The organism is Ruegeria sp. AG7 (assembly GCF_056541545.1).
This window is the reverse complement of record NZ_JBQFYP010000002.1, coordinates 1-390,645: the sequence shown is the minus strand read 5'-3', so window position 1 is coordinate 390,645 and position 390,645 is coordinate 1. Positions and strand designations below refer to the sequence as shown.

General features: G+C 57.2%; 373 protein-coding genes, 4 tRNA genes, 6 pseudogenes and 1 riboswitch. Of the genes and pseudogenes, 197 read left to right on the top strand and 186 right to left on the bottom strand.

Annotated elements, in window-relative coordinates; translation table 11 throughout:
- Positions 1-76 precede the first annotated feature (76 nt).
- Positions 77-2,164, top strand: a complete 2,088-nt coding sequence (locus ACR0BF_RS04895; protein WP_480472418.1) for a dipeptide ABC transporter ATP-binding protein — start codon at positions 77-79, stop codon at positions 2,162-2,164.
- Between the two features lie 111 nt (positions 2,165-2,275).
- Here the strand turns inward: ACR0BF_RS04895 and ACR0BF_RS04890 are convergent, their stop codons facing one another.
- From ACR0BF_RS04890 to ACR0BF_RS04880, 3 genes are all read right to left on the bottom strand, one after another.
- Positions 2,276-3,262 (bottom strand): MBL fold metallo-hydrolase, encoded by a 987-nt coding sequence (locus tag ACR0BF_RS04890; protein WP_480624394.1) that lies wholly within the window; start codon positions 3,260-3,262, stop codon positions 2,276-2,278.
- A 130-nt stretch (positions 3,263-3,392) separates the two neighbouring features.
- On the bottom strand, positions 3,393-4,355 hold the full coding sequence (locus ACR0BF_RS04885) for a LuxR C-terminal-related transcriptional regulator (protein WP_480624393.1): 963 nt from the start codon (positions 4,353-4,355) through the stop codon (positions 3,393-3,395).
- Between the two features lie 96 nt (positions 4,356-4,451).
- Positions 4,452-5,030, bottom strand: a complete 579-nt coding sequence (locus tag ACR0BF_RS04880; protein WP_267363904.1) for a lytic transglycosylase domain-containing protein — start codon at positions 5,028-5,030, stop codon at positions 4,452-4,454.
- A gap of 201 nt (positions 5,031-5,231) precedes the next feature.
- Here ACR0BF_RS04880 and ssb point away from each other — a divergent pair, with 201 nt between their 5' ends.
- Both ssb and ACR0BF_RS04870 read left to right on the top strand, forming a co-directional pair.
- On the top strand, positions 5,232-5,720 hold the full coding sequence (gene ssb, locus ACR0BF_RS04875) for a single-stranded DNA-binding protein (RefSeq protein WP_480607910.1): 489 nt from the start codon (positions 5,232-5,234) through the stop codon (positions 5,718-5,720).
- 128 nt (positions 5,721-5,848) lie between these two features.
- Positions 5,849-6,337 (top strand): hypothetical protein, encoded by a 489-nt coding sequence (locus tag ACR0BF_RS04870; protein ID WP_480624392.1) that lies wholly within the window; start codon positions 5,849-5,851, stop codon positions 6,335-6,337.
- Between the two features lie 268 nt (positions 6,338-6,605).
- Here ACR0BF_RS04870 and ACR0BF_RS04865 read toward each other — a convergent pair whose 3' ends face one another.
- Genes ACR0BF_RS04865 through ACR0BF_RS04840 form a run of 6 tightly spaced genes read right to left on the bottom strand, consistent with a single transcriptional unit; the run spans position 6,606 to position 13,303 of the window.
- The gene (locus ACR0BF_RS04865; RefSeq protein WP_480624391.1) at positions 6,606-7,619 is read right to left on the bottom strand and encodes a proline racemase family protein; all 1,014 of its coding nucleotides are present in this window, start codon (positions 7,617-7,619) and stop codon (positions 6,606-6,608) included.
- Between the two features lie 5 nt (positions 7,620-7,624).
- Positions 7,625-9,100, bottom strand: a complete 1,476-nt coding sequence (locus ACR0BF_RS04860) for an aldehyde dehydrogenase family protein (protein ID WP_480624390.1) — start codon at positions 9,098-9,100, stop codon at positions 7,625-7,627.
- 13 nt (positions 9,101-9,113) lie between these two features.
- Positions 9,114-10,361, bottom strand: a complete 1,248-nt coding sequence (locus ACR0BF_RS04855) for an NAD(P)/FAD-dependent oxidoreductase (RefSeq protein ID WP_480624389.1) — start codon at positions 10,359-10,361, stop codon at positions 9,114-9,116.
- Between the two features lie 54 nt (positions 10,362-10,415).
- A complete protein-coding gene (dapA, locus tag ACR0BF_RS04850) occupies positions 10,416-11,306 on the bottom strand; it encodes a 4-hydroxy-tetrahydrodipicolinate synthase (protein ID WP_480476250.1) in 891 nt (296 codons plus the stop codon).
- Between the two features lie 10 nt (positions 11,307-11,316).
- Positions 11,317-12,567: an NAD(P)/FAD-dependent oxidoreductase gene (locus ACR0BF_RS04845; protein ID WP_480476252.1), complete on the bottom strand. Its 1,251-nt coding sequence runs from the start codon at positions 12,565-12,567 to the stop codon at positions 11,317-11,319.
- A gap of 28 nt (positions 12,568-12,595) precedes the next feature.
- Positions 12,596-13,303: an SDR family oxidoreductase gene (locus tag ACR0BF_RS04840; protein WP_480624388.1), complete on the bottom strand. Its 708-nt coding sequence runs from the start codon at positions 13,301-13,303 to the stop codon at positions 12,596-12,598.
- Between the two features lie 122 nt (positions 13,304-13,425).
- On the opposite strand from ACR0BF_RS04840, the gene gcvA reads away from it, so the two are divergent.
- Entirely contained in the window at positions 13,426-14,298 is an 873-nt protein-coding gene (gene gcvA / locus ACR0BF_RS04835) for a transcriptional regulator GcvA (RefSeq protein WP_480604320.1), read from the top strand.
- Positions 14,299-15,101: 803 nt separating this feature from the next.
- Complete coding sequence (locus tag ACR0BF_RS04830) at positions 15,102-16,172, top strand: site-2 protease family protein (RefSeq protein ID WP_480516792.1); 1,071 nt, start codon at positions 15,102-15,104, stop codon at positions 16,170-16,172.
- 8 nt (positions 16,173-16,180) lie between these two features.
- Here ACR0BF_RS04830 and aroB read toward each other — a convergent pair whose 3' ends face one another.
- On the bottom strand, positions 16,181-17,293 hold the full coding sequence (gene aroB / locus ACR0BF_RS04825) for a 3-dehydroquinate synthase (RefSeq protein WP_480624387.1): 1,113 nt from the start codon (positions 17,291-17,293) through the stop codon (positions 16,181-16,183).
- A complete protein-coding gene (locus ACR0BF_RS04820) occupies positions 17,293-17,880 on the bottom strand; it encodes a shikimate kinase (RefSeq protein WP_480493332.1) in 588 nt (195 codons plus the stop codon). Before ACR0BF_RS04820 ends, aroB begins: the two co-directional genes overlap by 1 nt.
- A gap of 79 nt (positions 17,881-17,959) precedes the next feature.
- Between ACR0BF_RS04820 and ACR0BF_RS04815 the strand changes: the two genes are divergently transcribed.
- From ACR0BF_RS04815 to ACR0BF_RS04775, 9 genes are all read left to right on the top strand, one after another.
- Positions 17,960-18,109: a hypothetical protein gene (locus ACR0BF_RS04815; protein WP_267363898.1), complete on the top strand. Its 150-nt coding sequence runs from the start codon at positions 17,960-17,962 to the stop codon at positions 18,107-18,109.
- Positions 18,099-19,619 (top strand): hypothetical protein, encoded by a 1,521-nt coding sequence (locus ACR0BF_RS04810; protein WP_480624386.1) that lies wholly within the window; start codon positions 18,099-18,101, stop codon positions 19,617-19,619. The genes ACR0BF_RS04815 and ACR0BF_RS04810 overlap by 11 nt, the downstream gene beginning before the upstream one ends.
- 2 nt (positions 19,620-19,621) lie before the next feature.
- Entirely contained in the window at positions 19,622-20,578 is a 957-nt protein-coding gene (locus ACR0BF_RS04805) for a site-specific tyrosine recombinase XerD (protein WP_480553326.1), read from the top strand.
- 63 nt (positions 20,579-20,641) lie between these two features.
- On the top strand, positions 20,642-21,949 hold the full coding sequence (locus ACR0BF_RS04800) for an HlyC/CorC family transporter (RefSeq protein ID WP_480622471.1): 1,308 nt from the start codon (positions 20,642-20,644) through the stop codon (positions 21,947-21,949).
- A gap of 96 nt (positions 21,950-22,045) precedes the next feature.
- The gene (locus tag ACR0BF_RS04795; RefSeq protein WP_480622470.1) at positions 22,046-24,463 is read left to right on the top strand and encodes a GcvT family protein; all 2,418 of its coding nucleotides are present in this window, start codon (positions 22,046-22,048) and stop codon (positions 24,461-24,463) included.
- Positions 24,464-24,494: 31 nt separating this feature from the next.
- The gene (locus ACR0BF_RS04790) at positions 24,495-25,094 is read left to right on the top strand and encodes a nucleotidyltransferase family protein (RefSeq protein ID WP_480553321.1); all 600 of its coding nucleotides are present in this window, start codon (positions 24,495-24,497) and stop codon (positions 25,092-25,094) included.
- A 749-nt stretch (positions 25,095-25,843) separates the two neighbouring features.
- Entirely contained in the window at positions 25,844-27,280 is a 1,437-nt protein-coding gene (locus tag ACR0BF_RS04785; protein WP_480624385.1) for a DegQ family serine endoprotease, read from the top strand.
- Positions 27,281-27,460: 180 nt separating this feature from the next.
- Complete coding sequence (locus ACR0BF_RS04780) at positions 27,461-28,141, top strand: response regulator transcription factor (RefSeq protein WP_209504130.1); 681 nt, start codon at positions 27,461-27,463, stop codon at positions 28,139-28,141.
- Between the two features lie 49 nt (positions 28,142-28,190).
- Positions 28,191-29,504, top strand: coding sequence for a sensor histidine kinase (locus tag ACR0BF_RS04775; protein WP_480624384.1), 1,314 nt, complete (start codon positions 28,191-28,193; stop codon positions 29,502-29,504).
- Here ACR0BF_RS04775 and ACR0BF_RS04770 read toward each other — a convergent pair.
- The 3 genes from ACR0BF_RS04770 to ACR0BF_RS04760 are packed head-to-tail and all read right to left on the bottom strand — an operon-like array spanning position 29,501 to position 31,884.
- Positions 29,501-29,968: a CYTH domain-containing protein gene (locus ACR0BF_RS04770; RefSeq protein WP_480493339.1), complete on the bottom strand. Its 468-nt coding sequence runs from the start codon at positions 29,966-29,968 to the stop codon at positions 29,501-29,503. The genes ACR0BF_RS04775 and ACR0BF_RS04770 overlap by 4 nt on opposite strands.
- Complete coding sequence (locus ACR0BF_RS04765) at positions 29,968-30,720, bottom strand: ParA family protein (RefSeq protein ID WP_480472387.1); 753 nt, start codon at positions 30,718-30,720, stop codon at positions 29,968-29,970. Before ACR0BF_RS04765 ends, ACR0BF_RS04770 begins: the two co-directional genes overlap by 1 nt.
- A gap of 3 nt (positions 30,721-30,723) precedes the next feature.
- Positions 30,724-31,884 carry a CHAD domain-containing protein gene (locus ACR0BF_RS04760; protein WP_480624383.1) on the bottom strand — a complete coding sequence of 387 codons (1,161 nt, stop codon included), beginning with the start codon at positions 31,882-31,884 and terminating at the stop codon, positions 30,724-30,726.
- Positions 31,885-32,455: 571 nt separating this feature from the next.
- Between ACR0BF_RS04760 and ACR0BF_RS04755 the strand changes: the two genes are divergently transcribed.
- The gene (locus tag ACR0BF_RS04755; protein WP_480472383.1) at positions 32,456-32,803 is read left to right on the top strand and encodes a TfoX/Sxy family protein; all 348 of its coding nucleotides are present in this window, start codon (positions 32,456-32,458) and stop codon (positions 32,801-32,803) included.
- A 59-nt stretch (positions 32,804-32,862) separates the two neighbouring features.
- Here the strand turns inward: ACR0BF_RS04755 and ndk are convergent, their stop codons facing one another.
- Positions 32,863-33,285: a nucleoside-diphosphate kinase gene (gene ndk, locus ACR0BF_RS04750; protein WP_008757405.1), complete on the bottom strand. Its 423-nt coding sequence runs from the start codon at positions 33,283-33,285 to the stop codon at positions 32,863-32,865.
- 115 nt (positions 33,286-33,400) lie between these two features.
- Positions 33,401-34,602 (bottom strand): annotated as a pseudogene (locus ACR0BF_RS04745) (Bcr/CflA family efflux MFS transporter).
- A 107-nt stretch (positions 34,603-34,709) separates the two neighbouring features.
- On the opposite strand from ACR0BF_RS04745, the gene ACR0BF_RS04740 reads away from it, so the two are divergent.
- The 11 genes from ACR0BF_RS04740 to ACR0BF_RS04690 all read left to right on the top strand — a co-directional run bounded on the left by ACR0BF_RS04740 (position 34,710) and on the right by ACR0BF_RS04690 (position 48,503).
- Entirely contained in the window at positions 34,710-36,560 is a 1,851-nt protein-coding gene (locus ACR0BF_RS04740) for an ABC-F family ATP-binding cassette domain-containing protein (protein ID WP_480624382.1), read from the top strand.
- On the top strand, positions 36,557-36,949 hold the full coding sequence (locus tag ACR0BF_RS04735) for an ACT domain-containing protein (protein ID WP_480624381.1): 393 nt from the start codon (positions 36,557-36,559) through the stop codon (positions 36,947-36,949). Before ACR0BF_RS04740 ends, ACR0BF_RS04735 begins: the two co-directional genes overlap by 4 nt.
- Entirely contained in the window at positions 36,946-37,566 is a 621-nt protein-coding gene (locus ACR0BF_RS04730) for a MarC family protein (RefSeq protein WP_480472375.1), read from the top strand. The genes ACR0BF_RS04735 and ACR0BF_RS04730 overlap by 4 nt, the downstream gene beginning before the upstream one ends.
- 42 nt (positions 37,567-37,608) lie before the next feature.
- A complete protein-coding gene (locus ACR0BF_RS04725; RefSeq protein WP_480624380.1) occupies positions 37,609-38,190 on the top strand; it encodes a retropepsin-like aspartic protease family protein in 582 nt (193 codons plus the stop codon).
- A 48-nt stretch (positions 38,191-38,238) separates the two neighbouring features.
- On the top strand, positions 38,239-38,859 hold the full coding sequence (locus ACR0BF_RS04720) for an ImuA family protein (protein WP_480472371.1): 621 nt from the start codon (positions 38,239-38,241) through the stop codon (positions 38,857-38,859).
- 62 nt (positions 38,860-38,921) lie between these two features.
- Positions 38,922-40,136, top strand: coding sequence for an MFS transporter (locus tag ACR0BF_RS04715; protein WP_480472369.1), 1,215 nt, complete (start codon positions 38,922-38,924; stop codon positions 40,134-40,136).
- On the top strand, positions 40,133-40,729 hold the full coding sequence (locus ACR0BF_RS04710) for a YceI family protein (RefSeq protein ID WP_480624379.1): 597 nt from the start codon (positions 40,133-40,135) through the stop codon (positions 40,727-40,729). The genes ACR0BF_RS04715 and ACR0BF_RS04710 overlap by 4 nt, the downstream gene beginning before the upstream one ends.
- Positions 40,730-40,809: 80 nt before the next feature.
- Positions 40,810-42,030 (top strand): MFS transporter, encoded by a 1,221-nt coding sequence (locus tag ACR0BF_RS04705; RefSeq protein WP_480624378.1) that lies wholly within the window; start codon positions 40,810-40,812, stop codon positions 42,028-42,030.
- Positions 42,031-42,236: 206 nt separating this feature from the next.
- A complete protein-coding gene (gene metG / locus ACR0BF_RS04700) occupies positions 42,237-43,955 on the top strand; it encodes a methionine--tRNA ligase (protein WP_480624377.1) in 1,719 nt (572 codons plus the stop codon).
- Positions 43,956-44,204: 249 nt separating this feature from the next.
- Positions 44,205-45,362 carry an efflux RND transporter periplasmic adaptor subunit gene (locus ACR0BF_RS04695; RefSeq protein ID WP_480624376.1) on the top strand — a complete coding sequence of 386 codons (1,158 nt, stop codon included), beginning with the start codon at positions 44,205-44,207 and terminating at the stop codon, positions 45,360-45,362.
- A 3-nt stretch (positions 45,363-45,365) separates the two neighbouring features.
- The gene (locus ACR0BF_RS04690) at positions 45,366-48,503 is read left to right on the top strand and encodes an efflux RND transporter permease subunit (RefSeq protein WP_480624375.1); all 3,138 of its coding nucleotides are present in this window, start codon (positions 45,366-45,368) and stop codon (positions 48,501-48,503) included.
- Positions 48,504-48,545: 42 nt separating this feature from the next.
- Here the strand turns inward: ACR0BF_RS04690 and ACR0BF_RS04685 are convergent, their stop codons facing one another.
- The gene (locus tag ACR0BF_RS04685; RefSeq protein WP_480624374.1) at positions 48,546-48,824 is read right to left on the bottom strand and encodes a DUF2087 domain-containing protein; all 279 of its coding nucleotides are present in this window, start codon (positions 48,822-48,824) and stop codon (positions 48,546-48,548) included.
- Here ACR0BF_RS04685 and ACR0BF_RS04680 point away from each other — a divergent pair.
- Positions 48,824-49,138 (top strand): hypothetical protein, encoded by a 315-nt coding sequence (locus ACR0BF_RS04680; RefSeq protein ID WP_480624373.1) that lies wholly within the window; start codon positions 48,824-48,826, stop codon positions 49,136-49,138. The genes ACR0BF_RS04685 and ACR0BF_RS04680 overlap by 1 nt on opposite strands.
- A 147-nt stretch (positions 49,139-49,285) precedes the next feature.
- On the opposite strand, the gene glpD is transcribed toward ACR0BF_RS04680, so the two are convergent.
- Positions 49,286-50,872 carry a glycerol-3-phosphate dehydrogenase gene (gene glpD, locus ACR0BF_RS04675; RefSeq protein ID WP_480624372.1) on the bottom strand — a complete coding sequence of 529 codons (1,587 nt, stop codon included), beginning with the start codon at positions 50,870-50,872 and terminating at the stop codon, positions 49,286-49,288.
- 181 nt (positions 50,873-51,053) lie between these two features.
- On the opposite strand from glpD, the gene ACR0BF_RS04670 reads away from it, so the two are divergent.
- The 6 genes from ACR0BF_RS04670 to ACR0BF_RS04645 all read left to right on the top strand — a co-directional run bounded on the left by ACR0BF_RS04670 (position 51,054) and on the right by ACR0BF_RS04645 (position 55,785).
- On the top strand, positions 51,054-51,815 hold the full coding sequence (locus ACR0BF_RS04670) for a DeoR/GlpR family DNA-binding transcription regulator (RefSeq protein ID WP_480493353.1): 762 nt from the start codon (positions 51,054-51,056) through the stop codon (positions 51,813-51,815).
- 107 nt (positions 51,816-51,922) lie between these two features.
- Positions 51,923-52,078, top strand: a complete 156-nt coding sequence (locus ACR0BF_RS04665) for a DUF5993 family protein (RefSeq protein ID WP_480553302.1) — start codon at positions 51,923-51,925, stop codon at positions 52,076-52,078.
- A gap of 10 nt (positions 52,079-52,088) precedes the next feature.
- Complete coding sequence (locus ACR0BF_RS04660; protein WP_480516744.1) at positions 52,089-52,658, top strand: disulfide bond formation protein B; 570 nt, start codon at positions 52,089-52,091, stop codon at positions 52,656-52,658.
- A 35-nt stretch (positions 52,659-52,693) separates the two neighbouring features.
- Complete coding sequence (locus ACR0BF_RS04655; RefSeq protein ID WP_480493356.1) at positions 52,694-53,056, top strand: DUF3302 domain-containing protein; 363 nt, start codon at positions 52,694-52,696, stop codon at positions 53,054-53,056.
- 21 nt (positions 53,057-53,077) lie between these two features.
- Positions 53,078-54,223, top strand: a complete 1,146-nt coding sequence (locus ACR0BF_RS04650) for an HlyD family secretion protein (protein ID WP_480493357.1) — start codon at positions 53,078-53,080, stop codon at positions 54,221-54,223.
- 11 nt (positions 54,224-54,234) lie between these two features.
- Entirely contained in the window at positions 54,235-55,785 is a 1,551-nt protein-coding gene (locus ACR0BF_RS04645; protein ID WP_480472349.1) for an efflux transporter outer membrane subunit, read from the top strand.
- 3 nt (positions 55,786-55,788) lie between these two features.
- On the opposite strand, the gene mprF is transcribed toward ACR0BF_RS04645, so the two are convergent.
- Both mprF and ACR0BF_RS04635 read right to left on the bottom strand, forming a co-directional pair.
- Positions 55,789-58,398 carry a bifunctional lysylphosphatidylglycerol flippase/synthetase MprF gene (mprF, locus tag ACR0BF_RS04640; protein WP_480624371.1) on the bottom strand — a complete coding sequence of 870 codons (2,610 nt, stop codon included), beginning with the start codon at positions 58,396-58,398 and terminating at the stop codon, positions 55,789-55,791.
- A 113-nt stretch (positions 58,399-58,511) separates the two neighbouring features.
- Positions 58,512-58,940 carry an Lrp/AsnC family transcriptional regulator gene (locus ACR0BF_RS04635; RefSeq protein ID WP_480472343.1) on the bottom strand — a complete coding sequence of 143 codons (429 nt, stop codon included), beginning with the start codon at positions 58,938-58,940 and terminating at the stop codon, positions 58,512-58,514.
- A gap of 87 nt (positions 58,941-59,027) precedes the next feature.
- Here ACR0BF_RS04635 and rocF point away from each other — a divergent pair, with 87 nt between their 5' ends.
- Genes rocF through ACR0BF_RS04620 form a run of 3 tightly spaced genes read left to right on the top strand, consistent with a single transcriptional unit; the run spans position 59,028 to position 61,918 of the window.
- Positions 59,028-59,948 (top strand): arginase, encoded by a 921-nt coding sequence (gene rocF, locus ACR0BF_RS04630; protein WP_480624370.1) that lies wholly within the window; start codon positions 59,028-59,030, stop codon positions 59,946-59,948.
- Entirely contained in the window at positions 59,948-60,868 is a 921-nt protein-coding gene (gene ctlX, locus ACR0BF_RS04625; RefSeq protein WP_480472341.1) for a citrulline utilization hydrolase CtlX, read from the top strand. The genes rocF and ctlX overlap by 1 nt, the downstream gene beginning before the upstream one ends.
- Positions 60,869-60,877: 9 nt before the next feature.
- Complete coding sequence (locus ACR0BF_RS04620) at positions 60,878-61,918, top strand: ornithine cyclodeaminase (RefSeq protein WP_480624369.1); 1,041 nt, start codon at positions 60,878-60,880, stop codon at positions 61,916-61,918.
- Between the two features lie 139 nt (positions 61,919-62,057).
- Here the strand turns inward: ACR0BF_RS04620 and ACR0BF_RS04615 are convergent, their stop codons facing one another.
- Genes ACR0BF_RS04615 through ACR0BF_RS04605 form a run of 3 tightly spaced genes read right to left on the bottom strand, consistent with a single transcriptional unit; the run spans position 62,058 to position 65,167 of the window.
- Positions 62,058-63,461: a TRAP transporter large permease gene (locus tag ACR0BF_RS04615; RefSeq protein ID WP_480553294.1), complete on the bottom strand. Its 1,404-nt coding sequence runs from the start codon at positions 63,459-63,461 to the stop codon at positions 62,058-62,060.
- Between the two features lie 3 nt (positions 63,462-63,464).
- Entirely contained in the window at positions 63,465-64,094 is a 630-nt protein-coding gene (locus ACR0BF_RS04610) for a TRAP transporter small permease subunit (protein ID WP_480472339.1), read from the bottom strand.
- A 56-nt stretch (positions 64,095-64,150) separates the two neighbouring features.
- Entirely contained in the window at positions 64,151-65,167 is a 1,017-nt protein-coding gene (locus ACR0BF_RS04605) for a C4-dicarboxylate TRAP transporter substrate-binding protein (RefSeq protein WP_480517730.1), read from the bottom strand.
- A 430-nt stretch (positions 65,168-65,597) separates the two neighbouring features.
- On the opposite strand from ACR0BF_RS04605, the gene acs reads away from it, so the two are divergent.
- From acs to ACR0BF_RS04565, 8 genes are all read left to right on the top strand, one after another.
- Positions 65,598-67,562, top strand: coding sequence for an acetate--CoA ligase (gene acs / locus ACR0BF_RS04600; RefSeq protein WP_480493360.1), 1,965 nt, complete (start codon positions 65,598-65,600; stop codon positions 67,560-67,562).
- 7 nt (positions 67,563-67,569) lie between these two features.
- A complete protein-coding gene (locus ACR0BF_RS04595; protein WP_480493362.1) occupies positions 67,570-68,253 on the top strand; it encodes an adenylate kinase in 684 nt (227 codons plus the stop codon).
- 180 nt (positions 68,254-68,433) lie between these two features.
- A complete protein-coding gene (locus tag ACR0BF_RS04590) occupies positions 68,434-68,718 on the top strand; it encodes a DUF4212 domain-containing protein (protein WP_209504901.1) in 285 nt (94 codons plus the stop codon).
- Positions 68,719-68,733: 15 nt separating this feature from the next.
- A complete protein-coding gene (locus tag ACR0BF_RS04585; protein ID WP_480476698.1) occupies positions 68,734-70,518 on the top strand; it encodes a sodium:solute symporter family protein in 1,785 nt (594 codons plus the stop codon).
- A 108-nt stretch (positions 70,519-70,626) separates the two neighbouring features.
- Positions 70,627-72,450, top strand: coding sequence for a DUF294 nucleotidyltransferase-like domain-containing protein (locus ACR0BF_RS04580; RefSeq protein WP_480624368.1), 1,824 nt, complete (start codon positions 70,627-70,629; stop codon positions 72,448-72,450).
- A 27-nt stretch (positions 72,451-72,477) separates the two neighbouring features.
- On the top strand, positions 72,478-72,996 hold the full coding sequence (locus ACR0BF_RS04575; RefSeq protein ID WP_480516730.1) for a hypothetical protein: 519 nt from the start codon (positions 72,478-72,480) through the stop codon (positions 72,994-72,996).
- Between the two features lie 2 nt (positions 72,997-72,998).
- Complete coding sequence (locus ACR0BF_RS04570) at positions 72,999-74,411, top strand: 3'-5' exonuclease (RefSeq protein ID WP_480516728.1); 1,413 nt, start codon at positions 72,999-73,001, stop codon at positions 74,409-74,411.
- A gap of 90 nt (positions 74,412-74,501) precedes the next feature.
- Entirely contained in the window at positions 74,502-75,002 is a 501-nt protein-coding gene (locus tag ACR0BF_RS04565; RefSeq protein WP_480476690.1) for a flavin reductase family protein, read from the top strand.
- Here ACR0BF_RS04565 and ACR0BF_RS04560 read toward each other — a convergent pair.
- Genes ACR0BF_RS04560 through ACR0BF_RS04550 form a run of 3 tightly spaced genes read right to left on the bottom strand, consistent with a single transcriptional unit; the run spans position 74,999 to position 77,231 of the window.
- Entirely contained in the window at positions 74,999-75,478 is a 480-nt protein-coding gene (locus tag ACR0BF_RS04560; RefSeq protein WP_480624367.1) for a DUF6505 family protein, read from the bottom strand. The genes ACR0BF_RS04565 and ACR0BF_RS04560 overlap by 4 nt on opposite strands.
- The gene (locus ACR0BF_RS04555; RefSeq protein WP_480476686.1) at positions 75,475-76,173 is read right to left on the bottom strand and encodes a biotin/lipoate--protein ligase family protein; all 699 of its coding nucleotides are present in this window, start codon (positions 76,171-76,173) and stop codon (positions 75,475-75,477) included. Before ACR0BF_RS04555 ends, ACR0BF_RS04560 begins: the two co-directional genes overlap by 4 nt.
- Positions 76,170-77,231 (bottom strand): Mrp/NBP35 family ATP-binding protein, encoded by a 1,062-nt coding sequence (locus tag ACR0BF_RS04550; RefSeq protein WP_480624366.1) that lies wholly within the window; start codon positions 77,229-77,231, stop codon positions 76,170-76,172. Before ACR0BF_RS04550 ends, ACR0BF_RS04555 begins: the two co-directional genes overlap by 4 nt.
- Before the next feature lie 132 nt (positions 77,232-77,363).
- Between ACR0BF_RS04550 and ACR0BF_RS04545 the strand changes: the two genes are divergently transcribed.
- On the top strand, positions 77,364-78,092 hold the full coding sequence (locus ACR0BF_RS04545; protein WP_480553288.1) for a hypothetical protein: 729 nt from the start codon (positions 77,364-77,366) through the stop codon (positions 78,090-78,092).
- On the opposite strand, the gene ACR0BF_RS04540 is transcribed toward ACR0BF_RS04545, so the two are convergent.
- On the bottom strand, positions 78,086-80,038 hold the full coding sequence (locus ACR0BF_RS04540; protein ID WP_480624365.1) for a 4Fe-4S binding protein: 1,953 nt from the start codon (positions 80,036-80,038) through the stop codon (positions 78,086-78,088). The two genes, ACR0BF_RS04545 and ACR0BF_RS04540, sit on opposite strands and share 7 nt — an antisense overlap.
- 289 nt (positions 80,039-80,327) lie before the next feature.
- Here ACR0BF_RS04540 and ACR0BF_RS04535 point away from each other — a divergent pair, with 289 nt between their 5' ends.
- From ACR0BF_RS04535 to ACR0BF_RS04490, 10 genes are all read left to right on the top strand, one after another.
- Positions 80,328-80,882, top strand: a complete 555-nt coding sequence (locus tag ACR0BF_RS04535) for a DUF3305 domain-containing protein (protein WP_267365561.1) — start codon at positions 80,328-80,330, stop codon at positions 80,880-80,882.
- Positions 80,879-81,454: a DUF3306 domain-containing protein gene (locus ACR0BF_RS04530; RefSeq protein ID WP_480624364.1), complete on the top strand. Its 576-nt coding sequence runs from the start codon at positions 80,879-80,881 to the stop codon at positions 81,452-81,454. Before ACR0BF_RS04535 ends, ACR0BF_RS04530 begins: the two co-directional genes overlap by 4 nt.
- A gap of 4 nt (positions 81,455-81,458) precedes the next feature.
- A complete protein-coding gene (locus tag ACR0BF_RS04525) occupies positions 81,459-82,070 on the top strand; it encodes a TorD/DmsD family molecular chaperone (RefSeq protein ID WP_480476674.1) in 612 nt (203 codons plus the stop codon).
- Positions 82,071-82,127: 57 nt separating this feature from the next.
- Positions 82,128-82,316 carry a ubiquinol-cytochrome c reductase iron-sulfur subunit N-terminal domain-containing protein gene (locus tag ACR0BF_RS04520; protein WP_209504175.1) on the top strand — a complete coding sequence of 63 codons (189 nt, stop codon included), beginning with the start codon at positions 82,128-82,130 and terminating at the stop codon, positions 82,314-82,316.
- Positions 82,317-82,420: 104 nt separating this feature from the next.
- Positions 82,421-85,315, top strand: coding sequence for a formate dehydrogenase subunit alpha (locus tag ACR0BF_RS04515; protein ID WP_480516712.1), 2,895 nt, complete (start codon positions 82,421-82,423; stop codon positions 85,313-85,315).
- A 12-nt stretch (positions 85,316-85,327) separates the two neighbouring features.
- A complete protein-coding gene (fdh3B, locus tag ACR0BF_RS04510) occupies positions 85,328-85,921 on the top strand; it encodes a formate dehydrogenase FDH3 subunit beta (protein WP_209504177.1) in 594 nt (197 codons plus the stop codon).
- Positions 85,922-85,996: 75 nt separating this feature from the next.
- A complete protein-coding gene (locus tag ACR0BF_RS04505) occupies positions 85,997-87,199 on the top strand; it encodes a formate dehydrogenase subunit gamma (RefSeq protein ID WP_480604259.1) in 1,203 nt (400 codons plus the stop codon).
- Positions 87,200-88,462, top strand: coding sequence for a c-type cytochrome (locus tag ACR0BF_RS04500; protein ID WP_480624363.1), 1,263 nt, complete (start codon positions 87,200-87,202; stop codon positions 88,460-88,462).
- Between the two features lie 13 nt (positions 88,463-88,475).
- Positions 88,476-88,601: a hypothetical protein gene (locus tag ACR0BF_RS04495; RefSeq protein ID WP_480476664.1), complete on the top strand. Its 126-nt coding sequence runs from the start codon at positions 88,476-88,478 to the stop codon at positions 88,599-88,601.
- Entirely contained in the window at positions 88,602-89,474 is an 873-nt protein-coding gene (locus tag ACR0BF_RS04490) for a substrate-binding domain-containing protein (RefSeq protein WP_480624362.1), read from the top strand.
- Between the two features lie 64 nt (positions 89,475-89,538).
- On the opposite strand, the gene ACR0BF_RS04485 is transcribed toward ACR0BF_RS04490, so the two are convergent.
- From ACR0BF_RS04485 to ACR0BF_RS04440, 10 genes are all read right to left on the bottom strand, one after another.
- On the bottom strand, positions 89,539-90,354 hold the full coding sequence (locus ACR0BF_RS04485; protein ID WP_480624361.1) for an ABC transporter substrate-binding protein: 816 nt from the start codon (positions 90,352-90,354) through the stop codon (positions 89,539-89,541).
- A gap of 20 nt (positions 90,355-90,374) precedes the next feature.
- Positions 90,375-91,109: an ATP-binding cassette domain-containing protein gene (locus ACR0BF_RS04480; protein ID WP_480624360.1), complete on the bottom strand. Its 735-nt coding sequence runs from the start codon at positions 91,107-91,109 to the stop codon at positions 90,375-90,377.
- On the bottom strand, positions 91,102-91,815 hold the full coding sequence (locus ACR0BF_RS04475) for an ABC transporter permease (RefSeq protein WP_480476656.1): 714 nt from the start codon (positions 91,813-91,815) through the stop codon (positions 91,102-91,104). The genes ACR0BF_RS04480 and ACR0BF_RS04475 overlap by 8 nt, the downstream gene beginning before the upstream one ends.
- Positions 91,816-91,974: 159 nt before the next feature.
- Positions 91,975-92,970, bottom strand: coding sequence for an ABC transporter substrate-binding protein (locus tag ACR0BF_RS04470; protein ID WP_480624359.1), 996 nt, complete (start codon positions 92,968-92,970; stop codon positions 91,975-91,977).
- A gap of 65 nt (positions 92,971-93,035) precedes the next feature.
- Positions 93,036-93,881: an ABC transporter permease gene (locus ACR0BF_RS04465; protein ID WP_480624358.1), complete on the bottom strand. Its 846-nt coding sequence runs from the start codon at positions 93,879-93,881 to the stop codon at positions 93,036-93,038.
- Entirely contained in the window at positions 93,878-94,795 is a 918-nt protein-coding gene (locus ACR0BF_RS04460) for an ABC transporter permease (protein ID WP_480553275.1), read from the bottom strand. The genes ACR0BF_RS04465 and ACR0BF_RS04460 overlap by 4 nt, the downstream gene beginning before the upstream one ends.
- A complete protein-coding gene (locus tag ACR0BF_RS04455; protein ID WP_480558634.1) occupies positions 94,792-95,235 on the bottom strand; it encodes an N-acetyltransferase family protein in 444 nt (147 codons plus the stop codon). The genes ACR0BF_RS04460 and ACR0BF_RS04455 overlap by 4 nt, the downstream gene beginning before the upstream one ends.
- A complete protein-coding gene (locus ACR0BF_RS04450; RefSeq protein WP_480516698.1) occupies positions 95,225-96,022 on the bottom strand; it encodes an ABC transporter ATP-binding protein in 798 nt (265 codons plus the stop codon). Before ACR0BF_RS04450 ends, ACR0BF_RS04455 begins: the two co-directional genes overlap by 11 nt.
- Before the next feature lie 54 nt (positions 96,023-96,076).
- Complete coding sequence (hydA, locus tag ACR0BF_RS04445; RefSeq protein ID WP_480604246.1) at positions 96,077-97,531, bottom strand: dihydropyrimidinase; 1,455 nt, start codon at positions 97,529-97,531, stop codon at positions 96,077-96,079.
- 92 nt (positions 97,532-97,623) lie between these two features.
- A complete protein-coding gene (locus ACR0BF_RS04440; protein ID WP_480624357.1) occupies positions 97,624-98,874 on the bottom strand; it encodes a Zn-dependent hydrolase in 1,251 nt (416 codons plus the stop codon).
- 172 nt (positions 98,875-99,046) lie between these two features.
- Between ACR0BF_RS04440 and ACR0BF_RS04435 the strand changes: the two genes are divergently transcribed.
- The gene (locus ACR0BF_RS04435) at positions 99,047-99,655 is read left to right on the top strand and encodes a TetR family transcriptional regulator C-terminal domain-containing protein (RefSeq protein ID WP_480476640.1); all 609 of its coding nucleotides are present in this window, start codon (positions 99,047-99,049) and stop codon (positions 99,653-99,655) included.
- A 47-nt stretch (positions 99,656-99,702) separates the two neighbouring features.
- Here ACR0BF_RS04435 and preA read toward each other — a convergent pair whose 3' ends face one another.
- From preA to ACR0BF_RS04415, 4 genes are all read right to left on the bottom strand, one after another.
- Positions 99,703-101,007 carry an NAD-dependent dihydropyrimidine dehydrogenase subunit PreA gene (preA, locus tag ACR0BF_RS04430; RefSeq protein ID WP_480481342.1) on the bottom strand — a complete coding sequence of 435 codons (1,305 nt, stop codon included), beginning with the start codon at positions 101,005-101,007 and terminating at the stop codon, positions 99,703-99,705.
- Between the two features lie 18 nt (positions 101,008-101,025).
- Positions 101,026-101,862: a class I SAM-dependent methyltransferase gene (locus tag ACR0BF_RS04425; protein ID WP_480558643.1), complete on the bottom strand. Its 837-nt coding sequence runs from the start codon at positions 101,860-101,862 to the stop codon at positions 101,026-101,028.
- A gap of 46 nt (positions 101,863-101,908) precedes the next feature.
- Positions 101,909-103,243, bottom strand: coding sequence for an NAD(P)-dependent oxidoreductase (locus tag ACR0BF_RS04420; protein WP_480624356.1), 1,335 nt, complete (start codon positions 103,241-103,243; stop codon positions 101,909-101,911).
- Positions 103,244-103,402: 159 nt separating this feature from the next.
- On the bottom strand, positions 103,403-104,035 hold the full coding sequence (locus tag ACR0BF_RS04415; RefSeq protein ID WP_480624355.1) for a cupin domain-containing protein: 633 nt from the start codon (positions 104,033-104,035) through the stop codon (positions 103,403-103,405).
- A 143-nt stretch (positions 104,036-104,178) separates the two neighbouring features.
- Between ACR0BF_RS04415 and ACR0BF_RS04410 the strand changes: the two genes are divergently transcribed.
- The 3 genes from ACR0BF_RS04410 (at position 104,179) to ACR0BF_RS04400 (ending at position 107,252) form a co-directional block, all read left to right on the top strand.
- Entirely contained in the window at positions 104,179-105,174 is a 996-nt protein-coding gene (locus ACR0BF_RS04410) for a hypothetical protein (RefSeq protein ID WP_480624354.1), read from the top strand.
- A gap of 72 nt (positions 105,175-105,246) precedes the next feature.
- Positions 105,247-106,539, top strand: coding sequence for an O-acetylhomoserine aminocarboxypropyltransferase/cysteine synthase family protein (locus tag ACR0BF_RS04405; RefSeq protein WP_480516682.1), 1,293 nt, complete (start codon positions 105,247-105,249; stop codon positions 106,537-106,539).
- Between the two features lie 2 nt (positions 106,540-106,541).
- Positions 106,542-107,252, top strand: coding sequence for a GNAT family N-acetyltransferase (locus tag ACR0BF_RS04400; protein WP_480516680.1), 711 nt, complete (start codon positions 106,542-106,544; stop codon positions 107,250-107,252).
- Between the two features lie 2 nt (positions 107,253-107,254).
- On the opposite strand, the gene ACR0BF_RS04395 is transcribed toward ACR0BF_RS04400, so the two are convergent.
- Complete coding sequence (locus ACR0BF_RS04395) at positions 107,255-107,959, bottom strand: SIMPL domain-containing protein (RefSeq protein WP_480624353.1); 705 nt, start codon at positions 107,957-107,959, stop codon at positions 107,255-107,257.
- Between the two features lie 155 nt (positions 107,960-108,114).
- Between ACR0BF_RS04395 and ACR0BF_RS04390 the strand changes: the two genes are divergently transcribed.
- Positions 108,115-110,073 carry a hypothetical protein gene (locus ACR0BF_RS04390; protein ID WP_480624352.1) on the top strand — a complete coding sequence of 653 codons (1,959 nt, stop codon included), beginning with the start codon at positions 108,115-108,117 and terminating at the stop codon, positions 110,071-110,073.
- Positions 110,074-110,160: 87 nt separating this feature from the next.
- On the opposite strand, the gene hppD is transcribed toward ACR0BF_RS04390, so the two are convergent.
- On the bottom strand, positions 110,161-111,258 hold the full coding sequence (gene hppD / locus ACR0BF_RS04385) for a 4-hydroxyphenylpyruvate dioxygenase (protein ID WP_480476620.1): 1,098 nt from the start codon (positions 111,256-111,258) through the stop codon (positions 110,161-110,163).
- Between the two features lie 147 nt (positions 111,259-111,405).
- Between hppD and ACR0BF_RS04380 the strand changes: the two genes are divergently transcribed.
- Positions 111,406-111,861, top strand: coding sequence for an Lrp/AsnC family transcriptional regulator (locus ACR0BF_RS04380; RefSeq protein WP_480553259.1), 456 nt, complete (start codon positions 111,406-111,408; stop codon positions 111,859-111,861).
- Positions 111,862-111,880: 19 nt separating this feature from the next.
- The gene (locus tag ACR0BF_RS04375) at positions 111,881-113,761 is read left to right on the top strand and encodes a monovalent cation:proton antiporter-2 (CPA2) family protein (protein ID WP_480493394.1); all 1,881 of its coding nucleotides are present in this window, start codon (positions 111,881-111,883) and stop codon (positions 113,759-113,761) included.
- 30 nt (positions 113,762-113,791) lie between these two features.
- Here the strand turns inward: ACR0BF_RS04375 and cobT are convergent, their stop codons facing one another.
- The gene (gene cobT, locus ACR0BF_RS04370) at positions 113,792-114,802 is read right to left on the bottom strand and encodes a nicotinate-nucleotide--dimethylbenzimidazole phosphoribosyltransferase (protein ID WP_480624351.1); all 1,011 of its coding nucleotides are present in this window, start codon (positions 114,800-114,802) and stop codon (positions 113,792-113,794) included.
- A 30-nt stretch (positions 114,803-114,832) separates the two neighbouring features.
- Between cobT and cobS the strand changes: the two genes are divergently transcribed.
- Positions 114,833-115,645, top strand: a complete 813-nt coding sequence (cobS, locus tag ACR0BF_RS04365) for an adenosylcobinamide-GDP ribazoletransferase (RefSeq protein WP_480624350.1) — start codon at positions 114,833-114,835, stop codon at positions 115,643-115,645.
- Here cobS and ACR0BF_RS04360 read toward each other — a convergent pair.
- The 6 genes from ACR0BF_RS04360 to ACR0BF_RS04335 form a co-directional block, all read right to left on the bottom strand.
- Positions 115,642-116,403 carry a potassium channel family protein gene (locus ACR0BF_RS04360; RefSeq protein WP_480604225.1) on the bottom strand — a complete coding sequence of 254 codons (762 nt, stop codon included), beginning with the start codon at positions 116,401-116,403 and terminating at the stop codon, positions 115,642-115,644. The two genes, cobS and ACR0BF_RS04360, sit on opposite strands and share 4 nt — an antisense overlap.
- A gap of 117 nt (positions 116,404-116,520) precedes the next feature.
- Positions 116,521-117,030, bottom strand: a complete 510-nt coding sequence (locus tag ACR0BF_RS04355) for a CarD family transcriptional regulator (protein ID WP_050603638.1) — start codon at positions 117,028-117,030, stop codon at positions 116,521-116,523.
- A gap of 280 nt (positions 117,031-117,310) precedes the next feature.
- Positions 117,311-117,649 (bottom strand): ferredoxin FdxA, encoded by a 339-nt coding sequence (gene fdxA, locus ACR0BF_RS04350; RefSeq protein WP_170616129.1) that lies wholly within the window; start codon positions 117,647-117,649, stop codon positions 117,311-117,313.
- 66 nt (positions 117,650-117,715) lie between these two features.
- A complete protein-coding gene (locus ACR0BF_RS04345; RefSeq protein ID WP_209504209.1) occupies positions 117,716-118,081 on the bottom strand; it encodes an RNA-binding S4 domain-containing protein in 366 nt (121 codons plus the stop codon).
- Between the two features lie 6 nt (positions 118,082-118,087).
- Entirely contained in the window at positions 118,088-120,913 is a 2,826-nt protein-coding gene (locus tag ACR0BF_RS04340; RefSeq protein ID WP_480624349.1) for a helicase-related protein, read from the bottom strand.
- Positions 120,914-120,933: 20 nt separating this feature from the next.
- Entirely contained in the window at positions 120,934-121,503 is a 570-nt protein-coding gene (locus tag ACR0BF_RS04335) for a tetratricopeptide repeat protein (RefSeq protein WP_480624348.1), read from the bottom strand.
- A 69-nt stretch (positions 121,504-121,572) separates the two neighbouring features.
- On the opposite strand from ACR0BF_RS04335, the gene ACR0BF_RS04330 reads away from it, so the two are divergent.
- The 4 genes from ACR0BF_RS04330 (at position 121,573) to ACR0BF_RS04315 (ending at position 125,257) form a co-directional block, all read left to right on the top strand.
- The gene (locus tag ACR0BF_RS04330; RefSeq protein ID WP_480516666.1) at positions 121,573-121,863 is read left to right on the top strand and encodes an SCP2 sterol-binding domain-containing protein; all 291 of its coding nucleotides are present in this window, start codon (positions 121,573-121,575) and stop codon (positions 121,861-121,863) included.
- Positions 121,863-122,837: an alpha/beta fold hydrolase gene (locus ACR0BF_RS04325; RefSeq protein ID WP_480624347.1), complete on the top strand. Its 975-nt coding sequence runs from the start codon at positions 121,863-121,865 to the stop codon at positions 122,835-122,837. Before ACR0BF_RS04330 ends, ACR0BF_RS04325 begins: the two co-directional genes overlap by 1 nt.
- Positions 122,838-122,922: 85 nt before the next feature.
- The gene (locus tag ACR0BF_RS04320) at positions 122,923-124,743 is read left to right on the top strand and encodes a M3 family oligoendopeptidase (protein ID WP_480604215.1); all 1,821 of its coding nucleotides are present in this window, start codon (positions 122,923-122,925) and stop codon (positions 124,741-124,743) included.
- Between the two features lie 220 nt (positions 124,744-124,963).
- A complete protein-coding gene (locus tag ACR0BF_RS04315; protein WP_480554718.1) occupies positions 124,964-125,257 on the top strand; it encodes a hypothetical protein in 294 nt (97 codons plus the stop codon).
- Positions 125,258-125,317: 60 nt separating this feature from the next.
- On the opposite strand, the gene ACR0BF_RS04310 is transcribed toward ACR0BF_RS04315, so the two are convergent.
- The 4 genes from ACR0BF_RS04310 to ACR0BF_RS04295 form a co-directional block, all read right to left on the bottom strand.
- Entirely contained in the window at positions 125,318-125,587 is a 270-nt protein-coding gene (locus tag ACR0BF_RS04310) for a DksA/TraR family C4-type zinc finger protein (RefSeq protein ID WP_480493401.1), read from the bottom strand.
- Between the two features lie 57 nt (positions 125,588-125,644).
- Positions 125,645-126,619: a Gfo/Idh/MocA family protein gene (locus ACR0BF_RS04305; protein ID WP_480604211.1), complete on the bottom strand. Its 975-nt coding sequence runs from the start codon at positions 126,617-126,619 to the stop codon at positions 125,645-125,647.
- Positions 126,620-126,896: 277 nt separating this feature from the next.
- Positions 126,897-127,793 (bottom strand): RNA polymerase sigma factor RpoH, encoded by an 897-nt coding sequence (gene rpoH, locus ACR0BF_RS04300; RefSeq protein ID WP_480476596.1) that lies wholly within the window; start codon positions 127,791-127,793, stop codon positions 126,897-126,899.
- A 142-nt stretch (positions 127,794-127,935) separates the two neighbouring features.
- Positions 127,936-128,973, bottom strand: coding sequence for an RluA family pseudouridine synthase (locus ACR0BF_RS04295; RefSeq protein WP_480624346.1), 1,038 nt, complete (start codon positions 128,971-128,973; stop codon positions 127,936-127,938).
- Here ACR0BF_RS04295 and ACR0BF_RS04290 point away from each other — a divergent pair.
- Positions 128,972-129,274 carry a DUF6476 family protein gene (locus ACR0BF_RS04290; RefSeq protein ID WP_480493405.1) on the top strand — a complete coding sequence of 101 codons (303 nt, stop codon included), beginning with the start codon at positions 128,972-128,974 and terminating at the stop codon, positions 129,272-129,274. The two genes, ACR0BF_RS04295 and ACR0BF_RS04290, sit on opposite strands and share 2 nt — an antisense overlap.
- Before the next feature lie 5 nt (positions 129,275-129,279).
- Here the strand turns inward: ACR0BF_RS04290 and ACR0BF_RS04285 are convergent, their stop codons facing one another.
- From ACR0BF_RS04285 to ACR0BF_RS04270, 4 genes are all read right to left on the bottom strand, one after another.
- Positions 129,280-131,187 (bottom strand): ATP-grasp fold amidoligase family protein, encoded by a 1,908-nt coding sequence (locus ACR0BF_RS04285; RefSeq protein WP_480624345.1) that lies wholly within the window; start codon positions 131,185-131,187, stop codon positions 129,280-129,282.
- A 26-nt stretch (positions 131,188-131,213) separates the two neighbouring features.
- Entirely contained in the window at positions 131,214-132,266 is a 1,053-nt protein-coding gene (locus tag ACR0BF_RS04280; protein WP_480624344.1) for a glycosyltransferase family 2 protein, read from the bottom strand.
- 22 nt (positions 132,267-132,288) lie between these two features.
- Positions 132,289-132,960, bottom strand: coding sequence for a class I SAM-dependent methyltransferase (locus ACR0BF_RS04275; protein ID WP_480622422.1), 672 nt, complete (start codon positions 132,958-132,960; stop codon positions 132,289-132,291).
- Between the two features lie 94 nt (positions 132,961-133,054).
- A complete protein-coding gene (locus tag ACR0BF_RS04270) occupies positions 133,055-134,935 on the bottom strand; it encodes a glycosyltransferase family 2 protein (protein ID WP_480624343.1) in 1,881 nt (626 codons plus the stop codon).
- 356 nt (positions 134,936-135,291) lie between these two features.
- Here ACR0BF_RS04270 and ACR0BF_RS04265 point away from each other — a divergent pair, with 356 nt between their 5' ends.
- Both ACR0BF_RS04265 and ACR0BF_RS04260 read left to right on the top strand, forming a co-directional pair.
- On the top strand, positions 135,292-136,470 hold the full coding sequence (locus ACR0BF_RS04265) for a tyrosine-type recombinase/integrase (protein WP_480624342.1): 1,179 nt from the start codon (positions 135,292-135,294) through the stop codon (positions 136,468-136,470).
- Entirely contained in the window at positions 136,467-137,378 is a 912-nt protein-coding gene (locus ACR0BF_RS04260; protein WP_170363174.1) for a hypothetical protein, read from the top strand. Before ACR0BF_RS04265 ends, ACR0BF_RS04260 begins: the two co-directional genes overlap by 4 nt.
- 23 nt (positions 137,379-137,401) lie before the next feature.
- Here the strand turns inward: ACR0BF_RS04260 and ACR0BF_RS04255 are convergent, their stop codons facing one another.
- Together ACR0BF_RS04255 and ACR0BF_RS04250 are read right to left on the bottom strand one after the other, a co-directional pair.
- Positions 137,402-138,169 carry a nuclease-related domain-containing protein gene (locus ACR0BF_RS04255; RefSeq protein WP_170363858.1) on the bottom strand — a complete coding sequence of 256 codons (768 nt, stop codon included), beginning with the start codon at positions 138,167-138,169 and terminating at the stop codon, positions 137,402-137,404.
- A 24-nt stretch (positions 138,170-138,193) separates the two neighbouring features.
- On the bottom strand, positions 138,194-138,493 hold the full coding sequence (locus ACR0BF_RS04250; protein WP_480624341.1) for a DUF4156 domain-containing protein: 300 nt from the start codon (positions 138,491-138,493) through the stop codon (positions 138,194-138,196).
- 212 nt (positions 138,494-138,705) lie between these two features.
- Here ACR0BF_RS04250 and ACR0BF_RS04245 point away from each other — a divergent pair, with 212 nt between their 5' ends.
- The 7 genes from ACR0BF_RS04245 (at position 138,706) to ACR0BF_RS04215 (ending at position 142,332) form a co-directional block, all read left to right on the top strand.
- Positions 138,706-138,894, top strand: a complete 189-nt coding sequence (locus tag ACR0BF_RS04245) for a helix-turn-helix transcriptional regulator (RefSeq protein ID WP_170363172.1) — start codon at positions 138,706-138,708, stop codon at positions 138,892-138,894.
- A gap of 32 nt (positions 138,895-138,926) precedes the next feature.
- Complete coding sequence (locus ACR0BF_RS04240; protein ID WP_480624340.1) at positions 138,927-139,253, top strand: hypothetical protein; 327 nt, start codon at positions 138,927-138,929, stop codon at positions 139,251-139,253.
- Between the two features lies 1 nt (position 139,254).
- A complete protein-coding gene (locus ACR0BF_RS04235; RefSeq protein WP_480624339.1) occupies positions 139,255-139,497 on the top strand; it encodes a hypothetical protein in 243 nt (80 codons plus the stop codon).
- Positions 139,498-139,567: 70 nt separating this feature from the next.
- Positions 139,568-139,825, top strand: a complete 258-nt coding sequence (locus ACR0BF_RS04230; protein ID WP_480624338.1) for a hypothetical protein — start codon at positions 139,568-139,570, stop codon at positions 139,823-139,825.
- 55 nt (positions 139,826-139,880) lie between these two features.
- Positions 139,881-141,263 carry a hypothetical protein gene (locus ACR0BF_RS04225; RefSeq protein WP_480624337.1) on the top strand — a complete coding sequence of 461 codons (1,383 nt, stop codon included), beginning with the start codon at positions 139,881-139,883 and terminating at the stop codon, positions 141,261-141,263.
- 28 nt (positions 141,264-141,291) lie between these two features.
- Positions 141,292-141,546 carry a hypothetical protein gene (locus tag ACR0BF_RS04220; protein ID WP_480624336.1) on the top strand — a complete coding sequence of 85 codons (255 nt, stop codon included), beginning with the start codon at positions 141,292-141,294 and terminating at the stop codon, positions 141,544-141,546.
- A gap of 72 nt (positions 141,547-141,618) precedes the next feature.
- Positions 141,619-142,332 carry a helix-turn-helix domain-containing protein gene (locus ACR0BF_RS04215; RefSeq protein ID WP_480624335.1) on the top strand — a complete coding sequence of 238 codons (714 nt, stop codon included), beginning with the start codon at positions 141,619-141,621 and terminating at the stop codon, positions 142,330-142,332.
- A gap of 76 nt (positions 142,333-142,408) precedes the next feature.
- On the opposite strand, the gene ACR0BF_RS04210 is transcribed toward ACR0BF_RS04215, so the two are convergent.
- From ACR0BF_RS04210 to ACR0BF_RS04195, 4 genes are all read right to left on the bottom strand, one after another.
- Complete coding sequence (locus ACR0BF_RS04210) at positions 142,409-142,981, bottom strand: hypothetical protein (protein WP_480624334.1); 573 nt, start codon at positions 142,979-142,981, stop codon at positions 142,409-142,411.
- A complete protein-coding gene (locus ACR0BF_RS04205) occupies positions 142,971-143,327 on the bottom strand; it encodes a hypothetical protein (RefSeq protein ID WP_217357063.1) in 357 nt (118 codons plus the stop codon). The genes ACR0BF_RS04210 and ACR0BF_RS04205 overlap by 11 nt, the downstream gene beginning before the upstream one ends.
- Positions 143,324-144,442 (bottom strand): hypothetical protein, encoded by a 1,119-nt coding sequence (locus ACR0BF_RS04200; protein WP_480624333.1) that lies wholly within the window; start codon positions 144,440-144,442, stop codon positions 143,324-143,326. Before ACR0BF_RS04200 ends, ACR0BF_RS04205 begins: the two co-directional genes overlap by 4 nt.
- A gap of 249 nt (positions 144,443-144,691) precedes the next feature.
- Positions 144,692-144,778 (bottom strand) — tRNA-Leu (locus ACR0BF_RS04195).
- 141 nt (positions 144,779-144,919) lie between these two features.
- Here ACR0BF_RS04195 and ACR0BF_RS04190 point away from each other — a divergent pair.
- Complete coding sequence (locus ACR0BF_RS04190; protein WP_480624332.1) at positions 144,920-145,579, top strand: DsbA family oxidoreductase; 660 nt, start codon at positions 144,920-144,922, stop codon at positions 145,577-145,579.
- 41 nt (positions 145,580-145,620) lie between these two features.
- Entirely contained in the window at positions 145,621-146,277 is a 657-nt protein-coding gene (gene lipB, locus ACR0BF_RS04185; RefSeq protein ID WP_480624331.1) for a lipoyl(octanoyl) transferase LipB, read from the top strand.
- 494 nt (positions 146,278-146,771) lie between these two features.
- Here the strand turns inward: lipB and ACR0BF_RS04180 are convergent, their stop codons facing one another.
- Together ACR0BF_RS04180 and ACR0BF_RS04175 are read right to left on the bottom strand one after the other, a co-directional pair.
- Positions 146,772-147,194, bottom strand: a complete 423-nt coding sequence (locus ACR0BF_RS04180) for an HIT family protein (protein ID WP_480624330.1) — start codon at positions 147,192-147,194, stop codon at positions 146,772-146,774.
- Positions 147,195-147,545: 351 nt separating this feature from the next.
- The gene (locus ACR0BF_RS04175; protein WP_480624329.1) at positions 147,546-149,153 is read right to left on the bottom strand and encodes an amidase family protein; all 1,608 of its coding nucleotides are present in this window, start codon (positions 149,151-149,153) and stop codon (positions 147,546-147,548) included.
- A gap of 490 nt (positions 149,154-149,643) precedes the next feature.
- On the opposite strand from ACR0BF_RS04175, the gene ctaD reads away from it, so the two are divergent.
- The 3 genes from ctaD (at position 149,644) to ACR0BF_RS04160 (ending at position 152,560) form a co-directional block, all read left to right on the top strand.
- Positions 149,644-151,302 carry a cytochrome c oxidase subunit I gene (gene ctaD, locus ACR0BF_RS04170; RefSeq protein WP_267366169.1) on the top strand — a complete coding sequence of 553 codons (1,659 nt, stop codon included), beginning with the start codon at positions 149,644-149,646 and terminating at the stop codon, positions 151,300-151,302.
- A gap of 122 nt (positions 151,303-151,424) precedes the next feature.
- The gene (locus ACR0BF_RS04165) at positions 151,425-152,024 is read left to right on the top strand and encodes a DsbA family protein (protein WP_480516658.1); all 600 of its coding nucleotides are present in this window, start codon (positions 151,425-151,427) and stop codon (positions 152,022-152,024) included.
- Positions 152,025-152,068: 44 nt separating this feature from the next.
- Positions 152,069-152,560 (top strand): DUF2244 domain-containing protein, encoded by a 492-nt coding sequence (locus tag ACR0BF_RS04160; RefSeq protein WP_209504230.1) that lies wholly within the window; start codon positions 152,069-152,071, stop codon positions 152,558-152,560.
- Between the two features lie 21 nt (positions 152,561-152,581).
- Here the strand turns inward: ACR0BF_RS04160 and ACR0BF_RS04155 are convergent, their stop codons facing one another.
- Entirely contained in the window at positions 152,582-153,067 is a 486-nt protein-coding gene (locus ACR0BF_RS04155; protein WP_480624328.1) for a GatB/YqeY domain-containing protein, read from the bottom strand.
- 183 nt (positions 153,068-153,250) lie between these two features.
- On the opposite strand from ACR0BF_RS04155, the gene carA reads away from it, so the two are divergent.
- Positions 153,251-154,417 carry a glutamine-hydrolyzing carbamoyl-phosphate synthase small subunit gene (gene carA / locus ACR0BF_RS04150; protein WP_480624327.1) on the top strand — a complete coding sequence of 389 codons (1,167 nt, stop codon included), beginning with the start codon at positions 153,251-153,253 and terminating at the stop codon, positions 154,415-154,417.
- 81 nt (positions 154,418-154,498) lie between these two features.
- A complete protein-coding gene (locus tag ACR0BF_RS04145; protein ID WP_480624326.1) occupies positions 154,499-156,376 on the top strand; it encodes a glycosyltransferase in 1,878 nt (625 codons plus the stop codon).
- A 3-nt stretch (positions 156,377-156,379) separates the two neighbouring features.
- On the opposite strand, the gene ACR0BF_RS04140 is transcribed toward ACR0BF_RS04145, so the two are convergent.
- A complete protein-coding gene (locus ACR0BF_RS04140) occupies positions 156,380-157,027 on the bottom strand; it encodes a GntR family transcriptional regulator (RefSeq protein WP_267363400.1) in 648 nt (215 codons plus the stop codon).
- A 100-nt stretch (positions 157,028-157,127) separates the two neighbouring features.
- Between ACR0BF_RS04140 and ACR0BF_RS04135 the strand changes: the two genes are divergently transcribed.
- The 3 genes from ACR0BF_RS04135 (at position 157,128) to ACR0BF_RS04125 (ending at position 159,379) form a co-directional block, all read left to right on the top strand.
- Positions 157,128-157,772: a pyrimidine 5'-nucleotidase gene (locus tag ACR0BF_RS04135; protein ID WP_480476564.1), complete on the top strand. Its 645-nt coding sequence runs from the start codon at positions 157,128-157,130 to the stop codon at positions 157,770-157,772.
- Between the two features lie 87 nt (positions 157,773-157,859).
- Positions 157,860-158,108, top strand: coding sequence for a hypothetical protein (locus ACR0BF_RS04130; protein WP_480554699.1), 249 nt, complete (start codon positions 157,860-157,862; stop codon positions 158,106-158,108).
- Between the two features lie 74 nt (positions 158,109-158,182).
- On the top strand, positions 158,183-159,379 hold the full coding sequence (locus ACR0BF_RS04125; protein ID WP_480624325.1) for a UbiH/UbiF family hydroxylase: 1,197 nt from the start codon (positions 158,183-158,185) through the stop codon (positions 159,377-159,379).
- 12 nt (positions 159,380-159,391) lie between these two features.
- Here ACR0BF_RS04125 and ACR0BF_RS04120 read toward each other — a convergent pair whose 3' ends face one another.
- Positions 159,392-160,519: an aminotransferase class V-fold PLP-dependent enzyme gene (locus ACR0BF_RS04120; RefSeq protein ID WP_480624324.1), complete on the bottom strand. Its 1,128-nt coding sequence runs from the start codon at positions 160,517-160,519 to the stop codon at positions 159,392-159,394.
- Positions 160,520-160,749: 230 nt separating this feature from the next.
- Here ACR0BF_RS04120 and ACR0BF_RS04115 point away from each other — a divergent pair, with 230 nt between their 5' ends.
- Positions 160,750-161,451, top strand: coding sequence for a GntR family transcriptional regulator (locus ACR0BF_RS04115; RefSeq protein WP_480493423.1), 702 nt, complete (start codon positions 160,750-160,752; stop codon positions 161,449-161,451).
- A 6-nt stretch (positions 161,452-161,457) separates the two neighbouring features.
- On the opposite strand, the gene ACR0BF_RS04110 is transcribed toward ACR0BF_RS04115, so the two are convergent.
- Complete coding sequence (locus tag ACR0BF_RS04110; protein ID WP_209504239.1) at positions 161,458-161,916, bottom strand: Lrp/AsnC family transcriptional regulator; 459 nt, start codon at positions 161,914-161,916, stop codon at positions 161,458-161,460.
- A complete protein-coding gene (locus ACR0BF_RS04105; protein ID WP_480624323.1) occupies positions 161,913-162,368 on the bottom strand; it encodes an Lrp/AsnC family transcriptional regulator in 456 nt (151 codons plus the stop codon). Before ACR0BF_RS04105 ends, ACR0BF_RS04110 begins: the two co-directional genes overlap by 4 nt.
- Positions 162,369-162,499: 131 nt before the next feature.
- Between ACR0BF_RS04105 and ilvC the strand changes: the two genes are divergently transcribed.
- Entirely contained in the window at positions 162,500-163,522 is a 1,023-nt protein-coding gene (gene ilvC / locus ACR0BF_RS04100; protein ID WP_480476552.1) for a ketol-acid reductoisomerase, read from the top strand.
- Positions 163,523-163,574: 52 nt separating this feature from the next.
- On the opposite strand, the gene ACR0BF_RS04095 is transcribed toward ilvC, so the two are convergent.
- Both ACR0BF_RS04095 and ACR0BF_RS04090 read right to left on the bottom strand, forming a co-directional pair.
- A complete protein-coding gene (locus ACR0BF_RS04095; protein WP_480624322.1) occupies positions 163,575-164,024 on the bottom strand; it encodes an SRPBCC domain-containing protein in 450 nt (149 codons plus the stop codon).
- Positions 164,021-164,320 carry an ArsR/SmtB family transcription factor gene (locus tag ACR0BF_RS04090; protein ID WP_480604179.1) on the bottom strand — a complete coding sequence of 100 codons (300 nt, stop codon included), beginning with the start codon at positions 164,318-164,320 and terminating at the stop codon, positions 164,021-164,023. Before ACR0BF_RS04090 ends, ACR0BF_RS04095 begins: the two co-directional genes overlap by 4 nt.
- Positions 164,321-164,410: 90 nt before the next feature.
- Here ACR0BF_RS04090 and ACR0BF_RS04085 point away from each other — a divergent pair, with 90 nt between their 5' ends.
- Entirely contained in the window at positions 164,411-165,313 is a 903-nt protein-coding gene (locus tag ACR0BF_RS04085) for a DMT family transporter (RefSeq protein WP_267363378.1), read from the top strand.
- Here the strand turns inward: ACR0BF_RS04085 and glmM are convergent.
- The 9 genes from glmM to ACR0BF_RS04040 form a co-directional block, all read right to left on the bottom strand.
- Complete coding sequence (glmM, locus tag ACR0BF_RS04080) at positions 165,310-166,653, bottom strand: phosphoglucosamine mutase (RefSeq protein WP_480624321.1); 1,344 nt, start codon at positions 166,651-166,653, stop codon at positions 165,310-165,312. The two genes, ACR0BF_RS04085 and glmM, sit on opposite strands and share 4 nt — an antisense overlap.
- Before the next feature lie 33 nt (positions 166,654-166,686).
- Positions 166,687-167,685 (bottom strand): dihydropteroate synthase, encoded by a 999-nt coding sequence (gene folP / locus ACR0BF_RS04075; protein WP_480624320.1) that lies wholly within the window; start codon positions 167,683-167,685, stop codon positions 166,687-166,689.
- Entirely contained in the window at positions 167,682-168,602 is a 921-nt protein-coding gene (locus tag ACR0BF_RS04070) for a dihydroneopterin aldolase (RefSeq protein ID WP_480476542.1), read from the bottom strand. The genes folP and ACR0BF_RS04070 overlap by 4 nt, the downstream gene beginning before the upstream one ends.
- A 100-nt stretch (positions 168,603-168,702) precedes the next feature.
- The gene (locus ACR0BF_RS04065; RefSeq protein WP_480624319.1) at positions 168,703-170,076 is read right to left on the bottom strand and encodes a multicopper oxidase family protein; all 1,374 of its coding nucleotides are present in this window, start codon (positions 170,074-170,076) and stop codon (positions 168,703-168,705) included.
- A 73-nt stretch (positions 170,077-170,149) separates the two neighbouring features.
- Positions 170,150-170,791 (bottom strand): cell wall hydrolase, encoded by a 642-nt coding sequence (locus ACR0BF_RS04060; RefSeq protein ID WP_480476538.1) that lies wholly within the window; start codon positions 170,789-170,791, stop codon positions 170,150-170,152.
- A 187-nt stretch (positions 170,792-170,978) separates the two neighbouring features.
- The gene (locus tag ACR0BF_RS04055) at positions 170,979-173,519 is read right to left on the bottom strand and encodes a putative PEP-binding protein (RefSeq protein ID WP_480624318.1); all 2,541 of its coding nucleotides are present in this window, start codon (positions 173,517-173,519) and stop codon (positions 170,979-170,981) included.
- Positions 173,520-173,608: 89 nt separating this feature from the next.
- The gene (gene glyS, locus ACR0BF_RS04050; protein WP_480624317.1) at positions 173,609-175,828 is read right to left on the bottom strand and encodes a glycine--tRNA ligase subunit beta; all 2,220 of its coding nucleotides are present in this window, start codon (positions 175,826-175,828) and stop codon (positions 173,609-173,611) included.
- Between the two features lie 9 nt (positions 175,829-175,837).
- Positions 175,838-177,085 (bottom strand): sodium/glutamate symporter, encoded by a 1,248-nt coding sequence (gene gltS / locus ACR0BF_RS04045; protein WP_480556321.1) that lies wholly within the window; start codon positions 177,083-177,085, stop codon positions 175,838-175,840.
- Positions 177,061-177,582: a DUF6446 family protein gene (locus ACR0BF_RS04040; protein WP_480486000.1), complete on the bottom strand. Its 522-nt coding sequence runs from the start codon at positions 177,580-177,582 to the stop codon at positions 177,061-177,063. Before ACR0BF_RS04040 ends, gltS begins: the two co-directional genes overlap by 25 nt.
- Positions 177,583-177,660: 78 nt before the next feature.
- Between ACR0BF_RS04040 and ACR0BF_RS04035 the strand changes: the two genes are divergently transcribed.
- Positions 177,661-178,293 (top strand): MarC family protein, encoded by a 633-nt coding sequence (locus tag ACR0BF_RS04035; RefSeq protein ID WP_480624316.1) that lies wholly within the window; start codon positions 177,661-177,663, stop codon positions 178,291-178,293.
- A 5-nt stretch (positions 178,294-178,298) separates the two neighbouring features.
- On the opposite strand, the gene ACR0BF_RS04030 is transcribed toward ACR0BF_RS04035, so the two are convergent.
- Entirely contained in the window at positions 178,299-179,231 is a 933-nt protein-coding gene (locus tag ACR0BF_RS04030; RefSeq protein WP_480476528.1) for a glycine--tRNA ligase subunit alpha, read from the bottom strand.
- Positions 179,232-179,438: 207 nt separating this feature from the next.
- Here ACR0BF_RS04030 and ACR0BF_RS04025 point away from each other — a divergent pair, with 207 nt between their 5' ends.
- Complete coding sequence (locus ACR0BF_RS04025) at positions 179,439-181,178, top strand: serine protease (RefSeq protein ID WP_480516624.1); 1,740 nt, start codon at positions 179,439-179,441, stop codon at positions 181,176-181,178.
- Positions 181,179-181,248: 70 nt separating this feature from the next.
- Here ACR0BF_RS04025 and ACR0BF_RS04020 read toward each other — a convergent pair whose 3' ends face one another.
- The 5 genes from ACR0BF_RS04020 to metZ form a co-directional block, all read right to left on the bottom strand.
- Positions 181,249-182,823, bottom strand: a complete 1,575-nt coding sequence (locus ACR0BF_RS04020) for a 5-guanidino-2-oxopentanoate decarboxylase (protein ID WP_480624315.1) — start codon at positions 182,821-182,823, stop codon at positions 181,249-181,251.
- Positions 182,823-184,271, bottom strand: a complete 1,449-nt coding sequence (locus ACR0BF_RS04015; protein WP_480624314.1) for a TrkH family potassium uptake protein — start codon at positions 184,269-184,271, stop codon at positions 182,823-182,825. The genes ACR0BF_RS04020 and ACR0BF_RS04015 overlap by 1 nt, the downstream gene beginning before the upstream one ends.
- A 59-nt stretch (positions 184,272-184,330) precedes the next feature.
- On the bottom strand, positions 184,331-184,969 hold the full coding sequence (locus ACR0BF_RS04010) for a hypothetical protein (RefSeq protein ID WP_480604161.1): 639 nt from the start codon (positions 184,967-184,969) through the stop codon (positions 184,331-184,333).
- Positions 184,970-185,252: 283 nt separating this feature from the next.
- Positions 185,253-186,356, bottom strand: coding sequence for a GTP cyclohydrolase FolE2 (gene folE2 / locus ACR0BF_RS04005; protein ID WP_480516616.1), 1,104 nt, complete (start codon positions 186,354-186,356; stop codon positions 185,253-185,255).
- 247 nt (positions 186,357-186,603) lie between these two features.
- Complete coding sequence (gene metZ / locus ACR0BF_RS04000; RefSeq protein WP_480624313.1) at positions 186,604-187,794, bottom strand: O-succinylhomoserine sulfhydrylase; 1,191 nt, start codon at positions 187,792-187,794, stop codon at positions 186,604-186,606.
- Positions 187,795-187,855: 61 nt separating this feature from the next.
- Positions 187,856-187,933, bottom strand: a riboswitch (SAM riboswitch).
- A gap of 123 nt (positions 187,934-188,056) precedes the next feature.
- On the opposite strand from metZ, the gene ACR0BF_RS03995 reads away from it, so the two are divergent.
- Both ACR0BF_RS03995 and ACR0BF_RS03990 read left to right on the top strand, forming a co-directional pair.
- Positions 188,057-188,755, top strand: coding sequence for a glutathione S-transferase N-terminal domain-containing protein (locus ACR0BF_RS03995; RefSeq protein ID WP_480493443.1), 699 nt, complete (start codon positions 188,057-188,059; stop codon positions 188,753-188,755).
- 133 nt (positions 188,756-188,888) lie between these two features.
- The gene (locus ACR0BF_RS03990; protein WP_480604157.1) at positions 188,889-189,845 is read left to right on the top strand and encodes a calcium/sodium antiporter; all 957 of its coding nucleotides are present in this window, start codon (positions 188,889-188,891) and stop codon (positions 189,843-189,845) included.
- A gap of 149 nt (positions 189,846-189,994) precedes the next feature.
- Here ACR0BF_RS03990 and ACR0BF_RS03985 read toward each other — a convergent pair whose 3' ends face one another.
- Entirely contained in the window at positions 189,995-190,492 is a 498-nt protein-coding gene (locus tag ACR0BF_RS03985; protein ID WP_480624312.1) for a hypothetical protein, read from the bottom strand.
- 240 nt (positions 190,493-190,732) lie between these two features.
- A complete protein-coding gene (locus tag ACR0BF_RS03980; RefSeq protein WP_480476508.1) occupies positions 190,733-191,104 on the bottom strand; it encodes an OB-fold nucleic acid binding domain-containing protein in 372 nt (123 codons plus the stop codon).
- A gap of 127 nt (positions 191,105-191,231) precedes the next feature.
- Between ACR0BF_RS03980 and ACR0BF_RS03975 the strand changes: the two genes are divergently transcribed.
- Together ACR0BF_RS03975 and ACR0BF_RS03970 are read left to right on the top strand one after the other, a co-directional pair.
- A complete protein-coding gene (locus ACR0BF_RS03975) occupies positions 191,232-191,555 on the top strand; it encodes a 2Fe-2S iron-sulfur cluster-binding protein (protein WP_209504265.1) in 324 nt (107 codons plus the stop codon).
- A complete protein-coding gene (locus tag ACR0BF_RS03970) occupies positions 191,555-192,298 on the top strand; it encodes an FG-GAP repeat domain-containing protein (RefSeq protein ID WP_480476506.1) in 744 nt (247 codons plus the stop codon). Before ACR0BF_RS03975 ends, ACR0BF_RS03970 begins: the two co-directional genes overlap by 1 nt.
- A gap of 134 nt (positions 192,299-192,432) precedes the next feature.
- Here the strand turns inward: ACR0BF_RS03970 and purD are convergent, their stop codons facing one another.
- A complete protein-coding gene (gene purD, locus ACR0BF_RS03965) occupies positions 192,433-193,701 on the bottom strand; it encodes a phosphoribosylamine--glycine ligase (protein ID WP_480476504.1) in 1,269 nt (422 codons plus the stop codon).
- 76 nt (positions 193,702-193,777) lie between these two features.
- Here purD and xseA point away from each other — a divergent pair, with 76 nt between their 5' ends.
- Positions 193,778-195,262, top strand: coding sequence for an exodeoxyribonuclease VII large subunit (gene xseA, locus ACR0BF_RS03960; protein ID WP_480624311.1), 1,485 nt, complete (start codon positions 193,778-193,780; stop codon positions 195,260-195,262).
- A 3-nt stretch (positions 195,263-195,265) separates the two neighbouring features.
- The gene (locus ACR0BF_RS03955) at positions 195,266-195,907 is read left to right on the top strand and encodes a glutathione S-transferase family protein (RefSeq protein WP_480554673.1); all 642 of its coding nucleotides are present in this window, start codon (positions 195,266-195,268) and stop codon (positions 195,905-195,907) included.
- Here the strand turns inward: ACR0BF_RS03955 and ACR0BF_RS03950 are convergent, their stop codons facing one another.
- Positions 195,908-196,288, bottom strand: a complete 381-nt coding sequence (locus tag ACR0BF_RS03950; protein WP_480624310.1) for a hypothetical protein — start codon at positions 196,286-196,288, stop codon at positions 195,908-195,910.
- 155 nt (positions 196,289-196,443) lie between these two features.
- Here ACR0BF_RS03950 and ACR0BF_RS03945 point away from each other — a divergent pair, with 155 nt between their 5' ends.
- From ACR0BF_RS03945 to ACR0BF_RS03925, 5 genes are all read left to right on the top strand, one after another.
- The gene (locus ACR0BF_RS03945) at positions 196,444-197,082 is read left to right on the top strand and encodes a lysoplasmalogenase family protein (RefSeq protein WP_480554672.1); all 639 of its coding nucleotides are present in this window, start codon (positions 196,444-196,446) and stop codon (positions 197,080-197,082) included.
- Positions 197,083-197,140: 58 nt separating this feature from the next.
- Positions 197,141-198,283, top strand: coding sequence for a signal recognition particle-docking protein FtsY (gene ftsY, locus ACR0BF_RS03940; protein WP_480604145.1), 1,143 nt, complete (start codon positions 197,141-197,143; stop codon positions 198,281-198,283).
- 88 nt (positions 198,284-198,371) lie between these two features.
- Positions 198,372-199,274, top strand: a complete 903-nt coding sequence (locus ACR0BF_RS03935) for an EamA family transporter (protein ID WP_480516595.1) — start codon at positions 198,372-198,374, stop codon at positions 199,272-199,274.
- A 16-nt stretch (positions 199,275-199,290) separates the two neighbouring features.
- Positions 199,291-199,896, top strand: coding sequence for an inner membrane-spanning protein YciB (locus tag ACR0BF_RS03930; protein ID WP_480476490.1), 606 nt, complete (start codon positions 199,291-199,293; stop codon positions 199,894-199,896).
- A 113-nt stretch (positions 199,897-200,009) separates the two neighbouring features.
- Complete coding sequence (locus tag ACR0BF_RS03925) at positions 200,010-200,678, top strand: Crp/Fnr family transcriptional regulator (RefSeq protein ID WP_480476488.1); 669 nt, start codon at positions 200,010-200,012, stop codon at positions 200,676-200,678.
- A 218-nt stretch (positions 200,679-200,896) separates the two neighbouring features.
- Here the strand turns inward: ACR0BF_RS03925 and ACR0BF_RS03920 are convergent, their stop codons facing one another.
- The 6 genes from ACR0BF_RS03920 to rpiA all read right to left on the bottom strand — a co-directional run bounded on the left by ACR0BF_RS03920 (position 200,897) and on the right by rpiA (position 207,094).
- Positions 200,897-202,336, bottom strand: coding sequence for a Do family serine endopeptidase (locus ACR0BF_RS03920; protein WP_480493563.1), 1,440 nt, complete (start codon positions 202,334-202,336; stop codon positions 200,897-200,899).
- A 181-nt stretch (positions 202,337-202,517) separates the two neighbouring features.
- Positions 202,518-202,712 (bottom strand): DUF2065 domain-containing protein, encoded by a 195-nt coding sequence (locus ACR0BF_RS03915; protein WP_480476484.1) that lies wholly within the window; start codon positions 202,710-202,712, stop codon positions 202,518-202,520.
- Complete coding sequence (hflC, locus tag ACR0BF_RS03910; protein ID WP_480476482.1) at positions 202,712-203,608, bottom strand: protease modulator HflC; 897 nt, start codon at positions 203,606-203,608, stop codon at positions 202,712-202,714. Before hflC ends, ACR0BF_RS03915 begins: the two co-directional genes overlap by 1 nt.
- Positions 203,608-204,750 carry an FtsH protease activity modulator HflK gene (hflK, locus tag ACR0BF_RS03905; RefSeq protein WP_480476480.1) on the bottom strand — a complete coding sequence of 381 codons (1,143 nt, stop codon included), beginning with the start codon at positions 204,748-204,750 and terminating at the stop codon, positions 203,608-203,610. Before hflK ends, hflC begins: the two co-directional genes overlap by 1 nt.
- 72 nt (positions 204,751-204,822) lie before the next feature.
- The gene (gor, locus tag ACR0BF_RS03900) at positions 204,823-206,181 is read right to left on the bottom strand and encodes a glutathione-disulfide reductase (RefSeq protein ID WP_480624309.1); all 1,359 of its coding nucleotides are present in this window, start codon (positions 206,179-206,181) and stop codon (positions 204,823-204,825) included.
- A gap of 124 nt (positions 206,182-206,305) precedes the next feature.
- Positions 206,306-207,094: a ribose-5-phosphate isomerase RpiA gene (gene rpiA, locus ACR0BF_RS03895; protein ID WP_480622390.1), complete on the bottom strand. Its 789-nt coding sequence runs from the start codon at positions 207,092-207,094 to the stop codon at positions 206,306-206,308.
- Between the two features lie 167 nt (positions 207,095-207,261).
- Here rpiA and ACR0BF_RS03890 point away from each other — a divergent pair, with 167 nt between their 5' ends.
- Genes ACR0BF_RS03890 through ACR0BF_RS03875 form a run of 4 tightly spaced genes read left to right on the top strand, consistent with a single transcriptional unit; the run spans position 207,262 to position 210,735 of the window.
- On the top strand, positions 207,262-207,963 hold the full coding sequence (locus tag ACR0BF_RS03890; RefSeq protein ID WP_480604141.1) for a glutathione S-transferase family protein: 702 nt from the start codon (positions 207,262-207,264) through the stop codon (positions 207,961-207,963).
- A gap of 1 nt (position 207,964) precedes the next feature.
- Positions 207,965-209,338 (top strand): L-serine ammonia-lyase, encoded by a 1,374-nt coding sequence (locus ACR0BF_RS03885; RefSeq protein WP_480624308.1) that lies wholly within the window; start codon positions 207,965-207,967, stop codon positions 209,336-209,338.
- 20 nt (positions 209,339-209,358) lie between these two features.
- Complete coding sequence (locus ACR0BF_RS03880) at positions 209,359-209,775, top strand: GFA family protein (protein ID WP_480624307.1); 417 nt, start codon at positions 209,359-209,361, stop codon at positions 209,773-209,775.
- A gap of 45 nt (positions 209,776-209,820) precedes the next feature.
- Positions 209,821-210,735, top strand: a complete 915-nt coding sequence (locus ACR0BF_RS03875) for a DMT family transporter (protein ID WP_480624306.1) — start codon at positions 209,821-209,823, stop codon at positions 210,733-210,735.
- On the opposite strand, the gene ACR0BF_RS03870 is transcribed toward ACR0BF_RS03875, so the two are convergent.
- Positions 210,680-211,387 (bottom strand): thiamine diphosphokinase, encoded by a 708-nt coding sequence (locus ACR0BF_RS03870; protein ID WP_480476468.1) that lies wholly within the window; start codon positions 211,385-211,387, stop codon positions 210,680-210,682. The genes ACR0BF_RS03875 and ACR0BF_RS03870 overlap by 56 nt on opposite strands.
- A 123-nt stretch (positions 211,388-211,510) precedes the next feature.
- Between ACR0BF_RS03870 and ACR0BF_RS03865 the strand changes: the two genes are divergently transcribed.
- Positions 211,511-213,214, top strand: a complete 1,704-nt coding sequence (locus ACR0BF_RS03865; RefSeq protein ID WP_480624305.1) for a hypothetical protein — start codon at positions 211,511-211,513, stop codon at positions 213,212-213,214.
- A 200-nt stretch (positions 213,215-213,414) separates the two neighbouring features.
- Here ACR0BF_RS03865 and ACR0BF_RS03860 read toward each other — a convergent pair whose 3' ends face one another.
- From ACR0BF_RS03860 to nthA, 5 genes are all read right to left on the bottom strand, one after another.
- Positions 213,415-213,651, bottom strand: a complete 237-nt coding sequence (locus ACR0BF_RS03860; protein ID WP_480476464.1) for a DUF2842 domain-containing protein — start codon at positions 213,649-213,651, stop codon at positions 213,415-213,417.
- Positions 213,651-214,946 carry an adenylosuccinate synthase gene (locus tag ACR0BF_RS03855; RefSeq protein WP_480554655.1) on the bottom strand — a complete coding sequence of 432 codons (1,296 nt, stop codon included), beginning with the start codon at positions 214,944-214,946 and terminating at the stop codon, positions 213,651-213,653. Before ACR0BF_RS03855 ends, ACR0BF_RS03860 begins: the two co-directional genes overlap by 1 nt.
- 215 nt (positions 214,947-215,161) lie before the next feature.
- Entirely contained in the window at positions 215,162-215,500 is a 339-nt protein-coding gene (locus ACR0BF_RS03850) for a nitrile hydratase accessory protein (protein ID WP_480493471.1), read from the bottom strand.
- Positions 215,497-216,174 (bottom strand): nitrile hydratase subunit beta, encoded by a 678-nt coding sequence (gene nthB / locus ACR0BF_RS03845; protein WP_480476458.1) that lies wholly within the window; start codon positions 216,172-216,174, stop codon positions 215,497-215,499. Before nthB ends, ACR0BF_RS03850 begins: the two co-directional genes overlap by 4 nt.
- Positions 216,171-216,785, bottom strand: a complete 615-nt coding sequence (gene nthA / locus ACR0BF_RS03840) for a nitrile hydratase subunit alpha (protein ID WP_480604129.1) — start codon at positions 216,783-216,785, stop codon at positions 216,171-216,173. The genes nthB and nthA overlap by 4 nt, the downstream gene beginning before the upstream one ends.
- Positions 216,786-216,935: 150 nt before the next feature.
- On the opposite strand from nthA, the gene secG reads away from it, so the two are divergent.
- The 11 genes from secG (at position 216,936) to ACR0BF_RS03785 (ending at position 226,013) form a co-directional block, all read left to right on the top strand.
- The gene (secG, locus tag ACR0BF_RS03835) at positions 216,936-217,295 is read left to right on the top strand and encodes a preprotein translocase subunit SecG (protein ID WP_480476944.1); all 360 of its coding nucleotides are present in this window, start codon (positions 216,936-216,938) and stop codon (positions 217,293-217,295) included.
- 160 nt (positions 217,296-217,455) lie between these two features.
- Positions 217,456-219,099: a CTP synthase gene (locus tag ACR0BF_RS03830; RefSeq protein ID WP_480476454.1), complete on the top strand. Its 1,644-nt coding sequence runs from the start codon at positions 217,456-217,458 to the stop codon at positions 219,097-219,099.
- A gap of 112 nt (positions 219,100-219,211) precedes the next feature.
- Positions 219,212-219,694, top strand: coding sequence for a bacterioferritin (locus ACR0BF_RS03825; RefSeq protein WP_480476452.1), 483 nt, complete (start codon positions 219,212-219,214; stop codon positions 219,692-219,694).
- Between the two features lie 160 nt (positions 219,695-219,854).
- The gene (locus ACR0BF_RS03820; protein ID WP_480624304.1) at positions 219,855-220,625 is read left to right on the top strand and encodes an isocitrate lyase/PEP mutase family protein; all 771 of its coding nucleotides are present in this window, start codon (positions 219,855-219,857) and stop codon (positions 220,623-220,625) included.
- Between the two features lie 180 nt (positions 220,626-220,805).
- Positions 220,806-221,255, top strand: coding sequence for a tellurite resistance TerB family protein (locus ACR0BF_RS03815; protein WP_209504295.1), 450 nt, complete (start codon positions 220,806-220,808; stop codon positions 221,253-221,255).
- Positions 221,256-221,275: 20 nt separating this feature from the next.
- Entirely contained in the window at positions 221,276-221,713 is a 438-nt protein-coding gene (locus ACR0BF_RS03810; RefSeq protein ID WP_480476448.1) for a tellurite resistance TerB family protein, read from the top strand.
- Positions 221,710-222,459, top strand: coding sequence for a phosphate/phosphite/phosphonate ABC transporter substrate-binding protein (locus tag ACR0BF_RS03805; protein WP_480624303.1), 750 nt, complete (start codon positions 221,710-221,712; stop codon positions 222,457-222,459). The genes ACR0BF_RS03810 and ACR0BF_RS03805 overlap by 4 nt, the downstream gene beginning before the upstream one ends.
- A 128-nt stretch (positions 222,460-222,587) precedes the next feature.
- The gene (locus ACR0BF_RS03800; RefSeq protein WP_209504298.1) at positions 222,588-223,364 is read left to right on the top strand and encodes an ABC transporter ATP-binding protein; all 777 of its coding nucleotides are present in this window, start codon (positions 222,588-222,590) and stop codon (positions 223,362-223,364) included.
- A gap of 34 nt (positions 223,365-223,398) precedes the next feature.
- Positions 223,399-224,148, top strand: a complete 750-nt coding sequence (locus ACR0BF_RS03795) for a transporter substrate-binding domain-containing protein (RefSeq protein WP_209595836.1) — start codon at positions 223,399-223,401, stop codon at positions 224,146-224,148.
- A 79-nt stretch (positions 224,149-224,227) separates the two neighbouring features.
- Positions 224,228-225,115, top strand: coding sequence for an ABC transporter permease (locus ACR0BF_RS03790; protein WP_480517728.1), 888 nt, complete (start codon positions 224,228-224,230; stop codon positions 225,113-225,115).
- Positions 225,116-225,206: 91 nt separating this feature from the next.
- The gene (locus ACR0BF_RS03785) at positions 225,207-226,013 is read left to right on the top strand and encodes an ABC transporter permease (protein ID WP_480476442.1); all 807 of its coding nucleotides are present in this window, start codon (positions 225,207-225,209) and stop codon (positions 226,011-226,013) included.
- A 92-nt stretch (positions 226,014-226,105) separates the two neighbouring features.
- Here the strand turns inward: ACR0BF_RS03785 and ACR0BF_RS03780 are convergent.
- Both ACR0BF_RS03780 and ACR0BF_RS03775 read right to left on the bottom strand, forming a co-directional pair.
- Positions 226,106-226,182 (bottom strand) — tRNA-His (locus ACR0BF_RS03780).
- 48 nt (positions 226,183-226,230) lie between these two features.
- Positions 226,231-226,713, bottom strand: coding sequence for a GNAT family N-acetyltransferase (locus tag ACR0BF_RS03775; protein WP_480476440.1), 483 nt, complete (start codon positions 226,711-226,713; stop codon positions 226,231-226,233).
- 77 nt (positions 226,714-226,790) lie between these two features.
- Here ACR0BF_RS03775 and ACR0BF_RS03770 point away from each other — a divergent pair, with 77 nt between their 5' ends.
- A complete protein-coding gene (locus tag ACR0BF_RS03770; protein WP_117869403.1) occupies positions 226,791-226,979 on the top strand; it encodes a DUF6324 family protein in 189 nt (62 codons plus the stop codon).
- Between the two features lie 5 nt (positions 226,980-226,984).
- Here ACR0BF_RS03770 and ACR0BF_RS03765 read toward each other — a convergent pair whose 3' ends face one another.
- Positions 226,985-227,416, bottom strand: a complete 432-nt coding sequence (locus tag ACR0BF_RS03765) for an MmcB family DNA repair protein (protein ID WP_480493473.1) — start codon at positions 227,414-227,416, stop codon at positions 226,985-226,987.
- Positions 227,417-227,530: 114 nt separating this feature from the next.
- On the opposite strand from ACR0BF_RS03765, the gene ACR0BF_RS03760 reads away from it, so the two are divergent.
- Together ACR0BF_RS03760 and ACR0BF_RS03755 are read left to right on the top strand one after the other, a co-directional pair.
- The gene (locus tag ACR0BF_RS03760) at positions 227,531-227,851 is read left to right on the top strand and encodes an ArsR/SmtB family transcription factor (RefSeq protein WP_480476940.1); all 321 of its coding nucleotides are present in this window, start codon (positions 227,531-227,533) and stop codon (positions 227,849-227,851) included.
- On the top strand, positions 227,848-228,273 hold the full coding sequence (locus ACR0BF_RS03755; protein ID WP_480624302.1) for an SRPBCC family protein: 426 nt from the start codon (positions 227,848-227,850) through the stop codon (positions 228,271-228,273). Before ACR0BF_RS03760 ends, ACR0BF_RS03755 begins: the two co-directional genes overlap by 4 nt.
- A 214-nt stretch (positions 228,274-228,487) precedes the next feature.
- Here the strand turns inward: ACR0BF_RS03755 and ACR0BF_RS03750 are convergent, their stop codons facing one another.
- The 5 genes from ACR0BF_RS03750 to ACR0BF_RS03730 form a co-directional block, all read right to left on the bottom strand.
- Entirely contained in the window at positions 228,488-228,793 is a 306-nt protein-coding gene (locus ACR0BF_RS03750) for a hypothetical protein (protein WP_480604117.1), read from the bottom strand.
- A 59-nt stretch (positions 228,794-228,852) separates the two neighbouring features.
- Positions 228,853-229,335 carry a transcription antitermination factor NusB gene (gene nusB / locus ACR0BF_RS03745; RefSeq protein WP_209504306.1) on the bottom strand — a complete coding sequence of 161 codons (483 nt, stop codon included), beginning with the start codon at positions 229,333-229,335 and terminating at the stop codon, positions 228,853-228,855.
- Entirely contained in the window at positions 229,332-229,883 is a 552-nt protein-coding gene (locus ACR0BF_RS03740; protein WP_480493476.1) for a 6,7-dimethyl-8-ribityllumazine synthase, read from the bottom strand. The genes nusB and ACR0BF_RS03740 overlap by 4 nt, the downstream gene beginning before the upstream one ends.
- A 2-nt stretch (positions 229,884-229,885) precedes the next feature.
- A complete protein-coding gene (gene ribB / locus ACR0BF_RS03735) occupies positions 229,886-231,007 on the bottom strand; it encodes a 3,4-dihydroxy-2-butanone-4-phosphate synthase (RefSeq protein ID WP_209504308.1) in 1,122 nt (373 codons plus the stop codon).
- A gap of 104 nt (positions 231,008-231,111) precedes the next feature.
- On the bottom strand, positions 231,112-231,699 hold the full coding sequence (locus ACR0BF_RS03730) for a riboflavin synthase (RefSeq protein WP_480476428.1): 588 nt from the start codon (positions 231,697-231,699) through the stop codon (positions 231,112-231,114).
- Between the two features lie 141 nt (positions 231,700-231,840).
- Here ACR0BF_RS03730 and ACR0BF_RS03725 point away from each other — a divergent pair, with 141 nt between their 5' ends.
- The 3 genes from ACR0BF_RS03725 (at position 231,841) to ACR0BF_RS03715 (ending at position 236,357) form a co-directional block, all read left to right on the top strand.
- The gene (locus ACR0BF_RS03725; RefSeq protein ID WP_480516553.1) at positions 231,841-233,139 is read left to right on the top strand and encodes a capsule biosynthesis protein; all 1,299 of its coding nucleotides are present in this window, start codon (positions 231,841-231,843) and stop codon (positions 233,137-233,139) included.
- An 80-nt stretch (positions 233,140-233,219) separates the two neighbouring features.
- Positions 233,220-234,353, top strand: coding sequence for a polysaccharide biosynthesis/export family protein (locus ACR0BF_RS03720; RefSeq protein WP_480622381.1), 1,134 nt, complete (start codon positions 233,220-233,222; stop codon positions 234,351-234,353).
- A 3-nt stretch (positions 234,354-234,356) separates the two neighbouring features.
- On the top strand, positions 234,357-236,357 hold the full coding sequence (locus ACR0BF_RS03715) for a capsular polysaccharide biosynthesis protein (RefSeq protein ID WP_480624301.1): 2,001 nt from the start codon (positions 234,357-234,359) through the stop codon (positions 236,355-236,357).
- Between the two features lie 2 nt (positions 236,358-236,359).
- Here the strand turns inward: ACR0BF_RS03715 and ribD are convergent, their stop codons facing one another.
- The 6 genes from ribD to ACR0BF_RS03685 form a co-directional block, all read right to left on the bottom strand.
- The gene (ribD, locus tag ACR0BF_RS03710; RefSeq protein ID WP_480604110.1) at positions 236,360-237,460 is read right to left on the bottom strand and encodes a bifunctional diaminohydroxyphosphoribosylaminopyrimidine deaminase/5-amino-6-(5-phosphoribosylamino)uracil reductase RibD; all 1,101 of its coding nucleotides are present in this window, start codon (positions 237,458-237,460) and stop codon (positions 236,360-236,362) included.
- The gene (nrdR, locus tag ACR0BF_RS03705; RefSeq protein WP_267367325.1) at positions 237,457-237,927 is read right to left on the bottom strand and encodes a transcriptional regulator NrdR; all 471 of its coding nucleotides are present in this window, start codon (positions 237,925-237,927) and stop codon (positions 237,457-237,459) included. Before nrdR ends, ribD begins: the two co-directional genes overlap by 4 nt.
- 120 nt (positions 237,928-238,047) lie before the next feature.
- Positions 238,048-238,461: a secondary thiamine-phosphate synthase enzyme YjbQ gene (locus ACR0BF_RS03700; RefSeq protein ID WP_480476418.1), complete on the bottom strand. Its 414-nt coding sequence runs from the start codon at positions 238,459-238,461 to the stop codon at positions 238,048-238,050.
- A gap of 21 nt (positions 238,462-238,482) precedes the next feature.
- Positions 238,483-238,887 (bottom strand): hypothetical protein, encoded by a 405-nt coding sequence (locus tag ACR0BF_RS03695; protein ID WP_480476416.1) that lies wholly within the window; start codon positions 238,885-238,887, stop codon positions 238,483-238,485.
- Positions 238,888-238,965: 78 nt separating this feature from the next.
- Positions 238,966-239,511: a DUF4166 domain-containing protein gene (locus ACR0BF_RS03690; RefSeq protein ID WP_480624300.1), complete on the bottom strand. Its 546-nt coding sequence runs from the start codon at positions 239,509-239,511 to the stop codon at positions 238,966-238,968.
- A 2-nt stretch (positions 239,512-239,513) separates the two neighbouring features.
- Positions 239,514-239,858 (bottom strand): thiol-disulfide oxidoreductase DCC family protein, encoded by a 345-nt coding sequence (locus tag ACR0BF_RS03685; RefSeq protein WP_480624396.1) that lies wholly within the window; start codon positions 239,856-239,858, stop codon positions 239,514-239,516.
- Positions 239,859-240,296: 438 nt separating this feature from the next.
- On the opposite strand from ACR0BF_RS03685, the gene ACR0BF_RS03680 reads away from it, so the two are divergent.
- Positions 240,297-241,316: a helix-turn-helix domain-containing protein gene (locus ACR0BF_RS03680; RefSeq protein WP_480516538.1), complete on the top strand. Its 1,020-nt coding sequence runs from the start codon at positions 240,297-240,299 to the stop codon at positions 241,314-241,316.
- Positions 241,317-241,494: 178 nt separating this feature from the next.
- Here the strand turns inward: ACR0BF_RS03680 and rpoD are convergent, their stop codons facing one another.
- The 4 genes from rpoD to ACR0BF_RS03660 all read right to left on the bottom strand — a co-directional run bounded on the left by rpoD (position 241,495) and on the right by ACR0BF_RS03660 (position 247,468).
- On the bottom strand, positions 241,495-243,477 hold the full coding sequence (rpoD, locus tag ACR0BF_RS03675; protein ID WP_480476408.1) for an RNA polymerase sigma factor RpoD: 1,983 nt from the start codon (positions 243,475-243,477) through the stop codon (positions 241,495-241,497).
- 114 nt (positions 243,478-243,591) lie between these two features.
- Positions 243,592-245,541, bottom strand: coding sequence for a DNA primase (gene dnaG, locus ACR0BF_RS03670; RefSeq protein WP_480624299.1), 1,950 nt, complete (start codon positions 245,539-245,541; stop codon positions 243,592-243,594).
- An 80-nt stretch (positions 245,542-245,621) separates the two neighbouring features.
- A complete protein-coding gene (locus ACR0BF_RS03665; protein ID WP_480554631.1) occupies positions 245,622-245,918 on the bottom strand; it encodes a hypothetical protein in 297 nt (98 codons plus the stop codon).
- A 119-nt stretch (positions 245,919-246,037) separates the two neighbouring features.
- Positions 246,038-247,468 (bottom strand): Glu/Leu/Phe/Val family dehydrogenase, encoded by a 1,431-nt coding sequence (locus tag ACR0BF_RS03660; RefSeq protein ID WP_480476402.1) that lies wholly within the window; start codon positions 247,466-247,468, stop codon positions 246,038-246,040.
- A 335-nt stretch (positions 247,469-247,803) separates the two neighbouring features.
- Between ACR0BF_RS03660 and ACR0BF_RS03655 the strand changes: the two genes are divergently transcribed.
- From ACR0BF_RS03655 to ACR0BF_RS03645, 3 genes are read left to right on the top strand one after another with little or no spacing between them, the layout of a single operon-like run.
- On the top strand, positions 247,804-249,441 hold the full coding sequence (locus ACR0BF_RS03655) for a Tad domain-containing protein (RefSeq protein WP_480516532.1): 1,638 nt from the start codon (positions 247,804-247,806) through the stop codon (positions 249,439-249,441).
- Positions 249,438-249,968, top strand: coding sequence for a TadE/TadG family type IV pilus assembly protein (locus ACR0BF_RS03650; RefSeq protein WP_480516530.1), 531 nt, complete (start codon positions 249,438-249,440; stop codon positions 249,966-249,968). Before ACR0BF_RS03655 ends, ACR0BF_RS03650 begins: the two co-directional genes overlap by 4 nt.
- 4 nt (positions 249,969-249,972) lie before the next feature.
- The gene (locus tag ACR0BF_RS03645) at positions 249,973-250,569 is read left to right on the top strand and encodes a TadE/TadG family type IV pilus assembly protein (RefSeq protein WP_480516528.1); all 597 of its coding nucleotides are present in this window, start codon (positions 249,973-249,975) and stop codon (positions 250,567-250,569) included.
- Here ACR0BF_RS03645 and ACR0BF_RS03640 read toward each other — a convergent pair.
- On the bottom strand, positions 250,531-251,010 hold the full coding sequence (locus ACR0BF_RS03640) for a hypothetical protein (protein WP_480624298.1): 480 nt from the start codon (positions 251,008-251,010) through the stop codon (positions 250,531-250,533). The two genes, ACR0BF_RS03645 and ACR0BF_RS03640, sit on opposite strands and share 39 nt — an antisense overlap.
- 157 nt (positions 251,011-251,167) lie before the next feature.
- Between ACR0BF_RS03640 and ACR0BF_RS03635 the strand changes: the two genes are divergently transcribed.
- Positions 251,168-252,079 (top strand): pirin family protein, encoded by a 912-nt coding sequence (locus ACR0BF_RS03635; RefSeq protein WP_480624297.1) that lies wholly within the window; start codon positions 251,168-251,170, stop codon positions 252,077-252,079.
- 21 nt (positions 252,080-252,100) lie between these two features.
- Here ACR0BF_RS03635 and ACR0BF_RS03630 read toward each other — a convergent pair whose 3' ends face one another.
- Positions 252,101-252,688 carry a TetR/AcrR family transcriptional regulator gene (locus tag ACR0BF_RS03630; RefSeq protein ID WP_480624296.1) on the bottom strand — a complete coding sequence of 196 codons (588 nt, stop codon included), beginning with the start codon at positions 252,686-252,688 and terminating at the stop codon, positions 252,101-252,103.
- Positions 252,689-252,790: 102 nt separating this feature from the next.
- Here ACR0BF_RS03630 and ACR0BF_RS03625 point away from each other — a divergent pair, with 102 nt between their 5' ends.
- From ACR0BF_RS03625 to ACR0BF_RS03600, 6 genes are all read left to right on the top strand, one after another.
- Complete coding sequence (locus ACR0BF_RS03625; RefSeq protein WP_480624295.1) at positions 252,791-253,039, top strand: hypothetical protein; 249 nt, start codon at positions 252,791-252,793, stop codon at positions 253,037-253,039.
- Between the two features lie 124 nt (positions 253,040-253,163).
- Positions 253,164-254,450: a homoserine dehydrogenase gene (locus ACR0BF_RS03620; protein ID WP_480554626.1), complete on the top strand. Its 1,287-nt coding sequence runs from the start codon at positions 253,164-253,166 to the stop codon at positions 254,448-254,450.
- Between the two features lie 69 nt (positions 254,451-254,519).
- A complete protein-coding gene (glpX, locus tag ACR0BF_RS03615) occupies positions 254,520-255,503 on the top strand; it encodes a class II fructose-bisphosphatase (RefSeq protein WP_480516517.1) in 984 nt (327 codons plus the stop codon).
- Between the two features lie 93 nt (positions 255,504-255,596).
- Positions 255,597-257,339: a single-stranded-DNA-specific exonuclease RecJ gene (gene recJ / locus ACR0BF_RS03610; protein ID WP_480624294.1), complete on the top strand. Its 1,743-nt coding sequence runs from the start codon at positions 255,597-255,599 to the stop codon at positions 257,337-257,339.
- A gap of 98 nt (positions 257,340-257,437) precedes the next feature.
- Positions 257,438-257,512 (top strand) — tRNA-Glu (locus tag ACR0BF_RS03605).
- 26 nt (positions 257,513-257,538) lie between these two features.
- Positions 257,539-257,613 (top strand) — tRNA-Glu (locus tag ACR0BF_RS03600).
- A 65-nt stretch (positions 257,614-257,678) separates the two neighbouring features.
- On the opposite strand, the gene ACR0BF_RS03595 is transcribed toward ACR0BF_RS03600, so the two are convergent.
- Complete coding sequence (locus tag ACR0BF_RS03595) at positions 257,679-258,461, bottom strand: DeoR/GlpR family DNA-binding transcription regulator (RefSeq protein ID WP_480604088.1); 783 nt, start codon at positions 258,459-258,461, stop codon at positions 257,679-257,681.
- A gap of 475 nt (positions 258,462-258,936) precedes the next feature.
- On the opposite strand from ACR0BF_RS03595, the gene ACR0BF_RS03590 reads away from it, so the two are divergent.
- From ACR0BF_RS03590 to ACR0BF_RS03555, 8 genes are all read left to right on the top strand, one after another.
- On the top strand, positions 258,937-260,676 hold the full coding sequence (locus ACR0BF_RS03590; RefSeq protein ID WP_480624293.1) for an ABC transporter substrate-binding protein: 1,740 nt from the start codon (positions 258,937-258,939) through the stop codon (positions 260,674-260,676).
- A 62-nt stretch (positions 260,677-260,738) separates the two neighbouring features.
- On the top strand, positions 260,739-261,788 hold the full coding sequence (locus ACR0BF_RS03585; protein WP_480624292.1) for an ABC transporter ATP-binding protein: 1,050 nt from the start codon (positions 260,739-260,741) through the stop codon (positions 261,786-261,788).
- A 1-nt stretch (position 261,789) separates the two neighbouring features.
- Positions 261,790-262,866, top strand: a complete 1,077-nt coding sequence (locus tag ACR0BF_RS03580) for an ABC transporter ATP-binding protein (protein ID WP_480476374.1) — start codon at positions 261,790-261,792, stop codon at positions 262,864-262,866.
- Entirely contained in the window at positions 262,863-263,726 is an 864-nt protein-coding gene (locus tag ACR0BF_RS03575; protein WP_480493503.1) for a carbohydrate ABC transporter permease, read from the top strand. The genes ACR0BF_RS03580 and ACR0BF_RS03575 overlap by 4 nt, the downstream gene beginning before the upstream one ends.
- Positions 263,723-264,520 carry a carbohydrate ABC transporter permease gene (locus ACR0BF_RS03570; RefSeq protein WP_155139158.1) on the top strand — a complete coding sequence of 266 codons (798 nt, stop codon included), beginning with the start codon at positions 263,723-263,725 and terminating at the stop codon, positions 264,518-264,520. Before ACR0BF_RS03575 ends, ACR0BF_RS03570 begins: the two co-directional genes overlap by 4 nt.
- Before the next feature lie 8 nt (positions 264,521-264,528).
- The gene (locus ACR0BF_RS03565; protein WP_480604084.1) at positions 264,529-264,933 is read left to right on the top strand and encodes a DUF2160 domain-containing protein; all 405 of its coding nucleotides are present in this window, start codon (positions 264,529-264,531) and stop codon (positions 264,931-264,933) included.
- A gap of 65 nt (positions 264,934-264,998) precedes the next feature.
- Positions 264,999-265,394, top strand: coding sequence for a BlaI/MecI/CopY family transcriptional regulator (locus ACR0BF_RS03560; protein ID WP_480476368.1), 396 nt, complete (start codon positions 264,999-265,001; stop codon positions 265,392-265,394).
- A complete protein-coding gene (locus ACR0BF_RS03555; RefSeq protein WP_480624291.1) occupies positions 265,381-266,478 on the top strand; it encodes a M56 family metallopeptidase in 1,098 nt (365 codons plus the stop codon). The genes ACR0BF_RS03560 and ACR0BF_RS03555 overlap by 14 nt, the downstream gene beginning before the upstream one ends.
- A 9-nt stretch (positions 266,479-266,487) precedes the next feature.
- On the opposite strand, the gene ACR0BF_RS03550 is transcribed toward ACR0BF_RS03555, so the two are convergent.
- From ACR0BF_RS03550 to xylF, 5 genes are all read right to left on the bottom strand, one after another.
- Positions 266,488-267,888 (bottom strand): MATE family efflux transporter, encoded by a 1,401-nt coding sequence (locus ACR0BF_RS03550; protein WP_480622362.1) that lies wholly within the window; start codon positions 267,886-267,888, stop codon positions 266,488-266,490.
- Between the two features lie 152 nt (positions 267,889-268,040).
- Positions 268,041-269,348, bottom strand: a complete 1,308-nt coding sequence (gene xylA / locus ACR0BF_RS03545) for a xylose isomerase (RefSeq protein WP_480624290.1) — start codon at positions 269,346-269,348, stop codon at positions 268,041-268,043.
- A gap of 10 nt (positions 269,349-269,358) precedes the next feature.
- Positions 269,359-270,156: an ATP-binding cassette domain-containing protein gene (locus ACR0BF_RS03540; RefSeq protein ID WP_209504341.1), complete on the bottom strand. Its 798-nt coding sequence runs from the start codon at positions 270,154-270,156 to the stop codon at positions 269,359-269,361.
- Entirely contained in the window at positions 270,156-271,454 is a 1,299-nt protein-coding gene (locus ACR0BF_RS03535) for a sugar ABC transporter permease (RefSeq protein ID WP_480624289.1), read from the bottom strand. The genes ACR0BF_RS03540 and ACR0BF_RS03535 overlap by 1 nt, the downstream gene beginning before the upstream one ends.
- A gap of 76 nt (positions 271,455-271,530) precedes the next feature.
- A complete protein-coding gene (gene xylF / locus ACR0BF_RS03530; protein ID WP_480624288.1) occupies positions 271,531-272,550 on the bottom strand; it encodes a D-xylose ABC transporter substrate-binding protein in 1,020 nt (339 codons plus the stop codon).
- A gap of 152 nt (positions 272,551-272,702) precedes the next feature.
- On the opposite strand from xylF, the gene ACR0BF_RS03525 reads away from it, so the two are divergent.
- A complete protein-coding gene (locus ACR0BF_RS03525) occupies positions 272,703-273,920 on the top strand; it encodes an ROK family transcriptional regulator (protein ID WP_480624287.1) in 1,218 nt (405 codons plus the stop codon).
- Entirely contained in the window at positions 273,910-275,421 is a 1,512-nt protein-coding gene (locus tag ACR0BF_RS03520) for a CRTAC1 family protein (RefSeq protein WP_480624286.1), read from the top strand. Before ACR0BF_RS03525 ends, ACR0BF_RS03520 begins: the two co-directional genes overlap by 11 nt.
- Here the strand turns inward: ACR0BF_RS03520 and ACR0BF_RS03515 are convergent, their stop codons facing one another.
- The 3 genes from ACR0BF_RS03515 to xylB are packed head-to-tail and all read right to left on the bottom strand — an operon-like array spanning position 275,422 to position 279,121.
- Positions 275,422-276,720 (bottom strand): cytochrome-c peroxidase, encoded by a 1,299-nt coding sequence (locus ACR0BF_RS03515; protein ID WP_480604073.1) that lies wholly within the window; start codon positions 276,718-276,720, stop codon positions 275,422-275,424.
- Positions 276,717-277,664, bottom strand: coding sequence for an aldose epimerase family protein (locus ACR0BF_RS03510; RefSeq protein ID WP_480624285.1), 948 nt, complete (start codon positions 277,662-277,664; stop codon positions 276,717-276,719). The genes ACR0BF_RS03515 and ACR0BF_RS03510 overlap by 4 nt, the downstream gene beginning before the upstream one ends.
- Entirely contained in the window at positions 277,664-279,121 is a 1,458-nt protein-coding gene (gene xylB, locus ACR0BF_RS03505; RefSeq protein ID WP_480624284.1) for a xylulokinase, read from the bottom strand. The genes ACR0BF_RS03510 and xylB overlap by 1 nt, the downstream gene beginning before the upstream one ends.
- A 341-nt stretch (positions 279,122-279,462) precedes the next feature.
- Here xylB and ACR0BF_RS03500 point away from each other — a divergent pair, with 341 nt between their 5' ends.
- Both ACR0BF_RS03500 and ACR0BF_RS03495 read left to right on the top strand, forming a co-directional pair.
- Entirely contained in the window at positions 279,463-281,892 is a 2,430-nt protein-coding gene (locus tag ACR0BF_RS03500) for a GcvT family protein (RefSeq protein ID WP_480624283.1), read from the top strand.
- Between the two features lie 31 nt (positions 281,893-281,923).
- Positions 281,924-282,934: an Ldh family oxidoreductase gene (locus tag ACR0BF_RS03495; protein WP_480624282.1), complete on the top strand. Its 1,011-nt coding sequence runs from the start codon at positions 281,924-281,926 to the stop codon at positions 282,932-282,934.
- Positions 282,935-283,098: 164 nt separating this feature from the next.
- Here ACR0BF_RS03495 and ACR0BF_RS03490 read toward each other — a convergent pair whose 3' ends face one another.
- Positions 283,099-285,027 (bottom strand): FAD-dependent monooxygenase, encoded by a 1,929-nt coding sequence (locus ACR0BF_RS03490; RefSeq protein WP_480624281.1) that lies wholly within the window; start codon positions 285,025-285,027, stop codon positions 283,099-283,101.
- 135 nt (positions 285,028-285,162) lie between these two features.
- Between ACR0BF_RS03490 and ACR0BF_RS03485 the strand changes: the two genes are divergently transcribed.
- The 12 genes from ACR0BF_RS03485 (at position 285,163) to speB (ending at position 298,044) form a co-directional block, all read left to right on the top strand.
- Positions 285,163-285,606 (top strand): MarR family winged helix-turn-helix transcriptional regulator, encoded by a 444-nt coding sequence (locus tag ACR0BF_RS03485; protein WP_480516483.1) that lies wholly within the window; start codon positions 285,163-285,165, stop codon positions 285,604-285,606.
- Between the two features lie 337 nt (positions 285,607-285,943).
- Complete coding sequence (locus ACR0BF_RS03480) at positions 285,944-286,984, top strand: TRAP transporter substrate-binding protein (protein ID WP_480516481.1); 1,041 nt, start codon at positions 285,944-285,946, stop codon at positions 286,982-286,984.
- A 58-nt stretch (positions 286,985-287,042) separates the two neighbouring features.
- Complete coding sequence (locus ACR0BF_RS03475) at positions 287,043-287,627, top strand: TRAP transporter small permease (protein ID WP_480516479.1); 585 nt, start codon at positions 287,043-287,045, stop codon at positions 287,625-287,627.
- On the top strand, positions 287,624-288,937 hold the full coding sequence (locus ACR0BF_RS03470) for a TRAP transporter large permease (protein WP_480604059.1): 1,314 nt from the start codon (positions 287,624-287,626) through the stop codon (positions 288,935-288,937). The genes ACR0BF_RS03475 and ACR0BF_RS03470 overlap by 4 nt, the downstream gene beginning before the upstream one ends.
- Positions 288,938-289,028: 91 nt before the next feature.
- Positions 289,029-289,793 carry an SDR family NAD(P)-dependent oxidoreductase gene (locus ACR0BF_RS03465; protein ID WP_480476332.1) on the top strand — a complete coding sequence of 255 codons (765 nt, stop codon included), beginning with the start codon at positions 289,029-289,031 and terminating at the stop codon, positions 289,791-289,793.
- Between the two features lie 10 nt (positions 289,794-289,803).
- Positions 289,804-290,571 (top strand): crotonase/enoyl-CoA hydratase family protein, encoded by a 768-nt coding sequence (locus ACR0BF_RS03460; protein ID WP_480476330.1) that lies wholly within the window; start codon positions 289,804-289,806, stop codon positions 290,569-290,571.
- Between the two features lie 4 nt (positions 290,572-290,575).
- The gene (locus ACR0BF_RS03455; RefSeq protein ID WP_480604057.1) at positions 290,576-291,058 is read left to right on the top strand and encodes a MarR family winged helix-turn-helix transcriptional regulator; all 483 of its coding nucleotides are present in this window, start codon (positions 290,576-290,578) and stop codon (positions 291,056-291,058) included.
- Between the two features lie 2 nt (positions 291,059-291,060).
- Positions 291,061-292,878 (top strand): feruloyl-CoA synthase, encoded by a 1,818-nt coding sequence (locus ACR0BF_RS03450; protein ID WP_480604055.1) that lies wholly within the window; start codon positions 291,061-291,063, stop codon positions 292,876-292,878.
- A 15-nt stretch (positions 292,879-292,893) separates the two neighbouring features.
- Positions 292,894-293,769: an amidohydrolase family protein gene (locus ACR0BF_RS03445; protein WP_480624280.1), complete on the top strand. Its 876-nt coding sequence runs from the start codon at positions 292,894-292,896 to the stop codon at positions 293,767-293,769.
- A 118-nt stretch (positions 293,770-293,887) separates the two neighbouring features.
- Positions 293,888-295,417, top strand: coding sequence for an acyl-CoA dehydrogenase family protein (locus tag ACR0BF_RS03440; RefSeq protein WP_480624279.1), 1,530 nt, complete (start codon positions 293,888-293,890; stop codon positions 295,415-295,417).
- A gap of 69 nt (positions 295,418-295,486) precedes the next feature.
- Positions 295,487-296,776: a flavin-dependent oxidoreductase gene (locus ACR0BF_RS03435; protein ID WP_480624278.1), complete on the top strand. Its 1,290-nt coding sequence runs from the start codon at positions 295,487-295,489 to the stop codon at positions 296,774-296,776.
- 290 nt (positions 296,777-297,066) lie between these two features.
- Positions 297,067-298,044, top strand: a complete 978-nt coding sequence (gene speB, locus ACR0BF_RS03430) for an agmatinase (RefSeq protein WP_480624277.1) — start codon at positions 297,067-297,069, stop codon at positions 298,042-298,044.
- 30 nt (positions 298,045-298,074) lie between these two features.
- Here speB and ACR0BF_RS03425 read toward each other — a convergent pair whose 3' ends face one another.
- The 9 genes from ACR0BF_RS03425 to ACR0BF_RS03385 form a co-directional block, all read right to left on the bottom strand.
- Positions 298,075-299,295: an aminopeptidase P family protein gene (locus tag ACR0BF_RS03425; RefSeq protein WP_480624276.1), complete on the bottom strand. Its 1,221-nt coding sequence runs from the start codon at positions 299,293-299,295 to the stop codon at positions 298,075-298,077.
- A gap of 162 nt (positions 299,296-299,457) precedes the next feature.
- Positions 299,458-300,669, bottom strand: a complete 1,212-nt coding sequence (locus tag ACR0BF_RS03420; RefSeq protein WP_480476314.1) for an ABC transporter permease — start codon at positions 300,667-300,669, stop codon at positions 299,458-299,460.
- A gap of 5 nt (positions 300,670-300,674) precedes the next feature.
- A complete protein-coding gene (locus ACR0BF_RS03415) occupies positions 300,675-301,949 on the bottom strand; it encodes an ABC transporter permease (RefSeq protein ID WP_480624275.1) in 1,275 nt (424 codons plus the stop codon).
- Between the two features lie 70 nt (positions 301,950-302,019).
- Complete coding sequence (locus ACR0BF_RS03410) at positions 302,020-303,111, bottom strand: extracellular solute-binding protein (protein ID WP_480476310.1); 1,092 nt, start codon at positions 303,109-303,111, stop codon at positions 302,020-302,022.
- A gap of 103 nt (positions 303,112-303,214) precedes the next feature.
- Positions 303,215-304,315, bottom strand: coding sequence for an ABC transporter ATP-binding protein (locus ACR0BF_RS03405; protein WP_480476308.1), 1,101 nt, complete (start codon positions 304,313-304,315; stop codon positions 303,215-303,217).
- Positions 304,316-304,451: 136 nt separating this feature from the next.
- Positions 304,452-305,162: a maleate cis-trans isomerase family protein gene (locus ACR0BF_RS03400; protein WP_480624274.1), complete on the bottom strand. Its 711-nt coding sequence runs from the start codon at positions 305,160-305,162 to the stop codon at positions 304,452-304,454.
- A complete protein-coding gene (locus ACR0BF_RS03395) occupies positions 305,159-306,304 on the bottom strand; it encodes a M24 family metallopeptidase (protein ID WP_480624273.1) in 1,146 nt (381 codons plus the stop codon). Before ACR0BF_RS03395 ends, ACR0BF_RS03400 begins: the two co-directional genes overlap by 4 nt.
- Positions 306,301-307,344 carry a pyridoxal-phosphate dependent enzyme gene (locus ACR0BF_RS03390; RefSeq protein ID WP_480624272.1) on the bottom strand — a complete coding sequence of 348 codons (1,044 nt, stop codon included), beginning with the start codon at positions 307,342-307,344 and terminating at the stop codon, positions 306,301-306,303. Before ACR0BF_RS03390 ends, ACR0BF_RS03395 begins: the two co-directional genes overlap by 4 nt.
- 71 nt (positions 307,345-307,415) lie before the next feature.
- The gene (locus tag ACR0BF_RS03385) at positions 307,416-308,288 is read right to left on the bottom strand and encodes a LysR family transcriptional regulator (protein WP_480624271.1); all 873 of its coding nucleotides are present in this window, start codon (positions 308,286-308,288) and stop codon (positions 307,416-307,418) included.
- Positions 308,289-308,395: 107 nt separating this feature from the next.
- Between ACR0BF_RS03385 and ACR0BF_RS03380 the strand changes: the two genes are divergently transcribed.
- The 5 genes from ACR0BF_RS03380 to ACR0BF_RS03360 are packed head-to-tail and all read left to right on the top strand — an operon-like array spanning position 308,396 to position 313,195.
- Positions 308,396-308,995 (top strand): amino acid synthesis family protein, encoded by a 600-nt coding sequence (locus ACR0BF_RS03380; RefSeq protein ID WP_209504371.1) that lies wholly within the window; start codon positions 308,396-308,398, stop codon positions 308,993-308,995.
- A complete protein-coding gene (locus tag ACR0BF_RS03375) occupies positions 308,967-309,755 on the top strand; it encodes an alpha/beta fold hydrolase (RefSeq protein WP_480624270.1) in 789 nt (262 codons plus the stop codon). Before ACR0BF_RS03380 ends, ACR0BF_RS03375 begins: the two co-directional genes overlap by 29 nt.
- Positions 309,752-310,669, top strand: a complete 918-nt coding sequence (locus ACR0BF_RS03370) for a flavin reductase family protein (protein ID WP_480624269.1) — start codon at positions 309,752-309,754, stop codon at positions 310,667-310,669. Before ACR0BF_RS03375 ends, ACR0BF_RS03370 begins: the two co-directional genes overlap by 4 nt.
- Positions 310,670-310,672: 3 nt before the next feature.
- Positions 310,673-311,707, top strand: coding sequence for an LLM class flavin-dependent oxidoreductase (locus tag ACR0BF_RS03365; RefSeq protein ID WP_480516447.1), 1,035 nt, complete (start codon positions 310,673-310,675; stop codon positions 311,705-311,707).
- 9 nt (positions 311,708-311,716) lie between these two features.
- Positions 311,717-313,195 carry an aldehyde dehydrogenase gene (locus ACR0BF_RS03360; RefSeq protein ID WP_480624268.1) on the top strand — a complete coding sequence of 493 codons (1,479 nt, stop codon included), beginning with the start codon at positions 311,717-311,719 and terminating at the stop codon, positions 313,193-313,195.
- An 83-nt stretch (positions 313,196-313,278) separates the two neighbouring features.
- Here the strand turns inward: ACR0BF_RS03360 and cuyB are convergent, their stop codons facing one another.
- Complete coding sequence (cuyB, locus tag ACR0BF_RS03355) at positions 313,279-313,986, bottom strand: cysteate racemase (RefSeq protein WP_480624267.1); 708 nt, start codon at positions 313,984-313,986, stop codon at positions 313,279-313,281.
- Positions 313,987-313,989: 3 nt separating this feature from the next.
- The gene (gene cuyA, locus ACR0BF_RS03350) at positions 313,990-315,003 is read right to left on the bottom strand and encodes a D-cysteate sulfo-lyase (protein ID WP_480604026.1); all 1,014 of its coding nucleotides are present in this window, start codon (positions 315,001-315,003) and stop codon (positions 313,990-313,992) included.
- Positions 315,004-315,125: 122 nt separating this feature from the next.
- Here cuyA and ACR0BF_RS03345 point away from each other — a divergent pair, with 122 nt between their 5' ends.
- Complete coding sequence (locus tag ACR0BF_RS03345; protein ID WP_480624266.1) at positions 315,126-316,031, top strand: LysR family transcriptional regulator; 906 nt, start codon at positions 315,126-315,128, stop codon at positions 316,029-316,031.
- Positions 316,032-316,164: 133 nt separating this feature from the next.
- Here ACR0BF_RS03345 and ACR0BF_RS03340 read toward each other — a convergent pair whose 3' ends face one another.
- The 7 genes and pseudogenes from ACR0BF_RS03340 to ACR0BF_RS03310 form a co-directional block, all read right to left on the bottom strand.
- Positions 316,165-317,901, bottom strand: a complete 1,737-nt coding sequence (locus ACR0BF_RS03340) for a SulP family inorganic anion transporter (RefSeq protein WP_480624265.1) — start codon at positions 317,899-317,901, stop codon at positions 316,165-316,167.
- Between the two features lie 135 nt (positions 317,902-318,036).
- Positions 318,037-319,719: a bifunctional protein tyrosine phosphatase family protein/NAD(P)/FAD-dependent oxidoreductase gene (locus ACR0BF_RS03335; protein ID WP_480624264.1), complete on the bottom strand. Its 1,683-nt coding sequence runs from the start codon at positions 319,717-319,719 to the stop codon at positions 318,037-318,039.
- A gap of 15 nt (positions 319,720-319,734) precedes the next feature.
- Positions 319,735-320,619, bottom strand: coding sequence for an MBL fold metallo-hydrolase (locus ACR0BF_RS03330; RefSeq protein WP_480604325.1), 885 nt, complete (start codon positions 320,617-320,619; stop codon positions 319,735-319,737).
- A 92-nt stretch (positions 320,620-320,711) separates the two neighbouring features.
- Complete coding sequence (locus ACR0BF_RS03325; RefSeq protein ID WP_480624263.1) at positions 320,712-321,332, bottom strand: hypothetical protein; 621 nt, start codon at positions 321,330-321,332, stop codon at positions 320,712-320,714.
- Between the two features lie 150 nt (positions 321,333-321,482).
- The gene (locus ACR0BF_RS03320; protein ID WP_480604016.1) at positions 321,483-322,148 is read right to left on the bottom strand and encodes a Crp/Fnr family transcriptional regulator; all 666 of its coding nucleotides are present in this window, start codon (positions 322,146-322,148) and stop codon (positions 321,483-321,485) included.
- A gap of 110 nt (positions 322,149-322,258) precedes the next feature.
- The gene (locus ACR0BF_RS03315) at positions 322,259-322,966 is read right to left on the bottom strand and encodes an IS6 family transposase (RefSeq protein ID WP_480604014.1); all 708 of its coding nucleotides are present in this window, start codon (positions 322,964-322,966) and stop codon (positions 322,259-322,261) included.
- Positions 322,967-323,018: 52 nt separating this feature from the next.
- Positions 323,019-323,210 (bottom strand): annotated as a pseudogene (locus ACR0BF_RS03310) (transposase); the annotation flags it as partial.
- Positions 323,211-323,766: 556 nt separating this feature from the next.
- Between ACR0BF_RS03310 and ACR0BF_RS03305 the strand changes: the two are divergent.
- The 6 genes from ACR0BF_RS03305 (at position 323,767) to ACR0BF_RS03280 (ending at position 330,167) form a co-directional block, all read left to right on the top strand.
- Positions 323,767-324,675 carry a LysR family transcriptional regulator gene (locus ACR0BF_RS03305; protein ID WP_480624262.1) on the top strand — a complete coding sequence of 303 codons (909 nt, stop codon included), beginning with the start codon at positions 323,767-323,769 and terminating at the stop codon, positions 324,673-324,675.
- A 112-nt stretch (positions 324,676-324,787) separates the two neighbouring features.
- Positions 324,788-325,951 carry an ABC transporter substrate-binding protein gene (locus ACR0BF_RS03300; RefSeq protein WP_480624261.1) on the top strand — a complete coding sequence of 388 codons (1,164 nt, stop codon included), beginning with the start codon at positions 324,788-324,790 and terminating at the stop codon, positions 325,949-325,951.
- Between the two features lie 65 nt (positions 325,952-326,016).
- A complete protein-coding gene (locus tag ACR0BF_RS03295; protein ID WP_480521408.1) occupies positions 326,017-327,006 on the top strand; it encodes an ABC transporter ATP-binding protein in 990 nt (329 codons plus the stop codon).
- Positions 326,999-327,928: an ABC transporter permease gene (locus ACR0BF_RS03290; protein WP_209598102.1), complete on the top strand. Its 930-nt coding sequence runs from the start codon at positions 326,999-327,001 to the stop codon at positions 327,926-327,928. Before ACR0BF_RS03295 ends, ACR0BF_RS03290 begins: the two co-directional genes overlap by 8 nt.
- Positions 327,918-328,724, top strand: a complete 807-nt coding sequence (locus ACR0BF_RS03285) for an ABC transporter permease (RefSeq protein ID WP_480521406.1) — start codon at positions 327,918-327,920, stop codon at positions 328,722-328,724. Before ACR0BF_RS03290 ends, ACR0BF_RS03285 begins: the two co-directional genes overlap by 11 nt.
- Before the next feature lie 18 nt (positions 328,725-328,742).
- Complete coding sequence (locus tag ACR0BF_RS03280) at positions 328,743-330,167, top strand: gamma-aminobutyraldehyde dehydrogenase (protein ID WP_480624260.1); 1,425 nt, start codon at positions 328,743-328,745, stop codon at positions 330,165-330,167.
- Between the two features lie 59 nt (positions 330,168-330,226).
- Here ACR0BF_RS03280 and ACR0BF_RS03275 read toward each other — a convergent pair whose 3' ends face one another.
- A complete protein-coding gene (locus ACR0BF_RS03275; RefSeq protein ID WP_480603998.1) occupies positions 330,227-330,934 on the bottom strand; it encodes an IS6 family transposase in 708 nt (235 codons plus the stop codon).
- Between the two features lie 244 nt (positions 330,935-331,178).
- Between ACR0BF_RS03275 and ACR0BF_RS03270 the strand changes: the two are divergent.
- A pseudogene (locus ACR0BF_RS03270) lies at positions 331,179-331,883 on the top strand (IS6 family transposase).
- Between the two features lie 96 nt (positions 331,884-331,979).
- Here ACR0BF_RS03270 and ACR0BF_RS03265 read toward each other — a convergent pair.
- The 5 genes and pseudogenes from ACR0BF_RS03265 to ACR0BF_RS03245 form a co-directional block, all read right to left on the bottom strand.
- A complete protein-coding gene (locus ACR0BF_RS03265; RefSeq protein WP_480603996.1) occupies positions 331,980-332,228 on the bottom strand; it encodes a hypothetical protein in 249 nt (82 codons plus the stop codon).
- Positions 332,229-332,266: 38 nt separating this feature from the next.
- A complete protein-coding gene (locus ACR0BF_RS03260; protein WP_480603994.1) occupies positions 332,267-334,126 on the bottom strand; it encodes a Na/Pi cotransporter family protein in 1,860 nt (619 codons plus the stop codon).
- A gap of 436 nt (positions 334,127-334,562) precedes the next feature.
- A pseudogene (locus ACR0BF_RS03255) lies at positions 334,563-335,269 on the bottom strand (IS6 family transposase).
- Positions 335,266-335,955 carry a phytanoyl-CoA dioxygenase family protein gene (locus tag ACR0BF_RS03250; RefSeq protein WP_480624259.1) on the bottom strand — a complete coding sequence of 230 codons (690 nt, stop codon included), beginning with the start codon at positions 335,953-335,955 and terminating at the stop codon, positions 335,266-335,268. The pseudogene ACR0BF_RS03255 and the gene ACR0BF_RS03250 overlap by 4 nt, the downstream one beginning before the upstream one ends.
- A gap of 4 nt (positions 335,956-335,959) precedes the next feature.
- A complete protein-coding gene (locus ACR0BF_RS03245) occupies positions 335,960-337,018 on the bottom strand; it encodes an L-idonate 5-dehydrogenase (protein WP_480624258.1) in 1,059 nt (352 codons plus the stop codon).
- Between the two features lie 69 nt (positions 337,019-337,087).
- On the opposite strand from ACR0BF_RS03245, the gene ACR0BF_RS03240 reads away from it, so the two are divergent.
- Positions 337,088-337,855, top strand: a complete 768-nt coding sequence (locus ACR0BF_RS03240; RefSeq protein ID WP_480603989.1) for an SDR family oxidoreductase — start codon at positions 337,088-337,090, stop codon at positions 337,853-337,855.
- 47 nt (positions 337,856-337,902) lie between these two features.
- Here ACR0BF_RS03240 and ACR0BF_RS03235 read toward each other — a convergent pair whose 3' ends face one another.
- The 5 genes from ACR0BF_RS03235 to ACR0BF_RS03215 are packed head-to-tail and all read right to left on the bottom strand — an operon-like array spanning position 337,903 to position 342,837.
- Complete coding sequence (locus ACR0BF_RS03235; RefSeq protein ID WP_170609028.1) at positions 337,903-338,493, bottom strand: LysE family transporter; 591 nt, start codon at positions 338,491-338,493, stop codon at positions 337,903-337,905.
- 16 nt (positions 338,494-338,509) lie between these two features.
- Complete coding sequence (locus ACR0BF_RS03230) at positions 338,510-339,433, bottom strand: 2-hydroxyacid dehydrogenase (RefSeq protein WP_480624257.1); 924 nt, start codon at positions 339,431-339,433, stop codon at positions 338,510-338,512.
- Entirely contained in the window at positions 339,426-340,274 is an 849-nt protein-coding gene (locus ACR0BF_RS03225) for a fumarylacetoacetate hydrolase family protein (RefSeq protein ID WP_480622505.1), read from the bottom strand. The genes ACR0BF_RS03230 and ACR0BF_RS03225 overlap by 8 nt, the downstream gene beginning before the upstream one ends.
- An 11-nt stretch (positions 340,275-340,285) precedes the next feature.
- A complete protein-coding gene (locus tag ACR0BF_RS03220) occupies positions 340,286-342,082 on the bottom strand; it encodes an IlvD/Edd family dehydratase (protein ID WP_366553914.1) in 1,797 nt (598 codons plus the stop codon).
- On the bottom strand, positions 342,079-342,837 hold the full coding sequence (locus tag ACR0BF_RS03215) for an SDR family oxidoreductase (protein WP_480624256.1): 759 nt from the start codon (positions 342,835-342,837) through the stop codon (positions 342,079-342,081). The genes ACR0BF_RS03220 and ACR0BF_RS03215 overlap by 4 nt, the downstream gene beginning before the upstream one ends.
- Positions 342,838-343,027: 190 nt before the next feature.
- On the opposite strand from ACR0BF_RS03215, the gene ACR0BF_RS03210 reads away from it, so the two are divergent.
- Together ACR0BF_RS03210 and denD are read left to right on the top strand one after the other, a co-directional pair.
- Positions 343,028-343,912, top strand: a complete 885-nt coding sequence (locus ACR0BF_RS03210; protein WP_480603979.1) for an NAD(P)-dependent oxidoreductase — start codon at positions 343,028-343,030, stop codon at positions 343,910-343,912.
- On the top strand, positions 343,909-344,877 hold the full coding sequence (denD, locus tag ACR0BF_RS03205; RefSeq protein ID WP_480624255.1) for a D-erythronate dehydrogenase: 969 nt from the start codon (positions 343,909-343,911) through the stop codon (positions 344,875-344,877). The genes ACR0BF_RS03210 and denD overlap by 4 nt, the downstream gene beginning before the upstream one ends.
- Here denD and ACR0BF_RS03200 read toward each other — a convergent pair.
- Complete coding sequence (locus ACR0BF_RS03200; protein ID WP_170403493.1) at positions 344,874-345,524, bottom strand: GntR family transcriptional regulator; 651 nt, start codon at positions 345,522-345,524, stop codon at positions 344,874-344,876. The genes denD and ACR0BF_RS03200 overlap by 4 nt on opposite strands.
- A gap of 197 nt (positions 345,525-345,721) precedes the next feature.
- On the opposite strand from ACR0BF_RS03200, the gene ACR0BF_RS03195 reads away from it, so the two are divergent.
- The 10 genes and pseudogenes from ACR0BF_RS03195 (at position 345,722) to ACR0BF_RS03150 (ending at position 356,726) form a co-directional block, all read left to right on the top strand.
- Positions 345,722-346,735: a TRAP transporter substrate-binding protein gene (locus ACR0BF_RS03195; protein WP_480622503.1), complete on the top strand. Its 1,014-nt coding sequence runs from the start codon at positions 345,722-345,724 to the stop codon at positions 346,733-346,735.
- A 79-nt stretch (positions 346,736-346,814) separates the two neighbouring features.
- On the top strand, positions 346,815-347,984 hold the full coding sequence (locus ACR0BF_RS03190) for a mandelate racemase/muconate lactonizing enzyme family protein (protein ID WP_480624254.1): 1,170 nt from the start codon (positions 346,815-346,817) through the stop codon (positions 347,982-347,984).
- A 16-nt stretch (positions 347,985-348,000) separates the two neighbouring features.
- Entirely contained in the window at positions 348,001-348,843 is an 843-nt protein-coding gene (locus tag ACR0BF_RS03185; protein WP_255612041.1) for a TRAP transporter small permease subunit, read from the top strand.
- Positions 348,843-350,465: a TRAP transporter large permease gene (locus ACR0BF_RS03180; RefSeq protein ID WP_480624253.1), complete on the top strand. Its 1,623-nt coding sequence runs from the start codon at positions 348,843-348,845 to the stop codon at positions 350,463-350,465. The genes ACR0BF_RS03185 and ACR0BF_RS03180 overlap by 1 nt, the downstream gene beginning before the upstream one ends.
- A 10-nt stretch (positions 350,466-350,475) precedes the next feature.
- Positions 350,476-351,426 (top strand): phytanoyl-CoA dioxygenase family protein, encoded by a 951-nt coding sequence (locus ACR0BF_RS03175; RefSeq protein ID WP_480622500.1) that lies wholly within the window; start codon positions 350,476-350,478, stop codon positions 351,424-351,426.
- Positions 351,427-351,450: 24 nt separating this feature from the next.
- Positions 351,451-352,953 (top strand): UxaA family hydrolase, encoded by a 1,503-nt coding sequence (locus tag ACR0BF_RS03170; RefSeq protein WP_260024878.1) that lies wholly within the window; start codon positions 351,451-351,453, stop codon positions 352,951-352,953.
- Positions 352,950-353,954, top strand: coding sequence for a Gfo/Idh/MocA family protein (locus ACR0BF_RS03165; RefSeq protein ID WP_480603969.1), 1,005 nt, complete (start codon positions 352,950-352,952; stop codon positions 353,952-353,954). Before ACR0BF_RS03170 ends, ACR0BF_RS03165 begins: the two co-directional genes overlap by 4 nt.
- Before the next feature lie 106 nt (positions 353,955-354,060).
- Positions 354,061-354,981: pseudogene (locus ACR0BF_RS03160) on the top strand (NAD(P)-dependent oxidoreductase); the annotation flags it as partial.
- Between the two features lie 3 nt (positions 354,982-354,984).
- Complete coding sequence (locus tag ACR0BF_RS03155; protein WP_480603967.1) at positions 354,985-355,866, top strand: DMT family transporter; 882 nt, start codon at positions 354,985-354,987, stop codon at positions 355,864-355,866.
- A complete protein-coding gene (locus ACR0BF_RS03150; protein ID WP_480624252.1) occupies positions 355,863-356,726 on the top strand; it encodes a sugar kinase in 864 nt (287 codons plus the stop codon). The genes ACR0BF_RS03155 and ACR0BF_RS03150 overlap by 4 nt, the downstream gene beginning before the upstream one ends.
- On the opposite strand, the gene ACR0BF_RS03145 is transcribed toward ACR0BF_RS03150, so the two are convergent.
- Both ACR0BF_RS03145 and uxaC read right to left on the bottom strand, forming a co-directional pair.
- Positions 356,713-357,909: a mannitol dehydrogenase family protein gene (locus ACR0BF_RS03145; RefSeq protein ID WP_480624251.1), complete on the bottom strand. Its 1,197-nt coding sequence runs from the start codon at positions 357,907-357,909 to the stop codon at positions 356,713-356,715. The two genes, ACR0BF_RS03150 and ACR0BF_RS03145, sit on opposite strands and share 14 nt — an antisense overlap.
- Positions 357,910-359,253, bottom strand: coding sequence for a glucuronate isomerase (gene uxaC / locus ACR0BF_RS03140; RefSeq protein WP_480624395.1), 1,344 nt, complete (start codon positions 359,251-359,253; stop codon positions 357,910-357,912). It lies immediately after the preceding gene.
- A 123-nt stretch (positions 359,254-359,376) separates the two neighbouring features.
- On the opposite strand from uxaC, the gene ACR0BF_RS03135 reads away from it, so the two are divergent.
- The 7 genes from ACR0BF_RS03135 to ACR0BF_RS03105 all read left to right on the top strand — a co-directional run bounded on the left by ACR0BF_RS03135 (position 359,377) and on the right by ACR0BF_RS03105 (position 366,140).
- Positions 359,377-360,393, top strand: coding sequence for a Gfo/Idh/MocA family protein (locus ACR0BF_RS03135; RefSeq protein WP_480624250.1), 1,017 nt, complete (start codon positions 359,377-359,379; stop codon positions 360,391-360,393).
- Entirely contained in the window at positions 360,390-361,391 is a 1,002-nt protein-coding gene (locus tag ACR0BF_RS03130; RefSeq protein ID WP_480603957.1) for a Gfo/Idh/MocA family protein, read from the top strand. The genes ACR0BF_RS03135 and ACR0BF_RS03130 overlap by 4 nt, the downstream gene beginning before the upstream one ends.
- Positions 361,388-362,440, top strand: a complete 1,053-nt coding sequence (locus ACR0BF_RS03125) for a Gfo/Idh/MocA family protein (RefSeq protein WP_480603955.1) — start codon at positions 361,388-361,390, stop codon at positions 362,438-362,440. The genes ACR0BF_RS03130 and ACR0BF_RS03125 overlap by 4 nt, the downstream gene beginning before the upstream one ends.
- Complete coding sequence (gene uxuA, locus ACR0BF_RS03120; protein WP_480624249.1) at positions 362,437-363,618, top strand: mannonate dehydratase; 1,182 nt, start codon at positions 362,437-362,439, stop codon at positions 363,616-363,618. The genes ACR0BF_RS03125 and uxuA overlap by 4 nt, the downstream gene beginning before the upstream one ends.
- 224 nt (positions 363,619-363,842) lie before the next feature.
- Entirely contained in the window at positions 363,843-364,733 is an 891-nt protein-coding gene (locus tag ACR0BF_RS03115; RefSeq protein WP_480622493.1) for an NAD(P)-dependent oxidoreductase, read from the top strand.
- Between the two features lie 11 nt (positions 364,734-364,744).
- Positions 364,745-365,608 carry a sugar phosphate isomerase/epimerase family protein gene (locus ACR0BF_RS03110; protein WP_366553952.1) on the top strand — a complete coding sequence of 288 codons (864 nt, stop codon included), beginning with the start codon at positions 364,745-364,747 and terminating at the stop codon, positions 365,606-365,608.
- Positions 365,609-365,720: 112 nt separating this feature from the next.
- Positions 365,721-366,140 (top strand): secondary thiamine-phosphate synthase enzyme YjbQ, encoded by a 420-nt coding sequence (locus ACR0BF_RS03105; RefSeq protein ID WP_366553954.1) that lies wholly within the window; start codon positions 365,721-365,723, stop codon positions 366,138-366,140.
- Positions 366,141-366,170: 30 nt separating this feature from the next.
- On the opposite strand, the gene ACR0BF_RS03100 is transcribed toward ACR0BF_RS03105, so the two are convergent.
- From ACR0BF_RS03100 to ACR0BF_RS03065, 8 genes are all read right to left on the bottom strand, one after another.
- Positions 366,171-366,941: an SDR family oxidoreductase gene (locus ACR0BF_RS03100; RefSeq protein ID WP_480624248.1), complete on the bottom strand. Its 771-nt coding sequence runs from the start codon at positions 366,939-366,941 to the stop codon at positions 366,171-366,173.
- Positions 366,938-367,978 (bottom strand): zinc-dependent alcohol dehydrogenase, encoded by a 1,041-nt coding sequence (locus ACR0BF_RS03095; protein WP_480624247.1) that lies wholly within the window; start codon positions 367,976-367,978, stop codon positions 366,938-366,940. Before ACR0BF_RS03095 ends, ACR0BF_RS03100 begins: the two co-directional genes overlap by 4 nt.
- A complete protein-coding gene (locus ACR0BF_RS03090) occupies positions 367,975-369,075 on the bottom strand; it encodes a mandelate racemase/muconate lactonizing enzyme family protein (RefSeq protein WP_480624246.1) in 1,101 nt (366 codons plus the stop codon). The genes ACR0BF_RS03095 and ACR0BF_RS03090 overlap by 4 nt, the downstream gene beginning before the upstream one ends.
- Positions 369,075-370,070, bottom strand: coding sequence for an ABC transporter permease (locus ACR0BF_RS03085; protein ID WP_480603942.1), 996 nt, complete (start codon positions 370,068-370,070; stop codon positions 369,075-369,077). The genes ACR0BF_RS03090 and ACR0BF_RS03085 overlap by 1 nt, the downstream gene beginning before the upstream one ends.
- A gap of 3 nt (positions 370,071-370,073) precedes the next feature.
- Positions 370,074-371,051, bottom strand: a complete 978-nt coding sequence (locus ACR0BF_RS03080; protein WP_480603940.1) for an ABC transporter permease — start codon at positions 371,049-371,051, stop codon at positions 370,074-370,076.
- Entirely contained in the window at positions 371,036-372,571 is a 1,536-nt protein-coding gene (locus tag ACR0BF_RS03075; RefSeq protein WP_480622491.1) for a sugar ABC transporter ATP-binding protein, read from the bottom strand. Before ACR0BF_RS03075 ends, ACR0BF_RS03080 begins: the two co-directional genes overlap by 16 nt.
- A 67-nt stretch (positions 372,572-372,638) precedes the next feature.
- Positions 372,639-373,613, bottom strand: coding sequence for an ABC transporter substrate-binding protein (locus tag ACR0BF_RS03070; protein WP_480624245.1), 975 nt, complete (start codon positions 373,611-373,613; stop codon positions 372,639-372,641).
- A gap of 54 nt (positions 373,614-373,667) precedes the next feature.
- On the bottom strand, positions 373,668-375,134 hold the full coding sequence (locus ACR0BF_RS03065) for an aldehyde dehydrogenase family protein (RefSeq protein ID WP_480624244.1): 1,467 nt from the start codon (positions 375,132-375,134) through the stop codon (positions 373,668-373,670).
- Positions 375,135-375,300: 166 nt separating this feature from the next.
- Between ACR0BF_RS03065 and ACR0BF_RS03060 the strand changes: the two genes are divergently transcribed.
- Both ACR0BF_RS03060 and ACR0BF_RS03055 read left to right on the top strand, forming a co-directional pair.
- On the top strand, positions 375,301-376,401 hold the full coding sequence (locus ACR0BF_RS03060; RefSeq protein WP_480503409.1) for a LacI family DNA-binding transcriptional regulator: 1,101 nt from the start codon (positions 375,301-375,303) through the stop codon (positions 376,399-376,401).
- Between the two features lie 10 nt (positions 376,402-376,411).
- Positions 376,412-378,049, top strand: coding sequence for a GMC family oxidoreductase (locus ACR0BF_RS03055; RefSeq protein ID WP_480624243.1), 1,638 nt, complete (start codon positions 376,412-376,414; stop codon positions 378,047-378,049).
- Between the two features lie 143 nt (positions 378,050-378,192).
- On the opposite strand, the pseudogene ACR0BF_RS03050 reads toward ACR0BF_RS03055, so the two are convergent.
- From ACR0BF_RS03050 to ACR0BF_RS03010, 9 genes and pseudogenes are all read right to left on the bottom strand, one after another.
- A pseudogene (locus tag ACR0BF_RS03050) lies at positions 378,193-378,897 on the bottom strand (IS6 family transposase).
- Between the two features lie 79 nt (positions 378,898-378,976).
- The gene (locus ACR0BF_RS03045; protein ID WP_480624242.1) at positions 378,977-379,720 is read right to left on the bottom strand and encodes a ribonuclease activity regulator RraA; all 744 of its coding nucleotides are present in this window, start codon (positions 379,718-379,720) and stop codon (positions 378,977-378,979) included.
- Positions 379,721-379,736: 16 nt separating this feature from the next.
- Positions 379,737-380,660, bottom strand: coding sequence for a sugar kinase (locus ACR0BF_RS03040; protein WP_480624241.1), 924 nt, complete (start codon positions 380,658-380,660; stop codon positions 379,737-379,739).
- A 72-nt stretch (positions 380,661-380,732) separates the two neighbouring features.
- Positions 380,733-381,476 (bottom strand): SDR family NAD(P)-dependent oxidoreductase, encoded by a 744-nt coding sequence (locus ACR0BF_RS03035; RefSeq protein WP_480624240.1) that lies wholly within the window; start codon positions 381,474-381,476, stop codon positions 380,733-380,735.
- A 54-nt stretch (positions 381,477-381,530) separates the two neighbouring features.
- A complete protein-coding gene (locus tag ACR0BF_RS03030; RefSeq protein WP_480603922.1) occupies positions 381,531-382,403 on the bottom strand; it encodes an NAD(P)-dependent oxidoreductase in 873 nt (290 codons plus the stop codon).
- Positions 382,404-382,413: 10 nt separating this feature from the next.
- Positions 382,414-382,848, bottom strand: coding sequence for a GlcG/HbpS family heme-binding protein (locus ACR0BF_RS03025; RefSeq protein ID WP_480622484.1), 435 nt, complete (start codon positions 382,846-382,848; stop codon positions 382,414-382,416).
- A gap of 19 nt (positions 382,849-382,867) precedes the next feature.
- A complete protein-coding gene (locus ACR0BF_RS03020; RefSeq protein WP_480603916.1) occupies positions 382,868-384,154 on the bottom strand; it encodes a TRAP transporter large permease in 1,287 nt (428 codons plus the stop codon).
- 2 nt (positions 384,155-384,156) lie between these two features.
- Positions 384,157-384,690 carry a TRAP transporter small permease gene (locus tag ACR0BF_RS03015; RefSeq protein ID WP_010437284.1) on the bottom strand — a complete coding sequence of 178 codons (534 nt, stop codon included), beginning with the start codon at positions 384,688-384,690 and terminating at the stop codon, positions 384,157-384,159.
- A 76-nt stretch (positions 384,691-384,766) separates the two neighbouring features.
- Positions 384,767-385,741 (bottom strand): TRAP transporter substrate-binding protein, encoded by a 975-nt coding sequence (locus tag ACR0BF_RS03010; protein WP_010437283.1) that lies wholly within the window; start codon positions 385,739-385,741, stop codon positions 384,767-384,769.
- A gap of 322 nt (positions 385,742-386,063) precedes the next feature.
- Between ACR0BF_RS03010 and ACR0BF_RS03005 the strand changes: the two genes are divergently transcribed.
- Positions 386,064-386,732 (top strand): GntR family transcriptional regulator, encoded by a 669-nt coding sequence (locus ACR0BF_RS03005; RefSeq protein ID WP_480603913.1) that lies wholly within the window; start codon positions 386,064-386,066, stop codon positions 386,730-386,732.
- A gap of 24 nt (positions 386,733-386,756) precedes the next feature.
- Here ACR0BF_RS03005 and ACR0BF_RS03000 read toward each other — a convergent pair whose 3' ends face one another.
- The 3 genes from ACR0BF_RS03000 to ACR0BF_RS02990 all read right to left on the bottom strand — a co-directional run bounded on the left by ACR0BF_RS03000 (position 386,757) and on the right by ACR0BF_RS02990 (position 389,323).
- Complete coding sequence (locus ACR0BF_RS03000) at positions 386,757-387,275, bottom strand: redoxin domain-containing protein (RefSeq protein WP_480624239.1); 519 nt, start codon at positions 387,273-387,275, stop codon at positions 386,757-386,759.
- A gap of 488 nt (positions 387,276-387,763) precedes the next feature.
- Positions 387,764-388,663, bottom strand: a complete 900-nt coding sequence (locus ACR0BF_RS02995) for a hypothetical protein (RefSeq protein WP_480624238.1) — start codon at positions 388,661-388,663, stop codon at positions 387,764-387,766.
- 201 nt (positions 388,664-388,864) lie between these two features.
- A complete protein-coding gene (locus tag ACR0BF_RS02990) occupies positions 388,865-389,323 on the bottom strand; it encodes a glutathione peroxidase (protein ID WP_480624237.1) in 459 nt (152 codons plus the stop codon).
- A gap of 576 nt (positions 389,324-389,899) precedes the next feature.
- Here ACR0BF_RS02990 and ACR0BF_RS02985 point away from each other — a divergent pair.
- Positions 389,900-390,397 carry a lactoylglutathione lyase family protein gene (locus ACR0BF_RS02985; protein ID WP_170356644.1) on the top strand — a complete coding sequence of 166 codons (498 nt, stop codon included), beginning with the start codon at positions 389,900-389,902 and terminating at the stop codon, positions 390,395-390,397.
- Positions 390,398-390,645: the final 248 nt, after the last annotated feature.

Below are 390,645 nucleotides of genomic sequence, written 5' to 3'. Positions count from 1 at the left end.
GGCCAGCCCCCCGGACCCCCCGAGATATTTTTAGCCAGATGAAGAGGATCCCCTCGATCTGGTGAGGAGATACAAGATGAGCAAGATGGCGGATTATGACGGCCCGATCCTTGAGATCGACAAGCTGTCGATTTCCTTCTTTACCCGCCTGCGGGAAATTCCGGCCGTGATGGATTTCTCTGTCAGTGTGCAACCCGGTGAAGCTGTTGGTCTGGTCGGTGAATCTGGTTGCGGTAAATCCACGGTGGCGCTGGGCGTCATGCAGGACCTTGGTAAAAACGGTCGCATCGTTGGCGGTACGATCAAGTTCAAGGGTCGTGATCTGGCGGAAATGAGTTCAGATGAATTGCGCGACATACGCGGCAATGAGATCGCGATGATCTATCAGGAGCCGATGGCCTCGCTGAACCCGGCGATGAAGATCGGCAAGCAGCTGATGGAAGTGCCCATGATTCACGAGGGCGTCAGCGCAGAAGAAGCGTATTCGCGCGCTCTGGAAGTTGTCACCGATGTGCGCCTGCCGGACCCCGAGCGAATGCTCAACTCGTTCCCGCACCAGCTGTCAGGCGGTCAACAGCAGCGCATCGTGATCGCGATGGCCTTGATGTCGAAACCGGCGCTGCTGATCCTTGACGAACCAACAACGGCACTTGACGTGACGGTTGAGGCTGCCGTGGTCGAGCTGGTGAAGGATCTGGGCAAGAAATACGGCACCTCGATGCTGTTCATTTCGCACAACCTCGGTCTGGTTCTGGAAACCTGCGACCGGCTTTGCGTGATGTATTCAGGTGAGGCGGTCGAGCGCGGCTCGATCAAGGATGTGTTTGATGAGATGCAGCATCCTTACACGCAGGCCCTGTTCCGGTCGATCCCGCTGCCGGGGGCCGACAAGAATTCGCGCCCGCTGGTGGCTATACCGGGGAACTTTCCTCTACCCCATGAGCGGCCCCCTGGTTGTAATTTCGGCCCGCGCTGCGACTATTTCGAAGAGGGTCGCTGTGACGCCAAGGACATCCTGATGGAGGCAGTGCCCGGAAATGACCGGCACCATACCCGTTGCCTGAAATTCAAAGAGATCGACTGGAACGCACCGATCACGGTGGGTGAACAGAAAGAGAAAGGTGAGATCGGCAGGGTCGTTCTGAAGATGGACAACCTCAAAAAATACTATGAGGTTGCGGCAAACGCCCTGTTCGGCGGTGGCGAAAAGAAGGTTGTGAAAGCAAACGAAACGCTCAGTTTCGAGGCGCATGAATCCGAGACGTTGGCCATTGTGGGCGAATCCGGTTGCGGCAAATCCACGTTCGCCAAAGTTTTGATGGGTCTTGAGACGGCCACGGACGGGCAGATCCTTCTGGACAACCGCAATATCGAACAAGTGCCCATAGAAGAGCGTGACGCAAAGACCGTTGGTGAAGTTCAGATGGTGTTTCAGAACCCGTTCGACACGCTGAACCCGTCGATGACCGTCGGGCGCCAGATCATCCGGGCATTGGAGATCTTCGGTGTTGGTAATTCCGAGGCCGATCGCAAGAAGCGGATGCTGGAACTGCTGGATCTGGTGAAACTTCCGCGCGCCTTTGCAGACAGGATGCCGCGTCAGCTGTCAGGTGGCCAGAAGCAACGCGTTGGTATCGCGCGCGCCTTTGCTGGTGATGCGCGCATCGTGGTGGCCGATGAGCCTGTATCGGCGCTGGACGTTTCGGTGCAAGCTGCGGTGACCGACCTGCTGATGGAAATTCAGCGCGTGCACAAAACCACGTTGCTGTTCATTAGCCATGACCTTTCCATCGTGCGATACCTCAGCGACCGGGTAATGGTGATGTATCTGGGCCACGTGGTCGAGTTGGGCACAACCGACCAGGTTTTTGCACCCCCCTACCACCCTTATACCGAAGCGCTGCTGAGTGCTGTTCCCATCGCCGATACATCGGTCGAAAAGCAGCACATCGTACTGGAGGGTGATATCCCTTCGGCCATGAACCCGCCACCGGGATGCCCGTTCCAGACACGGTGTCGCTGGAAGTCCGAAGTGCCTGACGGCCGCTGTGAGTCGCATGTACCGCCAGTGCAGACATTGGCCGAGGGTCATCAGGTAAAGTGCCACTTGTCCGAAGAGGTGCTGGCACGGATGCAACCCGTGATCAAAGTCGCGGCTGAATAGGTTTGCGGATCTTCACTGGAAAGGGCCGGTCGTTGACCGGCCCTTTCTGTTAGCGCCGCGTGTCACGAGGAGACAGGCGACGCTTGTGAGTGGTGGTTCCCTACAAGACTCTCAGCCGGTCATGACGTTGTTGCCGAAATGCATGAACTCCTGATCCATGCCTGAAATCTCTCCGGCCTCCAGTTTCAGGCTGGCACTGTCAAGCATCTGATAGCTTTTCTGCCCCTTTACCCACTCGTCCGCAGATTGCAGCGTGGTCAGCGTGTAAGACGTGACTTCGTTCAGGTAATGGGTTGGGATAATGATCTTGGGCTTTAGCTTGGCCACGATGTCATTACCCTGATCGAAACTCAGGATATGTTGCGAGCCGTCTACCGGCAGGGTCAGAACATCGACCTGTCCGACGGCGTCCCAAAACTCCTGCGGCGGGTTATGACGATTGTCACCCCAGATCAGCGTACGAATGCCGCCTGTTTCCACCAGATAGACCACCATATCCATATGACCCACATTGTTCGGTGGGCAGGCATCGACCCCAAACTCGGCCAGTGCATTGGTCCAGTTGTACCACCCCGGCGCCACGCAGGCATGTTTATCAGCAAAACCGGTGATCCTGATATCGGCGAATTCGAAATTGCCCACCATCCTGTCCAGCACCATGGTCGAGCTTGGGCGTTCGATCGCGTCGTGATCGAAATGCGCGTGGGTCGACAGGGTAATGTCTACCGGAATCTGGGGGAATTCATTGCGGAACCAAAGCCCCCACGCGCCCGACGGGTCATCACGCCAGGGGTCAAACAGGACCGTTGCGCCGTTGGGCGAGGTGATCTTGATGGCGCAATGGCCATAATAATCGATACCGACAACTCCGGCACTGGCCTGACCCGTCGATCCCTGCAGGTCAATCACATGGTTATTGTTCCCTGGCTGCAACCAGGCTTGCGATTGCGCTTCGGCCGGTTTCGCCCCCAGCACTGAAGCGGTCGCGCCAACACCGGCAGCACCTGCCGCCATGAAAAATGACCGCCGAGACAAGCCCGGTGCCAGATGATCCCTGTCCCCTTTCAGGATGGTCGGCTTCAGATCCTTGCGATCCATATCTATGTACCTCTCTGTTGGACGTGCGCCTTTTTTTCGCACCTCATCTCAAAGGGTAACAAGCTAAAGCACATCGGCTCAGACCGAAAAAATAGGGGTGGAATATGGGGGCAATCCCCATATTCGACATTCACGAAATCGAGAGCAAGTGACTGCGCAGGTTTTTATCCCGGCCCTCAAGTCCAAGTTTTCGGCGAATGTTGTTGCGGTGAAAATCAATTGTCGACGTCTCTCGGGACAGGGCCTTGGCTATGTCCTTCGTGGTTCTCCCAAACATGACCATCTGAGCAATTTCCATTTCTGTCGGGGTCATTGCCGCAAAGGCATCCGTCAACTTGTCAGACAGCGAAGACGTGATCTCGTTCAGGTTCTTCTCGGCCAGCTCAAGATAGACAAACTGCGCCTCATCCCCTGAAAGCTGCGCCCGAACCTTTTCAAGATACGGCAAAACTCTGCTGCGAACCTGCTCGACGATTTCGTGATCCCGGTTCTTGCGGTCATCGTCGAGACTTGAGAGCAATACGCGCAACGCTGTGTTCGTCTCCTGCAGCTCTCGGGTTCGATCCGAAACACGCGTTTCAAGCTGGGCAAGTGTTTCGTTCAGTTTCTCTTCCAACGCGCGTCTCAGATAAACCTCTTGCAACAAAGCCAAATCCGACTCGACCATGCGCGCGAACTGCGCCAACCCCTCACGGAATAACAAGGCTCGCCGGTTCTGTTTACGGTCCAGAACACAGATTGTGCCGAACACCGATCCATCGGGCCATTTCAGCGGTAAGCCGATGTAAAAGGTCATTCCGTGTTCCAGGTCGTCGTTGTCCGCCCAAACCGGATCACATTTGGCGTCTTCGACCACCAACTCTCCGTCACGCTCCAGAACACCCTTACAGTATAGCTTGGGGTTCAACTGGAAACTCAGACCGACCGGATATGGATTCTCGGGGTGATCGGATGTGATCAAAACCGCATGTTCCGGCGCATCGGTTTTCATGATCAGGCTTGCGGGCACGTCGGCCATTTCTGCGACCAGATCAACAAGTTGCTGCCAGTTTGCCAGCGTTTCTTTGGGAATCTGCGGATGATCAGCAGGCATAATGGGCCTCACCAGTTACTGGGCGATACCCTGTCAGGTTAGTTGGAGGCGTTGCACTGAATCAAGAATACGACACTCTGCAGCGCAGCATCAGTTTCAGCCGCCCCAGATAACCTTCACGTAGTTCTGGGTTTCCTTGTATGGCGGGATCCCACCGTGCTTTTCAACCGCATCAGGACCCGCGTTATAGGCCGCCAGCGCCAAAGGCCACGATTTGAACTTGCGGTACTGCCAAGACAGATATCTGGCACCGCCTTCGAGGTTCTGCTTGGGATCATGCGGGTTTACGCCCAAAAGCTCGGCCGTTTGTGGCATAAGCTGCGCCAATCCCAACGCACCTTTATGTGACTTCGCCTGTGGGTTCCATCCACTTTCCTGCTGCACCAGACGCAAAAAGAGATCTTCAGGGATGTTGTGAAGGCGAGCAACACGCCGTGCGATTTCCAGATATTCTCCACGATATTTTCCTGAATACCGTTTGCTGACCTGATCACGCGTTGTTTTGGGTTTCAGCCGGGCCGAGTCGCGGTACTGGGTTGCCGCACGAGAATCCAGAACCTTCGCCTGTTTCAGGAAGATATCCTTGCGGCTTTTGCTGGACAATGTTTGTGCCTGCACCGGCGCAACGGCCAATACAAGGCAGGCAACGGAAAACCCAGCAACCCAAGAACGCATCTTTGCTTATCCTGCTCGATCAAAACCAGTGGGAGTATAGGTATTCCCGCAAAAAATGAAAGCTTGGTAAATAGTACAGTAAGACTCTTGTTCGACAGTGTTGTATCAACTGTTTTCAACCATGATGCAGGCCGTATAGGGTCTCACGAAACTCATTGCGTCAGATTCGGCGCATTTACGCAGAACAGAACGAGGATTTACATGGCGGGTTCAGTCAACAAGGTCATTCTGGTGGGAAATCTTGGCCGCGACCCCGAGGTCCGGTCGTTCCAGAACGGCGGCAAAGTGTGCAACCTGCGCATTGCCACCTCGGAGAACTGGAAAGACCGCAACACAGGTGAGCGGCGCGAACGGACAGAGTGGCATTCGGTTGCCATCTTCTCGGAACCGCTGGCCCGCATCGCCGAGCAATATCTGCGCAAGGGCAGCAAGGTTTATATCGAAGGCCAGCTGGAAACCCGCAAATGGCAGGATCAATCCGGTCAGGATCGGTATACGACCGAGGTTGTCCTACGCCCCTATCGCGGGGAACTGACCCTGCTGGACGGTCGTGGTGAAGGCGGTGGCGGCAGCGGCGGCGGTTATGGTGGTGGCCAGGCCGGTGGCAGTTACGATGACCCCTATGGCGGTCCTTCCAGCTCTGCGGCACCAGCCTCGGGCGGAATCGACGATGACGAGATTCCGTTCTGACGTTGACCATGTCGATAGCGTAAAATCTTACCGTTTTTACAAATCAAAACAAAGGGCTGGCGCTTGCCAGCCCTTTTTTAGTGCCCTAAGCTTTTCAAATTATGACTGACCATTTGAAAGCGTAAATTATGAGGCTGAGAATCCAGACCATCAAGCTCGGATCAGGTTCGCCTTTACCAATGCTCCTGGACGACAACGGCGTGCCCCTCATCGCGCCGTTGATTTACAATTTGACGATGGTTCGTGGAGCTGGCCGAAGGTTCAACACGCAACAGAACATTCTCAGAACCATTCGCAAGGTCGAAAAATGGTCAATGAGCGAATTTGGCAGACGAATTGAAATTGCGATTCAGAATCACGAAGACTTCGATCACATCCGCATTGCCAGCCTCCGGGGATATCTTGAGATTCCAGAAAATATCCGAACAACCAAAGAAACGAATGTCACGGGTTTTCGAAACTCGGAGTTGCTGAGGAAAAGCTCTTTTCCGCCCAAGCGTGTGAATGCAGGGCAAACGACAAGGCAGTATCTCCTGGATGCATCTGGCTACATCCAATGGCTGATGAATGAGCACAAGCACTCGCGACGCTACCAAATTCACCAAAACCGACGTTAGTGCAGTCGCCGCGATTTAAGGCTCTGTCCCGCAATCACGCGACCCGGTCAATTATGAAACTTGCAACTGCAGCGAAAGTCCGGATTTGGGGGCCGTACCGCAGAATGGGAGGGTCCAACGAGTGACCGTTTTGGGCCGTCCTCATCCCAGCAAGATTTAACTACGATCTGATCCTGTACCTGCGCCAACGACTGCAAGAAGCCCAATTCGCACAATGCTGCGCGCGGCGAAAGGCGGTATTCGAAAAGTCGCCCTCGGCTGATGTGCGTCAACCGCCCCAAGTGTCTGACAGGATAAATCCGCCTGGGAAGGGATCACCAGGGTCCAACCCGATCTGGGACATGCCATAGATCCAGCACTGCCCGGTCACCCGCACCTGGCTTCCCTGGTAAGGGCCGATTTGTGCCTCTCCCATCAGTTCGGCGCAAAATTCCCCGCCGATTATCGACCTGGTGGTGATCTGATCGCCTTTCGCAATCTCTCCCCTGGCGTGCAGCACCGCCATCGTAGAATTGGTGCCGGTCCCACAGGGCGACCGGTCGGCGCGCGCCGGTTTCAGGGTCGTGCAATGGCGCATCGCCCCGTCCTCTTCTCGCGAGCGGAACATGACATAGGCGAGCCCGTGCACCTCGGCGATCTCAGGATGTACGACATCTGTTATTTCGGCAATCTGGTCGCGCAGAACAACCCCCGCTTCGGCAAGGGCACGCGCGTTTTCCGGGGCAATCGTCATGCCAACCTGATCCACATCAACCAAGGCATAGAACACGCCGCCGTAGCACAGGTCAAAGGCCACAGGGCCCCAGCGCTCGGTCTCAACCACGTCAGAAGCGGCCACGAACGAGGCTGGCATGTCCAGGCTGACACCCGTGACCTTGCCGTCCCGGCACGTCGCTGTCGCCCGCACCAGCCCGGCGGCGGTATCCAATGTCACCACGGTTTCCGGTTCAACCATCTCCATCATTCCGGTTTCCAAGATGGCGGTCACGGCACACATGGAATTTGAGCCGGACATGGCATGGGCTTGATCTGTTTGAAGCACGATCATCCCGAAATCTGCCTCCGGATGACAGGCCGGGGGGATCAATACAAAGGAATGATTTGCCGCCGCACGCGGTTCGGAGCAGAGCCAGCGGCGCAGGCTGTCATCGACCTCGTTAATATGGGCCAGCTTGGCTGCCATGGTGTCACCGGGAATGTTCAGAAAGCCCCCGGTGATGACCCGCCCGATTTCCCCTGCACAATGAACATCGACGGTCTGCAGCGTGCGTTTCCAGCGCATGTGCCTTACTCCTTGATGTACCAGCCCCAGGGGGCCGAGCGGTCATATGTGGTGATCTGTTTGGTCTCGAGGTAGTTGTTAAACCCCCATTCCCCCAGTTCCCGGCCTATCCCCGATTGTTTGTAGCCACCCCAGGGCGCCTCGGTGAACGTCGGCTGCGAGCAGTTTATCCAGACGATCCCGGCGCGAAAGGCGCGCGCAACGCGCTCTGCACGGTCCAGATCATTGGACAGAACCGCCGCGCCCAGACCAAAGCGCGAGCCATTGGCCAGGTCCACGGCCTCTTCTTCAGTTGAGAACCGGCGGATGCAGACCACCGGACCAAAGATTTCCTCGTTCCAGATCCAAGCGTCTGTTGGCACATCAGTGAAGATGGTGGGCTCGACATAGCAGCCATATTCCAACCCCTCCGGCACACCGCCTCCGGTGACGAGGGTGGCTTCGGTCTCGCCCTTCGCGATGGCCGCCAACACCTTGTCGTGCTGCGATGGGCTGACCAGAGGTCCAAGCAAAACACCGTCATCCAGCCCATGCCCGATCCTGATCTTGCAGGTCTCGGTGATCAGCCGCTCCATCAGTTCCGGGTAGATTTTTTCGTGGATCAGAACCCGGCTGGTGGCCGAGCAGACTTCGCCCTGATTCCAGAAAATCCCGAACAGGATCCATTCAACCGCCTCGGCGATATCGGCATCCTCGAACACCACCAATGGGGATTTACCGCCCAGCTCCAGCGAGATGGTTTTGATGTCCCGCGCGGCGGTGGCCATGATGCGGGAACCGGTCGGCACCGAGCCCGTAAACGCCAGTTTGTCGACGCCCGGATGTTCGGTGAGGGGTTGGCCTGCGTCAGGGCCAAAGCCGGTCACGATGTTCAACACACCCTCTGGCAGCCCCGCTTTTTGCGCGATCACACCCAGTTCCAGTGCCGTAAGCGGCGTCAATTCCGACGGCTTCAAAACCATCGAACATCCTGCTGCCAATGCCGGTGCCACTTTCCATGCGGCCATGAGCATCGGGAAGTTCCACGGGATTATTGCTCCAGCCACACCTATCGGCTCTCTGACAACTTTGGATTTGAACTCATCCATCGGCAGGATGATTTCTTCTTCGGAATTGTTGTCGAACCGCTCCGCCAAGTCTGCGTAGAAATTGAAGCACCCTGCGGTGTCTTCGATGTCCCAAACAGCCTCGGGTAAAGGTTTGCCGTTGTCACGCACTTCGATGCGCGCAAGTTCATCCGTGCGGACGGTGATCTCGTCGCCCATTTTGCGCAAGATGGCGGCACGTTCTGCGCCGCTCATCCGCGGCCACGGCCCCTTGTCGAAAGCTGTGCGAGCGGCTTTCACTGCAGCATCCACATCGACGGCACTGCCAGCCGCAACCCGATGAAACACAGTGCAGTCAGAGGGGTCGACCACGTCGAACATTTGGCCAGATGCGGGCGCAACCCACTCGCCATTTATGAACAGCTGATTTTGCATGGCTTGATTTCCTTCAGAAACGGTCAATTCGGTATGGGGACATGTCGATGGCTGGCCGACTTCCCGTAATCAGGTCGCCCATCAGATGAGCGCAAGTCGCAGTATAGGTAAGCCCCAGATGCCCATGCCCTGTGGCATAGAACACGCCCGGGGTCTTGGCCGACGCTGACATGACCGGAATCGTGTCGGGAAAGGCCGGTCGGTGGCCCATCCATTCGGTGAAGTCTTCGACTTGTAGGTTTGGCAAGGCCTCACGCGCCCGACGCACTGTGATCTTGGCACGGCGATAATCCGGGGCGGCGTCAAGGCCCGCCATTTCAACTGTACCACCCACTCGAATGCCGCCTGCCGTCGGGCTGACCATGAAGGCTTTTGCAGGCCAAATGATGGAATGCGCCATGTCGATCCCCGGCGCCAGCATCTGGGTGTGGTAGCCACGCTCAGTCTCCAGGGGCATTGGTTCACCCAAAAGCTTAGAGAGCCGCGATGTGAAGGCGCCCGCGCAAAGAACCACTTCGTCTGCTTGCAGACGCGCGACGCCCAATTGAACACCGGTTATCCGGGCGCTGCGTTCAAATCCGGTCACATCAGCGCGGCGTACGATACCGCCCAAGCCTTCGAAACGCTCTACAAGCCGCTCCACGAACTTAAAGGGATCCGCCAAAGTTCGATTGTCTGGCAGTAGGATGGCTTTGGTTATCTGATGGGTAATTTCCGGCTCGAGAATACGGATGGCCGCGGCGTCCAACACCTCATAGTCGAAGCCAAACCGTTCCAACATATCGATGCGTTCGCGGTCAGCCTGGAACTCGGCCTCATTGGCGTAAAGGGATAGGCACCCTGTTTGCGACAGCTGCTCCTCCATGCCAATTTCGGCCATCAGGCTCTGCGTGTCCGCCAATGAATGCTGACAAAGCGCCGCGCCCGCCGCTTCCAATCGCCTAACAGTGGACGGGCGGCTTGCAGCCAAAAAGCGGATGAACCAAGGGATCAGACGCGGCATGTAGCGCGGACTGACCCGGATCGGTCCTTCCGGGTCCATCATCCAGCCGGGAATCTGCTTCCATGTCGAGGGGCGCGCCACGGGCATGAATTCACTCACCGCAATCGACGCCATGTTGCCGAAGGATGCACCTGAACCGGGAGCGTCCCGGTCGATCAGCGTCACGTTTCGCCCTCGCTTCTGCAGGTCATAGGCGATGGCGGCGCCGATCACTCCGGCCCCGATGACAATTGTGGTTGTTGCAGTTGATGTGCTCATGGCACGCTACCTAAAATGCTGGACTTGGGGCGGCGGCCACCCCAAGCACAAGAGTCACATGGCCTGGATCGGCTCCAACGCCTCTTTCAAAGCGGCCTTTTCTTCATTGGTCAGCGGACCCAGAGGTGCACGGCATTCGCCCACCGGCAAGCCCTGCAGTTCGCAACCATACTTAATCTTTTGCACAAACTTGCCGCTTTCGAGGATGTTCATCGCACGGTAAAGCTTGGCCATGATTTCCTTTGCCTTGGTCAGCTCACCCGCCTTGTAGGCGCGATCCAGATCGCAGCAGGCTTTGGCCAGGAAATTCGACGGGCCGCAAATCCAGCTGTCCGCGCCCCAGAACATAAAGTCCAAAGCGATGTCGTCCGAGCCTGAGATCAGTTGGATCTTGCCTTCATACCGAGTGGCAATATCGATTGCGCGCTGCAACACACCCGAGCTCTCCTTGATTCCGATGACACGCGGGTTGTCTGCGAAGTGATCCATCAGCTCGAAACTGATATCGCTGCCGTCCTTGGCCGGGTAACTGTAAAGCACCAGATTCACATCAACCTCGGCCAGCACAGTTTCATAGTGCCTGATCAGTTCGTCCTGCGTCGGACGGGTGTAGAAAGGCGGCGCCAACAGCACGTTGTCATAGCCGATCTCCTTGGCCATGGCGGTCTGTTCGATCACTTGCCGTGTAGCGGGCGCGTTGGTGCCGGCGATCAGAATCTCGTCATCGTTGGCGAACTCCTTGACGAATTGCAGAACCTGCTGCCGTTCCTCGGTCGACTGGCTGAAATATTCGCCGGTCGAGCCATTTGGCACCCAGCCCGTCACGCCCGCATCCCGGAAATGGGTCAGGAGGGTTTCGAAGGCGTCAAAGTCGATCTTGTTCGCCGCATCAAACGGTGTGACCAAGGCGGGCATGACACCCGAGAGTTTCACATTGTAGCTCATATCAACTTCCTCAGATTACGGCGCGTTCGATGACGCGTTCGCCTTTGGCAAAGCGCTCATAGAGAAACGGTGACAGGTCCATCGAACGAAATTCGCCATAGATGATTTGCTCGGCGACACCCCGACCTACTGCGGGGCCTTGTTGCGATCCATGCCCTGATGATCCGTTGGTAAAATGGAAATTCGACACCTCGTCATGCGGACCTATCACCACGTTGAAATCGAACGTGTTGAAATCGTAGTGCCCAATCCAATAGTCGATGACTTCAACATCCTTGAACTGTGGAATACGGTTGCGGATGATCGGGTGAACCTTGTCTTCCCAGATGGTTTCCTCTGCCGAAAAGTCGTCTGGGTCGACGGTTGCATCCTCGCCCAGAGGCGGACAGCCAACCAGGTAATCATCGCCGAATTGTCGGAAATGCACGCCTGTCGGGTCGATGGTCAGGGGCAGGTCGCGATCCAGCGGTTTTTTGGCGCGGAAAATGAACGTATAGCGCCGCTTGGCTTGAATATCGAGTTTGACACCGGCCATACCGGCGATCGTTCCGGCACGGGTTCCTGCGGCATTGACGATGGCGCCCGCCGCAATGACTTCGCCTGTGGCGAGGGTCACGCCGGTTACCTTGTTGCGGTCGCGCGTGATCGCGGTGACTGTGTTCTGAACATAGTCGACACCGCCTTCGACCGACTTTTTGATAAGCCATTCGATCATCAGAGGGGCGTTGTAATAGCCTTCGTCGACGGTGTTCAGGCTGCCCGCTTCGATGTCATCGAGGTTGTAGAACGGATACGCTGCCGCAATCTCTTCGGGCGCCACCATTTTGGTGCCTGCACCACATTCCTCCTGAACGCTTTGGTCCCGTTGCAGAACCTTGGTCAAATCCGGGGAGTCAGAGAGATAGAGATAACCGAAGTTGCGGATGCTGAGTTCGGGCACCTTCGGGTCACCGCCCAGGTTTTTGCGAAAATCGCGCACGAACTCTGCCGCGTACTGCCCAATCTTCACGTTGATTGGGTTGGCAAACTGCTGGCGCATGCAGTTGTTCGAGGCCCCGGTCTGGGCCTTTGAGAAGGTCGGGTCGGGCTCAACCACAAGAACCTTGCCCTTGAAGTCAGGATTCGAGGCCAGAAACCACGCAGTGCAGGCCCCCATCGTGGCACCGCCGATAATCACGACGTCATAGGCATCATGCTTCGGGGTTGCTGAAAACACAGGGAGATCCATCTCCCAAGAGGAGTCTTTCGAAGTCGGTTTCATGATTTTGTCTTTCGCGCTGGAACTCGGATCAGACCGAGCGTGTAATGCCGCCATCCACGCGGATGTTCTGGCCAGTTATATAGGCGCCGCCTTCCGAGGCCAGGAAAGCCACGGTCGCGGCAACTTCGTCATACGATTTGCCGTACCGCTCCATTGGGATCTTCGCCAGGAAATCCGGGTTTTCCGGCAGGCTGTCGATGAAGCCCGGCAAGACGTTGTTCATACGAACGTTGTCGGCGGCGTATTTGTCCGCAAACAGCTTGGTATAGGCCGCAAGCCCCGCTCGCATCACGCCCGAGGTCGGGAAAACCGCATCGGGTTCAAACGCGGCAAAGGTCGAGATGTTGATGATCGTGCCCGACTTCTGTTCAAGCATAATCGGCGCTACAATCCGCGTGGCACGTACAGAGTTCAGGAAGTAAACCTCCATGCCTTCATGCCAGTCGTCGTCGCTGATTTCCAGCACCGGCGCCCGCGGACCGTGACCGGCCGAGTTGACCAGCACATCGACGCGACCCCATTTCTCTATGGCCGCATCGACGAGCTTCTGCATGTCCGCGCTGGATTTGTTGGTGCCGGTCACGCCGATACCGCCCAATTCCTGTGCCAGAGCCTCGCCCTTGCCCGACGAAGACAGAATGGCGACATTGAAGCCGTCAGCCGCAAGCCGACGGGCGCTGTCTGCTCCCATGCCGCTGCCGCCGCCCATAATGATCGCTACTTTCTTGTCAGCCATTTTCCGTCTCCGTGAACCTCGTTGTATCCGTCTGGGTCCAACATCGGGCCTATCACAGCATTTGACCAATCAGTAATTCTGTCTTAACGCTGTAGAAATTCTACTCCCTTGGAGCAAGTAACATGCGCAAGCTACCACCATTGAACTCTTTGAAGGCTTTCGAGGCTTCGGGGCGTCATCTAAATTTCCGGCTTGCGGCGGAAGAGCTTGGTGTCACCCAGGGTGCCGTTGCGCAACAGGTGCGCGCGCTTGAAGAGTTGTTGAAAATCAAACTGTTTGAACGACAAGCCCGCGGATTGTCATTGACGGATGAAGGCCGGAAATACCTTCCCCCGATCCGCCGCGCCTTCGAGATGATGGCCGAAGCAACAGCCAATCTGTCGCCTCAGGACACCGTGGTGACAATCAGCTCAACCCCCTCTTTTGCAACAAAGTGGCTGGTGCCAAAACTGGGGACACTTGCCCTGGATCACCCCGAGATTCGCGTTCGCATGGACGCATCGAACGCGCTTGCGAATTTCCAGACAGATGGAGTCGACATTGCGATCCGTCAGGGCAAGCCCCCCTTCGGGCCGGGCCTTCTGGCGGAGCTGCTGTTCAATGCAGAGCTGATTGCGGTCTGCCATCCGGACCTTGCCGATGGCTCGAACTCGATCCGTTCCCCACAAGACCTGTTGACCCAGGTACTGCTGGAAGACACTCATGGCCAATGGCCCCTGTTTCTCGAAGCCGCACTTGGCGATCAGCCTGTTTCGGCTCTCAAGACAATGGCGTTCAGCCAAACGTCGCTCGCGATTGATGCTGCAATTGCCCGACAAGGCGTGGCGCTGACGAACCGGGAATTTGTCGAAGCTGATCTTCAATCTGGCCGGCTTTGCCAGCCGTTCGATTTCTCGGTGACGACGGAAGAGGGATATTACGTGGTGGCCCCTCGAGCCCCCAGGAAACCTGAAGTTGTGGCAACAGTCAGGAATTGGTTGAAGGAACAAGCGTAGGTCGCAGGGCGGAAGAGCACTCATGTCCGCCGTTTCGTTCTAAAGCAATTGTGGCGCGCGATGGTTCCCCGACTTTCTCACCTTCTTTGCAATCGACAGCATTGTTCGCTCTTCTGAACTCCGCCTGTCTTCGAGCTTTGCTCGCGCAGCGAATGTCTCCTCTGATGAGCCGCACGGCAGCGATGGTGATCAAGGTCGAACGACGGCTATGTGCGGGATCGCCTCTTTCGGAAGTTTCGATAGGAGGGGCGAACTTCGTCGATCACGAACGCTTGCTACATGCGAAAAACTTCTGAAAATTGAAGCGCTAAGTTATGGTCGAAACGAGTGCAAAGTTTTTGAAAATATAAACGAATTTTCCCCGCATTGTCATGCGCCGCAGTGCAAGGAGTTACTCAAACCTACAGTTGGCGGAGGAATCGACGAGTTCAAAGGGGGTACGCGATGGTCGTTATAGTGCCACCCCATACTTCTGTTGAGCAAAACCGAAGGTTGCTTGATTATGGTCGACTTTAGGGTACATCGAGAAGTCCCAAGACAGGTTGGGTGATTTGGATGCTGTGTGAACCGAAATTGACGCAAAGAGCTTTGGCGTACAAAGCTGAGCTTTTTCAGCTGGTGCCACAGTTGCTTCAAGATTGTAAACTTTCAGTGGCATTTTCGCAGAATTTCCGGTCAAAGTTTACATCGCTGCTCCGAGCGGAGAGAACTGGAGCCGCTATAACCTTTGAAATCATGACCACTGCCACAGTTTACACTTATCATGGTCAACACAACCGTTCTAACCAAAGCGGAGTAACAATATGACATGGTCCTTCTCTCTCGGCCGATTGCTCGGTTCCGAACTGAGGGTCCATGTCACCTTTTTTCTGCTGCTGGCTTGGGTCGGTTTTGCCGCATTCTCGACCGGTGGCCTGCCAGCCGCGATTGAGAACCTTCTCTTTGTTCTGGCCCTGTTTGCCTGCGTTGTCGCGCATGAGTTCGGTCACGCTCTTATGGCGCGGCGCTATGGTATCAAAACCCCCGACATCACCCTTCTGCCCATCGGTGGCCTGGCCCGACTTGAGAGAATGCCGGAAAAACCGATGCAAGAGGTTCTGGTGGCGCTTGCGGGTCCGGCAGTGAATATCGCTATCTTCATTGGCCTTGCCGTGCTTGGTGCAGGGATGCCGCTTGAGACCCTCGCGCAATTGGAATCACCAAATGTGAGGATTTTGGACAAGCTGGCCTATATCAATCTGCTTTTGGCCATCTTCAACTTGATCCCGGCCTTCCCAATGGATGGAGGCCGCGTTTTTCGCGCCCTTCTCTGTTTGCGCATGAATCGCGTCAAAGCCACCCGAATTGCAGCGGTTGGTGGCCAGATTGTCGCTGTCGGGTTTGGATTTCTAGGGCTGAGCTCCGGCAATCCAATTCTGGTATTGATCGCCGTATTCGTGTTCTTTGCAGCGAATGCAGAAAGCCAGGATGTCGCTTTGCGATCCGCGGTCCGCCGTGTTCTGGCTCGTGACGCGATGATCACTGAATTTCATGCCCTGTCCCCCAGCGATACGCTAAGCACAGCTGCGCAAGCCGTCATTCACACCACACAGCACGAGTTTCCGGTACTGGACCCAAATCACACTTTGCTGGGCTTTGTGACACGCGATCGCCTGTTCACCGCTCTGGCAAGCGACCAGCCCAGAACTGCGCCCGCGACCTCGATCATGGATGCTGACGTTCCCACAGTCTTGCTCACAACCGGCCTTGAGGACGTACTGGAACACCTGCACAATGGTGCGCCGGCGATTGCAGTTCTGAGCCATGGCGGTCGTATGATCGGTTACATAACCCGCGAAAACATCGGCGAGCTGATGGTCATTCAGGGTCGTTAACCCCTGCGTCACACCGGGGCGAGAGCGTCCGACAGAACCGATAAAACCGCATCCTTCGGCACATCCGAGGTCACAAAAGCCTGACCAATTCCGCGGGCCAGGATAAACCGCAGCTGGCCGTCCACGACCTTTTTGTCCTGCCCCATCAGATCCACCAGTAGCTCGGCACTTGGCAATTCGCCCTGAATATCAGCCAGATCCGTTTTCATACCCATTGCCCGCAGATGAGCGCGTACCCGGCTTGGATCTTCTTGTGAACACAGCCCAAGGCGGGACGAAAGCTCGAACGCAAGTGCACAGCCGATGGCCACGCCCTCGCCATGCAAAAGACGGTCCGAATAACCAGTGGCAGCCTCCAAGGCATGACAGAAGGTGTGTCCCAGATTCAGCAGGGCGCGGTCGCCTTGTTCGGTTTCGTCCCGGGCCACGATATCGGCTTTCATCTGAACCGAGCGGGTTACGGCACGCACCCGCGCGGCCAAGTCGCCCGAGGACACGCTTTGCCCGTTCGCCTCAAGCCATTCAAAGAATTCCGCATCCCCAAGCAAGCCGTATTTCACCACCTCGCCATACCCTGAAAGAAAATCCCTCTGGGTCATGGTCTGCAACACAGATGTATCGGCCAGAACCAGCGATGGCTGATGAAAAGCGCCGATAAGGTTCTTCCCCTGAGGGGCGTTGATCCCTGTTTTCCCTCCGACGGAGCTGTCGACCTGCGCCAGCAAAGACGTGGGGATTTGCACGAACCGAACACCTCGGCGCAGGACGGCTGCGGCAAAGCCGGCAAGATCACCAATTACGCCGCCACCAAGGGCCACAACAACGTCGCTGCGTTCAACCTTTTCAGCCAACAGCCACTCAACCGCGCGTTCGAAATGAGGCCAGCTTTTGGTCGCCTCCCCGGCTGGCAAGGCCAGCGCGGACATTTCGATTCCGGCGGCTTTCAGACCCGCACGTAGTGCGTCCAGATGCAGGCCAGCTACGTTCTCATCTGTCAGGACGGCCACCTTGGGGCGCGCCAATAGCGGTGCAATCCAATCGCCTGCGCGCGCCAGAAGATCCGGACCGATCTCAACGTCATACGACCGGTCTCCAAGTTCAACGTGTACTCTTTGATGCATTATCTGATTTCCAAAACATCAGGGCGCGCCAATAAGGCGTCGACAACCCGGTCCACCATATTCTCGATCGAAGTTTCACCATCCGAATCCACGATCAAATCTGCCTCCGCGTAAACCGGAACACGCGCCTCGTAGAGGGCTTTCAATGTCGCATAAGGATCAGCAGTGCGCAGCAGCGGGCGCGTGTCCTTGTGGCGAACTCGGCTCCACAAAACTTTCAGGTCTGCCCGCAGCCAGACAGACGCCCCGCGCAAGGTGATCATACGCCGGTTGTCGGGCTGAAGAAACGCCCCGCCACCCGTTGAAAGGATGCCTTTTTTCTCGTCCAGCAGGCGGCTGATGACCTGTGTTTCCTTGGTGCGAAAAAACGGCTCCCCGTCCCGCTCAAAGATTTCGGGGATGGTCATGTTGGCGGCTGATTCGATTTCGGCATCACTATCCAGAAATGGAACACCCAGACGCGCAGCCAAGGCGCGGCCCACGGCTGTCTTACCAGCCCCCATCATCCCCACCAGAACCACGGTTTTGTGCAGAGCAAATCGGGTCTGCGCGTCCGCTGAGTGCGTGTTATGCTTAATTTCGCTCATTTCACCGTGAATGACGTGATCTTGGGAAAAATGCCAGTTATAACTTGGTCAAAACCAAAAATTGAGGCAGCGTGACGCCATGAGCCGTCTGATCAAATTCCTGATATATGTTCTGTGCCTGACATTCATCGGGCTGGTTGCCTATGCCTATGTCGGTCCATTCTTTGGTGTGGATTTCTCTGCGCCTCAAAGTGAAATTCGCGAGCCGGTTGTACTGGATGTCAACTAAGCAACTGCTTTTGGCAATCACACTGGCCGGGTCGGCACATGCGCAGGAACCCTTATCCGCCATCGAATGGCTGACAGACCCGCCGGAAAACCTGCCGGGAACCGTTCTGCTGGAACCACCGGTTACGCAAGATGGCGCATTGCCGGAAATTGAGGTGACTTCGCTTGAGGCACTATCGCAGCCGCTGGGCCTTGTTTCGTCCTCTGTCACCGGTCTGCCCGTCGACCTTTGGCAGGGCAGCGAGGCGGATCGCCTGGCCGAACTGATCGCCGACGTCCACGTGCGTGACAACCCGGCCATGCAGCGTTTGTTGTTCACGTTGCTCTTGTCTGAAACCCGCGCGCCGTCGGGACCTCTGGCCGAAGAAACCCTTTTGCTGGCCCGGCTGGATCGGTTGATGCAACTGGGTGCCGCTGATCCGGCACAATCGCTTGTTCAACTGGCCGGACCCACTGACACGCAGGACCGGTTCAAGCGCTGGTTCGATGCGACGCTCTTGACCGGGGACGAGGATCGCAGTTGTACCGCCCTTATTGCCGAACCGTATCTTTCGCGGGACTATGCGGCTCAGATCTTCTGCAAGGCCCGCCGCGGGGATTGGGCTTCGGCTGCGCTGACGCTTGAGGCGGCACATGCGCTTGAAATCCTTCCACCCGAGGATCTGGCGGTTCTGGACCGTTTCCTCAGCCCGGAACTGTATGAAGGCGCAGCTTACCTGCCGCAGCCGGAAAACCCTGATGCCCTGACGTTCCGTTTGTTTGAGGCAATTGGCGAACGGCTTCCTTCCGCTCCGCTGCCGCGGGCGTTTGCCAATGCGGATCTGCGCGATGTCGCGGGTTGGAAGGCACAGATCGAAGCAGCGGAACGGCTTACCCGTATTGGCGCATTAACCCCCAATCAGCTGCTGGGCCTTTATACCGAGCGTGATCCGGCAGCCTCAGGTGCTGTCTGGGATCGGGTGGCCGCCGTTCAGCGTTTTGAAAGCGCGTTAGACACCGGGAACGCGGAAGCGATCGGAAAGACTTTGCAACCGGTCTGGCAACAGATGCGCGGTGTCGGGCTTGAGGTTCCGTTTGCCGAACTGTTCGCCGAGCGCTTGTCGTCTGTCACATTGCCGGTTGCCACCACCGAAATCCTGCGCTGGCGTATTCTGATGCTGTCGGGGCTTTACGAACAGGCCGCCTTGGCAGCGCCCGACACATCCAACGAAACCCGATTTCTTGCCGCTTTGGCACAAGGTGACCCCGGGCGCGCGGTGTCCCCGTCCCCTTTGGCTGATGCCGTCGCTCAGGGGTTCGAATGGGCAGCGCCTGTGCCAGGCGACATTGATGCGTTGCTGACCAACGGTCAGTTGGGCGAAGCCATAATTGAAGCCATGCAATTGTTTGCACATGGCGCGCGGGGCAATCTGGTGGACCTGACAGCGGCAATTGCAACATTTCGGCGCGTTGGGCTGGAAGACACCGCGCGACGTGCGGCCCTGTCCCTTTTGATCCTGCAAAAGCGTTGATCATGGGCTCTCCGGCATCAGATGCACTGTGGATTTCAACGTTCTTGCAGGCGCAGGCGGCAGAGCTTGGCGCTGCGACCAATACGCTGCTGGCTTATGGGCGCGACCTGAAAGATTTTGCCGAATGGCTGGACCGCAAGAAATCCGGATTTGATCAGGCAGATCGCGACCTGATCGAAGCCTACCTGATCGACTGCGATGCACAGGGCTTGTCACGTTCGACCCGCGCGCGGCGTTTGTCTGCAATAAAGCAGCTGTACCGGTTTGCCTTCGAGGAAGGCTGGCGCGCAGCCAATCCTGCCATTCAGATCAAAGGTCCCGGCCGGCAGAAACGGCTGCCCAAGACGCTGGATGTGCCCGAAGTTGATCGTTTATTGGAGGCCGCCCGAAAAACCGGGAGAACCGAAGCTGACAGGCTAAGAAACACCTGCCTGATGGAGGTTTTGTACGCCACCGGAATGCGGGTGACTGAACTTGTCTCCCTGCCAGTCTCCTCGGCCCGTGGCGATCCCCGGATGCTGCTGGTGCTGGGCAAAGGGGGGAAGGAGCGAATGGTCCCCCTGTCGCCCCCGGCCCGGGATGCGCTGGCCGCGTGGCTGACCGCGCGGGACGAGGCCGAGGATTTGGCCGTGGAAAAAGGCGCTCAGCGCTCGCGCTTTCTGTTCCCATCACGCGGTAAGTCCGGTCATCTGACACGGCACAGGTTCTTTTTGCTGGTGAAAGAGCTGGCTGTACGCGGCGGTGTTTCTTCTGAAAAAGTCACACCACACACGCTGCGCCATGCATTCGCTACGCATCTGCTGGCCAATGGTGCTGATCTGAGATCGATCCAGACGTTATTGGGTCATGCAGACGTGGCGACGACCGAAATCTATACGCATGTTCTGGATGAACGTCTGGCGGAACTGGTGTTGCAACATCACCCGCTGAGCAAAGACCGCAATGAGGACAAAGGCTAAGACCTTGATCCAGCGGAGCGACGTCCCCATAACGGATGCAGTACACTAACCTATCAAGGACCAATGGAACCCTTACCTTCTATGATCGACGGCGCATTCTGGTTTACGACCGGCGCTATCCTGTTTCTGCTTATCCTGTCCGGATTTTTCTCGGGCTCGGAAACGGCGCTGACCGCCTCATCAAGGGGGAAACTGCGCGCTCAGGCCGACAAGGGATCGCGCGGGGCTAAAAAGGCGCTGGAAATCACCGACGACAACGAACGTCTGATCGGGTCGGTTCTGCTGGGCAACAACCTCGTCAACATTCTAGCTGCGTCACTGGCGACGGCGTTGTTCACACGTCTTTTTGGCGAAAGCGGCGTGGCATTGGCGACACTGGTCATGACCTTTTTGGTGCTGATCTTTGCCGAAGTTCTGCCCAAGACATACGCCATCACCAATTCCGAAAAGGCCGCTGCGGCCGTTGCGCCGATCATCAGCGTGGTCGTGACGGTATTTTCGCCTGTCGTCGCAGCCGTGCGGTTGCTGGTGCGTGGCGTATTGCGTTTGTTCGGAGTTCAGATCGATCCTGACAGCAACATTCTGGCCGTGCGCGAAGAAATCGCAGGCGCCCTGCAACTGGGCCATTCAGAAGGGGTTGTTGAAAAAGAAGATCGCGACCGCATCCTCGGCGCGCTGGATCTGGGCGACCGCACGGTGGAAGAGATCATGCTCCACCGTTCCAACATCGAGATGATCGATGCGAACGCCCCACCCGAAGCTATCCTGAGGCAATGTCTTGAAAGCCCTCACACTCGTCTGCCTGTTTTCAGGGACGAGCAGGAGAACATTGTTGGCGTTGTTCACGCCAAGGATTTGTTCCGCGCGATGTATGCACAGGCTGGCAGCAGCGACGGCGGCACCGACCGTCTGGCCAGCTTTGACATCGGCAAAGTCGCGAATGCCCCTTATTTCGTTCCAGAGACCACAACTCTGGATGACCAGATGCGCGAGTTTCTGCGAATGCACGCTCATTTTGCGCTGGTCGTAGACGAATATGGCTCATTGCGTGGCCTGATCACGCTTGAGGATATTCTCGAAGAAATTGTGGGCGAAATCGCCGATGAATTCGATATCGCCGAAGAGGTGCCGGTCATGCGGACGGATGATGGCCAATTCCTTGTCGAAGGCGCGATGACCATTCGTGACGCCAATCGTGCGCTGGACTGGTCGCTACCGGATGAAGAGGCCAACACTCTTGCTGGTCTGGTCATCCACGAAGCCCAGATGATCCCGGTTGTTGGGCAAGTATTTTCGTTCCATGGCTTCCGGTTTGAGGTCACAGCACGCGAAGGCAATCGTATCACAGCCCTGAAAGTGCGGCCCTTATAGGGTTTGGACGCAAGACAAAAACGACGCGCTCTGTCGCTCGTATGACAGAATGCTTAATCGTTGATCTGCACCGTCCTACCAGAAAAGGAGGAGCGGATGAAAAACACATGCCAGGTGGCCGTCATTGGTGGCGGCGTTGTCGGGTGTTCGGTTCTTTATCACCTGACCAAGCTTGGGTGGTCGGACGTCATGTTGCTGGAACGGTCCGAACTGACCAGCGGCTCGACCTGGCATGCAGCAGGCGGGTTTCACACCCTCAACGGCGACACCAACATGGCGGCGCTACAGGGCTACACGATCAGGCTGTATAAAGAACTGGAACAGATCACCGGCATGTCCTGTGGCCTGCACCACGTGGGCGGTGTGACACTGGCCGACAATCAGGACCGGTTTGATATGCTGCTGGCCGAACGCGCCAAGCATCGGTTCATGGGGCTTGAGACAGAAATCGTCGGCCCGGAAGAAATCAAAAAGATCGCGCCCATTACGAACATCGACGGAATTATCGGCGCTCTTTACGATCCGCTGGATGGTCATTTGGACCCGTCAGGCACCACCCATGCCTATGCCAAGGCCGCGCGAATGGGCGGCGCTACGATTGAAACCCATTGCATGGTGCGTGAAACCAACCAGCGCCCCGATGGAAGCTGGGATGTCGTCACCGACAAAGGCACAATCCATGCCGAACACATTGTTAATGCGGGCGGGCTTTGGGCACGCGAAGTTGGTGCCATGGCGGGTGTCTATTTCCCCCTGCACCCGATGGAGCATCAATACCTTGTCACAGACGCGATCCCCCAGATCGAAGCGATCATTGATGCGGGTGGCGAGCATCCGCATGTCATGGATCCGGCGGGTGAAAGCTATTTAAGGCAGGAAGGGCGTGGTCTGTGCATCGGGTTCTATGAACAACCCTGCAAGCCTTGGGCAGTAGACGGCACCCCGTGGGATTTCGGGCACGAGTTGCTGCCCGATGACTATGACAAGATCACCGACAGTATCGAATTCGCCTATCGCCGCTTTCCCGTGCTGGCTGAGGCCGGGATAAAATCGGTGATCCATGGGCCGTTTACCTTTGCCCCAGATGGAAACCCGCTGGTCGGCCCTGTACCCGGAATGCGCAACTACTGGTCGGCCTGCGGTGTCATGGCCGGGTTCAGTCAGGGTGGCGGCGTTGGCCTGACGCTGGCGCAGTGGATGATCGAAGGCGAGCCAGAGCGCGACGTGTTTGCCATGGATGTTGCCCGCTTCGGCGACTGGATCAGCCCAGGTTATACCCGCCCCAAAGTCATCGAGAATTATCAGAAACGCTTCAGCGTTGCCTATCCGAACGAAGAACTGCCCGCCGCACGCCCCAACCGCACAACACCAATGTATGACATCTTCAGCGATCTTGGCGCGGTTTGGGGGCAGCAATACGGCCTTGAAGTGCCAAACTATTTTGCGCAGGAAGACGAGCCGGGATTTGAAACGCCATCCTTCCGCCGCTCGAACGCGTTCGAGGCGACGGGGCGCGAAGTGCGGGCGGTGCGTGAAGCTGTAGGTATCAACGAGGTCCACAATTTCGGCAAATACCGCATCACCGGACCCAATGCTCGGAACTGGCTGGACCAGATCATGGCTGGTCGCATTCCGAAACCTGGTCGGCTGTCTTTGACCCCGATGCTGTCGCACAAGGGCAAGCTAATCGGCGATTTCACGGTTTCCTGCCTGAGTGACACTGAATTCCAGCTTACGGCGTCCTATGGCAGTCAGGCCTTCCACATGCGGTGGTTCCAGCAAAACGCTCAGGACGGTGTAACAATTAAAAACATCAGCGACCGGTTGAACGGTTTCCAGATTGCCGGCCCAAAGGCAACGCAGGTTCTGGCGACCTGCACACGAGACGACCTGACGGATTTCAACTTCCTGAACGTGCGACGGATGACTGTCGGCATGACCGACTGTATCGTTCAGCGTGTCAGCTATACGGGCGATCTTGGTTATGAAATCTATTGCGACCCCTTAGCGCAGCGTCAGCTTTGGTGGACGCTGTGGGAGGCCGGACAACCCCACGGAATTGTTCCGTTCGGAATGCGCGCAATGATGAGCCTGCGGCTGGACAAGTTTTTTGGCTCATGGATGCGAGAGTATTCGCCGGATTACACCGCCGCTGAAACGGGATTGGATCGGTTCATTGCATTCAGCAAAAACACCCGTTTCATCGGCCGCGATACAGCGGAATTAGAACGGGCCAACGGAACCATCCGCCAGTTGGCAGCCTTCGAGGTTGAAACAGACGATGCGGACGTCAACGCCTATGAACCGATCTGGCTGGATGGTTCGGTTGTTGGGTTCTGTACCTCCGGCGGCTACTCTCATTTTGCGCAGAAATCTGTCGCCATGGGCTTTCTGCCGTCCGGGCGCATAGAAGATGGTCTGGAGGTTGAAATCGAGATTCTGGGGCAGATGCGCAAAGCGAAGGTTATCTCGACACCTTTGTTTGACCCAGATGGCACACGCATGAGGGGATGACAGCACACATGACTGACAACAGTGTGGCGCAATGACCGAAATCCCCATCATCCTGCTTGCTGCCGGTCATTCCAGCCGTATGGGCGGGCTGGACAAGCTTATGCAGCAAATTGATGGCATTCCACTGCTGACCCGTACGGCGACCCTAGCGCGTGGCGTGGCACCTGTCCTTGTCGCCCTGCCACCGCGCCCGCATCCAAGATACGATGCTCTTGCAGGAATGGACGTACAGACCGTTCCCGTACCGGACGCGGCCGAGGGAATGAATGCCAGTTTGCGCACCGCCATAAAACACCTTCCTGTTGATGCACCCTCGGTCATGGTTTTGCTGGCCGACTTACCCGACCTGACCCAGACCGATCTGAGAACGATCTTGAAAGCACGCCAGTTGCATCCCGACAATGTAATCTGGCGCGGAACAACCGCAGATGGTAAGCCCGGGCATCCGGTGATCTTCGATCGGACGCTTTTCAGTCAGCTTTCGGCATTACACGGTGATCACGGCGCGCAGACGGTGGTCCGGTCACAACAAGGTGGCGTATTCCTGCAACCCCTGCCCGGCCAAAACGCGGTTTTGGATCTGGATACGCCGGAAGATTGGGACGCCTGGCGCAAAAAGTGTACTTCTTGAATAAACACGGCCCGGTCGATATCGACCGGGCCGGTGCCCAATACAGGACTACCACTTTCCACAATTCCAAAAGTTTGACCAATAGGTCTTAGAGACACTCTGGTTCCCTAGCCGCTAAACCTAAACAAGACCCCCTCGTTAACACGCCGCTAAAACTTCCGGTAACTGAGTTAGCCGCCAGCGCCCCCTAGCGCTTTTGGCTTCCCCTCACTTGGGCAATTTCATCCTCACTTATCCGATCCTTAGAAACAACGTAAAATTGGAAGAATAGGTTAATTTCGCGTGCCTCGATTTGGCTTTTAGGCAACATAGCACCAAGGCTTGCTCAACCTATAGGCGATCCAAGTCCGGTTCACGTATCATCGATTCGGGATTAAGCGCAAACTTATGCACCCATTCAGCTGCCTATCGGCAAAGTTACAGCGTCAAGCCCGAAGTTTCCCGGACTCGCCCACAACCATTGGAAGAGCAGCATTTTTCCCCACTGTTCAGTGAAAGCATTGTCAACAAAACAATGAAAATTCAACTTTTTTGAAAGTTTGACGTCTGTTTTGGCAACAATCCTCCGATTCGCCTTCGACCTCCTCGGTTAAATCAGCGAATCCTGATCAACGTCCTTCACCACAAAACACCCGCTTTGTGGCAAAATTAAGATTTATTAATTGATCAGTCAGGAAACCCCAATCCTGACAGTGCATCTCATGTCTCAACGCGCAACGGAAATTGCGTGATCAAACTAGGAGACAGAAATGAGCATCCGAAAATCTTCGCTTTTACTTCCCCGCACATCCAACTGGATGGGGGTCAGCGCATTGGGCGCAGCCATGCTGGCCACAACCGCTATACCTTCGATGGCGGATGAAGCGCTTGCCGATCTTGTCGAAACCGTTTCCCCTTCGGTTGTAACCATCATTGCCGAGCAAAAGACCGCCCCAAGCCCCACACAGGGTCAGAATTTTGACTTTGACGGTCACCCGTTTGGGGAATTCTTCAAACGATTTGGTGGGCCTGAAGGGTTCAACATGCCTCAACGCGGTCCGGCACAAGGGCTCGGGTCAGGGTTTGTACTGGATGAAGCCGGTTATATCGTCACCAATCACCATGTGGTGGACAATGCCGCGACTGTAACCGTTCGCCTAAGTGATGACCGGACATTTGAGGCCGAGGTGGTTGGCACCGACCCGCTGACAGACATTGCAGTCTTGAAGATCGATGCAGTCCCGGGCCTGCAAGCCGTCGAACTGGGTGACAGCGATGCAATCCGTGTTGGCGAAGATGTCGTAGCGATCGGCAACCCGTTTGGTTTGAGCTCCACGGTTACTACCGGCATTGTATCGGCTAAAGGTCGCAATATCTCGGACGGGCCATATGCCGAGTTCATTCAAACGGACGCAGCCATCAACAAGGGCAACTCTGGTGGCCCGCTTTTCAACATGGACGGCGAAGTGATTGGTGTAAACTCGGCCATTTATTCCCCCAGTGGCGGATCTGTCGGGCTGGGATTTGCCGTAACCTCGAACATCGTTGAACATATTGCAGCCGATCTACAGGATGACGGGCAGGTCAGCCGTGGGTGGCTGGGTGTTTCGATCCAGAATATCAGCCCGCAGCTTGCGGCGGCGCTGGGAATTGATGCCTCCTCGGGTGCACTGGTAGCAGATGTTGTCGCCGACAGCCCTGCAGATGGCGTCCTGGAACAAGGCGATGTTATCCTGTCTTTCAATGGCGAAGCCGTAGGCTCCAGTGGTGACCTGCCTATTCTGGTGGGCACAACCAAGGTCGGCACCGCCAGTAATTTGACCATTCTGCGCGATGGCAAACAGGAAACGGTCACTTTGACCGTTGGCCAGCATCAGGCAGCGGCGGCTCAGTCCGACACCCCTGTCGAATCTGATGCAGCAGGCACGTCGCTTGGTGTCACAGTGGCCCCGCTGACCGAAACGGTGCGGGCTGAAGCGGGTATTGCTAAAACCGTCGAAGGTGTGGTCGTCACAGACTTGCAACCGGACAGCCCTGCGGCCCGGGCGGGTCTGCAACGCGGTGACGTGATTGTCAAACTGGGCAACCAGGACACGTTCACACCCGAAGCGCTGAAGGCCGCACTGGACAGCGAAAAGACAGACCCGGCACTGGTATTGATCAATCGGGCCGGCAGCCAGATTTTCGTTGCTGTCGAACTGGTCTGACGAACACCATGCGCGCGCCGCTTGATGGGGAGATCCGGCGCGTGCCTCACCCGGCGGACCTGAGTTGTCCGCTGTCCGTCGGGCTTGCCGGGTGCGTGCCCAGCACCCGGCAAGATCGTCAGCAAACCATATGCTTTGTTTGAATTTTGTGTTTAAATCCTTAGGGAAAGGAACCACATCATGAGCCGCCGTCTGTTGATCGTCGAAGATGACGCTGACACCAGGGATTTCATTGCCAAAGGGTTTGGCGAAGAAGGCTATGTGGTCGAAACGGCTGCTGATGGCCGCGAGGGATTGTACCACGCTACGGACGGCGGTTTTGACGCCATTGTGTTGGACAGGATGTTGCCCGGTCTGGACGGTCTGTCCCTGATCAAATCCCTGCGTGCAGCGGGGTTGAAAACACCGGTCTTGATGTTGACGGCCATGAGCGCAGTGGATGAGCGCGTCAAAGGATTGCGATCAGGCGCCGACGATTATCTGGTCAAGCCCTTCTCGTTTCAGGAACTTCATGCGCGGATCGAAGCCTTGTTGCGGCGTCCGCAGGAATCCGAGGAAACGCCGACGCTGACCTGCAAGGATCTTGAAATGGATCTACTGACCCGCAAGGTTACGCGGGACGGCCATGAGATTACGCTGACACCTCGTGAATTCCAGATCCTTGAGTTCTTTCTACGCCGCAAGAACCGTGTCGTGTCGCGTACCATGCTGCTTGAAGGCGTCTGGGATTATCATTTCGACCCGAACACCAACGTTGTGGATGTTCATATTTCAAAGCTGCGCCGCCAGTTGGATGAAGGCGGAGACATACCTTTGATTGAAACAGTTCGCGGTGCGGGTTACATGATGTCCGATGGATAACCTTCGGCTTTCCCTTAATAATTCAAGAACAAGACTTGTCGCCACCAGCATGGTGCTAAGCACGTTACTGACCGCGTCTGTGCTGGCATTGGTCTATGTGACAGCCAACCGGAGCATCGAATCCGAGACCCGATCGGTCGTGTCCGCCGAACTGACCGGGCTTGCCGATGAATATGAACGGCGCGGGCTGATCGGGCTGATTACAGCGATCGAGCGTCGTCTTCCAAGCGCGTCCGATCGAGACGCGCTGTATCTGCTGGCGGATCGGCAGGGCGTCAAGCTTGTGGGTAACCTGAAAACCTGGCCGGTCAATGTGACCGCCGGAAGCGGTTGGGTCGACCTCGAGTTGCGCAGGGCTGACAATGACCAACTGGTGCCCATCTCGGCCGCTTCGATCCGATTGCCCGGTGGTGAACGCCTTTTGGTGGGACGGGATGCGGCGGCCCGTCAACAATTCGACCGTGTATTGTTCCGATCTCTGGCACTGGCACTAGGAATAGCATTTGTTCTGAGCGTGATCACTGGCTGGCTGTTCACACGTCTGGTGTTTTCACGCCTGTCAGACATCGCAAGCACAGCCGAAAACATCGTTTCCGGCGATCTTTCTAAGAGGATGCCCCTGCGCGGAACCGGGGACGAGTTCGATCAGGTCTCTGGCACGTTGAACAACATGCTCGACAGGATCGAAGAGCTGGTCAGCAATCTGCGAACCACCTCGAACTCTATCGCACATGATTTGCGCTCTCCTTTGTCCCGCCTTCGCCAAAGGGTCGAATCCCTTTCCGAGCCCGGCAAAAGCGATCTGGACCGCGAAATCGACATTGCGCGGGCTACGGGAGAAATCGACCATGTTTTGCGGGTCTTGGGGCAGCTTACCGAAATTTCGCGGGCCGAGGCCGGTCTAGGGCGCGAGCAATTCGAAGACATTGACTTGCAGCAACTGGTTGGAGATGTCGTGGAACTGTATGACCCGGTGGCCGCAGATCAGGACATCCGCCTTGAGGTTACAGGCTCTGCCCCCTCAATTCAGGGGCACCGGCCCCTACTCTCGCAGGCTCTTTCTAATTTGCTGGAAAACGCGATGCGTTATGCACCGGCAGATACCGCAATCACGATCTCTATCGGTACCAAGGACGGATTTGCCCAATTGCGGGTTCGGGACCGTGGTCCGGGTGTTCCGCCCGGAGAGTTGGATCGCCTTCAACTTCCCTTCGTCACACTTGATCCGGCGCGGACGGAACGCAATGCAGGATTGGGGCTCGCGCTGGTTGCCGCGATTTCACATATGCATGGCGGGACATTCGCAGCCCGAAACTGCGACCCAGGTTTGGAAACTACGATCAATCTGGCAATTCAGAGTTAATCCGGCAGTCCGTTTATCGCCAATACCTTGTTTTTGTACCGTTTATCCCCTGTAACTTCCGCACCGAACCAACCCGGCGGGACATAGGCATTTGCGTCTTCACTGGTATGGAACTCAACCTCAACCAAACGCAGGGGTTCCAGACCGCCTGAAAAAACATCCAGCTCGAACTGGTGGCCGTCTGGCATTAGATCCGTGTAACGCACCTTCTCGACCCGGCGACCTTGGGTTTCCGGCCAGAAGGTTTCAAACTGGTCTCGGGTTATCTCTGCCTCACGCTCAACACGTACAAGATCACCGCCGCCTTTTAAGGTCAGGAAAAACACATTGTTCTTTTGCCGAAGGCGCAATTCGGTCGAGTCCTCCGGCGCGGTGAGGTACCCCTGACGCACCTCTGCTTTTTCTGCGCGGCTCAGGTTCGGCAACCTTGCCACCAGAAACTTGCGTTCAATTTCTTTGCTCATCAGGGTGCCCCCGCTCTTTCTTCCAGCTCATCAAACAGCGCCCGATATGCCGCACCAGCAGCGCTACGACCTGCGTAAGTACAGACAGGGCCCCGATATTGCCCCATCTTTTCGACATCCGCAGCGAAAGGCACAACCGCGTGTAAAATGCGCTTGGGATGCTGGGCGCGCATTGAAACCATCGTTTCCCGATGCAACAACTTCCGGTTCTGCACCATCGAAAAGAACGCCCGCAGCTTCTTCTTACGCAGCCCGTGTTTGTCGAAAAAGCCAACCAGCTGATCGAATGACCGCTCGGACAGGGTTGTGGGAATGATCGGAACAACGATTTCATCAGCGGCCCGAAAGATATTCTCGGACAAGGTGGAAAAATTGGGCGGACAATCCAGAAGAACCAGATCATAATCACTGCCAGCCGCCGACAATGCCCTTTTCAGACGCGATCGTTTGTTCCGCATGCGCGACAGGAAGATATCAAAGTCGCGGAAAGTCAGGTTTGCGGGCAGAACGTCCAACCCGTCAAAATCACTTGCCCGGATGGCTTTGGTAAACCGCTCCACATCCTCAAAAAATCGGGCATCCGTCAGTTTTTTTGACGGCTTCACCCGAAAATAGAACCCGGACGCCCCCTGAGGATCGAGATCGCATAGCAAAACTTTTTGGCCAGCCTGCGCATAGGCATAGGCCAGGTTCACCGAAGTAGCGGTTTTTCCGACACCGCCCTTATTGCTGTAACAGGCAATGATCTTCATTCCCTACTCCTTTTTGTGGTGAAACAGACTGCGGAACATGTGCCGGATTTCTTGCCCGTCGAACTGATGGAAGCTTGCGACAACGCGTTTTCTTTCGGTCTTCTGGCGTTGATCAAGCACAGCGATTAGGCCGCCCACGGACAAACCGATCTGCGCGTTTACGCGGCCTTGCGTATCGGCGTGCGACGCTACAAAGGTCAGCAACGCGTCTTGCTGCACAGAATAGTCGTTGAACAAACCAAGATTATCCTGAAGTTTTTTCAACGGTTTAAGGATCGTTCTCAATCCGTTCGCATCGAAGAGCGGGGCAAATAATTCCATCAGATATCTTAGTTTTTTGCATTCGATACGAAGCTCATGCACCGTCTTGTCTGGCGTATCATCGCTTAAGCCGCGCGCCAGTTTGCACATCTTGCGATAATGCTTCCAGATCAGCTCGCAGGCATAGTCATACGTTCCGCGATGCGCGTTTGGTCCGAGGTCCAAGTGATCAGTACTGGTGAACATTGCGGTCAGGTCGGTCATGGACGTCGTGTAGTCGGCGCTGCGCAACCAGCGAGATAGGCGCAGTTGCTCTTGTGTACGTTCCGTTTGAAACTGATCAAACATCTCGGACAGTCCTGCGTGAAGGCTCGGCGGGATAAGATTGAAATACTTGTCTTTTTTCAGAAGGTAGACATCCAAATCACGCAGAGGTCCCGTGGGGGCCATAAGATCGGAAAAGAGCCGCTTCAGTTCGGCCGTCTGGGCCTCGGACAACACACCCTTGAACAGACTGATCACTGACCTGATCTTGCGCAACGATACCCGGTAATCGTGCAAAAACTCGGTGTCGATATCAGCGATCATGCCCTCCTCGTTTTGCCGTGCAACCCTCAGATATATTTGAACGATTTTCGCAGCGACTTCGCTGCAAGGATCTGCTTGACCGAACTTTATTTCAGGCTTGGCCTGATAGGGAACCATGTCTGGAAACAGACTGGGATAGACCGTTTCAACGTCACGAACACCGCCCGAAACGCGATCGAGAGCGGAACGGACCAACTGATAGGCCTTTTTATACCCGCGCAACTGCTGAATTCGTACAATGGTTGCCTGCCCTGATGGCGTCGACATGTACGTTAAAGTTCCCCTGACTTTTGTCTTTTGCAGATCATCAAGCACGGCGAAGGTCTTTGCCTCGATCTCTCCAACACCAATCTGCGTCAGCGCCCGTAGTTCAGGAAAGTCGCTCAGCGCCTTCTGAACCGGCCCTTCTGGCAAGTCCCGTGAAAACCGCAGATGCCCCGAGTGCTGCTGAGACAAAGGGCCGTGGTCCTTCCGCAGCAGGTGCAACACCCCGCCAGTATCGATCAAAGCACGACCCGAGGCGCGCAGTGACTGATCGTGACAATCCAGCAATGCGAAAGCTGCGACGGGGCTATCGGGTGAAACTTTTTGGGAAAACCCGGCAATGGCATTTGCCAGAGCCGTTTCGTCAATCCTCGCTGGGAAAATGAACTGATCGCTTGACGATCTGGTCATGATACGCCTTTCCAGTTCAACTTCAGAAACCCCTTTACAGGTTTCTCAACGATCATATGCGCGCGCCCCTTGTTTGGTTTGGTTGCTCCAACGCCATCCAAGGTTCTCCTTTTCAGTCTCGGCTGAACCCGAAAGGACATCAAGGCATTATGCCTGCGACCGAGTGTAATCACGGGGTGACAGGCCTCGGGTGCCGAAGTAAGACACCGCTATGAGCGAACCAGTATCTTCGATCCGAAACCTTGGCCCCGCCTTTGAACAGGCCTGCGCACGTGCTGGTATTCATTCGGCTGAGGCGCTGCGAGAACTGGGGCCGGACGAAGCCTATGCCCGCCTGTTGCGCGCCGGCACCAGGGCGCATTTCATCGGATATTATGTTCTGGTGATGGGATTGCAGGGCCGCCCGTGGAACGATTGCAAGGGCGACGAGAAGAAAGCCCTGCGCGAAAGGTTCGACGCAATCAAAGCTGGTAACGGTGCTGCTCCGGAAAACCAGATGATTGCAGATCTGGACGCCATCGGAGTTCGTGTTGCACCAAAGGACTTAAAGCAGCTCTGAACGAATAAGGCCGCACCCAACCAAGGATGCGGCCCCTGTTTGTCACCAATGGCTGTGGCTTAACCGACCAGTTCAATGCCCGAAAAGAAGTATGCGATTTCAACCGCTGCGGTTTCCGGTGCGTCCGAACCGTGGACCGAGTTTTCACCGACCGATTCCGCGAATTCAGCGCGGATGGTGCCGGGGGCTGCGTCCGCAGGGTTCGTTGCGCCCATGACTTCACGGTTCTTTGCAATGGCGCCTTCGCCTTCCAGAACCTGAACAACAACCGGAGCCGACGACATGAATTCGCACAGTTCGTCATAGAACGGACGTTCGGCATGAACGTCATAGAACTTGCCAGCCTGAGCTTTGGTCATGTGAATGCGCTTTTGCGCCACGATGCGCAGGCCTGCTTCTTCGAACTTGGCGTTGATCTTGCCGGTCAGGTTGCGGCGGGTTGCATCGGGTTTGATGATCGAGAATGTGCGTTCCAGTGCCATGTCGGCCTCTCCTTATAATGTGACGCGGGATCCGCGCCGAAATCCATCGCGCGCCGGGTATCACGGTCTTTGATCCATGAAAAGTGTAATGATGCCTTGCCGGTGGCTTTGCAGTTCAGATTGTTTCTGGCAAAGGGTCGACACGGTCCAGTCGACGAACGTAAAGCACCGCCATCAAGCCGGCAAAGCTACAGGCCCACATCATGCCCAGTACCAGATACGGCCCGTTTTCGGGGCTGACGAACGCGCCGGTCATTGAGGTCAGAACAGCTCCCAAAGCCACGATCATTGCCCCCGACAGCCCTGCCGCGCTACCTGCCAGCCCGGGGCGTACCGACATGACACCGGCCGCGGCATTGGCATTGGTCAAACCGTTGCCAAAGCCGACACAGATTGCCGAACCGAAGAAGACCCAGACCGATCCCAGATCAGCGAGAAACAGCATCAATCCGCAGAACGGGCCAGTTGAGGCCACGATCCGCCCCGACAATATCATTGTCGTCAGGCGCGTCCGGGCCGCAATCCGACCGGTGACAAAATTGCCAACCATGAACCCGCCGGTGATGATGCCAATCCCCAGCCCCAGCGTTGCTGGGCTCAGGTCGAACCACGCTGCGGCAACCAGCGGCGCACCGGTGATAAAGCTGTAGAACCCCCCAATCGAAAACGCCGCGCATAGGGCATAACCCCAGAACCTGCGGGCACTGAACAGGTGTGGGTATTCGCGCAGTTGGGCACCAAATGTGGACGAGCGGTTCGTGTTGGTTTCGCCCAGGTCGAACCAAAGCAGCACCAGCAACCCTGCTCCAAGCAACGAGTACAGGACAAACCCCGAACGCCAACCGAAAAGCATATCCAGCGCCCCACCCAACATCGGCCCAAGCATCGGGGCTAAGGCCATGGCCATCGCGACGTAACCGAGTTTGCTTGCCGCCTCATTCGGTGCGTAACGGTCTCTGATCGACGCGCTGGACAGGACCGAGCCGGCGACAACAGCAGCCTGAAGCAGGCGGAAGCCAAGAAAAACCCAGATCGATCCGGCCAGTGTGCATCCGATCGACGCAAGGACAAATATTGATATACAAATCAAAGGATAGGTCTGCGCCCAAAGCGATCCGATAACGGGCCCATGATCAGTTGCAACACTGCCGAAACCGCCAGATACCCCGCGACCGACAGGTTCATCAGGCCGTAATCCACCGTGAAGTCTTCACTCATATGCGCCAGCGACGGCAGGAACATGTTGAGCGTCAGCACAGACAGCGCCGTAGCAAAGATCAATGTGATCAGGGATGGAGGCGTCCGGGCCGCGCGCATGTGGAAAACCGCTTCAAAAAGCAAACGAGACAGCGCTAACACATTGCTTGATGCTTGAAAATGCCAAGCCGCTGGCGGCGGCATCACACCTCTGCTAAGAGCGCCTCATGTTACGGATCGAAGACATCACCTATGCCGTTGAAGGCCGCCCATTGTTTGATGGCGCCAGCGCAACCGTACCAGACGGTCACAAGGTTGGCCTTGTGGGCCGGAATGGCACGGGAAAGACCACGCTTTTTCGCCTGATCCGCGGGGAACTGGCGCTGGAATCGGGGAATATTGCGGTCCCCAAGCGCGCCCGCATTGGCGGGGTCGCGCAGGAGGTCCCATCATCCAACGTTTCGCTGATCGACACTGTTCTAGCCGCTGATACCGAACGCAGCGCCCTGATGACCGAGGCTGGCGACGCAACGGATCCCACGCGAATTGCCGAAATCCAGACCCGGCTGGCCGATATCGACGCCTGGTCGGCCGAGGCCCGCGCGGCCTCAATCCTCAAGGGGTTGGGGTTTGACGACGCAGACCAATTGCGCCCCTGTTCGGATTTTTCGGGTGGCTGGCGGATGCGCGTGGCCTTGGCGGCGGTTCTGTTCTCACAACCGGATTTGTTGCTGTTGGACGAACCGACCAACTATCTGGACCTTGAAGGCGCGTTGTGGCTCGAAAGCTATCTGGCCAGGTATCCACATACGGTCATAATCATCAGCCATGACCGGGGCCTGCTGAACCGTGCCGTAGGGTCGATCCTGCATCTGGAGGATCGCAAACTCACCTATTACGCCGTGCCATATGACAAATTCGCTGAACGGAGGGCGGAACGTCTGGCACAGGCAGAATCCGAAAACGCCAAAGCCAAGGCGCGCATCGCTCATTTGCAGAGCTTCGTGGATCGGTTTCGATATAAGGCATCCAAGGCCGTTCAGGCCCAATCGCGCCTGAAAATGATCGAACGCATCCAGTTGGTCTCAACCCCGCAAGAGGCCGCGCTGCGTGCGTTTTCCTTCCCCGAACCCGAGGAACTGTCGCCACCGATCATCCAGATTGAAGGCGGTGTGACCGGTTATGGCGAAACCGAAGTACTGCGCCGCCTGAACCTGCGCATCGATCAGGATGACCGTATTGCGCTGTTGGGCAAGAACGGTCAGGGCAAATCTACCCTGTCCAAACTGTTGTCAGACCGGCTGCCCTTGATGGCTGGCAAGATGACCCGCAGCAACAAGCTGCGCATCGGGTATTTCGCTCAGCATCAGGTGGACGAGCTTTATGTGAACGAAACGCCACTGGACCACCTGCGCCGCCTGCGCCCGGACGAGGCGCCGGGCAAGTGGCGCTCGCGTCTGGCGGGGTTCGGCCTGAACGCGGCTCAGGCGGAAACCGAGGTTGGCCGCCTGTCGGGTGGGCAGAAGGCGCGCCTGTCGCTGCTGCTGGCAACCATCGACGCACCACATATGCTGATCCTCGACGAGCCGACGAACCATCTGGATATCGAAAGCCGTGAGGCGCTGGTCGAAGCGCTGACCGCCTATTCGGGTGCTGTCGTGCTGGTCAGCCACGACATGCACCTGCTGTCGCTTGTTGCCGATCGGTTGTGGCTGGTCTCGGACGGTACGGTCAAATCTTATGACAGTGACCTTGAATCCTATCGTGCCCTATTGCTGGCGCGTGACAAACCGGTGAAAGAAAAGCCACAAACAGAGAAGCCCAAACGCGCCTCGCGCGATACCATGCTGGCATTGCGGGCGGACCTGCGCAAATGCGAGGACCGGGTCGAGAAACTGACAGAGATGCACGACAAGCTTTCGGCAAAACTGGCCGACCCGGCGCTTTACGAAGACGACAAGATCAACGATCTGGAAACCTGGAACCGCAAATTCGCCGAGGTGGTCGAGGCTATGCAAAAAGCAGAAGCGCTTTGGATCGCTGCTGCTGAGCGACTGGAACAGGCAGAAACGGTATGAGCGATCCTGTTGTCGAAACCGGGGCGATGATCGCGGGAATGCGTCCTGAAATTCAACCCGGCGAATTCGCATTTGTGGTCTGGCCCGAAGATATGGACTGGCCCGACGGGACACGCGCCAGTTACGTCGAGGCCGAAGGGCTGTCTTTAGTCGTTCCGATCAATTGCGCACCAAAAGAGGCGGTTGCTATGCGCTGTATCACGCTTCAGGTGCACTCCTCGCTGGAAGGCGTGGGTCTGACCGCTGCGGTCTCGGGGGCGTTGGCACAGGCCGGAATTCCGGCAAACATGGTTGCGGGCTATCACCACGATCATGTTTATGTTCCGTCCGGACTGGCCGAAGACGCCCTGAGAATTTTGAAACATCTGCAACAGAGTAGCAAAGAGTGATTGACACCGCATTTCTGATCACCGCGTTCACAACGCTTTTCGTGGTTCTTGATCCACCGGCGCAAACGCCGATTTTTGTGGCCCTGACCCAGAACATGGATTGGCACACGCGCCGCTCTGTCGCTGTTCGCGCGTGCCTGACTGCTGGCGGCATTCTGGCGATGTTCGCGGCCTTCGGCGAAGCGCTGCTGGGATTTGTCGGCATCTCGATGGAGGCGTTTCGTGTTGCGGGGGGTGTTTTGCTGTTTCTGACCGCGCTCGACATGCTGTTTGAACGCCGGACCAAACGTCGTGAAAACAGCGCCGAAGAGGAAGAACATCCGGACCCGTCTGTGTTTCCACTGGGTATCCCACTGATTGCAGGGCCCGGTGCGATTGCCACTATGATCCTGCTGGCCGGTCAACATCCCGGCATTCAGGGCCTGGCCGTGGTCATCGGCGTTATGCTGGTCGTTCTGGCAATGGTTTTTGTGATGTATCTTTCATCAGGGGCCGTGGCACGGCTTTTGGGGAAAACCGGATTGAACGTGTTGACCCGGCTTCTTGGGATGCTGCTGGCTGCATTGTCTGTTCAGTTTATTCTCGATGGCCTCAAGGCCTTTGGATTTGCATCTTAAATCCCCATATTCACAAGGTTAGAGGGATTTCCGGGTAACCGCATGGACAGTTTCGACATTGGACGCCTGATCTATCTGGCCCTGCTGGGGGCGGCGCTGCTGATGTGGTTTGTCACGCATAATCGGCAGTCGCTTAGCAAGACATTGCAGCAGGTCATGGCATGGGTGTTCATATTCGTCGGGGTCATCGCACTGGTCGGCCTGTGGGAGGATATTCGCTCCTCGGTCGGTCCCGCACCGCAGATGAGTGTCACCGGAAACTCGGTTGAGGTTCCCCGCGCCTATGACGGCCATTATTACCTTCCGGTTCTGGTGAATGGTGAGCTGATTACCTTTCTTGTCGACACCGGTGCCAGCCAGATCGTGTTGAACGCGCAGGATGCCAAACGGGCAGGCATTGATCCCGATCAGCTGAGTTATTTCGGGCGCGCCTTGACTGCAAACGGTGAGGTGCGTACCGCGCCGGTACGGCTTGAGACCCTGACGATAGGACCCATTACGGATCAGAACGTTTCGGCCTGGGTCAACGAGGGTGAGCTGGATAAATCGCTTTTGGGGATGGAATATCTGCACCGTTTTTCAAGCATTCAGTTTGCGGATGGCAAGCTGATCTTGTCCCGTTAATGCCCCTCACCTCTTGAGAACAAAAGTGGAACATGGTAGCTTGCAGGCATGTCTGCTCAGCTTCTTGGCCACAAACCTGCGCGTCAGGTACCGGGGGTAAATCTCCATTCGCAGATCACCCTGCAACCGGGCCGCGTGCACGAGGCTTGCGGCCCCGCCCGGCGCAGCTTTGCCATCTGGCTGGCCGGTCAGACACAGGGGCCCGTGCTGTGGATTTCCCCCGCGTGGGAGCCCGCCCAACTGAATCCCGACGGAATGATGGCCTTTGCTGATCCGGCGCGTTTTCTGTTCGTCCATCCCACCCGCGCCGAAGATCTGCTATGGTGTATCGAAGAGGCGCTGCGCAGCGGAGCCATCCCGCTGATCATAGGCGACCTGCCCGGCGCGCCGGGGCTGACACCAGTGCGGCGGATGCATCTGGCCGCAGAACAAGGCGGCACGATGGGCCATACCCCGCTTGGCCTGCTGCTGACGCCCGGTGATGGCGGCGCACAAGGGGTTGAGACACGCTGGCACATGGCCTCCGCCCATCAGGGGGATGCCAGGCACTGGACCCTGACCCGCCGCCGCGCCCGCGCCCTGCCCCCGGTCAGCTGGCAAGCCACTCAGACCGCTGCCCGCACCGGTCTGCACCTGAAACGCATTGAAACAGAGGACATTCTGACGTGAAGCCGCAAGGATCACGCAAGATGTGACTGGCCAAACTCCGGATCGCACCCTAGCGTCGCCGCATGAGCCATCCGATCCATGACAGCCGCTATTCCTGGATACGCCTTCTGATCACGCTCGCCATCGCAACTGTGGCGAATGTGGGAATGTGGGCTGTAATCGTGGTCATGCCCGCCGTCGAAGCAGAATTCAGCGCCGGTCGCGCCGAAGCCTCAATGCCATATACACTTACGATGATTGGATTTGCGCTGGGCAATATGTGGCTGGGGCAACTGGTGGACCGGCTGGGTGTGACACGCGCCCTGATCGGCGCTGCTGTTTTAAGCGCCTTCAGTTATCTATTGGCAACGCTGGCCCCGAATATAACGCTACTATCCGCGGCGCATCTGCTGGTCGGGCTGGGAACATCGATCGGATTTGGGCCCTTGATCGCCGATATCTCGCACTGGTTCATGAAACGGCGTGGAATCGCCGTCGCACTGGTGGCCAGCGGGAATTACCTGTCTGGGGCAATCTGGCCTACTCTGCTGTCCGGTATTCTGGCACGCGACGGCTGGCAACAGGTCTATCTGACATTGGCGGCTCTGACGTTGCTGGTTGTCATCCCCCTGTCCTTGTTGTTGCGCCGCAAGGTCCCAATCGAAGCGCACAACACAGCCGCGGCCACAGCCCGGATCAACGCACGCAGTGTCGGTGTTTCACCACGCGTGTTACAGTACATTCTTGGTCTGGCCGGCATTGGATGTTGCGTAGCGATGTCCATGCCACAGGTCCATATCGTGTCGTATTGCGTCGGGCTGGGATACGGCCCCGCAGTGGGGGCTGAGATGCTATCGCTGATGCTACTGGGCGGCGTCGCCAGCCGTATCGTCTCGGGCCTGTTGGCCGACCGTCTCGGTGGAGTCATGACACTTCTGATCGGCTCTGTATTGCAGTGCATCGCGCTGTTCCTGTTCCTGCCGTATGACGGGATGGTCTCACTTTATGTGATCAGCTTGCTATTCGGTCTGGCGCAGGGTGGCATCGTGCCCAGCTACGCTTTGGTTGTCCGCGAATACATGCCGCCGCAAGAAGCCGGTGCGCGAGTCGGATTCGTCATGATGATGACAATTCTTGGCATGGCGCTTGGTGGCTGGATGTCAGGCTGGATTTACGATGTCACCGGAAGTTACCAACTGGCTTTCGTCAACGGCATTCTTTGGAACGGTTTGAACATTGCCATCGTTCTGATGTTGATCAAAAGATCCCGCCCCAGACGGGACACGGTCATGGCATGACACACCTGACCCGCCGCTTCGTACTTACGGGGATGGCGGCTCTGCCTTTGGCGAATACGGTGCAGGCCGCCTTGAAGCCATACAATTTGTCACCGAACGGCACCCGGGTCGGTTTTACCTTTGACCTCTCCGGCATTCCCCAGACCGGATCAATGCCGATCCGGGACGCGAACGTGGAAATTGACACGCAACGCCTGCAAAACAGCCGGGTCACGGTGGTGCTGGACGTTACCAAGGCCAGAACCCGCTTGCCCTTTGCCCGCATGCCGATGCTCGGCCCCAGTGTATTGGACGCCGAAACCTATCCGACAATTCAGTTCGTATCGACTGACATTCAATTGGGGGCGGATGGGCGCATATCGGATGGTGCCCGCATCACAGGTGAACTGACAGTTCGCGGTATCACGCGCCCGGTCACCTTGGAGGCCAACCTATATCGCCAGCCCGGAACAGCCGCGAACGACCTGAACCGCCTGTCCATAAGTTTGACCGGGACTTTGAACCGGCACGATTTCGGTGCCTCGGGTTATCCCGATCTGGTAGGACAACATGTTGGGCTGGACATTCGTGCCGAGATCATTCGAGCAACCTGACTGACAAAAAGCAAAAAACGACTGGATAAAGTCGAATAGTTGCGCGCATTGTCCGGTGACGCCGCCTATCTGAGAAAACCATGCGCACGATCATTTCATTTGCCGCCCTGTTTCTGTCGGTCATTCTGCTTCAGCTTTCAACAGGCGGCGTCGGGCCACTGGATGCCATTTCCGGGATTACGTTAAGCTTTTCGACCGAACAGATCGGTATGCTGGGTTCGGCGCATTTTCTTGGCTTTTTCATAGGTTGCTGGTGGGCGCCGCGACTGATGGGCAGCGTCGGGCATTCCCGCGCATTTGCCGTATGCACAGCGCTGGGCGCGATGGGTTTGATCGGCCACACCCTGACAGACAATCCTTATGTATGGGCGGCGCTGCGCATCGCCTCGGGCACATGTGTGGCAGGCTGTTATACCGTCATCGAAGCCTGGCTGAATGCAAAAGTAACCAATGAGACACGTGGACGAGCCATGGGCACCTATCGCATCGTTGATATGGGTGCCTCGCTGAGTGCTCAGTTGATCATCGCCGTCCTGCCACCCGCCTCGTATGTATCCTACAACCTCTTGGCGATCCTTTGCTGCGCCTCGTTGCTGCCGCTGACGCTGACACGCGCAAGTCAACCGAAGACGCCTGACGCCCCCCGCCTGCGCCCGAAACTGGCGTGGCACAGTTCGCCGTTGGCCGTAGCGGGCGTCATTGTTTCGGCACTCAGCTCAGCATCTTTCCGAATGGTCGGGCCCGTCTACGGTCAGGAAGTCGGGCTGGGAGTGGACCAAATCGCCTTCTTCCTAGCTTCTTTCGTTCTGGGCGGGGCACTGGCACAGTATCCGATGGGGTGGCTCGCTGACAAGTATGACCGGCGCTGGGTCTTGATCTGGCTTTCGGTCGCGGCGGTACTAAGCTGCGGGGTCACAATGGCGGCAAGCGACACGGGAACTGTCGGTGTCATGCTGGCAGCAGTGCTTTTTGGGTTTACGACATTCCCGATCTTTTCGGTGTCATCCGCACATGCCAACGATTTTGCAACAACCGAGCAGAGGGTCGAGCTGTCTGCCGCCCTGATGTTCTGGTACGCGCTGGGGGCAATTGCGTCACCCTATATCACATCAACACTGATCCAGGATTTTGGACCCAGCGCGCTGTTTGCATTTGTCGCGGTCGGCCACGTATTCCTGATCGGCTTCGGCCTGGCCCGGATGCGGTCGCGTCCAACACCCGCGGAAAGAACCAATTACGTCTACGCACCGCGTACATCCTTTACGGTCGGAAGGTTGCTGAAACGCGCCCGCGAGGAATGAAAAGCAGACCCGCGGCCCTGCATTGCGGAGAGTCTGCGAATTGGCTGACTACAATCAGACCGGTTTACAACGGCCATCGGTGACTTGGTCGTCCCATCAGGGGCGCGTCACAAATCAGAGTTATTCCAGTCATCTACGAAACCGGGCTTTTGCTGAGCGGTGACATAGGTTAGACGAACGCGCAGTTAGATATGCGGAAACGGAATATGGCTCGGATTCTCATCACCTCGGCAATCCCATACATCAATGGGATCAAGCACCTCGGCAACCTGATCGGCTCGCAACTGCCTGCCGACTTGTATGCACGCTATCAGCGTGGCCGGGGGAACGAGGTCATGTTCCTGTGTGCCACCGACGAACACGGCACCCCGGCCGAACTGGCCGCTGCTAAAGCTGGAAAGCCTGTGGCCGAGTATTGCGCGGACATGTACGAAATTCAGGCCGACATCGCCAAGCGTTTTGGGATGAGCTTTGATCACTTTGGCCGTTCATCCAGCGAGCAGAACAAAAAGCTGACCCAACATTTCGCCGGAAAGCTGGATGAGGCCAGGTTGGTCCGTGAAGTCACGGAAAAGCAAATCTATTCCAACGCGGATGGTCGTTTTCTTCCCGACCGCTATATCGAGGGTACCTGCCCCAATTGCGGGTATGAGAACGCACGTGGCGACCAGTGTGAAAACTGCACCAAGCAGTTGGATCCGACCGACCTGATTGAACCGCGCTCGGCCATTTCGGGCTCGACCGATCTGGAAGTGCGTGAGACCAAGCACCTCTATCTGCGCCAATCGGCGATGAAGGATCAGCTGGATGCCTGGATTGACAGCAAAACTGACTGGCCGATCCTGACCACATCCATTGCCAAGAAATGGCTGCATGATGGCGACGGGCTGCAAGACCGGGGGATCACCCGCGATCTGGACTGGGGTGTTCCGGTCAAGAAAGGCGATCAGGACTGGCCCGGTATGGAAGGCAAGGTCTTCTATGTCTGGTTCGACGCGCCGATTGAATACATCGCCTGTGCCAAGGAATGGGCGGATTCCACGGGGAAACCCGATTCCGAGTGGGAACGCTGGTGGCGCACCGACAAGGGCGCGAACGATGTGCGCTATGTCCAGTTCATGGGCAAGGACAACGTGCCGTTTCACACGCTTTCTTTCCCCGCCACCATTCTCGGGTCGGGCGAGCCGTGGAAAATGGTCGACCACCTGAAATCCTTCAACTATCTAAACTACGACGGCGGCCAGTTCTCGACCTCGCAGGGTCGTGGCGTTTTCATGGATCAGGCGCTCGAGATTCTGCCAGCTGACTACTGGCGGTGGTGGCTGCTGAGCCATGCACCGGAAAGCAGCGACAGCGAGTTCACGTGGGAGAACTTCCAACAATCCGTGAACAAGGATCTGGCCGATGTTCTGGGCAACTTCGTCAGCCGCATCACCAAGTTCTGCCGCTCGAAATTCGGTGAGGTGGTGCCCGAAGGCGGTGAGTTTGGCGAGCGTGAGAACGCTCTGATCGATGAACTTACCAAACGTGTCCGCGCCTATGAGGCGCATATGGAAGCAATGGACGTCCGCAAATCGGCTCAGGAGCTGCGGGCCATCTGGGTGGCTGGCAACGAATTCCTGCAAGCTGCGGCGCCGTGGTCAACCTTCAAGGAAGACCCCGAACAGGCCGCTGCACAGGTGCGTCTGGGTCTGAACCTGATCCGGTTCTATGCCGTGCTCAGCGCGCCGTTCATCCCTGATGCTGCGGCCAAGATGCTAAGCGCCATGAACACGCTTGATACCAGCTGGCCGGAAGACGTAGCCGCAGCGTTGAACGCGCTACCCGCGGGTCACGACTTTACCGTGCCAGACGTTCTGTTCGCCAAGATCACAGACGAACAGCGCGAAGAATGGCAGGCAAAATTCGCCGGTAAACGCGGCTGACCACCCAGATATTCGGAAGCTCAAACGGGGGCCGTTGGCCCCTGTTTTCGTTCGGCACCTCGGAACGGGCCGACACCTAAACCAGCTTAGTTGCACAAATTTTTGGCGTCATCGCGAACCACCTCGGGATTCATCGCGCTTGAGAAATCGTGGTAAACAAGCCATCCTGCAAACAAGTTTTGTCGACTCGCGCGATTGTGACCGCCGGGATGGGCACCAATTGTTTCTGAAATGCACGAGGCTTTCGCCATGTCCCAAGTTTTCCCTTTTCCAACTCAGGCCAGCAATCCAATTGCCACCGCATTATTGCTGATATCCCTGGGACTGGCCCAACCTGCAACTGCACAGGACGAAGGAGCGGCACCGAAAGTTACGATTGCGGCCGCCTACACCGAAGAAATCACCGACGAGGCTTCCTTCATAGGGCGCGCTCAGGCGATCAATAAGGTCGACATCGTCGCCCGCGTGAACGGTTTTCTCAACAGCCGAAATGTCGAGGATGGGGCAACGGTCAAAGAAGGCGACCTGTTGTTCACCATCGAACCGGACCTTTACGAAGCGACATTGGAGGCCCGAAAAGCTGATCTGAACCGGGCCGAGGCAAATCTTGAGTTGGCCAAGGTTGACCTGGCACGTAAGGAAGAGCTTTACAAGCGCGACGCGACACCTGAATCCGAACGTGACATCGCGCGGGCAAACGAACTGGTCGCCGAGGCTCAGGTCAAGGCCGCAAATGCAGCGATCCAGCAGGCCGAACTGGACCTCAGCTATACACAGATCCACGCGCCTTTTGATGGGCGTATCGGCAGCATCACCACCAGTGTCGGCGATGTGGTAGGCCCGACCAACCCCCCGCTGGTGAACATTGTCAGCGAGACGCCGATCTATGTGAATTTCTCGCTCAACGAAAAAATCTTCACTTCGGTTCTTCAGACCGTTGGCGCAAATTCCGCTTCTCTTGCTGACAGCCCGCAAAGCCCCAATGTGCATATCACGCTGCCAAATGGAACCAAGTTGGATGAAACGGGCAGGATCGTATTCGTTGACAATCGTATCGACCCGTTGACCGGCGCGATCACAATGCGCGCCCAGTTCGAAAATGCCGACCGTTTGATCCTGGATGGTGCATTCGTGAATGTGCAGATTGAAGCGCTGCAACCAACCCTGCAAGTTCTGGTGCCGCAAGCTGCACTGCAACGCGACCAGCGTGGTGACTTTGTTCTTGTAGTAAACGACAAACATATGGTGGAGCAGCGATACATCACCACAGGCAATACGGAAGGTACTGCCATCATCGTTACGGAAGGCTTGCGTGAGGGCGAAAGCGTGATTGTCGAGGGCCTGCAACGGGTCCGCCCCGGCGTGGCCGTTGACGCGGTCGTCGCTTCTGAACAGCCGGGAGAATAAACGATGTTCTCAGCCCTGTTCATTAGCCGGCCAAAGCTGGCGTTTGTCATCTCGCTGGTACTGACCATCATGGGTGGCATCGGCTATCTGGTGCTGCCGGTCGCGCAGTTCCCTGACATTACCCCGCCCGTCGTCAACGTATCCACCAAATATACCGGCGCAAATGCGGAAACAGTGGAAAACACTGTTGCCGCACCGATCGAGGCGCAGGTCAACGGTGTGGACGACATGATCTACATGACGTCCAGATCGTCTGACAACGGCTCGTATTCATTGGACGTAACCTTCGAAGTTGGCACCGACCCCGATATCGCCTCGGTCAACGTGCAGAACCGGGTGGCACAGGCAATGTCGTCGTTGCCCGCCGAAGTGACATCTTCGGGCGTTGTTACACAAAAATCGTCGACCAACATGCTGATGCTGGTCACGCTGACCTCGCCCAACGGCACCTATGACAGCGTGTTTCTTTCCAACTATGCCTCGATCAACCTGCGCGATGCGCTGGCGCGTGTGCAGGGCGTGGGTAAGGCTGATGTTCTGACCAACCTGGAATACGCCATGCGGGTCTGGATGGACCCGGACAAGATGGCAGCCCTGTCGATCACACCAGGCGATGTGATCAACGCGATCCGCGAACAGAATATCGAAGTGTCCGCAGGCTCGATTGGTGCACCGCCTGTTCCCGAAGGCCAGACCTTTCAATACACGATCAAGTCCAAAGGGCGACTGACGTCAGCCGAAGAATTTGGCAACATCGTAATCCGTACCGGAGACGCCGGCGCAATTGTCCGCGTAAGGGATATCGCCCGGGTTGAGCTTGGTGCACAGTTTTACTCGGCGTCCGGTTATTTTCAGTCCGTGCCCGCCACCGTGATCGGTATCTATCAGGCCCCCGGCGCAAACGCCCTGGCCGTTTCAGAGCGCGTGCAGGCGGAACTGGAGCGGCTGTCCCGCGCATTCCCGACGGATGTGGAGTATGATGTCCCCTTCAACACGACAGACTTTGTCGAAGCTTCTTTGAATGACGTCGTATCGACACTGATCCTGACCTTCACCCTCGTGATCTCGGTCGTTTTTGTGTTCCTGGGAAGTTGGCGCGCGACGATCATCCCCGCGGTTGCCATCCCGGTCTCACTGATCGGCACGTTTGCTTTCTTGCTGGCCTTCGGCATGTCGTTGAACACGATCTCGCTGTTCGCGCTGGTATTGGCCATTGGGATCGTGGTTGATGACGCCATCGTCGTGGTCGAAAACGTCGAGCGCATCATCGCTGATGAGGGGCTGCCCCCAGCCGAAGCCACCCGTAAGGCGATGGGGCAGATCACAGGCCCGGTCATCGCGACCACGCTGGTATTGCTGGCGGTATTCGTGCCCGTGACCTTCATGCCGGGCATCTCAGGGCGGCTGTACTCTCAGTTCGCTGTCACGATCTCGACCGCTGTTGTGATCTCGTCCATCAACGCGCTGACACTGTCGCCCGCGCTGTGTGGGCTGGTCCTTAAGGCCCGCTCGGGGCCGCCCAAAGGGCTGCTTGCACTGTTCGAAAACTTCATTGGTGGCGTTCGCAACGGCTATGTCGCCATTGTTCGCAAACTGCTTGTCTTTCCGGCTATCGCACTGGCCATCGTGGTTGGGCTCGGCATGGGAACAGGGGCAATCATGTCGAACACGTCCGCCGGGTTCATCCCGCTGGAAGACAATGGCTATCTCTTTGTCGACGTGCAACTGCCTGACGCCGCGACGCTGGAACGGACCGAGGCCGTGACAAAGCGCCTCGATGACCAGATACGCGAGATCCCGGGTGTGTCCAGCACCGTTCTGATCAATGGCTTTTCATTGCTGAACGGCACAATCACCAACGGCGCTGCGATCTTCGTGAACCTCGACAACTGGGCCGAACGGCAGGAGGAAGACCTGAGCGCCAAGGCCATTCTGGCCAAGGTGCTGGCCATCGCGAATAATGAGACCGCAGCCTCGACCGTTGCCTTCAACCCGCCGCCAATTCAGGGTCTCGGCATGTCTGCCGGGGTTGAGATGGAGGTGCAGCAAACCGGTGGCGGTTCACCGCAGGATCTGGCATCGGCTGTGGGGTCGTTTGTCTATTCGGCCAACCAACGACCCGAGATCGGGCAAGCCTATACGACATTCCGTGCCAACGTTCCGCAGCTGTTCGTGGATCTGGACCGCGAGAAAGCCAAAACACTGGACGTCTCGGTGGCTGAGATTTTCCAGACCATGCAAGCCCAGCTGGGGTCGTATTATGTCAACGACTTCAACCTGTTTGGTCGCGTCTATCGCGTAATGATCCAGGCGGAAGGCAGCTATCGCGACAATGTCGATGACATTGCCAGCCTCTATGTGCGTTCACAGAAGGGCGACATGGTGCCATTGGGCACCCTGATTGACGTGGAAAACGTCTTGGGGCCGGTTCTGCTGAAACGGCATAACCTGTTCCGGTCGGCAACGGTGACAGCGGTGCCAGCGCCGGGCCTGTCCAGCGGCGATGCGATCACCGCGATGACAGAGGTCTCTGCTTCGGCTCTGCCGCCGGGATACTCGTTCGAATGGACGGGAACGGCACAACAACAATTGGCGTCCGGCAGCTTGGTGATCGTCATTCTGGGGCTGGCTATCCTATTCGGTTACCTGTTTCTGGTTGGACAGTATGAAAGCTGGACTATGCCGGTCTCGATCCTGCTGTCTGTGGTCGTGGCCCTGTTCGGGGCGGTGGCCGCGGTTGCCATCGTTGGCAGTGACATCAACCTCTATACGCAGATCGGTATGATCATGCTGGTGGGCCTTGCTTCGAAGAACGGCATTCTGATCGTCGAGTTTGCAATGGAACAGCGCGCCAAGGGTCTTTCGATCAAGGACGCTGCCGTCGAGGCAGCTCATCAGCGGTTCCGCGCTGTCATGATGACCGCCCTGTCTTTCCTGCTAGGCGTCGTACCGCTGCTGGCTGCCAATGGTGCGGGTGCGGCCAGCCAAAAAGCCATCGGTGTCGCCGTGTTCGGTGGCATGTTGGCCGCGACGCTGGTAGGCGTGATCGTGGTGCCTGTCCTCTACGCCCTGATGCAAAGCATGCGTGAGTGGCTGAAAGGCAGCAAAAACGATCCCGGCCCTTCAGAAGAAGCGGCCTGATCCGATCAAAGCCCCGCCCATCAGCGGGGCTTTTTTCTGGCGTTAGTCTGTTCTTCCCCGCCGACGTTCAGAGAGTTCGTGGATCACCACCTTTGCCTCTGGTGTCGGTGCCTGCTCGACCCGGCGATAATCCGATCCATCCCGGTTCCGTGTCAGCAGCCCACAGGAAATCATGGTCCGGCGCAGGGTTGCAGGGTCATCAAAACAATGTTCGGCATTGAGGCACGCGTTGACCTCACCCTCTTGCAGCACCGCGGCTGCCGGTACCGCAGACCAGAGCCCCACAAGGACAAAGTCTGCACCAATCGTTTTGACGGCCATTGCCGAAGTCTGCCCTGCCCGTCGAACAGGTGCAATGTGCGCTCAACCGTGCGCATGTCAGCAACTGGTTGTTTCGGGCGGGCCTCGATCCGCCGGGCAGCGGCACTGGTGGCGCGCATATGTTGCACGTTCTGAAACCCGGCGGCACGAGCGACCATATTCATCAGGGTCAGGTGCGACGGGCTGGAGTCGCCAAGTTGTTGGGACAGGATACGCACGAATCCGGTCAGATCATCGGCGTGCAAGGGTACAGGAGTTTTGCTCATCACAAATCCATATCGGGCGTTTTGCGCGATCGTTGGTCGCTGACTTGACGAAACAACGCCCTGATGGTTGCGATAGTTTCACATACACTGGCAGGTTTAGCACTCTGGGTAAGAGCAGCGACGCCTCGGTGTCTGCCGACCGTATCCAACGGCTAGCACAACACTCATCACCCGCCAAGAGGATAGAAAGATGGATCAGGTCGAGCCGGGGGCCAGCCGTTCAGCCATCCAGCCGTCGATCCGCGCAATCTGCTCGGCATTCAGTCGCAGGCCCAGCTTGTTGCGCCGCCAGACGACATCTTCGGCGGTCCGTGCATATTCCTTGTCCATCAACCACGCGACTTCCCGCGCGGTCAGGGTTGCGCCAAAATCCTCACCCAGATCAGACAGTTGCTGCGCATCCCCAAGGACATCTGTTGCTTCGGTTCCATAGGCCCTGATCAGGCGTGCAGCCCAGGCGGCACCAAGAAACGGATACGCGGCCTGAAGCTGATCAGTCAGGGCTTCAACAGCGTCAACCGGAAAGTCACCGCCCGGCAGCGCCACACCAGCGGTCCAGGGGCCCGGCATATTTGGAAAGAATTCACCAACCCTCTCCAGAGCACTTTCCGCGAGCCTGCGATAGGTGGTGATCTTGCCGCCAAACACGTTCAAAACAGGCGCCCCACCCTGCGCATCGACTTTCAGCGTGTAATCTCGCGTTGCTGCGGTGGCACTGCTGGCACCGTCGTCATAAAGCGGCCGCACACCAGAATAGGTCCACACAACATCTTCGCGGGTCACAGCGCGCCTGAAATACTTCGATGCGAAAGTGCACAGATACTCCTGCTCGACCTCGGTACAGACGGGTTTCGTGTCAGGGTCCGGGTGATCCTGATCCGTTGTGCCGATCAAGGTAAAGTCCTGTTCATACGGAATGGCGAAAATGATGCGGCCGTCTTCGCCCTGAAAGAAATAACACTTGTCGTGGTCATAGAGCCGGGGTGTCACAATATGGCTGCCCCGAACAAGCCGAACACCCTCGCGTGAGTTCACACGGATCTTGGACTGGATGATGTCCCCGACCCAAGGGCCACCTGCATTGATCAGCATTCTGGCCCGGACAAGACGGGTATCGCCGCTGTTGCGATCGCGAATGGATACCTGCCAAAGGTCGTCCACCCGCTCGGCGGAAATCACTTCGGTTCGCACCATGATCTGCGCACCGCGCGCCTCGGCGTCGCGGGCATTCAGGACCACCAACCGCGAGTCTTCGACCCAGCAGTCGGAATATTCATAAGCCGTTTCGAATTTGTCCTGTAGTGGGGCCCCTTCCGGAGCCGATCGCAGGTTCAGCGACGTGGTGCCCGGCAGAATTTTGCGACCACCCAGATTGTCATACATGAACAAACCCAACCGGATCAGCCAGGCCGGACGCCGCCCGCGCATCCACGGCATGACCGTGCTGAGCAGCCGTGAGGTCGGCGTTTCCGAGTCAAACCGCATGTCCTTATGGTATGGCAGCACGAAGCGCATCGGCCAGCTGATATGCGGCATCGCGCGCAACAGGGTTTCACGCTCGATCAGGGCCTCACGGACCAGGCGGATTTCGAAATATTCCAGATAGCGCAACCCGCCATGAAACAATTTGGTCGAGGCTGATGACGTCGCTGAAGCCAGATCATTCATCTCTGCCAAAGCAACTGACAGCCCGCGGCCAGCAGCATCCCGTGCGATGCCGCAACCATTGATCCCGCCACCGATGATAAAAAGGTCCGTTATCTGAACGTCCGCTGACTGCATGCCAATGATTCCTTGTCAGGATGGATGATAGGCATTTGCCAGAACATCCTTCGTATGGTCAATGTTTATGTTCGAATTTTTTCGTTTTACAACACTGATCTGAAATTTTCGCATGCCGTTCTTGCAAAACCGGCCAGAAAGAACAAAAACGAAAAGAAACACTTCAAGTCTGGAAACACCCATGTCCCTGTCTTTCCGCCAATCTGACATTCTGGACATTGCCGGGGCCGAAGGCCGCGTCACCGTTGACGGGTTGGCCGAAAGATTTGGTGTCACGGTCCAGACGATCCGGCGCGACCTGACCGAGCTGGCCGAGGCAGGTAAACTGGATCGGGTGCATGGCGGCGCGGTTCTGCGCTCGGGCGTTTCCAACATCGGATATGAAGACCGCCGCGCCCTGAATTCCGACGCCAAAACCCGTATTGCACAGGCTTGCGCCACCGATATCCCCGACGGTGCGTCGATCTTCATGAACATCGGGACCTCAACCGAGGCCGTGGCGCGGCAATTGCTGCACCACAAGAACCTGATGGTTGTGACGAACAACATGAATGTCGCAAACATTCTGATTGAGAACCCGGATTGTGAGGTCGTCATGGCTGGAGGCGTCCTGCGGCGCACAGACGGCGGGTTGATCGGGACCCTGACTGTTTCGACCATTCGGCAATTCAAATTTGATCTTGCCGTGATCGGCTGTTCAGCTTTGGACACTGACGGCGATCTTCTGGACTTCGACTTTCAGGAGGTACAAGTCAGCCAGACCATCATTGCACAGGCACGCCGAACTTTTCTGGTTGCCGACCATTCAAAGTTTCACCGCTCGGCCCCGGCGCGCATCACTTCCTTGGCTGAAATAGACGCGATCTACACTGATGCGCCGTTACCTGGCGATCTGCATCTGCGCAGTCAGGAATGGCAAACGGACATCGTACTGTGTAACTAGCGGACATTAAGAATAGTCTCAAAATTACCGCGTCGCTTGCCAGATGCCACCCGGCCTGACACTATCGTCTGCATAAAGATATGTGCACGGGAGGGGAGCACCGGGCCATGATTGCGCTTTTATTTGCACTACTTACCGCCACGATGGGGCTCAACTATTTCAACATGACGAAGGCAGGCAATGCGCTGTTCTTTGTTACAATTGCCCTTAGTATCTATTGGTTGAAATTCCACGCCACCAGTCAGCTGACAATTCAGCTTTGAGGGCCTCGTCATGACACCTGAACTGTCACGAACATTTAACGCGATCGGAATGTTGGCCGTCTGTCTCGTTCTGGCGCTGGCGTTTTTTTATCAACTTTTCCTTTACGAACTGCCTTGCCCGCTTTGCCTGTTGCAGCGTGTCGGCTTTGTTGCTGTCGGCGTCGGGCTGGGCTTGAACCTGCTGTATGGCGCGCGACCGCAGCACTATGCCATCATGCTGATTGCAGCTTTGTATGGCGGCAGTGTTTCGATCCGGCAAATCCTGTTGCACATTGTGCCGGGAACCGGCCACTATGGATCGCCCGTTCTTGGGCTGCATTATTACACTTGGGCGGGCATCGCCTTTTTCCTAGTCCTGCTGGGTACGTCGTTCATGCTGCTGTTTGATCGCCAATATGTCTCGGGCGCGACCAGCGAGGTACGATTTGGGGGAAACAAGCTGGCAAAAACCGCCTTCTTTGTCATGCTGGCACTGGCCGTGCTGAACGCCGGTTCAACTCTGCTGGAATGCGGACCGGGCATTTGTGATGACCCGCCCACCGACTACAAGTTGATTGACGAACTGAAAGCGAATGACTGAGGATACCCTAACCTTCCCCTGATGGAGGCACACGCATGGGACTATTGGGCCAGCCGCTGGGCTATTATGACTATCTGACATTGGCCGCGCTGATCCTGCTGCTTGCAGCAGTTATGGCGCTGTTCCTTTTCATTATGGGCCTTCCGGGGCGGATCGCGATCAAACGCAATCATCCCCACGCCGAAGCTGTAAAGATCATGGGATGGATGGGGTTCTTGGCTGTCGTGCCCTGGGTACACGCCTTCATGTGGGCTTTTCACGATGGCGTCACGGTCGATATTCGCCGCGGCCCGGACGAGGAAAAAGATGCCATTCGCGATGAAATCAAACGCCTGGGCGGCAAGGTCAAACCCGAATACCAGAATCGTCTGGACACAGACGACACACAACCCAGTTAAGACCGAAGGACCCTAATACCTATGTTCGTCGCCCTCGGCATCACTCTGTTCTACATCATTTTCGTCTGGCTCATTTTCTTCAAGCTGGAATGGCTGAAGTTTAACATTGCCTGGGGCATTGTTTCGTTCTGGGTGGGCGCACATCTGCTGCTGATCTTCCTTGTGGCGTTGCGCTTCTTTCAGCCGTTTTCGGCAGACAGCCACGTGGTGCGTTCGACCATACAGATCATCCCAAAGCTGACACAGCCGACGATCCTGTCCGAGGTTCTTGTTGAACCGAACACACCGGTCACAAAGGGCGATCCGCTTTATCGGTTCGACGATACGGTGTTTTCGCTGGCGGTCGATAATGCACAGGCCCAGTTGGTGGCGGCAGCGCAGAATGCCAAAATCCTTGAACAGGATGTTATCGCGTCGACCGAAGCTGTCGAACGGGCCAATGCACAACTGGCTTATGCGCAAACCCAACAGGCGCGGTATGAGAACCTTGTTCCCGCCGGAGGTGCCCGTCAGGACGACCTCGACCGTTGGAACGAACAGGTGACGGAAGATCAGGCCGCCGTTAAACAGGCCGAGGCGAACCTGGCCAAGGCTCAGCTGGCGCTGGAATCGCAGATTGACGGCGTGAACACCGGCATCCTTCAGGCGCAGGCGCAATTGGCCGAAGCCGAATATTTTCTGGAAAACACAACAATCTATGCGCCTGAAAATGGCATGATCGTCTCACAGCAGGCTCGCCCCGGATTGGTAGTCGGTGACGTCCGATTGGGTGCGATTGCCAGCTTTGTGACTGATGAAAGCCCTTATATCCTTGCCACGTTCCGCCAGCAGAACCTGAAATTTGTCGAGCCGGGGCAAGAGGTCGAAGTTGCACTTGATCTTTATCCCGGTGAAATCCTGACGGGCAAGGTCGAAGCGATCTGGTGGGCCACCCGGCAGGGGCAACTCATCCCGTCGGGCCGCCTGCCCGGTTTCGAGCTGCCCAAACTGCCCGGTCGGATTGCGGTCCAGATCACCGTCGATGTTCCGGAAGACCACATTTTCCCAGCAGGTGGTCATGCCGCAGTGGCGATCTATACAGGCCAAGGCAAAAGTTTTGAGTTTCTGAGGCGTATCAACATCCGTCTCTATTCCTTCGCCAACTTCATCCGACCTCTGGATATCTGAGGATGCGCGCCATGACACTCCGCAGGTTGTTGGGAACCGCCATTTGTGCCGCCACTCTCGCGGCCTGCACACCCGTTGGGCCGGATTTCGTGCGCCCCAACTCACCGGTCGTGAAACAGTGGATTGAGGTCAACAACCCCAGCGCCGGTCAAAGCGGGCTGACGTCGCGCAGTGCGCCTGTCGTGAAATGGTGGCAAACATTCAATGATCCTACCCTCAACAAACTGATTGCCGAGGCCTACGCCCAGAACCTGACACTTCAGGTCGCTGGCGCGCGGGTTTTGCAGGCCCGTGCACAACTGGGTATCGCCTTTGGCGAGCTTTACCCGCAGTCGCAGGCCATTGGCGGCTCGCTTGAACGGCGCCAGATCAGCGACAATCTGGGGCCGATTTCGGATGTCAATCGCGTCATCCCGCTGGATACCGAATTCTCGACCTCGCAAGTCGGCTTCGATGCCCAGTGGGAGTTGGACGTCTGGGGCGCGCAGCGGCGCGGCGTTCAGGCCGCGCGATCCAATCTGGCCCTGCAAGTGGCGAATTACGACGACGCGTTGGTGACGCTGACCGGGGATGTCGCCGCGCTTTACGTCAATATCCGGGCGTTGCAAGAGACGCTGGCAATTGCGCGTGAGAACATCAAATTGCAGCAGGATTCGGCAGACCTGACTCAGCTGCGGTTTAACAATGGCGTCACCACGGAACTGGACGTGCAGGAATCCACCGCCCTGCTGAACAACACTAAGGCGCTGGTACCCGAACTGGAAAGCGACTTGCAACAGACCAAGAACGCGCTTGCGGTGTTGTTGGGCACGACACCTTCACGCATGACCGGTCTGTTGGGCAATTCCGGCCACATTCCATCGGCCCGAGCAAATGTGGCAGTGGGCGTTCCCGCTGAATTGCTACGCCGCCGCCCGGATGTGCGCGCGGCTGAACTGGCGGCAGCCACGCAATCGGCACAAGTGGGCATCGCGATGGCGGACCTGTATCCCCAATTCATCCTGTCTGGCGCGATCGGGCTGCAGGCATCCGGCGGGCGCGATCTGTTCAGCGGTGGCAGCACAACCGGTCTGGCCAGTGCCGGTGTGGTCTGGAATGTGCTGAACTATGGCCGCATCAAGAACAATGTTCGCGCGCAGGACGCCGCTTATCAGGCGCTGATTGCGAATTATCAGAACACTGTGCTGACCGCTTATTCCGAAGTTGAAAGTGCCATGGTCGCTTATGCGCAGGCACGTAAGCAGGTCGGGTTCTATCAACAAAGTGTCGAGGCCTCACGCAAAGCTGCCGAAATCGCCGTCAGCCAGTATACAGACGGCATTGCCGATTATTCGCGCGTGCTGAACACCCAGACCGCGCTATTGCGGTCGCAAGCCAATCTGATCGAGGCACGGCAGCAGGTATCCAGCAATCTGGTGGCGGTTTACAAGGGCCTGGGCGGCGGATGGCAGATCCGGCAAAACCAGGAATTCCTGCCCGAAACCGTTCTGGCCGAGATGGCCTATCGCACGGACTGGGGCGATCTGCTGCAGAAAACCCCAACCCGCGCAAGCCTGAATTAAGTGCTACTTGGTTAACCCGCGCAATCCGCCCGAGATCAGGATATTGACCTCATACAGAATGCGGGGCGCGGCCAGCCCGCCGGGGCTGGCCAGATAATTCGGGCTCCATTCCGGATCGAACTTCTGCTTGAACGCGCGCAGGCCTTCAAAATGGTAGAATTGCTCGCCATGTTCGTAAACGAACCCACCGATGCGGTTCCAAAGCGAAGCAAGCTGACGGTTTTCGATCCCTGAAAACGGTGCGGCACCCAGTGAAAACCAGTGAAACCCCTGCTGCGCGCCCCAATCCATCATGTCGGCGAAAAGAGCGTCCATAATGAAACTTGGGCTATCGGGTTCATAGCGCATAAGATCCAGCGACAGCTCCGACTTGTTCCCCCCTTGGAACAGATTGGCAAAGGCCATGATCTTGCCGGTGTTGCCATCACGCAGGATAGCATGATCGAAATAGGACAGGTATTCATCATCAAATCCCCCCAGCGCAAAGCCCTTTTCTGCACCGGCCTTTTGCGCAAGCCAGCGGTCTGAAATCCCACGCAAGTCTGACAACAGAGGCGCCAGTTCTTCCTTCGGAACGATCTCGAACACATATCCTTCGCGTTCAGCACGGTTCTTGGCTTGCCGGAACCGCTTGCGCGACTTTCCGTCCAGCGAGAAATCGTGCAAAGAAACCCGCGCAACCTCGCCAATTTTCAGGATCGACAGTCCAAGATCCAGAAAAGTTGGCAGATATTTGGTCGAGACACTGTAGAACGCGCAAAGTTTACCTTCGCGATCCGCCATTTCCCGAAGCTGCCAAATCAGTTGCTGCCCGGCACCCTCGTCACCAACCGGTTCTCCTTTCGAAATCAGCGCATTGCCTGTGTCGGCGTAGGCAATAAACGCGGTCTCATCCGGTGAGATCAGGAATTGCTTGTCACCGGTAAGCGAGATTTGGGATTCCGTATCCTCACTCTCCATCACTAGCCGCTCGACAACCTCTGGGATTTCAACCCGCTGTGGTGTCGGAATCTCACGCCCGAACAGAGAGTTCATGGCAACAATGCCCACGATCACGGCCACGACAAGGCTGGACCGCAGAAAGCGCGAGGCGTCACCGTTCCAAGCAAACTGCCACCACAGGTCATTTTGGTATTCGACATGCGAATATGCAAACAGCCCGATCCAGAAAATCACCGCCAGCAGAACTACGACACTGATCAGCCATGGGATGTTCAACCGAAATATCGACGCGCCACTGACCCGGTAGAACGCACCGCGAAACATGGCCAGCAGACCAATCGTTCCCAGCATCGAAAGCGCTTCGTGGATGTCGAGCCCCTTTGCAAGCGAAGCAAAGAATCCCGCCCCCATCAACACCATCGCAACGACCCATGCCCTGTAGAGCTTGCGGAACAACCCGCGCGAGACCAGCAACAGCAATACGCCTACGACGCTGCCTGCAAGATGCGAAGCCTCGACAAATGACAGGGGCAGCAGATCTTTCAGCGTGCCGAGCTTTTGCGCCCCCGCTGGCAGCGCGCCCGACACCAGCAAGATCACCCCGGCCACTGCGGCAACCCCGGCCGCGACCATCGGAACCATGGGGCGGATCACACGATAGACCCAAACCGCGGCACCGCCGATCATGTGTCTTTGGGTCAAGACCGATGCAACGGCAATGGAAAGGCTGGCGACTGCAAATGGCAAAAAAGTGTAAACCACCCGGTAAAGCAGCAACGCAGCAATCACATCCGAACGACCCGACGCCCCCAGACCGGCAATCAATGTCGCCTCAAACACGCCGATCCCGCCCGGCGCATGGCTCAGGATTCCAACGGCAATGGCAGCGATGTAGATGGTGAAGAAATACGGGTACCCTACCCCCAAATCATCCGGCATCAGTACGTAAAGCGCCATGGATGCGCCAAACAGGTCGCCAATGGCAGCCAACGTTAGCAGGCCCGCCAGTTTGCCTCCGGGCAAATCGAAACCGACACCTGCAACAGCCAACCGTCGGCCACCGCTGGACAGCCAAATGAACATCGCGACAAATGCAACCAGCAAGCACAATCCTATGGTGGTTTCGACCGTTTCGCTGACGGGCATCACCTTGGATATTCCATCCGGGTGCAGGGTCAGCAACAGGCCCAAAATCAGGATCAGACCCATCCAGAACGCCACCCATGAGGTTGCGATTACACCAGCCACCCGGCCAAGATCCAAGCCAAGCGACGCGTATATCCGATACCGGATTGCAGTTCCTGTGATGTAGGAAAATCCAAGGCAGTTCGACACCGCGTATCCACTGGCTCCGGCCATCCCCGCCACAGGTAACGGCACCTTGCCATCCGCCACGCTTTGTACCGCGAACACATCATAGAGCGACAGCGACAAAAAGCTGAACGCTGTCCAGCACATCGCAAAAAACATCAACTTCCATGATGTCGCCGAAATATCTGTCTGGACATCCGACCATTTCACATGGGCCGACAGATCGTGCAAAACCGAAAGGGCAATCCCGGTAATAACGACCGGTATCGCGATGCGCAGCCAGGGTTTCTCCAGTAGACCAGCAAGACGTTCGGCCCACTTTTCGGCCAAAGATTCGTCACCATTATCAGATGTGGTCATGCCGCAAGCCTTCCGGAAATACTGAACCCTCAATCAGCAAGCGGCCTACTTAAGGGTAAGCCGCACCCTGTCTACTCACGAACTCTGGCACAATTCGCATTTATCTCAAAGCACTAGAGCCGCCCCTTGCGCGTTGACAGCAGCAGGTTCGTTTCCGAACGTGTAACGCCGTCGATCCTGCGAATATGAAACAGAACCTCGTCCAGCTCGGCCAGAGTTTCCGTACTGATTTCGGCAATCAAATCCCAACTGCCGTTGGTCGAATGGACCGCCGTGACCTGCCGCATGGCCCCGATCCGGGACATCACGCGCTCGGTACCGCGCCCCTCGATTTCTAGCATCATCAGCCCACGCACAGGGCTTTGTGCCAGATCCCGACGCGTCAACACAGTAAAACCGACGATCTCACCAGATTGCTTGAGCCGTTGCAAACGGCTGCGCACCGTAGTGCGGGTTACGCCCAGCGTTTCCGACAGCTCTGACAGGCTGGCGCGCGCGTCACGCTGCAATGCGCCCAGCAAACGACTATCCAATTCGTCCATATCACTTTCTCATTAAGGAGTTTCCTGAACCATTTTGAGCATTTTGCGCTCTTCACGCAAGACACAGTGACGGCCTAAATGGACCACATGGAACGCAATAACATCATTTTAGTCGGCGCGCCGATGGACGTCGGAAAACGGCGTCAGGGTTGCCGAATGGGTCCTGACGCATATCGCGTGGCCGGGCTGGATCAGGCCTTGACCGATCTTGGTCACTCCGTTTGCGATTGGGGCGACGTGCAACCTGAAGAAACCGGCTTGCCCGAACATCCGCACCTGTTCGCGCTGCCCGAATGCATCGGTTGGACGCAAGCGCTGAGCAAGGTCGCGCTAAAAGCGGCTGATCGGGGCATTCCGATCTTCATGGGCGGCGATCACGCGTTGTCCATGGGAACCGTGACCGGGATGGCCGCTTATGCTGCAAAGATTGACCGCCCGCTGTTCGTTCTGTGGCTGGATGCCCATAGTGACTTTCACACCCCCGACAGCACAGACAGCGGCAACCTGCATGGCACACCCGTCGCCTATTTTACAGGAAGGCCGGGGTTCGAGGCATTTCCTTCCTTACCTGCCATCGTGCCAACGGACCGCGTCGGCATGATCGGCCTACGCTCTGTCGACCCGGCAGAACGTTCGGCGCTGGAACAAAACCGGGCCATGCTGGCCGACATGCGCAGCATTGACGAACATGGGATCAAGGCCCCGTTGCTGGCGTTTCTGGACCGCGTCAAAGTTGAAAACGCCCTTCTCCACGTTTCGTTGGATGTTGATTTCCTGGACCCGGCCATCGCCCCTGCCGTCGGCACCACTGTTCCCGGCGGTGCGACCGAGCGCGAGGCTCATCTGGTCATGGAACTGCTGCATGAAAGCGGACTGGTCAGTTCGCTGGATCTTGTCGAACTGAACCCGTTTCTGGATGAACGTGGCCGCACTGCAAAACTGATGGTCGATCTGGCCGCCTCACTTATGGGCCGTCGCGTCTTTGACCGCCCCACCCGGAGTTTCTGATGCTATCGCTACAAGCACCGTCTGCAGCAGTAATGATCCGGCCACATGCCTTTGCCTCCAACCCGGAAACACGCGATGACAATGCGTTTCAAACGCTGAGTATCACGTCGGCCGCAGCCACGTCGGAAGCTGCGAGAGATGAACATGACCAGGCAGTTCAACGCCTGCGCGACACAGGAATCACTGTTCACGTTTTTGATGATTTTGGCGATCTCGACACACCCGACAGCGTTTTCCCAAACAATTGGTTTTCCACACATCCTGGTGGTCACATAGCAGTTTACCCGATGTTCGTGCCGTCTCGCCGACGCGAGCGGCGAACCGATGTCATCGAACTGCTCAAACATGAGTATCGCGTGCAGGATGTCATAGACTATTCCGGGCTGGAACAAGACAACCTTGCGCTGGAAGGGACAGGTGCGATGGTGTTGGACCACATTGCCCGCATCGCGTATACAGTCACGTCCAATCGCGCCGACCCGGTCTTGCTGGAGCGGTTCTGCACTCATTTCAACTATGAACCAATTGCCTTTCAGGCCCGCGACGCAAAAGGCAGGGACGTTTATCATACCAACGTATTGATGGGGATCGGCACTCATTACGCGTTAATCTGCCTCGACATGATATCGGACCCCGACCGTCGCTTGACCATTCGCAATCGGTTAGAGGAATCCGGTCGAACCGTGATTGATCTGACGCATGACCAAATCGCCGAATTTGCGGGGAATGCAATTGAGTTGAAGGGACGCGATGGATTGGTGCTGGCATTGTCGAGCCGAGCGTTAGGCGCCCTCACCCCTGATCAAATCAAAATAATCCAAGCCAGTGCAACGCCTTTGCCACTGTCCGTCCCAACAATCGAAACCGCTGGTGGGTCAGTACGCTGCATGATTGCAGGCGTCCACCTTGCCCGCCGATAGGAGAGTACGATGCAACCTTCTGACAAGGCACTCGTGCCTTTTGTGTCCGTCGACAACATGATGCGTTTGATCCACCACATTGGCGTCGAACAGATGATCGTTCAGATCGCCGATCAAATCGAATCCGATTTCAAACGGTGGGAAAGCTTTGACAAGACCCCGCGTATCCCGGCGCATTCTCCGCACGGTGTGATTGAACTGATGCCCACCTCGGATGGTGAGGCATATGGGTTCAAATACGTGAACGGTCATCCCAAAAACACCTCCGAGGGTCTGCAAACTGTGACCGCATTCGGATTGCTGGCGGATGTTTACACCGGATATCCCACTCTGCTGACCGAAATGACGATGCTGACGGCGTTGCGCACGGCGGCAACGTCGGCTCTGGTCGGACGCTATCTTGCGCCGAAGAATGCCACAACCATGGCCATGATCGGCAATGGGGCGCAGTCCGAGTTCCAATGCCTCGCTTTCAAGGCAATGTGCGGGATCGACACTGTGCGGCTTTACGATACCGATCCCGGTGCAACAGCGAAATGCGCCGCAAACCTACAAGGCAAGGGCCTGACGGTCGTCCCATGCAAGACGCCGGAAGACGCTATTGAAGGCGCTCAGATCATCACCACCTGCACGGCAGACAAGAGAAACGCCACCATCCTCACCGACAACATGGTCGGTCCCGGCGTCCACATCAACGCCATCGGTGGCGATTGCCCCGGTAAGACAGAATTGCATCGCGACATCTTGCTGCGCTCAGACATTTTCGTCGAATATCCCGAGCAAACCCGGATCGAGGGCGAGATTCAGGCGCTGGATGCTGATCATCCCGTGACCGAGATGTGGCAGGTCATGACCGGTGCTGCCAAAGGGCGCACAGACAACCGCCAAATCACCCTGTTCGACAGCGTTGGCTTCGCGATTGAAGATTTCTCAGCCCTGCGTTATGTCAAGCAGGCGATCAAAGGCACCGCATTCTTTGAACCTCTGGACATGCTGGCAGACCCGGACGATCCGCGCGACCTGTTCGGAATGCTGATGCGGGCCGGTTAGGCGCACCTAAGGGGGCTCTGCCCCCGTCGCCCGTGCCGGGCGCCTCCCCCGGGATATTTATTGGCCAGATGAAGCAGGGGATCCGTTCTTCATCTGGCTTTAAATATCCCGGAGCGCGAGGCAGAGCCTCGCATCCCACCTAACCCGCAAGCGATGGCAGGTAGAGTACAATACCAGGGAACGCCACAAGCATTGCTATGGTCAGGGCGTCGGCCACGAAAAACGGCGTCACACCTCTGAAGACATCCTGAACACTCAAATCCGGACGCACCCCGGCGACGACAAAGCAATTCAATCCAATTGGCGGTGTAATCAGGCAGAATTCGGCCATTTTGACTACCAGAATTCCGAACCAGATCGCGCACATCGGGCCGGACATGCCAAACGCACTGTCTGCGGCACTGACAGATTCACCACCGTTCAGCGCCATAACCGCCGGATAAACAACAGGTAAGGTCAAGAGCAGCATTCCAATCGCATCCATGAACATGCCCAACACGGCGTAGGCAAGAAGAATACAGATCAGGATCAACATGGGCGACATCTCGAGCCCGGTTATCCAGTCAGAAAAGGCGCCGGGAAGGTCTGCAAATCCTAGAAACCGCACATAGATCAGAACGCCCCAGATGATCGAAAAGATCATCGCGGTAAGCTTGGCCGTTTCCAGCAGCGCGGATTTGAATTCACTCCACCGCATCCCGTGGAACAGGGCGAAGCAGAAGACGATAAAGGCGCCGATTGCACCGCCTTCCGTCGGTGTGCCCCACGCTTTTTCACCAAACGGGTTATAGACAAAGCAGATGATGATCAGGATGACGGCGACAATAGGAATGGCTCCGGGAAGGGCCGAAAAGCGCTGTTTCCATGTAAAGCCTGTGACCGGAGGACCGACGGACTTAAAGATCACAGCGATCCCGACAATCAGCACGGCATAGATGATCGCTGAAAAAGCACCCGGAATGAACCCCGCCAGAAGTAGCTTCCCGACATCCTGCTCGACGATGATCGCGTAGATCACCAGTATGGCCGATGGTGGGATCAACGAGGCCAGCGTTCCTCCGGCGGCCACCACACCAGCAGCAAAGCGTTTGTTGTAGCCGACCTTTAGCATTTCCGGGATCGCGATGCGGGCAAAGACGGCAGAGGTGGCGACCGAGGCACCCGAAACCGCGGCGAAACCGGCGGTGGCAAAAACAGTTGAAACCGCCAACCCTCCAGGAACCCAGGCGACCCAGCGTTTGGCAGCTTCAAACAACGCCCGCGTGAGCCCTGCGTAATAGGCCAGATACCCGATCAGGATAAAGGTCGGGATCAGGCTGAGGGTGTGAGAGGCAACTTTGGAATGCGGCACTTGCCCGGCGGTTTTGACCGCAACTGTCAGCGCCTTTCCAAACCGCGCAGGATCATACCCAAACTTGGCCCAAAAAATCCAAACCAGCCCGATAAGCCCGGCCAAGCCCGCAGCGAAGGCCACGCGCATGCCGACCACGACAAAGACCAGAAGCCCGCCCGTAACCCAGAGGCCAATTTCAATCGTGTCCATAAATCAGTCCTGCCCTTCGAACTGTTCGGCCTCAGCCGCTGCTTGTGCTGCCGCGTCCTGTATCAACGGAACGGCCACCGGAGCTTCCAGTCCCAGCCATAATGCGCGGCCATAGCCCCAAGCCTGCAAAGCAAGCCGCAGGCACAGTACGGAAAACGCGATGGGGGCCAGTAGTTTGGCGGGCCACAATGGAATTCCGATATCAATGGAACTGTCGCGGCTCCACAATGGTGCGCCCAAGTCAAAGGAGCGGTCGAAGTGAGACCAACTGCCCCAAACCAGTGCAAGCATCAGAAGCAGGATCAAAACCACCGAGACCAGTTCGAACAGCCACAACCCCCTGCCGTGAAGGCGCGATAGAACGATGTCCATGCGGATGTGGCCGCCATCGCGCTGAACATATGAAATGCCCAGAAATGCGATCAGTGGCATCGCCTGTTCGATCCAGTCAACATATCCTGGCAATGGGGCATTCAGGGCATTGCGCCCACTGACCGAAATAACGGCCAGCACCATCAAGCCAAATACTGCGAAACCGCTGATGAGCGCCAGAAAACGCTCCAGTTTCAATAACTTCTGATCCAGCTGGCTCAGACGGCTTCCGTCCACCAGCACTGTGGCCTGTCCTGCCATTCCGGTGTTCCCCAATATTCGTGTACCGGGTGCCCGTTGGGCACCCGGGTTTAGGATCAGTTGCCGCCGCGCTGTTGGGTCAGCGTCGCCTGAACGAGATCATAAAGATCCTGCGCTGGCAGTCCCTGTTCCGTCATTTCCGCGATCCACTTTTCACGGATCGGGTCGGCTGCCTTGGTGCGGAATTCTGCGATCACCGCATCATCGATCATGACTTTCTGGACACCCTTTTCTTGCAGAACACTGTCCCATTGCTCGAGCAATCCGTCGTAATTTGTCAGGTAATGGTCAATCGCCTCATCAATCGAGCTGTCCAGCGCCTCGCGATGCGCGGCTGGCAGGGCCTCATAGGCGTCAATGTTGACCACGACTGGGCAGTTTACCGTTCCTGGGTTCAGGTTTGCCGTCCACCAGTCGGCTTCGTTGATCGTCCCGAAAGACAGATGTGCGTGCTGGGCAAAGGCCACGGTGTCGACGACACCTGATTCCATGGCATTGAACGCTTCGGTTGCAGGGACCGATGTCGGAACACCTCCGACCGCCTCAAAGGCTTGCCCCAAACCGCCAGTTGCACGGACCCGCATTCCGTCAAAATCGGCCAGTTCATCGCGTGGCTCGCCGGTACCGACCAAGTTATACTGCGGCATCGGCGAGGTCATGATGATGCGGGCGTTCCATTGGGCCATCTCATCTTTGACTGCGGGATGGTCATATACCGCATGGCTTATCGCCACCTCCTCCTGCAGGTTGTTCACGCCAAGGAAGGGCAGCTCCAGAACAGTAATCGCGCGGTTTTTGTCGCGGTGGTAGCCTGCGCAGAACTGAGCCATCTCGAAGGCGCCGATTTCAATACCGTCCAAGTTCTCGCGCGGCTTGGATAGTCCGCCATAGCTGACATTGATGGTGAATTCACCGCCGGTTTTTTCGCTGACAAGCTCGGCCAGTTTTTCAACATGCTCGGTGAAGGCACGACGTTTGCCCCAGACTGATGCGTTCCATTCAGTTGCAAAGGCTTCACCGACAAAAGCAAAGCTCAGGGCGGCGACGGCCGCGCCGCTCAACATCTTTTTCATCATTTGATCTCCCATTGCTGCGCCTCCTCCCGAGGCGCTTGAGGATCAAGCTAGCGCCAACATTCTACTGTGCCAACCCTGCCTTGGCTTTCCGCTGGTATCAGAAGAAGTTCCCGCTTGGATTGCGCATGCAGGAAAACCAGGTGTTCGTGGACTGACCCCCGCTTGTGTCAAGCAATGCAAGCAGGACATGTGTTACACCTATCCATTTACTTTAAAAAGATTTTCGCAAAATTTACGCATTTTCTTTACTAGATGTGGCCGTGGTTAGAAATTTCTTTACAAATAAATTCAGGGATTCCGGCAATTTATTTATTTATTTTCAGAACTCGGTAATATTCGACCTTGGGGAGGAACGGGATCGACATTGCCGGACCAAGTGGCAAAAAATGTCCCAACGTAATCCAGTCCAGAGGGAGGAGCCTCAAAAATGACCACCGCTGCCCAGGCAGATGCCAAGACCTATCCGCCATCCGCAGAAACCGTCGCCCGTGCGCATGTTGATGCCGAAAAATATGCCGGCATGTACGCCGCTTCGATCAGTGACCCCGACGCATTCTGGGGCGAGCAAGGCAAGCGCGTCGACTGGATCAAACCCTTCACCCAGGTCAAAGACGTTAACTACGATTTCGGTTCGGTTAAAATAAACTGGTATGCCGATGGCACCTTGAATGTCTCGGCCAACTGTTTGGATCGCCACCTGAAAACCCGCGGTGATCAAACGGCAATCATCTGGGAACCGGACGATCCAAATGATCCGGCTCAGCATATCTCTTACGCAGAACTGCACCGCCGCACCTGCCGCATGGCCAACATCCTTGAATCTATGGGTGTGCGCAAAGGCGACCGCGTCGTCATTTATCTGCCTATGATCCCCGAGGCCGCTTATGCCATGCTGGCCTGCGCGCGGATCGGCGCAATCCACTCTATTGTTTTTGCAGGCTTCTCGCCGGACGCTCTGGCAGCCCGGATCAACGGCTGTGACGCCAAGGTTGTCATCACCGCGGACGAGGCTCCGCGCGGTGGTCGTAAGACGCCGCTGAAATCCAATGCTGACGCGGCACTGCTACACTGCAAGGATACGGTCAAGTGCCTTGTCGTCAAACGCACCGGTGGCCAGACCACCTGGATTGACGGTCGTGACTTTGACTACAACGAAATGGCCCTTGAGGCGGACGACTACTGCGCACCAGCCGAAATGAGCGCCGAAGATCCGCTGTTCATCCTCTACACCTCCGGCTCGACAGGTCAGCCAAAAGGCGTTGTTCACACAACCGGCGGCTATCTTGTTTACGCCGCAATGACGCATGAGATCACCTTCGATTACCACGAAGGCGACGTGTACTGGTGTACGGCGGATGTGGGCTGGGTGACCGGCCACAGCTATATTGTCTATGGCCCGCTGGCCAATGGTGCGACAACGCTGATGTTCGAAGGCGTTCCAACCTTCCCCGACGCGTCGCGTTTCTGGCAGGTCTGCGAAAAACACAAGGTGAACCAGTTTTACACCGCGCCCACAGCGATCCGCGCCCTGATGGGTCAGGGCAAAGAGTTTGTCGAGAAATGCGACCTCAGCGATCTGCGCACTCTGGGAACCGTGGGTGAACCGATCAACCCCGAAGCCTGGAATTGGTACAACGAAGTCGTCGGCAAGGGCAAATGTCCCATCGTGGATACATGGTGGCAAACTGAAACCGGCGGTCACCTGATGACCCCCCTGCCAGGCGCCCATGCAATGAAGCCCGGATCGGCAATGAAACCGTTCTTTGGCATCGAACCGGTGGTGTTGGACCCTCAGTCTGGCGTTGAGATCGAAGGTAATGGTGTCGAGGGTGTGCTCTGCATCAAAGACAGCTGGCCCGGCCAGATGCGCACTGTCTGGGGCGATCATGAGCGGTTCGAAAAGACCTATTTTTCGGATTACAAAGGCTACTACTTCACTGGTGATGGCTGTCGTCGCGATGAAGATGGCGACTACTGGATCACCGGCCGCGTGGACGATGTGATCAACGTGTCTGGCCACCGCATGGGAACGGCCGAGGTGGAAAGCGCTCTGGTTGCACACGCCGCCGTAGCAGAAGCTGCGGTTGTTGGGTATCCCCATGAAATCAAGGGGCAAGGCATCTATTGCTATGTCACTTTGATGAATGACCGTGAACCAAGCGAAGAGCTCCGTAAGGAGTTGCGCACCTGGGTCCGGACCGAAATCGGACCGATTGCCAGCCCCGATGTGATCCAATGGGCCCCGGGCCTGCCCAAAACACGTTCCGGTAAGATCATGCGCCGCATCCTGCGCAAGATCGCCGAAAATGATTTTGGTTCGCTGGGTGACACCTCGACACTGGCCGATCCGTCGGTGGTCGAAGACCTGATCGAAAACCGCGCAAGCAAGTGAGGATGTGATGGACGCCGCCACGATCACCACTCCCGCTGTACTCATCCTTCTCGGCCCTCCGGGCGCCGGGAAGGGCACGCAGGCCCGGATGCTGGAAGAGAAATTCGGGCTTGTTCAACTCAGCACGGGTGACCTGCTGCGCGAAGCCGTTGCAGCAGGCACGGACGCAGGCAAAGCCGCCAAAGCCGTGATGGAAGCCGGTGATCTGGTCAGTGACGAGATCGTCATTGCGATCCTGCGCGACCGTATGGCGCAATCAGATTGCGCCAAGGGCGTCATTCTGGATGGGTTCCCCCGCACAACGGTTCAGGCAGAGGCGCTGGATGGTCTGCTGGCGTCCAATGACCAGAAGATCAACGCAGCAATCAGCCTGGAAGTGGAAGATGCCGAAATGGTGATCCGCATTTCGGGCCGCTACACCTGCGCGGGCTGCGGCGAAGGGTACCACGACCAGTTCAAGAAGCCAGCCGAAGACGGAAAGTGCGACAAGTGCGGCAGCACCGAATTCAAGCGCCGCGCGGATGACAACGCTGAAACCGTGGCTTCGCGCCTAGCGGCTTATCATGCACAGACCGCGCCGCTGATCACCTATTACGACGGTCACGGTGTTCTGAAACGCATCAATGCCATGGGCAGGATCGAAGATATCGCTGGCGATCTCGAAGGGATCGTGAGCGACACCATGAGTTAAGGGGAGGGGATAAGCCACAAGGCTTTGATCCTAAAAAGAATACTTCAAAAGACCGCTTTGGCGGACTGGTGAAGTTTTACCTGGCACCATACGGTGTTGGGCATTGTCGAGAAGCGGACCGACGCACTGGAGGAGTTGAGCACCGGGCCGCCAAACGAGGAAGCGAAGGAGGAACCCGCAATGGCGGATCAATCTACAAACTCCGCGCAGGCAGCCGAAGCCGACAAGGGCTATTGGCAGGCCAACCTGCGCCTCATCTACATCAGCCTCGTGATCTGGGCGCTGGTGTCATTTGGATTCGGCATCCTGCTGCGTCCGCTGCTGTCGGGCATCGCCGTCGGTGGTACTGATCTGGGCTTTTGGTTCGCTCAGCAAGGATCGATCCTGGTCTTTCTGGTGCTGATCTTCAACTACGCCTGGCGCATGAACAAGCTAGACGCCGAACACGGCGTGGATGAAGAGTAAGGGAGAGCGGGGATAATGGATCAGTTTACCATCAACCTGCTGTTTGTCGGCGCATCCTTCGCGCTGTACATCGGCATTGCGATTTGGGCCCGCGCGGGTTCCACATCAGAGTTCTACGCCGCCGGTCGCGGCGTACACCCGGTCACCAACGGTATGGCAACAGCGGCGGACTGGATGTCTGCGGCCTCGTTCATCTCGATGGCGGGCCTGATTGCCTTTACCGGCTATGACAACTCGACCTTCCTAATGGGGTGGACGGGTGGCTACGTGCTGTTGGCCCTGCTGCTTGCGCCTTACCTGCGGAAGTTCGGCAAGTTTACTGTATCGGAGTTCATCGGCGACCGTTTCTACAGCCAGACAGCGCGCATCGTTGCGGTGATCTGTCTGATTGTTGCATCGGTGACCTACGTTATCGGTCAGATGACCGGTGTTGGGGTTGCCTTTGGCCGCTTCTTGGAAGTGTCGAACACCACCGGGCTGTTGATTGGTGCAGGCGTTGTGTTTGCCTACGCGGTGTTCGGAGGGATGAAGGGCGTGACCTATACACAGGTCGCTCAGTACTGCGTGCTGATCACCGCCTACACCATCCCTGCCATCTTTATCTCGCTACAGCTGACCGGCACTCCAATTCCGGCGCTGGGTCTGTTTGGCGACACTGCAAGCGGTGTACCGCTGCTGACCAAACTGGACGGCATCGTAACAGAGCTGGGCTTCAACGAATACACGGCCCATCACTCCAACACGCTGAATATGGTGCTGTTCACCCTGTCGCTGATGATCGGTACCGCCGGTCTGCCGCACGTTATCATGCGCTTCTTCACCGTCCCCAAAGTGTCTGACGCACGTTGGTCGGCTGGCTGGGCGTTGGTCTTCATCGCGCTGCTGTATCTGACCGCTCCGGCTGTTGGCGCAATGGCCCGTCTGAACATCACCGACATGATGTGGCCCAATGGTGGCATCGAAGGTGGTGCCGTTACAGTCGAACAGATCGACAATGATGCACGGTACGACTGGATGGCCACATGGCAGAAAACCGGCCTGCTGGATTGGGAGGACAAGAACGGCGACGGCAAGATTCAGTACTACAATGACAAATCTGAATCGATGCAGGCGATTGCGGAACAAAAAGGCTGGGTCGGTAACGAGCTGACCAAGTTCAACCGCGATATCCTGGTTCTGGCCAACCCCGAGATTGCCAACCTGCCCGGTTGGGTAATCGGTCTGGTCGCTGCCGGTGGTCTTGCGGCTGCTCTGTCGACTGCTGCGGGCTTGCTGCTGGCGATTTCGTCGGCCGTGTCCCACGACCTGATCAAGGGCGCAATCAACCCGCAGATTTCGGAAAAAGGCGAGCTTCTGTCGGCACGGATTGCGATGGCTGTGGCGATTGCTGTAGCGACCTGGTTGGGTCTGAATCCTCCGGGCTTTGCAGCACAGACTGTTGCTCTGGCCTTTGGTCTGGCGGCAGCCTCGATCTTCCCGGCACTGATGATGGGGATCTTCTCGACCCGCATCAACAACACCGGTGCTGTTGCAGGTATGCTGGCAGGTCTGGTCGTTACCCTGGTCTACATCTTCCTGCACAAGGGTTGGATGTTTATTCCGGACACCAACTCATTCACCGATGCCGATCCGTTGCTGGGTCCGATCCAGTCGACCTCGTTCGGCGCTGTCGGTGCCATGGTCAACTTTGCTGTCGCCTATGTTGTGGCTGGCATGACCAAGGAAACTCCGCCGGAGATCAAGGAACTGGTCGAAAGCGTTCGCATTCCCCGTGGTGCGGGTGCAGCTCAGAACAAGTGAGCATGATGCGGTCGTTGGCTCTTGCCTTCGACCGCGTCTTTCGATCCACTACTCCCGCCTGGCATACCACTGGGCGGGATTTTTTCACCAGAACACCGGAGACATCAGATGCCCCTGTCCCACGATGAAATCGCCCGGTTTCTGAAATCCGTTCATCCCTATGACGCGTTACCGGCTGAAGCCCTGGATCAGATCGTAAAACAGATCGAGGTCTGGGAAGTCGAGGAAGACACCTCGGTCTATGAACTGGGTCATGCGCTTCCCGGCGTATTCGTGATCTATGAAGGACAGGTTGAAATCACCGATGAGAATGGTGCCGTTGTCTCTCAACTAGGCTTGCGCAATTCTTTTGGAGAGCGCGGACTGCTGAAAGACGGCAAGGCAGCCACCAAGGCGCGTGCGCACACTCCGTCGGTCCTGATTGTTTTGCCACCGGATCTGGTGCGCGAGTTGATCGACGGTCACGATGTGGTCGCCAAGTTCTTCAACCGCACACGCGGCGACAGAAGCGGCCCGCAAAGCCTTGCGACCAGTTCCATTGATATTCTGATGGCGCATAACCCGGCTACCTGCCCCGCGGATACGCCTGTTCAGAAAGCGGCGCAGATCATGCGCGACAAACACATCTCGTCACTATGCATCACAGACGGCGACACGTTGCAGGGCATCGCGACGCTCCGGGATATCTCAGGCAAATATGTTGCGGACGGCCTGCCTCCGTCCACACCGGTTTCCGAGATCATGACCGCGAACCCCGTCACCCTGTCACCCGGTGACATCGGCTCAGACGTGTTGCACATCATGATGGAACGCGGCATCGGCCACGTCCCGATTTCCGAGGGCGGTCGGCTGGTCGGTATCGTCACACAAACCGACCTGACACATTACCAGGCCGTGAACTCGGCCGAACTGGTGCGACGCATTGCCCAGGCAAATACCGCCGAAGATATGGCGCGGGTAACGGCGGAAATCCCACAGCTGCTGGTACAACTGGTTGCAGGAGGGAACCGGCACGAAATCGTCACGCGCCTGATCACCGACGTTGCTGACACGGTTACCCGGCGCCTTCTGGCCCTTGCTGAACAGAAACTGGGCCCGCCCCCTGTGCCGTATCTGTGGCTGGCATGCGGCTCGCAAGGGCGGCAGGAGCAGACAGGCGTGTCGGATCAGGACAACTGCCTGATGCTGGATGACAGCGTGACCGATGCGGATATGGAATACTTTGCAACGCTGGCCGGGTTCGTGTCGGACGGGCTGGATACCTGTGGCTATTTCTATTGTCCCGGCGACATGATGGCGACCAATCCGCGCTGGTGTCAGCCGGTGCGTGTCTGGCGCGACTATTTCAAGGGATGGATCGCCAAACCGAACCCCGAAGCGCAGATGCTGGCCTCGGTCATGTTTGACTTGCGCCCGATAGGCGGCACGTTCGACCTGTTCGCCGACCTGCAGGCCGACACATTGGCGGCGGCCAGGTCCAATTCGATCTTCGTCGCACATATGATCTCGAACTCGTTGAAACATACGCCGCCGCTGGGATTGCTGCGTGGTTTTGCGACCATCCGGTCGGGCGAGCACCGCAACACGCTGGATATGAAACACAATGGTGTTGTTCCGGTCGTGGATCTGGCGCGAATCTACGCCCTGCAAGGCGAACTGCCCGAGGCCAATACGCGCGCCCGTCTGAAGGCTGGCGAGGCCAATGGCGTTCTCAGCGCGTCGGGCGCACGCGATTTGCTGGACGCCTATGATCTGATCGCCGAAACCCGGCTTGAACATCAGGTCCAGCTGGTCAAATCGGGCAAGAAACCAGACAATTATCTGCCACCTTCCGATCTTTCGGACTTTGAGCGAAGTCATCTTCGTGACGCCTTCGTTGTGGTAAAAACCATGCAATCAGCGGTCGGCCACGGCAAGGGAATGCTGGGCTGACATGCATCTGAAGAACGGAGAGACACGATGTTTCTGGAATTGATCGGCACTGTTTTTGCGGGCTTCGCTTTTGCGGGTATCGTTCTTGTGCTGAACAAGCTGACCGGAGGGCGGTTGCCGAAATGGGTTACTCCGGTCGCGGCGGGTTTGGGGATGATCGCTGTGACCATATCCAGCGAGTATTCCTGGTACGACCGTACGCGCGAACAACTTCCCGAGGAAATGGCAATCGTGCAAGAGGTTGAAAGCCGCGCCCTCTACCGCCCGTGGACCTATGCCGTGCCCTTCGTCGACCGCTTTGCCGCTATTGACACCGTGTCGGTGCGAACAAACGAAAACGTTCCCGACCAACGACTTGTCGATCTTTATTTCTTCGGTCGCTGGGCTCCGGTTTCCAAACTGCCCGTGGCCGTGAATTGTGCCGAGAACCGTCGCGCCAATCTGGCGGACGGCGCTGAGTTTTCCGATGACGGACGTCTGCTGAATGCAGACTGGATATCCGCCGGGCCCGCCGACCCCATCATCGACGCCACCTGCGGGGTTTGACAATGCTCACAGGGTTAAGCCTGCGGCTCAGGATATTTCTGTTTTTCTGTCTGCTCGCGCTCGGCGGGATATCAATCAGTTCCGCCGCCCTGTGGATCACGTATGCCCGGGCCGCACAACCTGACCTGTTTGATGACTTCATCTTTGCCGAGGTTCTGATCGGGTTTGGATTGCTGGCTTTGATCGCCGGTGTCTGGCTGTTGTTTGACGACAATGTCGCCAAGCCGATCGAACGGCTTTCAGCGCAACTGCGGGCCCGCGCTCATGCCGGTGTCAGCACCGATCTGGACATGCAAGCCGCGCGGTATTTGGGAGATCTGGCCCCTGCTGCAGCTGGCCTGGCCGAGCAACTTGCCGCAAATGCCATGCACACGGCCGAGGCGGTGGCCGCTGAAACCGCTCATCTGGCGGCGGAAAAACAGCGCCTTACTGCCCTTCTGACCGAGATCCCGGTCGCCATGTTGCTGGCCAGTCCAAAACACCAGATCGTTTTGTATGACGGTCAGGCGGCCGAGGTGCTGGCCCAGATCGCGCATCCCCGCCTGAACGCCTCGCTCTTCGAGTATATCGAATCGACGGGGCTGACGGACGCGTATGGAAAGTTGTGCAAATCAGGTAAGGATGTTTTCTGCACCCTGACCAGCGTGGACGGCCGACAAACCTATTCGGCCCGAATGAAGCCATTGGGTGACGCACCCGGTTACATGCTGGTGTTCGAAGACAGCGTTGCCCGTATGTCGCCAGATGAGGCCCGCCCGCTGGTCTATGATTTCGAATTGTTGGACACGCCGGGTGACGGCGCGTTCGAAAACCGCTCTTTGCTGGATCTGTGTTTTGTGGTCTTTGACACGGAAACAACCGGTTTGCTGCCGCACAAGGATGAGATCGTTCAGATCGGCGCGGTCCGCGTTGTGAAAGGCAAGATCGTTGCGGGCGAGCATCTGGACATGCTTGTTGATCCGGGCATTCCGATCCCTGCTGCCTCGACCCGCGTGCACAAGATCAGTGATCGCATGGTTCAGGGCGCGCCGGATATCGTCAAAGCCGGGCGTGTGTTTCACCAATTCTCACGCGATGCGGTGATCGTAGCCCATAACGCCCCGTTCGACATGGCGTTCCTGCGTCGCCATGCCAAGCGTATGGAAGTCGAATGGGATCATCCGATACTCGACACTGTGCTGTTGTCGGCTGTTTTGTTCGGCGCGAGCGATACACATACACTGGACGCGCTGTGTGAGCGGCTAGACATCACTATCCCCGAGGCGCTGCGTCATACGGCATTGGGCGACGCGGTGGCAACAGCCGAGGCGCTGGTCAAGATGCTGCCCATCCTGCAAGCGCGCGGGCTGAACACCTTTGGCGAAGTCATCGTCCAGACCCGCAAACACGGACGTCTTCTGGAAGACCTGAATTAACTCCGAAAATTGCAATAGCCGTTCAGCTTTTCGTGGACAATCCGGGCCACGCATGGCACCTGATGCGCGGCCAAGGAACACGCGCGCGATATGACGGAAAAGATTTTCACACCAACCCCGGATCAAAGCCACGCCTTTCGTGAGGCTCTGGGATGTTTCGGAACGGGTGTCACCGTGATCACTGCGCAAACCGAAGACGGCCCACGTGCAATCACCGTAAACTCGTTTGCGTCGGTGTCCCTGGACCCGCCGCTGGTGCTGTGGTGCCTGGCCAGAGAGTCAAACCGCTTCGATACGTTCAGCACCTGCACGCATTACTCGATCCACGTCATGGCTCAGGATCAACAGGATCAAGCGCTAAGATTTGCACGCGACGGTGTGGATTTCACCCATGCCGAGTGGACGACAGACGAGGCTGATCGCCCGCAGCTGGCCAATTGTCTGGCTCGGTTTGACTGCCGTTTGCACGCCCGGCACGAGGCCGGAGATCATCTGATCATTGTCGGTCATGTGGATCAGGTCATGTACCGCACTGGCAAGGGTCTGATCTTCAAGCGCGGTCAGTTCGGCGGGTTTGTCGACCCTTTCTAGTCGTCCAGCGCCCCATGCACCGCCAGCACCTCTAGCTGTGCGTCTTGCGGAGTGATCACACGAAAGGCTTCGTGCACTCCTGTCTCAGACAATTCTCTGGCGACGGTCAGCAGCGTGTTGGCGGCATGGTCTTCACACAGATCTGACATGTGATCAATCTCAGCCTGTGCCACGCCTAATGCGGCTTCGACCGAGGGCGCTCCATAATACTGCACGAAATGTTCTGCCAAATTGCGGGTGACCTGATCCCTTTCAGCGGCTTCGATCTGGGTTACCGCCACAAATGTCACCCGGCCAAAGGTTTCCAGCCCCAGCCAGCCATTCGCAAAAGCCTGACGCGCCTTACCTTCCAGATCCGCGCCGCTCCAGTTCGAAAACTCGAACCCGCCCGAAACGCACCATTCGCCCGTACGTGCCGGAGAATGAAACACGTTCATGTCGCTTTCATCGAAATGGATGGCGCGGGCCAGTTTCATCGTCCGTTCTCCAATAATTCCGTCAACGGGCGCAAACGGGTGTTGACCCCGTCGCGGATCAGCATTCCGAACCGCTCATCCGCTCCAAGGAATACACCGCCATCGACCCGTGGCTCACCTACCCCACGCAGCAGGCCCATCCATTCGGCATGCAGCGGCGCGTTGCCATCCTCCTGCCAGCGGTTGAGCCAGGTCAGCATATGGCGTGACCAGCTTTCGACCAGTTGCGTGGCCGACACCTCGGCGCAGCCTTCATCATAAAGGGCTGTGACATCCGGTGTCTCGCCGGGCGCGGTGCTGGTTTGCATCAATGCGAGCTCCCAGCCGACAATCAGCCAATCCGGTTCTTCTTCCGCGTTTTCCCCGGATGCCGAAACGCGGAACACACCGCATTTCGCGCCATTCACACAGATCACACCGTCCCATTCCAGATGCACCGCCACTTCAGGCGGGGCCAGAGCGCCCAGCGCATTCTGAAACCCAACAGCACAAAGCGGCAGCATCGCCATCGCGTCCCGCAGTGGCACCTCGGGCGCAAATACGATCGCGACACGCAGGTAATCGGCCTGAATGTTATAAACAACCGCCCCCGCATCGCAGCCCAAAGCCGCCATAGCCTGGGCCCGTTCAAACGGGTCTTCCCCACCCTGAACCGGGTGACCCGTCAACAAAGGGGGAAAGACCGGTTGGCTCATGCGGTGCCTTTGGTGATCATGTCGCGGGCGATCTTGCGGAAAGCCTCGGCCTGAGGACTGTCTGGCTTGCTGACCACAATTGGCGCGCCCCCGTCTGCGGCTACACGAATGTCCAGATGCAACGGGATTTCACCCAGCAGCGGCACGCCCGTCGCCTCGGCCTCAGACTTGACACCACCATGACCGAAAACATGTTCTTCGTGCCCACAGTTCGAACAGATATGCGTGGACATGTTTTCGATCATCCCAACGATAGGCGTCTTGAGCTGATTGAACATGTCGATTCCCTTGCGGGCATCAATCAGCGCCACGTCCTGCGGCGTCGAGACGACAATAGCGCCGTCCACCTTGAATTTCTGGCTCAGCGTCAGTTGCACGTCGCCGGTACCGGGCGGCAGGTCGACGATCAGCACGTCCAGGGCACCCCATTGCACCTGGCTCATCATCTGTTGCAGCGCCCCCATCAGCATCGGCCCGCGCCAGACAACGGCCTGCCCTTCATTGGTCATCAACCCCATCGACATCATGGTGACGCCGTGGTTGCGCAGCGGCAGGATAGTCTTGCCATCGGGGCTGGCCGGACGGCCCGAGACACCCAACATCCGAGGCTGCGACGGCCCGTAAACATCCGCGTCCAGCAGACCCACGCGCCGCCCTTCTGCGGCCAGCGCACAGGCCAGATTGGCCGACACGGTGGATTTGCCCACACCCCCCTTGCCAGACGCAACCGCGATGATCCGGTCGACACCGGGAACGGCCTGCGGTCCAGTTTGCGAGGGCTTGGGTTTCGGCTTCAGATCCGGCGGCGCCTTGTCGGAATGAGCAGTCATCAGGGCCGATACATTTACGACGCCCTCAACCATCTGTGCGGCCTTTTCAGCTGTTGCGCGCACAGGTTCCATCTTTTCGGCATGTTTCGGGTCGATCTCAAGGACAAAGCGAACCGAATCGCCCTCGACATTCAGCGCGCGCACGATGCCCGCGCTGACAATGTCCTGACCTGAAACCGGATCGGTGATCTTTTTCAGGTTCGCCAGAACCGCGTCACGAACACTCATGCTGTTCTCTCCTTGGTATGCCCCGCCGACAGGGGCGTGCGTGTCGACATGTATTGGTCGCCGCTCATTGCATGTGTCTCCGTCTCTTTCTGTTCATTTGACGCGTAACAGCCTTCATAGTTAGGCTAAACCATGCGCCTTGTCTTGTTGTGCCTGAGCCTGACGCTCACCGCCACCCCCTCCTTGTCGCAGGAGGCGATTGGCCTTGCGGCTCCGGCAGAGGTTAAAGACTCCGGTCTGTTGCAACATATCCTTCCTCGCTTCTCTCTCAAGACCGGGATACGCGTTGTCGCAGATGATGCCGGTGCCATGGTGCTGGAAACCGCGCCGCCCGGTGATCCTGTCTTTGCCCGTGGTGGAGTGGTCTATCACCTGCGGATCGAAGGTGATAATCGTCAAATCCGGTTTCGCGACTGGCTGCAATCAGATATCGGCAAGCGCACTGTCGAAGGTTTTCTTCCTGCGGTGGGTGAACCGTTCAGCACCGGCTTTGATCCCACATTCACCCAGTCGGACGATACCCTGGATGGCAACACCGTGCTGGGCGAAGAACTATCTATGACCCATTGTGGTCGATGTCATGTGATTGGCCCCCGAAACCGGATGAGCGGGCTTGGCTCAACCCCCTCTTTCGCGGTTCTGCGCGCGATGCCGGATTGGTCGGAACGGTTCGAGGCGTTCTTTGCCCTCAATCCCCACCCCGCATTCACGCAGATCGACGGGTTGACACCCCCCTTTGATCCCGAGCGACCATCCCCAATTCACCCGGTCAAGATGACGTTGGACGATCTTGAAGCCATCCTGGCATTTGTTTCGCGCATTGACGCCGCAGATCTGGGCTCGCCGCTAAAGCTTCAGTGATCCTTTCTATCCGAATAGTAATCCTCGGTGGTAACGACCCGAGGCTTTGGTTTTGACTGGAACGGATTGTCCTGCTGCTGGAAATGAGCATTCACCCGGCAATTGTCACACATCTGGATCATCCGCGCCTGTTCCGTTGAGGCAAACATCGGGTGCGTGCCCGAAAGCTTTTCCATGATCCGTTCAACGGTTGATTTCACCCCAAACAAAGCCCCGCATTCGACGCAGGCAAATGGTTCCTCCTCGTTCAGGACCTGCTGAGACAAGGCAGCATCGCTCAGGTCCATTTGTGGTACCAAGGTGATCGCATCTTCGGGGCAGATCGTCTTGCACATTCCGCATTGCAGGCACGCATCCTGCTGAAAGTTCAGCTGGGGCTTGTCAGGCTTATCCATCAAAGCCCCGGACGGGCACAGCGACACGCAACTTAGACAGAGCGTGCAACTGTCTGTATTCACAGCAACGGCACCGTAAGGCGCACCTTCAGGCAATGGCAGCGGGGCTTTGGCCTGCGGGTTCAGGGCCTGTGCTGCCAGCCGCGCGATTTGTCGGCGGTTGCCAAGTGGCAAGACCGGATTTGCCAACGGTTCGGGGACATTTTGCGCATACAGCAAGTCTGCCATCGCATCAGGGTCCACCTCCTCGATCAGCCCGATCGCATCCGAACTGGTTATGGCACGTGCCAGTTCAATTTCGCGATCCAGCGCATCCCGTTCGGTCTTCGGGGCCAGCAACACATCCACACGCGCAAATCCATGTGCCAGCGCGGCCAGCATTTCCGAATGGCCGAACCCGGATATCACTTTCAATTCCAGCGGGATAACATCCGCAGGCAATCCCCGGCCGAACCTTGCTGTAAGCCTTATCATTTCGGCACCGTAGGCGTCGTGCACAAGCAACCGGGGTGCGATTCCGCCTGCCCTTCGGTACGTGCGTTCCAGAATATGCATCCGTGACAGCAAGGCCGAAACAGGTGGATCTTCATAGGTTATCGCCGATGACGGGCAGACCGCCGCGCATTCGCCACACCCGGCGCAGACCATCGGATCAATCGCCACATGCTCGCCCGAGGGTGTGATTGCACCGGTTGGGCAGATATCCAGACAGTTTGAGCATCCGACCTGTTCCGCCCGCGAATGGGCGCAAAGTGTTTCCTCCAGTCGCACGTACAGAGGTTTTTCGAATGTTCCGACCAGTTGGGCGGCGTCAAAAGCCAGACGTTCTACAGAAACCGCATCCTTGGGATCAGCCCGCAAATACCCTTCGCGCTTGGCCGGAGCCTGCACAAAGGGCGTGCCCCCCGTCAGGTCAACAATGATATCGCAGGCCGATTGCGCCCCATCTCTTGGTTCCGTCCAATTGAAAGCACCCCTGCCTGCGGGAACCACTTGCTGCACATTGTCCAGACGCAAAGAAAACCCACCCAGAGCACCCGAAACAGACCGCAATTGTCCCCGAATGACATCGAAGGCCCGAGAGTCTGGCTCAGCCTGATCCGTGACCAGAACGGTTACCGCCAGTGTTCGGGCCAACCTTTCCGCCAGTCCAAAGGCAACGGTACCAGGACCAATGATAAAACACGTGCCTTCGCTGATAACATCAACGCTGGGCGTCACCGGTTGCGGCAGGAACGCTTCGGCAGCTAAGGCAGCCATTTTGGCCGTCGCATCCGCGCCCTGATCGGACCAACCGGCGCGATCCCGCAGGTCGACAAAGCCGGGAATTTCGACATTCATATCTTCGGCAAGCGACCGGAACACCTCTTGTTCCTGCAGACAGGCGATGACGGTATCGCCCTCTTGCATCAAGGATGCAGCAGATTGCAGTTCTTTTGTGCAAAGCGCGGTATGCACCTTTGAACAGGTAATCCCGCAGGCGCTTTCGATCCTGTCCGGATCCAGCGCCTGAGTTCCCGCGCAATCGCAGAGCAAAAGTTTCGTGCCCATGTCCCCTCCCTCGGGAAGCAGTCCCGATCCTTTGCACTTTAGGCTGCATTCCCGCCTTTGCACTTTAGGCTGCATTCCCGATGAAGCAACTTCAACCCTGCGAAGTGCACAGCGCGCCCGGCAGAGTTTCGCGGCAAAATCCCATAAAACAAAAGCCTTCTCAGGCTTTGATCACGAAGACGCTACCGGGAATACGACCAAAGTATTAAAGCGCAGGCTTGGCACGTGGCTATTTTGTGTACCATAGTGGACATGGAAAGGCAGGGGAGAGCCTTTCGGGGAGGATCCAGTGGCCAAGGCCGCAAGCCAGATCGACATGCCGGTTGGCGTCATTGTGCGCAAAACACCCGGGGTCACACGTTGGGCCCGCTGGAACTGGCGCGCGGTCGCCGTGTTGCCCGGTGCAGGGCCAGCCGATTGGCAGGAACTGCGCCGCGAAGGCGAGGCGGTCGAATACCACGCTGCCACCCTTCCCCTGACCCTCTGGGCGGACGAGACTGAAGCCTACCTGGTCAACCTGTCGGACGGGCAACCCTCGATCTATCTTGTACTGCGGAATGAGCTGAAGGGCGACACGCCCCTGAATGCAGTTCTGATCACCGCTTCTCCGTTCCAGGGGCAGGATTACGCGGACACCGGCGAAGAGATTGTCGAGAAAATCCCAATGACCGAAGGGTTGATCGCCTGGGTACGGGATTTCACCCTGAAACATCACCAGCACGAAGTGTTCGTCAAGCGCCGTCGCGACAGAAAGCGAACCGATTTGGTGGAGGATGGTAAGGGCGACGCGCGTATCCGGCAGGCATCGGATGTTTTCCGCGCCCCGAGACGGGTGCTGCAATGACAGAGCGGCGTGATTTCTGGTCGCGCCGAAAGGCTGCCGTTCAGGCCGAAGCTGAAGCCGAGGCGCTGGCCCTTGAAGAACAAGTGATCGCAGCCCATCACGCTGAACTTGAAGAAAAGAGTGACGTTGAGATTTTGGCCGAATTCAACCTTCCCGATCCCGATACCCTCGGACCCTGCGATGATGTTTCGGGCTTTATGTCCAAGGCAGTGCCTGATCGCCTTCGGCGCCGCGCCCTGCGGCGGTTGTGGCGGCTGAACCCTGTTCTGGCAAATGTCGACGGGCTGGTCGATTACGGCGAGGACTATACCGATGCGGCCTGCGTGATCGAAAACATCCAAACCGCCTATCAAGTTGGAAAAGGCATGCTGGCGCATGTCGAAGCGCTGGCCGCCGACGCGCAAGAAACGGAAGAAAACGAAATCGAAACTGATACGCTCTCTGAACCAGAGGTCGTGCCAGTTGACCCCGATCCCGTGCCACAGCCGGTTTCAGTGGTTCAGGTGGAAGAGCCGGAAGAAGTCGACCGTCCCCCGTCTCCACGTCGAATGACATTTGAATTTGAAGGATGACCGAATGACCGCAAGTGACGCGCACACTCTGGATGTTTCAGCCGAGGATCGCCTGCGCGCGGATTTCTATAACTTTCTGGGTCTGTTACTGGCAGGTCCTCCGGACCAGATGTTGCTGAACCAAATGGCTGGTCTGGTCGGAGATGACACGGATCTCGGCAAGGCCATTCAATCCATGGCGCGGGTTGCCAAGGTCACCAAGCCAGCCGCTGCCGAACGGGAATTCAATGCGTTATTCATCGGATTGGGCCGGGGTGAGTTGCTGCCTTACGCCAGTTTCTACCTGACGGGCTTCCTGAACGAGAAACCCTTGGCTCAGCTGCGCAATGACATGGCGGTTCGCGGGATCACACGTGCCCAAAACGTGTTCGAGCCCGAAGATAACATCGCCTCATTGATGGAGATGATGGCCGGAATGATCGTCGGGCGTTTTGGCAGCCCGGCATCCCTGGATGACCAAAAGGCATTCTGGAGCAAGCATATCGGCCCCTGGGCCACGCATTTCTATTCGGATTTGGAAGCAGCCGAGAACTCGGTTCTTTATGCATCCGTCGGCACTGCCGGTCGGGTGTTCATGGAGATCGAGCGCGAAGCGTTCCGGATGACGGCGGGGTAACCCGCACATCGCCGGTGTCCTATGGGCGCCAAACCGCAATTGGGAAAGGAGGTTCCCATGAGCAAGACCAAGGAAGAAGGCGCCACCCGCCGTGACTTCCTCAAACTGGCCGGAACCGCAGCACCCGCTGCCGTTGCCGCCGCCAGCCTGACCGGGAAGGCCGAAGCCGCCGCGCTGCCGACCGACGAAACCCGCATTCAGGATACTGCGCATACACGCGCATACATCGAGAGCACCCGGTTCTAGGACTGGACGCTCTCACACCGACAGACGGTTGCGATTGGCCCTGACGTCGGTTTCAGCAGTACCAAGCCAGCCGTGGCTTACACGGCGCGCAAGGGAGGAAAGACATGCTTAGGAAAAAGACCAACGGGGTTGCGAGACGCCCCCAGCGGACAAGTATCCTGTCCCAGGTCGGCGAGAAAACCGTCGATCGCCGCGCATTCCTGCGTGGCTCGGGCCTGACGATCGGCGGCCTTGCCGCGATCAGCGCCACAGGTGGAACCGTGACGCCAGCCAGTGCCCAGACGGCGGCCAAACAGGCCGTTGAAAACATCAAATCCGTATGCACCCACTGTTCGGTCGGCTGTACTGTCGTTGCCGAAGTGCAGAACGGTGTCTGGGTCGGGCAGGAACCCGGCTGGGATAGCCCGTTCAACCTGGGTGCACACTGTGCCAAGGGAGCCTCGGTTCGCGAGCACGCCCATGGTGAACGCCGACTGAAATATCCGATGAAAAAGGAAGGCGGCGAGTGGAAGCGCATTAGCTGGGAAGAGGCGATCAACGAGATCGGCGATGGCATGATGTCGATCCGCGAAGAATCCGGGCCCGACAGCGTGTATTGGCTGGGCTCTGCAAAGCACAATAACGAACAGGCCTATCTGTTCCGCAAATTCGCCGCCTACTGGGGCACGAACAACGTGGACCATCAGGCCCGTATCTGCCACTCGACCACGGTTGCGGGTGTTGCGAATACATGGGGCTACGGCGCCATGACCAATTCGTATAACGACATCCACAACTCGCGCGCCATCTTCATCATCGGCGGCAACCCGGCTGAGGCGCACCCTGTCTCTCTGCTGCACGTTCTGCGCGCGAAAGAGCAGAATAACGCACCGCTGATCGTCTGCGACCCGCGATTTACGCGCACCGCGGCCCATGCGGATGAATATGTCCGTTTCCGCCCGGGCACAGACGTTGCGCTGATCTGGGGCATCCTGTGGCACATCTTCGACAACGGATGGGAGGATAAAGAATTCATCCGCACCCGGGTCTGGGGCATGGACCAGATTCAGGATGAGGTGGCCAAATGGACGCCTGAAGAAACAGAACGCGTCACCGGCGTGCCTGGCTCGCAACTGAAACGTGTTGCCCGAACCATGGCCAACAACCGCCCCGGCACGGTCATCTGGTGCATGGGCGGCACACAGCACACCAACGGCAACAACAACACCCGCGCCTATTGCGTGCTTCAGCTTGCGCTGGGCAATATGGGTACCTCGGGTGGTGGCACCAATATCTTCCGCGGCCACGACAACGTGCAGGGCGCGACAGACCTTGGTGTATTGTCCCATACCCTGCCCGGCTATTACGGCCTGTCCGCGGGCGCATGGGGCCACTGGAGCCGCGTCTGGGGTGAAGACCTGGATTGGCTGAAGGGCCAGTTCGCCACGATCAAGGGCAAAGACGGCAAGGACAAACCGCTGATGAATGAAAGCGGTATCCCGGTATCCCGCTGGATCGACGGTGTTCTGGAAGACCCTGCGAACATGGATCAGGACAACAATGTCCGTGCCATGGTTCTGTGGGGTCACGCGCCGAACTCGCAAACGCGGGGTCCGGAAATGAAAACGGCAATGGAAAAGCTGGACATGCTGGTCGTGGTCGACCCGTATCCCACCGTTTCCGCTGTTCTGCATGACCGTACCGATGGCGTCTATCTTTTGCCCGCCTGTACGCAGTTCGAAACCCGAGGTTCGGTCACCGCGTCAAACCGCTCGTTGCAGTGGCGTGACAAGGTCGTAGAACCGCTGTTCGAAAGCCTGCCGGACGAGGTCATCATGGCCAAGTTCGCCAATAAGTTCGGTTGGGCGGATCGCCTGTTCCGCAATATCGAGATGGAAGACCCCGAGACCCCGAATGTTGAAAGCATCACGCGTGAGTTCAACTCGGGCCTCTGGACCATCGGCTATACCGGGCAGTCGCCGGAACGTCTGAAAAGCCATATGGCCAATCAGCACACGTTCGACAGAACCACGCTGCAGGCCATTGGTGGACCAAACGACGGCGAATACTATGGTCTGCCGTGGCCCTGCTGGGGAACCGCTGAGATGGGTCATACGGGGACACCGAACCTCTATGACATGTCCAAACCGGTGGCCGAAGGTGGCCTGACCTTCCGCGCCCGGTTCGGTGTGGAACGCGATGGCGACAACCTGCTGGCCGAAGGGGTCTATAGCGTTGGATCAGAAATTCAGGACGGATACCCTGAATTCACGATGCAGATGCTGATGGATCTTGGCTGGGACGGTGACCTGACGGCTGAAGAACGCGCTGCAATCGATGCCGTTGCAGGCCCCGAGACCAATTGGAAAACCGACCTTTCAGGTGGTATCCAGCGGGTGGCGATCAAGCATGGCTGCGCGCCCTTCGGGAACGCCAAGGCCCGCGCGGTCGTCTGGACCTTCCCGGATCCGATCCCACTGCATCGCGAGCCGCTTTATACGAACCGGCGTGATCTGGTGGCGGACTATCCGACCTACGAGGATCGGCACTCCTATCGCCTGCCCACCCTCTATGCTTCGATCCAAAAGAACGATTTTTCAAAGGATTACCCGATAATCCTGACGTCTGGTCGTCTGGTCGAATATGAAGGCGGTGGTGACGAAAGCCGGTCTAACCCATGGCTTGCTGAACTTCAGCAGGATATGTTCGTCGAGATCAACCCGCGCGATGCCAACAACCTTGGCATTCGGGACGGACAACAGGTCTGGGTCGAAGGTCCGGAAGGCGGCAAGGTCAAGGTGATGGCGATGCTGACCAATCGGGTTGGTGCCGGTGTCGCCTTCATGCCTTTCCACTTTGGCGGCCATTTCCAGGGCGAGGATCTGCGGCACAAATACCCCGCCGGTGCTGACCCCTATGTTCTGGGCGAAAGTTCCAACACCGCCCAGACCTATGGCTATGATTCAGTGACCCAGATGCAGGAGACCAAGTGTACTCTCTGCAAGATCTCGGCAGCGTAAGGAGGACGATTAATGGCTAGAGCAAAGTTTCTCTGCGACGCTGAACGCTGCATCGAATGCAACGCCTGCGTAACCGCGTGCAAGAACGAGCATGAGGTACCTTGGGGTATCAACCGCCGCAGGGTGGTGACGATCAATGACGGCAACCCGGGCGAACGCTCGATCTCGGTGGCCTGTATGCATTGTTCGGACGCACCCTGCATGGCGGTGTGCCCGGTCGACTGCTTCTATCAGAACGAAGAAGGTGTTGTCCTGCACTCCAAGGACCTGTGCATCGGTTGCGGTTATTGCTTTTACGCGTGCCCGTTTGGCGCGCCGCAATACCCGCAGGCGGGCAATTTCGGTTCACGCGGCAAGATGGACAAATGCACGTTCTGTGCCGGTGGTCCCGAAGAAAACCACTCGACCGCAGAGTTCGCCAAATATGGTCGCAACCGGATCGCCGAGGGCAAACTGCCCATCTGCGCCGAAATGTGCTCCACCAAGGCCCTGCTTGCCGGTGACGGCGACGTGGTGTCGGCTGTTTACCGTGAACGCGTCGTGGCGCGCGGTTTCGGCTCGGGCGCCTGGGGCTGGGGTACTGCCTACGACCAGAAAGACGGCTAAGCCGCTGTCTGCACAAAGCAATGGACAACCCGCTCAGCGCGGGTTGTCCGATCTTGGAATTTGACCGAGGTTCAGATGCTCCGCTTTCTCATCGCTTTTCTGTTCACCCTTGGGCTTACCTTTTCGGGTGCCGCCCAAACGACCGATGACAGCACCGCCATACCTGAAAGGGCGGGAACCGGCGGAGCGACGACCCTCGAAGACATCCTCGCCCGGCAACGTGGTGAGAAGGTGGATAACGCTTATCGCTCCGGCAATACCGGCCAGAGCAATGTCGAGGGTCTGATGGGGCAGCTTGGCACCCGTGGTGTTGCATCGAACAGCGATGTGTACCGTGCGTTGCGCTATGGCTCGGCCGATGTGACCGTGTCGTCAAACGGCCCCGCTGCTAGCGTGTTGATACAGGATGGTGGCATGTGGTGGCTGAATTTCCGCACCGGGCCGCTGCGCGAATATGGCACTTACATCATCGCCGGGATGTTGGGCATCATTTTGCTGTTCTTCCTGATCCGTGGGAAAATCCGCATCGATGGAGAGAAAACGGGCCGCACAGTCACCCGTTTCAACGGGATTGAACGTTTTGGCCATTGGCTGTTTGCTGGATCGTTCCTGATCCTCGGCATTACTGGTTTGCTCACGCTCTATGGCCGCGACTTCCTGATCCCGGTCTTCGGCAAGGAAGGTTTCGCCACCATCGCACAAGGCTGCAAGTGGCTGCATAACAATCTGGCCTGGGCCTTTATGCTGGGTCTGATCATCGTCACGGTGAACTGGATTGCTCATAACATCCCCAACCGCACTGACCTGAAATGGCTGGCCGCTGGCGGGGGCCTGTTCACCAAGGGCAACCACCCGCCCGCCCGGAAATTCAATGCGGGGCAGAAGATCATCTTCTGGGCCTGCATCCTGCTGGGCGTGTCAATCAGTCTGTCCGGCTTGTCACTGCTGTTTCCGTTCGAGTTGCCTCTGTTCGCCAAGACCTTCTCGGTCGCAAACGCCACGGGCGTTCCGCAGGCGCTGGGTCTGACCTTGCCGGTGCAGATGTCACCGCAGGAAGAGATGCAATTCGCCCAAGTCTGGCATGTCATGATTGCCTATGTGTTCATCGCGATCATCGTTGCGCATATCTATCTCGGCTCGGTCGGTATGGAGGGCGCATTTGACGCCATGGGAACCGGCGAGGTCGAGGAACAATGGGCGCGCGAGCATCACTCGCTCTGGCTGGAAGAGGTGCAGGAAAAAGAGGCTGGCAAAGCAGCCGCCTCACCCGCTGAATAGATGCGTGGGCTGGTTATGGCGCTGGCGCTGGTGCCCCTGCCTGCCGTGGCAGAGTTCTTTACACTGAAAGGGCATGGCGGCCCCATTATGGGCATTGCCACCGCTCCAGACGGTCGCATCGCAACAGCCAGTTTCGACAACTCTGTGGGTCTTTGGACCGGGCAAAAGCCAGATTGGTTCGAAGGGCACGAAGCTGCGGTGAACGCAGTCGCGTTCAACGGCTCCGCTTTCTATTCTGCTGGGGACGATTTCACCCTGCGCAAATGGCCCAGCGGTGAAGTCATTGGCCGACACAAGGGCAAGATTGTCGGCCTTGCCACGTCAGAAACCCTTATTGCCACGGCCAGCTGGGATGGAACAATCGGCCTGTGGTCTGTCGATGGCACAGAACCCGCGCGGCTTGGACCGACTGGCAGTGGCGTAAACGCGGTCGCATTCTCACCTGACGGCACGCAGCTTTATTCGGCGGGCGTCGACGGCGCTTTGCGGCTATGGGATGTATCCAGCAGGCAGGAAACAAGGCGTCTGGTCGAGCACGGGTTCGGCATCAATGAACTGGCCCTGAATGCACAGGATAACTGGATCGCCTATGGTGCGGTTGACGGTGTTACGCGTATCCTTGACCTTGCCACCGGGGGAGAGCGCGACTTCACACTGGACCGCCGCCCGATCCTTGCCCTTGCACTCAGCCCGGATCGGAGACTCTTGGCCGTAGGCGATGGCGAAGGGTATATTATGGTCATCGACACCGTCGATTGGCGCATTGCACAGGATTTTCGCGCCATGTTGCGCGGTCCGGTCTGGGCTTTGGCATTTTCCGCAGACGGTAAAAGCATCCATGCGGGCGGACTTGACGAGGCGATGTACAGCTGGCCTGTGGACGCGTTGTCCGGCCAACACCAGATGACCTCGGCAGAACCGAGTTTCCTGAAAAATCCTGATGAGATGGACAACGGAGAACGCCAGTTTGCGCGCAAATGTTCGATCTGTCACAGCCTGTCCTCCGATAATGCACGACGTGCAGGCCCCACCCTGCACGGTGTATTTGGACGTCCGGCCGGCACAGTTCGCGGATATTTGTACTCGGATACATTGCAAGGCTCTGATATCATTTGGAATGACGAAACGATAAATGCCCTTTTCGACGAAGGGCCAGACCACTACATTCCGGGGTCGAAAATGCCAATGCAGCGGATTGCCAAAGCACAGGATCGCCAGGATCTTATCGCTTTTCTGCGTCGCGCAACAACTGACCGGAACTGAACCGGAGGAGCCCATGAAAGCCTTTCTCGCCGCCGTCGCCGCGATGGTCGTTATTGCAGGCGCAGCCCCGTTTGTGCTGGAACAAATCGGATTCAGTACCGCTGACACAACATCCGGCACCGCCGTGCGCCTCGACTGAATGCAGCAATATCTGACCACCCGTGAACTGGCCGATCTGCTGCGCATTGGCGAGCGGAAGGCCTATGACCTTGCCTCGTCAGGCGAAATACCGTGCGTGCGCGCCATGGGTAAGCTGTTGTTTCCGCGGGCCGAGATCATTGCCTGGCTCAACGCGTCGCGATCCGGTCCTCAGGTCGCCGAACCGCCCCTGCCCCCGATCATAGCGGGCAGCCACGATCCCTTGCTGGACTGGGCGTTACGTGAAAGTGGATCGGGGCTGGCCACCTATTACGACGGTTCTTTTGACGGGCTGATCAGGCTCAGCAAACGCAGCGCGCAGGCCGCTGTGCTGCACATCCACGAAAATGGCGGATTCAACAAAGAATCCCTGCTTGACACTTTGGGGGAAGCCCCGGTGATCCTGTTTGAAATCGCCCGACGTGAGCGTGGATTGCTTCTTGCCCCGGGAATATCCGACATCAATTCTTTTGACGACCTCAAGTCTCGCACCGTCATGCTACGTCAGGACAGTGCGGCAAGCCAGCGCCTGTTTGACTCCCAACTTGATGCCCACGGCCTGAGCCGGGATGATCTGGACATTCTACCAGGCTGCGCACGCACAGAAGAAGAGCTGGCCATCGCCCTGCATGACCGGAAGGCCGAGGCCGGTTTTGGGCTTGGCGCCCTAGCCGGTCTCTACAACTTGGGTTTTGTCCCCACTCATTCCGAGCGGCTGGACCTCGCGATCTGGCGCCGGGCCTTCTTCGATCCGCCAATACAGAAACTGCTAACCCTGTTGCGCTCGGGTCAATTCGCCCAGCGGGCAAGCGAATTTGGCGGCTATGACCTGTCTGGTATTGGCACGATCCACCACAATGGGGCCAGCGGGTGAGCTTCCACCCGCGCCTTCATCTTTTCAAAAATACTCGCCCCGCAGGGGCTGGCCGCAGGCCAGCTTATTGCGCATTGGGGAAAAACACCTGCTGACCGTCCAGTCGGAAAGAGGCGATCGCCTCCTGCCCGTCCGGCCCGGTCAACCAATCGATGAACCGCTGTCCAGAGGCAGCGCGCACATGGGGATGCTTTTCGGGATTTACGAGGATCACACCATATTGGTTGAACAGACGCGGATCACCTTCGACCAGTATCTCAAGATTGCCTCTGTTACCAAAGGATAGCCACGTCGCCCGATCTGTCAGAGTATACGCGTTCATGCCGCTGGCCACATTCAGCGTTGCCCCCATACCCGACCCGGTTTCCCGATACCAACTTCCGGATGCGCCGGTTGGATCCAGCCCCGCGGCAGACCAATGCCGCAGCTCGGCCTTATGCGTTCCACTGTCATCTCCGCGCGATGCAAACGGGGCTTCAGCGCTTGCGATCGCAGCAAGAGCGTTCAAAATTTCGGCACCACCGCGAATTCCGGCAGGATCTGCCTTGGGGCCCACCAATACAAAATCGTTATACATCAGGTCCCTCCGCTCCACGCCATATCCATCAGCGACGAATTTCTCTTCGGCGGATTTGGCGTGAACCAGCAGGACGTCACCGTCACCGTTCACTGCGTTGCTAATTGCCTGACCTGTTCCTACGGCCACGACGCGCACGTCAATGCCCGAATCGGCCTCGAACCACGGCAGAATATAGTCCAACAGCCCCGAGTTCTGGGTGGATGTCGTAGATTGAACGACAATGAACGGAGTCTCTGCCCTGGCCGCACTTGCCGACAGACCAAGGGCTATCACTGCTGCCCGAAATATTGCGCGGAACATCATACTCTCCGTTTTATCTTTTAAGTAACCAATCCACCCGCGAGGTAGCGGCGCGATGCTTCGCTTACCGGGGTATCCAAAACCTGTTTTGCGGGACCGTGTTCAACCACAAGACCGCCCTGCATCATGACCACATCCGAGGCCAAACGACGGGCCTGACCAATATCATGTGTCACCATCACGATCCGTACACCCCGCGCAGAGGCGCGCAGAACCATACGTTCGATCATCTGTGTCGCGCCGGGATCAAGGGCGCTGGTCGGTTCGTCCAGAAACAGTGTTTCGGGCTCCAGCGCCAAGGCACGCAAAATGGCCAGCCTCTGGGCCTCGCCGCCCGACAGTGATCGGGCAGATTGCCGGGCCTTACCATCCAGCCCGCCTTCGGCCAGCAACTCGGTGATACGTGCCTTTCTTGCTGTTCGCTCAATGCCCTGTCGTTTGAGGACAAAGCCCAGGTTTGCAGCAACAGACCGTCGCAACAGAACCGGTCTCTGAAACACCATGGCTTGGCGCGCTTTCTGCGCGGCGCCCAGAGGGTTTCCATCCTGCACCACCCGCCCGCGATCCGGCGAGATCAGGCCATGCAAACACCGCAGCAACAGGCTTTTGCCCGCACCGTTGGGGCCAAGAAGCAACGTCGGCCCCAGACCATCCATAACCAATGAAGGAACATCCAGCAAAACCTTGCCGTTGCTGCGAATTTGCAAGTTTTCAACTGTCAGACAGTTCGACATGTCACAGGTCACGTCACGCATGGCGCAACCCCTCCTGTTCGGCCCGCAAACTGACCGCGCTGACCATCGCGTTTACGGCAATTGCAATTCCGATCAGGATCGCCCCCAGCGCCAGTGCCAGAGACAGATTTCCCTTCGACGTTTCAAGCGCAATGGTTGTCGTCATCACGCGGGTCACATGATTGATGTTTCCGCCAACGATGATAACCGCGCCCACCTCGGCGATGGCGCGTCCAAAACCTGCAAGCAAAGCCGTGACAAGTGCCAGTCGCGCATCCCACAACAAAACCGGCACCGAGGCCAGCCGTGACACACCCAAGGAGCGCAGCTGCTCGGAATATTCCTCAGCCAGCATCTCAACAACCTGTCGCGTCAAAGCCGCGACAATGGGGGTGACCAAAACGACCTGCGCAATGATCATGGCGGTCGGAGTGTACAAAAGCTCAAGCACCCCAAGGGGACCGGAACGGGACAGCGTCAGATAGACCAGCAGGCCCACGACAACCGGTGGAAACCCCATCAGTGCATTCATCAGGACGATCAGCATCCGGCGGCCGGGGAACCGGGCGACGGCCAACGCAGCCCCCACGGGCATTCCGATCAGAGCAGAAACCAGCACCGCAAACACGGACACTTTCAGAGACAACAACACAATTGCCCACAGCTCAGAATCTCCCCCGAGGATCAAGGCGATCGCAGCGCTGAATTCTGATGAAAATTCCTGCATTTTCTTCCTATTTATCTACGCTTCGTACAGAACGCGCTAGATTGCAGGGAAATACTACTTCATTTCGGTGCCAAGTACAGACACAATTCCGACATCCCGAATACGAAACGCGGCCCCGATTGGGACCGCGTTTTTTTTCACTCAGATGAACCGTTGGCGTCAGTTCAGAGCAGCGTCCGTTATCTGGTGCGTCCAGGCCCCTTCGGGTTCCTTGGTGATCGCCGGATTTTCCGCAGATACGGCCGACAACAGCGTTTTCACTGTCTGTTCGTAGTCCGCTGGATCTAGCGCACCGTCGGATCCTTCGATCAGTTTCGCTACCTCGCCCATCATATAAACCTGATGGTCCAGCTCCTGCGCGCCGGTCTCGTCAAACTCCAGAACGATTTCAGCGGCCTCTTCCTGATGTTCAGCCGCGTATTTCCAGCCTTTCATCGACGCCCGGACAAAACGCTCCATCTTGTCGACAAACGCAGGATCGTTCAGGTTTTCTTCCATAACATAAAGCCCGTCCTCCAGCATACCGAACCCCATCTGCAAATAGTTGAACGTCACCAACTCTTCCGGGGTGATACCAGCCTGAAGGATCTGGCGGTATTCATTATAAGTCATGGTCGAGATGCAATCCGCTTGCCCTTGGATCAAAGGATCTGCGGAAAACGCCTGCTTCAGAACAGTAACGCCGTTCTCATCAGCACCATCGGTCTCGATGCCTAGAGACGCCATCCAGGCGTAGAATGGGTATTCATTGCCAAAGAACCAGACCCCCATGGTGCGACCTGGGAAATCCTCAGGCGATTCAACTCCTGTGGATTTCAGGCAGTTAACTTGAAGACCGCCTGTTTTGAATGGCTGAGCAATGTTCACTAGCGGAACACCGCGCTCGCGTGCAGCCAAGCCGGCGGCCATCCACGTGGTGATAACGTCTGCACCGCCACCAGCGATCACTTGCTCCGGTGCAATATCGGGGCCGCCCGGTTTGATTGTGACATCAAGCCCCTCTTCGTCGTAGAAACCCTTTGCTTCTGCCACAAAGTAGCCAGCAAACTGCGCCTGCCCAACCCATTTCAGCTGCAACGTCACTTCGTCTGCCGCAAGCACCGTGCTGGCTGCCAAACTGAAGGCGGCAACCGCCCCGCTAAGTAGCTTGTTCATTTTCCTATCTCCTAGTTGCTTTTGATTGCCCCGTTGTCGAGGTCTGTTGAATTATTCCTTCGTTTTCATCGACGCTGCGACGGGTGCCAGAACGTCACGACCTTCTCGATACCAGCGACAAGCCCGTAAAAGGCGGTCCCGGCAAGTGCGGCTACGACGATCTCAGCCCAAACCATATCAAGCGACAGCTGGCCGACGCTGGTAGAAATCCGAAAGCCCATCCCCACGATCGGCGATCCGAAGAATTCAGCCACGATGGCGCCAATCAAAGCCAAAGTTGTTGAAATCTTCAACCCGTTGAAAATGAAAGGCATCGCCGCGGGCAGCCGCAGCTTCAGAAAGCTCTGCCAATAGCTTGCTGCATAGGTTTCCATCAAGTCACGCTGCATCGCGGTGGCCTCGCGCAGTCCGGCCACGGTGTTGACCAGCATCGGAAAGAACACCATCACAACGACCACCGCCGCTTTGGAATGCCAATCAAACCCGAACCACATGACCAGAATGGGTGCCGTCCCCACAATAGGCAAAGCCGCGACGAAATTCCCGACTGGCAATAGCCCCAAACGCAGGAAATCCCACCGATCAACAGCAATCGCTATAAGGAAGGCCGATCCACAGCCGATGACATATCCGCTGAGCGCGCCTTTCAGGATCGTCTGAACAAAGTCGGCCCAAAGAATGTCAATGCTACCTGCAAATCGCACCGCTATGGCGGAGGGTGCAGGCAGAATGACCAGCGGCACTTCAAGCCCGCGGACCACCAGCTCCCAGGCTCCGACGATGGTCAGACCAAAAATCACCGGTGCCAGGAAGCGTACCATCTGGCTGTCGGCTTGCGGGCCACTGGCCAATCGGCTGTTCAACCACCAGCCGAAGGCCCACAGCAGCAAAGCAAAGACAACCAACATCATTGCGCCATCCCCATTCGCCTCAGAACCGACCGTTCAATCAATCCCAGCAAACCGACCAGGCACGCGGCCAGAATGGCTGCTGCAAACAGCGCTGACCATATCTGCACGGTTTGACCATAGTAACTGCCTGCCAGCAACCGAGCGCCCAATCCTGCGACAGCGCCTGTCGGCAGCTCGCCCACGATTGCGCCGACCAGCGATGCCGCAATACCGATTTTCAACGAGGTGAACAGGTATGGCATCGACGCAGGCAAGCGCAGTTTCCAGAACCCCTGCGATTGGCTGGCATTATAGGTCCGCAACAGGTCAAGTTGCATCGCGTCAGGGCTGCGCAACCCTTTGACCATGCCTACAACAACCGGAAAAAAGCTCAGATACGCTGAGATGATCGCTTTGGGAATGATCCCCTGAACCCCAACCGAGTACAGGACCACGATAATCATCGGTGCCAGAGCGATAATCGGGATCGTCTGGCTCACGATAGCCCATGGCATGACTGACAAATCCATCACGCGGCTATGCACGATCCCAACGGCCAACAAGACTCCCAGCCCGGTCCCGATGACAAAGCCCAGCATCGTAGCGCTGAGTGTCACCCACCCATGAAAGATCAGCGATCTTTTCGAGTTGATTTTCTTCAGGACAGTTGTATCCCACAGTTCAGTCGCCACCTGATGAGGTGATGGCAAACGGGGCTTGCCCTGCTCCCAAGTTGCTGGAATCGCGAACGAGTTATCCAGAACCAGACCGAACTCTCCAAGATCCCGACGCGCGCTCGCGGTGGGTGGCTGAACCTCGGCTCCACCACGTTCAAGTTCGGTCAAAACCCCTTTGATGTTCATTGGAACGCAAGCGGCATACCAGAACAGAACGATCACGGCGACGACGGTGAAAACGGCGATGATCTGCTTCATGCGTGCCACTCCATACGAAAGACGGGCACTGTGTCTGGCGGTGCAGGCAGTTCTTCGGCGGTTACATCGAACCCTTCACGGCGGTAAAACCTCTGCGCCGCCTGATTGGGTTTGTGTGTTGTCAGCCAAAGGTGGGTCCGACCCTCCTTCGCCTTGTCAACGAAACACTTGCCAATTCCCTGCCCCGTCCGGCTGCAATACAACGCACCGATTTTACTCTGTGCCGGATCAACGGACATGTAGCAATCAACCGGATCACCCGCGACCCAGATCTCACGGCTGTCGAACGCATCGCGGATCAAGGCCGCCAATTCCTCCACCGGCATTTCATCAGGCATCCAGTCCGTCTGCGAGGCCCAATTGTAAATCACGCGGGCACAAGCCGGCACGTCACCTACTACGGCCCGTCTGATGGTTTCTGCCCCCGGATCAGTCGTCATAAGAATGCCCCGCCCGCAACCCGTCGCGAACACGATGGGCCACTTCGATGAATTCTGGGGTGTCACGAATGTCCAACGGTCGTTCCTTTGGCAGCGGGCTGTCGATCACATCCGTAATCCGCCCCGGCCGCGGGCTCATCACGACAATTTTGGTGCTCAGATATACGGCTTCGGGAATCGAATGTGTCACGAAACCGATGGTTTTTTCGGTTCTTGCCCAAAGCGCCAGAAGCTGCTCGTTCAGGTGGTCGCGCACAATCTCATCCAAAGCGCCGAACGGCTCATCCATCAACAAGATATCAGCATCAAAGGCCAAGGCCCGTGCGATGCTGGCGCGCTGCTGCATCCCTCCGGATAACTGCCATGGGAATTTCCCACCGAACCCTTCAAGATCAACCAGTTCCAGGACTTTTCTCACCCTTTCTTCCTGCTCGGACGCGGAATAGCCCATGATCTCAAGAGGCAACTTGACGTTCTTTGCGATGGTGCGCCAGGGATAAAGGCCCGCTGCCTGAAAGACATATCCATAGGCCCTGTTTCGCCGCGCTTCGTCCGCTGTCATTCCGTTGACAGTCAGCGACCCGCCGGTCGGTGACTCCAAGGCCGCGATACAGCGCAGGAAAGTGGTTTTCCCACAGCCCGAGGGGCCAATGAAACTAACAAATTCACCCTTGTCGATCGTCAGGTTCACGTCTTTCAACGCGTGAACAGGCCCGTCATTGGTTTGAAAGGTGAGGTCAAGCTGCCTTGCTTCGATGACGTGCTGGTTCGTGCTTTCAGTGGTCATTCTACTGCCTTGAAAAGAGTGGTGCCGGGGCCGCCCAAATAGCGGCCCAACGGATCAAACCCCCGTCGCCGGGATACCTGTCCGCTCAACTGGCCGAGGGGCGGTTAGTTCTTTCCACGCGCTCAAAGCCTTGTTGACGGTCGTATTTGCCTCGCGCGCAACGAACTCGCCATGGCCTTCCTGCGTACGGATTTCACCATCATGTACCGCAACCTGTCCACGGGTCAGCGTAAAGCGCGGCAAGCCTTTGACCTCTTTGCCCTCAAACACGTTGTAGTCGATCGAAGATTGCTGCGTACTGGCTCTGATCGTTTTCGTTTTCTCAGGATCCCATACGACGATATCTGCGTCCGCTCCAACAAGGATCGCGCCCTTTTTCGGATAGCAATTCAGTATCTTGGCGATGTTTGTTGAAGTCACCGCTACAAATTCGTTGGGCGTCAGGCGCCCGGTATTCACACCGTGTGTCCACAGCATCGGCATCCGATCCTCCAGACCGCCGGTCCCGTTAGGGATCTTGGTGAAATCCCCAACTCCAAAGCGTTTCTGTTCGGTCGTAAAGGCGCAATGGTCGGTTGCCACAACACTCAGCGATCCTGATTGCAGGCCATTCCACAGGCTGTCCTGGTGCTGCTTATTGCGGAACGGAGGGCTCATGACCCGCCGCGCGGCGTGATCCCAATCCTGATTGAAATATTCACTTTCATCCAGGGTAAGATGCTGAATCAGCGGTTCGCCCCACACTCTCTTGCCCTGCATTCGGGCCCGGCGAATGGCCTCATGAGACTCTTCGCAGGATGTATGAACAACATAAAGCGGCACGCCCGCCATATCAGCGATCATGATGGCCCGGTTGGTGGCCTCACCCTCCACCTGCGGTGGTCTGGAATAGGCATGCGCTTCGGGGCCAGAGTTCCCCTCGGCCAGCAGCTTGGCGCTCAGCTCGGCAACAACGTCACCATTCTCGGCATGCACCATTGCGATTCCGCCCAGTTCGGCCAAACGCCTGAACGAGGCGTAAAGCTCATCGTCATTCACCATCAATGCGCCTTTATAGGCCATGAAATGCTTGAACGTGTTGATGCCGCGCGTCTCGATCACGGTCTTGAGGTCGTCAAATACCTGTTCACCCCACCATGTCACTGCCATGTGGAACGAGTAGTCGCAATTCGCCCGTGTCGATTTGTTGTCCCAGCGCTTCAGGGCATCCAGCAGGCTTTCACCCGGATTGGGCAGCGCGAAATCAACAACCATCGTCGTGCCCCCCGCCAGGGCCGCCCGCGTACCGCTTTCGAAATCGTCGCTGGAATAGGTGCCCATGAACGGCATTTCCAGATGGGTATGCGGATCAATCCCACCGGGCATCACATAACAGCCGGTCGCATCCAGCTCTTTATCCCCTTTCAGACCCATCCCGATCCCGGTGATGACGCCGCCTTCGACCAATACATCCGCCTTGTAAGACAAATCCGCGGTGACAACGGTTCCGTTTTTGATAACAGTACTCATTTTGAACTCCCTGATGCGGTCTGCGCCGCTTGCTTCATCTGGCCAATAATATCCCGGGGGGGTCGCCCAATGGGCGACGGGGGCGGCACCCCCTATTCCACGATTTCGGCAGTCTCGACCACGGCATGCAGCAGGACATCTGCCCCGGCTGCCGCCCAATCCTTGCTGATCTCTTCAGCCTCATTATGGCTCAACCCATCAACACAGGGGCACATGACCATGGCGGTCGGGGCCACACGGTTGATCCAGCAGGCATCATGCCCCGCGCCCGAGATGATGTTGGTATGCGAATAGCCCAACCTTTCAGCCGCATCGCGCACGGCGGACACGCAATCGTCGTCGAATTTAACCGGATCAAAACCGCCGACTTTCTCGAATTCGATCTGCAGGCCCATTTCTTCGACAATTTCTTCCGCCGCCACCCGCAGACGGTTTTCCATGTCGGTGATCACCTCCAGCTCGGGCGAGCGGAAATCGACCGTGAAAACGACTTTTCCGGGGATCACGTTTCGCGAGTTCGGGAAAACGTCAATATGACCCGCAGCACCAACCGCATGCGGCGCATGAGACCAGGCGATTTCGTCCACTTTCTCAAGAATGCGCGCCATCGCCAGCCCGGCATTCTTGCGCATCGGCATCGGGGTCGAACCGGTATGGGCATCCTTTCCGGTCAGCGTGATCTGTGTCCAGCTCAGACCCTGACCGTGGGTAACGACGCCGATATCCTTGCCTTCAGCTTCAAGGATCGGGCCCTGTTCGATATGCAACTCAAAGAAAGCGCGCATCTTGCGCGCGCCGACTTCTTCTTCGCCGCGCCAACCGATCCGGTTCAGTTCATCCCCGAATTTCTTTCCCTCGGCATCTTCACGGTCATACGCCCAAGCCTGCGTGTGCATTCTTGCAAAGACACCGGACGACAGCATGGCAGGCGCATATCGCGTCCCTTCCTCGTTGGTCCAGTTGGTCGCCACGATGGGGTGTTTTGTCTTGATCCCGAGATCGTTGAGCGTTCGGATAACTTCCAACCCGCCCAGAACGCCCAGCACACCGTCATATTTTCCACCGGTCGGCTGCGTATCCAGATGCGATCCCACATAGACCGGCAAAGCGTCCGGATCGGTGCCCTCACGATGCGCAAACATGTTGCCCATCTGGTCCAGACCCATGGTGCATCCAGCCTCTTCACACCACTTCTGGAACAAGGCGCGGCCTTCGGCATCTTCGTCAGTCAGAGTTTGCCGGTTATTCCCCCCCGCAACACCGGGACCGATCTTAGCCATCTCCATCAGGCTGTCCCACAACCTGTCGCCATTGATCCTGAGATTCTGCGCCGGAGCTGCCATTGTCTTATTCCCTGTTTGCTTGCGATTTTGCTCGCTATTGGTGTCTTGATTTGACCAACTGGTCAAACTCACGCTATCACGGGTTCGGTATCAGTCAAGAAATTGCGCGGCAAAGCCTGAAATTTCAGTGTAATCCGTGCCTATCCGACGAAAAAAGAGACACACTGAAATCATGCCGAAAGACCGCGCACCGACTCGTATCCAGAAGAAGAACCGAGCCGCGATTCTCGAGGCCGCCCTGAATGTGTTTTCCGCACACGGGTTTCGTGGGGCGACCGTCGATCAGATTGCCGCCGAGGCGGGGTTGAGCAAACCCAATCTCCTCTACTATTTCGCGTCCAAAGAGGCGATCCACACCGAATTGCTTTCGGGCTTGCTGGAAACCTGGCTGGCACCCCTGCACGATCTGGATGAGACCGGTGATCCGATGGAGGAAATGCTGGCCTATATTCGCCGGAAACTGCAGATGAGTCAGGAGCTACCACGGGAAAGCCGCCTTTTTGCCAATGAGCTTGTGCAAGGCGCGCCCCGCATTCACGATGCTTTGTCCAATGATCTCAAACAACTGGTTGACGAAAAGGTCACCATTCTCACTAACTGGATGGATCAGGGCAAAATCACGCGGCTGCACCCTTATCATCTGATGTTTTCGATCTGGGCGCTGACGCAGCATTATGCCGATTTCGACGTTCAGGTGCGGGCTATTCTGGGTGACGAAAACCCGTTTGAGGGTGCAGAACCCTTTGTTGATACGCTGTACCGAAAACTCCTGACACCATGAATTCAGGGGCCGCGTCAGCGGCCCCTGAGGGATATTCCCTGTCTCGATCATTCCGCTGCTTTGGCCATCGGATTGTTCGGGTGCGTGGTCCAGTTCGCGTAGGTCGGCTGAACCTCTTTCCCGGTGCGCGGATCGATTTCACCCGCCGCCATCGGCACCATCGAAATACAGCCCTCGACCGGGCAGACATCAACGCAGAGGTTACAGGCGACGCATTCGTCATCCATCACCTCGAACACACGGTCATCCGACATTGAAATCGCCTGATGGCTGGTATCTTCACAGGCGGCATAGCATCGGCCGCATTTGATGCACTGGTCCTGATCGATCTTGGCTTTGGCGATGTAGTTCAGGTTCAGGTATTGCCAATCGGTGACATTGGGCACCGCGCGCCCGATCACCTCATCAATGCTGGTATACCCCTTTTCATCCATCCATTCCGACAGACCTGCAGTCAATTCATCAATGATCTTGAACCCATAGGTCATCGCAGCGGTACAGACCTGCACCGTGCCACATCCCAGCGAGATAAACTCGGCCGCATCACGCCATGTGGTGACACCCCCGATGCCCGAGATTGGCATGCCATGCGTCGCCTCGGCCCGAGCGATTTCGGACACCATCGACAGGGCGATCGGCTTCACGGCAGGGCCGCAATATCCTCCGTGGCTGCCCTTGCCATCGATCGAGGGTTCCGGGCTGAACGTATCCAGATTGACGCTGGTGATCGAATTGATCGTATTGATAAGCGACACCGCATCCGCGCCACCATTTCTGGCCGCCGCCGCAGGTTTCCGGATATCGGTGATATTCGGTGTCAGTTTCACGATGACCGGACGGTCATAGTATTGCTTGCACCAACGCGTGACCATCTCGATATATTCCGGCACCTGCCCTACGGCGGACCCCATACCGCGCTCGCTCATCCCGTGCGGGCAACCGAAGTTCAGTTCGATTCCGTCCGCGCCGGTTTCGGCCACGCGCGGTAGAATGGCTTTCCAGGCTTCTTCCTCGCAGGGCACCATGATCGAAGCGATCAGGGCGCGATCCGGATAGTCGGCCTTGACCCGCGCCATTTCCTCGAGGTTCACCTCAAGCGGGCGGTCGGTGATCAGTTCGATATTGTTCAGTCCCAGCAAACGGCGGTCGGCACCGTAAATCGCGCCATACCGCGGGCCGTTCACATTTACGACCGGCGGTCCCTCGGACCCCAGCGTCTTCCACACAACACCGCCCCAACCGGCCTCAAACGCGCGACGAACATTGTATTCCTTGTCCGTCGGCGGCGCAGAGGCAAGCCAGTAAGGGTTGGGGCTGGAAATGCCCAGAAAGTTAGTCGTCAGATCGGCCATGGCTTCTCCCTTCCCGGCTCAGCCGGATTTTTTGAATATCATTTCGGTCGGACGTATGCGCCCGGCCTTGAGGTTTTTGACGTAGTTCTGGAACTTTTCGGGTGCCGTCTCGCCCATCATCAGGTGAATGCCCAGCGGTGCCGGGCCGGATTTGGCAATCTTTGCAAAGACGTCCTCGAAGAACTGTATCGCGAATTCGGTGCGATCCGTTTCTGTCACCAGTTCAAGACCCGCGGCGCTTGCCGCAGACTTGTAAACATCCGGCGCATCCACGAACGAGGTTTCGGCAACAGTGGACCACGGCAGAGGGAAAGCCAGCGGCTCGTCCACGTCTCCGGCCATCACATCGAACAGGGCAAAAGTACCGCCCTTGGCCAGCGCCCGCGACACTTCGGCGAACAGCCCGGCCTTGTCCTTTATGTTCATGCCCACATGCATCATGACGGCCAGGTCGAACCCAGCATCCGGCACCGGCATGTCCAATGCGCTGCCCACATGAAAGCTGGTTTTCGAGGAATGCCCGACCATATCGCTGAGCACCTTGGCGGTTTCAACGAATTCCGGTGTCAGATCGACGCCTGTTACTGTCGAGTCATAGCGATCCACGACATAGCGAGAGGTCCCGCCGATACCGCATCCGACATCCAGAACACGGGTCGCATGGGTCGGCGACAACTGCGCAAACAGGTTGTTGGTCGCCAGAACGCCGCCCGTATGGAACTCGTCCCCTGCTTTCAGGTCTGCGACCGTGGCCGCATCCGGATCGATACCGCTGGCCTCAAGCGCCGCGCGGACGCGGTCGGTCAGTGCTCCGGTGGTGTAGTGTTGCGCTACGGCTTGTTCGATCTGGGACATGGGAATACCTCAGCAGCGAAAGGAATGGGGTGAATACCCCATCCTATCACGAAACCAGCGTCGCGTGGATGTCCATCGCTGCATCCCGGCCTTCGGCAACAGCCGTAACGGTCAGGTCTTCGCCCCCCGCCGCGCAATCTCCGCCTGCCCAGACACCGGCCACAGAAGTGCGTCCCGCACCGCTGACAGCGATCTTGTTGCCGTCCAGCTTCAGCCCTTGCGGCGCACCTTCCAGCGTCTGACCGATGGCTTTTAGAACCTGGTCTGCCCGCAGCCGGACCGTCTCACCGGTTCCGGTGAGTTGGCCGTTCTGGCTTGAGGTATACTCCAGTTCTATCTCGGCGGCAGTCCCATTGCCGTGTACCGCCACCGGCTGCACGTTGGTCAAGATCTGAACCCCGTGCGAGGCTGCCAGATCCTGCTCGTACCGGCTGGCACCCATGGCGTCGCGGCCCCGGCGATAGGCAATGGTGACATTCTCGGCACCTAACAATTTGGACTTTACCGCTGCGTCCACGGCAGTCATGCCTCCGCCAATCACGACGACGTTCCGCCCGACAGGAAGCTGTGCAAGATCACCAGCCTGCCGCACGTCCGAGATAAAATTGACGGCATCCCGCACGCCGTCCTTGTCAACACCATCCGCGCGCAGGGCATTCACCCCGGCAAGTCCGATGGACAGGAACACCGCGTCGTAGTTTTCGACCAGACCATCCAGCGAGATGCCTTCACCCAGAACCGACCCGATTTCAACCGTGATACCACCGATTTTCAACAGCCAGTCGACCTCGGCCTGCGCAAAATTGTTGGTCGATTTATAGGCGGCAATCCCGTATTCGTTCAGACCGCCCGGTTTGGGCTTGCCTTCGTGGATCACCACGTCATGACCCAGCATGGCAAGACGATGCGCGCAGGCCAGACCGGCAGGCCCTGCCCCCACGACAGCAACCGTCTTCCCAGTTGATGCCGCACGTTCAAACGGATGCGCGCCCGCGGACATAAGATCATCCGTCGCAAAGCGCTGTAGCCGTCCGATCTCGACCGGTTTGCCTTCTGCCGTCTCACGAACACAGGCCTCTTCGCACAGTGTTTCCGTCGGACAGACACGGGCGCACATTCCGCCCAAGATGTTCTGTTGAAAGATCGTTCGCCCGGCTGACTGCGGCTGTCCGGCCTGAATCTGACGGATGAATAACGGAATATCGATGTCTGTCGGACACGCTGTCACGCAAGGCGCGTCATAGCAGAAATAACAACGGTCTGCTGCAACTGCGGCCTCATGCGGGGCCAATGGCGGATGCAGATCGGTGAAATTCGAGGTCAGCTCATCGCTTGAAAGCCGCCCGGCGACGATGCCGGGTGCCATCTGGCCCTGTGCCATCACTCTACTCCCTGTAGATATGTTTGTTATGACCTCAGCTTGCCACAAATAAATTTTTTATCAATTGGTAAAATTTGTCAGATGATCAAAAAATCAAAAATCCGGGCCGCGAAACCCGGATTTGTTGGCATTTTGGTTAATCTCAGGGCCGAGAAGCTTTCAGACCATTTCACCAAGGTGGCAGGACTTGATCCAGACTCGGGCCCCATCAGGCCCTGCAACAGCCCGTGAGTGCGTTCCGGGAGGCAGGCGCAACCAGTCCCATTTCGAAAATTCTTCCCCCGATTCAGAGAAACTGCCCCTTATGACAAACACTTCCATGCCGTCGCACGCGTCCAGTTCGACCACGCCCCCAGCAGCCCATGTCCGCACAAAAACGTCCTCATGATCATCTTTGAACAGCTGTACGTCAGAATCGCCATTTATCGAGCGGCGAACCTCGGTCCGGTCCTGCGGGTCAAACTGGTGCAACTTGACCAGAATGGTTGCGCCCTCGGCAGCGGACGGAGTGTGCGAGGAAGTTGGAGGGTTGCGAACATAGCTGCCGACGGGAAAATCTCCGGTCTCGTCCTGAAATACACCGTCCAGCACCAGATATTCCTCGCCGCCGTCATGGGTATGGGCGGAAAAGGTGCTGCCGGGCGCAAAGCGGACAATGGTTGTTGCGCGGGCCACCTCATCACCAATCCGGTCCAGCATTTTGCGCTCGACCCCTGCTGCGGGAGAAGCGACCCATTCACTTTCGTCAAAGTGTACTGCGACCCGTTTGGTGAAATCCGCATTGATCCGCATGTGTATCCCTTTCTGAAGCAACCCCTGAAAGAAATGGGATCGCGTGATGAAATTTCAAATTATCCGCTTTTGACGCCTTGGGCCGCTTGATGTAATCCGAACGTCAAGGTGCATGGTCAAACACCTGTCGGGAACGGGCATAGATGCAGGCAACGTCACAGAAATTCAACGTCGCGGTCGTCGGTCAAAACAACCGCCTGCAATACGAGGCCCTGCTGTTTGCGGCTTCACTGCGCCATTCTTCACCGCAGTTCGGGGGCAAACTGTTTGTCGCCACGCCCAATCCGGGGCCACGCTGGAAACAGGATCCCCGCATTCAGGACGAAGATGTTCTGAAAGCCCTGAAACAACTGGATGCTGAAATTCTGCCCTTCGACTCGCATGTATTCGGTGAAAGCTATCCCTACGGCAACAAGATCGAAGCGCTGATGGCCCTGCCGGAAGATGAGCCCTTTGTGTTCTTTGACACCGACTCGCTGATCACTGGCGAGATCACATCCGTCCCATTTGACTTCGACCGCCCCAGCGCGTCACTGAAAGTTGAAGGGACATGGCCCAAACCAACGCTGTATGGTCCCGGTTTTGACGGTATCTGGCGCGCACTTTACGCCCGGTTCGGGTTGGATTTCGAAAGCTCGCTGGACACCGATCAACCCCATGACCACTGGCGGCGGTACCTGTATTTCAATGCAGGCTATTTCTTCTACAAATGTCCCCGGAAATTTGGTGAGCGTTTTCTGGACTACGCCAGAACAATCCGCGACGAAAACATTCCGGAATTGACTGGCCAAAACCTTGACCCCTGGCTGGATCAGGCCGCCCTGCCCCTTGTCATTCACTCGTTCGGCGGTGGTCGTGATGTTTTGCCCTCTGGTTTGCTGGATGGATCCGTCAGTTGCCACTATCGCCTGTTTCCCTTGCTGTACGCCCGTGAAAGCGATCATGTGATAGACGTTTTGGAAACCATCGTCGCTCCAAACAAGGTCAAGAAGGTTCTCAAGCAATATGAGCCGCTGAAAAAGATGGTTCTGCAGGGTAAAGGCGCAAAAGTCCGCGCCCTGTTTGACCGGGATCATCTGCCACGACGTGAACAGGCCATCCGCAACACGATCAAAAGCAAGGGCCTCTGGCTGCGCTGACAGGATCGTTGTGCGCAAGCGGGCAATGGCCTACAGATTTCGCAAGACAAATTCCAACAGGAGATTTTTAAGATGTCTGACGGTCCCACCTACGGTTTCGACACGTTGCAAATTCACGCGGGCGCCCGCCCCGACCCGGCGACCGGAGCGCGCCAGACACCCATTTATCAGACCACGGCCTATGTGTTTCGCGATGCAGACCACGCAGCGGCCCTGTTCAACCTGCAAGAGGTGGGCTTTATTTATTCGCGCCTGACCAACCCAACTGTGGCTGTCCTTCAGGAACGCGTGGCTACACTTGAGGGCGGTGTTGGTGCCGTTTGCTGTTCGTCCGGGCACGCGGCCCAGATCATGGCGCTGTTCCCGCTGATGGGTCCGGGTTGCAACGTGGTCGCCTCAACCCGTCTGTACGGCGGCACGGTCACCCAGTTCAGCCAGACAATCAAACGCTTTGGGTGGTCTGCCAAGTTTGTCGACACCGATGATCTGGACGCGGTGAAGGGCGCAATCGATGAAAATACCCGTGCGATTTTCTGCGAGTCCATCGCTAATCCCGGCGGCTATGTGACGGACATTCGTGCACTGGCAGATGTGGCCGATGCGGCGGGCATTCCGCTGATCGTCGACAACACCTCGGCAACACCATATCTGTGCCGCCCGATCGAACACGGAGCGACCCTGGTCGTGCATTCGACCACCAAGTACCTGACCGGCAACGGTACGGTCACCGGCGGTTGCATCGTGGATTCGGGCAAGTTCGACTGGTCGGCAAATGACAAGTTCCCCTCGCTCAGCCAACCCGAACCGGCCTATCATGGACTGAAGTTCCACGAAACGTTCGGACCTTTGGCTTTTACTTTCCATGGCATCGCCATCGGTCTGCGCGATCTGGGCATGACCATGAACCCGCAGGCAGCCCACTACACGCTGATGGGGATCGAAACCCTGTCGCTGCGGATGGAGCGCCACGTGGAGAACGCCCAGAAAATCGCAGCGTGGTTGGAAGCGGATGACCGGGTGGACTACGTCACCTATGCTGGATTGCCGTCATCGCCCTATCAGGATCGGGTCAAAGCTCAGTATCCACGCGGTGCCGGCGCCCTGTTCACATTCGCCGTGAAAGGTGGCTATGACGCCTGTATCAAACTGGTCAATGCGCTGGAGATTTTCAGCCACGTAGCCAATCTGGGCGACGCGCGTTCGCTGATCATTCATTCGGCTTCGACCACACATCGTCAGTTGACCCCGGAACAGCAGGAAGCCGCGGGCGCAGGTCCGGGCGTGGTGCGCGTATCCATCGGGATCGAGGACGTGAACGATCTGATTGCCGACCTTGATCAGGCTCTGGCCAAAGCAACCGCCTGACCATGACTCAGCACGATACAAACAACCTTGGCCAGCCCATCGGTTTACCGGTTTCGGGTAACTTTCCACGCCCGACACCACCCTATACGCCGATGGTGGGCCGGTATTGTTCTGTCGTGCCCCTTGATGTGAACAGGCACGCGCCCGGACTGTTCCGGGCGTTTGCCAAGGACACGGATGGCCACAACTGGACCTACCTGCCGTACGGCCCGTTTGACAGCGAACCTGAGTTCGAAGACTGGGCGCGCGCCAACTGCGTGGACGCGGACCCGATGTTCCATACCGTTCTGGACGGTGATGAGGTACCGTTGGGCATGGCTTCTTACCTCAGGATAGCTCCCGCCGCCGGAGCGATTGAGGTCGGGCATATCCACTTTTCACCCCTGCTTCAGCGCAAGCCGCAATCAACCGAAGCCATGTATCTGATGATGCGGCGCGTGTTCGATGAACTGGGTTACCGGCGATACGAGTGGAAATGCGACGCGCTGAATGGTCCGTCGCGCAGTGCGGCAGAGCGGCTTGGGTTCACCTTCGAAGGCGTGTTTCGCCAAGCAACCCACTACAAAGGGCGCAACCGCGACACGGCCTGGTATTCAATCATAGATACCGAATGGCCACGCATCCGTGATGCTTTCGAGGCCTGGTTGTCACCCGATAATTTCGACGCTTCGGGCCAACAACGAAAACCGCTGTTGGCCCGCGCGAAGGGTTGAATTCATTCGGAAATCTCGAACACCATCGAGACGCTGACAGACACCGAAACCTCACCACCTGCCACAGGTACACCCCCTGCGTCAGCCATGCTCATCATGCGCATCTCGGGCATCGGGCGCACGCCCCCCGTTTGTTCCGAAATCGTTTGCACCGCGCCAAGGGTTACACCCGCCGCCTGTGCCAGCTGCTCGGCCTTGGCCATAGCTTCGCCCACAGCTTGCGCGCGCGCTTGGGCCTCGATTGGTTTGGTATCCTGCACCCCAAAGCTCAAGCCCCCGAAATCGTTGGCGCCAACCTGAATGACCGCATCCATGATACTTCCTAGTTTGGACAGATCACGCACACGCACAAACACGCGGTTCGAGGCAGCGAATCCCGAGATTTCCGGTGTTTCTCCATTCTGCCCGTGCCGCCCGGACCAAACAGGGGAAAGCGACAGATCGCGGGTCTGGATATCGCGGTCTTCAATCCCCATCCCGGTCAGGCGCGCAAGCATCTTCGCAACTGCGTCCGCGGTGGCCTGCATCGCCGCCGAAGCCTCGGCGTTTTCATTTGTCACACCCAATGTGATCGTCGCCATATCGGGGGCAACCACTATGGTTCCAGTTGCGTCAACTGTGATGCGACGTTCTTCCGCATGGGCAAGTCCAGCGGTCGTTGCGGCCATCATCGCGGCCAGAAAAGCGAATGTCTTCAATGTTATCACTCCGATTTGCTTGGGTTAAAGATGGGTCGGCGATGCATTGCCATACAAGAGGAGAGTTTGCCTTTTTCTTTCCCTCGGCAAGTTCCTGCTTTAATGTCTGTCTGCGAACGCCAAGGTGTTTGCATTGACGTTGATAATTATGGTTCCTGCGGATTATGAAACCTGCCTTTGCGCTGTCTTTTTCTGCGACCGGAATATCATTGCATCATCACTCGGATGACGAATGGTTCGTTATCGGCTCGATTCCCTTGGATTCGCCGGACCTGTCTGGTCAGATGCAGGTTTTGCGGGAAAACGCTTTTGCGTTGGAAAACGACCTGAGCTGCAAGCTTGTTTTGCCTTCCGAACAGGTTCGATACCTTCAGGTTGCAACCGATGGCTTACCCCCCCAAGACACAGTGGAACGCATTGAGAGCGCACTTGCTGACGCAACGCCTTACGTTTTGTCCGAACTTAGCTACGACTATCAAACCGAAGGCGGCACCACCTATGTTGCGGCTGTTGCGCAAGAAACGCTGAGCGAGGCTCGGGCCTTTGCCTCGGACCATGGTTTCGTGCCGGTTTTATTTTGCGCCGAAGAAGACGCAGACGCATTCCCCCGAGAAGCATTGTTCGCAGAGCGTTCGGGCGCATCGGAAACCCGACCAGCAGAGCCACCGCTGTCGGCAAAAAACACAGACCAGCCCGAACCGGCAAAATCCGCCGGGAAACCAGCGCATCCCATTGCAGGCACAGCCGCACCAAACGTGTTTCTGACCCCCGAAACACCTGACAATAAGTTTGCGAATACGAAAGCGCAGGCACCGCGCATTGCGATCCCGGCATTTGCCGCGGCGGTTCTTCTTGGCGGCGTTTTCGGCGTTTGGCTGGCCTTGGACAGCGGTGGAGAAACAGATCAGGTCGCACTGAGCCCAACTCCAACCGAGATAGGTGTTTCCGAGCCGGATATCGACGCCCTGCCACCGATAGTGCCCGAAGTTGCGGCAATCACCCCCCCTGAAAATTTGCCGCCTGAGGCTCCACTGGACAGGGATGTGCCCCCCACGCCAGAACCTGCCGAGGCCGAGGCCGAAGCCGTAGAACAACCAGAGCTCACCCCTACCGACGCGGCAATCCTTGAGGCGCTCAAGGTGGCCCCTACTCTGGTTGACCCCATCGCTCAGGACCCCGAGGCAGACGAGGATATCAGCGCCGCCTCCGGTGTGAATGTAACGCCCCCGGCCGCTTTGGACGTGCCGGAAGCCCCGGAGCCGGACGAGTTGTATCTGACATCGATCGACAAATCCGACCTGTCCAGCGATGCGGTTGCCCTGCCCCCGGCTTCCAGTTTCGATACCGACGAACCCTTCGTTCGGGACGTGCAACATGGCATAGCAGGAGCGCGGTTCAATCTGGATGATCGCGGGCTTGTGGCACCTACACCGGAAGGAACGCTGAACCCGGATGGGATTGTCGTTTATCAAGGCCGACCGTCAAAGGTTCCGCCAGCAACGCCAGTGCGTTTCGAAGATGAACCCGTACTTGACGAGGTCGACGAAAGGCTGGCCGGTCTACGACCCAAACCTCGCCCTTCAGATCTGGTCGAGAGTTTCGAACGCGGGCAGTTGGGGGGGCGGTCGCTGGCAGAGCTTTCGGCCAAGCGACCAAAAGCACGCCCGGACAGTCTGCAAGCGCGCACAGAAATCGACGAGACGCCAACCGCGTTGGCCGTTGTCCGTGTCCCGCGCCCCAGGGTGCGCCCGGCGGTTCTGGACACTGCAAAGGCACCCGCTTCTGGTAACTCCAATCTTGGATCAACGGCCGCGCTGGACCAGAGCTCTGACGAATCCGGATCGTTTCAGGCGAAATCTGTCGCCCCCAAGATTCCCACAACTGCGTCTGTTGCCCGGCAGGCCACGCTCGATAACGCGATCAATTTGCGTCGCCTGAATCTGATCGGTGTTTACGGCACACCCGCCAACCGGCGCGCCTTGGTCCGGCTTCCCAGTGGACGTTACAAGAAACTGAAAGTTGGGGACAGTATTGACGGCGGCAAGGTCATTGCCATCAGCGACAGCGAGCTGCGTTATCAGAAGAAGGGTCAAAACGTGACGCTGGCGATGCCGCGTGGCTGATATCGGCACTCAAGGCCTTGACCCATTAACTGTAAACAGGTGCGTCGGAGGCAGCAGAACCGCCTCCGACATGTTGGTTTACTTTGATCAAGCAGCCGAAATCTCGCCGCTTTCGATCTGTTCGCGCTCGATGGATTCAAACAGCGCCTGAAAGTTCCCTTCACCGAAACCATCGTCACCCTTGCGTTGAATGAACTCGAAGAAGATCGGGCCAATCACCGTTTTCGAGAATATCTGCAACAAAATGCGCGTCTCGCCTCCGTCAACGACGCCTTCGCCGTCGATCAGGATGCCGTGTTTCATCATCCGGTCCAGCGGCTCTTCATGGCCGACCACGCGGGTCCTGGACTTCTCGTAATAAGCTTCGTTTGGACCCGGCATGAACTTCAGCCCGTTTTCAGCAATAGCATCGGTCGAAGCGTAGATGTCGTCGCTGCCAACAGCGATATGCTGAATGCCTTCGCCTTTGTATTTCTTCAGGTAAGACACGATCTGCCCGGTCTCGCCGCGGTCCTCGTTGATCGGAATACGGATACGGCCGCAGGGAGACGTCAGCGCTCGGCTGTAAAGGCCGGTAAACTTCCCCTGAATGTCAAAGAAACGGATTTCACGGAAGTTGAACAGGTCGCCATAGAACTTGAACCACTTGTCCATGTTGCCCTTGTAGACGTTGTGCGTCAGGTGATCGAGATAGAAGAACCCCTCGCCCCGAGGTTTTGATTCCTTGATCCAATTGAATTCCTGATTATAGGGCGATGTGTCGTAGTACTGATCAATGAAATAAATCAGCGACCCGCCAATACCCTTGATCGCAGGCACATTCATTGTTCTGTCATCGTGGTCGTAAGGTTCCGCACCTTTTGACAGGGCATGCTCATACGCTTTTTGCGCGTCCACCACCCGCCAGCCCATCGATGGCGCGCAGGGCCCATGTTCGGCCACGAACTTAGCCGCGAAACTGTCCGGGTCAGCATTCAGGATGTATGTGACATCCCCTTGTTGCCAAAGCTCGACAGCAGGTTTTTCCTTGTGGCGGGCCACCAGATCAAACCCCATCTTTGCAAACAGATCGCGCAGCTCCTGCGGTTCTGGATGGGCGAATTCGACGAATTCAAACCCATCTGTACCGGCAGGGTTTTCTTCGCTGATCACGGATTTCGGGGCATTGTGCGGGAAAGGACCCATGGCGCGTCTCCTACGAAAACAGGAATTTCTTTGCTGATTCAAAAATACGACTTTTCTGGCGCTGTTTCTGCGCATTGTTTTCGTTTAAACTGCAAGATGACGCGCAAAACGCGCATATAAATTAATAAAATCAGGATTTTTCCGCACATGCTGGATGCAACCGACAAGCGACTGCTTTCCGCGCTGCAAAAAGATGCACATCTGACGGCGCATCAACTGGGTGAAATGCTGAACTTGTCGTCCAGTCAAGCGGGACGCCGCCGACAGCGGCTTGAAGTCGAAGGGTACATCACCGGATACGCTGCCCGGCTGGACCCGCTGAAACTGGGCCTGCAGGTGCAGGGGTTTGTTCAGGTGCATCTGGGCACCCATGGCCCCGAGCAATCCGCAAGCTTTGCCCGCATGGTCGACACCCGCCCCGAGATTACCAGCGCATGGACGATGACAGGCGAGGCCGACTATCTGCTGCACATCTACTGTGACGACCTGTCCGCGCTCAACAGCTTGCTACATCAGGTGATCCTGCCGCATCCTGCCGTTGCACGAGTACAGAGCCAGATCGTAATGGATCAACTTAAACGCGACGCTCCCCTTCCCACCTGAAAAGGTTCCGAGGATACACATGGACGACTTTCTATACCAGGCTTCGATCTATCTGGCAGCGGCTGTCATTGCCGTTCCCCTGTCTGCCAGACTGGGGTTGGGATCTGTGCTGGGCTATCTTGCCGCCGGGATCATTATCGGACCCGTACTGGGACTTGTCGGAGCGGAAACCGAAAATCTTCAGCATGTGGCCGAATTTGGCGTGGTAATGATGCTGTTTCTCATTGGTCTGGAACTGGAGCCACGCGCCCTATGGGACATGCGCGACAAGCTATTGGGTCTGGGCGGATTGCAGGTGTTGCTGTCAACAATCGCGATTGCTGCCGTGGCCATGTACGCCAACCATCCCTGGTCGGTTGCCCTGGCGGTAGGGTTGACCCTTTCGCTTTCATCGACCGCGATCGTTCTTCAAACCTTGTCAGAAAAAGGCCTGATGCAGACAAATGGCGGCCGTGCGACATTTTCGGTTCTGTTGACGCAGGACATTGCGGTGATCCCAATTCTGGCTTTGTTGCCACTGCTGGCCCTGCCCGCCATGCCGCGCTTCCAAGCCGATGGATCGATAGACAGAGGGGCCGGAGGTTCACATGGCGCGGGCGATCACAGCCTGTCACTGGTAGAGGGGTTGCCGGGCTGGGCCGTTACCCTGGTCACAATCGGCGCGGTGGTGTTTGTCATTCTGGCCGGTGTCTACCTGACAAGACCGTTGTTTCGCTTCATCCACGCAACCCGTCTGCGCGAGATGTACACCGCACTAGCACTGATGATCGTCGTGGGTATTTCGTTTCTGATGACACTGGTCGGCCTGTCACCTGCCTTGGGCGCGTTCCTGGCAGGTGTTGTTTTGGCCAGTTCTGAATTTAGACATGAAATGGAAAGTGACCTTGAACCGTTCAAAGGGTTGTTTCTGGGGCTGTTTTTCATCACGGTCGGGGCCGGAATAGACTTTGGTTATTTCTTCAACGACCCGCTGGACCTGATTGGACTGGCGCTGCTTGTGATACTTGCCAAGGGGATCATCCTTTATCTAGTGGGCAAGGCTTTCAAACTGCGGGGGCGTGATCACTGGTTGTTCACCCTTGGGTTAGCGCAGGCTGGTGAGTTCGGATTTGTCCTGCTGGCATTTTCGACGAAACAGAATGTTATTCCGCCCAACCTGTCGCAAAAGCTGCTGATGATCGTTGCTCTGACGATGTTGATCACACCTCTTCTTTTCATTGTCTACGACGCCTTGTCAAAGAAGATTGGCGATTCAGCGACCACCCCCGAACCGGACGTGATCGACGAAAAGGGCCCGGTCATCATCGCCGGCATTGGTCGCTTTGGTCAGATCGTCAACCGGCTGGTACGGGCCAGCGGTTTCAAGACAGTCGTTTTGGACCACAATATTGAAACCATTCAGCTGATGCGCCGATTTGGTGTCAAAGGCTTTCTGGGTGATCCCACTCGGCCGGAACTGTTGCGCGCGGCGGGATTGGACAAAGCATCCGTTCTTGTCGCCGTTATGGATGATCACAAGCAAGTCACGCGACTGGTCAGCTATGCCAGACGGCAGCGCCCTGACCTGCACATCATCGCCCGCGCCCGCGACCGGACCCATGTGTACGAGTTGTATCAGGCGGGTGCCAATGACATCGTGCGGGAAATGTTCGACAGCTCGCTGCGTGCAGGTCGCTATGTTCTGGAGAATATCGGGCTGAGTGAGTACGAAGCAGCCCAGGCCGAGCAGACGTTTTACCACCACGACCGGAAGTCATTGCGTGATCTGGCCGAGCTTTGGGTTCCCGGACTGCCAACCGCCGAAAACAAAAAATACATTGAGCGTTCGCAGGCGCTGGAAAAGGATCTGGAAACCGCGCTGCTGGAACTGGCCGAAGAGCACGCGAAAAAATCGGCCTGACCCAAGCCTTTGCCCGGGCCAGGTACGGGTTTAGCTGTCAGATACCCCAGCTTCGGCAAAGGTTGCCATGCCGGAATGACAGGCAACGGCACTTTTCAGAATGTTGATCGCCAATGCCCCGCCGGACCCTTCGCCCAACCGCAGGCCAAGGCTCAGCAACGGCTCTTTACCCAATTTCGCCAGCACGGCGCCATGGGCCGCTTCGGCGCTTTGGTGACCTGCCACAGCATGATCCAGCGCGCCATCGGACAGCTTCCACAAACAGGCGGCGGCGGCCGAACAAATGAACCCGTCCAGGATCACCGGGATGCGCAACACCCGCGCAGCAGCAATTGCACCCGCCATTGCGACTATCTCGCGTCCACCCAGACAGCGCAGGATGTCCAGACCATCATCTGACGCGTGTTTGGCGACACCCTCGGCCACGACACGGGTTTTGTTGACCAAACCTGCGTCATCCACACCAGTTCCGCGACCTGTCCAATCGGACGCGTCGCCACCAAACAGAGCACAGGCAATAGCCGCAGCCGGGGTGGTGTTGCCAATACCCATTTCGCCGACCACCAAAAGATCAGATTGCGGATCAACGGCCTGCCAGCCAGTGCGCAACGCGGCTAGCAATTCATCCTCTGTCATGGCTGGGGCTTGGGTGAAATCCGCGGTCGGCTTGTCCAGATCCAGCGCGTGTACATCCATCTTCGCGCCTGCGGCCCTGGCCAACTGATTTATCGCCGCCCCGCCATGTTCGAAATTCATCACCATCTGCACGGTCACTTCCGGTGGAAAGGCCGAAACACCCTGCCCGGTAACACCGTGATTTCCGGCAAACACGATAACCTGAGGCGCACTGATCTGTGGACGGGCGTCCCCCCGCCATCCTGCATACCAGACTGCAAGATCCTCAAGCCGACCAAGCGCGCCGGGGGGTTTGGTCAATTGTCCATTTCGCTCGGCCGCGCCCTGCACCGCTGCGGCATCTGGGCCCGGAGCTCCCGCCAGGACAGCACGGAACGTGTTCAAATCATTCAGTTCAGGCAGCATGAAAGCCTCATTGCATCAGAGTGGTCCTGCGTGTTTAACCGAAGGATCGAAACCAACAAGACCCCGAAAGGCACGGGCGTGCATAAAAACGACACCAAACCGTTTTCCCTGTGGGATGTTCCGCTGGCCCTGGTGCTGTTGACCCGCCTGCCCCTGCCCCGTTTGCCCAAAGCCGTTTTTGCCCGGCAGGCACAATCGGTATGGGCGTTTCCACTGGTTGGGCTGGTCGTTGGCGGGTTGGCATGCCTGACCGGTTGGCTGGCGATGGGGCTTCAACTGCCCCCGTTTGTGGCGGCTTCATTACTGGTTTCAGCGCTGATCCTGATGACCGGGGCAATGCACGAAGATGGTCTGGCTGATACGTTCGACGGGCTTTGGGGCGGTTTCACCGCTGAACGGCGGCTGGAGATCATGAAGGACAGCCAGATTGGAACTTACGGCGTGCTCGCTTTGGTGATGTCGCAGCTTTTACGAGTATCCGCGATTTCTACCATACTTGTCACTGGTCCGATCTGGATGGTGGTTGCGGCTTGTGTATTTTCCCGCGCATTGATGCCAGCACTGATGGTACTTCTTCCAAACGCCAGAACGTCGGGCCTGAGCCATTCGGTTGGTTCCCCCGGCGCAGGATCAGCCTGTATCGCTGTGGGCATCGCGATTCTGGTCGCTTTCAGCTTGTGCGGAAGTCTGGCGCTTAACGCGATAGTCTTCGCGACTTTGGTCGTTGCCGTTTTGGGGCTCGTCGCGAAAACCAAGATCGGCGGTCAAACCGGAGATATTCTGGGAGCGGCGCAGCAATTGGCGGAAATCACGTTTCTGCTTACACTCAGCGCCCAGACCTAACGCGACCCCCCTGTTTCAATTCGCAACGTATCGCCGCAATGTTTGCAATGCACGGCGTCTGGGTCGTGCCGGTACAGCCCGCAGCTGGGGCATTTGTGACGGACCTTCTGTGGCGCGAAAATTGCTTGCGCCAGCCGGACGAACAGTGCCACGCCAACGACCATAATGAAGACAGAAAACAGCTTGCCACCCGGTGTGACCAAAGTGATGTCGCCAAACCCGGTCGTCGTGAGCGTCGCCATGGTAAAATACAGCGCATCTACGTAGGGCGTTTGCGCGTCTTCTGGTATAAAAAACACCAAAACGGCCGTCGAGGTGGCAAAGACAAAGACCAGCAGGTTGATCGCTGCGATAACAGCGTCCTCGTGCGTGCGGAAAAAACGGCTGTCGCGCCGCAAATCCCAGAGCAGGTGATATGAATGGATCAGACGCAGGGCGCGTAATATCCGCAGGAAAGCCAGGTTGCCTGTCAAAAACGGATCAAGCACCAGCGAGAGGACGACTACGATATCCGCCACGGTGTAAATCTGGCGCAACAGCTTCCAGCGGTCTTTTGAAATCCAGAGCCGCGCAGAGAAATCCAGAAAAATCAGCACGCCGACCAGTTGACTTGCAACGGTCAAACCTGACCCATGCGGGATGTGGGCCGTCGCGACAAAGAAAATGATTGTCGCCACGTCGAATAGGATCAGCGCATACCTAAACCAAACCGAAACAGGGTCGTGCCCGATATACAGGTATTTCACAGTCTGCTTCATGTCTGTCCGGTAATCCGCTGCGTACACAGTGAAATTAGCGCCACTTGAACAAATCACCAAGCCACGAAAAAGGCCGCCCCAAATTCGGAGCGGCCCGTTTTGTCAAAGTACCTTCGATCAGGCAGCGCGTGAGGTCAGAACTTCGTCCACCTGCTTGGCGGCAGACACCTCGCCAGCGCCTGAAACAGCCGCGACCTCACGGGTCAGACGTTCCAAAGCGGCTTCGTACAGCTGACGCTCGGAATAGCTCTGCTCGCGTTGATCATCGGTGCGGTGCAGGTCACGGACAACTTCGGCGATCGAGATCAGATCGCCCGAGTTGATCTTCTGTTCATATTCCTGCGCGCGACGGGACCACATGGCGCGTTTAACCTTGGCTTTGCCCTTCAGCGTTTTCATCGCCTGGCTGATCACATCGGGCGAGCTGAGCGACCGCAGACCGGATTCGGTCGCCTTGTTGGTCGGCACGCGCAACGTCATCTTGTCTTTCTCAAATGAGATGACGAACAGCTCGAGCGTGAATCCCGCGACATCCTGTTCCTCGATCGAAATAATCTGACCCACGCCATGGGCGGGGTAGACAACATAGTCGTTCGGGCGGAACTCGAGCTTTTTCGACTTTGTCATTCAGTTTTTTCCTTGCTTGCGGACGGGACACGGACAACAAAAACACCACATGCGGGGACTGTCTCAGCCCCGTCAGGCGGCGATATTGTCATAAATTCAATACTCCAAAGTGAGCATACTTACGGAGCGCATCCCAATCTCGGTCATCATGTGGAGTGTAGTATATCACAAAATTACGACGCCCGAAAGTTTACCTTACGGGAATTTTTCATATTCAACCTGCGTTCAACAGGTTGTGCCGTGATCTTTATGTCAAAACAGGCCGTGTGGAACGAATCACTCAGCCGCCTTCTCCGGGCGCTTCCGAGAAATACTTCTCCATCTTACCCTCTTCACCGTCACGCTCCTCTGCGTCGGGCAGCGGGTCTTTTTTGGTGACGATCACCGGCCATTGTTCGGAATACTTGCGATTGAACTCGACCCACTCCTCCATACCCGGCTCGGTATCGGGGCGGATTGCATCGGCGGGGCACTCGGGCTCGCACACTCCGCAGTCAATGCATTCGTCAGGATGAATGACCAGCGTGTTTTCACCTTCGTAGAAACAGTCCACCGGACACACTTCGACACAGTCGGTGTATTTGCAGGCGATACAGTTTTCGGTGACTACATAGGTCATGGTCGGATTCCTGTTTGCGGTTTGAGCGACTAGCTAATTCAGTCTGGCCCGCTCTTCAAGACAGGATCAGTGATCTTCCGGGCGAGAAAGATCAATAGCGCGTCGATCTTTCTTGGTTGGCCGACCTTTTCCCTCGAAACCTGGATTTACAAGAGGCGCTTCCTGCTTTTCGGTCATATCAAAGTACAGAGTTTGCGCCTCGGGTGCCGGACCTCGGCGTTCCCCCAGTTTTTCCACACGTATGACGCGGACGATGCGACCCTGCGAGAAGGTCAGAACGTCACCGGGGGCCACGGCCTGCGCCGGTTTCAGCACCCGGTTTCCATTCAGCCGGACATGGCCGCCACTGACCTGTTTGGCGGCAAGGCTGCGGGTCTTGAAGAACCGCGCCTGCCACAACCATTTATCGATCCGCAGTTTGGCCTCGGCCATCTTGCGTCAATTACCGTCCTTCAGACCCATAAGCGCTGCGGCGAACGGGTTGTCGGGATCAATGGCCTTTTCTTTTTTCGGTGGCCGTGACGAGAAGGTCTTGGCCCCTTGCGGCTTTCCGCCCTTCTTGCCGTGCGGTTTGCCACGGCCCTCCTGCGGTTTGCCCCGTGGTTTCCCCTTGCCCTGCCCCGACTCGCGGCGCGGACCACGGTTCGGCTGACGCTGACGACCCCAGGTGAAGGTGTAAAACACTTCGACCTCGGGTTCATCCGACGCAGGTTCCGCGACCTGACCTTCTGCGACAGCCTCGGCTGCCGTCTCGGTGCTTTCGGTGGCCTCAGCTGCCTCCTCTGCGGGCGCGGCGACCTCTTCTGATGCCGCGTCAGGTGCTGGCGTCTCGTCGATAACGGCTTGTTCAGCCGCCTCTGTCACAGGCTGCTCAACCGGTTCCGGTTTGACCTTGCCACGCTCGCCGCGTTCGGCTTTGTAACCCAGCCCTTGCATCAGGTCAGCAAACTGTTCAAGCGTCATACCAGTGATCGACAGCATATCCGGCTTGGCTTCGAACCCGCCACGGCTGTCTTCCGCACGAAGCATATCGGCCAGACGTTCCAGCATGTCGATACGGATCGATCGGTCGCCCGCATCGCGGTAGCCGCACATGGTGTCGTAACCCTGCGGTGCATCCTTGGCGACCGGCACAGTCACCAACCCCGGAGGCGGTGCTTCGGGGAATTCCTGCAAACCGCCATACAGCGCCCACAGCACCAGACGCAGACGCGTCGGTGCGGGCTTCAGCAAGAGCGGCATGAAGATGGTGAACTGGCCAAAGCGGATGCCATGCTTGCGCAAGGCGCCACGCGCGTCCTGATCCAGATCCTTGACCTCTTGCGCGACGCCGGCGCGCGGCAGTATGCCCAGCGCCTCGACCATGCGGAAGGCAAACCCTTTCGCCAGCCCGTTGAGCTCCTCGTCGCGCGACAGATTCAGCAGCGGCTCGAACAGTGCAGCGATCTTGCGGTCGATGAAATGCTGCAACCGGCGCCGCACCTTCTGTTCGACATCCGGACCTGCGGCCTCGTCCACAAAAACCTCGACCACGGGCTTGAGAGGTTCGGCCCCGGCAACCAGTTTGCCAACGGCATATTCGCCCCACATCAGGCCGCCCTGATCGGTGAAATCAATTTCGGTATCGGGCGCATTGTAGAAGCGATCGGCACGCAGATGGAATTGCGGCGCGAGTGCTTGCAGGGATGCCGATTTGAGCGCTTTCGCCTCGGTTCCTTGCGCACTTTTGTCCGGACTAAACCGGAACCCTTCCAGACGACCGACGAATTCGCCTTCGACGGTCACTTCACCCTTGTCATTTACTTCGGCCAAAAGGGCCTCCTTCTGTTTGAGCCGCCGCAACAAAACCGATGTACGCCGGTCCACAAATCTTTGAGTCAGACGCTCATGAAGTGCGTCAGACAGTCTGTCTTCTACAGTGCGCGTTTCGTCACGCCAATGTGATTCGTCACGCACCCAACCGTTTCGTTGCGCAACATATGTCCAGGTGCGAATATATGCCAACCTTTTGGATAACGCATCGATATCCCCATGGGTTTGGTCAATCCGCCGTATCTGCCGGGCCATGAAATCATCGGGAATACTGCCGCGTTCGTGCAGGTGGCCATAGATCACTTCCAACAGGCTTGCGTGCTCTGCATGGCTGATGCCGCGAAAATCAGGGATTCTGCACACATCCCACAGCAATCGAATGGATGGACCGTCACTTGCGCGGGCGACAATCTCGGCCTGTTGTGACAGCGATTTCAACACATTCAGGTCATCAGCAGGGCGGGCTTTGATCAGGTGTTCGTCATTTGGACTGACTTCAAGCGAGTTGATCAGTGCTTCAATCGAACCAAACCGGAGAGCGGCATTCCGCCAGTTCAACTTTTTCATCGGCGTGAACCGGCTGTCCATGACCGCCTGCGCGACACCTTCGTCCAGCGGCGGTGCCTCTCCGGTCACGCCAAAGGTGCCGTCCGACATCCCGCGCCCGGCCCGGCCGGCGATCTGGGCAAGCTCATTCGGGGCCAGCGGACGCATCCGCCGCCCGTCGAATTTGGTCAGGGATGAAAAGGCAACGTGGTTAACATCCAGGTTCAGGCCCATGCCGATAGCATCTGTGGCGACCAGGTAATCAACCTCACCATTTTGATAAAGCTCCACCTGAGCATTCCGCGTCCGCGGGCTGAGGGCACCCATGACAACCGCCGCGCCACCTTTCAGGCGGCGCAGAAGCTCCGCGATGGCATACACATTTTCGACCGAAAATCCGACAATAGCGCTGCGGGGCGGCATCCGGCTGAGTTTCTTCGAACCGGAATAGACCAGCTGCGACATCCGTTCGCGCCGGACAAACTGCGCCTCGGGCACCAGCGCGGCAATCGGGCCACGCATGGTGTCAGAGCCAAGAAAAAGTGTCTCGTTTGTTCCGCGCGACCGAAGCAGGCGATCTGTAAAGACATGGCCGCGCTCGGGGTCGGCACACAGCTGGATTTCATCAATCGCCACGAAATCCGCACCCACACCTTCGGGCATCGCCTCGACAGTGCAGACCCAATACTGGGTCCGGGGGGGCACGATCCGCTCTTCACCGGTGACAAGCGCAACAATCGACGGCCCGCGGATGGCGACGATCTTATCGTAGACCTCGCGCGCAAGCAGACGCAGCGGCAGACCGATGATACCTGTGCGGTATCCCAGCATCCGTTCGATTGCGTAATGGGTTTTACCTGTATTCGTAGGGCCCAGAACGGCCACTATTCGGGATGACCCGCTCACCTTTGCCCCCTGCCCGGACCTTACAGCGCTGCGCCGTTGATCTGCAGCTTCAGTCGATTCACCGCATTGGTTACTTCTTCGTGGTGGGGATGTATAGCCAATGCCCGTGAATAGGCGTCGTAGGCTTTGTCAGGTTGTCCGATAATCTCAAAGATCAGGCCCAGACCATAGATTGCCTCGTAATTGTTGGGGTTCAGGGTCAGGGCATGTTCCAGATCGGCAGCGGCCATGCCAAACCGTTCGATTCCGAAAAAGGCCGAAGCGCGCAGATGCCAGCCTTCAGCGAATTCGGGCGCATGATCCGTCAGGGCGGTCAGGTGTTCCAATGCCGCACCTATGTCGCCGTCATCCAGCGCTTCACGGCCACGCTCTAGCAGCAGATCAGCCGATGCTGAACCGGACTGCGCCCACAGGGCTTGCAACTGCCGATCCAAAGCGATGGCCTGATCGGGTGTCGATTGGGCAAGTTTTTGCAGCAATTCGCCCTCGTTCCGCGAATCCGCCTGTTGCGCGAGGCAAGTGGAGGAAATCGTGACTAGGACAAAAAGTGCCGCGACGATACCTTTGAGATTGTGGATTGCAATGCTCATAACAATAATCAGTGTAGCGTTGCGACCGGGGATGTCCATTCACGGCGCACTAACAATATGAGGAAAAACATGAGCGAGATACTTGAAAAGGCAGCTGCCGCGCTGAATGAAAAACTGGAAGGCGGCGCGTTTGATGCCTCGGCCAAGTTTGATATCGCCGATCTGGGTGCCATTGTCCTGGATTCCAACGGCGCGCGGGTCAGCGACGATGACGCTGATGTCACCCTAAGCGCTGATGCCGACACGTTCGAACAAATCCTCAGCGGTGAATTGAACCCGACAGGTGCGTTCATGTCCGGCAAGCTGAGCATTGATGGCGACATGGGTGTTGCCATGAAACTTGCATCGGTACTGGCCTGATGGAGTTCTCGCCGGCCCCTTTGTTTGAAGACGTGGCCGGCGGCCCCGCCGGTGGAAAGGCCCACTGGTTGATAGCGTCGGATCAAAAACGCATTCGCGTTGCTCACTGGCTTCCGGACGGAAAGGTACAAGGCACTGTCATGATGTTTCCTGGACGCACGGAATACATTGAGAAATACGGCACTACTGCCAGCGAATTCGTAGAGCGTGGGTTCGCCATGCTGGCCGTCGACTGGCGCGGTCAGGGTCTTGCAGATCGATTGCTGGACGATGCTCGGGTCGGACATGTCGATCAGTTCACCGATTACCAGCAGGACGTTCAGGTCACTCTGAAACTTGCAAGCGCGCTGGATCTGCCAAAACCATGGTACGTGGTCGGGCATTCGATGGGCGGTGCAATCGGGTTGCGTGCCGTCATCGAGAAAGGATGTTTTGCCGCTTGCGCTTTCACGGGCCCAATGTGGGGAATTTTCTTCACTCCGGTCATGAAACCCCTAAGCCGCGTTACGGCCTATTGGGGCACAGCGCTTGGCCTGGGCGAACGAACGCCCCCCACCACAACACTCAAAAGCTATGTCCTGTCGCAACCTTTCGAGGGAAACATGCTGACCCGCGACCCGGACATGTACCGGATGATGCAGGATCAGTTGAATGCACACCCAGAACTCGCGCTTGGTGCCCCTTCAAATCTGTGGCTGCGCGAGTCGCTGGATGAATGTGCTTGGTTAATGGAGCAGACCGCCCCTCAGACACCCTGCCTGACATTTCTGGGCAGCCATGAGCAAATCGTTGACCGCAAGGCAATTCGTGCGCGCATGGCCAATTGGCCCAACGGAACGCTGATCGAAATTCCGGATGGTGAACACGAGGTACTAATGGAAGCACCCGAGGTTCGGGGGCCGGTGCTGGACAAGATTGCGGCGCATTTTCTGGCCAATCAGGCCAATGGCGCACCCGAGCTGGTTTCCTCGTAAACCCTTTCACCTTTGGGATTGGCCGCTTGTGATCCGGGCGCGCCAGCCCTAGATGTTTGCAAAAGCAGTCTACTAAAGGTGATCCATGCGCGACCTTCCTTACCCTGTCCGTGACGCGAACGCAATCGGTGGCTCCGGCAATCTGGGCAATCTTCCGGAATGGGATCTGAGCGATCTCTACACCTCGGAAAACGCACCCGAATTAGCGCGCGATCTGGATTGGCTGGAAGGCGAATGTGCCGCATTTGCTGCCGATTACGAAGGCAAGCTGGCCGATCTGGAGGCCGCAGACCTGCTGACCTGTGTGCATCGCAACGAAAAGATCAACGCCATCGCCGGGCGTGTCATGTCCTTTGCAGGTCTGCGCTACTACCAACTGACCACAGACGCAGAGCGCGCCAAATTCCTGTCGGATATGCAGGAAAAGATCACGATCTTCACCACTCCGCTTGTGTTCTTCACGCTCGAGATCAACCGGATCGAAGACGATGTTCTGAAAGCTCATTTTGCGGCCAACACGGATCTCGCCCGCTACGAACCTGTGTTCCGTCGCATCCGTGCAATGAAGCCCTACCAACTGTCTGACGAGCTGGAAAAATTCCTTCATGATCTGGGGGTTATCGGCGACGCGTGGGAACGTCTGTTCGACGAAACGATTGCCGGACTGGCATTTCATGTCGACGGTGAAGAACTGAACATCGAAGGCACCCTGAATCTGCTGACGGAACAGGACCGCGCGAAACGTGAGGCCGCGGCGCGTGAACTGGCATCGGTTTTTCAGGACAACATCAAAACCTTCGCCCGCGTTCACAACACGCAGGCCAAAGAGAAAGAAATCGTTGATCGCTGGCGCAAGATGCCGACCGCTCAGACCGGGCGTCACCTGTCGAACGATGTCGAGCCAGAAGTGGTCGAGGCCCTGCGTGAGGCGGTCGTGGCCGCCTATCCCAAACTCAGCCATCGCTATTATGAGCTGAAGCGCAAGTGGCTTGGACTGGACGTCATGCAGGTCTGGGACCGCAACGCGCCCCTGCCCATGGAAGACACGCGTATCGTGAATTGGGAAGAGGCCAAAAAGACGGTGATGAACGCGTATGATGCCTTTGATCCCCGCATGGGCGAAATCGCGGCGCCTTTCTTCTCAAAAGGATGGATCGACGCGGCGGTGAAACCGGGCAAAGCGCCGGGGGCCTTCGCCCATCCGACAGTTACGGATGTCCACCCCTATGTGATGCTCAACTATCTGGGCAAGCCGCGCGATGTGATGACGCTTGCTCATGAACTGGGTCACGGCGTCCATCAGGTGCTGGCCGCAGGCCAGGGCGAGATGCTGTCATCCACCCCGCTGACGCTGGCGGAAACCGCCTCGGTCTTTGGTGAGATGCTGACCTTCCGCAAGATGCTGGAACAGGCCGAAACCCCGGAACAGCGAAAGGTTCTGCTGGCTGGCAAAGTCGAAGATATGATCAACACGGTGGTCCGACAAATCGCCTTCTACGACTTTGAATGCAAGCTGCACGCTGCCCGACGTGAGGGCGAGCTGACCCCGGATGACATCAACGCCCTTTGGATGAGTGTACAGGCCGAAAGCCTTGGCCCCGCATTTGAATTCATGGACGGGTACGAGACCTTCTGGGCATACATCCCGCACTTCGTTCACTCGCCCTTTTACGTCTATGCCTATGCCTTCGGCGACGGCCTCGTGAATGCGCTTTATTCTGTTTACGAAAGCGGCGCGGATGGGTTTGAGGACAAGTATTTCGACATGCTGCGCGCTGGTGGTTCGATGCACCACAAGGAACTGCTGGCCCCGTTCGGTCTGGACGCCAGCGACCCCAAGTTCTGGGACAAGGGCCTGTCGATGATCTCAGGCTTTATCGACGAGTTGGAGGCGATGGAGGGCTGAGACGCCCTCGACAGAGGGCGGCGACATCTGCCTTGCGGAAAAAACCTGCCATGCCCGGCAATGTCGCGCCCAAGGAGCTCCTGAATGCCCGCTAAGCGGAGACAGCCGCTCTTCACTGAAATCAGATGAAGGCCCGCTTCGCAGGGAACCGATGCACGTCCCAGCTTGACGTCATGTTGTTTTGCTTAGCAAGTGGCATGATAAATAGGGCGAAGAGCAGATGGAAAGCACGATAACCACTTCAACCAATGGAAACAGTTGGGAGATTGTTCCGGCCAACACCTTTGCAGGAATTATACTTGGGGTGTTGTTCATCTACTTGTTTTTTCGCCACCTCATGTTCGTACTCATGTTAATGGATTTAATTCTGGGTTGGCTGCGAAAGTTCAACTGGTTCCCAAAGAAAGGGAAGCGCGGGAAGACATTCATTCATTGGGTCATCGCGTTGGCGCTGTTTTTGGGATTTTTGTCAGTGGCAGGTTCTGCAGGTTGGTTGGAGTTCATTCCTCAATAGCTGCCATTCATACGCAGCGCGGCATCGGTAACTCTGGGCTCTTAGAAGCCAAACCCGAACTCACTTCAACTGGCTGTCTTTTGACCCACGCCGATTGACGCCGCCGCGCGCTTTGAACGCGCCATCGCGTTCCTGCTGGCACTCAAGGCACAGCTTCACGCCCGGCAAAGCAACGCGGCGTTTTTCAGGGATCGGCTCTTCGCATTCGGCGCAATGAGTCAGGCTTTCACCTACAGGCCGCTTTTGCGCCTGCATCCGCGCCAGCTCATCCGAAATCGACGCTTCGATCTGTTCGTTTACTGCGCCGTCGCGCGCCCAGCCTCCGGCCATGGGTCTTCTCCTGCTAAACGTACGCAAAAGGATAGCCGAGCCCGCGCAAAGGGCAAGTTACAGCGAAACTGCACCCGCGAACACACGATCAATCACCTCTTGCGTCCCCCGAGAAAACTCCAGCGGACAGGGATACTCTACCCCTTCCCTGACCGAGCGGCAGAAGGCCTCGACCTGAAGCTTGTAATGGTCCGCTCCGGGGAACCGGGTAACCAGTACCTCAAGCCCCGGGCGATGCAACTCGACCCGGGCTTCACCAAACACACGCGCATTAAACGGTGTTGTCAGGCGGATCAGGCCATTGTCCCCGTGAAACACCATTTCCTGATGGGGATGCATCCGAATGGACACGTAGCTTGAGTAGGTAAAACTGGGGAACTGCGCGCGAATTTCGGTGAAGATGTCGATTTCATCCTGCCAACGGATGGCTGACTGTATCGCCACAGGTTCCTGCCCCGTAGCAAACCGGGCGCCGCCGATCACGTAAACACCGATGTCACGCAATCCGCCGCCGCCCGTTTCAGCACGGTTTCGAATATTCTGGGTATCTGCCCGATTGTCGAAGCTGAACGCCCCGGTTACATGCACCAGATTTCCGATTGCGCCATCCGCAATCAGTTTGCGTGCCAATTGCCATTGGGGGTGGTGCACGATCATATACGCCTCGGCAGCAAGCAGGCCGCTTTCGTCGCGCTTTTGGATCAATGCGTCAAACTCATCCGCCTTCATTGTCATCGGCTTTTCGCAGAGCACATGTTTGCCGGCATCCAGCGCTTTCAGGCTCCATTCCACATGAAGGTGGTTCGGCAGTGGAATGTAGACCGCGTCGATACCGGGGTCTGCCAACAGCGCATCATAGCTGTCGAACATGTTCAGGTCGGGACAGAAAGACAAAAAAGGTTCAGCCTTTACCGCATCCGACGTCGCCAGCGCAGCCAATCGCGCCCCGTTGGAGGCATGTATCGCCGGTGCCATGTATTCACGTGCGAATTTCGCGGCTCCCAACACGCCAAACTGAACCGGTTTTTGCATAACGCTCTCCATAGATGTTCGAACCCCAAAGGGTTCGTTCCCCTGCGAGGTCCGCAGGATCGACCTGTCACACCGTCATCGAAATGAAACGCGCCTTTGCCCTACCATAGCTTTGACCCTGCGGCCATTCTTTTGGCTTCACAGTCAGGATAGCGGCCTCAGACGATCAACTGGTAATGAGTCGTCAGGATGCGCCGGGCATGTGCGCGTAGAGGAGGTTTCTTCGCACAAATGCAAAAAACCAGCCCGCAGCTATTGCAGCAGGCTGGTATCGTGGTCAGCTGACACCCAGCATCCCTTTTTCACGCGCAAGATCCCGCATTTTCCTTTGCAGTTTCTCGAACGCGCGAACTTCAATCTGTCGGATCCGCTCGCGGCTGACATTATATTGGGCGCTGAGGTCCTCCAGCGTCACCGGCTGATCCAGCAACCTGCGCTGAGTCAGGATATCCTTTTCACGGTCGTTCAACACGTCAAGCGCCGCAGCCAGCAACTCGCGACGCGCTTCCAGCTCATCGCGCGCCTCATAATCTCCGGCCTGGTCGGCATCTTCATCCTCAAGCCAATCCTGCCATTGCATCGTGCCTTCGCCTTCGGACCCGACCGTGGCGTTCAGAGACGCGTCCCCGCCGGACATGCGGCGGTTCATGCTGATCACTTCCTCTTCGGTCACACCCAGATCATTGGCGATTTGCGCGACATTTTCCGGACGCAAGTCGCCCTCTTCCAGGGCGCCGATGCGCGCTTTGGCTTTGCGCAGGTTAAAGAACAGCTTTTTCTGCGCCGAGGTTGTGCCCAGTTTAACCAGCGACCACGACCGCAGGATATATTCCTGAATCGAGGCGCGAATCCACCACATGGCATATGTGGCCAGACGGAAGCCTTTTTCAGGGTCAAAACGTTTGACCGCCTGCATCAGGCCCACATTGGCTTCGGAAATCACTTCGGCTTGCGGCAAACCGTAGCCGCGATATCCCATGGCAATCTTGGCCGCCAGCCGCAGGTGCGATGTCACCATCTTATGCGCGGCTTCTGTGTCCTGCTCTTCGACCCAGCGCTTGGCCAGCATATATTCTTCTTCCGGCTCAAGCAGGGGAAACTTGCGAATCTCCTGCATATAGCGGTTCAGGCCGCCCTCGGGCGTCGGCGCGGGGAGATTTGCGTAATTTGCCATTATGATGTCCCTCCGACAAATGTTTAAGTCTTTAACATAGGATATGGGTAAAGAACCCATCCTGTTCAAGAGGTGCTGCTAACAGTCTGAAATTAATCTTTCATGAAGGAAAGATAAGAAACTCTTACTCACAGGACTTTGCTTATTGTGTCAGCGGCGCGCGAAGCGCGGCAATCAGGTTCTCCATGTCTTGCGGCAGTTCGGCCTCAAACCGCAGGTGTTCGCCCGTCACCGGGTGCTCGAACCCCAATACGGCGGCGTGAAGCGCCTGCCGGGGAAAGTCGTACACGCATTCGGCAGCGGCGGGCGTAAACGCCCTTGTGGCCAGTTTCCGCTTGCCACCATAGATCGGATCCCCGACAAGCCCATGCCCGGCATGGGTCATATGAACACGGATCTGGTGCGTTCGCCCGGTCTCGAGCCAGCATTCGATCAGAGCAAGACCAGCAGGCGTGCCAAATGTTTCAACTACCCGCGTGCGTGTCACCGCGTGACGCCCGCCATGAAACAACACCGCCTGCCTTTGACGGTCGGTCTTGTGCCGCGCAAGCTGGGTGGTCACACGCATGATGTTTCCCGGCTCAAAGCTCACCCCTTTGACGCCTCGCAGACGGGGATCACTTGCATCCGGAACCCCGTAACACACAGCGCGGTAATAGCGTTCGACACTATGTGCTGCGAATTGTTCGGCCAGCCCGTGATGTGCGGCGTCTGATTTGGCGACCACCAGAAGACCGCTGGTTTCCTTGTCGATCCGGTGAACGATACCGGGGCGTTTCACCCCCCCAACACCTGACAAAGCCTCACCGCAATGGTGTAGCAAAGCGTTGACCAGCGTACCCCCGGGCGAGCCCGGCGCGGGGTGCACCACCATGCCTGCTGGCTTGTTGACGACGATCACGTCTGCGTCTTCGAAAACAACTTCAAGCGGGATGTCTTCTGCGCCGATGTGGCTGTCTTCAGCCTCGGCCACAGTTATGACGACCTGCGCCCCTTCGGACACTTTGGCCTTTGGGTCCTGCATCCGGGTTCCGTCGATCCGAACTGCGCCATCCTCGATCAGGCGCGCCAGCCGCGTGCGCGACAGGTTTTCACCGTCTGGCACATCCCGCGAAAGCGCCTTATCAAGGCGAGGCGGCGGATCGGCCGCGATCTGAAACTCAATCTGGCGGGTGCCCATGACTGTCCCTTCCGAACCCCAAGAACCGCAGGAAACCCCGCAGCTGCGATTGCTGCGGCGGATGGTCATGCTGCTGACCGCGGTGATGATTGGCGGGGTTCTAGTGACATTCGCCCTGATTGTCATCCGCCTATCGGACCGCACACCCACCTTGCCGGATCAGATCGACTTACCCGATGGTGCGCGGGCACAGGCCCTGACCATCGGGTCCAACTGGTATGCGGTCGTGACCGACGACAACCGCGTCCTGATCTTTGACAAGACGACAGGAAAGCTGCGTCAGGAAATCGCCGTCGAGTAACCGGATCAGTTCGGGAACAGACGGGTACCGATCCAGGCCTCACCCATCTGCACATCCAGTTCGGGCGTACGCATCTTGCGTTTTCCGCCAAACGGGCAGAGCGTGATTTCGCCCAGATAAATCTTGTCGCCAATTACATAAAGGTCCACCCGCGCAAACTCGACACGTTGCCCGACGGCTTCGGCTATTGCGACCATATCGTCAAACACCTTTGGCTTGGGCTCGGTGTCATCGCTTGTCCGGAAATACAGCTCTTTCGGGATGAAGTTGAAATCCCGGTCGTGGATCATCTGCACATGTCCCCGAGAGCGGTCCCGGTCGACCTGAACAATCTGGACCTTTCCGGCGACAACCCAGAATTTCCAATCGATGATGTCCTGACCTTCAGCCGCCAGATCCTCTTCAAGGAAATAGCGCGTGTCGATCGTGGAACACCACCATTCTGCCGCCCAGAACCCGTGGGGAATGGGTTTATTGCTCCAATTGGCAAGCTTTTCCTGGGCCAGGTTGCGGTCTTCTGTGTTCATGGGCCAGGTGACCCTATGGTTTTGCCCCTGCCCGTTATTGCATTTGAGCCAATAGCTGCCCGGCTCGAGGTCGAGGTCTTCCGGCAACTCAGGCGAAGATGAGACCCAATAGCGCTTCACCGGTGTAACAAGGTTCCTGGCTGGTTCCGGGATATAGTTCTCCGCCGTCAATCTGTCTGCCGGCGACACTTCAGGCATCTCGCCAAACATCTTCATGACCAGGAGTTTTTCTGTAAGCGTCTTCGGCGCACTCAAGTCTGGCAAACGGCGGTGCGCTTCAGAAAACTTAAAGATAGATAGCATCAGCGCATTCAGACGCGCCGGGTCGTTGGCAAAGTGGTCCCAACCACGCAGAAAGCCGTCGCGCGACTGATCCTGTGCTCTGTAAAGACCAAGATTTTGGATTTTGTCCAACTCGAGCTGCGCGAATTTGAGGTACTCTTCGCGTTCGGATAACAAAGCAACGGACATCAATCCGCCAGTCGCTGCACTGATCTCTTCTTTCGTCGTCGTTAAGTCAGGAAGCACATCGGGGAAACTAACAGGCTTCGGCGCCCTTCTGCCGCCACGTGGCAGTGGTGCGTCGGTGGGTCTGATCCCCAAGCTGCGCAGCCTGCGGTCCAGGAATGAATAACGTTTTACACCCTTTGCAATCCACCAACGCATCCGCCGCCCCCATAGATGGACGGCTAGCGTTTCATCCTTGAGGTACTTATCGCGAAATTCCCGTGCATGAATGTCGTTCGCCTGACCCGTTTGCCGAAACGGCAAAGGGTAAAAGATCGGAGGTGGGCTGGCATGCCCTATCTCGCCATGATGCTGTAAAAACCATGTCATGACCTCTGGTCCATAAACACTGTGCGCCTGATCCGAGGCATGAGGCAACTCACCAGCCTTTTTCAGGCGTTCCAGCTTTTCGCGTTCCTCACCTTCTACCCACGGGCGGATCGGGAATGGATCAAGGCTGTATTCCGTATATGCCTTCAAAGCAGGGCTATCGGATGGCAACCGCATGATCGCGTTGCAAATCGTGGTGCGATTGAAGAAACCAAACACGTGATCCGCTTTCGGGACAGGCTTCAAAGCAACGACATCTGTGTCGCACCAGAGGAAATCGGTTTTTTGCATCAATTGCAGCCTGAAAATGTCAGACTGCGGGACCGGTGTTTTGAACTGGTTGTTCATGATGAACTGCTGCGGTTCGTGAATTTCGTTCGCCGAAACCAGTTCGATACCTTCGGGTACGTTTTCGACCTCGCCATAGTGGAACAGCACGACCCTGTGTCCGTTCGCAACAAAGGACAAAAGGCACATCTGTTCCAGAAAACTGAGAGGACCTTCCAACCAGAGCATTCCGATTGTGGGAAGAGTATTTTCCGCGGCCATATGCAGTTTCTCCGAGGGCGAGTTTGTCAGGATTCAGGCTGTTTTACGCTGGAAGACGGTTGCTTGCCTGACGAAAGACGCGCGTGCAATCCGCGGTCTTTTGCAACAAATTCTACAGCCGGCTTATTAACAAGCGTCTGGTAAAGCGCGTTGTATTCTGGCTGTTTGAGAAGGTCCTCGATCAACGCCTTGTGCCACAGGAATGCTTTTCGGTGCAGCCGTGCAAGCCGTTCGTCGGACTGAAATTCTGCCATCACCACGTCAACGTCCTCCTTGTACCTGAGGATCGTCTCATCCGTCGCGCCACCCCGGTTCCAGCGGTCCCAGTATTCCGTTCCCAGCGTCTGCGAGGAGTGGTTGGCCCGCCCACGGCTGCGCTTGGCCAAATAGGCTTGTGTGGAGCGGACCGCGTAGTGATTGATCTGTGCAATCTCAAATCCAAAAGGCGGTGCAACATGGTTCCCAAAGGGTGCGGGTTCTTTCGCGTGCCCCCCGGGAACAGACCGGAATACACCTGCCTGAAACTCGGACTTGGGATGCGGGTTGTGCAACCCATAGCGGAGATAGACGTCGCCCTGCCGGAAAAGCGATTTGACGAACCGGCGCCCCGCCCCGCCCTGTTCATACTCCAACTCACCATCGAAAAAACGCTGCGTCACCGGCGCGTCGCGCAGAACATGGCGACCGCTGTTTGAGAATATCTTCCATGGTATGGAAATGACATCCACGCCCGGCGTCGCCTCGATCAGGTCGTCCACTTTGTGGTTTCCGACGTGAATATTCAGAAACTCATCCGCATCGCAGACATAGACCCATTTGGCTTCTTTCACGACGGGCAGACGGCGGGCCTGTCGCAGTGCTGATCTGTGAATCCCGCCTGTGCCCACGCGGTTCCTGTGAAACTCAACATGACCCAGGGCCTCAAGGCGGCGCAGAATTTGGTTCGTACCGTCCGTGCAATCGTTGGTGTAAACGATGATCCTGTCGAAACCCAACACCTTATGATGAGCCACCCATTCCAGAATATATGGGCCCTCATTTTTCATCGCTGAGATGAGGATTTTTTCAGGCTTGTTCATCGCTGCCATTCACCCCAGACGCTCAGTCGCCCTGTTTCTTGCTGTCATCTTGTGGAGTGATTTTTTCTATGGCGATCTGCGCACCGGCAATTGCCCGGATACGCAATTCACGAGGGTGTTTGCCCAGAAACTCGTTGACGGCGCGGATCACTCCGTCGCCCCACCACCCCCGGCGGTGGTAATCATCAAACGCCATGATCCCACCCGATTTGATCTTGGGAAACAACGCCTCCAGGTCCGCAGTAACACCTTCGTAAGAATGATCCCCATCGACATAGGCAAATGAAATGCTCTCATCGTCAAAAAGCTTTAATGCTGGCACCGAGAAATCGCGTATAATGCCAACCTTGCCCTCCTCGATCTCTTTTTCGAAGGACGTGACGACCTTCTGGAAGATGGCTTCCATCTTTTCGTCTTCGGTCCTGCCAACAAACGCCGTTGTATGCGATTCCTCGCCAATATGTTTCCAGGGGTCGATCAGAAACAACTGACTGGGTTCAAGCAATTTCAGGATTGTCGGAGAAAACTCGCCCTGCCAGACACCGATCTCAACAGCCACCCCCCCCTTGGGAAGACGCGTCAGGAATGTACGGCGGATCGCGTCTTTTGTATTCTTGCGTTTGGTTGCCTTGTCTGCGTTCGGTTTATTCTGGCTGCCGGGAAGAGCACCGATCACTCTGGGTTCGTTTGACATCTCGACCTCACTTGCAGACGGGTATTGATTTCTCGCGAAACCCGTTTTGTTTATTGGGCAATGGCTAACATGTCGTTGCTTCAAGAACCAGAAGCTATGTGTCGTTTTTGGAAAGTGGTGGCAACTTGTCGATACCAAGCCACGGAGGCTCGAGGCTTGTAACCCGATAGTCCCTCGCTTTGCTCGCGAGAAAACGGTTAATCGCCGAAGACATGCCGGAATAAGACCCTTTTCCCCGCCTGTAGGATGTAAAGGCGATGCTCCCACCCGGAGCCAGAACCCTGTCGATCCGGTTCAACAGCTGCAACATGACACGCTCGGCCCGAACCCCGCGTATGATCACGACACCAACGCTTTGATCTTCAAACAGCTTCAGCATCAAAGGCGGCAGCGCCCGGTAGACCCTCAGACGCCCAGCGACGATCGGTTCTCGGAAGTACTCCAGCAATGCATAGAAGGTGCGATCCAGGGCCTGAAGTTTAGGATCTTGCGTTGTATCCTTGCAGGCGAACGTATCCCACGACAGCCCCCATGGCCCGATGATCGTCAATTGCGCAACTGCATCCAATGCAAGTATTTCTTCTACGATTTCAGTCTCGACATGCCCGATCAAAACCCAGTTCTTCTTGCCGCTGATTGACCTCAAGAACCGCTGTCGCTGCTCTTTCGTTCTTTCAACCTCCGGAGACACTGGCGGCAGGAAAGATGAGTCCTTCGGATCGAACGGCAAGTCCACCTGTTTTGCATCAGTGATTAATGCATGCTGCGCCGCCGCTTCTTCGTACTCCATGGCCGTTCCCAGGGAATCCAGCCGGGTAAACCAGGGGTAGTTATTGGGTCTTGAGTTTTCAGATTTGGACATCTTGCCCAAACGCGTCCATTTCGCAACTTGCGCGAAAGAAACTTCGGGGTCTTTGTAGGTCTCCGCAACAAAGGAAAGATCGCCTTCTTCCATCACGCCCAGATCCAGCGCCTTTATATATCGCCCCCCGGCAAAATTCTTGTACCGAGTTATGAATCCCTGTGCGGCCTCTGTTTCACGTATCTCCGAGATACGGCGCTTGTGATAAGCAACAGCTTTTTCGTGCAAGTCTCCCAGAACACGATCCGCACGTAGTTCATCATACGATTTTCCAAGGCGGTCCAATTTGGAAAGGATCGATAATTCTTCAACTTTGTTGAAGCAATGCATGTGCCAATAGGCTTGTCCCGTTGCCTCCATCTTGGGATGAAACGCGGTTGTGTTTACATCCCCCCGCAGCCGCTTCATCAGATAACTCTCGATGGATCGGACGGCATAGTGGTTCATCCTGAAAAACTGCTGCCCAAAGGCCGCGCCAGTAGTGGAATGGGACCAACCATTTCGCCGCATTGCAGGTGGCAAGGGATCTCCGTCACCATCAATCCATGCAAAGCTTTCGGCCTTACCGGCGATTGGGCCACGCGGACGGTGTGTGTTGATTGCCCGATAAGACCCGTTGTTTCTGACAAGCGATTTGAAGGCACGCACATTCTGCGGCGTCACCACCCCCAACTCTGCTGCAGATGTGAATTGTTCGATCACAAACTTGTCTTCAAACTCGACAATCCCATTGTGTCCGAACATCTGCCATATCGCGGCAAAGCCATCTGCATGTGGAAAGGTGCGAAACAGATCGTCCAGCGTACCGTCCCCAACACGGATATCGAGAAATTCGTCGACATCACAAACCAGAATCCACTCGGCTTCAGCGTACCAGGGATGTTCCATAGCGTTCGCATAGGCCGACGCCTGCGGCCCATGCTTCCAGGGACCGGGGTTATCGATATGCGCCAGAAAACCCAGTTCCTCGCATCTTTTCAAAATCGCGTCAGTGCCGTCGGAGCAGTCATTCGAGTTAACGATGAAATGCGTAAACCCGATCGAAAGGTAATACGCGATCCATTCAAGGATGAACGGCCCCTCGTCTTTCATCGTTGATATGACAAGTCTCATCGCACCTACCCGCAACCATGGCCCGCAAATTCAGGACGAAGGGAAAAATCGCATCATTGCAGAGGCATGGCACGCTTCCCGACACATGGCTTAGTTACGGGCCACGGATTTGCAATGCAAGTGAACAGACAAGAACGGCAAAGTCAGCTTCGCATAAGCTGATCCGCACTTCACAGGATACGAAAAGATTTGGTGCGGTCGAGATGCATTGAAGACTTGAACACGCATATTTCTTGCCGTTTCAGGTTGTCTCGAAAATTCGACTAAACCACTGTAAAACATAAATATGTGGTTTCCATTCGCTTCAGGATGGTTCACTGTGCCTCACAGTAGAAGGTGGACCAAAGGGTGGACCAATGCCAGCACTCAACAAGCTATCATCATTGCAGGTAAAGAATGCCCAACCCGGCAAATACTCGGACGGCGGGGGCCTCTGGTTGCACAAAAAAGACGGTGATGGCGGCAAGTGGTTCCTTCGAGTTCATGTCCACGGGCGTCGTCGAGAGATGGGTTTAGGGGCTTTGTCTGCCGTCTCTCTGAAAGAGGCACGCGAAGAGGCTGAGAAATGGAGAGCCGTAGCCCGTCAGGGAAAAGACCCAATCAAAGAACGGGAACGGATGCGCCGGGAAGCCGCTAAAGCTGACCACACACTAACGGTAGTGGCGAAGGAAGCCTTTGCGGCGCGTCAGGCTGAATTAAAGGGCGACGGCAAGGCTGGGCGCTGGTTCTCACCGCTTCAGCTTCACGTCCTCCCCAAACTTGGCAATGTGCCGATTGAAGAGATTGATCAACAGGACATAAAAAACACCCTCGCTCCTATCTGGCATTCCAAAGGTGAGACCGCGAAGAAAGCGATGGACCGTTTGGGCATCGTTTTCCGGCACGGTGCAGCCATGGGGCTTGATGTGGACCTGCAAGCTACGATGAAGGCGAAAGCCCTGCTTGGTAAATCCCGGCAAGTGCGCAAGCACATACCGTCGATGCCATGGGGAGAAGTTCCTGCATTCTATGAAAGCCTTGATGACGGATCGGTCACACATCTCGCATTTCGGTTACTAATCCTCACTGCGGTACGGTCCAAGCCGCTACGGTTCATTCATCTGGACGAACTGCACGACGGCACTTGGATAATACCGGCAGATAAGATGAAGACCGGCAAAGAGTTTCATGTGCCCCTGTCGAAGGAAGCCCAGCGCATCATTGAGCAAGCAACGGCGTTCGAAAAGGAAGGCTACTTGTTTCCCAATGTCAAAAAGGGGGTCATCTCCGACGCCACTATGTCCCGCCTGATGGAGCGTCAGGAATTAGAGGCACGGCCCCACGGGTTCCGGTCCAGTTTCCGGACATGGTGCGCAGAGGCTACAGACACGCCCCGCGAAGTCGCTGAAATGGCGCTTGCCCACGAGACCGGTAGCAAGGTGGAACGCACCTACCGCAGAACGGACTTCCTTGAACAACGCCGTGTTCTTATGGAGCGCTGGGCGCAGCATGTGACCGGACGGAGAGCGGACATTGTCAAACTGGTGGCGCAATGACCAAAGAACAACTATTCGACTACCGCAAGCTCCGCGAAGTCGAAGATCAACTCAGACAGACGATTAGTGGTGTATTCTTAGAAGAAAGGGGTGCCTTATCCGAAGAGAAGAGTGCACTAAAACCGGTCAAGAATTTTAGGGACTTAGCACTAGGAGGCACCCAGCCAAGAGATTGGCCTGCGGATGAACAAGGTCGAACTGCGATCAGCTTTATAGAAACCATACAGCGCGGCGTGCTGTTTTATTGCATGGAAGACCTGCTATGGCCGAACGGACGAAACAACTCGCCTAACAGGGACGTTTATTGGGGTTCTTTGTTGCGAAAAGATCGCTACATCCGCTGCGGCGAAAGAGGTACGCTGGGTCTGGACCAAGCTCTTAGATCGCGGCGGCATCCGGGGAGGCAACCCATTGCACTCAGAACATACAGTGACGCCCTCAAGTATTACAAAGCCGGTATAATCGCCGATCAATTGTTTCCATTCGTCAATGAGCGCTGGGCAGTTCGGTGGATGCCGTCAAATCCAAACAGCATTGTAGCTACAATTCTAAAACCCGTACTGCATAGTAACCTTTATCTATTCGGTAAATCAGCCTCTAGAATTGCAGCGGCATGTGAACCGGAAATCCGGTATGTTGTCGGGACAAAGATGGTGGGAGATCGGGAGCGAGACATGTATGCCCCACCGACTAAAGCTTACGATCATGCATTCCGACGGCAACTGGATAGGCTGCGTGCTGAATGGCTACTCAACCCGCCTCCAAACGCGTGTCAGCCAACCGACAAGTGGATACGAGAGCGTCTTGGAGTTTGGGAAGGCGACGACCCCGAACGTGAAAGGGGTTCAGCAGATAACCATGTTGTAAGGAATTACAAAAGCGCGTTCGACCAACGTGTTTTCGAGTGACTTCCTGATCAAATATGACTGCCCTATTGTATCCTTCTAGTACCTTTGCATTTTGGATAATTCGAACACCCGAGAAATTGACTACCAGATTTGCGGTTTGTGCGCTTCGCCATCGCTGATCCACATCTTGGGCATTTAGCCAACATTGTTCCTTGCTGCCCGGATAACGACTGAACATGATTCACATGATCCCGGCGCGTTTTGCGGTTGGTTTCGACAGCACCATCTGAAAGCTTTTTTACCAGCGCCGGGACTTCGTCCTCGCTAAACAGTAATTGGTCGAAGCTCTTTATGTATCTTACTAGTTCACGGACACTCCATACGACGTTCGAAGGCATCGGCGTTCGCGCGCGCGCCGAACCAACGAAAGCGACAACGTTATGTATCTTGCGCTGAGGTACGCCCAAAAGTTCCTGAACAGCTTTCACGTGTTTAAAATTCTGATGCGTTGGGTTTTGCATCTTAAACTTCTTTCGGCGAAAGGTTTGTGTCCACGTTCTTTGGTCGGCGCTGCCGAAAATCCAACCAGACATATTCTTTGTTTCGACAACGAAGATGCCATGTATAGAAACAACGACATGATCAATTTGAGTGGTGCCACCCCGAACCGGTAGCGTCAGATCGTTGAGTAATGTGTAGTCAGCCGCGCCTAGACGAGATCGAAGTGCGGACCTAACCCAGAACTCCCCCGATGCACCTTTGAACCACGCAGAACGAAAGAACCAAAGCCCCAGCAAAATGAGGCATAAAAATCCCAAATACGCTATGTCGTTTAGGGTGTTGTAGTTCATCTGCCTTGGCCACCGCGGTCCAGTCTACGGACACTTGTATGCGTCACCAGAAACGAATGTCCCATCATCGCTAGTTGAAGTCTGCGTTAGAACAAACGCGTTTCCACCCAGAGCTCCGACGGCGTTGCGCATCTTATTTTGTGCACTACGCGCGTCCATGGTTGTATCCAACCCGAAAAGCTCTGTCCCACTGACCGGACCCAAGAACTGGCAGTTTTGAACGGTTTCGGGTGAAAGCTGCCTAACTTGCTGGCCTTGTGAAGTAAGTTCAGTACTGCAAGCCGCTACCGACACGAAGCAAGCAATTACCCCAAATCCACGCATTTTAACCTCCTAATATCTCAAACTGATAGGAAGCATGTTCACCGTGAACATTGAAGCGATGCCCACCCGAAAAAATTCTAGTGTGCTGGTCTAGCCACGAGGGGCAAAGTCAATTTTCTAGGGTTCAACAAAAACTTTTTTTTCGCGCATCTTGGGTGGAACCATCCTGATACCTCTGAACCCAGACACACCAACGGTTCACAGGATGTATCATGCAAACTCACAAAAAATTCTACAGCACCAATCAGGTGCTTGAAGTCTGTCCTTTCAGCAAAAGTACGCTTCATCGGATGATCGAAGATGGCCGGTGGCCGAGGCCGATCAAGATTGGATCGCGGTCTTACTGGCTCGAAGATGAAGTTTCAGCCGCAATGCAAGCGTTCGCGGATGCTCGCGGCTAACTCAATTTCAACCCACAATATCGGAGATAATCATGTCATCAAAAAAAGATGCACCCGGGTTCAGTTCCCTGAAACACAATTGGGGCTTGGCAAGTCGCGCAAGTGACAACCCGGAAAACCCCAAACCTGAAACAACCAAGATCACCGCCCAACGCAACGCGGCAGCGGCGTTCGGTGTCAGCCCTGATCGCGCTGGGCGGGAAAAGAAAAGTACTCAAAGAGATCAGCGCAGCGAACGTAGGAAAAGCATCGAAAGCCGTCTCGGTATCTCACTGGGTGATAAGCCCGCGTCCAAGAGCAGTTCCGGCAACATCACCCGCGCGTTCGGCGGCACGAATACTAACGAAGGGGGTATGTAAGATGGAGCCTAAGTTCAAAGCCAAGTTAATGCGTGGACGGCAATACAGTAAATTCGTGCCGGACGGGGCACAGGGAGACTTTATCGTGTTCAAGCATGGTGTTGCTGTGACCATCTCCGCAGAAACCAAGCACCACCTCGAAAAATACGCTGTTGATCCGGTCCAAACCACATTCAGCACAGGCGAGGTGGAAGAGAGTTACGAGTGCAAATTCGCGTTCGAAGAATTGGACGAAAGCCCCTGAGTTATTGAACCCGGGTGCAATTCCGCCCGAACCCTACCTGTCAGATCAACCCAACTAGAATGGAAAACCCATGCCTAAAAACATGCCTTATGATCCTGCTGAAACCGAGCAGAAAAACCACGCGCTCCAAGCGCTACTAGCGGAATACCTTGTTCGTCTCGACGGCCTGCGCGAAACGATCCAAGGCGACCTTGATAACCCGGAAGATGCATTCCCCGCAGAGATGCATTTAGAGTTTGGAGAGAAACTGGTCCTTGCCCACTCTGCCGGGAATGTCTTTTTGCACCATCTGAGACAGGTTTCAGCGGCAGGCCAAGTCGCCCGCTGAATGCCAAGCGCAAATCCCATTGAACCGAAGAATTTGAACCCGGGTGCAAACAACCATGCCTGATCCTTATGAAACGCATACCGCCCAGCGCATGGCGATAATGAACCCGGGTTCAATGCACGAAATGGACCGCAAATGGTCCCGAGAAATTGGCTGGGCATCTGAGGTCTATCGTGAACGGGCTAACGCTATCCATTCCGCCACTACTTCCGGGAAACGCCTTCAACCTGTTGCCCGCGATTTTCTCAGGTCACCCCATGCCAAACTCGTCTCTGCATACAAAGCGCTGGGCGGCAGTGCGGACCCGGATCAGGTTAGAGCATTGAGCATGCAAGTGAATGCTTGGGCGACCGACTATCCGCCGATCAGATGGTATCCGAAGACCAAACCCGACGGGTCTTCGCGTCCTATCTGCATGTTGCCACCGGCATTGAAGGCTGCGCACTACTTAATCCGGGAAGTGATCAGCCAACTGACCGTGCCCAACGGCAAGCTGTTCGGCATCCCCGGGGCAAGCCGTGATGACCTCGCCAGACAGCTCAAACAGCTTCAGAATTCCGGGTACGTCTACCTAGCCAAGACCGACGTGATTGACTGCTATCAGAGCATCAACCCGGACGCCCTGTATTCCCTACCATTGCCACAGGAGGTGACCCGCCGAGCACTCGATACTAGAAGCCTATGCTTTTCAGTGACCCACCATCCCGACAATGCTTCGCAGGCTAAACAGGATTTTGGTTCTTCTGGGAGTATATATGAGATTGACCACAATGTAAGCGGGCCAAAGGGCCTTATGCAAGGCTCCCCGGCCTCCGGTGTTGTTCTCGCGCATCTGCTTGTCAGATTGCCAGATCGCGCTGATACAAAGGTTATGATCTGCTTTGACAACATCGTCATTGCTGCTCGTACCCCTGCTGGAACTCGGGCGATGGCAGATACCTTGACCGCTCATCTTGAACGGTGTCCTGCTGGTCCGCTTGCGATGTGTGAACCCGAATACGCCGACGATACGCCTTTGGAATTCCTCGGCTATCAGTTCGATCCCAACCGGAATGACATTGGCATTGCTGACGACGCGCGTTCCCGGCTGGAAGAGCGACTTGGCATCGCAGAGCAGATGGATATGGCGCGGCTACACGCGCTTCTAGGGACCTATGCAGACGCTGCTGCTGACCCAAACCAAATAACGCCTGCAAGCCCGCTCCTAGACGCGCCTCCGATAAACACATGGCGTGTCCTGCGTGACTGGCGTGCAGGCTTCCCCGCCGTACGATCAGACGGGCCAGACTTCTCGCATTATCTGCGAACCTCTGCCGACGCGAACGTTGACCACCCTGCGTTTAGCCACCTTCACGAAAACCTCTTTGCAGAACCCGGTACGAGGGAGAATGACGCCATCCGCGCCATTCTCAAAAGACATCTCAAACTGCCGAACTAAACACCAACCCCATTAGGAAAACAGACCAATGAGTATTGCCACAGTCGTTTTTATCCTTGTCACGATCCTCTATCTGGTGATCGGACGCGCGACATACCAGAAAATCATCTTACCTAGTCGAAAACGCGATGCGCTGGGCGGTGACGTGGACGCGATGGTGTGCGTCATCCACGAACAAGAAAAGTCGCTAGTCCACTACCTGACTTATGGGGGCTGGTTGCTGTTCTATCCGGCGTTTTTCGCATTGGGTTGGATCATCGCCCGGTTGGACATCGACACTTGAACCCGGGTGCAATTCTGAACTGCAATGCCGGTTAACGCCGCAAATAACCCCCAAAGTCCGAAAGGCATCAAAATGACCGAGCAGCCCTGCCCAACGCCCGAGCAAACCCAACTTGACGCCGAAAATGTCCGTTCACCTGCCGCAATGATCCGGCAATCTGGTCGCCTACGCTCTGAGCAACAATGGGAAATTGTCAGGCAACTGCTGCACCCGATGATGATGCAGAACTATTCCGGCCAAGCCATTGCCGATGCGTTCGGAATTTCCGTTGATACCGCATATAGATGGAAGCGGAGACTGTTGGATGACCTGCGCAAGGAAGCGGTATCCATGCAGCCACGAGACTTCGTGATGGAAAGCGTGTCCTCTCTCCGTCAAGTGCGTGCCGAAGCATGGGCCGGTTATCAAGCAGCAAGCGACGCCAAAGAAAAACGCGCCTTCTTGAACACTGTGACAAACGCCGAAGCGCAGTTCGCCAGAATGGGAGAACGCATCGGATTGTATGGGCGTCCCGGCCAAAACCCGATGGATGCCAATGCCTACGGCGAAGTGCGCGACGGTGAGCAAAGCGACATGATGCTGGTCCGTGAACTCCAAATCCGGCTGGTCGAACTGCTTTCGGTCTCTGACAGTCAGGCAGAGGTTGCCGAAGATGCTGAGCCGGAACGCTACGACGAATTGCTATCAGAAATACGATCTGATCACGGCACAACAGGACCTACATTAGGACCGCGAGTAGACTTACCCCCCCGCAGGCGGCAGAGCGCATTACCAGCGTCTTCTTGATCCGCCAAGAAGCGAAAATTGAAGCTGGGTAAGTATTCACTCTAACGCGAAAAGTGCACCCGGAAATTTCGATTTTCTAGGTTCGTTCAGAAGCGACGTGCTCCCAAACAGCCGCCCCAAACGTAAGAACTGTGCAAATCGCCCATATCATGATCAAAGCACCTCCCGGCGCTCCTCCATAGGACACTGGGCCGTAGGGAGTTTCGAACTCAAAATACCATGTGGCTGGCACAATCAAAAAAAGCCCGGAACTAACACAAGCTGTGAACAGGCGGCGGAACATAAAACCACGATCAAACATCCTGAATACAAATCGTAATAACACAACCGTTACGAACGCCAGAGTTCCGGCCCAAACTATCGACACGCCTATTTCCAGCCAAACGATTAAGAAAACTGCCACAAAAGTCGCAATGAGGATGTTGTTTGTAGTGAGCAAATCCCTTTGGCTAACACTCTTTTCCGGCTTTCCGTCACGCAGCCATGACCAAACCATAAACTCGATGGCCGACTTGGCGTGCTCGTTTTCGATTACATCAAGTCGATGCCGAAGCACCTCAAACTGTTGGAGACCGTCTAGAACTTTGACTTCTTCGTAGATTTTTTCCGATTGCGCGAACCACCCCGCGCGGGTCTGTTCACTCGGCACCAACAACCTCGGAGACGTAAACGGCTTCAACATTACGGAAACGATCTATGTCGACCATCTCACCAGTACTTTCGTCCAGCATTTCCTCCGGGACATCCAGAGGGCTTTTGAAAGTAGCCAAGGATGCTTTCGTCCATGGCGATATCACACGGTATACGACGTTTAAATTTCCCTCCGATACGCGCTTTGCCAATGCGCGCAACAACTCCGCATCGTTTGGAGCGCCAACAAGGTCTTTGATCCTGTTCAACGTAAGCTCCCGGTACGTCGAAGCATTGCGGAGTTTGTCGACTTCAAGATCGAGTCGATTCTCCCAACCTGCAATGCGACGTTTGCCGAACATCATTCCTCGCTGTTCACCTTGAGAATTGCAATTAACACTGCGTCAAATTCCTGCCGAGACAATCCCGCAGTAAAAATAATTTCGTTTATATCTTCGGAGAGGATTGCATTGATCTTTTTAATTTCGCCGAATTGGTAGGAGACACGAACCCTCTCACAGTAGGCTTCAGGATCGCCTACTGTAAACTGCTTGATCACTTCCGTCATCACATCCGATTCAAGAATTCCCCCCTGATCTGCTTGTGATGTGGATTGTATCCTGTCTCCACGGTCATTCTTGTGCTGAGTTTCATATAACTCAAAGTTCTCCGCGACCTCCTTTTTCTTCTGAAGGTCCGAGAACGAGTTTTTGGCGTTCGACAGACTTAATTCGCCTATCCTAGTTGGATTGATCAGCCCTTCCAATTGGCTGAGTACAGAGGCTGCAAATCCGGGGTAAGAAATCGGAGGTTCACTCCTTGGATTAAGGCGGACCTCCAAAAGGCCACTCGTGTGCAACTTCAATACGTCAACGGCTCGGAACGGGACGCGATCTGATACGTACACCTGCCTTCCGTCATACTCCGTCAAAACGCCCCTCTTTCGCCGGTACTCTGTCCGCGCGATTTTAATAATCAGGGCATCTGTATCCTCGCCGTCTCCTATTCTGACCTCCGCGACAACCGGATGTTCAGGAAACGCAGCAAACACATATTCACCGACCTCCGGGAAACCCTTGCCCTTGGCCCAAGCGGCGACGGTTTGCGGCTCTATGGCTTGTTTCAACTCGTCAATATTGCTTACGTCATAGTGAAAAAGCCTGACATGTTTACTGCCATGTTCTTCAGCCTCACGGATCAATCCGATTAATTCATCAACGGTGACTGAACCGTTTGCCAAGACAGGTTCGACCCTTGTCTCAATCATTGATTTCCAGCTTGATGCCGAATGCGGTAATTTCTTAGACCGCAAAAAAGCTCTCACCGCATCCAGTGTTGCCTGACTTTCCAGAACTTCAAAAAGTACATCTTGGCTAATCAAGCCCTCGAAAACTTCATTCTTCATACTATGTCCACTTGTCGCCGCAGGGGTGGAATCAACCCTTGGGAGCCAGAAATCTACATATTGTGCATCAAGCATCACACAGCCACCACGAGAATTCAACGCACGTTACGTCGCATCTGGACTTGGTACAGTCCGACAAGAAAATCAGTGTTTCTCAATGGAAATAACACACTATGAATGTAGTTGCCCGACATCAAAGACAATCGCCCATAGTGGTTACCAACGATTAACTTCAAGCAACCGAAAGAAGGTGGTCTAAAGGGTGGTCTGAGAAACTTGGCAAGCACCTAAGATACTATAATTATACATTTTTCTTTGATTTATTGGTGCGGTCGAGAAGACTCGAACTTCCACGGGTGTTACCCCACAGCGACCTCAACGCTGCGCGTCTACCAATTCCGCCACGACCGCACTGCCTGTGACTTGGTAGAGCGGCGTATAGACGTTGGCGCACGCGATGTGAAGAGGCAAAAACACACTGGTTTAAAAACCTTCGCAGCAGTCCTATCTAAGCCGGTGATCAACACAGTTTCGATCTGACAGGAGCCGCAGATGACCTCGCCCGATACCCGCGCCATCATCCAAATCGATATCGTGTCAGACGTCGTGTGCCCGTGGTGCATAGTCGGGTTTCGCCAGCTTGACGTGGCATTGAAACAGCAGGGCATCCAGGCCCAAATTCGCTGGCACCCGTTCGAATTGAACCCGAACATGCCGCCTGAAGGGCAGAACCTGCGGGAACACATCACGGAGAAATATGGCTCGACCCCCGAACAGAGCCAGCAGGCACGTGACAGGCTAACGGCGATCGGAGCAGAACTGGGGTTCACCTTCAACTTTCACGAAGACAGTCGGATCGTGAATACAATCAAGGCGCATCAGTTGCTGGATTGGGCCGAAAGTCAGGGCCAGCAACACCAATTGAAGCTTGCGCTTTTCGACGCATATTTCACACGGCAACAGGATGTGTCCGACGTTGAGGCTCTGTTGCAGGCCGTCACGTCTGCCGGGCTGAAACCTGATGCCGCACGTCAGGTGCTTGAGACCGGCGAACACATCGCCTTGGTGCGAGAGAAACAGCAATTCTGGACCAGCAGGGGTATTTCAGGTGTGCCGTCCATGGTGTTTGGCGGAAAATACCTGCTGACCGGCGCGCAAGGGGTCGATACCTATTCCCGGGTGCTGCAACAGTGTTTGACCGAAGCGGCCTGACCCCTCTTCCCCTGCCCGCTACGGACGGATATGAGGCCGCCATGGAATGGAAAATCACCGATGGTCTGACCAGTTATGACGAAGCGACCGCCTTTATGGAGGCACGCGTCGCCGGGATTGCACGCGGCGACGCGGAGGAGTGCATCTGGTTACTGGAACACCCGCCGCTTTATACGGCAGGCACGTCAGCTAAGGTAGAAGACCTGACCGATCCTGACCGCTTTCCGGTTTATGCAAGCAAACGGGGCGGCGAGTACACCTATCACGGCCCCGGTCAGCGTGTGGCCTATGTCATGCTGGATCTGAACAAGCGCGGGCGCGACGTGCGCCAATTCGTGAAGCAGTTGGAAAACTGGCTGATATCGGCACTTGCCGAATTCAACGTGCATGGCGAAATACGCGACGGGCGCGTTGGTGTCTGGGTGCGGCGCGACGACAAACCGCTGACGGTGACCGGCAAACCGGCAGAGGACAAGATCGCGGCAATTGGCCTGCGTTTACGCAAATGGGTCAGCTTTCACGGTATTTCGATCAATGTCGAACCGGATCTGGAGCATTTCTCGGGCATTGTTCCCTGCGGGATCAGCGAATATGGCGTGACTTCATTGGTGGATCTGGGGCTTCCGGTCACCATGAATGATCTCGATGCGGCCTTGAAGAAAACCTTCGAGGGCGTGTTTGGTGCCTCTGATTTCTGATTCTGCCTTGGCAGAGAATCAGCTTCCGCTGCGCTTGGATACAACAATATGCATGTGCGGAAGGCTCTGTTTCCGAAACACGTCGCAATTTACCAAGAACCATTCAGTTTTACGTTATTCTTTAGGCAAGTTTTAATTCTCTAGGATACACCGGTGTTGTTAACGAGTAATATGAAACTGCCAATCAAGAGTGAGTGGTATGTTAAACCGGTGATCAAGGGCTCGCCCTCGAAATCCGAGAAGTGTTTGGTTACGAGTCTGCCGTTCCGACCCCAAATCGGAACGGCAATTCATTTCCCCCCTTCACGCTGAAACCCGTGCTCAAGCCGCAATGGTCGGGGGCAGGCGATTTCTGCGTTGTCCAGCTGTGGAGTCTCATGGCCTGTCCCAAGGAGGGGTTTCGGGTTTTCTTGTCTCCGGTCGCGGCGACATGCACGGGCGGATGCTGGCATTTGTCCGGATTGGCACCTCACAAACAGACATGAAGCCATTGATTACAAAGAGATTTTTATCCTTTCCGCATGTTCGGCAATCAAATCGAAATCACCCATTTTACCAGGTGGGCGCATCGACACCCCGTCATGACGCGGCAGGACGTGAAAATGCAGGTGGAAAACCTCCTGCCCGCCTGCGGTTTCGTTGAATTGCTGAATGGTTACACCCTCTGCGTCGAAGGCTTTCATCACCGCACGAGCCATCTTTTGAACGGTGTTCATGACCGCCGCCAGTTGGTCGGGCGTGGCATCCAGCACGTTTCGGCAGGGTGTTTTGGGGATCACCAGCAAATGCCCATCAGCGCGCGGCATGATGTCCATGAAGGCCAGTGTGTCGGCGTCTTCGTAAACTTTTGACGAAGGTATCTCGCCGCGCAGAATTTTGGCGAAGATGTTGTCGGGATCATAATCCATGGTTGCCATCCGTTCCTTGAGGGGCTTTTGACCGAGTTGTGGTCCACCCGCCCCGCCGGGTCAAGCCGGGGGTTTGAGGCCTGAATTGTACAAATTGCACCGGGTTTTCAGTGGGGGTTGTACGTTTTGTACACTTGGATTTGGCATGAGATCACATCGTCAGAGACAGATGCGGCACGTTCCTGACAGGTGGTGTCTGCCTACGCCGCAGAGCACAGGTTTCGCATTTCTTAACTTGGCTAAAACTGGTTAAGTTGTTGAATACTTCTTCCAGCTCAAGTCAAAGGTCCATTGTGCGGACAAAACAGCTTTAGGTATCGGAAGACCGTATGTCCGCTTCTGAAACTAAGTGATGCGACATCAGACCGGCACGTATTTCAATGAGAACGGCGCCCAGATGTTTTTCCAGGGGCGTGCCTCTTCAAGTTCATAGGCCAGTTCATACAGAAGCCGGTCTTGCCCTTCTGCTGCGATGAAGTGTGAACCTATCGGAATACCCAAGTCTGCACTCCAGGAGAGCGGTACGGACATGGCCGGGCATCCAGCGAAGTTGATTGGCGACGTGAATTTCAGACGCGCAGCAACATATTGAGACAACTCATCAGAAAATAACTCGTCCGGGGTATGCTCATACAAGGGCGGAGCCACCACGGGTGCGACAGGTGCCAGAAGAACGTCATATTTCTCGAAAACATCGGCGAACACAGGAACCAAATTGTCGAGGAACGCACGGCCTTTTGCGATTTCTTCGGGCGAAATTTCTGCTGATGCCTCGATATTGGAGGCCAGAAACCGCGTCAGCAGACCCGACTCCATGACCGATTTTCCAGTGACCCCCTCGACTGCTGATTTGAGCGCACCGACCTTGCCACCAAAGAAATTTGAATAGGCGTCGGCCATTACATTTGCGTCGACGGGCCAGGGCGTTTCTTCCACTTCATGACCAAGGTTTTGCATCAGGAGCGCCACCTTGCGCTGAGCCTTCAAAATCTCCGGGTCCGTTGTTATCAATTTACCATCGTCAACAACCAGTCCTACTTTAAGCCGTCGGTCGGACGGCCCTGAGACGAAGCCCACTGGCGGGAATGGATCACCTGACAGAGATTCCGTAAGAGAAAACGCAAGTGCGCTATCGCGGACCGTGCGGCTCAGCATTTGGTTTGTTTTTGCGACATCGTGAGTGCCGTTTGCTTCACCGGACCGCATACGCCTGCGGCTCGGTTTCATGCCGAAGATGCCAGTCGCTGAAGGTGGAAGCCGATTGGACCCTGCGCCGTCTGTTCCGTGCGCCATCGGAACAACCCCGGCCGCAACCGCGACAGCAGATCCACCACTTGAAGAGAAAACCGAATAGTCCGGGTTCCACGGGTTTTTTGTGGCCCCAAAAACATCATTGTTTGTGATAATGAAACTTGCCAATTCAGGCACGTTTGTTTGGCCCAGTATGTTGAACCCAGCGGCTTCGACACCGTCAACATATTCTACGTTCCGCTCTGGAACATTATTCAACATGAACCTTGACCCGTCCGTACGGGGCAAACCACCGATGTCGATCATGTCCTTCATCAGGATTGGAACACCGGCGAAGGGAGCATCAAGCGGGATTGTGTCAGCCTTCAAGCGGGCTCGGTCGAAGGCCGAGTTCGTCATGAAATTCAGCGCTGGGTTCATTACTTCGATCCTGCGGATGAACGTCTCGACCAATTCAGCTTGGGTAAATTCACGAGCGCGCAAACGCTCCGCGAGCCCCGTCGCATCTTCGTCGATCAGTTCATCCATGCGACGCGTTTGTGCGAGCGCTGCAACTGGCCGCATACCAATAACAGACGCTGCGGCAGCGGACCCCTTCAAAAATGATCTACGAGTTTTTCCAACCATTAGGGTCGCTCCTTGCTCTTTTAGATGCTTTGTATCTTTACGTTTTTTTAACACTTGGAGCATCTGCTCGAAATGTCGATACGTTTGCAACTCAGTAGCCTCTTTTTAGGGGCAGCTGTCTGACAACTACAGAGCGCGTTTCAGGTAGCGATTTGGTCAAATATTTTGCCTAGTCTCGGGGCAGTAAATCACTCCGTGGCGAAGGTCTGCTTTGCGGTGTCAGGTCTGACACGACCCAATAATACAACGGCGGCTCCGGGCTCAACACCCCCCTTCCCTGTCCTTGATCCTGCGGATTGGGCCGGCGGCAAAGGTTCACGCCTGCCGGGTCGGCTTTGAGAGCCCGTCCCGTTTGAGGACAACCTGAACACAGGTACCAGATCCGCCGTATCACCAGCCCCCCGAACGCTCAGATCCCGGCTTCTCGAACACCCGTTTTCAAGGGGGGTGCGGCCATTTATCTTGATCCAGATCAAACTCGGCCATTGAAGGTCGCCCCTACGCATTCTAAAACCAGCAGGAATCCCGCGCGTTGGAGAGGTCCGGCTGCGCGGTGTAGTTGCAACAGGAGGCACCTATAATGGCAGACGCAGCCATTCATGGTCACGACCATGAAGACCAGCGCAGCTTTTTCCAGCGCTGGTTCATGTCGACCAACCACAAGGACATCGGGATTCTGTACCTGATCGTTTCGGCTCTGGCCGGTCTGATCTCGGTTCTGATGACCGTTTACATGCGGCTCGAGCTGATGCACCCCGGTGTTCAGTACATGTGCCTTGAAGGCTTCATGGCCGACCCGTGTACACCCAACGGGCATCTGTGGAACGTGATGATCACCTATCACGGTGTTCTGATGATGTTCTTTGTTGTCATCCCTGCCCTGTTCGGCGGATTTGGCAACTATTTCATGCCGTTGCAGATCGGCGCGCCGGATATGGCGTTCCCGCGGATGAACAACCTGTCCTTCTGGCTTTATGTTGCCGGTACCTCGCTGGGCGTCGCCTCGCTGCTGAGCCCGGGTGGTAACGATCAGATGGGTTCGGGCGTGGGCTGGGTTCTGTACCCGCCGCTGTCCACGACCGAGGGCGGCATGTCCATGGACCTTGCGATCTTTGCCGTACACGTATCGGGCGCCTCCTCGATCCTCGGCGCGATCAACATGATCACCACCTTCCTGAACATGCGTGCCCCCGGCATGACCCTGTTCAAGGTGCCGCTGTTCAGCTGGTCGATCTTCGTCACCTCGTGGCTGATTCTGCTGTCGCTGCCGGTTCTGGCGGGCGCAATCACCATGTTGCTGATGGACCGCAACTTTGGCTTTACCTTCTTTGATCCGGCCGGTGGCGGCGATCCGATCCTGTATCAGCACATCCTGTGGTTCTTTGGCCACCCGGAAGTGTATATCGTGATCCTGCCCGGTTTCGGCATCATCAGCCATGTCATCGCGACCTTCTCGCGCAAGCCGATCTTTGGCTATCTGCCGATGGTCTGGGCGATTATCGCAATCGGTGTTCTGGGCTTTGTCGTGTGGGCGCACCACATGTACACCGTCGGCATGTCGCTGCGTCAGCAGGCCTATTTCATGCTGGCCACGATGGTCATCGCGGTTCCGACGGGCGTTAAGGTCTTCTCGTGGATCGCGACCATGTGGGGCGGTTCCATCGAGTTCAAGACACCGATGCTGTTTGCCTTCGGCTTCCTGTTCCTGTTCACCGTTGGCGGTGTGACCGGTGTGGTTCTGTCGCAGGCAGGCGTGGACCGTGCCTATCACGACACCTACTATGTGGTTGCGCATTTCCACTATGTGATGAGCTTGGGTGCCGTCTTTGCGATCTTTGCGGGGATGTATTTCTACTTCGCGAAAATGACCGGTCGCCAATATTCCGAGTTCTGGGGCAAGGTTCACTTCTGGATGTTCTTCATCGGCGCCAACCTGACCTTCTTCCCGCAGCACTTCCTGGGTCGTCAGGGCATGCCGCGCCGCTACATCGACTATCCCGAGGCGTTCGCGCAGTGGAACTATGTTTCGTCGATTGGTGCGTTCATCTCGTTCGCTTCGTTCCTGCTGTTCTTCGGCATCGTGATCTACGCCCTGCTGCGTGGCGCACGCGAGACCCGGCCCAACTACTGGAACGAGTATGCGGATACGCTGGAATGGACCCTGCCCACGCCGCCGCCCGAGCACACGTTCGAGCAGCTGCCCAAGCAGGAAGACTGGGACAAGGGCCACGCGCACTGATCTCGATCTGATCCAAAGAAACCCCGCCCAGGTGGCGGGGTTTTTCTTTGCCCTCACCTCGCGTTCGCCAAGTGCCCCGAAATCAGCTATGATGTGCGGACGGAACAGTCGGAGGGTCGGCAATGCCCGAGATCGACTTTTGGTATTCCATTGGCAGCACGTACAGCTTCCTGACCGTGATGCGTCTGGACGAATGGTGCGCCCAGCATGACGCCACGGTGAACTGGCGCCCGTTCAACGTGCGTACGGTGATGTCGGCCCAGCAGAATATTCCTTTTGCCGGAAAGCCTGTGAAATCGGCTTATATGTGGCGCGACATCGAACGCCGCTGTGCCAAGTACCACATCCACGCCAACCTGCCCGCGCCCTATCCGATTTCCAATCTGCCGCTGGCCAATCAGGTTGCGGTGCTTGGAATGATGGACGGCTGGGGCGTGACGTTCACCCAGACGCTTTATCGCATCTGGTTCGAAGAAGGGGTGGAAGCCGGTAGCGAAAGTGCACTGTCCGAGGCGCTTTTGCGGTGTCAGCAGGACCCCCGACTGACCCTGGCGCGCGCGCAAGGCGACGACATCGTCGCGGCCCTTGAGGCCGAGACGGAAACCGCCGTCAAACTGGGTGTTTTCGGCGCCCCCAGCTTTGTTGTCCGGCAAGAGGTGTTCTGGGGTGACGATCGTCTGGATGACGCCCTATCCTGGTCTCGGGTCGGCCACGTCGTCTGATCAAAACCCGTCGACATGAGGCCGCGCTGCGCTATGTTCGCGGTATGCCCTACACGTGGAATCAGACCTCGGAAACCGAACAGGAACTGCGGCTTTGGCCGCATAACTCGCTGCCTCCGCGAGGGGCGATGATCACGATATTGTCGGTGTTCCTGTTTGGCCTGATCCCATTGCTGGCCACGCTTGGTTCCGTGATCCTGTGGGGGCTGCTGCCGTTTCTGCTGATCACTGTGCTGGGGCTTTGGCTGGCCATCAAGACCAACTACCGCGCCCGCAGTGTTTTCGAGGTTCTGACCCTGTCGGGCACACATGCGCGGCTGGTGCACCATACCCCCGGCAAAGAGCAGCACGAATGGTCTTGCAACCGCTATTGGGCGCGACCGGCGATGCACGAGAAAGGCGGCCCGGTTCCGCATTATGTCACCCTTGTCGGAGACGGGCGCGAGGTCGAAATCGGGGCGTTTCTGTCCGAAGATGAGCGGATCACGCTTTATGACGAGCTTGTTCTAAGACTGCGCGAGCCGGTCGCGCAGTAGCAATTCACAGGGCCTAGTGCCTCAGTAATCGCCGTTTGAGGCTGCGCACAGGTGATCCTTGACCATCGGGCCGACCTTGCCGAAATCCATCCGGCCGGTATAGCGCGTCTTCAACTCGCCCATCACCTTGCCCATATCGCGGATCGAACCCGCGCCGGTTGCCGTGATGGCGGTTTGAATGGCCTTGCTGACCTCATCGTCATCCAGCTGTTTGGGCAGAAATTCCTCGATCACCTCGACTTCGCGAATCTCGCGTTCGGCCAGATCCAGGCGACCGCCCTCTTCGTAGGCGCGTGCGCTTTCCTTGCGCTGCTTGGTCATTTTTCCAAGGATTTCAAGAACCTCTGCGTCGCTGCATCCCTTTGCTTCTTCATTGTCGGACGCACGTGCCGCGATGTCGCGGTCTTTGATGGCGGCGTTGATCAACCGCAGCGTCGACAGACGCTCGGCTGCTTTGTCTTTCATTGCTTGCTTCAGGGCTGCATTCACCCGTGATCGCATATCCATTTGGCTTGTCCATCCCCATGACAAAGGAACCCCGACCATATCGAAACAAAAAGCCTGACACAACCGGGGGTGAATACAGTTAACCCATTGAAAAACAACAATAGCCTAAAAATTGAACAGACTTGACCCAGACGCGCAACCCCCTTAGGTATGCGCCGATTTACCCTACAGGAGAGTCGCGCCATGGCCCCGAATGCCCCGTCCAAGCCCACCGCATGTCTGGCTTTGGCCGATGGAACCCTGTTTTACGGCGCAGGCTTCGGTGCGACCGGGCAAACTGTGGCCGAGCTGTGCTTTAACACGGCGATGACCGGATATCAGGAGATCATGACCGACCCGTCTTATGCCGGGCAGATCGTGACCTTTACATTCCCTCATATCGGCAATGTCGGTGTGAACCCCGAGGATGACGAAACCGGTGATCCGGTCGCGGCAGGCATGGTTGTGAAATGGGATCCGACCGAGCCATCAAACTGGCGCTCGACCGAGGAACTCAAGGGCTGGCTGGCGCGCCGAGGGCGCATCGCCATCGGTGGTGTCGATACCCGCCGCCTGACCCGTGCCATCCGGCAGCAGGGCGCCCCGCATGTGGCGCTGGCCCATGATCCCGAGGGAAACTTCGACATTGGGGCGCTGGTGGCTGCCGCGCGCGGCTTTGCCGGGCTGGAGGGCATGGACCTGGCCAAGGATGTCACCTGCGCACAAAGCTATCGCTGGGATGAGATGCGGTGGGCCTGGCCAGATGGGTACCATCGTCAGAAGGCCCCCGCCCACAAGGTTGTTGCCATTGACTATGGCGCCAAGCGCAACATCCTGCGCTGCCTTGCATCCGCTGGATGTGACGTTACCGTTCTGCCCGCGACTGCGACCGCAGCCGACGTGCTGGCACATCAGCCTGACGGTGTGTTCCTGTCGAACGGTCCCGGCGATCCGGCAGCAACAGGCGAATACGCTGTTCCAATGATCAAAGAGATTCTGGAGACGACAGACCTGCCTGTGTTCGGCATCTGCCTTGGACACCAGATGCTGGCGCTGGCGCTGGGTGGTCAGACGGTCAAGATGAACCACGGCCACCATGGCGCGAACCACCCGGTCAAGGATCTGGACACCGGCAGGGTCGAGATCACCTCGATGAACCACGGTTTTGCCGTCGATGCGCAATCCCTGCCCGATGGCGTCGTGGAAACTCACCGGTCGCTGTTTGACGGCTCGAACTGCGGTATCCGCATGGCGGACCGGCCGGTCTATTCGGTGCAGTACCACCCCGAGGCATCGCCCGGACCGCAGGACAGTTTCTATCTGTTCGAGCGCTTCGCCGAGGCGATGGAAAAGAAAAAAATACAGGCATAACTGCTTGTCTGTGCAGTGTTAACCGGGCGTTAACCTTGTTCGAACAACCCTGAGCGCAGGTAACTGCGCCAGGGTTTTGTTATGGCTGAGCTTGATCTTCTGGATTTCACGTCCGCCGCACCGATCCCTGCGCCCGGGTATCGGAAACCACTGGGCACCTGCCTGCTGGAAACCGGAACCATCACCCGATCCCAGCTGGACCATGCGCTGAGCCAGCAAACCAGACAGAACGCTCCGCTGGGAGAGATACTGGTCGGCGAAGGCTATGCCACCCGGCAGGACGTGTTGAGCGCGCTGTCCGCGCAATCCGGCTGGCAGATTGCGGATCTTGAACAGATCCCGCCGATGCCGGAACTGAGCGGGCTGATGCCGGTCGACTTCTGGCTGCAACACAATGTCATCCCCTGGATGCGGATTGGCCCCCTTGTTCTGGTGGCCACGGCCCGGCCCGACCGGTTCGCAACCGTGACCGCCGAAATGCGCGAATGCGATTATGCCGTGATCCCGGTGCTGGCGGCATCCGATCAGATCGACCGCACGATCGCGCGGCAATTCTCGGGGTCTTTGGCCAGATCGGCGGAAACGCGAGTTGATCCCGCGCAAAGCTGCCGCAACTGGACCCTTAGGTCGCGCGTAGGGCCGTCGGTGGCCCTGTTGTGTGTGCTGGGGCTGTTTGCCTTGTTCCCGGCGTTTGGCCTGCTGGCGATGCTGGGCATGGCTGTGGGAACTCTGGTGCTTTTTGCCGTCTTTCGGACGGCTGGCACGCTGGCTTATCTTTGGCATCGTCTGAGAACGCAGCCGGACCACACCGAAGCTGCCATCACATTGCGGCAGCCCTGCGTGTCGATCATGGTGCCATTGTACAAGGAGCGCGAGATTGCAAACGCTCTGGTGCACAGGCTACAGCGGCTGACCTATCCCAAGGCGTTGCTGGATGTCATCCTTGTGCTTGAGGAAAAGGATGACGTGACGCGCAATGCCCTTGCGCAGGTGAGCCTGCCCAGTTGGATGCGCATCGTCGAGGCGCCCGAGCTGAACGGGCTGACCACCAAGCCGCGCGCCATGAATTACGCGCTGGATTTCTGCCGGGGCGACTTCGTCGGCGTCTGGGACGCGGAAGACGCCCCGCAACCGGATCAGATCGAGCGTGTGGTGGCGCATTTCACCCAGGCCGCGCCGGATGTTGTGTGCCTGCAAGGGGTTCTGGATTACTACAACCCGCGCAGCAACTGGCGGTCGCGCTGCTTTACCATCGAATACAACAGCTGGTTCCGCGTGATCCTGCCGGGGATCGCCCGCATGCGGCTGGTGGTGCCGCTTGGGGGCACCACGTTCTTTTTCCGTCGCGACAAACTGTTGGAACTGGGCGGCTGGGATGCCCACAATGTCACCGAGGACGCTGATCTGGGCGTAAGGCTGTGCCGGGCCGGGTACCGGACCGAAATGGTGGATACCACAACATATGAGGAGGCGAATTTCCGGGCCTGGCCCTGGGTCAAACAGCGCTCGCGCTGGCTCAAGGGGTTCATGGTCACGTATCTGGTGCATATGCGCAGCCCGCGAAAACTGTGGCGTGACCTTGGTGCCGTTAAATTTCTGGGCCTTCAGGCGTTCTTTTTGGGCACGTTGGGGCAATTTCTGCTGGCACCCATTCTCTGGGTATTCTGGCTGTCAAGCCTGGGGTTGGCCAATCCGATGGGGACTATTCTGCCGCATTCCATCTCAACCGCGCTGATCGGGCTGTTTCTGGTGGCAGAGGGGCTGAGTATCGGTGTTGGTCTGATCGCCGTATCCGCGCGTGAGCGGCGGTTTCTTTTGCTTTGGGTTCCGACGATGTTTCTGTATTTCCCGCTAGGCGTGATTGCCGGTTACAAGGCGTTGTGGGAATTGGCGACCAACCCGTTTTTCTGGGACAAGACCCAGCACGGACAGGCCAGCGAAGACGAGCCGCTGACCTGATAATCACTTGTCGCGGCGACTTGCGTCCTGTTTCAGGCGCGTCATGAACGCGATCGAGATATGATCCTTGAGCGCCCGCCCCGCCGCCTCTTCATCGCGTGCGGCAATGGCTTCGACGATGCCTTTATGTTCGCTCTGGGCAATCTCTCCGCGCCCCTGCACGGCCAGCGACGTGGTCGCCATCAAGGCCATGGTCCGGTGCACCAGATCAAGCTGCTGGACAAGGTAGCGGTTGTGCGAGGCCAGATGGATCTGTTCGTGAAAGCGCCGGTTGGCACGTGACAGGGCCATCGGATCGCCCACCAGCTTGTCATCTTCGAGAACCATGTCCTGAAGAACCCTGATCTCTTCTTCGGTGGCGTGTTTGGCAGCCAGCCGCGCGGCGAGCCCTTCCAGTTCGCGGCGCACGATATAAAGCTCGGCCATCTGGTTGTGGTCCAGCGACGCCACGATCAGTGACCGACCGTCCCGTTCCAGCAGAGACTGGGTTTCCAGGCGTTGCAACGCTTCGCGGATCGGGGTGCGCGACACCCCGAACCGTTCTGCCAGCTCGCTTTCCACCAGACGATCGCCGGGCTTGTAGACGCCGACATCAATGGCTTCGAGTATCAGGCTATAGGCATCCTTGGTGGGGGATCGGGTCTGGCTCATGGGGTATTCTGTCTCCTCGTTCGGACATGTCTATCCGTCTCTGGGGGCAGCAATCAAGTACGGCATTGAAATCACCCGGTCCGCGCCCTAAACCAAAGACATGGTCAAACCGTCCTTCAGTCATGTTACGCAATGGGTGTTCGATCTGGATAACACCCTCTATCCGCCGCATATGCAGCTGTTCGATCAGATCGAAGTTTTGATGACGGATTACGTGGTGCAGGCCATCGGCGTCGACCGGGCCGAGGCCGACAGGCTGCGCGGGCAGTACTGGCGCCAATACGGCACCACGCTGGCCGGGTTGATGGCCGAACATGATCTGGACCCCGAACCCTATCTGCACGCGGTGCATCAGGTGGATATGAGCCATATGGACCCGGATGCAGAGCTGGCCGATCACATTCGCGCCCTGCCCGGACGGCGCATCGTCTACACCAATGGCAGCGCGCCCTACGCCGAGCGGGTCTTGCAGGCGCGCGGGCTTTCGGGGCTGTTTGATGCAATCTATGGCGTCGAACATGCCGGGTATCGGCCAAAGCCCGAGAAAGCCGCCTTTGAAGCCATCTTTGCACAGGATGGCATTCAGGCTGACAAAGCCGCGATGTTCGAGGATGACCCGCGTAATCTGGCCGCCCCGCATGAGATGGGAATGCGCACGGTTCATGTCGCCCCGGACCCGCATGAGGCCGATCACATCCACCATCACACGGACGATCTGACCGCGTTTCTGGCCCGCCTGCGGTAGCCTGTCACACTGCGACGATCCGTACGTTCTGCACCCGCATGCGCAGCCCTATATGCGCTGGAGCGACGAACAGAACGGAGAAGCCCCATGAGCGCGATCGATATGCCCGGACGCCTGCCGGTTTGGCAGCGCCTTTTCTTTGCAATTCCGGTTTTCGGGTGGCTGGCCCGCGACGCGGCCAACGGCAAGGCGGAGGACCTGTATTACACCGTCGGCGCGGTCCTCAGCATGTGGGGCTGTTCCGCCATGGTGTTTGGCCTTCCGGGCCTTTACATCCCTGCCCTGATGATGGTGCCGGTGATGTTCCTGGTCCTGATCCTGATCTCGCGCGGCTGAGATACGGGACAGGATGTCACTTGGCGCAGGGGGTGGAACCGAACTAGGGTCTGCCCGAGATGATGAGAGGCGCCATGACTGACAGTTGTGACATCCTGATTTCCGGCGGTGGAATCGCCGGTCTGACCGCAGCGGCGGCGTTTGGAACCGCCGGGTTTGACGTGGTGTGCGTAGATCCCGCGCCACCGATCACCGAACGGGATGTGGACGGCTCCGACCTGCGCACCACCGCCTTTCTGCAACCTGCGCGCGGCCTGCTGGAGCAATGCGGCCTGTGGGCACGGCTGGATGCCCATGCGGCCCCCTTGCAGATCATGCGTATTGTCGATGCCGGGGGGGACGTGCCCGAACCCCGCGTCATACGCGATTTCAACGCAGCCGACATTTCCGAGCAACCGTTTGGCTGGAACCTGCCCAACTGGCTGTTGCGCCGGGAAATGGTCGCGCGGCTGGCAGAGCTGCCGAATGTCGATTTCCGCCCCGGCACCGGCACCGTCAGCCTGTTCACCCGCACTGCCGAAGCCCGCGTTGGCCTGAGCGACGGCAGCCGCATCCGCTGCAAGCTGGTGCTGGCCGCAGATGGGCGCAACTCTCCCATGCGCGCGGCCGCCGGTATCAAAGTGCATACAACGCGGTATGGGCAGAAAGCGCTGGCGTTCGCGGTGACGCATCCCGTACCGCACGAGAATGTCTCGACCGAGATACACAGGTCTGGCGGGCCGTTCACATTGGTTCCGCTGCCCGATTGGCAGGGGCAGCCCTCGTCCGCCATTGTCTGGATGGAACGCGGGCCAAATGCCGTTGACCTTTTGACCCTTGATGCCGAAGCGTTTGAGACTGCGATGACGGACCGGTCCTGTGGCCTGTTTGGCCCCTTGAAGCTGGCATCGCGCCGGACCATCTGGCCGATCATCAGCCAGTCCGCGGAACGGCTGGCGGGTGAGCGCATTGCCCTGATGGCCGAGGCCGCGCATGTGGTGCCGCCGATCGGCGCGCAGGGGCTGAACATGTCATTGGGTGATCTGCGCTGCCTGCTGGATCTGGCGCAATCCCAGCCCGAAGGTCTGGGCGACGCGCAGATGCTGGACGCATATCACAAGGCGCGCCACACCGAGATCGAGATGCGGGTCAAAGGGATCGACCTGCTGAACCGCGCCTCGATGATCGAGGCGCGCCCGCTGCGGGATGCGCGCGCAATGGGGCTGAGCGCGCTTTATTCTCTGCCCCCTGTGCGCAAGACGCTGATGCAGATGGGCCTTGGCGTTCGCTAAGGCCCGGCCTGTTTACAGAACCTGATCCAGCACGCGTTTCAGGCGCGCGATGGTGGCGTCTACATCATAAAGCTTGTCCAATCCGAACAGGCCCAGACGGAAGGTGCTGAAGCCTTCGGGTTCGTCACATTGCAGCGGCACCCCGGCGGCAATCTGCATCCCCAGAGCGGCAAATTTCTTGCCGTTCTGGATTTCGGGGTCCGAGGTGTAGCTGACCACAACGCCGGGTGCGCCGAAACCGTCAGCCGCCACCGAGACAATGCCATACTCCTTCAACATCGCCCGCACGCCGTCGCCCAATGCCCATTGCGCCTTGCGCAGCTTTTCGAACCCGTATCCCCTGGTTTCTGCCATGGTGTCGCGGAAAGCCAGCAGCGCATCGGTGGGCATCGTGGCGTGATAGGCGTGACCGCCATTTTCATAGGCCTGCATGATCTGGCGCCACTTTTTCAGGTCGATGGCGAAACTGTCCGAGCTTGTCTGTTCCAGACGCGCCTCGCCCCGTTCGGACAGCATGACCAGACCGGCACAAGGCGATGCGCTCCAGCCCTTTTGCGGGGCCGAGATCAGGACGTCGACGCCGGTGGCTTTCATATCCACCCAGGCACACCCGGATGCGATGCAATCCAGTACCATCAACGCACCCACCTCATGCGCCGCGCTGGCCAGGGCGGTCACATAGTCATCCGGCAGGATGACACCTGCCGCCGTTTCAACATGCGGTGCGAACACAACACCGGGTTTCTGTTCGCGAATCGTTGCGACGACCTCGTCAATCGGTGCGGGCGCAAAGGGGGACGGGCTGGTATTGCCGGTCTCGCGCGCCTTCATCACGGTGGTCGAGCTGGTCAGGGCGCCGCTTTCGATGATCTGGCTCCAGCGGTATGAAAACCACCCGTTCCGAACCACAAGGACTTCCGCCCCGCGCGCGAATTGCCGGGCGACCGCCTCCATCGCATAGGTGCCACCGCCCGGAATGACGGCCACCCCGTCTGCCTTGTACACCTCTTTCAGCATGGCAGAGATGTCGCGCATTACCCCCTGAAACTTTTGGGACATATGGTTCAGCGAGCGATCGGTGAATACGACCGAGAATTCTTCGAGCCCGTTCGGGTCAACGTTTTTCAGCAAGGCAGGCATATGGCGTCCTTTCAATATCGTTAGTGCAGTCTTGGTCTCTTTACCTTGGCCAGTAAAGCCATTTCGCGACAAATAGTGACGCCACGGAATGCGGGTAAAATCGGCCTGTTTGGTGCTGTAGGACGCTGGGAACACAAGAAAATGACGCCAACCAGTGTCACTTCCCCTTTACACTTCTGCTTGCTTCTGAACAGATGCGCACACTTTTTAATTGAAGGGATATTTTTCCTGTGACGATTCATAAGCGTATTAACTTCCAGTCCGTTCGAGATGAAGTAAAACGACGTATTGAAAGCCGCGTGTGGCCTCAGGGATCTTTGCTGCCGACCGAAACGCAACTGGCGGAAGAATTCAATTGCGCCCGCGCGACGGTGAACCGCGCCCTCAGGGAACTGGCCGATCAGGGTTTCATCGAACGCAAGCGCAAAAGCGGTACGCGGGTCAAGAAAGAACCCAGCAAACACGCCAAGCTGGAATTCTCGCTGGCGCGACAGATGGTCGAAAGCCAGAATGCCGCCTATCGCTATGCGCTGGTGGAACGGACTGTCGAGGCCTGCCCCCGCTGGCTGTCCTCTCAGCTTGATGTCCCCGCCGAGACGCGGGTTCTGCATGTCGTCTGTATGCATTACGCAGACAACCGCCCGTTCCAGCTTGAAGAGCGCTGGATCAATATCGGAACCGTCCCCGATGTGGAAAAGGCCGACCTGACCCAGCAAGGACCGCATGAGTGGCTGTTGAATGCCGCTCCGTTCAACGATGCCGAGGTTGCGTTCTGCGCGATTTCCGCTGATGCAAGGCTGGCGGAATTCATGGGAACCACGGCGGGCGCGCCGATGATCCAGATGGAGCGCACCACATGGAAAGAAGACAAACCGATTACATTTGCTCGCCTGACCCATCATCCCGGATATTACATCCGCACCAGATACTAAGGCAGGTCACCCAATCGGTCCGGGCAGCCGTTCCTCGCTCAGCAGAACATTCGCTTCGACATCGCCTGCGCCGGGCAGCGTCATGATCCGGCGCCGCAACACGCGTTCGAAATCGGACAGGTCCCGCGCCACGACGCGCAAACGGTAGTCGTACAGACCCAGAACATGCTCGACAGTCTGAACTTCAGGGATGGCGCTGACGGCGCGTTCGAAATCCTCAAGGCTGATCTGGCCCTTGCGCGCCAGCTTGACCCCCAGAAACACGGTCACGCCAAAGCCGAGCGCCTCGGCATTCAGGCGCAACCTTCGGCCCTTGATGATCCCGGCGTCCTCCAACCTGCGGATACGCCGCCAGGTGGCGGGTTGAGACAGATTGAACCTCCGACCCAGGGCACCCGCGCTTTGGGTGGCGTCCTGTTGCAGCGCACGCAGCAGACGGCGGTCAATCTCGTCCAACTCGATCATACCGGCAACACCTCGTCCCGCTTGACTCGCGCGATATGCATCAGCGCTTCGATATCGGCGATATGCGGCAGGGTCAGGATCCGGTCCCGATAAAGCTGCTGATAGTGCTTCATATCCCGCACTATGACCGACAGGCGGACATCCACCCGGCCCAGAAAGGTCTGGATTTCGATCACCTCGGCCACGTTGCGGGCCTCTTCCATAAACTCGTCAAAGGCGCGGGCCTGTGTCTTGTCCAAGGTGATCCGAAGCGACACTTCGACAGCATAGCCCATTGCGGCCCAGTCGATCACCGCCTCCTGCCCTTCGATGATCCCGGCCGCCTGCATCTTTTCCAGCCTGCGCCAACAGACGCCAGCACTGATCCGGCACAGATCGGCAAGTTCCGCGGTGGTCAGGCTTGGGTTGGCCTGAAAATGGCGAAAAATGCGCCGGTCGATATCGTCAAGCATGATTTTTTCGGTATTTTCCGTTTCCAAGAATTATTCTTCATCTTTTTCACAAATACTCAAGCCCAACCCTATCGCCAATCGGACGCCCGGCAGGTAGAACCGCCCCAACCAAACCAGAAAGGACCGGCAAAATGCGCGTCTATTACGATCGCGATTGCGACATCAACCTGATCAAAGACAAGAAAGTGGCTATCCTGGGCTATGGCAGCCAGGGTCACGCCCACGCGCTGAACCTGCGCGACTCGGGCGCCAAGAACCTGGTCATCGCCCTGCGCGAAGGCTCGCCCTCGGCCAAGAAAGCCGAAGCAGAAGGTCTGGAAGTGATGGGCATTGCCGAAGCGGCTGCCTGGTGCGACGTCATCATGTTCACCATGCCCGACGAATTGCAGGCCGAAACCTACAAGAAATACGTTCATGACAACATCAAGCCGGGCGCGGCCATCGCCTTTGCCCACGGCCTGAACGTCCATTTCGGCCTGATCGAGCCGAAGGACGGCGTTGACGTCATCATGATGGCCCCCAAAGGCCCCGGTCACACCGTGCGTGGCGAATACACCAAAGGCGGCGGCGTGCCCTGCCTGGTCGCGGTTCACAACGATGCAACCGGCAAGGCGCTGGAAATCGGCCTGTCCTACTGTTCGGCCATCGGTGGCGGCCGTTCGGGCATCATCGAGACCAACTTCCGCGAAGAATGTGAAACCGACCTGTTCGGTGAACAGGCCGTTCTGTGCGGTGGTCTGGTCGAACTGATCCGCTGCGGCTTTGAAACTCTGGTCGAGGCCGGTTACGCACCCGAGATGGCCTATTTCGAGTGTCTGCACGAAGTGAAGCTGATCGTTGACCTGATCTATGAAGGCGGCATCGCCAACATGGATTACTCGATCTCGAACACGGCCGAGTATGGCCAGTATGTCACCGGTCCGCGCATCCTGAAATACGACGAGACCAAAGCCCGCATGAAAGCGGTTCTGGACGACATCCAGCAGGGCAAATTCGTCCGTGACTTCATGCTGGAAAACGCCGTTGGCCAGCCGACCATCAAAGCGTCGCGCCGCGCCAATGACGAGCATATGATCGAAGAGACCGGCGCCAAGCTGCGCGGCATGATGCCGTGGATCTCGGCCGGCAAGATGGTCGACAAAGAAAAGAACTAAGTCTGACCGATGTCAGGCAAAGGGCGGCCCAGGCGGTCGCCCTTTTTCAGTTTCAGACCGCTTTGGCAAAGCATTCGCCCAGCACGAAATCCCATCCCGTATCGTAGCCGCCGCGCTTTTCGGGCGCTTCCCCTGCCCAGACGTCCCAGCCGGAATGCGTCAGGGTGACTTTGGCCTGCCCCGAACCGTAATCCTCAAAACGCACATCGACGCGCGTTGGAGACTCCCTGCTGGTGCCCGGATGCCAGGTGAATGCCACGGATTGGCCGGGATCAATTGCCAGCACCTGACCCCAGTCGGCACGGGTTCCGTCGAACATGACCTCATAGACCGCGCCACCGATCCGGGGTTCAATAACCACGTCCCTTGCCGGTTGTCCCTGCGATGCGGAAACCGCGTGGCTGTCCAGCGGCCACCATGTCCCGATGCGGTTGACGAAGATGTCGAAAGCGCGCGCAGCAGAGGCACTTACGACAATTGTCTTGACTATCGGGTCTGTCATGGCCTCTCTCCCGCTCTGGACACCTCATCTGCAAAGCTGTTCATCACGTCGCTCCAGTAACGGTCGAGCCATCTGCGCAGCTCTGCCAACCCCTCGGGGCGCACCGCATAGATCCGGCGCGTCCCTTTCGCGTGGCATGTCACCAGCCCAGCATCAGACAGCACCTTGAGATGTTGTGAGACGGCCGGTCGGCTTACCGGCAGCTTTGACGCAAGTTCGCCCACTGCCTGAGGCTGGCTGGCAACGGCTTCGAACACCTGCCTGCGGGTCGCATCGCCCAAAGCTGAAAATGTCATATCGTAAGTCATTGCTTACGGTAAGTGTAAACTAACATAAAGTCAAGATCAGCCCGTGACACCGGCGCGCACGCGGGATAAGGGGATGGAATGGTTGAACAACCCACGAAGCAGGACTGGAGCGGCGTTTTCACGCTGGGGCTTATTTGGGGCGGCACATTCATGGTCGTCGCGATGGCTTTGGAAGGCTATGGCCCGATTACCGTGGCGACATCACGCACCACTTTGGGTGCGGTGACGTTGCTTGTCCTGATGCGGATCACCGGTCGCCGCATGCCGGTTTTGACACCCGCGCTGACAACATCAATCCTGCTGATTGGCGTGTTGTCGACTGCGGTGCCTTTCATGCTGCTCAGCTGGGGGCAGCAATATGTGCCCTCGGCCTTTGCAGGGCTGTCCATGGCCGCAATTCCGCTGATGGTGCTGCCGTTGGCGCATTTCTTTTCCGATGAGCCGCTGAACCTGCGTCGGTTTCTGGGCGTATGCCTTGGGTTTTCCGGCGCTTTGGTCCTGATCGGACCCGGTCTGGCAAAGCTGGGTCAAGGGACCGAGCCGCTGGCGCAGCTGGCCTGTATCTCTGCCGCCCTCTGCTATGCCTCGACGTCGATTCTGACACGACGCTGCCCGCCGGTCGAGCCGCTGGCGCTGGCCGCGCTGACCCTGCTGGTCGGCGCTGTTCTGCTGGTGCCCATCATGCTGCTGGTCGAAGGTGTCCCTACTTGGCAGGGCAACCGCCCATCGCTGGCCCTGATTGTCCTTGGGCTGATCCCCACAGCTTTCGCCAATTTGCTGCGGGTTTCGATCACCCGCAGCGCCGGATCGGTGTTTTTGACGCTGGTGAATTATCAGGTGCCGATCTGGTCGATGGTGTTCGGGGCCTGGATCCTGTCCGAGGCCCTGCCCCTGCGGTTCTACGTCGCCCTGGCCCTGATCCTGACGGGCATGGCCATCAGCCAATGGTTCAGCCTGCGCAGGGTTCTGTTCGGGCGCTAGCCTGCGGCGGCTTCGACCTCGGCCACGATACTGTCGACGACCTGTACCAGCAGCGCGTCATCCTCGCATTCGGCCATAACGCGGATCAGCGGCTCGGTGCCGGATTTGCGGATCAGCAACCGGCCCTGCCCGTTCAGCCGCGCCTCGGCATCGGCAATGGCAGCTTTAACGCGCTGAACTTCAAGCGGAGTTTGGCCGCTGGCATAGCGGACGTTCTTCAACAGCTGCGGCACGGTTTCGAACTGCTTGGACAGGTCCGAGGCTTTGCGACCGGACAGAACCATCTCGGCCAGGAAATGCAGGCCGGCCATCAGGCCATCACCGGTGGTAGCATAATCGCTCATCACGATATGACCGGATTGTTCACCGCCCAGGTTGAAGCCGCCTTCGCGCATGCGCTCGACCACATAGCGGTCGCCGACAGCCGTGCGTTCCAGTCGCATGCCGTGTGACGAGAGGTGCCGTTCGAGCCCCAGATTGGACATCACCGTGGCCACAAGGGCATCGCCTTTCAACTGCCCGGATTTTTTCCAGGCCGTCGCCAGCAGCGCCATAAGCTGATCGCCATCGGCGACCTGACCGGTCTCGTCGACGATAACAACCCGATCCGCGTCGCCGTCCAGACAGACACAAACGTCAGCGCCATGCGCCACGACGGTTTCGGCGGCCAGTTGCGGCTTGGTCGATCCGCAGTTGAGGTTGATGTTCTTCCCATTGGGCGAAATCCCGATCGGGATCACGTCTGCACCCAGTTCCCAAAGAACCTCGGGCGCGGTGCGGTGGGCGGCGCCATTGGCACAGTCGATCACCACCTTGAGACCATCCAGACGCACATCGCGCGGCAGCGAGGATTTCACACGCTCGCCATATCTGAACCGGGCGTCATCAACACGACGCGCCCGTCCGATATTCTGGGCCTGAGCAGGCCGGACACCTTCGTCGATCAGCTTTTCGATGTCGATCTCGGCCTGATCGGACAGTTTATAACCGTCGGGGCCAAAGAACTTGATGCCGTTGTCCTCTGCCGGGTTGTGGCTGGCCGAGATCATGACACCCAGATCGGCCCGCATCGACCGCGTCATCAGGCCCACCGCAGGCGTCGGAACCGGCCCCAGCAACAGCACATTCATTCCCGTTGACGTCAGACCGGCGGTCAGCGCGTTTTCCAGCATATAGCCGGACAGGCGTGTGTCCTTGCCGATGACGACCCGGTGCACACCGGTCGCATCACGCCGGAAATAGCGCCCCACCGCAGCCCCGATGCGCAACGCCATTTCCGCCGTCATCGGATGCGTGTTGGCCGTGCCCCGCACCCCGTCGGTTCCGAACAGCTTGCGCATTGGTGTCACTCCGTGATTTTCCGTGAGACCGGATTACCGGACAGCGGCCCATAGGCGCAAGGCCTGAGCGGTCTCGGCGACGTCGTGAACGCGAATGATCTGCACGCCCTGAGACAATCCGGCCAAAGCCACAGCAATTGAACCCGGCGCGCGGGCAGTCTTGTCAGGCTCCCGTCCAATTGTTCCGATAAAGCCCTTGCGGGACACGCCCAGCAGGATCGGGCAGCCAAGCCCGTGAAACAGGCTGAGATTGCGCAGCAAGGTCAGGTTGTGATCCTCGGTCTTGCCGAAACCGATACCTGGATCGACGATGATCAGGTCGCGCCGAAGCCCCAAGTTTTCCAGCAGAGCGATCTGGGTTTCGAGGAAGTCATAAACATCCAGCAACACGTTGTCGTAGCTGGGGTTTTCCTGCATCGTGGCTGGATCACCCTGCATATGCATGACGCAGACCGGTGTGCCCTTGTCAGCGCAAAACGGTGCCAATTCGGGATCGAACGTGAACCCCGAGACATCGTTGACCAGCCCCGCGCCCGCCGCACACGCCGCTTTGGCGACGCTGGCTTTGCGGGTGTCGATTGAAATCAGGGCATCCGTTTGTGCGCGAATCGCCTCGATCACCGGGCGGGTGCGGGCAATTTCCTGATCTGCCGGAATGAAATCCGCGCCCGGGCGCGTTGATTCCCCGCCAATATCCAGAATGGTGGCTCCATGCGCCACCATCCTTGCAGCGGCATCGCGGGCGGCCTCGACGGAACTGTGAACACCCCCGTCCGAGAAACTGTCAGGCGTGGTGTTGAGAATGCCCATGATGTGCGGCACCTGCATATCCAGCCTGGCGATGGGTGCGCGCGGGCGGGTCAACCGCTCCAGCGCCCCACCGGGAATATCCGATGCTGCCATGATCTGCGGTGCGGTATCGCGCCCAATCGCTTCGACATGGGTAAACCACAGGGGCTGACCGGCCAGAGAATACGCGCCAGCGGGCCGGGTCTGGCCGTGCTGAACCAGCGGTCTGAAATAGATGCTCACAATTCGGCCTGATCCACGGCCACAGCCCGCAGGGGGGTTTTGGGCGTTTTCGGCAATTCGCCGCCGATGACCATCATTTCGCTGGCTTCAAAGGTCGCCGCAAACCATGCGGCCAAAGCCACGGCGTCGGAGGGCGCGGCGGACGGACCATCCACCGCGTCCAGCACGATCTTGGACGGGGCCCAGACACAGATCTGGCCGTTCTTCATGGCCCAGTCCAGTTCCGTCCGGGTTGAAACCACCTTGCAGCGGTGATCGCGCGCGGCCAGAACCCACGCGTTCTGCTCGATCGCCAGCAGGTCAATCCGGCGCTGTGTCATTGCGTGGCCGGTTTGCGGCGCAGCCAGGTCTGACGCCCCCACACACAGGATCAGCGGGCGCTGTCGGTTCTGCAACTGGTCGATCCACCCGGTCAGATTGTCCGAGGCGATGGCGTCATTCGACAAGTAGACCAGACGGGGATGCGGGCGATCTTCCTCGGTCACATCATGATGAACCGAGTCTTTCCCACGCACGATCTCGACCCCGAGAGCGCCTGGGCCGCGATCCAGTTTTTCGATGCGAACAAAGACCCTTACAGCCTGTGGTTCATGCAAGATACGTTCGGCTACACGCTCGGCCAGGGTTTCAAGCAGGTTCAGACGCTCGGCCGCGAGTTCATAGGCAATGGATTCCGTCACCCGGTCATAAGACAGGATGCGATCCACATCGTCGTCAATCGGGTCGGTCAGAGGCCGGACTTCGACCACGATATTGAAACAGATCCGCTGGGTTGTTCCCCGCTCGGCCTGAAACGCACCGATTTCAACCTCGACAATATGGTCGCGCAGGGAAATGCGGTCCAGCGGCCCTCGGGGCGAGGTCGCCTCGGACCGTTCGGTCGGGTGCGCAAATGCCAGTCGGATTTCAGAACTCATGGGTCCGGCCTTTTCGGCTTGTTGCAGGGCTTGCCCTCTATAGGCGTTGCAAGGGCCTATAACATTCAAACAAACGCCATTCCAACCGCCGAATGCGGCGTCAGGTAACGCGAAACCAGCTCATCATACCCGAAGCGGCATGTCCCAGCATATGGCAATGCAACAGCCAGTCCCCCGGATTATCCGCGACCAGAGCGATCTGGCGGGTTTGTCCGCGATCAACCAAAACAGTATCGCGCCACGGGCCAAGCGATCCGTCCGGCTGGATCAGTCGGAAGTGGTGACCGTGCAAATGCATGGCATGTGGAAAGACTGTTTCATTGACGAACTCGATCCTGTGAAGACCCCCGGTCCGGGCATCCAGAAACGGGTCGGACGGGCGTTCCGCATAACCGTTCAGGGCCCAGAACCGGCCCAACTGCGCCAGTTCCTGGCCTGGCAATTCTGTGTCCCCGATCCGGGCGCTATCCAGCCAGCGCATCGCCCCGCCTTGCAGGGACATCCGGTGCAATGGTGCGGATGAGACATCCTCGATGACTGGCAAAGGGTTGGGCGGCAACGCTGACACGCCTTGTCGCGGCGCAGGTGCGAGAGGTTCGTCAACATCAAACCGAACGATGCCAAAGGCACCATCGCGCTCAACACTCACCAGACTTGCCGTATCGCCCGCAGCCACGACATCCACAACAAGATCGATGCGTTGTGCGGGGGCGATTGGGAAAGCCCCAGACAATGGGATCGGCGTTTCCAGTGGCATACCGTCAAGAGCGACGATCCAACCAGACAACCCGTCAAGATTCAGGTCAAAAATCCGCGCGTTGGAGGCGTTGATCAGGCGCAGCCGGAGACGGTCGTTCCGTCGCGCCTCAATGCGCGGGTCAAGGGATCCGTTGACAGTGATGATATTCCCCAGCCGACCAGCATGGCTGCGATCATGGCCATTGTCGAAATCATCCGTGATCTGAGCGGTTTCCGGATCAAGCCGCCAGTCGTCCAGCATCAGTACCAGATCCTGATCCACATCGGGGGCAGCACTTTCTTCGACGATCAGCGGCCCGTAAAGCCCGCGCGCAACCTGTTCCATCGACTGGTTATGCGCATGATACCAATAGGTCCCTGCGTCGGGAACGACGAAGGAGTAATCAAAGCTTGCGCCCGTCTCGACCGCGTCCTGCGTCAGGCCGGGCACGCCGTCCATGGCGTTTTCGATGCGAATGCCGTGCCAATGGACCGACGTGGCTTGCGGAAGCTGGTTCATCAGGGTGCGCTGGATGCGGTCGCCCTGCCTGACACGCAGTTCAACGCCGGGGACAGACCCGTCATATGTCCAGACTTCCGTTTCAGGATAACTTGCTGGCGCGATCGGGTGTTTGGCTACACGCGCATTAAGCGGTGCAAAACCCGCGCTGGCCACACGCGGCATCAGCAATGCTGCGGCGGCGGATTGCAAAAGGTGTCTGCGGTTCAAAATCATCACGGGCCTCCTGGCCCGCAATATAGGGTGCAACCTGCCCCACGCCAGCAAGCTTCCAGCGCGGGTGCGTCAATCAGTTGCTCGCTGTCCGGTAGTTGTGACGGTAAAAAACATGCACGCCGATTTTCGCGGTCTGTTTATAGACCCGCGACCAGGACGGGCGCACCGACGTCGTGTGATAGTGTGTTGCCCCTTCGGTCAACTCATCCGCCACGCCATCAATGGCTGCCCGCGCGACTTTCGCCACACGCTCATACGCCTTTTTCTCGTGGATTACTTCCTTGCGGCCATCGCAGGTGTATGTGAACTGGCACTGGTATTTCTTGCCGGTCCCCTGATGGATCACGCCGCACAGGGAATCCGGGAAACGGCTGCTTTTGACCCGGTTCAGGATCACCTCGGCAACCGCGAACTGGCCGCGCACGCTTTCGCCGCGCGCCTCGAAGTACAGGGCTTCGGACAGGCATTTCCAGTTTTCACCACCGGAGGCCTTTGGTTGCTGGTCAAGCCAGTCTTTGGAGAAGGACACTTCGACAGGTTCAGCCGCCTTGCGGGGCTGGAACAACTTGAAATAGTCCCGAAAACTTTGCGCTGGCAGCTCGCTGCGGGCGACAAGTTCTTGTTTTGCAGTATCAGTCGCTTCCTTCTCAGCGAAGGATGCACTCGGCAGAACGGTTGCCGCCACTGCGGCAACAGCCAATATGTAACGTAGCATCAGATAACCTCGCACAGGCACATCACGCGCCTTACCCTCCCCCGGCGGGCGCGACGAGGCTGATACCCCAGACTGACGCAAAGGTCCAGTATTTTGAAAAAAGCAAGTGGAAAATCGCCCGTAGCGAAAATATTTTTCGCCTACGAGTGACCGTATAACCCACTATTCCTTGGGGTTCGGCGCGGTGTCAACCCCCAAGTCTGGAGGAAATCGCCAGTTGAGCGGCAGCCAGCCGAGCGACCGGAACCCGGAACGGTGAGCATGACACATAGTCGAATCCAAGATCGCGGCAAATGGCGATTGATTCGGGGTTCCCGCCGTGTTCGCCACAGACCGAAAGGGTCACATCCGGCTTCGCGGCACGCCCGCGTTCCGCCCCGAGTTTCAGCAGCTCGCCCACCCCGTCCGGATCAAGGACATGGAACGGATCTTCGGTAAAGACCCCCTGCCGCACGTAAGCGGACATGAAACGACCGGCATCGTCGCGGGACAGGCCGTAGGTCATCTGCGTCAGGTCGTTCGTTCCAAAACTCATGAAAGCAGTCTGTGGCGCGATCTCTTCCGCGCGCAGACAGGCGCGTGGCGTTTCGACCATGACGCCCAGCCGATATTCGAACTTCTGCCCGCGTTCCGATTCAACGGCGGCGGCGACCGAGTCGATGCGGGATTTGACCAGTTCAACCTCGCGCTTGGCGGATACCAGCGGGATCATCACTTCGGGCACCACCGGAGCACCGTTTTTTCGGGCGTCAAGCGTGGCTTCAAAAATCGCGCGCGCCTGCATGTCGTAGATCTCGGGTACGGTGACACCCAGACGAACGCCGCGCAGGCCCAGCATGGGGTTGTATTCGGTCATCGCCTCAACCCGGCGTTCGACGTCGGACACGGGCAGGTCCAGCGCCTCGGCCAACTCCCGTTGCCCGGTGCGCGTTGTCGGCAGAAATTCATGCAAGGGTGGATCGAACAGGCGGATGCAGACAGGCTGACCTTCCATGATCCTGAACAGCTGAACGAAATCCTCGCGCTGCATCGGAAGCAGGCGTTCCAGCACCGCCGCCCTGCCCGCCGAGGTTTGCGCAAAGATCATTTCGCGCATCACGATCAGACGACCGGGGTCAAAGAACATGTGTTCGGTCCGGCACAGACCGATCCCCTGGGCCTGAAAGTTCCGGGCCGTCTGCGCATCAGCCGGTGTGTCGGCATTGGCGCGGATTTCGATGTCACGCTCGGCATCGGCCCAGCCCATCAGCGTCTGGAAACAGTCATCCAACGCGGCCTCGAGCATGGCGGGCTGACCGGCCAGCACCTGACCCGAGCTGCCATCAATGGTGACAATATCGCCGGTTTTGAATACCCGGCCATCCGGTGCGGTCAGCATCTTGTCTTTCGTCTGAAACCGCATTTCCGAGGCCCCGACGATACAGGGCAGACCCAATCCGCGCCCGATCACGGCCGCGTGGCTGGTCATGCCGCCTTTTTCCGTCAGAACCGCAACGGCGGCGTGCATCCCGCGCACATCCTCGGGCGAGGTTTCCCGGCGCACCAGAACACATGCCTCGCCACGGGCGGCACTGGCCTGTGCTTCGGCCGAAGTAAACACGATCTTGCCGGTCGAGGCACCGGGGCTGGCACCAATGGCCGTGGTCAGCACATCGCGTTGCGCATCGGGGTGGACCTGACGGTGCAGTAGTTCGTTCAGCGCGTGCGGGTCGACACGCATCACCGCCTCTTGCGGCGGTATGATACCGTCTTCGGCAAGACGTACGGCAATGCGCATGGCCGCGCGGGCCGATCGCTGCACCCGGACACCATCGAGAATATGCACGGTGCCGTCCTGAATGACGAATTCGACCTGCATCTCTTCGCGCAGTTTCTCGCGCATCAGGGCGGCATGCGCTTTGACATCGGCAAAAGCTTTGGGCGCGACCTCTTCCAGCGAGGGGCCGCGCGGGTCTTTTTCCAGAAACAGGGCTGCCACATCTTTGCCCAGCGCATCGCGCCCCTGGCTCTGACTTAGGTAGCGACCGGTGATCTGTGGCATTCCGGTTGTGGAATCAACCAGTTGCAGAACACCCGATCCGCATTCGCCTTTCCCGACGCCGGGGATCATCTCTTGGATGACCAACCCAAGCCCGGCATCTGCGGGTGCCCCCTTGGCCTGCCGCAGCAAGCGCGCGGACGTCCCGTCCCATGCACGCGCCATCGAGCGCAGAACACCGATCAGCTGTTCGCCCCTGTCCTGCGGAAAGACCTCGTCGGTTTCATCCTCGTAGGCGCGCAGCGAGTGGCGCAACCCCTCGCGGCCATCAGCTTCGATGTCATCGAACACATCCGCATCCAGCCGTGCCACGTGGATCGCATAGCTTTGAACGAACCGCAGATACAGAGCTGCGGCGGCCTCGGCGCCCATGGTGTCGGACAGGTCGACATAGCGCGCGTCGTTCATTCCGATATTGAGAACCGCGCCGGGGCCGCCCCAATCGGGATCTTCGGAACTGGGTCGGACGCATAGCAACGAGGTCGGGTCGAACTGTTCGAGGATCGCCGCAATATCCGGGATCGCCCCTTCTGCAATCTGGTGAACGGCATCAAATGACAGCGCAACGGTTCGGGGCACCGGCAGGTCCAGCCGGACCAGACGTTGCAGACATTTGGCCCGCCCGCCATGTGTATGGGCGGTGACAGGCGCGTCGGATGTAATGAGCGTTGTATTCGGATTATTCTGCACTGCAGCACCTTTTGGTTTGTCTGCAGCATAGGCGCTTGCGCCCTTCACGCAAGTGCGTTGTGGGCGCGCCTGCCAGTGCGCCCAGTCGTTTACCCTTCGATCCGGGTCAGATCGGCCACGCTGGAGCAGATCTGCCGGATCTGGCTGAGAAGGTTCAGCCGGTTGCGGCGAACAATGTCATTGTCGGTGTTGACCTGCACATCCTCAAAGAACGCATCCACCGGCCCGCGCAGCCCGGCCATGGCGGCCATGGCCGTGGGGAAATCTTCTGATTTCAGCGCGGGCTCGATTTGCGCCTGTGCTGCATCCAAAGCGGCAAACAATGCCTTTTCGCTGTCGGTTTCGGCGAATTTCACATCCGCACCGTAGGAATATTCCACCCCGTCCTTTTCTTCGGCCTGGGTCAGGATGTTGTTGGCGCGCTTGAAGCCCTGCACGAGGTTCTCGCCATCCTCGGTCGCGATCACCGCGTTCAGCGCGCGGGCGCGTTTGACCAGCAGGTTGAGATCATCATTTCCGTCCATCGCGATACAGGCATCGATGACGTCGTGACGGATGCCTTCGTCGCGGAGGAAGACCTTGAGGCGGTCGTGGAAGAACGAGAGGAGATCGTCGGATGCGTCGGGTATCTTCTTTTCAAGACTCAGGAAATCGGCACCCGACAATTCTCCCAGCCTTTCCTTGACAGTCTGGAAGGCTGCGCCAAACACGCCATGATCTGCGATTTCATCCAACAGTTCGTCAACATTTTCAGCCGCCAGCGCCTCGTTTGCAGCGCTTTCAGCACGCAGCAGCTGTCTGTCGAAAAACCGATCCAGATGCAGACGCAGGTCATTGTCGAGCACCAACCGGATAACCCCCAGCGCCGCACGGCGCAGGGCAAACGGGTCTTTCGAGCCAGTAGGCTTTTCATCAATCGCCCAGAACCCGGTCAGTGTGTCCAGCTTGTCGGCCAATGCAACGGTCACCGACAGCGGAGCAGTGGGGACATCATCCGACGGCCCCAAAGGCGAGTAGTGCTCTTGCGCGACGGCGGCCACGGCGGCATCTTCACCTGCCGCTTCGATGTAATACCGCCCCATAAGGCCCTGAAGCTCAGGGAATTCGTAGACCATTTCCGAGCTGAGGTCGGCCTTGGCCAGGCGCGCGGCTTTTTCAGCCTGATCGGCATCGGCACCGGTTACTGGTGCCAGTTCGCGGGCCAACGCGGCGATACGACCGATCCGGTCGGCCTGCGTTCCCAGTTTGTTGTGGAAGGTGACGTTCTCCAGCGCGCGGGTCCATTGTGCAATGTCCGATTTGGCGATGCGCAGGTCATTTTCCCAAAAGAACTTGGCATCGGCAAGACGGGCTGAGAGCACTTTCTGATTGCCCGCCAGAATGGTCGCGCCATTGTCAGCGGTTTCGCGGTTCGCAACAGTGACGAACCGTTCAATCCGGCCCGTTTTGGGATTGCGGACCGAGAAGAACTTCTGGTGTTCTTTCATCGAGGTTTGCAGCACCTCGGGCGGCAGGTCGAGGAATTCGTCGTCGATCCGCCCCATCAGGACAACCGGCCATTCGACCAGCCCGGCGACCTCGGCCAGCAGGCCCTTGTCTTCGACCAGTTCAAGACCGGCGGCAAAGGCCATGTTCTGGGCGTCGTTCCAGATGTGCTGGGCGCGTTCCTCGGGGGACAGGACGACAAAAGCCCGCTTCAGCTTGGCCGCGTAATCGTCGAAAGACGTGACCGAAAAGCGGTTGGGCGCCATAAAGCGGTGGCCTGCTGTGGTGTCGCCGGACGAAATGCCGTCGACATCCATTGGAACCACCTGCGCCCCGGCCTCATCCGTCAGAATGCACAGGATCGAATGCAGCGGGCGCACCCAGCGCAAGCTGCCACTGCCCCAGCGCATGGACTTCGGCCAAGGGAAATTGCGGATGGTGGTTTCGAGCACTTCGGCAATGACCTCGGCCGCGGGGCGACCGGCCCTTTCGATGGTGGCGAAATAGATGGCCCCCTTGGGCGTTTCGCGTTCTTCCAGCTGATCACGGGTCAGGCCCGCGCCGCGCAGGAACCCTTCGATTGCCTTGTCGGGTGCGCCTACTTTTGGGCCCTTGCGTTCTTCCCGGATGGTGGGGCTTTTCGCCAGCAGCCCCTCAACCGCCAGCGTCAGTCGGCGGGGCGTGGTCAGGGCGGCCGCGCTTGCATAGGTCAGACCGGCCTCGACCAGACCATCGGTAATCCGCTTTTTCAGATCCTCGCCGGCACGGGCTTGCATCCGTGCGGGGATCTCTTCGGAGAACAGTTCGATCAGCAGGTCGGGCATTGTCGGTCCTTAGAAATTGACGATCGTCTGAATGACGATGGCATTGGCGATATCCACAAAGAAGGCGGATACAAGGGGCAGCACGATAAAGGCAATAGGCGATGGGCCATATCGCTTGGTCACGGCTGTCATATTTGCGATAGCGGTGGGTGTGGCCCCCAACGCAAAGCCGCCAAACCCGGCGGCCAGTACGGCGGCGCGATAGTTGGACCCCATGACCGGGAACAGCACCCAGAGGACGAACAGCACCGCAAAGAGCGTCTGCGCTGTCATGATCACGGCAATGGCCATGCCCAGCTGCGCGATGGTCCAGAGTTGCAGGCTCATCAGCGACATTGCGAGAAACGCGCCCAGCGCAAATTCCGAAATCAACGCCAGCGATGGAGTGCGCGACACTTTCGGAGCACCGGGAAACAGCGCATCCCGCAGATTGGCGATCACGATGCCCATGATCAGGCAGGGCACGAACAGTGGCAGTTTCAGCCCGGCGGCGGCAATTGATTCATTCAGCGCATATCCCGAGATGATCGCAAGGTTCAGGTGCAGCAGGACGCGCATGACGATCAGATGATCGATGCTTGTGGTGTGCCCGTCATGCTCATCCGGCAATCCTACGCTGGGTTCTTCGTCAGGGCGGTCAGGCGTCAGGCCGCGCCGTTCGACCAGCAGGCGCGCAATCGGGCCGCCAACCAGCGCAGCAAGGACCAATCCAAGGGTGGCGACTGCCACACCCAGCTCGGTCGCGCCGTCAAGGCCCGTTGCCTGCGCCACATCCGGCGCCCATGCAATTGCCGTTCCGTGCCCACCGATCAGGGCAGCCGATCCGAACAACACACCGGCCTGTGCGGGATAGCCGAAGATCGCCGCCCCAGCCGCGCCGATCACATTCTGAAAGACAATCGTCGCCAGAGTAAGAATCAAAAGCAAGATTAACGGCTTACCACCCGCAATGAGGTCAGACAGGCGGGCGTTCAGGCCGATCCCGGCAAAAAACAGGACCAGCAGGAAATCGCGGGCTGTCAGGCCAAAGGACAGTTCGATCCCGAATACCAGATAGAGCATCAGAACCACCAGCGAGGCCAGCAGGCCCCCTGTCACGGGTTCGGGGATGTTGAAATTGCGCAGGGTTGTCACACGTGCGTTGATCTCGGCCCCGATCAGATAGACCGCAAACCCCAGAGTGGCCGTCAGGAAATCGGGGATTTCTATGACATGGCCCACGATCTGCTCCTTCAGTTTTCCGGGCGCGGCGGGCATTCCTCGCCCACGACGGTACCGTCATAGGCTTTTTCACCACAATTGTTCAACGCGTGCCAGACATAGCCCTTGCCATCCGCGGTGATCGCCACAATCCGGTCGACGCCGAAATGGATGTTCTTCACCCCCATGAACGCCCGCGCCTGCCCTGATTCAAGCGCATCCGCCAAAGACACTGCATCGTAGCATTCAAACCATCCCGGTGCGGTCAGGGGTTCGGAGTTTTCGACAGGCACGTATCCAGCCATCTGGTCCGGCGACAATTCGGTTTCGAAGCAGGCACGATACCGGATCGGCGAGCTGTCGGCGTCGATTGCCTGAAACCCGGAATAGGCGATGGGCTCGGGCACACCGCCTGAATCCGTCATCAGGGCAACGTCCTGCCCCGGCTGCGGTTCGACCTCATAATAATAGCCGTAGACCTGTAGATAATACATGCCGACGCCTGCCACGATGGCCGACAGCAGCAGCAGAATTGTCAGCAGTTTTCCCGTCATCTTTCAGGCCGCCTCTTTCAAGTTCTTGAAAAATAGGACAGGTTTCATCCGGGGACAGGCAGAAACGAGGTCAACACGATGGAATCCACCCTTGCCGTCGGATTTTTCGGCGCATTGTTTGCGATCATGAACCCGGTCACCAACCTGCCGGTGTTTCTGAGCGTCACTCAGGACCTGTCCGCCGCCGAACAACGCAAGATTGCGGTCAAAACAGCGGTTTACTGCCTGATCCTTGGCGGCGCCTTTGCCTTGGTCGGTAGTCAGGCGCTTGGCCTTTTTGGCATCAGTGTCAATCATCTGCGCGTCGCCGGTGGTCTGGTTGTCATGATTATCGGCCTTAACATGCTGAACGGACACGAAAGCACCTCTCATCACGGGACGAAGGGGGAGAAGGACGCTTACCCCGAACCGGATACCGTCGCCTTTTATCCGCTGGCCTTTCCCGTTTTGGTCGGCCCCGGCACGATCACCACGCTGATCCTGTATGCACACCAGATCAAGAAGCCCGTAGAAGCCATTGTTTATGCTGGTGTATTCCTTGCCATTGTTGGCCTGCTTCTGATCACGTTCTGGAACGCGGCCTGGCTGGCCCAACGCCTGTCCGACACCGCGCGCGTGATCATGAGCCGCTTTATGGGGATGATTCTGGCGGCTATCGCCGTCAGCATGATCGCGGACGGCCTGAAAGCCCTGTTGCCGGGGCTGGCCTGATCGCCTCATCCGACGCTGAACCCGGCGGCCTCGGTCTGCACAAAGGCATCCGCGCATTGCTTGGCCAGCGCCCGCACGCGCCCGATATAGGCCTGCCGTTCGGTGACCGAGATCACGCCCCGTGCATCCAGCAGATTGAAGATGTGTGACGCCTTGATGCATTGGTCATAGGCCGGATGCGCCATGATGATACGCTTGCCGGTTTTCGGGTCGTCATGTGCCTGCGCCAGGACAGTGGCGCATTCAGCCTCGGCCTCTTCGAAATGGCGCAGCAGAACCTCGGTATTGGCCACGTCAAAGTTCCAGCGGGCGTATTCCTCTTCCGTCTGTTTGAAGATGTCGCCATAGGTCAAAGCGCTGGGGGATTGCGGATCGTTGAACGGCATGTCCATCACGTGGTCGATGCCCAGCACATACATGGCCAGACGCTCGAGCCCATAGGTCAGCTCGCCCGAGACAGGCGTGCAGTCATGGCCGCCGACCTGCTGGAAATAGGTGAACTGGCTGACTTCCATTCCGTCACACCAGACTTCCCAGCCAAGCCCCCAAGCGCCCAGCGTGGGGCTTTCCCAGTCGTCTTCGACAAAGCGGATATCATGCAGGTCCATGTCGATGCCGATGGCCTGAAGGCTGCCCAGATACAGCTCCTGCAAATCCGGCGGGCTGGGTTTGATCAGCACCTGATACTGGTAGTAATGCTGAAGCCGGTTGGGGTTTTCGCCATAGCGCCCGTCCGTGGGACGGCGCGACGGCTGAACATAGGCTGCGGCCCATGCCTTGGACCCCAGCGCCCGCAAGGTGGTAGCGGGATGGAACGTCCCTGCCCCGACCTCCATGTCATAGGGTTGCAGAATCGCGCAGCCTTTCGAGGCCCAGTAGGACTGAAGCCTAAGGATGATTTCCTGAAATGAACGCGGTGCGCTGGTCGGTTCGGTCATGACATTCCCTCTGGGCGCCCCGTGCGCCCGGTTCCGGTCGGTTTGGCCCTTCCTATGCAAGGGGTCGAGGGGCGTCAACGGGGCTTTGGGCTGTGGCTGTATCTGCGCGGCCACACCACAAATTCCCCGCATTCACAGCATGGTATTTGGCAAATGAAATCGCGTATTCTGCACCTCAGTACAAACACCGCATAACACGGGCAGACTATGACACGCGTATTTTCAGCAATTCTTTTGTTTCTTCTGGTCGGCCTGCGCGCCGCGACCGCACAACAAGATCCCGGCGTCTGGGTTCAGGTCGAGGCGCAGCCCTCGCTGCGCGAAGCGCAGGACCGGGCGCAAGCCTATGCCAGCACCTTGCCCGACGTGAACGGGTTTCGGCTGAACAGCGGCTGGTATGCCATAGTCATTGGCCCCTATTCGCGCGGCGATGCCGAGCAGGTTTTGCGCGTATACCGGGCCGAGGGGCAGATCCCGCGTGACAGCTTTGTCGCGTTTTCAAGCGCGCTGGGGCAGCAATTCTGGCCGGTCGGCGAAAACGCGGTGAACCGCGACGTTGTTAGCGTGCTGACAGAACCGGCAGCACAGGCGGAAGAACCCGTGGCGGTTACGACCGCACAGGATTCGGATGAAACCCGCGAACAGGCGTTGCAATCCGAGCGCCTTTTGACGGCGCAGGAACGGAAAGACCTGCAAACAGCCCTGCAAGCGGCGGGTTTCTATAATTCGACCATCGATGGCGCTTTCGGTCAGGGAACCCGCCGGTCGATGGGCGATTGGCAGCGGTTCAACGGGTATGAGGCGACGGGCGTTCTGACCACGGTGCAACGCAAGGCCCTGATGGATGAATACAACGCGCCGCTGATCTCGGCCGGGATGGACCGGTATTCCGATGACGCGGCCGGAATTGCGCTGGACATGCCGTTGGGTACAGTCAGCTTTGACCGCTATGAGGCACCGTTCGTGCATTTCAAAAGCGCCTCGGACCTGAACGCCCAGGCCCTTTTGATCAGTCAGGAGGGTGACAAGAACACGCTGCGCGCCCTTTACGAGGTGATGCAGTCGCTTGAGATTGTTCCGCTGAATGGCCCGCGCGAGCTGGGCCGCGACCAGTTCACCCTTGAAGGGCGCGGCAATGGGATCGTGTCATTCACGCAGGCGCGGCTGGATGATGGAAAGATCAAGGGCTTTACACTCGTCTGGCCCGAAGGGGACGAAGCGCGCCGCCTGCGTGTTCTGGCTGCGATGGCGACCAGCCTGAGCACAACCGGCGCGGTTCTGGATGCCGCCGCCGGTGCGGATGCGGAACAGCGCATCGATCTGGTCTCGGGTCTTCAGATCCGCAAGCCCCGGTTGTCGCGGTCGGGCTTTTTCGCTGGTGCGGACGGCACGGTTCTGACGGTGTCCGAAGCCGCCGAAAGCTGCACCCGGATCACTCTGGAAGGGGATCAGGAGGTTCAGCTGGCGCTGACGGACCCGGAGCTTGGTGTTTCGGTCTTGCGCCCTGCAAAAGCTCTTGCCCCTATGAGTGTTGCTGCTTTCAGCACCACCCAACCGCGCATCCAGTCCGAAGTGGCCGTATCCGGCTTTTCCTACCAGGGGGCTTTGGGCGCACCGACGCTGACCTACGGCCAAATCGCGGATATCCGTGGCCTGAACGGCGAGACGGGTGTCAAACGGCTGGCGCTGAACGCACAGCCCGGCGATGCGGGCGGGCCGGTCTTCAACGACAGCGGCAACGTGGTTGGCATGCTGCTGCCCACACCGTCCGAGGGGCGCACCCTGCCCGCGTCAGTCAGCCTTGCGGCAACGGTCGAGCGGTTGACAGAAATCCTGACGAAAGCCGGTGTTTCCGGTCAGTCGAGCGAGGAAACCACCCGGATTTCCCCCAACGAGCTGAACCGGCGCGCGACCGGAATGACGGTTCTGGTGCATTGCTGGGATTGAACGCGCGCAGATATTGAAACCAGACATTGAAACATCAAAGCGCCGCATGAACCTGCGGCGCTTTTATTTGTTACAGAATGTCCGGGGTCACGTGGATCAAGGTCGGGACAGGTGCATCGAAAGCCGCGCGAACCGCGCTCTGCATCTCAGCCAGAGATGAAGGGGCTGAGGCGCGCGCGCCAAAAGCTTCGGCCAGCTTGCAGAAGTCCGGGTTATGCGCCACCACTGCATTGGGCGCGATCTGGCTGCGGACCATGCTGTCTTCGATTTCTTTCAGTTTGCCATTGTCCCACAGGATGATCGGCAGCGACAAACCCAGTTCGACCGCAACACCCAGTTCCTGCATCGTATAGTGGAACCCGTAATCCCCGGCGATAACCGCCGTTGGTTTGCCGCGCCGCGCCACCGCGCCGCCAATTCCGGCCGGTAGACCATAGCCCAGCGTTCCGAACCCGGTCGGATGGTGCCAGTGATGCGGATAGGCCATGTCCCACACCTCTTTCGCGACATAGGCGAATTGGGTCATGTCGGAATAGATCATGGTATCAGCGGGCATCGCGGCGCGCAGCGCATCGGCCACTGCTGCAATTCCGGGCCGTTCGGCATCCACCTCGGCCCGCCACCGGGCGCGGGTTTCGGATATTTCGTCGGGCGACCAGCCGGTTGCCGGTTTCAGGTTTTCGGTCGCCTGCCACAAGGCGCGGGCAAAGCTTTCGCTGTCGGTTTGCAGTTTGATCGCGGCGCGATGGTGGTCCGACAGGACTTCGGGATCAAGGTCAACGCGGATCAGCGTTGACGAATGCCCAAGGTCGCTGCGCCACAGATCGACCTCGCCCAATTCGGCGCCGACCGCGATGACCAGATCCGCCGAGGCGATAACCTCGGCGCTGCCGGGGCGCGGCAGCGACGCGCCGAAATCCAGCGGATAGTTTGCGCCCGGCAGCCCGCGCCCTGCGTATGTAGTAAAGCATGCAGCCCCAAGCTGTGTCAGAATCTGCCGCCAGTCGTTGGACTTGCAACCGCCCCCAAGAATGAACAGCGGCCTGCGCGCAAGGTTCAGCATCGAGACAACCGGCGATACGTCAGGCGGCAACGCCTTGGTGCGCAACGCAGGCTGGTTGGGGAAAGGTGCCGGATCAGCCTCGGCCTGCAACTGCGCGATTGGCACCTGAATGTGCTTGGGGCGCGGGCGCGACAGCTCGAATTCTTCAAAGGCGCGTTCGACCACCGCATAGGCGGCCTCGGCCGTGTTGGCCTGTGCCGACCAGTGTGCAACGGTTCCGGCCGCAAGGCGCTGGTCCTTCATCTGGTGCAACTGGCCGCGCAGCGCCTGTGTTTCATCAAGGCAGGACGACACCACCAGCATCGGCACCGAGTCGCTGTAGGCCTGCCCGATCGGCGTCATGATGTTGCACAGGCCGGGCCCGGTGATCACATAGGCAACCCCCGGCTTGCCGGTTGCGCGGGCATACCCATCGGCCATAAACCCCGCCCCCTGTTCGTGACGGGCCAGAACATGTTGGATGCCAGCCTCTTCCATGCCGCGATACATTTCCTGATTGTGAACGCCGGGTATACCAAAAATCACGTCCACGCCACGATCCTTGAGCATATGCGAAATCTGCGCGCCAAGGGGTCTTTTCATCAGCCTCTCCAGAATTGAACAGTGAAGATCGCGTAAACGGCCAACAGCTCGAGCCGCCCGACCAGCATCCCGATTGTCAGCAACCATTTAGCCGTGTCGTTGAGATTTGCGAAATTGCCCGCTGGTCCGATCTGATCGCCCAGACCGGGACCGACATTGGCCAGCGCGGTCGCTGCCCCGGAAACGGCTGTGATAAAGTCCAGACCGGTCAGCGCCAGCGCCCAGGACAGCACGCCCATCGACAGGACAAAGAACATGAAGAAGCTCATCACCGAGGTCAGAATACCCTGCCCCACAGGCCGCCCATCATAGAGCGGCACGAACACGCCATGCGGAGACCTGATCCGTTTGATCTGACTTTTGATCGAGGCAAACAGCAGCTGATAGCGGAATATCTTGATCGAACATGCCGTCGATCCCGCGCAGCCGCCAATCAGGCCGATCAGGAAGAACATCATGATCGGAAAGCTGCCCCAGCCCATGTAATCGACACTGGCATAGCCGGTCCCCGAGATGATCGAGGTGATGTTGAACAGAGATTCCCGAAACGCCTGTTCCCAGTGATGCGGAAAGACCGATGTCAGGAAAATCGACATGATGATGACCAGAACCAGAATGGTCGCCAGAAACACGCGAACTTGACTGTCTTTCCACAAGGACGCTGTATAGCCGTTTGCCAGCTGGACGTAGCGCACAAAAGGAAGCGCCGCCAAAATCATGAAGACCGACGCCGCATATTCGGCGGGCCCCGAGAAGGTTCCGAACGAGGCGTCATAATTCGAGAACCCGCCGGTCGAAAGCGTTGTCAACGCATGTACCAGGGCGTCGAAAAAGTTCATTCCCAGACCGGCGTAAACCAGCGCGCAGACAAGTGTCAGGAAAACATAGATGAGCGAAATCTGACCCGCGATTTCTTGCGCGCGGGGCAGGATTTTTCCCATTGTTTCAAAGCCTTCCGAGCGGAAGATTTGCATGCCGCCAACGCGCAGCTCGGGCAGGAATACCATGGCGACAACGATGATCCCGATGCCCCCCAGCCATTGCAGGATACCGCGCCACAGCAAAAGCCCCTGCGGCAGGGTGTCCAACCCGGAAATCACCGTTGAACCTGTTGTTGTCAGGCCGGACATCGCCTCGAAATACGCATCGACAAAGCGCAGCTCGGTTTCACCGAACAGAAACGGAATTGCGCCAAACAGGGGCAGCGCCGCCCAAACACCGGTTGTCAACAGGAAGGTCTGGCGGATGGTCAGCCCTTCGCCCACACCGTTCGAGCAGCTCATCGCCAGAACGGACCCGGTCAGCGTCGTGATAATCGCGCTTTCCAGAAACACGTGCCATTCCCCGCGCCCCTCGATCAGGTCCGCGAGCATAGGCAGCAGCATGGTCGCCCCAAGAATGGCGACCAGCAAGCCAATCACATATCCGACCGGGCGAAGATCCATCATGACGCGCAGGGTTGGCGTGCCAACCCGACCGTGTCAAGCAGATGATCCCGGTTTACCCGTCAGTTTTTGGCATCTGCTCCGGGCATCACGGGTGGTTTGGACGGGGCACGAGTTTTTCGCGCCTGCGGTTTGCGCGGCTCTGTGGCCGGGGCAGATTTCGCCTGCACCTCAGCCGGGGCAGGATCGGCCGGTGTCGGCTTAACCTGCGTTGCCTGAACAGGCGCCGGTTTTGCAGGGGCGGGCTTGGGCGTTACGGGCGACACGGCTGCGGTCGCAGGTGTCACCGTAGATTCAACAGGTTTTACTGCTATTTCATCCCTAACCGCTGGTGTCGGTTTGGCTGCCGCCGGGGGTGCTGCCGTGGGCCGCGGACTGGCTGAGAACTCAACCGGCGTGGCCGCCGGCTTGGACGGTGCAGGTTTGCGGGCCAGCTTTTTCTTGGGCGTTGACGATTTCACCGGTACGCGTTTCGCACGGTTCGCGGCGGGTTTGGGTTTGGCCACCGGTTTTTCCGCCGGTGTTTCCACCACAGGAACCGGTGCTGATGCTGCCAGGTGCAGGGCGTGGACCGGCACCATCGGCAGTTCAAGTGCCGAACGGGTCATGATCTGTGCGATCTTGATCTGGTTGACGATCGCATAGCCAGCCATGCGTATAGCTGCGGCCTGAAGCTCTAGCGGTTGGGTAATCGGATTCATTCCATAGATCTCCTCTGAAAACGATGCAGCCCGAAGAGTGAGGGTAAAGCGCCCTGCCCGCTCGGAGGGTCCGGGCGGAGGTAGGGGTCTTGCAGTCCAAGGCGTCTCACGTCTCGGCTTCCTTTCGGGTGACACACCATTAAGCGCGCCGGTGTGCCGAAGCTGCATTCCCCGTCAGGATACAGGAAGTCTTCACGCAATTGCAGCATTTTTGCTGCACTGCGGCGAATGAGCGCCGATCAGATAAATCTCTGATTAAATTCTAGCCACTTACCCGAGACGTTCAGCCAACGTGAAACAGGGTCGTAAACAGTTTCGGGTCCAGGCTGGACGCGGTGAAGGTTGGGCCTTCGGTCAGAATCGACACGGCGTCATGGCTGTGCAGGCTCTCTTGATGGCTTGCGACAACGCGAAAATCGCCAACGTGATGATCTGCCAAAAGCTCGGCGCAGAACAGGCGCGCGGCATCTTCGACAAAGATCGGATTGGCTGCGTTCAGCTCGGCAAATGCCTGTTCATCTTCGCGTTTCACCATGACCTGCGTTTCCGTCGGAACCGCACGGCGGCACAGCGCAATCAGGTCTTCAAACCACAGGCAATCCGCATCACAGTCCACGACAACCGAGATCCGCGCGACGGAGCGCTGCGAATGCGGCGTCGCCAGCTGACCACGCATCGACCGGGCATGTTCGCTGAGTTCCAAAGAACATGGGCAGGTCGAGGAATAGACATAGTCAAGGTGCATGATCTTTAGACGCACACCGTTCTGTTCGACCAGTTCCAGCGCTATATCGTAATACTGGTACCCTTCAAGGCCCGAGCGCAGGCTTTTGATCCTATCCGGGTAAGAAAAGCGCATCTGGATACGGGCGTCGAAACTGTCCAGATCGGACATGTAATCATCCAGAGCGGATTCCATGACCTCAAAGCTGAACGTCCGTTCCGCATGTTTATAGAAAGACCGCATGATCCGGGACATATTGATGCCCTTTTTCTCGGCCTCGAGGCTGACCGTGCCGGTGATCGAGGTTTCCAGCGTCAGGTCTTCACCCTCTTTCCGGTGGAACCGGATCGGCAGGCGGAAGTTCGAAATACCCACATGTTGAATCTGCTGTTTGGCCCCACGGATCAGGCTGGACGGGCCGTTCTGCAAATCCGGCAAGGAAGCGCGGTACGCTGCATCGACGGTAAAGTCATCGGGGTAAGCGCGCGAAAAGGGCGGATAGTTGCCCGCCGCCAGACCGGGCAGCAGCCGGGCCACAGCCGGGTCAAGCTGGTTTATATCGGCTTCCGAGGCGGACTTTGCCCATTGCCGCAAAACGTTCAAAGCCTCGGCAGCCTTGTCCCGATCCGGTTTTTCATCAATGTCGCGCGGGTGAACGTTCATCAGCGGCAGTTCCTTGGTTGGTCGTCGGACTATATATGACTGATGGTCTATTACCAGTCTAACCCGATACGTCGGCAATAGCAGCCCGGATTGAAAAATCCGGCGCAAAACCGTCATCTCGCAACAGTTAGCGCCTTTTGAAGGCGGGAACAGCGGGCGGTGCGCCTAGCTGCCGCCCGAAACAGAGTGGCCGCATAGGCACGCAGCCAGCCCCCACGCACGAAATGGGCGCGCGGGGGGCTTTGGTTTATTTCTGCGAGGCTTCCAACGCTTGCTGAAGGTCGGCCAGCAAGTCACCGGCATCCTCAAGCCCGACGGAAAAGCGGATCAGACCCGGTGTAATGCCCAGCTGGTCCTTCTGCACGTCACTAAGACGCTGGTGCGTTGTTGTCGCCGGGTGCGTCGCGATGGATTTGGCATCGCCCAGATTGTTCGAAATCACAGGAATGGTCATTGCGTTCAGGAAGGCAAACGCCGCATCCTTGCCGCCCTTAATGTCCAGCGACAGCACGGTTCCGCCCTTGCCGCCCAACTGGGTCTGAACTAGCGCGTTCTGGGCATGGGTTTTCAGACCGGGGTAAAGTGTACGTTCCAGCGCCGGGTGCCCTTCCAGCGCCTCGGCAATCTTTTGCGCGCTTTCGGCTTGAGCATTGACCCGCAGCGCCATTGTCTCAAGACCCTTGAGCATGATCCACGCATTGAACGGGCTCAGCGCGCCGCCGGTATGCTTGAGATAGGGTTCAACGGTTCCGCGGATGAAGTCCTTGGTTCCGATGATCACACCGCCCAGCGCACGGCCCTGCCCATCGATATGCTTGGTCGCTGAATAGACGACCACATCCGCACCCTGCTGGATCGCGCGCGAGAACACCGGGGTCGAGAACACGTTGTCCACCACGACAACGGCTCCGACCCCATGGGCCAGATCGGCCACGGCGGCGATATCGATCACCTCAAGCGTGGGGTTCGACATGGATTCAAAGAAAACGGCCTTGGTGTCCGGGCGGATCGCAGCCTTCCACTGTTCCAGATCGGTGCCGTCAACAAAGGTCACGTCCACGCCATAGCGGCTCAGGATGTTTTCAAGGATATAGAGGCACGAGCCGAACAGCGCCTTGGCCGAAACGACATGGTCCCCGGCCTTCAGCATCGAGGTCAGCGCGCCGTTGACGGCGGCCATACCCGAGGCCGTCGCAAACGCATCTTCGCCGCCTTCCAGCGCCGCGATGCGTTGCTCGAACATGGACACGGTCGGGTTGCCGTAACGGGCATAGATGAACTCGTCCGGGCCACATTCCAGAAATCGGGCCTCGGCCTGTTCAGCGTTTTCGTAGACGAAACCCTGCGTCAGGAAAATCGCCTCGCTCACCTCGTTATACTGGCTGCGACGGATGCCGCCATGGACGGCTTGGGTGCGTTTGTTCCAGTTCTCGCTCATCTCAATCCTTTCAGCCTCGGGTGGAGGCAAACAAAAAACCCCAGACGCGGCCAAGCGAAAGGGGTCTTTCATCCTGACCTTTTAGCGGTGTTGTTTAGCGTGGCCCGCAATCCGGTAACAAATCGCCACGTAGCTTCAGGATCGCAATACGCCTCGGGCGGTTCTCGGTCAAGCCCGGCCTGCGGTTCGGTCACGCTTTCGTAAGCGGTACTTGCCGAACCGGCAGAAACCCGCATGATCCCCGTCAACATCAGGAGAACATATGGCTGACCCGATTGATCTGTATTTCTGGCCGACACCGAATGGCTGGAAAGTTTCCATCGCCTTGGAAGAGATGGAGCTGCCCTACACCACCCATCTGATCAATATCGGCAAGGGTGACCAGTTCGACCCCGGTTTCCTGAAGATCGCGCCCAACAACCGGATGCCCGCCATCGTCGATCCCGACGGGCCGGACGGCGCACCTATTTCGGTTTTCGAAAGCGGCGCGATCCTGATGTATCTGGCCCGCAAGACCGGGCGGTTCTATGGCAGGACCGAGCGCGACCGGATCGCGGTCGAGGAATGGCTGATGTGGCAGATGGGAGGCGTTGGCCCGATGGCGGGTCAGGCGCATCACTTCCTGAAATACGCCCCGCAACTGGACCCGCCACAGGACCTGCCCTATGCCAAGGACCGCTACCGCGCCGAGGTCGCGCGCCTTTACGGCGTACTGGACCGGCGGCTGGCCGAAAACGAGTATGTCGCGGGCGATTTCTATTCCATCGCCGACATGTCGATCTGGGGCTGGGCCAGCCTGTGGGAAGGTCAGCAGCAGGTGCTGGAGGACAAGCCGCACTTTGCCCGCTGGCTGGAGACCGTCAGCGCCCGCCCAGCCGTTCAGGCCGGACGCGCGCTTTATGCCGAGTTGCGAGGGGATCACCGGGACAAGCAGGCGCAGAGCGTTTTGTTCAAGCGGTAGGCTTGTTCCATGGCCGGTTTTGAGGTCAATCTTACGTATGCTGCGTGATGCGCGAATATCCGCCTTTGCTATTGTATAGGTTTGGCAAATCATTACATGAGCGACGGAAATCCTTCAGAAAGATCCACTCAAGATGTACGCGGCATTATTTGTCGTTTTTGGCCTTGTTGGCTTAGTGGTCGGTGGCGAATTGGTGGTGCGCGGATCGGTTTCTGCTGCCAAGTCGTTCGGTATTTCACCGATGGTCATTGGACTGACACTGGTTGGCTTCGGAACGTCAACACCGGAACTGGTTACAAGCTTGCAAGCCGCGCTTTCCGGTTCTTCAGGCATTTCAATTGGGAATGTTGTTGGCAGCAACATTGGGAACATTCTTCTAATACTCGGCATCGCAGCACTCATCGCGCCTATCGCCGTGAACCCGAGAGCACTCCGCCGGGACGGCACGGCGGTCGTGATAGTAACTCTCCTTTGTTTAAGCGTAGTTCTATACGGCGAAATCAGCCGGCTGATCGGCGCAGGGCTTGTCGTCACCTTAGCGGCCTATCTGGGCTTCACACTGTGGTCTGAGTATAGGTCCGAAGGCACGCCAGCCGCAGCTGTCTACGAGAACGAAGCAGAAGCCGTAGTCGGCCCAGAAACATCACTTGCCGTGTCGTTACTGATCACCGTTGCAGGGCTGGCGATCACCATATTTGGGGCAAAGCTCTTGGTGACAGGTGCCGTGTCTCTTGCCGAGACAGCGGGGCTTTCGGAGACGGTAATTGGGCTGACAATTGTTGCAATCGGAACCTCAATGCCGGAACTCGTCACTTCAATCATCGCAGTTCGGAAAGGTGAGGGAGATGTCGCACTCGGGAACGTCTTGGGCAGTAACATCTTCAACATCTTGGGTATCCTTGGCGTAACTGTCCTGGTGCAACCTATGGTCATTCCTGGCGAGATTATTCGTCTCGATATCTGGGTTCTGTGTGCCTCAACGCTTGTCCTTATCGGGTTTGCCCGAAGCGGCTGGTCAATCAGTCGGCGCGAGGGCGGGCTCTTTGTGCTCGCTTACGTTGTCTATCTTGGTGTGCTTCTGGCTCGATAAGCGCTCACTCGAATAGCCTAGCTGTCTAATGAAGCGGACCTTTACAGCGGTGCAGTTATGGCCCGCTTTGTCCCCGTACCAGGTTACTCCGCCCCGCACCAACACGACCAGCACCCCCGGGCGGCGAATTCTTAGCGCAGGGTGACCTGTCAGCGAAACTGGAATTCAGGTTCCGCGGCGAAAGACATGGATATGCCTGTCCAGTGCCCATTGCGCAGCCTTGCAACGTTCCGCCCGTCAACGCGCATCCGGGTTGTCAGGACAAATGTGGCCTGCCCTTTGTTCGCTCCGGCTTTCTGGGCTGCGCCGTCAGAACGCTCTGCCCTTTCGAAAAGCATCCCATCGGGTTTTGCCGACCGACGGGACCGAAAGCTCGGGATCAAATGCGGCTTTCGATCCGCTTTCTCCGCCGAGCGCGACGCCTCCATCCGCTTGAGTTGCTGCAACTCCGACCGAAGCCTTTTTGCAGTCTCAACCTGCCTGCGTTCAAAGGAATAAGCGCTCAACGCCTCATCGATCATTCGGGCGGTATGAACATATCCCGCTGAACGCGTGAGTTCCGAGAGCTCAGCCAGACGGTCGGAAATCCGGCTTTCGTCCAGAGAGACGGTATTTTGGAGCGATCCTTGGTGTGTTGCGTTGGGCATCCGAACTGACTCTGAAAAGACGTTGAGTGATGCGCAATCCGGCCCGAGCTTTGACACAAGCCGATGCGCAAAGATGCGTGTCACTACGCGCCCGGTGCCAAAGAGTCGACCATCCCGCGTTCAAGTGGCGGAAAAGCGCCTTAGTCGCGCATTTGGGACAAAGAAAACATATCGCCCGCTCTCCAGGCGCGGGTTTGCGGCACTGCGACGGACAATGTCGGATTGATCCGCACAGCAGGCCTAACCCTGCCCCTGCACCAGCAGGTCCAGCATGCCCGAGATATCCTCGATCTCTTCCGCGATCACATGGGTCACCGAATGCGCCCGCTGCATCCGGCCCGTCACCTTCAGCAACCGCCCCGAGATCACCGCACGGCGGAAGCGTTCGTAGATTTTGCGCCAGACCACCACGTTGACGATCCCGGTCTCATCCTCAAGCGTCAGAAAGATCACGCCTTTGGCTGTCCCCGGCCGCTGCCGCAGGATCACCAGCCCGGCCACGGCCACACGCGCCCCTTCGGGCGGAGCCTCCAGCTGGGCGGAGGGCAGACAGGACGGCGGTCGCGGCCAGTCCCGGTTTGAAATCGCGCGGTGAAAAGGGGCAGTAAACATAAGAACAAAAATAGAACAAAATACAGGAAAGTCCAGACACGGCGCAAGGAGTCGCAAATGAGGCTGGAAACACCTAACTCCCTTCACTAAGGAAGGTTTCGAACATCGCAAAAGGAAGACGCACGCAATGGCAAAGATCACCTATGTCGAGCATGGCGGTACCGAGCACACTGTCGAGGTCGCCAACGGACTGACTGTCATGGAAGGGGCCCGAGACAACAATATTCCCGGCATCGAGGCCGATTGCGGCGGTGCCTGCGCCTGCTCGACCTGCCATGTCTATGTCCACCCCGACTGGGTCGAGAAGATCCCGGCCAAGGACGACATGGAAGAGGATATGCTGGATTTCGCCTATGAGCCCGACCCGGCCCGCTCGCGCCTGACCTGCCAGATCAAGGTGACCGACGCGCTGGACGGTCTGATTGTCCAGATGCCCGAAAAGCAGATCTGATGCTGTCCAAAGCGCCGCGTCAACCCGCCCGCCTGTGGCAATGTCGGGTGCGCAGCGCTTTGCTCCCTTTTGGCATGTGGTGCGCGCTGCCAATCGCAGTCCCGGCGGACACCATCACCGACGCTCGCTTCACGGAACCAACCACGCGATACGCGCATGGTGTTTTGGGCGACAACATCGAATACGGCGCGCTGGAACTTGTGGTCAATGACACAGTCGTAACGGTTCGCCTGCCACAGGACCGTGTATTCGAAGACCTCGCGCCGCGTCTGGCAGACATCGACAGGGACGGCGCGGTTGAAGCAATTGTCGTTGAAACGCAGGACACAACAGGCGCTCAGCTTGCGATCTACAACGCCGCTGGCGAAAAAATCGCGGCCACACCTCATATCGGCGCACGTTTCCGCTGGCTCGCCCCGGTCGGTGCTGCTGATCTGGACGGTGACGGCAATATCGAAATCGCCTATATCGACCGCCCCCACCTGGCCAAAACCCTGCGCATCTGGCGCTTCAAAGATGGCGGCCTGACCGAAATCGCCGCTCTGCCCGGCCTGACCAACCACAAGATCGGTGAGGATTTCATTTCCGGCGGCCTGAGGAGCTGTGGTGAACTCCCTGAGATGATCCTTGCCAGCGCCGACTGGTCGCAGATCATCCGTGTTTTTTATCAGGATGGCTGGCATCTGACGGACCTGGGCCCGCTCAAACACCGCGACAGTCTCACATCAGCCCTGAATTGCTGATCCGCTTCTTCATCTGGCCAATAATATCCTGGGGGTGAGCGGTTGAAAGGAAATCGTCCAGTGGACGATTTCGACCGCGAACGCGCGCAGCGCCGGGAGGCCGCAAGGCCGAGGGGGCAAAGCCCCCTGCCCGATCATCCCTCCAAAGCGCGCCAGCCGATATCGCTGCGATAGAACCCTTCGGGCCAATCCACGGCATCAACCATCTGATACGCCCGGTCGCGCGCCTCTTGCAGCGTTTTTCCGCGCGCGGTCACGTTCAGAACGCGCCCGCCGACAGCCTGCACCTGCCCCGCAGCCTCGCTAGTGCCGGCATGAAACACCATATTGCTGCTGTCCTCGGGCAAGCCGTCCAATCCTTTGATGACCGTGCCCTTCTCGTAGGTTCCCGGATAACCTTTGGCCGCCATCACGACCGTCATCGCGTGATCATCAGCCCAGTTGACCCGCATCTCGCCCAGCCGCCCTTCGGCGGTGGCATGCAACAGGTCCATCGCCTGCGCGCCCAGACGCATCATCAGGACCTGACATTCCGGGTCCCCGAAACGGACGTTGTATTCCACAAGGCGCGGCTGGCCGTCCTTGATCATCAGCCCCGCATAGAGAATTCCCTGAAACGGTGTGCCCCGGCGCTTCATTTCGGCAATGGTGGGCCGCACGATTTCTTCCATCGCGCGCGCTTCAACTTCCGCGCTCAGAACCGGCGCCGGAGAATAGGCACCCATCCCCCCGGTGTTCAGGCCGGTATCCCCTTCGCCCACCCGCTTGTGGTCTTGTGCCGTACCGATGGACAGGATGTCTTGGCCATCGCACAGAACAAACAAAGACGCTTCTTCGCCGTCCATAAACTCTTCGATCACGACCTCGGCCCCCGCGCCACCAAAGGCACCTCCGAACATGTCGTCAATGGCGTCAAGCGCCGTGTCTTCGTCCATGGCCACGATCACGCCCTTGCCGGCGGCCAGACCATCGGCCTTGACCACGATGGGCGCGCCCTGTTCGCGGATATAAGCCTTGGCGGGTTCGGGCGCGGTGAACCGCGCATAAGCGGCGGTGGGGGCATGTGCCGCGTCGCAGATTTCCTTGGTAAAGCTTTTCGAGGCTTCCAGCCGGGCCGCTTCGGCAGACGGTCCGAAAACCAGCACCCCGGCTTCGCGCAGGCGATCCGCCACTCCTGCTGCCAAGGGAGCCTCGGGGCCGACAATCACGAAATCAATCGCGTTTTCTTCGGCAAAGCTGACGACGGCCCCGCCGTTTTCGATATCCAGAGCGGCACAATCCGCGATCTGAGCGATCCCGGCATTGCCCGGCGCCACAATCAGACGGTCGCATTTGGGGTTTTGCATCACCGCCCAGGCCAGACTGTGTTCGCGCCCGCCGCTGCCGAGAATAAGGATGTTCATGGGGTCGTCTCCGATCTGCTTGGCCTCGCCTGCGCGGCGTTCTAAGCTGGGTGAGCATTTGAAACAAGGCGCTGAAATGTCCGACCTGCTTGATGACCCGATTCCGGGCCAAAACACCCCTGAATACACGGTTTCCGAGGTATCGGGCGAGGTAAAACGCACGCTGGAAGGCGCGTTCGGGCGAATCCGCGTGCGCGGCGAAGTTGGCCGCGTGTTCAAGGCCCGATCCGGGCACCTGTACTACGACATCAAGGACGACCGGAACGTTTTGGCCTGCACGACATGGAAAGGTCAGGTTTCCAGCCTCTCGGTCGTGCCAGAGGAAGGGCTGGAGGTTGTCGCCACCGGTCGCCTGACCGCTTTTGGCGCGCAATCCAAATACAACCTGAATGTCGATGAAGTTGCCGTTGCCGGTCAGGGCGCGCTTATGGCCTTGCTGGAAAAGCGCAAGAAGCAGCTTGAGGCCGAAGGTCTGTTTGCGCCCGAGCGTAAGAAGCCCCTGCCGTATCTGCCGCAGATCATCGGCGTCGTGACATCGCCTTCGGGCGCGGTGATCCGTGACATTCTGCACCGGCTTCGGGACAGGTTCCCGCGCAAGGTGTTGATCTGGCCCGTAGCCGTGCAGGGCGCAAACTGCGCCCCCGAGGTTTCCCGCGCCATCGAAGGGTTCAACCAGTTTACACGCGGCGGCGCACTGCCCCGTCCTGACCTGATCATCGTGGCCCGTGGCGGTGGGTCGATCGAAGATCTTTGGGGCTTCAACGAAGAAAGTGTCGCGCGCGCCGCCGCCGCATCGGAAATACCGCTGATTTCGGCCGTCGGGCATGAAACCGACACGACCCTGATTGATTTCGTCTCGGACCGCCGCGCGCCTACACCCACAGCTGCGGCAGAGCTGGCCGTGCCGGTCCGCATCGAACTGCTCGCCTGGACCGGAGAGCAAGGCGCCCGTCTGTCGCGCGCGGCAACGGACGCGGTGCAGCGCCGTTCGCAAAGGCTGCGCGATTTGTCCCGCGCCCTGCCGCGCCCTGACAGTCTGTTGAACTCCCCCAGACAACGCCTTGATTTGATTGCAGATCGCCTGACCCCAGCTTTGACGCGAGGAGTGCAAAACCGTCGCCTGCAAGTGGTGGAACTGTCGGCTCATCTGCGCCCGTCAACTCTGCGCGGTCTGGTCTCGGCCCGGCAGGAATCACTGCGCAACCTGTCTTCGCGCCTGTCCCTGCGACCGATTCAACGCGAGATCGGCCAGCATGCTCAAAACCTTGCCCGGCTTGGTGACCGGCTGAACGCGGCGCAGACCACGCGGCTGGATCGTCTGAAACATCAGCTTGAGGCCACCGACCGCCTGCGCGAAACGCTCAGCTACAAGGCCACGCTGGAACGCGGATATGCTGTGGTCCGCGCAGATGGGAATGTCATCACGACCAAAGCCGATGCCGCGAAACATACGGCGCTGGACATCGAATTCGCCGATGGCATTCTTGGCACCGGGACAGCCGCAAAGCAGCCCAACCGGAAAACCAAACCGGATGCACCAGGTCAGGGATCGTTGTTCTAAGCCATGCTGACAATCTGGGGCCGCAAAACGTCATCGAATGTTCAGGCCCTGATGTGGTGCGTCGGAGAGCTGGGGCTGCGCTTTCATCGCCACGATGCAGGGCACAGGTTCGGTGGGCTGGACACCGATGCCTTTCGCAAGCTGAACCCGAACGGCACCATCCCAGTACTCCAGGATGGTAATCACCCACCGCTGTGGGAGACCGGCGCAATCCTGCGCTACCTGGCGAATGCCTATGGCGGGAATGCGTTCTGGCCGCGCGACCCGGTCCAACGGGCCGAAGTCGACAAATGGGCGGAATGGGCCAAGATCAACATTGCGATGGATTTCACGGTACCCGTGTTCTGGCAGGTTGTGCGAACTGCTCCGGCGCAGCAGGACCAACACGCGATTAAACAGGCCGTTGCCGCACTGGAAAGCAAACTGGCACTTGCCGATACCCGGCTATCAGAAAACACCTACCTGTGCGGGTCCGATCTGACGCTGGCCGATATTCAGCTGGGACATATCCTTTATCGCTATTACGACATCGCCATATCTCGCAGGGTCCTGCCCAACCTGCGGCGCTATTACGAAAAGCTGACAGAAAGACCTGCATATCAGGAGCATGTCATGCTCAGCTATGATGAGCTTCGGGTGATCTAGTCAGACACCGACGTCGGGGCCATAACACACCATTTCTTCACCGATATCTTCCGCCTCGTACAGCTCGGTCGCCTGCGGGTCACCTTTAAACTGCGCGACGAGGCCACCGCCGGATCGCGTAAAGACCCAGCATTGCGGATCAAACCGGTCTTCGTAGATGAAACAAATCTGCTCTTCCTGCTGATACCAGACACCTTCCTTGCAATCGCCATCCAGAAAAGACCAGATCACGCGGCGGTTGGGCAAGTAGCGTTCGACCCCGTAGACCTGCCCTTCGAACCCGTAAAACAGGGTCTTGCCCCGCGTATAGGTGTCGAATTCGGGGCCGGACAAAGGGGTCTGGGCCACAGCGGGCGGTGCGGCAAAACAGGCGAGAATCATCAGCGCTCGGAACATACGCCCATTGTGTCAGATGCGATCCGGCGACGCCATTCACCCTTTGGCCGAGGTTTGGCGAAACACGCTTAACTCCACGTAAGCGCTTGATTATATGCCCCGCTCGGGATGATGGTATTCGAAAACCGCGGTGAGGTGACATGACAACCTTTCTCTTCTGGATCGCCCTTGGCTGCGCATTGGGATACCTGCCCCTGACGGTCCGACCAGCCAGTTCCTTGCGCACTGTGCTGAAAACCGCCTCGGTCGCCGTGTTGGCAGTCATTGCGGTTCTGCAAGGCGGCCCATGGATGCTGGCCGTTGCGCTTGCTCTGTGCGCGACCGGGGACGCGCTGTTGTCGCGTGAAACGGATGCCACGTTCATGGCTGGTATTGCCGCTTTTGCCGCCGGGCATCTGGCCTATATCGCCCTGTTTCTTTCGCATCCCGCCAGTTCCGCCAGCCTGATCTGGGATGCCCCCGCGATCGTGTGGTCTCTGATCATTCTGGGCATTGTCATGGCCACCTTGCTTGCCTCTCGGGCCGGAGATCTGAAAGGCCCTGTTCTGGCCTATATACCGATCATCCTTGGCATGGGGATCACCGTGCTGGCGCTGCCCCAGACAGGTGCCCTGCGATGGGCGTTTCCGGCTGCAATCGCCTTCATCGCGTCCGACCTGATCCTTGCAACGGAAAAGTTCCTGCTGCCTGCGAACCATCCCGCCCACAAGCTGACTCCCTATCTGATCTGGCCGCTCTACTGGGGCGCGCAATTTGGGTTCGTCTTCGCTTTTGCGTGACCCTTTGCAACTGCCGCAAATCCGCATTAGGTGAAAGGAACACCTGCGGAGACCAAATATGGCGTTTTTCTCAAAGCTAAAGGACAAGCTGTTCAAATCCTCATCCCGCCTCGAACAGGGGCTGGACGCCATCGTCGAGGATGGTGGCGAGGAAATCGCCGCACCCGACCCAGTCCTCCCCGAACCAGAGCCCGAGCCGCAACCGGTCCCGGAAATTCCGGCCCCTGAACCGGCGCAGGAACCGGCTGAACAACCTGCCCCCGCGCCGGCAGACCCCAAGCCCATTGCCCCACCGCCGGAAATTCCCGAATCCAAAGGCATCCTGAACCGCCTGTTCAGCCGCGGCGGCGCCGCCACTGAAATGCGCCGCACGCTGGATGACGACATGCTCGAGCAGCTCGAAGAGCTGCTGATCGCTTCTGACATGGGCGTCGACACCGCCCTCCGTGTCACCTCGAACATGGCCGAGGGGCGCTTTGGGCGCAAACTCTCGACCCGGGAAATCAAACAGCTTTTGGCGCAGGAAGTGTCCCGTGTGATGGAGCCCGTGGCCAAGCCCCTGCCGATCTATCCCAAACGCCCGCAAGTGGTGCTGGTCGTCGGCGTCAACGGCTCGGGCAAGACCACGACCATCGGCAAACTGGCCAGCCAGTTCAAACAGGCTGGCAAAAAAGTCGTCATCGCCGCCGGTGATACCTTTCGTGCTGCGGCCGTCGAACAGCTGCAAGTCTGGGGCGACCGCGCCGGGGTTCCGGTTCTGACCGCGCCCGAGGGCTCGGACCCCGCCAGCCTCGCCTTTGACGCGCTGACCCGTGCTCAGGCCGAAGGTGCGGATCTGCTGATGATCGACACCGCCGGACGCCTGCAAAACCGTACCGACCTGATGGAGGAGTTGGCCAAGATCGTCCGCGTCATCCGCAAGGTTGACGAGACCGCACCGCACAACACCTTGCTGGTCCTCGATGCCACCACGGGCCAGAACGCGCTGAGCCAGGTGGAAACCTTCCGCAAGCTGGCCGATGTCTCGGGCCTGATCATGACCAAGCTAGACGGAACCGCCAAGGGCGGTGTTCTTGTCGCGCTGGCCGACAAGTTCGGTTTGCCGATCCACGCAATCGGCGTGGGAGAGCAGATTGATGACCTTGCCCCCTTCGACCCCGAAGAATTCGCCGCCGCCCTGACCGGGCTCGACAAGGGCTGATCCGCCTCTTCATCTGGCCCAAAATATCCTCGGGGGTGTGGGGGCAGACAGCCCCCACCCCTCTCCGCCCTGCAAAAGGTTTGCGTATTTGAGCGACTGGCTGATTTCACTTGAAGGCACCGAAGCCGGTCACCAACTGGCGCTGGCACTAGCGTTGATGGCTGCCTTCCTGCACGCCGCGTTCGGGGCGCTGCAGAAAGGCCGCCATGATCCATGGCTGTCCCGCGGCGCCATTGACGCCAGCTATGGCCTGATGGCCGCCCCGTTTGCCTTTTTCGTGGTTCCCTGGCCTGAACCTCATATGTGGCCGATCTTCGCCCTCGTCTGGCTGATCCACATTGCCTACAAGACGCTGCAGGCCGCGGCGTACACCAAGGGGTCCTACACGGTCGTCTATCCCGTCGTGCGCGGGACAGGCCCGCTGTTTACGGTCATTGGTGCCTATCTTCTGTTCGGTGAAACATTCTCGGCCGTTCAGTGGCTGGGCGTGGCCACCCTGCTGGCCGGAATATTTGGGTTGGCCGCCTACAACTTCAGGTTCCTGGAAACCAACAGGGATACGCTGGGCATCGCGTTGACACTGGCGATCATCACGGGCCTGTTTGTGGCGCTTTACACCACCTATGACGCCTATGGCATACGCGCCACCGCCGACCCGTTCACATTTCTGGCCTGGTTCTTCATGATCGACGGCGCGGCGATGCCGGTCTACGCCTTCCTCAGATGGCGCGCGATGACACATCGCCCTGCACCCGGCCCGCTGATGCTGCGGGGTCTGGCCGGCGGCATCATCGCGCCTTTGTCCTTTGGGTCGATCATGCTGGCCACACGGCTGGACAAAGTCGGCGAAGCCGCCGTCCTGCGCGAAACCTCAACCGTCTTTGCGGCGCTGATCGGCTGGCTTGTCCTGAAGGAGACCGTTGGCCCAAGACGCATTGCATTGATGGCATTGATTGCACTCGGCGCCGTAATAGTTGAAATGGGCGGGTAAGCAGCAGGACATACCGATGACAGGCAAAAAAGATATCAACCCATTTCTGAAACAGGTGCTGGAGCTTGGCCCGCCGCTGGCCTTCTTCTTCATCTACCTGCGCTTGCGCGATGACAGCTTTCTGATCGGTGGCACCGAGTATTCCGGCTTTATCATCGCCACGATTATCTTCGTCCCCTTGATGCTGGGGGCAATGGGTATCCTGTGGTATCTGACCGGCCAGCTTAGCCGGATGCAGATTTTCACGGCCTTCATGGTCATTTTCTTTGGTGGCCTGACCGCATGGTTCAATGACGAGCGGTTTTTCAAGATGAAAACCACGCTTGTCTATGGCCTGTTCGCCCTGATCCTTGGCATCGGGTTGCTGCAAAAGAAATCTTATCTGGCTTATGTACTGGATGAATTGCTGCCGATGAAGCACGAAGGCTGGATGATTCTGACGCGCCGCCTTTGCGCCTGTTTCGCCGTTCTGGCCGCCGCAAACGAGTTTGTCTGGCGCACCATGTCGACCGACCTTTGGGTCAAAATCGAAACCTTCGGATTTCCCATCGCGCTGATGGCCTTCCTGATGCTGCAATTCAGCATCCTGCAACGCTATATGGACGACCCGGAACAGAAATAGCTGTCCTGACGTCGCAATACCTGCAAAACAAACAAAATTCTTGGCTTAGCCGCCGAGCTATGGGAAGTTGTGCCACCACCCACACTCACACCTTACCCAAGATCGGTGTATACATGACGGCCTTTCCCACCAGCGGCTTCCTTTCGGAGGCCTCCGACGGGCTTAGAGAGATGCTTTCGGCGCAGGCGACCGACATCTCGCTGGCTCAAGGCGAAACCCTATTCGAACAGGGCGATGAAGGCGATTCGCTCTATGCCATTCTGGAAGGCACGCTTGAAGTGTCCTTTCTGGCGATGAGCGGGCGAAAGCTGACGCTGACCCTGATGCGCCCTGGCGAAGTCTTTGGCGAAATTGCGCTGTTTGACAACGGCCCGCGCACGGCGACTATTGCGGCGGCCGAGCCATCGCGCGTTTTGCGCGTACGTCGCAATGACGTCATGAACCAGATCAGAAAACAGCCTGATCTTGCCGTGGATCTGATCCGGTTGGCCGGGGTGCGCATGCGATGGATGGGGTTGCAGCTGAACGAGCAGGTCTTTTTGCCCATGCCCATTCGATTGGCCCGAAAGCTGTTGCATCTGTCGGAATTGCAGGACGACCCAACGCAGCGCATCACCTTGTCGCAGAGCGAACTGGCCGAATTTGTCGGGGCCACACGCGAGGCCGTTTCCAAGACGATCTCGATCTGGAAACGCGACAATATTGTCGAATCCTCGCGCGGCGGATTGCTGATTCAGGATTTCGACGCTTTGCGGGAACTGGCCGATTCCGAACTTATCTGACCCAGTGTGATCTGGTTCACATACGAAGAGGTCGGCGTTGACCTAAGGTGAAGTTGTTACCGTAGGAGGTCAGAGAATCATCCCCGATATCTGTCCACTGATCTCTCCCTGTATCTGAGCCATACGCAATTACCGCGTATGGCTCATTTTCTTTCTGCATGCCTCTTCAGGTGTTCAGGCAATGAAAAAGGCCGGGTGCTTGTCCCGGCCTTTTCTAATCACTCTTCCAGGCTTAGCGCCACAAATCGCGGCTCGCCCCCCCTGCGGACCAAAAGCAGCAGGGATTTCCGCCCAGCCTCTCGCGATTGGTCCATTCGGGCCTCCAGATCCGCGATGGTTTCCACCTTTTGCTGACCCGCTTCCGTAATCAAGTCACCCGCGCGCAACCCTTTCGCGTAGGCTTCAGACGCTTCGTCGACATTCGAAATCACCAGACCTTCGGCATCTGCATCCAATCCCATATCCGCGCGCAGCGTATCTGTGAGCGGGGAGATGGTCAGCCCGAGAATATCGGCGTTTTCTTCGACCGGAGCATCTTGCGTTTCTTCTTCGTCATCTTCTTTGCTTTCTGCGTCTTCGCGGCGTCCCAGCGTGACCAGAATTGTCTGCGTGCCGCCATCGCGATGCACAATGACCCGGACAGCTTTGCCGACTTCTGTTTCGCCAACCTGACGGACCAGACCACGGGTGTCTTCGACCTCGACACCGTCAAAGCTGATGATCACGTCGCCTGCTTTCAGACCGGCCTCCTGGGCGGGGCCTTCCGGAACATCGCTGATCAGCGCGCCACCGGGCTTTTCCAGCCCCATGGCCTCGGCCATGTCCTCGGTCACGTCCTGAATGCGGACACCCAGCCAGCCGCGCCGGGTTTCACCAAACTCGCGCAGCTGATCGACAACCTTCACTACCACGTTCGACGCCATCGAAAAGCCGATGCCGATCGAGCCACCGTTGGGCGACAGGATGGCGGTGTTCACGCCGATCACTTCGCCGTCCATGTTGAACAACGGACCGCCCGAGTTGCCCCGGTTGATCGCCGCATCCGTCTGGATGTAGTCGTCATAAGATCCGCTGAGCGCCCGGTTGCGGGCGGATACGATACCAGCGGATACAGAAAAGCCCTGACCAAGCGGGTTGCCCATGGCAATAACCCAATCACCCACACGCGCCACGTCGCTGTCGCCGAATTGCACGTATTTCAAGGGGCCGGACGCTTCGACCTTGAGCAGCGCGATATCGGTTTTCTCATCGGTTCCGATGACCTTGGCCACCAGTTCTTTTTTGGGCTGCCCGTCGCCGGGGAAGAATTCTATGAGGATTTCATCAGCTTCCGCAATGACGTGATTGTTGGTGACAATAAAGCCATCCTCGGAGATCACAAAACCCGACCCAAGGGCGTTGCTGCGTCGGGGCGGGCCGTTGTCATTGCCGCCGTTGCGATCCTGAAACTCGCGAAAGAAATCCTCGAACGGAGACCCCTCGGGCACGATGCCCTGCGGACCTGTCTGACCTTCGATCAGGGTGCTTGTGGTGATGTTCACCACGGCCGGGCTGATCTTTTCCGCCAAGGGCGCAAGGCTTTCGCTTCTGGCCTGAGCGGAAACCGACTGCGCCAGCACAAGCAGTGTACCAGCAAAGGCCAGCCACATTAGCCGCATCCAAACACTCACGTCGTCCCATCGGACGGATAAACTGCGCGCTTTTGCCTGCACTTGAGCTCTCCTTGTCGACAATCTTGCCAAGGCCTGTATCGGCCTTTCTTAGTTTCCAATGTAGTCAGTTTAACCCGGTGAGCAACTCGGGATCGCAGCGAAATCACCCGCACGTGAAACCGCCCCGTCAAAAGCCCAGTTGATATGCCCCCCAGAGCAGGATCAAACCACTGACAACACAAAGCAACCCGGCCAGACGCCGGGCCTGTACGGGCATGGCGCGCAGCGCCTCCAGCATCCGTTCGATAAGCGAAGGGGCCAGCGCATAGGCCAGCCCCTCGACAATCAGTACCAGCCCGAAGGCCAGAAGGATCATGCCCATTATTCAGAGACCGGAGCCGCCGGAACACTCCGCCCTGTGGGTGAACCCAGGTAATTGAAAAATTCGGAATCCGGGCTCAACACCAGCGAGCTGTTACCGCCTTGCAGCGCATTCTGATAGGCCGTCAACGAGCGGTAAAACTCAAAGAACTCCGGATCGGCGCTATAAGCTTCGGCAAAGATCGCGTTGCGTTCGGCGTCGGCTTCACCGCGGGTGATCTCAGCCTCACGGCGCGCATCCGACACCAATTCAACCACAGTCCGGTCAGCCTGCGCGCGCACACGTTGCGCCGCCTCGTTACCACGTGCGCGTTCATCTGTCGCTTCACGTTCCCGCTCGGCCTTCATCCTGTCAAATGTGGCCTCAAGGTTGGCCTGCGGCAAGTCGGTCGCTTTCAGGCGCACGTCGATTACGGTGACGCCTAACGCCTGCGCTTCGGCAATCGCGCTATTTCGAATCCGCAGCATCAAGGCTGCACGGTCCGAGCTGAGGATGTCACGCGAGGAAACCGAACCCAGTACTTCGCGGGTTTCAGCACGCAGAATGCGGTCCAGACGATCCTCGGCCACCGGGATACCACCGACGCCAACGGCCTGACGGAACTGTTCCAGATCAGAAATTCGATAACGCGCAAACGCATCAACCACCAGACGACGATCATCCAGCGGAGTAACTTCCAGCGGGTGGACATCGATGGACAGGATGCGGTTGTCATAGCGCACTACTTCTTGAATCACCGGTATCTTGAACGCCAGACCTGGCTCCTCTTTCACCGCGACAACGCGGCCAAATTGTAAAACCAGAGCACGTTCGCGCTCGTCCACGATGAAAATCGAGGAAAGAACACCGACTACCGCGATGAAAACGATCGGCAAAATAAATGTCGTCTTACGCATCAGTTGCTCTCCCCAGAAGGACTACGGCGCAGCTCATTCAGCGGCAGGTAGGGCACGACGCCCTGCCCTTGTCCACTCGAACTCGGGTCTAGAATGATCTTGTCGACGTCACCCAAAATCTGTTCCATCCGCTCCAAGTACAGACGCTTGCGAGTCACGTCCGGTGCCTTGGAGTATTCTTCCAGAACCGCGCTAAAGCGGCTGGCCTCACCTTGGGCACTATTGATTTGCTGGGCGCGGTACCCTTCAGCCTCTTCCAGAATCTGTGCGGCTTCACCACGTGCCTCGGCCAGCACACGGTTGGCATAGGCGTCTGCCACGTTCTGCAACCGGTCACGTTCTTGCGCGGCAGCCTGGACATCGCGGAAGGAGGCGATCACGTCCTGTGGCGGGTCGGCTTTGTCAAAGTTGACGCGAATGATGTTCACACCCGAATCGTAGCTGTCCATTGTATCCTGAATCAGCACCTGCAAACGGTCGGCGATTACGCCGCGATCACGGTTAAGGATCGGTGCAAGCTCGCTTTGCGCAATGATCTCACGCATCGCGGATTCGGACACGGCTCGGATCGTCTGGCGCGGATCACGCAGATTAAACAGGTACTTGGCCGGGTCGTTGATGTTCCAGACAACCTGATAATCTATGTCGACCACATTCTCGTCGCCGGTCAGCATCAGGCCATCGTCGCTACCACGCGCGCCACCCATGTCTTCGTTCTGTTCGCGGGTCACCGGTATGACCTCGGCGGTTACAAACGGCCATGGCGCAAAGTTCAGGCCCGGATTGCCGACGGCCGAGAATTCACCCAGAAACAGTTCGACAGACTGTTCTTCGGGTTTGACAGTATAAAAGCTCGCAAGCCCCCAGACTACTGCAGCTGCAACAAGGCCAATCGCAACTGTGCCCTTGGTAAAGGCCGGACCGCCACCGCCCTGACCACCGCTACCGCCACGGCCACCGCCGCCACGGCCGCCCATGAGGACGCGCAGCTGTTCCTGGCCTTTTTTCATCAGTTCATCGATCTCGGGAATATGCGGGCCATCGCTTTCGGGAGGCTTGCGCCCGTTCCCGTTGTTACCCTGATTTCCTCCGCCACCGGATGAGCCTCCGCCCCCCCAGGGGCCGCCGCTGTTGCCCGCCATATGTATCTTTTCCTTCGTTTTGGACCGTGTGATCACGGGTTCCCTTGTAACCTGTGTGCGCGCGCTTGCAAATCAAGCCGTGCGCACAGGTTGCCGCATTGTCACCAGTTCTTCGGCCATGACCGGGTGAACTGCAACCGTGCGGTCAAAATCTTCCTTGGTCGCGCCCATCTTTACGGCGATTCCCGCCAGCTGGATCATCTCGCCGGCACCGGGGGCGACAATATGGCAACCCAGCACCTTGCGCGTGGCCTGAGAGACGATGAGTTTCATCAGTACCCGCTGCGTGCCGCCAGCAAAAGATTTCTGCATCGGCTTGAAAGATGTGGCATAGACCTCGATCGGTTCCTGTTCTGCTGCCTCTTCTTCGCTGAGGCCGACAGTTCCCATCTCGGGCTGAGTGAAGATCGCAGTCGGGATCAATTCGTGATCTACCGGTGTCGGATTGCCTTTGAACACGGTTTCCACAAAGGCCATCCCCTCGCGGATCGCGACCGGGGTCAGGTTCACCCGGTCGGTCACATCGCCAATGGCAAATATCGAGGGAACGGCGGTCTGGCTGTATTCATCCACGATGATCTCGCCTTTACGGCCGCGTTCAACGCCCAAAGCCTCCAGCCCAAGGTTATCGGCATTCGGCGCACGGCCCGTGGCATACATCACCACATCAAAACTCTGCTCGGAGCCGTTGGTGGCCTTGACCCAGATCTTGTCGCCTTGCTTTTTCATCTCAAGCACATTGGTGCCCAGATGCAGGTCGATGCCGTTCTGGCACATTTCTTCGCTGATCAGTCCACGCGCCTCGTCATCAAAACCCCGAAGAATCTGTGCGCCGCGATAAAATTGAGTCGTCCTGACCCCCAGCCCGTTCATGATCCCGGCAAATTCACAGGCGATATAACCGCCCCCTACGATCAGGATGCTTTCTGGCAGCTTGCCCAGATGGAATATCTCGTTCGACGTAATCGCCAGTTCCGAGCCCGGAAAATCCGGAACAACCGGGCGACCGCCAGTGGCGATCAGAATGTGTTTGGCGGTTTTGCTGGTTCCATCGGCCAGCTCGACCGTGTGGGCATCCACAAGGCGCGCACGCTGGTCAAAGCTTTCGACGCCGTTGTTCTTCAGGATATTGCGATACACCCCTTCCAACCGATCAAGCTCGGCCACCAGCTTGCCGTGGAAGGTGTTCCAGTTGAACGCGCCGGGCTGAATGTCCCAGCCATAGGCCTGCGCATCCCCGACCATGCCCGAGTATTCGCTGGCAAAGACCATCAGCTTCTTTGGCACGCAGCCCCGGATCACACAGGTGCCGCCATACCGGTCTTCTTCGGCCAGCGCGACCTTGGCACCGGTTTCGCCCGCCGCAACACGCGCCGCGCGGACCCCGCCCGAACCTCCGCCGATGACAAAAAGATCATAGTCAAAGCTCATGCCGGGTTCCTTCGTTCAACTTTCAAAATTCTCTGGATATCTGGGCGTAAAAAAGCCTGTGCCAACCCCCGACGCGGAAAATTCGAACTTTCATAGCCACTTGCCGAACGGAACTGCACGAAACTCAGTCCGAAAAATCGGAAAACAGGTTATCGCGCGATCCGCTGAGCAGCTGATCCATCGCAACTGTGCCCGCGTTGATATCTCGCAGCTCGACCCGGCCATCGCCATGGCCGATCACGACCTTGTCGCAGATGTCGATGAACAGGCCATTTTCCACAACACCGGGCACCTGGTTCAGGATCAGCGCCATCTGGCGCGGGTTGCCGATGCGCTTGAGGTGCAGGTCAAGGATGTGGTTGCCCTCATCGGTTACAAACGGGGCCTCACCATTCATGCGCAGCGCCGAGGATGTCCCAAGCACATCCATTGTATCCAGGGCTTCCTCGATCAATGTGCGCGTTGTCTGCCAGCCAAAGGGAATGACCTCGACAGGCAGTGGAAAGGCCCCCAGAGTTTCAACTTCTTTGCCTGCATCGGCGATGACGATCATCTGATCGCTGGCCGTGGCCACAATCTTTTCCTGCAAATGCGCACCGCCGCCCCCCTTGATCAGGTTCAGGTCCTGATCGAACTCATCCGCGCCGTCGATGGTCATGTCCAGCCAACCGGCCTGATCCAGTGAGATGACCTCGATGCCAACCTCGCGGGCAAGCTGCGCCGTGCGGGTCGAGGTTGGAACACCCTTGATCCGCAGGCCGTCTTCGCGCACCCGTTCTCCCAGACGGCGCACCAGCCAGGCGGCTGTCGATCCTGTGCCAAGACCGACGCGCATCCCGTCTTCGACCATGTCGGCGGCACGGTACGCGGCAACATATTTCGCGGTGTCGATTGGCGACAGATCTCTGGTCATAGCAGCTTTCCCAGTTTATTCTGACGGAGTTATAGGGAATGCGTCAGGCGACTGCGACCCCATTTTGCGATCCGACAGGCGTTAAGACGTCTCAGGACTACGCGTTTCCTGTCGGAAAAGTCGCAATCATGTCTTACACCCACATCTTTGCGCTGTAAGTTGCGCGCATGTTGACCCCGTACCGCCTGCACTATGCCCCTGACAACGCCTCGCTGGTGATCCGGCTGGCGCTGGACGAGATGGGCGTGGCTTATGAAACGGTGCTGGTGGACCGCCGCCAGAACGAGCAGGACAGCGACGCGTATCGGTCGCTTAATCCCAACGGGCTGATCCCGGTTCTGGAAACGCCGCAGGGCCCGATCTTTGAAACCGCGGCGATCCTGCTTTGGCTGACGGAGCGCCATGGTCAACTTGCCCCGACGGCGGATGATCCTGAACGCGCCGGATTTCTGAAATGGCTGTTTTTTGCGTCCAACACGTTGCATGCGGATCTGCGCATCCTGTTCTACGCTGAAAAATACATAGACGCCTCACAGGCCGACACGCTGCGCGCGGGCATCCGACCCCGGTTGCTGCAGCACCTGCGGCTGCTGGATGCGCTGGCGCAACGCGGGCCTGAGTGGTTTCGCGCAGGTGTCCCATCGGTTCTGACCTATTATGTCGCCTGCATGATGCGCTGGATGGCCCTGTACCCCGTAAGTGCTAACCGTAGCTGGTATCAACTGGCCGACACGCCGCATCTGCAGAAAGTTCTTCTGCACCTTGAGACATGCCCCGCCACCCGTTCGGCAATCGCTGCGGAAGGTTTGGGCGTTACACCTTTCACATCCCCTACTTACGCTAATCCCCCGGAAGGCTCGGCTATCTGATATGTTCCTATCTGTCTTCGATATGTTCAAAGTGGGCATTGGCCCGTCTTCATCGCACACAATGGGCCCGATGGTGGCCGCGGCGCGCTTTTTGGACATGATGCGCGCCTCCCCCTTTGAATTTACAGGCCTGAAAGGATCGTTGCACGGCTCGCTTGCCTTCACCGGTGTCGGTCACGCGACCGATCGGGCGACCATTCTGGGTCTGGCGGGTTTTGTTCCTGACACCTATGACAATGAAAAGGCCGAGGCCGCGCTGGCTGATATCGCCCGCACGCACACGGTCACGCCCGAAGGCCTGCCGACGCTTCATTTCGATCCCAAGGCGGATCTGATCTTTGACTACGACAACAATCTGCCCGGACACGCCAACGGGATGATCCTGATGGCCACCGACGCACAGGGCGATGTGATCCTGCGGCAGGTGTTCTATTCGATCGGCGGCGGCTTTGTCCTGACCGAGGAAGAACTGGCCGAGGGGAAAGACACCGACGAAGGCGACCCGGTCCCGTTCCCGTTCAAATCCGCCGCAGAAATGCTTGAGATGGCCAAATCCAGTGGCAAAAGCATTGCCGGGATGAAGCGCGCGAACGAGATCGCGCGGGGCTGCGCCGACAGTTTCGCGAAAGGCTCGGCCCGCCTGTGGGACGTCATGAATTCCTGTATCGAACGTGGCTTGACCACTGACGGCATCCTTCCGGGCGGGTTGAAAGTGCGCCGCCGCGCGAAAGGCATCTATGATGCGCTGATGGCCGAGCGCGGCATGAACCTGACCGCGCCGCACACGATCAACGACTGGATGAGCGTCTATGCCATGGCGGTCAACGAGGAAAACGCGGCGGGCGGGCAAGTTGTCACCGCGCCCACCAACGGGGCCGCAGGTGTTCTGCCCGCTGTTCTGCGCTATTATCTGGATCACGTACCGGGCGCGTCCGAGAGCCATATCGAGGATTTCTTGCTGACCGCAGCGGCCATTGGTGGATTGGTGAAATACAACGCCTCAATCTCGGGTGCCGAAGCGGGATGTCAGGCCGAAGTTGGCAGCGCGGCCGCCATGGCGGCAGCCGGGCTTTGCGCCGTGATGGGGGGAACCCCCGAACAGGTGGAAAATGCCGCCGAGATCGCGCTGGAGCATCATCTGGGCATGACCTGCGACCCTGTTGCCGGGCTGGTTCAGGTTCCTTGTATCGAACGAAACGGGCTGGGGGCCATCAAAGCGGTCTCAGCGGCCTCGCTGGCCTTGCGCGGGGACGGTCAGCATTTCGTGCCGCTGGACGCGGTGATCGAGACGATGCGCCAGACCGGCCATGACATGCATGAGAAATACAAGGAAACGTCGCTGGGTGGTCTGGCTGTGAACGTACCGAACTGCTGAAACAGAAAGCGAGGGGCGACATGCGTGGACATTGTCTGTGCGGCAGGATCCGGTTCGAGGTCGACCCTCCGGTACTGTCATGCGTCAGCTGCCATTGCGACAGTTGCCGTCGCCAATGCGCAGCGCCGATGACAACGTATTTCGGAGTTCGCGATGGCCATTGGCGGTGGACCGGTGAAGAGCCCAAGCGTTTCAACTCCTCTCCCGGTGTCGAGCGCAGCTTCTGCCCGCACTGCGGCACGCCAATGTCCTTCAGTTCAACCGCCATGTCGGATGTGATGCACCTTTTTGTCGCGACGTTGGACTCTCCTGAAGCGCTGGAACCTACGTTACATGTCGCGCATGAAGAAAAGCTGAAATGGCTGAAATTGGAGGATGGTTTGCCTACCTGCAACGGGCCGGATTACACCAAGGTTCAGCCCCTGGCCGACCGCTGACAACAGCGCTTCCCTCTGCGTCGCGAAACAGTTAGCGTCGCGCTCGTGACTCAGGACAGACCCGTCTTTGGCATCTTTTTGATGCTAGGTTTTTGCGTGCTCGCGCCCTTGGGGGATGCGATGGCGAAGCTGTTGGGCGAGACCACGCCGCTGGGTCTGCTGGTCACGGTGCGTTTCGCGGTGCAAGCGGTGATCCTGATCCCGCTGGTTGCGGTGACGGGGCGACCCTGGCGGATGCGCGGACGGATCCTGCGGCTGACCCTGCTACGGACGCTGCTGCATATCATCGGCATTTCGGCCATGTTCAGCGCGCTGCAATTCCTGCCCTTGGCGGACGCCGTTGCTATTGCTTTCGTCATGCCATTCATCATGCTGCTGCTGGGCAAATATGTTCTGGAGGAAGAGGTCGGTTCCCGCCGTCTTGCCGCCTGCATTGTCGGGTTCATCGGCACATTGCTGGTCATTCAACCCAGCTTTGCCGAGGTGGGTGCACCTGCGTTGCTGCCACTGATCGTTGCCGTAGTCTTTGCCTTGTTCATGCTGGTCACACGGCAAGTCGCGAAAGAGACCGATCCGGTGTCGTTGCAAGCCGTGTCCGGCGTATTTGCGACAGTCCTTCTGGCTCCGATCCTTCTGATTGGCACGCAAATGAACATTCAAGAGCTCTCGATGACCCTGCCGTCCAGCGACCTGAACTGGCTGCTGATTGCGATCGGGGTGTTGGGTACGGTCGCCCATCTGCTGATGACTTGGTCGCTGCGCTATGCGCCCTCTGCTACACTGGCCCCGATGCAATATCTGGAAATCCCGGTTGCAACCCTGATCGGATGGGTGATCTTCAGCGACCTGCCCGACGGATTGGCTGCAGTTGGCATCGTCATTACCATTGCCGCAGGCCTGTACGTCATTCTGCGCGAGCGGGCCAGCGCCCGGTCTGCCCCGACAGAAACACCTGCATAAGCGGATCGAGTGCAGCGCGCGGGATCATCACCAGCAAGCCCGGCCCATCCATCTTCAGCTCGACAGGTGCCAGTGCGCGGTTGGACGTTCCCACCTGCCCGTCCGGCCGAAAGGCCAGATCGTCAATCGGCCATTCCAGCCCGGTACTACGCCCCGTCACTGGCTGCATCGGAAACAGCGAGACCACATCGCCGGGCGCAACCGGCAGCTTGATCTCTGGCGGTGCGTGAAAAACCAACTCACGTTCGCCCAGCAATATGCAGGCCTGATCCTGCCGTCGGACCAGAACATTCAGAACGGCCAGTTGATGATCAAGCCGCCCGCCAAGAAACCCAGCCCCCAGAACCAGCGGAGCGTGCAGATTGCGCAGAGCCTTGTCGAAATCGGTACTGTCCTGTTCGCGGATGGCAAACAGGCGATCCGCAGGAATTTTCGCTTGCGTCGCTTTGCTCAGCGAATCGAAGTCACCAATCACCGCATCGGGAATCCGGCCTGATTCTGTCAAAACGTCCGCTCCGCCATCGGCGGCAACGACCGAATTGACGCGATTCAGCACCAGATTCAGGTCTCCAGATCCGATAAATCCACCTCCGAACAGCCCAATTGGATCGGCAGAGCGTACAATTGGCTTGATTTTCCTAAGATTGGCCATTTTTCCCGGATTTGGACACATTAAGACCACAAAATGATAGGTTCATGCATAAAGTTCAGAGCCTTCGTGTGCTCCCGATTCCGGGTAAGTGGGCTCTCGTAGTTTGTAAAGGACGTGCGTCTGATGGTACAGAATAACAAGGTATTAACCGTTTCATATGGAACCTTCTCCTGCACTTTGGAAGGATTTGATGATTCCTTTGAAACGATGAAAGCCATCGCCGAGTATTTCCGCGATCTCGCAGCGGATGACCGCTACTTCGGCTCAGAACCCCCGCAACCGGATGCCGAAATGCTGACCCGCATCGCCCGGCGCGATGCATCACAGCGCGTCGAAGCCCGTCAGAACGAATCCGGCCTGTTGCTGCGCGCCACTCAGACCACCGAAACTCCTGTCGCTGCTGAAGAACCGGCCCCGCACACGGCCGCTATCAAGGCTGCCGAAACTCCCACTCATGTTCAGCCGCAACCGGCCCCCGCGCAGACCGGGTTCTCCGAAGCGGAACCTGTCGCGGACACCCCGCCCCCGGCTGCTGACAGCATCGCGGCGAAACTGCAACGCATTCGCGCAGTCGTCTCTCATTCCGACGTGCCCGCTGCCGAGTATTCCGAAGACGAAGAGTCGCCGCTGCTGGCCAATACCGCCCCCCCGGTAGATGCTGTGGCCGCTGCGTTTGAGGCCGGTGCGCTCAGCGCAGAAGACTTTGCCGAACCCACAGAGCCTGAATCCCAGGAAACCGAAGAGCCCGCGGCACCTGCGATTGATGAGTTGCAGGATCAGGAAGCTGAAGAACCGCAAGCGGCTGAGACAGCAGAAGCGCTGATCCCCGAAGCTTCTGAAACTCAGATCGAAGAAACCGTTGACCTGCAGGCGCCCCTGACCCCCCAGCCCCTGCAAATAGACGAAATCGAAGACGCGCCGGTGGCCGATCAGTCCGCTGCCGAGCCTTTGTTCGCTGATCTTGAAGACGTTGTCGAAGACGATTTCGACGAAGAAGATGCCCCCAACATCCTCAACATAGAAGACGTAGCAATTGAATCCGACGATGAACCGGATGAGGACGATCTGGCGCAGGGTGTTTTGACGGCAGAAGACGAAATGCACCTGTTGACGGAAATTTCCGAGATCGAACAGCACCTGTCCGGTCGTTCGAGCCAAAAACTGGCGGACGATGCGGATCCCGATCAGGATATGTCGCGCCTGATGGCAAAGACCGGTGAGCATATGGATGACCCCAGCAGCAGCGATGCGCGCGAAACCTATTCGCACCTGCGCACCGCCGTCGCAGCCACCGAAGCCGACCGCGACGGTCAGGCACGCTCGAAAGAGGCGGCCGACCGGGAATACCGCGGCGATCTGGCATCCGTGGTCAGCCCACGGCGACCCGAAATCAAGGTAACCAGCATGCGTCCGGCACCGGAAGCTCCGGCGCCACTCAAGCTGGTGGCCGAGCAGCGCGTGGATGAACACGGAACATCCGCAAGTCCGGTCTTGCCACGTCGCGTCACCGCAGACCAGGAAGCAACCGGATCAGAGGAAGGCGGTTTTGCACAGTTTGCACAGGAACAGGGTGCACAATCGCTGCCTGATCTTCTGGAAGCGGCTGCCGCCTATCTGTCCTTCATCGAAGGTCAGGAGCAGTTTTCGCGCCCGCAGCTGATGAACAAGGTGCGTTCGCTGAAACAAGACGAGTTCAATCGCGAAGAAAGCCTGCGTTCTTTTGGGCAGTTGCTGCGCGATGGTAAAATCGAGAAAGCCGGAGGCGGGCGTTTCGCGGCGTCCAACCTGATCGGTTTTCGCCCCGATGACGAGCGTGCCGTAGGCTGATCACGCTTGAAGGTTATCAATCAAGGCCGGGTTTACCCCCGGCCTTTTTGCTTTTGGCCATTGGACCAAACGCCCGTCCTGAATGACAAAGCCCGAACGTTTCGACTGTTACCAGACGGTCGTCACCAAAGCGCCGAGGACCACGCGTTTTCCCGCACGGCACTCAGCAGGCCCGGTCATTTACACGTACCTCACGAGCGCTAGGACTGATCGGGGTCTTCTTTACCGACGCCGCGAAACACGAACTTGAACGGCAGGGCCCAAAGGATGCCCAGCACGATATAAACCAGCAACTCAATCCAGATCGGAGGACGCCCCAGCAAGTTCACGATCGTCACCACGGCGATGATGTACAGCGGAAGGCCAAGCACCAGGATCACCAGCGACCAGCGCCGGCGTGCCTTGTAACTCAACCCTGTCTTCTGTTTCTCGCGCATCAGTCAGCAAAGGGGTCCGTCACCAGAATGGTGTCGTCCCGCTCCGGGCTTGTGGACAAAAGCGCAACCGGGCATTCGATCAGTTCTTCGACCCGACGCACATATTTGATCGCATTTGCAGGTAAATCCGCCCAGCTGCGCGCGCCTTCGGTCGATTCGCTCCACCCCGGCATTTCTTCATAAATCGGAGTACAGCGGGCTTGCTGATCAGCAGCGGTCGGAAGGTAATCCAAACGTTCGCCATCCAGCTCATACCCGGTGCAGATCTTAAGTGTCTCAAACCCGTCCAGAACATCCAGCTTGGTCAGCGAAATACCGTTCACGCCGCTGGTTGCGCAGGTCTGGCGCACCAGACAGGCGTCGAACCATCCGCAGCGGCGCTTGCGGCCTGTTGTCGTGCCGAATTCGTGCCCGCGTTCACCCAGACGCTGACCGTCTGCGTCTTCCAACTCGGTCGGGAACGGCCCTTCTCCAACACGGGTGGTATAGGCCTTAACAATGCCAAGCACGAAATTGATCGAGCCCGGACCGATTCCAACACCGGTTGCCGCCTGCCCCGCAATCACGTTCGACGACGTCACAAAGGGATAGGTGCCGAAATCGATATCCAGCAGCGCGCCCTGCGCCCCTTCAAACAGGATGCGTTTCCCGGCCTTGCGCTTTTCGTTCAGCACTTTCCAGACGGGAGCTGCAAACGGCAGAATTTGTTGCGCGATCTCTTTGAGTTGAGCGATCAGCGCGTCGCGGTCAACCGACTCGATACCCAGACCCTTGCGCAACGGATCGTGGTGTTGCAATGCGCGGTCCACGCGGGCCTCCAGCGTGGCTTCGTCCGCCAGATCGGCAACGCGAACAGAACGCCGCCCAACCTTGTCTTCATAGGCCGGGCCAATTCCGCGACCGGTTGTTCCGATCTTGGTGCCTTTGCTCGCAGCTTCCTCTCGCGCACGGTCCAGCTCGCCATGAATGGGCAGAATCAATGGCGTGTTTTCAGCGATCATCAGCGTCTCAGGAGTGATCTCAACACCCTGCGCCCGGATGGTTGCGATCTCATTGACCAGATGCCAGGGGTCCAGAACCACGCCGTTGCCAATAACGCTCAACTTGCCGCCGCGTACCACGCCCGAAGGAAGCGCGTGCAGCTTATAAACCTCACCGTCGATCACCAGCGTATGACCGGCATTGTGACCGCCCTGAAAACGCGCGATTACGTCCGCCCTTTCGCTGAGCCAGTCGACAATCTTGCCTTTTCCTTCGTCGCCCCATTGGGCGCCGACAACAACCACGTTGGCCATATCCGGTCCTTTTCGTGCTGAGTGATCAAACCCGGCTCATATAGCGGGGCAAAAACGGCAGGGAAACCGATATTTCGCCGCAGAGGAAAATCGCGCTCGCGCGCGATGCCTCCGGCGGGGATATTTGTAGCCAGATGAAGAGTGGATCCCCTGCTTCACCTGGCTGTAAATATCCCGGGGGAGGCGCCCGGAACGGGCGGCGGGGGCAGAGCCCCCTAACCCTGTCGCCGTAAGTGGACAGGTTGCCCATGCGGAGTGGTCAGGTAAGCCTCTTCCCAGGCCTTATGCAGATCAAGCACATCTTTCGGCCTTGCAGCGCCCTGTTCGGCCAGCAATGCCTCAAGCGTTTCCAGCCATGCGTGGAAGTAATCGTCACCGCCATCCAATTCCCCGGCAAGCCCATTGTGTTTCAATGTCGCTGAAAAACGCGCCGCCCAATCCGCCCATTCGAACCGTCCGGCCTCGTTCAGCGCGACGGTGACGGCAAAGACCTGAGCGTGCCAGGGTTCAGCAAAAACCGGCTCGGGGGCTCCGTATGAGATACAGTCGTTCATGCCGGTTCCAGGTAGCTTTGCCAGAGGTCCAGCACCACCTGGTCGGCGGGATGTTCGGTGGCGGCCCAGAGTTCTGATGCCGCAAAAGCCACTGCATAAATCGGCTCTGGCGCCTCACCCAACCCATGCGCATTGGAATCGGGCAGAACATGGGTTCCGTGCAGGCGCAGGATTCGGCCCCTGGCACCGGATGCATAGACAGGCAGGCGCGTGTGACCTCCATCCACGAGGCGATTTGCTGTCGGCCGGACCGTGACAACCTCTTGCCCCACAGAATACAGCGCCGCGACATTGGAAGGCCTGTCCGCAGGCCCGCCTTTGGCCAGCGCAGCGGACACTGCTTCGGCCTTGAGCGCTCTGTCTGCCAAGGGGTGCGGATTGTCGCCGCTCACGCCACGCAGATCATCCAATGTCAGAACACCCTTTTCGACCAGCAGATCGGCCAGACCGGATATCCATTTCTCATAATACGAAAACCGGGTGTAATCCTTCGGAGACAAGCGTTCGCGCGCGTGGCGCGAAACGTCGATGTTCCACTGCCCCAGAAACCCGGATGCAAGTGTCACCGCAAGAGCGCGGGCGTGCCAGTCTTCGGCAAAAACAGGCGCGTCCTCTGCCTCGGGGTGTATCGGACCATCACCGAAACGGCCTCCCATATCGTGAACGCGGGTCATGATGGCACCTTGGGAAGGCCAGTGCCGATCATGCTGTCGCGCGTCACAAGCGCAGCAAGCTCATCTTCGCTCATTCCGTCTGTGCCTTCAGGGCGCATGGGCAAGACGAGATAGCGAATCTCGGCCGTCGAATCCCAAACCCGTACAGAGGTGTCTTGGGGCAAGGTGACGCCGAATTCGGCCAACACCTTGCGCGGTTCTCGCACTGCGCGGGCTCGGTAGGCGTCGGATTTGTACCATCCGGGCGGGATACCCAGCAGCGGCCAAGGGTAACAGCTGCACAGGGTGCAGACGACCATATTGTGCCGGTCCGGTGTATTCTCGACCACCACCATATGTTCGCCCTGGCGGCCATAGTAGCCAAGGTCCGCTACGACTGGAGTGGCGTCTTCAAGCAGGGCAGCTTTGAAGGCAGGGTCGCTCCAGGCTTTGGCAACGACGCGCGCGCCGTTTTGCGGCCCGATCCTGTTCTGATAAGTGTCGATGATCTCATCCAGAGTCGCCGGATCGATCAGCCCTTTGCGGGTCAGAATCGTCTCGAGCGCTTTGACGCGCAATGCGGGTTCAGGTGGCAACAGGGCATGCGGGTGGTCGTGATCGTCATGTGGCATGGCCGCAGCCTGCGTCACAAATCAACACACTGTCCAGTCCCTTTGACGTGATGGGATACATCAAAGAAGTTGATGCCAACTCCTGACTTGCCCCCGCTGGCAAACTTGCATAAGTACCACGCGATACACGCCACGCTGTACAGGACCACCATGGAAAACGTCGTTCTCATTATCCATCTTCTTCTGGCTCTGGGCCTGATCGCCGTTGTCCTGATGCAGCGGTCCGAAGGCGGTGGCCTGGGTATGGGTGGTGGCGGTGCCATGGCCGGTCGCGCAGCAGCGACGGCATTGGGCAAGCTGACGTGGATTCTGGCGGCCTGTTTCATCGTCACCTCGATCACGCTGACCATTCTTGCGGCTCAGAAATCTTCGGGCAGCTCGGTAATCGACCGTCTGGGCGTTCCGGCACCGGCTTCGACCGAGGAAAGCGCACCGGCGATTCCGTCGGTTGATGATCTTTTGCCGCCGGCACAGGACGACAACGCGCCTCTGATCCCGCAGGCGGATTGATCCACAAAACCTAGAAACATGAAAGAGGACTGCAACAGCATCTTGCGGTTCTCTTGCGCTTTTGGCGCGAATCCTTTATACGTGAAGTCCCGTGATGCAGCGGTTTTTCGGAACCGCCGGGCAGCTGATTTTGACGTCTCACGGGAGCAGCCGAAAAACTATGGCACGTTTTATTTTCATCACCGGTGGTGTGGTTTCGTCCTTGGGCAAAGGGCTGGCTTCGGCAGCTTTGGGCGCTTTGTTGCAGGCCCGCGGTTATTCGGTGCGTCTGCGCAAGCTGGACCCCTATCTGAACGTCGATCCCGGCACGATGTCGCCCTTTGAGCATGGCGAAGTGTTTGTCACCGATGATGGCGCCGAGACCGATCTGGACCTTGGCCATTACGAACGGTTCACCGGTGTCGCAGCGCGCAAGACCGACTCGGTCAGTTCCGGGCGGATTTATTCAAACGTGCTCGAGAAAGAACGCCGCGGCGATTACCTTGGCAAGACCATTCAGGTGATCCCGCACGTCACCAACGAGATCAAGGATTTCATCGCCATCGGCGAGGATGAGGTTGATTTCATGCTGTGTGAGATTGGCGGTACCGTGGGTGACATCGAAGGCCTGCCCTTCTTTGAAGCCATCCGACAGTTCAGTCAGGACAAACCGCGCGGCCAGTGTATCTTTATGCATCTGACGTTGCTGCCCTACATCAAAGCGTCGGGTGAGTTGAAAACCAAGCCTACCCAGCACTCGGTGAAAGAACTGCGCTCGATCGGTCTGGCCCCCGATATTCTGGTCTGCCGGTCCGAAGGGCCGATCCCGACCAAGGAACGGGAAAAGCTTGCCCTGTTCTGTAACGTGCGTCCGGACAGCGTGATCGCGGCGCAGGACCTGTCGACCATCTACGACGCCCCGCTGGCCTATCACCGCGAGGGGCTGGATCAGGCCGTTCTTGATGCCTTCCAGATCAGCCCCGCCCCCAAGCCCGATCTGGCCAAATGGGAAGATGTCAGCGACCGCATCCACAACGCCGAAGGCGAAGTGAAAGTGGCCATTGTCGGCAAATACACGCAGCTTGAAGACGCCTATAAGTCGATTGCCGAGGCGCTGACCCATGGCGGTATGGCCAACCGTGTGAAGGTCAAGATCGAGTGGGTGGATGCCGAAGTTTTCGACACCGAAGACGCAGCTCCGTATCTGGAAGGCTTCCACGCCATCCTCGTCCCCGGTGGATTTGGCGAGCGTGGCACCGAAGGCAAGATCAAGGCGGCGCAATATGCGCGCGAGCACAAGGTTCCCTATCTGGGCATTTGTCTTGGCATGCAGATGGCGGTGATCGAGGCAGCGCGAAACGTTGCGGGTATTACCGAAGCCGGGTCCGAGGAGTTCGACCATGAGGCCGGGAAGAAACGGTTTGAACCGGTGGTCTATCACCTCAAGGAGTGGGTACAGGGCAACCACAAGGTCGAGCGCAAGGTCGGCGACGACAAGGGCGGCACAATGCGCCTTGGGGCCTACAACGCAGTATTGGCGGACGGATCCAAAGTCGCCGAGGTCTATGGCGGCACCCAGATCGAGGAACGGCACCGCCACCGCTATGAGGTGGACATCAAGTATCGCGACAAGCTTGAAAAAGCGGGCCTGAAGTTTTCGGGCATGTCGCCGGACGGTCGTCTGCCCGAAATCGTGGAATGGGCGGATCACCCGTGGTTCATTGGCGTTCAGTACCACCCGGAACTGAAGTCCAAGCCGTTTGACCCGCATCCGCTGTTTCGCGATTTTGTGCGGGCCGCGAAAGACACCTCGCGCCTGGTCTGATCCCTGACTGTGTCGGACTGTCACCCCACGTTGTTTCGTGGGGATTGATCTCTTAACTCTGTGCAGAGGCAGGCTTTCTGCTTTTGCATTTCACGATTTCAGGAGATTTCCGATGAGCAACGCAACAACGATCAGCAACCTTCAGCAAGCGCTTCATATGGAGCTTACTGCCGCGCACCAATACCAGTTGCACGCGCACGTTTTGGACGACTGGGGCCTTGATATTCTGGCTGAGAAAATGCGGGGCGAGATGCAGGAAGAACTGGTGCATTCTGACGCCTTTATCGAACGTATCCTGTTTCTGGGTGGAACCCCCGAGCTTGCGTTTCAGAAAAGCCCAGCCGCAGCGGGCACGCTGGAAGAAATGTTCGCCTCTGATCTCCAAGACGAGAGTGAGGCCGTCGATTTCTACACCAATGCAGCGCAACAGGCGGCCGAAGTCGGTGATGTTGGTTCGCGTACATTGTTCGAACGCATCCTGATGGAAGAAGAAGGTCACAAAGCCTGGCTGGAGACACAGCTGAGCCTTCTGCAACGTCTTGGCGAATCTGCGTTTAGCGCGAAATTCGTCTCTGGCGCTGCGGGCGAAGCCTGAGGCCTTGGTTTCAAACCGGTGGAAGTCACGGGTACTTTGCACAGCTGACGCAATCTGTGCCTGTGCCGTCACCTCAAAGTGACCTGTCTGGGTGCAAAAACTCTGGCCGGGTCATTTTCACAGCGTTAGCTGTAGGATACGCGACAACAGGAGAGTTCCGATGACCAGCCAGTCCCAGAAAGCCGTGACCTTTACCAGCCTTCACAAGAAAGGCGATCCTGTCATTCTGTTCAATATCTGGGACGCTGGCAGCGCTGGCGCTGTTCGGGACGCTGGAGCCCAGGCCATCGCGACCGGCAGTGCCCCTGTTGCCATGGCGCAGGGCTATGGCGACGGGCAGAACATTCCACTTGAGGCCGCGTTGGACAATGCACGCCGCATCGTTGCAGCGGTTGACTTGCCCGTAACACTGGATTTCGAGGGCGCTTATACCGAAGACCCGCAAGGGATCGCGCAAAACGTTCAGCGCGCGCTGGACTGCGGTGTTGTTGGTTTCAACTTTGAAGACCAGATCATAGGTGGAGACGGTCTCTTTGACATCGCCACTCAAGCCAAACGTGTTGAAGCGATGTGCGACGCCTGCGCGCGCGCAGGCATTCCCGCCTATGTCAATGCGCGCACAGATATCTTCCTGAAGGCAGCAGCGGACACCCATGACGACACGATGCTGAATGAGGCCATTGCCCGTGCCAATGCCTATGCTGATGCAGGTGCCAGCGGATTCTTTGCACCCGGGCTAAAGAACGAAGCCCTGATCGCCCGGCTTTGCGAATCCACGGCCTTACCGGTCAATATCATCGCCCTGCCCGGCACGCCGGATACGCCCACCCTGGCAAAACTGGGGGTTGCGCGGATCAGCTACGGTCCGGTTCCCTATCGCCAAATGCTGGCCTGGTTGCAAACCGCAGCCAAAGAGGCCCTGACCTGGTAATCACAGGTCTTTGTTTCCTCAGCACAAATTGCAACCCATGGATATTGGGCTATGATTGATTGTTGGCCGGTGTGTACCAGATGCCGCACAGCTCTGATTCAGCCTGGGACACACGCAATACCATAGAGCGACCAGCATTTCGTGCTTGGCCGATCACGACCTGTCGTCTAGGTGTTTGTTATGTTGAAAAGGTTCTTTAAGGCGCTCAGACCGCCTCATCATGAACAGTTGCCGGACCCGGATGCAGAACTTGCTCTGGGTGCTCTGATGGTGCGCGTCGCGCAGGCAGATCGCGATTACAAGCTGGAAGAGATCAGTCTGATCGACAAGATACTGGCCCGTCTGTACCAGCATAACGCGATTGAGGCAGCTAAGGTGCGTGCCACCTGTGAAAAGCTCCATGCTGCGGCACCGGAAACTGATACGTTCGGCAAACTGATCCGGGAAACCACGGATCTGAAAGAGCGGCTGGCAGCCCTTGACGCGTTGTGGGAAATCGTTCTGGCGGATGGCAGTTCGGACGAGGGCGAGATAAAGATCGTCGAAGAAGCCCGCATTGCCATGGGCCTGAGCTACAATGACAGTCAGGCAGCGCGCGAGCGCGTCCAAAGCCGCTTGGATGTGAGTTAAGCGCCCGCTATATCTTACCCATGTTCAGTGACTTTCTTTCCAGGCTCACACAGCCCAAGCCCGACCCGCTTGTCGAAGATGATGCCCGCCTGGCCCTGACGGCCCTGCTGGTGCGTCTGGCACGATCTGACAACGATTATTCTGCCTCCGAAATGTCGCGCATCGACCGCATATCGGCAGAACGATACGGTTTGTCCCCATTCGAAAGCGCGGCTTTGCGCGCCCGTGCCGAAGATCTGGAGGCTGAAGCCCCCGACACGGTCCGTTTTACCCGCGCCATCAAGGAAGCAGTCGCTTATGAAAACCGGCTGGCGGTGGTTCAGGCGCTGTGGTCAGTGGCCCTGGCTGATGGCCACCGCACGGGTGAGGAGGACTCGCTGCTGCGTCTGGTTGTCAGCCTGCTGGGGGTCAGCGACGTGGATTCGGCTTTGGCCCGGCAAAAGGCCGCCAAATCTTGATAGCCATGCTTGGCATGTACGACATGCCCGAGGTTCAGGCCGCCAATGGTCGGTTCTGGGGGTTGATTCGCGCGAATCTGGGTTACGGGCCAGAACAGCTGACCCGAGACGCCGATGTTTGGCAGGTTTGGCTTGATCCCGATCTGGTGCTGGCACAGACCTGTGGAATGCCCTATCGCACACGCTTGCATGGTCGTGTTCAACTGGTGGGCACCCCGGATTACGGCCTGCCCGGTTGCCCTGCCGGGCATTATTGCTCGGTCTTTGTGGCGCGGCGCGACGACGACCGCACGCTGGCGGGAATGACTGACGGTATCTTCGCATATAACGAAGCATTGTCCCAATCCGGCTGGGCGGCACCCATCACGTATTTATCCCGGGAGAACCTGTATCCTGCGTCGTTGTTGGAGACAGGCGGTCACGCGCTGTCAGCGCAGGCGGTCTCGGAGGGGAAGGCAGATTTCGCGGCGCTGGATGCGTTGACCTGGATGATGTTGCAAGAACATACCGATCTGGGCGAAAGCCTGCGCGAACTGGCAAAAACCGCTTCTACACCGACCCTGCCCTATATTACGGGACCCGACCAAAACGCGGATCTGGTCGCAGACGCAGTTCGGGCAGCAATAGAAAACCTTGCCGAACACGACCGCAAAACGCTGCACATTCAGGGGCTGATCGACATCCCGGCGGAGGAGTACCTGTCCGTACCGACCCCGCCACCGCCATGCGCCCAGCGGATAATCTGATGGCCAAATTGTCGGGTGCATTTGGTCAATTTGACAGTTTCCGACCCTGAATTTGCGAATTGCACATTGCATTGAGCAAATTTTTCGGCCCTAGTACCGCACCAACACCACAAACTACTGGACTGCCCGTGACAGAAACCGCTCCCGTCATCGAAATCAAAAACCTTCACAAAAGCTTCGGCAATCTGGAAGTGTTGAAGGGGGTGGACATCACAGCGCATGGCGGCGACGTGGTCTCGTTGATCGGGTCATCGGGGTCAGGAAAATCAACTTTGCTGCGCTGCTGCAATCTGTTGGAAGACAGCCAGCAGGGCGAAATCCTGTTCAAAGGCGAACCTGTCAAATGGTCGGGCGATAGCCATGGGCGCCGCCCCGCGGACCCCAAGCAGGTCCTGCGCATCCGCACCAACCTGTCGATGGTGTTTCAGCAGTTCAATCTGTGGGCGCATATGACCATCCTGCAAAATGTCATGGAAGCCCCCGTGACCGTTCTGGGCCGCGACAAGGCCGAAGTGGAAGACAGCGCGCGCAAATACCTTGAGAAAGTTGGCATTGGCGACAAATGCGACGCCTATCCGGCGCAATTGTCCGGCGGTCAGCAACAGCGCGCCGCTATCGCGCGGGGGCTGTGCATGGAACCACAGGCGCTGTTGTTCGACGAACCGACCTCGGCGCTGGATCCCGAACTGGAACAGGAAGTGATCAAGGTGATCAAGGATCTGGCAGCCGAAGGGCGCACCATGATCATCGTGACTCATGACATGAAAATGGCGGCAGATATCTCGAGCCACGTGGTATTTCTTCATCAGGGCCTGATCGAGGAAGAAGGTTTGCCCGAAGATATCTTTACGTCACCCGAATCCGAGCGGCTTCGGGGCTTTCTCTCCGCCACTCAGGCGGCTTAACTTCAAGAACAGAACCAAAACTGGGGAGTAACCAATGAAAAACCTGATTCTGTCCACTGCGGCCCTGGCGCTGACTGCTGGTATCGCCATGGCCGACACGGTCCGCATGGGCACCGAGGGCGCCTACCCTCCGTACAACTTCATCAACGATGCAGGTGAAATCGACGGGTTCGAGCGTGAAGTCGGCGACGAGCTGTGCAAACGCGCCAACCTGGAGTGTGAATGGGTCAAGAACGACTGGGATTCGATCATTCCGAACCTGGTCTCGGGCAACTACGACACCATCATCGCCGGTATGTCGATCACAGCCGAACGTGATGAGGTCATCGACTTTACCCAAGACTATTACCCGCCGACCGCTTCGGCCTATGTTGCGACCTCTGACTCGGCAGACGTAACCGGCGGTGTCGTTGCGGCGCAAACCGCCACGATCCAGGCAGGCCACGTTGCCGAATCCGGTGCAACCCTGGTCGAATTCGCGACCCCGGAAGAAACCATTGCAGCTGTCCGTAACGGCGAAGCCGATGCAGTTCTGGCCGACCGCGACTATCTGGTGCCGCTGGTCGAGGAATCGGGCGGTGAGCTGGTCTTTGTCGGCGATCCGGTTCCGCTGGGCGGCGGCGTCGGCATGGGCCTGCGTGAAAGCGACGGTGAACTGCGCGGCAAGTTCGACGAAGCCATCACTTCGATGAAAGCCGACGGCACGCTGAACGAGATGCTGATCAAGTGGTTCGGTGAAGGCACCGCCACATACGGTACTGACGGTTCGGTCGTCACCAACTAAGACCTGACCAATCCCGGTCCGGTGCCTCGGCACCGGGCCGATTCCGGCCTAGCCGGAACAGACGTTGGAAAGACGCCATATGTTCTCGTACTGCGCTGATCCTGACACGCTGGGCACGTTCCGCTGGTTTTCATGCTACCTGACCAATGGCGTACACTGGTCGTTCTACCTGTCTTTCATCAAGGTTTTGGCCCTGCTGGCTGTGACCGCGCCCGTCGCACTTGGCTTCGGGTTTGCAGGTGCCATGGCGGCGCGCTCGCATTTCCCCCCGCTCAGCTGGCTGGGCAAAGGGTATATCGCGATTGTGCGCGGCGTGCCCGACATTGCGTTTTTCCTGTTTTTCGTCATCGCACTGGATCAGGCGTTCGAGTGGACGCGGCATAAGATATTGTGCCCGGACTGGACCGACCCAATCCGCCAGGGCAATGATTTCCTTGTTTGTCAGGCTGCCAAGCTGCCACTCGGGACCGCGCCTGAATGGATGCATGAAACCTATGGGTTTTTCCTGGCGGTCATCACCTTCTCTATCGTTTTTGGCGCCTTTGCGGCCAATGTCCTGTTCGGGGGGATGCGCGCCGTACCACATGCGCAGCTGGAAACGGCCGAAGCTTATGGTATGAACCGCCGCCAGACCTTCTGGCGCATCCTGGTGCCTCAGATGTGGGTCTACGCGCTGCCCGGCCTGTCCAATCTGTGGATGGTGCTGATCAAGGCGACGCCCCTGCTCTTCCTGCTGGGTGTTGAAGATATCGTGTATTGGGCGCGCGAACTGGGCGGCACCAAAACCTCGAAATTCACGCAATACCCGCATGGCGACTGGCGCATGTGGTATTTCCTGTTCCTGCTGATCTTCTACCTTGGCATGACCCGTTTCTCGGAACTTGGGTTGGAAAAACTGATGCGGCGATTGTCCCACGGACAGGCCACTTCGGGCGGAGAGCTTCTGCGCAAGGAGACCACGGCATGATGATCCGCATTCAAGACCGCAACCGGGTGTCGCACGCGATTGCACAGCAATCTCCTTCGCGCACGCAATCTCCTTTCCAAGGAGCCCGAGCATGAGCTGCATCCAGACCATTCAGGATTACGGCCTGCGTTCGCTTGGCATTGGGGAGCGCCTGCTGCCCAAGACCGATTTCACCCTGTGCGAACAGTTCACCCTGATCGGATCGGGCATGATCTGGAACATCTATTTCGGCGTCATGGCGCTGGCGACCGGGTTCTTTCTGGCCACTGCACTGGCCGTCGGCAAAGCCTCGACCAACAAATGGCTGCGCAAACCTGCCGAATGGTTCATCTTCCTGTTCCGGGGCTCGCCGCTCTTTATCCAGTTCTTCTTTGCCTATTTCTTCTTCCTGTCGCTGAAGAAAACCTATCCAATGTTTGACGCCTTCACCTCGGCTTGGCTCGGCGCACTGATCGTGCTGTTCCTGAACACCGCCGCTTATTCAGGTGAGATTTTTTATGGTGCTCTGCGCTCGATCCCCAAGGGAGATATCGAAGCGGCAGATGCCTATGGTATGTCCGGCTGGTCGCGGTTTCGGCGGATCGTCTGGCCAACCATGCTGCGGCTGGCCTGGCCTGCCTACACGAACGAAGCCATCTTTCTGTTCCACGCCACCACGCTGGTCTTCTTCTCGGCCTTTCCGGCCTGGCAGCAGCGCGGCGACGCGCTCTATTACGCCAGCTATTTCGCGGACAAGACGTTCAACCCGTTTATTCCCTATCCAATTCTGGCGTTCTATTTCATCTTGCTGACATTGGTGATTGTCGGGGGTTTTGGCCTCATCAACAAACGCCTGAACCGCCACCTGCCCACTGCGAAACGGGTGAAAATGCGGTTCAAACTGAACCTGGCGCGCTAAAGATCAGCGCGCCGGACTTTCCGGCGTTCGAGCCTACACTATGTTTGTAATGCGCTTGGCGGTGCGAACACGGACAGTCGATTTTGGGGGAATGGTACCGCCTCCCTGGCTTGAACAGGGGACCTCTGGATCCACAATCCAGCGCTCTAACCAACTGAGCTAAGGCGGCACTTCGTGAGGGGCGATGTACCGAACGCGCCGGGGGAATGCAAGAGGATTAAAGCCGAATTCTCCAGCTTTGTTCGACAAGATCGACCCCAAAGGAATGCACCGGTTTGCTGTCGATCAGTTCCCAGCCAAACGCCCTGTAAAGCGCGCAGGCAGCCGTATGGCTTTCATGGGTCCACAGAACCATTTCCCGATATCCAGCCTCGCGTGCAAAATCTGTACAGGTCTGTAACAGCCGTTTTCCCAACCCAAGTCCGCGCGCCTCGGGGACAAGCAGGAAGAGGCGCAGTTTGGCGGTCGTCTGGTCCACGCGCACGCAGAAGATGCTACCCAATCTTTGTCCAGCCCGTTCAGCAATCCAGCCTTTTTCAAAGGACGGGTCGTTGTCTGCAATGAACTCCTCAAGGATGCGCGCAACCAATGGGGCAAAACTGTCATCAAATCCTTCGTCGCGCGCATAGAGCAACCCGTGCTGTTCAACCAGCCACGCGGCATCATCGGGGCGAAACGTTCTGAGAACCACTTTATCCATGTCTTATCTGACCGCAAAGGTGACTTGATTCTCAACCCCGTGCACGCTAGCACGAATGCTCAGTCTCGGAGGCACAGATGGGCATCAATACCGAACGCGATATACAGGCCAACCTGCAAATCGGCCCGACCGATCAGGGGATGGTACGCTTGTTCATCGAAGCCGACGGCATCGAGATTCCGATGGATTTCGATCCCGAGGAAGCCGAAGAAATCGCAGACGAGATCCGCGCCGCGATACAGGCCGCCCTCGCCGTCAAAGGCTGAGCTTTTTACAAGCGCGGATCGCGCAGTGCATGCAGTCGGCGTGCTGCATCTGTTGCAAATTTCTGGATCATCTTTTTGCGCCGCGCTGGAGCAAGCTTGTCCTCGGGCGCCATGCGCACGATCTCGGCATCATAGGCATCAGCAATGATCAAGCCCGTTTCGTCAGGTAACAGATCGGTCGGAAACTCGGTATCCACGGCCCAGAAGAATCGGTCGCACCATTCCAGATAGCCCTGCCATTTGGCATCCGATTGATAATCGGCACGGCTGGATTTGCATTCGATCACCCAAATCTCACCTTTGGGACCCAGCCCCATCACATCGACACGCAGACCACGTGCCGGAACGAATTCTTCAACAGAAACAAAACCATGCGCGGCAAGGTGGCGTGCGACGCCACGCGCCAGTTTCTGTCCGGGCTGCAGATCTAAAGTCATGTCAGAAATGTGAACAATTAGGGAACAAAAGTAAAGTGCTGCGTCGTACTTGACATGATACCTTTGGGTGTCGCATTAATATGATACCAAATGGTATCTCTTCTGGGGTTGCTTATGGATAACCGAACTCAAAACGCGTTTCGTGCGCTGGCCGATCCCACACGTAGGGACATTGTGCAATTGCTCTCGTCTCAAGACATGACCATCGGGCAGTTGACAGACCGGTTCGACATGACCCGGGCCGCGGTCAAAAAACATCTGACCGTGCTATCCGACGGCGGCTTGATCACCGTTGAAACCCGCGGCCGCGAACGCATTAACCGTCTTGAACCACAGGGGATGGCCCCCGTTCTGGACTGGCTCAGATATTTTGACCAGTTCTGGGACGATCGCCTCAACTCTCTCAAGGAAGCTGTTGAAAGGAAATCGAAATGACCGATGCAGTTCTGAATAAATCGATCTTTCTGAGGGCCGAGCCGGAAACGGTTTGGGCTTATCTTACAGACCCGGATCGTCTGGCGGAATGGTTCCACAAACCTCAACATACTCTGTCTGCCGGTCAAAAGCTGGAGATGTTTGGCACAACAAGCGGCGACCTGTTGATCTGGGGTGAGGTTCGCGTTGCCAACCCTCCCAAATATCTGGAATACACGTTCACCGTAAAACCGATGGGCGACGCGGTGAGCGTAGTCAAGTGGACCCTGGAACCCGTCGCAGGCGGGACGCGCCTTGACCTGCGGCATGAAGGCCTGCCGCAGGGGGCCGATGCCTTTGGCCTGATCCTGGCGCTGGACAAGGGTTGGGACGAGCACTTTGGCAAGATGCGCACGGTATTGCACGAAACTGTTGATGCCTGACCCCTTGTGCGAACCCGTCATACGCCCTACTTAAGCGCGTGGCGGGTTCTGCCCTTCTTGTGAAAGGTAGCATTCTGGTGGCCTTAAGCAATTCCGAGGGGGCTGGCTCTGTTCAGGTCCTGGCCTGATTACCTGGCGCCCACCTGTATATACAGGTCCTCGGGAATCAAACCACACGGTTGTTTGGTGGTCCCGCCACATTTTCCACGGAAGTTCAGCGCCCTGCGCGGGCTTCCTGCTTTGCAACCGCCGGTTCAAAGCTGTGTACAACAGGTGTCCCCCGGCGCGGGCCTTGCGGCTTTTCTGCCATGCTCATGATCTTGTAGGCGAACTGGACACCGGCAAAGACAATGCCGTTCATGAACCAGATCATCACCAAAGCGATAAAGCCGATTTCCGAACTGGTTATCAGATGGCGGAGGTTTGCGACATTCAGCGCCAACAGAACGCCGACAAACACAGCCGAAATGACAAAGCCCCAGGCAACTTGCGCGATATAAAGGCGGATCAGTTTGGGCATGGCGAACCTCTTTGCGCTATGACATTCAAGTTAGCGCATATCTGGTTCTCGTAAAGGCGTCAGAATGCCTCGGGCTGTGCCTCGCGCGCCATGTGATCCAGCACAGCGTTGACGAATTTCGGCTCTTTGCCTTCCGGGAAAAACGCACGCGCCACATCGACGAATTCGGTGATGACAACCTTTGGCGGCGTGTCGCTTTGGGTCAGCTCGGCACCTGCGGCACGGAACACCGCACGAAGGGTCGGATCGATGCGCGCGATCGGCCATTTGGCCACCAACGCACGGTCAGTCATCTGGTCGATGGCCGCCTGATAGTTCACCGCATTGTCAACCAGGGACCTGAAAACCGAGATATCGCCGTCCAGCATCTCCTCGCCCTCATAGACGGCGCCAAACCGGTGATCCAGAAACTCGTTCACGACAGCTTCGGTCGTTTGCCCGGACTGTTCCATCTGGAACAGCGCCTGCACGGCATAAAGCCGGGCGGCGGATTTCATCAGGCGTTTCTGGTTGGCCGGTTTCGGCGCGTCTGTCTTGGTCATGCTGTCGAGGGTCCGTTGCTGTCGCCCGCCACAAGGATGGACTCGGACGGCGGCTTGAAACCAACGCCCTTTTTGGAAGAGCCCCACTTACGGCTGAGCGCGATCAGATGCAAGGCCGCAGCAGCAGCCCCACCCCCTTTATTCATCTTTTTGGGGTTCGCGCGGACTTCGGCCTGCGCGTCATTTTCTACGGTCAGAATGCCGTTACCGATGCACAGGCCCTGCAGGCCCATCAACTGGATGGCCCGGCTGGAGTCGTTGCAAACGGTTTCGTAATGCGTGGTCTCACCGCGAATGACGCAGCCCAGCGCGACATAGCCGTCAAAGTTGCATTGACGGTCGGCCATAGCGATGGCGGTTGGGATTTCCAGCGCGCCGGGCACCTCGACCACTTCGCAGGTGCCACCCGCGGCTTCGATTTCGGCCTTCGCGCCCTCGATCAGGTTATCGGCAATCGCACGATAAAACGGCGCCGCCACGATCAGCAGCTTGACTGGCTTGTCAAATGTCGGTGTCGGCAGAACGCCATGTTCGTCTTGAGCAGCCATGATCAGTCTTCCTTCAGAATCGAACGGGTGCCGACGATGGACAGGCCAAACGCGTCAAGCCCCAGATATACGGTTTGCGGCGAGTCGGTCAGCAGAACCAGTTCCTGAATTCCCATCTTGGACAGGATCTGCGCCCCCAGGCCGGTTTGTTTGATGGTGCGCGGCCCCTCGTCACCCGTAGCGTATAGCGAGTTGCGCGGTTGACGGAACAGGCAGACCACGCCCCGTCCTTCTTCAGCAATCTTTTCCATGGCGCGCGGCAGTTCGCGCGAGGATTTCGGACCAAGACCCAGAATATCGGGGGCCTCGTGCAGAGCATGGGTGCGGGTCAACACCGGTTCGGGTGTGGTGATGTCGCCCTTGATCATGACCACATGTTCGATGCCATGGGTCTGATCGGTGAACAGCCGCATCTCCCACTCGCCGCCATATTCTGACGTCACCATCTGACGCGAGGTTTCAACCACCAGATTGTCGTTGCGCGACCGGTAGGCAATCAGGTCACTGATCGTGCCGATCTTCATGTTGTGCTCTTGCGCAAACTCAACCAGATCGGGCAGACGCGCCATGGTGCCGTCGGGTTTCATAATCTCGCAGATCACGCCCGAGGGGTTCAGACCGGCCAGACGCGAGATATCAACGGCAGCCTCGGTATGACCGGCACGCACCAGCACCCCGCCCCGCTTGGCGCGCAAGGGGAAGACGTGGCCGGGCGTTGCGATATGGGCCATCGTGTTCTGCTCGTTGATCGCAGTTGCCACGGTCAGCGCACGGTCGGCGGCAGAGATCCCGGTACTGACCCCTTCGCGCGCTTCGATGGACACGGTGAATGCGGTTTCGTGCCGGGACGAGTTGTTCACTGCCATCATCGGCAACCCAAGCGCTTCGACACGTTCCGCTGTCATCGGCAGACAGATAAGGCCACGGCCATGGGTGGCCATAAAGTTAATGGCCTCGGCATCGGCGAACTCGGCAGCAATCACCAGATCGCCCTCGTTTTCGCGATCCTCGTGGTCGACCAGAATATACATCCGGCCCGCACGCGCCTCTTCAATAATGTCTTCGATCGGGCTGATCGCGTCGCGCAGCCGGGCCTCGACCGGGCCGGGTGTCTCAAAGCTCATTGGGCAGCCTTTCGCATGGCATGTTTGAACGGCGGAATAGACCACTGAGGGCACAAAGACCAGTCCACAAACGGCGCAGGTCTGCTCCGACGCGACGTATCGTATCAGGACATCTCGGCCAGACGCGACACATAACGGGCCAGCGTATCGATCTCAAGATTGACCCGGTCACCGACCTGCACGTCACCCCAGGTGGTGACCTCTTTGGTGTGTGGGATGAAGTTGATGCCGAAATCGCAATCTGTCACGTCATTGACCGTCAGGGATGTGCCATTCAGTGCCACCGACCCTTTGGGCGCAATGAACCGTGCAAGATCCTTTGGTGCGCGCAGGGTGACGCGGGTGCTGTCGCCGTCTTCCTTGATCGCGATCACCTCGGCTACGCCATCCACATGGCCCGAGACGATATGACCGCCCAGTTCGTCACCAACCTTCAGGGCACGTTCCAGATTGACACGCTTGCCGACAGTCCATGTGTCGAGATTGGTTTTCGAGACGGTTTCCGCGCTGATCTGGACATCATACCAATCGTCGCCCAGCGCGATCACGGTCAGACACACACCGTCACTGGCAATCGAGGCCCCGATATCGATGCCCGCAGTGTCATAGGCGGTCTTGATCCGCGCGCGCAGGTCACCCTGCTGCTCCAGCTCGGCGACGGTGCCCATGTCGGTGACGATCCCTGTAAACATTCCGTTAACCCTCAGTCTCTAACCTGTGCCTGACTATCACCGTCGAGGTAAGGCCAACGGGCCGCGCGGGCAAGCCCTGCCTTGCCGTACACCGACCAAACGGGCATAGTTTTGGCAACAACAACAATACGAGCAGTTCGGATGCAGCACCCGCCTTTAAGGTCTCATGATCGGGTCTTCCTGTTCCTTCAGGGCCCGCACGGACCTTTTTTCCCGGCCTTGGGGCGTATGTTGCGCGCGACGGGGGCTCGGGTCTGGCGAGTTGGATTCAATGCAGGCGATCAGGCGTTCTGGTTTGACAAAGCAAGTTACATCCCGTTTCAGGACAAACCGGAAAACTGGCCCGCAACACTGTCCTCTTTAATCGCTGAAAAAGCTGTTACGGACATTGTACTATATGGCGACACCAGACCCATACATGCGCGTGCGGTCGAAATCGCACGGTCTTGCGGAGTTACCGTACATGTATTCGAGGAGGGGTATCTGCGCCCCTGGTGGGTGACCTATGAGCGGGACGGGTCAAATGGAAATTCCCGGCTGATGACGCTGGACGTTCAGCAGATGCGTCAGGCCATGGCCCTGTCCGACCGAAAGGCGCCGCCGCCCCCGTCGCATTGGGGAGACATGCGGCATCATATCTTCTATGGCGCCCTTTATCATTGGTTCGTGATGACTCTGAACAGCCGCTACCGAAACTTTCAACCGCACAGGGAATTACCTGTCTCGCAAGAATTCAGATTGTACCTCAAGCGCCTGTTCTTGATGCCTTTTCATCGTCTTCAGCGAAGTGTGGCGACGGCGCGGGTCAGATGGGGCGGATACCCCTACCACCTCGTTCTGTTGCAGCTTGGGCATGACAGCTCGGTGAAGGCTCATTCCAGCTTTTCGGGCATGTGTGAATTTCTTGAGCTGGCAATCGAAGGATTTGCGCAAGGCGCGCCGACCCATCACAGGCTGGTGGTAAAGGAACACCCCCTGGAAAACCATCGCGAACCGTTGCGACGCCGGGCTCGCGAGATTGCCAGAAAACACGGCATCGACGACCGGGTTCATTATGTGCCGGGCGGCAAGCTGGCCAGATTGCTGGATGAGGCGAATTCGGCCGTCACCGTGAATTCCACCGCCGGACAGCAGGTCCTGTGGCGGGGCATTCCATTGCGCATTTTCGGGCGTTCGGTTTATGACAAACCCGATTTCGTCTCGCAGCAGCCGATCGCGGCGTTTTTTGCCGATCCTTGCCGCCCCGATTCCGAAGCCTATCGCTGTTATCGGCAATTTCTTCTGGAAACCAGTCAGGTACCCGGCGGGTTCTATTCAAGACGAGGGCGCCGTCAGCTGCTGCGCCGCGCCGTGGATATGCTTTTGGACACCAACGATCCCTACCAATCGGTTCTGAATACGAACGAGGCGCGAACGACACAGTTGAAAGTCGTCGAATGAAACGGGTGGTGTGTGACTGGAAGTTAAGCAACTTACCAGCTAATCTGCACGCAACTACAAAAGACTGAGGATATCGGGCGGTGAAAGTCTCTCCTAGGCGATGGATTCGGGGCGTGTCCTTTGTGGCTGCAATTGGCCTGCTGGCCGCGTGCCAGCTGCCAAAATCCGGACCGAACAAATCCGAAATTCTGGCCGGTTCAGTTCAAAAAGGGGGCAACGCATTTGTCGTTGAAGTTGATGACAACGTCACACGCGCGACATCCGCTATTCCTCAGTATGGTTTTTCTTCCTCCTTTAGCAGTGCCCAGACATTGACCGCGGATACCGTCCGCCCTGGCGACGTGCTGGGGCTGACCATCTGGGAAAACGTCGACGATGGCCTTCTGTCCGGCGAAACCGGTCTTGCAACCGCGTTGAATGAGGTTCAGGTCGACAGCGATGGATTTATCTTTGTTCCCTATGCAGGCCGGATTCGGGCTGCGGGAAACACGCCGGAACAGCTGCGCGTTCTGATCACAGACAAGCTTCAGGAGCAAACGCCGGACCCGCAGGTCGAAGTGCGGCGCGTCGCTGGTGACGGGTCCACCGTCTCGCTGACGGGCACGGTTGCCGCGCCGGGCATTTATCCGATTGAACGGCCAACCCGGTCGCTGCTTGGTATGTTGTCCCAGGCAGGCGGAGTCTCGGTCGCGTCTGACATCGCGCTGGTGACCCTGATCCGGGGCGATCAGAAGGGTACCGTCTGGTACGAGGACCTGTTTCGCAACCCCAAGCTGGACGTCGCCCTGCGCGGTGGCGACCGCATTCTGGTGGAAGAGGACAGCAGATCGTATATCGCCCTTGGCGCAACCGGGGGCCAGTCGCGCGTGGCATTTGAAAGCCAGGACCTGTCGGCACTGGAAGCCTTGGCACAGGTCGGTGGTCTGCTGACGCTGTCCTCAGATCCAACGGGTATCTTTATCCTGCGCAAGGAACGTCAGGATGTCGCCCGCAGTATCACCGGACGCGCCGACCTCAAAGGGGATCAGCGCATGATCTACCTGCTGAACCTGACAGCCCCCAACGGCCTGTTCATTGCACGCGATTTCGTGATCCGGGACGATGATACGATCTACGTGACCGAAGCGCCCTATGCACAATGGAGCAAATCGATCTCACTTATCGCAGGCGGTCTGACACCCGTTGCAAACGTTGCCACCCTAACCGGCAATTGATGCATGAGGCCCGATCCCGACACGTCAGCCGGGAGCGGGCAAAATCGGCTGTTCGTCTATAACGGCGGCTTTCTGACCCAGAAACGTCTGAGACGAATCCTGTCGCTTTCGGGTTACGACATTCGTCTGGGATATCCCAAAGACGGCGATTGCGTAGGCGTCTGGGGTAACAGCCCGACAGCACATCGCGGCCTTAAGATCGCCGAAAAACACGCTGCCCCGGTTCTGCGGGTCGAGGACGCCTTTCTCAGATCTCTGCACCCGGGCCGGAATGGCGAGCCCCCTTTGGGGCTGTTACTGGATCGTTCCGGCCTGCATTTCGATGCCGCCACGCCGTCTGAGCTTGAAACAATGCTGGCCACGCACCCCCTGGATGACACGGCCCTGCTGAACCGTGCCCGCGCCGCGATCACGCGGATCAGGGAGCTTAACCTCAGCAAGTACTCCGCCTTCGATCTCGATCTTGACCCACCCGATCCGGGTTATGTTCTGGTGATTGATCAGACGGCCGGCGATGCGTCGGTAACAGCAAGCAGAGCGGACCGCGCCCGGTTTCTTGAAATGCTTGTCTTGGCGCAGGAGGAAAACCCCGGCGCGCGTATCCTGATCAAGACGCATCCTGAAACACTGGCTGGTCACCGTCAGGGGCATTTTACCAATCAGGACCTGTCAGACCGGATATCGCAGTTCAGCGACCCGATCAGCCCATGGCCGTTGCTTGAAGGGGCTGTCGCAGTCTACACCGTGTCCTCGCAACTGGGGTTTGAGGCAATTCTGGCTGGCCACAAACCGCGTGTTTTCGGCCAACCTTTCTATGCAGGATGGGGCCTGACGCAGGATGACCGCCCCGTTCCGCGTCGTCAGCGCAGCCTGACACGGGCACAATTGTTCGCGGCCGCCATGCTGCTTTACCCGACTTGGTACGATCCCTATCGCGATCAGCTGTGCGAGCTGGAAACGGTGCTGGACACGTTAGAGGCACAGACCCGCGTTTGGCGACAGGACAAGAACGGCTGGACGGCATCCGGGATGCGCTTGTGGAAACGCAGGCATCTGCAACAGTTCTTCGGACAACATGGAAAGCTGCGCTTTACGGCATCTCAACCCGGCACACCGGACCACCCCCACATGGTCTGGGCCAGCCAGGCAAGAAACACCGAAGGGGCGGTTCGGGTCGAAGACGGGTTCTTGCGTTCACGCGGACTTGGGGCGGCACTGGTCCCGCCACTGTCGCTGGTGACGGACGAATTCGGTATCTATTACGACCCGACAAAACCCAGCCAGTTGGAAGAGTTGATCACTTTGCGTGAAACGTTGAGGCCGGATCAGGACCTGCGCGCAGAGCGTCTTATCGAGAACCTCTTGGCCGCAGGCTTGAGCAAATACAATACCGGCAATCCCGCCAGCCCCCTGCCCGAAGGCCATCGTATTCTTGTGCCCGGACAGGTCGAGGACGATGCCTCAATCCTGTTGGGTACCAGCGCGGTTCGCAACAATCTGGACCTGCTGAAAGCTGCGCGCGACGCCAATCCCGACGCGATCCTGATTTACAAACCCCACCCCGATGTCGAAGCGGGTTTGCGCGAAGGCAGGATCGATGCCGAGGCAATTGCCGACATCGTTGCAACCCAAACAGACCCCGCATCATTGTTGCTGCACGTGCAGGAAGTATGGACCATGACGTCGCTTCTGGGGTTCGAAGCTTTGCTGCGCGGCGTGAAGGTTACAACTCTGGGCGCGCCTTTTTATGCGGGTTGGGGGCTGACCACGGATCTGGGGGCTGTTCCTGCCCGGCGTGGTGCGCGACCGACGTTGATGGGCCTCGTCCATGCCACCCTTATTGATTATCCTCGCTATTTCGACCCGGTCACGGGGCAACCCTGCCCCGTCGAGGTTGCCGTTGAACGTCTGGCGCAGGGCACTTGTGCCCCGACCGGTCCCTTCAATCGTGTTCTGTCAAAACTTCAGGGCGTGTTTGCGACACATGCGCACTTGTGGCGCTAAACCTAGTCAGACGCCCTGCGCCAACGGTGCAGGATATCCCCACCCACCCTATTGGTTTCCATCAGCTCGAATCTTGGCGCCGCGTCCAGCGTCGTTAACCCCAATGTTCCAACTGCCGCCAGCCCCTCGGCTCCGATGGTCAATCCGGCAGTAAATCCGACCAGTTCATCCACCAGATCCTCGGCCAGCAGTGACGCCGCCAGCGCCGCCCCCCCTTCGCAGAAGACGCTGGTCAGACCGGCTTGCCCCAATTGATGGAGCAGATCGACCGCGTCAATCTGATGATCTTTCAACGCGCAGGGGATCAGCCTTGCGCCCAGTCCTTCCCAGGCTTTCGCGCGCTCGGCGTCCGGGTGATGCGCATGGCAGAGCCAGACAGGTGTCTTTGATGCCGTGCGGGCCAAATGTCCCATCAGGGATATGTCCATATGGCGCGAAACGACAACGCGCACCGGTTGATGTTCAACGCCAAGATCCCGAACCGTCAGTGACGGATCGTCGGCCCGCGCGGTACCCGCTCCGACCATCACCGCATCGTGACGCGCACGCATGGCATGGACGACACGACGCGCCTGTGGCCCGGTGATCCATTGGCTGTGTCCGGTCGAGGTTGCGATCCGCCCATCAAAACTGCTGGCTAGCTTGAGGGTCACGAAAGGTCGGCCTTGTTCCGTCTTAAGGAAGAAGCCTTCCAGATCACGTTCCGCCTGCTCTGCGAGGACACCGGTTACGACCTTAATTCCGGCCTCGCGCAACTTGGCAAAGCCCTGCCCTGCGACGCGCGGATCACTGTCTTCCACGGCGGCCACGACACGGGCGACACTCGCAGCAATCAAAGCCTCGGCACAGGGGGGTGTCTTGCCGTGATGGGCGCAGGGTTCCAAAGTTACATAGGCGGTCGCACCGTGCGCGGCCTGCCCGGCTTGCGCCAAAGCCTCGGTCTCGGCATGGGGGCGACCGCCCGGCTGGGTCCAACCGCGCCCGACAATCCGGCCTTTGCGCACGATAACACAACCCACTGCAGGGTTTGGCCAGCACATCCCCTGACCGCGCCGCCCCAGTGACAGGGCCAGCGCCATGAATCGCTTATCTGTTTCGCTCACTCGTCCGTCGGTGGCTGCGGCGGGCGCAGTTCGTGGACAAACTCCTCAAAATCATCGGCCGCCTGGAAATTCTTGTACACACTCGCAAAGCGAACATAAGCGACGGTATCGATCCGCGCCAGAGCTTCCATGACGATCTCGCCGATCTTGTGGGACGGGATATCCGTATCGCCCATGCTTTCCAGCCGACGTACGATACCCGATATCATCTGATCGATCCGTTCAGGATCAACTGGCCGTTTCTGCATCGAGATACGGATCGAACGTTCCAGTTTGTCGCGGTCGAAGTCCTCGCGCTTCCCATTGGTCTTTATGACAACCAAATCACGCAGTTGCACACGTTCATAGGTCGTGAACCGCCCGCCACAGGCCGGGCAGAACCGGCGTCGGCGGATTGCCACGTGATCCTCTGCCGGACGTGAATCTTTTACCTGAGTATCGATATTTCCGCAAAACGGGCAGCGCATCCGCCGTCTCCTCGTCCCTTGTTCCGCCTCTTTTTGTAAGCGCTGCGACTTACTTATCCACAACTATAGGGCAGCAACTAGGATTTGGGTAGTCGGAAATTTCAACCGCTAGATAAAGGGTCAGGCCAGGTGCGCTGCAATCCGTCTCTGGTGTGGTGCCGTGCGGTGTTCAAACAGATATATCCCCTGCCATGTTCCAAGGCATGGGCGACCCTGCGACACAGGTATCGACAAGGATACAGGCAACAGCGCAGCTTTTATATGCGCGGGCATGTCATCGGGGCCTTCATAAGTATGCCTTAGATACGACATTGACGGGTGATTGGATGGCGGCACCAGCCTTTCGAAGAACGCCCGAAGGTCGGTTTGAACTTCGGGATCCGCGTTTTCCTGAATAAGCAACGAACAGGAGGTGTGGCGAACGAAAAGCGTCAGTAAGCCATCCGTCGCCACCTGCCCCAGCCAATGCGTCAACTCGGCCGTGAACTCGTAAAGACCTGAACCTTGGGTCTGTATTACAAATTCAGTCTGCATTCACGGTGTCTCGCCGTTTTGTCAGTCGTTAAAGAACGGTCGATAGTTACACCTGGCATTCGCGCCTTGTACAGACATGCTGTACCCCGGCTGAAAACCAACCGAAACAAAGCTGCTTGGCTGCGCACCGACATTCTGTGGCGGCTTGATCGAAAACTGAACCGCTGTTTTACGCCCTGTGGTGACGCTTGGCCCATACCCGCGCAACACGTAGATCGGATCGCGCCAGCCCGCGCCCAAAGTACGCCGTGCATAATCCGCTGCCGCGCACCAGTATCCTTCGGTACGCTGGTCGCCGCGCGGAATAACCTCGAAGTCAGTGGCGTTTATCGGCTCGGTCCGGTACCCGTGCGGCGCTGCGTCAGCAGCCATGGGAATGCTGAACGCCAGGGCGGCAATCGCGGCAAATGTCCGTGTATGTTTCATTGTCATTACTTCCCTGATTGTGTGTGTCAAAAAGGTTAGGCCATTAGCTTCGTCGGCACAGGGTCGCTCACGTTCTGTTTAATCTGTCTCGTGCGATACGTGAACCGGCGTGAGCCATCCCTGATACCTGATCAACATTCCCAGTCCCGGCGCGTCCGCAGACACATCAAACCGAAAGCGCCCCGCTTTGTCCTGCCATTCGCGCGTTCTTGATCGCGGCAAGGTAAAAGCTGGCATCGGAATGCCAAACACGGTCAGGCGGAGGATTTTGATGTGCATTCCGTTTTCCCGCCAAATGGGCTTTAACCAGATTGAGATCGAGCCGAAAGATTCCCGAACACACTCTCTTTTCGTATCATATTTCAGAGTTGATCGGGTTTTGTGGCCCGCGAAATTCCGGTCCCATGACCAGAATTCGCCATTTGCACCAATTTGCAGGGAAACGGGGACGTCTTTGCCGCTTCGCGGAAATCCGGCCAGACGAGTTGCAAGGGCAACCCATAGCCCTTTGCCACGTTCGATGTCGCAGCGTCCCGCAAAGCAGCCCTCGCTCATGTGCAAAACTCGAACCGCCTTTGGCAACCTTTCGATCGATCCTATCGCCTTAAGAAAGGGATCGCCCATCGCTAGTACCCGTATTCGGCAAAACGAGCCCTGATATAGGGACCGGGAACCAGACATGTCTTGGAACGACCAAAGAACGCGTATCTGTTTCGTGCGATCAAGCGATAGGCCGGATCCTTGATGGGCCGAGGCAGAAACCGGCATATTGATAAAAGCGACCACGGAGCGCGCAACTGTCGCATCGCCTCAGAAAATGCATCCAGATGCTGAAAAACAGCGCCATCCACGACCACCAGATTGGTTTGAAAATCCTGTGTGGGAAGGCCGAGATCTCGATACAGTTTTTGCCCAAGCGGGGACTGCGCCGTGGCAAATTGGAAAACATGGCGCCGGTCACGTTTCAGCATAAACTGGAAAAACCCCGAACACAGCACGCATTCGCCGTCAAACACAATCAGGTTTTGGTCATAAACCCCTGTATTCTCAAAAACATCTTGCAAGGTTTTTCACCGGTATTTTTGACTTAAAGCCAGCCTGACAAAACCACCTGAGCGAAGCAATGCGACATGTACGAAAGGTATGGGGGCGTGCCGGGGAGCCTTGACCAGAGGCTGGTGATTTCCCCGAGGCTCTGACCTCATCCCCATAAAGGTCTGGACCCGGCAACATTGCTGAATTGGTTCGTTGCACATGGCGACGCTTGTCCATACCGGTCAATAAATTTCGAGAATTTGCCACCGATGGCTTGTTTCTGTGTGAAATCGACTTGTCAGCACCGTCGATCATGAAAGAGAATTCTGTAATAGTCCGCTTATGTATTTGAAAATTTGAGGTACTGCTTCGCGATGGATGTCGATATCGGCCGACTTCATCTGTTTGTTCAGGCACTGGACCGCTATTCCGGAAATGGCGATATGTCCTGTAATGTCCTGAAGATGGCAGGGCTGCGCCCTCAGGATATCGCGCCGCCGGTCTCAACCTACAGCGTACAAAGCGAGGCTTTGTTTATCCGTTATGCATGTGACGCCACCCACGACGTCACGTTTGCGGCTCGCACGGGTCTTGAGGTTACGTCAGCCTCGACCGTGACCGCCTATATCAGCAAGTATTCCCGCGATCTGAAACAGGTGATGGAGAACCTCTCGCGCTTTCACGGCATCATCGACCCTGCCATCGCGCTTAACCTGCGCGTCGCGGGTAACTTTGCGACCTTGGAAGCCGAGTGGAAAGACCCCGGATTTGCGCGGTATCATAGACGCACCGAATTCCTGATATTTGCGACCCTGGCCAGAATGCGGAACCTGACGCAAGTCAATCTCTATCCGATAGAAATTCGGTTTCAGCACAGGGTCGGCGACCACGCCCGAAGATTTGAGAAGCTTGCCGGTTTTCCCGTGACCTTTGGGGCTGAGAACCTCGAGATTATCCTGCCACTTTCCGCGCTGGACCTGCCTGTGCCGACATATGACCCCCAACTCAGAGAGCACTTGCTGGGATATGCAGATCGCCTGCTTTCTGAGAGAGGCGCCCCCAAACATCTGACCCGCTCCAAGGTCGAAGGGCTGGTTACCCGTTCCCTGCCCGGCGCAATCCCGCAGGCCGAAAGCGTCGCGGCTGATCTGGGGATGAGCCTTAGAACCTTCAGCAGGCGCCTCAGGGATGAAGGCACCAGCTATCGCGATGTTGTCGACGAACTGCGGTGCGACCTGGCGCAGACCTTTATCAAGAATGAAATGCCCTTGTCCGAAATCGCCTATTCGCTGGGCTATGCGGATCAGGCCGCATTTTCGACCGCTTTCAAACGTTGGACAGGCCAGCCGCCCAGCGCGTTCAAGACACGATTGGCACACCCGATACGGACGTGAGACCGGGGGTCATCAGCTTGAAAAACCTCGCCCCGGCCCGTCCCATGAGTGGACAGAACGGATATAGAAGGACAGGAGGTCCGGGCCTTGTGCGTTCCCGCCAATGTGATGGGAGAACAGGCCATCGTGAAGAGCGCCTTGATTGAAAAAAGGCGCCTCGGGTGAGGCGCCTTGGAAATTATTGATCCAGGAAGGACCGAAGCTTTCGGGATCGGCTGGGATGCTTCAGCTTACGCAGCGCCTTCGCTTCGATCTGGCGAATACGTTCGCGGGTCACGCTGAACTGCTGACCCACCTCTTCAAGCGTGTGGTCGGTGTTCATACCGATGCCGAAACGCATCCGCAGCACACGTTCTTCGCGCGGGGTGAGCGATGCCAAAACCCGTGTGGTGGTTTCCTTGAGGTTTTCCTGAATGGCGCTGTCCAGAGGAAGCACGGCATTCTTGTCCTCGATGAAATCACCCAGCTGGCTGTCTTCTTCGTCACCAATCGGCGTTTCCAGCGAAATCGGCTCTTTGGCGATTTTCATCACCTTGCGAACCTTCTCAAGCGGCATTTGCAGCTTTTCGGCCAGTTCCTCGGGTGTCGGTTCGCGGCCGATCTCGTGCAGCATCTGGCGGCCGGTCCGGACCAGCTTGTTGATCGTTTCGATCATGTGAACCGGAATGCGGATCGTGCGCGCCTGATCCGCGATTGAACGCGTGATCGCCTGACGAATCCACCACGTTGCATAGGTCGAGAACTTATAGCCGCGGCGGTATTCGAACTTGTCTACCGCCTTCATCAGGCCGATATTACCTTCCTGAATAAGATCAAGGAATTGCAGGCCGCGGTTCGTGTACTTCTTGGCGATCGAGATCACCAGACGCAGGTTGGCTTCGACCATTTCCTTCTTGGCCTGCCGCGCCTCTTTTTCGCCCTTCTGGACCTGCTGAACGATGCGGCGGAATTCGCTGATGTCCAGACCCACATACTGGCCGACCTGAGCCATGTCGTTGCGCAGCTCTTCGACCTTCGCGGTCGAGCGTTCGATGAACATCTGCCAACCCCGACCCGGCTTTTCCGCCATCTCGGCCAGCCAGTTCGGGTCAAGTTCGCGGCCGCGGTATTCGTCGATGAACTCGCGACGGTTGATCCGCGCCTGATCGGCCAGCTTCACCATCGAGCTGTCCAGCGCCATAACGCGACGGTTGATACCGTAAAGCTGATCGATCAAAGCTTCGATCCGGTTGTTGTGCAGGTGAAGACCATTCACCAGTTGCACAATCTCGGCCCGCAACTTCTGATAAGTCGCTTCGTCCTCTTCGCTGAACGTGCCATCCTCGTTCAGGGTGGCCGAAATACGGCTGTCCTGCATTTCAGACAGCATCGCGAAATCGGTAGAGATCCGTTCCAGAGTGGTCAGAACCTGATCCTTCAATGCCGCTTCCATCGCGGCCAGCGACATATTGACCTGATCGTCTTCGTCATCATCGTCGTCGCTGGTGATCGGGTTGCCATCCGCATCCAGTTCCGGCCCGGCCTCTCTTGCAGGTTTTGCAGCCTGCACGGCAGACGCATCAACGACTGGCGCATCGCCGTCTTCGTCCAGCTGGTTGCCGAACGTGGTTTCCAGATCGATGACATCCCGCAGCAGAATGTCTTCGGACAACAATTCATCGTGCCAGATGGTGATCGCCTGGAAGGTCAACGGGCTTTCGCACAGGCCTGCGATCATGGTGTTGCGCCCTGCTTCAATCCGCTTGGCGATGGCAATCTCGCCCTCACGGCTGAGCAGTTCAACCGAACCCATCTCGCGCAGATACATGCGAACAGGGTCGTCGGTGCGGTCCAGCTTTTCGGTGGCGGCCCCTGCCAACGCAACCTCGCGGTTGCTTTCGGTGGTTGTCAGATCGGTCGAGCCTTTGTTCTCTTCCTCTTCGGCCTCTTCATCTTCGATGATGTTGATGCCCATCTCGGACAGCATCGACATAACGTCTTCGATCTGTTCCGAGCTGACCTGATCAGGCGGCAAAACCTGATTGAGCTGATCGTAGGTGATGTAACCTTTCTCGCGGGCCTCGGCGATCATCTTCTTGACGTTGGCCTGGCTCATGTCCAGCGAGATTTCCTGTTCCTGCTCGTCGGATTTGCTATCTTCGGTCGTATCTTTGGCGGCCATTCAATGCTCCTGCAGGGATGGGTGATTCGTTTGAACCGAATCATTAGCGCGTAGAAGTGATTCGACCACCCGTTTACCTGTTTTTCTTTTCCAGTGCCTTACGAAAACACCATTTTACCGGCGTTTCCGCTCGAATTTGATGCCGGACATAATCGCCTCGAACGCGTCTTTCTCGTCGCGGTTGATTCGCGCCCCGTTGTCGGCGATGTCGAATATGGCCTTGTCCTCATTCTGGCTTCGGCTTGTCCGATTGCGTTCTTCTGCCGCTTGCGCCAGCCGATATGTCAGCGCCTCATCGGCCAGATCGGACAACTCCTCTGCGGCTTCGGCAATCTCAGCATCCAACCCCCGGAGCGCTTTGATTTTCGCGAGTTCTTCGGCCAGTGTCATCTCGGCCTTGTCGACGTCGCCTGGTTTGAACACACAGGGGATTACGGCGACATGGCGAAGGGCCAGCAGGTTTTCAAGGGCCGAGGGCCCTAAAGTTTCGGTAATGTGGTCCTTCAGATTGTCCGGGTCATCGATCGCGTGGCGCAGGATTGCAGTTCGCAATGCAGCATGATCGGGATCACGGCATTCCATTTCTTCCATTTGGTGTTCGAACTGCACGACGACTTGGGGGTTAAGCGCGGCAATAGCCAGAATGGCCGCTTCGCGCAGTTGAATCTCGGCATTCTCGGCCGAGGCCAAAAACGAGGACCGCGCGCCGGGCGTGGCGGGCTGTTTTGGCGGCACCCATTTGCCGCGCGGTTGCCATTGCCGGGATTGCGGCTGCCGTTGCGGGCGGAACAATTGCCAGCGCAGGTCCTTGATCTCTTGCCCATAATGCGCCCGGATCGATGGGTCGCGGATAAGCTTGATTTTCTCGCGCAGGGACTTGTCCAAAGCCGCCTTGCGTTCGGGGCTGTCGAACACCTTGCCGTCGGTCTCGCGCTGCCACAGCAGCTTGACCATCGGAATGGCTCCATCCAGCACGGCCTTCACGGCGCCTGCCCCATCGACGCGCAGCAGGTCGTCGGGGTCTTTGCCCTCGGGCATCAGGGCAAACCGCAGCGACTTTCCAGCTTCGAGCAGCGGCAAAGCCAGATCAACCGCCCGCATCGCCGCGCGCAGACCTGCTGTGTCGCCGTCCAGCGCAATGATCGGCTCGTCCGATATCCGCCACAGCAGTTGCAATTGATGTTCGGTGATGGCCGTTCCCAAAGGGGCAACCGACGCGCCAAAGCCGGCTTCGACCAGCGCGATCACGTCCATATAGCCTTCGGCCACGATCAGCGGCTGCCCCTTCCCTGCCGCCTGTCGTGCCGGGCCTTGATTGTAAAGACTGCGTCCTTTGTCGAACAGTTCGGTCTCGGGCGAGTTCAGATATTTCGCGTTGTCATTGGGGTCCATCGCCCGCCCACCAAACGCGATACAACGTCCGCGTGGATCGCGGATCGGGTACATGATGCGGTTGCGGAAGGTATCATAAGGCTTTTTGCCCTTGTTCGAGGGCTTGGCCAGCCCGGCCCCAAGGATCAGGTCCTCGGCCACGTTCTTGCCGCGCAGATGGTCCCAAAGCGCCTGCCAATCGTCCGGGGCAAATCCAATCTCCCACCGGTCCAGTGCTTGCGCGTTCAACCCGCGGCGCGCGAGGTAGTCTCGTGCGGCGGCTCCTGCCCCGGTCTTGAGTTGCAGGCGGAAGAACTGCGCTGCCTGCTCCATCACATCAGCCAGCTGTGTTCGGTGGTCCTGTTTTTCCTGCGCCTTCGGATCGCGCGCAGGCATCGGCATCCCGGCTTCGCGGGCCAGAATCTCGACAGCTTCGATGAACGAGACATTCTCGGTCTCTTTCACAAAACTGATCGCGTCGCCTTTAGCGTGGCAGCCAAAGCAGTAGTAAAACCCCTTTTGGTCATCCACGTGGAACGAGGCCGTCTTTTCATGATGGAACGGGCAAGGCGCCCACATATCCCCTTTGCCTGGATTGGACTTGCGTTGGTCCCACATGACTTTGCGCCCGACAACCTGAGACAGGCTGAGCCGCGTGCGCAATTCGTCCAGAAATCCGGGGGGCAATGACATGAGTCAAACCTGACAGAAACAGGAACGCGCGCCAAGGGGATGGCGCGCGGTTGTCCACAGGGAAATTGCCGGGTTGTGGATTATTGTTGCAGGCACAGTTCAAGCCACGCCGCGCCCAGGTCTTTCTTGCGCACATCCCGCATCTTTTGCTCATAAACCCAAGGTGTGATCAGCGGGATTGCAGCATTGTAGTTTTCGGGCCATGTCGGGCCGCTATCCGCCACCGCTTGTACAACGTCACGTTCGTTTACACGGTCCAGTCGCGCCTTTTGAATCGCAGCCACCACATCTGCTTGATACTTGCAGCTTTGCTCCTTGGTTTCCTGAGCGGCCAAAGGGGTGGCCAACAGAGCCGCAACAAAAGCGATACGCAACATGGAATTCTCCGGAGATTCGTTTCTTTGACGTAGATTGCCCGTCAACCTAACGGGCTGTCATGGACATTCAAGCCGCAGCCGATGCAGGCGGGGCGAATTGATCACCCCGCCTGTCTGATTCAGAGACCTTTGGCGCGGTAGCTTTTCGCAACACGGTCAATCGCCACGATATAAGCCGCCGTGCGCAGGTCCTCGACATCATCACGGCTGTGCCAAACCTCACGCATCGACTGATAAGCAATGCGCATTGTGTCATCGAGACCCGAGCGCACCAGCTCAAGCTCATCCGCGCCTTTGAGGTACTTGGCCTTAAAGTCCGGCGACATAGACCATGCATCGCCCAGGTACCGGTCCAGCCTTTCCAGCTCGCTGACGATCAGTTCATGACGCGATTCTTCCTGTCGACGCTGCATCCGGCCAAAGCGGATATGGCTAAGGTTCTTGACCCATTCAAAATAAGACACCGTCACACCGCCCGCATTTGCATACATGTCGGGGATGATCACTGTGCCTTTCTTGCGCAGGACTTCATCCGCGCCAGCGGTAACCGGACCATTGGCAGCTTCGATAATCAGCGGCGCCTTGATCCGATCGGCGTTCGACAGGTTAATAACACCCTCCAAAGCCGCCGGGATCAGAATGTCGCATTCGGCCTCCATCACTGCTGCACTTTCAGCGGAATGGGTCGCATCGGGATAGTCTTTTACGCCGCCGTGTTTGACAATCCACTGCCGCACGGCTTCGACGTCAATGCCGTCGGGATTAAATAGTGCACCGTCCCATTCGATGATTCCGGTGATGCGCGCGCCATCTTCCTCGCTCAGGAACTTGGCTGCGTGATAACCTACATTGCCAAGCCCCTGCACGATAATGCGCTTACCATCCAGTTTGCCCGACAAACCTGCTTTTTGAATGTCTTCAGGGTGGCGGAAAAACTCGCGCAGCGCATATTGGATGCCACGTCCGGTCGCCTCGACCCGCCCGGCAATGCCGCCCGCATTCAAGGGCTTGCCGGTGACGCAGGCGCGCGCGTTGATATCCGTTGTGTTCATCCGCGCGTATTGGTCGGCGATCCAGGCCATCTCACGTTCGCCGGTGCCCATATCGGGCGCAGGCACGTTTTGCGATGGGTTTATCAGGTCTCGCTTTGCAAGCTCATACGCAAATCGCCGCGTGATCTGTTCCAGCTCATGCTCTTCATATTCTCGTGGATCAATGCAAAGCCCCCCCTTGGAGCCACCAAACGGCGTTTCAACAAGCGCGCACTTATACGTCATCAGCGCAGCCAGGGCTTCGACTTCGTCCTGATTCACTGCGGTGGCATATCGAATACCGCCCTTGACCGGCTCCATATGTTCCGAGTGGACAGATCTGTAGCCGGTGAAGGTATGAATTTCACCACGCAACCGAACACCAAATCGAACTGTGTAGGTTGCGTTGCAGACACGGATCTTTTGCTCCAACCCCGGCGGCAGCTCCATAAGGGCGGCTGCCCTGTTGAACATCAGGTCAACACTTTCACGAAAGCTGGGTTCTTTGATGCCGGTCATAAAATCCTCCGTAGCGGTACATGACGATACGTCACGACGTTTTGTCGCACCACTGGCGGCATGCTGCAATCAAACAATGCACTTTTTTTAATCATTTTATGAACGCATGCTTAGTTGCCCTAGGGTGAGTCGCTCAGATCGGCCAACTCCTTAACGAATTGTTTTCATTTCATCGACAGATCACCTGAAACGGTCCGAATTATACCCCTCGGGCGCGTAAAAAGGCCAAAACCAAGCCTTTTTCGCCCAATTCACGCCACGTTTGAAAATTAACTTTGTCCCAAATCTCTTTTTCTTTGACGCACGAATTCGACGTGTGAAGCGGAGTAACCAGAATGCTTAATTCCTTGCTTTGTAACGACGGCTCGAAACCGAAGCGCAAAACGTTCAAGTTAGTGCAGTTCGCTCGGAACGAAGATGGCGTCTTCACCATTTTCGTATTGTTTATGGTGGTCCTGATGCTGGCGATTACCGGCATGGCCATGGATGTCATGAAGTATGAGCGTGACCGCGCTAGCCTGCAATCCACACTGGACCGCGCTGTGCTTGCCGCCGCAGACCTCGACCAGGACCTTCCCGCCAAGGCGGTCGTCGATTCTTACATGGACAAGGCCGGGCTGGGCAATCTGAATGCCATTACGACGGTCGTCGAAGGTTTCGGCTCCAAAAAAGTAACTGCTACAGCTGAAGCGGTTGTGCCGACCCGCTATCTGAGGTTCGGCAAAGTCACCGAACTGGGCCTTGTTGCGACCAGCGCGGCTGAAGAATCCATTGGCGCTGTCGAAATCTCGTTGGTTCTCGACATCTCCGGCTCCATGTCTCAATCGTCCGCCACGCCATCAAAGACAAAAATCGCGGTATTGAGAGAAGCTGCGTCGGAATTTGTGAGGCTCATGCTAGACAAACCTGACGAAACACAGATTTCAATCTCGATTGTTCCTTATGCAACGCAGGTCAACGCTGGTGCATCAATCCTGGACAAGTTCACGAATGTCACGCAGGAACACAGTTATTCGCACTGCGTAAACTTCATTCCAGAGCAGTACAGCGATTCTGATCTGGAACGGGATGACACGTTGGAGCGCACCGCCCATTTCGATCCTTTCACCTATTCTGAAGGGTCAATCGACCTGCCCGTTTGTCCGGTCCGCGCAGGGAGTGCAATCACCCCTGTCACCGACAATATGAACAAACTGCTTGCTCAGATTGCGTCCCTCACCCCCGGTGGGAACACATCAATCGATATTGGGATGAAGTGGGGTACTGCCTTGCTGGACCCGAGCATGCGCGGAATTGTTCGCGACCTGTCACTGGAACAGGATCCATCCTATGCAGGTACAACAATTGTGCCATCAAAATTCTCGGTCCGTCCCTCGGACTATGGCACCGACGTTCTGAAGATCGCCATTGTTATGACCGATGGTCAGAACACCGATCAATACATGCTTAACCCATCGCTGCGCGAAGGTATGTCAGACGTCTGGTACAACCCGGAAGCTGATGAATACACCGTGTACCATTCTCAGGGTCGTCCGAATTTTTTCTGGCCTCAGCAAGACGTTTGGGCGGATCATCCCTACGGAAACCCGGAACCTGAGACAGAGCTGAACGAAGAACCCGGAACAGCCGTTCGGTTGACATATCCTGAACTGTTTAACCGAGTATCTTTGGCATGGAACGCACGGTACAACTATTACTGGCAGTCCAGCGGTTGGGCAGAATGGTATTCCAAGGCCTACGCGAAAGTCGAAACGTCGGCCAAGAACCAGCGCACCAAGCACATTTGTGATGCGGCCAAAGATCAGGGTATCATCGTTTACGGTATCGCATTCGAAGCGCCCAGAAGCGGATACAGGACCCTCAAAGACTGTGCCAGCTCTGACAGCCACGTCTATGACGTAAGTGGCCTGAACCTTGAGAAAGCCTTTGAATCCATCGCATCGTCGATCCGCAAGCTGAGGCTAACCCAATGATCAGCAGAAAGCTGTCGATGCTACGCCTGTTTCGACAATCCGAGGCAGGGAATGCGACAATCGAGTTCATCATGCTCGTACCCTTCTTCCTGGCGCTTCTCGTGGCAGGAGCCGAACTGTCCATCATCACAATGCGGCATGCTGCTTTGGAGCGTGGGGTTGACCTGATCGTAAGGGATATTCGGCTGGGTACAGGTACGGACTGGAATCACGACGTGATCAGGGATCGGATTTGCGAAGTGTCCGGAATCAAGGATTGTACAGGGAATTTGCGACTGCAAATGGTCAAGCAGGACGCGTTCGCTGGTATCTTGCTTTCGGATGACATCCCCTGCACGGACAGTTCTGAAGATCCCAAGCCGGTTCTGGATTTCAAGAGCGGCCAGTCCAATGAGTTGATGATCCTACGTGCCTGCCTGCGCATAGATCCGGTTCTTGAGACCTCTGCCATTGCCAAGCTTGTCCCGGACGCTACCGGCCACTACGCGGTGACCGCAACAACGGCATTCGTACAGGAGCCACTGTAAGATCATGTCTGTACTCCAAAATCTGAGAAATCGCGTCAAAGTCTTCAAGAAAGACGAAAGTGGCATTCTGACCGTAGAAGCCCTCATGATTTTTCCACTGATGTTATGGACGATTACGTTCACGTTCACAGCATTCGAGGGGTTTCGTCAAAGCGCGTCCAATCTGAAGGCAGCTTATACAATCAGCGACCTGATTTCGCGTGAAACGCAGGCCGTAACAGATGTGTATATCGACTCGCTGCACGATTTGGCGGGCAAGATGATCAATAACCGGTCAGACGTGAAAATGCGTGTCTCGCTGATCGTTTACGATGAGGACGATAAACGCCACTATGTGCGCTGGTCGACCGTTCGCGGCTTTGACAATGAGTGGGACGACAACAGCATCGATGAAATCGAAGATCGCCTGCCGCCGATGCCCAATCAGGATACGGTCATTCTGGTCGAAACGTCGAATGAGTACATCCCCACGTTTAGACCGGGTTGGGACTTTGCGACAGGTATCACCTTTGAGAACTTCATCTTTACCCGTCCCCGCTTTACTAACGAAGTTGCGTGTAACTTATCCAGGACCCCGTTCGTCTGCACAAATAGCGGATAGAATTTCGGACATGACCTTGGCTTCGGCGGCAGATGTCATGCCGCCCACGCCAACCCGGTGACCCACCCGCCACCACAATCCCGGAGCCCAGCGGTTCGCCGCTTTGTTTCGCGTACGGACCAGAAAGCCGTTTGACGGTTTGAACGCGAATACACCCCGATCCACCGTTTCAATATCGGCCACTTCCGCGATGACCTGACCCGATCCCGTTCGCAACTCGGTCCGGGTCAGTTCGATACAGTCTTCTGTGGCGCGCCATACCCGAAGCGCCAGCCAAAGCGATGCACCGCCAACGACAAACAGAAACACCTGCCAAACCGGTTCGGGCGGCGATGCCAGCGCGACATAGGTAACCAGCATTCCAACCGTTGTCAGCATCCCTACCCCGGTCCATCGTCTGGGGGATGAGGCCTGAATCGTTGCCAACACGTCGTCCTGCATGGATGTCTCCTGTCTGATCCGCTTCGATCTAGCCATTTTGCGCCGGAAACAACAGGGGTTTGGCTGCAAAACAATTTCGCACAGGTCCGGTTATTTTGTGCAAATTGACTGCTGTGGCGCAGAGATTACATGCTGCCCGGATGAAACGGAGGCAAACATGTCCCTTAGACCGACGTTGGAAACACGCAAAGCCATCCCCACAATGGAAGGGGCTGGTGTGAAACTTCACCGCGCATTCGGGTTTCAGGACCCGTCCGAAATGGATCCCTTTCTGCTGTTTGATGATTTCAGAAATGAACGCCCGCAGGATTATCAGGCCGGTTTTCCCTGGCACCCGCACCGGGGGATCGAAACGATCACTTACGTCCTGACCGGCACGGTCGAACATTCGGATTCGCTGGGCAACACCGGCACGCTTGGCGCCGGTGATGTGCAATGGATGACCGCCGGATCCGGTATCCTGCATCAGGAAATGCCAAGCGGCAACATCTCAGGCCAGATGCACGGCTTCCAGTTGTGGGGCAACCTGCCTTCGGACCAGAAGATGACCGCCCCGCGCTATCAGGACGTCCAAAGCAAGGATATCCCCGAAATCACCGATGACGATGGCACGACAGTGCGGGTGATCGTAGGTGATTTCTGGGGTAAAACCGGACCTGTAGACGGGATAGCTGCTGACCCGCAATATCTGGATATCTCCATCCCTGCGGGTGTGAAGAGAACTTTCCGGATCGATACGTACCGCCGTGCTTTCGCATATGTGTTTCAGGGTCAGGCCGCCTTTGCCGATGCCTCGCAGCCGACTGGCGTGCTGCTGGAAAAGGAAATCGGCGGGCAAGAGGTCAATATCCGCGACATGTCCGGGGATCGCACGCTTGTCCGTTTTGGCACTGGCGATGAAATCACCGTTCAGGCTGGCCCCCAAGGCGTGCGGTTCCTACTGATCTCAGGGGCTCCCATCAACGAACCCGTCGCCTGGCATGGCCCCATCGTGATGAACACGCGGGCCGAACTGGAACAGGCATTTCGCGAGCTGCGCAATGGTACGTTCATTCGCCCCGCGCACTAACAGCGTGACGGTTTGACTTTGTCAGGCCGTCACTGCCTTGTGCACCATGTTCCAATAGATCTCCTCGACCTCGTCCAGAGACAGGCGACCGCCCGAGCGGTACCAGGTCATCACGCCATTCAGCATGGCAATCACGGCCAGCGTTGCAATCTTCGTGTCCGAAATTGCGAATTTTCCGGCCTGCTGCCCTGAGTCAAGGATGCTTTCCAGCACGTTTTCGTATTGGCGCCGCAGGTCTTCGATTTCAGCAAAGTTTTCGGATGAAAGATTGCGCAACTCCATATAGGCGATGAAAACTTCGTCGGGGCGTTGCAAATGGAAGCGGATGTGAAAGCCGATAAACTGGCGCAAGGCGTCTTTTGCATCGTCGCAACGGCCCATTGCATCTTGCGCCTCAAGCAGGTCCTGCATGTGTTCGCGCATCAACCGGTGCAAAAGGCTCTGTTTGTCGGGCGTATAGTTATAAAGCGCGCCTGCCTGGACCCCGACCTCTTTCGCGATCTGCCGCATCGAGACGGCGGCATACCCATAGCGGGCGAACAGGTGCAGCGCAGCCTTGCGGATACGCGGGCCGGTTATGTCGGAATGTGAGCCTTGAGTGCGTGCCATGGGTCTACAGTATATGAACAGATGTTCATATAGAACCCCGCTTGAACGATGTCGTCAAAACGTGCATCACGATGGGGCAACAAAGACCGAAAAGCCTGCGACATGAAACTGCTGCCTGTTTTGCCCCTTATTCTATTTTGCACTGCCTGTGCGGACATTCCCGAGCTGGAAGGCAGCGAACCGGCTGCGGTCAGATCCGCCCCCTACCCGCGCCTTGTTCCGTTGCAGGAAACCTTGGGGCCACCGGTGGATCCGATCCATCAGGCGGCCGCCGTCGAAGACGAACTGACACAACGCAGCAATGCCTTGGCTCATAAGGCGCAGGCGCTACAAAACGCGCAAACCAACTGACGCGCCATAAATCACCCCCACTATCCCCCGGTGACGGATTGCACCCTTGGCCTGAACCCGCTAAGGCAGCGCTGATTGGACAAGCATCCGACACCAGAAAATACGAGCGGAAAAGGACCACGACATGACACAGGCACTGCGGCTGGGAATTGCGGGCTTGGGAACGGTCGGCGTGGGTGTCGTCAAGATCGTCCGCCGCCATGCAGAGTTGTTGCAGGCCCGTACAGGCCGTTCGATTGAAATCGTGGCTGTTTCCGCGCGCGACCCGAACAAGGACCGTGGCGTGAACCTGTCGGACTATGCCTGGGAAACTGATCCGGTTGCATTGGCAAAACGCGATGACATAGACGTTTACGTCGAATTGATGGGTGGCGAGAATGGTCCAGCCAAAGCCTCGGTCGAAGCAGCATTGGCCAGTGGCAAGGATGTGGTCACGGCCAACAAGGCGTTGCTGGCCATCCACGGGCAGGAACTGGCTGAAAAAGCCGAGGCCGCCGGTCGTGTGATCCGGTTTGAGGCCGCTGTCGCTGGTGGTATCCCGGTGATCAAGTCCCTGACCGAAGGTCTGGCGGGTAACGAGATCACCCGCGTGATGGGAGTGATGAACGGGACGTGCAACTACATCCTGACTCGGATGCAGTCGCAGCGTCAGGGCTATAATGCCCTTTTCAATGAATGCGCCGAATTGGGATATCTGGAGGCAGACCCCAATCTGGACGTTGGGGGTATCGACGCTGCGCACAAGCTGGCTCTGCTATCCTCGATTGCGTTTGGGACCAAGCCGAATTTCGACGCGATCGAGATTGAGGGTATCCAGCAGATCAGCCTGGACGACATCGACCAGGCCGAAGACATGGGCTTTCGCATCAAGCTGCTGGGCGTGGCGCAGCGCACCGCGCGCGGGCTGGAGCAACGTATGCAGCCCTGCCTGGTACCCAGTGACTCACCACTGGGCCAGCTGGAAGGCGGCACCAATATGGTCGTGATCGAAGGCGACGCGGTTGAGCAGGTTGTTCTGCGCGGCCCCGGCGCGGGCGAAGGCCCGACAGCCAGCGCTGTGATGGGCGATGTCTGCGATCTGGCGCGCGGATTGCAAATCCCGACCTTTGGCCGCCCGGCCACCACGCTTGAAACCGCAGTTCCCGCCGTCACCGGCCGACCTGCGCCGTATTATCTGCGACTGGGCTTGCTGGATAAACCTGGTGCATTGGCCAAGGTTGCAGCAATTCTGGGTAATGCCGGGGTGTCAATCGACCGGATGCGCCAATATGCACATGCCGAAAGCACAGCGCCTGTACTGATCGTCACCCATAAGACCACCCGAACGGCGCTAGACGTCGCGTTGGAGGGTTTCCGCGAAACCGATGTGGTGGCAGGCGACCCAGTTGCATTGCGGATTGAAGCGGTTTGACCTTGCGGCCTGCATGAAACGCAAGCTATGCCGGAAGACACGGCTATACTGACCAGAGGATACAGAAACATGAGTGCTGCCAAGACCGATTTCAATGACCGCCTGCTGTCTCTGGGGCTGGCGAGGGTGGCGGAACAGGCTGCACTGGCTTCGGCTTCGCTTGTGGGCCGGGGCGATGAGAAGGCCGCGGATCAGGCCGCAGTGAACGCGATGCGGGAACAGCTGAACCTGCTGGATATAGCAGGTGTCGTGGTCATCGGTGAAGGCGAGCGTGACGAGGCACCGATGCTGTATATCGGCGAAGAGGTTGGCACCGGAAATGGCCCCGGCGTGGATATCGCACTGGATCCGCTGGAAGGCACCACGCTGACCGCCAAGGATATGCCGAACGCACTGACCGTCATCGCAATGGGCCCGCGCGGCTCGATGCTGCACGCGCCGGATGTCTATATGGACAAACTGGCGGTTGGCCCGGGTCTGCCGGAAGGCGTTGTCAATCTGGACATGACGCCGCGCGAGCGTGTCGAAGCGCTGGCCAAGGCCAAGGGGTGCAAACCGGCCGACATCACCGTCTGCATTCTGGAACGCCCGCGCCACGAAGCGATGATTGCCGAAGTGCGCGAAACCGGTGCCGCGATCCGTCTGATCACTGATGGTGACGTGGCGGGTGTCATGCACTGCGCCGAAAGCGAAGTGACCGGCATCGACATGTATATGGGCCAGGGCGGCGCGCCCGAAGGTGTGTTGGCCGCCGCTGCGCTGAAATGTATGGGCGGGCAGATTTTTGGCCGCCTGTTGTTCCGGAACGATGACGAACGTAGCCGGGCCGCCAAGGCTGGCATCACCGATCTGGACCGAGTTTATGCACGTGATGAGATGGTGACGGCGGATGTGATCTTTGCCGCCACCGGCGTGACTGGCGGCTCTTTGCTGCCCCGGATCAAGCGCGAGCCCGGCTGGGTGGAAACCACGACGCTGTTGATGCGGTCCAAGACCGGGTCGGTACGCCGCATGTCCTACCGCACGCCGACTTGGCCGCATGACAATTCATAACGGCTTGCGCCGTTGCCTTCGGCCAGAGTATTTCTGAAAAGGTGAAGAGGCCGGGTCCGCAAGGGTCCGGCCTTGGCGCATAAGAGGCGAGCAATGAGTTTTCTTGGAGTCGAGCAATCACTGACGGGACGGCTTTGGGTTGGACCTAGCCCCGAGATTGAGCGGGCGGCCGAGATGATGGCGCAACAAACCGACCTGCCCCGTGCCGTTTGCCAAGTTCTGGCCCGGCGCGGCGTGCCAGTATCGGAGGCGCCCGGCTTTCTTGACCCAAAGCTGAAGGAGTTGCTGCCTGATCCGCGGGCCTTAAAGGATATGGAAGTTGCCGCCACGCGCTTTCTGGAAGCCGTCCGCAATCGTCAGAAAATCGCGGTGTTTGCAGATTACGATGTCGATGGCGGCAGCTCTGCTGCGTTGCTGCTGGTCTGGCTGCGGCAGATGGGCGTGCAGGCGACGCTTTATGTGCCGGACCGGATCGACGAAGGGTATGGCCCCAACGTTCCCGCAATGCAGGAGCTTTCGGCCAGGCATGACCTGATCATCTGCGTTGATTGCGGCACGCTCAGCCATGATCCGATTGCGGCGGCTACGGGTGCGGATGTGATCGTTCTGGACCACCATCTGGGGGGCGAGACGCTGCCCGATTGCGTCGCTGTGGTAAATCCAAACCGACAGGATGAAAGCGGCGATCTTGGTTATCTTTGCGCGGCAGGCGTGGTGTTTCTGATGCTGGTCGAAGCCGGTCGCCAGCTGCGTGACGCAGGCGCAAGGGGACCGGACCTGGTGGCCCTTCTGGATCTGGTGGCCCTGGCGACCGTTGCCGATGTGGCGCCGCTGATAGAAGCTAACCGCGCCCTGGTGCGACAGGGGCTGAAAGTGATGGCACAGCGGCAGCGCCCCGGCCTTGTCGCGCTGTCCGATATCTCGCGCATGGATACAGCACCCAACAGTTATCACCTGGGGTTTCTGCTTGGGCCCCGTGTGAATGCCGGGGGAAGGATCGGTCAGGCCGATCTGGGCGCGCGCTTGCTGAGTACCGATTCTCTGCATGAGGCGCAGGCGTTGTCCGAACGTCTGGATGCATTGAACACTGAGCGCCGCGACATTGAAAACGCGGTGCGTTCCGCCGCGCTGGCGCAGGCCGAGGCGCGTGGCTTGGACGCCCCTTTGGTCTGGGCGGCAGGCGAGGGCTGGCACCCCGGTGTCGTTGGTATCGTGGCCTCTCGGCTGAAGGAGACAGCCAATCGACCGGCAATCGTGATCGGTTTTGATGGGGATGAGGGTAAGGGTTCGGGCCGCTCGGTTTCTGGCGTCGATCTTGGGGCTTCGATCCAGCGTCTGGCGGCCGAAGGGTTGCTGGTCAAAGGAGGCGGCCACAAGATGGCCGCAGGTTTGACCGTCATGCGCGATCAGTTGGAACCCGCAATGGAGCGCCTGAGCGAGTTGCTGGCCAGACAGGGGGCCGGCCAGGGCGGTCCTGCGGATTTTAAACTGGATGGCGCGTTGATGCCCGGCGCGGCAACCGTGGATCTGATCGAGCAGATCGAACAGGCCGGACCGTTTGGCGCCGGTGCTCCGGCCCCGCGCTATGCGTTGCCTGACCTGCAGGTTCGCTTTGCCAAACGGGTCGGTGAATCGCATCTGAAACTGTCGCTGACCGATGGAATGGGCGGCGGGCTGGATGCGATTGCCTTTGGTGCTTTTGACGGGCCGATGGGCGAAAAACTGTCAAATCATGGCGGTGCGCGCTTTCATTTTGCGGGTCGGCTAGAGGTCAACACCTGGGGCGGACGCCAATCTGTGCAGCTCAGGCTGGAGGACGCGGCAGAAGCCCGTTAACACGCAGCTTTGGTGCGCTAAAAAACTTTCCAATCCCTGCGTTTTTACGCTTGCGGGGGTCACGGCGAAACCGTAAAAGGCCCTCCACAAGCCAGCGTGGCCCGTTCGTCTATCGGTTAGGACGCCAGGTTTTCAACCTGGAAAGAGGGGTTCGATTCCCCTACGGGCTGCCATTTGCGCTTGTGACCTGATACCAAGTGGCCCGTTCGTCTATCGGTTAGGACGCCAGGTTTTCAACCTGGAAAGAGGGGTTCGATTCCCCTACGGGCTGCCACTCTTCCTTAGCTTCTTCCATCCCAAAGCACCAAGACCATCCGGGCTGCGCCTGAAAACAGCAACCTAGCTGTCATCAACGATCTGAATTTCGATGCCCCAACGGTCAAGGAATCTGGCCACCCCACCTTTTGGCACAGCATCCGTGACCAACGAATGCACCAGCCGAGGATCCGGCCCCACATAAGGTGCCCTTTCACCAAACTTGGAATGCGCTGCAGCCATAACAACCTGGTCCGCACACCTGACCACCACCGATGCAAGATCCGCTTCGGCCGCGCTTTGATACAGAAACCCTTTGCTGTCTGAAATCGCATCCGTGCTCAGGATCACGATGTCAAAGGCATAGCGTTGCAGCTGCTTATGGGTGACGTGACCAAAAGTACCCCTTTCATCGATCTGCAACTCCCCCCCCAAAAGGTGCACCCGGTTTCCGTTGACCCCGGCCAAGGTCTGCACGACACCGATGGAGTTGCTGACAACCGTGAGGTTACTGACCTGGCGCAGTTCTTCGGCGACAAAGGCAGTCGTCGATCCCACATCCAGGAAAACGGTCATCTGATCGCGAACCAGTTTCGCGGTATGCCCGGCGATCAAACGCTTTTCATCCGCGTCTTGCGAAATCCGGTGAAAGAAGTTGGGGGCGCCTTGCACTCCGGCAAGATAGGCACCGCCATGAACGCGCTCGACCGTACCCGCCTTTGACAATGCTTTGATCGTTCGGCGCACCGTCTCTTCGGAGACGCCGAGCATATTCGCCAAATCTGAATTCCGGGCCGTTCCACCCAAACGTCTGAGGGCATCAAGCAATTCCAGCTCACGATGGGTGTTGAGGGTATTCTTCTTCACGAACCGGCTCCGGAAATTTTCTTTATATGGACACGGAATACCGTGAACGGCAAGGCAGTGCCACATCCGCATTGCCACATCCGGCCTTTTGTCGGACCGGATTGGTGCAATGTGAGCACTGAGTTTTAGCAATAATGATCTGGGAAGCTGGTTTGCCTGATTTCCCACTCAGTGCCGGATCAGTGCCGGTGCCTCATGCAACACGAGTGCAAATCTGCGCGCCAGCCGTCATTGCAAGCCCGCATTGAGTCACGGTGGATTTCCCTATATACCCCGCTTGAACTCAATAGATTTTCACAAGCAAAATTAGTTGTTTACAATCAATCTCTGCACTGGAAGGACGCTCAAATCACCTGTCTCCTGAATGCCTGAACGTCAATTACTAAAAATTTAGTTTGACACATACGCAAAAAATCGCTGATGCTGTTCTGCATCCGGTTCCCGCCGGAGAACCATAAATTTTGGGAGGAGACAGATGCGGAGACATCTACTTTCCGCAGTGGCGGCGGCTGCCGTCATTGCGGGGCACGGGTCCGCTTGGGCCGACGAAGCCGCAGCACAACGTTGGATCGACGACGAATTCCAGCCATCGACCTTGTCGAAAGACGAACAGATGGCCGAGATGCAATGGTTTATCCAAGCTGCACAGCCCTACGCTGGCATGGAAATCAACGTCCTGTCCGAAGGTATTCCGACGCATTCTTACGAGTCGGAGGTTCTGACCAAGGCTTTTGAAGAAATCACTGGCATCAAGGTCAATCACCAGATCCTTGGCGAAGGCGAAGTGGTCCAGGCTGTTCAAACCCAGATGCAGACAGGTCGGAACCTGTATGACGGCTATGTCAACGACAGTGACCTGATTGGTACCCACTCGCGTCTGCAACTGGCCTATCCGCTGACCGACATGATGGGCAGTGACTGGGCGGCGACAACCTCGCCAACAATCGATCTGGATGACTTCATGGGCATTCAGTTCACCACCGGGCCGGACGGCAAGCTGTATCAGCTTCCCGACCAGCAGTTTGCGAACCTCTACTGGTTCCGCAAGGACTGGTTCGATGACGAGGCCAACAAGGCCGCATTCAAAGAGAAATACGGCTATGATCTGGGCGTTCCGGTCAACTGGTCGGCCTATGAAGACATCGCCGAGTTCTTCACCAATGACGTGAAAGAAGTCGACGGCGTGGCGATCTACGGCCACATGGATTACGGCAAGCGCGCGCCTGACCTTGGCTGGCGCATGACCGACGCCTGGCTTTCGATGGCCGGTGCCGGTGACAAGGGCGAGCCGAACGGTATTCCGGTTGACGAATGGGGCATCCGCATGGAAGCGGGCACCTGTAACCCGGTCGGCGCCTCGGTGTCGCGCGGTGGTGCTGCAAATGGCCCCGCAGCGGTCTATGCGATCCGCAAATGGGACGAATGGCTGCGGGCCTACGCGCCTCCAGGTGCGGCGTCTTACGACTTCTACCAGTCGCTGCCGGCACTGAGCCAGGGCAACGTGGCCCAGCAGATTTTCTGGTACACCGCCTTTACCGCCGACATGGTGAAGCCGAAGTCCGAAGGCAACAACACCGTGGATGACGAAGGCACGCCGCTGTGGCGGATGGCGCCCAGCCCCCACGGCCCCTACTGGGAAGAAGGCCAGAAGGTTGGCTACCAGGACGTGGGTTCCTGGACGTTCCTGAAATCAACCCCCTCGGATCGTGCGCAGGCAGCCTGGCTTTATGCCCAGTTCGTTACGTCCAAGACTGTTGATGTGAAGAAGTCCCATGTGGGTCTGACCTTCATCCGCGACAGCTCGGTCAACCACGAGTCGTTCACGGAACGTGCATCCAAGCTGGGTGGTCTGGTCGAATTCTATCGCTCGCCTGACCGCGTGGCATGGTCGCCGACCGGCATCAACGTACCGGACTATCCAAAGCTGGCCCAGATCTGGTGGCAGCAGATCGGTGACGTGAACTCGGGCGCCTTCACCCCGCAAGAGGCGATGGACCGCCTGGCCGAAGAGATGGACATCACCATGGCCCGTATGCAGGCCGCGGATGAAAGCGCCGGTGTCTACGGTGGCTGTGGCCCGCGTTTGAATGAACCGCAGGACGACGCATTCTGGCTGGAAAAAGCGGGTTCGCCCAAGGCCAAGCTGGAAAACGAAAAGCCGCAGGGCCAGACCGTCAACTATGACGAACTGGTTAAGCGCTGGCAGTCCCAGTAAAAGCAACATCGTAGGCCGGGCTTAAGCCCGGCCTACCCCTGAATGCCCCGCGAGTTTCCCAGATGATCGAACTTCAAGACGCGACCAAAAGGGTCGGCAACGTCATCCATATCAAGCCAACCAACCTGACGCTGCAAACCGGCCATTTCAACGTGCTATTGGGCGCGACAGGTTCCGGAAAAACGTCACTGATCAAGATGATGGCCGGGTTGGACCCGATCGTCTCGGGCAATGTCCTGATGGACGGGCAGGACGTGACACGGTTGAACACGCAAAAGCGGCAGATCAGCCTGGTGCACCAGTTCTTCGTGAACTACCCGCATATGACCGTATTCGACAATATCGCCTCGCCTCTGCGCGTGGCTGGCATGGCCAAGTCCGAGATCGATGGCCGCGTGGAAGAGGCCGCCGATCTGCTGCAATTGCGCCCCATGCTCCACCGCCGCCCACACGAGCTGTCGGGCGGGCAACAACAGCGAACCGCGCTGGCGCGTGCCATTGCAAAAGAAAGCCGCGCCGTCTTCCTTGATGAGCCGCTGGCGAATCTTGATTATAAACTGCGCGAAGAGTTGCGCGAACAACTGCCCGACCTGTTCGCTGGTCGCGGGGCCGTCGTTGTCTACGCCACCTCGGAGCCTGAAGAGGCATTGCTGCTGGGGGGCTACACCGCGCTGATGGACGACGGCCGCGTGACCCAGTTCGGCCCAACCACCGACATCTACCGTAATCCGGAAAACATTGCCGCGGCGCGTGTATTCTCGGACCCGCCTATCAATGTGGCTCGTATCACCGTTGCCAGCGCCCGGGCGCAATTGGCAGGCAATGTCGGCTGGGCTGTCTCGGACATGGCCGATGGGGAATATATGGTCGCTGTGCGCCCTCATCGCGTGACGCCATTCCGTACGTCTGACGCTGATGTCGAACTGACCGGACGTGTGATCGTGACCGAACTGTCAGGTTCGGATTCCAGCGCGCATTTCCAGCATGGGGACGAAGCCTGGGTTTCACTCGCCGCTGGTGTGCATCCCTATCAGGTCGGCGAAGATCACAGTTTCTACATGAACCCGGCCCATTGCCGGTACTTCAGCCAAGACGGCAAAAGGGTGGCCTGACATGGCACAGATCAAGCTTTCAAACCTCCGACACAGCTATTTGCCATCGCCAAAAGGCCCCGAGGACTATGCGCTGAAGGAAATCGACGTCACGTGGCGCGATGGCGGAGCCTATGCACTGTTGGGACCGTCAGGTTGTGGCAAGTCAACGCTGCTGAACATCATATCCGGTCTTCTTACCCCCTCGGAAGGCCGGATATTGTTCGATGATCAGGACGTCACCGCCCTGCCCCCGGACCAACGCAACATCGCGCAGGTTTTCCAATTTCCGGTGATCTACGACACGATGACCGTGGGCGAGAACCTGGCCTTCCCGCTGAAAAACCGGGGGGTTGATCCTGCGACAATCAAGCGCCGTGTTCTGGAAATCGCCGAGATGCTGGATGTTACGGATATGCTGAACACCCGCGCATCGGGCCTGAGCCCGGACAACAAGCAGAAGATCTCGATGGGTCGCGGCCTTGTTCGCGACGACGTGAATGCGGTGATGTTCGATGAACCGCTGACCGTGATCGACCCGCACCTGAAATGGAAACTGCGATCCAAGCTGAAAGAGCTGCATCAGCGCGTGCAGGCAACCATGATCTACGTGACGCACGACCAGACCGAGGCGCTGACCTTCGCCGACGAAGTGGTGGTAATGCAAGACGGTGAAGTGGTTCAGATCGGAACACCTGTCGAATTGTTTGAACGGCCGCAGCACACATTTGTCGGCCATTTCATCGGCTCGCCGGGTATGAATGTCCTTCCGTGTGAAGCCAAAGGCGACCGCGCCGTATTTGAAGGGCACGAGGTCATGCTGGAAGGTCCCACACACGGTGACGGCGGCCGCACCGATTTGGGTATCCGCCCGGAATATGTAGGTTTCGGCGACACTGGCATTCCGGCACATGTGACCAAGGTCGCCGATATCGGCCGCCACTATGTGGTCAGCGCCGTGGTCGGCAACACCGCCCTCAAGGTCGTGACCGAACACAGTGTACCGGAACCGGGATCACAGGTCTTTTTGCAATTCAAACCCGAACAATCCCGCGTCTACCGCGACGGCTGGATCGCAACTCAGGAGCGGGTGCAATGAGAACGGAAAACCAAAAGGCGTGGTTCTTTGTCCTGCCCGTACTTGCGCTGGTAGCGTTCAACGCGCTGGTGCCTATGATGACGGTGGTCAACTACTCGGTGCAGGAAACCTTCGGCAACAACCAGTTCTTCTGGGAAGGACTGGGCTGGTTCGAACAGATCCTGCGATCCGACCGGTTTCAGGCAGCACTTGGACGGCAGTTTCTGTTCACCTTCCTGATCCTAATCATCGAGGTACCGCTGGGCATCATCGTCGCCCTGTCGATGCCGCGCAAAGGCTTTTGGGTGCCTGTCTGTCTGGTGCTGATGGCCTTGCCGATGCTGATCCCTTGGAACGTTGTAGGGTCGATGTGGAACATCTTCACCCTGCCCAAGATTGGATTGCTGGGATATTTCCTGAATGACGTGCTAGGCATCAACTATGACATGACGCAACAGCCGCTTTCGGCCTGGATCACCGTCATCGTCATGGATGTGTGGCACTGGACGTCGCTGGTCGTGCTGCTGTGCTATGCGGGCCTCGTATCAATCCCCGACGCCTATTATCAGGCCGCCAAAATCGACGGCGCCAGCCCGTGGTCGGTGTTCCGCTATATCCAGCTGCCAAAGATGAAGACGGTTCTGACCATCGCGGTTCTGCTGCGGTTCATGGACAGCTTCAATATCTATACCGAGCCTTTTGTTCTGACCGGGGGCGGTCCCGGCAACTCGACCACCCTGCTGTCGATTGACCTTGTGAAGATCGCGCTGGGGCAGTTCGACCTTGGCCCGGCGGCAGCGATGAGCCTGATTTATTTCGCCATCACGCTGCTGGTGTCGTGGCTCTTCTACACCCTGATGACAAAGGACGACGCAGAATGAAAAAGCGGTCCATCATCCCGATCCTCTATATAGCGTTCCTGATGCTTCCGATCTATTGGCTGGTGGCGATGTCCTTCAAGACCACGAACGAGATCCTGTCGGGCTTTTCCTTGTTTCCCCAGACTTTTACGCTGGAAAACTATATCACCATCTTCACTGACCCGACGTGGTACTGGGGTTACATCAACTCGATTACCTATGTGACTCTGAACACAGTGCTTTCCGTCTGCGTTGCCCTGCCTGCGGCTTATGCGTTCTCACGCTATCGGTTCCTCGGCGACAAGCAGCTGTTCTTCTGGCTGTTGACCAACCGCATGGCCCCGGCGGCCGTGTTCGCCCTGCCATTCTTCCAGCTCTATTCGTCGATCCACCTTTTCGACACCTATCTGGCCGTGGCTTTGGCCCATACGCTGTTCAACGTGCCGCTGGCGGTGTGGATTCTGGAAGGGTTCATGCGTGGTATCCCAAAGGAGTTGGATGAAACCGCCTATGTGGATGGATATTCGTTCCCGCGCTTCTTCGTGACAATCTTCCTGCCCAACATCAAGGCAGGTGTCGGTGTCGCGGCGTTCTTCTGCTTCATGTTCTCATGGGTGGAAATGCTGCTGGCCAAGACCCTGACTGCGGTTGAGGCCAAACCCATCGCTGCCGTGATGACCCGCACAGCATCCAGTGCCGGGTACGAGTTGGGTCTGCTGGCCGCTGCGGGCACCCTGACCATCATCCCCGGTGCCATCGTCATCTGGTTTGTTCGCAACTACATCGCGCGTGGCTTCGCGATGGGACGAGTGTGAGGTTCGACATGCGAAAACTGCTTCTCACCCTCCCCTTCGTGCCCTCAGCAGCCTTTGCTCAGGCCAAGGCCGGATGGGGCAATGTCGGACAGGAGGCCGAAAAAGGGTTCTCGTGGACGGACCCCTTGTGGCCCGATTTCTGGATGGCATGGACACCTGCCACGCTGGCCGTGTTTGTCGGCATCTTCTCGGCCATAGCATGCATTGGCCTGCTGGAAGGTTTCAAGTTCCGCGACGGGATTGAACGACGCGGGGTTCTGGGGCTGACAACCACGCTAGGGGATCGCCTGTTCATTACCCTTCTGGGGTCCGCGTACATTTTCCTGGCGTGGCTTGGATTGGTCGGGCAACCGGTCTGGACACCGCTATTCCTGTCGATTGGCTGGGGCGTTTTTGTGTTCTGGAAAGTTTAGACTTTGAGAAATCGCGAAAGGATGCTTGTCTGTCAGGCATAATAACCATGACGACACCGAGACCGATGCGAAAGAAAAAGACGACAAATCTGCTGACCGAGGTCGAACTGGAGTTCATGAACGAGCTCTGGGCCCTCGGGCAAGGCTCGGTGCGTGATGTCCTGGACCGCCTGCCGTCAGAACGCAACCTGGCCTATACATCCGGGGCCACGATCCTGCGCATTCTGGACGAGAAGGGTTTTGTGGAAAGCCAAAAGTCGGGAAAAACCCTGATCTATACGCCGCTTCTGGAAAAGGACAGATATCAGGCCCGTTCGCTGCAAAATCTGTCGCGCACGCTTTTTGACGACACCCCCGCCACACTGGTGGCGCGGCTGGTCGACGACGCGGGGCTGAGCGAAGCCGACCTGGAGGAAATTCGAGCACTGGTAGAGAGGAGACTGCAAAATGACAGCGGTTAGACCGGTTCTCGACGTATTCATCGAACTCAACATCGTGCTGGCCTTTTCGGCGGTCATCTGGCTGATGACCCGCACGGCCCTAAGCCGCACCGCACTGCGCAATGGCTATGTTGTACAGTTGCGGGCCCTCAAGACCCTGTGCATCTGCGTCCTTGCCAGCCCGTTTCTGGCGGTTTGCGTGTCGTCGCTGACGACCTACGCTTGGCCGGGCAGTGCCGTGGCCCTTGGTGATATCGCTGTTGCGGCCTATCTGCGCGGTGACATCGCAATGCCTGCGACGCAGTTTGAAGCACTGCTGAACACTCGCGAAAGGTGGGTAGATCTTGCATTGTCGGGACAGCAACCTGTGATCACCCTCGTTGCCGCCATACTTGCCTGTGTCGCTGCCGTGTACGCCGCGCGTGCCTTGCGGGACGCAATGGCGATCCGTCAGACTGTCAATTCCAGTTTTCTTTGGCGGCGGTCTGCCAAGGTGGATATTCGCCTGTCCGATCGCATCACCGTGCCGTTCGCCGTGCGCGGACTTCGCCGCCGCCACGTCGTTCTGCCTAGCCATTTGCTGGACACCCCGCGAGAGTTGCGTTTTGCGCTCGCTCACGAGTTTCAGCATATCCGTACTGGTGATGTGGAATGGGAACTGGGGTTTGAGCTGCTGCGTCCGCTTTTGTTCTGGAACCCTGCCTACCTGATGCTCAAGTATCAATTCGGCCGGCTGCGCGAGTTGGCCTGTGACCAGTCGGTTGTTGCGCGCAAACGGATTGATGCGCGGGAATACACGGCGTGCCTGCTGGACTATTGCGCCCGGACAATCTCAACCAACAGCCCACGCGTTCTGAATGTTGCTTTTGTGACAGGCGGCAAGGCAAAGCGCGTACTGCGGCAACGTGTAATCGCACTGACCGATGTTCAGCCTTCGGTACCCGCCTTGCCGGCATTGTTCCTCGGCATGACGCTGATCTTTGGCGCCCTTTTGGCTCTGGGGTCGGCCTCAATCCAGCAGACACGGGATTGGAGCCATGACCGCCTGATGCTGTCAACGGTGGTCAACTTGGAACGACTGGAGGCGCGCAATCAGGGGAACTGACCTGATCGCTTACCAGCCGCGACGCCCGAACAGCGAGTGAAGTCGCCCCTGATCGGTAAAAGGCTCGGGCGATTGCACGCGTTCCAGCCGCGCAACAACGCGCGCGACAAGAACCCATCCTATGACAGCAAAGATGACGCCCCCAAAAGCCTGCCCCAACAGAACGCCCGACGCCCCGGCGATTTGTGAGCCAATTGTGGCAAACACCCATGTGCCAATGGTGTGACGACCCCAGTTTATCCACGTGGAATAGACCGGATGGCCTAGATTGTTGAAACTGGCATTTGTCACAAAAATCACACCGTTGAAGAAAGAAGCCAATGCCAGCGGGCCACAGAACAAGTAAATTAGTACGCGCGTTTCCCCCTGGGCTGCGAACAAATTTGCAATTGGGGACCGCAGCAAAAACAAAATAGCCGACATGCAAAGAACATAGATTGCGGTGAACTTGATCCCGGCCAGAAACGCAGTGCGCACGCGATCAAATTTTTCTGCCCCGAAATTCTGCCCGATGATTGGCCCTATCGCGCCGGACAGCGCAAAGATGACCGAAAACGCGACCGGCAACAGCCGCCCGATCACCGCCATACCCGCAACTGCATCCGTTCCGAACTGCGCGATTTCCCGAACAACGATGGCATTCCCGATCGGCGTGGCGACGTTCGTCAGAACAGCAGGGATTGCGATGGCCCGCACGGGCCGAAAATCCTGTGCCACCTGTTTCATCGATGGGCGTGCAAACCCCTGATGCACCCGCAGCGCGGGCCATAAGGCTGCGCCCAACATACATAGCCGCGCCAGAACTGAGGCTATCGCGGCCCCATCCAACCCCAGTCCAACGGCAAATATCAAAATCGGGTCAAGAACTGCATTCACAACGCCGCCGTAAATCGTTGCCATCATTGATCGGCGCGCATCGCCGTGGGCGCGCAGCACAGCCATCGCTGCCATCGCAATCGACATCACCCACATAGTCGGCAGAATGATCGACACATAGCGCGTCGCCAGCCGCAAAACCTCGCCCTTTGCGCCAAGCAGCGACAGCAGAAAGCTGACGTTCAGCAGCACCAAAACGGAGGTTACCAACCCGACGATCAGCCCCAGCACGGCGACACTGGACGCGTATTGCCTTGCCTGTTCGACCCGCCCGCCGCCCAACTCACGCGCGACCAGCGCCCCGGCAGAAATCGACAGACCGATATTGATGGCGTTCGTAAAAAACAGCAGCGTCCCGGCATAACCTACCGCTGCGGCCAGCGCGTCGTTGCCCAGCATCGAGATAAAGACCATATCGACAAAATCGACAGCAAAGATCGCCATCAATCCAATGCTCGTGGTCAGCGACATGCGCGTCACATGCAGCATCAGGTTGCCACTTAGAAAGATTGCCTTACCTGATGATTTTTCCACCAATACTCTGGTCGTCCCATCTGCGCGACCCAGACGGGCCCATGATGCCACTGCGTTCGACAAGGGAAAGCCCCGGGCAACGCCTAAGTAAACTCACGCGTTTCCGGGGCTTTGTACACCGATTATTTCAGTTCAGGCTGAGCCGACAGGAATCACACAAAGCGGTTCACGTAATTCTCAAGCACTTCCTGACGCCCCGAGCGTGGCTGAGGATTGAGGTCTTCGGCAATCACCCGCGCTGCAATCTCGTCGAGGCCAGAGGTTAGCATCGCCTGAGCTTTAGGCGTTTTCCAGCCTGCATACCGGTCGGCCAGCGCCTGTTCCAGACCACCATCTTCAAGCATCGCAGCTGCCGCTTTCAGGCCCCGGGCACAGATATCCATCCCGCCCACATGCGCAGCGATCAGGTCTTCGGCGTCGATGGATTGCCTGCGAAGTTTAGCGTCGAAGTTGGTGCCACCCGTGGTAAACCCGCCCGCTTTCAGGATGTGGTAATAAGCCAGCGCGACTTCGGGCGTGTTGTTGGGGAACTGATCCGTATCCCACCCGGACTGGTAATCGTTCCGGTTCATGTCGATGGACCCAAGCATACCCTCAGCCGCAGCAACAGCGATCTCATGTTCGAAACTGTGTCCTGCCAGAATTGCGTGCCCTTGTTCCAGGTTCAGCTTGACCTCATCCTCGAGGCCGTACTTGCGCAGGAAACCGATACAGGTTGCCGCATCGAAATCATATTGATGCTTGGACGGCTCCTGCGGTTTGGGTTCGACGAGGATCGTGCCTTTGAAGCCGATCTTGTGCTTGTACTCGACCACCATGTTCAGGAACCGGCCCATATGATCCAGTTCGGCCTTCATGTCGGTATTGAGCAGCGTCTCGTAGCCCTCGCGTCCACCCCAAAGCACATAGTTCTCGCCGCCCAGTTTGTGGGTCGCGTCCAAACAGGATTTCACCGTGGCGGCAGCGAAAGCAAAGACGTCGGGGTCGGGGTTGGTGCTGGCACCCCCCATCCAGCGACGGTGGCTGAACATGTTGGCCGTTCCCCACAACAGCTTGGTGCCGGATGCCTGCATCTTTTCACCGATATAATCGGTGATCTCATTCAGCGTGCGCAGATTGTCGGCGAAGTTCCCATGCTCAGGGCGGATATCCGCGTCATGCCAGCAGAAATAGGGCTGTCCCAGGATCTGAAACATCTCAAAGGCGATATCGGCCTTCATCTTCGCGCGGCCCATGTCGTCTTGCGGATGCCATGGGCGTTCAAAAGTCGAGCCACCAAACGGATCCCCGCCTTCCCAGGCAAACGAGTGCCACCACGCCACAGCAAAACGCAGGTGATCCTCCATGCGCTTACCCATGACGATCTCGTCCGGGTTGTAGTGACGGAATGCGAGCGGGTTCTTACTGTTTTCGCCCTCGAATTGGACCTGCTCGATCCCCTGAAAGAAACCGCTCGTCATCTCTTTTACCTCATTCCGTCTTTTCACCAGGTTTCTTGCCCAGAATGATCATCGACAGCAAATCGTCATCCGTGACATCGGCGATGTCGACTGTGCCAACCAGTTGCCCGTTTTTCATGACCGAAGCCCGGTCGCACAACTCCATTACTGCATGCACATCGTGGTCGATCAGGAAAATTCCGATCCCTTGCGCCTTGAGCTGCTGGATCAGGTCCGCCACCATCTGTGTTTCGTGCGGGCCAAGCGCGGCTGTGGGCTCGTCCATGATCAGGATGCGCGCATTGAAATATACCGCACGCGCGATGGCCACCGACTGCCGCTGACCACCGGATAGCGCCGAGACCGGGTCGTTGAACTTCTGAAAGTTCGGGTTCAACTGTGCCATGATCTTGCGGCATTCGGCCTCCATCGCAGCATCGTTGACCAGCCCGAAAGGCGTTACCATTTCCCGCCCCAGGAAAAGGTTCGAACTTGCATCCAGATTGTCCGCCAAGGCCAGCGTCTGATAGATCGTCTCGATATTGTTGGCACGCGCATCGCGGGGGTTGTTGATCTCAACCTTCTTGCCGTCGATCAGGATCTCTCCGTGGTCCTTCTGATAGGCACCCGAAAGCACCTTGATCAGCGTAGATTTACCGGCCCCGTTGTGGCCCAGAAGGCCAACAACCTCGCCCGGGTACAAGTCGACCGAGACACGGTCCACCGCCTTGATGCCGCCGAACGAAATCGAGATATCGCGCATTTCGACAAGCGGAGGCTGGCCGGACCCTCGGCCCGAAGTTTGGTTCTGTGTTTCTTGTGCTTGCATCATTTCGCTCCCAGACGTTTGCGATAGACGATGTCGATATAGACGGCCAAAACCAGAACGGTGCCCACGACGATGTTCTGAAACGGTGCGTCCACGCCAACCATAGCCATGCCCGATTGAAGCGCCTGCATGATCAGCGCGCCAAGGATCGCGCCGTAGATCGTACCGATACCACCGGACAGCGCCGTGCCGCCGATTACGGCCGCAGCAATCACGCGCAGCTCATCCAATGTGCCGATATCGTTCGAGTGGTTGGCCAGGCGGGCCGAAGCCACGACCGCCGACAGCGCACACAGGAACCCCATCAGGGCAAAGATCTTGACGGTCATCATGCGAGTGTTGATGCCCGACAGTTCCGCCGCATCCGGGTTGCCCCCCGTGGCAAAGATATAGCGGCCAAAGCGGGTTTTGCGGGCCACAACAGTCAAGGTTACCGCAACAAGGATCAGGATCAGAACCGAGATCGGGATACCATAACCCACAACAAGCCCCTCAGGCAGGGCCTCGCCGCGCGCTTCGAACATACGTTCCAGCCTGCGGGTGGGAATCGAGTAGCTGTTGACGATCAAGACATAGCCCATAATGGCGATGCCAATGATCCCCGCCAATGTAGTTTCAGCCCAAACCGGTTTCACAGGAAACCCATGGGCAGCCTTGGAGCGGCGACCGCTCCACAACGCCCAAACCGCAATAGCGGTGGCGGCAAGGCCGAACAGAAGGCTGACCGTTGTTCCCAATGTCCCGTTGGTTCCGCCAAATATCAGGAAGGTGCTGTCCAGCGGGCCGATAGTCTGGCCATCGGTCATGTACCAGGCGACGTTGCGCCAGACCAGAAAACCGCCAAGCGTCACGATAAAGGCCGGTATGGTCAGATAGCCGACCATCCAACCGTGGAATGCGCCGATCAAGGTTCCAACTGCAAGGCCGACAACAAGGGTGATTGCCCAGGTGGCCGGGTGATTCAAACCTAGCCCCAGCACGTTCGGCAGAATCTCGGTCTGGGTCATCGCCATGACGGCGGATGTGGTCGCCAGCAGCGCGCCGACCGAAAGATCAATGTGGCGCATCACGATAATGAACACCATGCCACAGGCCATGATCGCGACCGAGACCGTCTGAATCGACAGGTTGAACAGGTTTCTGGGCGTCAGAAAACGGCCATCCGTTACGATGTTGAAGCCGATGCACAGGATGATGAAGGCGCCGATCATGCCCAATAGCCGCATGTCCAGTTCCAGTTGCTGGAACAGGCTGGCCTTTGCTTTTTGGGGTACCGGCTGAGACGAAGTTTCGGTCATATCCGATCTTTCATGTTCAGCTATGGTCTCTGGCCCGACCTTGCGGGCCAGAGACGTTATGGTTTGGACACTTGACTTAGTTACAGGGTGCAGGACCGTTTTCGACGCCCTGGCACAGGTGTTCCAGCGGAATCCAGCCAGCATCGACCACAACGGACAGGTTGTCTTTGGTGATCGGCACAGGTGCCAGGAAGACTGACGTCATCTCGGTTCCACCTGGCGAAGTCCAGCTGACCGCGCCTTCAACGTCTGCTGCAGCCGTTCCGCCGCTTAGCGCGACTGCGATTTCACCTGCGGCCTTGCCCAGCTCACGTGCGTCTTTCCAGACCGAAACGGTTTGTGTGCCTTTGGCCACCCGGTTCAGCGCCGCATGGTCGCCATCCTGACCTGACACCGGAATGCCGTCCATACCTTGTGCGGTCAGTGCAGCAACAACACCGCCTGCAGTTCCGTCATTTGACGCGACCACAGCATCGACTTTGTTTTCGTTGGCCGTCAGGATCTGTTCCATGTTGCGCTGCGCGTTCGCAGGCAGCCAGCCATCGGTATAGGCTTCGCCGACGATCACAATGTCACCACTGTCAACAGCGCCCTGGATGATCTCCTGTTGGCCACCGCGCAGGAAATCCGCGTTCGGGTCGGTTGGCGAGCCCTTGATCATCACATAGTTGCCCTTGGGCATCGCGTCGAACACCGCGCGCGCCTGCATACGACCGACTTCGACATTGTCAAAGGTCAGGTAGAAGGCCCGATCATCTTCGATCAAACGGTCATAAGCGATGACTGGGATACCTTCGTCGGCCGCTGCCTGAACAGCTGGACCGATGGCCTGGGAATCCTGCGCCAGAATGATCAGCGCATCAACACCCTGGGCGATCAGGCTTTCAATATCCGACAATTGCTTGGCCGACGACGATTGCGCATCTGCCGAAATATACTCGGCACCGCCTGCCTCAAGCGCGGCTTTGATCGCCGCTTCGTCGGTTTTCCAGCGCTCTTCCTGGAAGTTCGACCAGCTGACACCGACCGTGGTTTCTGCAAACGCAACCGTCCCCATCAGGACGGCCACAGCAGAAGCGCTGAGAATTCGTTTCATGATTTCCTCCCGGTTTATCGAGCCATCGCTTCATGATTCGTGGCTCTCACAATTCTGAGTATCATATTTATTTCAGTCAGTAAAATATTTATGCTACCGGAAAGAAGAAAAACCGCTTACGCTTAGGAAATCACCAGATTCGCGAGGGCAGGATGCTGAAAAGCAAGGTTTCTTCAAACGCTACGGATCAACGAAACATCACCCGTTTGCGTGTACTGGAACAAATCCGGTCGACCGGCGCGATATCGCGGATCGACATTGCAAGCGCGCTTGAGACCAGCCCAGCGACAGTGACGGCGGCAACGTCAGATCTGCTTTCAGCTGGTCTGATTCAGGAAATCGAAAGCGAAACACCGTCAAAATCCGCGCGCCGCGGCAGACCACGTGTGCTGCTGAAGCTGTATGGCGGATGTCACCTGATTGCCGGTGTAAAAGTGGCCCGGCACCAGATTTCAGTCATCTTGGTCGATTTTGAAGGCACCGAGATCACCTCTTACACTCATCCGCTGGAGGAGGCCCGGATGGCCCCGGAGGCGTTTGCAAAAAAGATATGCGCGGCGCTGGAACAGGCCTGCGTCTCTGCAAGCAAGTCCCTGACAGACGTCTCCGGCGTCTGCATAGGCATTGCCGGATTGGTCGACGCAGAGCGGAACTTTGTACATTGGTCATCTTCGCTGACAGTGCGCAACGTGGATCTGAGCCCGCTTCTGTCTCAAGTGCTCCCCTGCCCCGCGTTCATCGAGAATGACGCTAATCTGGTTGCAAAGGCCGAACAGCTTTTCGGGCTTGGCAAAGGGTTGAAGAACTTTCTGGTTGTCACGATAGAACACGGCATTGGTCTGGGCATTGTGTTGGATGGCAAGCTATATCGCGGCGAGCGCGGCTGCGGTGCGGAATTCGGGCATGTCAAAGTTCAGCTGGATGGCGCGTTATGTCAGTGCGGGCAGCGCGGATGCCTTGAAGCTTATGTTGGGGAATATGCCCTGATCCGCGAGGCAACCATTGCCAGCCAGGCTACTGACCCGCACACTCTTGCTGATATTCACGCAGCTGCCCAATCCGGTGATGCCCGGTCCATTTCCGTTTTGTCGCGCGCTGGTCAGATGTTTGGAATGGGGCTTTCCAACCTGATCAATCTGTTCGATCCGGAATGTATCATCCTGTCCGGCACCCGAGGCAGCTTTGAATACCTGCATTCCGACGCAGTGATGACCCGCATCAATAACGGTGTTGTCAGCGTTGACGCGCCGCTGCCTGAAATCAACGTAAACCATTGGGGGGATTCAATGTGGGCAAAAGGGGCGGCGGCCTATGGGATCGAACAAGTCTCGATTTTGAAAGTCAGGGAACTGGCGGAAAATGCGAGTTGAACTGGCGATCCTGCTAGCGACAGCGTCTGCCGCCTTGGCTGACATCAGCCTGCCACAGTTTCACAGCATCGACGTCCCCAGCCATGTTTACGACGGCGGGTGGGAGCACTTCGTCGGCGGAGGCGTTGCCGTTTTTGACTGCAACGGCGATGATCGGCCCGAGCTGTTTGCCGCAGGAGGAACTAATCCGGCTCAATTGTTTGTCAACACATCAGGACCCAATGTCAGTTTTCGGTCAGAAACGCCAAGCGCACTGTCTCTGACCGGCGTGACCGGCGCTTACCCACTGGATATCGATGGAGACGGGTTTGTGGACCTGGCAGTATTGCGCGTTGGTGAAGACGTTTTGTTGCGTGGCAAACCAAATTGCGCATTCGAACCGTTCACCTCGTTGAATTTCCAGTCTCAGGATCACTGGTCCACCGGATTCTCCGCCACTTGGGAAAGCGGTCAAACCCTGCCGACACTGGCTTTTGGAACATATGTCGACCGAACCAACCCCGATGGCCCGTTTGAAGCCTGCGGGCCGACGCTTTTGTATCGCCCCGAAGGGGCGGCCTATGGCCCACCTCTCCACCTGGCACCGGGACATTGTTCCTTGTCCATTCTGTTTTCCGACTGGGCGCGCAGCGGGCGCGCGGACCTGCGTGTCAGTAACGACCGCCATTACTATGTGCGCGGCGGGCAAGAGCAGCTTTGGGATATGGAAGATACGCCACGCCTTTACGCGCCGGAAGATGGGTGGCTGCCCTATTCGATCTGGGGCATGGGGATTGCATCAAGGGATATATCAGGGGACGGCTTCCCGGATGTTTACCTGACCTCGATGGGGGACCAGAAGTTTCAGATCTTTGATCCCACTGCCGAGGGGCCGACATGGCGCGACGCGACTTATGACCGGGGAACAACGGCGCACAGGCCGCATGTTGGTGGCGATGGCCGCCCCTCAACCGGCTGGCATGCGCAGTTCGGCGACGTCAACAACGACGGGCGCGACGACATATTTGTCGCCAAGGGCAATGTCGAACAGATGCCCGATGCAGCGCAAACTGACCCCAACAACCTGTTGCTGCAATCCGCAGATGATCAGTTTTTCGAGGCTGCCTCAGCGGCGGGTGTCGCCTCTATGGGCAAGTCCCGCGGTGGAGCCCTGGCGGACCTGAACGGGGATGGATCGCTTGATCTGGTCGTGGTCAATCGCGGGTCAGCGCTTGAAGTATTTCAGAACGAACAACAACTTGGAAACTGGGTTCAGGTTGATCTTGGCCAGGATCGTTCCAACCGCGCAGCTGTCGGCAGCTTCATCGAGGTCAAAACCACCGACGGAATTCAAACACGGGAAGTGACCATTGGCGGCGGTCACGCAAGCGGCATCTCAGGGCTTCATCACTTTGGCCTGGGCAACGCGGACGAACTGGCGCTGCGGGTTATCTGGCCAGACGGCACAGTTGGTGATTGGCAGCCCTTCAGAAGCAATCAGGTGCTTCGCATCGACCGCTGATCATTGATCAACAGGCAAACCGCTGGGCACATGCGCAGGCACACCCAGCCGGACTGCCGGGTCTTCCAGTGTGCTGAGGAAACTTAGAATGGCGTTCACCTCGTCATCACTCAGGCTGATTGGGGCCAGTTCATTCGACGCTGCAATCGCCTCGATCAACGTGGGGTCGAGCAAGGCTTTTTGATCTTCCGCGCCCGGAAACTCTGGCAACGCTGCTTTTTCGATCGAGTAGCTGCGCAAAGCTGCGACCGGATCCAGATGATGACGGACAACATCTTCAAGCCGCGCGTAGGCTCCGTTGTGACCATAGGGTGCCGTCAGGGTTACATTACGCAAGGATGGCGTGCGAAATGTGAAGGCGTCATCCGCATTGCCCGTCACACGCAATCGCCCGTCATCGCGAACATGGTTCTCGAACCGGGCGGCTTTTCCCGGCCCGATTTGCGGCATGGCGATAGAATGAAACCCATGATCCGTCTGGAACCAGCCGGAATGGCAGGTGCTGCACCCGGCCTTGCCGTAAAAAAGGTCGAGCCCCATTTGCGCCTGCTCGGGCAGCACCTCTTTTCCTTGCAGCGCACGATCAAACAGGCTGTTGTCAGCGCGCCATTCAAAAGCGATGAAATCAGCAATGATATTGGCGATTGCGGTAAAAGTGATCTCTTCTCCGGGCGCGAGCTGGTCAAAGCGTGTCCTGTATTCCGGGATTGCGGCAACACGCGCCGCGATAAGATCCCATGCGCCATCCTTTTGGGTCAGCAAACCAAGACGTACGGCTTTGCTCACTTCGTTTTCCGAATAGTGGCCCGCCATTTCGTCAGCCGACAAGACCGGGAACATCGCTTGCGCGGCCAGTGCAGATTGGAAGCCCGGCCTCATATCTGTGCCCAAGGGCGTTCTGAACCCGTCAGGCTGTGACGGGTCTGCCTCAAGACGCCCGTCATGAAAGAAGGTGGTGAATTCCAGCGCCCCAAGGTTCCACAGCCCCGGTGCATTTCGGGGAATGCGCTGCTCGGGCATGTTTTCCTGATCAAGCCTGCGCGCTGCCCCCAGCCCCACACCGCCTTCACCGATACCCAGAGACAGCGCGTCTGACGTTCCCAGTTTCGGATGATGACAAGTGGCGCAGCTGATGTTTTTGTTCCCCGACAGGATCGGGTCGTAAAACAGCAACTGTCCCAGTTCGACCTTGGCAAGGTCCGGTTCTACAAATTGAGGAAGCGGCCCGAGGTCCTGCGCCTGCGCCGCCGACAGTGTCACGCAAAAGGCCAGAGCATACACCGATATCCCAACTCTCATACCTGATCCCCTGAGATTTCCAACGTCAGAACTTGTTTATAGGGTTTGTCCGGAGAATAGATGACGGACGGAAACAAGGGGTGGTTCACAGCGTCCGTGTAACCGGAAGGCTCAATGCAAAGCCCTGCGCATGGCGTGAAAGGATCAGACAGGTGCGCGGCGGAATAGACCTGCGCGCCGGGCTGATCAGAGTAAACATTCATGCGCAAACCTGACGGTGTTTCAACCGTTGCAACCGGTCGATTTGATTTGCCCGCCTCTTCAAACACGAAGTAGTGGTCAAGGCCACGCCCCTCATCACCGATAACGCGCACGGATGAGAAATCCAGCCCTTGGTTTTCGATCTCATTCACGACGCCTGTCGGAATGGAGCTGTCGTCCAGTTCCAGTACCCGCTTTGAATTCAGGGCCAACCGGCTGTCAAGAATACCGCTTTGGCGCCCAAGAGTATAGTAATTGTGCTGCGCAATGCTGATCGGCGTAGGCCGGTCCGGCCATGCGGTGATCGTGTAAGTCAGCCGTGGAAAAGCCAGCTTGACATGAATCTCGAACCTGATTTCTCCGGGAAAACCATCATCGCCGTCAGGTGACGTCAAGGAAAGAACCGCACGGTTCGGCTTAGTCTTCCTGATAATCCAGTGGCTGCGCGACAGCCCGAGCGCACCGCCATGCAGCGTGTTTTCCCCCTCATTCGCTGTCAGGCGATAAGCGGCATCCTGCATTTTAAACTTTGCGCCACCGATCCGATTGGCGACGCGACCCACGATTGCACCCAGATAATATGGGTCCGTCAGATATTCCTGCGGGTTTGGATAGCCCAGGATCAAGGGCGTTTCACCGATCCACCAACCTTGTGTGATCGCCCCATAGCTCAGCAGGGAAACCGACATCGCACCATCTTCCAGAACAACCTGTTCGATGGGTAGGGAAGTGACGCCCTTCATCATGGCGCAGACAAGGGGGATAGTGCCGCATAAAACTGGCGGTATCTTTGATATTCAGCCTCATAGGCGTCGAATAACCCCGCGCGCGGCTGAACAATTTCAGAGATTTCTGGCGATGTCATGAGTTCCGCCGGGTCTGCATCTTTTACTGCACAGGCAGCAAGGCGTGCCGCGCCTATGGCGGCTCCGAATTCACTGCCTTTAGGCAAGGCAAGCGGGATGTTCAGAACAGTTGCCAGCGTCTCGACCCAGAAACGGGATCGTGCGCCCCCACCGACGACCATCAGGCTTTCAGGCTTGGTTCCCGTGCTCCTGAGGGCCTCAAGGCAATCTCGCAGCGCGAACGAGACACCTTCCATCACGGACTGTGCAAGATCCTCTGGATCCGACGCAATATCCAGCCCCATAAACGCCCCCCGGATAGCGCTGTCATTATGAGGGGTACGTTCCCCCGACAGATATGGCAGGAACTTGGTCTTCGACGGCCCGGTGACGGTATCCGGCAACGCCGATGCGAGTGCACCAACGGATTGGCCGAGGTTCCGGGACAGCCAGTTCAGACTGTTGGTCGCCGACAGGATGACACCCATTTGAATCCAGTGGTCCGGCACCGCGTGGCAGAAGCAGTGAACCGCCGTTTCCGGTGCGGGCGCGTAACTGTCTTTGGCAACCAGCAGCACACCCGACGTTCCCAGCGATAGAAAACCGCTGCCTTCGACGATACTTCCTATACCACAGGCAGCCGCGGCGTTGTCGCCTGCCCCGCCCGCAACGACTACGGGTCCGGTCAGGCCCCAGTGCTGCAATATCTCCGCCCTCAGCTCGCCCCCGACGGCGCTGCCTTCGACCAGTTCGGGCATCTGATCCCGGCGCATGTGGCTGAGCTCAAGCGCTGTTTCCGACCATTTCCGACGTCCGACGTCCAACCAAGCTGTACCCGCGCTGTCGGACAATTCACTTATGTATTCTCCGGTCAGCCAGAAGCGTAAATAGTCTTTGGGGAGCAAGACTTTGGAGGTTTTTTCAAAAACGTCAGGTTCATGCCTGCGCATCCATTCCAGCTTGGGCGCAGTGAAGCCGGGAAAAACGATGTTTCCGGTGATCGATCGCATCGCGGAAAGCGCATCCAGTTCGGCAGCTTCTCGGGCAGACCTTGTGTCGTTCCAAAGGACACAGGGCCTCAATACGCTACCATTTCGGTCCAGAAGCGTTGCGCCATGCATATGCCCGCTCAGACCTATGCCCCGCACTGCCGAAAACGCAGCGCTGTTTTGCCCCTGCAACTGGGCAACGACCTTTTGACACGCTTCAACCCAATCCGCAGGTTCCTGCTCTGACCAGCCCGGATGCGGTGTCGATGTGTTCACGCTCGCTTCGGCCTCGGCAACGACGTCACCGTCTTCACTGACCACAATTCCCCGAAGACCTGACGTCCCCAAATCAAGACCGAGATACACCTGCTCCTCCCATTTGTAAGCCGCAATACTGAGGCAACAGAAACCCAGTTTTGCAAAGGCATCAGGTTTCACTGACACAGTTTGCGCTAACATCACAAGGTGAAACAAGAGAAGGAATATAAAAATGATGTCGTCCTGGACAGCACTGAATGACCCAGACCCAGACAGCGACCAATACGAAGGTGCCCGATAAGAGGTGACCTGAACTAAGCCGCGGGAGAAATTTTTTGCGATTGTCTGGCAACATGTTTCCGTAAAAACTTCGGAATGTTCTCATCTTACTGATTTCGGGCAGGCAGAGCTTCTGACACCATGATCAGTCGCAAGAAGGAAATCGGCGAATGAAATCACATGCCAAAGTTGTTGTCGTTGGCGGCGGATGTGTGGGCGCGTCCATTCTGTACGGTCTGACACAGCACGGCTGTAGCGATGCGGTGATGCTGGAACGGACCACACTGACCTCAGGCTCGACCTGGCATGCCGCCGGTCTGCTGGTCACCTTCGTGCGGTCCCATAACGTGTCGAAGATGACGATGGAAACCATCCGCATCTATTCAGAAGTCGAACAGAAGATGGGTACGTCGGTAGGCTTGCGCAAAGTGGGTCAGCTGCGCGTTGCCAACACCCAGAAACGTTGGGATGAATTCCAGTCATATATCTCGATTGCCGAGGCTGCAGGTGTGCCCTGCAAACTGCTGACGCCCGCGGAAATTGCCGATGTTCATCCCCTTCTGAACCAGTCTGAGCATATTCGCGGCGGTATCCTGCATACCGAGGACGGCTATGTGAACCCGGCCGACATCACCATGGCAATGGCAAAGCTGGCGCGAGATGCGGGCGCCACAGTCTATCAGAACACCGAAGCACAGGCGTATGAAAAGTTGGAAAGCGGTCATTGGAAAGTGACCACCAATCAGGGAGAGATCACGTGCAAGCATTTGGTTTTTGCCACCGGCAATTATGCCCGTGAAAATGCCCGACGCGTTGGGCTGGACCTGCCCTGCATTCCCATCGTTCACCAGTACTGGACCACGGAAACAGTTCCACTGCTCAAGGAACGTCGTGCGCAGGGTTTGCCCGAGTTCCCGATCCTGCGGGATGAGGATTACGGCGCATATCTACGCGAAGATGTCGGCGGCATTCAGTTCGGGCCCTATGAGTTCACCAAGGACCTGAAGCTGTTTGCCGAAGACAGCGTGCCACCTGACTTTGGCGCAGACCTCTTGCCCGAGGATTTCGATGCCGTGGAAACCCAATGGGAACGGGCTATTGAGCGGGTTCCGGTCCTTGGCGAGGTGGGCATCAAGGCCAACACGCGCGGACCCTTCCAAATGACGCCGGACGAATTGCCACTTGCCGGGCCAGCGCCAGGGCACAATAACCTGTGGCTGGCCGAAGGGATGCCCGGCGGCATTCTGTGGGGCGGCACCGTGGGCGAACGGCTGGCCCGTTGGATCGTCGACGGTGATCCGGGCATGGACATGTCGGAACTGGACCCGCGCCGTTTCTCGGACTACGCCTCTAAACGCTGGACCATGGACAAGGTTCGCGAAACCTGGGGCACACATATGAACGCGCATATCCCCGGCGAAGATTTCCCGGACGCGCGCCCAATGAAAACCGTGGGGTCTTACGATCTGCTGACGGCGCATGGCGCAGTCTGGACCAGCTTCAACGGCTATGAATTCCCGCGCTGGTTCGCCAAATCGCCGCAAGAGGCGATCCCTGAACATTCTTTCCGCCGCACCAATCACATGGAACGCGTTCAGGAGGAAGTGCACACCACCCGCGAAGAGGCCGGGTTCATCGAGATGTCGCCAATGACCAAGTTTACTGTACGCGGTCCCGGCGCCGCGCGGTGGCTGGATGGTCTGATGGCAAACAAACTGCCTAAAGTGGGCCGGATGAGCCTGTCGCTGTTGTTGAACGCAAAAGGTGGCATGGATGCGGAATACACAGTTGTCCGTTATGCCGAGAATGATTTCTATCTGGTCTCTACCCCGAATTGGCGCGCCTATAACTGGGATCACCTGCAACGTCTGCTACCACAAGATCAAACGGTTATCCTTGAAGACGTTTCGGAACAGTTGGGTGTGATCGCTCTGGCGGGTCCCAAGGCGCGCGAGATTTTGCAACCGCTGACCGACAACGATTTGACGAACGCAGCTTTTCCTTGGCTCTCTGCACAAAAAGGTGAAGTTGGTTATGCCAAAGACGTTCACCTGCTTCGGGTATCTTACACAGGCGAGCTGGGCTGGGAACTGCACCATCCGGTCGGGTATAACCGCCATCTTGTCGACCTGCTTTTGAAAGCCGGTGTAAAACCCTTCGGGCTTGAGGCGTTGGAGTCCATGCGCCTTGAAAAATCCTATCGCGCCATCAACCGTGAGATTTGCAAGGACATGACACCATATGAGGCCAGCCTTGATCGGTTTGTCGTCACCGAGGGACGCGAGTTCATCGGAAAAGCGGCGCTGGAGAAGCAGAGATACGAGGGCAATCACAAACGGCTGGTCACGTTGAAACTTCCCTTTGGCGAAACTTCGGTGATGTTCGATGAAGGTGTTTATGCAAACGGTGAACTGATTGGTCGCGTTACGTCGGGTGGGTTTTCTTATTATTGCAACCACGACATAGCGATGGCACTTGTACCAAACGACATGACCTTGCCGGGTGCACGGATGCAGGTGCTGGTCCATAACGAAATGCGCGATGCCGAGGTGATCGATACTTGCGCCGTTGATCCCACCAACGCACGTGCGCGTGCCTGACCCCAGAAGTAAAAAGACTGGATTTGAAAAGATGACCGAACAATCGACCAAAACGCTTACTCTTGCCGAGGTTCGGGCGCTGGCGAAATCCGTACTTGTTTCTGCCGGAGTCAATGCACAGGGCAGCGATATTCTGGCCGACATTGTTACCCGGTCCGAGCGGGACGGCCCGCGCAGCCACGGATTGCGTATGCTGCCGGTCTATGTCCAAAGCTTCACCTCGGGCTATGCAAACGGCAATGCGAAGCCAAAGATCGAAAAGGCTGCCCCGGGCGTTCTGCGCTGTGACGCCGATAACGGGTATTATCAGGTCGCGGCAGCCGAAGCCCGCGACATGTTGATCGAAATGACGCGGGAAAACGGCATTGCCGCTTTCGCCTGCGCAAATTGCCACCATCTGGGCGCGTTAAGGTTTGACACCGAACCGCTTGCCGAAGCTGGTCTGGTGGCTTTCGCCGTGATCAACTCATTGTCCATGGTGGTGCCGCAAGGCGGGGTGCGCCCGGTATTTGGCACCAACCCGATGTCTTTTGCCTGTCCGCGCGAGGGCGGTGCGCCGATAGTCTGGGATCAGGCGTCTTCAATGGTTGCTTTGATGGATATCCGCATGGCCGCAGCCGAGGGGCACGACCTGCCCCACCCTGCCGGTCTGGACCCTGACGGCGCACCCAGTACGGACCCGAACGCTATCCTGGAAACCCGCAGCCTGTTACCTTTTGGCGAGCACAAGGGCGCCGCAATCGCTTTCATGGTTGAAGTGTTGGGTGCCGCCCTGGCTGGTGGAACCCTTTCCGTGAACAATCAAGAACGTGAGGCGTTCGGAGCCCTTAACATCAAAGGCGGTGCAACACTGATTGCGATTGATCCGACGCGGTTCGGCAACGAGGCCTTCAATCAATATATCGCGCGCATTTGCTCAGAAATTGTCGGTAATGGGGACGCCCGTGTTCCGGGTGATGGGCGTCTGGCCAAACGGGCGGCAGCCGAGGCTGACGGTGTTGAGGTCAGCACCGAGGTTCTGGCCGCGTTAAACGCGTCCTGAAATACCCGCGCTCAGCTTTCTGGCTAGAGGGCCATCCTACGACACGGGCGGCTTCAAGCGTCAATGCAGCTTTGCACAGGCGGTAATCTTGCCGAACCAAACACGGATGCGACAGTCCATTCTCCCCTCGTAACGGCGGTCCATTGCGGTCTAAGGCGTCGCACTTATCTACCGCCGCCCGCAACAAATAGCCTGGAGAAGAAGTCAAACAAGTCAGCGTGACACTCTAATGGCAGGATATGCGCCACATATTGGTCCGGCCTGACGACGACCATACAACCCTTTCTCCGGTCAATTCCGCGCATTTCGTAGATGTCTTCACGCCTCTTGTGATCAACGCAAAAAACCTTCTCGAAGTCGCGCAGGCCATACCTGCCCTTCTCGGGTTTCAAAAGAGACGGCATATCCTCATAATTCAGCGATATGAAATCCTGCGGGAAGATGGCCCGTAGGTCTAACAAACCGTCGATGTCTTCGTCAGGGCGCACAAACCGTCGCAGAGGAGAGTTCGGATCGCTTTGCAAAACCTCGCAAAGCTGATGGATCGATCCGCCTTGCGTACCTGCGTCTCCCTGTCCTGCGAAGGCATAGAGCCTCCAGCGCGCATCCGCTTCGGCCACATGCCCCAGTTGCATGGGCATGGCATCTGCAAGCCGGACAACTGGTGCTGAATGAAATCGCTTGCCTATAACCAGCCCACGCGCCAGATGCTGGTGAACCGGTTCGGCGACCAAGTCCGAAGGCCCATAGTGAACCGAAAGCCCGCCGGTGAACTCCAGATTTTCGATAAACTGTTTTTGAATTCGGGGCATATCGGTGCCGTCAAGCTCTGACTCGCCCGGAGGCGCACTCATGATCCGGGCCCATTTATGGTCGGTTTCGACCAGTCTTTTGGCCTCTTGCAAACGCTCGGCCGAGTAGCTGTGAAGAAGATCAGGCTTTGACCTTCCTGTCAGCACATGCACCAGTTTCCAGCCCAGGTTAAAAGTATCGCCCATCGACACGTTCATCCCCTGACCCGCCTTGGGGCTATGCGTGTGGCAGGCGTCGCCCGCCGTGAAAACGCGCGGGGTGCGTGTAGCAACTTCATGCTTAGGAACATCGTCGAACTTGTCGGTCAGCCTGTGGCCAATCTCGTAGACCGACCACCAAACGACTTCTTTTACGTCGATGGAATAAGGACGCATGATCCGGTTCGCGGCAGCGATGATATGGTCAGCCGTCAGATTGCGGTTGGCGATCCGCTCATCCGGGTTCAGTTTGTCAAGCTCGACATACATTCGGAACAGGTATCCGCCCTCGCGCGGAAGGATCAGAACGTTTCCTTCCGATGCCGATTGAACAAGGCATTTCCGCCGCAAGTCGGGGAAATCGGAATTCGCCAATATGTCCATAACGCCCCACGCCTGGTGTGCGGCGTCGCCTTGCAGCTTACCCCCGATAGCCCTGCGCACATTGCTGCGTGCACCGTCACAGCCTACGACATAGTTCGCACGTACTGTAAGCCGTTTAACCACGTCACCATCATCGCCCAGGCGTTCAAGCTCGGCCGTGACAGGGTGATCCGTGGAACCGGTATCAATCGTCAAATCGCTGACACGAAGCCCGTAATGGGGTTGCAACCGCGTTGGAGCATTTCTCATCACCTCCAGAAACAGCTCATGAATCCGGGCCTGATTCATCAAGGTATGTGGCATCTCGGATTGATCGTCGGCCACGTCCTGCACCGTGCCCGCCCGGCGGATGTGGTCCGGGTTTGCGGGATCGGGCGTCCAGAATGCCGTTTGGTTGACCCAATACGCTTCGCGCTTCACTTTCTCAGCGAAACCAAACGCCTGAAACATCTCCATCGAACGGACGTTGACACCGTCCGCCTGGCCTTTCTCCATCGGACCCGGCTTTTGATCCACGATCATTGTCGAAATTTCGGCGAACCCGGCCAGTTGCGCCGCAAGGCAAAGCCCGGCCGGTCCACAACCCGCGATCAGAACATCAACCTTTTCGGGGAAGGTTGTAGGGTGGTTGTGGTGACCGAACGCAGCCGGTTTGATATCCGGATCACCCGGACGAAATCCATCAACGTAATATTGCATTGCCCCCTCCTCCGCAGGTTCATGCAATTTTAATAACTATACTTACTATTTCTTGTCAACAAAGATATGTACACTCACTAATTGCCGCGGTAGTTCTGAAAAAGTGACGGCGTAAAGTGATTTCGGAGGTTTTGAATGAGTATTTACGGAATGGCGGGTCACCTCATCCGCAGGCTCAATCAGATTTCAACCCACGTGTTCTCGGTCCGGATGCAGGAGGCCGGGATTGACCTTACATCCGTTCAGTTCGCAGCACTTGAAACAATTCGCGCCGAACCCGGCATTGATCAGGCCACAGTCGCGGCGAAAATCGCCTATGACCGCGCAACAATCGGCGGGGTCATCGACCGGCTGGAGCAGAAAAACTACGTCAAACGCTCGGTCAGTCAACGTGACAGACGCGCGCGAGAGGTCACCTTATCCGGAAAAGGAAAAGACATCCTTGCGGCGGCTATGCCAGTCGTAATTGACCTGCAAAACGAGATCCTCGGAGGGCTAACTCCGAATGAACGCGAAACGTTCCTGAAGCTCGCAGGCAAGGCAGTTGATGCTGTCACCGACGATAACACACGGCCTTGAATTACAAAGCGGACGCTGGTTCAATTAAAACAAGGAAAGCAAATCCACCATTTTTGAGCTTTAGTTTCCGAAACTAGAAACTAAAATCTAAGAAATCTCAATTTACCTTTGAGCCAACCGAGGGCAATGTAATCCTGAGAGGATAAATTGCGTCCGCGCATGACCTGTCTGATGCGTAGCGTTTCGACGAAAAGGTTCACATGTGTGAACATTCTGTTTTCCGAAAAGGACCTGAAACCAAACACTAAAAAAGTGGATATAACTCGTTATAAAACATAACTAATATGAGCAATCATGAACAGGGGATGATACTCATAGGTCATCTAGGGAGGAGACCATGACCAACTTGCGCAGAACCATACTCAAATCTGCAGTGACGGCGATTGCTTTCGGTGCCATGTCAACCACTGCCATCGCGGCCGAAGTGACACTGCGGATGCACCAATTCCTGCCGGCACAAGCCAACGTACCCAAGAACGTTCTGGATGTCTGGGCCGACAAGGTCGAAGCGGATTCGGATGGCCGGATCGAAATTCAAAGGTTTCCGTCCATGCAGCTTGGGGGCAAACCCCCCGAACTGATCGACCAAGCCATTGATGGTGTGGCAGACATTGTCTGGACTGTGTCCGGATATACACCAGGCCGCTTTCCCCGAACCGAGGTGTTCGAACTGCCGTTCACCATGACTAATGCCGAAGCCGTCTCACGCGCCTATTGGGATCTGGCCGAAGAAACCATGATGGACGATGACTTCAAGCAGTTCAAAGTACTCGGGCTCTGGGTGCACGGCCCCGGTTTGATCCATTCAAAGGAACCGATCGAAAGCATCGAGGATCTGAACGGCGTAAAGCTGCGCGCACCGACACGCGTAACCAACGGCCTTTTCAGCTCGCTTGGAGCAACCCCGGTTGGCATGCCTGTTCCTGCGGTGCCTGAAGCGCTGTCCAAAGGCGTGATCGACGCCACCGTGATTCCCTGGGAAGTGACCGGCGCCCTGAAGGTCAACGAGCTGGTCGGAAACCACACGACCTTTGGCGACGACACGCTATACACCACCACTTTCATCTTCGCGATGAACAAGGACCGCTGGGATGCACTGCCGGATGATCTGAAGGCCGTCATCGACGCCAACTCGGGTGCTGAATTCTCGGCCTTCGCAGGCAAGCAGATGCAGGCCGATGACGACGGGCCTCACAAGCAGGCGATGGAACGCGGCAACAACATCATCACGCTGAGCCCGGAACAGGTCGCGGAATGGAAGGCAGCATCACAGCCGACCACTGACGCCTGGATCGCTGAGATGGATGAAAAAGGTCTGGACGGAACCGGTTTGCGCGCCCGCGCGCTCGAACTGATTTCGCAATACTCCGGCAACTGATCCGGTCGCTCTTCCGGCGCTATTTCACGCCGGGAGAGCAATCCCTTTGGAGTTGATCATGCGGAAACTGGTAGAGCGCATCGCGCGCTTCATGGCCGTTCTCGGCGGTGTGGTTCTGACTGCGCTGGTCCTGCTGACCTGTGTCAGCGTGCTGGGGCGCGGCCTGAATACGCTGGGCCACTCGGACGTTATGACGTCACTGTCGGAAGCAGCGGCAAATGCGCTGATTGCATCGGGCGTCGGACCGGTGAATGGCGATTTTGAACTGGTCGAAGCCGGCATTGCATTCGCCATATTCTCGTTCCTGCCGATCTGCCAGCTCTATGGCTCTCACGCCACAGTCGACGTATTCACCAACACGCTTCCGACAAAGGCGAACAAAGTGATCATCACATTCTGGGAATTCGTCCTGTCGCTTGTCATTCTTTTGATTACGTGGCGCTTGTTTGTCGGCATGCAAAACAAGCTGGACTATGGTGAAACGACCTTTCTGCTGCAATTTCCGGTTTGGTGGGCCTATGGGCTAAGCTTTGTTGCCGCCCTTGTCGCATCACTTGTTGCTGTCTATTGCGCCGTCGCGCAGGTCATCGAGCTTGTCACCGGGCGTCATATCCTGCCCTACCGCGGGGAGGCCGCACATTGACCATGCTCGAACTGGGCTACGTGTCCTTTCCCGTACTTCTGATCATGATCTTTCTGCGCGCACCGATTGGCCTTGCCATGTTGCTGTGCGGGATTGGCGGGCTGTATTTTGCCATGGGTGGCACCAGCATGTTCATGGCCAAGCTCAAAACCGAAACCTACTCAACCTTTTCCAGCTATTCGCTGACGATCATTCCGATGTTCCTGCTGATGGGGCAGTTCGCAACATTGTCGGGCATGTCTTCAGCCTTGTTCAAAGCTGCTGAAAGCTGGCTGGGCCACCGCAAAGGGGGCGTCGCCATGGCGGCAGTCGGCGCTTGTGCCGGATTTGGCGCAATCTGCGGGTCCTCCCTTGCCACTGCCGCAACGATGAGCCGTGTCGCGCTGCCCGAACTGCGCCGCTACGGCTATTCCGGCGGGTTTTCAACCGCAACGCTTGCTGCTGGCGGCACATTGGGCATTCTGATCCCGCCTTCGGTGATCCTTGTGATCTATGCGATCCTGACGGAACAGAATATCGCCAAGCTGTTTCTCGCGGCCTTTGTCCCCGGCATTCTGGCAGCGCTCGGCTATATCATCACGATTTCGATCTATGTGCGCATGTATCCTGACGCCGCGGGCACCCGCGAAGCGATCCCATATCCTGAACGCGTTCGGGCACTGCTGGATGTCTGGCCTGTCCTTCTGGTTTTTGGCCTTGTTGTCGGTGGCATCTATCTTGGCTGGTTCACCCCAACCGAAGGCGCAGCCGTGGGGGCGGCGGGAACCGGGCTGATTGCTCTGATCTCGGGCAATCTGAACTGGCAGGTCTTCGTCGAAAGCATCATTGCAACGGCCTCAAGCACGGCGATGATCTTCTTCATCGTGTTGGGCGCAGGGCTGTATAACAGTTTCCTAGCGCTCACTCAGGTACCGCAGGAACTGTCTGGCTGGGTCGTTGGACTTGGGCTCAGCCCGTGGATGGTGTTGTGCCTGATCCTGGTGTTCTACCTGATCTTTGGATGTCTGATGGACAGCCTGTCAATGATCCTGCTGACTATCCCGATCTTCTTTCCGGTCATCAGCGCAATGGATTTCGGCATGAGCCCTGAACATGTGGCCATCTGGTTCGGTATTCTGGTTCTGATCGTTGTCGAGGTCGGGCTGATCACCCCTCCGGTCGGGATGAACCTGTTCATTATCAACGCTATGGATCGTTCAACCCCGATGACCCAAACTTACAAGGCAGTGATGTGGTTCGTCACCTCTGACATCATTCGGGTCATTATCCTGGTGCTGTTTCCGGCCATTACCCTGTTCCTGATCCCCTAACTTAAACACCTTCAGCGGTTCGGGGCGGGCACATCCGAAAATAGATATGAGACACAACAATGATTGAACATATTAAAATGGAGAGGGTACGATGCAGTTAAGTGGATGCGTCGCCCTGGTCACCGGCGGCGGAAGCGGGCTGGGTGCTGCAACGGCTAGGCATTTCGCCGCCAGCGGAGCAAAGGTTGCCGTTTTGGATTTCAATGCTGAAGGTGCGAAGGCAGTTGCTGACGAAATTGGTGGTCTTGCCCTGCAAGCCGATGTCAGTGACGAGGCCGCCGTCAGTGCCGCGTTTGAGACGGCAATAGCCCATTTCGGGTCGGCACCCAGAATCGCTGTCAGTTGTGCGGGCGTCGGCATGGCGGCCAGGATCGTCGGGCGCGAAGGCAAGCTGTCATTCGACGTGTTCGAGAAAACTCTGCGGGTGAACCTTTTTGGCACCTACAACGTCATGAGCCACGCGGCGAGACACATGGCCGGTCTCGACCCGTTGGCTGACGGTGAACGCGGTGTGATCATCAACACGGCGTCGGTTGCGTGGCAGGACGGTCAATTGGGTCAAGCCGCTTATGCCGCATCCAAAGGGGCAATCGCCTCGATGTGCCTGCCTGCCGCACGGGAGCTCGCGCAGTCGGGGATTCGGGTGATGGCCATCGCACCTGGCCTGTTCCACACGCCAATGATGGAAGGCTTGCCGGAAGAGGTCAGTGCCAAGATCACTGCGAACATTCCCTTCCCGGCCCGCCTTGGCGAAGCGCGTGAGTTCGCAATGCTCGCCGAACAGATCGTTGAAAACCCGTTTTTGAATGGCACCACTATTCGACTTGATGGCGCCGTTCGTCTGCCGCCCCGGTAAGGAGTTCCCCATGGACAGCCAAATCCTGAACATTGAGGTCAACGGATCCATCGCGACCCTGACCATGAACCGCCCTGACAAGCGAAACGCGATGTGCGAGGAACTGTTAGGCGCGCTGGATGATTTCTTTTCAGCTCCACCCAAGAACGTGCGCGTGGTGATCCTGACCGGAACTGAAGGGCACTATTGTTCCGGATTGGACCTGTCCGAGCATGTTCATCGTACGGCCGAGGAAAACCTGCACCATTCCCGCCACTGGCACAGTGTCATGGACAAGATCCAGTTGGGTGGGCTTGCGGTTGTCTCGGCCATGTTTGGCGCCGTGATCGGCGGCGGGCTGGAGCTTGCAGCGGCAACACATGTTCGCATCGCTGAACCTTCGACGATCTTTCAGCTTCCCGAAGGCCGGCGCGGAATATTTGTCGGTGGCGGTGCGACCGCGCGGGTCGGTCGCCTGCTGGGGGCCGATCGGATGACCGAGATGATGTTGACCGGCCGCAAATATGGTGCCGATGAAGGGGTATCGCTGGGGCTTGCACATTATAGCGTGGGTGAAGGCGAGGCTTTGGCGCTGGCCCAAAAGCTGGCAGGTAAGATTTCCCGAAACGCGCCACTGTCAAACTATCTGATGATTCAGGCGGTCGCGCGGATCAATGAAATGTCGCAGAACGACGGACTGTTTACTGAATCGCTGGCCGCGGCCCTGTCGCAAACAACACCAGATGCGCAGGAAGGACTGCGGGCCTTTCTTGAAAAGCGCGCCCCGAACTTCAGGTGAACACATGAAAAGGAAACATGAACACACGCCAGAAGACGGCGCGCCTAACACGATCAGCGATGCCACGCTGCGGGGGTTTGTCGGGTATCGCATGAAACGGGCCTTCAATGTGGTGCAGGAAGACCTGACAACAACTCTGCGTCCCTTTGGTCTGCGAATGCTGACTTATACGGCACTGGTTCTCATCGTCGATAACCCCGGTTTGCGGCAGTCCCAACTGGCTGACGCAATGGATATCGAGCGCCCGAACCTTGTCGTCATCATTGACGAGCTGGAGCGCAGGGAACTGATCGTCCGCGACCGGGTACCGACCGACCGGCGCGCCTATGCGCTAAGGACGACACTGGCGGGCAGGCAATTATATGAAAAGGCCGTCGCCGCGGTTACCGCCCACGAAGGCAAGCTGCTGGCCTGTTTGGATGACGCAACCATCACCACCGTTTTCGATGCCCTCAGGACGATCGAAAAAGCGAGGAAAAGGGGCTGATCATGCAACGCACATCGGAATACCTGGTGCATTCTGTTTCGCGCGAAGATCGGGCCGACGGTTCCATCCTGCTGAAATCAAACCACACTCTTGGTCCTGTCGTCGACAAAACCGGTGTCTGGCTGCACGCCTGGGCCTCGGACGCGCCTGACCGCACGTTCATTGCTGAACGCAGCGGCGCAGGATGGCGCAAGGAAAGCTATGCGACCACGCTTGAAAAGGTGCGGGCAATCGCAAGCTCGCTATTGGCGCGTGGGATGGGGCCTGACACACCGATCCTGATCATGAGCGGCAACGGCTTGGATCATGGTCTGCTGAGCCTGGCTGCTCAGTACATTGGCGTACCGACTGCGCCCGTAGCCGAACAATACGCCTTGATCCACGGTGCACATGGCCGCCTGCGCCATGCCATCGAACTGGTGCGCCCGAAGATGGCCTATGTCGTCGATGCGGATCAATACCGAGAGGCGCTGGAACTGGATGCGCTTCAAGGGGTCGAAATCGTAGCCAGCCGACAAGGCAGGAACAGTCAGGTCACAGCGTTCGACGAACTTCTCAAAGGGGATGTCAGTGTCGATCTGGAGGCAGCCTATGAACTGGTTGGCCCCGATTCCGTCGCCAAGATCCTAATGACCAGCGGTTCAACCTCGGCCCCGAAGGGGGTCATCACGACCCAACGCATGATGTGCGTGAACCAGACCATGCTGGCCGACGGGTTGCCATTTCTGCGCACGCGTCCGCCCCGTGTGGTCGATTGGCTGCCATGGAACCACGTCTTTGGCGGATCTCATAACTTCAACATGATGCTCGCCAACGGCGGAAGCTTCTACATCGACGACGGCAAACCGGTAGCCGGTCTGTTTGAGAGGACGCTGGAAAACCTGTCCATGGTCACCGGCACGCTCAGCTTCAATGTCCCCGTAGGTTACAGCATGCTGCTGGGCGCATTGCAGCGGGATGGCGATTTGCGTCGGCGGTTTTTCGAAGAACTTGATCTGATCTTTTATGCGGGCGCTTCACTGCCACAGGACATCTGGTCTGGATTTGAACAGATGGCGCTGGATGTCAAAGGTGAGATACCGCTGATGACCTCGTCCTGGGGGCTGACCGAGACAGCGCCCGCCACAATGATGCAGTCCGAGCCCATTGACCGTTCCGGGGTTGTTGGCGTTCCGATGAACGGCGTGACACTCAAGCTGATACCGGATGAAGACATGCGATGCGAAATGCGCATCAAAGGGCCAAACGTGATGCCCGGGTACTTCAACGAACCGGAGAAGACAGTCAGCGTTTTCGATGAAGAAGGGTTTTTCATTACCGGCGACGCCATGCGGTTCATCGACCCGAAGGACGTAAACAAAGGTATGAAATTCGACGGCCGGATATCCGAGGACTTCAAATTGTTGACCGGAACATGGGTGCGGGCCGCGCAATTGAGGATGGACTTGTTGACCTGTCTTGCGCCTCTTGCCTCAGATCTGGTCATTACAGGTGCCGACAGAAATGAGATCGGCGTCATGGTCTTTCCCGATGTCGCCGAGCTGAAGCGGGAAGGATTTGACCTGAACGACGACAGTGGCGCCTACTGCTGCAAATTGCTGCAAGGCGAAATTCACCGCCGCCTGGCAGAGCGCGCCCGCGAGCTATCGGGCAGTTCCACACGGGTCGGGCGCGCCATTGTCCTTAGCGAGCCTGCCTCGATGCCCGAGGGCGAAATGACCGCCAAGGGGAACCTCAATTTCCGCAAGATACTGACACGCCGGCAAAATTTACTTGAGCGTCTTTATGACGACGCCGATCCGGCAATCATAAAGATCTGAGAAAGGAACGAACAGATGGTCGATATCTCCAAGGTTCGCGCAATCGACATTCACACCCACGCTGAAGAACCCTGCGGGTGCCACTCGGATGACGGCTATGACTACCTGCAGGCAACCATGGCCAACTACTTTGGCGCGCCGTGGAGCCATCCGCCTACGGTTCCCGAAACTGCACAGCACTATCGCGAGCAAAACATAGCCGCGGTGATCTTCCCGGTCGATGCCGAGCGGGAAACCGGCTATCGGCGCTACAAGAACGAAGAAGTTGCCGCATTGGCGGCGGAAAATGACGACGTGCTGATCCCGTTTGCGTCAATTGATCCGCACAAGGGCAAGATGGGCGCACGCGAGGCGCTCCGCCTGATCCGCGAATTTGGTATCAAAGGGTTCAAGTTTCATCCGACGATGCAGGGGTTCTACCCCAATGACCGCATGGCTTATGACCTTTACGAAGCAATCGCCGAGGAAGGCTGCATCGCCCTGTTTCACACTGGTCAGACCGGTGTCGGTTCGGGCATGCGGGGTGGTAACGGAATGCGGCTTAAATACTCGAACCCGATGTTCATGGATGACGTCGCCGTCGATTTTCCGGATATGAAGATCATCCTCGCGCATCCGTCATTTCCCTGGCAGGAAGAGGCGCTGTCCGTGGCGCAGCACAAGCCCAACGTCTATATCGACCTGTCCGGTTGGTCACCAAAGTACTTCCCCGAGATTCTAGTGAAATACTGCAACTCGATCCTCAAGAAAAAGGTCCTGTTTGGGTCCGACTGGCCAATGATCACTCCAGAACGCTGGCTGTCGGATTTCGAGAAGATCAATATCAAGGACGAACTGCGCCCGGACATCATCAAAGGCAATGCCGCGCGCCTGCTGGGACTGACCCCGTGATGCTGCCCCCTGCCCCATCACTGCCCTACCCAGTCACTTTGAACTTCGACTGTGCCGAACCGCCAGAACCGGGCCGCGTCGTGGTCGTCGAAGTCACCAGCTATCGGGTGACATGATCATGAAGCCATTCGAAGCCCCACTTGCGGACATCTTATTCACGTTGAACCACGTAGTCCGGGCCACCGATCTTCCAGATTGGGACGCTGACCTAGCTGGTGAGATCGGCGAACATTTTGCCGCCTTCGCACAAGGTGAAATTGCCCCGCTGGACGAGCCGGGAGACAGGCAGGGATGCTCGCTGGAAAACGGTCGCGTATCCATGCCTGCCGGCTTTGCCCAAGTTTATGCAACGTATTCGGAACAGGGCTGGCCCTCGCTCACCGTGCCTGGAGAATATGGCGGTCAAGGGCTTGGTGCCCTGATACTGGCCATAACGTCCGAGGTGTTTTCGGGCGCAAACCACAGCCTTCAGATGGTTACTGGGTTGGTTCCTGGCGCGGTGCGTACCTTGTTGCGCTTTGGCACGAAAGATCAGCAGTCCCGGTACATTCCCTCTCTGGCCTCGGGTGAAACTCTGGCCACCATGTGCCTGACCGAACCCGGGGCCGGGTCTGACCTTTCTCGCGTGCGCTGCCGGGCGGAACCTGCTGAAGATGGCTGGAAGATCACGGGAGAAAAAATCTTTATCTCTGGCGGTGACCAGGACATGAGCGATCACATCCTGCATCTTGTGCTTGCACGCACGTCCGATGAAGGCGTCAGAGGTTTATCGCTGTTTCTATGCCCCAGCACCTGCACTGACGGCAGCCGTAACCACGTTACCGTAACGCGCATCGAGGAAAAGATGGGCCTGCATGCCTCACCCACGTGCCAGCTGGCATTTGATGGGGCCAAAGCTGAACTGATCGGGGCCGAGGGTGAAGGTCTGATGGCCATGTTCACCATGATGAACCACGCCCGGCTTGATGTCGCCCTACAGGGCGTCGCGCACACCGCGCGGGCCTATGACATTGCCAGTACTTATGCCAGTGAAAGGGTGCAGGGACGCAATGCCGACGGTCGACCGGCAACACTGGATCAACATGCCGATATCCGCCGTATGCTGGATCAAATCGACTGGCTGGCAATCAGCAGCCGCAGTCTTGCACATCTTGCATTTGTCACCATGGAACGGGGTACATCGCCTGACCTGGTCGACTTTCTGACCCCGGTTGCTAAGGTCTATTGCACCGAAGCCGGTATCAAGGCCGCCGAATTGGGTATGCAGGTACTGGGCGGCTATGGCTATTTGCGCGAATACCGGCTGGAGCAGACCTATCGCGATGCCCGAATTACCTCGATCTATGAAGGGGCCAACGGCATACATGCGCGTATGCTGGCAACACGTCTTGCCGCAGAGCCTGCGGGCGACGCCTTTGCCGAATTTGTTGCGCATGAAGCCGAGCATTGGACATGCGATGCGATCTCGGACGCACTGGACAATTGGCAATCCGCTCGCAGAAAGCTGAAACAGGGTGACAGCGCGGCGATGGCGCATGGGTTCATGCAAACGACGATTGATACCGCTCTGACTTGTCTGCGGGTGCGGCTGCGCAACGCCGCAAGCCTTCATCCATCCCCGGAACGGATCAAACGCATTTGCGGTTGAGGCTGGATCCAAGCGCGCAGATTATCGACAACCGATACCCGCCACCAATCGGACTGAAAGGAACGTAACATGACAGATCCAAAAGTGCTGATCGCGGGTGGTGGTATTGCCGGGTTGTCGCTGGCACTGACACTGCATCAGATTGGCATCGACTGCACTGTCTTTGAAAGCGTTCGGCACCCGCGCCCGCTGGGTGTCGGAATAAACCTGCAACCCAACGCCGTGCGCGAGTTGTACGATCTGGGTTTCACGGCTCAGGATCTGAATAAGTTCGGCGTCCCTGCGCAGGAATGGGCGCTTGTTGGTTTGAATGGGCACGAGATTTACGCGGAACCGCGCGGAACATTCGCTGGTTACAACTGGCCGCAATACGCGGTGCATCGCGGCGCGTTTCACATGGCGCTTTACCAGCGGTTTGTCGAACGCGCAGGCCCGGATGCCGTACGCCTTGGTGCTCGGGCCACTGGGTACCAGACCAATGCGGATGAGACGGTTACAGTGCGGTTGCAAACTGACCAGGGGGACGTCCGCGAAACCGGTGCCATTCTAATCGGCGCCGACGGTATCCATTCAGCCATCCGAAACCAGATGCATCCAAGCCAACCTCCGATCCATTGGGGAGGCGCCGTCATGTGGCGCGGCACAACTTTGGCAAAGCCCGTGCGCACGGGTTCTTCCTTTGTCGGACTGGGTACGCATAAGAAACGAATGGTGATCTACCCGATCTCACACCCCGATCTCGGAACCGGCATGGCGCTGATAAACTGGATTGCCGAAGTCACCTACGATGACCCGGACGCGCATGCGGCAACCGGGTGGTTCCGGCAGGTCGAGGCCAAGGATTTCGCGCACCATTTTGACGGATGGACCTATGACTGGCTGGATGTTCCAACTCTGATCCGCGGTGCGGATGTGACATATGAAAACCCGATGATCGACCGCGATCCGGTTGAAACGTGGGTTGACGGGCCGGTTGCCCTGATCGGAGACGCCGCACACCCGATGTACCCTACCGGTTCGAATGGGGCCAGCCAGGCGATCATGGACGCCCGCATATTGGGGGCCAGCTTGCTCAAGCATGGCGTGGGCTCAACCGCGCTGGCGGCCTATGATGACACGCTGTGCGGTCCGGTGTCAGACCTTATCCTTCGCAATCGGGGTGCCGGGCCTTTTGGCCTGTTGAATTTGGTCAATGACCGGTGTGGCGGTGTGTTCGACGATATTGAAACAGTCATTCCCTTGGCTGAAAGGGCCAGTTTCATGGCCAAATACAAAGCTGCCGCAGGTTTTGCGCGCGACGCCCTGAACAGCGCACAGCCAACGATTGCGCCCGGCTCGCAGCTGGCTTGGCAGGCGTGATGGAAAAGCTATCGGTGGATTGAGCACCTGCGCCCATTTCAACAGCGTTTAACCGGTCCTGTGTATCGCCCGCAAAATCATGCGCTGCCGTGAGTGATTTCGCGGCATACCAGCGTGTCCCACCGAAATTTCGTTTGTGGCGAAACGACCAACAGCTAATCGGAAAGAACGCACCGGATCAGACCTGTCTGAACGCCAGACACGTTTTGATAGAAGGAAATTGATTTCATTGCACCGCCTTCTCATGTTCAATTGCACGCAAGGCGACAGGGCCATTGAAAGGACTGAATATGCAGGATCATGGATATGCGTCAGGTCGACTGAACCTACCATTCGTCGGAATATCAACCTTTGGAAAATCTCCGTATGTCGAGGATTGGGACAATATTGATGCGGATGTTTGCATCCTTGGTGCGCCATTTGATTTCGGCACGCAATGGCGCGCCGGGGCAAGGTTCGGCCCTCGGGCCGTGCGTGAAGCTTCGACCCTGTTCAGTTTTGGACATGCCGGTGCCTATGACCACGAAGACGACGCAACCTATCTGGACAGTTCAGTACGTATTGTGGATTTGGGGGATGCGGATATCGTCCACACAAAGACCGAGGCCAGCCACGAAAACATCGCCTATGGTGTTCGCAAAATCCTGACCGCAGGGGCGCTGCCGCTTGTGATCGGCGGCGATCACTCTATCAACATTCCCTGCATTTCCGCGTTTGAAGATGATTGTGCGCAAAATGGCCCGATCCACGTGGTTCAAATCGATGCGCATCTGGATTTCGTGGACGAGCGTCACGGTGTCACCAATGGCCACGGCAACCCCATGCGACGGGCGATCGAAAAAGACTATGTCTCAGGGATGACCCAGTTGGGCATTCGAAACGTCTCGTCAACCGCCAAGGAAGGATACGAGGACGCGCGCGCATGTGGATCAGACATCCTTTCCGTGCGTCAGGTGAGAAAGCTGGGAACCGAGGCTGTTCTTGAACGCATCCCCGAAGGTGCTCGGTACTATGTGACAATAGATATCGACGCCTTTTGCCCCTCTATTGCGGCGGGGACCGGGACACCCAGCCATGGGGGATTTTTGTATTATGACGTTCTGGAAATCCTTCAGGGCCTCGCTAAACGCGGCAATGTCGTCGGCATCGACCTTGTCGAAGTGGCACCGGCCTATGACCCCAGCGAAAGCACGCAGATACTGGCCGCGCAGCTATTGTTGAATTTCCTGGGTTTTATCTTTCACGAACGCGCCGGTCGCGAGAGATGAAGGGGGAGCGTTTGCTCCCCCTTCTTTGTATCAGGCACCGATGATGTTGTGGCCAGGCCCATATGGGAAGCCGGTGATGTTCTCGGCCCCATGTTCGCCAACCACCAGAATATCATGCTCGCGGTAGCCCCCTGCACCGGGTTGCCCTTCGGGGATCCACAGCATGGGCTCGATTGAAACGACCATGCCAGGTTCCAACACGGTGTCGATATCCTCTCGCAATTCCAGACCGGCCTCGCGCCCGTAATAATGGCTGAGGATGCCGAAAGAATGGCCATACCCGAACGAGCGGTATTGCAGCAGCCCCTCATCGGCAAAGAAACGGTTGATCTCGGCGGTGATGCCTGAACAGGTCGCACCGGGTTTGATCAGGCTCAGACCCAGTTCATGGGCCGCCACATTGGCTTTCCACAGGCGCAGGCTGTCAGCGTCCGGCTCGCCCAGAAACAGGGTACGTTCCAGCGCGGTGTAATAGCCTGAGATCATCGGGAAAGTGTTCAGCGACAGGATATCGCCTTTTTGCAGGGCGCGTTTTGTAACCGGGTTATGCGCGCCATCGGTGTTCAGCCCGGACTGGAACCACACCCAGGTGTCGCGATATTCGGCATCTGGATAGGCGCGCGCGATTTCCTCTTCCATTGCGTCTCGGCCCGCCATGGCAATCTCGATCTCTGTCGCGCCTTCACGGATGGCCGCATGGATCGCCGACCCGCCAACATCCGCGGTGCGTGCGCCACCCTTGATCAATTCAATCTCTTCGGCGGACTTGACCATGCGCGCGGTCATTGTATCCGGCGCGATATCAACCAGCTCGGGGGTACCCAGCATCCGCAGGGCAGTGTCGCGGGCGGCCAGCGTCATGTGGTCGCCTTCAATGCCGATGCGCTTGGCGTTGCCGATCAGGCTTGCAACCGCACGCCAATAATTGTCGCGCTTCCAGTCAGTATAAATCACGTTGTCTTCGACCGACCGACGCCACGGTTGCCCGGCGTCGATGTTGGCCGAAACGGTGGTGCAGGCCTCTTGAGTGACCACGCAGCCATACAGACGGCCAAAGGAACAATACAGAAAGCCCGAGTAGTAGGCGATATTCTGCATCGATGTCAGCAGAACCGCAGGGATATCACGTGCGGCCATGATGCTGCGAAGCTTGCTGAGACGGCGATCATATTCACCCTTGCTGAACGGCAAAGGCGCTTTGTCACCATTGTGGCAGGTAAAGAATTCGGGGCGTTTTGTTGTGTCGGTCATCACTTGGTCTCTCAACTTTGCCGGGCGACAAATCCCGGCCACATGTCCCGGCGTTCAGGACAGGCGGTCTCGGGGTCCGAGAGCCGATCACCCCCTTACGTGCCGCGACGCCATCGCAGCGAGGGTGAACAGGGAAATCGTTAGATCAGACGATACGATCCGTCAAGCGGGGGAAAGCCCCCGCAGGCGTTCCGAACGACGCCGCAGCAATTCAACCGTGGTCAGCAGCGCAATCGACAGAACCACAAGGATTGTCGCAACCGCCAGAATGGTCGGGCTGATCTGTTCCCGCAGGCCGGTGAACATCTGCCACGGCAAAGTCTTCTGACTGGCTGAGCCCACAAACAGAACCACCACAACTTCGTCGAACGAGGTGATGAAGGCGAACAGACCACCCGAGATCACACCCGGCAGAATCAGTGGCATCTGGATCTTGAAGAAGGTACGTACCGGCCCTGCCCCCATGTTCGCAGCAGCACGCGTTAGTGAGCGATCAAAGCTCACAAGCGTGGCGGTCACAGTGATGATCACGAATGGGATACCCAGAACGGCGTGCGCCAGGATGACTTTCAGATAGCCCACAAAGTTCTTGTTCATGCCCAACGTCCCTTCAAGGAACCGACCGATATCGCTGTAGAAGAAGAACATGCCTGTTGCCGAGATGATCAGCGGAACGATCATCGGCGAAATGAGGATTCCCATGATAGCACGGCGACCGGGGACGTGGCTCTGGCTGAGGCCAATGGCCGCCAGAGTACCAAGCGAAACCGAGATGACTGTGGCAATCGGGGCAATGATCAGCGAGTTCTTGAAGCTGCGTTGCCATTCATTGTTGGTAAAGAAATCGCGGTAGTGCTTCAGCGAATACCCTTCAGGGTCAAGCCGCAACATCTCGGGCGTGAAGGTGAAAAAGTCTTGTGCGTTGAACGACAGCGGCAAGACCACAAGGATCGGTGTAATCAGGAAGACGAAGATCGCACCGCAGATCACCCGAAACAGGTAGTGGTAAAAAACTTGCTGCGCGGTCAGGTATGGCAGCAGCTTGCGCCGGTATCGCCCTTCGTACAGCCAGTAGGTAAACCAAATAAAGAACCAGCCGCCCAGCAGGCCAAGAACGCCTCCCATAAGACCTGACAACAGGAAGCCTACGATGCCAAAGCCGAGAATATTGATCCAGCGGGCCAACTGCTCGTTCTTCAGAATGTTGATGTAAATCCATGCCAGTCCGGCGATCACGATGGCGCCGCCCAGGACCCCCAGCAGAACCGAGCCGTTTCCGGCGCCGACAAAGATACCAGCGAATGCCCCGGCCAGTGCGACGCTGGGCAAAACCATGGACAGAGGTTTGCGGGATATCGGAGTAAGTGCGGCCATCTTGATTATCCCAACTTCACGTTATCAATGCCCACGATCTTGTCGTAGACCCAGTAGAGCAGCAGAACGACCGCCAGCAGTATCGTTCCCAGCGCCGCCGCCAGTCCCCAGTTCAGTGAAGACGAGATGTGATAGGCGATCCGGTTTGAGATAAAGACACCTTTGGTACCACCCACAATTTCAGGCGTGATGTAGTAGCCAATCGCCAGAATGAACACGAGGATGGAACCAGCGCCGATGCCCGGAATGGATTGCGGGAAATAAATGCGCCAGAAGGTCGTCCAGTTCGTCGCCCCCATGGATTTCGCAGCGCGTGTATAAGTTTCCGGAATGGTCTGCATCACTGAATACATGGGTAGGATCATGAATGGCAGCAGGATATGCGTCATCGCTGTGATCGTACCGATCTGGTTGTTGATGATCACCAGCCGTGCATCGTCGGCTACTAACCCCAGCCAGACCAGCGTTTCGTTGATTACGCCTTGCTGTTGCAGCATGACTTTCCAGGCTGATGTTCGGACCAGCAGCGACGTCCAGAACGGCAAGAGCACAAGGATCATCAACAGGTTCGACACCCGCATCGGCAGGGTGGCCAGCAGGTAGCTGACCGGATATGCCAGAAGAATACAGGCGCCGGTAATAACCAGTGACATGAACAGGGTCCGGCCAAACAACTTGATCAGGATCTGCTTGTCATCAGGCTGAGATTGCGCGCCGTCAGGGGTTCTGCGCATATCCACTGCATTCAGAAAATACCCGTTGGTGATCTTCGGCGAATGGGTTTTGATCACGCGCCACGTTTGTGGATCGCCCCATCCGTCGTGAATATCAATTAGTTGCTCCTTGAACGGACCATCCGTTTCAGGATCCAGTTTCTTGATCTGACGACCTGACTTGCGGAACATCGAAGACATACCGGTTTCTTCGTAGTTCAAACGCGAACCAAGCCGTGTGTGCTCTTTGTTGTCAATCGCAACAATCATATCCCGGACAAATGCGTTATACACATCTTCGCCCGGCAATTCGCCAGACTGCTCGTCCCAATTTTGAAGCGCCTCGACAGTTAGAGGCAGTGTTTCCGAAACGATGCTGTTCTCGACCGATCGGAAAAGCATCGCCGCGATCGGCACAATAAAGGAAAACAGCACGAACAAAAGCAAAGGGGCGATCAGAAGAAGGGCGCGCAGCTTTTGCCGCCGCAGCGAGCGTGCCAGCGATAGTTTGAGCGGCGTTCCGTCCGCTGCCAGCATGGGTCCGGCGTTTTGGCTTGCGTCAGTCATTCGAGCCCCTCGGGTATGTCTTGGTTCAGGGGCGGCGCACCGCCCCCGACTGTGTCATGAAATCAATCGCTTACTGCGCCAGCCATGCCTGGAACTTGGCGTCGATATCGTCGCGGTAATCCGCCCAGAATTCGTAGTTATACAGGAACGTGTTCTTGGCGTTTTCCGGATCGGTCGGCATATGCGGTGCCATATCGATACCCAGATCGGCGTGCTGACCCACAAGTGGAGCTGACGAAGCGCGGGCCGGACCGTACGAGATGTACTTGGCCTGATCCGCCAGACGCTGAGTGTCGGTTGCGAACATGATATAGTCCAAAGCGCGCTGCTTGCGCTCATCGCTCAGTCCGGCAGGGATGATCCAACCGTCCAGATCGAACACCTGCGCGTCCCACAGCATTGCAACCGGCTGTTTCTGCTCTTCGATCACACTGAACAGACGACCGTTATAGGTCGAACCCATGACAACTTCGCCGTCAGCCAGCAACTGAGGCGTGTCCGCACCGGCGGACCACCAGACAACGCTGTCTTTGATGGTGTCCAGCTTGGCCAAAGCCTGATCCTGACCTTCCGAAGTCGCCAGAACGTCATAGACATCATCCTTCGCGACGCCGTCACACAGCAGCGCCCATTCCATATTGTTGATGGGGCGTTTTTCCAGCGAACGCTTGCCCGGATATGCCTCCAGGTCGAACACTGCACAGATGTCGGTTGGTGGGGTGTCACCTACCAGATCGGTGCGGTAGCCGAATGTGGTCGAATAGACGATCTGCGGAATAAAGCAGTCGCTGACTAACAGTTCCCCGAAATCTTCAGAAGCCGGCGTGCCATCCGGAGCCGGAGCCAATTGGCTGTCAAAATCGATTTCAAGCGCCAGACCTTCGTCGCAAAGCCGGATTGCGTCAGCGGCCACAACATCCACTACATCCCATGTGATGTTGCCCGCTTCATTCATCGCGCGCAGTTTGGCGACGGCCTCGTTCGAGCTGTCATCGTTCAGAATCGTGATGCCGGTCTTTTCCGAATAGGGCTCGTGATACGCCTTCAACTGCGACTTTGAATAGGCACCGCCCCAGGAAACGATGGTCATCTCCTCGGCTGAAACAGTGCCCGCAGCCGTCGCAATTGCAGCCGCAGTGAGCATGATCTTGGTTGGTTTCATGTGTTACTCCCAGTTCATCCCGTTTTATGTGGTGGTCAGCCGATGCACGGGTTTTCACCGGCCGGTCCCTCAGCTTAACCGCGCTTGTCCCGCGCGGTTTGGTCTATGCGTCGAGCGCACGACAATCCTGTGCCAGCCAGCCGATCTCGATCTCCTGACCCGGGGTCAGGCGTACGGCATCAGGCGCATTTCGAGTTTTGGCGATGAATTCGTTGTTTCCGGCAACGGACATGCGGAACCGAAATACGTCGCCCATGTAAATGAATTCTTCGACCCTTGCTTTCAAAGTATGGGCGTCGGCGTGCAGGCGGTCTTTGTTGAATTCCACACGTTCAGGGCGGATCGAAACTTTGGTCCGGTCGCCTGCGTTGTGGACGTTGATCGGAACCGCGTCGATTTCCGAGCCATCATCCAGGCGTACGACGCAAGTGTCGCCATCAATCGATTTAATAACACCTTCCAACGTGTTGTTTTCACCGATGAATTGCGCGACGAAACTGTTTTCCGGCTCTTCGTAAAGCTGATCAGGTGGCGCAAGCTGTTGAATGCGGCCATCGTCGAAGACGGCCACCCGATCTGACATGGTCAGCGCTTCGGTCTGGTCGTGGGTCACGTAGACAGTTGTGATCCCAAGCTCATGGGCCAGACGTGTGATTTCGAACTGCATATGTTCACGAAGCTGCTTGTCCAATGCCCCCAAAGGCTCGTCCATCAAGACCAGTTCGGGCTCGAATACCAGGGCACGGGCCAGAGCAATCCGCTGTTGTTGCCCGCCCGACAGCTGAGCAGGACGTCGGCCACCAAAGGCGCCCATCTGAACCATATCCAGCGCGCGCTTGACCTTTTCATCCCGCTCCGACTTGCCCAGCTTACGGACTTCCAGCGGAAACGACAGGTTCTCGGCCACCGTCATATGCGGGAACAAAGCGTAATTCTGAAAAACCATGCCAATACCGCGCTTGTGCGGCGGGATATTGTTGATGGGCTTGCCGCCCAGGAGGATTTCACCGTGCGTGGCGGTTTCAAATCCGGCGAGCATCATTAGGCAAGTCGTCTTGCCCGAGCCTGACGGCCCAAGCATTGTCAGAAACTCACCTTTGGGCATTGCAAGGTTTAGGTCTTTTACGACGAGGTTCTCGCCGTCATAAGACTTCTGTACGCGTTGGAATTCGACAAACGCGGCGTCGTTCATTGTATCGGCCACAAGACCCCCTGTTACGTCAAATGATTATCCGTCTTCTGCGGATTTCATTGATCTGTAGCCGTTAGTTAAGACCAAGCGATGTTCACATTGCAACAGTGAATCCCGGTTTTGTTACACAATATCGGGATTTAACAGCTCACCCGGCTTCGTTCAGAACCCGCATATGCCACGCAAGACTTTGATTACTGGACAGAACCGGCTTGCCGATACGAGCGCGTATCTCGGGAATAGCCTGTTGTGTGCGAAGGTTTGTACAACTCAGAAAAACCGCATCAACCGACGGGTCCGAGCCCAGTTTTGTGGCAGCGTCGATAACGGATTGCACCGAAATCCGAACAACTTTGGCCTCTTCTGATTCCCCGAATGTCCCCAAAACATCCATCTCCACTCCGCCTTGGGCAAAGGCCCGGCGCAGGGGAAGGTTTACCTCTTCAATATAGGGCGACAGCAGCGCGAATTTCGAAACTCCCAGGTGTCGCGCACAGGCCGTAGCTGCACGCAAAGGGTTTGTAACTTCGGCGGTCTGGCATGTCTGTTTAACAAGTTCCGCTACACGGTCGGACCCGATAACCGAGCTTGCAGACGTGCACCCGTACCCGACAACGCGATAAGGTCGCGCGCTGGGCAGCAATGCGGCGGCGGCTGGCAGCGCCTTCTCCATTTCCGCAAGGCTTTCCGTCGTCACCTCGATCCCGCTGGGAATACGTGTCACATAGATTGGATACTTGCGGTCCGAAAAATACGAGCTGAACTCAGGCTCCAACGTTTCATCGGTCTGCAACACGATCAGACCAAGCGGGGTGGACTTGGGATCGTCTTCATCAAGGGCGTAATGGATCCGGGTCATATCTCGATCACCTCTGGCCCGATGCGTGGGCTTAGAAAACGTGGGGTGCCTTCGGTGATGACAATGTTTTCTTCATGGACAAGTATTTTTGTACCAACGGCGATGCCCGGCTCCAACGTCAAAACCATGCCGGGTTCCAGCACGGTCTGGTCTGCCGGGATAAGGGACGGCCATTCTGTCAGTGACATCCCCAACCCATGACCCAGCCGCCCTGCATCTGTGCCTTCAGCATCTTTGGTAAGCACCTTGTTCATAGCATGGAACAAATCTGAGGCTGTTGCACCGGGCCGTGCGATCTCGAGCGCGGCATCCGAGGCTTCTACCAGTCTGGCGTGCGCTGATCTCACCTCGGGCCGGGCTGGGCCGACGGACCAATTGCGATCAAAATCACAGAAGTAGCCATCCCAAACCAGACCTGTATCCAGCATAAGCACGTCGCCAGGTTCCAACGGCGCCGAAGTTGCAGGTGATATTACATCACTGTAGCCGCCCTGCTCTGCCCCGCCTGCAAGATACGGCACCCAATCGGCCCCTTCCTCAAGGCAGAGCATCTGGAACCGGCGAAAAACCGTGTCCAGAGGCACTCCTGCGCGGGCAACCTCGGGAACGCGGGCGAACGCGCGTCCAGCGATATCGCAGGCTGTTTGGATCTTCGCAATTTCAGCCTCGGATTTGATCATGCGCAACCGGCGCAGGATACCCTGATCACCGGTAATGCGACGCGAACCGAGAGCGCCGCGCAAGCGTTCAATGTCCGCCATGGGCATCCGCACATGTGTCTCATGACCATCCGGCACCCCGATATTGCCCGAAACGGGCGTCAGTTCGGCCAGGACGTCGGCCAGAAGCGAGATACCGTCGTCCTGCAAGTCGGGCGCACTCCAGGTTCGGATGTCATCGATCCAGGTCTGCCCCATGAGCGCGGCCCCGATCGAAGGGATCACGGCCACCGGTTTGCCCGCGGCAGGCACGACCAGAAACCATGGCCGGGTTGGGCTTTCCCAAAATCGGGTGAGATAGCCGGTAAAGTAGCGCACATCAGTTTCTGTCGTCAGCAGCAGCGCCGATAAATCCGCGACTCGCATCAACTCCTGCGCGCGTTTGGTACGCGCCTCGAATTCTGCCTGATCGAACCCCCTCATTCCGCGATCTCCGACAGAAAGCACAAAACGCGTGAGTGTTCGTCGATCCCTATGGCTTTCCGCGCGGTTTCGTTCATCACTGCCGCAAGGCCTGCCCCGCCGGACGCCGTGGTGGCCAGCCCGGCCTTTGCCATTGCGTCAAGCTTTGCCGCCACATCGTCGTCTGACAGGGTCAGGAACAGGTCTGCGTCGCGAGCCAATCCGTTTAACGCGATCAACGATGGTTCCTTGCAGTCCAGACGCCCCATAATGCTGTCAGGGCCATCCGCGAAAACACATTTTCCGGCGGCTATGCTGGCCTGCAACGCGGGTGCCGCTTCGGGTTCAACCACAACGATCTTCGGTGCGTCGCCCCAGATGTTTCGTGCATAGGCAGCAACGGCACCGGCCAGCCCGCCCACGCCTGCCTGCAACAGAATATGCGTCGGAACCTCGGGACACTGCCTGACAGCCTCTGCCGCCATTTGCAGATAGCCTTCCATAAGCGTCCATGGCAGGTCATAATATCCTTCCCACGAACTGTCCGACAGCAATATCCAACCGTTTTCGTCGGCAGCCATTCTCGCGGCCTCCATGCTGGCGGCATAGTCAGCACCACTTCGAACAACTTCGGCTTTTTGGCCTTTGAGACGTTCCGCAAAGGTTTCGGGCACAGTTTCAGCAATGTAAACAACAGCTTTCGCACCGAAAATTCTGGCACCCGCCGCAACACTCATGCCGTGGTTCCCGGCGCTGGCGGTCACATAGGTTGCGCCTGCCAGAGTTTGTTCACCCGGCTCACCTGTCCTCTCGGCCGCATGACGCGCAATTACATAGGCCGCCCCTAAAGCTTTGAACGAACCAAGGTTCATCCGCGCCCGCTCATCCTTCACCCAAAGCTGGGCTACAGGGGCCAGTTTCCCAACATCCACCAATGGCGTTTCTTTCGCGACAGGGCACTGAGAAAGCAAATCTTCAACACGGGCAGCATTTGTAGAAGGATACGGCGCAGACGGTGCAAGCTTTTGGCCCCCCCGATGTGGATTGGTGATGATCTGCATACGCCCCTCGCCTAATTGTTCATCTGGTGACGTGACCCTACCGATGGAACACTGTCAATCAACCTCTGCCGTTAGCCAGAGACGTCGACGACCTTCGGGGTCTGTTCTGTTACCAAGGCCAACACCCAGTCGTGAAACAATCGGGCAGCCGGATTGGCGGCGTTTGACGAGAGGTAATAGCCTTCGTTGCTGTCAACCGAACATTCATGCGCGCGTATGACCAGACCGGCGGCAATCGCATGAGTCGTCAGTAATTCGCTCACCAACGCGACACCGCTGCCGTGAACGGCCAGTTGCAGAGCCATCCCAAATGTATCGACAAAAACACCAGGTTGGCGGCGCAAGCCCTGTTTTTCAAACCATGTGCCCCACCCACTTGATGTCCCGACAGCCTCGATCAGAGGCAGGTCAAACACGCCGCCCGCGACCGTCGGGGATTTCACGGCAACCAGACGGTCAGGCATCAGGCGGACAGCGCCCTGTCCCACCTGTTTCTTTGATCCGAACCTAACCTGAACATCAGCGTGGGATGCGTGGAAATCGTCGGGCCAGATCGCACTGAGAAGCCGAACGCGAACTTCAGGATGGCGTCCGGTAAAATCTGACAGATATGGGGCAATAACCCACTGGGCGATGCTAACAGACGTGGCGACGGTCAAGATGTCTCCGGACGCGCTGGCGTCCACGCGCCAGGCAGCCGCGGCAAGCGCTTCAAGCGCGCTGCCAACCTCGGGCAATAGTTTACGCCCCGCATCCGTCATCGCCAAACTTCTGGGGTACCGCACAAAAAGAGCTGTCCCCAAACGCATCTCGAGCGATTTCACCTGCTGACTGACCGCCGATTGCGTCAAGCCAATCTCTTCGGCAGCCGCCGTAAAGCTAAGCGTTCGTGCAGCCGCCTCGAAGGATCGGAACCAGGTCAGTGGTGGAAGAGATTTACCCATTTGGTCAAGCTGTCCATTAATCTTTTTAATGGCAAAGCACATAATTCAATCATTTGTCAAAAACCCTGTCCGTTTTTAACGTTTGCGAGCGCGACAGGAGAGCTTTGATGCAACCGGAAATACGTAAGATCGTCACCTACGATGAGGAGGTCCTTGTCGAGGGCTTCCGAGCCGCCAAAACCCCATGGCGCATGTTTGCCGTGGCCGCAGTGGTTCACAACCCCTGGGCAGGACGGTTTGTGGAAGACCTTAAACCCGAGATACAGGCCTATGGCCCTGTTCTGGGTGAGATGATGACGAAACGTATGATCAAACTGGCCGGGAGTGGTGAGGCAATCGAAGCCTATGGCAAAGCCGCCGTGGTCGGGCTGAATGGTGAGGTCGAGCACGCTTCGGGCCTTATTCACACGTTGCGCTTTGGCAATCACTACCGTGAGGCCGTCGGTGCGAAATCCTATCTGGCGTTCACCAACACACGTGGTCCGGCAAATGCGCCGATCATGGTGCCGTTGATGGATAAAAACGATGCCGGGCGGAGGTCGCACTACCTGACAATTCAGTTCTCAATTTCTGACGCACCGCGCGATGACGAAGTTGTGGTCGTATTAGGCGCAGCAACCTCGGGCAGACCGCACCACCGTATCGGTGACCGTTATCAGGATCTCAAGGATTTGGGCCATGACCTGGACAACCCGGCCGCGGTCTGAGATCGGCGGGCTGGCGGCTATCCAGACTGGTTCGGGTCAGAATATCCTTCTGTTGCATGGTGTTGGTTTACGGGCTGAAGCCTGGGGTGCGCAATTGGACGGGCTTGAGTCCGAGGGTTGCATGACCGCTCCGGACATGCCCGGTCACGGAAACAGCCCATTAACTGACCTCAGCATCGGGCTTTCGGCGTACACCGAAGCGGCTCGGGGTGTTCTGGACTGCATGAGTGGAGCGGTCGTTTTGGTTGGCCACTCGATGGGGGCCATGATCGCGCTTGATGTTGCCACCAAAGCGTCAGACCGGGTTTGTGGGGTCGTCGCATTGAACGCGGTTTTTGAGAGAGCCGCGAATGCGGCACAGGCCGTGCGCGACCGTGCGGCGCAGCTGGATGGCAAGACGATCGCTGATCCCACCAGCACATTGCATCGATGGTTCGGAGATGTCGCCTCGGCTGAGCGCGATGCCTGCCGTAGATGGCTGACGGCCATGGACCCGGCTGCGTATAAAACGGCCTATTCCGTCTTCGCCCACAGCCAGTGCCCCCGACGCGATGCGTTGGAGAAACTAAGCTGCCCGGCGCTTTTTCTAACCGGCAGTCTTGAGCCCAATTCAACCCCGGAGATGTCACGCGCCATGGCGGACGCCGCGATGAACGGGCGCGCGCAAATCATTGAAGGCGCTGCACATATGATGCCGATGACGCATGCAGATCAGGTCAACGCTGCGATTTCCAGCTTTCTGAGTGTGCTGCGCCCATGACCGCGCTTGATCCTCTTGACCTTCGTCGTGCATTCGGTCGGTTCATGACCGGTGTGACGGTTGTGACGACGCGTGATGACGCAGGCAATCCACTTGGCTTTACGGCCAATTCCTTCACTTCGGTTTCTCTCGACCCGCCGCTGCTTTTGGTCTGTCCGGGAAAAAACCTGTCTTCTTTCAACGTTTTTGCAACCTGCGCCCGTTTCGCGGTGAACATTCTGGCCGAGGGGCAGGAAAACGTATCCAATACGTTTGCCGGGTTCAAAGGTGATCGATTTGCCAAAATCGATCACTACTTTGATACGAATGACGTCCCTTTGATCAGGGGGGCAGTCGCAACGTTTTCCTGCCGCACTCATCAGGTTGTCGAAGCCGGCGACCATTGCGTTTTGATCGGTCAGGTCGAAACGTATTCTCAGGACGATGCCACCGGACTTGGCTATGCGAACGGGCAGTATTTCAGCCTCGGACTGGAGCGTGGCGCGCTGGAACCATCCGGGCGAAATGTGGTCTGTGGCGCGATCATCGAACAGGACGGGCACGTCTTTCTGGAGAAAACAGATGCCGGTTTCCGCCCGCCGCAAGTTACGCTGTCAGATCGGCAAGATCTGCGAAGCAGCCTTATGCAGAACCTGACGGCAAGGGGTATCAATGCGCGCCTTGGCGTCGCGTATTCCGTCTATGACGATGCGACCACGCACCATGTTTACATTCTTGCGTCTGCGCCCGCCCTGCCCCGGCATGGCCCGTTTCACGCAGTCGCAACCAAAGACCTGGCGACCCTACCTTACGCGTCAGCACCCATCGCCACCATGATGGCTCGTTTTGCGCTGGAAAGCCAAACCCGCAATTTCTCGCTTTATCTGGGTGACGCCCAGCGGGGCGATGTGCACAGCCTGTCGGAAAGGACCTGAGGAATGGAGTTTTCCCTTTTTGCCCATATGGAACGGCTGGGCCCCGAAGAGTCGCATGAGAAGTTGTATGAAGAGTTCATCGAGCTGTGCAAGATGGCTGATCAGGCAGGGATGCGTGCGGTCTGGACCGGTGAACATCACGGGATGGATTTCACCATCGCACCCAACCCGCTGATGTCGCTGGTGGACATCGCGCATCATACCAAAAACGTGCGCCTTGGCACCGGCACTGTGATCGCACCGTTCTGGCATCCGATCAAACTGGCGGGAGAGGCAGCCGCTGCGGATATCATGACCGGTGGCCGGATCGAACTGGGCATAGCGCGCGGTGCCTACTCTTATGAATATGAGCGGCTTATGCCCGGTCTGGACGCATGGACCGCCGGTCAGCGAATGCGAGAGATCGCTCCTCTGCTGCCCAAATTGTGGGAAGGCGACTGCGCGCATGACGGAGCGTTCTTTCAGTTTCCCGCCACCAGTTCGGCGCCAAAGCCGGTGCAGCTCGGCGGGCCACCCATCTGGATTGCCGCGCGGGATCCGAACAGCCACGAGTTCGGCGTTCAGAACGGGTTCAACATTCAGGTCACCCCGCTCTGGCAAGGCATCGAAGAAATCGAGACACTGATGACCCGTTTTGAGACCGCCTGCGCCAATCACGGCGGAGCGCGCCCCAAGATCATGCTGCTTCACCACACCTATGTCGGGCGCGATGACGCTGAACTGGATCAGGCTGCGCGGGATTTGTCCCGGTTCTACAACTATTTCGGCGCGTGGTTCCAAAACAAGCGACCAGTCCGACAGGGATTGATTCAGGCTCTGACCGAAGAAGAAATGGCAGCCAACGCAATGATGGCACCCGAAAACCTTGTGCGCGATCTGACAATCGGCACGGCGGACGGGGTAACAGAACGTCTGAAACGCTATGAAGACCTTGGATATGATGAATACTCGTTTTGGATCGACAGCGGCATGAGCTTCGAACGCAAGCGCGCATCACTTGCCCGTTTCATCGACGATGTAATGCCGAAGTTTCAGTGAGGGGCCGCAATGCACCAGAAGCCACATTACCAGCTATTTATCGACGGCACTTGGACCGAAGGGGCACGTGGGCAAGTGATGACCTCTTTGAACCCCGCGACGGGCGAGGAATGGGCCAGTTTCGCCTGCGCCGCACCCGAAGACGTAGAGCGCGCCGTTTCTGCAGCGCGCCAGTCACTTGACGATCCGGCGTGGCGGGACATGACGCAAACCGCGCGTGGCAAACTGTTGTTCCGGCTTGCGGAACTGATCGAACAGAACGCAGGACGCCTTGGCGAGGTCGAGACGAAGGACAGCGGCAAGCTGCTGGCGGAAACCGCGACCCAAACGGCTTATGTCGGCGATTATTATCGCTACTATGCGGGGCTGGCGGACAAAATCGAAGGCGCGGTCCTGCCGATCGACAAACCGGACATGCATGTCTTTACGCGGCGCGAGCCCATTGGCGTGGTAGTCGCAATTGTCCCTTGGAACGCGCAGATGTTTCTGACGGCTACCAAGCTTGGGCCGGCTCTTGCCGCGGGTTGCTCGGTTGTGCTGAAGGCATCAGAGATTGCGCCCGCCCCAATGCTGGAATTCGCCCGCTTGATTGACAAAGCGGGATTCCCACCCGGCGTCGTTTCCGTCATTACCGGGGACGCCGAGAACTGTGCGATCCCTCTCACCCGACACCCTGACGTGGACCGCATCGCGTTTACTGGCGGGCCGGAAACGGCGCGCCATGTGGTGCGCAACTCGGCGGAAAACTTTGCTGTAACCACGTTGGAATTGGGTGGAAAATCCCCGATCATAGTTTTCGATGATGCCGATCTGGATGGTGCGGCCAACGGACTGATCGCGGGTAATTTCGGCGCTTCGGGTCAAAGCTGCGTCGCAGGATCGCGCGGGCTGATCCATCGCCCCCTTATGGAATCCCTTATCGCCAAAATCGAAGAAAAGATGACGGGCATTGTCATCGGTGATCCATTGAAACCTGAAACACACATTGGCCCTCTGTGCACAAAAGCCCAGATTGTCAGAATTCAGGCGACGCTGGCCAAGGCCAAGGAACAGGGCGCCCGTATTCGTTTCGGTGGCGCGCCACTGGATCAGTCAGGTTATTTCATGGCCCCAACGCTGGTGGAATGCACCAATGCCGAGACGGAGACCCTGAAGGTGGAAATGTTCGGCCCCGTCATGTCCTTGCTGCCCTTCGACACTGAAGAAGAGGCAATCGCCTTGGCCAATGACAGGCCGTTCGGGCTTGGCTCGGGCATCTTCACCGAAAATGTCGCCCGTGCTCACCGTGTTTCATCACGCCTGAAATCGGGCATCTGCTGGATCAACACCTACCGCGCCGTCTCACCCATCGCGCCCTTTGGCGGTTTCAATCAATCCGGTTATGGCAGGGAATCGGGATTGGAGGCCATTCACGATTACACGCGAACCAAGACCGTTTGGCTGAATACATCGGACAAACCGATGTCGAACCCATTTGTTATGCGCTGAGGTGATCTGCTAGACGATCAACGATCACAACTGCACAGCAGCGCTGCCTTCCAGCCTTATCACTTGCCCCACTTTCAGCAGGATCAAGAGTGGGTGCGATTTGCTTGGGAAAACGCGATGATCGCATCAACCAACAGGTCAATCGTATCAACAGCTCTTACGTCCGCGGCGACACTGTCGGCGATTAACGACAGCTCTGAACACGCGATAAGTTGCATATCTGCCCCGGCACCAATCAGTTCCGCAGATACGGTATTCAGAGTTTCGCGTGCCTCATTGTAAGGATCACCGGCCTTGATCCTGCGGATGGCCGCAAGCATCTTGCCCTCATCTGCTGGCCAGACAACTGACATTCCCCGCGCTTGAAACGCGGTGTCGAAAAGACCTACGCGCCGCAGCGCGGGCGACGCCAGCATCCCGATACACCCACCCGGTCCGATTGTCCGGTCGGCACGATCCACTGCCAGTTCCACCATGTTCAACAAGGGAATAGTCGCGGCATCCGTAATCGCAGCAGCATAGTAATGTGCAGTGTTGCACGGCATGGCCAATGCCACAGCCCCGGCAGCTTGAAGACGACGTGCCATCGCGGCAAGCACAGGCCCCGGATCCGCGCCCGTTCCGTCAATCAAGTGAGAAATGCGAGACGGCACCTGCGGGTTCATATCGATCAACAACGGGATATGGTCGCGATCGTCGTTTGCAGGCACAGCCTCCACCAACTTGCGCTGGAGGAGGATAGTCGCCTCGGGACCCATGCCACCAAGAATACCGATCGGGGCCCGCGTCATTGGTCAGATATTGACCCAGCGGTTCTGATAGTCAAACACAAAGTCATACCCCCCCAGCGCCGCTGCACCGCCGGTATGCAGGAATACGACACGCTGGTCCTGGAACTCGCCTTTGCGTGCAAGATCAATAAGACCTGCCGCACCTTTTGCCGAATAGCAGGGATCCAAAAGTATCCCCTCCAGCTCGGCGAACATCCGGATTGCCTCGATACCACTTTCGGTAGGCAAGCCGTAACCCTGTCCGACGTAATCTGTATTGGCCATCACGTCTTCGCGGTTCACGACGCCTGCACATCCCAGCTTCTCGGCTGTTTTACAGGCAAGATCGTAAACCATCTGTTCTTGTTTAAGTTGGGGCGCCCGGGTCCCGATCCCCAAAACCGGCACCTTCGCGTTCATGGCGCACATACCGGTCACCAACCCCGCCTGCGTTCCCGAAGAGCCGGTCGCGTGCACCAGCCGGTCAATTCTTAAACCGCGGTCGTTGGCTTGGCCCAAAAGCTCAAAAGCTGCGTTCACATAGCCAAGGACACCTGTCGGATTTGATCCACCACCGGGGATGAGGTAGACGTTGCGCCCCTCTGCCCTTTTCTTTTCTGCTGCTTTTTCCATCTCGGCCGGCATGTCATGCCCGCCGGGAAATTTCTCGGTGGTTGCACCGTGGAGGTGATCCAGCAGGACATTGCCGTTGGTGTTGTAGTTTCCGTCCTGATAACCGGTGCGATCTTCCAGCAGAATATGGCAATCAAATCCCAGCTTGGCTGCAAAAGCGGCTGTCTGTCGGCCGTGGTTGGTTTGAGTTGCCCCTTGCGTCATGACCATATCCGCGCCCTGCGCCTCGGCTTCGGCCATCAGGAATTCCAGTTTGCGGGTCTTGTTGCCACCGGTCGACATACCAGTGCAGTCATCGCGTTTGATCCAGATTTCCACCCCCAGTTCTTTGGACAGCCTCTTCATCGGTTCCAACGGCGTCGGCAGATGGGCAAGATGCACACGTGGAAAGCGGGCGAGATGCATGTAGAGGCTCCTAACATTGAATTTCGGCAATTTACCATCCCTCAAGCCGTGCATCCAATTCGAAATTCTACTCATAACTTGCAAAAGTTGCATGTTAGACGTCCTTCGCCTATTTAACCTCCATGCGCCTGGAATGGATCGATGACATATTGGCTGTTTTGGATAGCGGTTCCTTGACACGAGCCGCTGAGAAGCGGCTTCTCACTCAATCTGCCTTCACTCGGCGGATACGGCTTATCGAAAACAGCATCGGAGCCACCCTGTTTGACCGCCGCCACAAGCCAGTATCACTTATGCCTGGCATTCAGTCATTAGAGCCCGAACTGAGAGAGCTTAGTACGCGGCTGCACAAACTGCGACATGTGCTGAAGACAGCGAATGACCAAACCGGGAAATCACTGTCGTTTGTGTGCCAACATGCTTTGACGACAACGATTTCGCCTAAGATCGTGGAAACGCTGACCGAGAATGACGATATCTCAATTCACGTGCGATCGGGGAACCAGGACGAATGTCTGTTGAACCTGATCTCAAAACAGGTCGATTTCGCGATCATGTATTCGATCCCGGGCGACGAAATAAGCAGTGTTGGTGACGCATTCGAAGCCAAGACACTTGGCGCGGACACTTTGATTCCCGTTTGCGCACCCTCTGTTCGCAACAAAATCACCAGCGCGGCACTTCCGGTCATAGGCTATCCGTCCGATGTGTTTCTGGGGCAAGTTTTCGCTCGGAAAATCGCGCCGCGATTACCAGAGGAAACCACACTTGTGGCCAGAGCTGAAACGGCCCTGACATTTGCGATGCAACAATATGCCTTGAATGGAATTGGCGTTGCCTGGTTACCTCATTCTCTGGTTGCTGCGTCCCTGGCAACAGGTCAGCTTCAACGCGCTGACAGCACACTTCCTTCACAGGAACTGACAATCAGGATGTTTCGTTTTGCAGTTGCTCAGTCCGAATATTGTGAGCAAATCTGGCAAAGCTTTGATGCGCTTCCACTCGATTTCGCTACGTTGCATTATTGATCTGACGTCGAAGTAAACAACTTCCAGAACGCGGATGAGTGCGGCCCAAGGCAGCCCACCTATTCAAGGTGAACCCTAGTGGTATGCCCGCATCGGAACTTCTCACGGGATTCTGGCCCTAATTCGGCTCTGGTTACTCTGCCGCTGATGTTACCCTGTCCGGTGCGGTCAACCGCTGCCATGCGTCGTACTGGGCGAGAAAGATTTGTCCGTTGAGGTCGTCGAGGAAATGCGACTGTTTCAAGCGGTCCATGACGGGGCCTTTGACTTCGGACAAGTGCAGACCAACGCCCATGTCACGCAGGCGGTGGTTGATGGCCTCAAGGCTTTCGAGGGCTGAAAAGTCGACCTCGTTCACCGCCGAGAACATCAAAACCACGTTGCGGATTTCGCAACCCTCGGTCACACGCGCCTGGATCAGATCTTCGAGGAAACGGGCGTTCACGAAATACAGGCTTTCATCGACCCGCAGCGTCACAAGTGACGGCTCGGTGTCGACTTTGTGGCGATTGATATTGCGGAAGTGCTGCGTGCCCGGCACAAGCCCGACCTCGGCCACATGCGGGCGCGAGGTTTTGTAGAGATGCAGAAGGATCGAAATCGCCACGCCGCTGGCCACACCGGTTTCGACCCCGGCCAGCAAAGTCAAAACGATGGTGGCGGCTACGGCGGTAAAATCGGCGCGCGAATATCCCCAGGTCTTTTTCAGGATCGACGTGTCCACAAGGCTTAGCACCGCAACAATGATCGTCGCGGCCAGGGTGGCCTTGGGCAAAAAGTACACCAGCGGTGTCAGGAACAGCGCGGCAATCGCCAGACCACCAGCGGTATATATGCCTGCCGCCGGGGTTTCCGCCCCCGCATCGAAGTTCACGACCGATCGTGAGAACCCGCCGGTGACCGGAAAGCCGCCGGTAAACGCCGCGCCCAGGTTGGCTGCGCCCAGACCGATCAACTCCTGATCGGGGTCCACGCGCTGGCGTTTCTTGGCAGCCAGCGTCTGCGCAACCGAGATGCTTTCGACAAAACCGATGATCGAGATCAGGATCGCTGGTACCAGCAATGCACCGATGAGGTCCGAGGACAGCCCCGGAAAAGTCAGCGGCGGAAGGTTCTGAGGCACGTCGCCGACGATCTTGACGCCCTGCGCATCCAGCCCGAACCCCCAGACGACAACTGTGGTCACCACCACGGCAGCAACTGGTCCGGCCTTGGTCAGCACGTCAGCCAGCAGGGGTGTCACCCCCATGCGCCGCAACGCGGGTTTGAGGTTCTTGCGCACCCAAAACAGGAACGCAGTGGCCAGCACGCCGATGATTACCGTTAGCCAATTGGTCTGCCCAAGGTTTTCGAAGATTGAGCCCAGCATCCCTGGCAGGGTATGCCCATGGGCGCTGACACCCAGAATGTGCTTTAATTGGCTGGTCGCAATCAGGACACCCGACGCGGTAATGAAGCCTGCGATGACAGGATGGCTGAGGAAATTGGCCAGAAAGCCCAGTCGAAAAACGCCCAGCAGCACCAGAATGCCACCCGACAGGAAAGCCAGTGTCAGTGCCGCCACCATGTATCCGGCCGTGCCCTGCTCGGCCACCTGCCCCACGGCGCTGGCTGTCAGCAGCGACACAACCGCCACCGGCCCCACCGCCAACGCCCGGCTGGTGCCAAAAACTGCATAAAGGATGATCGGTAGAATCGAAGCATAGATCCCGGCCTCAGGCGGCAGCCCTGCCAGCAAGGCATAGGCCAAGGACTGTGGGATCAGCATGATCGTGACGATCACAGCCGCGATCAGATCATTCGACAGCGACGCCCGGCTATACTGGCGACCCCAGTCAAGAATAGGAAGGAAACATAAAAGGCTCTGCATGGGTTCACGTCCTGAGAAAGCGGCGGCCAGAGCGCGGGAGGCTCTGACCGCCATACCGTGGCCCGTCGCACATTTGGTGAAGGCGGAACAGACCAGAACTTAAATCGGTTCTTCCGGTGTCAGTTTCGAGAGGTGTCAATCGGTCGCCACCTTCAGTGGTTCGGGCTTGGCCAACCACTCTTTGCCCTTCAGCATCGCGGACCAGTAGATCGGCGGCAGCAGTTTCTCTTTCAGCAGCCACGCCAACCGGCTGGGTTTGGTTCCGTCGATCAGAAATTTCGGGAAGCTGGGTGTCATCACTCCACCATAAGCGAACTCGGCCAGAACGATCTTGCCACGCTCGACCGTCAACGGGCACGAGCCGTAGCCATCATAGGCGGCAACCGGGCCGCGGCCCTGAATGTCTGCCACGATATTATCGGCCACGGTCGGTGCCTGTTTACGCGCCGCCGCTGCGGTTTTGGCGTTGGGCGCGTTCATCACGTCGCCCAGCGACCAGATATTGTCAAAGTTCTTGTGGCGCAGTGTCGCCTGATCAACATCGACCCAGCCCGCCGCGTCCGCCAGCGGCGACACGCGAATAAAGTCCGGCGCGACCTGTGGCGGGCAGACATGCATCATGTCAAACTCGACTGTGACCAAATCCGGCTCGGCGTCGGGCACTGCAACCTTAAAGGTCGCTTTTTTCGCCGCCCCATCTACCGACACCAGATTGTGAAAGAAATTCAGCGAGGCGTCGTATTTTCTGACGTATTCCATCAGCGCCGGGACATAGTCCTTGACCCCGAACAGCACACCGCCAGCGTTCATGAACTGGATGTCGATATCCTTCAGAACGCCGCGCCGGAACCACGCATCGCCCGACAGATATAGGGCTTTTTGTGGCGCACCCGCGCATTTGATCGGCATCGGCGGCTGCGTGAACAGCGCCCGGCCCTCCTTAAGCCCTTCGACAAGCTGCCAGGTGTAGGGCGCCAGGTCATAGCGGTAGTTCGAGGTCACCCCGTTGCGGCCCAAGGTTTCTTCCAGCCCTTCGACCGCGCTCCAGTCCAGCTTGAGCCCCGGAGACACGACAAGACGGTCGTATTTCACCACGCGACAGCCATCCAGAATAACGGCATTGTTCAGCGGCTCGAAGGCAGCAACTGCCGCCTTGATCCACTTCACCCCGCGCGGGATCAGGGATCCCATCGTCTTGGCGGTCTGTTCTGCGGAGAAGACGCCCCCGCCCACCAACGTCCAGCCGGGCTGATAATAATGCACGTCAGACGGATCAATGATGGCAATCGACAGGTCGGATTTGCGCGCGTGCAGGCTGGCCGCAGTGGCAATACCGCCAGCCCCACCGCCCACGATAACCACGTCGAAGGATGCGTCGCCCGTGTCGGTCGGCGTTTTCCCACCATTGGCAATGCGGCGGGCGACGCCGCTCATGTCATAACCGGCGACCTTGGTGGCTGACAGGATCTCGGATACCGGACGCTTGTGCGCCGCCTCGTTCAACGACCACAAAGTGGCCGAGCGCGTGCCGGTCCGGCAATAGGCCAGAACCGGACCCGGCAACTCGGTCAGCGCGCTGCCAAAGGCCTCGGCGTCCTCGTCCCTGACGATCCCGGTTTGCACTGGAACATAGCGCACCTCGAGACCCAGTTTTTCCGCAGCTACCTCGATCTCCTCGAAAGTCGGCTGATCGGCACCTTCGCCATCGGGACGGTTGCAAATGATGGCACGAAAGCCCGCGCCTTTTATCGCCTCGATGTCATTTGGCGTAATCTGCGGCGACACCGAAACTGCGCCTGATATCTTTCTGATGTCCATGGGTGCCTCTTGCGTTCAGAGCTTGTTGACTGGGACTTTGAGCATCTGGTTCCCGTCCTGGTCCGTTGGAATGCCGCCCGCCCGGATGTTGACCTGAATCGAGGGGACGATCAGTGTCGGCATTGCCAGCGTCGCGTCGCGCTCGGACCGCATTTTGATGAACTCGTCCCTTGTCTTGCCGCCGCCCACGTGAATGTTGTGGGCCTTCTCCTCGGCCACCGTGGTTTCCCACTGGATGTCACGCCCGTTGGGACCATAATCGTGACACATGAATAGCCGGGTTTCGTCCGGCAGGCTGAGCACCTTGTGAATCGAGTCATATAACGTCCCCGCGTCGCCCCCGGGGAAATCGGCCCGCGCCGAGCCACCGTCAGGCATGAACAACGTGTCGCCCACAAAGGCTGCATCCCCGACAACATGCACCATGCAGGCGGGTGTGTGGCCCGGCGTATGCATGGTAAAGGCGGTCATGTTGCCGATCTTGTAGGTCATGCCATCGACGAACAGGGCGTCAAACTGGCTGCCGTCCCGCTGAAACTCGGTGCCTTCATTGAAGATCTTGCCAAACACGTCTTGCACGATCTTGATGTTTTCACCGATGCCGATCTTGCCGCCCAGCTTTTTCTGGATGTAAGGCGCGGCTGACAGGTGGTCGGCATGGGCGTGGGTCTCAATGATCCATTCCAGCTTGAGGCCCCTCTTCTCAACCTCGGCAATCAGCATGTCGGCATGGCCAAACGTAATGCGGCCAGCGGCATAATCGATATCCATGACACTGTCGATAATCGCACAGGCATTCGAGGTCGGGTCCGCAACAATATAACTGATCGTCGCCGTCGCCTCGTCGTAAAAACCCTGAACATCGGGCTTCACGCTCAGATCAACTGGGTAGCTTCCAATCGGCGTCGCTATCGCGTCGGCCATTTTCTGGTTGTGTATCTCGATTGACTTCTGATCATTCATGATCTTGCCTCCTAACTGGCGCGGATCCGTTACCCGTTTCCGCCGCGTGTCATCATCATTTCGTGGACGGCGTCCATGCCGCGATCCGCCATCGCGCTCACTTCGGCCGCATGGATATGCATGGCTTTGGCTATTTCCGGATCGTCAGATGTTTGCACCACTACGATCCCTTCAGAGGTCACTTCGATATCCGAGGTGATCTTGTCGCCATGTTGAAAAAATATGTCGAGGGTCGGGCTCTGAATGATGATCATCGGATCATCCTTGCGACTCACCCGATCGATCATCTCGGCAACATGGGAGACCAGAGCATCCATGACATCCGGGTCGGAAGATCTTGTGACAGTGCGAATACCGTTGGGAAGGTTTTCAACCTCGCGTGTGATCGTATCGAAATTGCGGAACATCACAGCCAGCTCGGCGCTTTCCTCGGGCGTCGCGTTCTCGCCCCTCAGCCCCAGCATGTTGACCTCGTCGTGGCCTTGCCCGTCTGCACCATGACGATGCTCTGCCCGTTCACCGGTCATTCCCTGGCGATGCCCGTGCCCGGACATCAGAAAGATGTAACTGCCAGCCGCGCCGACCAAAGCAGCAACAAGCAACGCAATGGCGATGCCGCCGAACGTCCGGGCGGGATTGCGGTCATTCATCTTTGTCTCCTCCGTTTCTGCCAACCCTCATCCGGCCTTCGCGTGAGACCTGCAATCACCATGGCGGTATGAAAAGTTGAGGAGTAAATATAACTTTGAAACCCCGACTTCAGTGACAAAGTCACGAAACCGGAAAATTTCCCGAAATGGTCAGGTGCTTTGAGCCAACTGTTCCAAAGCCGCCTTGTTGGTTATCGCAATGCGCCCCCGCGATTGTGTAATCATCTCGCGTTTTTGAAAGTCCTGCAAAATCCGCGATACGACTTCACGCGCGGTGCCCAGTTCGCTGGCGAGTTGCTGATGCGTTGCCTGAATGTCTTCCCGACCCCCGGACAGAACCAGAAGGCGTTCAGCAAGGCGAATATCCAAGTGCCCGAATGCCACGTCATCGACTACCCGCAACAGATCAATCAGCCGGCGCGAATAGGCCTCGAACACAAACTCACGAAATGCGTCTTCTTCCGAGACCAGACGGTCAAAGGCATGTTTCGGCAAGGTCACCGCCGTTACGTCGGTTTCGGCAATACCTTCAGCGTTATATGCTTCTTCTGCCAGCATGCAGGCCGTCGTCAGCACACAGCTTTCCCCCGCCTCGACCCGATAGAGCACGATCTCGCGGCCCGAATCCGAACTTTGAGAAACGCGGATCCGTCCGTCATACAAGAACAACAGGCTGTCGGGGACGTTGTCAGGGCCGAATACCTGAGCGCCTTTTGGGCACCGCACAATACGGGCCGCCGTACGTAACCTTTCACGCACAGCCTTCGGAAGGCGGCTTGTCCCGTGAAATCGCTCAGTCCAGTCCAAAATTGTCATCTTGCGTTGCGCATGGGTGCCACAATGCCCTCCTCAATCGGCGCGATACGGTTCAACGGTGCTGTCAGACGAATTCGAACCAGTCTCAGTTTGCCGCGGAAACCGCGAACCTATCCGGAACAAAGTTGACGCCACTCGGCGAGAGCGGCGGTGCGGGTCAGCTTGAAGGTGTCTCGACTGGCTAGCGATCTTTCCTGGTTGAAGTGATTGTAGACAGAGGAATGGACGGAGGCGAATTTCTGCAAACTTCGCATTCGCCTGAAACGCTGCATCGCGCGTTCGCGTCGTCGAAACGGCAGGTGCGAATTCTCGACGCGGTTGTTGAGCCACCTTCCCGTCTGTTGTTTTTCGAGCGCGCCCATTTCTCTGAGCGCAGCCATGTAGGAAGCGAAGCGATCTGTGACGATCTCTTCGGCGCAACCATGTCGCTTCATCAATTTCTTGAGGAATTTCAGCGCTGCAGCTTTGTTTCGGCGTTTGGTAACAACGGCTTCCAGCACCTCGCCTTCATGATCCACAGCCCGCCAAAGATAATGCCGCTTGCCATTCACCTTCACGAAAACCTCGTCAACGTGCCACTTCGATTTTGAAAAGGCTCTGAGTTGCTGAACACGCTTTCTTCGGATCTCTGATGCAAACATAGGGCCAAACCTGTTCCACCAATATCGGACAGTTTCGTGGCTCACGTCGATGCCTCGCTCGTGTAACAGATCTTCGACATTTCGAAGCGAGAGCGGGAAACGGATATACAGCATCACCGCAAGGCGGATTATCTCGGGGCTGGTTTTGAAGTATTTGAATGAGGCAGGTCTGGTCATGGGAAAAAGCTACGCAACCGCCCTGCCCGCCTCAAGCCAAGTTCTTCTGACAAAACCGGCTGTACAGCGTCTTGTGGGGACCATATTCCCGCGGCGCATCCCGCCAGCGCAACCCATTGCGATTGATGAAGATAATCCCACTCAACACCCGTCTGTCATCGACCCGTGGCTTGCCATGCGACTTCGGGAAGAAAGGGGCAAGTTTGGCCATCTGCTCGTCGGTCAGCCAGTAAAGATCGCTCATGACACCGCTCCGTTTTCCGAGCCGTGAATCACGCAGCGCGTTGGAAATCAATGCATCCTGACCCTAGCACCAATTATTGATTTGAAAAAACATTGCATTGAAGCCGCGGCTTATGTGAGATCCGTCGGACATTTGCGCGAGGTGCAGCATCTGGTACTTTGGGCTCTCTCTCCGATTTCGCCGCCTACATCCTGAACATCGGCTCATTGACATCCAACGGTAGCGCACCGTCCGAACCACTGCAAAATCAGGGGCTTCGCGAGATTGGCAAATGGCCGGTCTCAATCAGCCTGCCGCAATGGCATTGCCGCATGGGCACAAGGCCGTTCAGAGCCCAAAACGTCGGATGCTGCCTGGCGATCGAACTTCCGCTTAGCGATTTCACGGCAACATGGAAATTGGTTCCATCGTGTATCTCCGCCGATCCCGGATACGATAATCCTGAACTTTCGGCCAGTAAGTCCGCCACAAAAGGGATGTGACCCCCACCTGCAACAACCATTGGCTAAATGGTTTCCTATTCTAATTGCGTCCCGAAATGTGCATGGATAGGGTCATGTCTTTCACGCTGAAACAGATCAGGTATTTCGCTGCGGCTGCCGAGATGGGCTCGATCAGCGCCGCGTCGCATTCGCTGTCGATCTCGCAGAGCGCGGTGACTGAGGCGATCAAGGATCTTGAGGCGATCTTGGGCGTGAAACTGTTCGAGCGCCACCCCCGCGGCCTACACATCACGCCGGAGGGGCGGCGGTTTCAGCGCAGCGTCACCGCGATCCTGGCGGAGGTTGCGAATGCGACCCGCGTGCTGGCCGAGGGTTCAAAGCGCGTTGGCGGGCAGTTGAATCTTGGCGTGACCTCTCTGACCGCCGGCTATGTGCTGTCCGAGATGCTGTCGAAATTCCGTCGCCTTCACCCAGAAGTTGAGGTGACCGCCATCGAGGATACCGGGGAATATCTGGAGCATCTTCTGGTCGGTGGGGAGCTAGATGTCGCAGTTATGGTGACAACCAACCTGCGCAATGTTCACGCGCTTCAATCCGAGATTTTCGAGGTGTCGCCCTTTCGCCTGTGGCTTCCCATTGATCACCCGCTGGCCAAACAGCATAGCATCGCGCTGCCGGATGTGTCGGACGAACCCCTGATCGTACTTGATGTCGACGAGATGGAGCAGGAGGCGGTCAAGCTACTCTCGGCCTTTGGCAAGCGGCCAAAGCTTGCCTTTCGCACCCGAAGCGTCGAGGCAGTTCGCTCGCTTGTAGCAACTGGGGCGGGCGTCGCGATTCTGCCCGATCTAGTCTATCGCCCCTGGTCTCTGGAGGGCGATCGGATCGTCAGCCGGGATGTATCCGGGGCGCTTCCGGTGGTTCAGGTCGGGCTGGTCTGGCGCAAGGGCGCGGGGATGTCCGAATCCACGCAGGAATTTATCACGATGATGCAAACACTAACCGCGTCCGGGGTCCGGTGATGGCATTGCATATCGGAAAAGCCGATGCCAAACCATCTGATTTTTGAATTTGCGATATCGGGCCGTCGGGCTCATCCTCTCAAAAAACATATCGAACTTTGGGAGGAGTGATATGAAACGCTATCTGAAACCCTGCACGATGCTGACCTTTGCGGTCGGCATCGCAGCTCAGCCGGTCTATGCCGAGATGATGACCTCGCTCGGCGCGGGCGAAGGCCAAGTCAGCATCGTCGCCTGGCCCGGTTATATTGAACGTGGCGAAACGATGGAGGCCTTCGATTGGGTGACCGGCTTTGAGGCCGCCACGGGCTGTATCGTCAATGTCAAAACCGCGAACACCTCGGACGAGATGGTCGCGCTGATGAACGAAGGCGGGTTTGACCTTGTCACTGCGTCGGGCGACGCGTCGCTGCGCATGATCGCCGGTCGCCGGGTGCAGGAAATCAACCCGGCGCTGATCCCGTCCTGGGGCACTCTGGACCCGCGTCTGGAAAGCGCCCCCTGGCATACCGTCGACGGCAAGCATTACGGCACGCCCTACATGTGGGGCCCGAACGTGCTGATGTATAACACCGACGCCTTTGGCGGCAGCGCGCCGACCTCATGGAGTGTGGTCTTTGAAGAGCAGACCCTTCCGGACGGGCAGAGCAACTCGGGCCGCGTGCAGGCCTATGACGGCCCGATCCACATCGCCGACGCCGCGCTCTACCTGATGCACCATCAGCCCGAGTTGGGCATTGCCTCGCCCTATGAACTGAACGAAGAACAATATGCTGTGGCTCTGGATCTGCTGCGTGGTCAGCGCAAGCTGGTCGGCCGCTACTGGCATGACGCCTTCATCCAGATCGACGACTTCAAGAACGAAGGCATGGCGGCCTCGGGCTCGTGGCCGTTCCAGGTGAACCTGCTGCAGGGTGATGGCGCACCGATCGCCTCGGTCATCCCGGTCGAGGGCGCAACGGGCTGGGCCGACACCACCATGATGCATGCCGATGCCGAGCATCCGAACTGTGCCTATATGTGGATGGAACACACGCTGAGCTCGAACCTAATGAGCGACCTGTCGGTCTGGTTCGGTGCCAACCCGGCTGTGCCCGCCGCCTGTACCGATGGCCGCGGCATGCAGAATGCCGAGGGCTGCACCAAGAACGGCTTTGACGATTTCGAGCGTATCGCGTTCTGGCAGACCCCGGTCAGTAAATGTGAAAGCCAGGGCGAATGTGTGCCCTACTATCGTTGGGTCTCGGATTATATCGGCGTCATTGGCGGCCGTTGATTTGACCTGAAACCTCTGCCGTCCCGGTCCTGCGGGGCGGCAGACTGCTATCCTAGAGAGACACCATGACTACTGCCGTCCGATTCCGCGGCGTTTCCCGCCATTTCGGAAATGTGAAAGCTGTTGACCGCGTAGACCTTGAGGTTGCGCCCGGTGAGTTCTTTGCCATGCTTGGCCCGTCGGGCTCGGGCAAGACGACCTGCCTGCGGCTGATCGCCGGGTTCGAACAGCCGACCTCTGGCGAGATCGAGATTTTTGGAGCGGAATCCTCGCGCGTGCCGCCCTATCGCCGCCCTGTGAACACCGTCTTTCAGGACTATGCGCTGTTTCCCCATCTCAGCGTGACCGATAACGTCGCCTACGGGTTGATGATCAAGGGGCTGGGCAAAGCCGAGCGCCGCCGCGCCGCCGAAGAGGCGCTGGAGCTTGTCGCACTGCCGGGTTATGGCGGCCGCAAGCCCTCGGACCTGTCCGGCGGACAGCGTCAGCGTGTCGCGCTGGCCCGTGCGCTGGTCAACAACCCCAAGGTTCTGCTGCTGGACGAGCCGCTGGGCGCGCTGGACCTCAAGCTGCGCGAGGCCATGCAGGAAGAGCTGAAAAGCCTTCAACGGCAGCTGGGCATCACCTTTGTCTTTGTCACCCATGATCAGAGCGAAGCCTTGTCGATGGCCGATCGGGTTGCCGTTTTCGATCAGGGCAAGATCCAGCAAATCGGCTCGCCCGAGGATATCTATGACCGCCCCGACACGCCGTTCGTGGCGGATTTCGTGGGCTCTTCCAACGTGCTCCACCCAGAGCTGGTCCGCAAACTGACCGGCAAATCGGCCCATGCCAGCCTGCGCCCCGAGGCGATCCGCCTGACCAGTGAAGGCCCGGCGGCCACGGTGCAGTCCTGCGCCTTTCTGGGCTCGGCGACCCGTGTTTCGCTGGACTGGGATGGCGAACAGGTCGCCGTTCTTCTGCCCAAAGGCGCAGAGATACCGGTGCCGGGTCAGACTGTTCACCTGTCCTGGGAGGCCGATGCGCTTTACCTGATGGAGGGCGCTAATGGCTGACGCACGCCCAAACGGCGCGTTCGGACGCCTGTCGGATCTGCTCTGGCGCAGGCCGCGGGTTCTGCTTCTGCTGCTGATCGGCCCGCCCGCCTTGTGGCTTGGCGTGATCTATCTGGGGTCGCTCTTTGCGCTGCTTGCGCAAAGCTTCTTCTCGATTGACGAGTTCTCGGGCCTGATCAATTACGAATTCACCCTGCGCACTTATGGCGAGCTATTCCGCCCGGCCAATCTGGATATCATCCTGCGCACCGTGGTGATGGCGACCAGCGTGACCATCGCGGCCGCGGTGATCGGCTTTCCGGTCGCCTATTACGCCGCGCGTTTCGCGCGTGGGCGCTGGAAGGCGCTGTTTTATCTGGGCGTGATGCTGCCGCTTTGGTCCAGCTATCTGGTCAAGGTCTATAGCTGGAAGCTGATCCTTGCGAAGGAGGGCATCCTGAGCTGGGTCTTTGCAGAGCTGCACCTGACCTGGCTGCTCGAGGCCTACCTCTCGATCCCGGTGCTGGGCGGTAACTCGCTTTCGGTCAGCTGGACCGGCACCTTCCTTGTGTTCCTCTATGTGTGGATCCCCTTCATGATCCTGCCAATCCAGGCGGCGCTCGAGCGCGTTCCGGCCTCGATGCTCGAGGCCAGCGGAGACCTGGGCGCCCGGCCGGGCCAGACCTTTCGCCATGTGTTGCTGCCGCTCGCGCTGCCGGGTGTCATTGCGGGGTCGATCTTTACCTTCTCGCTGACGCTGGGTGACTACATCATTCCGCAGATCGTTGGCACCTCGGCCAGGATGATCGGTCAGGCGGTCTATCAGTTCCAGGGCACGGCCGGGAATATTCCGCTTGCGGCCGCCTTTGCCATCGTTCCGATCCTGATCATGGGCGTCTATCTCTATGTCGCACAACGAAAGGGGGCTTTCGATGCACTCTGACCGCGCCTCCTTCGGCCTGAAACTCGCAGCAGGGGCGGGGCTGACTTTCATGCACCTGCCGATCCTGTTGATCTTCGTCTATGCCTTCACGACCGAGGACAAATCCTATCAATGGCCGCCCCCCGGCCTGACACTGAAATGGTTCGCCGTCACCTGGGAGCGTCCGGACGTCTGGGAGGCTCTCTCCCTGTCGGTGCGGGTTGCCAGCATCTCGACCGTGATCGCGCTTCTGTTGGGCACGCTCTGCGCGGCGGCCGTGGCACGCGCCAAGTTCTTTGGTCGCGAGACGATCTCGCTGCTTGTGATCCTGCCGATTGCACTTCCCGGCATCATCACCGGCATCTCGCTGCGGGCGGCCTTTAACCTGGGGGACATCCCGTTCAGCTTCTGGACCATCGTCCTGGGCCACGCGACTTTCTGCATCGTGGTTGTCTACAACAACGCGGTGGCGCGGTTCCGGCGGACTTCGGGCAGCCTGGTCGAGGCCTCTATGGATCTGGGCGCGAATACCTTCCAGACCTTCCGCTATGTCATCCTGCCCAATATCGCCACGGCGCTTCTGGCGGGCGGCATGCTGGCCTTCGCCCTCAGCTTTGACGAGGTGATCGTGACCACCTTTACCGCCGGGCAGCAGCAGACGCTCCCAATCTGGATGTTGGAAGAGCTGGTGCGCCCCCGTCAGCGCCCCGTGACGAATGTCGTTGCCATGGTCGTGGTGCTGGTGACCTTCCTGCCGATCCTCGGCGCATATTATCTGACCCGCGGCACGGAGAGCGTGGCCGGGCAAGGCAAATAAAGTAGAAAGGGCTCCCTGATGGAAACCAACATGCTGATTGGCAATTCTTTCGAAGCAGGCACGGATCAGGAAGAAATGGTCCTGAACCCCCGCACGGGCGAGGTGATTGTCCAGATCCCCGAGGCCGACCCGGCGCAGATCGACCGCGCCGTCACGGCGGCGCGCGCGGCCTTCACCGGCTGGGCGCTGACCACCCCCGGCGAGCGCGCGGGCTATCTGCTGCGGATCGCGGATGCGGTCGAGGCCAATCTGGAGATGCTCTCCCAGCTAGAGGCATTGAACTGCGGCAAGCCGATCGACGGCGTGCGCAATGACGAGATTCCGGCGGTCGCGGATTGTTTCCGCTTCTTCGCGGGCGCAGTTCGCAACATGCATGGGCCAATTGCCGGGAATTACCTGCCGGGCCATACCAGCATGATCCGCCGCGACGCCGTCGGGGTCGTCGCCTCGATCGCGCCGTGGAACTATCCGATCATGATGATGGCTTGGAAACTGGCACCGGCCCTCGCAGGTGGTAACACCGTTGTCATGAAACCGTCCGAGCAGACGCCCCTGACCGCACTGGCTTTCGCCAAGATCCTAGCCGATATCCTGCCCGAAGGTGTGGTAAACGTGATCGCCGGCAAGGGCGGCTCGGTCGGGAACACGCTGATCAACCATGACGGGGTCGATATGGTCTCGATCACTGGGGATGTGGCGACCGGCAAGAAGGTACTTCAGGCCGCCTCGCGCACCGTCAAGCGCACCCATCTGGAGTTGGGCGGCAAGGCTCCGGTCATCGTCTATGACGATGCCGATCTATCGGCAGTGGTCGAAGGGCTCAAAGCCTTTGGCTATTACAACGCGGGGCAGGACTGCACCGCAGCCTGCCGGATCTATGCGGGCGCCGGGATCTATGAAAATCTTGTGGCCGAGCTGTCTGCCGCAGCGGCCAGCATCGTCTATAACAAAGCCGATGACAGCCTGAACGAGATTCCGCCGCTGATTTCGCCGCGCCAACGCGATCGGGTTGCCAGCTTTGTCCAGCGCGCCGCTGACCTCTCGCATGTCGAGATCGCCACAGGAGGCGCAACGGTGGACGGGCCGGGCTTCTACTACAAACCCACCGTCGTCGCGGGCGCCCGCCAGGAAGACGAAATCGTCCAGCGCGAAGTGTTCGGCCCCGTGGTCTCGGTCACCCGGTTCACCGAGGACGACCCGGTCGTCGATTGGGCCAATGACAGCCAATACGGCCTGGCCTCGTCGGTCTGGACCGGAAATATCGGCCGAGCGATGGATGTCGCCGCCAGGCTGCAATACGGCTGCACCTGGGTGAACACACATTTCATGCTGACAACGGAAATGCCGCATGGCGGGCTCAAGCAATCGGGCTATGGCAAGGACATGTCCATGTATGCGCTCGAGGATTACACCGCGGTCAGGCACATCATGGTGGCGCATTGATTGCGTGGTGCTGTCAGACGAATTCAAACCAGTCTCAGTTTGCCGCGGAAACTGCGAACCTATCCGGAACAAAGTTGACGCCACTCGGCAAGAGCGGCGGTGCGTGTCAGCTTGAAGGTGTCCCGGCTGGTGAGCGATCGTTCCTGGTTGAAGTGATTGTAGACGGAGGAATGGACGGAGGCGAATTTCTGTAAACTTCGCATACGCCTGAAACGCTGCATCGCGTGTTCGCGTCGTCGGAACGGCAGGTGCGAATTCTCGACGCGGTTGTTGAGACACCTGCCCGTCTTTTGTTTTTCGGTAGCGCCTAGCTCTCTGAGCACGGCTCTGTATGAGGCGAAGCGATCCGTGAACACGTTTTCCGTTTTTCCGTGTCGCTTCATCAATTTCCTGAGGAATTTCAGTGCTGCAGCTTTGTTCCGGCGTTTGGTGACAACGGCTTCCAGCACTTCGCCTTCGTGATCAACGGCCCGCCAGAGGTAGTGCCTCTTGCCATTCACCCTCACGAAAACCTCGTCCACGTGCCACTTCCATTTGGAGAACACGCGCAATTGCTGAACACGCTTCCGTCTGATCTCAGCAGCAAAAATCGGGCTAAACCTGTTCCACCAATACCAGACAGTTTCGTGACTCACGTCGATGCCTCGCTCGTGCAACAAATCTTCGACATTCCGAAGCGAGAGCGGGAAACGAATGTACAGCATCACTGCAAGGCGGATGATCTCGGGGCTGGTTTTGAAGTACTTGAAAGAGGCAGGTCTGGTCATGGACAAAAGCTACGCAACACCCCTACCCCGCTCAACCCAAGTTCTTCTGACAAGACCCGAGTGGGACCCAGATTGGAGAGGTCAGAGCTGCTGCTGAATTTATAGCTAGATTTTTACCTATGTGCTTTTCTCGTAGCTCATCGGCCGGTTTCGTGCTTTCGCCTGATGCAATCAGCTGTTCGCGCATGGCATTGTCAGAGGAAACCGGCTTGAGCCGGGCAGGGTGGATTTGTAGCGTTCAGGCATGACCAAACCTGATCCATTTCGCTACTTTAAAACGAGCCGTGAGATAATCCGCCTTGCAGTGATGCTTTACGTGCGGTTTCCATTATCGCTCCGCAATGTGGAAGATCTGCTGCATGAGCGCAGCATCGATGTGAGCCATGAAGCTGTGAGATTTTGGTGGCATCGGTTCGGTCCGATGTTCGCGTCCGAGATCAGAAAACGGCGGATTGCAGGCATGAATTCCAGCAAGTGGCGCTGGCATCTGGATGAGGTTTTCGTGAAAATCAACGGCGAGCGGCATTATCTATGGCAGGCTGTCGATCATGAGGGCGAAGTCCTGGAAAGCTTCGTTACAAAGACACGCGACAAGAAAGCCGCATTGAAATTCTTAAAGAAAGCAATGCGTAAGCACGGCAGTCCTGACGTGGTCGTGACGGACGGGCTGGCATCGTATGGCGCGGCTTTGAAGGAGATTGGCGCTGCAGGCAGACAGGAAACCGGTCGCTGATTGAACAACAGGGCCGAGAATTCACATCTGCCGTTCCGACGACGAGAGCGGGCGATGCTGCGTTTCAGGCGTATGCGAAGTTTGCAGAAGTTCGCCGCCGTCCACGCTTCAGTCTACAATCACTTTAATCAGGAACGCAGCCTTTCAACGAGACCAAATTTCAAGCTCAACCGCGCCGCCGCTCTGGCTGAGTGGCGTGGTCTTGGCGCGAGTTAATGGACAGTGTCACTGTCCTTGTAGAGACCAGTTCGAATTAGTCTGCCAGCACCCTCAGCACGACTCAAACCAATTTCTAAAGGCAGGACCAGCGTATTAGTCGATCTCCCTCAATAGCCACTCCGCCCGTTTGACGCTCTCGTGCGCTGTTCCGAGTTTTCGAACCAGCCTGGCTTTCCTATCAGAATTCTTCTCCATATGAATTTCGGCCTCAAGATCTGCTGCCTTCTTACGCAGCTTCTTGAGTACCTTTTGAACATGGCTGGATTTAATTTTCTCCGCTTTGCCTGCCTCAAGACGTGAGTTGTACTCGGCCAATTTTTCGGCAAGTTTTTTCAATGCCATCTGATACCCCCCGCAGATCGTCGCGCAATTTCAGCATGCTATTTGCTTTCTACGACTTTACTGTGACGTTTTTCGAATTCGTCTTCCTTAGAGAGCGCATCGGTTTCAGTCTTATACTCACCGAGTTCTTCTTCTTCCAAAGCCAACAAACGTTCGACTTCGGCCATAGCGCTGTCTCGTTCGATGTAAAAGGTTCTCGCTGCTTCGATCAGCTTACGCATCGCGCTATAGGCATAGTCCGAGTCGTTGAGAAATGAAGTTGCGGCATCGGGAGTGAGTTGGTTTTTTCGAATGAGCTGTTCTACACGGCGCGCAGCGGTCCGGGCATCTTCTTCTACTTGTGCACGTTCCTGATCAAGCCAGAGCGCACTACGCTCATCCGGTTCTGCGTCTTCAAGTTCTTTAATTTCGACGAGTATTCTGGCAATTTCAGTACGGAGGTCATCATACAGTTCGGTTGCACTCCCGGAAAACCGTACAGTGTGACGCAAGATATTCTTTCGCAGGTGTTTGACCGACTTAACCGCTTGAACGATGTCACCGGCGATATCCCTCAGTGCATAAACACGTTCCGCAACGTCTGGTTCGACACGTTTTTCCCCGACGCGCGTCGAGAATTCGACAATGGCAGAATAGAGCGTCTTGATCTTGCGCCGGTAGCTTTCCTCGATATCCATGTCGGTAGGTGTTCGACTGCTGCGAACCACCTCTGCAACGCTGTTCGCGCCAAGTACATCCTTCTTATGCAGATTCAGGCCATGCAAGATCAACGTCATCGCGTTTTCGTAGAGATGCATGACTTCCTTTCGAAGTGCGATCTCAAGAGTTTGTGGGAAATCATCGGCTGCATTGTTCAGGTACCGCGGTTGACTGACATCGGGGGTTGGTTCGACGATACTGCGTTCAAGAAAGGAGATCAGCCAACGCATCAATGGTAACATGAGCAAGACGCCGAGCACGTTAAAGATGGTATGGAACACCGCCAACTTCAGAGCATAATCTTCCGCACCGATGCCCACGGTACCACTGATCAGGTCAACCGTCTCACTCAGCGGGACTATGAAAACCAAAGCTACCGCCGCAGTCGTTGTATTGAAGATCAGGTGCGCCAATGCGAGTCGCTTGCCCTGAAAATTGGCGCTGATCGAGCCAATAATCGCCGTAATCGTGGTTCCAATATTAGCCCCGATAGCCAGAGCCAGCGCGTTTTCATAGCTTATTTGTGAAGCGGCAAGCGCGGTGAGAGTAAGCACCATCGTCGCGTGGCTCGACTGCATAATCACGGTTGCGGTAGTCCCCAACAAACAATAGACTACCAGCCCCCAAAATCCCGACAAAGCAAATCGCATTAGGTCGACCTGGTCCTTGAACGCGTCGAAACCCTCTTTCATGTAATGAATGCCTAAAAACAGAAAACCCAGTCCTCCAAGGGCGTAACCAATCCCACGGAGCACCTTCGGCTTCTGAAACACAAGAATTATGCTAAGGCCGATAATTGGCATGGCATAGGTTGCGATATTCACCTTTAATCCTAGCCCGGCGACCAACCACGCACCCGTCGTCGTTCCGATATTGGCCCCAAAGATTATCCCCACCCCACCGACCAGAGAAATAAGGTCAGCACTTAAAAATGAAATCGTGATGACCGAAACCAGTGAGCTGGACTGCAACAACGCAGTAGAGACGAAACCGAATAAGAGAGATCGCGAAACGGATTTTGTCGCTCGCTGAAGCATTCGCTCTAGTGTTCCGCCTCCAAGTAGCTTGAAGCCGTCTTCAAGCATAAGCATGCCAAACAAAAAGATAGCGATCCCAGCTGCAACCACCTGCGCGTCAGGACTTACCCAGAAGGCAATTAGTAGCGCGCCAATTGCGACGGGTAGGTAGTACTTGATCATTCAATCAGTCCAAAATTTTGGATCGCAAAAACACCGAATGGCGCGAATTTCGACCTACAGGAAGACCGCACGCTAACCTCGACCAAGTTCGTGCAGCGCCAAGATTCTCAGCAGATACTATATCCCAAACCCGGGCGCCTTCTGACCTCGATGTTTCTACTACCGCAACGTACATGTCTCATTGATTCAAATCATGGCGTAGGAACTCTACTTGCCCAAATGTTTGAACTGACTTGCCAAATGAGACCGATGGACCAAACATGTAGAGAACTGAAAGAGTAGAAAAAGCCGTTCGCCTAAACCGCGAAGAACTGTTCCGGTTTGGTGCGGCTCTGCTCTTCATCGTCGGCATCATGCTGGTAGGGTGCTGGCAGACTAATTCGGGTGCTGTCAGACGAATTCGAACCAGTCTCAGTTTGCCGCGGAAACCGCGATCCTAACCGGAACAAAGTTGACGCCACTCGCTAAGAGCGGCGGCGCGGGTCAGCTTGAAGGTATCTCGACTGGCTAGCGATCTTACCTGGTTGAAGTGGTTGTAGACAGAGAATGGACGGAGGCGAATTTCTGTAGACTTCGCATGCGCCTGAAACGCTGCATCGCGCGTTCGCGTCGTCGAAACGGCAGGTGCGAATTCTCGACGCGGTTGTTGAGCCACCTGCCCGTCTTTTGTTTATCGAGCGCGCCCATTTCTCTGAGCGCTGGCTTGTAGGAAGCGAAGCGATCTGTGACGATCTCTTCGGCGCAACCGTGTCGCTTCATCAATTTCTTTAGGAATTTCAGTGCTGCAGCTTTGTTTCGGCGTTTGGTGACAACGGCTTCCAACACCTCACCTTCGTGATCAACAGCCCGCCAAAGATAATGCCGCTTGCCATTCACCTTCACGAAAACCTCGTCAACGTGCCACTTCCATTTGGAGAAAGCGCGCAGTTGCCGAACACGCTTCCGTCGGATCTCAGCTGCAAACATTGGACCAAACCTGTTCCACCAATATCGGACAGTTTCGTGGCTCACGTCGATGCCTCGCTCGTGCAACAGATCTTCGACGTTTCGAAGCGAGAGCGGGAAACGGATATACAGCATCACCGCAAGGCGGATGATCTCTGGGCTGGTTTTGAAGTACTTGAAAGAGGCAGGTCTGGTCATGGGAAAAAGCTACGCAACCGCCCTGCCCGCCTCAAGCCAAGTTTTTCTGACAAAACCGTTTTCACGCCATTCTGCTGTTTCATTGAAGGCTTTATGAAACGCAACGCCGCACCAATGCGTCTATCGTCTGTGTTATTGGGCCCTGATGCGTGAAATAGATGCCCGTGATGCATGGATGCCTGCCCTGCACGCAATTCGGCAGCAACTGCATCTTTTTCGTTCACATCGACTGCGATTTCCTGCCCGCGTGACAAAAGATTGTTTTCGCTGAAGGTGTCCACGTAAGGCACGATACGGCTTTTGTGGCTGCCGGGAACAAACTTCATACACCCGCTTTGCTCAGACGCTTCTGAAATCGCAACCCAATAGGTCAAGTCTTGGTGCCACGAGACTATCTTCGATGATCGCGCTTCTTTCACAAAAAGTGCACCGCTCCAAACCATGAGATCCGGCCCTAACACCGTTGAAGCAGCCTCAATCAGCTTCGGATGGCGAAGAAGTGCATCGAATGATGGTATCAGCCTGTCCGGATAAGAATATAGAAGCTTGAGTTTATCTGGGTCGTCTCTGAGAACGCGCTCAGCTTTCTCAAAATCATTGCGCAGCGCTTGGACCTCAGAAGCTGTCAGGATATCCAGCGGAGCTACGAAACCGTCTCTTTCATAAGTCTTTGCAATATCACTCATTCGTCTATCCATCGTCATTTTCTGGAAACGTTAACTGCACCTTCATTGATTGGCTTCGATCAGACGCGACCTCAAAGGCAGTGACAGCTTCGCCAACTTCGAAGGAATGCGTTACCAACTGGTCGACGTTAATTAGTCCGCTTCGCATCATCTCGACCGCGACTGAAAACTCGGAATGGAAACGGAAAGACCCGCGAAGCACTAACTCTTTTGCAGTCAACGCCTGCATCGGCACAGTCATATCTCCGCCCAGACCAAGCTGAACCAATGTTCCACCCGGGCGCAAGCATGCGACGCCAGAAGCCAGAGCCGATTGAGCCCCGGAACACTCCAGTTGCACATCAACATGGCCCTTGTCGTTTTCAAACTGCTCCAGTTTTTGCGGATCGGCGTAGGTGTTGATGACATCGTCTGCCCCACATTCACGCGCCACAGCGAGGGGCTGGTCCGAGATATCCGTCGCCACTATTCTGGCCGCCCCAGAACGACGCGCCGCCAAGATCGTGAGGCAGCCGATTGGACCGCATCCCGTGATAAGAACCGTTTTACCTAAGAGGCTCCCGGCTTGTTTAATCGCGTGCAAACAGACCGCCAAAGGTTCGGCCATAGCGGCCTGCGCAGGACTTAACCCATCTGCTGGAACGCATTGACTGGCTTTCGCCACGAGTTTGCTTTGAAAAGCGCCTTGGATATGCGGGAACGGCATCGCGCTGCCATAGAACTTCATATCAAGACAGTGGTTTTGCTGCCCGTTCAGACAATAAATGCAGGATTGGCAAGGTCGGGATGGAGAAACTGCAACCAGTTGACCTAAATACAACCCCTGCACACTTGACCCAACTCTCACTATTCCCCCGGCGATTTCGTGTCCAAGCACCATCGGTTGACGCAACTTGATCGCGCCGAAACCACCGTGGTTATAATAATGCAGGTCAGAGCCGCAAATCCCTCCCGCGCGCATGGCAATCAAGACTTCGTCTGGCCCCACGTCGTGAACATCCCGGTTTTCCAACCTCAGATCTTTTGCGGCATGGATAACAACAGCAACACTGGCCGAAGACATTGCACGGACTCCCTATACAGATTGCCAAAAGATACGGATAGTCGGTGCTGACAACCAAGGGATTTTTGCATGACGCTTGAAATGTTTAGCCTAGAGGGAACACGCGCGCTCGTAACAGGCTCTAGCCAAGGCATCGGATTTGCATTGGCTCGTGGTTTGGCTGCCGCCGGTGCGCAGGTCGTTTTGAACGGTCGCGATGCCACTAAACTAGCGGCAGCAGCATCCGAGCTGAGCGAAACAGGCGCCTCGGTACGCGAACTTTCGTTCGATGCAACCGATCATGAAGGTGTCCGATCTGCCGTCGACGACTTTGAAGCAAAGGTCGGCCCGATAGACATCCTGATAAACAACGCCGGAATGCAACACAGGACGGAGTTACAGGATTTCCCCGCTGATGCCTTCGAGCGCCTGCTACAGACAAATGTAGCGTCCGTCTTTCACGTCGGTCAGGCTGTGGCACGGCACATGATTGAAAGAAAGTCTGGTAAGATCATTAACATTGCGTCGGTTCAATCCGCATTAGCAAGACCGGGTATTGCGCCTTACACGGCGACAAAAGGCGCCGTGACCAATCTTACAAAAGGAATGGCAACTGATTGGGCTAAGTATGGTCTGAACTGCAATGCCATTGCGCCTGGATATTTCGATACACCTTTGAACGCCGCCTTGGTTGCCGACCCAGAGTTTAGCTCATGGCTTGAGAAACGTACCCCGGCCGGTCGCTGGGGAAATGTAGAAGAACTTGTAGGCGCCGCTATTTTCCTTGCGTCACCTGCATCCAGTTTCGTCAATGGTCATACTCTCTATGTCGATGGCGGAATAACGGCGTCACTTTGATTTGTGGCTTTCAATCGTCTGCTAAGTAAGACCGACTTAGATATCGTTCATAGCGCCGACGCCAAGGCAATCACCACAACCACCATTAATGAAGCGGCCATCGCAATATTGATCCTTTGATGCGATCTCTCGCTTAAATCAAGGCTACCCAGCTTTGCGCCAGCACCTAGCCAGATCATGTGCACTGGCACCCAAATCATATTGAATACTACGATTTTTATGACGACCTCCCAAACGGGCGCATCGGGCAAAAAGGCAAACCCTGAAAACAATGCTGTGCCGACCACGTAAGCCTTGGGATTAATGAACTGAAGTGTCAGACCGTTCGCAAAACCAAGCGGCGAAACCGCAGGGGAAAATCCGACCTTTGAGCCGGCGCTGGCAATACGCCAGGCGAGAAATACCAAATACCCGACAGATGCGAATAGCAACAAAGTTCTAAGCACCGGTACAGCCAAAGCAACCGCAGCGACTCCAGAGACAACTAACATCATGTTGATGAACCCGCCCAGCATCAGACCAGCCACAAAGGCGAGTCCAGCTCGAAAACCAAATGCTGATCCAATACCCGCGGTTGTTAGAACACCCGGGCCCGGCGTAATCAGCAGAAAGAAAACCGCGACAGCAAACTCAAACACTTTTCAGATTGGCCTATTACAGATCTCTGCATTCCGGCACAGCTGTGATCACCGATCCGTCCTTATGGTGTTGCAGCAGATTGTCGACAGTCAGGTCACCCATTGCTGCACGCGTCTCAAAAGTCGCGCTACCAGCGTGAGGGAGCAGAACGACATTGGACAACTCGCGCAATGCTTTTGGAACGCGCGGTTCGTCCGCGAAGACATCAAGCCCTGCCCACCCGAGCTCACCGTTTTGCAATGTACTAATTAAGGCAGTTTCGTCGACAACCGAACCTCGACTAACGTTTATCAGAGTGCCGCCTGCCCCCAACGCGCGCAACACCTCAGCGTTGACCAGCCTATTGGTCGACGGGCCGCCGGGCGTGATGCATATGAGGACGTCCACATGCTCTGCCATTTCAACCAAATTGTCGAAATATCGGTACGGGACATCCTTTTGATTGCGGGTGTGATATGAGATTTCGGGTGCCCACGGCTCCAATTTATCAACAATCGCCTGACCAATACGACCAAGACCAAGAATGCCTATTTTTTGATTGTCCGCTGATCGCGTCAAAGGGGCATTACCTTCAACTTCCCACCGTCCGGACCGAACGTAATTATCGTCACGTATGAGCTCTCGATAACATGACAGCAACAGCAGAACGGCGGTGGTTGCGACTTCTTTGTTCAACACATTGGGCGTGTGAGTCACAACAATCCCGCGCTCAGCCGCAGCACTTGCGTCGACGGCGTCGTAACCGACTCCATAGACGCTGATCATCTTCAGATTACTGAGTGAAATCATTAGGTCATGCGGAACGCCATCATGCCCGTTCGTTACGATATGCGTAATACTTTCCGCGTTGAAGTCGTCCAATTGATGAATATTGAACACTGAAGACAGGCGTTCTCTCATCCGTTCGGTGATCCCACCAATTTGCAACAAGTCAGCCATCCTGGCCAACCTTTTGCCGTTGAACACCAAGCCCATCGATACGAAGCTCCATGACGTCGCCCTTTTTCAGATAAACTGGTTCCGGTTTGATCCCCATTCCAACACCGGGCGGTGTTCCGGTTGAAATGACGTCACCGGGGTGCAGTGTAAAAAGTTGGCTTAGATGCTCAATGATCTCGGCAACGGAAAAGATCATCGTGGCAGTATTCCCGGTTTGCATGCGCTGACCGTTTACATTCAGAGACATACCAAGACTCTGAGGATCCGGCACCTCATCCCGGGTCACTAGCCACGGGCCGGTAGGGCCAAATGTGTCGCAGGATTTTCCTTTGGTCCATTGACCTGTCAGTTGCGTTTGAAAATGCCTTTCCGACACGTCGTTTACGATGCAATAGCCCGCAACATATTCGAGTGCGTCGGCCTTGGAGACGTATTTGGCCGTCTTACCAATGACGACCCCCAGTTCGCATTCCCAGTCGGTATGTGTAGACCCCCGCGGCATAACAACATCGTCATAGGCACCAATGACGGCTGAGTTCGCCTTGAAAAAGAGTATCGGATGCTCGGGAATATCTGCGCCGGTTTCTGCAGCATGGTCCGAGTAGTTCAGACCGATGCAAAGAAATTTTCCGATGTCACCGACACACGGCGCGATACGAGGGTCACCCTCTACAACTGGCAGGTTGTTCGGATTCAATGACCGCAGGTTATCAAGCGTTCCGTCATCCAATATATCCCCCGTGATATCATTGATATGAGCGGACAGATCCCGCAATTGACCCTCAGAGTCGACCAGGGCCGGCTTTTCCGAGCCCTTGGCTCCGTAACGCACAAGTTTCATTTCCGTTCCTTTTAGTGGTTATCGCGTGGCATGAAGCCTCGCGCGATATCGCGGTAGTTTTCTGCACCCTTGAGCGTCATACCGCGATCCAAGCGATCTATTTTTTCGCGGAATATTTCCTGCCACGGGGATTGGTTGGGCGGGGTTGAATAACCACCCTTTGCCTCCAGATCGCGGGCGCGTTGATGCAGTTCTTCGAGCGAAACCAGCATATCTGCTGTGCCTTTGCCAAGATCGATGCGCAGTCGGTCGCCATTTCGCACCAAGGCCAACCCACCACCCTCTGCAGCTTCGGGTGAGGCATTCAGGATAGACGGGCTTCCTGATGTACCGGATTGCCGTCCATCACCGATGCAAGGAAGGGCTTCGATGCCCTGTTTCAACAAATATGCGGGCGGCCGCATGTTCACGACCTCTGCAGCACCAGGGTATCCTTTTGGTCCCGCTCCGCGCATAATCAGAATACAGTTTGCGTCGATGTTTTCTGCAGGATCATCGATCCGATGGTGAAAGTCCTCAGGCCCATCAAACACAACCGCCCTGCCCTCAAATGCATCCGGATCATCCGGGTTCGACAGGTAGGTCTCTCGAAATGCCTGTGAGATCACAGACGTCTTCATAATCGCACTCTCGAACAGGTTGCCCGAGAGATTGATGAACCCCGCCTGTTGCTTAACCGGGCTACTGACAGGCTTGATTACGTCGCTATTCTGAGACCGGCGCGTCGAGCAGTTATCGCCCATCGTCTTACCGTTCACCGTTATCGCATCGGAATGCGGCAGCAATCCAGCATCAAGAAGCTCTCCGACAACGGCGGGTACACCTCCGGCCTGTTGGTAGTCTTCGCCCAGATACTTACCCGCTGGCTGCATGTTAACTAACAGAGGAACGTCGTGGCCAAGTTTCTGCCAGTCATCGTTGGTCAACGGAACACCAAGATGCCGGGCGATTGCATTCAGGTGGATCGGCGCGTTCGTCGATCCGCCAATCGCAGAGTTGATAACAATCGCATTCTCAAAAGCCTGACGTGTCATCACATCGCTGGGGCGTAGATCCTCCCAGACCATGTCCACAATGCGTTTACCCGTTTCATAACTGATTTGGCCGCGCTCTCTATACGGGGCTGGAATGGCTGCTGATCCGGGCAATTGCATACCCAAGGCCTCAGCAAGCGAATTCATGGTCGTTGCTGTTCCCATCGTATTGCAATAACCCACCGAAGGTGCTGCGGCGGCTGCGATTTCCATGAACTCATCGGTGTCGATTTCGTCAGCCGCAAGGTCTTCGCGCGCTTTCCATATAACCGTGCCCGATCCAGCGCGTTCACCTTTCCACCAACCGTTGAGCATGGGGCCGACCGACAGGGCAATCGCTGGGATGTTGACGGTCGCAGCGGCCATAAGAAGCGCGGGCGTGGTCTTGTCGCAACCAATGTTCAGAACAACGCCATCAATCGGATACCCGAATAGACTCTCAACCAAGGACAGATAAGCCAGGTTGCGGTCGAGTGAGGCCGTTGGCCGTTTACCTGTCTCTTGTATCGGGTGGACCGGTATTTCGATGCACGTTCCGCCGGCGGCGATGATTCCATCGCGAACACGTTTGGACAATTCGATATGATGCCGATTACAGGGGCTCAAATCACTGCCGGTTTGAGCAATGCCAATGATCGGTTTGCCTGATTGCAGTTCCTCACGGGTCAAACCGTAATTCAGGTATCTTTCCAGATACAATGCAGTCATCTCAAGGTTCTCAGAATTCATGAACCACTTGCGAGATCGCAAATCGTTTTTTGATACTTTTGTCATTGGCCTGACCAACCCCCGTCAATTATGTGCGTGTGTCCTGTGGTGAATGCACTTTCATCGCTCGCCAGATAGACGACCAATGCAGCAATCTCTTCTGCTTTCGCTACACGCCCCATAGGCTGACGCGCCACAAATTGTGCAAGGGCCTCTTCTCTGCTGCCCAGTTGCTCGCCCAACGCATCTACGCGGTCACGCCAACTGGGACTATCGACTGTTCCCGGACAAATGCAATTGCACCGGATTCCTTTTGTTATGAAGTCCACGGCTACCGATTTCGTCAGCCCGACAACAGCGGCTTTTGTCGTTCCATATACAAAACGATTTGGCGCACCGATTATGGAACCCAGCGCGGAAGACATATTGATTATCGAGCCTCCTCCGCGCTCTATCATTCCCGGCAATACAGCCTTTGTCGTGCGCACCATCGAGCGCACATTAAGGTCCATTGCGAAATCCCACTCTTCATCGGTTGCATCCAGAATAGTTCCGTGATGCACGAACCCTGCGCAGTTGAACAAAACGTCCGGCTTCGCTCGCGCGACCCCATGATGAATGCTGTCATTATTCGTCACATCCATCTCGAATATTTCGAGATTTTCGAGATTCTGACCGCGAATCAAATTTAGTTTTTCAGGGTTAATATCCGTCGCATAGACTTTTGCACCCTCTCTTGCCATTGCAATTGCGCTTGCAAGTCCGATCCCCTGTGCGGCGGCTGTGACCAGGACGCTTTTTCCCTTAAGTCTTTCTGACATATAAATATTCCGACCTCAAAAGTGGCGACTGGACAAGTGTTACTTCGTCCCACAGATCAACCGAGAAGCAAAGAAACCTTGGCGGATTTGCAACGACTTCTGGCATGTGGGCACAGAGCCGTTAGCGTATGACAGAGATTTTGGTTTGGCCATAACCATGCGTGGCACAGCTTCGGAAGGACAGTAGATGATGAGCAAGCAGTTCAAAGTGGCTCTGTTGGGAACCGGGCTGATGGGAGCTCCTATGGCGCGGAATATTTTGTGCGCCGAGTTTCCGCTCACTGTATGGAACCGCAGCTTGAAAAAGGCCAAACCGTTGACAGCAGAAGGCGCGACATTGGTGGAAACTGCCCCGCTGGCGGTTTCGGGTGCAGACGTAATAATAACCATGCTCTCGGATGGATACGCGACCGGCGCGCTACTTGCTGACGAGGCTTTCCGCGAGCAACTCAAACCGGGGATGATCTGGATTGATATGTCGAGCGCCAAACCCGAACACGCAAGAGAGCAATCCGCGCAGCTTTCCTCGATGGGGGTGCTGCATCTGGACGCCCCGGTTTCCGGTGGCACCAAAGGTGCCGAAGCTGGCACCCTTGCGATCATGGTCGGTGGCGATCAGGACGTTATGGAGCGCGTGCGACCGGTTCTGACAGCAATGGGCCGGCCTGTACATGTTGGCCCAAGTGGTTCTGGTCAATTGTGCAAATTGGCCAATCAAACAATTGTCGCTGTAACAATATCGGCTGTCGCCGAAGCGACTCTACTGGCTCAGCAAGGCGGTGCAGACCCCACCGCGTTGAGGGCCGCACTGAAGGGGGGCTTTGCGGATAGTATTATCTTGCAACAACATGGCGAACGCATGTCTGATGGAAATTTTACACCTGGGGGTTTGTCTAAGTTTCAACTAAAGGATTTGGACAACACGCTGGAGGAAGCGCGAAGCCTTGGCGTTCAGCTACCTAGCACCCGATCTGTGCGCGACCGTTTCGAATATCTGATAGACGAAATGGATGGGGCCGAACTGGATCATTCGGCTTTGTATCTAGAACTCAAAAAACGGAACGGAATGCTGTGACGCGGATCCTGATTATAGGCGGCGGAGGAATGCTGGGCCAGAAACTGGCCCATCGCGTGTCGACCCAAGAAACCTTTGGAGCCGATGCCCAAGTCTCACTGTTCGATCTCTCGTTCCCGCCCGACAGTGCGGCAGGTAATCAAATTGTGGGGAACTTGACTGCGTCAGGCATAGCTAAGTCTTTTGCTACGCAGCGGCCAGACGTCATTTTTCATCTTGCAGCTATCGTTTCAGGCCAAGCTGAAACAGACTTTGCGTTGGGTTGGGATGTAAACCTTATGGCAACGTGGGCACTGCTGAACGCACTTAAGGATGAACACGAAGCTTCAGAAAGCGAGTACACACCTCGCCTGGTTTTTGCCTCGTCCATAGCAGTTTTCGGGTCACCATTCCCCGAAAAGATAAGCGATGAATTCCTCTCGGCACCTTTGACAAGTTACGGAGCGCAGAAAGCGGCGGCTGAATTGATGATCACGGATTTCAGCAGGAAAGGATATATCGACGGTATTTCCTTGCGCTTGCCCACTTTGTGTGTGCGCCCGGGCAAAGCCAACGCTGCCGCTTCGTCCTTCTTTTCAGGTATAATCCGAGAGCCATTGAATGGGGATGAGGCTGTCTTGCCAGTTGCCGAAACTGTTCGTCACTGGCACGCCAGCCCCCGCGCCGCTGCGACTTTTTTGACCCACGCAGCAACAATGGACACGCAGCTTTTGAATGACAGACGCGCGTTGAACATGCCTGGCGTAAGTTGCACCGTCGCCGAACAAATCGAAGCTCTGCGCAAAGTGGCCGGCCAAGAAGCTGTTGGACTAATCAGGCAAGAACCCGACGAGACAATCGAACGAATAGTCAAGAATTGGCCGCGAGACTTTCAAACAGATCGCGCTCTGGAGTTGGGGTTCGAGGTGGAGTCAAACTTCGACGAAATCATTCGCGTGTATTTGGAAGACGATTTTCGGCTTTAGTCGCCCATCGTCTTTCCAGTTAGATGGCGTTCCAGATGGTCGTGAATTTTCTCTCGTGTTAACTGCTCATCCCCTGACAATGCTGCTTCAAGTATATCGGCATGGTGTCTTATGTTCTGAGAAATGAATTCAAAGTTCCGGTCTGCCACCATCAACTGCTGTCTGAATTGCGCGTAAACTCGGCTATGCATTTGTTTTAAAGTTTCCGAGCCACAGGCAGAAATAAGTGTTTGGTGAAATTCCTTTTCCGAGGCAAACCATATCTCGATAAGGCCGCTCGGGTCGTCTGTGGCGTGAATGCGTTTTTCGATATGGCTGAGTTTGTGATGTGCGGCCGTCAATCTTGCTTCCCAATCCACCCCGCCTTTACGGATCGACATTGCGGTGCCTTCGGCCTCCAACAGAACACGAACGTGCGTCAATTCGATAAGCTTCTGCGGCGAACGCATTGGCACGCGGAAACCTTTTTGTTCCTGAAAGTCCACCAAACCAACAGCGGCCAAACGAAAAAGGACTTCACGAACGGCGCTCGCGGAACAACCATACACTTTACGAAGTTCTTCAGCCCGCACCTTGGCTCCATGCTCGAATCCATTAGAGATCAGGCGCATCTTAAGATCTTGATAAATATCTATTTCGTCGTTCATTCCAGTATGTACCTTCAAGTTTTGTCCAAGTAGCGTCCTAACCTTATTTTCGAATTATCGCAAGAATCTCGAAATTTTTAGAAATTTCAATTTTTTCTTGTTGCATTCGATTCGTCGGCTTAACGTTTACCTGCGCGACAGCAAAGGAGGCGGCAAGATCTTCCACACCGCGCACGCTCAACGTCTGGGAGGACAATATGAAAATAGTCAAGACAGCGGCCCTGGCGGCCGTAGCCACGACAATGGCAGCCGGTTTCGCGATGGCTGAAACAACGAAGCTTAGAATTCAAACCCATTTTTCGCCCGAAACTCTGTCAGGCCAGATGGCTGCAAAATTCGTTGAAGACATTCAGGAAATGTCGAACGGCGAAATCGAAGTTGAAATGTTCTATTCCTCTTCGGTGGTCAAATCAGTTGAAACCTTCGATGCCGCAGCTACCGGAATTCTGGATTGCGACATGACGGGCGGCGGCTATCAGACCGGTAAAAACCCGGCCTTCCAGTTTGCGGGCGACCTGCTCGGCGGATATCAGAACCCATATCAGCAAATGGCTTGGCTTCTTCATGGCGGCGGAAGAGAAGCTGTAAATGATTTATACAACGGCTACGACATGGAATTCATCGGATGGTGGATTCCCGGGCCAGAGTCGTTGTCTTCGACCAAGCCGATTGCGAAAGTGGAAGACTTCAAAGATTGGAAGTTTCGCTCGCCTCCAGGCCTTGCAACCAAGGTGTTCGCGGAACTTGGTGCTTCTCCGATCGTGATGGACTTCAACGAAATCTTCACGGCTTTGGAAACCGGTATCATTGATGGTGCGGATGCTGCGAACCTGACGAACAACGTGGGCCTCGGTCTGTACGAGATCGCAGGTCACACAAACTATCCCGGTTTCCACTCGATGCCTGCAGATCACCTAGCTTGTCGCAAAGACGTCTGGGAAGCGATGCCCGCGCATCACAAGAAGATCATGGAAGTCGCAATGGATAGCCTGGCATTGCACAATGCCACAATCAATGAGGTGCAGAACGCTCAGACTGCAAAAGACCTGAAGGCAAAAGGCGTTCAGTTGTACGACTGGTCGCCTGAAGACCTGGCAGCGTATCGCGCGGCCGTTCAGGTCGGTTGGACTGAGTTCGCAACGACACCTGAAGCACAGGCGCTTTTAGAAAGCCACATCAACTTCCTGCGTGACCTGGGCGCAATGCAGTAATCAGGCTTCGATCGAACTACGACACACGGAAAGGCCGCACTTGCGGCCTCTCCGGATCGGCGCCGGGATCCAGAACTTCATGAAAATCAACAGAATAATAAGTCACGTACTGCAGTACGACATGCCGGAAGTTCTGGGCTACTCGCAACAGTATTATGACAAGCGTACAACCCATTTGGTCGAGATTCAAACAGATGAAGGGGTAACCGGTTGGGGCGAGTGCTTTGGTCCCGGAAACGTAGCCATTGCGAACAAATCCATCGTGGAAAAGGTAATCCAACCAATGGTCCTTGGCATGGACCCTTTGGACAAAGACGTGATCTGGCACAAGGTGTACAATCTTTTGCGAGACCATGGCCAAAGCGGAATGCCAATACAGGCTTTGTCCGGGGTGGACATCGCACTTTGGGACATCTCCGGCAAAATCTCTGGCCTCCCCCTCCATAAGCTTGTCGGCGGGGCTCATCGCGCAAGCGTTCCTTGCTACGGCTACGGCATGATGCTCCGGGATGAACCGATTTCTAGTCTTGCAAGCCGTTTTGAGGATGAAGCCGCAAAGATCAAGTCAATGGGATTTACCGCCACCAAAATGAAAACGGGCTTTGGCCCGAAGCCTGATGTGAAACTGTGCGAAGCAGTTAGACGCGGAGTTGGTGACGACTTTCCTTTTATGGTCGATGCAAACCATGCCTATACGACTTCAGACGCGCTCTTTGTCGGTCGGGCGCTGGAAGAACTGGACGCATATTGGTTCGAAGAACCGGTCGCGCCAGAAGACATTGACGGATACCGCGAACTGCGCACTTCGCTTAAGGTAAACATCTCGGGCGGAGAGGCGGTATTCAATCGCTGGGCATGGCGCAATCTTCTTGAAAACCGTGGCATCGATATCGCGCAGCCAGAGGTTTGTGCTTTGGGCGGTGTTTCAGAGTATCTCAGGGTACTGTCTCTATGCCACGTACATTTCACGCCGGTCGTAAATCACGTCTGGGGTAGCGCCATCGCCGTCGCAACTAATCTGCATTTACTGGCGGCCATGCCCGCAATTCCAGGCGGCTTGCATCCATGGGAGCCGATGCTGGAGTTCGACACAACGGACAACAAGTTTCGGGACGATCTGCTGACCGAACCGCTGGAAATTCAAAATCAGGTCAAGGCCAACAACGGCCGTGTCACGATCCCGACTGGCCCCGGATTGGGTGTCGAGCCAGACCGAGACTTTATCGATCACTACAGGATCGAAGGATAGGGACGAGGGTTACGCGATGCACAAGAACTCAGGCGGACTAATTGAATGGCTCATACCGTTGGCCTTCGTCGCAACAGCCAGCTGGCTTGTTTGGCATCTTCCCGCATTCCTATTGGATTGGCTGCCTTACACCTCTGAATCCCTCAAAAGTCAGGTAACTGAAATATATCTGCGCAGCGACGTCACGCCCGAATTGTCTGGCGTATTCGGGGGGTATGTCGACATCATCGACATGGCCGCGCTCGTCCTTCTACCGTTTCTTGCAGTGATTGGTACCAAGACCGTGCGCCCGGCAACGATGGAGTTCGAAGGCTCGACGGTTATGGACCGTTTCGCCCTGTTCATAGGCCGAGTGACGATGATGATGATCGCAATCATGACTGTCGTCATGCTCTACGAAGTCTTCATGCGTTATATCCTGGAGAAGCCGACCGAGTGGGCGAACGAAATGACACTGTGGTTCGCCAGCTTTGTGTTTTTGATGTCTGGCTACTACGCCATGCAGCAACGCAGTCACATTCGAATATTCCTGATGTACGACGCAGTTCCACGTTGGCTTCAGCGCGTTTTTGATACGGTTTCGACTATACTGATCGTGCTATTTGCCTTCTTTCTTGTCTACGGCAGCTACAAACAGGTGTTCGTCAACAAGCTCTACAAATGGGAGCTTTATGGCTCTGCCTTCAATCCTCCGATCCCGGCGACGTTGCAGCCGATGGTGCTGATCGTGATTACGCTCGTCGCAATGCAAGCAATTTTGAACTTGGTCGCGGATTGGAACAAAGAACCGGAAATCCACACAGATGAACCGGACGAAGACGAAATTGAAATGATCAAACGGGCGGTGGGACAAGACTGATGGACATTGGAACAATCTCACTCATCCTGATGGTCGCCCTGATTGTGCTTCTGGCGATCGGGATGCCCTTGGGTCTGGCCTCGGCTTCGCTTGCGGTTCTGGTTCTTGTGCTCAAGTTCGAACCGACACTGCTTTTAAACCCGTTTTCATTCGGCGACGGGATTCTCACCGGTCGGCCAGGGACTGGGCCGCTCTATATCCTGGCGCAGAAGATATACGGGCTCTTAACGGACTACGTGCTCATCTCCGTGCCATTGTTTATCTTCATGGCGTCGCTACTAGAGCGGTCCGGGATCGCGCGCGACATGTATTCGTCGCTGAATGTCTGGCTGTCCAGAACACGCGGCGGCATCGCGATCGTGACCTCGATCATGGCGGTGATCATGGCTGCCATGTCCGGCATCATCGGCGGTGAGGTTGTCCTGCTGGGCCTTATCGCCCTGCCCCAGATGCTGCGCCTGGGCTACGATCAGAATCTCGCTATTGGCGTCATCTGCGCCTCTGGGTCGTTGGGCACCATGATCCCTCCTTCGATCGTTCTGATCATCTATGGGCTGATCACCGAAACCTCGATCAAGTCGCTGTTCACCGCGTCTTTCATTCCCGGCTTCATGCTAGCCTCGATGATCATCCTGTACATCATCATCCGCACTCGGTTGAATCCTCATCACGCTCCGCTGCCGGAACCGGACCCGAACGACCCCGAACCAGCCGAGAAACGCAAACTGTTTGGTGCCTTCATGAGCATCGTCGTCGCCGGATTTTCCACCGTTCTGTTTATCCGGGCCGCTTTTTTCGAACTGTCAGGCTCCAACGCTGCCAGCCAGGGCGAACCAGCGCGATTGGGGACAGCTGACTACCTGCCCTGGTTTGCCGGTATCACGATCGTCGCCCTTCTGCTGATTTTCGTCGTCTTTGGCAGACAGCGCACAAAAATCGGTTGGGAAATGGGCAAGGGTCTCGTCGCGCCGCTGGTCGTAATCGGCGTCGTGCTCGGCTCGATCTATGGCGGGATCACGGGCATCACCGAGGCTGCTGGTATGGGCGCCTTCGCCGTCCTGATCATCGCCATCCTACGGGGCGAAGGATCGTTCGAGCTGGTTTGGGACAGCTTGATGCGGACACTAAAATCCACAGGCACAATCATCTGGGTTACGATCGGGGCCGCCGCGCTGGCGGGTGCCTACACCATTGCTGGGGGGCCCCAATACGTGGCCGACCTGATCGTCGGCCAAGAGCTGCCAACCATGTTGGTCATTCTGGTAATGATGCTGATCTTGCTGTTCATGGGCGCATTCATGGATTGGGTCGGCATCGTACTGTTGATCATTCCGGTCTTTCTGCCGATCGTCATGCGCCTTCCTATCGAGGAAATCGGAGTCTTTGGCCAGTTGGAGCCGAGTCATGTCGCCATCTGGTTCGGCGTCGTGTTCTGTATGAACATGCAGGTCAGCTTCCTCTCGCCCCCTTTCGGCCCGGCCGCGTTCTATCTGAAGTCAGTGGCCCCGCCGCATATCAGCCTGACGGATATCTTCCGCGGCTTCCTGCCATTCATCGGGATCCAGTTGCTGGCGCTTTCCGTTCTTCTGATCTGGCCGGGCATCATCGCGCTGCTGTTGTGAGGTTGCACCCATGCTGACACAAGATCAGATTGGCAAGTTCCAGACCGATGGATACCTCGTGGTTGAGGATGTTATTCCCCGCGATGTCCTGGGTCGGGTGCAAGCGGAATACTCGGATGTCCTGAACCGGCTCTATGACTGTTGGTACAAAAAAGGGCTGGTCAAGGACGAGCCGTCCGGAATGACCTTCTGGGACAAACTTCTGTCCGCCTATCAAGCCGGATGCGACTATTTCCAGCCGCTGGACATCTCGCTGCCCGGCGATCGGATCATTGCGGACACACCGTTCCATATTGGGCCCGCAGTGTTCGACTTGCTGACGGCCCGCCCCATGCTTGACATTGTCGAGCAGCTGATCGGGCCAGAGTTGGTGAGCAATCCAATCCAGCACGTTCGGCTGAAGCCCCCTGCCCTGAAGCTGTCCAAGGACGAGGTGCGCGCGCACATCACCGCAACGGACTGGCATCAGGACCGAGCGGTTGCGCTGGAGGATGCTGATCAGACCGACATGGTCACGGTGTGGATTGCCGTCAACGATGCAACCGTCGAAAACGGCTGCCTGCAAGTGCTGCCGAAGGCACAGGACCAAACCATCCTGCCGCATTGTGCCCGGACGCAGACAGGCATTGCTGACGGGTTCATTGATGAAGGCCGCGCCGTACCCCTTCCTGTCAAGGCCGGCGGGATCATCCTGTTTCACCCTTTGACGCCACACGCTTCGCTGATCAATAAAACGGGCCGGTTCCGCTGGTCGTTCGACATCCGCTTTAGCGCGGCAGGCCAGCCGACCGGTCGAGATCATTTCCCCAGCTTCATCGCGAGGTCCAGATCGCGCCCCGAAACCGAGCTGCGAGATTGGCGCGTCTGCAAGTCCAATTGGGAGGCGGCGCGAGCAAGACTGTCCGGCAAGCCGCATATAGATATTCACCGGTGGACATCGGACTCACCGTTCTGCGCCTAGCTGCTGCCGCCAGGAAAGCTGATTATGACTTTTGTACGTTTAGATCGAACGGATAGCGTGGTGGTTGCAACTCGGCACCTGGAGGCCGGCAGTATGGTCGAGGATGTCACGACCAATGCGCGCATCCCCTCGGGGCACAAGGTCGCCACGCGGAATCTTGCGCTCGGCGATCCGGTCAGAAAATACGCCCAGATCATCGGTTACGCCACCCAACCGATCGAACCCGGTGACCATGTGCACACCCACAATGTCGAGTTCCGCAACACCAGTGTGGACTACGAGTTTGCGACGGATCACAGGCCCATGAAACCCGTCACCTCGGTCGATACGTTTATGGGCTACCACCGGGATAGCGGTCGGGTCGGCACGCGCAACTACATCGCGGTTCTGACCACCGTGAACTGTTCGGCGACTGCGGCCCGCATGATCGCCAATCACTTCACGCCGGACAAGCTGGCCGAGTTTCCGAACATCGACGGCGTGGTGGCCTTTGTCCATGGAACGGGCTGCGGAATGGCCGATTCCGGCGACGGTTTTGAAGCCCTTCAACGGGTCATGTGGGGATTTGCAAAACACCCCAACCACGCTGCCGTCCTGATGGTCGGTCTGGGCTGCGAGATGAACCAGATCGACTGGCTGCTGGACGCGTATGGGCTGAAGCAAAGTCCCACCTTCCAGACGATGAACATCCAGAACGTCGCCGGATTGCGTCGGACCGTGGAAATGGGCATCAACAAGATCAACCAGATGCTTCCCATTGCCAATGAGGCGAGGCGCAGCGAAGCCCCGGCGTCCGAACTGATGGTTGCGCTGCAATGCGGTGGTTCGGACGCTTGGTCCGGTGTGACTGCGAACCCGGCGCTCGGACATGCCTGCGACCTGTTGGTTGCGCAAGGCGGCACAGGTGTCCTTGCGGAAACTCCCGAAATCTACGGAGCCGAACACCTTTTGACCCGCCGCGCCCTTGGTCGCGCAACTGGGGAAAAACTGATCGGACTGATCGATTGGTGGCAGGACTATACCGCTCGCAATCACGGTTCGATGGACAACAACCCAAGCCCCGGCAACAAGCAAGGGGGTCTGACGACCATCCTAGAGAAGTCGCTGGGGGCAGCGGCGAAGGGCGGAACCACCCCTTTGACCGGTGTATTCAAATATGCCGAACACATCACCGCCAAAGGCTTCACCTTCATGGACAGCCCCGGATATGATCCGGCCTCGGTGACCGGGCAGATCGCGGCTGGGTGCAACCTTGTGTGCTTCACCACGGGACGCGGCTCTGCATTTGGGTCCAAACCGGCACCCACGCTGAAAATCGCTACCAACTCTGAATTGGCAGCACGCATGCCCGAGGACATGGACGTGGATGCGGGCGACATTCTGACCAAAGGCGCCAGCGTCGAAGAAAAAGGACAGGAAATATACCAACGGCTGCTCCAAGTCGCCTCCGGCGCGCGGACCAAGTCCGAGGCGCAGGGCTTGGGTGACTACGAATTTGTTCCCTGGCAAATCGGAGCGGTGATGTGAAACGAATCCTTGTATCCGGCGGCGGATTGATCGGTATCCGTCACGTCCGCGCCGTGATTGAGCATCCCGGCTGCATGTTGGTCGGGTTGGCCGATCCAGATGGCTCGATCCAGATCGACGCGCCGCGTTTTGCCAGTATGGACGAGGTGCAGGGCCCAGTGGATGGCGTCATCATCGCGACGCCAACCCGCCTGCATGCCGAACATGGCATTCTGGCCGCATCCCGCGGTTGGCACATGCTGATCGAAAAGCCGGTTGCAGCATCGGTCGATGACGCCCTGCGCCTGAAGACGGCCGTTCGCCAGGCCAATGTCCGCAGCCTTGTAGGCCACCATCGGCGGTATCATACAATCTTGCAACACCTGAAGGAGGTGATCGCGCAAGGTACGATCGGACAAGTCATCAATGTCTCGTTGCTGTGGGCCATGCGCAAACCCGACAGCTATTTTGAACAGAACTGGCGGACTTCCGATGGCAGCCCAGTCATGATCAATCTGGTGCATGATATCGATGTCCTGCGCTTTGTGATCGGAGAAATCTCGGATGTCGTCGCCCTGCCCGGAGCGCCCATCCGCGGATCGGAACGGATAGAAAGCGGGGCTATCGCGATCGCATTCGAAAACGGCGCGACGGGCACTATCAGCTTTGCCGATACCGCACCCAGCCCCTGGGGGTTTGAGGCCGGAACCGGCGAAAACCCGAACATCGGCACGACCCATCAGGACATGATGTGGATCACGGGAACTAAGGGCGCCGTCAGTTTTCCATCCATGACCCTGTGGCGCGGACAGGATTGGGGCACTGCGGCCCAAAAAGACCAACTTACACGACCGGAACAACAACGCGCACCGCTGGAGGTGCAACTGGATCACTTCCTTGACGTGATCGATGGCGCTCCCCCACTGATCGACGTCGAAGATGCAGCCCGAACGCTCGAGGTCACATCACGGGTCGAACAGGGGCTAAAGGCGCAAACGACTCGAGCGCGGGCGCCGGCCTGATGGACATGCGGCCCGGCCAAATGCCGGACCACCCAAAAATCAATGATTATCCACCGGGCAATATGAGCATTAAGAAAGCAAAGCCGCCCGCAACAAACACAAGAATAAAAACCAGACACATTCAAGGAAAGGGAAACCAATGAGCAAACCATCAATCGGGTTTATCGGCTTGGGACTAATGGGCGGAGCCATGGTGAGCCGACTGTTGGACCAAGGATACTCGGTCACGGTATTGGGAAACCGCGACCGCACGTACCTGGACGCCGCGATTGACCGAGGCGCCCGCGAGATGCGAAACGCCCAAGAACTGGCTCAGGCCAGCGACATCGTGATGCTGTGCATGGGCACCTCCGAACAGGTCGAGAGCCGAATGCACGGTGCAGATGGAGTGATTTCAGGATTGAAGTCCGGCGCGATCGTCATCGACTTTGGCACCTCGCTTCCTGGCAGCACACGCGCCTTGGCCGAGGAGGTTGCCGCAGCCGACGGAAGCTATCTTGATGCACCGCTTGGCCGGACACCTTCACACGCGCTAGAAGGCAAGCTCAACATTATGACGTCTGGCGACAAGGCTGCCTTTGACAAGGCCGAGCCGACACTGAAAGATTTGGGCGAAAACGTTTTTTACCTTGGCCCCGTTGGGTCCGGGCACACGATCAAGCTGATCAACAACTTCTTCGGAATGACCGTTGCGAACGCGATGGCCGAAGCCTTTGCCATGGCTGACATCACCGGTGTTGACCGCAAGCAGCTGTATGATGTGATGGCCGCAGGGCCGCTGCATTCCGGAATGATGGATTTCGTCAAAGCCTATGGCGTTGAGAGCGACCCAAATCAGCTGGCATTTGCCATCAAGAACGCGGCAAAAGACCTCGGGTATTATGACCGAATGGCGCGCGAGGAAGGCGTTACCAGCGTGATGTCGCAGGGCGCGCTTTCGGCGCTGAATGACGCCCGCGACCACGGTCAGGCGGATGACATGGTAAGCCAGATGGTTGACTACTACGTCAAGCGTTTCAACACCTGATCGATGGCCGTCTCCGCCAACCCCACCGCTGACCTGCCGCGCCTTGGCATTGTGCTGATGCTGATGGCGTGGCTGTTCTTTTCGTTGGTTGACCTTGGGGCCAAGTGGTTGGCGTTGGCCGGAGTGCCGGCATTTCAGTTGGCGTTCATGCGCTATGCGGGGCACTTCGTGATCTCAGTGGGCGTGATCGCCAAGGGCGGGATAGAGGCCGGTCGGTTCAAGACTGCCCATCCATGGCAGGTGATAAGCCGGGCCTTGCTGCTGATCTCGGCGACCGTTTTCAATTTTTATGCCCTACGGTTTTTGCCACTGACCGTTGTGTCGGCAATCATGTTCTCAAGCCCGGTCATCGTGTGCTTTCTGTCCGTCTTTGTATTGAAAGAAAGCGTGGGCCCATGGCGTTGGGCGGCTATCATCCTGGGCTTTCTGGGGGTGTTGGTTGTCGTACGGCCGTTTGGTTCGGCCTTTCATCCGACCATGCTGCTGATCGTATATAATGCCACCGCTTTGGCCTTGTACTCGATCATGACGCGCAAGCTGTCCGGGGTCGTTGCCGTGGACACTATGCAATTCTACCTCGGGCTTACCGGGACGGTGGTCCTGCTGCCGTTCGCCATCTGGTTTTGGGTCCAGCCAGAAAACACGTGGAGCCTGATTGTACTGATCGGCCTTGGTGTGTTTGGCTGGTGCGGGCATCAACTGCTGACGAACGCGCATCGGTTTGGAACGGCGAACCAGTTGATGCCATTCACCTATTCGTTCCTAATCTACGTGGCAATCTGGGGTTATCTGTTCTTTGACACAGTACCGGACGCCTTCACGTTGGCAGGAGCTGCGCTAATCATGGGCGCCGGTCTCATCATCTGGAAAAGAGAAAAGAAATGACGCGAATTGCCTGCATCGGCGAAGCAATGATCGAGTTGTCCATGCTGGAAACCGGCGCAAAGGTGGGCGTCGCGGGGGATACGCTGAACACGGCCATCTACATGCACTGTGCCGCGCCTGACCTGCAGGTGGAGTATGTGACATGTCTTGGCGACGACCCGTTCTCAACGCGCATCGTGGACTTCATCGCCAGTCATGGCATCGGAACATCCGGGATCCGCATCATTCCGAACGCCTCTCCGGGACTATACGCTATCACGACATCTGCGGACGGTGAACGCAGCTTTACCTATTGGCGCAGCGAGGCGGCCGCCCGTCAGCTTTTTGCCGATCACGACTTCAGCCCGCTGAACGGTTACGACGTGCTGTATTTGTCAGGGATTTCCGTGGCCATTCTTCCGCATGCAGTCAGGCTTGCGCTTCTGGACTGGCTCGAAGGCTCTTCCGTCCGGCTGGTATATGACAGCAACTTTCGTCCGCGTCTTTGGGACAGCGTCCAACACGCTCGGCAGATTAACCAACGGCTTTGGCAACGTGCAGACATTGCCCTGCCGTCCATTGACGACGAGATGGCATTGTTCGGGGAAAGCGCGGACCAAGTGGCTGCACGCTTTGCCGATCATCACGGTGTTGGTGCGTTGAAACGCGGAGAGAATGGCCCTTTGTCCATCGGTCAGAACACTGACCAAACCTATGAACCTGCTAAAAACGTGCTGGATACGACAGCGGCGGGCGACAGTTTCAACGGTGGGTACCTCGCGGCCTTGCTGATGGGAAAATCACAGGCCGAGGCCCTGATGGCTGGACACAATCTGGCTTCCACCGTTGTTCAGTTCCGCGGCGCGATCATTCCCGGATAAGTGGCGCGAGATCCTCAGCACCAACGAGACCCAAAAACGGCGCTACCGGGTCCGGCTGCTTGACGGCCGTGGCAATTTCCGACGCGCAAGGATCGTTCAGCGCCCTGCCCTTTGCGATCTCGGACATGCAATAGGAGATCCAGGCCCGCATCCCTGCAATCACCGCCTGAGAGCCGGTCTCACGGAGTGTGGGAACAAACCGATACGGCAGCTTCTGGCTGCCATCCATCGCGATTTGGCCCAGACGGTGCGCCAGCTCGGGGTTTTCAAAGCGGCGCAGCAAAGCTTCGGCATAGTCCGGAACCTGTGCTTGCAGTGCTGCGGGCAGCGTTGCGCCCGCATCCTTCATCAACTCGGAAACCAGCGGGCGCAAAACCGGGTCTCGAACCGCTTCGTGGACGTAGGTCAGGCCCCGCTCCAACCCGGTATAAGCCAACAGGGAATGGGCACCGTTCAACATGCGCAGCTTTCGCATCTCGTGCGGGGCTACGTCTTCGACCAGTTGCACACCCGGCCAATCCGGGTGCGGACCGGCGAAACTGTCTTCGATCACCCACTCCGAGAACGCCTCGGTCGGAACAGCCATAGGATCGCTGCTAATTGCGCGAACGGCGTCCGTGGTAGCCGGGGTGATCCGGTCGACCATCGCGTTGGGAAAGCGAACAGAGTCCCAATTCACGTCCAGACCGGCTGCTTCCGCAAAATCGGTAACTGCCGTTTCGAGCGTCTTGCCGTTTTCCATGCGATTGTCACAACTTAGTACCGTTACTGGCTTGCGCCGTTCCGCAAGGCCATAAGCTAAAAACCCGATCAGCGTCGAAGGCCCTTGCCCTGCCAGATCGGCGGCAATCGCTGGATCCTGAAGGTTCAGCTTGCCCGCGGCGTCCAAGTGGTAACCTTTCTCGGTGACGGTCGCCGAGATGATCTCGGCATCAGACATCACATCGAAAATTTCTGCGCGATCCTTGGGCGCGACCAGAACGTCACGCAGAGCTTTGATGCGCCGGACGCCCTGCCCCTGCACGCACAAATCGTACTCGAAACCCTGCCGGGCCAATCCATCCCGAACCGAGGATGAACGCAGGCTGACTCCGACAACGTCCCAACCGCCCACTTGATCGGTGTAATCCAGCAAATGCGCCCGAGCAAAGTTTCCAAGGCCGAAATGAAGAATTGTACCCATTTAGCTTTGCAACCCGTAAACCTGTTTCGCCAGATCGACCGCTAACAACCGCGCCAGATGCTCGGCACTGTCCCGAGCGAAATAGCCGCGCGCAACCTGCTCGGCCAGATGAATCGCCACACCCCGTCGCCACAGGTCGTGACGTGCAGGAATGGACAGAAAAGCCCGCGTGTCGTCATTGAATCCGGCCAAATTGTAATATCCGGCCGTTTCAACGATCTGAGCGAAATACCGCGCAATCCCAGCTGGGCTGTCGTGGAACCACCAAGGTGGCCCGATCCTAAGGCACGGCCAATGTCCCGCCATCGGGGCCAGTTCGCGGGCATAGGTGCTTTCGTCCAGTGTGAACAGAATGATGCGCAGTTCCGCTGAGTTTCCGACCCGGTTCAACAGCGCCTCGAGGCCCGTGACCCAATCCATCGCGATTGGAATGTCGCCCCCCTTGTCCCGTCCGAAGTCCCGCATTACCGCGTGGTTCGTGTTGCGCTTGCTGCCAGCATGTATCTGCATTGTCAGACCATCATCGACAGACATCTGCGCCATTTCGATCAGCATATGCCCATAGAACCGACGAGCATCCTGTTCGGTACCTTCCCGCCGTCTCAGCCGCTGGTACAGCGCATCCGGGTCGTCCAGCCACTCGGTCTGTACGCCTTCGATACCGTGGTCGGTGGCAGTACATCCCAGCTGGATGAAATAAGCCCGCCGCATTCGCAGCGCGTTGAGGTAGCCATCATAGCTGCCCAGATCGCAGTCTGTCAGCTCGGCCAACTTGTTCAGATTCTGTACGAACCCCGGGTCCGCCCCATCCAAAACTCCGTCTGGGCGAAACGTCGGAACAACTCGCCCGCCCCAACCGCTTGTACGGATCTTCCGATGCTCCGCGAGGCTGTCGAGAGCCGAATCTGTGGTGGCCAGAACCTCGATCCCAAACCTGTCGAACAAAGCCCTCGGGCGAAAATCGGGTTGCGTCAGCTTGTCTGAGATCGTGTCATAGATCAGATCTGCCGTGCGCGAAGACAACTCCTCAGACACGCCCAGCGTTTCATGCAGCACAAAATTCATCCAGATCCGGGAAGGCGTTCCCAGAAACAGATGCCAGTGCTCGGCAAAGGTGCGGAAAACGGCGCGAGGATCCTTCTTTCGCCCCTCTTCCCCAACGCCAAGTTCGGACAAGGGAACGCCCTGAGAGTAGAGCATACGGAACACGTAATGGTCGGGAACCACCAGCAGCTCTGCCGGGTTGGGAAACGGCTCATCGGTTGCAAACCACCCCGGATCGCAGTGACCATGCGGAGACACGATCGGCAGGTCCTTGATGCCCAAGTACAGGTCTTCTGCCATGCCATTCAAATTACCAGTCAATTCTGCCTCCGATACTGCTGCCCGCAATTGTTAACACAGTTTTTAATGGTTGCATCTTTCCCGTTCGAACCCGCAGACTGACCGGGTGATCCGGGGGAATGAATGAATATTGCGCTGATTGGTTTGGGGATGGTTTCGGGCACGCATGTCGCTGCCATTCAAGCATCGGATCAAGGCCTCAGTCTTGCCGGCGTTCTTGGGCGCAACTCTGAAAAAGCAGCTGAGTTCGCGCAGCGAAACGGCACCCGCGCATTCGGCTCGATCGAGGAAATCGCAAACGACCCAAACGTCGACTTTGCGATCATCGCAACCCCGCCCGATCAGCGCACAGAGTTGGTACGAGTTCTTTCGACCGCGTCGAAACCGATCCTGATGGAAAAGCCCATTGAAAGAACGCTGGGCGCCGCGAAAGCCATTGTCGAGCAGTGCGAGGTGTCTGGCGTGCCGCTAGGCATCGTCTTTCAGCACCGCGCCCGCGCCGCCTCGCAGGCGCTGAAATCAGCCATTGAACAGGGTGAGCTGGGCGCGATCGCCACGGTGGAAATCCGTGTCCCTTGGTGGCGCGATCAGAGCTACTATGACGAGCCGGGTCGCGGCACTTATGCGCGCGACGGAGGCGGTGTCATGATCTCGCAGGCAATCCACACGCTTGACCTTGCGATGTGGCTGCTGGGGCCGATCTCGGACATTCAAGCCATGATGAGAAAAACTCCGTTACACGATCTCGAAGCTGAGGATTGGGCAGGTGCAGTCTTTGAAACGGATAGAGGCGCCGTGGGCACTTTGATGGCGACTACTGCCGAATTTCCCGGGGCCGCCGAATCTATCACGATCCAAGGCACGCGCGCCAAAGCGCATTTGGAGTCAGGTGTCCTGACCTTAACGACTTTCGATGGTTATAAATCCACGGTTGGCGAAACGTCCGCCACAGGCGGAGGGGCCGATCCCATGGCGTTCACCCATGCTTGGCATCAGGCGGTTATCGAGGATTTCGCCAAGGCCGTTGTCGGTGGAACGCAGCCCATGGCCACCGGACGCAGTACCCTTTTGACCCACGCCGTCATAGACGCGATGCAGATCGCCAATCGAACCGGCCAGAAAACACGAGTCATCTCATGAGCCTGACCTGCGTCGCCCTTGGCCTGGACCACCGCCATATCTATGGCATGACGGAAAACATGCATAAAACCGGCGTGGACTGCGTTGGCTACTGGACACAAGGCGATCCGGAAACGCTGCCGGGCTACGTCAAAAGGTTTCCCGGTATTCCGCGGCTGGCCCGACTGGAAGACGCCCTAACTAGTGGGGCGGATCTGGCGCTGATTTCGGCAATACCGGCAGATAGGGCCGCGTTGACGATCCGCGCCATGCAAAACGGCATGGATGTCATGAGCGACAAGCCAGGCTGCACGACGTTCGAGCAACTCGACCAGATCAAGCGAGCGGTCGCCGACACCGGTCGAATCTGGTCGGTGAATTTTTCCGAACGATTTGAAACACCCGTCAGCACGCGGGCGACCGAGTTGGTCGAGGCCGGTGCCATCGGGCGCGTGATCCAAACGATCGGACTTGGCCCGCACCGCTTGAACCCGGCAACGCGGCCGGAATGGTTTTTTCAGCGTGACCGCTATGGAGGTATTCTGACCGACATCGCCTCGCATCAAATCGATCAGTTCTTGCACTACACAGGTTCGGAAACCGCAGAAATTACAAACGCCTATGTGGCGAACTACGCAAACCCCAAAGATCCCGGGTTGCAGGATTTCGGAGAGCTCAATCTGCGCAGCGAGAATGGTACCGGGTACATCCGGGTTGACTGGTTCACGCCGGATGCCTTGCCAAACTGGGGGGATGGTCGTCTGACGATCCTCGGAACCGAAGGATATATCGAGTTGCGGAAATACGTCGATGTGGGTGGGGCCTCAGGGACAGACCATCTGATCCTCGTCAATGGTGAAACCTGCCAAAAGATCGACGCAGCCGACGCCGGCCTTCCCTACTTCGCGCGCCTGGCCGATGACATCCGCAACCGGACCGAAACCGCGATGACACAGACCCACTGCTTTACGGTCATGGAACTGGCACTGCACGCGCAGGAAATGGCGGAACGCAGATGATCAACGTTGCGATCCTTGGCGCAGGTATCGGTGCGCAACATCTGGACGCTCTGGAACGGCTTGACCGCACCTTCCGCGTAACCGCCGTGGTCGACCAGAATACGGACCGGATCGAACAGATACGGCAGAACTCGGATTTTCGAGCACTGACCAACATTCAGGACGCTCTGGATGATCCGGCGATTGATGTCATCGACGTCTGCCTGCCGCCCCATCTGCATGTACCAACCACGCTTGCGGCACTGGCCGCAGGAAAACACGTTGTCTGCGAAAAGCCTCTTGCGACCTCGATGCAAGATGTGGATCGGATCACGGCAGCCACACGCAACGCAGGCAAGCAGGTGTTTCCGGTGTTTCAATACCGGTGGGGCCCGTCACTTGCCCAATTGCGCCACTTGCAACGCGCAGGCCTGACCGGAGCGGTCCAAACTGCCGCGCTTGAGACCCATTGGTCCCGAGGGGCAGACTATTACGCGGTGCCGTGGCGGGGAACATGGGCTGGTGAACGCGGCGGCGCAGTGCTGGGCCATGCCATCCACAACCATGATCTGCTGACTCATATCGCGGGTGATATCGCCTGGGTGTCTGCAATGGCCACAACGCGGGTAAACCCGATCGAGACCGAAGACTGCGCCGCGATCTGCTTTGGCATGACTTCCGGAGCTTTGTGTACAAGCAATATCACCCTGGGCGCTGCCACGGACGAAACCCGCCTGCGGCTCGTCTTTGAAAAGGTGACCGCCACCTCTGGCACCGAACCCTATGCCCCGGGTCAAACGCCCTGGACATTCGTCGCGCGAGACCCTGTGAATCAAGCCGCTATCGACGAGGCCCTTGCAGCCGCCGCTGACGAACAAACAGGTTTCGAAGGGTTCTTTACTGAAGTCGGCAGGGCGCTGCGGTCCGAGGCAAATTCGGCCGTTACACTGCAGGACGGTGCTGCGTCCATCGGCCTTGTGACCGCGATTTATCACGCGGCGCGCACCGGGCAGCGCGTTGCTCTCCCCATCAGGCCCGATCACCCGCTGTATGAAGGATGGCTGCCATGAAACAATGCTGGCGTTGGTTCGGACCCGATGATCCGATCGCCTTGGCCGCTCTCCATCAAGTCGGGGTTCAGGGCATCGTCACCGCGCTGCATCACATCCCGCCGGGACAGCCCTGGGACGAACCAAGCATCGCCGATCGGCAGGCAGTTCTGGCTACTGCCGGGTACAGTTGGGACGTTGTCGAAAGCCTGCCCGTCTCCGAGGCGATCAAAACACAGTCCGCAGACATGGCTGAACATCTGCAGGCGTATAAGTCCAGCCTCAGGGCCCTGTCCGCCCGTGGCATCAAAGTCGTTTGCTACAACTTCATGCCAATCCTGGATTGGACACGCACCGCCCTTCGCGCACCGCAGCCGCACGGCGGAGCGGCCATGCTGTTCGACCTGACCGATTTTGCTGTTTTCGACATACATATTCTCAAGCGGCCGGGCGCGTCCGAAGACTATTCCAGCGACGTCCAGCAAACGGCCAAGGATCGCTTCTTGCGCATGTCAGATAAATCCATGGCCCAGTTGCAGCATAATGTCACTGCGGGGTTGCCCGGCGCCAACGATCAGTGGAGCGTACAGGACGTGCGCGCTTTGTTGCAGACCTATGCACATATCGACCGTTACCGGCTTCGCGCAAACCTGATCGACTTCCTGTCAGAAGTCGCCCCAGTCGCCCAAGAACTGGAACTACGATTGTGCTGTCATCCGGATGATCCGCCGTTCTCGTTGCTTGGTCTGCCGCGGATCATGTCCAGTACCGATGACTACGGCGCCGTTCTGGATGCGGTTGATTTGTTGGCGAGCGGCGCAACGTTGTGTACCGGATCGCTGGGAGTGTCCCCCGAATTTGATGGGCCGGACTTCGTGCGCAGGCATGGCGACCGAATTCACTTTGTCCATCTGCGGAATACCCAACGCATCGCCGGGTCAGACAGCCAGAAGCCGGACTTCTTTGAGGCCTCGCATCTAGAGGGCGACACCGACATGGTCGGCACCATTCGCGAACTGATGAACGAACAGCGCCGCCGCAAATCCCAAGGGCGTTGCGACTGGCAAATTCCGATGCGGCCCGACCACGGACAAGAACTGCTGAGCGATCTGGGTGGACACAGTACTCCCGGCTATCCGTTGATCGGGCGTATGCGCGGGCTTGCGGAACTGCGCGGCATCATGGCGGCGTTCTCGTAACGCGTCGGATCAGGCGGTTTCTTTTCGCCCGCAACACTTCTATGCTTGCCTGAGCGCCGCATTCTTCGTTTAATTACTGTACGTAAACGGGCAGCGGGGTGTCTTCCGGACTCGCCCGACGTCTGTTCAAGACGCGTGAAACTCCCGCGAAAACCGATGCGATTAGGCATCATTTTTCGAAACGCCTGCCATACGGCAACGGCGAAATATCGGGAGGAGCCCAAATGAATACTGCAGGCGTAATAGGTCTTGGGGACATGGGCAGCGGCCTTGCCAAGAACCTGATCAAGAATGGCTTCGAAACATCCGGTTTCGACCTGAGCGAGACGCGCATGACGGCTTTTGCTGACATGGGCGGCCGGCCCAAGGACAGCGTGGGACAGGTCGGCCGTCACGCCTCCAGTGTGTTTGTCATGGTGATGAACGGAGATCAGGCCCGCGATGTCATTCTGGGTGAAAACGGGCTGGTTGCGAACATGGCCAAAGGCGGAACGGTCATCCTGTCGGCGACCATTACCCCGGCCGAAGCCCGCGCCATCGGGCACGATATGGAAGGCTCGGGCATTAACTTAATCGACACGCCGGTCTCAGGTGGGTTTCCCGGCGCGCAGAACGGCACATTGACGATGATGGCTGCCGGTGCTGCGGATGTGCTGGACCGAAATGCAGAAGTCATGAAGGCAGTGTCGGCAACAATTCATCGGGTCGGCGAAAACGCTGGCGACGGGCAAACCGTGAAAGCCTGCCTGCAATCCCTGATCGGATCGATCTTTTCCGCCACATTCGAGGCTGCGGCCCTGGCGGCCAAAGCCGGTGTCAGCGGTCAGGCATTACTTGATGTGTTCTCCTCATCCAGCGCGGGGTGCGGCGTCGTGAATTCCGCCCTTGAAAACATCATTGATCGCAAGTTCGAGGCCACCGGCAGCCATATCGCAACCATGCACAAGGACCTGACGATCTCGCTGGCACTGGCCGGTGCGTTGGGCGTTCCAATGCACACAGCATCATCCGCTATGCAGATCTTTCACGCAGGAAAAACCAAATACCCGAATGGTGACAACTGGGTGTGTACTCGCGTCATCGAAGAAATCGTTGACGCAGAATTGCATCGCTGAGGGGACCGGACATGAAATTAGGTGTAATTTGCGACGGCATTTCCCGCGATCTGCGGCATGCCGTGGACGTGATGGACGAGTTCGGCCTGGACTATGCAGAGCTTCAATTCGTTGGCGATGCGGAGGTCGGGGATCATTCCCCGCAGGAAGTTGCCGAGATCAACGCGCTCTTGCGCGACCGAGGCAAGCCTGTGTCATGTCTGTCGCGCCATATCTTTGCGGGGATGACAGCTGCCAACAGGCCCGGCGACGACCTGCACACTCGGCACATGGACGCCTTGAAACGCGTAATCGACATGGCGCATGTTGTTGGGTCTCCGCTGGTTCGGATCATGACGCAACGAAAAGAGCAGATACTGTGGGGAAAAAACGGCGCCGAGAAGTGGAACGTGGCGCATGGGGTATGGGACACGATGCCGCCGCTGATCGCGCCGGCCGTTGAACTGGCAAGAGCTGAGGGCGTGACGCTTGTCGTGGAAACCGGAAACGGCACCTTGGTCAACTCCAACTATACAGCCCGCAAGCTGATTGACGATTTGGACGCAATAGACACTTTGAAAGTGCTGTGGGACCCCGGAAACAACTGCTGGTGCCATGAACTGGCATATCCGGACGGTTATGAAGAACTGCGCGGCGGATATCTGGGTCACATTCATATCAAGGACGTAAAGGTCGACACGCCGCGGGCAACACTGGAAGTGCGCCGCATGGGGGAAGGTCAGCTTGCGCCATTGTTCCAACCCATCGCGGACGCGCTCAGATCCGACGGCTATGATGGCGTCATTTCTTTCGAAAGCGTTTATCACCCCGGCAACGGGAACTTCGAAGATGGTTTTCGTCTGTGTGTGGACCAGTTTAAAAGCCTGTTTGCATGAAAATGCAGTCAATATGCGTTCAAAATCAAAAGTTTTACCCCCATTGCTGAATGCCAAGTGGGATGTAGAAAGCTGGGCGCGTTCGCGTGAAATCAAGGAAAGGGCCTGCTGGATGAAACAACAGTTTTTTGACCTGTCCATTGAAACGCCGGGCAAATCCCTCATCGACATCAGCGGGATCGTTCAGCGTGCGGTGTCCGAACACGAATTTGTCTCGGGCCTGTTGACCCTTTGGTGCGTCCACACCGGTGCCGCGCTGTTGGTGCAGGCCAATGCCGATCCCGAAGTGCTCAAGGATATCGAGACGTTCTTCGAGAAACTCGTACCCAAGTCACTAGGCAAGTATCACCACCGCCCGACCGAGGACGACAACGCTCCATCGCATCTGCGGGCGCTGTTGACGCAAACTCAGGTATCGATCCCGGTCGAACAAGGGCAGCTTCCGCTGGGTCGCGTACAAAGCCTGTACCTGTTCGAACATCGGGAAGCACCCAAGGCACGCCGATTGAAGGTGCACTACATCGGGACGTGATGCCTTAGATCACATGGAGCGTTGGCAGTGCTAACGCCCCATCCAGCCCCCGTCGACTACAAGGATTTCACCGTTGACGAAGTCCGACGCAGCAGAGGCCAGAAAGACCACCGGTCCGGCAAAATCAACAGGCGTACCCCAACGGCCTTGGGGTGTTCGTTCCAGGATCGACTTCGACCGGACCGGATCATCCCGCAGGGCTTGGGTGTTGTCGGTCGCGATGTAGCCAGGCGCGATCGCATTCACGTTTACGCCCTGTCCGGCCCATTCGTTAGCCAAGGCTTTGGTCAGCTGTCCAATCCCGCCTTTCGAGGCCGCATAGCCCGGAACGGTGATGCCGCCCTGAAATGTCAGCAGCGATGCAGTGAAGATGATCTTCCCCGAGCCGCGCGCCAGCATGTCCTTGCCAATCTCGCGTGACAGAACGAACTGCGAGGACAGGTTTACCTCCATCACTTCGTCCCACCAGTCGTCCGGGTGTTCGGCGGCGGGTTTGCGTTTGATCATGCCGGCATTGTTGACAAGTATATCAGGGGTTTGTCCGTCGGCCCTCAACTGATCAATTAACCCATGCAGCGCGGCGCGATCCGAGAAGTCGCATTGGTAGGCCCGGAAATTGCGTCCCATCGCCGTCACGGCTTTTTCGACATCCGAGGCAGACAGCTCGAGCGAGGCGGACACTCCGATGATATTGGCTCCGGCCGATGCCAATGCTTCGGCCATACCGCGCCCGATACCGCGTTTGCACCCGGTCACAAGGGCCGTCTTTCCCGTCAGGCCGAAACTTTGCAAAACACTCATGAACGCGGTCCTACTTCGATCAGGCTTTTCATTGCGGTTGGGCTGCGATCCAGTGCTTCGAACGCGGCCTGGATGTCTGCCAGTGGGCTGACGTCCGTGATCACAACATCCGCGTCCACTCCGCCCGAGGCGACAACTGCAATGGCTTTCTCGTAATCCTCTGGCTCATAGACCCGAGCACCGATCAGTTGCAGCTCTCGCCAGAAGAACTGGAACAGGTCTATCTGAGGTTTTTGAGCATGAATCGCGACCATTACGATCCGGGCCCGAGTCGCGGCAACGGCGGTCATTGCATCGACACCGGGCTGCGTTCCTGACACCTCGAAAACCACATCTGCCCCTTTGTCGCCCGTGCGCGCATTGATTGTGGACACCAGGTCGGTTTCGGTTGGGTTGATTGTGTCAAAGCCAATTTTTTCAGCTATCGCAAGACGGTTCGGATTCACTTCGGAAATTACGACATTTCCACCCGCGTCCCGCGCAACCATGGCAACCAGGATGCCAATCGGGCCGCCGCCGATAACGACAACGTCCTCTCCAGGTTGCAGGTCAGACAGCCGCACATCGTGGCAGGCAACGGCAACCGGCTCGATCAGCGCCGCGTGATCCATGCGCAAGTCATCCGGCAGAACGTGCAACGTGTGGGCCGGAACAGTCCATATCTCTTGCATCGCGCCATCGGTGTCGAGGCCGAGAAACTTGAGATTCTGACAGATATGCTGATGCCCCCGCTTGCAAGCTGGGCATTCTCCGCAGTGATCAAGCGGTCGGACAACGACCTTCTGGCCGGGTTCGACCGTATCGACGCCCTCGCCCACCGCTTCGACGACACCTGACATCTCATGCCCAATCACCCGGTTCAGGCCGACGCGGGCATCCATGTTGCCGTGGTAGACGTGCATATCCGTCCCGCAAATCCCACAATAGGCAACACGAATGGCAGCCTCGCCGGGACCCGGCTCTGTCGCTTGGGCTTGCTCTACTGCAAAGCTCTTTTCACCCCTGTAGTATGCGGCAGTGATCGTCTGGGTCGTCATCTACGCATCTCCTTGTGTTCCGCATTCAATTTGTCCCAGTCGAATTCCACTCCGGTTCCCGGGGCATCCGGGGCCACGGCCAGACAGTCTTCGACAACTAGTGGACGGGTCGTGTACTGGTCTATCGGGAATGAGTGTACTTCTAGCCAGCCTGCGTTGGATTGCGCAGAAACAAGGCTGACGTGCAGCTCCTGCATCCCATGACTACAAACCGGAATGCCGTGTTGTGCGCTTAGCGCGGCCACGCGCAGCCAGCCGGTGATTCCACCGCAGTTTGAGGCATCGGGCTGGATAAAACTCAGTTTCGCGTCATCAAAGGCGTATTCAAATTCGTGTATGGTGTGCAGGTTTTCACCCATGGCAAGGGGAACGCCCGTCGCTTCGACAATTCGGCCATAACCTTTGTAGTCGTCTGGAATTGTCGGTTCCTCGAACCACAGGATATCGCAGTCGGCGAACCCTCTGGCAGCGACGATGGCCTGTTCGACACTCATAGAGTAATTCGCATCGACCATGAAGAACCGGTCCGGCCCCAGCATCTCGCGCACCGCCCGGGCACGTGCAAGATCGTCGGCCAGGTCTGGTTGACCGACCTTGATCTTGACTGCGTTGAACCCACGCGCAAGGTACCCTTCGGTCTGACGCAGCAGTTTCTCCAACGAGAAATTCAGGTCGATCCCGCCGGCATAGGCCTTGCACCTTTTCGACGCTCCACCGGCCATCTGCCACAATGGCGCGTTCTGCGTTCTGCCGCGAATATCCCACAGTGCAACATCCACGGCCGAGATGGCAAACGAGGCGATCCCGCCCCGTGCGACGTAGTGCACGTGCCACTGCATGGCATCGTACAGGCTTTCGATCTGTTCGGCGTCTTGTCCAACAAGGAACGGTGCCAGGTCATGCTTGATCATCGCCAGAATGGCGTGACCACCCTTGCCCCCGGTATAGGTATACCCGACCCCCTCGACCCCATCCGAGGTTTGAATGGTGACCGTGATCAATTGAAAAAACGTGTGATCCCCATGTTTGGCATCGACCAGGACCTCTGCGAGCGGAACGTTGAACAGCCGCGCTGATACACTTTCTATGCGATTCATTAACCCAAGACCTTCTGCTGCCTGGCAATAACCCGAGACTGTAAAAGGATGACCGCAAATAGAAAGCCTCCACGTATGACCATTTGCCAATAGGCACTGAAACTGATGGTGCCCTGACCGTTTTCAAAGTTTAGAACGTTGAAAACCAGCCCCAGCAACAGCGCGCCGGCGACCGTCGCAGGGATCGATCCCATCCCACCCGTCAACAAAGTGCCGCCTACAACCACGGAAGCGATGGCTGACAATTCCCATCCGATGCCTTCAAGGGGTTGCCCAGCTCCAAAACCCGAGGCCAGAAAGACTCCGGCCAGCCCCGCACAGCCACCCGACAGCAGGTAGACAAAAGCCTTGGCGCGATTGACCTTCAGGCCCATGAGGTTCGAGGCATCCTCGCTGCCACCGATCGCCAAGACGGTCCGCCCGATGGTGGTTCTTTCCAGCACCAGCCAAAGTGCCAGAGTCAGTCCGGCCACGATGACGATTGCCCATGGAAACAGGCCAAACGCCTGCCCCATGCCAAGCTTGGTGAAGTTCGACCCCCAATCGACCGAAATTGTCTGGGCGCCCGAAATCACCAATGCGCCGCCTTTTGCGGCCAGCATGGTGGCCAGCGTGGCGATGAAGGGCGGGATCCGAAGGATGATTATGCAAAAGGCGTTGATCGCCCCGAAACCAACCCCGGCAAGAACGGCCCCCGGCAACGCAACCTGAATCCCATACGGGCTGAGATAGGCCGCAACAACCGAAGTAAAGGCCGCCACTGATCCGACCGACAGATCAATCCCGCCGGTCATGATCACAAAACACATGCCCAGCGCAATCGCGATGAACATCGCGTTGTAATTCAGGAAAGACGAGAAATTGTAGGCGCTGCCAAAGTTGTCATAGCGCATCAGCCCGAACAGAATCAAAGCCAGCAGTGCGATCCAAACCGTCACCGAGGCCGAATTACGTCGAAGGTATTTTCGCAGGTCAAAAGCCGTATCATCCAACATCGATTAAGCCCTCCGAAACTGCTGGACCCAGACGGCCAGGATAATGATGACGGCCTTGGCGATCAGTGCAACTTCGTCCTCTACCCCGTTGGCCAACAATGTATATTTGACCAACTGGATGATGACGGCACCCAGTATGGCACCAAAGATCGGCGCTCGCCCGCCTTGCAAAAGAGCCCCGCCAACAACCGCGGCCGCGATGGCATCAAGCTCCATCAGATTGCCGTTGCGCGCGGCGTCCGAGGCTGAGTTGATTGCAACCACAATCAAACCGGCTAGGCCCGCAAGCACCGCGCAGATGACATAGGCCCCGATCTTGACCCGTCGGACGGGACCACCCGACAGATAGGCCGCGCGTTCATTGCCCCCAATGGCCAGCAAGTAACGGCCCCATGTGGTTCTGGTGATCACCCAAAACAGCGCACAGGCAATGGCCAGCGCCAGCCAGCCCTGGAACGGCAATCCAAGCACTTTACCAGTTCCAAGATAACTGAATGAAGGGTTTGAAAACGTCTGCAGGTTCCCGTTCGTCAAGACTTGGGCAATACCGCGACCAGAGATGAAGAGAATGAGCGTCGCAACGATGGGCTGCACGTTCAACACGGCAACCATCACGCCGTTGAATACCCCGCATAGCCCCGCAATGAACAGCGGCAGGACAATGGCCAAAGTGACGCCTAGCATCGGATTGGCAGAGCCCAGATCCGACAGAAAGATCAAAGGAGCAAGCGCCCCCGCCAGCGCCATGACCGCCCCAACCGACAGATCGATCCCACCCGTGGCGATTACCAGCGTCATCCCCATGGCCACGATGGCGATCGTAGCGACCTGGCTGATATTTACGAACAGGGTTTGCAGTTGCAGGAAATTAGGTGTGAAAAACGCGTTGAACACCAGCAGGGCGACTAACGCGGCGATGCCGCCGTGAAAGCGGAAGGGCATTGATGCGACCCGTTGCGGCAACTTCATTGCGCGGTCCATGAACCAGTTCCTTCTTCATGATGCGCAAGCGCGCGCACCAGTATGTTCTCGGTGACCCCGGGGTTGGTCAGTTCCTTGACCGAGCGTCCCTCGTGCATGACCACGATGCGATCGGCGCCTTCCACCAGTTCTTCGAATTCCGAACTGATGAGAACGACGCCAAACCCCTTCTCGACATAAGACCGAATGAACGATTGGATCTCTCGCTTGGCGCCAACATCCACGCCTCGGGTCGGCTCGTCGAGTATCAGGATGTCGGGCTGCGTCGCCAGCCAACGGGCAAGCAGCACCTTCTGCTGGTTGCCGCCGGACAATTCGCGAATGGGTTGGTCCATATGCGCCGCCTTGATGCCCAGATCGTCGATAAAGGCCTGAACAATCTCGCGCTCGCGGGCAAAGTCGATTTGACCACGACTAGCCAGTTTCGGCAGCAGGGCCAGCGTCATGTTCTCGCGCACGGACATGTCTGGAATGATCCCTTCGGCCTTGCGATCTTCGGTCAGAAAGCCGACGCCGTTTGCGATCGCGTCACCCGGTCCGGACGGTTGCCCGACCACGCCATGCAACTCGATTGCGCCGCTGCGTTTCCCGTCCACTCCGAACAAAGCGCGCGCCGCCTCGGTCCGGCCTGAGCCCAGCAATCCGCCCAGCCCAACGATTTCCCCGCGGTGGAGAGTGAGGTCGAAATGCGTCAGCCGCGGGCCTGTTGAAACAGAGTCCGCCCGCAAAACGATATCGCCTTTCTTGGCCTTGGCACCTGCGAAGTCCGTCAAACCGTCTGCCGCGATCTCATCCTTGTTGCGGCCCAGCATGTCCGCGATCATTTCCAGTTTGGTCGTATCCTGGACGTTACGCGTGCTGACGGTGCGCCCATCTCGCATCGTTGTGACTCGATCGCATATTTGGAACAGCTCATCGAGGAAATGCGAAACATAAAGAACAGACACGCCCTGTTTCTTCAACTCGCGCACAACACCGAACAGCACCTCGACTTCGCTGGCATCCAGCGACGACGTGGGTTCGTCCATGATGACAAGTTTCGCATCCAGCGAAACAGCCCGCGCAATCGCAACCAACTGCTGGATCGCTGTCGAGAAATTTCCTAGCGGCTCGGTCACGTCGATATCTATGCCAAAGCGCGTAAGAACCTCGCGTGCGCGCCTGTTGCCCTCGCGCCAGTCGACCAGAAAGCCGAGACGTTTGGGCTCGTACCCCATGATGATGTTTTCAGTCACTGACCGCAGCGGCACCAGGTTGAGCTCTTGATAGATGGTGGCAATTCCGGATTCCTGCGCTTCGCGCGGAGTGGAAATGCGGCTTGGCACACCCGCCAGATGAACGTCGCCGGCATCCCGATCGTAAACTCCGGTCAGAACCTTGATCATCGTCGATTTGCCCGCACCGTTCTGGCCGATCAGCGCATGAACCTCGCCGGGCGCGATTTCCAGGTTGGCCTGGCTAAGTGCCGGCACGCCGGCAAAGGACTTTTCAATTCCCGACATCGAGACGAGCGCATTCATGAGATGTCTTCCTCCGATTGCTTGCAGGTGGCGCCGACCACAGGCCAGCACCACCCACCAGGGAGAATCAATAGGCTTCGTGGATGTGATCGGCCGCATTGTCCTTGGTAAAGATGCGATCTTCGACTTTCACCCATTCCGGGATCGCCTCGCCAGCCGCGTATTTATTCATGACTTCACAAGCCAGAGGGCCGAAGAAGGGTGAGCTTTCCACCGTCACCCCCATCTTGCCATCGATAATAGCCTGAAGTGCATCGCGTGTCCCGTCGATCGAAACGATGGTCACGTCCTCGCCAGGCTTGCGGCCGGCCAGTTCCAGAGCCTGGATCGCACCGATTGCCATCTCGTCATTGTGGGCGTAGACCACGTTCACATCGGGGTGCGCCTGCAGCAGGGTTTCCATCACCTGACGACCCAGGTCGCGCGCAAAGTCACCGGTCTGAGAAGCCACGATCTCAAAGCGGTCATCCGTTGCAATCGCGTCGTCGAAACCTTTTTTGCGGTCATTTGCAGGTGAAGAACCAGTCGTGCCTTCCAACTGGACGATGACGCCATTGTCGCCGTCGAAATTCTCCATCAGCCACTGTGCGGCACGGTTGCCCTGATCAATGAAATCCGACCCAAGGAACGCCACAAAATGCTCGCCCGGCTTGGCAACGGCCGGATCAACCGAGCGGTCCACCAAAAAGGTCGGGATTCCCGCGGCACGGGCCTTCATAACGGCTGGGATCAACGGCTTTTCTTCCCGCGGGGGCAGGAACAGAACGTCGATGCCTTGGGCGATCATGCTGTCCACATCCGCAACCTGCTTTGCTGCAGATCCGGCTGCATCCGTCGCGATAAGGTCCCAGCCGCAGGCCTCGGCCGTGTCATGGAACGATTTTGTCTCGGCAATGCGCCACGGATTGTTCGACTCCATCTGCGCAAAGCCGACCTTGTAGCGATCCTTCTGCTCAAGCGGTGGCAGATCCTGCGCTATCGCAGTCGTGCCCAACAGCGCACCCGCGACAACCGTCGAGATCAAAAGATTTCTGCGTTTCATGGTTATTCCTCCTCCATTGGTGCGGTCGCCTCCGTTTTGACCGCGAGTTTTAGGTCATGCCCAATTCATGTAAGTCGTCTGTTTCCTCAGATAGCCATCAAAGCCATACGCGCCGTCTTCGCCCCCAACCCCGGACAAACCCCAACCGGTGTGAAATCCCTGTACGGCCTCACCATTGGAGCGGTTCAGGTACAATTCGCCGAACTTCAAACGGCTCGGGGCCTCCATCAATCGCCGGTGCGATGCCGTAAAGAGATAGGCGGACAGCCCGAATGACGTGTCATTCGCAAAACTTATCGCCTGATCAAAATCATCGACTCGCATGGCTGTCGCCACGGGTCCAAAGACCTCCTCCTGCATCGCGGCATTGCCGTTGTCGGAGACCTCGAGAACCGTTGGGGACATCCAGTGCCCTTCGCGGTGCGCGCCGTCCGTCAAAGGCCCGCCTTCCAGATGGACCGTGGCACCTTCGGCGATGCTGCGCTGGATGATTTCGGCGACCTTGGTCACTTCGACCTTGCTGACTTTGGGCCCCAGGTCGCAGTCCTCCATCGGATCTCCGATCGACAATGCGCGGGCTGCTGTCACGAATTTTTCCAAGAACTGATCCGCAATACCGCGATGCAGATACATACGCTCGTTGCAGGTGCAAATCTGGCCGCAATTGGCAAACCGGGCGGCAATGGCGGCCGAAACAGCAGCGTCAATATCCGCATCCTCCATCACGATGAACGGAGCCTTGCCGCCAAGCTCGAGCCGGACAACCTTGATCCGGTCGGCCGCGGCGCGAAAAATCTCTTTACCGGCTCGTGTGCTGCCGGTCATTGTGATCAGTGAGGTATCGGGGTGTTCGACCAACCGCTGCCCTACCACCGGCCCCTTGCCTGTCAGAACATTCAGAACACCGGGCGGAAACCCGACCTTTTCGGCAAGCTCGGCGATCGCGAGACCGGACAGCGGCGTGATTTCGTGTCCCAACAGAACAACAGTGTTGCCCGCGACCAGCGCAGGCCCGACTTTCCTGGCGGCCAATGCCAGCGGATAGTTCCAAGCCGTCAACGCAACAACAACGCCATAAGGATGACGCCGGATCTGGATTTCCTCGGACTTGTTGTCCGATGCCACTATGTCACCCGAAATCCTCCGGGCCTCTTCAGCCGCATGGCAAAGAAAGGTAACAGCGGCATCAACTTCACTTCGGGCCTGCGTGATCGGCTTGCCCTGCTCGACCGTGATCAGAGCGGCCAGACGCCCGGCGTCAATCCGGATGGCTTCGGCCAACCGCTGAACCAGTCGCGCCCGCTCGATCGCTGGGCGCGAGGACCACGAGCCAAAAGCACGATGGGCCGCCTCGACGGCCGCATCCGCATGAGCGGCACCGCCATCTGGAACTTGCGCAAAGATCTCTTCATTTGCAGGGTTCTCGACACCAACCGTGTCCGCGTCAGAGTCGGTAAAGCGGCCATCGATGAACATCGAATGCCGAACCACCTGACCCAACTCCCCCACTACAGACCGCAATTTCGCCTCCCGCGCTTACTCGGTCAGACCACATTGGCGACCGCACCATCGATCAAAACACTAATAATATTATTTCGTCAACACTAATATTAATTACTATTCACTAATATTAGTTGCGCGTCCTCCGCATAGTCGATAAAAAGGAAGCGAACAAAAAGGTTGAGCAATGAACGATCAAGCGAACAAGGCCGGGCAGCACAGGGGCGTGGGACGAGTCGCGGGCCGGCAGCGCATAACGATGCATGATATTGCACGCGTCGCCGGGTGCTCACAGACGACAGTATCGCTGGTTCTAAACAAGAACGATTCCGTCAAAATCTCCGAGGACACAAAGCAAAGAGTCCTGGACGCCGCCAACACGCTTGGATACGCCATGCCCTCTCAACTCAGGAAACCCCAGGACAGCGCGCCTCGGCCCTCGGCGTTAGACGGCACCATCGCTTTTGTCGTGGACGATCTGGCGTCGAGCCCCGAAATGGTAAACGCGTTTAATGGCGTGAAACAGGCCGTTCGGGACACGGGAAATCTTGTATTGCTGGCAGAAACCCAAAACGACCCCGAGGTCGAACCCAGAACGCTTAGGTATTTCCTCGACCAACAGGTTGCGGGCATCATTTACGCAACCGTTTTCACCCGGCGGGTGGTCGTTCCGGAAATCCTCAGGCAGACCGCAACCCCGGTTCTGCTGCTGAACTGCTTTTGCGACGACCTCTCTTTTCCTGCGGTGATCCCCGGCGAAGTCGCCGCTGGACATACGGCGACCAACGCCCTGATCAAGGCGGGGCACAAACGAATCGCCACCATCACCGGCGAGCCGTTCATGGAATGCGCCGCAGGGCGAACGACCGGGTACAGAAACGCCCTTGCTTCCGCCGACATCCCATTTGACGAGGATTTGGTCATCGAGGGCAACTGGCTGCCCAGCGCAGGCTATGCTGCCACGCGCGAATTGATGGACCTGCCCTCTCCGCCAACCGCCATTTTCTGTCAGAATGACCGAATGGCAATCGGCTGCTATGAGGCGCTCAAGGAACTTGGCCTATCCATCCCCGAGGACATCTCGGTCATCGGATTCGACGATGACGAAACCGCGCGACACCTGTCGCCACCCCTGACCTCGATGATCCTTCCAACTAGGGCGATGGGACGCTGGGTCATCGAACAGTTGTTCCACGGTCCGACGGATGGTCAGCGACACCCTCTCGTGAAGCTTGAATGCGAACTGGTGGAGCGCGACTCGATCAGCGAACCCAAACGCCGGGCCTGAAGGCGAACTCGTGACGGAAACCTTCGATCATATCGTCATCGGCGGCGGCTCTGCCGGCGCAGCCGCTGCAGCGCGACTGGTCAACCAGGGCAAGTGCAGGGTTCTGGTGCTGGAGGCCGGGCATTCGCACCGCCATCCGTTGCTGGACATGCCGCCGGGTATCTTCAAGATGATCAACGGGTCCAAGTTCATGACCTACCACCAGACCGAACCGCAGGACCACCTGGACGGTCGCGTGCATGACATTCCGCAGGCCAACGTGCTGGGTGGCGGGTCGTCTGTGAATGCCCAGGTCTATATGCGTGGCCGCCCTTCTGATTATGACGCGTGGGAAAACCTGCTCCGACAGACCAACGACAGAGTCGGCTGGGGATGGGATGATGTGCTGCCCTACTTCCGTAGAATGGAAGACAATAACAGGCTTCACAATGACCTGCATGGCAGCAACGGTCCGGTGCAGGTCTCGGATCCGGGGCATATCGACGACATGTCACGTTGGTTCGTTCAGTCGGTGCAGGCCCTTGGCGAACCATTCAACACGGACTTCAACGGCGCAACGCAGCGCGGTGTCGGGTTCTATCAGTTCACCAATCGCGCCGGTAAGCGCAGTTCGTCGGCTTATGCTTTTCTCGCCCCACTCGAGACGAACCCGAACTTGACCATCCAGCTTGGCGCAACGGTCAGCAAAATCATCATCGAAAACGATAAGGCCGTCGGCGTGCAGTATCGAGACAAACGCGGAGCCCACACGGTCCGGTGCGATGGTGAAGTTGTCGTTGCGACGGGCGCTCTGGTGACGCCGAAAATCCTAATGCTATCAGGCATCGGACCTGATGCACATCTTGCCGATCACGGTATTCCCGTGATCTGCCCATTGCCTGGGGTTGGCCAGAACCTGATTGACCACCCTGAAGTTCCAATTACCGCCTTTGCCAACGGTCCCTACGGATACTTCAAACAAGGTGAGGGCTGGCGGATGCTTCGCAACGGCATCCAGTTCAAACTGTTCGGCAGCGGCCCGGTGACTTCGGCCGGGGTCGAAGCTGGCGCCTTCGTCAATCCGTCGATTCCTGATGGAGAACCGACCATTCAAGCCTTTTGCGTGCCCATCGTCTATCTGGATCGCGACGCACTGGACGAGGTGCAGGATGACTTTGGCCTGACCGTTACGACCGTCGTGGTCAAACCGAAATCACGCGGAGAGGTCCGGCTTCGCTCGGCCGATCCTCACGCCATGCCGGTGGTCTCGCCCAACCTTCTGAAGCATGAAGACGACATGCAGGAGATGATCCGGGGGCAGCGGTTCTTTCGCCGGGCATTCACGTCGGGCCCGCTTGCTCAAAGGGTTCGCGAAATCGTCATTCCTACAGCGGACGACGACCAGACGCTACGAGCACATTGCAAGCGATTCGTGAAAACCAACTATCACCCGGCGGGCACTGCCAAAATGGGCCAAGACGGCGACGGAATGGCCGTGCTGGACGCCAGAATGCGCGTGCGGGGGATCGAGAGCTTGCGGGTGTGCGACATGTCCGCCGTTCCGGACATCAACGCCGGCAACACAAACGCACCTGCCATGATGCTTGGCGAACGATGCGCCGACCTGATCCTTGGTATCGGATCAGCACGCGAGGGACGCAATTCTTAACCTAAGCTGCGGCGTCGTCCGTCATTGATCCGATTTCTGGCGCAAAAAATGGCGTCGCGCTGCCCGCCCGACCGAAAACGGATCTCCCTAGATGTTTTCCGACTAATTCGAACTTGCCTCAGTTTGCCGCGGAAACCGCGAACCTATCCGGAACAAAGTTGACGCCACTCGCTAAGGGCGGCGGCGCGGGTCAGCTTGAATGTATCTCTGCTGGTGAGATCGCTCCTTGTTAAAGTGGTTGTAGACGGAGGAATGGACGGAGGCGAATGTCTGTAAACTTCGCACCCGTATGAACCGCTGCATTACGCGTTCGCGTCGTCGAAACGGCAGGTGCGAATTCTCGACGCGGTTGTTGAGCCACCTGCCCGTCTGTTGTTTTTCAAGCGCGCCCAGTTCTCTGAGAGCGGCTCTGTATGAGGCAAAGCGATCCGTGACGATGGTTTCCGCTTTGCCGTGTCGCTTCATCAATTTCTCAAGGAATTTCAATGCTGCAGCATTGTTTTGGCGCTTGGTGACAACAGCTTCCAGTACCTCGCCTTCCTGATAAACGGCCCGCCAAATATAATGCCGCTTGCCATTTACCTTCACGAAAACCTCGTCAACGTGCCACTTCCATTTGGAGAACGCGCGCAGCAGCTGAACACGCTTCCGCCTTATATCAGCAGCAAACATCGGGCCAAACCTGTGCCACCAAAATCGAACAGTTTCGTGGCTCACGTCGATGCCTCGCTCGTGCACCAAATTATCGACATTCCGAAGCGAGAGCGGGAAAGGATGTACAGCATCACCGCAAAGCGGATGATCTCGAGACTGGTTTTGAAGCATTTAAATGGTGATCGTCTTTCCATCCACAAAGGCTATGATTGCCCCCTTGCCCGCCTCAAGCCAAGTTCTTCTGACAAAACCTACATTGCAGCGATTCAGACATCAGTCAGAGAGCCTTGCGCGCCAGACCTCAAATCGTTCAAGAACGTCTGGGTCGGTTGCAGGATAAAGTCCAATTACGGGGGTGTTTTTTCGCACCTCTTCCAGAACGAAGCGTTCGAACAGCTCCATTGGGCCTGCCTCGATCGCAATGTCATCGGCGAGGTGGCGTGGGATAATCATGACACCGTCGCTGTCACCCAGAACGATGTCGCCGGGATAGACCGCCACGCCGCCACACCCGATTGGCAAACCGATATCTACCGCATGATGTTTCGTAAGGTTGGTTGGGGCAGACGGTTTTGCAGCAAAGACTGGCATCTCAAGTGCTGTGGCACCGTCGGCGTCGCGAATTCCACCATCCGTGACAACGCCCGCTGCTCCGCGCATTTCCAGTCGCGTCAAAAGGATCGAACCTGCCGAGGCCGCCGATGCATCCTGCCGACAATCCATGACCAATACCGCGCGTTCAGGACATGTTTCCACGGCCACGCGCTGCGGGTGATCTGGCTCACGAAACGCCTCGATCGGGTCGGTGTCAGGCCGTGCAGGAATGTAGCGCAGTGTAAAAGCCGGGCCGACAAGGGAGGGCCTGCCCTTGCCCAATGGGGCAACGCCTTGAACATAGGCGTTTTGATAACCGCGTTTGTAAAGCAGCGTGGCCACAGTCGCTGTGCTGACCTTTGACAAGCGATCAAGCGTATTCGGATGCAGTTTGATCGTTTCGGCAGGCTGAGGGTTCGGCAAGGGCTGGATCCTTCTGCTAAGGCTGTTGGCAACTATCGAGCAGGCTTTGGTTGATGGGAACAAGTGCACCTTTGCCTTGCACGACATGCCCTGCCAGTTTGCAGGCCAGTGCTATGCTGTCAGGTAAGGGTGTATCCGTTGCCAGCCCCGCCAGAATGCCAGCGTTGAAACTGTCGCCTGCAGCAGTCGTATCCACAACCGAGGCCAGAGGCGGAACATGGACAGAGCCCTCTGCGCCGCGAGTACGATAAAGGACCGTTTCTGCGCCATTCTTGACAACGATCGTTTCTGCACCCGCCCTTGCATAGCGCCGCAAAGTGGCCGCAGGGTTAATGTCGCTGAACCAAAGTGCCTCGTCCTCGAATGATGGCAAGGCGATATCGCTAACGGCGGCCGCCTGCATGATGTTCTCGGTCATCTCAGAGGGGCTGTCCCAAAGATGCGGGCGCAGATTGGGGTCGAAGGCAATCCGTTTTCCAGCGCGCCGCGCTGACTGAGCAACGTCGAGCAAGGCGGCGCGCCCTTCAGGGTTCAAGATTGCCAGAGTGATGCCCGAGAAATAGATGAGATCTGATTGCGTCATGGCGTGGGCAAGTGCTTGCTTGTCTTGGGCCAATAGGCGTGCGGCCGACTGGCCGCGCCAATAGGTAAAACTGCGTTCCCCGTTGTTTAGCGTGATAAGATACATCCCCACTGAACGGTTTGGCACGATCCGCACCTGCTGGGTGTTGACCCCGCTTTCGCGCATGACACTCAGCATCCGTGATGAGATGGCGTCATCTCCGACGGCTGTAAAATAGGACAAGGGCGTTTCGGGTGTGAGTTTGGCCAGATACCAAGCTGTATTGAACGTGTCTCCGGCGAACCCCATTTGATACGTGCTTGGCGCGTCAGTTGGGGCCATTTCGGCCATACATTCACCTATCGCGAGAATTCGCATATTCCGGTTTCCAGTACTTCGAAGTTTGACAAACGGTAGCGTTCGACAATTAGGTAACCTGTTCTGCAGTGGTCACGAGAACAGCATCCCACCATTGATATCGACATTGGTCCCGGTCAGATAAGCCGAGTCCTCGCTTGCCAGAAACGCCACGAGGTTCGCAACGTCCTGAGACTGGCCTTGCCGCTTGAGCGGCGCAGCAGCTTCTAGCCCCCGACGGCCTGCATCGGGAGTATGGATGTTATGGAAATCCGTATCGATCATGCCTGGGCAGATTGCGTTGACACGGATATCAGGACCCAGTTCTTTTGCAAGACTACGGGTGAGCGTCATGACCCCGCCTTTTGACGTTGCATAAGCCGACGCACCCGGGCCACCACCGTCGCGACCCGCCTGACTGGCGATGTTTACAATGGCCCCGGATTTCATATGCAGCAGTGCCGCTTTGACCATAAGAAACGTGCTGGTCAGGTTGAGATCCATGACAGCCTGCCAATGCTCAAGCGACATCTCGGCGATTTTCTTGCGCGCGACCAAACCTCCGGCATTGTTCACCAGAATGTCCAGGCTTCCATAGGTATCGACCGTCTTGGCGATCAACGCATCGACCTCTTCGGGTTTGTTCAAGTCGCCTTGCATTGCAAACGCCTGTCCACCGATCTTTTTGATCTCGGCTACGGTTTCCTCGGCGCCGGCACTACTGGCGAAGTAATTCACCGCGACATTCACCCCTTCGGAGGCGAGTTTGACAGCGCAGGCGCGCCCGATATCGCGGCCACCACCCGTGACAATTGCGGTCTTTCCCTGAAGTCTCATGGTTGCTCTTTCCCGTTCAATTGGTGCTGCTATGCGTGACTGATGGATCTGACGCTAAAGCTTGGCAAAATAGTCGAAGATTTCCGGCACGTTGCCGTCACCCATGCCTGCGTCCGCGGCTGCCTGAAGGTTGTTCGCGGTTCCTTCAGCGATCTCGGCACGAGTGCCCACGTCCTCGGCCAGCTTCAGGAAGTATCCAAGATCCTTGTTGGCGTTGTTAATCGAAAACCCCAAATCGCTGACACCATCCACCGCGTAGTTCTTACAAAACTGCATAAAGGGGGAATTGGACGGTCCAGCTGACATGATGTCAAAAAGCTGCTGTTTGTTAACCCCTGAGCGTTCAGCCACAGCAAAGGCTTGGCTCATGGTGCAAGCTGTCGTCATGCCCATATAATTATTGATGAGCTTGGTCACATGGCCCGCACCCAGTTCGCCGAGGTGAAAGACATTTTCCCCTAGTACATCCAGGACAGGTTTCACCTTCTCAAAGGTGGCTATATCGCCTGCTGCCATGATGTTCAGCAAACCATCCTTGGCGTGCGCGGGTGTGCGTCCCAGCGGCGCATCAATCATACCAGCACCTTTTGCGGCCAAGTCTGTGCCGATTTTGCGTGTGGACGCTGGGATCGAGGTGCCAAAGTCAATGACCACAGCACTATCTTTGATGCCTGCCAGGATGCCGTCATCGCCGTAGATCAGGCTTTCGACGACATCCGATGTTGTTACACAAAGCATCACGATATCGCTGTTTTCAGCAAGCTCTCGTGGCGTTGTAACCTCTACAGCACCGCGGTTGACTGTGGCTGCGACGGCTTCCTTGCTCCGACCCATAACAACCAGATCAAAACTGTTGTTTTGCAAGCACTTTGCCATGTTACCGCCCATAAGACCGAGGCCGATGAAACCGATGACGGGTTTTGTCATATCTGACTCCTTAAACTCTTTCCAAGTGGGCTTCGCAGAGCGCCGTGACCCCTGCCTGTGCAACTTCGAGATCCTGGGCTGGTGAGCCCGAGCTGACACCGATCCCGCCAACCACCTGTCCGTCGACCGTCACGGGAAGGCCACCTGCAACGGTCACCATTCGTCCGCCGAGCGTTGAGGATATTCCGTGTGCGGCCATGCCAGGCTGATTTGCTTCACCAAGAGCATCGGTTCCTTTTTGGATACCGGTTGCAGTGAAACTCTTGTCGATGGCCAAAATGATGCTGGTAATCTTGCCACCATCCATCCGCTCAAACGCGATGAGGTTGCCGCTTTCATCGGTGACGGCAATACACATCGGTACGCCGATTTCCTGCGCCTTGGCTCGCGCTCCTGCGATCAACTTGCCCGCGTCATCGATGTCCAGGCGTCTTATTGTCAGCATCGCCTCATTCTCCTTTGATTTAGGGACCAATGATCAAGTTCGGCAGTGTCAGCGATATTGCCGGTACAAAAGTGATCAGCATGAGCGCGGCCAAGATGGCGAGGTAGAAAGGCCAAATCGTTTTGACCGCTTTCTCCATCGGTAGTTTTCCAACAGCACAACCCACAAAGAGGCAGGTCCCGACGGGTGGTGTGCAAAGACCGAGACCGAGGTTCACCAAAAGGATCATGCCGAACTGTAGCGGGTCGATGCCCAGCATGTTCATCACCGGCAGGAAAATCGGTGTGCAGATCAGGATCAACGCGGCCATGTCCATGATCATCCCCAAGAGCAACAGCACAGCGTTGATCATCAACAAGATCAGGATCGGGTTTTCTGTGATACCCAACAGGAATTCGACTGTTTTTGTCGGCACCCGGTTGAACGTCAGCATATAGGCAAAAGCACCGGCACAAGCGATCAGGATCATCACCATCGAAGTTGTGCGTACCGAAGAGATAACGGCGATTTTAAAGTTTTCCCAAGACAGGCTGCGATAGACAACAAGCGTCACCACAAAGGCATACATTGCCCCAAATGCACCGGATTCAGTCACTGTAAAGACGCCTGACAAGACCCCTCCGACAATGATCACGGCCGTCAACAAGCCAGGGATCGAGCCCACAAAGGCGATGGCCAGTGCGGTCCAACCCGGAAACTGTTCGGCCTGATAGCCGCGCTTGACCGCCACGACATAGGCGGCAATGGCAAGGCAGCAACACATAAGGACACCGGGCACAACTCCGGCCAGGAACAGTTTTGAGATTGAAACTGCACCGCCTGTTGCGAGGGCAAAGATGATCATGTTGTGGCTGGGTGGGATGATGATCCCGGCAATTGATGATGTCACTGTGACGTTCACCGCATAGTCGGCGTCATAACCTTTGTCTTTCATCACCGGGATCAGGATTGACCCAAGCGCCGAGATATCTGCAATTGCCGATCCGGAAATGCCACCAAACAACATGGACGAGAAGACATTGACGATACCAAGCCCACCGCGCACAGCGCCTACGGCGGCCTGCGCAAACCGAACCAACCGGATCGCGATTCCACCGTGAAACATCAGCTCGCCCGCAAAGATGAAAAACGGGATCGCCATTAGGGAAAAGACGTTGATCCCGGACACGATACGCTGGAACCCAACAAACATCGGCAATCCTTCAAACCAAAAGGAAGCCAATGCGGCGATACCAAGGGCGTATGCCACTGGAGCGCCGATGATGACACATAGGGCAAAAACCCCCAACAGAATCATGAGTCCCATGACTATCCCTGATCTATGTTGTCTTGGCGTTCGTCTCGGCCCAGAAACAGGCGGATCAGATGGCCAGTGGAAAAAAGGAACACCAACGCGCCGCTGATTGTCAGTGGCAAGGAGCGCAAGCCCTCTGACCATTGGATGAGCGGGATCAGGGTGTTCCATTTGAATATTGTCAGCTCGATCCCGTACCAAAACATCATGCCACCGAAACCTGCCATCAGGACATCAGTGAGCACGACGAAAACCGTTCGCACAGAGGGTGGGACTAAATTGCGGAACACGACAACAGAGAGGTGCGTGTGATTGTGCACTCCCGCAGCCGCCCCGAGAAAAGCGATGACCATAACCAAAAGCAGTGAAACCTGCTCAACCCAAGTGGGCGTGTTGTTCAGAACGTAGCGACCGAACACCAGCCAGGCAAAGATCGCAGTCATAACGACAATGGCGATGCCAGACAGCAACATGCAAACTCGTGCGAGCAGGTCAAGAATCCTGTCCATGTTGCGCATGGCGGCAGGGGCGGTATCGGGCTCTTGCATTGGATTTCCTCTGAGACAAAACGCCCGGCATCCAATTGTCGGAGCCGGGCGCTCAAAGTTGAACTGTTAAGACAACTTATTCAGTGGCTTGCGCCATTTCTACCAACGCTTTCATATCAGGATTTGCAGCCAAGTAGTCTGCATAGACCGAATCCATTGCGGACTGGAATGGGCCTTTGTCGGCGATTTCATTGACGGTGATGCCGGCCGCTTCAACATCTTTACGCGCTTGTTCAGAACCAATTGCCCAAAGCTCACGCTGGACCAATGCGGCTTCTTCTGCTGCACCGCGCACAGCGGCTTGCAATTCAGGAGACAGCGCATTGAATTTGGCCGTGTTCACGCAGATGCACTCGGGGATAATCAGGTGTTCGGACAAAGAATAATTTGTGGTCACTTCATAGTGACCGACATTCTTGAACGACGGGAAGTTGTTCTCCGCACCATCAACAACGCCGGTTTTCAGCGCTTGCTGAACTTCGGAGAATGCCATTGGAGACGGGTTACCGCCCATAGCTGAAATCATAGATGTATAAAGATCGTTGTTCATCACACGGATTTTCAGACCTTCGACATCTGCGGGCGTGTTGATCGGCTTTTGGCTGTAGAAAGAACGCGCACCGGCATCAAACCATGCCAGTGGCAGAACGCCTGCTTCACCCATCGCAGCTGAAACAACCTCACCGGCGTCGCCGTCCAGCACGCGGAACATGTGCGGCACATCTTTGAAGATGAAAGGAAGCGATACAAGGTTAGCTTCTTTCACCATTGGGCCAATAGGACCGAGGTTGAAGTTACCAACCTCGATTGCGCCGATACGAACCTGTTCTAGGGCATCCGGTTGGGAACCAAGAACACCACCGTGGAACACATCGACGGTAACTTCGCCGTCTGTAGCGGCGTCAACCAGTTCGGCAAACTTGTCCATTGCAGCCGTGTTGGGATGGCCGTCGTTGTGGATATTCCAGGCTCGCCAGTTTTCGGCTGAAGCTGACGTTGCAATGAATGCCACAGCGGTCGCAGTTGCAAAGAACGATTTCGTGAAAGTCATGGGTTCTCCTCCCCGGTTATTTTTGGACAGGATTTGGCTTTCATGGAATTTCAGAGACCGTAAGCCACGTAGCTTTCGATTTCCCCCAAGAACCAGAATCGCTGCTGCCCCTAAAGGGACACTAGTATCCAAGTTATGTCAACTGTAGGCTTTTAGAATGTCAGATTGCTTGACAGTCGAAAGCGCAGGGCATTTGATAGGTGACAGGCCTACATTGGTTCACTCAAGCAAAACAAAATAGAATATTCTATTTGTTTCAATGCCATAACAGTGGATCTGTAATTTTAAACGTGACTAAGACAGAGGGCGCAAGCAACATACCGTGGAAGAAATTGTCAGACGAACCACAACCGATGCGGTCTATGAAGCGCTACACGACGAGATCGTTTCGCTTGAAATTCTTCCCGGTACAAAGCTATCCGAAACAGAGGTAGCCAGCCGATTCGGCGTATCACGCCAACCTGTTCGCAACGCATTCACAAGGCTCGGTAACGAAGATCTGCTCTTAATACGACCACAAAAGGCGACCGTAGTTCGAGGGTTTTCTATGGAGCGTGTGGCTCTCGCGCGATTGGTTCGAATGGCGGTGGAGCTAGAGATCGTCCATCGAGCAATGGAAGTTTGGGACGCAGCAAGTGCAGCAAAACTTGAAGAAAATCTCGCCTTACAAGAGCAGGCGATCAGTGACGGTGATCTATCGGCGTTTCACTCGCTGGACTATGATTTTCACAAACTGATCTACGTGCTCAGCGGCAATCCGATGGCATTTGATGTAATGCTAGAATCCAAGCAAAAGGTTGACCGGCTTTGTATGCTCAGTCTTGAAAAGGGCAGTGCCGCAGAGGCCATCCTCGCCGATCACCGAGAGATTGCACAGGCCATGGCGGCAGGAGACCATGACCAAGCGCAAGCCGCTGTCAGAAAACACCTGTCCCGCCTCGACGAAACCATCGACTTCATCCACAAGACGCACCCAGGCTACTTTGAGTAACCGAGGCCATGCGATCTGGTGGTCTCAGGCCGTTCCTCGTTCCGGACGATCATTATCAATATTGAATTTCATGCCGTCCAAAAGCTCTTCTAAATCGGGACGTGCCGCAGGGCCGTTAGAGATATCGGCCATCATCAGTGTTCCATTCGGACGGATGGCAAACGCGCCAGGTTCGGCGAACAGACCCGTCGTTTCTGCATCAGATAGAGGCGATGACACGTAAAGACCAAGCGCGCGCATTTGCGCTTCAGTCATTCCATAGCAAAGTTCAAAATCCCAGCCGAATTCTGCTTTGTCTGCCGCAGCTTTTTCTTTGGTGTCGGCAGAGACAACAATAACGTCCATAACGTCAGCCCATGCCGACAGCGCCGCATTCAACTTGTTCAAAAAGCGCTTGCAGCGTGGACAATGCTTACCTCGATAAACAAACAACATGGTCCAGCGGTCTTTTTGTTGACCGATCGTAACCTTGTCATCAGACCCCAGCCTTAAAAAACTCATTTGCTCGATTCGCGCGCCGACATTTGGTTTGGCTGAGGTCATGAGTCGTTCCTTTCTTCTACAAACAAGGGCTTTGCGCGGATACCGTTAGCTTAGTTCATGTCACGTCAAGGCAATTATTGAAACCAAGATCGCGATATCATTTTGTGCTTGAAAGGCACGCTCGATCTAAGATTGCTGTCAGTTAACGAGGAATCACCGATACCTACCCGCCGCCACTCTACGCCCCTCATTGCAGCCGGGCTTCTAATGCCGTAACAGGTGTGAGCGCAACCAGCGTACTTGTGTCGAATTCAACGCGACCTGATCACCTGTGGCCCCAAGAAAACTTTAGAATCGAGACCAGAACGATCAAACGATCGGCCCGGTGAAGCCCAAAACGTCACCGTTACTACTTAACTGTAACTTTGGGCTCAGTTCGGACGTTCGCCCGATTGTCGCGAGCGACCGCAATGCGGACAAAGCGGTGGTTCAGACTCAGCCGCGAGAAAACCTCCGCACACATATGGCAAACTGGCTCGATGCCGTGATCAGAACCTGACCCTAAACGCCAGCCCAACCAACGGCGCAGTGTCATAGCTTTGCCGACTGATTTCTGCTCCATTCGCATCATCTAAAGTCAGGCGGCCATCAAATTCTGCGCCCGCAAATACGCTCAATGAAACTCCAGGATTCGGATTGTACCCAAGAGAAAGAACCACAGGGATACTCTTATCTTCACCCACCCCATCAGGGGCGACGCCATCCCCATCCAACCTGAAACGAATTCTCTCTGATCGTGCGGTTAACGAAAGGTCGATAGCCTCGTTTAGAGCGTAGCTTAGTGACAACCCGGGGCCTTGCGTTGCTCCGACACCAGAGCCAGTGTTCAAATTCCAACGTTCATTTATGTCCCAGTCGATAAGCAGAGCCGGAAAAAAATCAGTACCGCTTTCGTCTAATTCGGAAAACGCACCAAAGGCTGGGCCTATCGTTAGGCGCTCGTTCAGTTGCCATGCAATACCTGCAAAAACACCGTAGGTTCTACCGTCAGATGAGGAGGCCCCGCTTTGGTAGTCCCACCTGATCTGTGGCGAAACAAAAACCGTTGTTGTATCCCCCACACGAAACCGGACAGGAACAGCTACGCGAAGGTCCCGGATGTTTTCCCAAGGCTGGTTGTTAGATTGGCTGAAATTGTAATCCAGCTTGCCAAAGCTGGTGGAAAGCCCAACGCTGCTTCCGCCTTCTAGTTTGTAAAGTGCGGTAGTACGTAGAAACGCTCGACTTGCAGAGAACTTGCCGCCGCCACTCAAATCCGCATCCCCTTGAAACGCGGCAAGCCCATCAACCTGATACGCCCAGCCTAACTGAGGCTGGGCGGCCGACGGAAGCGAAGTGAACCCAAGAAAAACAAATCCAAAGCAGCACGTTAGAAGAAGGTTTTTCATCTGACATTTTCCACGTGAGACTGGTTTCCTTTTGGGATGCCATTGCTGGACGAGCGGTTCAAGTCCTATACCCGCACAATCATCTGGGTGCTTGCGCTTTATGATGAATGGGCAGTGTGATCCGGCTGGAGCGGTTTTTCATGGCAGGAGTTCCTCGATCTCGTTCGTAACGGACGCCGAAAGCGGATCAATGATCGAGCCTTATGTTTCGACAACTGTACCACCGGGGCCAATCAAGACCTTGTTGAAATTCCACCTTGGCGCGAATCCTTCCTCCTCTTTCAAGGACCGGAAGAAAGGGTGAGCGTCAGGGCCAGTCACGTGTGTTATCACGCTCATTGGAAAATCGGTACCGTATTGCAGTTCGCATAAATCGCGCACTTCGTCGTTGGTTACCAGTTCTTGCTTGAAGTTATCCGAACGGTCCGCGGCGACAACCAGTCCCCGGTTGCGATACCGATCATAAAGGTCTCGAAGCCCACGGTAGTGACGGGTGAACGCGCATTGGGATTCCGTACTGACGACTAGAACCGGTTGACCATTCCAATCTGACAAAGACAAGGTTCCCCCGTCGATCGAGTCAAACTTCGCGTCAAGTTCAAGGGCGCGAACGTGTTCGCCTGGCAAGAGAAAGCCGCAAAGCACAGTTATCCGAAACATTCCACGCCTCCATTTTCATAGTTGGATACGGAAGAACAATGCGGACGGATTTCATTTTGTGGACATAGCGCGCGGGTCGCGTGCGACTGCCGGCGGTCGCAACTCAGAGATAGAAAATTGGGGACGTTCGAAAGCTCGATTCAGGCCCATGATCAAAAATTATCTTGTTCCTCAGTGGCAACGTCAAAATGGCTTTATCCAAATGTATTTAAAATCGGTCGTCGCTAGGAGGCAAATAATCAAATCAGAACTTGGAATGCATTCGGCACTTTGAGAAGCGCAATACTGTAATTTGCACCTCTTCACCTTGAACTTCCGCGCTAAGGCGGGCTTTAGACGCAATAAAGAAAAAGACGTTTTCTGCAGGCTAAACAACGCCTGCATTGCTGACTTGGTCGCTTTCGATACCTGTCAGATAGCTACCCGTGGATCAACGCCGAAGGGTCAATCAATTTGTCTGCAATGGTCGTGAATCTGGCAAACTCAATTTGACTTTTCTGTTGTTAAGCAAACTTCTACTTGCAGATCATTTTGTTGAAACTGATCCTTGGTCCACAACAGTTGAAGGGAACAACAATGTCGCATACGCCTCGATCCTTTTCTCACATAGGTCTTTCAGTGCCGGACGTGGATGAAGCAGTAAAATTTTATTCCGAGGTATTTGGCTTCTACGTCATCATGCCGCCAACGGACGTTCTGGAGGATGATAGCGATATTGGTGTAATGTGCACGGATGTCTTTGGACCAGAATGGAAAAAACTGCGCATAGCTCACATGGCGACTGCGGACCGTGTTGGGATTGAAATTTTCGAGTTCGACGGGAATTATGCACCCGAAAACAACATAGACTACCGGCGCAATGGGACATTTCACTTTTGCATCCAAGATCCCGACGTGGAAGGCCTGGTGAAAAAAATCGTAGCGGCGGGGGGAAAGCAGCGGATGCCCATTCGTTACTACTATCCGGGCGATAAACCTTACCGGATGGTCTATGTAGAAGATCCATTCGGTATTGTGTTCGAACTGTACAGCCATTCCTATGAATTGACGTATTCGTCCGGTGCTTACAATTGAGAAACAGTTCAATTTGAAGGCTGCTTTGGTTCCAAATAACCGTTCTCTGCGTTGCAACGTCTCTTGAGTTTTTGAGCGACTGTTTTGAGGTCTGAGTGGTCGTTTGTTTCAATTCGCTTCAAGGACCGCTTTGCGGAGATACTGTTGAAAAACTCTGCTTGAGCGATGCTTTGGCTGCTGATTCAATTCTCTTGAGTTGCAGGAGAGTTGCTGATGATGGGACCGAGGCAAGTTGCGCAGGGTGCGCT

Coding starts and splice junctions, on each gene's coding strand:
- ACR0BF_RS04790 (WP_480553321.1), top strand. CDS start 24,495: ATGACCGAAATCCCCATCATCCTGCTTGCTGCCGGTCATTCCAGCCGT.
- ACR0BF_RS03765 (WP_480493473.1), bottom strand. CDS start 227,416: ATGACTTTAGATCTGCAGCCCGGACAGAAACTGGCGCGTGGCGTCGCA.
- ACR0BF_RS03815 (WP_209504295.1), top strand. CDS start 220,806: ATGTTGAAAAGGTTCTTTAAGGCGCTCAGACCGCCTCATCATGAACAG.
- fdxA (WP_170616129.1), bottom strand. CDS start 117,649: ATGACCTATGTAGTCACCGAAAACTGTATCGCCTGCAAATACACCGAC.
- ACR0BF_RS03180 (WP_480624253.1), top strand. CDS start 348,843: ATGGACATTGGAACAATCTCACTCATCCTGATGGTCGCCCTGATTGTG.
- ACR0BF_RS04795 (WP_480622470.1), top strand. CDS start 22,046: ATGAAAAACACATGCCAGGTGGCCGTCATTGGTGGCGGCGTTGTCGGG.
- ACR0BF_RS03820 (WP_480624304.1), top strand. CDS start 219,855: ATGACCAGCCAGTCCCAGAAAGCCGTGACCTTTACCAGCCTTCACAAG.
- ACR0BF_RS03215 (WP_480624256.1), bottom strand. CDS start 342,837: ATGTCAGAAAGACTTAAGGGAAAAAGCGTCCTGGTCACAGCCGCCGCA.
- carA (WP_480624327.1), top strand. CDS start 153,251: ATGGCCCCGAATGCCCCGTCCAAGCCCACCGCATGTCTGGCTTTGGCC.
- ACR0BF_RS04090 (WP_480604179.1), bottom strand. CDS start 164,320: ATGACATTTTCAGCTTTGGGCGATGCGACCCGCAGGCAGGTGTTCGAA.
- ACR0BF_RS04815 (WP_267363898.1), top strand. CDS start 17,960: ATGAGCCGTCTGATCAAATTCCTGATATATGTTCTGTGCCTGACATTC.
- ACR0BF_RS04785 (WP_480624385.1), top strand. CDS start 25,844: ATGAGCATCCGAAAATCTTCGCTTTTACTTCCCCGCACATCCAACTGG.
- ACR0BF_RS04200 (WP_480624333.1), bottom strand. CDS start 144,442: ATGCTTGATGCACAATATGTAGATTTCTGGCTCCCAAGGGTTGATTCC.
- metZ (WP_480624313.1), bottom strand. CDS start 187,794: ATGAGCGAGAACTGGAACAAACGCACCCAAGCCGTCCATGGCGGCATC.
- ACR0BF_RS03090 (WP_480624246.1), bottom strand. CDS start 369,075: ATGAATCGCATAGAAAGTGTATCAGCGCGGCTGTTCAACGTTCCGCTC.
- ACR0BF_RS03130 (WP_480603957.1), top strand. CDS start 360,390: ATGAGCCTGACCTGCGTCGCCCTTGGCCTGGACCACCGCCATATCTAT.
- ACR0BF_RS03995 (WP_480493443.1), top strand. CDS start 188,057: ATGGCTGACCCGATTGATCTGTATTTCTGGCCGACACCGAATGGCTGG.
- ACR0BF_RS03660 (WP_480476402.1), bottom strand. CDS start 247,468: ATGACCGGCATCAAAGAACCCAGCTTTCGTGAAAGTGTTGACCTGATG.
- ACR0BF_RS04220 (WP_480624336.1), top strand. CDS start 141,292: ATGAGTATTGCCACAGTCGTTTTTATCCTTGTCACGATCCTCTATCTG.
- ACR0BF_RS03730 (WP_480476428.1), bottom strand. CDS start 231,699: ATGTTTACAGGGATCGTCACCGACATGGGCACCGTCGCCGAGCTGGAG.
- ACR0BF_RS04280 (WP_480624344.1), bottom strand. CDS start 132,266: ATGAACAAGCCTGAAAAAATCCTCATCTCAGCGATGAAAAATGAGGGC.
- ACR0BF_RS04285 (WP_480624345.1), bottom strand. CDS start 131,187: ATGGCCGCGGAAAATACTCTTCCCACAATCGGAATGCTCTGGTTGGAA.
- ACR0BF_RS04255 (WP_170363858.1), bottom strand. CDS start 138,169: ATGAACTACAACACCCTAAACGACATAGCGTATTTGGGATTTTTATGC.
- nusB (WP_209504306.1), bottom strand. CDS start 229,335: ATGACCAAGACAGACGCGCCGAAACCGGCCAACCAGAAACGCCTGATG.
- ACR0BF_RS04035 (WP_480624316.1), top strand. CDS start 177,661: ATGGAATCCACCCTTGCCGTCGGATTTTTCGGCGCATTGTTTGCGATC.
- ACR0BF_RS03125 (WP_480603955.1), top strand. CDS start 361,388: ATGATCAACGTTGCGATCCTTGGCGCAGGTATCGGTGCGCAACATCTG.
- ACR0BF_RS03580 (WP_480476374.1), top strand. CDS start 261,790: ATGGCACAGATCAAGCTTTCAAACCTCCGACACAGCTATTTGCCATCG.
- ACR0BF_RS03115 (WP_480622493.1), top strand. CDS start 363,843: ATGAATACTGCAGGCGTAATAGGTCTTGGGGACATGGGCAGCGGCCTT.
- ACR0BF_RS03540 (WP_209504341.1), bottom strand. CDS start 270,156: ATGCAAGCACAAGAAACACAGAACCAAACTTCGGGCCGAGGGTCCGGC.
- ACR0BF_RS03105 (WP_366553954.1), top strand. CDS start 365,721: ATGAAACAACAGTTTTTTGACCTGTCCATTGAAACGCCGGGCAAATCC.
- ACR0BF_RS04515 (WP_480516712.1), top strand. CDS start 82,421: ATGCTTAGGAAAAAGACCAACGGGGTTGCGAGACGCCCCCAGCGGACA.
- hflK (WP_480476480.1), bottom strand. CDS start 204,750: ATGGCGGGCAACAGCGGCGGCCCCTGGGGGGGCGGAGGCTCATCCGGT.
- ACR0BF_RS04530 (WP_480624364.1), top strand. CDS start 80,879: ATGACAGAGCGGCGTGATTTCTGGTCGCGCCGAAAGGCTGCCGTTCAG.
- ACR0BF_RS03700 (WP_480476418.1), bottom strand. CDS start 238,461: ATGCAGACTGAATTTGTAATACAGACCCAAGGTTCAGGTCTTTACGAG.
- ACR0BF_RS03380 (WP_209504371.1), top strand. CDS start 308,396: ATGCAACCGGAAATACGTAAGATCGTCACCTACGATGAGGAGGTCCTT.
- ACR0BF_RS04125 (WP_480624325.1), top strand. CDS start 158,183: ATGACTGACAGTTGTGACATCCTGATTTCCGGCGGTGGAATCGCCGGT.
- ACR0BF_RS03485 (WP_480516483.1), top strand. CDS start 285,163: ATGAGTATTTACGGAATGGCGGGTCACCTCATCCGCAGGCTCAATCAG.
- ACR0BF_RS04505 (WP_480604259.1), top strand. CDS start 85,997: ATGCTCCGCTTTCTCATCGCTTTTCTGTTCACCCTTGGGCTTACCTTT.
- nrdR (WP_267367325.1), bottom strand. CDS start 237,927: ATGCGCTGCCCGTTTTGCGGAAATATCGATACTCAGGTAAAAGATTCA.
- ACR0BF_RS03320 (WP_480604016.1), bottom strand. CDS start 322,148: ATGACAATTTTGGACTGGACTGAGCGATTTCACGGGACAAGCCGCCTT.
- ACR0BF_RS03375 (WP_480624270.1), top strand. CDS start 308,967: ATGACCTGGACAACCCGGCCGCGGTCTGAGATCGGCGGGCTGGCGGCT.
- ACR0BF_RS03220 (WP_366553914.1), bottom strand. CDS start 342,082: ATGACAAAAGTATCAAAAAACGATTTGCGATCTCGCAAGTGGTTCATG.
- ACR0BF_RS03080 (WP_480603940.1), bottom strand. CDS start 371,051: ATGGACCGCGCAATGAAGTTGCCGCAACGGGTCGCATCAATGCCCTTC.
- ACR0BF_RS03915 (WP_480476484.1), bottom strand. CDS start 202,712: ATGGGCATGATCCTTCTGGCCTTCGGGCTGGTACTGATTGTCGAGGGG.
- ACR0BF_RS04330 (WP_480516666.1), top strand. CDS start 121,573: ATGAGCGAGATACTTGAAAAGGCAGCTGCCGCGCTGAATGAAAAACTG.
- ilvC (WP_480476552.1), top strand. CDS start 162,500: ATGCGCGTCTATTACGATCGCGATTGCGACATCAACCTGATCAAAGAC.
- ACR0BF_RS03040 (WP_480624241.1), bottom strand. CDS start 380,660: ATGCGAATTCTCGCGATAGGTGAATGTATGGCCGAAATGGCCCCAACT.
- ACR0BF_RS04010 (WP_480604161.1), bottom strand. CDS start 184,969: ATGAATCCGATTACCCAACCGCTAGAGCTTCAGGCCGCAGCTATACGC.
- ACR0BF_RS04580 (WP_480624368.1), top strand. CDS start 70,627: ATGCCCCTGTCCCACGATGAAATCGCCCGGTTTCTGAAATCCGTTCAT.
- ACR0BF_RS04855 (WP_480624389.1), bottom strand. CDS start 10,361: ATGAGCACATCAACTGCAACAACCACAATTGTCATCGGGGCCGGAGTG.
- ACR0BF_RS03665 (WP_480554631.1), bottom strand. CDS start 245,918: ATGTTGCGTATCGCTTTTGTTGCGGCTCTGTTGGCCACCCCTTTGGCC.
- ACR0BF_RS04245 (WP_170363172.1), top strand. CDS start 138,706: ATGCAAACTCACAAAAAATTCTACAGCACCAATCAGGTGCTTGAAGTC.
- ACR0BF_RS03290 (WP_209598102.1), top strand. CDS start 326,999: ATGGCTGACGCACGCCCAAACGGCGCGTTCGGACGCCTGTCGGATCTG.
- ACR0BF_RS04570 (WP_480516728.1), top strand. CDS start 72,999: ATGCTCACAGGGTTAAGCCTGCGGCTCAGGATATTTCTGTTTTTCTGT.
- ACR0BF_RS03775 (WP_480476440.1), bottom strand. CDS start 226,713: ATGGATAAAGTGGTTCTCAGAACGTTTCGCCCCGATGATGCCGCGTGG.
- ACR0BF_RS04495 (WP_480476664.1), top strand. CDS start 88,476: ATGAAAGCCTTTCTCGCCGCCGTCGCCGCGATGGTCGTTATTGCAGGC.
- ACR0BF_RS04270 (WP_480624343.1), bottom strand. CDS start 134,935: ATGAGACTTGTCATATCAACGATGAAAGACGAGGGGCCGTTCATCCTT.
- ACR0BF_RS03210 (WP_480603979.1), top strand. CDS start 343,028: ATGAGCAAGCAGTTCAAAGTGGCTCTGTTGGGAACCGGGCTGATGGGA.
- ACR0BF_RS04775 (WP_480624384.1), top strand. CDS start 28,191: ATGGTGCTAAGCACGTTACTGACCGCGTCTGTGCTGGCATTGGTCTAT.
- ACR0BF_RS04400 (WP_480516680.1), top strand. CDS start 106,542: ATGACTCAGCACGATACAAACAACCTTGGCCAGCCCATCGGTTTACCG.
- ACR0BF_RS04575 (WP_480516730.1), top strand. CDS start 72,478: ATGTTTCTGGAATTGATCGGCACTGTTTTTGCGGGCTTCGCTTTTGCG.
- rocF (WP_480624370.1), top strand. CDS start 59,028: ATGGAACGCAATAACATCATTTTAGTCGGCGCGCCGATGGACGTCGGA.
- ACR0BF_RS03790 (WP_480517728.1), top strand. CDS start 224,228: ATGTTCTCGTACTGCGCTGATCCTGACACGCTGGGCACGTTCCGCTGG.
- ACR0BF_RS04845 (WP_480476252.1), bottom strand. CDS start 12,567: ATGAAACCGACTTCGAAAGACTCCTCTTGGGAGATGGATCTCCCTGTG.
- ACR0BF_RS04500 (WP_480624363.1), top strand. CDS start 87,200: ATGCGTGGGCTGGTTATGGCGCTGGCGCTGGTGCCCCTGCCTGCCGTG.
- ACR0BF_RS03515 (WP_480604073.1), bottom strand. CDS start 276,720: ATGAGAGTTGGGATATCGGTGTATGCTCTGGCCTTTTGCGTGACACTG.
- ACR0BF_RS04885 (WP_480624393.1), bottom strand. CDS start 4,355: ATGCCTGCTGATCATCCGCAGATTCCCAAAGAAACGCTGGCAAACTGG.
- ACR0BF_RS04820 (WP_480493332.1), bottom strand. CDS start 17,880: ATGAGCGAAATTAAGCATAACACGCACTCAGCGGACGCGCAGACCCGA.
- ACR0BF_RS03100 (WP_480624248.1), bottom strand. CDS start 366,941: ATGAGTGTTTTGCAAAGTTTCGGCCTGACGGGAAAGACGGCCCTTGTG.
- lipB (WP_480624331.1), top strand. CDS start 145,621: ATGGAATGGAAAATCACCGATGGTCTGACCAGTTATGACGAAGCGACC.
- ACR0BF_RS03155 (WP_480603967.1), top strand. CDS start 354,985: ATGGCCGTCTCCGCCAACCCCACCGCTGACCTGCCGCGCCTTGGCATT.
- ACR0BF_RS03185 (WP_255612041.1), top strand. CDS start 348,001: ATGCACAAGAACTCAGGCGGACTAATTGAATGGCTCATACCGTTGGCC.
- ACR0BF_RS04180 (WP_480624330.1), bottom strand. CDS start 147,194: ATGGCAACCATGGATTATGATCCCGACAACATCTTCGCCAAAATTCTG.
- ACR0BF_RS03565 (WP_480604084.1), top strand. CDS start 264,529: ATGCGAAAACTGCTTCTCACCCTCCCCTTCGTGCCCTCAGCAGCCTTT.
- ACR0BF_RS04560 (WP_480624367.1), bottom strand. CDS start 75,478: ATGAAACTGGCCCGCGCCATCCATTTCGATGAAAGCGACATGAACGTG.
- ACR0BF_RS03435 (WP_480624278.1), top strand. CDS start 295,487: ATGACAGATCCAAAAGTGCTGATCGCGGGTGGTGGTATTGCCGGGTTG.
- ACR0BF_RS04555 (WP_480476686.1), bottom strand. CDS start 76,173: ATGAGCCAACCGGTCTTTCCCCCTTTGTTGACGGGTCACCCGGTTCAG.
- ACR0BF_RS03925 (WP_480476488.1), top strand. CDS start 200,010: ATGACGGCCTTTCCCACCAGCGGCTTCCTTTCGGAGGCCTCCGACGGG.
- ACR0BF_RS03440 (WP_480624279.1), top strand. CDS start 293,888: ATGAAGCCATTCGAAGCCCCACTTGCGGACATCTTATTCACGTTGAAC.
- ACR0BF_RS04315 (WP_480554718.1), top strand. CDS start 124,964: ATGGAAAGCACGATAACCACTTCAACCAATGGAAACAGTTGGGAGATT.
- ACR0BF_RS04645 (WP_480472349.1), top strand. CDS start 54,235: ATGACACTCCGCAGGTTGTTGGGAACCGCCATTTGTGCCGCCACTCTC.
- ACR0BF_RS03170 (WP_260024878.1), top strand. CDS start 351,451: ATGACTTTTGTACGTTTAGATCGAACGGATAGCGTGGTGGTTGCAACT.
- ACR0BF_RS03755 (WP_480624302.1), top strand. CDS start 227,848: ATGACCGATGCAGTTCTGAATAAATCGATCTTTCTGAGGGCCGAGCCG.
- ACR0BF_RS03715 (WP_480624301.1), top strand. CDS start 234,357: ATGAGGCCCGATCCCGACACGTCAGCCGGGAGCGGGCAAAATCGGCTG.
- ACR0BF_RS03825 (WP_480476452.1), top strand. CDS start 219,212: ATGAGCAACGCAACAACGATCAGCAACCTTCAGCAAGCGCTTCATATG.
- uxaC (WP_480624395.1), bottom strand. CDS start 359,253: ATGGCAGAAGACCTGTACTTGGGCATCAAGGACCTGCCGATCGTGTCT.
- secG (WP_480476944.1), top strand. CDS start 216,936: ATGGAAAACGTCGTTCTCATTATCCATCTTCTTCTGGCTCTGGGCCTG.
- ACR0BF_RS04710 (WP_480624379.1), top strand. CDS start 40,133: ATGACACACCTGACCCGCCGCTTCGTACTTACGGGGATGGCGGCTCTG.
- ACR0BF_RS03855 (WP_480554655.1), bottom strand. CDS start 214,946: ATGGCCAACGTGGTTGTTGTCGGCGCCCAATGGGGCGACGAAGGAAAA.
- ACR0BF_RS03265 (WP_480603996.1), bottom strand. CDS start 332,228: ATGGCATTGAAAAAACTTGCCGAAAAATTGGCCGAGTACAACTCACGT.
- ACR0BF_RS04660 (WP_480516744.1), top strand. CDS start 52,089: ATGACACCTGAACTGTCACGAACATTTAACGCGATCGGAATGTTGGCC.
- ACR0BF_RS04670 (WP_480493353.1), top strand. CDS start 51,054: ATGTCCCTGTCTTTCCGCCAATCTGACATTCTGGACATTGCCGGGGCC.
- ACR0BF_RS04425 (WP_480558643.1), bottom strand. CDS start 101,862: ATGTCCCAGATCGAACAAGCCGTAGCGCAACACTACACCACCGGAGCA.
- ACR0BF_RS03425 (WP_480624276.1), bottom strand. CDS start 299,295: ATGACCGACACAACAAAACGCCCCGAATTCTTTACCTGCCACAATGGT.
- ACR0BF_RS03190 (WP_480624254.1), top strand. CDS start 346,815: ATGAAAATCAACAGAATAATAAGTCACGTACTGCAGTACGACATGCCG.
- ACR0BF_RS04380 (WP_480553259.1), top strand. CDS start 111,406: ATGCTGGATGCAACCGACAAGCGACTGCTTTCCGCGCTGCAAAAAGAT.
- ACR0BF_RS04015 (WP_480624314.1), bottom strand. CDS start 184,271: ATGATGGATCTTCGCCCGGTCGGATATGTGATTGGCTTGCTGGTCGCC.
- ACR0BF_RS04345 (WP_209504209.1), bottom strand. CDS start 118,081: ATGGCCGAGGCCAAACTGCGGATCGATAAATGGTTGTGGCAGGCGCGG.
- hflC (WP_480476482.1), bottom strand. CDS start 203,608: ATGCGTAAGACGACATTTATTTTGCCGATCGTTTTCATCGCGGTAGTC.
- ACR0BF_RS03510 (WP_480624285.1), bottom strand. CDS start 277,664: ATGAAGGGCGTCACTTCCCTACCCATCGAACAGGTTGTTCTGGAAGAT.
- ACR0BF_RS04140 (WP_267363400.1), bottom strand. CDS start 157,027: ATGAGCCAGACCCGATCCCCCACCAAGGATGCCTATAGCCTGATACTC.
- ACR0BF_RS04465 (WP_480624358.1), bottom strand. CDS start 93,881: ATGATGTTGGTTGTCTTTGCTTTGCTGCTGTGGGCCTTCGGCTGGTGG.
- ACR0BF_RS04895 (WP_480472418.1), top strand. CDS start 77: ATGAGCAAGATGGCGGATTATGACGGCCCGATCCTTGAGATCGACAAG.
- ACR0BF_RS04120 (WP_480624324.1), bottom strand. CDS start 160,519: ATGCCTGCCTTGCTGAAAAACGTTGACCCGAACGGGCTCGAAGAATTC.
- ACR0BF_RS03460 (WP_480476330.1), top strand. CDS start 289,804: ATGGACAGCCAAATCCTGAACATTGAGGTCAACGGATCCATCGCGACC.
- ACR0BF_RS03930 (WP_480476490.1), top strand. CDS start 199,291: ATGACAGGCAAAAAAGATATCAACCCATTTCTGAAACAGGTGCTGGAG.
- dnaG (WP_480624299.1), bottom strand. CDS start 245,541: ATGTCATTGCCCCCCGGATTTCTGGACGAATTGCGCACGCGGCTCAGC.
- ACR0BF_RS04290 (WP_480493405.1), top strand. CDS start 128,972: ATGACTGTCCCTTCCGAACCCCAAGAACCGCAGGAAACCCCGCAGCTG.
- fdh3B (WP_209504177.1), top strand. CDS start 85,328: ATGGCTAGAGCAAAGTTTCTCTGCGACGCTGAACGCTGCATCGAATGC.
- ACR0BF_RS04755 (WP_480472383.1), top strand. CDS start 32,456: ATGAGCGAACCAGTATCTTCGATCCGAAACCTTGGCCCCGCCTTTGAA.
- ACR0BF_RS04765 (WP_480472387.1), bottom strand. CDS start 30,720: ATGAAGATCATTGCCTGTTACAGCAATAAGGGCGGTGTCGGAAAAACC.
- ACR0BF_RS04240 (WP_480624340.1), top strand. CDS start 138,927: ATGTCATCAAAAAAAGATGCACCCGGGTTCAGTTCCCTGAAACACAAT.
- ACR0BF_RS04065 (WP_480624319.1), bottom strand. CDS start 170,076: ATGATTTTGAACCGCAGACACCTTTTGCAATCCGCCGCCGCAGCATTG.
- ACR0BF_RS03020 (WP_480603916.1), bottom strand. CDS start 384,154: ATGGGACTCATGATTCTGTTGGGGGTTTTTGCCCTATGTGTCATCATC.
- ACR0BF_RS03500 (WP_480624283.1), top strand. CDS start 279,463: ATGAAATCACATGCCAAAGTTGTTGTCGTTGGCGGCGGATGTGTGGGC.
- ACR0BF_RS04565 (WP_480476690.1), top strand. CDS start 74,502: ATGACGGAAAAGATTTTCACACCAACCCCGGATCAAAGCCACGCCTTT.
- ssb (WP_480607910.1), top strand. CDS start 5,232: ATGGCGGGTTCAGTCAACAAGGTCATTCTGGTGGGAAATCTTGGCCGC.
- ACR0BF_RS03025 (WP_480622484.1), bottom strand. CDS start 382,848: ATGCTGACAATAAGACGCCTGGACATCGATGACGCGGGCAAGTTGATC.
- ACR0BF_RS03135 (WP_480624250.1), top strand. CDS start 359,377: ATGAATATTGCGCTGATTGGTTTGGGGATGGTTTCGGGCACGCATGTC.
- ACR0BF_RS03970 (WP_480476506.1), top strand. CDS start 191,555: ATGCTGTCCAAAGCGCCGCGTCAACCCGCCCGCCTGTGGCAATGTCGG.
- ACR0BF_RS04715 (WP_480472369.1), top strand. CDS start 38,922: ATGAGCCATCCGATCCATGACAGCCGCTATTCCTGGATACGCCTTCTG.
- ACR0BF_RS04095 (WP_480624322.1), bottom strand. CDS start 164,024: ATGACAGACCCGATAGTCAAGACAATTGTCGTAAGTGCCTCTGCTGCG.
- ACR0BF_RS04865 (WP_480624391.1), bottom strand. CDS start 7,619: ATGCGCTGGAAACGCACGCTGCAGACCGTCGATGTTCATTGTGCAGGG.
- metG (WP_480624377.1), top strand. CDS start 42,237: ATGGCTCGGATTCTCATCACCTCGGCAATCCCATACATCAATGGGATC.
- ACR0BF_RS04550 (WP_480624366.1), bottom strand. CDS start 77,231: ATGAGTGTTCGTGACGCGGTTCTGGCGAACCTGAAAAAGATCACCGAT.
- ACR0BF_RS04690 (WP_480624375.1), top strand. CDS start 45,366: ATGTTCTCAGCCCTGTTCATTAGCCGGCCAAAGCTGGCGTTTGTCATC.
- ACR0BF_RS03480 (WP_480516481.1), top strand. CDS start 285,944: ATGACCAACTTGCGCAGAACCATACTCAAATCTGCAGTGACGGCGATT.
- ACR0BF_RS03475 (WP_480516479.1), top strand. CDS start 287,043: ATGCGGAAACTGGTAGAGCGCATCGCGCGCTTCATGGCCGTTCTCGGC.
- ACR0BF_RS04725 (WP_480624380.1), top strand. CDS start 37,609: ATGGACAGTTTCGACATTGGACGCCTGATCTATCTGGCCCTGCTGGGG.
- ACR0BF_RS04485 (WP_480624361.1), bottom strand. CDS start 90,354: ATGTTCCGCGCAATATTTCGGGCAGCAGTGATAGCCCTTGGTCTGTCG.
- cuyB (WP_480624267.1), bottom strand. CDS start 313,986: ATGACGCGGGCCCCGATCGGTATTCTTGGTGGCATGGGTCCCGAGGCG.
- preA (WP_480481342.1), bottom strand. CDS start 101,007: ATGGCCGATCTGACGACTAACTTTCTGGGCATTTCCAGCCCCAACCCT.
- ACR0BF_RS03445 (WP_480624280.1), top strand. CDS start 292,894: ATGGTCGATATCTCCAAGGTTCGCGCAATCGACATTCACACCCACGCT.
- ACR0BF_RS03690 (WP_480624300.1), bottom strand. CDS start 239,511: ATGGGCGATCCCTTTCTTAAGGCGATAGGATCGATCGAAAGGTTGCCA.
- ACR0BF_RS03275 (WP_480603998.1), bottom strand. CDS start 330,934: ATGACCAGACCTGCCTCTTTCAAGTACTTCAAAACCAGCCCCGAGATC.
- ACR0BF_RS04135 (WP_480476564.1), top strand. CDS start 157,128: ATGGTCAAACCGTCCTTCAGTCATGTTACGCAATGGGTGTTCGATCTG.
- ACR0BF_RS04030 (WP_480476528.1), bottom strand. CDS start 179,231: ATGACCGAACCGACCAGCGCACCGCGTTCATTTCAGGAAATCATCCTT.
- ACR0BF_RS03635 (WP_480624297.1), top strand. CDS start 251,168: ATGTCCCTTAGACCGACGTTGGAAACACGCAAAGCCATCCCCACAATG.
- ACR0BF_RS04805 (WP_480553326.1), top strand. CDS start 19,622: ATGGGCTCTCCGGCATCAGATGCACTGTGGATTTCAACGTTCTTGCAG.
- ACR0BF_RS04480 (WP_480624360.1), bottom strand. CDS start 91,109: ATGCGTGACGTGACCTGTGACATGTCGAACTGTCTGACAGTTGAAAAC.
- ACR0BF_RS04085 (WP_267363378.1), top strand. CDS start 164,411: ATGGTTGAACAACCCACGAAGCAGGACTGGAGCGGCGTTTTCACGCTG.
- ACR0BF_RS03195 (WP_480622503.1), top strand. CDS start 345,722: ATGAAAATAGTCAAGACAGCGGCCCTGGCGGCCGTAGCCACGACAATG.
- ACR0BF_RS03370 (WP_480624269.1), top strand. CDS start 309,752: ATGACCGCGCTTGATCCTCTTGACCTTCGTCGTGCATTCGGTCGGTTC.
- ACR0BF_RS04320 (WP_480604215.1), top strand. CDS start 122,923: ATGCGCGACCTTCCTTACCCTGTCCGTGACGCGAACGCAATCGGTGGC.
- ACR0BF_RS04440 (WP_480624357.1), bottom strand. CDS start 98,874: ATGGCAGCTCCGGCGCAGAATCTCAGGATCAATGGCGACAGGTTGTGG.
- ACR0BF_RS03945 (WP_480554672.1), top strand. CDS start 196,444: ATGACAACCTTTCTCTTCTGGATCGCCCTTGGCTGCGCATTGGGATAC.
- ACR0BF_RS03345 (WP_480624266.1), top strand. CDS start 315,126: ATGCGCCTGGAATGGATCGATGACATATTGGCTGTTTTGGATAGCGGT.
- nthA (WP_480604129.1), bottom strand. CDS start 216,785: ATGCCACATGACGATCACGACCACCCGCATGCCCTGTTGCCACCTGAA.
- ACR0BF_RS03060 (WP_480503409.1), top strand. CDS start 375,301: ATGAACGATCAAGCGAACAAGGCCGGGCAGCACAGGGGCGTGGGACGA.
- ACR0BF_RS04605 (WP_480517730.1), bottom strand. CDS start 65,167: ATGAAAAAGATGTTGAGCGGCGCGGCCGTCGCCGCCCTGAGCTTTGCT.
- gcvA (WP_480604320.1), top strand. CDS start 13,426: ATGCGCAAGCTACCACCATTGAACTCTTTGAAGGCTTTCGAGGCTTCG.
- ACR0BF_RS04060 (WP_480476538.1), bottom strand. CDS start 170,791: ATGCTACGTTACATATTGGCTGTTGCCGCAGTGGCGGCAACCGTTCTG.
- ACR0BF_RS03620 (WP_480554626.1), top strand. CDS start 253,164: ATGACACAGGCACTGCGGCTGGGAATTGCGGGCTTGGGAACGGTCGGC.
- ACR0BF_RS03975 (WP_209504265.1), top strand. CDS start 191,232: ATGGCAAAGATCACCTATGTCGAGCATGGCGGTACCGAGCACACTGTC.
- ACR0BF_RS03300 (WP_480624261.1), top strand. CDS start 324,788: ATGAAACGCTATCTGAAACCCTGCACGATGCTGACCTTTGCGGTCGGC.
- ACR0BF_RS03525 (WP_480624287.1), top strand. CDS start 272,703: ATGCTGAAAAGCAAGGTTTCTTCAAACGCTACGGATCAACGAAACATC.
- ACR0BF_RS04260 (WP_170363174.1), top strand. CDS start 136,467: ATGACCAAAGAACAACTATTCGACTACCGCAAGCTCCGCGAAGTCGAA.
- ACR0BF_RS03575 (WP_480493503.1), top strand. CDS start 262,863: ATGAGAACGGAAAACCAAAAGGCGTGGTTCTTTGTCCTGCCCGTACTT.
- gor (WP_480624309.1), bottom strand. CDS start 206,181: ATGAGCTTTGACTATGATCTTTTTGTCATCGGCGGAGGTTCGGGCGGG.
- ACR0BF_RS04705 (WP_480624378.1), top strand. CDS start 40,810: ATGCGCACGATCATTTCATTTGCCGCCCTGTTTCTGTCGGTCATTCTG.
- ACR0BF_RS04205 (WP_217357063.1), bottom strand. CDS start 143,327: ATGATGTTCGGCAAACGTCGCATTGCAGGTTGGGAGAATCGACTCGAT.
- ACR0BF_RS04545 (WP_480553288.1), top strand. CDS start 77,364: ATGCGCCTTGTCTTGTTGTGCCTGAGCCTGACGCTCACCGCCACCCCC.
- ACR0BF_RS04870 (WP_480624392.1), top strand. CDS start 5,849: ATGAGGCTGAGAATCCAGACCATCAAGCTCGGATCAGGTTCGCCTTTA.
- ACR0BF_RS04460 (WP_480553275.1), bottom strand. CDS start 94,795: ATGAAGCAGATCATCGCCGTTTTCACCGTCGTCGCCGTGATCGTTCTG.
- ACR0BF_RS04880 (WP_267363904.1), bottom strand. CDS start 5,030: ATGCGTTCTTGGGTTGCTGGGTTTTCCGTTGCCTGCCTTGTATTGGCC.
- ACR0BF_RS04310 (WP_480493401.1), bottom strand. CDS start 125,587: ATGGCCGGAGGCTGGGCGCGCGACGGCGCAGTAAACGAACAGATCGAA.
- glpX (WP_480516517.1), top strand. CDS start 254,520: ATGAGTGCTGCCAAGACCGATTTCAATGACCGCCTGCTGTCTCTGGGG.
- ACR0BF_RS04890 (WP_480624394.1), bottom strand. CDS start 3,262: ATGGATCGCAAGGATCTGAAGCCGACCATCCTGAAAGGGGACAGGGAT.
- ACR0BF_RS03920 (WP_480493563.1), bottom strand. CDS start 202,336: ATGCGGCTAATGTGGCTGGCCTTTGCTGGTACACTGCTTGTGCTGGCG.
- ACR0BF_RS04355 (WP_050603638.1), bottom strand. CDS start 117,030: ATGACAAAGTCGAAAAAGCTCGAGTTCCGCCCGAACGACTATGTTGTC.
- glpD (WP_480624372.1), bottom strand. CDS start 50,872: ATGCAGTCAGCGGACGTTCAGATAACGGACCTTTTTATCATCGGTGGC.
- ACR0BF_RS03465 (WP_480476332.1), top strand. CDS start 289,029: ATGCAGTTAAGTGGATGCGTCGCCCTGGTCACCGGCGGCGGAAGCGGG.
- ACR0BF_RS04590 (WP_209504901.1), top strand. CDS start 68,434: ATGGCGGATCAATCTACAAACTCCGCGCAGGCAGCCGAAGCCGACAAG.
- ACR0BF_RS04830 (WP_480516792.1), top strand. CDS start 15,102: ATGACATGGTCCTTCTCTCTCGGCCGATTGCTCGGTTCCGAACTGAGG.
- ACR0BF_RS02995 (WP_480624238.1), bottom strand. CDS start 388,663: ATGAAAAACCTTCTTCTAACGTGCTGCTTTGGATTTGTTTTTCTTGGG.
- rpoD (WP_480476408.1), bottom strand. CDS start 243,477: ATGGCCGCCAAAGATACGACCGAAGATAGCAAATCCGACGAGCAGGAA.
- ACR0BF_RS03230 (WP_480624257.1), bottom strand. CDS start 339,433: ATGGCTGACTTGTTGCAAATTGGTGGGATCACCGAACGGATGAGAGAA.
- ACR0BF_RS03860 (WP_480476464.1), bottom strand. CDS start 213,651: ATGCGCGAGAAACAGAAGACAGGGTTGAGTTACAAGGCACGCCGGCGC.
- ACR0BF_RS03955 (WP_480554673.1), top strand. CDS start 195,266: ATGCTGACAATCTGGGGCCGCAAAACGTCATCGAATGTTCAGGCCCTG.
- ACR0BF_RS03560 (WP_480476368.1), top strand. CDS start 264,999: ATGCGAAAGAAAAAGACGACAAATCTGCTGACCGAGGTCGAACTGGAG.
- ACR0BF_RS04800 (WP_480622471.1), top strand. CDS start 20,642: ATGGAACCCTTACCTTCTATGATCGACGGCGCATTCTGGTTTACGACC.
- ACR0BF_RS03830 (WP_480476454.1), top strand. CDS start 217,456: ATGGCACGTTTTATTTTCATCACCGGTGGTGTGGTTTCGTCCTTGGGC.
- speB (WP_480624277.1), top strand. CDS start 297,067: ATGCAGGATCATGGATATGCGTCAGGTCGACTGAACCTACCATTCGTC.
- ACR0BF_RS03535 (WP_480624289.1), bottom strand. CDS start 271,454: ATGACCGAAACTTCGTCTCAGCCGGTACCCCAAAAAGCAAAGGCCAGC.
- ACR0BF_RS03850 (WP_480493471.1), bottom strand. CDS start 215,500: ATGAACGACTGTATCTCATACGGAGCCCCCGAGCCGGTTTTTGCTGAA.
- ACR0BF_RS04665 (WP_480553302.1), top strand. CDS start 51,923: ATGATTGCGCTTTTATTTGCACTACTTACCGCCACGATGGGGCTCAAC.
- hydA (WP_480604246.1), bottom strand. CDS start 97,531: ATGAGTACTGTTATCAAAAACGGAACCGTTGTCACCGCGGATTTGTCT.
- ACR0BF_RS03395 (WP_480624273.1), bottom strand. CDS start 306,304: ATGAGGGGGTTCGATCAGGCAGAATTCGAGGCGCGTACCAAACGCGCG.
- ACR0BF_RS02985 (WP_170356644.1), top strand. CDS start 389,900: ATGTCGCATACGCCTCGATCCTTTTCTCACATAGGTCTTTCAGTGCCG.
- aroB (WP_480624387.1), bottom strand. CDS start 17,293: ATGCATCAAAGAGTACACGTTGAACTTGGAGACCGGTCGTATGACGTT.
- ACR0BF_RS03315 (WP_480604014.1), bottom strand. CDS start 322,966: ATGACCAGACCTGCCTCATTCAAATACTTCAAAACCAGCCCCGAGATA.
- ACR0BF_RS03885 (WP_480624308.1), top strand. CDS start 207,965: ATGTTCCTATCTGTCTTCGATATGTTCAAAGTGGGCATTGGCCCGTCT.
- ACR0BF_RS04475 (WP_480476656.1), bottom strand. CDS start 91,815: ATGCAGGAATTTTCATCAGAATTCAGCGCTGCGATCGCCTTGATCCTC.
- ACR0BF_RS03365 (WP_480516447.1), top strand. CDS start 310,673: ATGGAGTTTTCCCTTTTTGCCCATATGGAACGGCTGGGCCCCGAAGAG.
- ACR0BF_RS04520 (WP_209504175.1), top strand. CDS start 82,128: ATGAGCAAGACCAAGGAAGAAGGCGCCACCCGCCGTGACTTCCTCAAA.
- ACR0BF_RS04610 (WP_480472339.1), bottom strand. CDS start 64,094: ATGGCAGGACAGGCCACAGTGCTGGTGGACGGAAGCCGTCTGAGCCAG.
- mprF (WP_480624371.1), bottom strand. CDS start 58,398: ATGACCACATCTGATAATGGTGACGAATCTTTGGCCGAAAAGTGGGCC.
- ACR0BF_RS04655 (WP_480493356.1), top strand. CDS start 52,694: ATGGGACTATTGGGCCAGCCGCTGGGCTATTATGACTATCTGACATTG.
- ACR0BF_RS03570 (WP_155139158.1), top strand. CDS start 263,723: ATGAAAAAGCGGTCCATCATCCCGATCCTCTATATAGCGTTCCTGATG.
- ACR0BF_RS03070 (WP_480624245.1), bottom strand. CDS start 373,613: ATGAAACGCAGAAATCTTTTGATCTCGACGGTTGTCGCGGGTGCGCTG.
- ACR0BF_RS04130 (WP_480554699.1), top strand. CDS start 157,860: ATGAGCGCGATCGATATGCCCGGACGCCTGCCGGTTTGGCAGCGCCTT.
- ACR0BF_RS04635 (WP_480472343.1), bottom strand. CDS start 58,940: ATGGACGAATTGGATAGTCGTTTGCTGGGCGCATTGCAGCGTGACGCG.
- ACR0BF_RS04335 (WP_480624348.1), bottom strand. CDS start 121,503: ATGAGCATTGCAATCCACAATCTCAAAGGTATCGTCGCGGCACTTTTT.
- ACR0BF_RS02990 (WP_480624237.1), bottom strand. CDS start 389,323: ATGTTTCGGATAACTGTGCTTTGCGGCTTTCTCTTGCCAGGCGAACAC.
- nthB (WP_480476458.1), bottom strand. CDS start 216,174: ATGACCCGCGTTCACGATATGGGAGGCCGTTTCGGTGATGGTCCGATA.
- ACR0BF_RS03760 (WP_480476940.1), top strand. CDS start 227,531: ATGGATAACCGAACTCAAAACGCGTTTCGTGCGCTGGCCGATCCCACA.
- ACR0BF_RS04025 (WP_480516624.1), top strand. CDS start 179,439: ATGACACGCGTATTTTCAGCAATTCTTTTGTTTCTTCTGGTCGGCCTG.
- ACR0BF_RS04360 (WP_480604225.1), bottom strand. CDS start 116,403: ATGAAGCAGACTGTGAAATACCTGTATATCGGGCACGACCCTGTTTCG.
- ACR0BF_RS03200 (WP_170403493.1), bottom strand. CDS start 345,524: ATGAACGACGAAATAGATATTTATCAAGATCTTAAGATGCGCCTGATC.
- ACR0BF_RS04390 (WP_480624352.1), top strand. CDS start 108,115: ATGAAACCTGCCTTTGCGCTGTCTTTTTCTGCGACCGGAATATCATTG.
- xseA (WP_480624311.1), top strand. CDS start 193,778: ATGTCCGACCTGCTTGATGACCCGATTCCGGGCCAAAACACCCCTGAA.
- recJ (WP_480624294.1), top strand. CDS start 255,597: ATGAGTTTTCTTGGAGTCGAGCAATCACTGACGGGACGGCTTTGGGTT.
- ACR0BF_RS04275 (WP_480622422.1), bottom strand. CDS start 132,960: ATGTCAAACGAACCCAGAGTGATCGGTGCTCTTCCCGGCAGCCAGAAT.
- cobT (WP_480624351.1), bottom strand. CDS start 114,802: ATGCTGCCTGAACTGAATGATTTGAACACGTTCCGTGCTGTCCTGGCG.
- ctaD (WP_267366169.1), top strand. CDS start 149,644: ATGGCAGACGCAGCCATTCATGGTCACGACCATGAAGACCAGCGCAGC.
- ACR0BF_RS03455 (WP_480604057.1), top strand. CDS start 290,576: ATGAAAAGGAAACATGAACACACGCCAGAAGACGGCGCGCCTAACACG.
- ACR0BF_RS03985 (WP_480624312.1), bottom strand. CDS start 190,492: ATGCCCAACGCAACACACCAAGGATCGCTCCAAAATACCGTCTCTCTG.
- ACR0BF_RS04490 (WP_480624362.1), top strand. CDS start 88,602: ATGCAGCAATATCTGACCACCCGTGAACTGGCCGATCTGCTGCGCATT.
- ACR0BF_RS04585 (WP_480476698.1), top strand. CDS start 68,734: ATGGATCAGTTTACCATCAACCTGCTGTTTGTCGGCGCATCCTTCGCG.
- ACR0BF_RS04470 (WP_480624359.1), bottom strand. CDS start 92,970: ATGAACAAGCTACTTAGCGGGGCGGTTGCCGCCTTCAGTTTGGCAGCC.
- ACR0BF_RS03245 (WP_480624258.1), bottom strand. CDS start 337,018: ATGTCTTCGGCCAGTGTTGCTGTTGTTATCCATGCCGCAAAAGATCTG.
- glyS (WP_480624317.1), bottom strand. CDS start 175,828: ATGCCCGACCTGCTGATCGAACTGTTCTCCGAAGAGATCCCCGCACGG.
- ACR0BF_RS04650 (WP_480493357.1), top strand. CDS start 53,078: ATGTTCGTCGCCCTCGGCATCACTCTGTTCTACATCATTTTCGTCTGG.
- ACR0BF_RS04420 (WP_480624356.1), bottom strand. CDS start 103,243: ATGGCACAGGGCCAGATGGCACCCGGCATCGTCGCCGGGCGGCTTTCA.
- ACR0BF_RS03410 (WP_480476310.1), bottom strand. CDS start 303,111: ATGAAACCAACCAAGATCATGCTCACTGCGGCTGCAATTGCGACGGCT.
- ACR0BF_RS04455 (WP_480558634.1), bottom strand. CDS start 95,235: ATGACGACTGATCCGGGGGCAGAAACCATCAGACGGGCCGTAGTAGGT.
- ACR0BF_RS03555 (WP_480624291.1), top strand. CDS start 265,381: ATGACAGCGGTTAGACCGGTTCTCGACGTATTCATCGAACTCAACATC.
- ACR0BF_RS03880 (WP_480624307.1), top strand. CDS start 209,359: ATGCGTGGACATTGTCTGTGCGGCAGGATCCGGTTCGAGGTCGACCCT.
- ACR0BF_RS04165 (WP_480516658.1), top strand. CDS start 151,425: ATGCCCGAGATCGACTTTTGGTATTCCATTGGCAGCACGTACAGCTTC.
- ACR0BF_RS03280 (WP_480624260.1), top strand. CDS start 328,743: ATGGAAACCAACATGCTGATTGGCAATTCTTTCGAAGCAGGCACGGAT.
- ACR0BF_RS03650 (WP_480516530.1), top strand. CDS start 249,438: ATGATCAGCAGAAAGCTGTCGATGCTACGCCTGTTTCGACAATCCGAG.
- ACR0BF_RS03250 (WP_480624259.1), bottom strand. CDS start 335,955: ATGAGTGATATTGCAAAGACTTATGAAAGAGACGGTTTCGTAGCTCCG.
- ACR0BF_RS03150 (WP_480624252.1), top strand. CDS start 355,863: ATGACGCGAATTGCCTGCATCGGCGAAGCAATGATCGAGTTGTCCATG.
- xylA (WP_480624290.1), bottom strand. CDS start 269,348: ATGACGAGCGGTTTCTTTCAGGGGATCGAGCAGGTCCAATTCGAGGGC.
- ACR0BF_RS04525 (WP_480476674.1), top strand. CDS start 81,459: ATGACCGCAAGTGACGCGCACACTCTGGATGTTTCAGCCGAGGATCGC.
- ACR0BF_RS03770 (WP_117869403.1), top strand. CDS start 226,791: ATGGGCATCAATACCGAACGCGATATACAGGCCAACCTGCAAATCGGC.
- ACR0BF_RS04110 (WP_209504239.1), bottom strand. CDS start 161,916: ATGATCGAGTTGGACGAGATTGACCGCCGTCTGCTGCGTGCGCTGCAA.
- ACR0BF_RS04070 (WP_480476542.1), bottom strand. CDS start 168,602: ATGAGTTCTGAAATCCGACTGGCATTTGCGCACCCGACCGAACGGTCC.
- ACR0BF_RS04105 (WP_480624323.1), bottom strand. CDS start 162,368: ATGCTTGACGATATCGACCGGCGCATTTTTCGCCATTTTCAGGCCAAC.
- ACR0BF_RS03240 (WP_480603989.1), top strand. CDS start 337,088: ATGACGCTTGAAATGTTTAGCCTAGAGGGAACACGCGCGCTCGTAACA.
- uxuA (WP_480624249.1), top strand. CDS start 362,437: ATGAAACAATGCTGGCGTTGGTTCGGACCCGATGATCCGATCGCCTTG.
- ACR0BF_RS03590 (WP_480624293.1), top strand. CDS start 258,937: ATGCGGAGACATCTACTTTCCGCAGTGGCGGCGGCTGCCGTCATTGCG.
- ACR0BF_RS03295 (WP_480521408.1), top strand. CDS start 326,017: ATGACTACTGCCGTCCGATTCCGCGGCGTTTCCCGCCATTTCGGAAAT.
- ACR0BF_RS04230 (WP_480624338.1), top strand. CDS start 139,568: ATGCCTAAAAACATGCCTTATGATCCTGCTGAAACCGAGCAGAAAAAC.
- ACR0BF_RS04375 (WP_480493394.1), top strand. CDS start 111,881: ATGGACGACTTTCTATACCAGGCTTCGATCTATCTGGCAGCGGCTGTC.
- dapA (WP_480476250.1), bottom strand. CDS start 11,306: ATGAGCTACAATGTGAAACTCTCGGGTGTCATGCCCGCCTTGGTCACA.
- ACR0BF_RS03415 (WP_480624275.1), bottom strand. CDS start 301,949: ATGACTGACGCAAGCCAAAACGCCGGACCCATGCTGGCAGCGGACGGA.
- ACR0BF_RS04405 (WP_480516682.1), top strand. CDS start 105,247: ATGTCTGACGGTCCCACCTACGGTTTCGACACGTTGCAAATTCACGCG.
- ACR0BF_RS04860 (WP_480624390.1), bottom strand. CDS start 9,100: ATGCAAAATCAGCTGTTCATAAATGGCGAGTGGGTTGCGCCCGCATCT.
- ACR0BF_RS03990 (WP_480604157.1), top strand. CDS start 188,889: ATGTACGCGGCATTATTTGTCGTTTTTGGCCTTGTTGGCTTAGTGGTC.
- ACR0BF_RS04810 (WP_480624386.1), top strand. CDS start 18,099: ATGTCAACTAAGCAACTGCTTTTGGCAATCACACTGGCCGGGTCGGCA.
- ACR0BF_RS03000 (WP_480624239.1), bottom strand. CDS start 387,275: ATGACCTCAGCCAAACCAAATGTCGGCGCGCGAATCGAGCAAATGAGT.
- ACR0BF_RS03795 (WP_209595836.1), top strand. CDS start 223,399: ATGAAAAACCTGATTCTGTCCACTGCGGCCCTGGCGCTGACTGCTGGT.
- ACR0BF_RS04620 (WP_480624369.1), top strand. CDS start 60,878: ATGCAACCTTCTGACAAGGCACTCGTGCCTTTTGTGTCCGTCGACAAC.
- ACR0BF_RS04595 (WP_480493362.1), top strand. CDS start 67,570: ATGGACGCCGCCACGATCACCACTCCCGCTGTACTCATCCTTCTCGGC.
- ACR0BF_RS04305 (WP_480604211.1), bottom strand. CDS start 126,619: ATGCAAAAACCGGTTCAGTTTGGCGTGTTGGGAGCCGCGAAATTCGCA.
- ACR0BF_RS04780 (WP_209504130.1), top strand. CDS start 27,461: ATGAGCCGCCGTCTGTTGATCGTCGAAGATGACGCTGACACCAGGGAT.
- rpoH (WP_480476596.1), bottom strand. CDS start 127,793: ATGGCAAATTACGCAAATCTCCCCGCGCCGACGCCCGAGGGCGGCCTG.
- ACR0BF_RS04695 (WP_480624376.1), top strand. CDS start 44,205: ATGTCCCAAGTTTTCCCTTTTCCAACTCAGGCCAGCAATCCAATTGCC.
- ACR0BF_RS04410 (WP_480624354.1), top strand. CDS start 104,179: ATGCAGGCAACGTCACAGAAATTCAACGTCGCGGTCGTCGGTCAAAAC.
- ACR0BF_RS03750 (WP_480604117.1), bottom strand. CDS start 228,793: ATGCCCAAACTGATCCGCCTTTATATCGCGCAAGTTGCCTGGGGCTTT.
- acs (WP_480493360.1), top strand. CDS start 65,598: ATGACCACCGCTGCCCAGGCAGATGCCAAGACCTATCCGCCATCCGCA.
- ACR0BF_RS03030 (WP_480603922.1), bottom strand. CDS start 382,403: ATGACAAAACCCGTCATCGGTTTCATCGGCCTCGGTCTTATGGGCGGT.
- rpiA (WP_480622390.1), bottom strand. CDS start 207,094: ATGACCAGAGATCTGTCGCCAATCGACACCGCGAAATATGTTGCCGCG.
- ACR0BF_RS03870 (WP_480476468.1), bottom strand. CDS start 211,387: ATGGCCAATCTTAGGAAAATCAAGCCAATTGTACGCTCTGCCGATCCA.
- glmM (WP_480624321.1), bottom strand. CDS start 166,653: ATGCGCAAGCTGTTCGGAACCGACGGGGTGCGGGGCACGGCCAACACG.
- ACR0BF_RS03015 (WP_010437284.1), bottom strand. CDS start 384,690: ATGCAAGAGCCCGATACCGCCCCTGCCGCCATGCGCAACATGGACAGG.
- ACR0BF_RS04325 (WP_480624347.1), top strand. CDS start 121,863: ATGGAGTTCTCGCCGGCCCCTTTGTTTGAAGACGTGGCCGGCGGCCCC.
- ACR0BF_RS03695 (WP_480476416.1), bottom strand. CDS start 238,887: ATGAAACATACACGGACATTTGCCGCGATTGCCGCCCTGGCGTTCAGC.
- ACR0BF_RS03980 (WP_480476508.1), bottom strand. CDS start 191,104: ATGTTTACTGCCCCTTTTCACCGCGCGATTTCAAACCGGGACTGGCCG.
- ACR0BF_RS04155 (WP_480624328.1), bottom strand. CDS start 153,067: ATGGATATGCGATCACGGGTGAATGCAGCCCTGAAGCAAGCAATGAAA.
- ACR0BF_RS03740 (WP_480493476.1), bottom strand. CDS start 229,883: ATGGCTGCTCAAGACGAACATGGCGTTCTGCCGACACCGACATTTGAC.
- ACR0BF_RS03655 (WP_480516532.1), top strand. CDS start 247,804: ATGCTTAATTCCTTGCTTTGTAACGACGGCTCGAAACCGAAGCGCAAA.
- xylF (WP_480624288.1), bottom strand. CDS start 272,550: ATGAAACGAATTCTCAGCGCTTCTGCTGTGGCCGTCCTGATGGGGACG.
- ACR0BF_RS03400 (WP_480624274.1), bottom strand. CDS start 305,162: ATGACCCGGATCCATTACGCCCTTGATGAAGACGATCCCAAGTCCACC.
- ACR0BF_RS04040 (WP_480486000.1), bottom strand. CDS start 177,582: ATGACGGGAAAACTGCTGACAATTCTGCTGCTGCTGTCGGCCATCGTG.
- ACR0BF_RS03035 (WP_480624240.1), bottom strand. CDS start 381,476: ATGAGACTTCAGGGAAAGACCGCAATTGTCACGGGTGGTGGCCGCGAT.
- ribB (WP_209504308.1), bottom strand. CDS start 231,007: ATGAGCTTTGAGACACCCGGCCCGGTCGAGGCCCGGCTGCGCGACGCG.
- ACR0BF_RS03495 (WP_480624282.1), top strand. CDS start 281,924: ATGACCGAACAATCGACCAAAACGCTTACTCTTGCCGAGGTTCGGGCG.
- ACR0BF_RS04160 (WP_209504230.1), top strand. CDS start 152,069: ATGCCCTACACGTGGAATCAGACCTCGGAAACCGAACAGGAACTGCGG.
- ACR0BF_RS03225 (WP_480622505.1), bottom strand. CDS start 340,274: ATGAAACTTGTGCGTTACGGAGCCAAGGGCTCGGAAAAGCCGGCCCTG.
- ACR0BF_RS04740 (WP_480624382.1), top strand. CDS start 34,710: ATGTTACGGATCGAAGACATCACCTATGCCGTTGAAGGCCGCCCATTG.
- ftsY (WP_480604145.1), top strand. CDS start 197,141: ATGGCGTTTTTCTCAAAGCTAAAGGACAAGCTGTTCAAATCCTCATCC.
- ACR0BF_RS04720 (WP_480472371.1), top strand. CDS start 38,239: ATGTCTGCTCAGCTTCTTGGCCACAAACCTGCGCGTCAGGTACCGGGG.
- ACR0BF_RS04685 (WP_480624374.1), bottom strand. CDS start 48,824: ATGGCCGTCAAAACGATTGGTGCAGACTTTGTCCTTGTGGGGCTCTGG.
- ACR0BF_RS03490 (WP_480624281.1), bottom strand. CDS start 285,027: ATGCAATATTACGTTGATGGATTTCGTCCGGGTGATCCGGATATCAAA.
- ACR0BF_RS03095 (WP_480624247.1), bottom strand. CDS start 367,978: ATGACGACCCAGACGATCACTGCCGCATACTACAGGGGTGAAAAGAGC.
- ACR0BF_RS03950 (WP_480624310.1), bottom strand. CDS start 196,288: ATGATTCTCGCCTGTTTTGCCGCACCGCCCGCTGTGGCCCAGACCCCT.
- ACR0BF_RS04190 (WP_480624332.1), top strand. CDS start 144,920: ATGACCTCGCCCGATACCCGCGCCATCATCCAAATCGATATCGTGTCA.
- ACR0BF_RS03340 (WP_480624265.1), bottom strand. CDS start 317,901: ATGCAGAGCCTTTTATGTTTCCTTCCTATTCTTGACTGGGGTCGCCAG.
- ACR0BF_RS03360 (WP_480624268.1), top strand. CDS start 311,717: ATGCACCAGAAGCCACATTACCAGCTATTTATCGACGGCACTTGGACC.
- ACR0BF_RS04145 (WP_480624326.1), top strand. CDS start 154,499: ATGGCTGAGCTTGATCTTCTGGATTTCACGTCCGCCGCACCGATCCCT.
- ACR0BF_RS04735 (WP_480624381.1), top strand. CDS start 36,557: ATGAGCGATCCTGTTGTCGAAACCGGGGCGATGATCGCGGGAATGCGT.
- ACR0BF_RS04235 (WP_480624339.1), top strand. CDS start 139,255: ATGGAGCCTAAGTTCAAAGCCAAGTTAATGCGTGGACGGCAATACAGT.
- ACR0BF_RS03890 (WP_480604141.1), top strand. CDS start 207,262: ATGTTGACCCCGTACCGCCTGCACTATGCCCCTGACAACGCCTCGCTG.
- ACR0BF_RS03865 (WP_480624305.1), top strand. CDS start 211,511: ATGGTACAGAATAACAAGGTATTAACCGTTTCATATGGAACCTTCTCC.
- ACR0BF_RS03175 (WP_480622500.1), top strand. CDS start 350,476: ATGCTGACACAAGATCAGATTGGCAAGTTCCAGACCGATGGATACCTC.
- ACR0BF_RS03810 (WP_480476448.1), top strand. CDS start 221,276: ATGTTCAGTGACTTTCTTTCCAGGCTCACACAGCCCAAGCCCGACCCG.
- ACR0BF_RS03520 (WP_480624286.1), top strand. CDS start 273,910: ATGCGAGTTGAACTGGCGATCCTGCTAGCGACAGCGTCTGCCGCCTTG.
- ACR0BF_RS03075 (WP_480622491.1), bottom strand. CDS start 372,571: ATGAATGCGCTCGTCTCGATGTCGGGAATTGAAAAGTCCTTTGCCGGC.
- cuyA (WP_480604026.1), bottom strand. CDS start 315,003: ATGCATCTCGCCCGCTTTCCACGTGTGCATCTTGCCCATCTGCCGACG.
- ACR0BF_RS03725 (WP_480516553.1), top strand. CDS start 231,841: ATGCAGCACCCGCCTTTAAGGTCTCATGATCGGGTCTTCCTGTTCCTT.
- ACR0BF_RS03010 (WP_010437283.1), bottom strand. CDS start 385,741: ATGACTTTCACGAAATCGTTCTTTGCAACTGCGACCGCTGTGGCATTC.
- ACR0BF_RS03305 (WP_480624262.1), top strand. CDS start 323,767: ATGTCTTTCACGCTGAAACAGATCAGGTATTTCGCTGCGGCTGCCGAG.
- ACR0BF_RS03630 (WP_480624296.1), bottom strand. CDS start 252,688: ATGGCACGCACTCAAGGCTCACATTCCGACATAACCGGCCCGCGTATC.
- ACR0BF_RS04265 (WP_480624342.1), top strand. CDS start 135,292: ATGCCAGCACTCAACAAGCTATCATCATTGCAGGTAAAGAATGCCCAA.
- ndk (WP_008757405.1), bottom strand. CDS start 33,285: ATGGCACTGGAACGCACATTCTCGATCATCAAACCCGATGCAACCCGC.
- ACR0BF_RS04615 (WP_480553294.1), bottom strand. CDS start 63,461: ATGGACACGATTGAAATTGGCCTCTGGGTTACGGGCGGGCTTCTGGTC.
- purD (WP_480476504.1), bottom strand. CDS start 193,701: ATGAACATCCTTATTCTCGGCAGCGGCGGGCGCGAACACAGTCTGGCC.
- ACR0BF_RS03110 (WP_366553952.1), top strand. CDS start 364,745: ATGAAATTAGGTGTAATTTGCGACGGCATTTCCCGCGATCTGCGGCAT.
- ACR0BF_RS03285 (WP_480521406.1), top strand. CDS start 327,918: ATGCACTCTGACCGCGCCTCCTTCGGCCTGAAACTCGCAGCAGGGGCG.
- ACR0BF_RS04840 (WP_480624388.1), bottom strand. CDS start 13,303: ATGGCTGACAAGAAAGTAGCGATCATTATGGGCGGCGGCAGCGGCATG.
- ACR0BF_RS03325 (WP_480624263.1), bottom strand. CDS start 321,332: ATGAATGACCGCAATCCCGCCCGGACGTTCGGCGGCATCGCCATTGCG.
- ctlX (WP_480472341.1), top strand. CDS start 59,948: ATGCTATCGCTACAAGCACCGTCTGCAGCAGTAATGATCCGGCCACAT.
- ACR0BF_RS03585 (WP_480624292.1), top strand. CDS start 260,739: ATGATCGAACTTCAAGACGCGACCAAAAGGGTCGGCAACGTCATCCAT.
- ACR0BF_RS04450 (WP_480516698.1), bottom strand. CDS start 96,022: ATGACCACTGAAAGCACGAACCAGCACGTCATCGAAGCAAGGCAGCTT.
- ACR0BF_RS03645 (WP_480516528.1), top strand. CDS start 249,973: ATGTCTGTACTCCAAAATCTGAGAAATCGCGTCAAAGTCTTCAAGAAA.
- ACR0BF_RS03390 (WP_480624272.1), bottom strand. CDS start 307,344: ATGCAGATCATCACCAATCCACATCGGGGGGGCCAAAAGCTTGCACCG.
- ACR0BF_RS04415 (WP_480624355.1), bottom strand. CDS start 104,035: ATGCGGATCAATGCGGATTTCACCAAACGGGTCGCAGTACACTTTGAC.
- ACR0BF_RS04250 (WP_480624341.1), bottom strand. CDS start 138,493: ATGCGTGGATTTGGGGTAATTGCTTGCTTCGTGTCGGTAGCGGCTTGC.
- ACR0BF_RS03450 (WP_480604055.1), top strand. CDS start 291,061: ATGCAACGCACATCGGAATACCTGGTGCATTCTGTTTCGCGCGAAGAT.
- ACR0BF_RS03685 (WP_480624396.1), bottom strand. CDS start 239,858: ATGCTGAAACGTGACCGGCGCCATGTTTTCCAATTTGCCACGGCGCAG.
- ACR0BF_RS04295 (WP_480624346.1), bottom strand. CDS start 128,973: ATGGGCACCCGCCAGATTGAGTTTCAGATCGCGGCCGATCCGCCGCCT.
- ACR0BF_RS04225 (WP_480624337.1), top strand. CDS start 139,881: ATGCCTGATCCTTATGAAACGCATACCGCCCAGCGCATGGCGATAATG.
- ACR0BF_RS03640 (WP_480624298.1), bottom strand. CDS start 251,010: ATGCAGGACGACGTGTTGGCAACGATTCAGGCCTCATCCCCCAGACGA.
- ACR0BF_RS04435 (WP_480476640.1), top strand. CDS start 99,047: ATGCCGAAAGACCGCGCACCGACTCGTATCCAGAAGAAGAACCGAGCC.
- gltS (WP_480556321.1), bottom strand. CDS start 177,085: ATGCCCGCCGCGCCCGGAAAACTGAAGGAGCAGATCGTGGGCCATGTC.
- ACR0BF_RS03785 (WP_480476442.1), top strand. CDS start 225,207: ATGAGCTGCATCCAGACCATTCAGGATTACGGCCTGCGTTCGCTTGGC.
- ACR0BF_RS04540 (WP_480624365.1), bottom strand. CDS start 80,038: ATGGGCACGAAACTTTTGCTCTGCGATTGCGCGGGAACTCAGGCGCTG.
- ACR0BF_RS03625 (WP_480624295.1), top strand. CDS start 252,791: ATGAAACTGCTGCCTGTTTTGCCCCTTATTCTATTTTGCACTGCCTGT.
- ACR0BF_RS03145 (WP_480624251.1), bottom strand. CDS start 357,909: ATGGGTACAATTCTTCATTTCGGCCTTGGAAACTTTGCTCGGGCGCAT.
- ACR0BF_RS04020 (WP_480624315.1), bottom strand. CDS start 182,823: ATGAAAAGACCCCTTGGCGCGCAGATTTCGCATATGCTCAAGGATCGT.
- ACR0BF_RS03335 (WP_480624264.1), bottom strand. CDS start 319,719: ATGGACATCAGAAAGATATCAGGCGCAGTTTCGGTGTCGCCGCAGATT.
- ACR0BF_RS03260 (WP_480603994.1), bottom strand. CDS start 334,126: ATGATCAAGTACTACCTACCCGTCGCAATTGGCGCGCTACTAATTGCC.
- ACR0BF_RS03420 (WP_480476314.1), bottom strand. CDS start 300,669: ATGGCCGCACTTACTCCGATATCCCGCAAACCTCTGTCCATGGTTTTG.
- folE2 (WP_480516616.1), bottom strand. CDS start 186,356: ATGAACGTTCACCCGCGCGACATTGATGAAAAACCGGATCGGGACAAG.
- hppD (WP_480476620.1), bottom strand. CDS start 111,258: ATGGGTCCTTTCCCGCACAATGCCCCGAAATCCGTGATCAGCGAAGAA.
- ACR0BF_RS04215 (WP_480624335.1), top strand. CDS start 141,619: ATGACCGAGCAGCCCTGCCCAACGCCCGAGCAAACCCAACTTGACGCC.
- ACR0BF_RS03085 (WP_480603942.1), bottom strand. CDS start 370,070: ATGTTGGATGATACGGCTTTTGACCTGCGAAAATACCTTCGACGTAAT.
- ACR0BF_RS04770 (WP_480493339.1), bottom strand. CDS start 29,968: ATGAGCAAAGAAATTGAACGCAAGTTTCTGGTGGCAAGGTTGCCGAAC.
- ACR0BF_RS03385 (WP_480624271.1), bottom strand. CDS start 308,288: ATGGGTAAATCTCTTCCACCACTGACCTGGTTCCGATCCTTCGAGGCG.
- ACR0BF_RS03680 (WP_480516538.1), top strand. CDS start 240,297: ATGGATGTCGATATCGGCCGACTTCATCTGTTTGTTCAGGCACTGGAC.